This window comes from Pseudomonas lalucatii, assembly GCF_018398425.1.
Classification (GTDB): Bacteria; Pseudomonadota; Gammaproteobacteria; order Pseudomonadales; family Pseudomonadaceae; genus Aquipseudomonas; species Aquipseudomonas lalucatii.
This window is the reverse complement of the sequence record NZ_JADPMV010000002.1, coordinates 333,792-777,258: the sequence shown is the minus strand read 5'-3', so window position 1 is coordinate 777,258 and position 443,467 is coordinate 333,792. Positions and strand designations below refer to the sequence as shown.

General features: G+C 66.4%; 421 protein-coding genes, 5 tRNA genes and 7 pseudogenes (1 of these 433 running past the window's edge). 259 read left to right on the top strand and 174 right to left on the bottom strand.

From position 1 onward, the window contains the following. Nucleotides 1-124: 124 nt before the first annotated feature. The 13 genes from I0D00_RS17035 to gstA all read left to right on the top strand — a co-directional run bounded on the left by I0D00_RS17035 (nucleotide 125) and on the right by gstA (nucleotide 15,043). Nucleotides 125-1,150 (top strand): ornithine cyclodeaminase family protein, encoded by a 1,026-nt coding sequence (locus I0D00_RS17035; RefSeq protein ID WP_213641011.1) that lies wholly within the window; start codon nucleotides 125-127, stop codon nucleotides 1,148-1,150. Nucleotides 1,151-1,168: 18 nt separating this feature from the next. Further along, nucleotides 1,169-2,188 carry a dihydrodipicolinate synthase family protein gene (locus I0D00_RS17030; RefSeq protein WP_213641010.1) on the top strand — a complete coding sequence of 340 codons (1,020 nt, stop codon included), beginning with the start codon at nucleotides 1,169-1,171 and terminating at the stop codon, nucleotides 2,186-2,188. A 10-nt stretch (nucleotides 2,189-2,198) separates the two neighbouring features. Beyond that, nucleotides 2,199-3,671: an NAD-dependent succinate-semialdehyde dehydrogenase gene (locus tag I0D00_RS17025; RefSeq protein WP_213641009.1), complete on the top strand. Its 1,473-nt coding sequence runs from the start codon at nucleotides 2,199-2,201 to the stop codon at nucleotides 3,669-3,671. An 82-nt stretch (nucleotides 3,672-3,753) separates the two neighbouring features. Continuing rightward, entirely contained in the window at nucleotides 3,754-5,457 is a 1,704-nt protein-coding gene (locus I0D00_RS17020) for a DUF1302 domain-containing protein (protein ID WP_213641008.1), read from the top strand. A 34-nt stretch (nucleotides 5,458-5,491) separates the two neighbouring features. Further along, nucleotides 5,492-6,856 carry a DUF1329 domain-containing protein gene (locus tag I0D00_RS17015; protein WP_213641007.1) on the top strand — a complete coding sequence of 455 codons (1,365 nt, stop codon included), beginning with the start codon at nucleotides 5,492-5,494 and terminating at the stop codon, nucleotides 6,854-6,856. A gap of 203 nt (nucleotides 6,857-7,059) precedes the next feature. After that, the gene (locus tag I0D00_RS17010; protein WP_213641006.1) at nucleotides 7,060-8,145 is read left to right on the top strand and encodes a YCF48-related protein; all 1,086 of its coding nucleotides are present in this window, start codon (nucleotides 7,060-7,062) and stop codon (nucleotides 8,143-8,145) included. Further along, a complete protein-coding gene (locus tag I0D00_RS17005; RefSeq protein ID WP_213641005.1) occupies nucleotides 8,142-10,580 on the top strand; it encodes an efflux RND transporter permease subunit in 2,439 nt (812 codons plus the stop codon). Before I0D00_RS17010 ends, I0D00_RS17005 begins: the two co-directional genes overlap by 4 nt. Nucleotides 10,581-10,635: 55 nt before the next feature. Further along, nucleotides 10,636-12,039, top strand: a complete 1,404-nt coding sequence (locus tag I0D00_RS17000) for an aromatic ring-hydroxylating oxygenase subunit alpha (RefSeq protein ID WP_338050436.1) — start codon at nucleotides 10,636-10,638, stop codon at nucleotides 12,037-12,039. Beyond that, entirely contained in the window at nucleotides 12,039-12,542 is a 504-nt protein-coding gene (locus I0D00_RS16995) for an aromatic-ring-hydroxylating dioxygenase subunit beta (RefSeq protein WP_213641004.1), read from the top strand. Before I0D00_RS17000 ends, I0D00_RS16995 begins: the two co-directional genes overlap by 1 nt. A gap of 23 nt (nucleotides 12,543-12,565) precedes the next feature. Further along, a complete protein-coding gene (locus tag I0D00_RS16990) occupies nucleotides 12,566-12,781 on the top strand; it encodes a ferredoxin (protein ID WP_213641003.1) in 216 nt (71 codons plus the stop codon). 14 nt (nucleotides 12,782-12,795) lie between these two features. After that, on the top strand, nucleotides 12,796-13,335 hold the full coding sequence (locus I0D00_RS16985; RefSeq protein ID WP_213641002.1) for a VOC family protein: 540 nt from the start codon (nucleotides 12,796-12,798) through the stop codon (nucleotides 13,333-13,335). Between the two features lie 31 nt (nucleotides 13,336-13,366). Then, a complete protein-coding gene (locus I0D00_RS16980) occupies nucleotides 13,367-14,326 on the top strand; it encodes a VOC family protein (protein WP_213641001.1) in 960 nt (319 codons plus the stop codon). 111 nt (nucleotides 14,327-14,437) lie between these two features. Then, the gene (gene gstA, locus I0D00_RS16975) at nucleotides 14,438-15,043 is read left to right on the top strand and encodes a glutathione transferase GstA (RefSeq protein ID WP_213641000.1); all 606 of its coding nucleotides are present in this window, start codon (nucleotides 14,438-14,440) and stop codon (nucleotides 15,041-15,043) included. Here the strand turns inward: gstA and I0D00_RS16970 are convergent. Continuing rightward, the gene (locus tag I0D00_RS16970) at nucleotides 15,021-16,232 is read right to left on the bottom strand and encodes an MFS transporter (protein ID WP_213640999.1); all 1,212 of its coding nucleotides are present in this window, start codon (nucleotides 16,230-16,232) and stop codon (nucleotides 15,021-15,023) included. The two genes, gstA and I0D00_RS16970, sit on opposite strands and share 23 nt — an antisense overlap. 269 nt (nucleotides 16,233-16,501) lie before the next feature. On the opposite strand from I0D00_RS16970, the gene I0D00_RS16965 reads away from it, so the two are divergent. From I0D00_RS16965 to mhpE, 10 genes are all read left to right on the top strand, one after another. Continuing rightward, on the top strand, nucleotides 16,502-17,473 hold the full coding sequence (locus tag I0D00_RS16965) for a VOC family protein (protein ID WP_213640998.1): 972 nt from the start codon (nucleotides 16,502-16,504) through the stop codon (nucleotides 17,471-17,473). 79 nt (nucleotides 17,474-17,552) lie between these two features. Further along, nucleotides 17,553-18,458: an alpha/beta fold hydrolase gene (locus I0D00_RS16960; RefSeq protein ID WP_338050435.1), complete on the top strand. Its 906-nt coding sequence runs from the start codon at nucleotides 17,553-17,555 to the stop codon at nucleotides 18,456-18,458. After that, nucleotides 18,455-18,895: a lipocalin-like domain-containing protein gene (locus I0D00_RS16955; RefSeq protein ID WP_213640996.1), complete on the top strand. Its 441-nt coding sequence runs from the start codon at nucleotides 18,455-18,457 to the stop codon at nucleotides 18,893-18,895. The genes I0D00_RS16960 and I0D00_RS16955 overlap by 4 nt, the downstream gene beginning before the upstream one ends. A gap of 16 nt (nucleotides 18,896-18,911) precedes the next feature. After that, nucleotides 18,912-19,742: an alpha/beta fold hydrolase gene (locus I0D00_RS16950; protein WP_213640995.1), complete on the top strand. Its 831-nt coding sequence runs from the start codon at nucleotides 18,912-18,914 to the stop codon at nucleotides 19,740-19,742. 40 nt (nucleotides 19,743-19,782) lie between these two features. Further along, nucleotides 19,783-20,913, top strand: coding sequence for an FAD-dependent oxidoreductase (locus I0D00_RS16945; protein ID WP_213640994.1), 1,131 nt, complete (start codon nucleotides 19,783-19,785; stop codon nucleotides 20,911-20,913). Nucleotides 20,914-20,928: 15 nt separating this feature from the next. Continuing rightward, nucleotides 20,929-21,717, top strand: a complete 789-nt coding sequence (gene dmpE, locus I0D00_RS16940) for a 2-oxopent-4-enoate hydratase (RefSeq protein ID WP_215730963.1) — start codon at nucleotides 20,929-20,931, stop codon at nucleotides 21,715-21,717. Between the two features lie 44 nt (nucleotides 21,718-21,761). Then, nucleotides 21,762-22,499, top strand: a complete 738-nt coding sequence (locus I0D00_RS16935) for a hypothetical protein (RefSeq protein ID WP_213640993.1) — start codon at nucleotides 21,762-21,764, stop codon at nucleotides 22,497-22,499. 152 nt (nucleotides 22,500-22,651) lie between these two features. Beyond that, nucleotides 22,652-22,873 carry a hypothetical protein gene (locus I0D00_RS16930; RefSeq protein WP_213640992.1) on the top strand — a complete coding sequence of 74 codons (222 nt, stop codon included), beginning with the start codon at nucleotides 22,652-22,654 and terminating at the stop codon, nucleotides 22,871-22,873. 41 nt (nucleotides 22,874-22,914) lie between these two features. After that, entirely contained in the window at nucleotides 22,915-23,853 is a 939-nt protein-coding gene (locus I0D00_RS16925) for an acetaldehyde dehydrogenase (acetylating) (RefSeq protein WP_213640991.1), read from the top strand. A gap of 10 nt (nucleotides 23,854-23,863) precedes the next feature. After that, nucleotides 23,864-24,892, top strand: coding sequence for a 4-hydroxy-2-oxovalerate aldolase (gene mhpE / locus I0D00_RS16920; RefSeq protein ID WP_213640990.1), 1,029 nt, complete (start codon nucleotides 23,864-23,866; stop codon nucleotides 24,890-24,892). 435 nt (nucleotides 24,893-25,327) lie between these two features. Here mhpE and I0D00_RS21900 read toward each other — a convergent pair whose 3' ends face one another. The 4 genes and pseudogenes from I0D00_RS21900 to I0D00_RS16905 all read right to left on the bottom strand — a co-directional run bounded on the left by I0D00_RS21900 (nucleotide 25,328) and on the right by I0D00_RS16905 (nucleotide 29,436). Next, the gene (locus I0D00_RS21900; protein WP_420850833.1) at nucleotides 25,328-26,191 is read right to left on the bottom strand and encodes a methyl-accepting chemotaxis protein; all 864 of its coding nucleotides are present in this window, start codon (nucleotides 26,189-26,191) and stop codon (nucleotides 25,328-25,330) included. Next, a pseudogene (locus tag I0D00_RS21895) lies at nucleotides 26,183-26,434 on the bottom strand (HAMP domain-containing protein); the annotation flags it as partial. The pseudogene I0D00_RS21895 and the gene I0D00_RS21900, both read right to left, overlap by 9 nt. Before the next feature lie 934 nt (nucleotides 26,435-27,368). Next, nucleotides 27,369-28,595 carry an NAD(P)/FAD-dependent oxidoreductase gene (locus I0D00_RS16910; protein WP_213640988.1) on the bottom strand — a complete coding sequence of 409 codons (1,227 nt, stop codon included), beginning with the start codon at nucleotides 28,593-28,595 and terminating at the stop codon, nucleotides 27,369-27,371. Nucleotides 28,596-28,656: 61 nt separating this feature from the next. Beyond that, on the bottom strand, nucleotides 28,657-29,436 hold the full coding sequence (locus tag I0D00_RS16905) for an alpha/beta fold hydrolase (RefSeq protein WP_213640987.1): 780 nt from the start codon (nucleotides 29,434-29,436) through the stop codon (nucleotides 28,657-28,659). A gap of 246 nt (nucleotides 29,437-29,682) precedes the next feature. Here I0D00_RS16905 and I0D00_RS16900 point away from each other — a divergent pair, with 246 nt between their 5' ends. Both I0D00_RS16900 and I0D00_RS16895 read left to right on the top strand, forming a co-directional pair. Beyond that, nucleotides 29,683-30,813 (top strand): FAD-dependent oxidoreductase, encoded by a 1,131-nt coding sequence (locus I0D00_RS16900; RefSeq protein ID WP_213640986.1) that lies wholly within the window; start codon nucleotides 29,683-29,685, stop codon nucleotides 30,811-30,813. Nucleotides 30,814-30,825: 12 nt separating this feature from the next. After that, nucleotides 30,826-31,635, top strand: coding sequence for an SDR family oxidoreductase (locus tag I0D00_RS16895; RefSeq protein WP_213640985.1), 810 nt, complete (start codon nucleotides 30,826-30,828; stop codon nucleotides 31,633-31,635). A 12-nt stretch (nucleotides 31,636-31,647) separates the two neighbouring features. Here the strand turns inward: I0D00_RS16895 and I0D00_RS16890 are convergent, their stop codons facing one another. The 6 genes from I0D00_RS16890 to I0D00_RS16865 form a co-directional block, all read right to left on the bottom strand. After that, entirely contained in the window at nucleotides 31,648-32,556 is a 909-nt protein-coding gene (locus I0D00_RS16890) for a LysR family transcriptional regulator (protein ID WP_213640984.1), read from the bottom strand. Nucleotides 32,557-32,958: 402 nt separating this feature from the next. Further along, on the bottom strand, nucleotides 32,959-34,155 hold the full coding sequence (locus I0D00_RS16885) for an MFS transporter (RefSeq protein WP_213640983.1): 1,197 nt from the start codon (nucleotides 34,153-34,155) through the stop codon (nucleotides 32,959-32,961). A 75-nt stretch (nucleotides 34,156-34,230) separates the two neighbouring features. Next, nucleotides 34,231-35,283 carry a heme-dependent oxidative N-demethylase family protein gene (locus tag I0D00_RS16880; RefSeq protein ID WP_213640982.1) on the bottom strand — a complete coding sequence of 351 codons (1,053 nt, stop codon included), beginning with the start codon at nucleotides 35,281-35,283 and terminating at the stop codon, nucleotides 34,231-34,233. Between the two features lie 15 nt (nucleotides 35,284-35,298). Continuing rightward, nucleotides 35,299-36,267 carry a PDR/VanB family oxidoreductase gene (locus I0D00_RS16875; RefSeq protein WP_213640981.1) on the bottom strand — a complete coding sequence of 323 codons (969 nt, stop codon included), beginning with the start codon at nucleotides 36,265-36,267 and terminating at the stop codon, nucleotides 35,299-35,301. After that, nucleotides 36,264-36,869: a dimethylamine monooxygenase subunit DmmA family protein gene (locus I0D00_RS16870; RefSeq protein WP_213640980.1), complete on the bottom strand. Its 606-nt coding sequence runs from the start codon at nucleotides 36,867-36,869 to the stop codon at nucleotides 36,264-36,266. The genes I0D00_RS16875 and I0D00_RS16870 overlap by 4 nt, the downstream gene beginning before the upstream one ends. 170 nt (nucleotides 36,870-37,039) lie before the next feature. Next, nucleotides 37,040-38,464, bottom strand: a complete 1,425-nt coding sequence (locus I0D00_RS16865; protein ID WP_213640979.1) for a gamma-aminobutyraldehyde dehydrogenase — start codon at nucleotides 38,462-38,464, stop codon at nucleotides 37,040-37,042. Nucleotides 38,465-38,703: 239 nt separating this feature from the next. Between I0D00_RS16865 and I0D00_RS16860 the strand changes: the two genes are divergently transcribed. Continuing rightward, nucleotides 38,704-39,459, top strand: coding sequence for a FadR/GntR family transcriptional regulator (locus tag I0D00_RS16860; RefSeq protein ID WP_213640978.1), 756 nt, complete (start codon nucleotides 38,704-38,706; stop codon nucleotides 39,457-39,459). Between the two features lie 105 nt (nucleotides 39,460-39,564). Then, nucleotides 39,565-40,308, top strand: coding sequence for a cache domain-containing protein (locus tag I0D00_RS16855; RefSeq protein ID WP_213640977.1), 744 nt, complete (start codon nucleotides 39,565-39,567; stop codon nucleotides 40,306-40,308). A 471-nt stretch (nucleotides 40,309-40,779) separates the two neighbouring features. Here the strand turns inward: I0D00_RS16855 and I0D00_RS16850 are convergent, their stop codons facing one another. From I0D00_RS16850 to I0D00_RS16745, 22 genes are all read right to left on the bottom strand, one after another. Then, nucleotides 40,780-41,307, bottom strand: coding sequence for a S26 family signal peptidase (locus I0D00_RS16850; protein ID WP_213640976.1), 528 nt, complete (start codon nucleotides 41,305-41,307; stop codon nucleotides 40,780-40,782). Next, nucleotides 41,304-41,546 (bottom strand): hypothetical protein, encoded by a 243-nt coding sequence (locus tag I0D00_RS16845; protein ID WP_213640975.1) that lies wholly within the window; start codon nucleotides 41,544-41,546, stop codon nucleotides 41,304-41,306. The genes I0D00_RS16850 and I0D00_RS16845 overlap by 4 nt, the downstream gene beginning before the upstream one ends. After that, complete coding sequence (gene parA / locus I0D00_RS16840) at nucleotides 41,543-42,181, bottom strand: ParA family partition ATPase (RefSeq protein ID WP_213640974.1); 639 nt, start codon at nucleotides 42,179-42,181, stop codon at nucleotides 41,543-41,545. The genes I0D00_RS16845 and parA overlap by 4 nt, the downstream gene beginning before the upstream one ends. 244 nt (nucleotides 42,182-42,425) lie before the next feature. Next, nucleotides 42,426-43,253: a replication initiator protein A gene (locus I0D00_RS16835; protein ID WP_213640973.1), complete on the bottom strand. Its 828-nt coding sequence runs from the start codon at nucleotides 43,251-43,253 to the stop codon at nucleotides 42,426-42,428. Between the two features lie 11 nt (nucleotides 43,254-43,264). Continuing rightward, nucleotides 43,265-43,636: a helix-turn-helix domain-containing protein gene (locus tag I0D00_RS16830; RefSeq protein WP_213640972.1), complete on the bottom strand. Its 372-nt coding sequence runs from the start codon at nucleotides 43,634-43,636 to the stop codon at nucleotides 43,265-43,267. Between the two features lie 509 nt (nucleotides 43,637-44,145). Further along, nucleotides 44,146-44,658 (bottom strand): antirestriction protein ArdA, encoded by a 513-nt coding sequence (locus tag I0D00_RS16825; protein WP_213640971.1) that lies wholly within the window; start codon nucleotides 44,656-44,658, stop codon nucleotides 44,146-44,148. A 219-nt stretch (nucleotides 44,659-44,877) separates the two neighbouring features. After that, on the bottom strand, nucleotides 44,878-45,174 hold the full coding sequence (locus tag I0D00_RS16820) for a LasR-specific antiactivator QslA (RefSeq protein ID WP_213640970.1): 297 nt from the start codon (nucleotides 45,172-45,174) through the stop codon (nucleotides 44,878-44,880). Continuing rightward, entirely contained in the window at nucleotides 45,171-45,443 is a 273-nt protein-coding gene (locus tag I0D00_RS16815) for a hypothetical protein (RefSeq protein WP_213640969.1), read from the bottom strand. Before I0D00_RS16815 ends, I0D00_RS16820 begins: the two co-directional genes overlap by 4 nt. Nucleotides 45,444-45,946: 503 nt before the next feature. After that, nucleotides 45,947-47,125 carry an acetyl-CoA C-acetyltransferase gene (locus tag I0D00_RS16810; protein WP_213640968.1) on the bottom strand — a complete coding sequence of 393 codons (1,179 nt, stop codon included), beginning with the start codon at nucleotides 47,123-47,125 and terminating at the stop codon, nucleotides 45,947-45,949. 34 nt (nucleotides 47,126-47,159) lie between these two features. After that, nucleotides 47,160-47,789, bottom strand: a complete 630-nt coding sequence (locus tag I0D00_RS16805; protein ID WP_213640967.1) for a TetR/AcrR family transcriptional regulator — start codon at nucleotides 47,787-47,789, stop codon at nucleotides 47,160-47,162. Between the two features lie 5 nt (nucleotides 47,790-47,794). Next, a complete protein-coding gene (locus I0D00_RS16800; protein WP_213640966.1) occupies nucleotides 47,795-48,499 on the bottom strand; it encodes a nitroreductase in 705 nt (234 codons plus the stop codon). Between the two features lie 77 nt (nucleotides 48,500-48,576). Next, nucleotides 48,577-49,839: an OprD family porin gene (locus I0D00_RS16795; RefSeq protein ID WP_213640965.1), complete on the bottom strand. Its 1,263-nt coding sequence runs from the start codon at nucleotides 49,837-49,839 to the stop codon at nucleotides 48,577-48,579. Between the two features lie 354 nt (nucleotides 49,840-50,193). Continuing rightward, nucleotides 50,194-51,177 carry a branched-chain amino acid ABC transporter permease gene (locus I0D00_RS16790; protein WP_213640964.1) on the bottom strand — a complete coding sequence of 328 codons (984 nt, stop codon included), beginning with the start codon at nucleotides 51,175-51,177 and terminating at the stop codon, nucleotides 50,194-50,196. After that, the gene (locus I0D00_RS16785; RefSeq protein WP_213641811.1) at nucleotides 51,174-52,058 is read right to left on the bottom strand and encodes a branched-chain amino acid ABC transporter permease; all 885 of its coding nucleotides are present in this window, start codon (nucleotides 52,056-52,058) and stop codon (nucleotides 51,174-51,176) included. Before I0D00_RS16785 ends, I0D00_RS16790 begins: the two co-directional genes overlap by 4 nt. Before the next feature lie 69 nt (nucleotides 52,059-52,127). Next, nucleotides 52,128-53,342: an ABC transporter substrate-binding protein gene (locus I0D00_RS16780; RefSeq protein WP_213640963.1), complete on the bottom strand. Its 1,215-nt coding sequence runs from the start codon at nucleotides 53,340-53,342 to the stop codon at nucleotides 52,128-52,130. 98 nt (nucleotides 53,343-53,440) lie between these two features. Further along, nucleotides 53,441-54,163: an ABC transporter ATP-binding protein gene (locus tag I0D00_RS16775; protein WP_213640962.1), complete on the bottom strand. Its 723-nt coding sequence runs from the start codon at nucleotides 54,161-54,163 to the stop codon at nucleotides 53,441-53,443. Then, entirely contained in the window at nucleotides 54,156-54,914 is a 759-nt protein-coding gene (locus tag I0D00_RS16770) for an ABC transporter ATP-binding protein (RefSeq protein WP_213640961.1), read from the bottom strand. The genes I0D00_RS16775 and I0D00_RS16770 overlap by 8 nt, the downstream gene beginning before the upstream one ends. A gap of 120 nt (nucleotides 54,915-55,034) precedes the next feature. Next, nucleotides 55,035-55,514, bottom strand: coding sequence for a MarR family winged helix-turn-helix transcriptional regulator (locus I0D00_RS16765; RefSeq protein WP_213640960.1), 480 nt, complete (start codon nucleotides 55,512-55,514; stop codon nucleotides 55,035-55,037). 71 nt (nucleotides 55,515-55,585) lie between these two features. Next, nucleotides 55,586-56,725, bottom strand: coding sequence for a cyclohexanecarboxyl-CoA dehydrogenase (aliB, locus tag I0D00_RS16760; protein WP_213640959.1), 1,140 nt, complete (start codon nucleotides 56,723-56,725; stop codon nucleotides 55,586-55,588). A gap of 57 nt (nucleotides 56,726-56,782) precedes the next feature. Further along, entirely contained in the window at nucleotides 56,783-57,565 is a 783-nt protein-coding gene (locus tag I0D00_RS16755; protein ID WP_213640958.1) for an enoyl-CoA hydratase-related protein, read from the bottom strand. Between the two features lie 14 nt (nucleotides 57,566-57,579). After that, on the bottom strand, nucleotides 57,580-58,347 hold the full coding sequence (locus I0D00_RS16750) for an SDR family NAD(P)-dependent oxidoreductase (RefSeq protein WP_213640957.1): 768 nt from the start codon (nucleotides 58,345-58,347) through the stop codon (nucleotides 57,580-57,582). 48 nt (nucleotides 58,348-58,395) lie between these two features. Next, complete coding sequence (locus I0D00_RS16745) at nucleotides 58,396-59,991, bottom strand: AMP-binding protein (protein ID WP_246533301.1); 1,596 nt, start codon at nucleotides 59,989-59,991, stop codon at nucleotides 58,396-58,398. A gap of 314 nt (nucleotides 59,992-60,305) precedes the next feature. Between I0D00_RS16745 and I0D00_RS16740 the strand changes: the two genes are divergently transcribed. The 12 genes and pseudogenes from I0D00_RS16740 (at nucleotide 60,306) to tadA (ending at nucleotide 74,938) form a co-directional block, all read left to right on the top strand. Beyond that, nucleotides 60,306-61,082, top strand: a complete 777-nt coding sequence (locus I0D00_RS16740) for an enoyl-CoA hydratase (protein WP_213640955.1) — start codon at nucleotides 60,306-60,308, stop codon at nucleotides 61,080-61,082. A gap of 96 nt (nucleotides 61,083-61,178) precedes the next feature. After that, nucleotides 61,179-63,278 (top strand): 3-hydroxyacyl-CoA dehydrogenase NAD-binding domain-containing protein, encoded by a 2,100-nt coding sequence (locus I0D00_RS16735; protein ID WP_213640954.1) that lies wholly within the window; start codon nucleotides 61,179-61,181, stop codon nucleotides 63,276-63,278. A 45-nt stretch (nucleotides 63,279-63,323) separates the two neighbouring features. Further along, nucleotides 63,324-64,520 carry an acyl-CoA dehydrogenase family protein gene (locus I0D00_RS16730; RefSeq protein ID WP_213640953.1) on the top strand — a complete coding sequence of 399 codons (1,197 nt, stop codon included), beginning with the start codon at nucleotides 63,324-63,326 and terminating at the stop codon, nucleotides 64,518-64,520. 13 nt (nucleotides 64,521-64,533) lie between these two features. Further along, on the top strand, nucleotides 64,534-65,676 hold the full coding sequence (locus I0D00_RS16725; protein WP_213640952.1) for an acyl-CoA dehydrogenase family protein: 1,143 nt from the start codon (nucleotides 64,534-64,536) through the stop codon (nucleotides 65,674-65,676). Nucleotides 65,677-65,695: 19 nt separating this feature from the next. Further along, nucleotides 65,696-66,445 (top strand): electron transfer flavoprotein subunit beta/FixA family protein, encoded by a 750-nt coding sequence (locus I0D00_RS16720; RefSeq protein WP_213640951.1) that lies wholly within the window; start codon nucleotides 65,696-65,698, stop codon nucleotides 66,443-66,445. Next, complete coding sequence (locus tag I0D00_RS16715) at nucleotides 66,445-67,377, top strand: electron transfer flavoprotein subunit alpha/FixB family protein (protein WP_213640950.1); 933 nt, start codon at nucleotides 66,445-66,447, stop codon at nucleotides 67,375-67,377. The genes I0D00_RS16720 and I0D00_RS16715 overlap by 1 nt, the downstream gene beginning before the upstream one ends. Next, nucleotides 67,374-68,888 carry a 3-hydroxyacyl-CoA dehydrogenase gene (locus I0D00_RS16710; RefSeq protein WP_213640949.1) on the top strand — a complete coding sequence of 505 codons (1,515 nt, stop codon included), beginning with the start codon at nucleotides 67,374-67,376 and terminating at the stop codon, nucleotides 68,886-68,888. Before I0D00_RS16715 ends, I0D00_RS16710 begins: the two co-directional genes overlap by 4 nt. Before the next feature lie 2 nt (nucleotides 68,889-68,890). Then, nucleotides 68,891-70,105: a 3-oxoadipyl-CoA thiolase gene (locus I0D00_RS16705; RefSeq protein WP_213641810.1), complete on the top strand. Its 1,215-nt coding sequence runs from the start codon at nucleotides 68,891-68,893 to the stop codon at nucleotides 70,103-70,105. 33 nt (nucleotides 70,106-70,138) lie between these two features. Continuing rightward, on the top strand, nucleotides 70,139-71,317 hold the full coding sequence (locus I0D00_RS16700) for an acyl-CoA dehydrogenase (protein ID WP_213640948.1): 1,179 nt from the start codon (nucleotides 70,139-70,141) through the stop codon (nucleotides 71,315-71,317). Nucleotides 71,318-71,756: 439 nt separating this feature from the next. Next, nucleotides 71,757-72,717, top strand: a pseudogene (locus I0D00_RS16695) (IS1595 family transposase). Nucleotides 72,718-73,082: 365 nt separating this feature from the next. Further along, a complete protein-coding gene (locus I0D00_RS16690; protein ID WP_213641809.1) occupies nucleotides 73,083-74,453 on the top strand; it encodes a multicopper oxidase family protein in 1,371 nt (456 codons plus the stop codon). 2 nt (nucleotides 74,454-74,455) lie between these two features. After that, on the top strand, nucleotides 74,456-74,938 hold the full coding sequence (gene tadA, locus I0D00_RS16685) for a tRNA adenosine(34) deaminase TadA (RefSeq protein ID WP_213641808.1): 483 nt from the start codon (nucleotides 74,456-74,458) through the stop codon (nucleotides 74,936-74,938). Nucleotides 74,939-74,957: 19 nt separating this feature from the next. Here the strand turns inward: tadA and mltF are convergent, their stop codons facing one another. Further along, nucleotides 74,958-76,418 (bottom strand): membrane-bound lytic murein transglycosylase MltF, encoded by a 1,461-nt coding sequence (gene mltF, locus I0D00_RS16680; protein ID WP_213640947.1) that lies wholly within the window; start codon nucleotides 76,416-76,418, stop codon nucleotides 74,958-74,960. A gap of 167 nt (nucleotides 76,419-76,585) precedes the next feature. Between mltF and purL the strand changes: the two genes are divergently transcribed. The 3 genes from purL to I0D00_RS16665 all read left to right on the top strand — a co-directional run bounded on the left by purL (nucleotide 76,586) and on the right by I0D00_RS16665 (nucleotide 81,224). Next, the gene (gene purL, locus I0D00_RS16675; RefSeq protein ID WP_213640946.1) at nucleotides 76,586-80,482 is read left to right on the top strand and encodes a phosphoribosylformylglycinamidine synthase; all 3,897 of its coding nucleotides are present in this window, start codon (nucleotides 76,586-76,588) and stop codon (nucleotides 80,480-80,482) included. An 18-nt stretch (nucleotides 80,483-80,500) separates the two neighbouring features. Continuing rightward, entirely contained in the window at nucleotides 80,501-80,770 is a 270-nt protein-coding gene (locus I0D00_RS16670) for a CDGSH iron-sulfur domain-containing protein (protein WP_213640945.1), read from the top strand. A gap of 136 nt (nucleotides 80,771-80,906) precedes the next feature. Then, complete coding sequence (locus I0D00_RS16665; protein ID WP_213640944.1) at nucleotides 80,907-81,224, top strand: YqfO family protein; 318 nt, start codon at nucleotides 80,907-80,909, stop codon at nucleotides 81,222-81,224. A gap of 56 nt (nucleotides 81,225-81,280) precedes the next feature. Here I0D00_RS16665 and I0D00_RS16660 read toward each other — a convergent pair whose 3' ends face one another. Together I0D00_RS16660 and I0D00_RS16655 are read right to left on the bottom strand one after the other, a co-directional pair. Further along, nucleotides 81,281-81,784 (bottom strand): L,D-transpeptidase family protein, encoded by a 504-nt coding sequence (locus tag I0D00_RS16660; RefSeq protein ID WP_213640943.1) that lies wholly within the window; start codon nucleotides 81,782-81,784, stop codon nucleotides 81,281-81,283. Between the two features lie 15 nt (nucleotides 81,785-81,799). Beyond that, entirely contained in the window at nucleotides 81,800-82,357 is a 558-nt protein-coding gene (locus tag I0D00_RS16655; protein ID WP_213640942.1) for an NUDIX hydrolase, read from the bottom strand. A 166-nt stretch (nucleotides 82,358-82,523) separates the two neighbouring features. Here I0D00_RS16655 and I0D00_RS16650 point away from each other — a divergent pair, with 166 nt between their 5' ends. The 5 genes and pseudogenes from I0D00_RS16650 to I0D00_RS16630 all read left to right on the top strand — a co-directional run bounded on the left by I0D00_RS16650 (nucleotide 82,524) and on the right by I0D00_RS16630 (nucleotide 85,826). Further along, nucleotides 82,524-83,126, top strand: coding sequence for a CoA pyrophosphatase (locus I0D00_RS16650; RefSeq protein ID WP_213640941.1), 603 nt, complete (start codon nucleotides 82,524-82,526; stop codon nucleotides 83,124-83,126). A 22-nt stretch (nucleotides 83,127-83,148) separates the two neighbouring features. Beyond that, complete coding sequence (locus I0D00_RS16645; RefSeq protein ID WP_213640940.1) at nucleotides 83,149-83,673, top strand: gamma carbonic anhydrase family protein; 525 nt, start codon at nucleotides 83,149-83,151, stop codon at nucleotides 83,671-83,673. Further along, entirely contained in the window at nucleotides 83,670-83,861 is a 192-nt protein-coding gene (locus I0D00_RS16640) for a DUF1289 domain-containing protein (RefSeq protein ID WP_213640939.1), read from the top strand. The genes I0D00_RS16645 and I0D00_RS16640 overlap by 4 nt, the downstream gene beginning before the upstream one ends. Nucleotides 83,862-83,918: 57 nt before the next feature. Beyond that, the gene (purT, locus tag I0D00_RS16635) at nucleotides 83,919-85,100 is read left to right on the top strand and encodes a formate-dependent phosphoribosylglycinamide formyltransferase (RefSeq protein ID WP_213640938.1); all 1,182 of its coding nucleotides are present in this window, start codon (nucleotides 83,919-83,921) and stop codon (nucleotides 85,098-85,100) included. After that, nucleotides 85,033-85,826: pseudogene (locus I0D00_RS16630) on the top strand (SGNH/GDSL hydrolase family protein). Before purT ends, I0D00_RS16630 begins: the two are co-directional and overlap by 68 nt. Here the strand turns inward: I0D00_RS16630 and I0D00_RS16625 are convergent. Further along, entirely contained in the window at nucleotides 85,789-87,075 is a 1,287-nt protein-coding gene (locus I0D00_RS16625; protein ID WP_213640937.1) for an HlyC/CorC family transporter, read from the bottom strand. The pseudogene I0D00_RS16630 and the gene I0D00_RS16625 overlap by 38 nt on opposite strands. Before the next feature lie 9 nt (nucleotides 87,076-87,084). Next, entirely contained in the window at nucleotides 87,085-87,885 is an 801-nt protein-coding gene (locus tag I0D00_RS16620) for a cytochrome C assembly family protein (protein WP_213640936.1), read from the bottom strand. Nucleotides 87,886-88,042: 157 nt separating this feature from the next. Between I0D00_RS16620 and ffh the strand changes: the two genes are divergently transcribed. From ffh to rplS, 5 genes are all read left to right on the top strand, one after another. Further along, entirely contained in the window at nucleotides 88,043-89,419 is a 1,377-nt protein-coding gene (gene ffh / locus I0D00_RS16615; protein WP_213640935.1) for a signal recognition particle protein, read from the top strand. Nucleotides 89,420-89,593: 174 nt separating this feature from the next. Then, nucleotides 89,594-89,845 carry a 30S ribosomal protein S16 gene (gene rpsP / locus I0D00_RS16610; protein ID WP_208708687.1) on the top strand — a complete coding sequence of 84 codons (252 nt, stop codon included), beginning with the start codon at nucleotides 89,594-89,596 and terminating at the stop codon, nucleotides 89,843-89,845. Between the two features lie 8 nt (nucleotides 89,846-89,853). After that, complete coding sequence (gene rimM / locus I0D00_RS16605; protein ID WP_213640934.1) at nucleotides 89,854-90,390, top strand: ribosome maturation factor RimM; 537 nt, start codon at nucleotides 89,854-89,856, stop codon at nucleotides 90,388-90,390. A 5-nt stretch (nucleotides 90,391-90,395) separates the two neighbouring features. Then, entirely contained in the window at nucleotides 90,396-91,148 is a 753-nt protein-coding gene (trmD, locus tag I0D00_RS16600; RefSeq protein WP_213640933.1) for a tRNA (guanosine(37)-N1)-methyltransferase TrmD, read from the top strand. A gap of 42 nt (nucleotides 91,149-91,190) precedes the next feature. Next, complete coding sequence (gene rplS, locus I0D00_RS16595; RefSeq protein WP_213640932.1) at nucleotides 91,191-91,541, top strand: 50S ribosomal protein L19; 351 nt, start codon at nucleotides 91,191-91,193, stop codon at nucleotides 91,539-91,541. Nucleotides 91,542-91,826: 285 nt separating this feature from the next. On the opposite strand, the gene I0D00_RS16590 is transcribed toward rplS, so the two are convergent. Next, complete coding sequence (locus I0D00_RS16590) at nucleotides 91,827-93,668, bottom strand: cation:proton antiporter (RefSeq protein ID WP_213640931.1); 1,842 nt, start codon at nucleotides 93,666-93,668, stop codon at nucleotides 91,827-91,829. An 88-nt stretch (nucleotides 93,669-93,756) separates the two neighbouring features. Between I0D00_RS16590 and xerD the strand changes: the two genes are divergently transcribed. The 5 genes from xerD to I0D00_RS16565 all read left to right on the top strand — a co-directional run bounded on the left by xerD (nucleotide 93,757) and on the right by I0D00_RS16565 (nucleotide 98,702). Beyond that, a complete protein-coding gene (gene xerD, locus I0D00_RS16585) occupies nucleotides 93,757-94,653 on the top strand; it encodes a site-specific tyrosine recombinase XerD (protein WP_213640930.1) in 897 nt (298 codons plus the stop codon). 91 nt (nucleotides 94,654-94,744) lie between these two features. Next, entirely contained in the window at nucleotides 94,745-95,470 is a 726-nt protein-coding gene (locus tag I0D00_RS16580) for a DsbC family protein (RefSeq protein ID WP_213640929.1), read from the top strand. A 112-nt stretch (nucleotides 95,471-95,582) separates the two neighbouring features. Continuing rightward, nucleotides 95,583-96,887 carry a homoserine dehydrogenase gene (locus I0D00_RS16575; RefSeq protein WP_213640928.1) on the top strand — a complete coding sequence of 435 codons (1,305 nt, stop codon included), beginning with the start codon at nucleotides 95,583-95,585 and terminating at the stop codon, nucleotides 96,885-96,887. Between the two features lie 11 nt (nucleotides 96,888-96,898). Beyond that, nucleotides 96,899-98,308, top strand: a complete 1,410-nt coding sequence (thrC, locus tag I0D00_RS16570) for a threonine synthase (RefSeq protein ID WP_213640927.1) — start codon at nucleotides 96,899-96,901, stop codon at nucleotides 98,306-98,308. 130 nt (nucleotides 98,309-98,438) lie between these two features. Further along, nucleotides 98,439-98,702, top strand: coding sequence for a 50S ribosomal protein L7/L12 (locus I0D00_RS16565; protein WP_213640926.1), 264 nt, complete (start codon nucleotides 98,439-98,441; stop codon nucleotides 98,700-98,702). On the opposite strand, the gene I0D00_RS16560 is transcribed toward I0D00_RS16565, so the two are convergent. Next, nucleotides 98,703-98,963 carry a hypothetical protein gene (locus tag I0D00_RS16560; RefSeq protein ID WP_213640925.1) on the bottom strand — a complete coding sequence of 87 codons (261 nt, stop codon included), beginning with the start codon at nucleotides 98,961-98,963 and terminating at the stop codon, nucleotides 98,703-98,705. Between the two features lie 20 nt (nucleotides 98,964-98,983). Next, entirely contained in the window at nucleotides 98,984-100,180 is a 1,197-nt protein-coding gene (locus I0D00_RS16555; RefSeq protein WP_213640924.1) for a CaiB/BaiF CoA transferase family protein, read from the bottom strand. 274 nt (nucleotides 100,181-100,454) lie between these two features. On the opposite strand from I0D00_RS16555, the gene gtfA reads away from it, so the two are divergent. From gtfA to recJ, 3 genes are all read left to right on the top strand, one after another. Next, on the top strand, nucleotides 100,455-101,897 hold the full coding sequence (gene gtfA / locus I0D00_RS16550; RefSeq protein WP_213640923.1) for a sucrose phosphorylase: 1,443 nt from the start codon (nucleotides 100,455-100,457) through the stop codon (nucleotides 101,895-101,897). Between the two features lie 69 nt (nucleotides 101,898-101,966). Further along, nucleotides 101,967-102,506, top strand: a complete 540-nt coding sequence (locus tag I0D00_RS16545) for a YaeQ family protein (protein ID WP_213640922.1) — start codon at nucleotides 101,967-101,969, stop codon at nucleotides 102,504-102,506. A gap of 111 nt (nucleotides 102,507-102,617) precedes the next feature. Next, nucleotides 102,618-104,333, top strand: a complete 1,716-nt coding sequence (gene recJ / locus I0D00_RS16540; RefSeq protein ID WP_213640921.1) for a single-stranded-DNA-specific exonuclease RecJ — start codon at nucleotides 102,618-102,620, stop codon at nucleotides 104,331-104,333. A gap of 21 nt (nucleotides 104,334-104,354) precedes the next feature. Here the strand turns inward: recJ and I0D00_RS16535 are convergent, their stop codons facing one another. Beyond that, nucleotides 104,355-105,056 (bottom strand): transglutaminase-like cysteine peptidase, encoded by a 702-nt coding sequence (locus I0D00_RS16535; RefSeq protein WP_213640920.1) that lies wholly within the window; start codon nucleotides 105,054-105,056, stop codon nucleotides 104,355-104,357. Nucleotides 105,057-105,319: 263 nt separating this feature from the next. Here I0D00_RS16535 and prfB point away from each other — a divergent pair. From prfB to I0D00_RS16495, 8 genes are all read left to right on the top strand, one after another. Beyond that, nucleotides 105,320-106,415, top strand: a protein-coding gene (prfB, locus tag I0D00_RS16530; RefSeq protein ID WP_213640919.1) for a peptide chain release factor 2 whose coding sequence is annotated in 2 segments (ribosomal slippage) — nucleotides 105,320-105,391 and nucleotides 105,393-106,415 — 1,095 coding nt in all. Because the reading frame shifts where the segments join, the coding sequence is not laid out codon by codon here. Between the two features lie 138 nt (nucleotides 106,416-106,553). Continuing rightward, nucleotides 106,554-108,062, top strand: coding sequence for a lysine--tRNA ligase (gene lysS / locus I0D00_RS16525; RefSeq protein WP_213640918.1), 1,509 nt, complete (start codon nucleotides 106,554-106,556; stop codon nucleotides 108,060-108,062). 123 nt (nucleotides 108,063-108,185) lie between these two features. Then, complete coding sequence (locus I0D00_RS16520) at nucleotides 108,186-108,890, top strand: TetR/AcrR family transcriptional regulator (RefSeq protein WP_213640917.1); 705 nt, start codon at nucleotides 108,186-108,188, stop codon at nucleotides 108,888-108,890. Nucleotides 108,891-109,059: 169 nt separating this feature from the next. Further along, nucleotides 109,060-109,611 (top strand): hypothetical protein, encoded by a 552-nt coding sequence (locus I0D00_RS16515; protein WP_213640916.1) that lies wholly within the window; start codon nucleotides 109,060-109,062, stop codon nucleotides 109,609-109,611. Nucleotides 109,612-109,653: 42 nt separating this feature from the next. Then, nucleotides 109,654-110,949 carry a flavohemoglobin expression-modulating QEGLA motif protein gene (locus I0D00_RS16510; protein WP_213640915.1) on the top strand — a complete coding sequence of 432 codons (1,296 nt, stop codon included), beginning with the start codon at nucleotides 109,654-109,656 and terminating at the stop codon, nucleotides 110,947-110,949. Between the two features lie 96 nt (nucleotides 110,950-111,045). Then, complete coding sequence (locus I0D00_RS16505; RefSeq protein ID WP_213640914.1) at nucleotides 111,046-111,792, top strand: TIGR00266 family protein; 747 nt, start codon at nucleotides 111,046-111,048, stop codon at nucleotides 111,790-111,792. Next, on the top strand, nucleotides 111,789-112,673 hold the full coding sequence (locus I0D00_RS16500; RefSeq protein WP_213640913.1) for an alpha/beta hydrolase: 885 nt from the start codon (nucleotides 111,789-111,791) through the stop codon (nucleotides 112,671-112,673). Before I0D00_RS16505 ends, I0D00_RS16500 begins: the two co-directional genes overlap by 4 nt. Then, nucleotides 112,670-112,990 (top strand): PA3694 family proteiin, encoded by a 321-nt coding sequence (locus tag I0D00_RS16495; RefSeq protein WP_213640912.1) that lies wholly within the window; start codon nucleotides 112,670-112,672, stop codon nucleotides 112,988-112,990. The genes I0D00_RS16500 and I0D00_RS16495 overlap by 4 nt, the downstream gene beginning before the upstream one ends. 18 nt (nucleotides 112,991-113,008) lie before the next feature. Here I0D00_RS16495 and I0D00_RS16490 read toward each other — a convergent pair whose 3' ends face one another. Beyond that, entirely contained in the window at nucleotides 113,009-113,353 is a 345-nt protein-coding gene (locus I0D00_RS16490; RefSeq protein WP_213640911.1) for a pilin assembly protein, read from the bottom strand. 188 nt (nucleotides 113,354-113,541) lie between these two features. Between I0D00_RS16490 and ppc the strand changes: the two genes are divergently transcribed. The 6 genes from ppc (at nucleotide 113,542) to I0D00_RS16460 (ending at nucleotide 120,199) form a co-directional block, all read left to right on the top strand. Next, nucleotides 113,542-116,178 carry a phosphoenolpyruvate carboxylase gene (ppc, locus tag I0D00_RS16485; protein ID WP_213640910.1) on the top strand — a complete coding sequence of 879 codons (2,637 nt, stop codon included), beginning with the start codon at nucleotides 113,542-113,544 and terminating at the stop codon, nucleotides 116,176-116,178. A 249-nt stretch (nucleotides 116,179-116,427) separates the two neighbouring features. Further along, on the top strand, nucleotides 116,428-117,075 hold the full coding sequence (adk, locus tag I0D00_RS16480; protein ID WP_213640909.1) for an adenylate kinase: 648 nt from the start codon (nucleotides 116,428-116,430) through the stop codon (nucleotides 117,073-117,075). Nucleotides 117,076-117,270: 195 nt separating this feature from the next. Then, nucleotides 117,271-118,056 carry a 5'-nucleotidase, lipoprotein e(P4) family gene (locus I0D00_RS16475; protein WP_213640908.1) on the top strand — a complete coding sequence of 262 codons (786 nt, stop codon included), beginning with the start codon at nucleotides 117,271-117,273 and terminating at the stop codon, nucleotides 118,054-118,056. Between the two features lie 161 nt (nucleotides 118,057-118,217). Continuing rightward, the gene (gene tsaB / locus I0D00_RS16470) at nucleotides 118,218-118,898 is read left to right on the top strand and encodes a tRNA (adenosine(37)-N6)-threonylcarbamoyltransferase complex dimerization subunit type 1 TsaB (RefSeq protein ID WP_213640907.1); all 681 of its coding nucleotides are present in this window, start codon (nucleotides 118,218-118,220) and stop codon (nucleotides 118,896-118,898) included. 99 nt (nucleotides 118,899-118,997) lie between these two features. Beyond that, complete coding sequence (locus tag I0D00_RS16465) at nucleotides 118,998-119,339, top strand: hypothetical protein (protein WP_213640906.1); 342 nt, start codon at nucleotides 118,998-119,000, stop codon at nucleotides 119,337-119,339. Continuing rightward, nucleotides 119,339-120,199, top strand: a complete 861-nt coding sequence (locus I0D00_RS16460; protein ID WP_213640905.1) for a DUF72 domain-containing protein — start codon at nucleotides 119,339-119,341, stop codon at nucleotides 120,197-120,199. Before I0D00_RS16465 ends, I0D00_RS16460 begins: the two co-directional genes overlap by 1 nt. A gap of 9 nt (nucleotides 120,200-120,208) precedes the next feature. On the opposite strand, the gene I0D00_RS16455 is transcribed toward I0D00_RS16460, so the two are convergent. From I0D00_RS16455 to I0D00_RS16435, 5 genes are all read right to left on the bottom strand, one after another. Beyond that, on the bottom strand, nucleotides 120,209-121,312 hold the full coding sequence (locus I0D00_RS16455; protein WP_213640904.1) for an FAD-binding oxidoreductase: 1,104 nt from the start codon (nucleotides 121,310-121,312) through the stop codon (nucleotides 120,209-120,211). Between the two features lie 103 nt (nucleotides 121,313-121,415). After that, complete coding sequence (locus tag I0D00_RS16450; RefSeq protein ID WP_213640903.1) at nucleotides 121,416-122,918, bottom strand: aldehyde dehydrogenase; 1,503 nt, start codon at nucleotides 122,916-122,918, stop codon at nucleotides 121,416-121,418. A 28-nt stretch (nucleotides 122,919-122,946) separates the two neighbouring features. Continuing rightward, nucleotides 122,947-124,275, bottom strand: coding sequence for an NAD(P)/FAD-dependent oxidoreductase (locus I0D00_RS16445; protein WP_213640902.1), 1,329 nt, complete (start codon nucleotides 124,273-124,275; stop codon nucleotides 122,947-122,949). A gap of 25 nt (nucleotides 124,276-124,300) precedes the next feature. Next, nucleotides 124,301-125,191, bottom strand: coding sequence for a dihydrodipicolinate synthase family protein (locus tag I0D00_RS16440; RefSeq protein WP_213640901.1), 891 nt, complete (start codon nucleotides 125,189-125,191; stop codon nucleotides 124,301-124,303). A 264-nt stretch (nucleotides 125,192-125,455) separates the two neighbouring features. Then, complete coding sequence (locus I0D00_RS16435) at nucleotides 125,456-126,406, bottom strand: LysR family transcriptional regulator (RefSeq protein ID WP_213640900.1); 951 nt, start codon at nucleotides 126,404-126,406, stop codon at nucleotides 125,456-125,458. Nucleotides 126,407-126,571: 165 nt separating this feature from the next. Here I0D00_RS16435 and I0D00_RS16430 point away from each other — a divergent pair, with 165 nt between their 5' ends. The 4 genes from I0D00_RS16430 to I0D00_RS16415 all read left to right on the top strand — a co-directional run bounded on the left by I0D00_RS16430 (nucleotide 126,572) and on the right by I0D00_RS16415 (nucleotide 131,062). Beyond that, nucleotides 126,572-127,783 carry an aromatic ring-hydroxylating oxygenase subunit alpha gene (locus I0D00_RS16430; protein WP_213640899.1) on the top strand — a complete coding sequence of 404 codons (1,212 nt, stop codon included), beginning with the start codon at nucleotides 126,572-126,574 and terminating at the stop codon, nucleotides 127,781-127,783. Between the two features lie 93 nt (nucleotides 127,784-127,876). Further along, on the top strand, nucleotides 127,877-128,818 hold the full coding sequence (locus tag I0D00_RS16425; protein ID WP_213640898.1) for a DMT family transporter: 942 nt from the start codon (nucleotides 127,877-127,879) through the stop codon (nucleotides 128,816-128,818). Nucleotides 128,819-128,932: 114 nt separating this feature from the next. Then, a complete protein-coding gene (locus tag I0D00_RS21730; protein WP_213640897.1) occupies nucleotides 128,933-129,880 on the top strand; it encodes a GlxA family transcriptional regulator in 948 nt (315 codons plus the stop codon). A 189-nt stretch (nucleotides 129,881-130,069) separates the two neighbouring features. Further along, nucleotides 130,070-131,062 carry an isopenicillin N synthase family dioxygenase gene (locus tag I0D00_RS16415; RefSeq protein WP_213640896.1) on the top strand — a complete coding sequence of 331 codons (993 nt, stop codon included), beginning with the start codon at nucleotides 130,070-130,072 and terminating at the stop codon, nucleotides 131,060-131,062. Between the two features lie 235 nt (nucleotides 131,063-131,297). On the opposite strand, the gene I0D00_RS16410 is transcribed toward I0D00_RS16415, so the two are convergent. Beyond that, a complete protein-coding gene (locus I0D00_RS16410) occupies nucleotides 131,298-131,882 on the bottom strand; it encodes a class I SAM-dependent DNA methyltransferase (protein ID WP_213640895.1) in 585 nt (194 codons plus the stop codon). Between the two features lie 165 nt (nucleotides 131,883-132,047). On the opposite strand from I0D00_RS16410, the pseudogene I0D00_RS16405 reads away from it, so the two are divergent. Next, a pseudogene (locus tag I0D00_RS16405) lies at nucleotides 132,048-132,188 on the top strand (IS110 family transposase); the annotation flags it as partial. A gap of 179 nt (nucleotides 132,189-132,367) precedes the next feature. Here the strand turns inward: I0D00_RS16405 and I0D00_RS16400 are convergent. Then, complete coding sequence (locus tag I0D00_RS16400) at nucleotides 132,368-134,404, bottom strand: NADH:flavin oxidoreductase (protein ID WP_213640894.1); 2,037 nt, start codon at nucleotides 134,402-134,404, stop codon at nucleotides 132,368-132,370. 299 nt (nucleotides 134,405-134,703) lie between these two features. On the opposite strand from I0D00_RS16400, the gene I0D00_RS16395 reads away from it, so the two are divergent. From I0D00_RS16395 to I0D00_RS16345, 11 genes are all read left to right on the top strand, one after another. Then, the gene (locus I0D00_RS16395; RefSeq protein ID WP_213640893.1) at nucleotides 134,704-135,384 is read left to right on the top strand and encodes a TetR/AcrR family transcriptional regulator; all 681 of its coding nucleotides are present in this window, start codon (nucleotides 134,704-134,706) and stop codon (nucleotides 135,382-135,384) included. Nucleotides 135,385-135,528: 144 nt separating this feature from the next. Continuing rightward, nucleotides 135,529-136,347, top strand: coding sequence for a pyrroline-5-carboxylate reductase family protein (locus I0D00_RS16390; protein ID WP_213640892.1), 819 nt, complete (start codon nucleotides 135,529-135,531; stop codon nucleotides 136,345-136,347). A gap of 338 nt (nucleotides 136,348-136,685) precedes the next feature. Beyond that, on the top strand, nucleotides 136,686-137,858 hold the full coding sequence (gene proV, locus I0D00_RS16385) for a glycine betaine/L-proline ABC transporter ATP-binding protein ProV (protein ID WP_213640891.1): 1,173 nt from the start codon (nucleotides 136,686-136,688) through the stop codon (nucleotides 137,856-137,858). A gap of 54 nt (nucleotides 137,859-137,912) precedes the next feature. Continuing rightward, nucleotides 137,913-138,863, top strand: a complete 951-nt coding sequence (gene proW, locus I0D00_RS16380; protein ID WP_213640890.1) for a glycine betaine/L-proline ABC transporter permease ProW — start codon at nucleotides 137,913-137,915, stop codon at nucleotides 138,861-138,863. 62 nt (nucleotides 138,864-138,925) lie between these two features. Continuing rightward, nucleotides 138,926-139,951 carry a glycine betaine/L-proline ABC transporter substrate-binding protein ProX gene (gene proX, locus I0D00_RS16375; RefSeq protein ID WP_213640889.1) on the top strand — a complete coding sequence of 342 codons (1,026 nt, stop codon included), beginning with the start codon at nucleotides 138,926-138,928 and terminating at the stop codon, nucleotides 139,949-139,951. Nucleotides 139,952-140,041: 90 nt separating this feature from the next. Beyond that, nucleotides 140,042-141,427, top strand: coding sequence for an MmgE/PrpD family protein (locus tag I0D00_RS16370; RefSeq protein ID WP_213640888.1), 1,386 nt, complete (start codon nucleotides 140,042-140,044; stop codon nucleotides 141,425-141,427). After that, nucleotides 141,424-142,191, top strand: coding sequence for an SDR family NAD(P)-dependent oxidoreductase (locus I0D00_RS16365; protein WP_213640887.1), 768 nt, complete (start codon nucleotides 141,424-141,426; stop codon nucleotides 142,189-142,191). Before I0D00_RS16370 ends, I0D00_RS16365 begins: the two co-directional genes overlap by 4 nt. A gap of 10 nt (nucleotides 142,192-142,201) precedes the next feature. Next, a complete protein-coding gene (locus I0D00_RS16360; protein WP_215730961.1) occupies nucleotides 142,202-142,960 on the top strand; it encodes an SDR family NAD(P)-dependent oxidoreductase in 759 nt (252 codons plus the stop codon). Between the two features lie 135 nt (nucleotides 142,961-143,095). Further along, nucleotides 143,096-143,821: a response regulator gene (locus tag I0D00_RS16355; protein ID WP_246533300.1), complete on the top strand. Its 726-nt coding sequence runs from the start codon at nucleotides 143,096-143,098 to the stop codon at nucleotides 143,819-143,821. Beyond that, nucleotides 143,818-144,606 carry a substrate-binding periplasmic protein gene (locus I0D00_RS16350; RefSeq protein ID WP_213640886.1) on the top strand — a complete coding sequence of 263 codons (789 nt, stop codon included), beginning with the start codon at nucleotides 143,818-143,820 and terminating at the stop codon, nucleotides 144,604-144,606. Before I0D00_RS16355 ends, I0D00_RS16350 begins: the two co-directional genes overlap by 4 nt. Next, nucleotides 144,590-146,911, top strand: a complete 2,322-nt coding sequence (locus tag I0D00_RS16345) for an ATP-binding protein (RefSeq protein WP_213640885.1) — start codon at nucleotides 144,590-144,592, stop codon at nucleotides 146,909-146,911. The genes I0D00_RS16350 and I0D00_RS16345 overlap by 17 nt, the downstream gene beginning before the upstream one ends. A gap of 100 nt (nucleotides 146,912-147,011) precedes the next feature. Here I0D00_RS16345 and nhaC (I0D00_RS16340) read toward each other — a convergent pair whose 3' ends face one another. Next, the gene (gene nhaC / locus I0D00_RS16340; RefSeq protein WP_213640884.1) at nucleotides 147,012-148,514 is read right to left on the bottom strand and encodes a Na+/H+ antiporter NhaC; all 1,503 of its coding nucleotides are present in this window, start codon (nucleotides 148,512-148,514) and stop codon (nucleotides 147,012-147,014) included. A gap of 270 nt (nucleotides 148,515-148,784) precedes the next feature. On the opposite strand from nhaC (I0D00_RS16340), the gene I0D00_RS16335 reads away from it, so the two are divergent. Then, nucleotides 148,785-149,819 carry a GlxA family transcriptional regulator gene (locus I0D00_RS16335; RefSeq protein ID WP_213640883.1) on the top strand — a complete coding sequence of 345 codons (1,035 nt, stop codon included), beginning with the start codon at nucleotides 148,785-148,787 and terminating at the stop codon, nucleotides 149,817-149,819. A 6-nt stretch (nucleotides 149,820-149,825) separates the two neighbouring features. Here the strand turns inward: I0D00_RS16335 and I0D00_RS16330 are convergent, their stop codons facing one another. Next, nucleotides 149,826-150,125: a hypothetical protein gene (locus I0D00_RS16330; RefSeq protein WP_213640882.1), complete on the bottom strand. Its 300-nt coding sequence runs from the start codon at nucleotides 150,123-150,125 to the stop codon at nucleotides 149,826-149,828. A gap of 217 nt (nucleotides 150,126-150,342) precedes the next feature. Here I0D00_RS16330 and I0D00_RS16325 point away from each other — a divergent pair, with 217 nt between their 5' ends. Next, on the top strand, nucleotides 150,343-151,092 hold the full coding sequence (locus I0D00_RS16325) for a class I SAM-dependent methyltransferase (RefSeq protein ID WP_420850832.1): 750 nt from the start codon (nucleotides 150,343-150,345) through the stop codon (nucleotides 151,090-151,092). Here I0D00_RS16325 and I0D00_RS16320 read toward each other — a convergent pair whose 3' ends face one another. Next, nucleotides 151,093-151,731: a TetR/AcrR family transcriptional regulator gene (locus I0D00_RS16320; RefSeq protein WP_213640880.1), complete on the bottom strand. Its 639-nt coding sequence runs from the start codon at nucleotides 151,729-151,731 to the stop codon at nucleotides 151,093-151,095. Nucleotides 151,732-151,822: 91 nt separating this feature from the next. On the opposite strand from I0D00_RS16320, the gene I0D00_RS16315 reads away from it, so the two are divergent. Both I0D00_RS16315 and I0D00_RS16310 read left to right on the top strand, forming a co-directional pair. Then, a complete protein-coding gene (locus I0D00_RS16315; RefSeq protein ID WP_213640879.1) occupies nucleotides 151,823-152,926 on the top strand; it encodes an efflux RND transporter periplasmic adaptor subunit in 1,104 nt (367 codons plus the stop codon). A gap of 5 nt (nucleotides 152,927-152,931) precedes the next feature. Continuing rightward, on the top strand, nucleotides 152,932-156,012 hold the full coding sequence (locus I0D00_RS16310) for an efflux RND transporter permease subunit (RefSeq protein ID WP_213640878.1): 3,081 nt from the start codon (nucleotides 152,932-152,934) through the stop codon (nucleotides 156,010-156,012). Between the two features lie 87 nt (nucleotides 156,013-156,099). On the opposite strand, the gene dsdC is transcribed toward I0D00_RS16310, so the two are convergent. The 6 genes from dsdC to I0D00_RS16280 all read right to left on the bottom strand — a co-directional run bounded on the left by dsdC (nucleotide 156,100) and on the right by I0D00_RS16280 (nucleotide 165,457). Then, entirely contained in the window at nucleotides 156,100-157,062 is a 963-nt protein-coding gene (gene dsdC / locus I0D00_RS16305) for a DNA-binding transcriptional regulator DsdC (protein WP_213640877.1), read from the bottom strand. 32 nt (nucleotides 157,063-157,094) lie between these two features. Continuing rightward, nucleotides 157,095-158,453 carry a D-serine ammonia-lyase gene (gene dsdA / locus I0D00_RS16300; protein ID WP_213640876.1) on the bottom strand — a complete coding sequence of 453 codons (1,359 nt, stop codon included), beginning with the start codon at nucleotides 158,451-158,453 and terminating at the stop codon, nucleotides 157,095-157,097. A 197-nt stretch (nucleotides 158,454-158,650) separates the two neighbouring features. After that, on the bottom strand, nucleotides 158,651-159,328 hold the full coding sequence (locus I0D00_RS16295) for a DUF4197 domain-containing protein (RefSeq protein WP_213640875.1): 678 nt from the start codon (nucleotides 159,326-159,328) through the stop codon (nucleotides 158,651-158,653). A gap of 93 nt (nucleotides 159,329-159,421) precedes the next feature. Beyond that, the gene (gene plsB / locus I0D00_RS16290; protein WP_213640874.1) at nucleotides 159,422-161,902 is read right to left on the bottom strand and encodes a glycerol-3-phosphate 1-O-acyltransferase PlsB; all 2,481 of its coding nucleotides are present in this window, start codon (nucleotides 161,900-161,902) and stop codon (nucleotides 159,422-159,424) included. A 1,592-nt stretch (nucleotides 161,903-163,494) separates the two neighbouring features. Further along, nucleotides 163,495-165,009 carry an IS1182 family transposase gene (locus tag I0D00_RS16285; protein ID WP_213640873.1) on the bottom strand — a complete coding sequence of 505 codons (1,515 nt, stop codon included), beginning with the start codon at nucleotides 165,007-165,009 and terminating at the stop codon, nucleotides 163,495-163,497. A gap of 148 nt (nucleotides 165,010-165,157) precedes the next feature. After that, nucleotides 165,158-165,457 (bottom strand): GIY-YIG nuclease family protein, encoded by a 300-nt coding sequence (locus tag I0D00_RS16280; protein ID WP_213640872.1) that lies wholly within the window; start codon nucleotides 165,455-165,457, stop codon nucleotides 165,158-165,160. Between the two features lie 167 nt (nucleotides 165,458-165,624). On the opposite strand from I0D00_RS16280, the gene I0D00_RS16275 reads away from it, so the two are divergent. The 6 genes and pseudogenes from I0D00_RS16275 to I0D00_RS16250 all read left to right on the top strand — a co-directional run bounded on the left by I0D00_RS16275 (nucleotide 165,625) and on the right by I0D00_RS16250 (nucleotide 170,864). Further along, entirely contained in the window at nucleotides 165,625-166,266 is a 642-nt protein-coding gene (locus tag I0D00_RS16275; protein ID WP_246533299.1) for a phage integrase N-terminal SAM-like domain-containing protein, read from the top strand. An 87-nt stretch (nucleotides 166,267-166,353) separates the two neighbouring features. Then, a pseudogene (locus I0D00_RS16270) lies at nucleotides 166,354-166,731 on the top strand (tyrosine-type recombinase/integrase); the annotation flags it as partial. 156 nt (nucleotides 166,732-166,887) lie between these two features. Then, complete coding sequence (locus tag I0D00_RS16265) at nucleotides 166,888-167,811, top strand: ABC transporter ATP-binding protein (RefSeq protein ID WP_213640870.1); 924 nt, start codon at nucleotides 166,888-166,890, stop codon at nucleotides 167,809-167,811. After that, entirely contained in the window at nucleotides 167,808-168,542 is a 735-nt protein-coding gene (locus I0D00_RS16260) for an ABC transporter permease subunit (protein WP_213640869.1), read from the top strand. Before I0D00_RS16265 ends, I0D00_RS16260 begins: the two co-directional genes overlap by 4 nt. 12 nt (nucleotides 168,543-168,554) lie before the next feature. Beyond that, on the top strand, nucleotides 168,555-170,390 hold the full coding sequence (locus tag I0D00_RS16255) for a GldG family protein (RefSeq protein WP_213640868.1): 1,836 nt from the start codon (nucleotides 168,555-168,557) through the stop codon (nucleotides 170,388-170,390). Between the two features lie 264 nt (nucleotides 170,391-170,654). Then, nucleotides 170,655-170,864, top strand: coding sequence for a cold-shock protein (locus tag I0D00_RS16250; RefSeq protein WP_213640867.1), 210 nt, complete (start codon nucleotides 170,655-170,657; stop codon nucleotides 170,862-170,864). Between the two features lie 67 nt (nucleotides 170,865-170,931). Here the strand turns inward: I0D00_RS16250 and I0D00_RS16245 are convergent, their stop codons facing one another. From I0D00_RS16245 to dapE, 3 genes are read right to left on the bottom strand one after another with little or no spacing between them, the layout of a single operon-like run. Next, nucleotides 170,932-171,303: a hypothetical protein gene (locus tag I0D00_RS16245; protein WP_213640866.1), complete on the bottom strand. Its 372-nt coding sequence runs from the start codon at nucleotides 171,301-171,303 to the stop codon at nucleotides 170,932-170,934. An 11-nt stretch (nucleotides 171,304-171,314) separates the two neighbouring features. Further along, entirely contained in the window at nucleotides 171,315-172,121 is an 807-nt protein-coding gene (locus tag I0D00_RS16240; protein ID WP_213640865.1) for a putative RNA methyltransferase, read from the bottom strand. Beyond that, a complete protein-coding gene (gene dapE / locus I0D00_RS16235; protein ID WP_213640864.1) occupies nucleotides 172,118-173,272 on the bottom strand; it encodes a succinyl-diaminopimelate desuccinylase in 1,155 nt (384 codons plus the stop codon). The genes I0D00_RS16240 and dapE overlap by 4 nt, the downstream gene beginning before the upstream one ends. A gap of 192 nt (nucleotides 173,273-173,464) precedes the next feature. Between dapE and tcdA the strand changes: the two genes are divergently transcribed. Further along, nucleotides 173,465-174,277 carry a tRNA cyclic N6-threonylcarbamoyladenosine(37) synthase TcdA gene (tcdA, locus tag I0D00_RS16230; protein WP_213640863.1) on the top strand — a complete coding sequence of 271 codons (813 nt, stop codon included), beginning with the start codon at nucleotides 173,465-173,467 and terminating at the stop codon, nucleotides 174,275-174,277. Here the strand turns inward: tcdA and I0D00_RS16225 are convergent. The 8 genes from I0D00_RS16225 to map form a co-directional block, all read right to left on the bottom strand. Next, nucleotides 174,274-174,693, bottom strand: a complete 420-nt coding sequence (locus tag I0D00_RS16225; RefSeq protein ID WP_213640862.1) for a SufE family protein — start codon at nucleotides 174,691-174,693, stop codon at nucleotides 174,274-174,276. The two genes, tcdA and I0D00_RS16225, sit on opposite strands and share 4 nt — an antisense overlap. Then, on the bottom strand, nucleotides 174,690-175,895 hold the full coding sequence (locus tag I0D00_RS16220) for an aminotransferase class V-fold PLP-dependent enzyme (RefSeq protein ID WP_213640861.1): 1,206 nt from the start codon (nucleotides 175,893-175,895) through the stop codon (nucleotides 174,690-174,692). The genes I0D00_RS16225 and I0D00_RS16220 overlap by 4 nt, the downstream gene beginning before the upstream one ends. A 130-nt stretch (nucleotides 175,896-176,025) precedes the next feature. After that, nucleotides 176,026-177,060, bottom strand: coding sequence for a 2,3,4,5-tetrahydropyridine-2,6-dicarboxylate N-succinyltransferase (gene dapD / locus I0D00_RS16215; protein WP_213640860.1), 1,035 nt, complete (start codon nucleotides 177,058-177,060; stop codon nucleotides 176,026-176,028). A 28-nt stretch (nucleotides 177,061-177,088) separates the two neighbouring features. Continuing rightward, nucleotides 177,089-177,712 carry a LysE family translocator gene (locus tag I0D00_RS16210; RefSeq protein ID WP_213640859.1) on the bottom strand — a complete coding sequence of 208 codons (624 nt, stop codon included), beginning with the start codon at nucleotides 177,710-177,712 and terminating at the stop codon, nucleotides 177,089-177,091. Nucleotides 177,713-177,728: 16 nt separating this feature from the next. Beyond that, nucleotides 177,729-178,076, bottom strand: coding sequence for an ArsC family reductase (locus tag I0D00_RS16205; RefSeq protein WP_213640858.1), 348 nt, complete (start codon nucleotides 178,074-178,076; stop codon nucleotides 177,729-177,731). A gap of 2 nt (nucleotides 178,077-178,078) precedes the next feature. Further along, nucleotides 178,079-179,275, bottom strand: a complete 1,197-nt coding sequence (gene dapC / locus I0D00_RS16200) for a succinyldiaminopimelate transaminase (RefSeq protein ID WP_213640857.1) — start codon at nucleotides 179,273-179,275, stop codon at nucleotides 178,079-178,081. Between the two features lie 70 nt (nucleotides 179,276-179,345). Next, nucleotides 179,346-182,048, bottom strand: coding sequence for a [protein-PII] uridylyltransferase (locus I0D00_RS16195; RefSeq protein WP_213640856.1), 2,703 nt, complete (start codon nucleotides 182,046-182,048; stop codon nucleotides 179,346-179,348). 30 nt (nucleotides 182,049-182,078) lie between these two features. Beyond that, on the bottom strand, nucleotides 182,079-182,861 hold the full coding sequence (map, locus tag I0D00_RS16190) for a type I methionyl aminopeptidase (protein ID WP_213640855.1): 783 nt from the start codon (nucleotides 182,859-182,861) through the stop codon (nucleotides 182,079-182,081). Nucleotides 182,862-183,150: 289 nt separating this feature from the next. Between map and rpsB the strand changes: the two genes are divergently transcribed. The 23 genes from rpsB to ispD all read left to right on the top strand — a co-directional run bounded on the left by rpsB (nucleotide 183,151) and on the right by ispD (nucleotide 208,713). After that, nucleotides 183,151-183,894 carry a 30S ribosomal protein S2 gene (gene rpsB, locus I0D00_RS16185; protein ID WP_213640854.1) on the top strand — a complete coding sequence of 248 codons (744 nt, stop codon included), beginning with the start codon at nucleotides 183,151-183,153 and terminating at the stop codon, nucleotides 183,892-183,894. 124 nt (nucleotides 183,895-184,018) lie between these two features. Further along, nucleotides 184,019-184,882 carry a translation elongation factor Ts gene (gene tsf, locus I0D00_RS16180; RefSeq protein ID WP_213640853.1) on the top strand — a complete coding sequence of 288 codons (864 nt, stop codon included), beginning with the start codon at nucleotides 184,019-184,021 and terminating at the stop codon, nucleotides 184,880-184,882. Between the two features lie 205 nt (nucleotides 184,883-185,087). Next, nucleotides 185,088-185,831: a UMP kinase gene (pyrH, locus tag I0D00_RS16175; RefSeq protein WP_208708791.1), complete on the top strand. Its 744-nt coding sequence runs from the start codon at nucleotides 185,088-185,090 to the stop codon at nucleotides 185,829-185,831. After that, the gene (gene frr / locus I0D00_RS16170; protein WP_208708792.1) at nucleotides 185,828-186,385 is read left to right on the top strand and encodes a ribosome recycling factor; all 558 of its coding nucleotides are present in this window, start codon (nucleotides 185,828-185,830) and stop codon (nucleotides 186,383-186,385) included. Before pyrH ends, frr begins: the two co-directional genes overlap by 4 nt. 16 nt (nucleotides 186,386-186,401) lie before the next feature. Beyond that, on the top strand, nucleotides 186,402-187,157 hold the full coding sequence (gene uppS, locus I0D00_RS16165) for a polyprenyl diphosphate synthase (RefSeq protein ID WP_213640852.1): 756 nt from the start codon (nucleotides 186,402-186,404) through the stop codon (nucleotides 187,155-187,157). Further along, complete coding sequence (locus I0D00_RS16160) at nucleotides 187,157-187,972, top strand: phosphatidate cytidylyltransferase (protein ID WP_213640851.1); 816 nt, start codon at nucleotides 187,157-187,159, stop codon at nucleotides 187,970-187,972. Before uppS ends, I0D00_RS16160 begins: the two co-directional genes overlap by 1 nt. After that, nucleotides 187,969-189,156: a 1-deoxy-D-xylulose-5-phosphate reductoisomerase gene (ispC, locus tag I0D00_RS16155; protein ID WP_213640850.1), complete on the top strand. Its 1,188-nt coding sequence runs from the start codon at nucleotides 187,969-187,971 to the stop codon at nucleotides 189,154-189,156. Before I0D00_RS16160 ends, ispC begins: the two co-directional genes overlap by 4 nt. Before the next feature lie 18 nt (nucleotides 189,157-189,174). Further along, a complete protein-coding gene (gene rseP / locus I0D00_RS16150; RefSeq protein WP_213640849.1) occupies nucleotides 189,175-190,527 on the top strand; it encodes an RIP metalloprotease RseP in 1,353 nt (450 codons plus the stop codon). A gap of 73 nt (nucleotides 190,528-190,600) precedes the next feature. Then, a complete protein-coding gene (gene bamA / locus I0D00_RS16145) occupies nucleotides 190,601-192,952 on the top strand; it encodes an outer membrane protein assembly factor BamA (protein ID WP_213640848.1) in 2,352 nt (783 codons plus the stop codon). A gap of 42 nt (nucleotides 192,953-192,994) precedes the next feature. Next, nucleotides 192,995-193,498 carry an OmpH/Skp family outer membrane protein gene (locus tag I0D00_RS16140; protein WP_213640847.1) on the top strand — a complete coding sequence of 168 codons (504 nt, stop codon included), beginning with the start codon at nucleotides 192,995-192,997 and terminating at the stop codon, nucleotides 193,496-193,498. Between the two features lie 2 nt (nucleotides 193,499-193,500). Beyond that, on the top strand, nucleotides 193,501-194,559 hold the full coding sequence (lpxD, locus tag I0D00_RS16135) for a UDP-3-O-(3-hydroxymyristoyl)glucosamine N-acyltransferase (RefSeq protein WP_213640846.1): 1,059 nt from the start codon (nucleotides 193,501-193,503) through the stop codon (nucleotides 194,557-194,559). Between the two features lie 47 nt (nucleotides 194,560-194,606). Further along, nucleotides 194,607-195,047, top strand: coding sequence for a 3-hydroxyacyl-ACP dehydratase FabZ (fabZ, locus tag I0D00_RS16130; protein WP_213640845.1), 441 nt, complete (start codon nucleotides 194,607-194,609; stop codon nucleotides 195,045-195,047). Next, complete coding sequence (gene lpxA / locus I0D00_RS16125; RefSeq protein WP_213640844.1) at nucleotides 195,044-195,820, top strand: acyl-ACP--UDP-N-acetylglucosamine O-acyltransferase; 777 nt, start codon at nucleotides 195,044-195,046, stop codon at nucleotides 195,818-195,820. The genes fabZ and lpxA overlap by 4 nt, the downstream gene beginning before the upstream one ends. Nucleotides 195,821-195,824: 4 nt before the next feature. Further along, entirely contained in the window at nucleotides 195,825-196,958 is a 1,134-nt protein-coding gene (lpxB, locus tag I0D00_RS16120) for a lipid-A-disaccharide synthase (protein ID WP_213640843.1), read from the top strand. Beyond that, nucleotides 196,958-197,554, top strand: coding sequence for a ribonuclease HII (gene rnhB / locus I0D00_RS16115; RefSeq protein WP_213640842.1), 597 nt, complete (start codon nucleotides 196,958-196,960; stop codon nucleotides 197,552-197,554). Before lpxB ends, rnhB begins: the two co-directional genes overlap by 1 nt. An 89-nt stretch (nucleotides 197,555-197,643) precedes the next feature. Further along, a complete protein-coding gene (dnaE, locus tag I0D00_RS16110) occupies nucleotides 197,644-201,162 on the top strand; it encodes a DNA polymerase III subunit alpha (RefSeq protein WP_213640841.1) in 3,519 nt (1,172 codons plus the stop codon). Between the two features lie 135 nt (nucleotides 201,163-201,297). Further along, nucleotides 201,298-202,248, top strand: coding sequence for an acetyl-CoA carboxylase carboxyltransferase subunit alpha (locus I0D00_RS16105; RefSeq protein WP_213640840.1), 951 nt, complete (start codon nucleotides 201,298-201,300; stop codon nucleotides 202,246-202,248). Then, nucleotides 202,249-203,565, top strand: coding sequence for a tRNA lysidine(34) synthetase TilS (gene tilS / locus I0D00_RS16100; protein ID WP_213640839.1), 1,317 nt, complete (start codon nucleotides 202,249-202,251; stop codon nucleotides 203,563-203,565). Between the two features lie 182 nt (nucleotides 203,566-203,747). After that, nucleotides 203,748-205,379, top strand: a complete 1,632-nt coding sequence (locus I0D00_RS16095; protein ID WP_213640838.1) for a CTP synthase — start codon at nucleotides 203,748-203,750, stop codon at nucleotides 205,377-205,379. Between the two features lie 4 nt (nucleotides 205,380-205,383). Continuing rightward, complete coding sequence (kdsA, locus tag I0D00_RS16090; protein WP_213640837.1) at nucleotides 205,384-206,229, top strand: 3-deoxy-8-phosphooctulonate synthase; 846 nt, start codon at nucleotides 205,384-205,386, stop codon at nucleotides 206,227-206,229. Nucleotides 206,230-206,372: 143 nt separating this feature from the next. Beyond that, complete coding sequence (gene eno, locus I0D00_RS16085; RefSeq protein ID WP_213640836.1) at nucleotides 206,373-207,662, top strand: phosphopyruvate hydratase; 1,290 nt, start codon at nucleotides 206,373-206,375, stop codon at nucleotides 207,660-207,662. Between the two features lie 65 nt (nucleotides 207,663-207,727). After that, the gene (gene ftsB, locus I0D00_RS16080; protein WP_213640835.1) at nucleotides 207,728-208,006 is read left to right on the top strand and encodes a cell division protein FtsB; all 279 of its coding nucleotides are present in this window, start codon (nucleotides 207,728-207,730) and stop codon (nucleotides 208,004-208,006) included. Further along, a complete protein-coding gene (gene ispD, locus I0D00_RS16075; protein ID WP_213640834.1) occupies nucleotides 208,003-208,713 on the top strand; it encodes a 2-C-methyl-D-erythritol 4-phosphate cytidylyltransferase in 711 nt (236 codons plus the stop codon). The genes ftsB and ispD overlap by 4 nt, the downstream gene beginning before the upstream one ends. A gap of 44 nt (nucleotides 208,714-208,757) precedes the next feature. Here the strand turns inward: ispD and I0D00_RS16070 are convergent, their stop codons facing one another. After that, nucleotides 208,758-209,657: a LysR substrate-binding domain-containing protein gene (locus tag I0D00_RS16070; RefSeq protein ID WP_213640833.1), complete on the bottom strand. Its 900-nt coding sequence runs from the start codon at nucleotides 209,655-209,657 to the stop codon at nucleotides 208,758-208,760. 158 nt (nucleotides 209,658-209,815) lie between these two features. Here I0D00_RS16070 and I0D00_RS16065 point away from each other — a divergent pair, with 158 nt between their 5' ends. The 9 genes from I0D00_RS16065 to rpoS all read left to right on the top strand — a co-directional run bounded on the left by I0D00_RS16065 (nucleotide 209,816) and on the right by rpoS (nucleotide 217,850). Beyond that, entirely contained in the window at nucleotides 209,816-210,928 is a 1,113-nt protein-coding gene (locus I0D00_RS16065; RefSeq protein ID WP_213640832.1) for an S-(hydroxymethyl)glutathione dehydrogenase/class III alcohol dehydrogenase, read from the top strand. Nucleotides 210,929-211,011: 83 nt separating this feature from the next. After that, entirely contained in the window at nucleotides 211,012-211,857 is an 846-nt protein-coding gene (gene fghA / locus I0D00_RS16060; protein ID WP_213640831.1) for an S-formylglutathione hydrolase, read from the top strand. 63 nt (nucleotides 211,858-211,920) lie between these two features. Then, complete coding sequence (gene ispF / locus I0D00_RS16055) at nucleotides 211,921-212,394, top strand: 2-C-methyl-D-erythritol 2,4-cyclodiphosphate synthase (protein ID WP_213640830.1); 474 nt, start codon at nucleotides 211,921-211,923, stop codon at nucleotides 212,392-212,394. Then, nucleotides 212,391-213,449 (top strand): tRNA pseudouridine(13) synthase TruD, encoded by a 1,059-nt coding sequence (gene truD, locus I0D00_RS16050; RefSeq protein WP_213640829.1) that lies wholly within the window; start codon nucleotides 212,391-212,393, stop codon nucleotides 213,447-213,449. The genes ispF and truD overlap by 4 nt, the downstream gene beginning before the upstream one ends. Beyond that, nucleotides 213,437-214,186 (top strand): 5'/3'-nucleotidase SurE, encoded by a 750-nt coding sequence (gene surE / locus I0D00_RS16045; RefSeq protein WP_213640828.1) that lies wholly within the window; start codon nucleotides 213,437-213,439, stop codon nucleotides 214,184-214,186. Before truD ends, surE begins: the two co-directional genes overlap by 13 nt. Before the next feature lie 41 nt (nucleotides 214,187-214,227). Then, complete coding sequence (locus I0D00_RS16040) at nucleotides 214,228-214,863, top strand: protein-L-isoaspartate(D-aspartate) O-methyltransferase (RefSeq protein ID WP_213641805.1); 636 nt, start codon at nucleotides 214,228-214,230, stop codon at nucleotides 214,861-214,863. Between the two features lie 24 nt (nucleotides 214,864-214,887). Then, entirely contained in the window at nucleotides 214,888-215,826 is a 939-nt protein-coding gene (locus I0D00_RS16035; protein WP_213640827.1) for a polyprenyl-phosphate transporter, read from the top strand. Nucleotides 215,827-215,897: 71 nt separating this feature from the next. Then, the gene (locus I0D00_RS16030) at nucleotides 215,898-216,737 is read left to right on the top strand and encodes a peptidoglycan DD-metalloendopeptidase family protein (protein WP_213641804.1); all 840 of its coding nucleotides are present in this window, start codon (nucleotides 215,898-215,900) and stop codon (nucleotides 216,735-216,737) included. A 105-nt stretch (nucleotides 216,738-216,842) separates the two neighbouring features. Further along, entirely contained in the window at nucleotides 216,843-217,850 is a 1,008-nt protein-coding gene (gene rpoS, locus I0D00_RS16025; protein WP_213640826.1) for an RNA polymerase sigma factor RpoS, read from the top strand. A gap of 437 nt (nucleotides 217,851-218,287) precedes the next feature. On the opposite strand, the gene fdxA is transcribed toward rpoS, so the two are convergent. Both fdxA and mutS read right to left on the bottom strand, forming a co-directional pair. Then, nucleotides 218,288-218,611 carry a ferredoxin FdxA gene (gene fdxA, locus I0D00_RS16020; protein ID WP_021441853.1) on the bottom strand — a complete coding sequence of 108 codons (324 nt, stop codon included), beginning with the start codon at nucleotides 218,609-218,611 and terminating at the stop codon, nucleotides 218,288-218,290. A gap of 139 nt (nucleotides 218,612-218,750) precedes the next feature. Further along, nucleotides 218,751-221,324, bottom strand: a complete 2,574-nt coding sequence (gene mutS / locus I0D00_RS16015; RefSeq protein ID WP_213640825.1) for a DNA mismatch repair protein MutS — start codon at nucleotides 221,322-221,324, stop codon at nucleotides 218,751-218,753. A 78-nt stretch (nucleotides 221,325-221,402) separates the two neighbouring features. On the opposite strand from mutS, the gene I0D00_RS16010 reads away from it, so the two are divergent. The 3 genes from I0D00_RS16010 (at nucleotide 221,403) to recX (ending at nucleotide 223,541) form a co-directional block, all read left to right on the top strand. Further along, nucleotides 221,403-221,915, top strand: a complete 513-nt coding sequence (locus tag I0D00_RS16010) for a CinA family protein (RefSeq protein WP_213640824.1) — start codon at nucleotides 221,403-221,405, stop codon at nucleotides 221,913-221,915. 83 nt (nucleotides 221,916-221,998) lie between these two features. Then, complete coding sequence (gene recA / locus I0D00_RS16005; protein ID WP_213640823.1) at nucleotides 221,999-223,042, top strand: recombinase RecA; 1,044 nt, start codon at nucleotides 221,999-222,001, stop codon at nucleotides 223,040-223,042. A gap of 37 nt (nucleotides 223,043-223,079) precedes the next feature. Beyond that, nucleotides 223,080-223,541, top strand: coding sequence for a recombination regulator RecX (gene recX, locus I0D00_RS16000; RefSeq protein WP_213640822.1), 462 nt, complete (start codon nucleotides 223,080-223,082; stop codon nucleotides 223,539-223,541). Nucleotides 223,542-223,726: 185 nt separating this feature from the next. Here the strand turns inward: recX and I0D00_RS15995 are convergent, their stop codons facing one another. From I0D00_RS15995 to I0D00_RS15985, 3 genes are all read right to left on the bottom strand, one after another. Continuing rightward, complete coding sequence (locus I0D00_RS15995) at nucleotides 223,727-224,806, bottom strand: LOG family protein (RefSeq protein ID WP_213640821.1); 1,080 nt, start codon at nucleotides 224,804-224,806, stop codon at nucleotides 223,727-223,729. Nucleotides 224,807-224,958: 152 nt separating this feature from the next. Beyond that, complete coding sequence (locus I0D00_RS15990; RefSeq protein ID WP_213640820.1) at nucleotides 224,959-226,362, bottom strand: MBL fold metallo-hydrolase RNA specificity domain-containing protein; 1,404 nt, start codon at nucleotides 226,360-226,362, stop codon at nucleotides 224,959-224,961. Nucleotides 226,363-226,607: 245 nt separating this feature from the next. After that, nucleotides 226,608-227,009, bottom strand: a complete 402-nt coding sequence (locus I0D00_RS15985; RefSeq protein WP_213640819.1) for a quorum-sensing-regulated virulence factor family protein — start codon at nucleotides 227,007-227,009, stop codon at nucleotides 226,608-226,610. A 174-nt stretch (nucleotides 227,010-227,183) separates the two neighbouring features. Here I0D00_RS15985 and I0D00_RS15980 point away from each other — a divergent pair, with 174 nt between their 5' ends. Beyond that, nucleotides 227,184-227,894, top strand: coding sequence for a tRNA-uridine aminocarboxypropyltransferase (locus tag I0D00_RS15980; RefSeq protein ID WP_213640818.1), 711 nt, complete (start codon nucleotides 227,184-227,186; stop codon nucleotides 227,892-227,894). Here the strand turns inward: I0D00_RS15980 and I0D00_RS15975 are convergent. Next, complete coding sequence (locus I0D00_RS15975) at nucleotides 227,830-228,789, bottom strand: DMT family transporter (protein ID WP_246533298.1); 960 nt, start codon at nucleotides 228,787-228,789, stop codon at nucleotides 227,830-227,832. The genes I0D00_RS15980 and I0D00_RS15975 overlap by 65 nt on opposite strands. Nucleotides 228,790-229,003: 214 nt before the next feature. Between I0D00_RS15975 and erdR the strand changes: the two genes are divergently transcribed. Beyond that, nucleotides 229,004-229,663, top strand: coding sequence for a response regulator transcription factor ErdR (gene erdR, locus I0D00_RS15970; protein WP_213640816.1), 660 nt, complete (start codon nucleotides 229,004-229,006; stop codon nucleotides 229,661-229,663). Here the strand turns inward: erdR and I0D00_RS15965 are convergent. Next, nucleotides 229,660-230,586 (bottom strand): LysR family transcriptional regulator, encoded by a 927-nt coding sequence (locus tag I0D00_RS15965; RefSeq protein WP_213640815.1) that lies wholly within the window; start codon nucleotides 230,584-230,586, stop codon nucleotides 229,660-229,662. The genes erdR and I0D00_RS15965 overlap by 4 nt on opposite strands. A 114-nt stretch (nucleotides 230,587-230,700) precedes the next feature. Between I0D00_RS15965 and fpr the strand changes: the two genes are divergently transcribed. Beyond that, a complete protein-coding gene (fpr, locus tag I0D00_RS15960) occupies nucleotides 230,701-231,480 on the top strand; it encodes a ferredoxin--NADP reductase (RefSeq protein ID WP_213640814.1) in 780 nt (259 codons plus the stop codon). Nucleotides 231,481-231,571: 91 nt separating this feature from the next. Here the strand turns inward: fpr and I0D00_RS15955 are convergent, their stop codons facing one another. Together I0D00_RS15955 and I0D00_RS15950 are read right to left on the bottom strand one after the other, a co-directional pair. Next, nucleotides 231,572-232,915, bottom strand: coding sequence for a GGDEF domain-containing protein (locus I0D00_RS15955; RefSeq protein WP_213640813.1), 1,344 nt, complete (start codon nucleotides 232,913-232,915; stop codon nucleotides 231,572-231,574). Nucleotides 232,916-233,107: 192 nt separating this feature from the next. Beyond that, nucleotides 233,108-233,515, bottom strand: coding sequence for a VOC family protein (locus I0D00_RS15950; RefSeq protein WP_213640812.1), 408 nt, complete (start codon nucleotides 233,513-233,515; stop codon nucleotides 233,108-233,110). A gap of 59 nt (nucleotides 233,516-233,574) precedes the next feature. On the opposite strand from I0D00_RS15950, the gene I0D00_RS15945 reads away from it, so the two are divergent. Then, nucleotides 233,575-233,877 carry a putative quinol monooxygenase gene (locus I0D00_RS15945; RefSeq protein ID WP_213640811.1) on the top strand — a complete coding sequence of 101 codons (303 nt, stop codon included), beginning with the start codon at nucleotides 233,575-233,577 and terminating at the stop codon, nucleotides 233,875-233,877. Between the two features lie 9 nt (nucleotides 233,878-233,886). On the opposite strand, the gene tsaA is transcribed toward I0D00_RS15945, so the two are convergent. The 10 genes from tsaA to I0D00_RS15895 form a co-directional block, all read right to left on the bottom strand. Continuing rightward, nucleotides 233,887-234,591, bottom strand: a complete 705-nt coding sequence (tsaA, locus tag I0D00_RS15940; protein WP_213641803.1) for a tRNA (N6-threonylcarbamoyladenosine(37)-N6)-methyltransferase TrmO — start codon at nucleotides 234,589-234,591, stop codon at nucleotides 233,887-233,889. Between the two features lie 66 nt (nucleotides 234,592-234,657). Beyond that, entirely contained in the window at nucleotides 234,658-235,404 is a 747-nt protein-coding gene (locus tag I0D00_RS15935) for a DUF2182 domain-containing protein (RefSeq protein ID WP_246533297.1), read from the bottom strand. Between the two features lie 62 nt (nucleotides 235,405-235,466). Next, nucleotides 235,467-236,102, bottom strand: a complete 636-nt coding sequence (locus I0D00_RS15930; protein ID WP_213640810.1) for a DUF1326 domain-containing protein — start codon at nucleotides 236,100-236,102, stop codon at nucleotides 235,467-235,469. Nucleotides 236,103-236,227: 125 nt separating this feature from the next. Further along, nucleotides 236,228-236,689: a YehS family protein gene (locus I0D00_RS15925; RefSeq protein WP_213640809.1), complete on the bottom strand. Its 462-nt coding sequence runs from the start codon at nucleotides 236,687-236,689 to the stop codon at nucleotides 236,228-236,230. 62 nt (nucleotides 236,690-236,751) lie between these two features. Then, nucleotides 236,752-237,462 carry an rRNA pseudouridine synthase gene (locus I0D00_RS15920; RefSeq protein WP_213640808.1) on the bottom strand — a complete coding sequence of 237 codons (711 nt, stop codon included), beginning with the start codon at nucleotides 237,460-237,462 and terminating at the stop codon, nucleotides 236,752-236,754. Between the two features lie 104 nt (nucleotides 237,463-237,566). Next, nucleotides 237,567-238,268 (bottom strand): ABC transporter ATP-binding protein, encoded by a 702-nt coding sequence (locus I0D00_RS15915; protein ID WP_213640807.1) that lies wholly within the window; start codon nucleotides 238,266-238,268, stop codon nucleotides 237,567-237,569. A 3-nt stretch (nucleotides 238,269-238,271) separates the two neighbouring features. After that, nucleotides 238,272-239,039, bottom strand: a complete 768-nt coding sequence (livG, locus tag I0D00_RS15910) for a high-affinity branched-chain amino acid ABC transporter ATP-binding protein LivG (protein ID WP_213640806.1) — start codon at nucleotides 239,037-239,039, stop codon at nucleotides 238,272-238,274. Continuing rightward, nucleotides 239,036-240,304 carry a high-affinity branched-chain amino acid ABC transporter permease LivM gene (locus tag I0D00_RS15905; protein ID WP_215730957.1) on the bottom strand — a complete coding sequence of 423 codons (1,269 nt, stop codon included), beginning with the start codon at nucleotides 240,302-240,304 and terminating at the stop codon, nucleotides 239,036-239,038. The genes livG and I0D00_RS15905 overlap by 4 nt, the downstream gene beginning before the upstream one ends. Beyond that, complete coding sequence (gene livH / locus I0D00_RS15900) at nucleotides 240,301-241,224, bottom strand: high-affinity branched-chain amino acid ABC transporter permease LivH (protein WP_213640805.1); 924 nt, start codon at nucleotides 241,222-241,224, stop codon at nucleotides 240,301-240,303. The genes I0D00_RS15905 and livH overlap by 4 nt, the downstream gene beginning before the upstream one ends. A gap of 117 nt (nucleotides 241,225-241,341) precedes the next feature. Then, nucleotides 241,342-242,463, bottom strand: a complete 1,122-nt coding sequence (locus tag I0D00_RS15895; RefSeq protein WP_213640804.1) for a branched-chain amino acid ABC transporter substrate-binding protein — start codon at nucleotides 242,461-242,463, stop codon at nucleotides 241,342-241,344. 296 nt (nucleotides 242,464-242,759) lie between these two features. Between I0D00_RS15895 and I0D00_RS15890 the strand changes: the two genes are divergently transcribed. Further along, complete coding sequence (locus I0D00_RS15890) at nucleotides 242,760-243,071, top strand: DUF2288 domain-containing protein (RefSeq protein WP_213640803.1); 312 nt, start codon at nucleotides 242,760-242,762, stop codon at nucleotides 243,069-243,071. Nucleotides 243,072-243,153: 82 nt separating this feature from the next. Then, nucleotides 243,154-243,522: a DUF5064 family protein gene (locus I0D00_RS15885; RefSeq protein ID WP_213640802.1), complete on the top strand. Its 369-nt coding sequence runs from the start codon at nucleotides 243,154-243,156 to the stop codon at nucleotides 243,520-243,522. A 3-nt stretch (nucleotides 243,523-243,525) separates the two neighbouring features. On the opposite strand, the gene phnE is transcribed toward I0D00_RS15885, so the two are convergent. The 4 genes from phnE to I0D00_RS15865 are packed head-to-tail and all read right to left on the bottom strand — an operon-like array spanning nucleotide 243,526 to nucleotide 246,780. After that, nucleotides 243,526-244,308 carry a phosphonate ABC transporter, permease protein PhnE gene (phnE, locus tag I0D00_RS15880; RefSeq protein WP_213640801.1) on the bottom strand — a complete coding sequence of 261 codons (783 nt, stop codon included), beginning with the start codon at nucleotides 244,306-244,308 and terminating at the stop codon, nucleotides 243,526-243,528. Then, nucleotides 244,305-245,132 (bottom strand): PhnE/PtxC family ABC transporter permease, encoded by an 828-nt coding sequence (locus I0D00_RS15875; protein WP_213640800.1) that lies wholly within the window; start codon nucleotides 245,130-245,132, stop codon nucleotides 244,305-244,307. The genes phnE and I0D00_RS15875 overlap by 4 nt, the downstream gene beginning before the upstream one ends. After that, nucleotides 245,126-245,929: a phosphonate ABC transporter ATP-binding protein gene (locus I0D00_RS15870; RefSeq protein WP_213640799.1), complete on the bottom strand. Its 804-nt coding sequence runs from the start codon at nucleotides 245,927-245,929 to the stop codon at nucleotides 245,126-245,128. The genes I0D00_RS15875 and I0D00_RS15870 overlap by 7 nt, the downstream gene beginning before the upstream one ends. Further along, entirely contained in the window at nucleotides 245,926-246,780 is an 855-nt protein-coding gene (locus tag I0D00_RS15865; RefSeq protein WP_213640798.1) for a putative selenate ABC transporter substrate-binding protein, read from the bottom strand. The genes I0D00_RS15870 and I0D00_RS15865 overlap by 4 nt, the downstream gene beginning before the upstream one ends. A 126-nt stretch (nucleotides 246,781-246,906) precedes the next feature. On the opposite strand from I0D00_RS15865, the gene I0D00_RS15860 reads away from it, so the two are divergent. Next, complete coding sequence (locus I0D00_RS15860; RefSeq protein WP_213640797.1) at nucleotides 246,907-247,797, top strand: NAD(P)-dependent oxidoreductase; 891 nt, start codon at nucleotides 246,907-246,909, stop codon at nucleotides 247,795-247,797. Next, nucleotides 247,794-248,582: a hydroxypyruvate isomerase family protein gene (locus I0D00_RS15855; protein ID WP_213640796.1), complete on the top strand. Its 789-nt coding sequence runs from the start codon at nucleotides 247,794-247,796 to the stop codon at nucleotides 248,580-248,582. Before I0D00_RS15860 ends, I0D00_RS15855 begins: the two co-directional genes overlap by 4 nt. Here I0D00_RS15855 and I0D00_RS15850 read toward each other — a convergent pair. From I0D00_RS15850 to rapA, 3 genes are all read right to left on the bottom strand, one after another. Further along, complete coding sequence (locus I0D00_RS15850; RefSeq protein WP_213640795.1) at nucleotides 248,577-250,259, bottom strand: GGDEF domain-containing protein; 1,683 nt, start codon at nucleotides 250,257-250,259, stop codon at nucleotides 248,577-248,579. The genes I0D00_RS15855 and I0D00_RS15850 overlap by 6 nt on opposite strands. 80 nt (nucleotides 250,260-250,339) lie before the next feature. Next, entirely contained in the window at nucleotides 250,340-252,529 is a 2,190-nt protein-coding gene (locus tag I0D00_RS15845; protein WP_213640794.1) for a putative bifunctional diguanylate cyclase/phosphodiesterase, read from the bottom strand. 208 nt (nucleotides 252,530-252,737) lie between these two features. Continuing rightward, nucleotides 252,738-255,581: an RNA polymerase-associated protein RapA gene (gene rapA / locus I0D00_RS15840; protein ID WP_213640793.1), complete on the bottom strand. Its 2,844-nt coding sequence runs from the start codon at nucleotides 255,579-255,581 to the stop codon at nucleotides 252,738-252,740. A 174-nt stretch (nucleotides 255,582-255,755) separates the two neighbouring features. Here rapA and I0D00_RS15835 point away from each other — a divergent pair, with 174 nt between their 5' ends. The 4 genes from I0D00_RS15835 (at nucleotide 255,756) to ccoM (ending at nucleotide 257,134) form a co-directional block, all read left to right on the top strand. Next, a complete protein-coding gene (locus tag I0D00_RS15835) occupies nucleotides 255,756-256,052 on the top strand; it encodes an aspartate-semialdehyde dehydrogenase (protein WP_213640792.1) in 297 nt (98 codons plus the stop codon). 49 nt (nucleotides 256,053-256,101) lie between these two features. Further along, nucleotides 256,102-256,704: an alpha-ketoglutarate-dependent dioxygenase AlkB family protein gene (locus tag I0D00_RS15830; RefSeq protein WP_213640791.1), complete on the top strand. Its 603-nt coding sequence runs from the start codon at nucleotides 256,102-256,104 to the stop codon at nucleotides 256,702-256,704. Continuing rightward, nucleotides 256,701-256,862 (top strand): hypothetical protein, encoded by a 162-nt coding sequence (locus I0D00_RS15825; protein WP_213640790.1) that lies wholly within the window; start codon nucleotides 256,701-256,703, stop codon nucleotides 256,860-256,862. The genes I0D00_RS15830 and I0D00_RS15825 overlap by 4 nt, the downstream gene beginning before the upstream one ends. Before the next feature lie 155 nt (nucleotides 256,863-257,017). After that, complete coding sequence (gene ccoM / locus I0D00_RS21725; RefSeq protein ID WP_318642805.1) at nucleotides 257,018-257,134, top strand: cytochrome c oxidase subunit CcoM; 117 nt, start codon at nucleotides 257,018-257,020, stop codon at nucleotides 257,132-257,134. Between the two features lie 91 nt (nucleotides 257,135-257,225). Here ccoM and I0D00_RS15820 read toward each other — a convergent pair whose 3' ends face one another. The 8 genes from I0D00_RS15820 to I0D00_RS15790 all read right to left on the bottom strand — a co-directional run bounded on the left by I0D00_RS15820 (nucleotide 257,226) and on the right by I0D00_RS15790 (nucleotide 263,010). Further along, nucleotides 257,226-258,305 carry an ABC transporter permease gene (locus I0D00_RS15820; RefSeq protein ID WP_213640789.1) on the bottom strand — a complete coding sequence of 360 codons (1,080 nt, stop codon included), beginning with the start codon at nucleotides 258,303-258,305 and terminating at the stop codon, nucleotides 257,226-257,228. Next, the gene (locus I0D00_RS15815) at nucleotides 258,302-259,240 is read right to left on the bottom strand and encodes an ABC transporter ATP-binding protein (RefSeq protein ID WP_213640788.1); all 939 of its coding nucleotides are present in this window, start codon (nucleotides 259,238-259,240) and stop codon (nucleotides 258,302-258,304) included. Before I0D00_RS15815 ends, I0D00_RS15820 begins: the two co-directional genes overlap by 4 nt. Before the next feature lie 81 nt (nucleotides 259,241-259,321). Then, nucleotides 259,322-260,188 (bottom strand): HlyD family secretion protein, encoded by an 867-nt coding sequence (locus I0D00_RS21925; protein ID WP_476748432.1) that lies wholly within the window; start codon nucleotides 260,186-260,188, stop codon nucleotides 259,322-259,324. Between the two features lies 1 nt (nucleotide 260,189). Next, the gene (locus I0D00_RS21585; protein WP_246533296.1) at nucleotides 260,190-260,330 is read right to left on the bottom strand and encodes a hypothetical protein; all 141 of its coding nucleotides are present in this window, start codon (nucleotides 260,328-260,330) and stop codon (nucleotides 260,190-260,192) included. After that, nucleotides 260,318-260,821 (bottom strand): TetR/AcrR family transcriptional regulator, encoded by a 504-nt coding sequence (locus tag I0D00_RS15805; protein WP_246533295.1) that lies wholly within the window; start codon nucleotides 260,819-260,821, stop codon nucleotides 260,318-260,320. The genes I0D00_RS21585 and I0D00_RS15805 overlap by 13 nt, the downstream gene beginning before the upstream one ends. Before the next feature lie 154 nt (nucleotides 260,822-260,975). After that, complete coding sequence (locus I0D00_RS15800; RefSeq protein WP_213640787.1) at nucleotides 260,976-261,482, bottom strand: DUF1993 domain-containing protein; 507 nt, start codon at nucleotides 261,480-261,482, stop codon at nucleotides 260,976-260,978. Nucleotides 261,483-261,583: 101 nt separating this feature from the next. Continuing rightward, nucleotides 261,584-262,054, bottom strand: coding sequence for a MaoC family dehydratase (locus I0D00_RS15795; protein ID WP_213640786.1), 471 nt, complete (start codon nucleotides 262,052-262,054; stop codon nucleotides 261,584-261,586). Continuing rightward, nucleotides 262,051-263,010, bottom strand: coding sequence for an alpha/beta hydrolase (locus I0D00_RS15790; RefSeq protein ID WP_213640785.1), 960 nt, complete (start codon nucleotides 263,008-263,010; stop codon nucleotides 262,051-262,053). The genes I0D00_RS15795 and I0D00_RS15790 overlap by 4 nt, the downstream gene beginning before the upstream one ends. A 224-nt stretch (nucleotides 263,011-263,234) precedes the next feature. Between I0D00_RS15790 and fadD2 the strand changes: the two genes are divergently transcribed. Further along, nucleotides 263,235-264,923 (top strand): long-chain-fatty-acid--CoA ligase, encoded by a 1,689-nt coding sequence (fadD2, locus tag I0D00_RS15785; RefSeq protein WP_213640784.1) that lies wholly within the window; start codon nucleotides 263,235-263,237, stop codon nucleotides 264,921-264,923. 309 nt (nucleotides 264,924-265,232) lie between these two features. Then, nucleotides 265,233-266,924 carry a long-chain fatty acid--CoA ligase gene (fadD1, locus tag I0D00_RS15780; RefSeq protein WP_213640783.1) on the top strand — a complete coding sequence of 564 codons (1,692 nt, stop codon included), beginning with the start codon at nucleotides 265,233-265,235 and terminating at the stop codon, nucleotides 266,922-266,924. 46 nt (nucleotides 266,925-266,970) lie between these two features. On the opposite strand, the gene I0D00_RS15775 is transcribed toward fadD1, so the two are convergent. Beyond that, nucleotides 266,971-267,840, bottom strand: coding sequence for a LysR family transcriptional regulator (locus I0D00_RS15775; RefSeq protein WP_213640782.1), 870 nt, complete (start codon nucleotides 267,838-267,840; stop codon nucleotides 266,971-266,973). 135 nt (nucleotides 267,841-267,975) lie between these two features. On the opposite strand from I0D00_RS15775, the gene I0D00_RS15770 reads away from it, so the two are divergent. The 7 genes from I0D00_RS15770 (at nucleotide 267,976) to I0D00_RS15740 (ending at nucleotide 279,957) form a co-directional block, all read left to right on the top strand. After that, nucleotides 267,976-269,028 carry an agmatine deiminase family protein gene (locus I0D00_RS15770; protein ID WP_213640781.1) on the top strand — a complete coding sequence of 351 codons (1,053 nt, stop codon included), beginning with the start codon at nucleotides 267,976-267,978 and terminating at the stop codon, nucleotides 269,026-269,028. Between the two features lie 5 nt (nucleotides 269,029-269,033). Further along, nucleotides 269,034-269,951, top strand: coding sequence for an N-carbamoylputrescine amidase (gene aguB / locus I0D00_RS15765; RefSeq protein WP_213640780.1), 918 nt, complete (start codon nucleotides 269,034-269,036; stop codon nucleotides 269,949-269,951). Then, entirely contained in the window at nucleotides 269,944-271,044 is a 1,101-nt protein-coding gene (locus I0D00_RS15760; RefSeq protein ID WP_213640779.1) for an extracellular solute-binding protein, read from the top strand. Before aguB ends, I0D00_RS15760 begins: the two co-directional genes overlap by 8 nt. Before the next feature lie 48 nt (nucleotides 271,045-271,092). Continuing rightward, a complete protein-coding gene (locus I0D00_RS15755) occupies nucleotides 271,093-272,757 on the top strand; it encodes an amidohydrolase (protein ID WP_213640778.1) in 1,665 nt (554 codons plus the stop codon). Nucleotides 272,758-272,893: 136 nt separating this feature from the next. Beyond that, entirely contained in the window at nucleotides 272,894-276,901 is a 4,008-nt protein-coding gene (hrpA, locus tag I0D00_RS15750; protein WP_213640777.1) for an ATP-dependent RNA helicase HrpA, read from the top strand. An 18-nt stretch (nucleotides 276,902-276,919) separates the two neighbouring features. Beyond that, entirely contained in the window at nucleotides 276,920-277,444 is a 525-nt protein-coding gene (locus tag I0D00_RS15745; protein ID WP_213640776.1) for a DUF3087 domain-containing protein, read from the top strand. Between the two features lie 779 nt (nucleotides 277,445-278,223). Continuing rightward, nucleotides 278,224-279,957 carry a BCCT family transporter gene (locus I0D00_RS15740; RefSeq protein ID WP_213640775.1) on the top strand — a complete coding sequence of 578 codons (1,734 nt, stop codon included), beginning with the start codon at nucleotides 278,224-278,226 and terminating at the stop codon, nucleotides 279,955-279,957. 97 nt (nucleotides 279,958-280,054) lie between these two features. Here the strand turns inward: I0D00_RS15740 and I0D00_RS15735 are convergent, their stop codons facing one another. Continuing rightward, nucleotides 280,055-280,531, bottom strand: a complete 477-nt coding sequence (locus tag I0D00_RS15735) for an Lrp/AsnC family transcriptional regulator (protein WP_213640773.1) — start codon at nucleotides 280,529-280,531, stop codon at nucleotides 280,055-280,057. 132 nt (nucleotides 280,532-280,663) lie between these two features. Here I0D00_RS15735 and I0D00_RS15730 point away from each other — a divergent pair, with 132 nt between their 5' ends. Then, the gene (locus I0D00_RS15730; protein ID WP_213640772.1) at nucleotides 280,664-281,569 is read left to right on the top strand and encodes a DMT family transporter; all 906 of its coding nucleotides are present in this window, start codon (nucleotides 280,664-280,666) and stop codon (nucleotides 281,567-281,569) included. 98 nt (nucleotides 281,570-281,667) lie between these two features. Here I0D00_RS15730 and I0D00_RS15725 read toward each other — a convergent pair whose 3' ends face one another. Continuing rightward, entirely contained in the window at nucleotides 281,668-281,982 is a 315-nt protein-coding gene (locus tag I0D00_RS15725) for a hypothetical protein (protein ID WP_213640771.1), read from the bottom strand. Between the two features lie 104 nt (nucleotides 281,983-282,086). Next, nucleotides 282,087-282,659 (bottom strand): COG3904 family protein, encoded by a 573-nt coding sequence (locus tag I0D00_RS15720; protein WP_213640770.1) that lies wholly within the window; start codon nucleotides 282,657-282,659, stop codon nucleotides 282,087-282,089. Between the two features lie 161 nt (nucleotides 282,660-282,820). Between I0D00_RS15720 and I0D00_RS15715 the strand changes: the two genes are divergently transcribed. Further along, nucleotides 282,821-283,258 (top strand): HIT family protein, encoded by a 438-nt coding sequence (locus I0D00_RS15715; protein WP_213640769.1) that lies wholly within the window; start codon nucleotides 282,821-282,823, stop codon nucleotides 283,256-283,258. Between the two features lie 10 nt (nucleotides 283,259-283,268). On the opposite strand, the gene I0D00_RS15710 is transcribed toward I0D00_RS15715, so the two are convergent. After that, nucleotides 283,269-283,895 carry a cysteine hydrolase family protein gene (locus I0D00_RS15710; RefSeq protein WP_213640768.1) on the bottom strand — a complete coding sequence of 209 codons (627 nt, stop codon included), beginning with the start codon at nucleotides 283,893-283,895 and terminating at the stop codon, nucleotides 283,269-283,271. A gap of 119 nt (nucleotides 283,896-284,014) precedes the next feature. Here I0D00_RS15710 and I0D00_RS15705 point away from each other — a divergent pair, with 119 nt between their 5' ends. From I0D00_RS15705 to I0D00_RS15695, 3 genes are all read left to right on the top strand, one after another. Further along, complete coding sequence (locus I0D00_RS15705; protein WP_213640767.1) at nucleotides 284,015-284,965, top strand: GlxA family transcriptional regulator; 951 nt, start codon at nucleotides 284,015-284,017, stop codon at nucleotides 284,963-284,965. A 75-nt stretch (nucleotides 284,966-285,040) separates the two neighbouring features. Continuing rightward, a complete protein-coding gene (locus I0D00_RS15700; RefSeq protein WP_213640766.1) occupies nucleotides 285,041-285,466 on the top strand; it encodes a 3-isopropylmalate dehydratase in 426 nt (141 codons plus the stop codon). 117 nt (nucleotides 285,467-285,583) lie between these two features. Further along, nucleotides 285,584-286,507 (top strand): 1-phosphofructokinase family hexose kinase, encoded by a 924-nt coding sequence (locus I0D00_RS15695; RefSeq protein WP_338050434.1) that lies wholly within the window; start codon nucleotides 285,584-285,586, stop codon nucleotides 286,505-286,507. Nucleotides 286,508-286,537: 30 nt separating this feature from the next. On the opposite strand, the gene I0D00_RS15690 is transcribed toward I0D00_RS15695, so the two are convergent. Beyond that, the gene (locus I0D00_RS15690; RefSeq protein WP_213640764.1) at nucleotides 286,538-286,954 is read right to left on the bottom strand and encodes a CBS domain-containing protein; all 417 of its coding nucleotides are present in this window, start codon (nucleotides 286,952-286,954) and stop codon (nucleotides 286,538-286,540) included. Between the two features lie 498 nt (nucleotides 286,955-287,452). Here I0D00_RS15690 and I0D00_RS15685 point away from each other — a divergent pair, with 498 nt between their 5' ends. Together I0D00_RS15685 and I0D00_RS15680 are read left to right on the top strand one after the other, a co-directional pair. Next, on the top strand, nucleotides 287,453-287,695 hold the full coding sequence (locus I0D00_RS15685) for a hypothetical protein (protein ID WP_213641800.1): 243 nt from the start codon (nucleotides 287,453-287,455) through the stop codon (nucleotides 287,693-287,695). Beyond that, on the top strand, nucleotides 287,692-287,994 hold the full coding sequence (locus I0D00_RS15680) for a cell division protein ZapA (RefSeq protein WP_213640763.1): 303 nt from the start codon (nucleotides 287,692-287,694) through the stop codon (nucleotides 287,992-287,994). The genes I0D00_RS15685 and I0D00_RS15680 overlap by 4 nt, the downstream gene beginning before the upstream one ends. A 93-nt stretch (nucleotides 287,995-288,087) precedes the next feature. Here I0D00_RS15680 and I0D00_RS15675 read toward each other — a convergent pair whose 3' ends face one another. Beyond that, the gene (locus tag I0D00_RS15675; RefSeq protein WP_213640762.1) at nucleotides 288,088-288,402 is read right to left on the bottom strand and encodes a YciI family protein; all 315 of its coding nucleotides are present in this window, start codon (nucleotides 288,400-288,402) and stop codon (nucleotides 288,088-288,090) included. A gap of 278 nt (nucleotides 288,403-288,680) precedes the next feature. Further along, nucleotides 288,681-289,148 carry a hotdog fold domain-containing protein gene (locus I0D00_RS15670; RefSeq protein WP_213640761.1) on the bottom strand — a complete coding sequence of 156 codons (468 nt, stop codon included), beginning with the start codon at nucleotides 289,146-289,148 and terminating at the stop codon, nucleotides 288,681-288,683. 83 nt (nucleotides 289,149-289,231) lie between these two features. On the opposite strand from I0D00_RS15670, the gene I0D00_RS15665 reads away from it, so the two are divergent. After that, nucleotides 289,232-289,849, top strand: coding sequence for a TetR/AcrR family transcriptional regulator (locus I0D00_RS15665; protein WP_246533294.1), 618 nt, complete (start codon nucleotides 289,232-289,234; stop codon nucleotides 289,847-289,849). Between the two features lie 81 nt (nucleotides 289,850-289,930). Here I0D00_RS15665 and I0D00_RS15660 read toward each other — a convergent pair whose 3' ends face one another. The 3 genes from I0D00_RS15660 to I0D00_RS15650 all read right to left on the bottom strand — a co-directional run bounded on the left by I0D00_RS15660 (nucleotide 289,931) and on the right by I0D00_RS15650 (nucleotide 292,030). Further along, a complete protein-coding gene (locus I0D00_RS15660) occupies nucleotides 289,931-290,287 on the bottom strand; it encodes a DCC1-like thiol-disulfide oxidoreductase family protein (protein WP_213640759.1) in 357 nt (118 codons plus the stop codon). 96 nt (nucleotides 290,288-290,383) lie between these two features. After that, entirely contained in the window at nucleotides 290,384-291,706 is a 1,323-nt protein-coding gene (gene rimO / locus I0D00_RS15655; RefSeq protein ID WP_213640758.1) for a 30S ribosomal protein S12 methylthiotransferase RimO, read from the bottom strand. A gap of 247 nt (nucleotides 291,707-291,953) precedes the next feature. After that, nucleotides 291,954-292,030 (bottom strand) — tRNA-Met (locus I0D00_RS15650). A gap of 358 nt (nucleotides 292,031-292,388) precedes the next feature. Between I0D00_RS15650 and dinB the strand changes: the two genes are divergently transcribed. After that, entirely contained in the window at nucleotides 292,389-293,450 is a 1,062-nt protein-coding gene (gene dinB / locus I0D00_RS15645; protein ID WP_213640757.1) for a DNA polymerase IV, read from the top strand. A gap of 131 nt (nucleotides 293,451-293,581) precedes the next feature. Here dinB and I0D00_RS15640 read toward each other — a convergent pair whose 3' ends face one another. The 4 genes from I0D00_RS15640 to I0D00_RS15625 are packed head-to-tail and all read right to left on the bottom strand — an operon-like array spanning nucleotide 293,582 to nucleotide 298,245. Continuing rightward, complete coding sequence (locus tag I0D00_RS15640; protein ID WP_213640756.1) at nucleotides 293,582-293,986, bottom strand: META domain-containing protein; 405 nt, start codon at nucleotides 293,984-293,986, stop codon at nucleotides 293,582-293,584. Nucleotides 293,987-293,994: 8 nt separating this feature from the next. Then, entirely contained in the window at nucleotides 293,995-294,420 is a 426-nt protein-coding gene (locus I0D00_RS15635; protein ID WP_213640755.1) for a hypothetical protein, read from the bottom strand. A 28-nt stretch (nucleotides 294,421-294,448) separates the two neighbouring features. Then, on the bottom strand, nucleotides 294,449-295,444 hold the full coding sequence (locus I0D00_RS15630) for a 2-hydroxyacid dehydrogenase (RefSeq protein ID WP_213640754.1): 996 nt from the start codon (nucleotides 295,442-295,444) through the stop codon (nucleotides 294,449-294,451). Nucleotides 295,445-295,488: 44 nt separating this feature from the next. Next, nucleotides 295,489-298,245, bottom strand: coding sequence for a response regulator (locus tag I0D00_RS15625; protein WP_213640753.1), 2,757 nt, complete (start codon nucleotides 298,243-298,245; stop codon nucleotides 295,489-295,491). A gap of 170 nt (nucleotides 298,246-298,415) precedes the next feature. Here I0D00_RS15625 and cysM point away from each other — a divergent pair, with 170 nt between their 5' ends. The 6 genes from cysM (at nucleotide 298,416) to I0D00_RS15595 (ending at nucleotide 304,995) form a co-directional block, all read left to right on the top strand. Next, entirely contained in the window at nucleotides 298,416-299,321 is a 906-nt protein-coding gene (gene cysM, locus I0D00_RS15620) for a cysteine synthase CysM (protein WP_213640752.1), read from the top strand. Further along, entirely contained in the window at nucleotides 299,321-300,673 is a 1,353-nt protein-coding gene (gene rlmD, locus I0D00_RS15615) for a 23S rRNA (uracil(1939)-C(5))-methyltransferase RlmD (RefSeq protein WP_213640751.1), read from the top strand. The genes cysM and rlmD overlap by 1 nt, the downstream gene beginning before the upstream one ends. 199 nt (nucleotides 300,674-300,872) lie before the next feature. Further along, nucleotides 300,873-303,116: a GTP diphosphokinase gene (relA, locus tag I0D00_RS15610; RefSeq protein WP_213640750.1), complete on the top strand. Its 2,244-nt coding sequence runs from the start codon at nucleotides 300,873-300,875 to the stop codon at nucleotides 303,114-303,116. 50 nt (nucleotides 303,117-303,166) lie between these two features. Continuing rightward, complete coding sequence (gene mazG, locus I0D00_RS15605; RefSeq protein WP_213640749.1) at nucleotides 303,167-304,003, top strand: nucleoside triphosphate pyrophosphohydrolase; 837 nt, start codon at nucleotides 303,167-303,169, stop codon at nucleotides 304,001-304,003. A 73-nt stretch (nucleotides 304,004-304,076) separates the two neighbouring features. After that, the gene (locus tag I0D00_RS15600) at nucleotides 304,077-304,616 is read left to right on the top strand and encodes a DUF2058 domain-containing protein (RefSeq protein WP_213640748.1); all 540 of its coding nucleotides are present in this window, start codon (nucleotides 304,077-304,079) and stop codon (nucleotides 304,614-304,616) included. A 106-nt stretch (nucleotides 304,617-304,722) separates the two neighbouring features. After that, nucleotides 304,723-304,995: a Rho-binding antiterminator gene (locus I0D00_RS15595; protein ID WP_213640747.1), complete on the top strand. Its 273-nt coding sequence runs from the start codon at nucleotides 304,723-304,725 to the stop codon at nucleotides 304,993-304,995. Between the two features lie 49 nt (nucleotides 304,996-305,044). Here the strand turns inward: I0D00_RS15595 and I0D00_RS15590 are convergent, their stop codons facing one another. The 3 genes from I0D00_RS15590 to purM are packed head-to-tail and all read right to left on the bottom strand — an operon-like array spanning nucleotide 305,045 to nucleotide 307,475. Further along, nucleotides 305,045-305,761: a DUF3108 domain-containing protein gene (locus I0D00_RS15590; RefSeq protein WP_213640746.1), complete on the bottom strand. Its 717-nt coding sequence runs from the start codon at nucleotides 305,759-305,761 to the stop codon at nucleotides 305,045-305,047. A gap of 8 nt (nucleotides 305,762-305,769) precedes the next feature. After that, entirely contained in the window at nucleotides 305,770-306,417 is a 648-nt protein-coding gene (gene purN / locus I0D00_RS15585) for a phosphoribosylglycinamide formyltransferase (RefSeq protein ID WP_420850815.1), read from the bottom strand. Beyond that, nucleotides 306,417-307,475 (bottom strand): phosphoribosylformylglycinamidine cyclo-ligase, encoded by a 1,059-nt coding sequence (gene purM, locus I0D00_RS15580; RefSeq protein ID WP_213640745.1) that lies wholly within the window; start codon nucleotides 307,473-307,475, stop codon nucleotides 306,417-306,419. Before purM ends, purN begins: the two co-directional genes overlap by 1 nt. 211 nt (nucleotides 307,476-307,686) lie before the next feature. Here purM and I0D00_RS15575 point away from each other — a divergent pair, with 211 nt between their 5' ends. Together I0D00_RS15575 and I0D00_RS15570 are read left to right on the top strand one after the other, a co-directional pair. Further along, on the top strand, nucleotides 307,687-308,709 hold the full coding sequence (locus tag I0D00_RS15575; RefSeq protein ID WP_213640744.1) for a DUF2066 domain-containing protein: 1,023 nt from the start codon (nucleotides 307,687-307,689) through the stop codon (nucleotides 308,707-308,709). A gap of 143 nt (nucleotides 308,710-308,852) precedes the next feature. Further along, on the top strand, nucleotides 308,853-309,923 hold the full coding sequence (locus tag I0D00_RS15570; RefSeq protein WP_213640743.1) for an AI-2E family transporter: 1,071 nt from the start codon (nucleotides 308,853-308,855) through the stop codon (nucleotides 309,921-309,923). On the opposite strand, the gene I0D00_RS15565 is transcribed toward I0D00_RS15570, so the two are convergent. The 5 genes from I0D00_RS15565 to I0D00_RS15545 form a co-directional block, all read right to left on the bottom strand. Then, complete coding sequence (locus I0D00_RS15565) at nucleotides 309,896-310,954, bottom strand: phage integrase (protein WP_213640742.1); 1,059 nt, start codon at nucleotides 310,952-310,954, stop codon at nucleotides 309,896-309,898. The genes I0D00_RS15570 and I0D00_RS15565 overlap by 28 nt on opposite strands. Then, nucleotides 310,954-312,231, bottom strand: a complete 1,278-nt coding sequence (locus I0D00_RS15560) for a hypothetical protein (RefSeq protein WP_213640741.1) — start codon at nucleotides 312,229-312,231, stop codon at nucleotides 310,954-310,956. Before I0D00_RS15560 ends, I0D00_RS15565 begins: the two co-directional genes overlap by 1 nt. Nucleotides 312,232-312,686: 455 nt before the next feature. Next, complete coding sequence (locus I0D00_RS15555; protein ID WP_213640740.1) at nucleotides 312,687-313,076, bottom strand: hypothetical protein; 390 nt, start codon at nucleotides 313,074-313,076, stop codon at nucleotides 312,687-312,689. Next, nucleotides 313,069-313,284: a hypothetical protein gene (locus I0D00_RS15550; RefSeq protein WP_213640739.1), complete on the bottom strand. Its 216-nt coding sequence runs from the start codon at nucleotides 313,282-313,284 to the stop codon at nucleotides 313,069-313,071. Before I0D00_RS15550 ends, I0D00_RS15555 begins: the two co-directional genes overlap by 8 nt. Beyond that, nucleotides 313,281-313,505, bottom strand: coding sequence for a MerR family transcriptional regulator (locus I0D00_RS15545; protein WP_213640738.1), 225 nt, complete (start codon nucleotides 313,503-313,505; stop codon nucleotides 313,281-313,283). The genes I0D00_RS15550 and I0D00_RS15545 overlap by 4 nt, the downstream gene beginning before the upstream one ends. Nucleotides 313,506-313,632: 127 nt before the next feature. Here I0D00_RS15545 and I0D00_RS15540 point away from each other — a divergent pair, with 127 nt between their 5' ends. Continuing rightward, a complete protein-coding gene (locus tag I0D00_RS15540) occupies nucleotides 313,633-313,893 on the top strand; it encodes a DNA-binding protein (protein ID WP_246533293.1) in 261 nt (86 codons plus the stop codon). Between the two features lie 57 nt (nucleotides 313,894-313,950). Beyond that, entirely contained in the window at nucleotides 313,951-314,511 is a 561-nt protein-coding gene (locus I0D00_RS15535; RefSeq protein WP_213641853.1) for a hypothetical protein, read from the top strand. Between the two features lie 93 nt (nucleotides 314,512-314,604). Here the strand turns inward: I0D00_RS15535 and I0D00_RS15530 are convergent, their stop codons facing one another. The 3 genes from I0D00_RS15530 to I0D00_RS15520 form a co-directional block, all read right to left on the bottom strand. Next, the gene (locus I0D00_RS15530; protein ID WP_213640736.1) at nucleotides 314,605-315,228 is read right to left on the bottom strand and encodes a hypothetical protein; all 624 of its coding nucleotides are present in this window, start codon (nucleotides 315,226-315,228) and stop codon (nucleotides 314,605-314,607) included. A 138-nt stretch (nucleotides 315,229-315,366) separates the two neighbouring features. After that, entirely contained in the window at nucleotides 315,367-315,543 is a 177-nt protein-coding gene (locus I0D00_RS15525) for a hypothetical protein (RefSeq protein WP_213640735.1), read from the bottom strand. Nucleotides 315,544-315,622: 79 nt separating this feature from the next. Then, nucleotides 315,623-316,321, bottom strand: a complete 699-nt coding sequence (locus I0D00_RS15520) for a restriction endonuclease (protein ID WP_213640734.1) — start codon at nucleotides 316,319-316,321, stop codon at nucleotides 315,623-315,625. Between the two features lie 427 nt (nucleotides 316,322-316,748). On the opposite strand from I0D00_RS15520, the gene hda reads away from it, so the two are divergent. Then, a complete protein-coding gene (gene hda / locus I0D00_RS15515; protein ID WP_213640733.1) occupies nucleotides 316,749-317,453 on the top strand; it encodes a DnaA regulatory inactivator Hda in 705 nt (234 codons plus the stop codon). A gap of 68 nt (nucleotides 317,454-317,521) precedes the next feature. Here hda and I0D00_RS15510 read toward each other — a convergent pair whose 3' ends face one another. The 3 genes from I0D00_RS15510 to arsC are packed head-to-tail and all read right to left on the bottom strand — an operon-like array spanning nucleotide 317,522 to nucleotide 318,880. Continuing rightward, entirely contained in the window at nucleotides 317,522-317,932 is a 411-nt protein-coding gene (locus I0D00_RS15510; RefSeq protein ID WP_213640732.1) for a DUF2069 domain-containing protein, read from the bottom strand. Beyond that, on the bottom strand, nucleotides 317,925-318,530 hold the full coding sequence (wrbA, locus tag I0D00_RS15505) for an NAD(P)H:quinone oxidoreductase (protein WP_213640731.1): 606 nt from the start codon (nucleotides 318,528-318,530) through the stop codon (nucleotides 317,925-317,927). Before wrbA ends, I0D00_RS15510 begins: the two co-directional genes overlap by 8 nt. Continuing rightward, a complete protein-coding gene (gene arsC, locus I0D00_RS15500; protein ID WP_213640730.1) occupies nucleotides 318,527-318,880 on the bottom strand; it encodes an arsenate reductase (glutaredoxin) in 354 nt (117 codons plus the stop codon). Before arsC ends, wrbA begins: the two co-directional genes overlap by 4 nt. Nucleotides 318,881-318,987: 107 nt before the next feature. On the opposite strand from arsC, the gene I0D00_RS15495 reads away from it, so the two are divergent. Both I0D00_RS15495 and I0D00_RS15490 read left to right on the top strand, forming a co-directional pair. Further along, on the top strand, nucleotides 318,988-320,208 hold the full coding sequence (locus tag I0D00_RS15495) for a virulence factor BrkB family protein (protein ID WP_213640729.1): 1,221 nt from the start codon (nucleotides 318,988-318,990) through the stop codon (nucleotides 320,206-320,208). Nucleotides 320,209-320,365: 157 nt separating this feature from the next. Beyond that, nucleotides 320,366-320,560 (top strand): hypothetical protein, encoded by a 195-nt coding sequence (locus I0D00_RS15490; RefSeq protein WP_213640728.1) that lies wholly within the window; start codon nucleotides 320,366-320,368, stop codon nucleotides 320,558-320,560. Here I0D00_RS15490 and I0D00_RS15485 read toward each other — a convergent pair. After that, entirely contained in the window at nucleotides 320,557-320,961 is a 405-nt protein-coding gene (locus I0D00_RS15485; RefSeq protein WP_213640727.1) for a hypothetical protein, read from the bottom strand. The genes I0D00_RS15490 and I0D00_RS15485 overlap by 4 nt on opposite strands. Nucleotides 320,962-321,087: 126 nt before the next feature. Continuing rightward, complete coding sequence (locus tag I0D00_RS15480) at nucleotides 321,088-322,491, bottom strand: PilZ domain-containing protein (RefSeq protein WP_213640726.1); 1,404 nt, start codon at nucleotides 322,489-322,491, stop codon at nucleotides 321,088-321,090. Between the two features lie 30 nt (nucleotides 322,492-322,521). On the opposite strand from I0D00_RS15480, the gene I0D00_RS15475 reads away from it, so the two are divergent. Both I0D00_RS15475 and I0D00_RS15470 read left to right on the top strand, forming a co-directional pair. Further along, entirely contained in the window at nucleotides 322,522-323,001 is a 480-nt protein-coding gene (locus I0D00_RS15475; protein ID WP_213640725.1) for a TlpA disulfide reductase family protein, read from the top strand. Nucleotides 323,002-323,005: 4 nt separating this feature from the next. Continuing rightward, nucleotides 323,006-323,281 (top strand): acylphosphatase, encoded by a 276-nt coding sequence (locus tag I0D00_RS15470; protein WP_213640724.1) that lies wholly within the window; start codon nucleotides 323,006-323,008, stop codon nucleotides 323,279-323,281. A 37-nt stretch (nucleotides 323,282-323,318) separates the two neighbouring features. On the opposite strand, the gene I0D00_RS15465 is transcribed toward I0D00_RS15470, so the two are convergent. The 3 genes from I0D00_RS15465 to I0D00_RS15455 are packed head-to-tail and all read right to left on the bottom strand — an operon-like array spanning nucleotide 323,319 to nucleotide 326,592. Then, on the bottom strand, nucleotides 323,319-323,891 hold the full coding sequence (locus tag I0D00_RS15465) for a transglycosylase SLT domain-containing protein (protein WP_213640723.1): 573 nt from the start codon (nucleotides 323,889-323,891) through the stop codon (nucleotides 323,319-323,321). Nucleotides 323,892-323,898: 7 nt separating this feature from the next. Continuing rightward, nucleotides 323,899-324,852 (bottom strand): hypothetical protein, encoded by a 954-nt coding sequence (locus I0D00_RS15460; RefSeq protein WP_213640722.1) that lies wholly within the window; start codon nucleotides 324,850-324,852, stop codon nucleotides 323,899-323,901. Nucleotides 324,853-324,876: 24 nt separating this feature from the next. Continuing rightward, nucleotides 324,877-326,592 (bottom strand): proline--tRNA ligase, encoded by a 1,716-nt coding sequence (locus tag I0D00_RS15455; protein ID WP_213640721.1) that lies wholly within the window; start codon nucleotides 326,590-326,592, stop codon nucleotides 324,877-324,879. Between the two features lie 114 nt (nucleotides 326,593-326,706). On the opposite strand from I0D00_RS15455, the gene I0D00_RS15450 reads away from it, so the two are divergent. Continuing rightward, nucleotides 326,707-327,117: a PaaI family thioesterase gene (locus I0D00_RS15450; protein ID WP_246533292.1), complete on the top strand. Its 411-nt coding sequence runs from the start codon at nucleotides 326,707-326,709 to the stop codon at nucleotides 327,115-327,117. A gap of 81 nt (nucleotides 327,118-327,198) precedes the next feature. On the opposite strand, the gene I0D00_RS15445 is transcribed toward I0D00_RS15450, so the two are convergent. Then, nucleotides 327,199-328,476, bottom strand: a complete 1,278-nt coding sequence (locus I0D00_RS15445; protein ID WP_213640720.1) for an OprD family porin — start codon at nucleotides 328,474-328,476, stop codon at nucleotides 327,199-327,201. Between the two features lie 688 nt (nucleotides 328,477-329,164). On the opposite strand from I0D00_RS15445, the gene I0D00_RS15440 reads away from it, so the two are divergent. Then, nucleotides 329,165-329,587: an HIT family protein gene (locus tag I0D00_RS15440; protein WP_213640719.1), complete on the top strand. Its 423-nt coding sequence runs from the start codon at nucleotides 329,165-329,167 to the stop codon at nucleotides 329,585-329,587. 3 nt (nucleotides 329,588-329,590) lie between these two features. Continuing rightward, a complete protein-coding gene (locus I0D00_RS15435) occupies nucleotides 329,591-329,797 on the top strand; it encodes a SlyX family protein (RefSeq protein WP_213640718.1) in 207 nt (68 codons plus the stop codon). 52 nt (nucleotides 329,798-329,849) lie between these two features. Here the strand turns inward: I0D00_RS15435 and I0D00_RS21580 are convergent, their stop codons facing one another. The 5 genes and pseudogenes from I0D00_RS21580 to I0D00_RS15415 form a co-directional block, all read right to left on the bottom strand. Further along, the gene (locus I0D00_RS21580; protein WP_246533330.1) at nucleotides 329,850-330,107 is read right to left on the bottom strand and encodes a cold-shock protein; all 258 of its coding nucleotides are present in this window, start codon (nucleotides 330,105-330,107) and stop codon (nucleotides 329,850-329,852) included. A gap of 72 nt (nucleotides 330,108-330,179) precedes the next feature. Beyond that, nucleotides 330,180-330,452, bottom strand: a pseudogene (locus I0D00_RS21720) (cold shock domain-containing protein membrane protein); the annotation flags it as partial. Nucleotides 330,453-330,620: 168 nt separating this feature from the next. Further along, nucleotides 330,621-331,688, bottom strand: a complete 1,068-nt coding sequence (locus tag I0D00_RS15425; protein ID WP_213640716.1) for a GGDEF domain-containing protein — start codon at nucleotides 331,686-331,688, stop codon at nucleotides 330,621-330,623. 112 nt (nucleotides 331,689-331,800) lie between these two features. Then, nucleotides 331,801-332,271 (bottom strand): Dps family protein, encoded by a 471-nt coding sequence (locus I0D00_RS15420; protein WP_213640715.1) that lies wholly within the window; start codon nucleotides 332,269-332,271, stop codon nucleotides 331,801-331,803. A 129-nt stretch (nucleotides 332,272-332,400) separates the two neighbouring features. Then, nucleotides 332,401-333,519, bottom strand: a complete 1,119-nt coding sequence (locus tag I0D00_RS15415) for an HD domain-containing phosphohydrolase (RefSeq protein WP_213640714.1) — start codon at nucleotides 333,517-333,519, stop codon at nucleotides 332,401-332,403. A gap of 289 nt (nucleotides 333,520-333,808) precedes the next feature. On the opposite strand from I0D00_RS15415, the gene aspS reads away from it, so the two are divergent. From aspS to nadA, 16 genes and pseudogenes are all read left to right on the top strand, one after another. Next, entirely contained in the window at nucleotides 333,809-335,584 is a 1,776-nt protein-coding gene (gene aspS, locus I0D00_RS15410; protein WP_213640713.1) for an aspartate--tRNA ligase, read from the top strand. 83 nt (nucleotides 335,585-335,667) lie between these two features. Beyond that, nucleotides 335,668-336,414: a YebC/PmpR family DNA-binding transcriptional regulator gene (locus I0D00_RS15405; protein WP_213640712.1), complete on the top strand. Its 747-nt coding sequence runs from the start codon at nucleotides 335,668-335,670 to the stop codon at nucleotides 336,412-336,414. A 170-nt stretch (nucleotides 336,415-336,584) separates the two neighbouring features. Next, the gene (gene ruvC / locus I0D00_RS15400; RefSeq protein WP_213640711.1) at nucleotides 336,585-337,109 is read left to right on the top strand and encodes a crossover junction endodeoxyribonuclease RuvC; all 525 of its coding nucleotides are present in this window, start codon (nucleotides 336,585-336,587) and stop codon (nucleotides 337,107-337,109) included. A gap of 21 nt (nucleotides 337,110-337,130) precedes the next feature. After that, complete coding sequence (gene ruvA / locus I0D00_RS15395; protein ID WP_213640710.1) at nucleotides 337,131-337,736, top strand: Holliday junction branch migration protein RuvA; 606 nt, start codon at nucleotides 337,131-337,133, stop codon at nucleotides 337,734-337,736. Between the two features lie 166 nt (nucleotides 337,737-337,902). Further along, nucleotides 337,903-338,955, top strand: a complete 1,053-nt coding sequence (gene ruvB / locus I0D00_RS15390) for a Holliday junction branch migration DNA helicase RuvB (RefSeq protein WP_213640709.1) — start codon at nucleotides 337,903-337,905, stop codon at nucleotides 338,953-338,955. A 50-nt stretch (nucleotides 338,956-339,005) separates the two neighbouring features. Continuing rightward, nucleotides 339,006-339,480: pseudogene (ybgC, locus tag I0D00_RS15385) on the top strand (tol-pal system-associated acyl-CoA thioesterase). Further along, complete coding sequence (gene tolQ / locus I0D00_RS15380) at nucleotides 339,461-340,156, top strand: protein TolQ (protein ID WP_213640707.1); 696 nt, start codon at nucleotides 339,461-339,463, stop codon at nucleotides 340,154-340,156. Before ybgC ends, tolQ begins: the two are co-directional and overlap by 20 nt. A 30-nt stretch (nucleotides 340,157-340,186) precedes the next feature. Beyond that, nucleotides 340,187-340,639 (top strand): protein TolR, encoded by a 453-nt coding sequence (tolR, locus tag I0D00_RS15375; RefSeq protein WP_213640706.1) that lies wholly within the window; start codon nucleotides 340,187-340,189, stop codon nucleotides 340,637-340,639. Then, complete coding sequence (gene tolA / locus I0D00_RS15370; RefSeq protein ID WP_213641797.1) at nucleotides 340,636-341,631, top strand: cell envelope integrity protein TolA; 996 nt, start codon at nucleotides 340,636-340,638, stop codon at nucleotides 341,629-341,631. The genes tolR and tolA overlap by 4 nt, the downstream gene beginning before the upstream one ends. Further along, nucleotides 341,628-342,929, top strand: coding sequence for a Tol-Pal system beta propeller repeat protein TolB (tolB, locus tag I0D00_RS15365; protein ID WP_213640705.1), 1,302 nt, complete (start codon nucleotides 341,628-341,630; stop codon nucleotides 342,927-342,929). The genes tolA and tolB overlap by 4 nt, the downstream gene beginning before the upstream one ends. A 51-nt stretch (nucleotides 342,930-342,980) precedes the next feature. Then, complete coding sequence (gene pal / locus I0D00_RS15360) at nucleotides 342,981-343,478, top strand: peptidoglycan-associated lipoprotein Pal (protein WP_213640704.1); 498 nt, start codon at nucleotides 342,981-342,983, stop codon at nucleotides 343,476-343,478. A 6-nt stretch (nucleotides 343,479-343,484) separates the two neighbouring features. Then, nucleotides 343,485-344,297 (top strand): tol-pal system protein YbgF, encoded by an 813-nt coding sequence (gene ybgF / locus I0D00_RS15355; RefSeq protein ID WP_213640703.1) that lies wholly within the window; start codon nucleotides 343,485-343,487, stop codon nucleotides 344,295-344,297. Nucleotides 344,298-344,415: 118 nt separating this feature from the next. After that, nucleotides 344,416-345,063 carry a 7-carboxy-7-deazaguanine synthase QueE gene (gene queE / locus I0D00_RS15350; RefSeq protein ID WP_213640702.1) on the top strand — a complete coding sequence of 216 codons (648 nt, stop codon included), beginning with the start codon at nucleotides 344,416-344,418 and terminating at the stop codon, nucleotides 345,061-345,063. 43 nt (nucleotides 345,064-345,106) lie between these two features. Continuing rightward, complete coding sequence (queC, locus tag I0D00_RS15345) at nucleotides 345,107-345,781, top strand: 7-cyano-7-deazaguanine synthase QueC (protein ID WP_213640701.1); 675 nt, start codon at nucleotides 345,107-345,109, stop codon at nucleotides 345,779-345,781. A 58-nt stretch (nucleotides 345,782-345,839) separates the two neighbouring features. Then, a tRNA-Lys gene (locus I0D00_RS15340) sits at nucleotides 345,840-345,915 on the top strand. Between the two features lie 117 nt (nucleotides 345,916-346,032). Beyond that, entirely contained in the window at nucleotides 346,033-347,091 is a 1,059-nt protein-coding gene (gene nadA, locus I0D00_RS15335) for a quinolinate synthase NadA (protein ID WP_213640700.1), read from the top strand. Nucleotides 347,092-347,160: 69 nt separating this feature from the next. Here the strand turns inward: nadA and I0D00_RS15330 are convergent, their stop codons facing one another. Beyond that, nucleotides 347,161-348,594, bottom strand: coding sequence for a M48 family metalloprotease (locus tag I0D00_RS15330; RefSeq protein WP_213640699.1), 1,434 nt, complete (start codon nucleotides 348,592-348,594; stop codon nucleotides 347,161-347,163). A 106-nt stretch (nucleotides 348,595-348,700) separates the two neighbouring features. Between I0D00_RS15330 and I0D00_RS15325 the strand changes: the two genes are divergently transcribed. Both I0D00_RS15325 and I0D00_RS15320 read left to right on the top strand, forming a co-directional pair. Next, nucleotides 348,701-348,952 carry a sulfurtransferase TusA family protein gene (locus I0D00_RS15325; protein WP_213640698.1) on the top strand — a complete coding sequence of 84 codons (252 nt, stop codon included), beginning with the start codon at nucleotides 348,701-348,703 and terminating at the stop codon, nucleotides 348,950-348,952. Nucleotides 348,953-348,992: 40 nt separating this feature from the next. Continuing rightward, complete coding sequence (locus tag I0D00_RS15320; protein WP_213640697.1) at nucleotides 348,993-350,060, top strand: AI-2E family transporter; 1,068 nt, start codon at nucleotides 348,993-348,995, stop codon at nucleotides 350,058-350,060. 47 nt (nucleotides 350,061-350,107) lie between these two features. Here I0D00_RS15320 and I0D00_RS15315 read toward each other — a convergent pair whose 3' ends face one another. Together I0D00_RS15315 and I0D00_RS15310 are read right to left on the bottom strand one after the other, a co-directional pair. After that, complete coding sequence (locus tag I0D00_RS15315; protein ID WP_213640696.1) at nucleotides 350,108-350,581, bottom strand: peroxiredoxin; 474 nt, start codon at nucleotides 350,579-350,581, stop codon at nucleotides 350,108-350,110. Between the two features lie 11 nt (nucleotides 350,582-350,592). Continuing rightward, nucleotides 350,593-351,150 carry a glycine cleavage system transcriptional repressor gene (locus tag I0D00_RS15310; protein WP_213640695.1) on the bottom strand — a complete coding sequence of 186 codons (558 nt, stop codon included), beginning with the start codon at nucleotides 351,148-351,150 and terminating at the stop codon, nucleotides 350,593-350,595. Between the two features lie 225 nt (nucleotides 351,151-351,375). On the opposite strand from I0D00_RS15310, the gene dapA reads away from it, so the two are divergent. The 4 genes from dapA to I0D00_RS15290 all read left to right on the top strand — a co-directional run bounded on the left by dapA (nucleotide 351,376) and on the right by I0D00_RS15290 (nucleotide 354,571). Further along, on the top strand, nucleotides 351,376-352,254 hold the full coding sequence (dapA, locus tag I0D00_RS15305) for a 4-hydroxy-tetrahydrodipicolinate synthase (protein ID WP_213640694.1): 879 nt from the start codon (nucleotides 351,376-351,378) through the stop codon (nucleotides 352,252-352,254). Between the two features lie 17 nt (nucleotides 352,255-352,271). After that, nucleotides 352,272-353,387 carry an outer membrane protein assembly factor BamC gene (bamC, locus tag I0D00_RS15300; RefSeq protein WP_213640693.1) on the top strand — a complete coding sequence of 372 codons (1,116 nt, stop codon included), beginning with the start codon at nucleotides 352,272-352,274 and terminating at the stop codon, nucleotides 353,385-353,387. 105 nt (nucleotides 353,388-353,492) lie between these two features. Continuing rightward, entirely contained in the window at nucleotides 353,493-354,362 is an 870-nt protein-coding gene (locus tag I0D00_RS15295) for a phosphoribosylaminoimidazolesuccinocarboxamide synthase (protein WP_213640692.1), read from the top strand. Between the two features lie 119 nt (nucleotides 354,363-354,481). Then, nucleotides 354,482-354,571: transfer RNA gene (locus tag I0D00_RS15290), tRNA-Ser, on the top strand. A 37-nt stretch (nucleotides 354,572-354,608) separates the two neighbouring features. On the opposite strand, the gene I0D00_RS15285 is transcribed toward I0D00_RS15290, so the two are convergent. Further along, nucleotides 354,609-355,025 (bottom strand): tyrosine-type recombinase/integrase, encoded by a 417-nt coding sequence (locus I0D00_RS15285; protein ID WP_213640691.1) that lies wholly within the window; start codon nucleotides 355,023-355,025, stop codon nucleotides 354,609-354,611. A 79-nt stretch (nucleotides 355,026-355,104) separates the two neighbouring features. Between I0D00_RS15285 and I0D00_RS15280 the strand changes: the two genes are divergently transcribed. From I0D00_RS15280 to I0D00_RS15230, 11 genes are all read left to right on the top strand, one after another. After that, nucleotides 355,105-355,734 (top strand): TetR family transcriptional regulator C-terminal domain-containing protein, encoded by a 630-nt coding sequence (locus tag I0D00_RS15280; protein ID WP_213640690.1) that lies wholly within the window; start codon nucleotides 355,105-355,107, stop codon nucleotides 355,732-355,734. Between the two features lie 123 nt (nucleotides 355,735-355,857). Continuing rightward, nucleotides 355,858-356,583 (top strand): response regulator, encoded by a 726-nt coding sequence (locus I0D00_RS15275; RefSeq protein WP_213640689.1) that lies wholly within the window; start codon nucleotides 355,858-355,860, stop codon nucleotides 356,581-356,583. After that, nucleotides 356,580-357,371, top strand: a complete 792-nt coding sequence (locus I0D00_RS15270) for a substrate-binding periplasmic protein (protein WP_213640688.1) — start codon at nucleotides 356,580-356,582, stop codon at nucleotides 357,369-357,371. The genes I0D00_RS15275 and I0D00_RS15270 overlap by 4 nt, the downstream gene beginning before the upstream one ends. Continuing rightward, nucleotides 357,368-359,644, top strand: coding sequence for an ATP-binding protein (locus I0D00_RS15265; protein WP_338050432.1), 2,277 nt, complete (start codon nucleotides 357,368-357,370; stop codon nucleotides 359,642-359,644). The genes I0D00_RS15270 and I0D00_RS15265 overlap by 4 nt, the downstream gene beginning before the upstream one ends. 127 nt (nucleotides 359,645-359,771) lie before the next feature. Next, a complete protein-coding gene (gene nhaC, locus I0D00_RS15260) occupies nucleotides 359,772-361,268 on the top strand; it encodes a Na+/H+ antiporter NhaC (RefSeq protein WP_213640687.1) in 1,497 nt (498 codons plus the stop codon). 246 nt (nucleotides 361,269-361,514) lie between these two features. Continuing rightward, a complete protein-coding gene (locus I0D00_RS15255) occupies nucleotides 361,515-362,306 on the top strand; it encodes an enoyl-CoA hydratase/isomerase family protein (RefSeq protein WP_213640686.1) in 792 nt (263 codons plus the stop codon). Nucleotides 362,307-362,334: 28 nt separating this feature from the next. Further along, complete coding sequence (locus tag I0D00_RS15250; RefSeq protein WP_213640685.1) at nucleotides 362,335-363,495, top strand: acyl-CoA dehydrogenase family protein; 1,161 nt, start codon at nucleotides 362,335-362,337, stop codon at nucleotides 363,493-363,495. A 10-nt stretch (nucleotides 363,496-363,505) separates the two neighbouring features. Beyond that, nucleotides 363,506-365,599, top strand: coding sequence for an acetate--CoA ligase family protein (locus I0D00_RS15245; RefSeq protein WP_213640684.1), 2,094 nt, complete (start codon nucleotides 363,506-363,508; stop codon nucleotides 365,597-365,599). 10 nt (nucleotides 365,600-365,609) lie between these two features. Next, nucleotides 365,610-367,220: a 5-guanidino-2-oxopentanoate decarboxylase gene (locus I0D00_RS15240; RefSeq protein WP_213640683.1), complete on the top strand. Its 1,611-nt coding sequence runs from the start codon at nucleotides 365,610-365,612 to the stop codon at nucleotides 367,218-367,220. Between the two features lie 19 nt (nucleotides 367,221-367,239). Continuing rightward, a complete protein-coding gene (locus tag I0D00_RS15235; protein ID WP_213640682.1) occupies nucleotides 367,240-368,442 on the top strand; it encodes a pyridoxal phosphate-dependent aminotransferase in 1,203 nt (400 codons plus the stop codon). Beyond that, on the top strand, nucleotides 368,435-369,853 hold the full coding sequence (locus I0D00_RS15230) for an aldehyde dehydrogenase family protein (RefSeq protein ID WP_213640681.1): 1,419 nt from the start codon (nucleotides 368,435-368,437) through the stop codon (nucleotides 369,851-369,853). The genes I0D00_RS15235 and I0D00_RS15230 overlap by 8 nt, the downstream gene beginning before the upstream one ends. A gap of 160 nt (nucleotides 369,854-370,013) precedes the next feature. On the opposite strand, the gene I0D00_RS15225 is transcribed toward I0D00_RS15230, so the two are convergent. Further along, nucleotides 370,014-370,529, bottom strand: a complete 516-nt coding sequence (locus I0D00_RS15225; protein WP_246533291.1) for an RrF2 family transcriptional regulator — start codon at nucleotides 370,527-370,529, stop codon at nucleotides 370,014-370,016. 473 nt (nucleotides 370,530-371,002) lie between these two features. Between I0D00_RS15225 and I0D00_RS15220 the strand changes: the two genes are divergently transcribed. Next, the gene (locus tag I0D00_RS15220; RefSeq protein ID WP_213640680.1) at nucleotides 371,003-371,977 is read left to right on the top strand and encodes an NAD(P)H-dependent flavin oxidoreductase; all 975 of its coding nucleotides are present in this window, start codon (nucleotides 371,003-371,005) and stop codon (nucleotides 371,975-371,977) included. Between the two features lie 42 nt (nucleotides 371,978-372,019). Beyond that, on the top strand, nucleotides 372,020-373,201 hold the full coding sequence (bktB, locus tag I0D00_RS15215; protein WP_213640679.1) for a beta-ketothiolase BktB: 1,182 nt from the start codon (nucleotides 372,020-372,022) through the stop codon (nucleotides 373,199-373,201). Nucleotides 373,202-373,357: 156 nt separating this feature from the next. Here the strand turns inward: bktB and I0D00_RS15210 are convergent, their stop codons facing one another. Next, nucleotides 373,358-374,320 carry a GlxA family transcriptional regulator gene (locus I0D00_RS15210; RefSeq protein WP_213640678.1) on the bottom strand — a complete coding sequence of 321 codons (963 nt, stop codon included), beginning with the start codon at nucleotides 374,318-374,320 and terminating at the stop codon, nucleotides 373,358-373,360. Nucleotides 374,321-374,539: 219 nt separating this feature from the next. Here I0D00_RS15210 and I0D00_RS15205 point away from each other — a divergent pair, with 219 nt between their 5' ends. The 5 genes from I0D00_RS15205 to I0D00_RS15185 all read left to right on the top strand — a co-directional run bounded on the left by I0D00_RS15205 (nucleotide 374,540) and on the right by I0D00_RS15185 (nucleotide 381,165). Beyond that, nucleotides 374,540-376,591, top strand: a complete 2,052-nt coding sequence (locus tag I0D00_RS15205; protein WP_213640677.1) for an acetate--CoA ligase family protein — start codon at nucleotides 374,540-374,542, stop codon at nucleotides 376,589-376,591. Nucleotides 376,592-376,661: 70 nt separating this feature from the next. Beyond that, nucleotides 376,662-377,444 carry an enoyl-CoA hydratase-related protein gene (locus tag I0D00_RS15200; protein WP_213640676.1) on the top strand — a complete coding sequence of 261 codons (783 nt, stop codon included), beginning with the start codon at nucleotides 376,662-376,664 and terminating at the stop codon, nucleotides 377,442-377,444. 146 nt (nucleotides 377,445-377,590) lie between these two features. After that, on the top strand, nucleotides 377,591-379,222 hold the full coding sequence (locus tag I0D00_RS15195; protein ID WP_274611295.1) for a BCCT family transporter: 1,632 nt from the start codon (nucleotides 377,591-377,593) through the stop codon (nucleotides 379,220-379,222). A gap of 105 nt (nucleotides 379,223-379,327) precedes the next feature. Then, nucleotides 379,328-380,134 carry an enoyl-CoA hydratase/isomerase family protein gene (locus tag I0D00_RS15190; protein ID WP_213640674.1) on the top strand — a complete coding sequence of 269 codons (807 nt, stop codon included), beginning with the start codon at nucleotides 379,328-379,330 and terminating at the stop codon, nucleotides 380,132-380,134. Nucleotides 380,135-380,217: 83 nt separating this feature from the next. Further along, the gene (locus I0D00_RS15185; RefSeq protein WP_213640673.1) at nucleotides 380,218-381,165 is read left to right on the top strand and encodes an IS481 family transposase; all 948 of its coding nucleotides are present in this window, start codon (nucleotides 380,218-380,220) and stop codon (nucleotides 381,163-381,165) included. Nucleotides 381,166-381,363: 198 nt separating this feature from the next. On the opposite strand, the gene I0D00_RS15180 is transcribed toward I0D00_RS15185, so the two are convergent. Genes I0D00_RS15180 through I0D00_RS15170 form a run of 3 tightly spaced genes read right to left on the bottom strand, consistent with a single transcriptional unit; the run spans nucleotide 381,364 to nucleotide 384,521 of the window. Next, nucleotides 381,364-381,708 carry a YdbL family probable chaperone protein gene (locus I0D00_RS15180; protein ID WP_213640672.1) on the bottom strand — a complete coding sequence of 115 codons (345 nt, stop codon included), beginning with the start codon at nucleotides 381,706-381,708 and terminating at the stop codon, nucleotides 381,364-381,366. Between the two features lie 11 nt (nucleotides 381,709-381,719). Continuing rightward, nucleotides 381,720-381,911: a YnbE family lipoprotein gene (locus tag I0D00_RS15175; RefSeq protein ID WP_213640671.1), complete on the bottom strand. Its 192-nt coding sequence runs from the start codon at nucleotides 381,909-381,911 to the stop codon at nucleotides 381,720-381,722. A 12-nt stretch (nucleotides 381,912-381,923) separates the two neighbouring features. Beyond that, entirely contained in the window at nucleotides 381,924-384,521 is a 2,598-nt protein-coding gene (locus I0D00_RS15170; RefSeq protein WP_213640670.1) for an intermembrane phospholipid transport YdbH family protein, read from the bottom strand. A 139-nt stretch (nucleotides 384,522-384,660) separates the two neighbouring features. On the opposite strand from I0D00_RS15170, the gene I0D00_RS15165 reads away from it, so the two are divergent. From I0D00_RS15165 to I0D00_RS15150, 4 genes are all read left to right on the top strand, one after another. Next, nucleotides 384,661-385,029: an antitoxin Xre/MbcA/ParS toxin-binding domain-containing protein gene (locus tag I0D00_RS15165; RefSeq protein ID WP_213640669.1), complete on the top strand. Its 369-nt coding sequence runs from the start codon at nucleotides 384,661-384,663 to the stop codon at nucleotides 385,027-385,029. 92 nt (nucleotides 385,030-385,121) lie between these two features. Beyond that, nucleotides 385,122-385,874, top strand: coding sequence for an RES family NAD+ phosphorylase (locus I0D00_RS15160; protein WP_213640668.1), 753 nt, complete (start codon nucleotides 385,122-385,124; stop codon nucleotides 385,872-385,874). Nucleotides 385,875-386,396: 522 nt separating this feature from the next. Then, entirely contained in the window at nucleotides 386,397-386,804 is a 408-nt protein-coding gene (locus I0D00_RS15155) for a tetratricopeptide repeat protein (protein ID WP_213640667.1), read from the top strand. A gap of 190 nt (nucleotides 386,805-386,994) precedes the next feature. Beyond that, nucleotides 386,995-388,359 (top strand): DNA recombination protein RmuC, encoded by a 1,365-nt coding sequence (locus I0D00_RS15150; protein WP_213641794.1) that lies wholly within the window; start codon nucleotides 386,995-386,997, stop codon nucleotides 388,357-388,359. A gap of 5 nt (nucleotides 388,360-388,364) precedes the next feature. Here I0D00_RS15150 and I0D00_RS15145 read toward each other — a convergent pair whose 3' ends face one another. Continuing rightward, on the bottom strand, nucleotides 388,365-389,651 hold the full coding sequence (locus tag I0D00_RS15145; protein ID WP_215731003.1) for an MgtC/SapB family protein: 1,287 nt from the start codon (nucleotides 389,649-389,651) through the stop codon (nucleotides 388,365-388,367). 83 nt (nucleotides 389,652-389,734) lie between these two features. Next, nucleotides 389,735-393,217 carry a hybrid sensor histidine kinase/response regulator gene (locus I0D00_RS15140; protein WP_213640665.1) on the bottom strand — a complete coding sequence of 1,161 codons (3,483 nt, stop codon included), beginning with the start codon at nucleotides 393,215-393,217 and terminating at the stop codon, nucleotides 389,735-389,737. Nucleotides 393,218-393,593: 376 nt separating this feature from the next. Here I0D00_RS15140 and I0D00_RS15135 point away from each other — a divergent pair, with 376 nt between their 5' ends. The 4 genes from I0D00_RS15135 (at nucleotide 393,594) to I0D00_RS15120 (ending at nucleotide 397,536) form a co-directional block, all read left to right on the top strand. Then, nucleotides 393,594-394,424, top strand: a complete 831-nt coding sequence (locus I0D00_RS15135; protein WP_213640664.1) for a helix-turn-helix transcriptional regulator — start codon at nucleotides 393,594-393,596, stop codon at nucleotides 394,422-394,424. 79 nt (nucleotides 394,425-394,503) lie between these two features. Continuing rightward, a complete protein-coding gene (locus tag I0D00_RS15130; protein ID WP_213640663.1) occupies nucleotides 394,504-395,214 on the top strand; it encodes an AzlC family ABC transporter permease in 711 nt (236 codons plus the stop codon). Next, the gene (locus I0D00_RS15125) at nucleotides 395,214-395,543 is read left to right on the top strand and encodes an AzlD domain-containing protein (protein ID WP_213640662.1); all 330 of its coding nucleotides are present in this window, start codon (nucleotides 395,214-395,216) and stop codon (nucleotides 395,541-395,543) included. Before I0D00_RS15130 ends, I0D00_RS15125 begins: the two co-directional genes overlap by 1 nt. A gap of 115 nt (nucleotides 395,544-395,658) precedes the next feature. Beyond that, nucleotides 395,659-397,536 (top strand): MFS transporter, encoded by a 1,878-nt coding sequence (locus I0D00_RS15120; RefSeq protein ID WP_213640661.1) that lies wholly within the window; start codon nucleotides 395,659-395,661, stop codon nucleotides 397,534-397,536. 53 nt (nucleotides 397,537-397,589) lie between these two features. Here I0D00_RS15120 and sugE read toward each other — a convergent pair whose 3' ends face one another. After that, nucleotides 397,590-397,904 (bottom strand): quaternary ammonium compound efflux SMR transporter SugE, encoded by a 315-nt coding sequence (gene sugE / locus I0D00_RS15115; protein ID WP_213640660.1) that lies wholly within the window; start codon nucleotides 397,902-397,904, stop codon nucleotides 397,590-397,592. Between the two features lie 160 nt (nucleotides 397,905-398,064). Then, on the bottom strand, nucleotides 398,065-398,985 hold the full coding sequence (gene rdgC, locus I0D00_RS15110; protein WP_213640659.1) for a recombination-associated protein RdgC: 921 nt from the start codon (nucleotides 398,983-398,985) through the stop codon (nucleotides 398,065-398,067). Nucleotides 398,986-399,146: 161 nt separating this feature from the next. On the opposite strand from rdgC, the gene I0D00_RS15105 reads away from it, so the two are divergent. The 7 genes from I0D00_RS15105 (at nucleotide 399,147) to I0D00_RS15075 (ending at nucleotide 402,328) form a co-directional block, all read left to right on the top strand. After that, nucleotides 399,147-399,222: transfer RNA gene (locus I0D00_RS15105), tRNA-Val, on the top strand. 20 nt (nucleotides 399,223-399,242) lie between these two features. After that, nucleotides 399,243-399,319, top strand: a tRNA-Asp gene (locus tag I0D00_RS15100). A gap of 188 nt (nucleotides 399,320-399,507) precedes the next feature. Next, a complete protein-coding gene (locus I0D00_RS15095; RefSeq protein ID WP_213640658.1) occupies nucleotides 399,508-400,212 on the top strand; it encodes a BamJ family beta-barrel-assembly machinery protein in 705 nt (234 codons plus the stop codon). A 367-nt stretch (nucleotides 400,213-400,579) separates the two neighbouring features. After that, entirely contained in the window at nucleotides 400,580-401,020 is a 441-nt protein-coding gene (locus I0D00_RS15090; protein ID WP_213640657.1) for a YkvA family protein, read from the top strand. A 161-nt stretch (nucleotides 401,021-401,181) separates the two neighbouring features. Continuing rightward, nucleotides 401,182-401,499: a helix-turn-helix domain-containing protein gene (locus tag I0D00_RS15085; RefSeq protein WP_213640656.1), complete on the top strand. Its 318-nt coding sequence runs from the start codon at nucleotides 401,182-401,184 to the stop codon at nucleotides 401,497-401,499. Continuing rightward, a complete protein-coding gene (locus I0D00_RS15080; RefSeq protein ID WP_213640655.1) occupies nucleotides 401,496-401,861 on the top strand; it encodes a hypothetical protein in 366 nt (121 codons plus the stop codon). The genes I0D00_RS15085 and I0D00_RS15080 overlap by 4 nt, the downstream gene beginning before the upstream one ends. Beyond that, nucleotides 401,861-402,328, top strand: coding sequence for an SEL1-like repeat protein (locus tag I0D00_RS15075; protein WP_213640654.1), 468 nt, complete (start codon nucleotides 401,861-401,863; stop codon nucleotides 402,326-402,328). Before I0D00_RS15080 ends, I0D00_RS15075 begins: the two co-directional genes overlap by 1 nt. On the opposite strand, the gene I0D00_RS15070 is transcribed toward I0D00_RS15075, so the two are convergent. Together I0D00_RS15070 and I0D00_RS15065 are read right to left on the bottom strand one after the other, a co-directional pair. Beyond that, nucleotides 402,325-404,085: a bifunctional diguanylate cyclase/phosphodiesterase gene (locus tag I0D00_RS15070; protein ID WP_213640653.1), complete on the bottom strand. Its 1,761-nt coding sequence runs from the start codon at nucleotides 404,083-404,085 to the stop codon at nucleotides 402,325-402,327. The two genes, I0D00_RS15075 and I0D00_RS15070, sit on opposite strands and share 4 nt — an antisense overlap. A gap of 97 nt (nucleotides 404,086-404,182) precedes the next feature. Then, nucleotides 404,183-406,261, bottom strand: coding sequence for a carboxy terminal-processing peptidase (locus I0D00_RS15065; protein ID WP_213640652.1), 2,079 nt, complete (start codon nucleotides 406,259-406,261; stop codon nucleotides 404,183-404,185). Nucleotides 406,262-406,387: 126 nt separating this feature from the next. Between I0D00_RS15065 and I0D00_RS15060 the strand changes: the two genes are divergently transcribed. From I0D00_RS15060 to ahpF, 3 genes are all read left to right on the top strand, one after another. Continuing rightward, nucleotides 406,388-407,353 carry an NAD(P)H-quinone oxidoreductase gene (locus tag I0D00_RS15060; RefSeq protein WP_213640651.1) on the top strand — a complete coding sequence of 322 codons (966 nt, stop codon included), beginning with the start codon at nucleotides 406,388-406,390 and terminating at the stop codon, nucleotides 407,351-407,353. Between the two features lie 178 nt (nucleotides 407,354-407,531). Next, nucleotides 407,532-408,095 carry an alkyl hydroperoxide reductase subunit C gene (gene ahpC, locus I0D00_RS15055; protein ID WP_213640650.1) on the top strand — a complete coding sequence of 188 codons (564 nt, stop codon included), beginning with the start codon at nucleotides 407,532-407,534 and terminating at the stop codon, nucleotides 408,093-408,095. 154 nt (nucleotides 408,096-408,249) lie between these two features. Beyond that, complete coding sequence (ahpF, locus tag I0D00_RS15050) at nucleotides 408,250-409,806, top strand: alkyl hydroperoxide reductase subunit F (RefSeq protein ID WP_213640649.1); 1,557 nt, start codon at nucleotides 408,250-408,252, stop codon at nucleotides 409,804-409,806. Between the two features lie 104 nt (nucleotides 409,807-409,910). Here ahpF and I0D00_RS15045 read toward each other — a convergent pair whose 3' ends face one another. Continuing rightward, complete coding sequence (locus I0D00_RS15045; protein ID WP_213640648.1) at nucleotides 409,911-410,333, bottom strand: organic hydroperoxide resistance protein; 423 nt, start codon at nucleotides 410,331-410,333, stop codon at nucleotides 409,911-409,913. Nucleotides 410,334-410,491: 158 nt separating this feature from the next. Here I0D00_RS15045 and I0D00_RS15040 point away from each other — a divergent pair, with 158 nt between their 5' ends. The 3 genes from I0D00_RS15040 to I0D00_RS15030 are packed head-to-tail and all read left to right on the top strand — an operon-like array spanning nucleotide 410,492 to nucleotide 414,703. Beyond that, a complete protein-coding gene (locus tag I0D00_RS15040; RefSeq protein WP_213640647.1) occupies nucleotides 410,492-411,160 on the top strand; it encodes an ABC transporter ATP-binding protein in 669 nt (222 codons plus the stop codon). Nucleotides 411,161-411,162: 2 nt separating this feature from the next. Continuing rightward, nucleotides 411,163-413,640, top strand: a complete 2,478-nt coding sequence (locus I0D00_RS15035) for an FtsX-like permease family protein (protein ID WP_213640646.1) — start codon at nucleotides 411,163-411,165, stop codon at nucleotides 413,638-413,640. Next, nucleotides 413,630-414,703, top strand: a complete 1,074-nt coding sequence (locus I0D00_RS15030) for a lipocalin-like domain-containing protein (RefSeq protein WP_213640645.1) — start codon at nucleotides 413,630-413,632, stop codon at nucleotides 414,701-414,703. Before I0D00_RS15035 ends, I0D00_RS15030 begins: the two co-directional genes overlap by 11 nt. A 5-nt stretch (nucleotides 414,704-414,708) precedes the next feature. Here I0D00_RS15030 and I0D00_RS15025 read toward each other — a convergent pair whose 3' ends face one another. The 4 genes from I0D00_RS15025 to I0D00_RS15010 all read right to left on the bottom strand — a co-directional run bounded on the left by I0D00_RS15025 (nucleotide 414,709) and on the right by I0D00_RS15010 (nucleotide 419,020). Further along, nucleotides 414,709-415,449, bottom strand: coding sequence for a TSUP family transporter (locus tag I0D00_RS15025; RefSeq protein WP_213640644.1), 741 nt, complete (start codon nucleotides 415,447-415,449; stop codon nucleotides 414,709-414,711). A gap of 24 nt (nucleotides 415,450-415,473) precedes the next feature. Then, a complete protein-coding gene (locus I0D00_RS15020; RefSeq protein WP_213640643.1) occupies nucleotides 415,474-416,220 on the bottom strand; it encodes a DUF3726 domain-containing protein in 747 nt (248 codons plus the stop codon). Next, entirely contained in the window at nucleotides 416,220-417,941 is a 1,722-nt protein-coding gene (locus I0D00_RS15015; protein WP_213640642.1) for a hypothetical protein, read from the bottom strand. Before I0D00_RS15015 ends, I0D00_RS15020 begins: the two co-directional genes overlap by 1 nt. A 161-nt stretch (nucleotides 417,942-418,102) precedes the next feature. Next, the gene (locus tag I0D00_RS15010) at nucleotides 418,103-419,020 is read right to left on the bottom strand and encodes a LysR family transcriptional regulator (RefSeq protein WP_213640641.1); all 918 of its coding nucleotides are present in this window, start codon (nucleotides 419,018-419,020) and stop codon (nucleotides 418,103-418,105) included. Nucleotides 419,021-419,113: 93 nt separating this feature from the next. On the opposite strand from I0D00_RS15010, the gene I0D00_RS15005 reads away from it, so the two are divergent. From I0D00_RS15005 to I0D00_RS14980, 6 genes are all read left to right on the top strand, one after another. Further along, nucleotides 419,114-420,556 (top strand): aldehyde dehydrogenase family protein, encoded by a 1,443-nt coding sequence (locus tag I0D00_RS15005; protein ID WP_213640640.1) that lies wholly within the window; start codon nucleotides 419,114-419,116, stop codon nucleotides 420,554-420,556. A gap of 10 nt (nucleotides 420,557-420,566) precedes the next feature. Further along, entirely contained in the window at nucleotides 420,567-421,556 is a 990-nt protein-coding gene (locus I0D00_RS15000; RefSeq protein WP_213640639.1) for a membrane dipeptidase, read from the top strand. A gap of 48 nt (nucleotides 421,557-421,604) precedes the next feature. Further along, entirely contained in the window at nucleotides 421,605-423,164 is a 1,560-nt protein-coding gene (locus I0D00_RS14995) for a BCCT family transporter (protein WP_213640638.1), read from the top strand. Nucleotides 423,165-423,238: 74 nt separating this feature from the next. Next, complete coding sequence (locus I0D00_RS14990; RefSeq protein ID WP_213640637.1) at nucleotides 423,239-423,610, top strand: RidA family protein; 372 nt, start codon at nucleotides 423,239-423,241, stop codon at nucleotides 423,608-423,610. Nucleotides 423,611-424,019: 409 nt separating this feature from the next. Continuing rightward, a complete protein-coding gene (locus tag I0D00_RS14985; RefSeq protein WP_213640636.1) occupies nucleotides 424,020-427,016 on the top strand; it encodes a PAS domain-containing protein in 2,997 nt (998 codons plus the stop codon). Next, a complete protein-coding gene (locus tag I0D00_RS14980) occupies nucleotides 427,013-427,990 on the top strand; it encodes a diguanylate cyclase (RefSeq protein WP_213640635.1) in 978 nt (325 codons plus the stop codon). Before I0D00_RS14985 ends, I0D00_RS14980 begins: the two co-directional genes overlap by 4 nt. Before the next feature lie 71 nt (nucleotides 427,991-428,061). Here I0D00_RS14980 and I0D00_RS14975 read toward each other — a convergent pair whose 3' ends face one another. Together I0D00_RS14975 and I0D00_RS14970 are read right to left on the bottom strand one after the other, a co-directional pair. Then, nucleotides 428,062-428,646, bottom strand: coding sequence for an HD domain-containing protein (locus tag I0D00_RS14975; RefSeq protein WP_246533288.1), 585 nt, complete (start codon nucleotides 428,644-428,646; stop codon nucleotides 428,062-428,064). Next, nucleotides 428,646-429,773: a TauD/TfdA family dioxygenase gene (locus I0D00_RS14970; RefSeq protein ID WP_213640634.1), complete on the bottom strand. Its 1,128-nt coding sequence runs from the start codon at nucleotides 429,771-429,773 to the stop codon at nucleotides 428,646-428,648. The genes I0D00_RS14975 and I0D00_RS14970 overlap by 1 nt, the downstream gene beginning before the upstream one ends. Before the next feature lie 577 nt (nucleotides 429,774-430,350). Here I0D00_RS14970 and I0D00_RS14965 point away from each other — a divergent pair. Next, nucleotides 430,351-431,664: an OprO/OprP family phosphate-selective porin gene (locus tag I0D00_RS14965; RefSeq protein ID WP_213640633.1), complete on the top strand. Its 1,314-nt coding sequence runs from the start codon at nucleotides 430,351-430,353 to the stop codon at nucleotides 431,662-431,664. 97 nt (nucleotides 431,665-431,761) lie between these two features. Further along, nucleotides 431,762-432,886: a GNAT family N-acetyltransferase gene (locus tag I0D00_RS14960; protein WP_213640632.1), complete on the top strand. Its 1,125-nt coding sequence runs from the start codon at nucleotides 431,762-431,764 to the stop codon at nucleotides 432,884-432,886. 112 nt (nucleotides 432,887-432,998) lie between these two features. Here the strand turns inward: I0D00_RS14960 and I0D00_RS14955 are convergent, their stop codons facing one another. From I0D00_RS14955 to I0D00_RS14930, 6 genes are all read right to left on the bottom strand, one after another. Beyond that, nucleotides 432,999-433,475: an REP-associated tyrosine transposase gene (locus tag I0D00_RS14955; RefSeq protein WP_213640631.1), complete on the bottom strand. Its 477-nt coding sequence runs from the start codon at nucleotides 433,473-433,475 to the stop codon at nucleotides 432,999-433,001. A 72-nt stretch (nucleotides 433,476-433,547) separates the two neighbouring features. After that, nucleotides 433,548-435,380, bottom strand: coding sequence for an ABC transporter ATP-binding protein (locus I0D00_RS14950; protein ID WP_213640630.1), 1,833 nt, complete (start codon nucleotides 435,378-435,380; stop codon nucleotides 433,548-433,550). Nucleotides 435,381-435,534: 154 nt separating this feature from the next. Beyond that, the gene (locus I0D00_RS14945) at nucleotides 435,535-436,089 is read right to left on the bottom strand and encodes a hypothetical protein (RefSeq protein WP_213640629.1); all 555 of its coding nucleotides are present in this window, start codon (nucleotides 436,087-436,089) and stop codon (nucleotides 435,535-435,537) included. A 174-nt stretch (nucleotides 436,090-436,263) separates the two neighbouring features. Then, nucleotides 436,264-436,818 (bottom strand): peptidylprolyl isomerase, encoded by a 555-nt coding sequence (locus tag I0D00_RS14940; RefSeq protein ID WP_213640628.1) that lies wholly within the window; start codon nucleotides 436,816-436,818, stop codon nucleotides 436,264-436,266. A gap of 2 nt (nucleotides 436,819-436,820) precedes the next feature. Then, nucleotides 436,821-437,636 carry an alpha/beta fold hydrolase gene (locus I0D00_RS14935; protein ID WP_213640627.1) on the bottom strand — a complete coding sequence of 272 codons (816 nt, stop codon included), beginning with the start codon at nucleotides 437,634-437,636 and terminating at the stop codon, nucleotides 436,821-436,823. Nucleotides 437,637-437,639: 3 nt separating this feature from the next. Further along, complete coding sequence (locus I0D00_RS14930; RefSeq protein WP_213640626.1) at nucleotides 437,640-438,575, bottom strand: PA3225 family LysR-type transcriptional regulator; 936 nt, start codon at nucleotides 438,573-438,575, stop codon at nucleotides 437,640-437,642. A gap of 85 nt (nucleotides 438,576-438,660) precedes the next feature. Here I0D00_RS14930 and I0D00_RS14925 point away from each other — a divergent pair, with 85 nt between their 5' ends. The 5 genes from I0D00_RS14925 (at nucleotide 438,661) to I0D00_RS14905 (ending at nucleotide 442,412) form a co-directional block, all read left to right on the top strand. Next, complete coding sequence (locus I0D00_RS14925) at nucleotides 438,661-438,975, top strand: 3-phosphoglycerate kinase (RefSeq protein WP_213640625.1); 315 nt, start codon at nucleotides 438,661-438,663, stop codon at nucleotides 438,973-438,975. A 171-nt stretch (nucleotides 438,976-439,146) separates the two neighbouring features. After that, nucleotides 439,147-439,746: an FMN-dependent NADH-azoreductase gene (locus tag I0D00_RS14920; protein ID WP_213640624.1), complete on the top strand. Its 600-nt coding sequence runs from the start codon at nucleotides 439,147-439,149 to the stop codon at nucleotides 439,744-439,746. A 161-nt stretch (nucleotides 439,747-439,907) separates the two neighbouring features. Next, a complete protein-coding gene (locus I0D00_RS14915) occupies nucleotides 439,908-440,777 on the top strand; it encodes a carboxylate/amino acid/amine transporter (RefSeq protein ID WP_213640623.1) in 870 nt (289 codons plus the stop codon). Continuing rightward, on the top strand, nucleotides 440,774-441,664 hold the full coding sequence (gene rarD / locus I0D00_RS14910; RefSeq protein WP_213640622.1) for an EamA family transporter RarD: 891 nt from the start codon (nucleotides 440,774-440,776) through the stop codon (nucleotides 441,662-441,664). Before I0D00_RS14915 ends, rarD begins: the two co-directional genes overlap by 4 nt. Before the next feature lie 49 nt (nucleotides 441,665-441,713). Beyond that, complete coding sequence (locus tag I0D00_RS14905; RefSeq protein WP_213640621.1) at nucleotides 441,714-442,412, top strand: cupin domain-containing protein; 699 nt, start codon at nucleotides 441,714-441,716, stop codon at nucleotides 442,410-442,412. Here I0D00_RS14905 and I0D00_RS14900 read toward each other — a convergent pair. Then, complete coding sequence (locus I0D00_RS14900; RefSeq protein WP_213640620.1) at nucleotides 442,382-442,795, bottom strand: anti-virulence regulator CigR family protein; 414 nt, start codon at nucleotides 442,793-442,795, stop codon at nucleotides 442,382-442,384. The genes I0D00_RS14905 and I0D00_RS14900 overlap by 31 nt on opposite strands. 175 nt (nucleotides 442,796-442,970) lie before the next feature. Between I0D00_RS14900 and I0D00_RS14895 the strand changes: the two genes are divergently transcribed. Next, nucleotides 442,971-443,467, top strand: the start of a protein-coding gene (locus tag I0D00_RS14895; protein ID WP_213640619.1) for a DEAD/DEAH box helicase. Its footprint extends 856 nt past the window's final position; the window shows 497 of its 1,353 coding nt (coding positions 1-497); the start codon lies at nucleotides 442,971-442,973; the stop codon falls past the right edge of the window.

Genomic DNA, 443,467 nt, shown 5'->3' with positions numbered 1-443,467 from the left:
CAACTTGCTGTGGCGTAGAACCTGTGAGTCGCCTCTCATTTTCTAGATATCTGAATTAGGCCCACTCACGTAGCTCACACCCAGTAGCGTTCATAGACTCCGGCCCATGGTTCAGGAGGATTCTATGGACGTTGCAATATCACTCAATCTCGACAAGGTCGAGGTTTCCACCCCCTTCATCAGGGATGCGGACGTCGCTGCCCTGGCCGAGTGGCCTAAGGTCGTGGCGGCGTTGGCCGACGCTTACGCCAAGCCCATCAACCCCGCCATGGTGCCGCCGCGCACTATGGCCCGGGGGGACGGTTTCTGGCTGCGAAGCCTGTGCGCAGTATCGCCGTCGGGCGAGTACATGGGCTGCAAGCTGATCGCCGCCTCTCCAAAGATCAAGCGTGCCAGCTACCTGATTTCCCTGTTCAAACAGGAAACCATGGAACTGGCCGCGCTGGTCGACGGCAATCGCATCACCGACCTGCGTACCGCGGCGACCGCCGTGGTGGCGGTCAATGCGGTGAAGCCGGATGGGGTGTTGCGGGTCGGCATCATCGGTTCGGGGTCGGTAGCACGCAACATGCTCAGTGCCCTGCTAGCCGTGCGCGAAGTGTCGCTGGCGCGGGTCTTCAGTCCGACGCCGAGCAGCCGTGAGAAGTTTGCCGCGAACTTTCGCGACGAAAACGGCCTGGCCATCGAGGCGGCAGACAGCCCGCAGGCGGCGATCCGCGACGTCGATGTGGTGATGTGTGCTGCGCGCAGCCGCGACGAGTCTCCGGTGCTGCTGGGCGAGTGGCTGCGGCCGGGGATGATCGTGCTCTCCATTGGTTCGACCCTGCCCGAGCAGCGCGAAGTCGACTCGGCGGCCATGGCTCGCGCCGACCTGATCGTCGCCGACATGCCCGAGGAAGTGCTGCACGAGACTGGTGATGCGTTGGTCGCCACGCGCGACGGCGTGGACGTGGCGGGCAAGATGGTGGGCCTCGACCAGGTCGTCTCCGGTCAGGTTTCGGGTCGCCGCAACCCCTCCGACATCGTCATTTACAAGTCGGTTGGCACCGCCCTGCAGGACGTGGTGACCGCCGAGATGCTGCTGCGTGAGGCGCTGTCCGGCAATCGCTACCAACTCATTCCCGCGGGCGTCGTGACGATCGACCGCTGAACTAGGAGAACGACAAGAATGGCCAACTACAAACGCCAGGACGCCCGTGCCTGGGCCAAAGAAATGCTGGTGGGCTGCTCGGGGGTGACCATCCCCAGCTACAGCGCCGACCTCAAGCGTCTGAACGAGCGCGGCATCCGCCACGATATCGAGAAGATCGTCGGTCTCGGTTATAGCTACACCCTGCTGTGCACCGAGGTGGCCATCACCCCGGAGGAAAACGCGCAGTTCACCGCCTGGGCCAAAGACACTGCCGGCGACAAGCTCGGTCTGTTCTACCACGCGGGTTTCGGCACCCTCGCCGAGAATATCGACGCGGTGAAGCTGGCCGAGAAGGCCGGCGCCGATATTGCCCTGCTGTCTTATCCGTCGAATTTCTGGCCGACCAGCGAACAGGATATCTACGACTACACCCGCGCCTTCTGCGATGCCACCGAGCTGGCCGTGATGCTGTTCCCCATCCCGCTGTGGGGCTTCGAGCGCGTACACCCGCAGGGCATGTCGCCGGAGCTGATCCGCCGTCTGCTCGACGATTGCCCGAACATCGTGGCGATCAAGGCCGAGCAGGGTTTCCCGCATGTCGCCGGGCTGATCGAGACCTACCACCGCTTCGGTGCGGAAACCATCATCAGCTGCCCGATTGAGAGCGACATCATCCCGCTGATGAAATTCATGGATCTGCAGTTCTCTGGCACCAGTTATACCCAGTGGATGGGCGACCATTTCCCCAAGACCTTCGAGCTGGCGCGCAGCGGCAAGTGGGAAGAGGCCATGCAGCGCTACTGGCAGATCCAACCGGCGCGCGGCGCCGTGGGTGCGGCTACCGGTGCCTATATGCCGGGTTCCAACTACATCAATCGTACTCACTGGAAGTACATGGATTGGCTCGCCGGCTTCAACGGTGGCCCGCTGCGTGCGCCAGCGGCGCGGATTCCCGACCGCCTGATGAAGGTCCTGCGCCAGGGGCTGGTGGCGTCGAAGCTCGAGTGCACCTCGGACGACGACAGTCAGTTCCTGCTTGGCCGCTTCCCGTGCTGAGGGCCGAGCGATGAGCCTAGAACTGCTGAAAGACCAATCGCTGCTGCGCCAGGCCGCGTATATCAACGGCCAGTGGCTAACGCAGACCCCGCACGGCACCTACACCCTGCGCAACCCGGCCAATGGCGAGGTGCTGGCCGAGCTGCCGGTGTGCCGTGAGGCCGAGACCAAGCGCGCCATCGAGACGGCGCATGCTGCTTTCCTGCGCTGGAGCAAGGTCACCGCCAAGCAGCGCGCCGAGGTGGTCAACCGCTGGTATCAGCTGGTGATCGAGCACAAGGAGGACCTGGCCACCCTGATCACCCTGGAGGAGGGCAAGCCGTTGGCCGAGGCGCGTGGCGAGATCGACTACGCCGCCTCCTTCCTGCAATGGTTCGCCGAGGAGGCCAAGCGCGTGCGCGGCGACGTGATTCCCGCGCCTAAGGACAGCCAGCGCATCGTCGCGCTGAAGCAGCCAGTGGGCGTATGCGCGGCCATCACGCCGTGGAACTTCCCGGCGGCGATGATCACCCGCAAGGCCGGTCCGGCTCTGGCCGCCGGTTGCTCGATGGTGGTGAAACCGGCCAGCCAGACACCGTTGACCGCTCTGGCGCTGGCCGAGCTGGCGCATCGCGCCGGCGTGCCGGCCGGAGTGTTCAGCGTGTTGACCGGCAACGCCACACGTCCGCTGGGCAACGTGCTGACCGGCCACGAGCTGGTGCGCAAGATCACCTTCACCGGCTCCACCGAAGTCGGCCGGGTCCTGCTGGCGCAATCTGCCGAGACCATCAAGAAGTGCTCGATGGAGCTTGGCGGCAATGCGCCGTTGATTGTCTTCGACGATGCTGATCTGGATCTGGCGTTGGAGGGCATTCTTAACGCCAAGTTCCGCAACACCGGGCAGTCGTGTATCGCCGCCAATCGAGTGCTGATCCAGGACGGTATCTACGACCGTCTGGCCGCGCGCCTGGCCGAACGCACCGCTGCGCTGAAGGTCGGCAACGGTCTGGAGGATGGAGTGCAGATCGGCCCGATGATCGACGAAGCCGCCGTGGCCAAGGTCGAGGAGCATCTGCGCAATGCCATTGCCGGCGGTGCTCAGATCTTCGCCGGTGGTCGGCGGCATGCCCTGGGCGGTGCTTTCTTCGAGCCGACCGTGGTGGCAGGGGCGACGCTCGACATGACCATCGCCCGCGAGGAGACGTTCGGCCCGGTGCTGCCACTGCTGCGTTTCCGCGATGAGGCTGAGGCCATCGCCATGGCCAACGACACCCAGTTCGGCCTGGCGGCCTACCTGTTCAGCAAGGATGCGGCGCGTATCTGGCGCACGGCCGAGGCGCTGGAGGCGGGCATGGTCGGTATCAATACCGGCCTGATTTCCAGCGAGGTCGCGCCTTTCGGCGGAATCAAGCAGAGCGGTCTGGGTCGCGAGGGCTCGCATTACGGCATCGATGAGTTCCTCGAGATCAAGTACCTGTGCTGGGACGGGGTCGCCCCGATGTAACGCCCAGTACACCAGGCCCGCCGCGAGGCGGGTCGATTCACCACTACGTGGCCCCACAACAATCATAAAAGCAGGTACAGCCATGCAATCGCACGAGAAAAAGAGCATATGTCTGCCAGCGGCCCTGGGCACTGTCCTGGTATTCGGCGCGCTGTCACCCTCGCAGAGCTGGGCGGCCTTCAGTTGGCAGTCGGAAGACGGCCTCAAGGTCGACTGGACCAATTCCCTGCGCTACTCGGCCGTGTTCCGGGTCAAGGAGCGCGAAGGTGAACTGCTGTCCAGCCCGAACCTGGACGACGGCAACCGCAACTTCAGTACCGGCCTGGTTTCCAACCGGGGCGAGCTGTTCAGCGAGCTGGATGTCGTCCACCCGCTCGGCTTCGGTGCGCGGGTTAGCGCAGTGGGTTGGTACGACAGTGTCTACAACCGCGACAACGACAACCCCGGCTTTGCTGGCGGCGCTTTTCCTAGCCAGCTGTCCAGCGCACATGACGAGTTCACCGATTCGACCCGCGACCAGCACGGGCGTCAGATCGAATTGCGCGACGCCTTCGTCTTCGGCCGCATGCAGCTGGGCGACACCGAGCTTTCCGGGCGTCTCGGCCAGCATTCGCTGGTCTGGGGCGAAAGCCTGTTCTTCGCCAACAACGCGGTAGCCGGCGCGCAGAGCCCGTTCGACATCACCCGCCTGCTCGACGACCCGACCGCCGAGGCCAAGGAGTTCGTGCTGCCGGTACCGCAGCTTTCCGCCCAGTGGCAACTGAGCAACAGCCTGACTCTCGGCGCCTACTACCAATTCCGCTACGTGCACAACCGTCTGCCGGCATCGGGTAGCTACCTGTCGGTGTCCGACATCGTCGGCGCCGGCGCCGAGCGCCTGGTGCTGGACCCGGTCAGTGGGCTTTCCGCATTGCGCGAGTCGGACATGGACGCCAGCGACTCCAGGCAGTTCGGTCTGCAGCTGCGCTGGCAAGTCGGCGAATACGACTTGGGCTTCTACGCCTTGCGTTTCCACGACAAGGACCCGCAGATCGTCACGCGCCTAGGCACGCCGTTCGGCTTTCCCGGCCCGGTGCTGCCGACCAGCTACTACCTGGCTTACCACGAGGATACCAAGCTCTATGGCTTCAGCGTCAGTCGCAGCTTCGGCGAGCTGAACCTGGCTATGGAGGCGTCTATCCGCAAGGACCAGTCGCTGGCCACCACCCATGCCGCCGATGCATCGGGGCTGCCGTTCCCTGGCGTACCGGCACCCGCCGACAACCGCGACCGGCCGGCCTATGCGGTGGGCGATACCGCACACATCAACGTGTCGAGTATCTGGACGGTGCCGCGCACGCCGCTGTGGAACGAGGCCAGCCTGGTCGCCGAAGTGGCCTGGACCCGTTTGCTCAAGTGCAAGCAGAACTGCGATGCGCCGGCTCCCGGCCAGGATGCGGCACTCGATCCCAACATCACCCGCGACTCCTGGTCAATGCGTGCGGTGTTCGAGCCCGTGTATCGCCAGGCCCTGGTTGGCTGGGACATCAGTCTGCCAGTCGGCGTCGGTTTCACGCCCGACGGCTCGCGCAATCCGCTTGGTCCTGCGGCGGTTCCGCCGGAGAACGGTGGCGATTTCACCATCGGCATTAGCGGCCTGTACATGAACGCCTGGGACATGAACCTGGCCTACACGCGCTTCTTCGGGCCGTCTGGCAGTTTCCTGGACGACAGCAATTCGTACAGCTACCAGCAGGCACGCCATGACCGCGACTTCGTCGCCTTCACCGTGCGCCGCAGCTTCTGATCCGTCGACTGACAACAAGAAAGAGGAATTCATCATGAACAAGCTTCTTGCCATGGGCCAGAGACTGACGCTGCTGGTCTGCGCCATCGCGTTGCCAAGCCACGCCGCGGTACCGGAAAATCAGGCTCAGCGCCTGCAGAACGGTGAGCTGACCCCCTTCGGTGCCGAGAAGTCCGGCAACGCCGATGGCAGCATCCCCGCCTGGACCGGTGGACTGACCAGCGCGACCGCGGGCGATGTTCCCGGTGGTCGTCGCGGCGATCCGTTTAAGGACGAGAAACCGCTGTTTACCATCACCGCGCAGAACATGGGCGAGCACGCCGAGCACCTCACCGAGGGGGTACAAGCGATGCTGAAGAAGTACCCGGACTTCCGTCTCGACGTTTACCCCAGTCATCGTACGGCCGCTGCGCCGCAGTGGGTGTACGACAATACCCTGGCCAACGCGACCCGTGGCACCCTCGATGACGGAGTACCCAAGGGTGTCTACGGCGGCATTCCCTATCCGCTGCCGCAGAGTGCCGAGGAGGTGATCTGGAACCACGTACTGCGCTGGCGCGGCGCGCGATTCGAGCATTTCAACAACTGGTACCAGATCCTCGCCGACGGTCGTGCGGTTTTGGTCACCGATGCGGTGGTCAACGAACAGCTGCCGTACTACATCGAGAACAGCAACCTGGAGCAGTTCGAGGGCGAAGGCCGGCCGTTCTGGCAGGTGGCGATTCGCAACGAAGGACCGCCCCTGCGCGCGGGTGAGGCGCTGCTGGCCCATGAGTACCTGGATCAGAACAAGCTACAGACCTGGGTTTACCTCAAAGGCCAGCGCCGCGTGCGCAAACTGCCCAATGCCTGCTGCGACACGCCGACGCCGGCCGCGGCTGGGGTGATGACCTTCGATGAGATGTATACCTGGACCGGTCGCCTGGACCGCTTCGACTGGACGCTGATCGGCAAGCAGGAAATGTTCATCCCCTACAATGCCAACCGCCTGCTGCAGCCGAGCAAGGACACCGAGGTGATCAAGGGGCATATCCTCAATCCGGATTATGTGCGCTGGGAGAAGCACCGGGTCTGGGTAGTGGAAGCCAATGTGCGCGCAGATCAACGTCACCAGGCCTCGAAGAGCCGATACTACTGCGACGAGGATACCTGGGTGTGTGTACTGGCCGACCGCTGGGATGCCAAGGGTCAGCTCTGGCGTACCCTCTGGTCGCAGCTGATGGTGGTGCCGGAGCTGCCCGGTACGGCCATCTCCAGCTTCGGCTACAACGACCTGTTGGCCAACACCGCCTTCATGGCCCAGCTGAACAACAGCAAGCCCAAGCACTACGTGCTCAAGGAACCAGGCAACGAGAAGGTGTTTTCGCCTGACGGCCTGGCCGGAAGCAGCGTGCGCTGACTAGCTAGCGATGCAAAAGTGTAACGAGAAGGGGCCGTCAGGCCCCTTTTTTCATTATGGCGGCCAGGCTGGCCCTGCATTTTGTAGATATCTGAATTAGACCCTGGCGTCTAGCTGGGGCATTCGGGCTCTCCATACACTCACTGCCAAGGTGGCCGGCGAGACCGGCCTGAGAACAACAATAAAATCGTGAGGCTGGTTTCATGAGCTGGAATACGCAAAGACTGCGTCACGGCGTACTGGGCTCCCTGCTGGGGGTCATGTCGAGTGTGACGATGGCGGCGCTACCGGCCGCCGACGTGGGTGAGGCACTGGCCAGGCCGGCGCTGACGGCCACTCAAGCTGAACTGGCGCGGGCCGTACTGCTGGGGATCGCACGCAGCGGCGAGCAGCGTCTGGTCGCGGTAGGCGAGCGCGGTCTGGTGCTGTTGTCGGACGATGCCGGGGCGCACTGGCGACAGGCCCAGGTGCCCGTCAGCGTGACCCTGACTGCCGTACGCTTTGTCGGTGCGCGCGGGGCCGCGATTGGTCACGGCGGTGTGGTGCTAACCAGCGAGGATGGCGGCGAAAGCTGGACGCTACGCCTGGATGGTCGCCGCGCTGCCGAACTGGCCTTGGCCGATGCCGAGCAGACTGTCGACGCCAATCTGCTGGGCAACGCCCAGTTGCTGGTGGAGGAGGGCCCGGACAAGCCGCTGCTCGACCTGGATCTGGACGAGCAGGGCCGTCTGCTGGTGGTTGGTGCCTACGGCATGGCGTTCGCCTCCGAGGATTTTGGCCAGAGCTGGAGTTCCTGGATGAGCCGCCTGGAAAACCCCTCCGGGTATCATCTTTACGCCGTGCGGCGAAACGGCGAGCACCTGCTGGTCGCCGGTGAGCGCGGCATCCTGCTGCGTTCCGAGGATGCCGGCGGACGCTTCTCGCGTGTCGAACTGCCATATGCCGGCAGCCTGTTCACCGCCGAGTTGCTGGGCGAGCGGATGGTGGTTGCCGGTCTCAAGGGCAGCTTGCTGTACAGCCGTGATGGCGGCCAGAGCTGGCAGCGCCTGGATAGCGGCAACGGCGCCTCCTTTACCGCCTCGACTCAGGCCGCCGACGGCGCCCTCTATCTGGTCGATCAGGCCGGGCAGGTGTTCGGCTGGCAGCAGGGTAAGCCTGTGCGACGCAGCAGTCAGCCGTTGCCGCCGCTCAACGCCATTCTGTCCCTGGATGCGCAGCGCTTCGTGCTGCTCAGCGGCCTGGGCGGTGTGCTCACCCTAAACACCGCTGAGCAGGAGATCCGGCCATGAACCTGAATGTCCTGCCGAACGGCTGCAAGCCGCAGAACGATTTCGATCCGAGTGCCGGCTCTCTGGTGGAACGGGTGATCTTCAGTCGTCGCCTGCTGGTGCTGCTGCTGTGCGGCCTGCTAACTCTGTTTTTCGCCAGCCAGCTGCGCCATCTGCAGCTATCGGCCAGCTTCGAGAAGATGATCCCGCAAGGGCACGAATACATCCGCAACTTCACCGACCACCAGAACGATCTTGTAGGCCTCGGCAATGCTGTGCGCATTGCCCTGGCCAACCCGCAGGGCAGCATCTACGACCAGCGCTATATGGAGACCCTGCGCGAGTTGCACGACGAAATCTTCCTGCTGCCGGGCGTCAACCGCATGCAGCTGAAGTCGTTGTGGTCGCCTTCGACTCGCTGGGCCGGCGTTACCGTGGAGGGCCTGGAGGGCGGCCCGGTGATTCCGGAGGCCTACGACGGTTCGGCACAAAGCCTGCAGCAGCTCGCCGCCAACCTGGCGCGCTCCGGCGAGATCGGTCGCCTGGTGGCCACTGATTTTGGTTCCACGGTGCTATTCGTGCCGCTGCTGGCGACGGATGCCGAAGGGCGTGCGGTGGATTACGCGGCCCTGGCCGAAACCCTGGAGCAGATGCGCGAGAAATACGAGGCGCGCGGTTACAGCATGCACATCACCGGCTTCGCTAAGCTGGTGGGCGATCTGATCGACGGGGTGCGCAGCGTGCTGTTGTTCTTCGCCATCAGCATCTGTCTGGGCGCAGCGGTGCTCTACTGGTTCACCCGCTGCTGGCGTTCCACCGCGGTGGTGGTGACAGTGTCGCTGGTCGCCGTGGTTTGGCAGCTGGGCGTGCTGCCGACTATGGGCTATGCGCTGGACCCCTACTCGATTCTGGTGCCGTTCCTGGTGTTCGCCATCGGCATGAGCCACGGCTCGCAACTGATGAATGGCACCCTCCAGTCCATCGGGCGTGGTGTGGACAAGCAAATGGCCGCGCAGCAGACCTTCCGCCGCCTGTTCCGCCCCGGCCTGGCGGCGCTGGTGACCGATACAGTTGGTTTTGCCGTGCTGCTGGTGATCGACATCCAGGCGATCCGCGAACTGGCCCTGGCCGCCTCCATCGGCGTCGGCATTTTGATCTTCACCAATCTGATTCTGCTGCCGCTGGTGCTCAGCTACCTGGGCGTCTGCCCGCGTGCGGCGCAACGCAGCCTGCGTGCCGAACAGGCCGAGCAGCAGGGAACGCTGCGTCATCCGCTTTGGCGCCTGCTCGACCGCTTCACCTCTCGGGCCTGGGCGGCCGGCGCCATTGGCTGCGCTCTATTTCTGGCGGCTGGCGGCTTGCTGGTGTCCAAGCAGATCCAGATCGGCGACCTCGATCCGGGCGCCCCGGAGCTGCGTCAGGACAGCCGTTACAACCTTGACGTGGCTTTCCTCAATGCTAACTACGGCGCTTCCAGCGACGTGCTCGCGGTGATGGTGAAGACCCCGCAGGGCTATTGCTCGGCCGCCACTACCTTGAACAAGGTCGATGCCCTGGAGTGGCAGCTGCGCCAACTCGACGGGGTGGAAAGCACCGAGACCCTGGCCTTGCTCAGCCGGCGCATGAGCGCGGCCCTTAACGAGGGCAATCCTAAGTGGTACGACTTCGTGCCCAACCAGTCGATGCTCAACGCCATCACTGCCAGCGCGCCGCGTGGCCTGTACGACGACAGTTGTTCTCTGCTGACCCTGTATGTGTTCCTGACCGACCACAAGGCCGCGACCCTGGCGCGAGTGACCGAGCATGTCGAGCGCTTCGCCATGGCCAACGACGACGACCAGGTGCAGTTTCTCCTGGCTGCCGGAACGGCTGGTATCGAGGCGGCGACCAATAGTGTGGTAGGCGACGCCTGGCGGCAGATGACCTACCTGGTCTATGCGATAGTCGCGCTTCTGACATTGATCGCCTTCCGTTCCTGGCGAGTGGTGGTGGTGGCCCTGCTGCCGCTGATGCTTACCTCGATTCTCGCCGAGGCGCTGATGGTCGGCCTGGGCATGGGCGTGAAGGTGGCGACTCTGCCGGTGATCGCCCTGGGCGTAGGCATCGGCGTCGACTACGCGCTGTACATCCTGTCGGTGCTGCTGACACAGCTGAAGGCTGGGCAGCCCCTGTCACTGGCTTACTACCGCTCGCTGATCTTCACCGGCAAGGTGGTGATGCTGACCGGCATCACCCTGTCCGTCGGCGTGGCCACCTGGTTGGCCAGCCCGATCAAGTTCCAGGCCGACATGGGCGCGCTGCTGGCCTTCATGTTCCTGTGGAACATGCTTGGTGCCCTGGTACTGGTGCCGGCGCTCGCGGCCTTCCTGCTGCAGCCGCGTGGCGTAGCGGCGAAACAACAACCCTGCGCCCGTCTCGATGTGGACGTCACGCTGCTGGAGAAGGCCAGCCGCTAGCCGGCCGACTCCGTGGCTCGAAACGAACAAGAACAAGTAGTGAGGAGAGCAAGCCGTGATCAACTACGATCTGATCTATCCCGGTAACCCGGATCAGTACCTCGACGAGCTCTGTCAGCGCGTCGAGCAGGGCATGGACGAAGGCCTGCTGCCGGTGGAGGTGTTCCGCGACGACAAGGTGTTTCGTGCCGAAATGGAGCGCATCTTCGCGCGCAACTGGATCTTCGTCGTCCACACCTCGGAGATTCCCAACAAGGGCGACTATGTGCTGCGTCGCCTGGGTATCGACAAGGTCATCGTCACCCGCGACGACGACGACCAGATCAATGTCATGCTCAACCACTGCCGCCACCGCGGCACCGAGCTGTGTCATCAGGACAAAGGCAACGTCAAGCACTTCAAGTGCCCCTACCACGGTTGGGTCTATCGCAACAACGGCGACTGGGCCGGTGCCCCCCACCTGAAGGATGCCTACGGCGGCCCGCTGGACAAGAAGGAGTGGGGCCTGCTCAAGGCCGCCAAGGTCGAGGCCATCCACGGTTTCGTCTTCGCCTCGCTGAGCGAGGACGTGCCACCGCTGCGCGAATACCTGGGCGGGGCGGCCTGGATGATGGACGCCATCTTCGGCCTGCACCCGGACGGCATGAAGGTGATCAAGGAGCCGGAACGCTTCGTGGTCAAGGCCGACTGGAAGAGCGGCGCAGAGAACTTCAGCGGCGACGCCTACCACGTCAGCACCGCGCACCTGTCGGCGGCCTTGTCGGAGTTCATCCCCGGCGTCAACCAGGTCAGCAGCATGGCCAGCGGTTACGACTTCGGCAATGGCAACAGCTTCATCGGCCACGCACTGCCTGAGCTGATCGCGCCGATGTTCGACATGTGGGGCTATACCGAGGAGCAGCGCGCTCAGTTCGACCTGTCCAAGCTCGACGAGGTGCAGCTGGAGATGCTTCGCACCGTGCCGCCGACCATCGGCACGATCTTCCCCAACTTCAGCTTCCTGCGCTTCCCGCAGCCTGACGTACCGGGGCAGATGCCAATCCCTTTCACCAGCATCCGCATGTGGCAGCCGGTGGCGCCGGGGGTGATGGAGCTGTGGAACTACGAACTGGAGTACGCCTGCCTGCCCGAGGACTTCCAGGCGCGCGCCTATATGGCCGGGCAGTTCGGCTTCGGTTCCGGCGGTATCTTCGAGCAGGACGACACCGCAGTCTGGGAAGGCATCGCCAAGGTGGCCTCCAGCCCCTGGGCGCGCAGTAAAAGCGTGCGCCTGAATTACCAGCAAAAGCGCAGCGGGCCCGATCCGGACTGGAAAGGGCCGGGCGAATTCCACCGTTCGGTTTACGGCGAGTACAGCCAGGAGCGTTTCTGGCGCCGCTGGGCGAAGGAAATGACCGAAGGCAAGAGCGCCGCCCGTTCGAATGCCGACAAGTGCCTGGGTGAAGGGGAGTGTGAGTGATGAGCAACCTGCACGAGCTGCGTGAAATCGCCAGCGACTTTCTCGCCCGCGAGGCGCTGATTCTCGACGAACGACGCTTCCGCGACTGGTTCGCCCTGCTCGACGACGAGATCGACTACGACGTGCCGATCCGCATCGCCATGCGTACCTATGCCGACGAGTTCCCCGAAGGTGCGTTCCGCATCAAGGACTGCAAGGCGCATATCCAGACACGCATCGCCCGCCTGGAGAGCGACCACGCCTGGGCCGAGGTGCCTCCCTCGCGCACCCTGCGCGTGGTGGGTAGCGTTCTGGTGGAGGCGACCGAGCGCGCCGATGTGATCTCGGTGATCAGCGCCATGATCCTCTATCGCCAGCGCGGTCACGACGATCTCGGTGATGTGATTCCGGTGCGCCGGCACGACTTGCTGCGCGTCACCGACGCCGGCGTTAAGTTGCTCAAGCGCAAGGCGCTGATTACCGAGACGGTGCTGCACACGCCCAATCTCGGCGTTTTCCTGTAACACCAGAGCAAGAGAGACGAGTTATGGCTAGCGAAAAAGTGGAAGTGATCCTGGATACCCAGAAGTGCCAGGGCTACGGCCTGTGTCTGGGCTCCGACGACGTGTTCGAGCTGGATTCGGCGGCCAACATTGCCCATCTGAAGCTGCGCTTCGTCGATATCTCGCGCAAGGACGAGATCGAGCAAGTGGTGCGCGACTGCCCGGCCGGAGCCATCAGCCTGCGTGTCGTGCAGGAATAGAAAAGGAGCGAGCCATGAGTGAGATTGCCAAGAACCTGATCGGCCGCAAGTTCGACCAGATCTGCTTCGTCGTCCCGGATCTCGAGACAGCGATGGACATGTGGAAGAAGACCAACGGCGTCGAGGTGTGGAACGTCGCCTACGACCTGGCCAAGGCGCAGACCGAGAAGGAGTACCGCGGCCGGCCTGGTGATTTCCAGTTCAGCTGTGCCTACGGTTTCGCTGGCGACACCCTGATCGAGTTGGCGCGCCACGATGGCGGCCGTAGCCTGTACCAGGACTGGGTCGAGACCCGCGGCTATGGTCCGCATCACATTGGCTTTCGCCAGACCAGCGCCGAGGAGTACGAGCAGGCGGTGCATCACTACGAGGAGCAGGGCCTGGAGAAGGCCATGGCCGGTTTCTTTCAGGGGCCGTTCGGCAACTGCCGCTGGAGCTACTGGGACACCCGCGAGCAGATCGGCTTTTACACCGAACTGTACTACGTCGATGGCGAGCTGAACGAGCGCATGGCGGCGCTGCGTCGCGGCGAGAACGTCAGCATTACTTCCTAACCCGGCAGTCACTGAAACGGAGCAAAGATTCATGAATATTATCGGACCGGACGCCGTGGTCTTCGGCGTCGACGACGTCGAAGTGGCGGCCAAGTACATGACCGATTTCGGCCTCAAGGCGGTCGGCCAGGTGCGCGACGGCCTGTTGTTCGAGACCTGCGACGGCACCGGGGTGATTATCTGCGCCAGCGACGATCCTGCGCTGCCGCCGCCGCTCAGCCCGACCAACAAGGCACGCAAGATCGTCTACGGTGTGGCCGATGCACAGAGCCTGGAGGAGATCGCTGCCGAGTTGGGTAAGGATCGCGAAGTCAAACGCCTGGCCGACGGCGCCATCGAGTCGCTCGACGACATGGGCATTCCGCTGGTGTTCCAGTTGACTCGCCGTCGCGAGATCGAGATGCCGGTAGAGAAGATCAACGCCCCCGGGGCGCCGTTACAACGCGCGGTCAATGTACTCGGGGTCGACGGTCTCGATGCGTTGCCGGCACCGCGCAGCCTGGGGCACTTCGCCCTGTTCGTGCCGGATGTGGCTGCGGCCGAGAAATTCTACGTCGAGCGCTTACAGTTCCGTGTCAACGACCGTCTCGGCGGCGGGCCGTTCATGCGTTCGAAAGGCACCTACGAACACCACACCATGTTCCTCATCCAGACCCCGCCGCAGCTCAAAGGCGTCGAGCATATGGCCTTCCATCTGGGAGGGCCGAGCGAGGTGATGCAGGCCGGTCACCGTTTCCGCGAGCTGGGTTACTCCAGCTTCTGGGGGCCGGGCCGTCACGGTTTCGGTTCCAACTGGTTCTGGTACTTCGACAGCCCGCTGGGTTGCCGCTTCGAGTACGACGCCGACATGGACAAGTTCGACGACGACTGGGTGCCGCGCGAACTCCCGTTGCATGCCGACAACGCGCAGGCCTACCTGCTGGACATGCTCGAAGAGAATTGGGCGCCGTTCAACGGCCCACGTAAGCCGAGTGGCGGCGCCGCGGCCTGAGCCGCTGCAGCTGCAAGCCGAGGCCCAGGCCTCGGCTTTCTTTTGCCTGGCGTTTTCCGATCGATTCGTCAGCGGCACTTGAAGTGGCCGCGGCCTAGCTGGAGCACCTCGATGAAACTCTTCTACAAAGCCGGCGCCTGTTCGCTCAGCCCGCATATCGCCCTGTACGAAGCTGGTGTGAGCTTCGCGACCGAAGCCGTGGATCTGCAGAGCAAACGTACCGCCGGTGGCGCCGACTACCTGGCGATCAACCCCAAGGGCTATGTGCCGGCACTGCTGTTGGACTCCGGTGAACTGCTCAGCGAAGGGCCGGCCATCGTCCAGTACATCGCCGATCTGGTGCCGGAAAAACACCTGGCGCCGACCAACGGCAGCCTCGAACGCTATCGCCTGCAGGGTTGGCTGAACTTCGTCGGCAGCGAACTACAGAAGTCCTGCGGCGCCTTCTTCAACCCCATGGCCAAGGACGACTGGAAGCGCGCGGCGCGGGTCAATCTGGAGCGGCGCCTGACCCATCTGGACGATCACCTGCAGGATCGTGATTACCTGGTCGGTGAGCGCTTCAGCGTGGCCGACGGTTACCTGTTCACCGCATTGCGCTGGATAGCGCCCATCGGCCTCGATCTGGCCCGCTGGCCTCATTTGTTGGCGTTCTTCCAGCGGATCGGTCAGCGTCCGTCTGTGCGTGCGGCGCTCACTGCCGAGGGATTGGGCTGAATTGACGCCAGCGCGTGTAGGCGCAATAGATCGCCAGCAGCAGTGCCGCGCCGGCGAGCGTCGGCGCGGCGCCCAGGTGCTGGGCGCTAAAACCGACCAGCAGGCCGCCGAGGGCGTCGAAACCGAAGCGGGTGGCGCTGTAGAGTGCGACCACCCGGCCGCGCAGCGCTTCCGGGGCGCTGTTCTGCAGCACGATGTTGCTGCCCAGGTTGTTGCCGGCGATGGCGAAGCCGAGCAATAGCATGGCCGGCAAGGTCAGCCACAGCCGTTCGCTGGCGGCGAGCAGCAGGGCGGCGATGCAAAGCGCCGCGCACAGATGAATCAGTCGGGGCAGGTTGGCCAGAGCGCCCAGGCGCGCCAACAGCAGGCTGGCGAGCAGAGCGCCGAATCCGGCGGCGCTCCACAGCCAGCCTAGGGTGAGGGCATCGCCGGCGAAGGTATCGCGGGCCAATACCGGTAGCAGCACCGCGTAACCGCTCGCGCACAGGTTGACCATCAGCACGCTCTGCAGCAGAGAACGCGCCTCGGGCGCGCCCCGTACATAGTTCAAACCTTCGGCCAATAGGTGGCGCAGCGAGCCCGGGCTGCGCAGTGTCGGCGCCATGCGGATGCGTCGCAAGGCCAGCAGCAGCGGCACGAAACTCAGCGCATTGAAGGCGAAGCACGGCGCTTCGCCGACCAGGCCGAGCAGCAGCCCGGCCAGCAGCGGGCCGAGGAAGCGTGCCAGGGTGAACAGCGTGGCATTGAGCGCCAGGGCATTGGGCAGGTCGTCGTGGGAATCGACCAGGCCGCTGACCAGTGCCAGGCGCAGCGGCGTATCGAGCGCGGTCAGTACGCCGAACAAGGTCGCCAGCAGCACCAGCGCCAGGGGGGTGATCAGCGCGAATGCCGTCAGCGCCGCCAAGGCCACCGCCTGCAGGCACAGCAGAGCCTCCACGACGATCAGCAGATGGCGCTTGTCATGACGGTCGATCCAGGCGCCGACCAGGGGGCCGATCAGCAGCTGTGGCAGCAGCCCCAGGCAACTGACCAGGCCGAGCAGCGCGGCGGAATCGCTCAGCCGATAGACCAGCCAGGCCTGGGCAACCTGCTGGGCCCATAGCCCCAGGGTGGAAATGCCCTGGGCGGCGAAGTACAGGCGGAAGTTGCGATGACGCAGCGCGCGTAGGGCGTCGGGCCAGGCTCGCATGATGGCCCTCTCCAGGCTGAGCAAAGGTGCGCAGCATAGCCCGGCGCATTTGGTTGGAGCCTTGCACCGGATGGATATCTGCCTTGCCCGCAGCTCGCTGGCTCGCTGCGCGAGGCCTTCATAAGATGAACCGCAACAGGGGCGAGGCGCCCCATGAAACGCGTGCCGGTGTTGCCCGGAGGCGACCCCGGGCATGGGCGTGCGGGGTGGCTCTCGTTAACCGGGCGCGCGAGTGACCAAGAGCAATAAGAACGAATAGGTGGATCATCATGGCAGTGGACAAGGGTTTCCGCTTCACCGGCGTCGAGTGCGTCAAGTTTGCCGTCGAGGACCTGGCCGAAGCCTGCCGCTTCGCCGCCGATTGGGGGTTGTCCTACGTGCCGGCCGCCAACCCTGAGGTCAAGCTGTTCCGTACCGTGGACGGCTCGGAGGTCGAGGTGGTCGCGGCCGATCCGGCTGATCCGCGGCGTACGCCCATCGGCGGCGGCAGCGGCTTGTGCGAGCTGGTCTGGGGCGTCGAGGATCAGGCCACGCTGCAGGCGCTGGCCGACGAGCTGGGCAAGGATCGGCGCGCCGAATTCGATGCTGAGGGCGTTTTGCACAGCGTCGATGACCTGGGCATCAACCTGGCTTTTCGCATCGCCCAGCGCAAGGCCTTGCCTTACGACGTGACCCGCTATAACGCGCCGGGCAACGCCGACCGCATCAATCGCCGTGCCCCGGCTTACAAGGTGGCCAAGCCGCGTGAGATCAGCCATGTCGCCATCGGTGTGGACGATGCCGGCCAGGCCTCGCGGTTCTACATCGAGCGCCTGGGATTCCTCATCTCCGACCGCTATGCCGACCGCGGCATCTTCATGCGCTGTTCGCCGGCCGGCAACCACCACCATGTGTTCTTCATGAATGCGCGGGTGCCGGGCACCCGCTTCAATCACCTGGCCTTCAAGGTGCGCGATATCCACGAGGTGATCGGTGGTGGTCAGCACCTCGACGCCCTGGGCTGGAAAACCTTCGCCGGTCCTGGTCGCCATACCATTTCCTCGGCCTGCTTTTGGTATTTCCAGACGCCCTTCGGCGGCTCCTGGGAGTACGCCGCCGACGAGGACATCGTCACCGCCGAGTGGGAGGCACAGGACTTCGCCGCAGTCGCCCACATCTTCTCGGAATGGACCTTCGGCCTGGAGAAATCAGACGGCACCCTCAAGGGGCCGATCTCCGCCAGCAAGGAACAGAAACCCTAAACCCGCAGCTACGTAAGCCCGGTCGCACCCGCAGCGGATGCGGCACGGGCGGTCCTGGCCGCTATTCGAGGAAAACCGTGTGACCACAGCCGCTCAGACGCCCTACTGGATCGAACTGCTGCACAGCCAGGTACGACAGCTTCAAGGCAAGTACCGTACCCGCATCATCGAGGCCGGCTCCGGGCCGGCGCTGCTGTTGCTGCATGGCACCGGCGGCCATGTGGAGAACTACGCGCTGAACATCGCCGAGCTGGCCAAGTATTTCCATGTCGTCGCCCTGGATTTTCTCTGGCACGGCAAGTCGCAGACCGAGGGTTACGACCCGGAGATCATCCCCAACTTGGTCGATCAGGTGGTCGACGTGATGGATCAGCTGGGGCTGGAAAGTGCCTTCGTCGAGGGGCAGTCGCTCGGCGGCTGGGTGGCCATGCAGTTGGCCCTGCGTCACCCCGAGCGGGTGCGCGCGCTGGTGCTGACCACCACCATGGGCTATGCGCCCGATGACGGCGCCATGCCCGGCTATGTCGAGCCGGACTGGGCAAGCAACCTGCAAAGCTCCCTGGAGGTGCTGCGCGATCCCAGCTTCGACAACGTGCGCACGCGCATGGCGCGCATCCTGGCCCGCCCCGAGAGGCTTACCGATGAAGCAGTGATGGTGCGTCAGGCGCTATATCGCCAGCCGGCACTGGCCGCCGTACAGCAACAGTTCATCGCCGAATACCTGGCCGGCAACATCATTCGCAAGCACCTGGTGACCGACGCTCTGGCCCGGCAGATCCGCCAGCCGACCTTGGTTTACTGGGGCGAGCGCAACCGCACACCGCCGGCCCTGGGCGAGCATATCGCCCGCCAGGTGCAGCGAGGCACTTTCCACTGCGCGTCGGATACCGGGCACTGGGCCCAGTTCGAGAGCGCCGCCGAACACAATGACGTCGTGGCCGCCTTCCTCACGGAGCAGCTGCGCGAAGAGGAGACGCGAGCATGAGCGCAACCCCACTCAATCCGGTCGGCCGCTGGGAGGTGATCTCCTGGGAGCAGGCCTTCGACGACGGTCGCCGTGAACTGCCCATGGGCGAACGCCTGCAGGGCTTCATCCAGTACACCGAGAGCGGCCATATGGCCTGCATGATCGCCGCTGCCGAGCGGCCGAACTTCGCCAGCGGCGGGCAGTGGAACGCCAGCGACGCAGAGAAGGCCCAGGCCTACGGCAGCATGCTGGCCTATGGCGGCCGCTACGAGGTGAGCGGCGACACCATCACTCATCTGGTTGACATCAGCCTGTTTCCCAACTGGGTCGGCGGCAGCCAGAAACGCCGCTTCGAACTGGGGGCCGACGGCACCCTGACCCTCAGCGCCCGTCTTGAGGACGGAACCCCGCAAGCCCGCACCGCCCGCCTGGTCTGGCGCCGTGCAGACGCCTGATAGAGAGGAAGCCAGCATGAACAGCCAAGTGAATCCGGAAATCGGTCAGAGTGTTCAGACCGGGGCCATCGTCACCAACTACCACGACATCGGCAGCGGCGAGCCGGTGTTGTTGCTGCACGGCTCCGGGCCGGGCGTCAGCGCCTGGGCCAACTGGCGCCTGAGCATCCAGGCGCTGCAGGGCGAGTTCCGCCTGCTGGCGCCGGACCTGGCCGGCTTCGGCTACAGCCAGGTGCCCGCCGACATCCAGTATTCGCGCCAGCTGTGGCTGGAGCAGATGGTTGCCTTTCTCGACGCCCTGGGTATCGAGCGGGTCAACCTGATCGGAAACTCGTTCGGCGGCTCCATGGCCCTGGCGCTGGCCATCCACCATCCCGAGCGGGTCAACAAGCTGATCCTGATGGGCAGCGTCGGCGTGCCCTTCGAGCTGACGCCCGGCCTCGATGCGGTGTGGGGCTATACCCCCTCCGAGGACAACATGCGCGCCATCATGCGCATCTTCGCCTACGACCAGAAACTGGTCGGCGACGACCTGGTGCGTATGCGCTACGAAGCCAGCAAGCGTGCAGGCGTGCAGGAGGCCTATGCAGCAATGTTCCCGGCACCGCGTCAGCGCTGGGTGGAGGCCATGGCCCATGGCGAGGCCGAGATTCGCGGCATCGGTCACAAGACCCTGCTGGTGCACGGTCGTGACGACCAGGTGATCCCCTTGCAGACCTCGCTGACCCTGCAGCAGTGGATCGACGACAGCCAGTTGCACATCTTTGGTCGCTGCGGCCACTGGACGCAGATCGAACATGCCGCTGCCTTCTGTCAGCTGGTGGCCAACTTCCTCAGGGCCGCCTGATCGGTCCTGCGTACTCGAACAAGAACAAGGAATCCCGCTCATGGCCCTAGCAGTAAAAAAGGCGCTGATCGTCGGCGCCGGCACGGCCGGCATGTCCGCCGCCATCACCCTGCAACGTATCGGCGTCGAAGTCGAGATGATCGACGTCAATCCCAACTGGGGCGCCCTCGGCGCCGGCTTGACCATCACCGGGCCGACCCTGCGTGCGCTGTATCAGCTCGGTGTCTACCCGGACATGGTCGACGAGGCCTATGTCGGCGAAGGCATCCAGGTCTGCGACACCCAGGGCCAGCCGCTGCGCAAGCTGGCCACGCCGATGCCGGAAGGCAGCCCCACCGAGAGTAGCGGCGGCATCATGCGCCCGACCCTGCACGGCATTCTCGCCCGCCATGCGCGCGCCGGCGGCGCGCCGATCCGCCTGGGGCTGACCGTCGATGCGCTGGAGCAGGACGAGGCAGGTGTCGACGTGACCTTCAGCGACGGCAGCCGCGGCCGCTACGACATCGTGCTGGGCTCCGACGGCGTGTTCTCCAAGGTACGCGGGTTGATCTTTCCCGCCGCGCCCAAGCCCGAATACACCGGGCAGAGCTGCTGGCGCCTGTTCCTCGAACGGCCGGCCAGCGTCGAGCGGCGCACCTACTTCCTCGGCGGGCCGCACAAGGTTGGCTTCACCCCGGTATCGGCGACGCACATGTACATGTTCCTGCTCGAACGCACCCCACAGGTGTTCATCCAGCCGGAGCAGTTCCACGGCGAACTGGCCAAACGCCTGGAGGGCTACGGCGGCATTCTCGGCGAAATCCGCGAGGGGCTCGGCGAGAAGGACAACCCGGCGATCAACTTCCGTCCGCTGGAGGCTTTCGTGCTACCCGCGCCCTGGTACCAGGGGCGCGTGCTGCTGATCGGTGACTCCGCACACCCGACCACGCCGCAACTGGCTTCCGGTGCCGGCATGGGTATCGAGGATGCCCTGGTGCTGGCCGAGGAGCTGGCCCTGGCCGACAGCGTCGAGCAAGCCTACGCCCACTTTATGCAGCGCCGCGAGGCTCGCTGTCGCCTGGTAACCGAGTGTTCGATGGAACTAGGTCGTCTGGAACAGGCACGCGCCCCCGTTGAGGCGCAGACCGCTGTGGTCGAGCGTGCCTTGCTGACCTTGAGCGAACCCATCTGAGGCGGAGATCCGAACATGAGCATCGAGCACGCCCTGTTGCACGAAATCGGCGCCGAGCTGCATAACGCGCTGCGCCAGGCCGAGGCCATCGCGCCGCTAACCGAGCGCTACCCGCAACTGACCCTGGAGGACGCCTATGCCATTCAGCAGCAGCTGATCGCCCGGCGTCTGGACGATGGTGAGCGGGTGGTTGGCAAGAAGATCGGCGTGACCAGCCAGGCGGTGATGAACCTGCTGGGTGTCGCCCAGCCGGACTTCGGCATTCTCACCGATGCCATGACCGTCAACTCCGGCGAGGCGATCAGCACAGCCTCGCTGATCCAGCCGAAGGCAGAAGGTGAACTGGCTTTCGTTCTCAAGCACGACCTGATGGGGCCGGGCGTCACCGTGGCCGATGTGCTGCGCGCTACCGAAGGGGTGATGGTCTGTTTTGAGATCGTCGATTCGCGTATCCGCGACTGGAAGATCAAGATCCAGGACACCGTGGCGGACAATGCCTCCTGCGGCGTGTTCGTCCTCAGCGACCGCCTGGTGCCGGTGCAGGACGTGGATCTGAGTCTGTGCGGCATGGTGCTGGAGAAGAACGGCGAGATTGTCGCCACCGGCGCCGGGGCCGCCAGCATGGGCTCGCCAGCGGTGGCGGTGGCCTGGCTGGCAAACACCCTGGGACACCTCGGCATGCCGCTGAAGGCCGGCGAGGTGATCCTCTCCGGCTCCCTCGGGCCGATGATCCCAGTACGGGCTGGCGACAACCTGCGCGTGTCCATCGGCGGCGTCGGCAGCTGCTCGGTACGGTTCGCCTGATCCTTGGCGGGTTGCGCCCCGCTGTGACGCAGAAGGAAGGCGCGATGGCTACTAGAGGGAGGGCACTGCTCTTAGCGGCGCTACTGGCGCTAAGCGGCGGGCATGTAACCGCGAGCGAGGTGTCGGCGGACAGGCTGCAGGCGCTACGCAGCGAGAGCTGGCGCGTGCTGTCGGCGGTACTGTTGGACTACGACGCGCTGGCCGGGCAATTGGCTCTGGAGCAACGAGAACGCCAGCTGGCCAGCCTGGAGGTCATGACCTCGCTGATGAGGGCGCCGAGCCTGGCACCGCTTGCCGGCAAGTTCGCCGCTTTCGCCGATGCCTTGCAGGCCCTGGTCACAGGGGAGGGCAAGGCTTCGCCGCTGGCCATCAATCGTTTGCTCGCGGCCCAGGCTCAGCTGGAGGCCGCCGCCGAACAGTCCTATAGAGACCAGGCCGCCGGCAGTCCGGCGCTCAAGCAGCAGCTGCATCGACTCAGTCTCCGCCAGGGCCAGGTACTGGTGCTGCACCAGATGCGCCCCTACGGCGGTCTGGTCATGCACCCGCGCCTGCCGTTGAACGAGGAGGTGTTGGCCGCCCTGGATCGGCAAATCCTCGACGACATGCAGCGACTGCAGCACGACAGTGTGGCGGCAGAAGGTCAACTCGCTGCGGTGATGCGTAGCTACCGTTTCGTCCGCCCCAAATTGTTCGAGGCCGAACGAGGCCTCGCTGGCCACGGCGTCGACCATTACCTGGGCCGCAACATCCAGCGCCTGGACGAGTTTGCCGCAGGGCTCTAGTCCGCCTGCCGTGTATACCGTTTCAAGATAACTGCTATGCCATGCAGCGTCTGGCTGGCCGGTGAAGGCGGTTCGTATGCTCAACGCCACCCGGATGGTTTCGCGCGTTGCGGCGCTGGGTTTGAACGAACAACAACAATGGAGACCCTGGCATGAACCTCGTAATCAAAGAAGCGATCTTCGCCGGCATCGTTGGCGGTCTGATCGCCGCCATCCTGGCATTCGCCGTCAATCACTTCCTCGTGCCATTCCCGCAGAACGCGTTCGACAACTCGTTGGGCAACGGTATCAGCGGCTTTATCAGCGGCCTGCTGAGCGGCTTCATCGGCGTATTCCTCGCCCTCAGGAAAGTCGCCGCGCCCGCGCGTGGCTGACCGGCACGCTCCCACCTTAGAACATCGATTGGGCTCTAGTTATGAACGCTAAACGCAAAGTAGCCATCGTCGGCTCCGGCAATATCGGTACCGACCTGATGATCAAGATCCTGCGCAATGCGCAGCATTTGGAGATGGGCGCCATGGTCGGCATCGACCCGGCGTCCGACGGTCTGGCGCGCGCAGCACGAATGGGTGTCGCCACCACTCACGAAGGCGTGGAGGGCTTGACTCGCCTGCCGATCTTCGACGAGATCGACTTCGTCTTTGACGCCACCAGTGCGTCTGCTCATGTGCAAAATGACGCCTTGCTGCGGGGGTACAAACCCGGACTGCGCATGATCGACATGACGCCGGCCGCGATAGGCCCCTATTGCGTGCCGGTGGTCAACCTGGAGCAGCACCTGGCGGCGGGCAACGTCAATATGGTCACCTGTGGCGGCCAGGCCACCATTCCTATGGTCGCCGCGGTATCGCGGGTGGCCAAGGTGCACTACGCCGAGATCATCGCCTCGATTGCCAGCAAATCGGCCGGCCCGGGTACTCGCGCTAATATCGACGAGTTCACCGAGACCACCAGCAAGGCCATCGAGGTGATCGGCGGCGCGGCGAAGGGCAAGGCGATCATCGTCATGAACCCGGCCGAGCCGCCGCTGATCATGCGCGACACCGTCTATGTGCTGTCCGAGTTTGCCGATCAGGCGCAGGTCGAGGCCAGCGTCGAGGAAATGGCCGCCGCCGTACAGGCCTATGTGCCGGGTTATCGTCTCAAGCAGCGCGTGCAGTTCGACGTGATTCCCGAGCACGCGCCGCTGCACATCCCCGGGCACGGCGAATTCTCCGGGCTGAAGACCTCGATCTTCCTCGAAGTGGAAGGCGCCGCCCATTACCTGCCGGCCTATGCCGGCAATCTCGACATCATGACCTCCGCCGCGCTGGCTACTGCCGAGCGTATGGCGAAGGCGATGAACAACGCCTGAGGAGACGGACATGACTGCCAAGAAACTCTATATCTCCGACGTCACCCTGCGCGACGGCATGCATGCCATCGGCCACCAATACAGCCTGACCCAGGTGCAAGCCATCGCCCGCGCGCTGGATGCGGCCAAGGTCGACTCCATCGAAGTCGCCCACGGCGACGGCCTGCAGGGTTCCAGCTTCAACTACGGTTTCGGCGCCCATACCGACCTGCAGTGGATCGAGGCGGCCGCCGATGTGGTCACGCACGCCAGGATCGCCACCCTGCTGCTGCCCGGCATCGGCACCATCCATGACCTGAAGAACGCCTACAACGCGGGTGCCCGCGTGGTGCGCGTGGCCACCCATTGCACCGAGGCGGATGTGTCCAAGCAGCACATCGAGTACGCCCGCGAACTGGGCATGGATACCGTCGGCTTCCTGATGATGAGCCATATGCAGACCCCGGAGGGCCTGGCCCAACAGGCTAAGCTGATGGAAAGCTACGGTGCCACCTGCATCTATGTGGTGGACTCCGGCGGAGCGATGAACATGGACGATATTCGCGCACGTTTCCGGGCGGTGAAGGCGGTACTCAAGCCCGAAACCGAGACCGGCATGCATGCTCACCATAATCTGTCGCTCGGCGTGGCCAACTCCATCGCCGCGGTGGAGGAGGGTTGCGACCGTATCGACGCCTCGCTGGCCGGCATGGGCGCCGGCGCTGGCAACGCGCCGCTGGAAGTGTTCATCGCCGCCGCCGATAAGCTCGGCTGGAGCCATGGCACCGATCTCTACGCGTTGATGGACGCTGCCGACGATCTGGTGCGCCCGCTGCAGGACCGGCCGGTGCGGGTCGACCGCGAAACCCTGGCACTGGGTTATGCCGGTGTCTACTCCAGCTTCCTGCGCCACAGCGAAGTAGCCGCTGCCAAGTACGGTCTCAAGGCGGTGGACATCCTGGTCGAGCTGGGCAAGCGGCGCATGGTCGGTGGTCAGGAGGACATGATCGTCGACGTCGCCCTAGATCTACTCGCCGCCCGCGGTGTTCTGCCGACCTGACCGGCACCGGCTCCACTGATGGTGCGGGAGGCTCCTTCCCGTCACCGCGCCCGGCCCCGAGCCGGGCTTTTTTGTTGTTCTCATTGACGGCCAAGGCAATCCGCCACGAATGGAATCGTCATCGGGCATGCCATCCCTTGGTCAGGGTTGGCGAGGTCGAGTCGATCTTTGCGCCTATTTGATTGGTATGTGCTGCGACGATCCCGTCGGCGCCCGCTGCGGTCGCAAGCCGCCACTGCCGTTTGGTCTTGCGCGAGCCGCCTGCGCCGGCGCAGCCAACGTTCGGTTGAGGGGCTCCATTCTGGTGCTTCGGGCAGGATGGTGCTCGCGCCGCGTTGGTATTGACCTTCGCCATCATCCGCAGCCGGTGCATTCGAGCGCAGGGACGAGCGGCGTGCTGGTGGCCCGAGCCTAGGCTGCGAGGCCGCCGGTTACTCAGGTACGAAAACCCGCCACGGCCGCATTCAGGGTGGCGCCGACCTGTTCCAGTTCGCGTACCGAGCCCTCCAGTTGCAGGCTGGCGGCACCGCTTTGTTGGGCAATAGTACGCACTCGCTGCATGCTGTTGCCCACCTGTTCGGCGACTTGGCTCTGCTGCTCGGCGGCCGCGGCGATCTGTTGGCTCATCTGCTCGACGTGCGACACCGCCTGGCTTATCGCCTGCAGTGCGAGCGAGGTTTGTGCGGCCAACTCGACGCTGTCGCGGGTCAACGTCTGGCTACCCTGCAGACGGCTTGCTGCTTTTTCGCTGCCGCGGCGCAACTGCTGGACGATGGCGGCGATCTCCTCGGTGGACGCCTGGGTTCGCTGAGCCAGTTGGCGCACCTCGTCGGCGACTACGGCAAAGCCTCGCCCGTGTTCGCCGGCCCGCGCGGCTTCGATAGCGGCGTTGAGGGCCAGCAGATTGGTCTGCTCGGCGACTGCGTCGATCACCTCCAATACCTGGCCCACGGCGCCGCTATCTTGCAGCAACTGCTGCATGGCATCGCTGCAGCCGACCATCTCGGCGGCCAGTTGGTCGATCTTGGTACCGGCCTGGCGCACCAGTTCGTCGCCTCGCTGCGCCTGGTGCCGGGCCTGGAGCACCGCCTCGCACGCGGCGCCGGCATTGCGCGCTACATCCTGGGCACTGACGGTCATCTGCTGCATGGCGCTGGCCGTCTGCTCGGTTTCGTTGTTCTGCTGCTCGACGCCCTGGGTGGTGCGTTCGACTATCTGAACCACGCTGCTGGCCGTCTGGTTGAGCCGGGCGACATCCTCGCCGATACGCCCTACCAGCGCACGCAGGCTGTCGAGCATGCTGGCGACGCTGTTGCCGAGTTGGCCCAGCTCGTCGCGACGTTGCTGGCGCGCGAACGTTGCGCTGAGGTCGCCGGCGGCGACGCTGCGGGTCAGCTCCAGGGCCTGGTGCAGTGGCTGCACGATCAGTTGGCGGATCAGCCAGCCGGCGCCGATACCGCACGCCAGTGCCAGCAGCAGGATCAGCCCGAGCAGTTGCACGACCTGGCGACTGAGCTGCTGCCAGGCCTGTTCCTGCGCCATGGCCAAGGCCGCCAGGTGAGACTCGACCTGTTCCGCGGCAAGGCGCATGGCGCTTTGGCTGCGTCCTGCCTGCTCGCGGCTGGCGACGAAGTGGCCGAAGGCGACGCGGTACTGTTCCAGCGCCACGCTGGCCTGATCCAGCGACTCGCGCGCGCTTCCCTGCAGCTGCCGAGTCAGGCTGTCCATGTAGGTGAGCAGTTCGGTCATTCGCGTTTCCCAGTCGTCGCGGGCCGGCAGGCTGCCTTCGTGGGCGTAGTGCAGTTCGCTGTCGCGCAGCCTGGCCAGCCTGTCGAGCAGCTGTGCGGCCTGATCCAGCAACATGGCCAGTCTGGGGCTGACCGGTTTGGCTGTATCAGCCAGTTCGTTGAGCGCATCGAGCTGGTCTAGCTGCACGCCGGCGAAACGCTCGCCGAGCGACTGCGCCAGGTCTTGCATGCGGATACGGGCGTCGCGTTCGGCCTGTATGGCCTGGTCGTAGCGTTGAAACTGCGTCAGGTAGTCGCTGGCCATCGCGGAGGCGGCGACCGTCCCGGGCAATGCCTGGCGCTGGCCTTCGAGTAGCGCTGTCAGTTGCCCGAGATACTCCTCGACGTTAGCGGCGGCCTGCTGCGACAGGCTCAGCGAGAAGGTCTTTTCCGCCTCGCGCGCTTGCAACATCAGTGCGCGGGCGCCGCCGAGATCGCGGATGATCGTGCCGCGTGCTTCGAGTAGATGCAGCGCCTGGAAGGCGGTGGCCGCTACGCCGATGGTGGATAGCAGCACCAGGCCGAAGCCCAGGGACAGTTTGGCACCGACCGAGAGGTTGCCGAGCAGGCGAGTGAGCATGGTCATTTCCTTGGGCGCGATGGCATGCAGCCGCTCGCGCCTTGCCGGGGCGGGCGACCGAAGGGGGGGAGGCGGGGCCGGGCGCTCCGGCCGCGGCCCCGCAGATGCTTCAGGCCAGCAGGCTCTTCAGGTCGAAGCCAGTGTCGGCCACTTGCGTCTTGTCCGGCGAGATACCCGCCGCCAAGAGCTTGCGGCTGAGAACGTGGTCGAGCGGCTGATTGACCGAGTCGACCGCGATCAAGATCTCGTCGCGGTAGTGGAACACCGAGAAACGCCCCCGCCCCGGGTCGCCGCGAGTTACGTAGTCGGTGCAACCCAGAGACAGGCCGACCATCTGCAGCTTGATCTCACCCTGATCGCTCCAGAACCAGGGCAGGGCCTCGTAGCGAGCGTCCTGGCCAAGGATCTGTTGGGCGACGATGCGCGCCTGATCGTTGGCGTTCTGGATCGACTCCAGGCGCAGCCGGGCGTTGTCGGCGTAGCGGTTCTCGCAGGCCACGCAGTCGCCGATGGCATACACCCGCGGCGCCGAGGTGCGTAGATGGTTGTCGACCAGGATGCCGTTGGCGCAGGCGATGCCGGCGGCCTCGGCCAGCTCGCTGTTGGGCAGTGCGCCGGCACCGACTATCACCAGGTCGGCCGGCCATTCCCCGCTGGCACCGCGCACCGCGCTCACCCGGCCATGTTCGCCGAGGAAGGCCTGCACCGTGCTGCTCAGTTCGATGTCGATGCCCTTTTCGCGATGCTTGGCCGTGACGTAGGCGGAGACCTGCGGCGAAACCGAACGCTCCATGATGCGCCCGGCGGTTTCCAGTACGGTGACCTGCTTGCCGAGCTGGCGAGCGGTGGCAGCCAGCTCCAGGCCGATAAAGCCGCCGCCGACTACCACCACGGCGTTGCTTTGCGCCAGGCGCTGACGCAAGTCGCGAGCCTGGGCCAGGGTGCGCAGTCGCACCACTCCCTGTAGGTCGCAACCGGGCAGCGGCAGGGGGCGGGCGCGGGCGCCGGTGGCCAGCACCAGGTCGTCGTAGGCGAGCCGGCTGCCGTCATCCAGAATCAACTGCCGGGCGTCCGGGACGAGGGCGCTGACCCGCACGCCCAGGCGCAGGTCGATACGCTGTTGATCGTAGAAGTCGCGGCTCTGCAGTAGCAGCTTTTCCTCGACTTCGGGCGTGTCGCTGCAAATGAAGGCCTTGGACAGCGGTGGGCGGTGATAGGGCAGGTCGCCCTCGTCGCTGAGCAGGGTGATACTGCCATCGAAGTGCTGGCTGCGCAGCGCGGAGGCGAGGCTGACCCCACCGTGTCCAGCGCCAACGATAACGACATGTCTTGTCATCTTTGTTGTCTCTGTCGTTCGTAGGATCGGCCGACGGGCAGGCCGCCGGCCGGGCGTTGAATCAGTCCAGAAAGAACTGGCGCAGCAGGCGCTCCACCTCGGCCGGCGCTTCGTGGTTGCAGATATGGCCGACGCCCTCGAGCACCGCGAGGGTGGTGTATGGGTTCTGTCGGTTCATCGCCTGCATGTCCGCTACCGGGCCGCCACCGTGGTCGTGCTCGCCAGCCACCAGCAGGGTGGGCACCTGCAATTCGGCGAACTGCGCGCTGAAGTCCATCTCGATAAAGGCGCGCACATAGGCCAGGTAGCCGGCCAACGTGGTGCCCTTCATCATGCGCCGCAACAGTTGGTCTACCTGAGGGTGATCGGCGCGAAACGCCGCGCTTAGCCAGCGGTCGACGGTGATATCCGCCAGTTTGTCCATGCCCTGGACCTGCGCCGCCTCGCAACGCGCCTGCCAGAAGTCGCGACGGTCGTCTGGTTGGCGCGGACGGCAGCAGAAGGCAGCGATACGCTCGACCCGTGCGGGGTACGCCAGCCCCAGGGCCAGCGCCAGTGAACCACCAAAGCCGAGCCCGACCACGCCGGAGCGGGTGATGCCAAGCTGATCCCAGAGCTGCACCACGCCGTCGCGGATATCGTCGAATCGACAATCATGCGGCGGTTCCGGGCTGCGGCCGTGACCCCAGGGATCGAATCGCAGCACCCGGAAATGCTGGGACAGTGCCTTGGCCTGGTCTGCCCAGAAGTCGGCATCGTTACCGATGCCGGGAATAAAGGTCAGCCAAGGTGCTCCGGCTTTACCGGTGATTTCATGGTGAAAGGTCGGAAGTGTTTTCATCGTACGGACTCCTTGCGTGGCCCGAGGTTACGAAGTGGTCAGGCGGCGAGCTAGGCAAGCGGTTGGATGGCTGCTATTCGGTGTGTGCATGGCTGCCGGCAGATAACTGCGTTGCACCTTTTGCAGGTGGCTGCCGCCGGCTTTGTCCCTAAGATTGGAGCAGGCCGCCGTTCTTGCGCGGTGAACCCTAATAACAACAAGAGGCGGCAGCGGCATCTCCCTCCCGCTAGCCGTTGGAGAACAGTCATGGCAACAGTCATTCAGTCCGCGTTGGTAGTCGGCGGTGGTTTTTCCGGCATGTCGGCGGCCATTGAGATGCGCAAACGCGGTATCCACGTCGACCTGGTGGAAATCGACCCGGATTGGCGCAACTACGGCGCCGGCATCAGCATCGGCGGTCCTACGCTCAGGGCCTTTCGTACCCTGGGTATCCTCGAACGCTTCCTGCAGGAGGGTTACGCCTGCGATGGCCTAGATATCTATGCGCCAAACGGCACACTGCTGAGCCAGGTCGATACCCCGCGTATCGCCGGAGATGACGTACCGGGCAGCGGTGCGGTGATGCGTCCGGTACTGGCGCGTATCCTTGCCGACGCCACCCGTTCCAGCGGCACCGATGTGCGCCTGGGCTGTACCCTAAACGGCTTCGAGCAAGACGTAGACGGTGTCACGGTGGATTTCAGCGATGGCAACCGACGCCGCTATGACCTGCTTATAGGCGCCGATGGTCTGTATTCGCAGTTGCGCCGCAGCCTGCTGCCGGACGCGCCGAAACCGCGTTACAGCGGTCAGGGCGTATGGCGTGCGGTACTACCGCGGCCAGCGCAGATCACGCGTACCATGCTTTGGGTTGGCGATCATCTGAAGGTGGGGCTCAATCCGGTGTCGCGCAGCGAGATGTATCTGTTCGTCAACGAGGACCGCCCGCACAACGATCATGTGCCGCCCGAACAGTTTCTGACTCGCCTGAAGGCGCTACTGGAGAACTTTAGCGCCTCGGAAGTACGCGCTGCTCGCGATAGTCTCGACGAGCATTCGCTGGTGATTTTCCGTCCACTGGAGGGGCTATTGGTGGAGCAGCCCTGGTATCGCGGCCGCGTCGTACTGATCGGCGACACGGTGCATGCCACCACGCCACACCTGGCATCCGGCGCCTGTATCGGTATCGAGGACGCCATCGTCCTGGCCGAGGAACTGGAGCGCCGTGCCAGCCTGGCCGATGCCCTGCAAGCCTTCCAGCTGCGCCGCTGGGAACGCTGCCGCATGGTGGTGCATAACTCCGCGCGGCTGGGGGAAATAGAAATAAGCGGCGGCGACAAGGCCGAACACATGCGCATCATGCATGAGTCGTTCGCTGCCCTGATCCGTCCCATCTGATCTGGAGGTTCTATGTCATTGCTCAACGACCACGTGGTACTGGTGACTGGCGGCGGCTCCGGCCTGGGCCTGGGGGTGGCGCGCCATTGTCTGGCCGAGGGGGCCCAACTGGCGGTCATGGAGCTTTCGGCGGCCAAGGTTGCAGCGCTGCGCGAGGAATTCGGTGCCGACGTACTGGTGCTCCAGGGCGATGTGACCAGCCTGGCCGATCTGCGCGCCTGTCGCGAGGCCGTCCTCGAACGTCATGGCCGGCTCAATGCGCTGATAGGCACCCAGGGTATCTTCGATGGCAACGTACCCATCGCCGAGATGGCCGAGGATCGCCTCTACGCGCTGTTCGACGAAGTGCTCAGCGTCAACGTCAAGGGCTACCTGCTGTCGGCACGGGTGTTCGGCGAGGCTCTGCAGGCCAGCGGGGGCGCCATGGTATTCACCACTTCTACGGCTGCCTATGCCGCTGACGGCGGCGGGGCGGCGTACAGCGCGAGCAAGGGGGCTATACGCAGCCTGGTCAACCAGCTTGCCTTCGAGTTTGCGCCGCATGTGCGGGTCAACGCGGTGGCGCCGGCAGGCATCGCCAACAGCCAGTTGAGTGGCCCACATGCATTGGGGCTCAGCGCGCAAAAGCAGTCTGACATCCCAACCGACGCCTTCCTGTCGATGTTCCGCTCGCTGAGTTTGCTGCAGGAGCTGCCGACACCGGAGGATCACGGCCCGCTCTATGCTTTCCTGGCGTCGCGGCAGAACCGGATCATGACAGGCCAGACGGTGGTGGCCGATCAGGGCTTGCTCAACCGTGCAGTGCTCACCCGGGGGGATTAGCCCCTGGGCGTCTCACTCCCGGTTTTTCAGCAGCAGCGGTGCTTCCTGCTCGATCAATTTCTGCACTGTGCGCGTCGCCAGGGTACTGGGGCGACGCAGCGAGCTGGCCAGCACCACGCTACGCAGCAACTCGGGTTTGACGATCCGTGCCACCGAAAAACGCGGATCGTCGATGTGTTCGAACAGCCCCGAGGTAATCGCGTAGCCCCCGCCGGCGGCGACTATTTCCCATTGCAGACGGATCGAGTCGGCCTCCACGGCGCAATCGAAGTCGATGTCGTGGGTTTTCGACAGCTTTTCCAGGCGCATGCGCAACGGGTGTGGGCGCGAAGGCAGGACCAAGGGAAGGTTGCGCAGAGCTGCCAATTCCACCGTGGTCTGGGCCACCGCAGGGCTGCCCGTACGCCCCACCAGCATCAGTTTGGGCTGGGCCAGCACCGACTCGTCGGAGGATGATACGTCTGCTTCACGCAGCAGGATGCCCATGTCGATACGTCCCTCGTTGATCAGCTCCTCAAGGTGCGCACTGCTGCCATCGCACAGGTGTAGCTTGATCCTTGGGTAACGCTCCTGCACCAGCCGAAACAGTGGCCCGGCGATAGGGGCGACGGAGGACGGAAGCAGGCCGACCCGTACTTCGCCGATTGGCACGCCTCCGGAAGTCCGGATCACATCGGAGATCTCTTCCGACTCCTCCGCCAGCGACTCGATCCGCGGCAGGATCTGCTGACCGAAATCGGTGAGGGTAACGCCGCGTCCGGTGCGGTTGAACAGGCGCACGCCGCACTCCCGCTCGAGCTGGGATATATGCCGACTGATCATAGACTGCGGTACGTCCAGCGCCACTGCGGCCTGGGTCAGGCTGCCCAGCTTGGCCACCTTGATGAAGTTATGCCATTTGGGATCCAGGATCGGTTGCACAACGACTGACCTCCTGAGAAGAGATGTGGGAAATTGGAGTTGTTGGAATGCCACATTGACTCTGGATTATCCCATTTATGGATACTGCTCGACCATCCGACTAAAGCGGTCTTGGCGAGGAGAGGCTGTGTCAGAGAAGTTCGACGGTGGGGGCCGTTCAACCACTCTGCTCTGGGTCCAAAGATTGAGTGCTAAGGCCATGGCTGATAGCCATTCCTCCATATTTGCGGATGCCACGGTTGTTTGCTGCCGATTAGGTATGCACCTGGATATCGCCAGAGCCATTTCCTGCAGAGAGATTCCACCCGAGGCTTAGGGGCGAATCACCGTTTCGGTGATTCGCCCCTAAGCCGGCAACGCCAGGTTCCACAAGGGTGGGTGCTCTTGCAGATATTGTACGGATCAGGCTACCGCCAGGTTCATCTGGGTATGTTCACGACGAATGCTCGCCAGCGGGACTATGACCAGCAGCAGGGTCAGCACCACGGTCACCGCGATGCCCCATGCCGCCAGGCTGAACCCGCCCAGCGAGATCAAGCCACCGGAAATTGCCGGTCCCACGGCCAGGCCCAGGCTCAGGAAGCTGCTTGATGCGGCTACGATCCGGCCTTCGCGATCCATCGCTGCTGCCAGCCCGGTCAGGTAGCTCAGGGCATAGAAGTAGGTGATGCAGATAGTCATCACGCCCACGGTGTACATGGTCTTGGAATACTCGCCCAGCACGTAGCACAGACTGGTCGCGCCGGTCAGCAAGATCGCCAGGATCACGGGGGTGCTCAGGCCGAAGCGCTTGCCTATCATCGCCGCCAGCAGCGGCCCAACCAGGCCGACGAAGGACTGGAATGACAACAGCACACCCACCTCTTCACCGCTGTAGCCGACCATGATGCCGATTCGCTCGACGAAGGCCCAGCCCATGGTGTCGCGAGCCTGAAACACGAACATCGCCAGCATCATGCAGATCGCCGGCAGGCTCAGCAGTACATTGCCCGGGCCACTTTTCGCGACCACCGCGGCTTTGACCAGCGTTGCACGCTGCTCCATCGCCGGAATCGCCAGTAGCATCACCGCCATGGTTCCCGCCATCGCGTAGTACAGGCCGGCCAAGCCATACAGCGCCATGACCTTGGCGTAACCGAGCATCACCACGATCATCAGCAACACCGAGAGGATGTTCATATGCCCGGCAATGCGGTCTGGCTGTTTCGCACTGGCTACGCAGGCATTGCCGCAGGCCAGGGCCAGACCCGCGCCGATACCAGCCACGCAGCGCACGGCGCCCAGGGCATACAGGTCGTTCATGTGCGCACTGACCAGGTTGGCGGCAATCGCCAGCAGGGTGCCGCCCAACGCTAGGGTACGGCGCGGCGCGCGCCCCATGAACGGCGCCACCAGCAGCGAGGCGAGCATGGTGAAGCCGAACTCGGCCGACATCAGAAGCCCGGCCTGGGCTTCGTTGAGATCGAGGTCGTTGATGATGGCGCTGATCAAAAACGGCAGCGCCCACAGGCCGAGCAGGCCCACGCCATAGGCGGAACCCGCCGCGGAAAACACCAGACTCCAGCTTTCGGGCAAGGCATTGCGTATTGTTTTATTCATCGGGGTAATCCCTGATTGGCCAGTATGGCATTGCAGAAAAGGCGCGCCGGAACGACGCGCCCAGGGTATTGAGATTTAGTGCTGCAGGCTTTCGTCGACAGGCGTGCCGTCGTCGTACTGCGAGAGCCAGGTGACCATGGCGTCGCGGTAGCGAGTGAAGCCCTTGTAGTCCACCAGCTCCTGATCCAGGTCGCGGATCACGCGGTGCATGCGCTTGGCCCACTGTGGCGCGGCCTCCGCCAGCTGCTTGAGGCTGACCAGGTAAGTGCGCACCGGGAACAGCACGGCGTTGCTGCGCGGCAGGCGGTGCAGCGGTTGCAGCTCGATACGCAGGTTGACCAGCTCACCGGCGTTTTCCGGGGTGACGATGGTACGATCCGGCGCCCAGTCCGGCAGGGTCTCGGCGGAGGTTTCCAGGCGCGGGTTGACGGTGATCGACCAGTTGGTGCGGCGCACCGGGTGGCCCGGACGCAGGCGCAGCAGGAACTTTAGCGCGCGTTGCAGGATGCCCATTTCGTGCAGCTTCGGCACTGGGCCGTGGAATTCCATGAAGCTCATGCCCAGGTTGAAGCGAAGTGAGTAGTCGGCGCGCTGGGTGGCCATGCCGGCCCCCATCACCAGGGTGTCGTCACGCTCTTCGAGCAGGATGAACTCGCCCTGGGCCTGGCGGGTGATGTACTCCATAGGCTCCATCGGCAGGCTGCTGGCGTCGCCGAAGGTGAAGGTCTGGTCGATCTTCAGCGGGCGGTTGATCCAGTGCCACTGGCTGCCGTTCTTCTCCAGGGTGAAGTGCTCGGGGAAGTCCCGCGAGTAGGACTCCATCAGCAGCTCCAGCAGGTCCCACTGGGCCTCCATCATGTGCGGCAGCGCGGCATAGTGCACACCTGGCTGGCTGTCGAGGGTTTGCGCACGGTGGTGGCATTCGGAAATGTAATGCTCGTCGATATCGAACTGGGCGCGCAGCGCACCCTGGCCGAACGGCACATGGGGCTCGACGTTCATCGAGTACATGTACTGGTCTTCCGGGTACGGAAAGGGCAGGCGCAAGATGGCCTCGCGGCTGTTGCAATAGGTGAAGTCCTTGGCGTCGTCGTCGGCGTAGGTTTCGATTGGCTTGAATACGGTCATTTTTGTTTTCCTATCTCAGAGGTCTACTACCAGGCGGCTGCAGGTGGCGCGGGATACGCACGGCATGAATTTGCGTTTGCTCAGCTTGTCCTCCTCGCTGAGCCAGTCATCGCGGTGGTCCAGTTCACCGTCGAGTTCCAGCACTTCGGTTTCGCAGTAGCCGCAGGCGCCGCCGCGGCACAGGTAGGGCACCTTGTAGCCGGCCTGTTCGGCGGCTTCGAGCAGCGACTGGTCTGGGGGCACCTCGATGGTCACGCCTTGGAGGGCCAGGGTGACGCTGAACGACTGGCCACTGGAGCCCTGCTCGACGAAGCGTTCGTAGTGAATGTGGCTGTCGGTCCAGCCCAGGACGTGAGCGCTGTCGATGGTGTCGTCGATCATGCTGTCCGGGCCGCAGACGTAGACGTGGCTGCCCAGCGGGCGCCCGGCGAGAATCTGGCGGATGTCCATGCGCGCATCCTGGCCCTGTACGTACAGGTGTACGCGCGCTCCGTAGCGGGCCTGCAGCTCTAGGCCCAGGGCGGTGTGTTCCGCTCCGCGTACCGCCAGGTGTAGCTCGAAGTCGGCCTGCTTGATGTGCAGCTCTTCCATCTGCGAGTACACCGGGGTGATGCCCACGCCGCCCGCGATGAATACGTGCTGGCGGGCATGCTTGGCTAGTGGGAACAGGTTAGCCGGCTGCAGGATCTGTAACAGCGCGCCTTGTTCCACGCGGTCGTGCAGATAACGCGAGCCGCCACGTCCATCTTCGACCCGGCGTACGGCGATCTGGTAAGCGCTGGAGTCGTAGGGCGACCCCATCAGCGAGTAGGCGTTGCGGTGGGTCTTGTCGCCGTCTTCCATCACCACCACCACGTGGCTACCGCCGGAGAATGCCGGCAGGTGCTTGCCGTCCGGATCGACCAGGGTGAAACGTTTGATTTCCGGAGTAAGGGTCTCGATGCGCGCGACCCGCACGCTGAGGGTTCCGTTATGGGTGTTCATGTATCCAGCTCCTCGGCAGGTGGCAGTTCGCCCGGGACTTCGCCGTCGGCCTTGATGCCCTGGAAGGCGGCCAGACGGCGGGAGTAGTGGTCGCGCACGACCAGGTTCAGCTGGCAGCCGGGGCAGATGAACACGCGTTGGGTGACGTTCTCGGTATAGGTGTCGCAGTGCGCGCACCAGACGCGGCGTACCAGGGTGCCGCTGTGCTCGCGCAGCACTTCGTCACGATTAAGATCCACTGCGTTGGCGGCCTGCATGGCGGTGCCGATGAAGCTCTCCGAACCGCTCAGGTACAGACGGGTGCCCATGTGCGCGCTTTCCAGCAGGCGACGCAGGCCTTCGATCAGCGCATGATTGCTGTCGAACACCAGCAGGTCGTCGGCTTCCGTCTGGCGCAGCTCGGTCAGGTGGTTGTGCCCGGAGAAAGATTCGGTGGAGTAGAGCAGGGTGCTGGACTGGCGCTGGGCCGGGGACATCTCCCCGATCAGGCGCAGCATGGCCTCACCGCCGCTGCCCTGGCCCACGATCAGGTGGCGCAGGCCACCTACCATCGGTTGCAGGCGGTCATAGACCGGGCGGCTCTTGATGCCGGTGATAAGCATGGTGACTCCTCGCTGGTGAATGGCAGAGACCAAGTAGGATCTATGCCATTTTACCTATTGTTTTATATGTTTTATTTCGAGGGCAGTTAGCCCTTATTGAGATTGGGGGGGGCGCACCCCTTGTGCCAGGCCTTGTATGCCTCAATGGCGCACAAGGCTGCTGCTCAGGCTCAGTGCTTGAACATCACATGCCGCACGCAGGTGTAGTCTTCCAGGCCGTACATGGACATGTCCTTGCCGTAGCCGGATTGCTTCATGCCGCCGTGGGGCATTTCGCTGACCAGCATGAAGTGGGTGTTGACCCAAGTGCAGCCGTACTGCAAGCGCGAGGCCAGGCGATTGGCGCGGCCGACGTCGCGGGTCCAGACCGAGGAAGCCAGGCCGTAGTCGGAGTCGTTGGCGAAGCTCAGGGCCTGGGCTTCGTCGCTGAACGGAGTGACGCTGACCACCGGGCCGAATATCTCGCGCTGGACGATTTCGTCGTCCTGGCGGGCGTCGGCCAGCACGGTCGGTTCGAAGAAGTAGCCTGGGCCGGGCACGCGTTTGCCACCGGTGATCACGCGGATGTGCGGCAGTGCCTTGGCGCGTTCGACGAAGCCTTCCACGCGCTCCAGATGGTCGCGGGTAATCAGTGGGCCGAGCTCGGTTTGCGGGTCCTCCTGCAGGCCGTAACGGATGCTGCCCACGGCCGCCCCCAGCTTCTGCACGAACTCCTCGTAGACGCCTTGCTGCACGTACAAGCGGCAGGCTGCGGTGCAGTCCTGGCCGGCGTTGTAGAAGCCGAAGGCGCGGATGCCCTCGACTGCGGCGTCGATGTCGGCGTCCTCGAAGATCAGTACCGGGGCCTTGCCGCCCAGTTCCATATGGGTGCGCTTCACGCTGCTGGCGGTATTGGCAACGATGCGTGCACCGGTGGCCACGGAGCCGGTGAGCGAGACCAGGCGCACCTGCGGATGGGTCACCAGAGGTTCACCGACGCTGGGGCCCTTGCCGAAGAGAATGTTGACCACGCCGGTGGGGAACAGATCGTTGATGATGCCGGCCAGCTTCAGGGCGGTCAGCGGGGTCTGTTCGGACGGTTTGAGTACCACGCAGTTGCCAGCGGCCAGGGCCGGCGCGAGCTTCCAGGCCACCATCATCAGCGGGTAGTTCCACGGCGCGATGGAGGCGACCACGCCCAGTGGGTCGCGGCGGATCATCGAGGTGTGGCCGGGCAGATATTCGCCTCCGGCGGAGCCGTTCATGCAGCGGCTGGCGCCGGCGAAGAAACGAAACACGTCGGCAATCGCCGGAATCTCGTCGTTCAGTGCGGCCTGATAAGGTTTGCCGCAGTTCTGCGACTCAAGGCGGGCGAAGGTTTCGGCTTCGGCCTCGATGCGCTCGGCCAGCTTCAGCAGCAGCTCGGCACGGCATTTCGGCGTGGTCTGCGACCAGGCGTCGAAGGCTCGCTGGGCGGCCTGTACGGCGGCGTCCACCTGGGCGTTGCTAGCCTCGTTGATATTGACCAGCACTTCGCCGATGGAGGGGTTGTACACGGCGTGGCTGGCACCTTCACCGGCGACCAGCTGGCCGTCGATCAGGAGGTTCGTTTGCATGGCGGCTCCCTTGTGGGTTTTGTCGTTGGGGTTTAGGCCTTAAACATATGAAAACATATCTTAATGTTTGAAGGTTGCCAACCTTTTCATCGATAATTGCTCGCGAACGCGATTTCATGGGTTGGAGAGGGGGGGGAGCGACCGTATCAGTGCCCCCCTAACCTCTATAAGATGCGGAATTGAACGTTTAACCCTTTGCCCTTCGGGCTTGGTTGAACCTACTGAAGAGGGAGAGTCAATTGAGTGCCCTGAATACCGCCCGCAGCACCGCATTTATCCGCCTGCGCCAGGAAGGCCGTACCGACGAGGTGGTGCGCCGGCTGGTGGAGGCCATTGAGTTGGGGCTGTTCGCCGAGGGCCAGCAACTACCCAGTGAAAGCGAGCTGGCCCTGCAGTTGGGGGTGGCGACCGTGACGCTGCGCGAGGCGCTGGTCACCTTGCGTCAACGTGGGCTGATTGAGACGCGTCGAGGGCGCAACGGTGGCAGTTTCGTCTGTGCGCCGGTGGAGTTGCCCGAGCCGTTGTTGCTTCGGCGTTTGCAGGACATGAGCGGCCCGGACCTGCGCGATCTTGGCGACGAGCAGATAGCGATTTCCGGTACCGCGGCGCGTCTGGCGGCTCATCGCAGTTCCCGCGAGCAGCAGACGCGCATTGCCCAGCACATCGAGTCGCTGAAACAGGCCTCCACGCGCCTGGCTCGGCATCGTGCCGATGCGCGCTTTCATATCGAGGTGGCTGCTGCCGCTCAGTCGCTGCGCCTGACCCATGCCGAAATGCGCCTGCAGTCGGAAATCGGCGAGCTGCTCTGGATGGAAGCCGCCGGTGGCAGTGACGTGACCGTGATCGAACAGGAGCACCGGGCCATTCTCGAAGCCTTGGTCAATGGCGATGCGGTGCTGGCTGGAGCTCTGGCCGAAGCTCATGTGAGCCGGGGCATCAAGCGTCTGATGGCGTTGCGCCTGGAGCTGCTGGCCGACAATGAGCTGCCGAGCTGAGCTCGCTGCCTGGCCGTTGCGGTGCGAACTCGGCCCATATACGAAGCAGTGCCAGAGCATTTTGATAACAACAACGTACAAAAGAACCTGCGTGAGGAAAATGCCATGTCTGTCGTGAGCGATAACGACCCCCTTGCTGTTTGTGCCCGGCAGCTCAACAGCACGGTGGGGACCATCTTCAGCCAGGTTCGGCAACTGGTGGACGTAACGGTCGAGCTGTGGGCGCGTGTGCTAGCGGAGGGGCGTCAGCCGGCCTCGAAGGATTTGGCACTGCTGCGTCCTGCGATCGATGCGCAATTGCTGGCTACGGGCGCGTTCGGCTGTGGTGGCGGGGTGATCGTCGAGCCAGGTTGTCTGGCCGACCGCGAGATGCACCTCGAATGGTGGTACCTGGCCGATGGAGGCAAAACCCTGCCGTTACGCCCGAACTTCGACCGGCGCCGAGAGAACTTCTACGACTACACCAACATGCCGTGGTATGCCCGTCCGCGGGATTCTCGCAATAGCAGCGTCGAGGGGCCGTATGTAGATCTCTATGGCACCAACATGTACGTGCTGACCTTCACGATGCCGATCATCGTCGATGACCGTTTCATCGGGGTCGCCGGGCTGGACCTTTCACTGCACAACGTCGAGAAAATGCTGATCCGCAGTCTCATGTGCTTGGCAAACGAAGCAGTTTTGATATCTACCGAGGGCCGGATCATTGCGTCAAATACAGCTAACTGGATGGTAGGTGACCTGGCGCCCAAGTTGCTGGACCCAAGGCCCATGCAAGGCGTGCGGCTGGTGCTGGAGGAGCCGGAGGCAGGGTGGTCGCTGATTCAGTTGTCAGGCCTTCGCCATTAATTTGGTATGGGGCAGATGGGGCGTATCGCCGCCCTGATCGCTACCTTGTGGCAGGCATGAGTCCGGCTGGTCGGTTGGGCTTGGGGTCTGCTCTGTTGTTCTGATGGCGCTCCTTTGCCATGTCGGAAGCTCCTCCAAGTTAATCGTAGTGCCGCGTACTAGGCACGCGATTGGGCCAGTGGTGGCGCGGCTATTGGGTATATACGGCACGCCACGGCACCAGCTGGGTGCCGCCTCCATCCCCCGTGCAGACTGCTTCTCGGGCCAACGAAGTGCCGCCCCCTTTTATCTTGCCCTCCGCTCTTCCTCTGCCTTGGCCTGTCCCGGGTGGTTGATCAGGGTGATCAGGTTGCGTGCCGACGAGTGTCCGACCCGGTGGGCAAGGACAGTTCTGCTTGCTGGGTGGCGGCACGCGATTGCGCATGCCGAGTGCATGCAGTCGAAGGGCAGGCCGACGTGAAAGCGACCGGCTCATCGACGCGACTCCAAGCACAAGGGCTGCGCCCGACCGATTACCGCGTCGACAGGCACCGGGCCGAAGTAGCGGCTGTCGAACGACTCCGGGTTGATGGTGCTAAGCAGGAACAGTTCATCGCCAACCAGGTGCCGGCAACCTGTCCAGGCTGGCTGCGCGCGACCCTGTCGATCTCGTCGCAAGCGCCTGGCCACTAGCTCGCCATCGATGCGCACCTGGTTGCCTTGCACGCACACCTTCTGTGGCGCCACCGCCGCCACAGTCTTCAGCAGCGGCACGTTCGCCGGTAGATAGCCCCGCTGCGCTGCCAGCGTCATCGCCTCTGCTGGCAAGCGAACCAGCAGCAGATCGCCGGCTGCAACCGTGCCGGTTGGTGTGATGCGATACCAGCCGATGGGTACGCTGGCGGAAGCGTTGTAGACCAGCCATGGCGGCGAGGTTGCGAGCGCCGCCCAAGCCAGGGCAAGCAGGCTGACTGTGGCCAGCGCCAATGGCCAACGCGTGCGGCGAGTGCCCAGCCTCATGGCGCGACCTCCGGGTATTCCCGCTCCAGCACCTCGCGCAGCAGCTGCGCCACCGTCACGCCGCGGTTGAACGCCGCCAGCTTGATCCGCGTGCGCAGTGCCGGCGTCACGTCCAGCGTCAGCCGCGCGGTGTAGCGTGCGGCCTTGGCGCTGTCGACGGCGGCGCCCTGGCGTATCCAGGCCTCGGCCTGCGGATCGGCCAGCGGGCGTGCACCGATACCGATGCGCTTGCCGCTCATGTTGACCACCCCAGCAGCTCGTCGACCAGGCTGGTGACCTCGCGCGCGGCGGCGCTGTCCGGTGCCAGTTCACGGGCCAGGCGACCGGCCGCCACGCTCTCGGCGAAGACGATGCGCTGGCGTACCTCGGCCTGCAGTGCCGGTAGCGGCTGATCGGCCAAGGCGCCGCGCGCCTCGCGGCCGATCACCGTGGTGCTGACCCGGCGGTTGATGGCGAAGGCCGCGCGCAGCGTGGGCCTGAACAGCTGCGCCTCGCGGATCAGGTTGACCATCTCCGCACTGGCCCACAGGTCGTAGGGGCTGGGCTGCACCGGGACCAACACGCGGTCGGTGGCTAACAACGCCGAGCGGGCGAGGGCGGCAATGCGCGGTGGCCCGTCGATGATCAGGTGGTCGGCACGGTGGGCCAGCTCCGGCGCCTCCTGGTGCAAGGTCTCCCGCGCCAGGCCGACGGTGCCGAACAGCCGGGGCAAGCCCTGCTGGCTGCGTCGCTGCGTCCAGTCCAGGGCCGAGCCCTGGGGGTCGGCATCGAGCAGGACGACGGTGTGGCCGCGCAGGGCCAGTTCGCCGGCGATGTGGGTGGCCAGAGTGGTCTTGCCGACACCGCCTTTCTGGTTGAGCAGGGCGAGGATCATGGCCGTTTCTCCCCGGCCAAAGCGCCCCAATCAGCACCTGTCCACAATCGGGCGCTGCCCCAATAACAAGTTAGAGCTTTTAAGTTAGTTAAGTTAAGGGAGGCTGGAGGCCGCGCCAGCCGTGGCCTGCAGAGGAGTTTGTGCGCCTGATGGCACGATAGTGATGCGCCCGATAGCACGAGTCCGCTTGCGCCTGATAGCACGACTGAATTCACAGCTTTTCCCGAAGTTATCCCCGTGCCGTCTACGGCACGGCCCGGAAGCTCAGCAGTTCGGTCGAGGGACACAGGCGCACAACCTCCAGGCGATACCCCGGCAGCGACTGACGAACGGCCAGCACGCGCAGATCCTTGGCGAAGTCCGAATAGCGCGCCGAGCTCCCCGACTTGCGATACAGGTGGCGAAAGTCGAACTGCCAGCCGTCCTTCTGCTTGCCGCCGTGCTTGCGCACCAGGCGATACAGCCAGCGCTCGATGCCGCCGGTGAGGCGGAAGTAGGCCGGGTCGATGGTCAGCACCAGGGCCTGATCCAGCACCCCGCGGTAGAACCAGTCCGGCAGGATCAGCTCGATGCCCAGCGGCCGGCCATCCGCCGCGGCCAGCTCCTTCCACTCGTTGATCCAGGAGAAGCGGTGCAGGCGCCGGCCGCTGGGCGCGCGGAGCGAGGTGGCCACGCTGGTGGACTGCAGGCGATCCAGGGCGGCCTTCAGGCGCTGGTAGTCGCGCAGCGAGGTGCCGCGGCCGATGAAACGCAGGATCTGGTAGGGCGTCGCGCGCATCAACCGCGAGGTGGGGATGCCCGCATCGCACGCCTCGACCAGCTGGCTGGCCGCCCAGATCAGGATGTCGGCATCCCAGATCGTGGCGATGCCATGCTCCAACGTGCCCTCCACGCGCACCCTCACCTCGCCCGAGTGAAAGTCGATGGGCACCGTACGGCGCGACTTGGCCAGGGAGAAGAACGGGTGCGCCATCAGGTCCTGGGCGTCGCGCGGCGCCAGATCGCCCGGCAGGGCACGAAACAGCACCAGCTGCCCACTCTGCGCCGGTTGGGCGCGTACGTCGCGACTCATGGGCAAGGGCTTCACTGCTCATCATGCTGGGCTCCCGGGTGGCGGTCGAGGTACTCGGGGTCGAAGGTGGTCTCGAAGCTGCGCTCACCGGCCCAGGCCTCGAGATCGGTGAGCGCATACATCACCCGCCGGCCGAACTTGCGAAAGCGCGGTCCACCGCCGATCACCCGTTGCTTCTCCAGCGTGCGCGGCGACAGGCGCAGGAAGGCCGCGGCTTCGTTGTTGGTGAGGTAGCACGGGGCAGGGCAGGCCTGGGGCGTGAGCGCTTCACTGGCGCGCTCTACGGGTCTCAGGGCGTGGGCCGTGGGGCCGGCTTTGCGGTGCAGCGGGGCGTCGAGATCGATGGGCTGCGGGTGACGGGAAAGCTCGGGTGAGCGCGACATGGGGGTGTCCTCCGTTGACGTGGGAGGTGCACCGTGCGGCACTCGTCGTGGTTGATCATGCTGGGTTGGGTCTGGGCGAATGCGAAGGCAATAGGGGCGTGGATTGAGACCCGCAAGGTCTGGGCGCTGACCGAGTACGCCCACTTACGCGAGCGACCACCAGCCACAAGCACCTGCGTGACGAACCGAGCGCGTGGGGCTACGTAGTTACGGTTCTAAGGCTTTCTGTAAAACCTGAACTACGTATTCACGGATTTCCGTAAATCCGTAGAAGCGTAAATCCGCATCCCCACAGATCCGTAAATCCGTGGATACGGATCTACGGATTTGGGCAAAGACGTAAGACCGTAACGGTCTCAATCAACATGCGCTACAGCGCGGTTGCTCCAGGCTGATAGCCGGGGGCGCGCCTCTGTGCATCAGCCTCCTGGGTGGGGCGCGCGGGTGGCCGACAGGACAGGGGCGCAAAAAGCCAGGGCACCGGGTCGCCCCGGTGCCCATCACGCAGCCTAGCGATTCCAGAACACGTGCACCTGCTCGAAGCCGGTCTCCAGGGTAAACACGTCGCCGCCCATCTCCAGGTCGCGAGCCATGGCGCGGTAGTCAATGTACATAGCCAGGTGCGGCGGAATGCTGGTGGTCTCCTCGGTCAGTTCCTGGGCGTAGTCGGCCAGCGAGGCGTAGCAGCCGCAGTAGTCTTCCTCGGCCGCCTTGCGCGCCTGCTCCAGGTCGTTGAAATGGGCGAGCAGGGCGCCGCCGAACTCGGGGTACTCCTCGATAAAGCAAGCGATCTCGTGGGCGCTCTCCAGGCCTGCGTATTCACCGAGGCGATAGCCGTCGAAGCCCTCGAAGTCGTGGATGGCGTATTCCTCCGCCCCCTCGACCGGCGAGGCTGCCAGCATGGCGTCGACCTGCGCCCGGATGGCGTCCAGCTCCAGGGTGGCATCGATCCAGACGCCATGCAGGTGACCGGCGTTGTAGGCGGCCAGGTCGGCAACGTAGATCCTGATGTGTTCGCTCATGGCGTTCGCTCCTTGGTCTTCTGGGTTCTGCGCTTGCGCTGCGCATGAACCCCTGCCGACTAGGGCGACTAAGGCGGTGGTGAAAAAATCAGGAAAAATCGCGGAGGCTCCACCCCGCACAGCGGCAGGGTGGAAACCGTCTATTTTTCTTGATTTTGAGGGGGCAAGAACCCCTGCTTCTGTCAGCTGAGCCGGTATCAGGCCGGCTCAGCTGCTGGCCTAGAGACTCAGGGTCACATCCCTGAGCGGCTCCATCCCGCAGCGGGGGGAGCACAGGCGCTGGTGGATGCGGCTGAGAAAGCCCACTTCGAAGGCGCGGCGTTCGATGGCCCGGGGCAGGTGATCGCGCTCGGCGATCATCGCCGCCCAGAGCCAGCCGCTGCGCGGGTTGTCGAGCCAGGTCTGGGCAAAGCTGACGCCCCGGTTGAAGGCCGGACGACAGTCCGCAGCCCAGTTGATTTCCATGCCGGGATGGCCATCGTGCGGTGGCAGCAGGGTCACGACACTTTTGCTCATGACGCGACACCTCCTCGCGCTTCGGACAGCGCACGGCGGTAGAGCACGACCAACTCGTCCAGCAGGTCCAGGGCCGAGTAGGCCGCCACCCGTACACGCAGGTCATCTGGCTGAAAGCCTTCCGGCTCGGCCAGATGATCCAGCAGATTGCCGAGCATGGTCGCGCGCAATTCGGCGGCGGCCTCGACGGGCAGGGGCGAAGGTTCGGATTCGTGCAGCGGACTCGGTTGCCGCGGGAAGGGGACGATGCAGGTTTCGAACTCAGCCATGGCGCACCTCCTGGATGGAGGCGAACAACAAGACCAGAGGCCCAAGGCGGAGCTCTTGGGTAAAAAGGGGGTAGCGCATTTTCCTTATGCTCCTCGGTTTGATTAAGGAGCCGCCACCGACCGTTCTGACGCAGTATGGTGGCAGACCGTACGGGGGTCAGAAACCGGAAACCAAGGGAACCGGCCAGGCAAAAGCCTGCCCCGCACGGCCTGCCATAGAAAAGCGATAGCAGTACATCAGCGTGTCTGCTGCTCAGCTATGGCGCTACCGCGCCCTGGTTTCATCGGGTTCTGACGCCCGGCCGTGGGATTGACCACGACGGCCGAACTCTAGCCTGCAGGTTTCAGGATGGCAACATGCTGGGGCGTAGATGGTGTAGTTGGAATCTTCCTTAAGGTTGCTCGGTGGCCGGGTGGCAGGGATGGACTGCTAGATCCGTGTCCAAACATAATTTGCTAGAGGGTTCAGTTTCCATTCATAAGCCCCCGCTGTTCATGTATCCCTATCGTTCAATTGCCAACGCCACACCCTGACCGCCGCCGATGCACAGGGTGGCCAGGCCCTTCTTGGCGTCGCGCTTGATCATCTCGTGCTGCAGGGTCACCAGTACCCGGCAGCCCGAGCCGCCGATCGGGTGCCCCAGGGCGATGGCGCCGCCGTTGACGTTGACCTTGCCGGCATCCCAGCCCAGCTCCTTGCCGACCGCCAGGGCCTGGGCGGCGAAGGCCTCGTTGGCCTCGATCAGGTCCAGTTGCGCGAGGCTCCAGCCGGCCTTGTCCAGGCAGCGGCGGGTGGCCGAGACCGGGGCGATGCCCATGATCGCCGGATCGACCCCGGCGTTGGCATAGGCCGCGATGCGCGCCAGCACTGGCAGGCCCAGGGCCTCGGCCTTGGCGGCGCTCATCAGCAGCACCGCGGCGGCGCCGTCGTTGAGGCTGGAGGCGTTGCCGGAGGTGACGCTGCCGTCCTTCTTGAACGCCGGCTTGCTGCTGGCCAGGGACTCCAGGGTGGTGCCGGACCGGGGTTGCTCGTCGGTGGCGAAGGCGGTGGGCTCGCCCTTGCGCTGGGGAATCAGAATCGGGGTGATCTCATCCTTGAAGCGGCCCGACTCGATGGCCGCGGCGGCCTTGCGCTGCGAGGCGGCGGCGAAGGCGTCCTGCTCCTCGCGGCTGATGCCGTACTTGTCCACCAGGTTCTCGGCGGTGATGCCCATGTGGTAGTCGTTGAAGGCGTCCCACAGGCCGTCATGGATCATGGTGTCGAGCAGCTGGCCGTGGCCCATGCGCAGGCCGCTGCGCATGTTGGGTACAACGTGGGGCGCCAGGCTCATGTTCTCCATGCCGCCGGCGATGATGACCTCGGCATCGCCGCAGCGAATCGCTTGGGCGCCCAGGTGCAGGGCCTTGAGCCCCGAGCCGCAGACCTTATTCAGGGTCAGGGCCGGCACCGCGTGGGGTAGGCCGGCGCGGATCGCGGCCTGGCGCGCGGGGTTCTGGCCGGCACCGGCGGTGAGCACCTGGCCGAGGATCACCTCGTCGACCTCGGCGCCGTTCAGGCCGGTCTGCTCGAGCAGGCGTCGGATCACCGCGGCGCCCAGTTCGACGGCCGGAATGCCGGCCAGCGAGCCCTGGAAGCTGCCGATGGCGGTGCGGGTGGCGGCGACGATGACGACTTCTTGCATGAGTATTCCTCGCGTAGCAGGCGTTTCCTGAAACTCAGGAAGTACGTTTAGTAGGATATGGGGCTGGGCGGATGGAGTAGCCCACCATGAGTAAGGTGAGTTTCGAATACTGGGCAACGATCTCATCGATGCTCAGGGGGCCGTCTGACCGATACCAAGAACAGACGTGGGTCAGCGTATTGAACAGGATGTGGGCGAGTAGCTTTGGTTCGTCGCACTGGAACAGTCCCTCGCCGATCCCCTGTTCAAGGATGGTTCGTATCTCGTCGAGATAATTGCGGCGAGCGTGTCTGACGATGTCCAGATCTTCGCCGTAGAGGTTGCGGAGCTCCATGTTGCCAAGCACGCCTTCCTCTTTCCTGAGCAAGTGGTAGCGCACATGGAAGTCTACGAAGGCGCACAGCGTGGTGTCGGCTCCGGTATTCAGGGGCTTGGACATTCTCCATGCCCGTAGCAGTTCGTCGAGGTAGCCCAGCACCAGGCTGACCAGCAACTCCTTTTTGCCTTGATAGTAGAGATACAAGGTGCCCGGATTTACTCCGGCCTGGGTAGCCAGCTGGCGCAGGCTCATTGAATCGAAGCCGATCTTCGAGATCAGCTGAATCGCCGCTTCGCGGATGGCCTGTTCCGTCGGCCGGGCCTCTCTTAGGGCTCTGTTTGGCATGTTGATTATGCAGGTTCTTGCAGGGCAGTTTCCCGCTCGTGGAAACCCTGAAAGGACGCGAAGTTGGTGACAGGCTCGCGCGATGTTTCCATCATGTTTTCCGGTGCTTCGCGGTCTTCGTGACCCAGGGCTATGCCGCATACCAGGATATCGGTATCTGCGAGCGGTACATGCCGGCGTACGACCTGGTGGTACCAGGCGAATGCTGCCTGCGCGCAGGTGTGCAGGCCCTGACCGCGAGCGGCCAGCAGGATGTTCTGGATGAACATCCCCAGGTCCATGTAGCTACCGGTGTTGAGCCGACGGTCGAGGCTGATCAGCAGGCCGACCGGGGCGTCGAAAAAGTGGTAGTTGCGCAGCATCTGCTGGTTACGCGCCTGCAGGTCGTCGCGGGCGATGCCGAGTGTCTCATAGAGACCGAAACCCGAAGCGCGGCGGCGTCCAAGGTAGGGCTCGAACCAGTCGTCCGGGTAATAGCGGTACTCGGCGTGGTGTTGTTCCGATTGAGTGGTGGCGACCTCGAGGATATCCGTGCACAGGGCTTGTTTTGCGTCCCCGGTCAGCACATGCACATGCCAGGGTTGCACATTGTTGCCGCTCGGTGCGCGTGCGGCGACTGCCAGTATGTGCTCGACAGTGTGGCGAGGGATGCTCAAGGGCAGGAAGCGACGAACCGATTTGCGAGAGCGGATGGCGACATCTACATGCATGGATGGAGTCCTCTAATGCTGGCATGGCATGGGAGCAGATCGCTCGATCTGCTCCCGGTATCGTATCGATTGGTGGCTTACCAGAACTTGACCGTGTAGTTGACGATGAAGCGGTTCTCGTCGACGTCGGTGGTGTGGCTGCCGCGATAGGCGACGTTGCGCAGGCGCAGGCCGACGTTCTTCAACGGGCCGCTCTGGATGACGTAACCGAGGTCGATGTCGCGTTCCCATTCCTTGGCATCGGCGCCGCCGATCGTGAAGTCGTCGCCGCGGACATAGCGGGACATCAGGGTCAGGCCGGGTATGCCTACTGCTGCGAAGTTGTAGTCGTAGCGCACCTGCCAGGAGTCTTCCTTGGCGCGGAGAAAGTGATTGTAGGTCACGGTGTTCAGTGCCCAGGGGTCTGTACCGCCGCCGATGAAGGGCAGGCCGGTGTCGCCACTCTGATCCTGGTAGGCGAAGCCCAGGGCATGGCCTTGGTAGGCGAAGGTGAACATGGCGCCGAGGTTACGGTTGTCGACCGTGGTATTGCCTTCGTTGCCGCTGTCGAAGTAGCGAATATCCGACTTCAGGGTCAGCCCTTCGCTCAGCGCCAGGCTGTGCAGCAGGTTGCCGTAGTGCTGGTTGTAGTTGTCTTGCAGCTCGGCATAGAAGTAGCTGGCGGTCAGGTTCGGCTGCAGTGCATAGCTGGCGCCAGCGTAGTTGAAGCGGTCGCTGGGCTTGCCGCCGCCGACCAGTGCGCCGCCCTCGGCGAAGGCGACCATCTTCATGTCCTCGTAGTCGCTCGAGTCGCGCAGGCGGGTGCCGCGGAACTGGCCGGCGGTCAGGGTCAGCTTGTCGATATCCTTGGATACCAGCTGCGCGCCCTCGAAGGTCTGCGGCAGCAGGCGGGTGTCGTTGCGATAGGCCACCGGCAACAGCGGCTCGTGGGTGCCGACGGAGAGCACGCTCTGGGCGAGCCTGGCCTTGGCGGTCAGGCCGAGGAAACTCCACTCGTCGGCCGCCTCGCCATCCTGTTGCACCAGCAGGGCCCCGGTACGGCTGGTACCCCGGCCTGAGTCCAGCTTGATGCCGAGCAGGCCGAGGCCGTCGACGCCGAAGCCGACCGGACCCTCGGTGAAGCCCGAGTTGAAGCGCAGCATGAAGCCCTGGCCCCATTCCTCGGCCTTGTGGTTGCCGCTGGCGTTGTTGCGAAAATCGCGATTCATATAGAAGTTGCGCGTGTCGAGGCTCAGCTGGCTGTCTTCGACGAAGTCGGCGTGGGCGATCACTGGCAATAGGCAGCCGCTCAGGAGTAGCAGGCCTGGGATCGTGCGGTTGTGGTGGTGAGGAAGGTGCATGTTGTTTACCTGTAGTTGTTTTTGTTGAGAGGTTCACAAAGGGTTCAGGTGCCGCGATTGGCCGTGGCTTGCAGGGCGTGTGACGGCAGTTGCAGAGCACGTTGAAATCCTAATTTTGTCGATCATAAATAGCAACATCATTACACAAAAATGTTACTTGCATAGATGTTGCTCTTTGGGTATCCAGATCAAGATATTGAATTTAAAAAAGAAAATAACTTTAATTTTGTTTCGTGATTTTCAATTAGGTAAATTGCATTTCTTATTTTTTGGCGGGCACGAAAAAGCGGCTCCCCGTCGCCGGGGAACCGAAAGGGGCCGTTCAGTTGTCGGGAGTGGCCGAGGTGGATGTGCTCAACGCAGGTTGCGTTGCACGAATTTCTGCAGGTAGCCGACGATGCCGGCGCGGAACAGCAGCACGCAAAGCACGAAGATGCTACCGAGGATCACGCTCATCCAACTGCCCAGCACGCTGCCGCCGAGGGCGTGGTGCAACCAGACCACCAGACTGGAACCGAGTACCGGGCCGAGCAGGGTGCCGACACCGCCGAGCAGGGTCATCAGAATCACCTCGCCGGACATGTGCCAGTGTGTGTCGGTGAGGCTGGCGAACTGGAACACCACGGTCTTGGTCGAGCCAGCCAGGCCGGCCAGCCCGGCGGAGATGACGAAGGCCAGCAGTTTGTAAGCGTTGACGTTGTAGCCGAGCGACAGCGCGCGCGGTTCGTTCTCGCGGATGGCGCGCAGGATCTGGCCGAACGGCGAGTTGACCGTGCGCTGGATCAGCAGGTAACCGAATAGGAACACCGCCAGCACGAAGTAGTACATGGCCAGATCGCTTTTCAGGTCGAGCAGCCCAAGCAACTGGCCGCGAGGGACGCCGTGCAGGCCATTTTCGCCACCGGTGAAGGGCGCTTGCAGGTAGATGAAGAAGGTCATTTGCGCCAGCGCCAGGGTGATCATGGCGAAATAGATGCCCTGACGGCGGATCGCCAGCACGCCAAACAGCAAGCCGAGCAGGGTGGCGGCGAAGGTGCCGCCGAGAATGCCCAACTCTGGTGTCAGGCCGCTATAGCGGGTCAACAGCCAGCCGGTGATATAGCCACCGGTACCGAGAAACGCGGCATGCCCGAACGACAGCAGGCCGACGTAGCCCAGCAGCAGGTTGAAGGCGCAGGCGAACAGGGCGAAGCACAGCAGCTTCATCAGGAACACCGGGTAGGCGATGAAGGGCGCGACCAGGGCGAACGCCAGCAGCGCCAGGCCCAGGTGCAGCCGTTGGCGCTGGTGCGAGCGTTGCAGGGCATCTTGGAAGTGGGTCGTGGTCGTCATGCTCATGCCTCCTTGCCGAACAGGCCGTTGGGTTTGATCAGTAATACCAGCACCATCACCAGGAAGATCACCGTGGTCGCCGCTTGCGGGTAGAACACCTTGGTCAGTCCTTCGATCAGTCCCATGGCCAGCCCGGTGACTACCGCGCCGACGATCGAGCCCATGCCGCCGATCACCACCACGGCGAACACCACGATCAGTAGGTTGGCACCCATGCCCGGCGAGACGCTGTACAGCGGTGCCGCCAGCACGCCGGCGAAGGCTGCCAGGGCCACACCGAAGCCGTAGGTCACGGTGATCAGGAAAGGAATGTTGATGCCGAATGCCTGCATCAATTGCGGGTTCTCGGTGCCGGCGCGCAGGTAGGCACCGAGGCGGGTCTTCTCGATGATCAGCCAGGCGGCGAGGCATACGGCCAGGGCCGCGACTATGACCCAGGCACGATAGGTCGGCAGGTACATGAAGCCGAGGTTCAGCGCGCCGCGCAGCGCCTCCGGGGTTGGGTAGGCGTTACCCGAGCTGCCGTACAGGTTGGTGAAGGTGCCCTGGATGATTAGCGCCAGGCCGAAGGTCAGCAACAGGCTGTAGAGGTGGCTTTCGCCAGCGATTGGCCGCAGCAGGAAGCGTTCTAGGGCGCAGCCGAACAGCCCGATCAGGATCGGTACCAACAGCAGCGCGGTCCAGTAGTCGATGCCGAAGTGGCGCAACAGCAGCAGGGCGAGGAAGGCTCCGAGCATGTACTGCGCACCATGGGCGAAGTTGATCACCTTGAGTAGGCCGAAGATGATCGCTAGGCCCAGGCTGAGCAGGGCATAGAAGGCCCCGTTGATCAGTCCGAGCATCAGTTGGCCGAGCAGTGCGGCGGCCGGAATATCGAAGAGTGTCAGGTTCATGCTGTGCTCCATCCCGTGGCTTGCTCGGATGCTCAGTGGCATCCGAGCGCGCTCAGGCGGTTATCAGGATTTGTTGACCAGCTTGCACTTGCTTTCCGCCAGTGGACGGAAGGCCAGCTCGGCGGGGATGGTGCGAACGATCTTGTACAGGTCCCATTCGCCGGTGGATTCGGCGGGGGATTTCACCTGGGCCAGATGCATGTCGTAGACCATACGGCCGTCCTCGCGGATACGACCGTTCTTGGTGAACATGTCATTCACTGGGGTGGCCATCATCCGCTTGCGCACTGCTTGTGCCTCGTCGCTGCCGACATCCTTGATCGCTTGCAGGTAATGGCGGGTGCTGGAGTAGATGCCGGCCTGCACCATGGTCGGCATGCGCTTGGTGCGTTCATGGAAGCGCTGTGCCCAGGCGCGGCTTTCCTCGTCCTGGTCCCAGTACCAGCCGGTGGTCAGTTGCAGGCCCTGGGTGGCTTCCAGGCCGAGGGCATGCACGTCGTTGATGAACACCATCAGGCCGGCCAGGCTCTGGCCCGAGTCGACCAGGCCGAACTGCTTGGCGGTGGTGATGGCGTTGACCGTGTCGGACGCGGCGTTAGCTAGGCCGATGGTGTTGGCCCCGGAGCTTTGCGCCTGCAGGATGTACGACGAGAAGTCGCTGGAGGCCAGCGGATGGCGGGCCTTGCCGACCACTTTGCCGCCGGCCTCGGTGACGGTGCGCTCGACGTCGGCCTCCATGGCATGGCCGAAGGCGTAGTCGGCCGCGAGGATAAACCACTTGTCGCCGCCCTCTTTAACGATGGCCTTGGCGGTGCCGTTGGCCATGGCGTAGGTGTCGTATACCCAGTGAATGTGGTTGGGCGTGCAATATTCGTTGGTGATCGCCGAGGACGCGGAAATCGATACCAGGCCGAGTTTGTTGGACTCCTCGAGAATGCGGGTCACGGCAATGGTCACCGCGGAGGAGACCAGGCCGGCGACCATGTCGACGTTGCGTCGGTCGATCCACTCGCGGGTGGTGTTGGCGCCGACGTCCGGGCTATTACGGTCGTCAGCGCTGACCACCACGATCTTCGCGCCGTTGATCTGCCCGCCGAAGTCCTCAATGGCCATGTTCAGCGCTTCCAGGCCACCGGGGCCACCGAGGTCGCGGTAGGCGCCGGACATGTCGGCCAGGTAGCCGATGCGGATTTCCTTGTCGCTGATCTCGGCGCTGGCACTGCCTGCGGCTATCATGGCCAGGGCTGCGATCAATGGTTTTATTGTTGTTTTACGCATATCAGACTCGCTCTCTTGGGTTTTTCAGGCGCAAAGGGGCTCTCTGGCCTGGGGGTATACAAGCCGGTTACTGGTTTTTTCATGCTGCTGGTGTGGCGCTATACGCCCAGCTGTCGGTGCAGCAGATCCATCTGCCCGGGCAGTTCGGCGGCGCTGATTTCCTCGATGATCTGGCCGTGCTCGATCAGGTAGTGGCGGTCGGCCAGGGGTGCGGCGAAGCGAAAATTCTGCTCGACCAGAATGATCGTCAGGTTCTTCTCCTTGAGCTTGAGCAGTACCTCGGCGAGCTTCTGCACGATCACCGGGGCCAGCCCTTCGGTGATCTCGTCGAGCAGCAGCAGGTTGGCACCGCTGCGCAAGATGCGCGCCATGGCCAGCATCTGCTGTTCGCCACCGGAGAGGCGGGTACCCTGGCTACGGCGACGCTCGTAGAGGTTTGGGAACATTTCGTAGATCTCGTCGAGGCTCATGCCGTCGCTGCGTACGGTCGGCGGCAGCAGCAGGTTTTCCTCGACGTCGAGGCTGGCGAAGATGCCACGCTCTTCCGGGCAGTAGCCGGCACCCAGGCGCGGGATGCGGAAGGGTGGCAGGGTGGTGGTTTCCTTGCCGTTGATCATGATCGAGCCGGTACGCCGGCCGACCATGCCCATGATCGACTTGAGAATGGTGCTGCGCCCGGAGCCGTTGCGCCCGAGCAGGGTCACCAGCTCGCCGCGATGCACCTTCATGTCGATGCCGTGGAGAATGTGCGATTCGCCGTAGAAGGCGTGCAGGTTGGACAGGCGCAGCTGCTCCAGTTCCGCTATGTGCAATTCAGCCATGGGCGGCCTCCTTGCCCATATAGGCTTCGCGCACCAGCGGGTTGGCCGATACGGTGGCGTAGTCACCCTCGGCCAGCACGCTGCCGCGCGCCAGCACGGTGATGCGGTCACACAGACTGCTGACCACGTGCAGGTTGTGCTCGACCATCAGCACGGTACGGCCGACGGCGGCCTTGCGGATCAGTTCGACTACGCGCGCGACATCCTCATGACCCATGCCTTGGGTCGGCTCATCGAGCAGCATCACCTTGGGATCAAGGGCCAGGGTGGTGGCCAGTTCCAGTGCGCGCTTGCGTCCATAGGGCAGTTCGACGGTCTTGCGCGCTGCGAAGTCCTGCAGGTCGACCGCTTCCAGCAGTTGCATGGCGCGTTGGTTGAGGTGATAGAGCGAACTTGCCGGCTTCCAGAAATGGAAGGAGGTGCCGAGCTGGCGTTGCAGTGCCACGCGCACATTTTCCAGCACGCTCATCTGGCCGAATACCGCCGAGATCTGGAATGAACGCACCAGCCCCAGGCGGGCGATCCGGTTGGGCGGCAGCTTGCCGATGACCCGTCCCTGATACAGCACCTCACCACGGGTGGCCGGCAGGAAGTGGGTCAATAGGTTGAAGACCGTGGATTTACCGGCACCATTGGGGCCGATCAGGGCATGGATATGCCCTTCTTGTACCTGAAGATCGACCGAGTCGACGGCGGTGAAGCCATTGAACTCCTTGGTCAATCCCCGTGTTTCGAGGATGACATTGCTCATCGGTATGCTCTTCCTGCCAGGTGTTAGTTGTTTTTATCTAACCGGCGCCCATGCCACGTGGCATGGGGTGAACCTTTACCGCTGGGAGCGGAGGCAGGAAGGGAAGATGCGTCGAGCCCGCTATTCTTCCGGCCTGTCCGGCTGCCCGTTGCCAAGGGATACCTTGGCCAAATCGACATGCAGCTTGGTGAGAAAGTGCAGCAGGCTGACGCTGTCGTCGAAACTGAAGCCCTTCAACCCCTGCTGGTAGAACGCATAAATCCTGTCTTGCAACGATTCCCAGAATTCCCTGCCGCTATCCGTTAGTTGCACCAGGCGCGCGCGGCCATCTTCGGGATGGGGGATGCGCACCACATGGTTGTCGCGCTCCATACGCTTGAGTACGCCATCCAGGCTCTGGCGACTGACCACCAGGTACTCGGTCAGCTCATTGAACGAGATGCCCTGTTCGTATCCGCTACGGGACAGGGCACCGAGTACCGCCCATTGCACGGTGCTGATGCCCATCTCGTTCTGTACCTGCCGTTGCAGGGTGTTCCCCGTCTGGAACAGTCGGAAGAACAGTCTGTTCGGTACACCCTTTGGTTCGTGATCGGTCATTTCAATTCCTTGTTGATCCGGTAGGCACTTGTGGTTATGACAACACCCTGCCTGCCGGAGCAGACAAGGCGTCACTTGGGAACGAATTCCCGGGCGATAATATTTTTCATGATCTGTGCGGTGCCGTCACCGATCTGAAGGCCGAGCACGTCGCGCAGGCGTTGGGCGAACGGCAGGTCCTCGCCGTAACCGGTATGGCCGTGGGCCAGCAGGCACTGCTTGACGACATCGAACGCCAGCTTCGGTCCCCACCACTTGTTCATGGCCGCCTCGGCATTGTGTGGCAACTTGTTGTCCTTCAGCCACAGCGCGTAGTAGCACTGCAGGCGCGCGGCGTGCACGTAGGTCTGCAGTTCGGCCAGCGGATGGGTCAGACCCTGGAAGGCCGAGAGGCTCTGGCCGAAGGCCTGACGCTCGGTCAGCCATTGCCAGGTCTCGTCCAGCGACTGCTGGGCCAGCGCCAGGCATTGCAGGCCGATCAGCGCGCGGCTGTAGTCGAAGCCCTGCATCACCTGCTTGAAGCCCTTGCCCTCGTCGCCGAGGCGGTGGCTGGTCGGCACTTCGACGTTGTCGAAGAAGATCGAGCCGCGACCGATGGCGCGCTCGCCGGCGTCCTCGAAGCGGGTGGTGCTGATACCCGGCAGGTCCATGGGTACCAGGAAGGCGCTGATGCCGCTGGCGCGCGACTCCTGGGTGCCGGTGCGGGCAAAGACCACGGCCACGTCGGCCTGGTCGGCCATGGAAATCGAGGTCTTCTCGCCGTTCAGCACATAGACGTCGCCTTGGCGTTCGGCCTTCAGGCGCAGGCTGGCTGCGTCGGAACCGCCGCTGGGCTCGGTCAGGGCAATGCAGACGATCTTCTGCCCGGCGGTAATCGCGTTCAGCCACTCGGTGGCCAGCTCCGGCGAGGCGTGCTGGGCGATGATCTGGCCGTTGAGCGAAGCCAGCAGGGGGATATAGCCGACGTTGAAGTCACCCTTGGAGATTTCTTCGATGATGATGCCGGCGGTGACGCAGTCCAGGCCGCTGCCACCGAACTCTTCCGCGAGTTCGCCACCGAGCAGACCCATTTCGCCCATCTGCTGGATCACCGAGCGTTCGATGTTGCCGTCGCGATCGCGTTTGCGATAAGCGGGTGCCAGTACATCGGCGCTGAAGCGCGCAACGCTGTCACGAATGGCGTTCTGTTGTTCATTGAATGCGAAATTCATGTCTCTCTCCGAGCCTGGGCTGGGGCGCGCCGGCAGCGCGGGCTGCCGGCAACGGGATCACTTGTAGAACTTGCGGAAGTCTGGCTTGCGTTTTTCCTTGAACGCAGCGGTGCCTTCCTTGGCTTCGTCGGTGTCGTAGTACAGGCTCAGGGCCTGCATGCCGAGGCCGCCGATGCCGGCAATGTTCTCGCTGTCGGCATTGAACGAACGCTTGGCGATGGACAGGGCGGTCGGACTCTTCTCGAGGATCTCGTCGCACCACTTCTGCACTTCGGCATCCAGCTCTTCGTGGGGGACCACGGCGTTGACCAGGCCCCAGTCCAGTGCCTGCTGGGCGGTGTACTTGCGGCACAGGTACCAGATCTCGCGGGCGCGCTTCTCGCCGATCAGGCGCGACAGGTAGGCGGTGCCGAAGCCTGGGTCGACCGAGCCGACCTTCGGGCCGACCTGGCCGAAGATGGCCTTGTCGGAGGCGATGCTCAGGTCGCAGACGACGTGCAGCACATGGCCGCCGCCGATGGCGAAACCGTTGACGCGGGCGATCACCGGCTTGGGTACCGCACGGATCAGGCTCTGCAGTTCCTCGACCGGCAGGCCGATGATGCCGCGACCGTCGTACTGGCCGGCATGGGCACCCTGATCACCGCCGGTGCAGAACGCCTTGTCGCCGGCGCCGGTGAACACGATAACGCCGATCTGCTTGTTCCAGCCGGCGCGATTGAAGGCGTCCAGCAGCTCCATGCAGGTCTGCCCACGAAAGGCGTTGTAGCGATCCGGGCGGTTGATGGTGATGGTGGCGACACCATCGACTTCGGTGTACAGAATGTCTTCGTAATTCATCTAGATTCTCCTGGTTAGCCGGCCATGGTCAGTCCGCCGGACACGGAAATAACCTGTCCGGTGATAAAGTTGGCGTCGTCGCTGGCGAGCAGGGCGATAATCCCCGGGTAGTCTTCCGGCTGGCCGAGGCGGCGCATCGGTACCGCATTCTTGAAGGCTTCCAGGAGTTTTTCCGGGTTGCTCGAGGTGTCCGCCACGCTTTTCAGCAGGGCGGTGTCGGTCGGGCCGGGGCAGACCACGTTGACGCTGACGTTCTTGGTTGCCAGTTCGCGGGCCAGGGTTTTCGACAGGCCGACCAGGCCAGCCTTGCAGGCGGCGTACACGGCTTCGCCGGAGGAGCCGACGCGGGCGGCGTCGGAGGCGACGTTGATCACCTTGCCACCACCGGCGGCGAGGATCTTCGGCAGCACCACGTGATGCATGTTGAGTGCGCCGGTCAGGTTGATCGATATTAGCTGTTGCCACATGGCCGGTTCGGTCTTGAGGAACGGCATGAAGCGGTCGAAGCCAGCGTTGTTGACCAGTACGGTCGGTACGTCAAGGTCGTTCTCGATGGCCGCCACGGTCTCGACGATGGCGGCGTAATCGGTGATGTCGGCAGCATAAGCCTTGGCTTTGCCACCGGCTTCGCTGATCAGGTCGACGGTGGTCTGGGCGGCAGCGCCATCACGATCGAGCACCGCAACCAGGCTGCCTTCGGCGGCAAACCGCTGGCATACGGCACGGCCAATGCCGCCGCCGCCACCGGTGATGATTACGGTTTTTCCAGTAAGACCTTTCATGCAGCAGTCCTCATCTTATTGTGATTGAATTCTTGGTGTCGCCAGGCATCAGCGCTTGGCCGTGCCCAGGCGAATAGTCGCGGCCTGTTCGCGCAGCTTGAATTTCTGGATCTTCCCGGACGGGGTGCGCGGCAGGGCGGGCAGCACTTCCAGGTATTCGGGCAGGTAGTTCTTGGTCAGGCGCTGCTCCAGCAGGAAGGCCGTGATGTCTTCCAGGGTCAGACTCGAATGACCGTCGTGCAGGGTCACATAGGCGCACACGCGCTCGCCGAGGCGCTGGTCGGGGCAGCCGACCAGGGCCACCGCGGAAATGGCCGGGTGCTTGTAGAGCAGGTTCTCGATCTCCACCACCGGCACGTTCTCGCCGCCACGGATGACCACATCCTTGGTGCGCCCGGTGATGCGGATGTAGCCCTGTGCGTCGATGCGCGCCAGGTCGCCGGTGGTGAACCAGCCGTGGTCGTCCACACCGTAGAGTTCCGGGCGCTTGAGGTAGCCGACGAACAGGCTGGCGCCGCGCACCATCAGGTTGCCCTCGACGCCGCTCGGCATGAGCTGACCGTGATCGTCGATCACCTGCACCTCCATAAAGGGCAGCGCCAGGCCGTCGCTGTGGATGGCGCGCTCGGCGTCGTCCTCGGGGCGGGTCATGGTCACCGCGCCGTTCTCGGTCATGCCCCAGGCGGAGATGATCTGCGCGTTGACCGCGCTACCGGCCTTCTCCACCAGCGCCTCGGGAATCGGCGCACCGGCGGCAACGAAGATGCGCAGCGAGGCCAGCGCGTCGCGATGGCTCGGTGCGATATCAATCAGGTCGGCTAGGAAGGGCGTGGAAGCCATGGTAAAGGTCGGCTTTTCCGCCGCCGTGACCTTGACCGCATAGAGTGGGTCCCAGATGTCCTGCAATACGGCGGTGGTCTGCAGATAGATTGGCATCATCAGGCCATAGAGGAAGCCGGTCTGGTGCGCCATCGGCGAGGCCATGAAAATGATGTCGTCACTGCTCAGGTGCAGGCGCTCGGCATAGGGGCGCACGTTGCTCAGCAGGGTGTTGGAGGTGTGCAGCACGCCTTTCGGCTCGCCGGTGGTGCCGGAGGTGTAGAGCAACTGAATCACATCGTCGCCGCCCAGTCGGCGTTCGGCGAACAGCGCCCGGGTGTCGATGCGCTCTTCCCAGGGTTGCTCCAACAGCACCTGTTCGAAGCAGTTGGCGCTGTCATCGCCGCCGATCACCAGCACATGCTCAAGGTCAGGCAGCTCAGTGCGCATGCCGTGCACCATCGCCGCGTAATTAAAGCCACGGAAGCTGTGCGGGATCACCAGCACGCGGCTCTGGGCGTGGCCGAGCATGAAGGCCAGCTCACGCTCGCGGAAGATCGGCATCAGCGGGTTGAGAATCGCGCCGATGCGCACACACGCCAGGTGAAGGGCCGTCATCTGCCACCAGTTGGGCAGCTGGCAGGACACCACATCGGCTTTTTCCACGCCGAGACTGGCGAGTCCGGCGGCCATGCGAGTAACGATCCGGTCGAGCTCGCGGTAGCTCAGTGTGGTGCGTGCATCTTCGCTTACCCGGTAGGTGATCAGTGCGGCCGAGTCAGGGCTGATGGATACGGCCTGATCGAGATAATCTGTAATGATCATGTCATTCCAGGCGCCAAGCCCGACCATGGCTGAGCGGCGTTGCGGATGCATGTTTGTGCTTATATTCATTGCGTGCACCACCTTATACGGGGTAGTTCTTGTTTTGGTCGGCGATTGGCAGACCTGTCCGATGGGAGGAAGATACGCCTTAGATTTTTATTATGTCAACATGTTGTCTTTATTTTTTTCTGTGGATAGACTCGCTAGTAAGTGCCCGGAGCCCTGCAGTCGATCGACAGGCCGCACGGCCTGGTTCCGGCGGACAACGACCGATGCGGTCCACTACAGACAGATAAGCAGCAGTGGGGAATGTCATGGCCTACAACAACATCCTGATCGAACGGCATGAGAGTGTCGGTCTTGTCCGGCTAAACCGGCCGGCGGTGCACAACGCGTTGAATGGCGCGCTGATGAGCGAACTGGGCGATGCGCTGCGTGGCTTCGAGCGCGATGGCGGCATCCGCGCCATGGTGATCACCGGCAACGACAAGGCCTTCGCCGCCGGTGCCGATATCGCCGAGCTGCAGTTCAAGTCCTTCTCCGATGTCTACCTGGAAGACTTCGTGACCGCCAACTGGGAGGAGGTGACCCGCTGCCGCAAGCCGGTGATCGCCGCGGTGGCCGGGCTGGCTCTGGGTGGTGGCTGCGAGTTGGCAATGATGTGCGATCTGATCATTGCCGCCGACAACGCCTGTTTCGGCCAGCCGGAGGTCAAGGTCGGCACCCTGCCGGGAGCCGGCGGCACCCAGCGCCTGACCCGCGCGGTGGGCAAGGCCAAGGCCATGGATCTGTGCCTGACCGGGCGCTTGATGGACGCGGCCGAAGCCGAGCGCAGTGGACTGGTCAGTCGCGTGGTGCCGGCGGCCAGCCTGCTCGACGAGGCGCTGCAGGTGGCCAGGCAGATCGCGGGCTATTCGGCCATGGCGGTCAAGCTGAACAAGGAGGCGGTGGATCGCGCCTTCGAAACCACCCTGGCCGAGGGCGTGCATTTCGAGCGTCGCCTGCTGCATGCCAGCTTCGCCAGCGAAGACCAGAAGGAAGGCATGCAGGCCTTCGTGGAGAAACGCCAGCCGCTATGGAAACACCGCTGACCTCGGCCGGCGACCCCCGGCGCTTTTCATAGCGAACAGCGCCACGTAGCGCGACAACAATAAAACGCAGGCGCAAACGCTTGCAGGAGTTACCTGATGTCTTCTCCCGTACAACTGTCCCATGAAGGGGCCGTGGCGGTCATCCGCGTCAACAATCCCCCGGTCAACGCCCTGGGTCAGGCCGTGCGCGCCGGCCTGCTGGAGGCCTTCGCCGCTGCCGAGGCGGATGCCGAGGTCAAGGCCGTGGTGCTGCTCTGCGCCGGTACGACCTTTATCGCCGGGGCCGATATCCGCGAATTCGGCAAGCCGCCGCAAGCACCGTTGCTGGCGGACGTGACCCAGGCCATCGAGAATTTCAGCAAGCCTTCGCTGGCGGTGCTCCACGGCTCGGCGCTCGGCGGCGGACTGGAGGTCGCGCTGGCCTGTCACTATCGCATTGCCCGGCGCGATGCGCGCCTGGGCCTGCCCGAGGTAAAGCTCGGTTTGTTGCCGGGGGCCGGCGGCACGCAGCGTCTACCGCGAGTGGCCGGGGTGGCAGTGGCGCTGGAGATGATCGTCGGCGGTGAGCCGGTTACGGCCGCCGAGGCCGAGCGTACAGGCATTCTCGACCAGTTGTTCGATGGTGACTTGCTGGCCGCCGGCCTGGCATTCGCCGAGCAACTGCAGGCCCAGGGCGCAGGCCCACGACGCAGCGGCGAGGCTACTGTCTGTTTGACCGGCGGGGCGGATAACGCGGCCCTGCTGGAAGCCAAGCGCCGCGAAGTCCAGCGTTCGCTGCCTGGGCTGTTCTCGCCCCTGCGCTGCATCGCGGCGATTGAAGCGGCAACCGTATTGCCGTTGGTGGAAGGGCTCAAGCGCGAACGCAAGCTGTTTCAGGAGTGCTTGCAATCGCCACAGCGCCTGGCGCTGGTGCACAAGTTTTTCGCCGAGCGCCAGGCAGGCAAGATCAAAGGCCTGGATACCGCCGTCGAAACACGCCCGATCAGCTCGGTAGCGGTGATAGGGGGCGGCACCATGGGCGTCGGCATCGCCTTGAGTCTGGCTGCGGCCGGGCTGGCGGTGAAGCTGCTGGAGCTGGACGCCGACAGACTGGCCACGGCCCTGCAGCGGGTTGCCAGTACCCTGGACAAGAGTGTGCAGCGCGGCAGCCTCAGCGCGCAGGCCATGCAGCAGCGCCTGGCCCTGATCGAGGGGGTGACCGATTATGCCGCGCTGGCCAAGGTCGATCTGGCCATTGAGGCAGTGTTCGAGGATATCGCCGCCAAGCAGGCGGTCTTCGAGGCACTGGATCGGGTGTGCAAACCCGGCGCCATCCTCTCCAGCAACACCTCGTCCCTGGATCTGAACCGCATCGCCGCCTTCACACGGCGCCCACAGGATGTGCTCGGTCTGCACTTCTTCAGCCCGGCCAACGTCATGCGCCTGCTTGAGGTGGTGCGCGGCGCGCAGAGCAACGCTGCGGTGCTGGCCAGCGCCATGCAACTGGGCAAGCGCTTGAAGAAGGTCGCCGTGGTGGTCGGGGTGTGCGATGGCTTCGTCGGCAATCGCATGGCCCTGCAGTACATCCGCGAGGCCGAGTTGCTGGTGGAAGAAGGCGCCAGCGTGCAGCAGGTGGACGCCGCCCTGGGCGAATTCGGCATGGCCATGGGGCCGTTCGCCATGCTCGATATGTCCGGGCTGGATATCTGGCAGAGCATGCGTCAACGCCAGCGTGCCAGCCTGTCTGCCGGCCAGCTCTTGCCCACTCTGCTTGACCGCCTGTGTGCGGCCGGGCGCTTCGGGCAGAAGAGCGGGGCCGGCTTCTACCTGTACCCGGACGGCTCGCGCACCCCGCAACCCAATCTGCAACTCGCCGAACTGTTCGACGAGCTAGCCGACGGCGTGCATGAGGATATCGACCCGCACAGCCTGCTGCAGCGCCCGTTGTATGCGCTGATCAACGAAGGCGCGCGGATTCTCGAAGAGGGCATCGCCCAGCGTGCCAGCGATATCGACGTGATCTTCCTGACCGGCTACGGCTTCCCGGCCCATCTCGGCGGACCGATGTTTTATGCCGACCAGCTTGGCCTGGACAAGGTGCTGCAGGGTATCCGCGAGTACCAGCGGCGCTTCGGTGCCAACTGGCAACCGGCGCCCTTGCTCGAGCGCCTGGTTGCCGAGGGCAAGACCTTTACCGAGTGGGGTCAGCAAGGCTGAACCGGCCGCAGGCGGCTGGTTTTCACACCTATCGAGGAACCTGTAATGGACATCAATTACACCCCTGCCGAACTCGAATTCCGCGAGGAGGTGCGTGCCTTCGTCTGCACTGCACTGCCGGATGACATTGCCGCCAAGGTGCGCCTCGGCAAGCACCTGAGCAAGGACGACCACCTGCGCTGGCAGCGCATCCTGGCCAAGCGTTGCTGGTATGCCGCCAACTGGCCGGTGGAGCATGGCGGTACTGGCTGGAGCGTGGTGCAGAAGCACATCTTCGAAGAGGAGTGCGCCGCCTTCGGCGCGCCCCGGCTGATCTCCTTCGGCGTCAACATGGTGGCTCCGGTGATCATCAAGTTCGGCACCCAGGCGCAGAAGGATCATTACCTGCCGCGCATTCTGTCCGGCGAGGACTGGTGGTGCCAGGGCTATTCCGAGCCCGGTGCCGGCTCCGACCTGGCCAGCCTGAAGACCCGTGCAGTGCGCGACGGCGATCATTACATCGTCAACGGTCAGAAGACCTGGACCACCCTCGGCCAGCACGCCAACATGATTTTCTGCCTGGTGCGCACCGATCCCGAGGCCCAGCAGCAGCGCGGCATCTCCTTTCTGCTGATCGACATGGCGACGCCGGGCATCACGGTGCGGCCGATCATCACCCTGGATGGCGATCACGAAGTCAACGAGGTGTTCTTCGACAACGTACGCGTGCCGGTGGAAAACCGAGTATTCGAGGAGAACAAGGGCTGGACCTGCGCCAAGTACCTGCTCACCCACGAGCGCACCGGTCAGGCGGGCATCGCCCAGTCCAAGGCCGCCCTGGCCCACCTCAAGCGGGTCGCGGCAAGCGAGCTGCGTGGCGGCCGTCCGTTGCTCGACGATCCGCTGTTCCGCGCCCAGGTGGCCGAGGTGGAAATCCAGCTGCTGGCCATCGAGATGAGTACCTTGCGCATCCTCGCCGCCGCCCAGGCCGGCGGGGTGCCGGGAGCGGAAAGCTCGATCCTGAAGATCAAGGGCTCGGAAATCCGCCAGGCCATCAGCCACCTGCTGCGCAAGGCGCTCGGTGCCCATGCGCTGCCGTTTGTCGAGCAAGAGCTGGACTTCGACTATGCCGGCGAGCTGCTGCATGCCGACTACAGCGCGGCCCCTGCCGGCCAGTATTTCAACCTGCGCAAGCTGTCGATCTACGGCGGCTCCAACGAAATCCAGAAGAACATCATCGCCAAGATGATTCTCGAACTCTAAGGGAGGCCCGAGCATGGACTTCACACTCAGCGAAGAGCAGCAGATGCTGCAAGACACCGTGGTCCGTCTGGCCCGCGACAGCTACAGCTTCGAACAACGCGAGCAGTTCTACCGCAGCGAGCTGGGCTTCAGCCGGGCGTTCTGGCAGCAACTCGGTGATCTCGGCCTGTGCTCGGTACCGATTGCCGAGGCCGATGGCGGCTATGGTGGTAGTGGCGTGGACAATCTGCTGATCATGACCGAGCTGGGCCGCAACCTGTGCCTGGAACCCTTCCTGCACTCGCAGATTTATGCCGCCGGCCTGCTGCAGCAACTGGGTAACGACCAGCAGCGCGACGCCTTGCTGCCCCGGGTCGCCAGTGGCGAGCTGCAACTGGCGGTGGCCCTGGAGGAAGGCCAGAGCCATTACCAGCTACATGACGTACAGACCCGCGCCGAAGCCGTGGACGGTGGCTGGCAACTGTCCGGGCACAAGGTGGTGGTGATCGGCGGGTACAGCGCCGGACTGATACTGGTCTCCGCGCGTACGGCGGGCAGTCCGCTGGACGAGCAGGGCATCAGCCTGTTTCTGCTCGACCCGGCCAGTACCGGGGTGAGCCGCCGCGACTACCCCTGCATTGATGGCCCGCGGGCCTGCGATCTGCTGCTGGACAACGTATTCGTCGCCGCCGACGGCCTGCTCGGCGAGCCGGGCAACGCCCTGCCGGCTCTGCGCTATCAGCAGGGCCGGGCCATCGCCGGGCAGTGCGCCGAGGCCGTGGGGGGCATGGAAGAAGCCTTTCGCCTGACCCTCGACTACCTGAAAACGCGCAAGCAGTTCGGCGCGCCGATCGGCAAGTTTCAGGTCCTGCAGCACCGCATGGCCGATATGCGTGGCGAACTGGAACTGGCCAGCTCCATGGCCATTCTCGCTGCCTGCATCGCTGACGAGGCCGATAGCGAGGAGCGCAGCCGGCGCCTGGCCGCGGCCAAGTTCATCGTCGTGCGCGCCGCGCGTTTCATCGCCGAGCAAGCCATCCAGTTGCATGGCGGCATCGGCATGACCTGGGAATACAACCTGGCCCACCACGCCAAGCGCCTGGTCATGCTCAGCCACCAGTTGGGTGACGACGACCATCATCTGCAGGCCTACGCCGAACTACTGAAAAGCGCCTGATCAACAAGAGGACTGTTCCATGAAAGTACTGGTCGCGATCAAACGAGTGGTCGACTACAACGTCAAGGTTCGCGTCAAGGCGGACAGCAGCGGCGTTGATCTGGCCAACGTCAAGATGTCGATGAACCCCTTCTGCGAAATCGCCGTGGAAGAAGCCGTGCGCCTGAAAGAGCAGGGCGTGGCGAGCGAAATCGTCGTGGTGTCGATCGGCCCGACTGCTGCGCAAGAGCAGCTGCGCACCGCCCTGGCGCTGGGCGCCGACCGGGCCATCCTGGTCGAGTCCAGTGACGAGCTGAACTCCCTGGCCGTGGCCAAGCTGCTCAAGGCGGTGGTCGACAAGGAGCAGCCGCAACTGGTGATCATGGGCAAGCAGGCGATCGACAGCGACAACAACCAGACCGGCCAGATGTTGGCGGCACTGAGCGGTTACGCCCAGGGCACCTTCGCCTCCCAGGTGGAAGTGGCGGGCGACAAGGTCAGCGTGACCCGCGAGATCGACGGCGGCCTGCAGACGGTGGCACTGAACCTGCCGGCCATCGTCACCACCGACCTGCGTCTGAACGAGCCGCGCTACGCCTCCTTGCCGAACATCATGAAGGCCAAGAAGAAGCCGCTGGAAGTGGTCACCCCGGATGCCCTGGGCGTCGCCACCGCTTCCACCGTCAAGACCCTGAAAGTCGAAGCGCCGGCCACCCGCCAGGCCGGCATCAAGGTCAAGTCCGTGGCTGAACTGGTCGAGAAATTGAAGAACGAGGCGAAGGTAATCTAATGACTATCTTGGTTGTTGCAGAACACACTAACGCTGCCCTGGCTGCCGCCACGCTGAACACCGTTGCCGCCGCACAAAAAATCGGGGGCGACATCTATGTGCTGGTGGCCGGTGCCGATTGCGCCGCTGCCGCCGAAGCCGCGGCCAAGGTCGCAGGCGTGACCAAGGTGCTGGTGGCCGACAATGCCGCCTTCGCCCACCAGTTGCCGGAAAACGTCGCACCGCTGGTTGCCGAGCTGGGCAAGGGTTGCAGCCACATCCTGGCGGCCGCCACCAGCAACGGCAAGAACATCCTGCCGCGCGTGGCTGCCCAACTGGACGTCGACCAGATCTCCGAAATCATCGCGGTCGAGAGCGCCGACACCTTCAAGCGGCCGATCTACGCCGGCAACGCCATCGCCACCGTGCAGTCCAGCGCGGCCGTGAAGGTGATCACCGTGCGCGCCACCGGTTTCGACCCGGTCGCCGTCGAAGGCGGTTCCGCGGCTGTCGAAGCCGTGACCGCTGGCGGCGACGCGGGCATCTCGGCCTTCGTCGGCGAAGAGCTGGCCAAGTCCGATCGTCCGGAGCTGACCGCGGCCAAGATCGTCGTATCCGGCGGCCGCGGCATGCAGAACGGCGACAACTTCAAGCACCTGTACGCCCTGGCCGACAAGCTCGGCGCTGCAGTCGGTGCTTCGCGCGCCGCGGTCGACGCCGGTTTCGTGCCGAACGACATGCAGGTCGGCCAGACCGGCAAGATCGTCGCGCCGCAGCTGTACATCGCCGTCGGTATCTCCGGCGCGATCCAGCACCTGGCCGGTATGAAGGACTCCAAGGTCATCGTCGCGATCAACAAGGACGAGGAGGCGCCGATCTTCCAGGTCGCCGACTACGGTCTGGTCGCCGATCTGTTCGAAGCCGTGCCGGAACTTGAGCAGGCACTGTCATGAGCGCATTCAAGCAAATCGGTGTGATTGGCAGTGGTGCCATGGGCCGCGGTATCGCCCAGTTGTTCGCCAGTGCCGGCGTCGAGGTGCTGCTGCACGACAGCCGCAGCGAAGCCATCGAACAGGCCTTGAGCCAGAACCGCGAGTTGCTGGAGCGGGCGGCGGCCAAGGGCAAGCTCAGTGCCGAGACGCTGGCCGGCACGCTGGCGCGCATGCGGGCGGCGCCCCGGCTACAGGATCTGGCTGGCTGCGACCTGCTGATCGAGGCCATTGTCGAGAATCTCGAGGCCAAGCAGAGCCTGTTCCGCGAGCTGGAAAAGCTGGTCGGCCGCGAGGCGGTGCTGGCCAGCAACACCTCGTCGTTGTCGGTTACCCAGATCGCCAGCGCCTGCGAGCATCCCCAGCGGGTGGCCGGCTTTCACTTCTTCAACCCGGTCACCCTGATGAAGATCGTCGAGGTGGTGCGCGGTGAACGTACCGAGGCGCAGGTGATCGAGCGGCTGTCGGCGCTGGCCGAACAGGCCGGGCACTTCGTCGCGGTGACCCCGGATTCGCCCGGCTTTCTGGTCAACCACGCCGGCCGCGCCTATGGCCCGGAAGCCTTGCGCATCGTTGCCGAGGGTATCGCCACGCCGGCGCAGATCGACCGCATCCTCAAGGACAGCCTGGGCTTTCGCATGGGCCCGTTCGAACTGTTCGACCTGGTCGGCCTGGACATCTCCCATGCGGTGATGGAGTCGATCCACCAGCAGTTCTACCAGGATCCGCGCTATACCCCTTCGGCGCTGGTGCCCTCGCGACTGGCGGCTGGTCTGCTGGGGCGCAAGAGCGGGCAGGGCTTCTATCGCTATCAGGATGGTCGAGTGGTCGAGGAGTCACCGGCAGAGCAGCCAGCCGTGGCCATTGACCGGCCATTCTGGCTGGACTGCCAGGATCAGGCGCTGCGGGCAAAGATTGCCGCCGTGCTGGAGCAAGCCGGTGCCGTGCTGGAGCAGGACGCGCAGCCCAGTGCCAATGCCATCTGTCTGCTGACTCCGCTGGGTGAAGATGCCAGCAGTGTAATCGCCCGCCGGCAACTGCCGGTCGCCCGCAGCCTGGCCCTGGAAACCTTTGCCGGTTTCGACCGACGCCGAGTGCTGATGCGTCAGCCGGGGCTGGATGCCGCTGTACTGGCGCAGGCGCGGCAGGCCCTGTGTGGCGATGGTGTGCCGGTGGAAGTGATCAATGATTCCCCCGGTTTTATTGCCCAGCGGGTGCTGGCCAGCATCGTCAACCTGGGCTGCGAAATCGCCCAGCGGCGCATCGCCGACCCCGCCACCCTGGATCGTGCGGTGCAGCTGGCGCTGGGTTATCCCCATGGCCCGCTGGGCTTCGGTGACCACTACGGGGCGACGAAGATCGAGCAGATCCTGCATGAGTTGCACGACCTCTATCAGGAACCGCGCTACCGGATCAGTCCCTGGCTGCGTCGCCGCGTCCAGCTCGGCCTGCCCCTGACCACTCCCGAGGAATGAGCATGACCGCCTACATTTACGATGGCCTGCGTTCGCCCTTTGGCCGCCACGCCGGCGCCCTGGCCAGTGTGCGCCCAGACGATCTGCTGGCCAGCGTGGTGCGCGCCCTGGTGGCACGTAACCCGTTCGCTGCAGACGATTACGAAGACCTGATCGCCGGCTGCACCAACCAGGCCGGTGAGGATGCGCGCAACCTGGGTCGCCATGCAGCCCTGCTGGCGGGGCTGCCGCCTGCCGTCGGCGGCCTGACCGTCAACCGTCTGTGTGGTTCGGGGCTGGCCGCGGTGCTGGATGCTGCCCGTGCCGTGCGCTGCGGCGAAGGCGCGCTGTTTATCGCCGGCGGTGCCGAGAGCATGAGCCGTGCGCCCTTCGTGATCGCCAAGGCGGAAAGCGCCTACTCGCGCGATTTCCGCGCCTTCGACAGCACCATCGGTGCGCGCTTCCCCAATCCGCAGGTGGAAGCCGAATTCGGTGCCGATTCGATGCCGGAGACCGCCGATAACGTCGCGCGCGAGCTGGGCATCAGCCGTGAGCAGGCCGATAGCTACGCGGCGCGCAGTCAGGCGCTGTTCGAGGCGGCGCTGCAGGACGGTTTCCATGCTGGCGAAATCCTGCCGATCGAAGTGGCGCAAGGCCGAAAGCAGCCGCCAAAGATTGTCGAGCGCGACGAGCACCCTCGTCCGCAAAGTACCTTCGACGCTTTGTCACGACTGCGCCCGCTGTTCGAGGGTGGTGTGGTCACCGCCGGCAACGCCTCGGGGGTGAATGACGGTGCCGCCGCGCTGCTGATCGGTTCGCGCACCATTGGCGAGCAGTACGGCCTGAAGCCACGCGCGCGCATCCTCGCCGGAGCCATTGCCGGCGTCGAACCACGGCTGATGGGCCTGGGCCCGGTGCCGGCTATTGCCAAGGCACTGCAACGCGCCAAGCTGAGCCTGGCCGACATGGATCTGATCGAAATCAACGAGGCCTTTGCCGCGCAGGTGCTCGGTTGTGCCAAGCAGCTCGGCCTGGCCTTCGATGATCCGCGGCTGAACCCCAATGGCGGGGCCATTGCGATTGGCCACCCCCTGGGAGCATCGGGGGCGCGTCTGGCTTACAGCGCGGTGCGCCAACTTGAACGCACGGGCGGTCGTTATGCACTGGTCAGTCTGTGCATCGGTCTCGGCCAGGGCATCGCCTGCGTCATCGAACGCCTCGACAGAATAGATAGATAGAGCATTACCACCCATGAATTTGGAGCAACACCCATGACCAAAGCAAGCTTCAACTGGATCGACCCACTGCTGCTCGACCAGCAACTGACCGAAGAAGAGCGCATGGTGCGCGACAGCGCCCAGCAGTTCGCCGCCGACAAACTGAAGCCGCGGGTGCAGCTGGCCTTTCGCAACGAGCAGACCGACCCGGCGATCTTCCGCGAGATGGGCGACACCGGCCTACTCGGCGCGACCATCCCCGAAGCCTACGGCGGCAGTGGCCTGAACTACGTGTGCTACGGCCTGATTGCCCGCGAAGTCGAGCGTGTGGATTCCGGTTACCGCTCGATGATGAGCGTGCAGTCGTCGCTGGTGATGGTGCCGATCAACGAGTTCGGCAACGAGGCGACCAAGCAGAAGTACCTGCCGAAGCTGGCCAGCGGCGAATACATCGGCTGCTTCGGCCTGACCGAGCCGGACCATGGCTCCGACCCGGGTTCGATGATCACCCGGGCCAAGAAGGTCGACGGCGGCTACCGCCTGAGCGGTGCCAAGATGTGGATCACCAACAGCCCGATTGCCGATGTCTTCGTGGTCTGGGCCAAGGACGATGCCGGCGAGATTCGCGGCTTCGTCCTGGAAAAAGGCTGGCAAGGCCTGAGCGCCCCGGCGATTCACGGCAAGGTCGGTCTGCGCGCTTCGATCACCGGTGAAATCGTCATGGACAATGTGTTCTGCCCGGAGGAAAACGCCTTCCCCGATGTGCGTGGCCTCAAGGGGCCGTTCACCTGCCTCAACTCCGCCCGTTACGGCATCGCCTGGGGTGCGCTGGGCGCTGCCGAAGACTGCTGGCACACCGCCCGCCAATACACCCTGGACCGCAAGCAGTTCGGCCGCCCCCTGGCACAGACGCAACTGATCCAGAAGAAGCTGGCCGACATGCAGACCGAGATCACCCTGGCCCTGCAAGGTTGCTTACGTCTGGGGCGGATGAAGGATGAGGGCACCGCCGCGGTGGAGATCACCTCGATCATGAAGCGCAACAGCTGCGGCAAGTCCCTGGACATCGCCCGCATGGCCCGCGACATGCTGGGCGGCAATGGTATCTCCGATGAGTTCGGCGTGGCCCGTCACTTGGTCAACCTGGAGGTGGTCAATACCTACGAGGGGACCCATGACGTCCATGCACTGATCCTCGGTCGTGCGCAGACCGGGCTCCAGGCGTTTTTCTGATCATCACCTAGAACGGCTTACCAGTCGGCGTCTCCACTCAGGCTTGTACTCAAGCCTGAGTGGAGTGACTGGCGTCGTTGTGTCCAACAGCCTAGTCACAGAGGGCTTTTTGCTCGTTCTTCACCGGGGTCGGGTAGAGCGAGACCTTTTGACCAACTCATCTTCCAAGGGATGGATCGTTATGAATAACGCGCATGCATTCAGTGCCTATTGGTCGGCCCAAGTGCCTTTCGTCGCCTCCTTCGCGGTGCAGCAATTGCGTCTCTGGTTCAGCACTAATCCCTGGTTCTACGGGGATATGAGCACGGTGGTTGGTTAAAGGTCCCTGCCGAGGATTCGCCCTTGATATTAGGGTTGGTCTTTGGCAAGGCTATGTCCCAATGATGTGTTGCATTAACTAATCTGAAGGGTAGGCATCCGTTCGGGAGACCTACCCTTCATGGATACTCAAGCCTTTCACCACTGGCTGGCCCAACTGGGCCGGCTCAGCACCCAACAGAAATCCACGCTTCATCGAGCACTGCAGAGCCCGCCGGCCACAGAAGTACTCGATTGCCTGCCGGCGCTGCAGAGTTGTCCGCATTGCCAGGTCAGCGCGAAGCAGCTTGCGCCTTGGGGATGGTCGCGCGGCTTGCGCCGCTATCGCTGCCGTAGTTGTCGACGGACGTGCACCGCGCTCAGCAACAGGACTTGCCCGCCTGCACTACCCCGAGCGCTGGAAAGACTACGCCCAGGTCCTGATTGATGGGCTTAGCGTGCGCAAGGCGGCCAAGGCGTGCGGTATCAGCAAAAACACCGCCTTCCTCTGGAGGCACCGCTTCCTAGCGGCAGCGGCTGAGCATCACGCCACGCATGAGGCGGGAATTGTCGAAGTGGATGAGACGTTCTTTCTGGAGTCCTTCAAAGGCCAGAGGCAGTTGCCTCGGCCGCCCCGTAAACGAGGCGGGGTGAGCGTGACCCGCGGCACGGGTAAAGACCAGATCCCGGTGATGGTGGTGCGCGACCGGGAGGGGAATACCGCTGACTTCAAGTTGGCCAAACTCGATGCCAATCATGTGCGCGAGGCGCTGATGCCGCTGATCGACCAGGAGGCAGTGCTCTGCAGTGATGGGGCTTCGGTCTACGCCAGCTTTGCCCGAACCCAGGGCATCACCCATCGAGTCGTGCATGCCCGCCCTGGCCAGCGCGTACGCCAAGGCGCTTTCCATATTCAGAACGTCAATGCCTACCACAGTCGCTTAAAGCGCTGGATGGCTCGCTTCCATGGCGTAGCCACCCGCTACCTCCCGAATTACCTGGGCTGGCGTCGCATGCTTGAGCGTTACCAGGCGCATATTCAACCCGAATACTGCATCCAGGAGGCAGTCGGACGCACTTTGCAACAGGCTATTGGTACATAGCCTTTGGCAAACCCAAGGGGAAAGATTCAGGTAGCATACCGATTCAGCGTGATGCCCAAGTCGTCTCATGACCCTCTTAGTTAGAAACAGCCGCTGACGGTAATGATGACGGTGTTGGCTAGTAATGTTCACGCAAAATTCTTTTAGCCAAATGGGGTTAGATGGCTTGTTGATGATCGAGTGGGAGTGATCTGAACGACAAGGGCAGCCGAGGCTGCCCTTGTCGTACCTGCTTGCCGCTGCGGCGTCCCGTCCGGTCTTTCGGGTCGCCAGCGCCCATCTTTAAATGAGAAACTGTTGCAATTTATGCCCCGCGTGCCTGGGGCCGATTTCTGCCGGGTTGCCTCCGGGCTAGGGACATGAACATGGCGTTTAGCCGCAGACAGATTCTCGCCGGCCTGGCCGGGCTCGGTGTCGCCGGGCTCGGCGCCGGCGGGGTACGCTACTGGCTGGGGCGGCCGCTGGTCGCCGCCGAGTACGATTACCAATTGATCGCCGCGCCGCTGGACGTGGAGCTGGTGCCGGGGCATCTGACCCCGGCCTGGGCCTACGGCGGCCAGGCGCCAGGGGCGGAGATACGCGCCAAGCAGGGCGAATGGCTGCGGGTGCGTTTCATCAACCATCTCGAGGTGCCGACCACCATCCACTGGCACGGCATCCGCCTGCCGCTGGAGATGGACGGCGTACCCTATGTCTCGCAGCTGCCGGTGCTGCCGGGCGAATACTTCGACTACCGGTTCAGGACGCCGGACGCCGGCAGCTTCTGGTACCACCCCCATACCGCCAGCGGCGAGCAGCTGGGGCGCGGCCTGGTCGGTCCGTTGATCGTCGAGGAGCGCGAGCCGAGCGGCTTCGCTCACGAGCGCACGCTCAGTCTGAAGAGCTGGCATGTCGACGGCCAGGGCGCCTTCACCGCCTTCAGCGTGCCGCGCGAGGCGGCCCGTGGCGGCACGCCGGGCACCCTGAGCACGGTCAATGGGGTGCGCGCGCCGACCCTGGAGCTGCCGGCCGGGCAGGTGGTGCGCCTGCGCCTGATCAACCTGGACAATACCCTGACCTATCGCCTCAACCTGCCGGACGCCGAGGCGCGCATCTATGCCCTGGATGGCAATCCGGTGGCGCCGCGTCCGCTGGGCAAGGACTACTGGCTGGGGCCGGGGATGCGCATCGAGCTGGGGCTGAGGGTGCCGGCGGCGGGCGTCGAGTTGCCCCTGCGCAACGGCCCGCTGCGCCTGGCCACCCTGCGTGCGGTGGCCTCGGCCGAGGCGTCCGGCGCCTGGCCGCCGGCCTTGCCGGCCAATCCGGTCGCCGAGCCGGACCTGGCCGCCGCCGAGACCCTGCGCTTCAACTTCGAGTGGGTCGGCGCCGTGTCGGTGGGGGTGGAGCAGGGTGCCGCGCCCAGCTTCTGGCAGATCAACGGTCAGGCCTGGGACATCAACGACAAGACCTGCGCCGACCGCCCCATCGCCCGGCTGCGGCTGGGCCAGAGCTATATCTTCGAGCTGCGCAACATGACCCAGTACCAGCACCCGATCCACCTGCACGGCATGACCTTCAAGGTGCTCGCCTCCAGCCGCAAGCGCATCGAACCCTACTACACGGACACCTACCTGCTGGGCAAGAACGAGCGGGCGCGCATCGCCCTGGTCGCCGATAATCCCGGGGTGTGGATGTTCCATTGCCATGTCATCGACCATATGGAAACCGGTCTGATGGCTTCCATAGAGGTGGCTTGAACGTGCGTCAGCCCAGGATCATCGACCGCTCGCGCGACGAGCACTTCATGCGCGAGGCCTTGCTCCAGGCGAGCGCGGGCGCCGAGCTCGGCGAGGTGCCGGTGGGCGCCGTGCTGGTACAGGATGGCGTCATCATCGGGCGCGGCTTCAACTGCCCGATCTCCACCCATGACCCCAGCGCCCACGCCGAGATGGTGGCGATCCGCGCCGCGGCCCAGGCCGTCGGCAACTATCGCCTGCCCGGCAGCACCCTGTACGTGACCCTGGAGCCGTGCAGCATGTGTGCCGGGCTGATCGTCCACGGGCGGGTCGAACGGGTGGTGTACGGCGCCACCGAGCCCAAGGCCGGGGTGGCGCTCAGTCGCGGCGAGTTCTTCAGTCAGGGGTTTCTCAATCACCGGGTGCTGATCGAGGGCGGGGTGCTGGCGCAGGAGTGCAGCGAGATGCTCAGCGCCTTCTTCAGGGCGCGGCGCGGCGCGCGCTAGAACCGGGCGGCCCCGGGCGTCAGAGCGGCGGCAGTTGCTCGCTTGGCGGGTTCTTGTTGACCCCGGGCACGTGCAGGCCGGACTCGGCCACCTGGGTGCCCTCCAGCTGCGGCTGGGTGACCCAGGTGAGGATGTCGTAGTAGCGGCGGATGTTGCGCACGAAGTGCACCGGCTCGCCGCCGCGGGCATAGCCGTAGCGGGTCTTGCTGTACCACTGCTTCTGTGCCAGGCGCGGCAGGATCTTCTGCACGTCCAGCCACTTGTTCGGGTCCAGGCCCTCGGCCTCGGTGAGCTTGCGCGCGTCCTCCAGATGGCCGGCGCCGACGTTGTAGGCGGCCAGGGCGAACCAGGTGCGATCCGGCTCGACTATGCCGGCCGGCAGCTGCTCCTTCACCCGGACGATGTACTTGGCGCCGCCGTCGATGCTCTGCTTGGGGTCGAGACGATTGGACACGCCCATGGCCTGGGCGGTGCGCAGGGTCAGCATCATCAGGCCGCGCACCCCGGTCTTGGAGGTGGCGGTCGGTTGCCACAGGGACTCCTGGTAGCCCATGGCGGCCAGCAGGCGCCAGTCCACCCCCTGAATCCGGGCGGCCTCGCGAAAGTGCTTCTCGTAGAGGGGCAGGCGCTGCTGCAGGTGCTTGGCGAAGGTGTAGGCACCGACGTAGCCGAGAACATCGACATGGCCGTAGTAGCGTTCGGTCAGGCGCTTGAGGCTGCCATTCTGCTGGGCGCGGGCGAGGAAGGTGTCGATCGCCTCGAGCAGGCTGCGGTCCTCGCCGGGGGCGACGGCCCAGCCCAGACCCTGGGAGTCGCCGAAGTCGAAGGCCACCCGCACGTTGGGAAAGTACACCTGGTTCATCGCCAGTTCGTTGGAGTCGACCAGGGTCAGGTCGATCTGCCCTTCGTCGACCATGCGCAGCAGGTCGACCACCTCCACCTCGGCGGACTCGTCGTACTGCAGTTCGGGGAGCTCGGCCTTGAGCGCCGCCAGCTGCTCGGCGTGGCTGCTGCCCTTGAGCACCAGGATGCGCTTGCCGAGCAGGTCCTGGGGGCGGGTCGGGCGCAGCTGGCCGTTGCGGTAGACGACCTGCGGGGTGACCTGTAGGTAAGGCTGGGAGAAGCGCGCGATCTGCTGCCGGCCGTCGCTTGCCACCAGGCTGGCGGCGGCCAGTACCGGCCCCTTGGCTTCGCCGAGGCGGGCGAACAGCTGGTCGAGGTTGTCGGCGGTCTCGATCTGCAGCTCGACGCCCAGATCGGCGGCCAGGCGCTTGACCAGCTCGTATTCGAAGCCGGTTTCGCCGTTGCGATCCTGGAAGTAGGTGGCCGGGCTGTTGCGGGTGATCACGCGCAGCACACCCTCCGCCTGGACGCGCTCGAGGGTGCTGGGTTCTTCGACGCAGCCGCCGAGCAGCAGGAGGATTCCGATCGCTGACAGCCAGCGGGCGCAGCGGGCGCGGAACGCAGATTGGGCAAACATTAGCGCAGTATACGCAAAGCACCCGACGCGCCATATCTCGACAGCATCTGCCTTCTCTGCTAGCGCGCCGGGCGCCGTACGGCCTGCGCTACGGGTGCCGCCGTGCGCCGCTTTAGGCTAGAATGCACGGCCTCAAAGTACACCCCCTTCCCAGAGGCTGTCCCCCGATGCTGATCCTGCGCGGCGCTCCCGCCCTTTCTGCTTTCCGCCACGGTAAATTGCTCGAGCAACTGACCGGCAAAGTACCCGCTGTGACCGGACTGTATGCCGAGTTCGCGCATTTTGCCGACGTCACCGGCGTGCTCGATGCCGACGAAGAGCGGGTGCTGGCCCGTCTGCTGAAGTACGGCCCGAGCGTGCCGGTGCAGGAACCCAGCGGCCGGCTGTTCCTGACCATCCCGCGTTTCGGCACCATCTCGCCCTGGTCGAGCAAGGCCAGCGACATCGCCCGCAACTGCGGCCTGGCGAAGATTCAGCGCCTGGAACGGGGCATCGCCTACTACGTGACCGGCGAGCTGAGCGCGGCCGAGGCCGAGCAGGTCGCCGCCCTGCTGCACGACCGCATGACCCAGCTGGTGCTGGACAACCTGGAAGGCGCCGCGGCGCTGTTCAGCCACGCCGCGCCCAAGCCGCTGACCGCGGTGGACGTGCTCGGCGGTGGTCGTGCCGCTCTGGAACAGGCCAACCTCGAGCTGGGCCTGGCCCTGGCCGAGGACGAGATCGACTATCTGGTGCAGAGCTTCAAGGACCTGGGGCGCAACCCCCACGACATCGAGCTGATGATGTTCGCCCAGGCCAACTCCGAACACTGCCGGCACAAGATCTTCAACGCCAGCTGGGACATCGATGGCGAGAGCCAGGAAAAGTCCCTGTTCGGCATGATCAAGAACACCTACCAGATGCACGGCGAAGGGGTGTTGTCGGCCTACAAGGACAACGCCGCGGTGATAGTCGGGCACTCCGCCGGGCGCTTCTTCCCCGACGGCGAGACCCGCCAGTACGGCGCGGTGCAGGAGCCGGTGCACATCCTGATGAAGGTCGAGACGCACAACCACCCGACGGCCATCGCACCCTTCCCCGGGGCCTCCACCGGCTCCGGCGGCGAGATCCGCGACGAGGGTGCCACCGGCCGCGGCGCCAAGCCCAAGGCCGGCCTGACTGGTTTCACCGTGTCCAACCTGCAGATCCCCGGTTTCGAGCAGCCCTGGGAAGTGCCCTACGGCAAGCCCGAGCGCATCGTCACCGCGCTGGACATCATGATCGAGGGTCCGCTCGGCGGCGCCGCGTTCAACAACGAATTCGGCCGCCCGGCGCTGACCGGCTACTTCCGTACCTTCGAGCAGGCCATCACCACGCCGCGCGGCGAAGAGGTGCGCGGCTACCACAAGCCGATCATGCTCGCCGGCGGCATGGGCAACATCCGCGGCGAACACGTGCAGAAGGGCGAGATCACCGTCGGCGCCAAGCTGATCGTGCTCGGTGGCCCGGCCATGCTGATCGGCCTGGGTGGCGGCGCCGCCTCGTCGATGGCCACCGGTGCCAGCTCGGCCGACCTCGACTTCGCCTCGGTGCAGCGCGAGAACCCGGAAATGGAGCGCCGTTGCCAGGAGGTGATCGACCGCTGCTGGCAGCTCGGCGAGCACAACCCCATCGCCTTCATCCACGACGTCGGCGCCGGCGGCCTGTCCAACGCCTTCCCCGAGCTGGTCAACGACGGTGGCCGTGGCGGCCGTTTCGAGCTGCGCAACGTGCCCAACGACGAGCCGGGCATGGCGCCCCACGAGATCTGGAGCAACGAGTCCCAGGAGCGCTACGTGCTGGCGGTCGACGCCGCCGACTTCGAGCGTTTCAAGGCCATCTGCGAGCGCGAGCGCTGCCCGTTCGCGGTGGTCGGCGAGGCCACCGAGGAGCCGCACCTGACCGTCGCCGACAGTCATTTCGGCAACAACGCGGTGGACATGCCGCTCAACGTGCTGCTCGGCAAGGCGCCGCGCATGCACCGCTCGGCGGACCGCGAGGCCGAGCTGGGCGACGACTTCGATGCCGGCGGCCTGGACCTCGGGGAGGCCGTCAGCCGCGTGCTGCGCCACCCGGCCGTGGCCAGCAAGAGCTTCCTGATCACCATCGGCGACCGCACCATCACCGGCCTGGTCGCCCGCGACCAGATGGTCGGTCCCTGGCAGGTGCCGGTGGCCGATTGCGCGGTCACCGCCACCAGCTTCGACGTCTACACCGGCGAGGCCATGGCCATGGGCGAGCGCACGCCGCTGGCCCTGCTCGATGCCCCGGCCTCCGGGCGCATGGCGATCGGCGAGACCCTGACCAACCTGGCGGCCTCGCGCATCGAGAAGATTTCCGACATCAAGCTGTCGGCCAACTGGATGGCCGCCGCCGGCCACCCGGGTGAGGACGCCCGCCTGTACGACACCGTCAAAGCGGTCGGCATGCAGCTGTGCCCGGAGCTGGGCATCACCATTCCGGTGGGCAAGGACTCGATGTCGATGAAGACCCGCTGGCAGGATGACGGCGCCGACAAGAGCGTCACCGCGCCGCTGTCGCTGATCGTCACCGGCTTCGCCCCGGTCAGCGACATCCGCCAGACCCTGACCCCGCAGCTGCGCATGGACAAGGGCGAGACCGACCTGATCCTGATCGACCTCGGTCGCGGGCAGAACCGCATGGGCGCCTCGATCCTCGCCCAGGTGCACGGCCAGATCGGCCGTCAGGCCCCGGACGTCGACGATGCCGAGGACCTCAAGGCCTTCTTCGCGGTGATCCAGGGCTTGAATGCCGACGGTCATCTGCTGGCCTACCACGACCGTTCCGACGGCGGCCTGCTGGTCACCGCGCTGGAGATGGCCTTCGCCGGCCACTGCGGCCTCAACCTGCAGCTCGATGCCCTGGCCGATGGCCGCGAGGAGCTGGCCGCGGTGCTGTTCAACGAGGAGCTCGGCGCGCTGATCCAGGTGCGCCAGGACGCCACCCCGGACGTGCTGGCGCAGTTCAGCGCCGCCGGCCTGGGCGACTGCGTGGCGGTGATCGGCCAGCCGGTCAACAACGCCGAGGTGGTCATCGCCTTCAACGGCCAGCCGGTGTACAGCGGCGAGCGTCGCCTGCTGCAGCGCCAGTGGGCCGAAACCAGCTACCGCATCCAGCGCCTGCGCGACAATGCCCAGTGCGCCGATCAGGAGTTCGACGCCCTGCTCGAGGAGGACAACCCCGGCCTCGCCGCCAAGCTCGGTTACGACGTCAACGAGGACATCGCCGCGCCCTATATCAAGAAGGGCGTGCGCCCGCAGATCGCCGTGCTGCGTGAGCAGGGGGTCAACGGCCAGGTGGAGATGGCCGCGGCCTTCGATCGCGCCGGCTTCACTGCCGTCGACGTGCACATGAGTGACATCCTCGCCGGTCGCGTCGACCTGGACGCCTTCAAGGGCCTGGTCGCCTGCGGCGGCTTCTCCTATGGCGACGTGCTCGGCGCCGGCGAGGGTTGGGCCAAGTCGATCCTGTTCAACAGCCGCGCCCGCGACGCCTTCCAGGGCTTCTTCGAGCGCAGCGACAGCTTCGCCCTGGGCGTGTGCAACGGCTGCCAGATGCTCTCCAACCTGCACGAGCTGATCCCCGGCAGCGAGTTCTGGCCACACTTCGTGCGCAACCGCTCCGAGCAGTTCGAGGCCCGCGTGGCCATGGTCCAGGTGCAGGAGTCGGCGTCGATCTTCCTGCGCGGCATGGCCGGCTCGCGCATGCCGATCGCCATCGCCCACGGCGAGGGCCATGCCGAGTTCGCCAGCGAGGAGGCGTTGCTGGAGGCCGACCTGTCCGGCTGCGTGGCCATGCGCTTCGTCGACAACCACGGCAAGGTCACCGAGACCTATCCGGCCAACCCCAACGGTTCGCCGCGCGGCATCACCGGCCTGACCAGCCGCGATGGCCGGGTGACCATCATGATGCCGCATCCGGAGCGGGTGTTCCGCGCCGTGCAGAACTCCTGGTGCCCGGACGACTGGCAGGAAGATGCCGGTTGGCTGCGCATGTTCCGCAACGCCCGGGTCTGGGTGGACTGAGGCTGAAGGCGCGGACCCATGCCCGGTGAGTCCGCGCCGCTGTTACCCGAGGTGCGCCGGGTCGAGTCCGGCGAGACCGGGCTGCTGCGCCGTTGCGGGCGTTCGCCCGCGCTTCCCGACTGTCCCTCCGACTGTGCCGAAGGCTTGCGGCTCGAGCCTCTGCGCGAGCGGCTCCTGCTGCTGTGCCGCTGCGGCCTGTCGAGGTGCCTGCCTTATTGCGACGGCAGCCACAGTCCGCCGGCCAGTGGTTGGCACGCACGCTGGCGGCGCTTCTGGCATGGCGACTAGGCTGAACGTCTGGGCAGGTCGTCAGTCAAAGCATCGAGTTGTGATGCACGCCGTGGATTACGATTAAGGCAAAGTGCCATCATTCTGCGGTGTCCTGTTCGGCTATTCTCGATTTGCCCCAGTCGCGGAGATCTCGATGTACAAGCTGTGTTTCTATGTCCCGGAAAGCCATCTGCACGAGGTGAAAGAGGCGGTGTTCGCCGCGGGCGGCGGACGTATCGGTCAGTATGACAGCTGCTGCTGGCAGGTCCTGGGGCAGGGTCAGTTCCGTCCGCTGCAGGGCAGTCAGCCCTACCTCGGCCGGGTCGGCGAAGTGGCGCAGGTGGCGGAATGGAAGGTGGAGCTGGTGGTCGCCGACGAGTCGATTCACCAGGCGGTCAAGGCCCTGAAACAGAGTCACCCCTACGAGACGCCGGCGTTCGAGGTGTGGCGCCTGTCCGATCTGCAGTTCTAGCGGGAACCCAACGAGAAAGGCGCCGTGAGGCGCCTTTCTTCATGGCGCGCCGCGGGTCAGGGGCGAATCTCGATCAGCGTGCCGTCCTTGACCAGGGCCCACACCTCGCGCATGTCGCTGTTCTTCATGGCGATGCAGCCCTCGGTCCAGTCCAGGGTGTGGAAGAACCACTCCGGGTACTCCTCGTCCAGCGGCGTGCCGTGGATCATGATCATGCCCCCGGCCGGCACGCCCTGCTCCCGGGCCTTGGCCAGGTCGCGGGCGTTGGGGTAGGAGATGTGCAGGGACAGCTGGTACTTCTCGCTGGTCTTGCGCCAGTCGATCCAGTACAGCCCCTCGGGCGTGCGCAGGTCGCCCTCGCGCTGCTTGGCGCCGTTGGGCTGCTTGCCGAGGGAGATGCGGTAGGACTTGAGTGGTTGGCCGCGGCTGAGCAGCTGCAGCTTGCGCTCGGACTTGAGCACCAGCACCTTGTCCACGCCGGGCCCGTCCAGGGTGGTCGTGGTGCTGGCCAGGGCGGTCAGGTTCAGGGACAGGCAGAGCAGGGCGAGCAACCAGCGCATGGGGTGATTCCGGGGTCAGAGGGGTTTCCTGAAGTGCGCGCGCAAGGCCTCCAGGGGCTCGTTGCGGACCGGGTAGACGTGCTCCCGGCGGTCGGCGAAGAAACATTCTAAGGTACGGGCCACGGTCGGGAAAGCCAGCTCGGACCAAGGGATGTCGCGCTCATGGAACAGCTGGACCTCGAGACTCTCCTCGCCCACGGCGAAGTCCAGGTCGACCAGTTCGGCGCGGAAGAACAGGTACACCTGGTTGATGTGCGGCAGGTCGAACAGGGTGTAGAGGCTCAGTGCGCGGACCCGGGCGCAGGCTTCTTCCTGGGTTTCCCGGGCGGCTGCCTGCTCCAGCGTTTCGCCGTTCTCCATGAAGCCGGCGGGCAGGGTCCAGTAGCCACGCCGCGGCTCGATGGCGCGGCGGCACAGCAGCACCTGTTCGCCCCACACCGGCAGGCAGCCGGCGACGATGCGAGGATTCTGGTAGTGGATGGTGTGGCAGTGCTCGCAGACGTAGCGCGGCCGGTTATCGCCGGCCGGGACGCGCTGGGTGACGGGGCTGCCGCACTGGCTGCAGAACTTCATGCCGAATCCTCCGGGCTCATGGTCTATCTTGGCGCGCGGGCGGGGCCGGCGGCAAGCGGCCGGGCGCGGGCAGCGCCCCGCCGAACCTGTGGTGCTGGCGACGGGCTTGGGTGCCGCGCGGCTTTCATGCGATTATCCGGGGCAGAAAAACAAGCCGAGAATGCCCATGCTGGACGAGTTGCTCCACCGCGTGCGCGGTCACAGTCCGCGCCTTCTGGAGACCGACCGCAGCTTCCCCGAGGCGGCGGTGCTGGTGCCCATCACCCGTAGCGACGAACCCGAGGTGGTGCTGACCCTACGCGCCAGTGGCCTGTCCACCCATGGTGGCGAGGTGGCCTTCCCCGGCGGGCGGCGCGATCCGGAGGACCGGGACCTGATCCACACCGCGCTGCGCGAAGCCGAGGAGGAGATCGGCCTGCCGCCGGGCCTGGTGGAGGTGATAGGGCCGCTCAGCTCGGTGGTGTCGCGCCATGGCATCCAGGTCACCCCCTATGTCGGCCTGGTGCCCGATTACGTCGAATACCAGGCCAATGACGACGAGATCGCTTCGGTGTTCTCGGTGCCGTTGGACTTCTTTCGCGACGATCCGCGGGAAGTGACCCACCGCATCGACTACCTCGGGCAGAGCTGGTACGTGCCGAGCTACCGCTACGGCGAATACAAGATCTGGGGACTGACGGCGATCATGCTGGTGGAGCTGGTCAACCTGCTGTACGACGCCGGGATCGCCCTGCACCAGCCCCCCGCGCACTACATCGCACTCAACTGAATCGCACGACGAGGAGCCATCCATGAAATACCGCCTGGGGCACGCGCAAGTCGAGACCCACCCGGACAGCTGGGCGGCACCGAATGCCACGCTGGTCGGCAAGGTCAGGCTGGAGGCCGGAGCCAGCGTCTGGTTCAACGCGGTGCTGCGCGGCGACAACGAACTGATCCATATCGGCGAGCAGAGCAACGTGCAGGACGGTACGGTGATGCACACCGACATGGGCTATCCGCTGTCCATCGGCAAGGGCGTGACCATCGGCCACAAGGCCATGCTGCACGGCTGCTCGGTGGGCGACTACAGCCTGATCGGCATCAACGCCGTGGTGCTCAACGGCGCCAAGATCGGCAAGTACTGCATCATCGGCGCCAATACCCTGATCGGCGAGGGCAAGGAGATCCCCGATGGCTCGCTGGTGGTCGGCTCGCCGGGCAAGGTGATTCGTGCCCTGAGCGAGGAGCAGAAGAGGATGCTCGAGGCCAGCGCCGCCCACTATGTGCACAACGCCCAACGCTACGCCCGCGAGCTGGCCGAGCAGGAGGCATGAGTCGCGCGCCGCGTCCGGTCGCCTCGCCCTGCGTGAACATCTGCGCGCTTGACGACGAGGATATCTGCATCGGTTGCCAGCGCAGCGCCGGCGAGATCAGCCGCTGGAGCCGGATGGACGACGGCGAGCGGCGCCAGGTGCTGGCGCGCTGTCATGAGCGTGCCCGGGCCAGGGGCGTGCTGCTCTAGGTGCCATCCATTCATCGCCGCAGCCCCTTCTTATTCGCACTGCCCTAAGGAAGTCCTATGTCCCGTATCGGAACCCCGCTGTCGCCGAGTGCGACCCGCGTCCTGCTCTGTGGCGCTGGTGAGCTGGGCAAGGAAGTGGTGATCGAGCTGCAGCGCTTCGGCGTCGAGGTGATCGCCGTCGATCGCTATGCCAATGCTCCGGCCATGCAGGTGGCGCACCGCAGCCATGTTCTGGACATGCTCGACGGCGCGGCGCTGCGGGCGGTGATCGAGCTGGAGCGGCCGCACTACATCGTCCCGGAGATCGAGGCCATCGCCACCGCCACCCTGGTCGAGCTGGAGGCCGAGGGCTACTGCGTGATCCCCAGCGCCCGTGCCGCCCAACTGACCATGAACCGCGAGGGCATCCGCCGCCTGGCGGCCGAGGAGCTGGGCCTGCCGACCTCGCCCTATCGCTTCGCCGACTCCTTCGAGCAGTGCCGTGCGGCCGTGCAGGTACTGGGCTTTCCCTGCCTGATCAAGCCGATCATGAGCTCCTCGGGCAAGGGCCAGTCGTTGCTCAAGTCCATCGATGACCTGCAGGCGGCCTGGGACTACGCCCAGGCCGGCGGCCGTGCCGGCAAGGGGCGGGTGATAGTCGAGGGCTTCGTCGACTTCGACTACGAGATCGCCTTGCTCACCGTGCGCCACGCCGGCGGCACCACCTTCTGCGCGCCGGTCGGCCATCGCCAGGTCAGGGGCGACTATCAGGAGTCCTGGCAGCCGCAGCCGATGAGTGCCAAGGCCCGGGCCGAAGCCGAGCGCATCGCCCTGGCGGTGACCGAAGCCCTGGGCGGTCGTGGGTTGTTCGGCGTCGAGCTGTTCGTCAAGGGCGACCGGGTGTGGTTCTGTGAGATATCGCCGCGCCCCCACGACACCGGCCTGGTCACCCTGATCTCCCAGGACCTGTCCGAGTTCGCCCTGCATGCTCGGGCCATCCTCGGCCTGCCGATCCCGGCGGTCCGCCAGCTGGGGCCCTCGGCTTCGGCGGTGCTGCTGGCCGAAGGCGAGTCGCGCCAGGTGGCTTTCGCCAACCTCGACGCCGCCCTGGCCGAACCGGACACCGCCTTGCGCCTGTTCGGCAAGCCGCAGGTCAACGGCCAGCGGCGCATGGGGGTGGCCCTGGCCCGCGATGAATCGCTGCAGGCGGCACGTGACAAGGCCGCGCGTGCGGCCCGGGCGGTCAGCGTCGAGCTGTGAGCGCCTGGCGCGCGCTGCGCCGGTGCTGCCGCTGGTCGTGCCGCTGGCGCTGCACAGCCGTCGTAGGGCGCTGCGGCTGGCGCCGGCGGCGGAGCGCTGCGTGGCGTGGCCGGCGGGCAATTGCCGGGTGCGCCCCTGCGTCTGCTGGTGCTCGGCGAATCGACGGTCGTGGGTGTCGGGGTCAGCTGCCTGCGGCACGCCCTGGTCGGCTGCCTGGCCCAGGCCCTGGCCGAGCGCCTGGGGCAGCCGGTGGCCTGGCGGGCCTGTGGCGAGAACGGCATCACCGCCGCCGAGGCCCGCCGGCGCCTGCTGCCGCAGGTGCTGGATGACGCGCCGGAACTGGCGCTGCTGGTCTTCGGCGTCAACGACTGCACGGCCGTGACCTCGCTGCGCCGTTGGCAGCAGGCGCTCGGCGACATGACCGAGGCGCTGCAGGGGCGTGGTGCGCGGGTGGCGTTCAGTGGGGTGCCGCCTCTGCAGCATTTCCGCGCCTTGCCCTGGCTGTTGCGGGCATTGCTCGGGATGCGGGCGGCGTTGCTGGATGCACGGCTGCGCGAGGTGGCGTGTCGGGCGAGGGCCGACTACTGTGCGCTGGACCTGGCGTTTTCCGCCGAGTACATGGCCCTGGACGGCTATCACCCGTCCGGCCTGGGCTATCGCCTGTGGGCCGAAGGGGTGGCCGGGGCCCTCACTCCTGCGTGGGTTCCGGCTGGGTCTGCGGGCTGACCTGCCAGACCCGCACGTTTTTCACCCGGTTCTCCGAGGACTGCAGGATTTCCAGGCGGTAGGGGCCGATCTTCAGGCACACGGCGCTGTCGGGAATGCTCTCCAGGGCCTCGGTGATCAGGCCGTTGAGGGTCTTGGGGCCGTCGCAGGGCAGGTGCCAGTCGAGTGCCTTGTTCACTTCGCGGATATAGGCGGCGCCGTCGATCACCTGGGTGCCGTCTTCCTGGGGGTGGATGTCCGGGCTGCGCAGGCTGTCCTGGTTGTTGAAGTCGCCGACTATCTCCTCGAGGATGTCCTCCAGGGTGACGATGCCGATCACGTCGCCGTATTCGTCGACCACTATGCCGATGCGCCGCTTGTGCTTCTGGAAGTTGATCAGCTGGGTCGACAGCGGCGTGCTTTCCGGGACGAAGTAGGGCTCGTTGCAGGCGCCGAGCAGGGCCTCCTTGGTCAGCTGGTTGTGGCTCAGCAGGCGGGCGATCTGGCGCATGTGCACCACCCCCTCGATCTGGTTGATGTCCTCGCGGAACACCGGCAGGCGGGTGTGCGGGGTGGTGCGCAGCTGGGCGATGATGGTCTCGATGTCGTCGTCCAGGTCGATGCCGACCGCTTCGTTGCGCGGGATCATGATGTCGTTGACCGTGACCTTCTCCAGGTCGAGGATGCCCAGCAGCATGCTCTGGCGGTTCTTCGGCAGCTCGTGGCCGGACTCGCGCACCACGCTGCGCAGCTCCTCGGTGGTCAGGCTGTCGCTGCTCTTGCTGGCCGGGTCGACGCCGAGCAGTCTGAGCAGGCCGTTGCTGATCCAGCCGAGCAGCACCACCAGGGGGTAGAACAGCTTGAGCAGCAGCAACAGCGGCAGGCTGAAGGGGTAGGCGACCCGCTCCGGATGCAGGGCGGCCAGGGTCTTGGGGGTGATCTCGCCGAAGATCAGCAGCGCCACGGTCAGGCCGATGGTGGCGATGGCGATGCCGGCCTCGCCCCATAGCTGGATGGCCAGCACGGTGGCGATGGCCGAGGCGAGGATGTTGACGAAGTTGTTGCCGATCAGGATGGTACCGAGCAGGCGGTCCGGGCGGCTGAGCAGGTCGCTGACCCGCTTGGCGCCGCGATGGCCCTCCTTGGCCATGTGGCGCAGGCGGTAGCGGTTGAGGCTGAGCAGGCCGGTCTCCGAGCTGGAGAAGAAGGCCGAGCAGGCCAGCAGGAAGACCAGTAGGCCGATCAAGAAGCCGGGGTGTAGGTTGTCCACGGGGCGGGCCTAGATATGCAGGATGAATTCGCGAACCAGCTTGCTGCCGAAGTACGCCAGCATCAGCAGGCAGAAGCCCGCCAGGGTCCAGCGGATGGCCTTGTGTCCGCGCCAGCCGAGCTGATGGCGGCCCCACAGCAGCACGGCGAACACCACCCAGGCGAAGCTGGAGAGGATGGTCTTGTGCGCCAGGTGCTGGGCGAACAGGTCGTCGAGAAACAGCGCGCCGGACAGCAGCGACAGCGAGAGCAGCACCCAGCCGGCCCAGAGGAAGCCGAACAGCAGGCTCTCCATGGTCTGCAGTGGCGGGAAGCTCTTGATCAGGCCGGACGGGTGCTTGTGCTTGAGCTGGTAGTCCTGCAGCAACAGCAGCAGGGACTGGAACACGGCGATGGTGAGGATGCCATAGGCGATCACCGACAGCAGGATATGGGCGAGGATGCCGGGTTCCTCGTTGATCGGCCGCAGGGTGCCGTTGGGCATGAACTGCGCCAGCAGCACCGTCAGGCAGCCCAGGGGGTAGAGCAGCAGCAGCAGGTTCTCCACCGGCATGCGCGAGCAGGCCAGCAGGCTCAGCAGGATCACCGCGAAGGCGATCAGGCTGGCGGCATTGAAGAAGTCCAGGGCCAGGCCGCTGGCATGGTTCATCTGGGCGAACAGGCTGGCGCCATGGAAGAGCAGGGCGAGCACGCCGAGCAGGGCCAGCAGGCGTTTGTCCGGCACGGCGCGCCGGGTGAGTCGAAGGCTCTGGTAGGCAGTGGCGCCGGCGTACAGGCAGGCGGCTGCGAGGCTGGGCAGCAGAGGGTGCATAAATCCTTGTTAGGCAGGCCCGAAAGGCGCTGAGTGTGGCATACAACCGGCGCCCCACGAAAGACCGCTGGCGGTGTCGGCGCCCGGTACTCTCCGCTATAATCCGCCGCCTGCCGCAAGCTCAGCCTCGGTTCAGAAGAACCCGAAAGGAACGCGCATGTTCGAAAATCTTACCGACCGCCTCTCGCAGACCCTGCGAAACGTCACTGGCAAAGCCAAGCTGACCGAGGACAACATCAAAGACACCCTGCGCGAAGTGCGCATGGCCCTGCTCGAGGCCGACGTCGCGCTGCCGGTGGTCAAGGACTTCGTGGGCAAGGTCAAGGAGCGGGCCGTCGGCACCGAGGTATCGAAGAGCCTGACCCCGGGCCAGGCCTTCGTGAAGATCGTCCGCGCCGAACTGGAAGAGCTGATGGGCGCGGCCAACGAGGATCTCGCCCTGAATGCCGCGCCGCCGGCGGTAGTGTTGATGGCTGGCCTGCAGGGGGCCGGTAAGACCACCACGGTGGGCAAGCTGGCGCGCTTTCTCAAGGAACGCAAGAAGAAGAGCGTGCTGGTGGTCTCGGCGGATGTCTATCGCCCGGCGGCGATCAAGCAGCTGGAGACCCTGGCCGCCGATGTCGGGGTGACCTTCTTCCCCTCGGACATCAGTCAGAAGCCGGTGGCGATCGCCGAGGCGGCGATCAAGGAAGCCAAGCTCAAGTTCATCGATGTGGTGATAGTCGATACCGCCGGGCGCCTGGCCATCGACTCCGAGATGATGGCCGAGATCCAGGTGCTGCACGGCGCGATCAAGCCGGTCGAGACGCTGTTCGTGGTCGATGCCATGACCGGCCAGGACGCCGCCAACACCGCCAAGGCCTTCGCCGACGCGCTGCCGCTGACCGGCGTGGTGCTGACCAAGGTCGACGGCGATGCCCGCGGCGGTGCCGCCCTGTCGGTTCGCCATATCACCGGCAAGCCGATCAAGTTCATCGGCATGGGCGAGAAGAGTGAGGCGCTCGAGCCCTTCCATCCGGAGCGGATCGCCTCGCGCATCCTCGGCATGGGCGACGTGCTCAGCTTGATCGAGCAGGCCGAGCAGACCCTCGACCGCGAGAAGGCCGAGAAGCTGACCAAGAAGCTGAAGAAGGGCAAGGGCTTCGACCTCGAAGACTTCCGCGATCAGCTGCAGCAGATGAAGAACATGGGCGGCCTCGGCGGCCTGATGGACAAGCTGCCGCAGATGGGCGGCGTCAACCTGGCGCAGATGGGCAATGCCCAGGGCGCGGCGGAAAAGCAGTTCAAGCAGATGGAGGCGATCATCAACTCCATGACCCCCGCCGAGCGCCGCGATCCGGAGATCATCAGCGGTTCGCGCAAGCGCCGTATCGCCCTGGGTTCCGGCACCCAGGTGCAGGACATCGGGCGGCTGATCAAGCAGCACAAGCAGATGCAGAAGATGATGAAGAAGTTCACCGCCAAGGGCGGCATGGCCAAGATGATGCGCGGGATGGGCGGCATGTTCCCCGGCGGCGGTCTGCCGAAGATGTGACCCCGGCGCGCGCTCGCGGGGCGCGCGGCTGTGGGCTTGGCGTCGGCGGCGACCGGCGGCCGGAAAAAGAGATTTGCAAAAAGCCGGATAATCCTTAGAATATGCGGCCTTTCGGGCCTAGTGCCCTATGCGTGCATTTCAGTTTTGCAGCACCGACTACAGGAACGAAGTTCAATGGTAACCATCCGTCTTGCCCGTGGCGGCTCCAAAAAGCGCCCCTTCTACCACCTGACCGTGACCAACAGCCGCAATGCGCGCGATGGTCGCTTCGTTGAGCGCGTCGGTTTCTTCAATCCGGTTGCCTCGGGTGCCGAAGTGAAGCTGTCCGTGAATCAAGAGCGCGTCAGCTACTGGCTGAGCCAGGGCGCGCAGCCGTCTGAGCGTGTTGCTCAGCTGCTCAAGGAAGCTGCTAAGGCCGCTGCCTAAGCACTCCTATGAGCACGACGCCGGCACCCGCCGAGGACCTGGTTGTACTCGGCAAGATCGTTTCGGTGCATGGCGTGCGAGGAGAGGTGAAGGTGTACTCCTTTACCGATCCCGTGGATAACGTGCTCGATTACCGCCGTTGGACGCTCAAGCGCGACGGCGAGGTAAAGCAGGTCGAATTGGCCAGTGGTCGCTTGCAGGGCAAGGTCCTGGTGGCGAAGCTCGAGGGGCTCGATGATCGGGAAGTGGCGCGTACATTCGCCGGCTTCGAGATCTGCGTCCCCCGCAGCGAACTGCCGTCGCTCGGCGACGGCGAGTACTACTGGTATCAGTTGGAAGGTCTCAGGGTCATCGATCAGGCAGGGCAGTTGCTCGGCAGGATCGACCATCTGTTCGAGACCGGCGCCAACGATGTGATGGTGGTCAAGGCCTGCGCGGGCAGCCTGGATGATCGCGAGCGTCTGTTGCCCTATACGGAGCAGTGCGTGTTGGCGATCGACCTGGCGGCCGGTGAAATGCGGGTCGACTGGGACGCGGACTTCTGAACACCATGCCAGGCTTGCGTGTCGAAGTCATTACGCTGTTTCCGGAGATGTTTGCCGCCATCGGCGACTACGGCATCACCAGTCGTGCGGTGAAACAGGGGCTGTTGCAGCTGACCTGTTGGAATCCGCGGAGCTACACCACAGACCGTCACCACACCGTGGATGACCGGCCTTTCGGTGGTGGCCCGGGCATGGTGATGAAGATCAAGCCGCTCGAGGACGCCTTGCTCGAGGCAAAGCAGGCCGCGGGTGGTGAGGCGAAGGTGATCTACCTGTCGCCGCAGGGTCGTCAGCTGACCCAGTCAGCGGTACGCGCACTGGCGGAGCAGGAGGCGTTGATCCTCATCGCCGGGCGCTACGAAGGCATCGACGAGCGCTTTATCGAGGCGCACGTGGATGAAGAATGGTCGATCGGGGACTACGTCCTGTCCGGCGGTGAGCTGCCGGCCATGGTGCTGATCGACGCGGTAACGCGCCTTTTGCCTGGTGCATTAGGTCATGCGGACTCGGCCGAGGAAGACTCCTTTACGGATGGCTTGCTCGACTGCCCGCACTACACCCGCCCGGAGGTGTATGCGGATAAGCGTGTTCCCGAGGTGTTGCTTAGTGGCAACCACGAACACATCCGGCGCTGGCGCTTGCAGCAGTCCCTTGGTCGGACCTGGGAGCGCCGCGCCGATCTTCTGGATAGCCGCTCGCTTTCTGGAGAAGAGAAGAAGCTGCTGGAGGAATACATCCGCCAGCGGGACGATAGTTAACGTATCGATGACCGGCCAGGTGGCCCGTCTTAGGAGCGCAGCATGACCAACAAGATTATTCAGCAGATCGAAGCTGAGCAGATGAGCAAAGAGATCCCGACCTTTGCCCCGGGCGACACCGTCGTCGTTCAGGTCAAGGTGAAGGAAGGCGATCGTCAGCGTCTGCAGGCCTTCGAAGGCGTCGTCATCGCCAAGCGCAACCGCGGTCTGAACAGCGCCTTCACCGTGCGCAAGATCTCCAACGGCGTGGGCGTCGAGCGTACCTTCCAGACCTACAGCCCGCTGGTCGACAGCCTGGCGGTCAAGCGTCGCGGCGACGTGCGCAAGGCCAAGCTGTACTACCTGCGTGACCTGTCCGGCAAGGCCGCACGCATCAAGGAGAAGCTCGCCTAAGGCGCGTTTCCCTGCAGAAAAAAGCAGCCCTCGGGCTGCTTTTTTCGTTTCTGGGGCGGGTTTTCTGCGGCTGGCGTGGCGCGGACGGCGGGCGTTCGGGGCGCGGTGTGGCATGTATTCGTCCGGTGCGGGCCGGTATTCGCCACTGGGCCCTGCGGCGGCGGGGTGTCCGGTTTCGACCTGATCGACCAGTCAGGGCGCCCGCCGGTCCCTGCTCTTGGCCGGTGTGGCCGGGCCGGGCGCGCCAGCTGGGGTGTTGGCGGCGCGCGGCGAGGGCATGGCGGGTTATGAGGCCTGCAGGCTCTCCTGCTTGGCGTTCGCGGTATCGCTCGCCTGGGCCTCGATCAGGGCCACCAGGGTCCAGCCGGTCTGCGGGCGCAGGCTGCTTTGCGGCGTCACCACGTGCACCCAGCCCTCGCGGTCACGGGCGAACAGCAGCGTGGCGCGCGAGCCGTGCAGCGCCTGGTACTCGCTCCAAGTGAAGCTGTCGGTCAGGGTCGTGCTGTACAGCTCGGCACCCTGGGCCAGGCGGCTGGCGGCATGGGGGTAGGTCAGCGGCTGGCTGCCCAGTGGGCGGCCGCGATGCTCGTCGCTGGCGCGGTGCTTGTCGCTGCGGCGGCTCTCCTGGCCACTGGCCAGGCTGAACAGGCGGGTGTGGCCGAACTCGTGGCGAAAACGCATGCTCGCCAGGGTGTTCAGTTCGCCGGCCGGCGACAGCGCCAGCAGGTGACCGATGCCGACCAGGTCGAGGTGTGCCTCGGCGTGCTGGGAGGCGGGGTTGCCGAAGTAGGTCGGCAGGTTGTCCATGCGCGCGGCGCGGATGTTCTCCCAGCTCGAGTCGGTCAGCAGCACGCGGCAGCCGAGTTGCTGCAGGGCCTTGCCGATGGTGCGTGCCACCGGGTTGGCGCCGACGATGAGAAAGCCACTGGGAGCCGGCTCGGCGACCTTGAGCAGGCTGGCCAGGGGGCGGGCGGTGGCGCTCTGCAGCACCACGGTGCCGATGATCACGGCGAAGGTCAGCGGCACCAGCAGCTCGGCGCCGGCGTGGCCGGTTTCGCTCAGGCGGATGGCGAAGATCGCCGAGACGGCGGCCGCGACGATGCCGCGCGGGGAGATCCAGGCCAGCAGGGCGCGCTCGCGCCAGTTGAGGCTGGAGCCGAAGGTGGACAAGGCCACGTTCAGCGGGCGGGCGACGAACTGGATGATCGCCAGCAGCAGCAGGACCGCCGGGCCCAAGGCGAGCAGGGCCGCCAGGTCGAGGCGCGCGGCCAGCAGGATGAACAGGCCGGAGATCAACAGCACGCTGAGGTTCTCCTTGAAGTGCAGGATGTGCCGCACGTCCACGCCCTTCATGTTGGCCAGCCACATGCCCATCAGGGTCACGGCCAGCAGTCCGGACTCGTGCATCACCTCGTTGGAGGCGATGAATACGCCGAGTACCGTGGCCAGTACGGCGAGGTTGTGCAGGTAGTCCGGCAGCCACTGGCGTCGCAGCACCTGGCCGAGGGCCCAGCCACCGACGACGCCGAACAGGCTGCCGCAGAGGATCACCCCGGCGAAGGTGGTCAGGCTCTGGCTCCAGCCCTCGCCCTCGCCGCTGGCGATGATGAAGCTGAACACCACCACCGCCAGCAGGGCGCCGATCGGGTCGATGACGATGCCTTCCCAGCGCAGGATATTGGCCACCGAGGCCTTGGGTCGCACCACCCGCAGCATGGGCACTATCACCGTGGGCCCGGTGACCAGGGTCAGGGTGCCGAACAGCAGCGCCATCTCCCAGGTGAAGCCGAGCAGGTAGTGGGTGGCGACGGCGATCACCGCCCAGGTGGCCAGGGCCCCCACTGTGACCATGCGTCGGACCACCGTGCCGATCTCGCGCCATTCGGACAGGTGCAGGGTCAGGCTGCCTTCGAACAGGATCAGCGCCACGGCCATCGACACCATGGGGAACAGCAGGGAGCCGAACAGGGCCTGGGGATCGAGCCAGCCGAGCACCGGTCCGGCGAGAATGCCGCAGACCAGCAGAAACAGGATCGCCGGCAGGCGCAGGCGCCAGGCCAGCCACTGGCAGGCGAGGGCGGAGGCGCCGATGGTGGCGAAGGCGAAGAGGATTTGCTGTTCGTTCATCGAGAGTCCTTGAGTGCGAGGCGCTGGTCGTACTTGCCCAGGCTGTGAAAGACTAGCGCGCTTTCAGGCACCGCCATAGCTCTCTTCCATGCCCGCCATAGACCACCCGCTGATCGACCGCTTTCTCGATGCCCTGTGGCTGGAAAAGGGCCTGTCCGAGCATACCCGTGCGGCCTATCGCAGCGACCTGGCGCATTTCAACGCCTGGCTGGACGAGCGCGGACTGCTGCTGGAGCGGGTCGGGCGCGAAGCCGTGCTCGATCACCTGGCCTGGCGCCTGAACCAGGGCTACAAGGCGCGCTCCACCGCACGCTTTCTTTCCGCGGCGCGGGGCCTGTATCGCTACCTGGTGCGCGAGGGGCTGATTGCCGTCGATCCGACCCTGCAGGTGGACCTGCCCCAGCTCGGTCGGCCGCTGCCCAAGTCGCTCTCCGAGGCCGACGTCGAGGCGCTGCTGGCGGCGCCCGAACTGGACGACCCCCTCGGCCTGCGCGACCGAGCCATGCTCGAGGTGCTCTATGCCTGTGGCCTGCGGGTCAGCGAGCTGGTCGGCCTGACCCTGGAGCAGGTCAACCTGCGCCAGGGGGTACTGCGGGTCTTCGGCAAGGGCAGCAAGGAGCGCCTGGTGCCCCTGGGCGAGGAGGCCATCGCCTGGATCGAGCGCTACAGCAGGGAGGCGCGGCCGCTGCTGCTCGGTGGCAAGCCCAGCGATGTGTTGTTCCCCAGCCTGCGGGGCGAGCAGATGACCCGGCAGACCTTCTGGCACCGCATCAAGCTCCAGGCCCGGGTGGCCGGTATCGCCCAGGCGTTGTCGCCCCACACCCTGCGCCATGCCTTCGCCACCCACCTGCTCAACCACGGCGCCGACCTGCGCGTGGTGCAGATGCTGCTGGGGCATAGCGACCTGTCGACTACGCAGATCTACACCCATGTCGCCCGCGCACGGCTGCAGGCGCTGCATGCCGAACACCATCCGCGCGGCTGACTCGGCCGTCCGGCTGCCGCCGTCTGCCTTCGCGGGCTTCTATGGTAGGCTGTGCCGATCTTCGTTTGTCCGTCGCTCGACAGGAGTTTCCATGCGTCTGACCCGCCTCTCTGCGGCCGTAGCCCTCGCTCTGGCCAGCACCCTCAGCCTGGCCGCAGATCCCGACCAGGCGATTCGCCAGAACCTGCTGTCGATCCAGCCCGACATGCCGATCGAGGCCATCGCCGAGAGCCCGATGCCGGGGCTGTATCAGGTCCAGCTCAAGGGTGGGCGCCAGCTCTATGCCAGTGCCGACGGCCAGTTCGTCCTGCAGGGCTACCTCTATCAGTTCAAGGACGGTCAGGCGATCAACCTGACCGAAGAGCAGGAAAGCCGCGCCATAGCCCAGCAGATCAACGGCGTTCCCGCCAAGGAAATGGTGGTGTTCCCGGCCCAGCAGGCCAAGACCCATATCACCGTGTTCACCGACACCGACTGCGGCTACTGCCAGAAGCTGCACAGCGAGGTGCCCGAGCTCAACAAGCTCGGCGTCGAGGTGCGTTATCTGGCCTTCCCGCGCCAGGGCTTGCAGGGGGCGGCCTACAAGGAACTGGTCAGCGTCTGGTGCGCCCAGGATCGTCAGGCGGCGATGGACCTGGCCAAGGCCCGCAAGGACGTGCCCGAGGCCCAGTGCGACAACCCGGTGGCCCGGCAGTACGCCCTGGGGCAGATGATCGGGGTCAGCGGCACGCCGGCCATCGTCCTGGCCAATGGCAAGCTGATCCCGGGTTATCAGCCGGCGCCGCAGCTGGCCCAGCAGGCGCTGGAGGCCAAGTAACTACAGGCCTGTGGTCGATTGACTAATAAACGGCCGCTTCGTAATGTGCGGCTCTTTTCCACGGCCGGGGCTCGCTCCGGCCGTTTTATGCAGTGCAGATGGGGAGTTCAGTGTGAAACCGGTCAAAGTAGGCATCTGTGGGTTGGGCACCGTCGGTGGCGGTACCTTCAACGTGCTCCAGCGCAACGCCGAGGAAATCGCGCGTCGTGCCGGGCGTGGCATCGAGGTGGCGCAGATTGCGCTGCGTTCGCAGAACCCGCAGTGCGACATTACCGGTATCGCGATTACCAAGGATGTCTTCGAGCTGGTCGACAACCCCGAGATCGAGGTCGTCATCGAGCTGATCGGCGGCTATACCCTGGCCCGTGAGCTGGTGCTCAAGGCCATCGACAACGGCAAGCACGTGGTCACCGCGAACAAGGCGCTGATCGCCGTGCACGGCAACGAGATCTTCGCCAAGGCCCGCGAGAAGGGCGTGATCGTCGCCTTCGAGGCGGCCGTGGCCGGCGGCATCCCGGTGATCAAGGCGATCCGCGAGGGGCTGGCCGGCAACCGCATCAACTGGCTGGCCGGCATCATCAACGGCACCGGCAACTTCATCCTCAGCGAGATGCGCGAGAAAGGCCGCGCCTTCGAGGACGTGCTCAAGGAGGCCCAGGCCCTGGGCTACGCCGAGGCCGATCCGACCTTCGACGTCGAAGGCATCGATGCCGCGCACAAGCTGACCATCCTCGCCTCCATCGCCTTCGGCATCCCGCTGCAGTTCGACAAGGCCTACACCGAGGGCATCACCAGGCTGACCACGGCCGACGTGGGCTACGCCGAGGCCCTGGGCTATCGCATCAAGCACCTGGGCGTGGCGCGCAGCACCGCGGCCGGTATCGAACTGCGCGTGCATCCGACCCTGATCCCGGCCGATCGCCTGATCGCCAACGTCAATGGCGTGATGAACGCGGTGATGGTCAACGGCGATGCGGCGGGCTCGACCCTGTTCTACGGTGCCGGCGCCGGCATGGAGCCGACCGCCTCGTCGGTGGTGGCCGACCTGGTCGACGTGGTCCGCGCGCTGACCACCGACCCGACCAACCGCGTGCCGCACCTGGCGTTCCAGCCGGACTCGCTGTCCGACCACCCGATCCTGGCGATCGACGCCTGCGAGAGTGCCTACTACCTGCGCATCCAGGCCAAGGATCACCCGGGCGTGCTGGCCCAGGTGGCGAGCATCCTCTCCGAGCGCGGCATCAACATCGAGTCGATCATGCAGAAGGAGGTCGAGGAGCACGACGGCCTGGTGCCGATGATCCTGGTCACCCACCGGGTGGTCGAGGCGCGCATCAACGAGGCCATCGCCGCCCTGGAGGCGCTGGACGACGTGGTCGGCAGCGTCGTGCGCATCCGTGTCGAGCAACTGGTCTGAGGAGCAGAGCCATGCGTTATATCAGTACCCGCGGCCAGGCCCCGGCCCTGAACTTCGAAGAGGTGCTGCTGGCCGGTCTGGCCAGCGATGGCGGCCTCTACGTACCGGAGAACCTGCCGCGCTTCACCCAGGAGGAGATCGCCTCCTGGACCGGCCTGCCCTACCACGAGCTGGCCTTCCGGGTGATGCGCCCGTTTGTCGCCGACAGCATCAATGATGCCGAATTCAAGAAGATCCTCGAGGAAACCTACGGCGTGTTCGCCCACAACGCCGTGGCGCCGCTGCGCCAGCTGAACGGCAACGAGTGGGTGCTGGAGCTGTTCCACGGTCCGACCCTGGCGTTCAAGGACTTCGCCCTGCAGCTGCTCGGTCGCCTGCTCGACCACGTGCTCTCCAAGCGCGGCGAGCGCGTGGTGATCATGGGCGCCACCAGCGGTGACACCGGCTCGGCGGCGATCGAGGGCTGCAAGGCCTGCGCGCATGTCGACATCTTCATCATGCACCCGCACAACCGGGTGTCGGAGGTGCAGCGCCGGCAGATGACCACCATCCTCGGCGACAACATCCACAACATCGCCGTTGAGGGCAACTTCGACGACTGCCAGGAGATGGTCAAGGCCAGCTTCGCCGACCAGGGCTTCCTCAAGGGCACGCGCCTGGTGGCGGTCAACTCGATCAACTGGGCGCGGATCATGGCCCAGATCGTCTACTACTTCCACGCCGCGCTGCAGCTCGGCGGTCCGGCCCGTTCGGTGGCCTTCTCGGTGCCGACCGGCAACTTCGGCGACATCTTCGCCGGCTACCTGGCGCGCAACATGGGCCTGCCGATCAGCCAGCTGATCGTCGCCACCAACCGCAACGACATCCTGCACCGTTTCATGAGCGGCAACCAGTACGTCAAGGACACCCTGCACCCGACCCTGTCGCCGTCCATGGACATCATGGTGTCGTCGAACTTCGAACGCCTGCTGTTCGATCTGCATGGCCGCAGTGGCGCGGCCATCGCCGAGCTGATGGCCACCTTCAAGCAGGGCGGCGGCTTCAGCGTCGAGGAGGATCGCTGGACCGAGGCGCGCAAGCTGTTCGACTCCCTGGCGGTGGACGATGCGCAGACCTGCGAGACCATCGCCGAGGTCCATGCCGAGTGCGGCGAGTTGCTCGACCCGCACACCGCCATCGGCGTGCGCGCCGCCCGCGAGTGTCGGCGCAGCCTGGCAACCCCCATGGTGATCCTCGGTACCGCGCACCCGGTCAAGTTCCCCGAGGCGGTGGAGAAGGCCGGGGTCGGCCAGGCTCCGGCGTTGCCGGCGCACCTGGTCGACCTGTTCGAACGCGAGGAACGCTGCACCGTGCTGGCCAACGACCTGAAGACCATTCAGGGCTTCGTCGCCCAGCACGGCAATCGCGGCAAGCCGCTCTAAGCCTCAGGCATTGCTCTGCACAAGCCCGGTGTCGCCTCTGGCGGCCCCGGGCTTGTGCGTTTCTGCGCCCACGGCCGGCAGGGCGCGGCCCGGGCGGCTAGGCTCAGAATGTGCTGATGCGAGGTGGACCATGATTCGGCAGCGGGATGACCTGCCGCCCCAGGTGCAGGCGGCATTGCGACAGGGGCGCAAGATCGAGGCGATCAAGCGCCTGCGGGAAGAGCGCGGGCTGGGTCTGCAGCAGGCCAAGCAGGACGTGGACGCCTACCTGCGCGCCCACCCCGAACTGCACGGGGCGGGGCGCCCGGCCCGGCACCGGCATGGCCTGACGTTCTGGCTGCTGCTGAGCCTGCTGCTGGGCGTGGTTCTGCTGCTGTTCAGTCGTCGGCTCTAGCTAGCCGGACAGCAGCCAGTAGGCCAGGCCCATCAGCAGGATCAGGGTCAGCCAGACCAGCGCGTTCAACCTGCTGGAGGCCACCACGCCGGGGCCGCGCAGGGGGATCGGCGGGTTGTCCTCCAGGTAGCGCTCGATCTGGGCCTCGGCCTCTTCCGTAGCGATGCTCCGGTGCGCGCGCAGCAGCGCGATGGCCTTCTGCCGCTGACCGGCGCGCAGGGCGCGGGTCACGTCCTCCGGCAGCGCGTGTTCGGCCTGCATCCAGCCACTCCCGGCCGCCGTCAGATCGCGCCGTTGCGACGCAATTCGGCGACCTGTTCATAGTCATAGCCTAGCTCGGCGAGCAGGGTCTCGGTGTGTTCGCCGAGCTGCGGCCCGATCCACTCCGTCGATCCCGGTGTCTCCGACAGCTTGGGCACTATGCCCGGCATCTTGAACGGCGTGCCGTCCGGCAGCTTGGCGCTGAGGAACATCTCGCGGGCGAGAAACTGCGGGTCGTTGAACATGTCTGCGGCGCTGAAGATGCGGCTGGCCGGTACCTCGGCCTGGCTCAGGGTCGCCAGCACCTGCTCCAGCGGCAGGGCGCCGACCCAGCGGTCGATCACCCCGTACAGCTCGTCGCGGCGCGCATCGCGGCCGTCGTTGCTGGCCAGTTGCGGGTCGTCGGCCAGGTCGTCGCGGCCGATGGCGCGCATGAAGCGCTGGAAGATGGCGTCGCCGTTGGCGCCGATCTGCACATGGCGGCCATCGGCGCTGGTGTGGATGGAGGAGGGGGTGATGCCGGGCATGATGTTGCCGCTGCGTTCGCGGATGAAGCCGAACACGTCGAACTCCGGCACCATCGACTCCATCATGGCGAACACCGCCTCGTACAGGGCCACATCCACCACCTGGCCCTGGCCGCCGCCCACCTCGCGGTGGCGCAGGGCCATCAGCGCGCCTATCACCCCCCACAGGGCGGCGATCGAGTCGCCGATGGAGATGCCGGTGCGCACCGGCGGGCGGTCCTCGAAGCCGGTGATGTAGCGCAGTCCGCCCATGGACTCGCCCACCGCGCCGAAGCCCGGCTGGTCCTTCAGCGGCCCGCTCTGGCCGAAGCCGGACAGGCGCACCATCACCAGCCCGGGGTTCAGTGCGTGGAGCACGTCCCAGCCCAGACCGAGCTTCTCCAGCACCCCGGGGCGAAAGTTCTCGATCAGGATGTCGGCCTCGGCGAGCAGTTTCAGCAGCACCTCGCGACCCTGCTCGTGCTTCAGGTTGAGGGTGATCGAGCGTTTGTTGCGCGCCTGCACGAACCACCACAGCGAGGTGCCCTCGTACAGCTTGCGCCACTTGCGCAGGGGGTCGCCGCCGTCGGGCGACTCGACCTTGATCACCTCGGCGCCGAATTCGGCGCAGATGCGCGCGGCGAAGGGGCCGGCGATCAGGCTGCCGAGTTCGATCACTTTCAGGCCGGCGAGGGGTTTGGCGGCGTGCATGTTGGCTCCGTGGACAGTTGGCTGCGCCTAGCCTATTCGATTGTGCGCGGCCGGGGGCGCGCCGGGCGGAAAATTTACCGCGGCGGCGGTGGTCGATGCGTTTGCGGCGGGAGGCGTTGCCCGGCCTGGGCTGGAGGTCGATCGGTCGCGCCCGGCTCGCCGCCTCCGGCACGGCTGCGCCAGGGTGCCCGGCTTGACGAACCGGCGGGGTTTCACCTACACGAGGGGGCAGGGGCCATGGGCTCGCAATGCACTCAAGCCGTCGGGAGTACGCATGCCACTGCGCAACGCCGTCCAGTTGATCACCTATCCCGACCGCCTCGGCCGCAACCTCGGCGAGCTCTACCAGCTGCTCGACGGGCGGCTGGGCGATGCCCTGGGCGGCGTGCACATCCTGCCGCTGTACCCGTCCAATGCCGACGGCGGCTTCTCGCCCTTGACCCATATGGCGGTGGACCCGCGCTACGGCGACTGGGCGGACGTGGAGCGCATCTCGGCGCGCTTCGACCTGTGCGTCGACCTGATCATCAGCCATATCGCCGACGAGTCGCCGCAGTTCCTCGACTTCCTCGCCCGGGGCCAGGCATCGCCCCATGCCGAGTTGTTCGTGCAGGTCGACAAGCTGGGCGAGATCGCCCTGGAGGACCTGGCGAAGATCCATATCCGCAAGGAGAAGGAGCCCTTTCGCCGGGTGCAGCTGGCCGATGGCAGCCAGTGTCGGGTCTGGTGCACCTTCACCGAGCGGCAGATCGACCTGAACTACGAGTCGCCGCAGACCTACCGGTTGATGGAGGAGTACATGGCCTTCCTCGCCGCGCGCGGGGTCAAGCTGTTCCGCCTGGACGCCTTCGGCTACACCACCAAGCGCATCGGCAGCAGCTGCTTCCTGGTCGAGCCGGACGTCTACCGCATCCTCGAATGGTTTCGCGAGACCGGCGCCAAGTACGGCGCCGAGATGCTCCCGGAGGTGCACGACCACATCAGCTACCAGTACGCCATCTCGCGGCGCGGCATGCGCCCCTATGCCTTCGCCCTGCCGCCCCTGGTGCTGCATGCCTTCCTCGCCGGCAACGGCCGCTACCTCAAGCAGTGGCTGCGCATGTGCCCGCGCAACCAGATCACCGTGCTGGATACCCATGACGGCATCTGCATTCCCGATGTCGAGGGCGTGCTGCCGGAGGCGGAGATCCGCTACCTGGTCGACGAGGTCTCGACCCGCAGCGCCGATCCGATCATGCGCCGCTCGGCGGTCAACGTGCACAGCGTCGGGGCCATCTACCAGTTGACCTGCACCTTCTACGAGGCGCTGATGCGCAACGACGAGGCCTATATCGCCGCGCGGGCCATCCAGTTTTTTGCCCCGGGCCTTCCCCAGGTCTACTACGTCGGCCTGCTGGCGGGTTGCAACGATTTCGAGCTGGCCGAACGCAGTGGCGAGGCGCGCGACGTCAATCGCCACTACTACGGCCTGGCCGAGGCGCAGGAGGCGCTGCAGCGGCCGGTGGTGCAGCGCCTGCTGGCGCTGATGCGCTTTCGCTGCCGGCACCCGGCCTTCGACGGGCGCTTCGAGCTGATCCAGTCCGGCGACAGCAGCCTGGCGATGGCCTGGCGCCACGGCCAGCACCATTGCCGGCTGCAGGTCGAGCTGAGCACCAGCCAGGCGATCATCCATTACCTGGACCCCGAGGACGGTAGCGAACGGCAGATGCGTTGCTGACGCGCCGGCCCGGCGGTGGCCGTTTCGGGTTAGACTTGCGGCCTTTTCGCCCAGCCAAGAAGCCCGCCAATGGCCCTGCCGTCCACCACCTACAAGATCGACCTGAACCTCACCGATATCGACCGCAGCGTCTACCAGAGCCTGCGTTTCACCGTCGCTCGCCATCCCTCGGAAACCGAGGAGCGCCTGGCCGCGCGGCTGATCGCCTATGCGCTGTTCTATCACGAGCAGCTGGCCTTCGGTCGTGGCCTGTCCGATGTCGATGAGCCGGCGTTGTGGGAGAAGAGCCTGGACGACCGGGTGCTGCACTGGATCGAGGTCGGCCAGCCGGACAGCGAACGCATCACCTGGTGCTCGCGGCGCACCGAGAAGTTCAGCCTGGTGGCCTACGGCAACCTGCGGGTGTGGCAGACCAAGGCGCTCGACCCGGTACGCAGCCTGAAGAACATCAACGTCGTCGCGGTGGGCCAGGAGGCCCTCGCCAGCCTGGCCCTGGACATGCCGCGGGCGCTGAGCTGGAGCGTGATGATCAGCGACGGCGAGCTGTTCGTCACCGACGAGCGCGGCCAGCACGAGATCCCCCTGGAGTGGCTGGTCGGCGACCGCTGATCGCTTTCGTGGGGTGGCTGCCGCTGTTTGCCTCCACCGGCTTCCGGTGGAAATCGCAGCGCGGTTTACCGCCCCACGGTTTGTTTGCATAGAACAGATACTGGAACCCCGATGCGTATCGAACCCCGCCCGCTGCCTGAAACCCTGCCCGACCTGGGCGATCTGCCGCCGCTGCTGACCCGTCTCTACGCCGCCCGCGGCGTGCAGTCGGCGGCCGAGCTGGACAAGGGCCTGGCGCGGTTGATTCCCTACCGGCAGCTCAAGGGTATCGAGGCGGCGGTTGCCCTGCTGGTCGAGGCCCTGGAGCGGCGCCAGCGCCTGCTGCTCGTCGGCGACTTCGACGCCGACGGCGCCACCGCCAGTACGGTCGGGGTGCTGGGCCTGCGCCTGCTCGGTGCCGCCCAGGTCGATTACCTGGTGCCCAATCGCTTCGAATACGGCTACGGCCTGACCCCGGAAATCGTCGCCGTCGCCCTCGAGCGCCAGCCGCAATTGCTGATCACCGTGGACAACGGCATCTCCAGCGTCGAGGGCGTGGCGGCGGCCAAGGCTGCCGGGCTCAAGGTGCTGGTCACCGATCACCACCTGCCCGGCCCCGAGCTGCCGGCGGCCGACGCCATCGTCAACCCCAATCAGCCGGGTTGCGAATTTCCGAGCAAGGCCATGGCCGGGGTCGGCGTGATGTTCTACGTGCTGCTGGCCCTGCGTGCGCGGCTGCGCGAGCTGGACTGGTTCGCCCGGGCCAGCGTGGCCGAGCCGAACCTGGCCGAACTGCTCGATCTGGTGGCTCTGGGCAGCGTGGCCGACGTGGTGCCGCTGGATGCCAACAACCGCATCCTGGTGCATCAGGGCCTGGCGCGCATCCGCGCCGGCCGGGCCCGGCCCGGGCTGCGGGCGATCCTCGAGGTGGCCGGGCGCGACCCTGGGCGCATCAGCTCCACCGACCTGGGCTTCATCCTCGGGCCGCGCCTGAACGCCGCCGGACGCCTGGACGACATGAGCCTGGGCATCGAATGCCTGCTGTGCGAGGACGAGGCGCTGGCGCGCGACATGGCGGTACAGCTGGACCAGCTCAACCAGGACCGCAAGGCCATCGAGCAGGGCATGCAGCGCGAGGCCCTGGCCCAGCTCAAGGAGCTGCCGGTGGAAAGCCTGCCGTTCGGCCTGTGCCTGTTCGAGGCGGACTGGCATCAGGGGGTGATCGGCATCCTCGCCTCGCGCCTGAAGGAGCGCTACCACCGCCCGGCCATCGCCTTCGCCGATGCCGGCGCGGGCGTGCTCAAGGGCTCGGCGCGCTCGGTGCCGGGTTTGCACATCCGCGACGCCCTGGATGCGGTGGCGGCTCGCCACCCTGGGCTGATCAGCAAGTTCGGCGGGCATGCCATGGCCGCCGGGCTGTCGCTGCCGCAGGAGCACTTCGGCGCTTTCGCCGTGGCCTTCGATGCCGAGGTGCGCCGCCAGCTCTGCGAGGAGGACCTGACCGGGCGCCTGCTGTCCGATGGCTGCCTGTCGGTGGAGGAGTTCCACCTGCCCCTGGCCAAGGAACTGCGTCATGCCGGGCCCTGGGGCCAGCATTTCCCCGAGCCGCTGTTCCACGGCCTGTTCCAGATCGTCCAGCAGCGCGTGGTGGGCGACAAACACCTGAAGCTGGTGCTCAAGACCGAGTGTGGCGGCCGCACCCTGGACGGCATCGCCTTCAACGTCGACCGCGAGGTCTGGCCCAACCCGATGGTGCGCTGGGTCGAGCTGGCCTACAAGCTCGACGTCAACGAGTACCGCGGCCAGGAGAGCGTGCAGCTGCTGGTGGCGCACCTGGCGCCGCGCTGAGCGGCGCTGCCGGTATGAGCCTCAGCCCTGCCCGCCGTCCAGGCGGGGTGCCGGGGTGCCGGGCAGGCCGGCGCCGTCGGCCACGATGCGTTCGTTGAGCTCGCTCCAGCGCGAGAGCATCCGTGGCGACTGACGGGATTTCTGTTGCGGCGACTTGGCCAGGAAGATGCCGTGATGGTTGAAGGCGTACACCGGCAGCAGGTCGCCGCGCTCGGCGGCAGGCCTGATGTCGCGCTCGAGGTTGTCGAGGACCAGTGGCTGGGCGTTGGGGGTCGGGTAGTAGGTCAAGACCATGTGCGCCTGATTGCGGCTCAGGGCCTTGACGAAGGTCAGGCGCAGCTTGTCGCTGGGCACGCCCATGCGCACCAGGGTGAAGTACTTGCCGATGGCGAAGTCTTCGCAGTCGCCGCGGCCGCGGGTCAGGGTCTGCAGCGGCGTCGCCCAGTACTCTTCCTCGCCCCAGATGTCGAGATCGTCGCCGAACGCCACGGCATTGTTGATGAAATCGTTGACCGCCTCCAGCTTGCTGCGCTCGTCCGCGTCACGCCCCCGGGCGATCAGGATATGCCAGCTGGTCAGGCGGGCCTCGGCGATGGCCGAGCCGAGGGCGGATGTCGGCTCGGCGCGACCGGGGCCGGCAATGGCGCACAGCAATGTCGCCAGCAGGATGCGCAGATAGCGGAGGGCAGGGGCGTGGAGCTTGGGCGGCCGGTTTTGTGTCATGGTCGGGACTACTGCTGGGCTGTCGCTGATCCATAGCCTGCAACCGGGTTATTCTTCTGGTGCGCCATCTAAACGGCGTCAATTACTGATCGGATTATGCTGTGATGCTAGCCAATATCGGCGCGTGTGCCTCGGCGAATCCGACGAACTGTCGCCGGGTATCGCCCTGCTCGGCGCAAAGGGGCGGGGTGGGCTGTCGGCGCCGCCCGACTGGGGTATACTCGTCGGCTTTTCGAAAGTTTGACCTGCGAGTGCCGCCTGCCATGGAAATCAACCCGATCCTTAACAGCATCAAGGACCTGTCCGAGCGCACCCAGACTATTCGGGGGTATCTTTGACTACGATCACAAGCATGATCGTCTGGTCGAAGTAAACCGCGAGCTGGAAGACCCGAACGTCTGGAACGACCCGGAATACGCCCAGAACCTGGGGCGTGAGCGCGCCTCCCTGGCGCTGATCGTCGAGACCCTCGATGACCTGGGCGGCAGCCTGGCCGACTCCCGCGACCTGCTGGAGATGGCCGCCGAGGAAGGCGACCAGGGCGCCGTCGACGACGTCGCCGTCGAGGTCGCGCGCCTGCGCGGGATCCTCGAGAAGCTGGAATTCCGCCGCATGTTCAGCGGCGAGATGGACCCGAACAACGCCTACCTGGACATCCAGGCCGGCTCCGGCGGCACCGAGGCCCAGGACTGGGCCAACATGCTGCTGCGCATGTACCTGCGCTGGGCCGACAAGCGTGGCTTCGACGCCACCATCATGGAGCTGTCCGCCGGCGAAGTGGCGGGCATCAAGGGCGCCACAGTGCATATCAAGGGCGAATACGCCTTCGGCTGGCTGCGCACCGAGATCGGCGTGCATCGCCTGGTGCGCAAGAGCCCGTTCGACTCCGGCAACCGCCGCCACACCTCGTTCACCGCGGTGTTCGTCTCCCCGGAAATCGACGACAACATCGAGATCGAGATCAACCCGGCCGATCTGCGCATCGACACCTACCGCTCCTCCGGGGCCGGCGGTCAGCACGTCAACACCACCGACTCGGCGGTGCGTATCACCCACGTGCCGACCAATACCGTGGTCAGCTGCCAGAACGAGCGCTCCCAGCACGCCAACAAGGACACCGCCATGAAGATGCTGCGGGCCAAGTTGTACGAGCAGGAGATGCAGAAGCGCAACGCCGCCTCCCAGGCCCTGGAAGACTCCAAGTCGGACATCGGCTGGGGCCACCAGATCCGCTCCTATGTGCTCGACCAGTCGCGGATCAAGGATCTGCGCACCAATATCGAGCGAAGCGATTGCGTCAACGTGCTCGACGGCGATATCGACGAGTACCTCGAGGCCAGCCTGAAACAGGGGCTGTAACACTCACGCCATGCAGGTCGGGCCGCGTCAGGCCCGACGAGCGGCGCTGCATGCGCGTAGCAGGCCGGCCCAGAGGCCGGATGTTGGGCATCGCTGCGCTCAGCGCCAACCTAGGGTTACAGGAATAGACGACAGACCATGAGCGACCAACCTCTCGACCACGACCAGCACGAACTGCAACAGGAAGAAAACAAGCTGATTGCCCAGCGCAAGGAAAAGCTCGCCGCCTTGCGCGAGCAGGGCAATCCCTTCCCCAATGACTTCCGCCGTACCTGCTACTGCGCGGACCTGCAGAAACAGTACGTCGACGCCTCCAAGGAGGCCCTGGCCGAGGCCGCCATTCCGGTCAAGGTCGCCGGGCGCATCATGCTCAACCGCGGCGCCTTCATGGTGATCCAGGACATGAGCGGGCGCATCCAGCTCTACGTCAACCGCAAGACCCTGCCGGCCGAGACCCTGGAAGCGGTCAAGCACTGGGACCTGGGCGACATCATCGCCGCCGAGGGCACCCTGGCCCGTTCCGGCAAGGGCGACCTGTTCGTGGAAATGACCGAGGTGCGCCTGCTGACCAAGTCGCTGCGCCCGCTGCCGGACAAGTTCCACGGCCTGACCGACACCGAGCAGCGCTATCGCCAGCGCTACGTCGACCTGATGGTCAACGAGGAGGTGCGCCACAGCTTCCGCGTGCGCTCCCAGGTGATCGCCCATATCCGCAACTTCCTCATGCAGCGCGACTTCCTCGAAGTGGAGACGCCGATGCTGCAGAGCATCCCCGGCGGCGCCGCGGCCAAGCCGTTCGAGACCCACCACAACGCCCTGGACATGCAGATGTTCCTGCGCATCGCCCCGGAGCTGTACCTCAAGCGCCTGGTGGTCGGCGGCTTCGAGAAGGTCTTCGAGATCAACCGCAACTTCCGCAACGAGGGCGTGTCGACCCGGCACAACCCCGAGTTCACCATGCTCGAGTTCTACCAGGCCTACGCCGACTACGAAGACAACATGGACCTGACCGAGGAACTGTTCCGCGAGCTGGCCCTGCTGGTGCTGGGCAGCACCGACGTGCCCTACCAGGGCAAGGTGTTCCACTTCGGCGAGCCCTTCGCCCGGTTGTCGGTGTTCGACTCCATCCTCAAGTTCAACCCCGAGATCAGCGCGCAGGACCTGCGCGACATCGACAAGGCCCGTGCCATCGCCAAGGCGGCCGGCGCCAAGGTGCTGGGCTTCGAGGGCCTGGGCAAGCTGCAGGTGATGATTTTCGAGGAGCTGGTCGAGCACAAGCTGGAGCAGCCGACCTTCATCACCCAGTACCCCTTCGAGGTGTCGCCGCTGGCCCGGCGCAACGACCAGGACCCGAGCGTCACCGACCGCTTCGAGCTGTTCATCGGCGGCCGCGAGATCGCCAACGCCTACTCCGAGCTGAACGATGCCGAGGACCAGGCCGAGCGCTTCATGGCCCAGGTGGCGGACAAGGACGCCGGCGACGACGAGGCCATGCACTACGACGCCGACTTCGTCCGCGCCCTGGAGTACGGCATGCCGCCGACCGCCGGCGAGGGCATCGGCATCGACCGTCTGGTCATGCTGCTCACCGATGCGCCGTCGATTCGCGACGTGATCCTCTTCCCGCACATGCGCCCGCAGGCCTGATGCACGAAAACAAGCCGCCTCCGGGCGGCTTTTTTGTCACCGGCGCGTGGCATTATCCTAGAGACTGAACAGCGCAGCCGAAGTCAGTACGATCGCGCAGGAGGTTTGCCCGTCGTGTCCCATGTGCCCGTTCCAGAAAATGCCGCCCGCGTGGCCAGCGCCGTCGCCGAAAGCGTCCAGTACCTGGGGCGCAAGGCCAGTCGGCAAGGCAGCGAACAGCGCCGCCAGGCGATCCTCGACGCGGCCATGCGCATCATCGTGCGCGAGGGCGTGCGTGCCGTGCGCCACCGCGCGGTGGCGGCCGAGGCGGGCGTGCCCCTGTCGGCCACCACCTACTACTTCAAAGACATCGACGACCTGATCACCGATACCTTCGCCCAGTTCGTCGAGCGCAGCGCCGCCTATATGGCGAAGTTCTGGAGCAGTACCGAGGGCGTGCTGCAGGAGCTGGTCGGCAATCTGGACGGCACCCCCGAGGCGCGCCGCCACCTGGCCGACGAGATCGCCCGCCTGGCGGTGGAGTACGTGCGCTACCAGTTGGTCAATCGCCGCGAGCACCTGCTCGCCGAGCAGGCGTTCCACCAGGAGGCATTGCTCAATCCGGGCCTGCACGAGCTGGTGCGCGCCCACGGGCAGATCCTCTCCCAGGGCGTCATCCGTTTCTTCCAGGTGCTCGGTTCGCACCAGCCGGAGCAGGATGCCCAGCTGTTGACCGCGATCATCCGGCGCATGGAGTACCAGGGCCTGCTCGACGGCGTCGAGCATCTGGACAACCAGGGCATGTTGGCCATTCTTAAACGCTATATGCACTTGGTGCTGGGGCTCTGAGCTCGTTCGCCGAACCGGCACGGACTCCGGGCGAGCGACTGTGTTATACGCTTAAGTTATAAATGGGGCATGGCCTCGCACCGAACCCCGCCGCGGCGGGGTTTGTCTTAAAGGAAGGGCCGCTGGGGCCGACCGGCGCGATGCCGAAGCGTTTCACAAGGAGAGCGTAATGAGAGCCTGGCGTATGGTGGTCGCCTTGTCCTTCCTGCTACTGAGTGGCTGCCTGGTCACGTTCAAGGACCCGATCCCGGCCAACGAGGCGGCGCCCATACCGCTGCTCGGCGAGTGGGCGCGCACCAACGAGTGGGGCGAGCGGCTGTTCCTGCGCATCAGCCGGGCCGGCTCCAACGTCTACAAGGCCGAGACCTACGTGGACGACCCGGAGAACCTCGACAGCCTCAAGCAATACGGTTTCACCGTGGCCCACCATGGCCGCCGCTGGTACCTCTCGGTCGGCCTGCCGAAGCGCATGGGGGCGAACTTCGCCATCGCCGGGTTCGAGCTGACCACCGGCAACGAGCTGCTGCTCTACAGCCTGGATGTCGACCGCATCCTCCAGGAGCTGGAGCAGGGCGTGCTGGAGGGCGAGGCGGTGGAGACCCCGCAGGGCGAGGGCGCCCTGATCACCAGCCCGCTGGAGCAGGTGTTCGCCTACCTCGACGACCCGGCCAATTCGGACGTCTTCGTCGAAGTCGCGCGCTACCAGCGCGTCGGCCAGTAATTCGCCCCGCTCCCGGCGAGCGGGCGCCACAACGAGGAATCAATGAACAGTCTCAACGAGCTGGGTGACTACCAACTGACGGTGCGCGGGCTGTCCGACCGCATCGTCGAGGCGCAGACGCCGATCCGCGTGCTGGATGCGGTGAAGTGGGACGACACCATCCGCGCCGACTTTCTCAAGCACAAGGGCAAGCAGCTGCCGGCGGTGGATCGCGACTACTATGCCGGGCGCCCGCTGGCGTTCGACACCGCGGCGAAGAAGCTGGAATTCCAGAACATCGAGCGCGACATCACCCGTCAGCTCGGCCAGTTCAACCCGGTCGGCCAGATCATGCGGCGCATGTGCCGCGAGTACCGCATGGTCATCCGCATGCTCGAGGCGCGCGGCACCGAGGATTTCGGCCTGATCTCCCAGGACCTCTACGGCGCGGCGTCCGACGCCTTCCACGCCGGCGACCCGACCCTCTCCGACCTGGGGTTGATGTTCTCCGAGTTCCTGAACAACATCGACCGTCGCGGCGACCTCGAGGACGAGCCGAAGAACCTCTGCGCCAAGCAGGCGGTCGATCTGCTGCAGCATCGCCTGAACAAGGTGTTCGGCGAGGCGGAGGAGACCATCCGGGTGTTCGAGTCCGACGGCATCCTCGCCGACGCGGCGGCCGGCGCCGACTACATCAAGATCCGCACCGACGCCAAGTTCAACGAGCGCGACGTCAAGGCCCTGGAGGTGCACGAGGGCCTGGTGCATGTGGCGACCACGCTGAACGGACAGAACCAGCCCATCTGTACCTTCCTGGCCAAGGGGCCGCCCTCGTCCACCGTGACCCAGGAGGGCCTGGCGATCCTCATGGAGGTGATCGCCTTCGCCTCCTACCCGACCCGCCTGCGCAAGCTGACCAACCGCACCCGCGCCATCCACATGGCCGAGGAGGGCGCCGACTTCCTCCAAGTGTGTGGCTTCTACCGCGAGCAGGGTTTCAGCCTGGAGGACAGCTACAGCAATGCCAGCCGCGCCTTTCGCGGATCGTCCCCGACCGGACTACCCTTCACCAAGGACCTGTCCTATTTGAAGGGTTTCATCATGGTCTACAACTACATCCAGCTGGCCGTGCGCAAGGGCAAGCTGGAGCAGATTCCGCTGCTGTTCTGTGGCAAGACCACTCTTGAGGACATGCGCACCCTGCGCCAGCTGGTCGACGAGGGCCTGGTGGTGGCGCCGAAGTACCTGCCGCCGCAATTCAGCGACCTCAACTCGCTGTCGGCGTGGATGTGTTTCTCCAACTTCCTCAACCATCTGAGCCTGGACCGGATCGAGGCCGACTACGCCAATATCCTCTAGGCGCCCGGTTCAGGCGGGGTGCGCCCGGCCTGAGTTTCGCGCTCGACGCGCCTGACCCTGCGGGCAGGCGCTCGCTCTCATCGGCAGGAGTCTCGAATGCCCAGCCACCCGCTCGATTACGAAATCCTCGGCACCGCGGCGCAGAGCGTGGAAATCATCCTCGACCCGGGCGAGACGGTGATCGCCGAGGCCGGGGTAATGAATTACATGACCGAGGGCGTGCGCTTCGAGACGCGGATGGGTGACGGTTCGGCGAGCGGGGTGCTGGGCAAGCTGTGGGGTGCCGGCAAGCGCCTGCTCACCGGCGAGTCGCTGTTCATGACGCATTTTTCCAACGCCGGCGCGCGGCCGGCGCGGGTGGCTTTCGCCGCGCCCTATCCGGGGACCGTGGTGCCGATCCAGCTGGCCGAAGTGGGTGGCCGGCTGATCTGCCAGAAGGACGCCTTCCTCTGCGCGGCCCACGGCACGGCGCTCGGCATCAGCTTCAACAAGCGCCTGGGCGCCGGTTTCTTCGGCGGCGAGGGCTTTATCCTGCAGAAGCTCGAGGGCGACGGCCTGGCCTTCGTGCATGCCGGCGGCACGGTGATCCGCAAGGAGCTGCACGACGAGACCCTGCGCCTGGACACCGGCTGCCTGGTGGCGTTCAGCGCGGGGATCGACTACGACATCGCCCTGGCCGGCGGCCTGAAGAGCATGCTGTTCGGTGGCGAGGGCATCCTCCTGGCGACGCTCAAGGGCAGCGGAACCGTGTGGATTCAGAGCCTGCCGTTCTCGCGCCTGGCCGAGCGCGTGTACGAGGCGACCTTCAAGGCGCGTGAAGAAGTACGCGCCGGAGGCAAGTGAGGCGGCGCTGCTGGTTGCTGGCCGTGCTGCTCTGCCTGCACGGCTGCAGCGAACTGCTGTTCTATCCCGAGCGCGGCCTGCCGTTCACCCCGGCCAAGGCGCGTCTGGACTACCAGGACGAATACCTGAGGGCCGCCGACGGCACCCGTCTGCATGCCTGGTGGCTACCGGCCAAGGCCGGGGTCGAGGTCAGGGGCACGGTGCTGCACCTGCACGGCAATGGCGGCAACCTGGCCAGCCACCTCGGCGGCATCTGGTGGTTGCCGGAGCAGGGCTACCAGGTCCTGATGCTGGACTACCGCGGCTACGGCCTGTCCGAGGGGGCGCCGAGCCTGCCGGCGGTGTACCAGGACCTGGAGGCGGCCTTCGCCTGGCTGGAGCGCGCCCCGCCGGTCCGCGACAGGCCGCTGTACGTCCTCGGCCAGAGCCTGGGCGGCGCCCTGGCCGCCCATTACCTGGCCGAGCGGCCGCGGCGGCGCGCCCAGCTGAGCGCCCTGGTCCTCGACGGCGTGCCGGCCAGCTACCGCGAGGTCGCCCGCCATGCCCTCGGCACCAGCTGGCTGACCCGGCCGTTGCGCACGCCGCTGAGCTGGCTGGTGCCCGATGGCGACAGCGCCATTCACGTGATGCCGAAGCTGGTCGGGCTGCCGCTGCTGATCTTCCACAGCATCGACGATCCGCTGGTGCCCCTTTCCAACGGCGAGCGCTTGTATCAAGCTGCGCCCCCGCCGCGGGTGTTCCAGCCGACCCGTGGCGGCCATGTGCAAACCTTTGCCGACCCGGACTGGCGCCAGGTGATGCTGCGTTTCATGCGCGACCCGCGGGGCTTCGCCGGCCTGCGCCACCTGGCGGACATCCCCGATTCTGAGAGCCCACAATGAGTGAACGCGAGCCTATTCCCCTGATTCTCACCGCCATCGGCAGCATCTGCGCCACGGTCGCCGTGCTCTGGTACTACGGTTACCTGCATATCGCCAAGCCGCAGGACGCCCTGCTGCTGGCCGACTTCACCATGCTCAAGACCGTTCCCGGCGAGGACTACAAGGTCTCGCTCAAGCCGGCCAACCAGGTGGCGCAATGCGTCGATGGCGTGCTGGTGCTGTTCGACCTGGAGCAGAAGGGCCTCACCGGCGTGCTGGTGGACAACCGCAAGCAGGCGGTGCGCTGCCTCGGCGAGCAGACGCCGGCGGCGCAGTAGGCGCGCCGCGTCGCCGGCTCAGTGCTCGGCGCTGCCCTGCTGCTGCTGCAGCTCGCGCAGGTACTTGCGCGATAAGGCGAGAAAGCGCGGCGTCGGACCGATGTCCTCGTAAAGGGGATCGCCCTGCTCGTCGGTGGCCACCACCTGGCTGCCCTTGACGTATGGCAGGCTGGCCTCCAGCTCCTCCAGCGCCGCGCCGATCAGCTCGCCCAGCAGTTCTTCGGTATGGTGCTTGGGGTACATCTCGGTCAGCGCCGCCAGGCGCGCAGCCGCCTCCAGGTCGAGATGGATCTGATAGGTGTTGCGGGTCAGGCGGCCCTTCGAGTTCTGTTCCCAGTGATGGACAAGTTCGCGGATTTTCATAACTACCTCGTCCCTTGCCTAGTGTGGCTAGGCGGTTGTGCAATCCAGTGACGGGAGCAAGTCGTTTCGGGCTCGCCCTACCTCTAGACTAGACCGCTCGCGGCCGACAGGGGGGCGCCGCTGTCGCGCGCTTGTAAGAAGTTGCCGCGCTGGGCACTCTTGGTGCAATTCCCGGAGGAGGAAGGATCATGACGGAAATCGACGCGCGCCTGCGCGAGGACGTGCACCAGCTCGGCGAGCTGCTGGGCAACACCATCAGCGCACAGCTGGGCGCTGCCTTCCTGGGCAAGATCGAGCGCATCCGCAAGGGCGCCAAGGCGGCGCGGCGTGGCTCGGCCGCCGGCGCCGAGCAGCTCAGCGAGAGCCTCGACGGGCTCGACGACGACGAGCTGCTGCCGGTGGCGCGGGCCTTCAACCAGTTCCTCAACCTGGCCAATATCGCCGAGCAGTACCACCGGGTGCGGCGGCGGGGCAGCGACGAGCCCGAGCCCTTCGAGTCGCGGGTGCTGCCCGAGCTGTTGCAGCGCCTGCAGGCCGGTGGCCACGAACCCGCGGCGCTGGCGCGCCAGCTCGGCGGCCTGGAGATCGAGCTGGTGCTGACCGCCCACCCGACCGAGGTGGCACGGCGCACCCTGATCCAGAAGTACGATGCCATCGCCGCGCAGCTGGCGGCCCAGGACCACAGCGACCTGTCCGCCGCCGAGCGCGAGCAGGTGGCCCAGCGCCTGCAGCGGCTGATCGCCGAGGCCTGGCATACCGAGGAGATTCGCCGCAGCCGGCCGAGCCCGGTGGACGAGGCCAAGTGGGGCTTCGCGGTGATCGAGCATTCGCTGTGGCAGGCGCTGCCGAACTTCCTGCGCCAGGCCGACCATGCGCTGCACGCGGCCACCGGCGCGCGCCTGCCGCTGGACGCCGCGCCGATACGCTTCGCCTCCTGGATGGGCGGCGATCGCGACGGCAATCCCAATGTCACCGCGCCGGTGACCCGCGAGGTGCTGCTGCTGGCGCGCTGGATGGCCGCCGACCTGTACCTGCGGGATATCGATCAGCTGGCGGCCGAGCTGTCCATGCAGCAGGCCAGCGAGGAGTTGCGCGCACGGGTCGGCGACAGCGCCGAACCCTATCGCAGCCTGCTCAAGCAGCTGCGCGAACGCCTGCGGGCGACCCGGGCCTGGGCCCACGATGCCCTGCAGGGGCCGCTGGCGCCCTCTGCCGCGGTGCTGCAGCACAACGACGAGCTGCTCGAGCCCTTGACGCTGTGCTACCGCTCCCTGCACGCCTGTGGCATGGCCGTGATCGCCGACGGTCCCTTGCTCGACTGCCTGCGCCGCGCGGTGACCTTCGGCCTGTTCCTGGTGCGCCTGGACGTGCGCCAGGACGCCAGCCGGCATGTCGCGGCGCTGGACGAGATCACCGACTACCTGGGCCTGGGGCGCTACGCCGAGTGGGACGAAGAGGCGCGCCAGGCGTTCCTGCTGGGCGAGCTGGACAACCGCCGGCCGCTGCTGCCGGCGCACTTCGAGCCCAGTGCCGAGACCGCCGAGGTGCTCGCCACCTGCCGCGAGGTGGCGGCGGCGCCGGCGGCCTCCCTGGGCTCCTACGTGATCTCCATGGCCGGCGCGCCTTCCGACGTGCTGGCGGTGCAGTTGCTGCTCAAGGAGGGCGGGCTGTTGCGGCCGATGCGCGTGGTGCCCTTGTTCGAGACCCTCGCCGACCTCGACAACGCCGGGCCGGTGATCGACCGCCTGCTCGGCCTGGAGGACTACCGCGCGCGCCTGCAGGGTCCCCAGGAGGTGATGATCGGCTACTCCGACTCGGCCAAGGATGCCGGCACCACCGCGGCGGCCTGGGCGCAGTACCGCGCCCAGGAAGCCCTGGTGCAGGTCTGCGCCGCCCACGGCGTCGAGCTGCTGTTGTTCCACGGCCGCGGCGGCACGGTCGGCCGCGGCGGCGGCCCGGCCCACGCGGCGATCCTGTCGCAGCCGCCGGGCTCGGTGGCGGGGCGCTTCCGCACCACCGAGCAGGGCGAGATGATCCGCTTCAAGTTCGGCCTGCCGGACATCGCCGAGCAGAACCTCAACCTCTACCTGGCCGCCGTGCTGGAGGCCACCCGGCTGCCGCCGCCGACCCCGCAGCCGGCCTGGCGCGAACTGATGGACCGGCTGGCCGCCGACGGCGTCAGCGCCTACCGCGGCGTGGTGCGCGAGCACCCGCAGTTCGTCGACTACTTCCGCCAGGCCACCCCGGAGCAGGAGCTCGGCCGCCTGCCGCTGGGCAGCCGGCCGGCCAAGCGCCGCGAGGGCGGGGTGGAGAGCCTGCGGGCGATTCCCTGGATCTTCGCCTGGACCCAGACCCGCCTGATGCTGCCGGCCTGGCTCGGCTGGGAATACGCCCTGGCCAATGCCCTGAAACGCGGGGAGGGCGAGCTGCTCGGGCAGATGCGCGAGCACTGGCCGTTCTTCCGCACCCGCATCGACATGCTGGAGATGGTCCTGGCCAAGGCCGATGCGGCGATCGCCCGACTCTACGACGAGCGGCTCGTGCAATCGGATTTGCGACCCCTGGGTGAGCATTTGCGCGACCTATTGTCGCAGGCGGTGGCCGCGGTGCTGGGCTTGACCGGGCAGTCGCACCTGCTGGCGCACAGCCCCGAGACCCTGGAATTCCTCAGCGTGCGCAACACCTATCTGGACCCCTTGCACCTGCTGCAGGCCGAGCTGCTGGCCCGCGCCAGGCAGCGTCAGAATGAGGCCGACAGCCCTCTGGAGCAGGCCTTGCTGGTCAGCGTCGCGGGGATCGCCGCGGGCTTGCGCAACACCGGCTGAGACGCCCGCCGAAGCCCTCTGTGCGGGCCCCGGCAGGGGCTTGCAGGGGGCGTCTCAGGCGCTCTTCGGCGCCCCTCGGCCAGGCCGCCGCCTGCGACTTTCGGCGGCTTGTGCGCCGGGGGTGCGCTGTGTATCTTGATCGGCCTTCTGGCAGTCAGGCACCCGTGCGCAGTGCTGCCGAAACCATTCTGAGATTGGCCCCACGAGGCGAGTCCGACGATTTCTATTTAAATCTTGAGGAGCACATCGATGCGCGTGATTCTGCTGGGGGCGCCCGGTGCCGGTAAAGGTACCCAGGCTGGCTTCATCACCAAGAAGTTCGGCATTCCGCAAATCTCCACCGGCGACATGCTGCGCGCCGCGGTCAAGGCCGGCACCGAGCTGGGCCTGAAGGCCAAGAGCGTCATGGATGCCGGCGGCCTGGTCTCCGACGATCTGATCATCAACCTGGTCAAGGAGCGCATCGCCCAGGCGGACTGTGCCAACGGCTTCCTCTTCGACGGTTTCCCGCGCACCATTCCCCAGGCCGAAGCCCTGAAGGACGCCGGCGTGAGCATCGACCACGTGGTCGAGATCGCCGTCGACGACGAGGAAATCGTCAGCCGCATCGCCGGCCGCCGCGTGCACCCGGCCTCCGGCCGCGTCTACCACACCGAGCACAACCCGCCGAAGGTCGCCGGCATCGACGACGAATCCGGCGAGGAACTGATCCAGCGCGACGACGACAAGGAAGAGACCGTGCGCCACCGCCTGTCGGTCTATCATTCGCAGACCAAGCCGCTGGTGAGCTTCTACCAGCAGCTCGCGGCGGCCGAAGGCACGCCGAAGTACAGCGCGGTGGCCGGCGTCGGTTCGGTGGACGAGATCACCGCCAAGGTCCTGGCCGCGCTCAGCTGAGTCGCCAGTCGCCTTGCAACAACGGCCCGCTTGCGGGCCGTTGTCGTTTCTGCAAGTGGCGCGCCGGAGTCACTGAGCGTCGTTCACAGAACAGCAACCTTGCTCGCCTAAGCTAGCCTCCGTCTTGGTCTAGACCACGGAGGGATGGTCATAGACCTTAAGTCTTTACCCATGCTAAGGAAGAGAGCGCATTTAATGACCGAGAAAACAGCAAAGAGTGCTATCTGGTTGGGCCTTGCGCTAGCGCTGGCGGGGAGCCCTGCGGCGTTCGCCGATGCCAAGGCGCAACCCAAGGCAGACTGCGCAGTCGCCGAGTTCGCCATGGGGCTGCGCTTTCAGCAGCAGTCGGCGGAAGTTCAGGCCCTGCAGCTGCAGGCCTACAACATCGCTACGCTGAAGCTGGATGCTGCAGTAGCCGCCGCGAAAGATCCGTCGAAGTTGGCCATCGTTACCGACCTGGATGAGACCGTCATTGATAACAGCGCACTGTTGGCGCGGGACCTTGCCAACTGCCACACCTATGACGCCTGGGACACCTGGCTGCCCTGGGAACGAGACGGGACTCCGCGGCTGATCCCCGGCGCCAAGCAGTTCCTGCAGCACGCCGACAGCCTGGGCGTGACCATTCGCTACATATCGGACCGTGCCGACGAGCAGAAGCCACACACCCTGGCCACCCTGAGCAAGCTCGGTCTACCCCAGGTGTCGGCGCAAAGCGTGCTGCTGCTGGGGCCGCCCAAGGTCGAGCGGCGCGCCATCGTCAGTGCCGATCATCAGGTCGTGTTGTTGCTGGGCGATACGCTGCATGACTTCGATGGGCGTTTCCGCAAGACGCCGCTGGCCGAGCAGCGCGCGACCGTGGCCGCCGAGGCCGACAAGTGGGGCGCCGAGTGGATCGTCTTCCCCAATGCGAGCTACGGCACCTGGTCCGAGGCGCCTTTGCAAGCCTGGGAAGCAAAGACCGTCATCGAGCCCTGGTAAATCGCTGTTTGCAGTGCTTGCGCCGGGCCGTTGTGGCCCGGCGCGTGCCTGTTGCCCGGCTGGCCCGTTCGCGTGACAGACGCGAACTCACGTGATTGCGCTGGAAAAAAAAGCCTCAAGCCGTTTTAATGCCGCTCCTTCTCGTCACCTGCCCGAACGTAATGACTACTCTCCTGGCTCTGGACACCGCCACCGAAGCCTGCTCCGTCGCCCTGCTGCACGACGGCGAGGTATTCAGCCACTACGAAGTGATTCCGCGCCTGCACGCCCAGCGCCTGCTGCCGATGATCAAGGCCCTGCTGGAGGAGGCGGACGTCGCCCTGTCGGCGCTGGACGCGATCGCCTTCGGCCGCGGCCCCGGCGCCTTCACCGGGGTGCGCATCGCCATCGGCGTGGTCCAGGGTCTGGCCTTCGCCCTGGACCGCCCGGTGCTGCCGGTGTCCGACCTGGCCGTGCTGGCCCAGCGGGCGCTGCGTGAGCACGGCGCGCAGCAGGTGGCCGCTGCCATCGACGCGCGGATGGACGAGGTCTACTGGGGCTGCTACCGGGCGCAGCAGGGCGAGATGCGCCTGCTCGGCGCCGAGGCGGTGTTGCCGCCGGAACTGGCCGGCCTGCCGCGCGACGCCGCCGGCGACTGGTTCGGCGCCGGCACCGGCTGGGGCACCCATGCCGTGCGGCTGCCGGCGATGCTGGGCGGCCAGGACGGCGCCATGCTGCCCCACGCCGAGGACCTGCTCGGCCTGGCGGGCTTCGCCTGGGCCCGCGGCGAGGCGCTGCCGGCCGACCAGGCGCAGCCGGTGTACCTGCGCGACCAGGTCGCCACGCCCAAGGCGCCGCAGTAGTCGACCTCCCGGCTGGCGGCGGCTCGATTGCCAAGCCGGGGCTGCGGCGGTAGATTGGTCGAATCCCACACAGTTGGCCAAGCGGCCGAGCAGTAACTGATGCGCATCGACGGCTCCATCGCTCCCTACTCGCCAGATCGCGGGCCCCGTTCGGGGACTGCGGTCACGCCCTATCGCGAGGCGCAGCGGGAAGTCGAGGCGCGTCGCGAGCAGGCGGCCGCCCCGGCCAGCAGCCAGGGCTTCGAGCAACTGCCGCAGTTGCGCCGGGTACAGGCCAGCAGCGGCGGCAGCGACAACCTGCAGTCGCGCGCCGAGGACTCCGGCTACCGGCCGGCCCTGAGCAGCCGCGCCGCCCAGGCCATCGCCAGCTACAGCAGCACCGCCAGCTTCGCCAGCGAGCCCGACGCGCAGCAAGTGCTGGGGCTCGACCTCTACGCCTAGTGCTGCCCTATTTCCTCGGCTGCCCGTCCTGGAGCGAGCCGGCCTGGCGCGGCTCGCTGTACCCGCAGGACGCCCGCCCGCGAGACTTCCTGCCGCGCTACAGCCAGCTGTTCAATGCCGTGGAGGGCAACACCACCTTCTACGCCAGCCCCGCGGCCGATACCGTGGCGCGCTGGGCCGCGACCATGCCGGCGCAGTTTCGTTTCTGCGCCAAGCTGCCGCGGGACATCAGCCATGGCGGCGACCTGCGCGCGCAGCTGGGCGCCAGCGACGCCTTCCGCCGGCTGCTGGCGCCCCTGGGGGCGCGGGTCGCGCCGTTCTGGCTGCAACTGCCGGCGAGCTTCGGTCCGCCGCGCCTGGGGGAGCTGGCCGCCTTCGTCGAGCACTGGGCGGATGCCGACCTGGCGGTGGAGTTGCGCCACCCGGCGTTCTTCGCCAGGGGCGAGGAGGAGCGAGCGCTCAACCGCCTGCTGCAGGGACGCGGCATCGAGCGCATCTGCCTGGACTCGCGGGCGCTGTTCAGCTGCAACTCGGACGACCCCGCCGTGCGCCACGCCCAGGCGAAGAAGCCGCGCCTGCCGGTGCGCCCGACCGCCTTCAGCCAGGCGCCGCAGCTGCGTTTCATCGGCCACCCGGAGCTGGCGGCCAACGATGCCTTCATGGCGCCCTGGCTGGACAAGGTCGCCGCCTGGATCGAGGCGGGGCGCACCCCCTATGCCTTCCTGCACACCCCGGACAACCGCCTGGCGGCGCAGCTGGCGCGGCGTTTTCACGCCCAGTTGAGGCAGCGTCTGCCCGGCCTGGCGGCGCTGCCCGAGCCGAGTTCGTCAGATACTCGAGCGCAGCTTGCGCTGCTCTGAGGCCGGTCTCTAGTACTCCACCTCGACGGCGCCGGTGACCCGGGTGCAGCAGCTCAGCACGAAGCCCTCGGCGATTTCTTCCTCGCTGATGCCGCCGTTGTGCTCCATGGCGGTCTCGCCGCTCACCACGCGCACCTTGCAGGTGCCGCAGATGCCCATGCCGCAGGCCTTGGGAATGGTCAGGCCGGCACTGGCGGCGGCCTCGTAGAGGGTGCTGCCGAGTTCGGCCTGCACCGACTTGCCGGAGTCGCTGAAGGTCACCCAGTGGCTGGCCTGGGGCTCCTCGCTCAGGGCCACCGCGGCCTGTTCCTCGGCGGCGGCGATGTCCTCGTCCGGCGTCGCGCCGAAGGACTCCTCGTGGTAGCGGGTCATGTCGTAGCCGGCTTCGCCGAGCAGGCGCCGCACCGCGCGCATGTAGGGCGCCGGGCCGCAGCAGAACACCTCGCGCTCGAGGAAGTTCGGGGCGATCAGCTGCAGCATCTCGCGGCTGAGGAAGCCGCGGTAGCCGCCCCAGATCTGCCCGGTCTCGTTGCGTTCGCAGATCAGGTGCAGCTTGAAGTTGTCGATGCGCGTGGACATGTAGTCCAGTTCTGCGCGGTAGATGATGTCGGCGGGGGTGCGCGCGCTGTGGGCGAACACCATGTCGACCTCGCTGTTGGTGTTGAAGAACCAGCGGGCCATGGACATCACCGGGGTGATGCCGACGCCGCCCGAGAGCAGCAGCACCTTGTCGGCCGGGTAGTCGATGCAGTTGAACTGGCCGACCGGGCCGTGCACGGCGATCAGCTCGCCTTCCTTGAGGTGTTCGTGCAGCCAGTTGGATACTCGGCCGCCGGGCACGCGCTTGACCGTGATGGAGAAGCTGTAGGGAATCGACGGCGCGCTGGAGATGGTGTAGGAGCGCAGCACCTGCTCGCCGTCGATCTCCAGCTCCAGGGTGACGAACTGCCCGGGCTTGAAGAAGAACAGCACCGGCTCCTGCATGCTGAAGCAGTAGGTGATGACGTCCGCGGTCTCGCGGATGACCTTGAGGCAGCGCACCAGATGGCGGCCGTTGGCCCAGGTCTGGGTGCTGACCGGGTTGAGGTATTCACTGCTGGTGAGGCTGTGCATGGGCGTTTCTCGGCGATAGGCGAAGCCCCCTCGCCGGCGGTTGCCGGGAGGGGACTGTCGATCTAGGGGGAGCGGCCGCGGGTGCGGCCGGGAGAGGCTGGCGTCAGGACAACTGGATCCAGGTGGTCTTCAGCTCGCAGTACTGATCGTGGGCGTAGATCGACTTGTCGCGGCCGCCGAAGCCGGACTGCTTGTAGCCGCCGAACGGGGTGCAGATGTCGCCCTCGGAGAAGCAGTTGACCGACACGGTGCCGGCGCGGATGGCCGCCGACATGCGGTGGGCGGTGTTGATGTTGGCGGTCCACAGCGAGGCGGCCAGGCCGTAGCAGGTGTCGTTGGCGATGGCGATGGCCTCTTCTTCGGTGTCGAAGGCGATCACCGCCAGCACCGGGCCGAAGATCTCCTCCTGGGCCACCGAGGCGGCGTTGGAGTCGGCTTCGAAGATGGTCGGGGCGACGAAATAGCCGCCGCTCTCCGCATGCAGGCGCACACCACCGGTGACCAGCTTGCAGCCCTCGGCCTTGGCCTGCTCGATATGCCCGAGGACCTTGGCCATGTGCGCTTCTTCGATCAGCGCGCCGAGGCGTACGCTCGGGTCCAGCGGGTCGCCGGTGGCCCAGTCTTGCAGCTGGCTGAGCATTTCCTCGAGCAGCGCGTCCTTGAGCGAGCGATGGACAATCAGCCGGGAGCCGGCCGAGCAGTTCTCGCCCATGTTCCAGAAGGCCGCGGCGAGCACGTTGCCGGCCACCGCCGAGAGGTCGCCGGCATCGCCCATGACCACCTGGGGGTTCTTGCCGCCGCACTCGAGCACCACGCGCTTGAGGTTGCTCTTGGCCGAGTACTCGAGGAACAGCCGGCCGACCTCGGTGGAGCCGGTGAAGGCCGCCAGGTCGATGTCCGGGTGCAGGCCGATGGCCTTGCCGGCGCTGTGGCCCAGGCCCGGCACCACGTTGAGCACGCCGGCCGGGATGCCGGCCTGATGGGCCAGCTCGGCCAGGCGCAGGGTGGCCAGGGAGGTCAGCTCGGCGGGCTTGAGGACCACGCTGTTGCCGGTGATCAGCGCCGGGCCGAGCTTCCAGCCGGCCATCATGCAGGGGAAGTTCCACGGCAGCACGGCGCCGACCACGCCGATCGGTTCGCGGCGGATCATGCCGACGTTGCTCGGGCTGGACGGCGAGATGGCGTCGTACAGCTTGTCGCCGGCCTCGGCGTGCCAGCGGATGGTGTTGGCGGTGTCGGGGATGTCGATGCCGTAGCACTCGCCGACCGGCTTGCCGGCCTCCAGGGATTCCAGCACCGCCAGCTCCAGGCGGTGGGCGTCGATCAGGTCGGCGAACGCCAGCATGATCGTCTTGCGCTCGGCCGGCGCCAGTTTCGACCAGACCCCGGCGTCGAAGGCGGCGCGGGCGGCCTGCACGGCGGCGTCGACGTCTTCGGCGTCGCAGGCGGCCACCTCGGTGATGACCTGGCCGGTCGCCGGGTTGAGGGTGGCGAAGGTGGCGCCCGAACGGGCGGCGACGAAGCGGCCGTCGATGAAGGCCTGGTTGCGGTATTCCAGGCGCTCGAGCTGCTGGTCGATGGCGCTGCGGGTGAGGGCGTCGGTCATTGTTGTTCTCCTGAAGGTTGGGGCAGTTTCAGAGTTCCACGCCGGCGGTCCACTCTTTCCAGGCGAGGGTGGAGCGCACGCCGATCCCGAGCAGGGGTTCGGGTGGATTGCGGCTGGGTTTGGGCTGTTCCAACATGATGCTCAGCAGGTCGCTGTCCATCCCCAAGGCGTACTCGGCGATCAACTTGCCGGAGATGGTGCCGCGGGTCAGGCCCAGGCCGTTGCAGCACACCGCGCTGAATACGCCGGGGGCGATCTCGCCGAACACCGAGCCGGCGTTGCGCGAGATGCACAGGGCGCCGCCCCAGGTGTATTCGAAATCGACCTCCGGGAGCATCGGGAAGCGCCGCGCGAAGGAGGTGCGGTGGGCCTTGAGTACCCGCTGCAGGGTGCCGGCCGAGGCGTTCACCTCGGGGTTGTAGGTGAAGGAGTTGCGCACGCAGATGCGCCCATTGGCCAGGCGCCGCACCGTGGAGCCCAGCGGGTCGGCCGGGATCAGCCCCCAGCTCTGCTCGCCGCCCAGGCGCGCCTGCTCCTCGGCGGTCAGCGGGCGGGTCATGCTGCCGTAGGTGTACACCGGCAGCAGGCGGCCCTTGAGGCCCAGTTCGCCGAAACTCGCGGCATAGGCGTTGTTGGCCAGCACCAGGCGCGGCGCCTGCACGCAGCCCTGGGCGGTGGTCAGGCGGTGCGGCTTGCCCACCTCGATGTCCAGCACCGGGCTGTCCTCGAACAGCCGCACGTTGGCCGGCAGGCTCTGGCCCAGGCCGCGCGACAGCGCCGCCGGCTGTACCAGCACGGCACCCGGGGCATGCAGGCCGGCCTGGTAGAAGTCGCTGCCGGTGACGGCCTTCATCTGCTTGGCATCGAGCAGCCGATAGGGCTCGCCGAGGGCGCTCAGGCCCTTGGCGAAGGCTTCCAGGGCCTGGCCGCCGCGCTCGTTGGCCGCGCCATGCAGCTTGCCCTGCTCGCGCCAGTCGCAGTCGATGCCGTGGCGCTGGACGATCTCGCGGGTGTAGTCGATGGCGCCGCGGCTCAGGCGGATGATCTTGTGGTCGGCCTCGTGACTGCTGGTATAGCTGTGCGAGGTCAGGTCGTGGGGCAGGTCGACCATGAAGCCGGAGTTGCGCCCGGCGGCGCCGAAGCCGACGCGCTTGGCGTCGATCAGCACCACCGAGGCCTCGGGCTGCAGTTCGGCCAGGCGGCGGGCGGCGGCCAGGCCGGCGTAGCCGGCGCCGAGCACCACCCAGTCGGCCTGTACGGTGCCGCGCAGCGGCGTGCTCGGCGGCGGTGGCGGCAGGGTCTCGTACCAACCGCAGCGCCCATCGTCCTGGGGCAGGAAGTTGCAGTGCAGTTGCATAGGGAGTGCCTCCACGGTCAAAGGGTTAGCCGCGATGGGCGATCAGTTGCTCATAGGTCTGCTTGAAGGCGGCCTTCTCGGCGTCGTTCAGCGGCAGCAGGGGGCGGCGGGTGACGCCCACCGGCAGGCCGGCCAGCTCGCAGCCGTGCTTGATGTACTGGCAGAACTTGCCGCCGCCCTCGAGCAGGTTGAGCATCGGCAGCAGGCGCTGGGCCAGCTGGCGACCCTTGAGCATGTCCTGCTCGACCACGCAGGCCTGGTACAGCGCCACGTGCTCGCGGGCGAGGAAGTTGGAGGCGCCGCAGACCCAGCTGCGCGCGCCCCAGGTGAAGAACTCCAGCACCTGGTCGTCCATGCCGCAGCTGGTCTGCAGCTGGTCGGCGTATTCCTGGGTCAGGTGGTGCATGCGCTCGATCGAGCCGGTGCTCTCCTTGATCGCCTGGAAGTTCGGCCGGCCCTTGAGGGCGTCGATGAACTCGAAGCTCATCGGCGTGCCGGTGCGGGCGGGGAAGTTGTAGAGCATGATCGGCATGTCCAGGGCGTCGTCCACGCACAGGGCATGGGCCAGCAGTTCTTCCTGGGTCGGCTGGCAGTAGTAGGGCGCGGCCAGGAGAATGCAGTCGAAGCCGGCGGCCTTGGCGTAGCGGCCCAGGTCCAGGCTTTCCTCGGTGCTGGTGGCGTTGATGCCGGCCATCAGGGTGATGCGGCCCTTGGCCTGCTCGGCGACCGCGTCGAACAGCTGCTTGCGCTCGGCGTTGCTCAGGGCGTAGTACTCGCCGGTGGTGCCGCCGATGATCAGGCCGTGCACGCCGTCGCCGATCAGGCTGTCGATGACCTCGCGCAGGGCGGCGAAATTGATCGCCCCGTCCTGGTTGAAGGGCGTTACCACGGGAGTCCAAATGCCATCGAAGTTCATGCGATCACCTGATTGTAAGAGGTTGAATGTGTGGTCGATTTCGGGAAAAGGTTACGGCCGTTCGGCGCCGGGCAATAAGCAACATTTAGGGCCGTTAATTAATAATCAAAGGTTATGGATTGGCCGCGAGGGGGAATCGCGCCCATAAAAAAACCTGCACTCGGCAGGTTCTTGTACGGGGTGAAGGCGCAGGCCTGAAAGTTCAGCTGGTCTTTCGCGGCTTATGGATAACCGGGTGTAGTGGCTGACAATAACCTGTCGTTATCAAAGTTGTTCCATCAGCCAGTCGCGCAGTCGGCAGCAGGCCTCGTCGTCTTCCTTGTCCTCGCTGAAGGTCAGGTAGTGCAGGCTTTCCTTGTGCACCACTTGCTCCTCCACCGGGCGTACCAGCTGGCCCTGCTCGACCAGGTGGCCGACCAGGTGGTGCCAGCCGAGCGCCACGCCCTGGTGGTTGAGCACCATCTGCACCAGCATGTTGTAGTCGTTGGCGTTGAAGAAGTGCGGGCTGTCGCTGCCGCGCGCCTCGATGTCGACGTCGTGGAAGGCCAGCCAGACGCCCCAGTCGACGTGCTCGGCCACCTGCGAGCGGCCGTAGGGGCTGAGGTTGAGCAGCACGCTGTCGCGCAGCCCCGGCAGGCTGCGCAGCTCGGGATGCTGCTCCAGGTAGCGCGGCGTGCACACCGGGTAGATGACGTCGTGGAACATCGGCAGGCTGCGGTAGCCGGCGCGGATCTTGGCCATCTTGGTGATGAAGATGTCCGGGCGCACGCCGGGTTCCATGGACAGGAAATTCTGCGTGGTGATCAGGTTGAGGTCGATGTCCGGGTTGGCGCTGAAGAAGCTCGGCAGCCGCCGCGACAGCCACAGCGCGGAGAAGGCCGGCGAGCAGCACAGGGTCAGCACCCGCTTGCCGACGTTCTGGCTGCGGATGCGCTCGGCCGCCTGGGCGATGTTGACGAACGACAGCTGGGCGGCATCGAAGAAGATGGCGCCGGCGGCGGTCAGCTCCACGGCGCGGCCGGCGCGCTTGAACAGCTCGGCGCCCAGGTAGGTCTCCAGTTCGCGAATCTGCCGGCTGATCGCCGCCTGGGTCACGCACAGGGCCTCGGCGGCGCGGGTGAAATTCTGGTACTTGGCCGCCGCGACGAAGGACTTCACGGCGCGCAGGGAGGGCATCTTGATCAGCGTCTGATCGGGTTCGGTGTGTTTAACCATAACGGCAGGTATTCAATTTCCTGAATAAAAAGTCGGTTCTGCCGACTATAGCCCCGCTCTAGACTTTCAACAGTGCCAAAACGGCGTTGCTGGCTGCATTCGGGCGCGTAAGTTATCCGAAAGCGCCTGCTGGATCATCCGGTTAAGTGTTGGAGTGCCGATAAAGTGAATAACAAAGCCAAGGTTGCAGAACTCATCCAGCAGCGCAAGCCGCGTCATGCGCTGCCGACCGCGCTGTACAGTGACCTCGAGGTGTACCGCCAGGACCTGGAGCAGATCTGGCACAAGGAATGGATCTTCGCCGGGCACACCTTCGAACTGGAGAAACCGGGCCAGTACCTGACCCTGCAGATCGGCGACTACCCGGTGGTGGTGGTGCGCGGCGGCGACGGCCAGATCCGCGCGCTGCACAACGCCTGCCGCCACCGCGGCTCCAAGGTCTGCAGCGAGGCCAGCGGCAAGGTCGCCAAGCTGGTCTGCCCCTATCACAAGTGGACCTTCGACCTGGACGGCAAGCTGCTGTTCGCCGGCAACATGGGCGTGGACTTCAACAACGCCGACTACGGCCTCAAGGTCGCCCACTGCGAGGTGGTCAACAGCTACATCTACGTCTGCGTGGCCGAGCAGGCGCCGGACTTCGAGAAGTTCCGCGCCGCCTTGTCGCCCTTCATCGCCCCGCACAACCTCGACGACTGCAAGGTGGCCTTCGAGTCCAACCTGGTGGAGAAGGGCAACTGGAAGCTGGTGTTCGAGAACAATCGCGAATGCTTCCACTGCGACGGCACCCACCCCGAGCTGATGAACTCCTTCGTCGAGAACCTCTCGGTGGCCGGGGTCGGCGGCGACGAGGACCCCGAGCTGGTCGCCCACTGGGACAGCTGCGAGGCCGGCGGCCTGCCCAGCCGCCTGGTGATGGACGAGCACGGCCAGTTCCGCATGACCCGCATACCGCTGTCGTCCGGCGCTGTCAGCTACACCATGAACGGCAAGCCGGCGGTGAACCGGCGCCTGGACCGTAGCGGCGTGGAGAACATCGGCGCGCTGCTGTACTTCAACTACCCCTCGACCTGGAACCACTTCCTCGGCGACCACGCCCTGAGCTTCCGCGTGCTGCCCCAGGGGCCCAACGAGACCCTGGTGACCACCAAGTGGCTGGTGCCCAAGGATGCCCAGGAAGGCCTCGACTACGACCTGGAGACCCTGACCCGGGTGTGGCTGGCCACCAACGACCAGGATCGCCGTCTGGTCGAGGGCACCCAGGCCGGGGTCAACTCGCCGGCCTACGAGCCGGGGCCCTATTCCTCCATCGCCGAGAACGGCGTGTGCCAGTTCGACGACTGGTACTGCGCCACCATGGCGCGCAAGCTGGCCGACTGACGCGGCTCAGCACGTACCTGGCGGCCCCGCATAACCCTCGAGGATAGGCGGGGCCTATGCTTGTCCGATTCTCGATCAGCAGGTATCCCCATCATGCACAGCGCGCCTCCCCTGGTACTGAATGACGGCTATGCCAGGGGCTTCGTGCTCGTGCTGCTGTCGGCCTTCTGCTACGGCCTGCAGCCGCTGTTCGCCCAGTACGCCTATGCCGGCGGCGCCGACCCGGTGGGCCTGCTGCTGGTGCGCTTCGCCATCGCCGCGGCGATCCTGCTGCTGTTCCTGCGCCTGCGCGGGATGCGCCTGCCGCGCGGGCGCCTGGCCGGGCAGAACCTCTTGGTGGGCATCGGCTACGGCCTGGCGGCGCTGGGCTACTACAGCGCCAGCCGCAGCACCTCGGTGAGCCTGGCGGTGATCCTGATGTTCTCCTTCCCGGCCTTCGTCACCGCCCTGTCCATCGCCTACCTGGGCGAGCGCACCAATGCGCTCAAATTGCTCAGCCTGGTGCTGGCCCTGGGCGGCGTGCTGCTGGCCACCGGCCTGAGCCTGCGCGGCAACCTGACCGGGGTGCTCTGGGCGCTGTTCTCGGCCCTGAGCTACGGCGCGGCGATCGTCTACGGCACCCACAGCATCCGCCACGAGCAGCCCTTGGCCTCGGCGGCCATGGTGCTGCTGGGCTGCGCCCTGACCTTCGCCGTGGCCGCGCTGTGCTGGGGGGCGTCCACGCCGTCCGGGGCACCGGCCTGGTGGTCGATGCTGGGCCTGGCGTTGTTCGCCACCATCCTGCCGGTGGCCTTCTTCCTCGCCGGCTCGCCGCTGATCGGCCCCTCCGCGGCCTCCACCCTGTCGACCCTGGAGCCGGTGGTGGCGGTGACCATCGCCGTGCTGCTGATCGGCGAACAGATCAGCACCGGCATGCTCGGCGGCGGTTTGATGGTGGTGATCGCGGCGATCATCCTGTCGCGCCAGGGCGGCACCTTGCCGGAGCCCGCGTTGGTGCCGGTGCCGGTACCCGAGGAGCCGGACGAGATTCTCTAGGGCTCGCATCGCCGCGCCGGAGCCTTGCCTACGCAAGCAGGCGTCTTATCGTTTTCTTGCACGGGGAAGATGACCGCGATGCAAATACAGCCCGATCGATGTGAAACGAGGCGTGTGGCCTTCGTGCTGGTGCCCGGGTTCGCCTTGACCTCCTTCTCCCTGGCCATCGAAGCCCTGAGTGTCTCCAATTTCCTCTGGGGCTCGGCGGCATACGACTACCGCCTGTACAGCGGCGACCTCGATCCGGCGGTGACCGAGGTCTGTACGTCAAACGGCGTGCCGATCAAGGTCTCCGGGCACTGTAGCGAAATCGAAGACTGCAACCTGCTGTTCATTTGTGCCTACGAGAAGGCCGCTGGCTATGAGAGCGCTGTGCTCTTCGCCAAGCTGAAGGCGCTGAAAAAGAAGGGCTGCATATTCGCCTCCCTGTCGAGCGGCAGCTTTATCCTGGCCAGGGCGGGGGCTCTCGGCGACCAGCGCTGTACGCTGTTCGGTGAACAGATGGCGACCTTCAAGGAGCTCTATCCCACTGTGCCGGTGGATGAATGCATCTACACCGTGGGCGATGGGGTCTTCACCTGTCAGGGCGGAACCACGGCGCTCGACATGCTGCTCTACATCATCGGTCAGGACCATGGCGCCGAGTTCGCCATCAAGGTTTCCCATCAGTTCTGCCAGGACAGAATCAGGACGCGGGATGAAATACAGAATATTCGCCGCTATCTGGAGTTGAGAATGAAGTCGCCCTGTCTGGGGGCGGCCATCGAGTTGATGGAAAACAACATCGAAGCGCCACTGTCCATCGAAGTCCTGTCCGGCAAGATTGGTGCGACGGTGCGCACGCTGGAGCAGGTGTTCCGCATTCACGAAAACACCACACCGGTCAATTACTACCTGCAACTTCGATTGAAACATGCCAGGAGCATGATCGAGGACACCCGGCTACCCATAGCCACTGTCGCCCAGGCGACGGGGTTCGCCTCGCAGAGCTATTTCACCAAGCGCTTCAGGGAAGCCTACGGCTTTTCTCCGACGCGCTTGCGCGGCGACAAAAAATTATAAAATTCTTCGGCTTTGTTATATCTCCGCGCTGTCGGTAAGCGGAAGCTAGTGACTAAGGAGATGCTGAAATATTCCCTGCTTCCCGAAGTTATTTCGCCTGTAGCTGCAAGGTTGCTGGTCTGTATTCTTCGCAGGTCGGGCTTTTCAGATTATCCCTGAATTCATTTCGACGACCTTCAGGTGCAGCACATGACGCAAGTAATCGAAGAATGCCTTTCCAGCAAGTCGACTTCCTTCAGCGAGATCCCCGTTGTGGATATCGGGCCCTTGTTGGACGGCAGTGATGCACAGTCGGTGGCCGCTGAAATTGGCAATATCTGTGAGAACATCGGTTTCCTGTATATCAAGAATCACGGCGTCTCTTCTTCCCTGATAGAAGATGTGTATCGACTCTCGCGAAAGTTCTTCGACTTGCCCTTCGAGGTCAAGAATCAGCTGAACATCGTCAATTCCGGGCAGACGTTGCGCGGCTATATTCCGATGTATGGCGAGAACGTCGACCCCCAGAACACCAAGGACTTCAAGGAGTGCTTCGACTATGGTCGGCACGAAGAGCAGGTCTCGCCGTTCTTCGGCCCCAACCTGATGCCGGAGGAAGTCCAGGAATTCAAGCAGGTCATGGAGACTTATCATGAGGTAATGCTCGGGCTGGCGCGCAAGCTGATCAGCGCCATTGCCCTGAGTCTGGACCTGCCGGCGGATTACTTCGAGAAGCTGCAGAAGAAGCCGATCACCATTCAACGCCTGCTGCATTACCCGCCGCAGTTCGGCAATATCACCAAGAAGGAAATCGGTATCGGCGCCCACACCGATTACGGTTTTCTGACCATCCTCTCGCAGGATTCGAACGGCGGCTTGCAGGTGCAGAACAGAAACGGCGAGTGGGTCAGCGCGCCGCCCGTGGCGGATACCTTTATCGTCAACATTGGCGACCTGGTACAAACCTTCACCAATGACCGCTATATCTCCACCATGCACCGGGTGATCAATACCAGTGGGGTGGATCGTTATTCGGTGCCGTTCTTTATCGACCTGGATTTCGATGCGGTGGTGGATGTGGTGCCGAGCTGCATCAGCGCGGACCAGCCGAGCAAGTACCAGCCGTACACCAGCGGCCAGCACAAGTATAAGCGCTTCGTCGACAGCTACACCCACTTGCAGGATGTGGCTATCGGCGGCTAAGGCAGCGTCTTGGATATTCTGGTGCGTCGGTAAAGGGACTGGAGTGATTGACAGTGGATCACGCCAGCCCCTTTAGATTTCAGCGAGCGAACTGTCTCAACTGCCGTATACTTCTAGCCGAACAGTCCAGTTTCATTTGCAACAACATCTATAACTTGATGCATGGCGCCGGCACGCGCGCTCCTACAATGGAGCCAAAGGCACAATGTAAAGGGCGTCGCCTTGCCTGCAATGGTTAGGAATTTCTGGCTACTCCCATGACTACACCCATCGCGCTACCGTCACTTTGCATGGAAAAGGGAAGCGATGTGCAACACTCGGCAAATCCAGCCTCTGTCAGTGCCGATTTAATCTGTTGCTCTGAAAATCCATACCCTTTTTCGCCCTCGTCTTTGAACCAATCCCACTGCACCAGGCAACCATCCTTGTTAAGCAATTGTTTCAATAGCTTAAGCGTTTCTACGTAATCCGGTACGAAGGCCAGTGCCGAGGACGCCACGACAAGTCCAAATTTTGGTGACAACAGACTATTGTCGTTGATCAGCTTTTGGTCTAGTTCTGATGCGATTGTTGCAACATTGTTCAGGCGCTTGTTTTCGAGTACTGAAATCATCTTTTGCGAAGGATCGAGAGCCACCACTGAACTTGCTGTCTTTGACAACTTTTCGGTAAGCAAGCCTGTGCCGCAACCAAAATCAAAAATGCGACATCCCTTTAGTTTTGCAGTATTTTCCAAGGCAAGGTAGGCGTTATTCGCATAAGCAATGACGGCTTCATTGCTATCCCACCCTACTGCGTATTCATCCCAACCTTCACTCATTCTCAAAAACTCTCTTGTCTATCTGATTTTTACTAAAGCTTGGTAGCGGGGCGGGGTTTAATTCGTCCTAGTGAGCGAAGCGAACGATTTGAGTGCTGTAAAGGACGCTCCCCGCACCACCTTCTATACCCGCAATGGTGGTATCTGATAGCTGGGAGTGAGGCGATGAAGCGCATAGTGGTTGATCTGGCCAAGTCCGTTTACCCAGTTGCCGAGCGTGTCCGTGCCGGCGCGGTAAGTCAGTGCAGGCAGCTGAGTCGTGAGGCGTTTCGGCGATATATACAGGAGCAGGCCGGACTGGTCGAGTGACTGACGGACCTCGTGACACTGCCCGTAGGGTGGGTTAACCACGCAGCGGCGTAACCAACCATGGCGTCGGCCGGGCGGCCCCGTGCTCGAACGGCAGGCAGCCAGAAAGAAGAGGGACGCATGACGGTTTGACCGTCATGCGTCCCCAGTGCCCATCGGCGGTTTAGGCCAGGCGTTTAGAGGTCCTTGACCAGCCGCAGGGCGTCGTAGATGGCCGCATGGGTGTTGCGCGCGGCCACCGCGTCGCCGATGCGGAACAGCTGGAACTCGCCGGCCGGGTTGTCGTCGCGGGTCTGCGGCTGGCCGACGATCAGGTCGGCGTATTCGACCGCGCCGAGGTTGCGCGAGTAGGGCTTGAGTTCCAGGTACAGCTCGTCCATCGGCAGGGTGCCGTGGTTGACCACCACCTGGTCGACGTGGCGCTGTTTGCGCACGCCGCCGTAGTCGCTGTCGATCTGCGCCACCAGGGTCTGGCCTTCGCGGGCCACCGAGGCCAGGCGGTAGGTGACGGTGAAGGTGGTGTCGAGCTTCTGCAGCGAGCGCATGTAGGGCACCAGGTTCATCGCCATGACTTCCGGGGCGAAGCTGCGGTCCGGGGTCATGATCTCCAGCCTGGCGCCGCTCTGGGCGATCAGCTCGGCGGCCTGCAGGGCGGTGTGGTCGCCGGCGTCGTCGAACAGCAGCACGTTCGTGCCCGGCTTGACGTCGCCGGAGAGGATGTCCCAGGCCGAGACCACCAGTTCGTTGCCGGCGCTGAGCACTTCGCTGTGGGGGTAGCCGCCGGTGGCGATGATCACCACGTCGGGCTGCTCGGCGCGAATGCTCTCGGCCTCGGCCCAGCTGTTGAAGCGGAATTCCACACCCAGCGCCGTACATTGCTCCATGCGCCAGTCGATGATGCCGAGCATCTCGCGGCGGCGCGGGCTGCGGGCGGTCAGGCGGACCTGGCCGCCGGGCTGGTCGGCCGCCTCGATCACCAGCACCTGGTGGCCGCGTTCGCCGGCCACCCGGGCCGCCTCCAGGCCGGCCGGGCCGGCGCCGACGATCACCACCTTGCGCCGCGCGGCGGCCTGGGCAATCTCGTGGGGCATGGTCGTTTCGCGGCCGGTGGCGGCGTTGTGGATGCAGTAGGCCGCGCCGCCCTGGTAGATGCGGTCCAGGCAGTAGTTGGCGCCGACGCAGGGGCGGATGGCTTCTTCGCGGCCCTCGATCAGCTTGCGCACGATGTGCGGGTCGGTCATGTGGGCGCGGGTCATGCCGACCATGTCGACCTTGCCGGTGGCGATGGCGTGGCGCGCGGTGGCCACGTCCTGGATCTTCGCCGCGTGGAAGGTGGGGAAGTCGGTGGCGGCGCGGATCTGCCCGGCGAAGTCCAGGTGCGGCGCGCTGGCCATGCCCTGGATCGGGATGACGTCGGTGAGGCCGGCGTCGGTGTCGATGTGGCCGCGGATGATGTTGAGAAAATCCACCATGCCGCTGTCCTTGAGGCGGCGCGAGATGTCCAGGCCGTCCTCGGCGCTGAGGCCGCCGCTCAGGGCCTCGTCGGCGGTGTAGCGCACGCCGACGATGAACTGGTTGCCGACCCGCTGGCGCACGGCCTTGAGCACGTCGAAGGTGAAACGCAGGCGGTTGTCCAGGGAGCCGCCGTAGGGCGCGTCCAGCTCGTTGGTCAAAGGCGACCAGAACTGGTCCATCAGGTGGCCGTAGGCCTGCAGCTCGATGCCGTCGAGGCCGGCGGCCTGCATCCGCTCGGCGGCGTCGGCGTAGTCCTTGATGATGCGTTCGATGTCCCAGTCTTCGATCTGCTTGGGGAAGGCGCGGTGCGCCGCCTCGCGGTTGTGCGAGGGCGACACCACCGGCAGCCAGTCGCCCTTGTCCCAGCGGGTGCGCCGGCCCAGGTGGGTCAGCTGGATCATCACCGCGGCGCCGTGCTCGTGGCACTCGTCGGTCAGGTCCTTCATCCAGCCGACCACCTCGTCCTTGTAGGCGAGGATGTTGTTGAACACCGGCGGGCTGTCGCGCGACACCGCCGCCGAGCCGGCGGTCATGGTCAGGGCCACCCCGGCCTTGGCCCGTTCCACGTGGTAGGCGCGGTACAGCGCCTTGGGCATGCCGTCCTCGGGGTAGGCCGGCTCGTGGGAGGTGGTGATGATGCGGTTGCGCAGGGTCAGGTGCTTGAGCTGGTAGGGCTGGAGTAGCGGGTCGTTGGACATGGTCTGGGCTCCACGCAGGGAAGGGCTCGGGTGGCTGTTCGGACTTAATGTACATGAGTGTCTATTTCGTGGGCCAGGATGTACATTTACCCGGGGCGCGGATGTCGCTCTCGACTACTTCCTGTCGCAGGCAGTGGCTTATACAGAGCGAATTCGACTGTTCTAGAGGCTTTAACTGTTCATTGTGGAATATCCACTGGCGATGCTGCTCGAGGCTGAATGTACATCCATGTCATTTTTACCAACGTGCCTGGACATTCCGCTTGTGCCGGGGGGCGGGCGGCCGCTAGGATCGGGCCATGACTACACAGAGCAAATCCACCGAGAGCGGCTGGCGCGGCTCGGCCGAGGGCTGGTTGCAGGCCGCCTACGACAGCCTGGTCGAGTCCGGCGTCGAGGCCGTGCGCATCCAGCCACTGGCGAAGAAGCTGAACCTGTCACGCACCAGCTTCTACTGGTTCTTCAAGGACCGCGAGGAATTGCTGGCGGCGCTGCTCGAGCGCTGGCGGGCGAAGAACACCGGCAACCTGGTCAGCCAGGCCGACGCCTACGCGGAAAGCATCGCCGAGGCCACGCTCAACGTGTTCGACTGCTGGCTGAATCCCGCGCTGTTCGACTCCCAGTTCGAGTTCGCGGTGCGCAGCTGGGCGTTGCAGGAGGCCAGGGTGGCGGACGCGGTCGAGGTCGCGGACCGGGCGCGGCTCAAGGCGCTGAGCGGCATGTTCGAGCGCTTCGGCTACGAGCCCATCAGTGCCGATGTGCGCGCCCGATCCACCTACCTGACGCAGATCGGCTACATCAGCATGAACACCCGCGAGGATGCGCTGACGCGCATGCAGCGCATCCCCGAGTACGTGAAGATCTTCACCGGGCAGCTGCCGCAGCCCCGCGAGCTGGAGCGCTTCTATGCCCGCCACGGCTATGGGGTGCAGGCGCCGACCCTGGTGGCGCTGGGGGCGAAGAGTCCGCTGCTGGGGTAGCGCCGCGTACTTGAGCGAGCAAAGGAAAACACCCTGTGGAGAGCAAGAATCTAGGGTGGATGGCCGCTGCCATCCAGCATGGCGGGCAAGCCTTCGGCGTTGCCCTTGCTTGAATGAACGGCCTTGCGCCGTAGGGGAGGAAAAATGGCACAGGCAATGACGTTCGGCATCATCGGTGGCGGTGGCTGGCTGGGGCGCGCCATCGGCGGCGCCATGCTCGAGAAGGGCGTGCTGGCGCCCGCCGGGCTGATCCTCTCCAGCCGCAGCGGGCGCATCGAGGGCTTCGCGGCCTGGCCGGGGGTGCGGATGACCCGGGACAACCGCGAGCTGGCGGCCAGTGCCGACATCATCGTGCTGTCGGTGCGTCCCGAGCAATTCGCCGACGTGCATATCGACGCCGCCGACAAGCTGGTGATCTCCTTCATGGCCGGGGTCTCGGTCGATACCCTGAGCGCCCGCACCGGCAGCCGCCGGGTGATTCGCGCCATGCCCAACGCCGCGGCCGAGATCGGCCAGTGCTACACGCCCTGGTTCGCCACGGAGGCGGTGAGCGCCGCCGACAAGGCCTTCACCCAGGCGATGTTCGAGGCCTGCGGCGGCGCCGACGAGGTGGCCAGCGAAGCCGACCTCGACTACCTGACCGGCCTGGTCGGCTCCGGCGCGGCCTATCCGGCGCTGCTGGCCGAGGCCATGCTCGGCCATGCCCTGGCCCGGGGCATTCCCCGCCAGGTGGCCGAGAACGCGGTGCGCGGCGTGGTGGTCGGCGCCAGCCAGCTGCTCGGCCGTGACGGCATGCCGCCGGCCGCGATGGTCCAGGCCATGCTCGACTACCGCGGCACCACGGCCGCCGGCCTGCAGGCCATGCTCGACGCGGGCTTCGGGCGGGCCGTCGAGGCCGGGCTGGACGCGGCCGAGACGGCGGCGCGGCGCATGCAAGCCGAGTATTCCGCGCCCGCGGAATGACCCCGCCCACAGCCCTTGGACCCGCCTGCCGGTTGCCGCGGCGGGCGGTGCGCGCCTGGGCGCTTGACCGCGTCGCGTCGGCCAATCGATAACATCAGGTTATTGTCTTGGCCGAACAAATGTCGTTGGACGCTCGGCCGCCCAAACTCTAACTTGAACTCACCCCGCGACACTCTTTGCAGGCCGTCGTCAGGGGGCATATTCACGGTGATCCAGGCACTTAGCGGCCGGCGGCAACTTCTCCGAAGTTCAGCGCTGGCGGGACGACTTCGCCCTGGATAAAGCGCCGGCAGGCGCCGCCCAGTTGATTATTCACAGACTTATAAGAAGAGGGCGCAATGACCCAAGTTGACGAGATACTTTCGGTCAAGAACATATTCAAGGTATTCGGCGCGCAGCCGGAAGTGGCCATGGATATGTTGCGCAAGGGCGCCGACAAGAACGAGATATTCCAGAAGACCGGCCAGGTCGTCGGCGTGTTCGACGCCAGTTTCTCGGTCAAGCGCGGCGAGATCTTCGTCATCATGGGCCTGTCCGGCTCGGGCAAGTCGACCATGGTGCGCCTGTTCAACCGGCTGATCGAGCCGACCTCCGGCAGCATCCACCTCAACGGCCGGGAGATCACCGGGCTGTCCGACAAGGAGTTGCTCGAGGTGCGGCGCAAGGAGATGGGCATGGTGTTCCAGTCCTTCGCCCTGATGCCGCACATGAGCGTGCTGGACAACGCCGCCTTCGGCCTGGAGATCTCCGGGGTCAGCGAGCAGGAACGCAAGGCGCGGGCGGTCGAGGCGCTGCGCCAGGTCGGCCTGGCCGGGCACGAGAACAGCTACCCGCACCAGCTGTCCGGCGGCATGCAGCAGCGCGTCGGCCTGGCCCGGGCGCTGACCAACGACCCGACCATCCTGCTGATGGACGAGGCCTTCTCCGCCCTCGACCCGCTGATCCGCAGCGAGATGCAGGGCGAGCTGATCCGCCTGCAGGCCGAGCAGCAGCGCACCATCATCTTCATCTCCCACGACATCGAGGAGGCCATCCGCATCGGTCACCGCATCGCCATCATGGAAGGCGGGCGGGTGGTGCAGATCGGCACGCCCCAGGAACTGCTGTGCAACCCGGCCAACGACTATGTCGAGGCCTTCTTCAAGGGTTTCGACAGCTCCCGGGTGCTCAAGGCCGGCGACGTCGCCGAGCTGGACCCGGCGTCGGTGTGCCGGGTCAACGGCCAGGTGCCGCCCTTCGCCGCGGGCGTGCCCTTCGGCTACCTGGTCAACGAGCAGGACAAGCTGCTCGCCGTGGTCGACGCCGAACGCCTGCGCGACGGCGCCGAGGCCGGGCGCATCGACCAGCTCAAGCTGGACTGCCACCAGCCCATCTACACCGACACACCGCTGCACGACGTGCTGGATATCGTCGCCGAGGTGCCGTACCCGGTGCCGGTCATCGACCAGGCCGGCGCCTTCAAGGGCACCATCTCCAAGAGCTTGCTGCTGCACACCATGAGTCGCCACTGAGCGGCGGACCGTCGACCCGGCATGCGCCGCAACTTCACAGAATAGGTAACCACGATGTCAGAGTTCAGCCTCCTCGACCCCTTCCAGACCTTGACCATCCCCCTCGGCGAATGGGTGGAGAGCACCCTCAATTACCTGGTGCACAACTTCCGCGACTTCTTCCGCGCCATTCGCTGGCCGATCGACCAGGTGCTCAACGGCTTCGAATTCATCCTGCAGAGCATTCCGCCGACCATCGGCATCCTCCTCGCGAGCCTGTTCGGCTGGCAGATGGCCGGGCCGCGCATGGGCCTGCTGTGCGCCGTGACCCTGACCCTGCTGGGGCTGATCGGGGTCTGGTCGGAGTCCATGACCACCCTGGCGCTGGTGCTGACCTCGGTGTTCTTCTGCGCCCTGTTCGGCGTGCCCCTGGGCATCCTCTCGGCCCGCAGCGACCGCCTGGAGAAGGTGGTGCGGCCGGTGCTCGACGCCATGCAGACGCTGCCGGCCTTCGTCTACCTGGTGCCGGTGGTGATGCTGTTCGGCATCGGCAACGTGCCCGGCGTGCTGGTGACCATAGTGTTCGCCGTGCCGCCGCTGGTGCGCCTGACCAACCTGGGTATCCGCCAGGTGCCGGACGACAAGATCGAGGCGGCCCGCGCCTTCGGCTGCACCCCGCGGCAGATGCTGATGCGCGTGCAGCTGCCGCTGGCCGCGCCGACCATCATGGCCGGCGTCAACCAGACCCTGATGCTGTCGCTGTCGATGGTGGTGATCGCCTCGATGATCTCGGTCGGCGGCCTGGGGCAGATGGTCCTGCGCGGCATCGGCCGCCTGGACATGGGCCTGGCCACGGTCGGCGGCGTCGGCCTGGTGCTGCTGGCGATCTTCCTCGACCGCCTGACCCAGGCCATGGGCGAGCGCAGCAACGCCGACCCCAGCCTGCGCTGGTACCACAGCGGCCCCGTCGGCCTGCTGCTGGGCCTGCTGGGCAGCCGCCCGGTCAACACCAAAGCCCGGGCCTGAGGCCTGGTTGCTGAACCGAATCGAAATACCCGACGAACAACAAAACCCAGAGGTAGATGACGATGAGTTTCGAAAAGCGTGGCTTCACCCAGAAGGTCCTGCACTGCGCCGCCGTGGCGTCCCTGAGCCTGTTGCCACTCTATGGCCAGGCCGCGAGCGCCGAGAAGCCCGGGGAGGGCGTGGAAGTGACGCCGATCTTCCCGAGCATCGCCGAGGAGCGCTTTCGCGGCGAGGTGGCCATGGCCGGCCTGCGTGAACTGGGTTACGAGGTACAGGAGCCCAAGGAAACCGAATACGCGGCGATGATGCTGGCGTTGTCCTACGGCGATGCGGACTTCTCCGTGCACCTGTGGGACAAGCTGCACGACAACTTCTACCAGAAGGTCGGTGGCGACGACACCCTGGTCAAGGCCGGCGACGTGATCCCCGGCGTGCTGCAGGGCTACCTGATCGACAAGAAGACCGCCGAGGCGCACAACATCAAGTACCTCACCGACCTGAAGAAGCCGGAGATCGCCAAGCTGTTCGACACCAATGGCGACGGCAAGGCCGACCTCACCGGCTGCAACCCGGGCTGGGGCTGCGAGCTGGTCATCGACCACCACATGAAGGCCTATGACCTGGAGAAGTCCGTCAGCCACAACCGCGGCTCCTACTTCGCCCTGATGGCCGATACCATCGCCCGCTACAAGGACGGTCAGCCGATCCTCTACTTCACCTGGGTGCCGCAGTGGATCGCCGGCGTGCTGGTCGAGGGCCAGGACGTGGTCTGGCTGGAGGTGCCGCACACCGACCTGCCGGACGGTAACAACAGCGTCAACACCAGCTTCCAGGGCAAGAACCTCGGCTTCGCCGTGGATGAGGTCAAGGCCGTGCTGAACAAGGACTTCGCCGAGGAGAATCCGGCGGCCCTGAAGTTCCTCTCCCTGGTGCAGATCACCACCGACGACGAGAGCGCGCAGAACCTGAAGATGCAGAACGGCGAGAACAGCGCCAAGGATATCGAGCGCCACGCCGCCGAGTGGGTCGCCGCCCACCGCGAGACCTTCGACGGCTGGCTGGCCGCCTCCCGCGCCGCGGCCAACTGAGTCCCGGACTCAGCCCAGAGAGCTTTTTTGGCGCCCGAATGGGCGCCTTTTTTTCCCCTTTGATTCGAGCCTCGTCTGTGGAGTAACCGCATGTCGCTCTATTCGTTCGTCCGTGATTTCAGTTTCAACCAGGCCCCGGCCCATACCCGTGGGCTGCTGCAGACCTGCCTGCTGGACATTCTCGGGGTCGCCGCCGGCGCCCGCGACAACCAGACCAGCCAGATCCTGCGCCAGTACGCGGTCAACCACCATCCGGCCGGCGCCCTGGCCAGCCGCCTGCTGTTCGACGGCCGCGCGGTGCACCCCCTGGGCGCGGCCTGGGCCGGCGGCTTCAGCGTCGACAGCCTGGATGCCCACGAGGGCCACTTCACCTCCAAGGGCCATGCCGGCGCCACCGTGGTGCCGGCGCTGCTGGCGCTGGTCGATGCCTGCCGCGAACAGGGCCGGGCGATCAGCGGCGAGGAGCTGCTCAGCGCCCTGTGCATCGGCTACGAGACGGCGCTGCGCGCCGGCGCCGCGCTGATGGCCATCGCCCCCGAGTACCACGCCTCCGGCGCCTTCTCCGGGCTCGGCGTGGTCTGTGGCGGCGCGCGCCTGCTCGGCCTGGACGAGCAGTGCTTCCGCCATGCCCTGGGCATTGCCGAATACTTCGGCCCGCGCTGCCCGATGATGCGCCTGGTCGATCACCCCTCGATGCTCCGTGACGCCCACGGCGCCGGCGCCCATGCCGGGCTCAACGCCCTATTGCTGGCCCAGGCCGGGGTCACCGGGGCGCCGGCCGAGACCGTGGAGACCAGCGCCGTGGCCGCCCAGTGGCACGACCTCGGCCAGCGCTGGGAGATCGACGCCCAGTACTTCAAGCCCTGGCCGGTGTGCCGCTGGGCGCAGCCGGCGCTGACCGCGATGACTGCGCTGCTGGCCGCGCACCCGCAGATCACCGGCGAGGCCATCGAGCGCATTGAGGTGGAGACCTTCCACGAATCCATGCGCCTGCAGGGTCATACCCCGGCCAACGCCGACGAGGCCCAGTACGCCCTGGCCTTCCCCCTGGCGGCCCTGGTGGCCCGCGGCCAGGTCGGCCCGCTGGAGGTGACCGGCGAGGCCATCCACGCCGCCGACATCCTCGCGGTCAGCCGGCGCATCGAGATCGTCGAGGCCGACGACCTGTCGGCGCGCTTCCCCAATGAAATCCTCTCGCGGGTGAAGGTGGCGCTCAAGGATGGTCAAGGCTTCACCAGCCCGGTCACCGCGGCCAAGGGCGACCCGGCCACCGCCATGAGCGCGGCGGAGTTCAGCGCCAAGTTCCACCTGCTGGCCTCGGTCAGCCTCAGTGACAGCCAGTGCCAGGCCATCGAGCAGGCCGTCGCCGCGCTGCCGGCCAGCGCCGACTGCTCTGTTCTATTTGATCTGCTGTTCCAGACCGACGTCGCGCAAGCGCCGGCGGGTCAACCTCACCCCATGGAGGTCGCCCTATGAAGTTCGTCGGGAAGGTCACCCTGATCACCGGCGCCGCCGGCGGCGTCGGCCAGGCCCTGGCCCTGCTGTTCGCCCGCGAGGGGGGGCGGCTGATGCTGTCCGACCGCGACGAGGCCGGCTGCGCGGCCATCGCCGACAAGGCCCGCGGCCTGGGCGCCGAGGTCGCCTACCTGGCCGGCGACCTGCGGCAGAAGAGCTACTGCGAGGCCCTGGTCAGTGCGGCGGTGGAGGCCTTCGGCGGCCTCGACATCGTGCTCAACAACGCCGGCATCATCCCCCGCGGCACCATCGAGGAAACCAGCGACGAGATGTGGTTCGACGCCATGGGCGTCAACCTCAACGCGGTGTTCTACATCTGCCGCGCCGCGATCCCGCACATGAAGGGGCGCAAGGGCGCCGCTATCGTCAATACTTCTTCGGTATGGGGTGTGTATCCGGGGCCGGGGCATGTCGCCTACTGCACCAGCAAGGGCGCGGTGGCGGCGCTGAGCAAGAACCTCGGCCGCGACTGCGCGCCCCTGGGCATCCGCGTCAACGCCGTGTGCCCCCACGAGATCAATACGCCGATGATCCGCACCGGCTTCGCCCGTCGTGGCCTGGACCCGGACCAGGCGGTCGAGGAGCTGAACAGGAGCGTGCCCCTGGGGCGCATCGCCGAGCCGGAGGACATCGCCGACGTGATCGCCTTCCTGGCTTCCGACGAGGCCCGCTACATCGCCGGGGAGACCCTCGAGGTCACCGGCGCCAAGCCGGTATCCGGCTAAGGAGACGAACATGATCCTCACAGGCAAGAACGTGGTGGTAACCGGCGGCGGTCGCGGCATCGGCCGCGGCATCACCGAGAAACTCCTGGCCGCCGGCGCGCGGGTGCTGGTGGCCCAGCGCCAGGCCCTGGATGCCGGGCTGGCGGGCAATCCCGAGGTGTTCTTCGTCGCGGCCGACCTGGCCGAGCGCGGCGCGCCGCGGCTGATTGCCGAAGCGGCGCAGGAATGCCTGGGCGGCGCCGATGTGCTGGTCAATAACGCCGGCTTCATGGTCGAGCAGCCGATCGACGTGATGAGCGAGGAGGACTGGGACCACATGCTGGCGGTCAACCTGCGCGCGCCGGTGTTCCTCGCCCGCGAGCTGCTGTGGCAGATGCGCCAGCGCGGCCACGGCAGCATCGTCAACATCGGCTCGATCGAGGGCATGGGGGCCAATCCCATGCACGCCGCCTACTGCGCCTCCAAGGCCGGCCTGCACGGCCTGACCCGGGCCCTGGCGGTGGACCTGGGCAGCGATGGCATTCGCTGCAACGCCATCGCCCCGGGCTGGATCGACTCGGACCTGAGCGATGCCTACCTCAACGCCCAGGACGACCCGGTCGGGGCGCGCAAGGGCCTGCTGGCCCTGCACCCGGTGGGGCGCACCGGCACGCCGCGGGACGTCGGCGGCGCGGTGGTGTTCCTCGCCTCGGACGAGGCGGCCTTCATCACCGGGCAGGTGCTGGTGGTCGACGGCGGGCGCACCGCCAAGCTGCCGCTGCCGTTCTAGGGCCCAGGCCGCGGCGCCATTGCACCCCGGGTGTCGGAAATAGACACCCGGGGCGCGCGCGCCTGTAATAGAGTGCGCGTCTCAGGCCGGCTGAGCGGGGCCGGCCCAACAGATTTCAGTTCTGGAAGGCCTGGCATGTCCGACGACCTGACGGTGCTGGTGGTGGATGACGAACTCATCACCCGCGAGTGCCTGTGCAACTATTTCGCCGAGGAGCGCTACCGGGTGCTGGCCGCCGCCACGGCGGAGGAGGCCGAGCAGATCCTGGCGCGCGAGGCGGTGGACCTGATCCTGCTGGACATCCGCATGCCGGGCAAGGATGGCCTGACCCTGACCCGTGAGCTGCGGGTGCATTCGGAGGTCGGCATCATCCTGATCAGCGCCCGCCAGGACGCCGTCGACCAGCTGATCGGCCTGGAGTGCGGCGCCGACGATTACGTGACCAAGCCCTTCAACCCGCGCGAAATTCTTGCCCGGGCCAAGAACCTCTGCCGTCGCGTGCGGCTGACTCGCGCCCAGGCGCCGAGCCAGGTCGAGGCGGAGCTGCTGCGGTTCGACGAATGCACGGTGGACCTGGGCCTGCGCCAGGTCAGCGACCGCGACAACCAGGTCAGCCCGCTCACCGCGGGCGAGTTCCAGTTGCTCAGCGTGCTGTTGAGCAACATCGGCAAGACCATGAGCCGCGACCAGCTGCTCGACCAGATGCGCAACCGCGAGTGGGCACCGAACGACCGCACCGTCGACGTGCTGGTTGGTCGTCTGCGCCGCAAGCTCAGGGATGACCCGGCCCACCCGCGGATCATCCTGACGATCCACGGGGTCGGCTACCTGCTCGCGACCAAGGCGTTGCAGTCCCGGTGAAACGCGCGGCGCTCGGGCTGCTGCTGTGCCTGCTGGCCCCGGCGGCGATGGCGCGCGAGCTGCTGGCCTGCGGTCATCCGTCCTATCCACCGGTGTCCTGGCATTCCCAGGGTCAGCTGGTGGGCCTGGCGCCCCAGGTGGCGCGCGAGCTGTTCGCCGAGCTGGGCCACGAGGTGCGCCTGCTGGTGCTGGGCAACTGGAAGCGCTGCCTGCTGGAGGTCAAGCAGGGCCGCGTGGATATAGTGGTGGCGGCCTACCGCACGCGCGAGCGCGAGGCCTGGATGGGCTTCAGCCAGGCGCCGCTGGTGGCCGACCCCATCCTGTTGTTCACCCGTCGCGACCGACCGGTGCGCTTCGACGACTGGGACGACCTGCGCGGGCTGACCGTCGGCCTGTTGCTCGGTGACAGTTTCGGCGAGCGCTTCGACCAGTTTGCCGCTCGGCACCTGAATATCGAGTGGGTCTCCAGCGGCGAGCAGAATTTCATCAAGCTGGCCCAGGGGCGCATCGACTTCATGCCGGTCGGCCTATACAGCTGGACGCTGCAGAACCGTCGCTTCGGCTACGACCAGCTGATCGTCCAGCAGCCGGGCGAGCTGGTCACCGAACACTATTACCTCGGCGTGCGCCGTGAACCCTCGCTGCTGGCCCTGTTGCCGCACCTCGACCAGCGTCTGCGCGAGCTGGCCGAGGATGGCACCCTGCGCCGCCTGGACGAGCACTACAGCGCCCGCTACCTCGCCGAACCCCACCGCATGCCCAGCCTCTATGACCCAGCCCCCTGAAAGCCGATGGCGCAAACTGCTCACCTATCGCCAGGAGCACCCGCTCGGCTACCGCATGATGGGCTACGTGCTGGTCAGCAGCCTGCTGTTCGTGGTCCTGTCCACCGCCATCCAGGCGGTCATCGAGTACCGCCGCGAGATGCGGGTGATCGAGCAGCGCATCGAGCTGATTCGTAACGTCTATCTGGGCAGTCTGGCCAAGAGCATCTGGGACGTCGACCAGGAGCAGTTGCGCCTGCAGATGCGCGGCATCCTCGACTTCCCCGACATCAGCGCGCTGACCCTGGAGGACGCCGACAGCGGTGAGAGCCTGCTCCTGCACGCGGGGCCGAAGCCCGCTGGGCGCACCGCCGAACACCGCTTCGCGTTGCGCCACGAGACGTCCCTGGGTCCGCGCAACCTGGGCCAGCTGGTGGTGCATACCGATCTGGGCGCCGTCTATGCTCGCCTCGGCCGCAGCGCCCTGACCCTGTTTCTCGGCCAGACCCTGACCATCTTCCTGGTGGTGCTGGTGGTCATGCTGATCTTCCAGCGCCTGGTCACCCGTCACCTGGAGAGCATGGCCCGCTATGCCCGCAGCCTGGGCAGCGGTCCGCGCGATGCGCCGCTGCAGCTGGAGCGTCAGCCAGCGGCGCGCAGCGACGAACTCGATGCGGTGGCCGAAGCGCTCAACGACATGCGCCTGGCGATCAACCAGGACATCGACCGCCGCGAGCGTGCCCACGAGCAACTGCTGTTCAGTCGCGAGCAGTTGCGCCGCAGGGTCGAGAAACGCACCCGCAGCTTGCGCCAGGCCAAGGAGGCGGCGGAAGCCGCCAGCCAGGCGCGCTCGCAGTTTCTCGCCGGCATCAGCCACGAGATTCGCACCCCCATCAGCGGCATCCTCGGCATGACCCAGCTGCTGGCCCACACCCGCCAGACCGAACAGGCTCGCGGCTACCTGCAGGCCCTGCGCCAGTCCGGCGAGAACCTGCTGGCGATCCTCGACGGGGTGCTCGACTACGCCAAGCTGGAGGAGGGCGGTTATGTGCCGGAGGAGCAGCCGTTCGATCTGCGGCAGTTGCTCGAGGAGCAGATCCTGCTGGCCGAGGCCCAGGCTCAGAACAAGGGATTGCGGGTCAGCTGCCGGATCGAGTCGACGCTGCATCCCTATTACCACGGCGCCGCCGGCTGTCTGCGTCAGGTGCTGTCCAACCTGCTGAGCAATGCGCTGAAGTTCACCGAAAAAGGCAGCATCGAGCTGCGGGTTGGCGCGAGCGAGCGCGGTGGCCAGCACCTGCGTTTCGAGGTGTGCGACACGGGCATGGGCATCGGCACCGAGCAACAGCGGCGGATCTTCGAGCGTTTCACCCAGGCCGACGAGAGCATCACCCGGCGCTTCGGCGGCACCGGCCTGGGTCTGGCCATCTGCCAGAAGATGGTCCTGGCCATGGGCGGAGAAATCGGTGTGCACAGCGTTGAGGGCACGGGCAGTACCTTCTGGTTCGAGGTGGCGCTGAGCCCCGCCGAGGCGCCGTCGCAGCAGTCAGTAGCCGACGCTACTCCCGTGCAGCTGGCCAGTCTGAGTCTGTTGCTGGTGGAGGACACACCGATCAATCAGCAGGTCATCCGCGGCCTGCTCGAGCACGCCGGGCATCTGGTGCAGCTGGCCGCGGACGGCGAGCAGGCCCTGGCGGTGTGCCGGCAGCAGGCCTTCGACGCGATCCTGATGGACATGCACCTGCCGGGGATGAGCGGTATCGAGGTGACCCACGCCATTCGCACCGCCGGCGACAGCCTCAACGCCGCCACCCCGGTTATCGCCCTGACGGCCAGCGTCGGCGTGGCGGACATCAGGGCCTATCAGGCCGCGGGCATCGATGCGGTGCAGGCCAAGCCGCTGCAGCTCGAGGCCTTGCAGCAACTGCTGGCGCGCCTGTGCGAGCAGACGTCGGGCGCGGCCTGCCCTGCACCATCGGTGGAGCAGTCGGGGGTCGATCTGCAGCTGCTGGGCATGCACCGACAGGTGTTCGGCCGGGCTCGCCTGGCCACCCTGTTCGAGCAGTTCGAGGAGCAGGCCGCGGCTGTGCTGGCGCAGCTGGAGCAGGCCCTGCAGCTGGACGATCTGTACGAGGTCGGCGAGCTGGCGCACAAGTTGGCCGGCAGCTGCCAGACCCTCGGCCTGGTCGCGGCGGCCGAGCTGGCGCAGGCACTGGAAGACGGCAGTCGGCAGGACGAGGGTGCGGGCTGTCCGGCGCTGCTGGCCGAGTTCAAGCGCGTGCTGCGCCGTTCCCTGGCCAGCGCCCGCGAGGCCTGCGAGGGCTGAACCCGCCCGGGTGCGGCGCCGGCCACGCAACAGGGCCGGGCGTCGATGACGGCCGGCCCTGCGGGTGGCGGTTGCGGCGGGGCTTGGCCCGCCGATTGGCTCAGTCGGCCGCGGCCACTGCGCGGTAACCCGGTTCGGCCGGCTCGAACACCTGCACCGCTTCACCCAACTCCTGCCAACTGGCGCGCTCCTGCGCGCTGGCCTTGGGCGAGAACCAGCCCAGGTAGGCGTAGGCGATGCCGATCAACGGCGACAACCAGCAGGCGAAGGCCAGCGGAATGTACAGCAGGTTCTCGAAGTTGCCTTCGCCGACGGTCAGCCCCAGGGAGGCGATGACGATGGCGCCACCGGCGTTCCAGGGCACCAGCGGCGAGATCAGGGTGCCGCCTTCCTCGACCGCGCGGGACAGGTTGAGGGTCGAATAGCCCTTGCCGCGATAGGCCGGGGCATACATGCGTCCGGGCAGGGCGATGGACAGGTAGGGGTCGCCGGCGACCAGGTTGGTGGCGACCGAGGTGCCGATGGCCGAAGCCTGCATGCTGCCGAAGCTGCGGGTGCGCTTGAGCACGGCCTCGACAATCACCTCCAGGCAGCGGGTGCGCTCCAGTGCGCCGCCCAGGGCCAGGGCGATCATCACCAGGGTGATGACCCAGGCCATGGACTGGATGCCGCCCCGGTTGAGCAGGCTGTCGATCGCCTTGATGCCGGTGTCGATGCTGTAGCCGCTCTGCATGAAGCTGAACACCTCGTGCAGGCTGGCGCCCTGGTAGACCATGGCGAGGATGCCGCCGGTGACTGCGCCGGCGAACAGCGAGGGCAGTGCCGGCATCTTCTTCAATGCCAGGCCGATGACCAGCACGGCGGGCAACAGCAGCACCCAGCTCAGCTCGAAGTTCTGCGCGATGCCGTTGGTGATCTGGTCGATCTTGCTGGCGTCGACGTCCTGGCCGCCAATCAGGTGGAAGCCCGCCAGCAGGTAGATGACCAGGGCGATGAGCATGGCCGGAACGGTGGTGGGCAGCATGTTGCGGATGTGGTCGAACAGGTTGACCCCCGTAACGGCCGGGGCCAGGTTGGTGGTGTCCGACAGTGGCGAGATCTTGTCGCCGAAGAAGGCGCCGGAGACCACGGCGCCGGCGGTCCAGTACATCGGCACGTCGAAACCTGCGCCAATACCCATCAAGGCCAGACCGACGGTGCCCACCGTGCCCCATGAGGTGCCGAGCGACACGGACACCACCGCGCACATCAGCATGGCGACGGCAAGGAACAGCTCGGGCGAGAGCAGTTTGAGGCCGCCATAGATCATCAGCGGTACGGTGCCGCTGGCGATCCAGGTGCCGATGATCATGCCGACCACGATGAGGATGCCGATGGACTGCAGGCCGATGGACACCACGTGCAGCGAGCCTTCTTCGATGTCCTTCCAGCGGTAGCCCTGGAACCAGCCGATCAGCGCGGTGATGGCCAGGCCGATGGCCAGGGGAACGTGGGGGGTGAAGTCGCCGTAGTAGAAGAGCTGGATGCCGAGTACCCCGAGCGTCAGGACGATGGGGATCAGGGCGAGGATGAGAGACGGTCGATTGTTGTCGTTGCGGTTCACGTGCTTCCTCCAGGGGCGATCGCCTTGCGAAGCCGGCGATCTTTTTTGTAGTTCTTGGAGGATTCAACCTAGCAAGCCGATGTGAACCGCCTTGCCGCGTGCTGTATCAGCTTGTAATGCGCCCGTTACATGTCATTTACATCGACATTTTTTTCGCGGAATGGCCGAGGGAGCAGGGTATGCTGACGGCCTCCGCGCCCCGGCAGCACTGGGACGCGGGCCCGCATAACTAGAATAACCACATGGCTTAGCGTCTGACCGGGTTGTGAGATGAGATCGTCCTTCGAGAGCGTATTGAAGAACAAGAATTTGGCCCACCTCGACAAGATGGTCAGCGCGGAGCCTTCGCTGCCGCCCCGTCGGGTGGCCTTCGTGCTGCAGGAACACTTCTCGATGATGGCCTTCACCGGCGCGGTGGACGCCCTGGTCACCGCCAACCTGATGTGCTCGACGCCGCTGTTCGAGGTGCTGGTGGTCGGCGCCAGCGAGCTGGTGGTCAGCGACCTGGGCATCGCCATCTCCGCAGGCTGCCAGCTCGCCGAGCTGGAGGAGAAGCGCCTGGATATCCTGGTGGTCTGCGGCGGTTTTCGCGTGCGCCTGCAGGGCGAGCCGCTGCTGCGCGCCAAGCTGCGCTCGGCCGAGGCCGCCGGCGCCGTGCTCGGCGGGCTGTGGAACGGCGCCTACTTCATCGCCGAGGCCGGCCTGCTCAACGGCTACGAGTGCGCCTTCCACCCGGACGGGCGGGCGATGATGGCCGAGCTGTTCCCCCAGGTTAAGCTCTCCAGCCATGCCCATGTGGTCGACCGCGAGCGGATCAGCTGCGCCGGCGCCAACAGCTCCCTGGGCATGATGCTCGAGGTGGTGCAGCGCAGCGGCGGCGCGCAGCTGGTCAGCGCGGTGGAGGAGGTGCTCAGCTGCGACAAGATGCGCGAGGTGATGGACGTGTCGGTGGTGGCGGTGGACTACGACCCGACCCTGCCCCAGGCCCTGAAGCTGGCCCTGGAACTGATGCACGCCAACATCGACGAACCCCTGGTGGTGGATGAGATCGCCGAGTGCGTGGGCATCTCCCGGCGCCACCTGGAGCGCCTGTTCTGCCGCCACGTCAACGCCACCCCGTCGCGCTACTACCTGGAACTGCGCCTGACCCGCGCGCGCCAACTGCTGCAGCAGACCAACAAGTCCATGGCCGAGATCGCCGTGGCCAGCGGCTTCGTCAGCATCTCCCACTTCCGCCGCTGTTTTCGCGAGTTCTTCGATATCGCTCCGGGCAAGTTCCGCGCGGCCAAGCAGCCCGGTCGCTGAAGCGACTCAGCGGCCGCCTGCTGGCGGCAGCTCCGGCAGTGACGGGGGCGCCGCGACCCGGCCGCAGGCCTCGCAGGCGTCGGCCAGTAGGGCCAGGTGCAGGGGATCGACGCGCCGCGGGTCGGCCTGGAGGCGTTCGCCCAGCTCCAGCTGCAGGCGGGCGAGGAAGCGCCCATGTTCCGGGTCCGGCTCGACGCCCTCGGCGCCCTGCGGCTGCGCGTCGTCGGCGCCGGCCCGCGCCGCCAGCGCCAGCGGTCCGGGCAGCAGGCGGCTGAGCAGCAGCTGGAAGTCCACATAGCCGCGCACCTGCGCCGCACTGCTGGGGCTGGACGGGGCTGCCGCCGGCGGGCAGCGAAGGATGCAGGGGCGCAAGGCCGGTGAGCATGGCGAACTCGCTGCGGCTGGACGGGGGCGGGTCTGGCAGAATGCCGGGCCCAATTGGTTATCGGCCGCCGCGCGGCCGAGTTGAACGGTATCGAGCGTGATTGCCATGAGTGACGAACAGCCCACCGCCCGCATTCGCATGGAGGCCCTGGCCACCCACCTGGACGAGGCCGCCGCGGCCTGGGCCGCGCGCCTCGGCCTGCCGCTGGCCGGCGAGGCCGAGTTCGCCCTGCAGCTGGGCGAGGCGGGGCTGCAGCTGGTCGAGCTGGGGCCCCAGGCCCCGGGGCCGGTGCGGGTGGATTTCGTCGAGGGCGCGCAGGCCCATCGCCGCCAGTTCGGCGGCGGCAGCGGGCAGATGATCGCCAAGGCCGTGGGCATGCAGCCGGGCGTGCGCCCGCGGGTGCTGGATGCCACCGCCGGCCTGGGCCGCGACGCCTTCGTCCTGGCCAGCCTGGGCTGCGCGGTGACCCTGATCGAGCGCCAGCCGCTGATCGCCGCCCTGCTGGAAGACGGCCTGGCGCGGGCCGCCGCCGATGCCGAGGTGGCGCCGATCGTCGCGCGCATGCGCCTGCTGGCCGGCAACGCCATCGAGCTGCTGGCGGCCTGGCCGGAAGAACCGCCCCAGGTGATCTACCTCGACCCGATGTTTCCCCACCGGGACAAGAGCGCCCTGGTGAAGAAGGAGATGCGCCTGTTCCGGCCCTTCGTCGGCGACGACCTGGATGCCCCGGCCCTGCTCGCCGCAGCCCTGGAGCTGGCCAGCCACCGGGTGGTGGTCAAGCGCCCGCGCAAGGCACCGGCCGTCGCCGGCGCCAAGCCCGGCTATGTCCTGGAGGGCAAGTCCAGCCGCTACGACATCTACCCGAAGAAGTCCCTGGGCAAGGCCTGATCAGTCGGGCCGGTAGGCCCGCATGAACATCGCCACCACCTTGGCGATGTGCGCTTCGGCGTCCGCCCCCTGCTGCGGTTCGCCGCAGCCGATCAGCAGGCGGAAGTTGGCGCCGCCCTTGACCAGGCAGAAGAACTGGTCGGCCGCCTCCAGCGGCTCGTCGATGCGCAGCTTGCCGGCGCGGTCGGCCTGACGCAGCAGGTGCTCCATCTCCTGCAGCACGCGCTGCGGCCCGGCCTCGTAGAAGATCCGCGACAGCTTGGGGTCCTGGGCGCCCAGGCTGACCATCACCCGGTGCAGCTCGATCGATTCGCGGCTGTTGATCAGGCGATGGAAGCCGCGGGCGATGTTCAGCAGCACGCTGTCGAGCGGCGCGTCGTCCCCGAGCTCGAACAGCAGTTCGGGCAGCTGTTCCTGGCACTTGGCCTTGATCGCCGCGGAAAACAGCGTCTCCTTGTCGGTGAAGTGGCTGTACACCGTCAGCTTCGACACCCCGGCTTCGGCGGCGATGGCGTCCATGCTGCTGCCGTCGTAGCCCTTGCTGAGGAACAGGTTCTTCGCCGCATCGAGGATGGCCTGGCGCTTGGTGAGGTCTTTCGGGCGGCCGGGGCCGCTGGGCGGCAACATTTGCTTAGGCATTGGTGGCTTTTAATACTGGACTGGCGAGTTTGCTATTTTTACTATACCCGGCAGTACAAATATTCCAAACCTTGGCGAAAGGTCTTCGATCATGTTGCGTCATGTCCTGTCCGTTACAGTGCCCGCCAGTTTAATCGCCCTGCTCGCCGCCTGTGGCAATGGCGAGCCGGTGGCGTCGACCATTCGTCCGGCCCTGGTGGTCCAGCCCCAGCCGGCCGCCGAGCTGACGGACAGTTACCCCGGCGAGGTGCGCGCGCGCCTGGAGCCGGAGCTGGCGTTCCGCATCGGCGGCAAGGTGAGCAAGCGCCTGGTCGAGGTCGGCGACCAGGTCAAGAAGGACCAGCCGCTGGCCGAGCTGGACCCCCAGGACGTGCGCCTGCAGCTGGAAGCCATGCGTGCCCAGGTCGCCGCGGCCGAGGCCAACCTGCGCTTGGTGCGCGCCGAGCGCGACCGCTACCAGAAGCTGCTGGCCCGCCAGCTGGTCAGCCGCTCGCAGTACGACAATGCCGAGAACCTGTTCCGCTCGGGCGAGGCCCGCCTCAAGCAGGTCAAGGCCGAGTTCGACGTGGCTCGCAACCAGGCCGGCTACGCGGTGCTGCGCGCCTCCCAGGACGGCGTGATCGCCCGGCGCATGGCCGAGGTCGGCCAGGTGGTGGCGGCCGGGCAGGGCGTCTTCACCCTGGCCGCCGACGGCGAGCGCGAGGTGCTGATCAGCCTGCCGGAGCAGGCCTTCGAGCGCTTCAGGGTCGGCCAGGCGGTGCAGGTCGAGCTGTGGTCGCAGCCGGGCCAGCGCTTCCCCGGACGCATCCGCGAGATGGCCCCGGCGGCCGACCCGCAGTCGCGCACCTTCGCCGCCCGGGTGGCCTTCACCCAGGGCCAGGTGCCGGCCGAGCTGGGGCAGAGCGCCCGGGTGTTCATCGCCCATGACGGCGAGGTGGCGCTGGCGGTGCCGCTGTCGGCGCTGAGCGCCGAGCAGGGACGGCCCTACGTCTGGGTGGTCGACCCGAACGACGCGACTCTCAAGCGCACGCCGGTGCGCATCGGTGCCTATGGCGAGGGCAGCGTGCCGGTGCTCGAGGGCCTGCAGGCCGGCGACTGGGTGGTGGCCGCCGGCGTCCAGGTGCTGCGCGAGGGCCAGCAGGTGCGCCCGGTCGACCGCGACAACCGTGCGGTCAAGCTGGCGGCCAAGGAGTAGTCCCCATGGGTTTCAACCTCTCCGCCTGGGCGCTGCACAACCGCCAGATCGTCCTCTACATCATGCTGCTGCTGGCCGTGGTCGGCGCCCTGTCCTACACCAAGCTGGGGCAGAGCGAGGACCCGCCGTTCACCTTCAAGGCCATGGTGGTCAGCACCAACTGGCCGGGGGCGACGGCCGAGGAGGTGTCGCGTCAGGTCACCGAGCGCATCGAGAAGAAGCTGATGGAGACCGGCGAGTACGACAAGATCGTCTCCTTCTCGCGGCCCGGCGTGTCCCAGGTCACCTTCGTCGCCCGCGATTCCATGCATTCGGCGGACATCCCCGAGCTCTGGTACCAGGTGCGCAAGAAGGTCGGCGACATCCGCCACACCCTGCCCCAGGGCGTCCAGGGGCCCTTCTTCAACGACGAGTTCGGCACCACCTTCGGCAACATCTACGCGCTGACCGGCGAGGGCTTCGACTACGCCGTGCTCAAGGACTACGCCGACCGCATCCAGCTGCAGCTGCAGCGGGTCAAGGACGTCGGCAAGGTGGAGCTGCTCGGCCTGCAGGACGAGAAGATCTGGATCGAGCTGTCCAACACCAAGCTGGCCACCCTCGGCCTGCCCCTGGGGGTGGTGCAGCAGGCGCTGGACGAGCAGAACGCGGTGAGCACCGCGGGCTTCTTCGAGACCGCCAGCGACCGCGTGCAGCTGCGGGTGAGTGGGCGCTTCGAGTCGGTCGAGCAGATCCGCGACTTCCCCATTCGGGTGGCCGAGCGCACCTTCCGCATCGGCGACGTGGCCGAGGTCAAGCGCGGCTTCAACGATCCGCCGGCGCCGCGCATGCGCTTCATGGCCGAGGACGCCATCGGCCTGGCGGTGTCGATGAAGAGCGGCGGCGACATCCTGGTGCTGGGCGAGGCCCTGGAGGGCGAGTTCGCCCGCCTGCAGGAGACCCTGCCGGCGGGCATGCAGCTGCGCAAGGTGTCCGACCAGCCGGCCGCGGTGAAGACCGGCGTGGGCGAGTTCGTCCAGGTGCTCACCGAGGCGCTGATCATCGTGCTGCTGGTGAGCTTCTTCTCCCTGGGCCTGCGCACCGGCCTGGTGGTGGCGCTGTCGATCCCCCTGGTGCTGGCGATGACCTTCGCCGCCATGTACTACCTGGACATCGGCCTGCACAAGATCTCCCTCGGCGCCCTGGTGCTGGCCCTGGGCCTGCTGGTGGACGACGCGATCATCGCGGTGGAGATGATGGCGATCAAGATGGAGCAGGGCTACGACCGCCTCAAGGCGGCAAGCTACGCCTGGAGCAGCACCGCCTTTCCCATGCTCACCGGCACCCTGATCACCGCCGCCGGCTTCCTGCCGATCGCCACCGCCCAGTCCGGCACCGGCGAGTACACCCGCTCGATCTTCCAGGTGGTGACCATCGCCCTGGTGGTGTCGTGGATCGCCGCGGTGGTCTTCGTGCCCTACCTGGGCGCCAAGCTGCTGCCGGACCTGGCCAAGCTGCATGCGGCCAGGCACGGCGGCAGCGAGCAGGGCCACGATCCCTACGCCACGCCCTTCTACCAGCGCGTGCGGCGGCTGGTGGGCTGGTGCGTGCGCCGGCGCAAGACGGTGATCCTGCTGACCCTGGCCCTGTTCGTCGCCGCCATCGCGCTGTTCCGCTTCGTGCCGCAGCAGTTCTTCCCGGCTTCCGGGCGCCTGGAACTGATGGTCGACTTCAAGCTGGGCGAGGGCGCCTCGCTGAGCGCCACCGAGGCCCAGGTCAAGCGTTTCGAGCAGCTGCTCGCCGAGCGCGAGGGCATCGACAACTACGTGGCCTACGTCGGCACCGGCTCGCCGCGCTTCTACCTGCCCCTGGACCAGCAGCTGCCGGCTGCCAGCTTCGCCCAGTTCGTGGTCCTGGCGAAAAGCATCGAGGACCGCGAGCAGATCCGCAGCTGGCTGATCGACACCCTGAACCAGGAGTTCCCGACCCTGCGCACGCGCATCTCGCGCCTGGAGAACGGTCCGCCGGTGGGCTACCCGGTGCAGTTCCGCGTGTCCGGCGAGCACATCGACGAGGTCCGCGCCCTGGCCCGCCAGGTGGCGGACAAGGTGCGCGACAACCCCCACGTGGTCAACGTGCACCTGGACTGGGAGGAGCCGAGCAAGGTGGTGCGCCTGAACATCGACCAGGAGCGCGCCCGCGCCCTGGGGGTGAGCACCGCCGACCTGTCGCGCTTCCTGCAGAGCTCGCTGACCGGTGCGCCGGTGAGCCACTACCGCGAGGGCAACGAGCTGATCGAGATCCTCCTGCGCGGCACTCCGGGCGAGCGTCAGCAGCTGGGCCTGCTGCCGAGCCTGGCGGTGCCCACCGACAGCGGCCGGCGGGTGCCGCTGGCGCAGGTCGCCCTGCTCGAGTACGGCTTCGAGGAGGGGGTGATCTGGCACCGCAACCGCCTGCCGACCGTCACCGTGCGCGCCGACATCTACGGCAAGGAGCAGCCGGTCAGCCTGGTCAAGCAGATCCTGCCGACCCTGGAGCCGATCCGCGCCACCTTGCCGGACGGCTACCTGCTGGACGTCGGCGGCACGGTGGAGGACTCGGCCCGCGGGCAGAAGTCGGTGAACGCCGGGGTGCCGCTGTTCGTCGTGGTGGTGCTGACCCTGCTGATGCTGCAGCTCAAGAGCTTCTCGCGCTCGGCCATGGTGTTCCTCACCGCGCCGCTGGGGTTGATCGGCGTGACCTTGTTCCTGCTGATCTTCCGCCAGCCGTTCGGCTTCGTCGCCATGCTCGGCACCATCGCCCTGTCCGGGATGATCATGCGCAACTCGGTGATCCTGGTCGATCAGATCGAGCAGGACATCGCCGCCGGCCTGGATCGCTGGCAGGCGATCATCGAGGCCACGGTGCGGCGCTTCCGGCCCATCGTGCTGACCGCCCTGGCGGCGGTGCTGGCGATGATCCCCTTGTCGCGCAGCATCTTCTTCGGCCCCATGGCGGTGGCCATCATGGGCGGCCTGATCGTCGCCACGGCCCTGACCCTGCTGTTCCTGCCGGCGCTGTACGCGGCCTGGTTCCGGGTCCGGGAGGACGAGCCGCAGCCGGGCTGAATGGGCGGCGCGGTTGTCGCCACGCCAGACGCCAGCGTCTGGCTTGTTCATGGCGCTGGCTTTCCTATTGGGCGCTCGGCTGCCGGGTCACGTCGGCATGCACTCCGGCCCGGGGCCTGGCGCCGCGCACTGCTGCAGCCAGTCGATGAACAGCTGCAGGCGCATGGGCAGCGGCTCGCGCGCCGGGTGTACCAGGTAGTAGGCGCAGCGCCCGGGCGGGCTGAAGCCGCCGAGCGGCAGCAGCAGTTCGCCGCGGGCGATGCGCTCGCGCACCAGCTGGTAGCGGCCCATGGCAATGCCGGCGTGGTGGCTGGCGGCCAGGGCGCAGAGGTCGGAGCGGTCGAAGCTGAGGCTGCGCCGCGGCAGCTCGAGCGCCGGCGTCTGCTGCGCCGCCCACAGTCGCCACTCGGCGTCGAAGGCGGCGTCGTCCCAGGCCTGGGCGTCGTGCAGCAGGGTGCAGTGGCGCAGGTTGCCGGGGTCGTCCAGCAGGCCGTGCTGGCGGGCGTAGGCGGGGCTGCACACCGGGGCGAGGCGCTCGTCCATCAGCCGCCGGGCGACCAGGCCGGGGTACTCGCCCTGGCTGTAGCACAGGGCCAGGTCGATGTGCTGGCTGCGGAAATCGATGCGGGCATTGCCCACCCGGATATCCAGGGCGATCTGCGGGTGGCGGCTGGTGAACTCGGCCAGGCGCGGCACCAGCCAGCACTCGGCGAGGGAGGGCCGCACGTACACCGTCAGCGGCCCGGCGACCTGCGCGCCCGGGGCCTGCTGCAAGGCCTCGCGCAGTTCGCCGAGGGCCGCCTGGAGGATGGCGAAGATGCGTTCGCCATCCTCGCTCAGGCGGATCTGCCGCGGCAGGCGCTGGAACAGGCGCAAGCCCAGGCCCCGTTCCAGGCGGGCGATGCGGTGGCTGACGGCGCTCGGGGTCAGGCACAGCTCCGCGGCGGCGCGGGCGAAGCTCAGGTGCCGCGCGGCGGCCTGGAAGGTGTAGAGGTTGGCGAACTGGCTGCTGTTGAGCCCGGCGCCGAGGCGCGGTGGCAGGTTCGGCATGGCGGCATCCTCGTGACGGCGGGCAGGCGGGCTCAGGCGCGCTCGGCCTGCAGCAGCCCCCGGCCCTGGTTCAGGTAGGCGGCCATCTCCGCCTCGGGCACCATGCTGCCGCCGGTGGCCCACACCAGGTGGCAGGCCCGGGCCAGCCGCGCGGCTGTCAGGCCCAGGCGCGCGCGATAGCCCTGGCGCTCGTCCAGCACCCGGAGCATGCCCGGCATCCCGGCCAGGGCCGAGGGCTCCAGGCGCAGGCCCTCGCGCTCTTCCAGCAGCGCCAGGAGGCGGAACAGCTCGTCGTCGTCGACCGTGTAGTAGCCGTCGATCAGCCGCTGCAGGGCGCGGCCGACGAAACCGGACGGGCGGCCGACCGCCAGGCCGTCGGCGGCGGTGCGGTTGTCGATGCCGAAGTCCTGCACCGCCAGCCGCTCGTGCTGGCCGGTATGCACCCCGAGCAGCATGCAGGGCGAGTGGGTCGGCTCGGCGAACAGGCAGTGCACCGTGTCGCCGAACGCCAGCTTGAGGCCGAAGGCCACCCCGCCGGGACCGCCGCCGACGCCGCAGGGCAGGTAGACGAACAGCGGGTGTTCGGCGTCGACGCGGATGCCGGCGGCGTGCAGCTGCTCTTTGAGGCGCTCGGCGGCCACCGCATAGCCGAGGAACAGGTCGGGGGAGTTCTCGTCGTCGACGAAGTGGCAGAGCGGGTCGGCGTCGGCCTGGCGGCGTCCCTCGGCCACCGCGACGCCATAGTCGCTGGCGTATTCGACCACCGTGACGCCATGGGCGCGCAGCTTGTCCTTCTTCCACTGGCGGGCATCGGCCGACATGTGCACCGTGGTCTGGAAGCCCAGGCGCGCGCCGATGATGCCGATCGACAGGCCGAGGTTGCCGGTGGAACCGACGGCGATCCTGTGGCGGCCGAAGAAGGCCCGCGCCGCCTCGCCGTCGAGCGTCGCGTAGTCGTCCTCGAGGCCCAGCAGGCCGGCGCCCAGGGCCAGCGTCTCGGCGTGCTTGAGCACCTCGTAGATGCCGCCGCGGGCCTTGATCGAGCCGGAGATCGGCAGGTGGCTGTCCTGCTTGAGCCACAGCGCCCCGGCGAGCTCCAGGCCGTGGCGCTCGGCCAGCGCCGCCTGCATCTGCGCCAGGGGGCGGAGCGGCGACTCGATGATGCCGCCACTGGCCGCGGTCTCGGGGAAGGCCCGGGCGATATAGGGGGCGAAGCGGGCCAGGCGTGCGCTGGCATCATGCACGTCGGCCCGGCTCAGGCCGACATCGCCCAGGGCCTCGGCGGCCGGCGCAATCGCCGGGTTGAACCAGCTGAGGGGTTGCAGCGCGATCAGCTGGGCGATCAGCGGATAGTCCTGGCACCAGGTGGCGAGCGATTTGCCGAGCGGCATGGCGGAATTCCTCGAGGATGGCCCGTGCGGGGCCGGGAGTTCGGGGCGGCGGAGCGGCCCTCTGTGGACCCTATTAAACGCAGCGAGGCGGTCCCTGGCAAAGGATGCCTGTTCAGCTCATGGGTGATATGAGGTCAGCCATGGGCGCAGTGAAAAGCCCGGCGAAGGCCGGGCTTTTCACTGCGCGTCGGTCGCCGCTACAGCGCGCCGAAGACCTTCTTCGCCAGGCTGGTGGCCGCCCCCGCCGGGTTCTGGCGGATGCTGGCTTCCTGCCGGGCGATCATGGCGAACAGGCCGTCCAGCGCCTGTTCGGCGACATAGCCTTCGATGCTGGCGTTCTTCGCCTCGAGCATGCCGAAGTTCGCCGCCTGGCCGGCGAAGGCGTTGTACTGCTGGGCGAGGCCGACCCGGTCGGTGGCCTGCTTGACGATCGGCAGGAAGCGCGCGCGAATCTGCTCGCGGCTGCTGCGGTCCAGGTACTGGGTGGCGGAGTCCTGGGGGCCGCCGAGGATGCCCTTGGCGTCCTCCACGGTCATCTTCTGCACCGCGTCCACCAGCAGCGCCTGGGCCTCGGGCACGGCGGCCTCGGCGGCGCGGTTCATGCTCAGCTCCAGGGCCTCGACCTGGCTGCCCATGCCCATCAGCTTCATGGTCTTGGCCGCCTTGCCGAGGTTGCCCGGCAGCTCGATGCGTACCGCCGGGTCGTCGCTGAAGCCGCCGGGGGCACCCAGTTGCTTGACCGCCAGCTGGGCACCCTGGATCAGCGCATCCTTGAGGCCGCCGCTGGCATCCTGCTGGGTCAGGTCGGCGAGCGACAGGGCGAAGGCGCTGGCGGACAGGGCCAGGCCGGCGACCAGTGTGGAGAGGCGCAACATGGGGCGTTCCTTATGCGGAGGTCATGGGTCGAGCTTAGCGGAGCGGCGTGCCGGCGCAAACCGGCACGCCGGCCCGCCGCGCCGTGCGGCGAGTCAAGGGCGTTCCGGCTGCTCGCCGCGTTCCTGCGCCACCTGGCGGATCGACAGGCGCAGCTCGGCCGGCAGCACGCGCTTGGCGGCGCCTTCGACCAGCTCGCCGAGCTTCGGATGGTGGCCGAGCTTGCCGGCCGCGTCCTGCAGCAGCACGCCCTGGTCCTGCAGGGTCTGGATGAAGTGGCGGAACAGGCTCTTGTCGAAGAACTCCGGGGCATTGAGGCCATGCAGGATCGACAGGCGCTGGGCCATCACCGTGCACAGGTCTTCCAGTTCCTCGGCGCCGATCAGGTTCTGCCCGGCGTTGAGCAGCAGGGCGATGGCCATGTAGAAGCGCTGCAGGGTCTGGGCGATGGCCCGCGACAGCAGGGTCAGCAGGACGAACTGGCGTGAACTCGGCGCCGGCCGCACATAGACGTCGCCTTCTAGCCTGAGCAGGCCCTGCTCGACGAAGGCGGCCAGCCACTGATCGACCACGGTCTCCAGTTCTTCCGCTTCCCAGCGGATGAACAGCTCGGCCTGCAGGTAGGGGTAGAGCGCCCGGGTGAAGCTCAGGATCTGCTCGCGGCTGATCCGCGCGCTGCTCTGGAAGAAGCTCGCCAGCAGCGCCGGCAGGGCGAAGATGTGCAGCACGTTGTTGCGGTAGTAGGTCATCAGCACCGCGTTGTGCTCGTCCAGGTAGAGGATCTTGCCCAGGGCGTCGCGCTGTTCGGCGACCAGCGCCATGCCCTGCACATAGTCGATCAGCGCCTGGCCGTCGCCCTCCGGCAGGGTGCAGTGTGGCGAGTAGGGCACGGCGCGCAGCAGTGCCAGGTAGAGGTCGAGCACCCGCGCCAGGGCGGGTTCGTCCAGGGCCAGCTTGCTGGTGGAGAGCAGCGCCAGGGCCACCAGATTGACCGGGTTGACCGCCGCCGCCTCGTTGAGGCGCTGCGCCACCCGCGCGCCGAGGCGCTGGGTGGCCTGGTTCAGCCAGGCCGGGCGGAACTGCCCGGCATAGTCCTGGGTACGCCAGTCCGGCTGCTGCTGGTCGAGGAACTCGGCCAGCTTGAGCGGCTCGCCGAAGTTCACCCAGACCTGGCCGAAGCGCTGCTTGAGCGCACCGATGACCTTGAAGATGTCGAAGATCGACTCCTTCTTCTTGCTCGCCCCGCGCAGCTCGCCCAGGTAGGTGCGGCCCTCCAGCACCCGCTCGTAGCCGATGTATACCGGCACGAAGACCACCGGCAGGCGGTGGCTGCGCAGGAAGCTGCGCAGGGTGATGGCCAGCATGCCGGTCTTCGGCTGGAGCATGCGCCCGGTGCGCGAGCGCCCGCCCTCGACGAAGTACTCGACCGGGAAGCCCTTGCTGAACAGGGTGTAGAGGTATTCGTTGAACACCGCGGTATAGAGCGGGTTGCCCTTGAAGCTGCGGCGCATGAAGAAGGCCCCGCCGCGGCGCAGCAGGCCGCCGATCATCGGCATGTTGAGGTTGATGCCGGCGGCGATGTGCGGCGGCGTCAGGCCGTGGCGAAACAGCAGGTAGGACAGCAGCAGGTAGTCGATGTGGCTGCGGTGGCAGGGCACGTAGATCACCTCGTGGCCCTGGGCGACGTCCTGCACCCCTTCGATGTGGTTGACCCGGATGCCGTCGTAGATCTTGTTCCAGAACCAGCTGAGCACCAGCTCGAGGAAGCGGATGGCGGTGTAGGCGTAGTCCGAGGCGATCTCGTTGCCGTAGCGCAGGGCCTGGGCCTCGGCCTTGTCCGGCGCGATGTGCTCGCGCTCGGCCTGTTCGGCGATGGCCTGGCGTACCAGCGGGCCGTGCACCAGGCCCTTGACCAGGTTGCGCCGGTGCGAAAGGTCCGGGCCGATCACCGCGGCCTTCTGCTGGCGGAAGTGCACCCGCAGCATGCGCTGGACCATGCGCAGGGTGCGCTCGTGGCCCTTGTCCTGCTCCACCAGCGCGCGCAGCTGGATGGGGGCGGAGAACTGCACCCGGGTCTTGCGCCCGAGCATGAGGATGCTGACCAGCCGGCGCAGGCGCCCGGTGACCGCCCAGCTGTCGGCGAACAGCAGCTTCCAGGCACTGGTCTCGCGGTCCGGCGACTGCCCCCAGAACACGCTGACCGGGACGATCTGGGCATCGTCGACGGCCTGCTGGCTCAGCGCCGCGACCAGGCGGGCCAGGGTCGGCGAGCTGCCGCGCTTGTCCTGGCGGCCGAGCCAGTCCGGCTCCGGAGTCAGGTAGAAGAAGGCCGCCGGCTCCTGCAGATCACCGACCCGGACCGGCAGCACCGGGCGCGGCAGCCCGGCCTTGCGGCACTCCGTATCGACCACCGCCAGGTCGCTCAGCGACGGCTGCTGCAGGACGAAGAACACCGGCTTGCTGCGGTCGAGCCTGAGGCCGAAGGCGGACTGGTTGATGGTTTCCGAGCGTACCCAGAGGTACAGCAGGCGGCGCAGGGTGCCGAACACGAAGCGGTGGAACGGGGAGCGGGTCATACGGGGTCTGCTGGCTGGGTTAAAACGAGCACTTGCTCGGGAAGGGCGCTAGTGTGCCGCAAGGGCGGGCGGCGGGCAAAACGTCTTGGCCCAGGCCAGGCCCGCCTGACGGCGGGGGGACAAGGCGGGAATCAAGGTTTACCTGTGGTTGTGCTGAGAGCAAAGCACTGTCGGAACAGGCGAGTCCTGCAGCGGAGCAAGGCCGATAACAATGCTGATCTTCGCGATCGTTTGAACGCTTGGTCCCCGCTGCGCGAACTACAGAGTGGCCGGGGCATGACTGCCCACAACAGGCCGGATATACGAATGCAACCGCACTGACGACAGGCTTGAAAAGCGATTGCTCACTGCTTGTGGGGAGTGTCCATATACCACTAGTTAGGAGATTGTCGAAGTAGGTGCCATATGCTACCTCCCAAAACAATAGTGGCAGTTGGAATCGCCGCGATTCCTGCAGATAATAGGTGTCGCTTTGAACTGCTTAGTTCTGGCTTTCCCGTCTTTTTAACAAGGCATGATTTGCATAGCAGATAAAAAATGAAAGCTCCTGCAGTCTGCTGTGTTATAGGGTAGAGTTTAAGAATTGTATCTCCCGAATAGTGCGTAAATTTATAATTTAGGATGGATGCCAGAAGGAGTAAGCCAACGCTGGTTAGCCATGCAAGGCTTGTATATCCGACTAGAGGAAAAGAAGTAACGTTGAGTCGGATGGAGTTGGCTGATCTGTTTATAATAAATACTGATATCGATAATATTAAAGCTAGTAGTAAATAGAATAGAAAAAGCGGAACTGCCATCATGGATAGCCAGCCAACGATACCTAGTGTAAACACTTGTATCTCCTGATGTTTGGTTAAGGGGGCTTTAGCCCGTCCCAGTGAGCGAGGCGAACGATTTGAATCACATGTTAGAGGCTGTGCGCACATAGTGATTTTCTTTGATGGTGAGCTGCTAATAAGTTAGTGGATAGTAGGAGAAGTGGGGCTCCACCAAATAGAAGAAATAAAGGAGAAAAATGAGATGTCGCCTCGGGCAGTTCAATTAATTTTAAGCTGATTGGTCGTGAGTAAGTTAAGAGAAATGCGAGATGAATTAAGACGATGCTGGCTCCAGCAATATTGCCCAATGTAACCCATTTGGGATATCTGCGGGCTAAAGGTGGGTAAAAAAGATACGCCCACCATAGAGAGTGCCAGCCCCACCAACCAAGAGCGATAACGATTGAGGCTAACAAAGTGGTTGCTAGACCTTTAAGGAGTTTAAAGACGGACTCGGAGGCCGCTAAGGTTTCGATAGTTTCGGGTAGATGTGTTACGGCAGCTAGGGTGATAATTATCCAGCCCAGCAAGCAAGGAATCGAGAGTATGGCAAAGAGTGTCTGTAGCCAGCGTACTGCTCGCATGTTTCCCTCTAACGGAACTGTAGAAAAACCCCAAAAACACCTCGCTCCTCGGTCCTCACCGCACTTTTCTGAAGAAGTCGGGTAGGTATCGAGGTGCGGTGTTTTTTGGGCTGTTGAGGTTGTTTGGGCCGTCCTGTGACCTGCGTCGGGGCACTGGAGGGTCTCAAGGCTGCTCTGCGGGGTGAGCCATTCATGCCCAGGCTCCGCGATTCGCCAGTTTTTCGATGTTGTGGGTGATGCAGTAGAGCTTCCACTGGCCATCCACCTGTTCCCGGCCGCGCAGGCTGAAGCGGTCCAGGCGCTTGTTGTGGCGCAGGTTGCCGAACACCGGCTCCACGGTGGCGAAGCGCCGGGTGATCATCCTGCGGCCGGCGTCGCTGTCGATGCGCCGACGCATGCGGATCAGGGCATTGTCCGGCTCGGCCTTCGGCAGGAAGAAAGCTACTTGCCGCGCAGCAGTTTTCTCCGGCGTGCGCAGGCACTGCTGGCGTTGCAGGCAGCTCAGGCAGTCGCGCAGCGCGCCCTTGAACTTGATCGCCGGCTGGCCCTTGATCAGGCAGTGATTGCCGTTGCCGTACAGCGTTTTGCCGGCCGGGCAGATGCAGGTCTTATGCTGCGGATCGAAGTGGAAGTCGGTCGGGGTGTAGCAGCGGCTGCTGACAGGCTTGGCGCTTTTGTCCCACAGCGGGTCAGGCTTCTCGGTGTGGCGTTCCTGCCCGGCATAACGCTCGTCTCGCTTGCGGTAGCCGTTGTCGGGAATGAAGGCGGCGATGCCATCGGCCTCCAGTTTCTCCAGCGCCTTGCGGCTGTGGTAACCGGCGTCGGCGGTATAGCAGGTGCCGGCGTTGCGCAGTGGGGCTGTCGCTTCGATGACAGGTTCGAGCAGCGCCTGCTCCGAGCCGGTGCCATGGGCCTGGGCATCGACGATGATCTGCGCCTTCTCATCCACGGTGGCGACCCCGGTATAACCCTGGATCACGCCCTTGCCGGTGGCCATCTTGGCCGACTCGTTATCGGTGCGGTTGGACAGGTTGACCCGGCCCTTGGCGCCCTTACGATCCTCGGGGTTGTCCTGGAGCCAGGCGCGCAACTGGCGTGCATCGGCCTGCAGCCGTTCTAGCTTACGGGCCGCTCGCGCCTCTTCGGCCTCGGGCTGCTTATCGCACTGGCGCTGCCGTTCGATCATGGCCGCAGCGGCCCTTTCCATCTTCTCGGCCTGGCGCAGGAAGTCTGCGCGGGTGCCGCTCCTGGCCTTGCTGGCGTTGCTCGGCAGTTTGACCCCGTCGATGGCGAACATCTCGCGGCCGATCAGACCCTGGCGGTCGCAGACCGCGAGCACCTGGGCGAACAGCTTGGCGGCCAGCTCGCCCATGCGGGAAACGAACTGGGCGAGGGTGGTGAAGTGCGGCTGGCTGTCGCCGGACACCGCCATGAATAGCACATGCTCGCGGCACGCCGCTTCCATCTGGCGACTGCTGATGATGCCGCGGCTGTAGGCCAGCAGGACGATCTTCAGCAGCACCGCTGGATCATAGGCCGGGGCGCCTTCGACGCTGTTGCGGTAACGGCCGTGGAAGTCGGACAGATCCAGTTCGTGATCGACCAGGTAGCACAGGGCGTGCTCGAAGGTGCCAGGCAGCAGCTGCTTGTCGAAGTCGATTGGGAGCAGTTTCAGTCCCTTGTGAACGGCCTTGAACCGCGGCATCGCCCCGCACCTCCCTGCGATTGAATGAGCTGGAGATCATCAGCCAGCGGATTGGGGGGCAGTAGGCTTTTCTACAGCCTCAACGTTTGGTTAAGGGGCCGGCTTTAGCCGGTCCCGAGTGAGCGAAGCGAACGGCTTGAACCACATGTTATACGCCTGCCTGCACGGTGGCCTTGAATTTTGGCCATTGGTTATAACCGATGCTTGGGTTGTTTGCCTCTAGCTCTTTAATAAGCTCCACCTCTTTCAGATTTACTTCCTTTTCGGTTGCCGTTTCTGATTCCCAGAGGATTTGCTTGCGAACTGTAAAGTCACGCATTTGTTCAGCGGTAAAGTCACGTTCAATTAGTTTGCTGTTGGCGCTGCCAAAATAATTTAGCGTTCCGGTCAGGTCTTTGTCGACGTAAATTTTGCCATTTGGGTACGTGATTTTATAAATGACTTTCATGGGCAGCGCCGGTGCTGGATGGCAAAGGTGTATAACTATAAATAGACACCTACTGGTGCATAACTTTCCGAACGGGACTGGTGGATAACCTTCCTTGTCATATCTCTGTTCCCTGTCTAGGCTGGTGTTTTCCCGGTCAGGATGACCGATTGGGGAGGTTATACACCATGGACGGCAAGCCTCGTCTGCTCGAGCAGATGCGTGAGCGAATTCGGCTCAAACACTACTCCATCCGTACCGAGTGCGTCTATTGCGAGTGGGTAAAGCGGTTTATTCGCTTTCACCAGTATCGTCATCCCCGGGATATGGGCGCTGCCGAGGTGGAGGCCTTTCTTAGCGAGCTGGCGGTTAAGCGTAATGTTTCGGCATCCACGCAGAATCAAGCCTTGGCCGCTTTGCTGTTTCTTTATAAGGAGGTGCTGGCGCTCGACTTGCCCTGGCTGGCCGATGTCGTAAGGGCGAAGAAGCCGCAGCGGTTGCCCGTGGTCTTGTCGATCGAGGAGGTGCGTCGAATCCTGGCGGCGCTCGACGGCGAACTCTGGCTGGTTTGCAGCCTGCTATACGGCACAGGCATGCGTCTGATGGAAGTGCTGCGCTTGCGGGTCAAGAACGTGGACTTCTCGCGCCGCGAAATCCTCATACGCGATGGCAAGGGCATGAAGGATCGCGTCACCATGCTGCCGCAGCGTTTGCTGGAGCCCCTGCTTCGGCACCTGGCCGTGGTGCGAGCTATCAGACCGTTGAAAAACTACCTGCGTTGGCAATACTGCGTTAAAAGCGGCCTAAAAATGCTCATTTACAGCACGTAAACTCCGCTTTTTCGGCCGTTTTTGCCTTGTCTTGCCTGCCTCGCCTACGTTTTTCAACGGCCTGCTACCTATAGGGCCGAGCTGGAACAGGGGCGTGGTGATGTCTGGCTACCTTTGGCGCTGACGCGCAAGTATCCACGAGCGCCGGTGGAGTGGGGGTGGCAGTATGTGTTCCCGGCATCCGGGTTGTCGGTCGATCCTCGCAGCGGGGCGGTGCGGCGCCATCATCTGGATGAGAAGCGCGTTCAGCGGCGTTTCAAGCGCGCGGCCGGGGAAGCCGGCATCGTCAAGCAGGTCTCGCCGCATACCCTGCGCCATTGCTTTGCCACGCACCTGCTGGAAAGCGGCCAGGACATCCGCACCGTGCAGGAGTTGCTGGGGCACTCGGATGTGAAGACCACCATGAGCTACACCCATGTGCTCAATCGCGGTGGGTTGGCGGTGTCGAGCCCGTTGGATCGTTAAACGCCACTGTTGGCGGCGGTAACCTCCGGTAAATTTCCGAGGCCGCTGTCCGGTTGCAATCCCGGCATCTGTCTTCTTATAGTGCGGCGGCATTTTTGCAGGCCTGGCTCGTGCCCACGAGCGGCGCGCCAGGCTTTACCGCAATGGTGAGAGGCCATGATCGAGATAAACAACCTGACCAAGCGTTTTGCACAGCACTGCGCGGTGGACGACCTGTCCTTCCGCGTCGAGCCGGGCGAGGTGTTGGGCTTCCTCGGCCCCAACGGCGCCGGCAAGTCCACCACCATGAAGATGCTCACCGGCTTCCTCGCGCCGACCTCCGGCAGCGCCAGCATCCTCGGGTTCGACATCCAGAAGGACACCCGCCAGGCCCAGCGGCAGATCGGCTACCTGCCGGAGGGCGCGCCCTGCTACGGCGACATGACGGTGCGCGGCTTCCTCGAATTCATCGCCGAGATCCGCGGCTTTCGCGGCACGCAGAAGCGTGAGCGCGTGGCCCGGGCGGTGGCCCAGGTGGAGCTGGACAAGGTCCTGGGGCAGTCCATCGAGACCCTGTCCAAGGGCTTCAAGCGCCGCGTCGGCCTGGCCCAGGCGATCCTCCACGATCCGCGGGTGCTGATCCTCGACGAGCCCACCGACGGCCTCGACCCGAACCAGAAGCACCAGGTGCGCAAGCTGATCCAGGGCCTGGCCCGGGACAAGATCGTCATCATCTCCACCCACATCCTCGAGGAGGTCACGGCGGTGTGCACCCGCGCGCTGGTGATCGCCCAGGGCCGGCTGCTGGCCGACGGCACGCCGCTGGAGCTGGAGAGCCGCTCGCGCTACCACCAGGCGGTGACCCTGGTCGCCGAGGAGCCGCTGGACCAGGCCGCCCTGGCCGCCTTGCCGGGCGTCGCCGGGGTGGAGGAGAACGCCCGCGAGCATGGCCTGAGCGTGCTGGCCAGGCCGGGCGAGGTGATCTTCCCCCAGGTCAACGGGCTGATCGCCGAGCGTGGCTGGAAGGTCAAGGAGTTGAACGTCGAGCGCGGGCGCCTGGACGAGGTGTTCCGCAGCCTGACCCGTGGGGAGGTGGTATGACGCAGTTACCGGTGATCTGCAAGCGCGAGCTGGCGAGCTATTTCGCCACGCCGCTGGCCTATGTCTTCATCGTGATCTTCCTGGTGCTGTCCGGGGTGTTCACCTTCTACCTGGGCGGCTTCTTCGAGAGCGGCCAGGCCAGCCTCGCGCCGTTCTTCAACTTCCACCCCTGGCTGTACCTGTTCCTGGTGCCGGCCATCGCCATGCGCCTGTGGGCCGAGGAGCGCAAGTCCGGCTCCATCGAGCTGCTGATGACCCTGCCGATCAGCCGCTTCGAGGCGGTCGGCGGCAAGTTCCTCGCCGCCTGGGCGTTCACCGGCCTGGCGCTGCTGCTGACCTTCCCGATGATCGTCACGGTCAACTACCTGGGCCAGCCGGACAACGGCGCCATCCTCACCGGCTACCTCGGCAGCTGGCTGCTGGCCGGGGCCTACCTGGCGATCGGCTCGTGCATGTCGGCGCTGGCGAAGAACCAGGTGATCGCCTTCATCCTCGCCGTGGGCCTGTGCTTCCTGTTCATCGTCAGCGGCTTTCCCATGGTGCTCGATGCCTTCAGCGGCTGGGCGCCGCAGTGGCTGGTGGATGCGGTGGCCTCGCTGAGCTTCCTGACCCGTTTCGAGGCCATCAGCAAGGGTGTGATCGACCTGCGCGACCTGCTGTACTTCCTCACCCTGATCGCCGCCTGGCTGGCCGCGACCGCGGTGGTCATCGACCTGAAGAAAGCCGACTGAGGGCCCGTGCCGATGAAAAAGCTGATGTATTCCAGCGCCGGGCTGGTGCTCATCGCCCTGGCGTTTCTCGCCTTCAACCTGGTCGCCGGCCTGAGCCTGAGCGGCGCCCGCCTGGACCTGACCGAGCAGCGGCTCTACACCCTGTCCGCCGGCACCGAGCAGATACTCGGGGGCCTGGAGGAGCCGATCGAACTGAGCTTCTTCTATTCCGACGGCCTGGCCAAGGACCTGCCGGCGCTGCGCACCTACGCCAGGCGCGTGGAGGAGATGCTCAAGGCCTACCAGCGCGTGGCCGGCGACAAGCTCAGGCTGCGCCTGATCGACCCCGAGCCCTTCTCCGAGGACGAGGACAAGGCCGCCGAGTTCGGCCTGCAAGGCATTCCCCTGCAGCAGGGCGGCGACTCGATCTACTTCGGCCTGGCCGGCAAGAACGCCCGCGGCGACACCCAGGTCATCCCGTTCTTCGCCCTGGACCAGGAGGAGTTCCTCGAGTACGAGCTCAGCCGCCTGGTGCAGAGCCTGGCCGAGCCGGAACGGCCGGTGGTCGGCGTGCTCTCGGGGCTGCAGATCAACGGCGGCTTCGACATGCTGGCGCGGCAGCCGACGCCGCCATGGATGGTCATGGAGGAGATCCGCCAGCTGTTCTGGATCGAGAGCCTGAAGGGCGATATCGACCAGATCCCCGAGCAGGTCTCGGTGCTGCTGCTGGTCCACCCCAAGCAGCTGCCCGAGCAGACCCTCTACGCCATCGACCAGTTCGTCCTGCGCGGCGGCAAGCTGCTGGCCTTCGTCGACCCGTTCAGCGAGGCCGACACCCAGGCCGAGATGCCCGGCGAGATGGTGATCGACAAGTCTTCGGACCTGGCGCCGCTGTTGCAGGCCTGGGGGCTGCGCCTGCGGCCGGGCCAGGTGCTCGGCGACGGCGCCTACGCCATGTCGGTGAGCATGGGCCAGGGCCAGCGGCCGGTGCGCCATGCCGGCTGGCTGAGCCTGCCGAAGAACGCCCTGGATGGCGAGGACATCGCCACCGCGGCGCTGGAGAACCTGACCGTGGCCACCGCCGGCCTGCTCGAGCCGCTGGAGGACGCCAGGACCACCTTCGTGCCGTTGATCCAGAGCTCGCCCTATGCCATGCCCTTCGACGTCAAGCGCTTCGCCCTGCTGCAGGACCCGGAGGAGCTGATCCGCGAACTGCAGCCGACCGGCGAGCGCTACGCCCTCGCCGCGCGCATCAGCGGTCCGGTGCAGTCGGCCTATCCCGACGGCATCGAGGGGCGCAAGGACGGTCTCAAGCAGGCGGACAACATCAACGTCATAGTGGTGGCCGACACCGACCTGCTGACCGACCGCATGTGGGTGCAGGTGCAGGATTTCTTCGGCCAGCGCATTCCCCAGCCCTGGGCCGACAACGCCGGCTTCGCGATCAACGCCCTGGACAACCTGGCCGGTTCCGAGGCGCTGATCAGCGTGCGTTCGCGCGGTCGCTTCAGTCGCCCGTTCGAGGTGGTCGAGAGCCTGCAGCGCGAGGCCGAGGTGCGCTTCCGCGAGAAGGAACAGGCCCTGCAGGCGCGCCTGGCCGACACCGAGCAGAAGCTCGCCGCGCTGCAGCGCAGCGACGACCCGAGCCAGGCCCTGGAGCTGACCCCGGAGCAGCAGGCCACGGTGCAGCAGTTCCTGGCGGAGAAGCTGAAGATCCGTAAGGAGCTGCGCGAGGTGCGCTATCAGCTCAACGCCGATATCGAGGCGCTGGGGCGGGCCCTGAAGTTCGTCAACATCGCCCTGGTGCCGTTGCTGCTGACCCTCGGCGTGCTGGCGCTGTGGCTCTGGCGGCGCCGCCGGCAGGCGTGACGGCGGCTCCGAACGGGCCCCGCGCCTTGCCCCGGAATAACGCTGCAAGCCTTGTCCCGTATGGCCTGCAGCCCTGCCAAAAAAGTGCTTTTCAGCTCCCGGGCTTGCTTTATACTCCGGGAGCGGTCGTCGTCAGGACGTCCCGTGCCATTGCCGCCGCAGGCCTGGATCGGCTCGCTGCGGCTCGGCCTGGGGCATCGTTCGCGGCGCGCCCTCGAAGCGCCTTTACGGGACAATAAAAACTGCGAGTTGGAGACAGTGGTAATGGCTGATCGTGAGACAGGAACCGTCAAGTGGTTCAATGATTCCAAGGGTTATGGCTTCATCCAGCGCGAGAGCGGCGCCGACGTGTTCGTGCACTACCGCGCCATCCGCGGCGAAGGCCACCGCTCCCTGGTCGAAGGCCAGAGGGTCGAGTTCGCGGTGACCCAGGGCCAGAAGGGCCTGCAGGCGGAAGACGTTTCCGCGCTCTGAACCGTACCCGCTATGAAAAAGCCCGTCATCGACGGGCTTTTTCGTTTCTGCGGCCTGGCCCCGCGGCTCAGCCGGTGCGCCAGGTGATCTCCTCGACGCCCTCGGCGCTGATGCGCAGCCAGCGGTCGGCCTGTTCGTCGCTTTCCTCCTCCTGCCAGCCACCGGGGGCGCAGCGTACCTCGACCTGCAGCGCGGCGAAGGCCGCCTGGGCGCAGGCCAGGTCGTCCGCCCAGGGCGTGGCGTCGCTCTCCAGGTAGAGGCTGTGCCACTTGCCGACCGCCTTCGGCAGCCAGGTCACCGGGATGTCGCCGGCGCGGCATTTGAAGGTCTGGCCCTTCTGCTGCCAGGGCGTGCAGGGGCCCAGCGCCTGGCCCAGCCAGTCGGCGACGGCCTGATGCTCGGCATCCTTCAGGTAAATCTCGATATCCGGTTGGCGCATGGGGCAGGTCCCTAGAGTTTCTCGATCCAATCGTAGCGTATGGCGACGGTCACCTCGAACGGCGCGGCGATCACCGCGTTACGCCGCTCGGCACTGGCGCGCCAGCCGTGGGGGGTCATCGCCAGCAGGTCGGCACGGGCCTCGGCACTGGCCAGCGGCAGGGCGAAGCGCAGGGTCTCGCTGTGGGCCAGGCGCAGGCCGTCCGGGATCAGGTCCAGGTGCTTCTGATCGTCGTAGTCGCGCACCTGGTCATACAGCTTCTGGCGCAGCTCCAGCAGGTGCTCGCGGCTCGGCCCCATGCGCAGCAGGCCGCCGCCGGGGGCGAGCAGGCGCCGGGCTTCCTGCCAGTCGAGGGGGCTGAACACGCTGGCCAGCAGCTGGCAGCTGGCGTCAGCCAGGGGAACCCGGGCCATGCTCGCCACCAGCCATTCGAGCTGCGGGGCGCGCTTGCAGGCGCGCTTGATCGCTTCGCGGGAGATATCCAGGGCATAGCCCTCGGCCTGGGGCAGGGCCTCGGCGAGCTGCGCGGTGTAATAGCCTTCGCCGCAGCCGATATCCAGCCAGCGCTCGGGCGCCTGGGCTGCGGCCAGTTCGGCCAGGCGCCGGGCCAGCGGGGCATAGTGGCCGCCCTCGAGAAAGCGCCGCCGCGCCTCGACCATGGCGGCGTTGTCGCCGGGGTCGCGGCTGTTCTTGTGCTGCACCGGCAGCAGGTTCAGGTAGCCCTGGCGCGCCCTGTCGAAGCGGTGGCCGGCCGGGCAGGCCACGCCGTTGTCGACCGCGCCCAGGGCGCCCTGGCAGAGGGGGCAGCTGAGGCTCATGCGAGCAGCTTCACCAGGGTCTGGTAGTAGATCTCGGTCAGCACGTCCAGGTCGCTGGCCAGCACCCGTTCGTTGATCTGGTGGATGGTCGCGTTGACCGGGCCGAGCTCGACCACCTGGGTACCCAGGGTGGCGATGAAGCGGCCGTCGGAGGTGCCGCCGCTGGTGCTCGGCGTGGTCTCGCGGCCGGTCACCGCCTTGATGCTGGCGGCCACGGCATCCAGCAGGGCGCCGGGTTCGGTGAGGAACGGCAGGCCGGACAGCGCCCATTCCACGTGGTAGTCCAGGCCATGCTTGTCGAGGATGGCCTCGACGCGCTTCTGCAGGCCCTCGACCGTCGACTCGGTGGAGAAGCGGAAGTTGAAGATCGCCCGCAGCTCGCCGGGGATGACGTTGGTGGCGCCGGTGCCGGAGTTGAGGTTGGAGACCTGGAAGCTGGTCGGCGGGAAGAAGGCGTTGCCGTCGTCCCAGTGCTCGGCGGCCAGCTCGGCCAGGGCCGGGGCGGCCAGGTGGATGGGGTTCTTGGCCAGGTGCGGGTAGGCCACGTGGCCCTGCACGCCGCGCACCGTGAGGGTGGCGCCGAGGGAGCCGCGGCGGCCGTTCTTCACCACGTCACCGACCAGCGAGGTGCTCGAGGGCTCGCCGACGATGCACCAGTCCAGGCGCTCCTGGCGCGCCGCCAGGCGCTCGATCACCGCCTTGGTGCCGTGCTGGGCCGGGCCTTCCTCGTCGCTGGTGATGAGGAAGGCGATGCGCCCCTTGTGCCTGGGATGGTCGGCGACGAAACGCTCCACCGCGATGATCATCGACGCCAGGCTGCCCTTCATGTCGGCGGCGCCGCGGCCGCAGAGCATGCCCTGTTCGTCGATCAGCGCCTCGAACGGCTGGTGCTGCCAGGCCTGCAGCGGGCCGGTCGGCACCACGTCGGTATGCCCGGCGAAGCACAGCACCGGACCGTCCTGTTCGCCGTGGCTGGCCCAGAAGTTGTCCACCTCCTCGATGCGCATCGGCTCGACCGCGAAGCCGACGGCTTGCAGGCGGCGCATCATCAGTTCCTGGCAACCCTCGTCGAGCGGGGTGACGGAGGGGCGGCGGATCAGGTCGCAGGCGAGCTCCAGGGTGGCGGAGAGGGCGGGGGAGGGGGCAGTCATTGCGGCTCCAGGGCGGCGTCTAGCGGAAAGGCCGCCATCTTAAAGCAAAATGGCCGCCATGGGCCGCCGCCCGACACCGCAGGTCGGGCCGGCGGCGCCGGTGGCAGGAGGGTGTCGGCTGCGCTGGCGGCAGCCCCGGCCCGGGCCGTTATAATGCGCGCCTGCTCGAGTTCAGGCTGTTGCGGTGGGTAAATGCCGTTCGACGATCAACGTTTTGCCGGAATCGCCCGGCTGTATGGGCGCGAGGGCGCCGAGCGCCTGCAGGCCGCCCATGTCGCGGTGGTGGGCATCGGCGGCGTCGGCTCCTGGGCGGCGGAGGCGCTGGCCCGCTCGGGGGTGGGCGAGATCTCGCTGTTCGACCTGGACGACGTCTGCATCAGCAACACCAACCGCCAGGTGCATGCCCTGGACGGCGCGGTCGGCCAGGCCAAGGTCGAGGCCATGGCGGCGCGCATCCGCGCCATCAATCCGGCCTGCGTGGTGCACGCGGTGGCCGACTTCGTCACCCGCGAGACCATGGCCGAATACATCACCGAGCAGCTCGACGCGGTGATCGACTGCATCGACAGCGTGGCCGCCAAGGCGGCGCTGATCGCCTGGTGCAAGCGGCGCAAGATCCAGATCGTCACCACCGGCGGCGCCGGCGGCCAGGTCGATCCGACCCAGATCCAGATCGCCGACCTCAACAAGACCTTCAACGATCCCCTGGCGGCCAAGGTGCGCTCGGTGCTGCGCCGCGAGTACAACTTCTCGCGCACACCCGGGCGCACCTACAGCGTGCCCTGTGTGTTCTCCACCGAGCAGCTGCGCTACCCCAAGCCGGACGGCACGGTGTGCCAGGCCAAGGGCTTCGTCGGCGAGGGGGTCAAGCTCGACTGCGCCGGCGGCTTCGGCGCGGTGATGATGGTCACCGCCAGCTTCGGCATGGCCGCGGTGGCCAAGACGGTGGACAAGCTGGTGGCCGGTGCGCGGCGGCCGGCCGAGCGGGTGGCGAAAGCGCCCTAGTCCTGGGCGCGCTGTTCGGCCAGCTGGCGCATGCGCTGCAGCACGGCGTTGAGGCCGTTGCTGCGCGAAGGCGAGAGCTGGCGCGCCAGGCCGAGCCGGTTGAACCAGTCCGCCAGATCCACCTCGCCGAGCTGGCTGCTGGTCAGGCCCTCGACCCGCGCCAGCAGCACGGCCAGCAGGCCGCGCAGCAGCCGGGCCTCGCTGGCCGCGCGAAAATGCCAATGGCCATCCTGCACCTCGCCCACCAGCCAGACCTGGCTCTCGCAGCCGTGCACCCGGTGGCTGTCGTCGCGTTCGTCGGCCCGCAGCGGCGCCAGGCGTTCGCCCCAGTGCATCAGCAGGCGCGCGCGCTGTTCCCAGCCGGGACACCGGGCGAAGGCCTCCAGTGCCTCCTGGGCGCCGCTGGGAAGGCTCATCGCAGCAGCTCCAGGGCGCGGTCGAGGGCGGCGAAGAAGCGCTCCAGGTCCGCGCCGTCGTTGTACAGGCCCAGGGACACCCGCACGGCGCCGGCCAGGCCGAGCCGCTGCATCAGCGGCATGGCGCAGTGATGACCGGCGCGCACGGCGATGCCCTGCTCGGTCAGCAGCTGGGCCAGGTCGGCGTTGTGCACGCCGTCGACGACGAAACTGGCCAGCGCCACCCGCGGCGCGCCGAGCAGCTGAATGCCGTCGCGGGCCGCCAGGCCGGCGAGCAGCTTGGCGTGCAGCGCCGCCTCGTGGCCGGCCACGGCGGCGCCGTCCAGGCCGGCCAGGTAGTCGAGGGCGGCGCCCAGGGCGATGACCCCGGCGATCGGCGGCGTGCCGGCCTCGAAGCCCAGGGGCGCGGCGCGGAATTCGGCGTGCTGGTAGTCGGCCAGCTGCACCATCTCGCCGCCGAACTGCCAGTGCGCCAGGCGCTGCAGCGCCGCCGGGCGCCCATAGAGCATGCCGACGCCGTCCGGGCCGTAGAGCTTGTGGCTGGAGCAGACGTAGAAGTCGCAATCCAGCGCCTGCAGGTCGTGGTGGCCGTGCACCACGCCCTGGGCGCCGTCGACCACCGACAGCGCGCCCCGGGCCTGGCCCAGGGCGATCAGTTCGCGTAGCGGCTGCCAGACACCCAGTACGTTGGACAGCTGGCCGAGGGCCAGCAGGCGGGTACGCGGGCCGATCAGCGCCGCGGCCTGTTCGAGGTCGATCCGGCCCCGCTCGTCCAGCGGCAGCACCACCAGCCTGAGGCCGCGGCGCTTGGCCAGCTGCTGCCAGGGCAGGAGGTTGGCATGGTGCTCCGCGGCGCCGAGCGCTATCTCGTCACCGGCCTGGAACTCGGACTCCAGGCCGTAGGCCAGCAGGTTGAAGGCCTCGGTGGCGCCGCGGGTGAAGACGATCTGGCTCGGCTCGGCGGCGTTCAGCCAGCGTGCGACCTGGCCGCGGCTCGCCTCGAAGGCGCGGGTGGCGCGCTCGCCCGGCAGGTGCTGGGCACGGTGCACATTGGCCGCACCGCCGGCGTAGTAGCCCTGCAGGGCGTCCAGCACGGCTTGTGGCTTCTGGGCGGTGGCGGCGCTGTCCAGGTAGGTCTGGCCTTCGGATTCGAGGGCCAGGATGCCGGGAAAATCGGCGCGCCAGGGGGAGTTCAGGGACATGGGCTTGGGCACTGCTGGGAAATGTGCTGAGTATAAATGCACAGGCCGGGCATAAGCCCGGCCTGTGCATGATCGCACGCGCTCGGTTCGCAGGGCGGATGACGGCGCGGCCGCATTCGCCAGGCTGAACTCAGTTGTGCGCGTGCAGCGCCTCGTTCAGTTCGATCGCCGACTTGTGGCTCTTGCACTCCACCGCGCCGCTCTGCGAGTTGCGGCGGAACAGCAGGTCCGGCTGGCCGGCCAGCTCGCGGGCCTTGAGCACCTTGACCAGCTGGCCCTGGTCGTCGAGCAGCGCGACCTTGGTGCCGGCGGTGATGTACAGGCCGGACTCCACGGTGTTGCGGTCGCCCAGGGGGATGCCGATGCCGGCGTTGGCGCCGATCAGGCAGCCCTCGCCCACGGAGATGACGATGTTGCCGCCGCCGGACAGGGTGCCCATGGTCGAGCAGCCGCCGCCAAGGTCCGAGCCCTTGCCGACAAAGACCCCGGCCGAGACCCGGCCCTCGATCATGCCGGGACCCGCGGTGCCGGCGTTGAAGTTGACGAAGCCCTCGTGCATCACCGTGGTGCCCTCGCCGATGTAGGCGCCCAGGCGCACCCGCGCGGTGTCGGCGATGCGCACGCCGGCCGGGACCACGTAGTCGGTCATCTTCGGGAACTTGTCCACCGAGAAGACTTCCAGCAGCTCGCCCTTCAGGCGCGCTTCCAGTTGGCGCTCGGCCAGTTCGGCGAGGTCCACGGCGCCCTGGCTGGTCCAGGCGACGTTGGGCAGCAGCGGGAAGATGCCGGCGAGGTTGACGCCGTGGGGCTTGACCAGGCGGTGGGACAGCAGGTGCAGCTTGAGATAGGCCTCGGGGGTGCTGGCCGGCGCCGCGTCTTCGGCGAGGAAGGTGGCGACCAGCGGCTGGTGGCTCTCGGCCAGACGGGTCAGCAGCTTGGCCTGGACGGCGTCGACGCCCTTCAGGGCCTCGGCCAGTTCGCCGGCCTGGCTGGTGGTGAAGGCGATGGCCTGGTTGCCGCCGTTGTAGCCGAGCTTGTCGGCGGCCTTGGCGACCAGTTCGGCGGCCGGGTTGAGCAGGGGCTGCGCGTAGAACACTTCCAGCCAGGCGCCCTGGCGATTCTGGGTGCCGACACCGAAGGCGACGCTGAAGAGTTGGGTGGACATGGGTTTTCCTCTTGCTGAATAGGGTGAGTCAGGCGGGTCGGCGGCTGAGCAGCAGACCCAGGCCGGCGCTGCCCAGCAGGGCGGCGCAGCCACGGTTGAACAGGTGCCGCGCCCGGGGCGCGGCGAGCAGGCGGCCGAGCTGCAGCCCGGCCAGCGCGTAGAGCAGCACGGCCAGCCATTCCAGCAGCAGGAAGGCCAGGCCGAGGGCTGCGAACTGCGGCGTCACCGGCTGCTGCGGGTTGATGAACTGCGGCAGGAACGCGGTGAAGATCAGGATGGCCTTGGGGTTGCCGGCGGCGACCCAGAACTCCTGGCGACACAGCGCCCAGGTCGGCCGACGTGGCGCGCTGCCCTGGCCGTCGAGCGCCACCGAGGAGGCCCGCCACAGCTGCAGCGCCAGCCAGAACAGGTAGGCCGCGCCGAGCAGCTTGATGGCGAGGAACAGGCTTGCCGAGGCCTGCAGCACCAGGGCCAGGCCGGAGGCCGCCAGGGCGATCATGCCGGCGAACGCCAGCAGCCGCCCGCCGGCGGCCAGGCAGGCGACGCGCAGGCCCTGGCGGGCCGCGTTGTGCAGCGACAGCAGGTTGTTCGGCCCCGGCGCCAGGTTCAGGGCGAAGCAGGCGGGCACGAACAGCAACCAGGCGATCTCCATGGCGGTGCTCCGAGACTCAGGACAGCGCCGCAGCGTAGCGCTCGGGCTTGAAGCCGACCAGGGTCTTGTCACCCAGGTCCAGCACCGGACGCTTGATCATCGAGGGCTGGGCCAGCATCAGTTCGATGGCCCTGGCCTGGTCGAGATCGGCCTTCTGCGCCTCGTCCAGTTTGCGGAAGGTGGTGCCGGCGCGGTTGAGCACCGTCTCCCAGCCGTGCTCCGCGCACCACTTCTCCAGGTTGCCGCGGTCGATGCCGACCGCCTTGTAGTCGTGAAAGGCATAGTCCACGCCGTGCTCGTCGAGCCAGGTGCGGGCCTTCTTCATGGTGTCGCAGGCTTTGATGCCGTACAGGGTCTTGCTCATGGTCACAGGCTCTTCACGAAGTCACGGATGCGTTCGGCGGCCTCGATGCACTCGGCCAGCGGCGCGACCAGGGCCATGCGCACGCGGCCGGCGCCCGGGTTGACGCCATCGACGCTGCGCGACAGGTAGGAGCCCGGCACCACGGTGACGTGCGCGCGGGCGAACAGCTCGCGGGTGAAGCTCTCGTCGTCGCCCGGGGTCTTGGCCCACAGGTAGAAGCCGCCGTCCGGGCGCTGCACCTCCAGCACGCCGTCGAGGATGGCCAGCACCGCGTCGAACTTCTCGCGGTACAGGGCGCGGTTGGCCCGCACGTGCACCTCGTCGTTCCAGGCGGCGACGCTGGCCAGCTGGGTCTGCACCGGCATGGCGCAGCCGTGGTAGGTGCGGTACAGCAGGAAGGCCTTGAGGATCTCGGCATCGCCGGCGACGAAGCCCGAGCGCAGGCCCGGCAGGTTGGAGCGCTTGGACAGGCTGTGGAACACCACGCAGCGTTCGAAGTCGCTGCGGCCCAGCTCGGCGCAGGCGCTCAGCAGGCCGGCCGGCGGGTGCTGCTCGTCGAAGTACAGTTCGCTGTAGCACTCGTCGGCGGCGATGACGAAGTCGAACTCGTCGGCCAGGGCGATCAGTTTCTTCAGGGTCTCCAGCGGGATCAGCGCGCCGGTGGGGTTGCCCGGCGAGCACAGGAAGAGGATCTGGCAGCGCTGCCAGATGTCCGCCGGCACCGCCTCGAAATCCGGGTTGAAGCCGTGTTCTTCCAGGCACGGCAGGTAGTGGGGCTGGGCGCCGGCGAGCAGGGCCGCGCCTTCGTAGATCTGGTAGAAGGGGTTGGGGCTGACCACCAGGGCCTGCTCGTCGCGCCGGACCACGGCCTGGGTGAAGGCGAACAGCGCCTCGCGGGTGCCGTTGACCGGCAGCACGTGGCGCGCCGGGTCGAGCCAGCCGTCCGGCAGGCCGAAACGCCGGCCGCACCAGGCGGCGATGGCCTCGCGCAGCGCCGGCAGGCCCAGGGTGGTCGGATAGACCGCCAGCTGGTCGAGGTTGGCGCTCAGGGCCTCGGCGACGAAGCTCGGCGAGCGGTGCTTGGGCTCGCCGATGGACAGGGCGATGGCCGTCTTCGCGCTGCTCGGCTGGGCGCCGGCCAGCAGGGCGCGGAGCTTCTCGAAGGGGTAGGGCTGCAACTGGTTCAACGCATGGTTCATGGCAATTTCCTGGTACTGCTAAGGCTGCCGACGGGCCGGGCTGGGCGCCGTGGCGGTGCAAGGCTGTCGGTCAGATACTGATTCGGTTCGGCTCGCTCAGCTGCAGGTTGGCCTCGGTGAGCTGGGCGACGATGGTCTCCTGCAGGCGCAGGCACAGCGCCGGATCGGACAGTGGCTGGTTGTGCGCATCGGTGACGAAGAACACGTCCTCCACCCGCTCGCCCAGGGTGGCGATCTTGGCATTCTGCAGCGACAGGTCGAAGTCGAGGAAGATCCGCCCGAGCCGCGCCAGCAGGCCGGGGCGGTCGGGGGCGGTCAGCTCGAGCACGGTCACCGGGCGCTGGGCGTCGTTGTAGATGGTCACCCGCGGGGCGAAGGCGAAGTGCTTGAGCTGGCGCGGCACGCGGCGCTGGATGATGCTGGGGTACTCGTCCGGGTTCTTCAGCGCGTCGATCAGGCCCTGGCGGATCTGCTTGATCCGCGCCGGATTGTCGCCGATCGAGCCGCCTTCGCCCTCCAGCACTATGTAGGTGTCGAGGGTGAACTGGCTGGTCGAGGTGAGGATCCGCGCGTCGTGGATGTTCAGGTTGAGCTGGGCCATGGCCGCCACGGTCACGGCGAAGAAGTCGTGCTGGTCCTGGGCGTAGATGAAGATCTGGGTGCCGCCCTCGAACTCGCGCTGGGTGGTCTCCTTGATCAGCACCAGGGGGTTGCCGTCGTTGGGGTGCTGGAGGATCGCCTCGGTGTGCCAGGCCACGTCGCCCGCCGTATGGCGCAGGAAGTAGTCGTCGCCGAGCTGCGACCACAGCTGTTCGGCGTCGTCCTGGTCGGTGCCGCCGCGCACCAGGATGTCCAGCGCCGCGCCCTGGGTCAGGCGGATCTGCTCCTCGCGCTCCAGGCGGTTTTCCAGGCCGCGGCGCAGGGCGCGCTTGGTCTCGGTGTAGAGCTGGCGCAGCAGGCTGGCGCGCCAGGAGTTCCACAGGCTCGGGTTGGTGGCATTGATGTCGGCCACGGTGAGCACGTAGAGGTAGTCCAGGCGGGTCTGGTCGCCGACGAACTGGGCGAAATCGTGGATCACCTGGGGGTCGGAGAGGTCCTTGCGCTGGGCGGTGGTGGACATCGCCAGGTGCTGCTGGACCAGCCAGACCACCAGCTTGGCGTCCCAGTCGGGCAGGTGGTGACGGACGCAGAAGGCCTCGGCATCCACCGCGCCGAGCTCGGAGTGGTCGCCGCCGCGGCCCTTGCCGATGTCGTGGTAGAGCCCGGCCAGGTAGATCAGCTCGGGCTTGGGCAGCTTGGCGATCAGCTTGCTGGCCAGGGGGAACTTCTCCGCCAGCTCCGGCCACTTGAACTTGCGCAGGTGCTTGATCAGGTTGAGGGTGTGGGCGTCGACCGTATAGATGTGGAACAGGTCGTGCTGCATCTGCCCGACTATGTGGCCGAACTCCGGCAGGTAGCGGCCGAGGATGCCGTAGCGGTTCATCCGCCGCAGGTTGCGGTGGATGCCCTGGCCGCTCTTGAACAGCTCGATGAACAGGCTGGTATTGCGGATGTCGCTGCGGAACTCGTCGTCGATCAGGTGGCGGTGGTCGCGCAGCAGGCGGATGCTGTCGGCGCGCACGCCCTTGATCTCCGAGTGCTGGGCCATCAGCACGAAGATCTCCATGATGGCGAACGGGGTGCGCTTGAACACGTTCGGGTGGGTCACCTCGATGTAGCCGTCGCGCAGCTGGAAGCGGCTGTTCAGCGGGGTGGCCGGCGCGCTCTCGCCGGCGCGCAGGATGACTTCCTCGAAGTGCTGGTTGATCAGCTCGCTGAGCTCGGCGATGGCCATGACCACCCGGTAGTACTTCTGCATGAAGCGCTCGATGGCGCCCTTGCTGTCGCCGCCCTCGAAACCGAGCAGGGCGGCGATCTGGCGCTGGTGGTCGAACAGCAGGCGGTCCTCGGCGCGGCCGGCGAGCATGTGCAGGGCATAGCGTACCCGCCAGAGGAACTCCTGGCTGGAGGCCAGCAGGGCGTATTCGCTTTCCAGCAGGAAGCCCTGGCCGACCATGGCGTGCAGGTTCAGCGTGCCGAAGTGGCGGCGGGCGACCCAGAGGATGGTCTGGATGTCGCGCAGGCCGCCCGGCGAGCCCTTGACGTTGGGCTCCAGGTTGTATTCGGTGTCGTTGTACTTGCGGTGGCGGCCGCGCTGCTCCTCGCGCTTGGCCAGGAAGAACTGCTTGCTCGGCCACATCCGCTCGCTGCTGGTGACCTCCAGCATGCGCTGGCGCAGGGCTTCGGGCCCGGCGATGGTGCGGCTTTCCATCAGGTTGGTGATCACCGTCAGGTCGGCGCGGGCCTCCTCGGCGCACTCGTCGATCGAGCGCACGCTCTGGCCGACCTCCAGGCCGATGTCCCACAACAGGGTGAGGAACTGCTCGATCGGCTCGCGGAAGGCCTCATGGTCGTCGCCACCCAGCAGGATCAGCAGGTCGATGTCGGAAAAGGGATGCAGTTCGCCGCGGCCGTAGCCGCCGACCGCCAGCAGGGCGATCTCGGCATCCTCGGGCCAGGCCAGGCGCCGCCAGGCCTCGCAGAGGATCTGGTCGACGAACCAGGCGCGGTCCTCGACCAGCCGGCGCACTTCGCGCCCGGCGCGAAAGCGCGCGTCGAGCACGTCGTGGGCACGGCGAATCGCCTTCTTGAAGGCGGCGATGGGACTGGCCTTCAAGGCCAGTTCGGCCTGGAACTGGCCGCGGTCGAACAGTTCCGGATCTACCTGCGGCATGCAGCTGTTTACCTGTGTGGGGGCGTCGGCTCAGGCCGAGGTGCGCGCGATGGTGTCGTCGCCGCGCAGGGTGAAGATCTCGTAGCCGTCGGCGGTGACCAGGATGGTGTGCTCCCACTGCGCGGAGAGCTTGCGATCCTTGGTGATGGCGGTCCAGCCGTCACCGAGCAGGCGGGTCTCGGGGCGGCCCTGGTTGATCATCGGCTCGATGGTGAAGGTCATGCCTTCCTTGAGTTCCATGCCGGTGCCGGCGCGACCGTAGTGCAGCACCTGGGGCTCCTCGTGGAACACCTTGCCGATGCCGTGGCCGCAGTACTCGCGCACCACGGAGAAGCCGTTCTTCTCGGCGTGCTTCTGGATCACCTCGCCGATATCGCCGAGGCGGGCGCCGGGGCGGACCAGCTCGATGCCCTTGTACATGCACTCCTGGGTGATCTTGGCCAGGCGCTCGGCCCACTCCGGCACCTTGCCGACCATGAACATCTTGCTGGTGTCGCCGTGGTAGCCGTCCTTGATCACGGTGACGTCGATGTTCAGCACGTCGCCGTCCTTCAGCGGCTTGTCGTTGGGGATGCCGTGGCAGACCACATGGTTGATCGAGGTGCAGATCGACTTGGGGAAACCCTTGTAGTTCAGCGGCGCGGGAATGGCCTGCTGCACGTTGACGATATAGTCGTGGCAGATGCGATCCAGTTCGTCGGTGGTCACGCCGGGCTTGACGTACTCGCCGATCATTTCCAGCACCTCGGCGGCCAGGCGGCCGGCCACGCGCATTTTTTCGATCTCTTCGGGCGTCTTGATGGTGACGGTCATGCGGTCTCTCTCGGCGCGCGTCGGCGCAAGGCAAAAAAGGAAAGAGCGGATTCTAACAGAGAAGGCGACGTGGGGCGGCACGCGGTAGGCGGCGGACTGGCGCTATTGTCGGGCGCGTGCCGTCTCCTTGTAGCTTATGGGGCGTTGTTGTGGTATAAAACGCGCCGCTTTCAGGGCCGTGGGCCCGAAGGCACAAACCCACACACGTATCGACACGGTTTCCTGGGTGCCCGCAAGGGTTGGAAATTGGGATGCGTGGAGGCCTAACCCGACTTATTAAGGAACTGTCATGTCCCAAGTCAATATGCGCGATATGCTGAAGGCCGGTGTGCACTTCGGCCACCAGACCCGTTACTGGAACCCGAAAATGGGTAAGTACATTTTCGGCGCGCGCAACAAGATTCACATCATCAACCTGGAAAAGACCCTGCCGATGTTCAACGACGCGCTGTCGTTCGTTGAGAAACTGGCTGCAGGCAAGAACAAGATCCTGTTCGTCGGCACCAAGCGTTCCGCTGGCAAGATCGTGCGCGAAGAAGCCGCTCGCTGTGGCTCGCCGTTCGTCGATCACCGCTGGTTGGGCGGCATGCTGACCAACTACAAGACCATCCGTGCTTCGATCAAGCGCCTGCGCGACCTGGAAACCCAGTCCCAGGATGGCACCTTCACCAAGCTGACCAAGAAAGAAGCCCTGATGCGCACCCGTGATCTGGAGAAGCTGGATCGCAGCCTGGGTGGTATTAAGGACATGGGCGGCCTGCCGGACGCGCTGTTCGTGATCGACGTCGACCACGAGCGCATCGCCATCACCGAAGCCAACAAGCTGGGCATCCCGGTCATCGGCGTAGTCGATACCAACAGCAGCCCGGAAGGTGTGGACTACATCATCCCGGGTAACGACGACGCCATTCGCGCCATCCAGCTGTACATGGGCGCCATGGCCGACGCCGTGGTCCGTGGTCGCAGCAATGCCGGCGGCGGCACCGACGAGTTCGTCGAGCAGGCCCCGGCTTCCGAAGCGGCTGAAGGCTAAGCGGTAAGCTCTAGCGTTACTCGCTGCGCAAAAAGGGGGCTAGGCCCCCTTTTTGCCACTCACAGAATTAATCGCCCGGCCTGACGGGTGAAGTGGTTGAAGACCTATCCAAGAGGATTCGAACATGGCAGAGATTACTGCAGCCCTGGTTAAAGAACTGCGCGAGCGTACCGGCCAAGGCATGATGGAGTGCAAGAAGGCCCTGGTTGCCGCCGGTGGCGACATCGAGAAGGCCATCGACGACATGCGCGCCTCCGGCGCCATCAAGGCCGCCAAGAAGGCCGGCAACATCGCCGCCGAAGGTTCGATCGCCGTGCGCGTCGAAGGCGGCCGTGGCCTGATCATCGAAGTCAACTCGCAGACCGACTTCCTGGCTCTGCAGGACGACTTCAAGGCCTTCGTCAAGGACAGCCTGGACGAAGCCTTCGAGCAGAACCTGAGCGATGCCGCTCCGCTGATCGCTTCCCGCGAATCCGCCCGCGAGGCGCTGGTCGCCAAGTGCGGCGAGAACGTCAACATCCGTCGCCTGACCGCCGTTTCCGGCGACACCGTCGGCGCCTACCTGCACGGCCACCGCATCGGTGTCCTGGTGGTCCTGAAGGGCGGCAACGACGAGCTGGCCAAGCATGTTGCCATGCACGTGGCCGCGTCCAACCCGGCTGTCGTCAGCCCGGACCAGGTTTCCGAAGAGCTGGTTGCCAAGGAGAAGGAAATCTTCCTGCAGCTCAACGCCGAGAAGATCGCCGGCAAGCCGGAAAACATCGTCGAGAACATGGTCAAGGGCCGTATCAACAAGTTCCTCGCCGAAGCCAGCCTGGTCGAGCAGGCGTTCATCATGGATCCGGAAGTCAAGGTCGGTGAGCTGGTGAAGAAGGCCGGCGCCGAGATCGTTTCCTTCGTGCGTTACGAAGTAGGCGAAGGCATCGAGAAGGCCGAGACCGACTTCGCTGCCGAAGTCGCTGCTCAGGTTGCTGCCAGCAAGCAGTAAGCCGGTCTAGCAGTCTACTCAGGCTGTTGCCCCGAAGAGGCTGCCCGCTCGCGCGTGCGGCCTCTTTTTCGAAGTGGGGCGGCGATCGGTCTGGGGACGGAGTCGCGGTGTTCGGCACCAAAGGCTCGGGGCGTGGTCCAACCGCCCAGTTACTGCGGGCAATATGTGCCCGCGCAGAATTCAAACGCCGCAGGAGAGACTGGTAATGGCTCAGCAGGTGAGTGGTCGTCAACCGCGCTATAAGCGCATTCTGCTCAAACTTAGCGGCGAAGCGCTGATGGGCTCGGAGGACTTCGGCATCGATCCCAAGGTGCTCGATCGCATGGCCCTGGAAGTCGGCCAGCTGGTCGGTATCGGTGTGCAGGTCGGCCTGGTCATCGGCGGCGGCAACCTGTTCCGCGGCGCGGCCCTGAGTGCGGCGGGCATGGATCGGGTGACCGGCGACCACATGGGCATGCTGGCGACCGTGATGAATGCCCTGGCCATGCGCGACGCCCTGGAGCGTTCGAACATTCCGGCCATCGTCATGTCGGCCATCTCCATGGTCGGGGTGACCGACCACTACGATCGGCGCAAGGCCATGCGTCACCTGAAGACCGGCGAGGTGGTGATCTTCGCCGCCGGTACCGGCAACCCCTTCTTCACCACCGACTCGGCGGCCTGCCTGCGGGCCATCGAGGTCGATGCCGACGTGGTATTGAAGGCGACCAAGGTCGATGGCGTATACACTGCCGACCCGTTCAAGGACCCGCATGCCGAGAAGTTCGAGCGCCTGACCTACGATGAGGTGCTGGACCGCAAGCTGGGGGTCATGGACCTGACGGCCATCTGTCTGTGTCGCGATCACCAGATGCCGCTGCGTGTATTCAATATGAACAAGCCTGGCGCCCTGCTCAACGTGGTAGTCGGTGGCACCGAAGGCACTCTGATTGAGGAAGACAAGCAATGATCAACGAGATCAAGAAAGACGCCCAGGTGCGCATGCAGAAGAGCCTGGAATCCCTGGCCCATGCCTTCAGCCGTATCCGCACCGGGCAGGCCCACCCCAGCATCCTCGCCGGCGTCATGGTGCCCTACTACGGTACCGACACGCCGATCAATCAGGTCGCCAACGTGACCGTGAAGGATTCCCGTACCCTGCAGGTGGTGGCCTTCGAGCGCAACATGCTGGCGGCGGTGGACAAGGCGATCCAGAGTTCCGGCCTGGGTTTCAATCCGACCAACCTGGGTGAGCTGCTGCTGGTGAGCATGCCGGCCCTCACCGAGGAAACCCGCAAGGGCTTCACCAAGCAGGCGCGCGATGCCGCCGAAGATGCCCGGGTGGCCGTGCGCAATATCCGTCGCGACGCGCTGAGCCAGTTGAAGGACCTGGTCAAGGAAAAGGAGATCAGCGAGGACGAAGAGCGTCGCGCCGCCGACGAGGTGCAGAAGCTCACGGACAAGTTCGTGGCCGAGATCGATGCAGCGATGAAGCAGAAAGAAGCGGATCTGATGGCCGTCTGACGGCCAGGATATCGTGATGGACAAGACCAGCCGCGGCGGCCAGTTAGCCGTGCCACGACACGTGGCGATCATCATGGATGGCAACAATCGCTGGGCGAAGAAGCGCCTGCTGCCCGGCGTGGCCGGGCACAAGGCGGGCGTCGATGCGGTGCGTGCGGTGATCGAGGTGTGCGCCGAGGCGGGGGTCGAGGTGCTGACCCTGTTCGCCTTCTCCAGCGAGAACTGGCAGCGTCCCGCCGATGAGGTGGGGGCGCTGATGGAGCTGTTCCTCGGTGCCTTGCGTCGCGAGGCGAAGAAGCTCGACGACAACGGCATCAGCCTGCGCATCATCGGCGACCGCTCGCGCTTCCATCCGGAGTTGCAGGCGGCCATGCGCGATGCCGAGGCGCAGACCGCCGGCGACAAGCGCTTCATCCTGCAGATCGCCGCCAACTATGGCGGCCAGTGGGACATCGCCCAGGCCGCGCAGCGCCTGGCGCGCGAAGTGCAAGGCGGCCATCTGCGCCCGGAGGACATCACCCCGCAACTGCTGCAGGGCTGCCTGGCCACCGGCGATCTGCCCTTGCCCGACCTGTGCATCCGTACCGGTGGCGAGCATCGCATCAGCAATTTCCTGCTGTGGCAGCTGGCCTACAGCGAGCTGTATTTCTCCGACCTATTCTGGCCGGACTTCAAGCACGAGGCCATGCGCAAGGCGTTGGCCGATTTCGCCAGGCGCCAGCGGCGCTTCGGCAAAACCAGTGATCAGGTCGAAGCCGAGGCGCGTGCTTAATGCTTAAACAACGAGTGATGACCGCGCTGGTGCTGTTGCCCATCGCGCTCGGCGGCTTTTTCCTGCTCGATGGCGCGGCCTTCGCCCTGTTCATCGCCGCGGTGATCGGCCTGGGGGCCTGGGAGTGGGCGCGCCTGGCCGGTTGCGCCGGGCAGCTCCAGCGTGTCGCCTATGCTGCGGTGGTCGGCCTGCTGCTGCTGGGTCTCTACCGGCTGCCCCAGCTGGCGCCTTGGGTGCTGGCGGTCGGCGTCCTCTGGTGGCTGCTGGCGACCCTGCTGGTGCTCGGCTACCCGGCGAGCAGTCGCTATTGGCAGGGCATGCCGGCGAGGTTGGCGATCGGGCTGCTGATTCTCCTGCCGGCCTGGCAGGGGCTGGTGCTGTTCAAGCAATGGCCACTGGCCAACGGCCTGATCCTGGCGGTCATGGTGCTGGTCTGGGCGGCGGACATCGGCGCCTATTTCGCCGGCAAGGCCTTCGGCAGGCGCAAGCTGGCGCCGCGGGTCAGTCCGGGCAAGAGCTGGGAAGGCCTGCTCGGTGGACTGGCGGCCAGCCTGCTGTTGACCCTGCTGGTCGGACTCTATCGCGGCTGGGGCGGCGGCGAGCTGCTGCTGGGCCTGGGTGGCGCGGCCCTGGTGGTGCTGATCTCGGTGGTCGGCGACCTGACCGAGAGCATGTTCAAGCGTCAGGCCGGCATCAAGGACAGCAGCAACCTGCTGCCCGGCCATGGCGGCGTGCTCGACCGCATCGACAGCCTGACCGCGGCCGTGCCGGTGTTCGCCGTCCTGTTGTGGCTGGCGGGCTGGGGCGTGCTGTGACGCGGCCGCAGCAGATCACCGTGCTGGGGGCGACGGGCTCCATCGGCCTCAGTACCCTCGATGTCATTGCCCGGCATCCCGAGCGCTATCAGGTCTTCGCGCTGTCCGGCCATAGCCGTCTCGCCGAGCTGGAGGCGCTGTGCCTGATCTACCGGCCGCGTTTCGCCGTGGTGGCCGATGCCCGCTCGGCCAGTCACCTGCAGCACGGGCTGCATGCCGCCGGCCTGGCCACCCGGGTGCTCAGCGGGGAGCAGGGCTTGTGCGAGGTGGCCGGGCATCCGGAGGTGGATGCGGTGATGGCCGCCATCGTCGGCGCCGCGGGCCTCAAGCCGACCCTGGCCGCCGTCGAGGCCGGCAAGAAGGTGCTGCTGGCCAACAAGGAGGCGCTGGTGATGTCCGGCGCGCTGTTCATCCAGGCGGTGCGCCACAGCGGGGCGGTCCTGCTGCCGATCGACAGCGAGCACAACGCGATCTTCCAGTGCCTGCCGGGCGACTACGGGCGTGGCCTGCAGCAGGTCGGGGTACGGCGGATCATGCTGACCGCCTCCGGCGGTCCGTTCCGCGAGACGCCGCTCGAGCAGCTGGCGGAGGTCTCTCCGGAGCAGGCCTGTGCCCATCCCAACTGGTCGATGGGGCGCAAGATCTCGGTGGACTCGGCGAGCATGATGAACAAGGGCCTGGAGTTGATCGAGGCCTGCTGGCTGTTCGACGCCCGGCCCGAGCAGGTCGAGGTGGTAATTCATCCGCAGAGCGTGATCCATTCGCTGGTCGACTATGTCGACGGCTCGGTGCTGGCGCAACTGGGTAACCCGGATATGCGCACGCCCATCAGCCATGCCCTGGCCTGGCCGCAGCGGATCGACTCGGGGGTGGCGCCGCTGGACCTGTTCGCCGTGGCCCGCCTGGATTTTCAGGCGCCGGACGAGCAGCGCTTTCCCTGCCTGCGCCTGGCCCGCCAGGCGGCCGAGGCGGGCGGCACGGCACCGGCCATGCTCAATGCGGCCAATGAGGTGGCGGTGGCGGCGTTTCTCGAGCGGCGGGTACGCTTTCCCGAGATCGCGGGTATCATCGACCAGGTGCTGAACACGGAGCCGGTGGTTGCGGTCGAAAGCCTGGAAACGGTGTTGGCGGCCGATCAGCAGGCACGTCAACTGGCCAGCCAATGGCTGAGTCGCCGCGGTTAAGCGGCGCGGAGAAGCCCTATGAGTACGCTGTATATGATTGTCGGCACCCTGGTTGCGCTCGGGGTGCTGGTGACTTTCCACGAGTTCGGTCACTTCTGGGTGGCGCGGCGTTGCGGGGTCAGGGTCCTGCGTTTCTCCGTCGGCTTCGGCACGCCGCTGCTGCGCTGGCACGATCGCCAGGGCACGGAGTTCGTGATTGCCGCCATTCCTTTGGGCGGCTACGTCAAGATGCTCGATGAGCGCGAGGGCGAGGTTCCGCCCGCGCAGCTCGAGCAGTCGTTCAATCGCAAGAGCGTGCGCCAGCGCATCGCCATCGTCGCCGCCGGCCCGCTCGCCAACTTCCTCCTCGCGCTGCTGTTCTTCTGGCTGGTGGCCATGCTCGGCAGCGTGCAGGTGCGGCCGGTCATAGGTGCCGTGGAGGATGGCAGCCTGGCGGCCGGCGCCGGCTTGCGGGTGGGGCAGGAGATCGTCGCGGTGAACGACGAGCCGACCACGGGCTGGGCGGCGGTTAACCTGCAGCTGGTGCGTCGCCTGGGCGAGAGCGGGTCGCTGCCGATCACCGTGCGCGAGCCGGGTTCCACGGTCGGCACTCCGCGGCAGGTCGAGCTGGTCGACTGGCTGCAGGGCGTCGACGAGCCGGACCCCATCGCCGCCCTGGGCATCCGGCCCTGGCGTCCGGCGCTGGAGCCGGTGCTGGCGCAGCTGGACCCCGAGGGGCCGGCCAGGGCCGCCGGCCTGCAGGTCGGCGACCGCATACTGGCCTTGAACGAGGAGGCGCTCGAGGACTGGCAGCAACTGGTCGACCGCGTGCGGGCCTTGCCGGCCCAGCCGGTCAGGCTGTTGATCGAGCGTCAGGGGCGGCGGCAGGAGCTGTCTCTGACGCTGGCCGCACGCGGTGAGGGCGAGGCGCGCAGCGGCTATCTCGGCGCTGGAGTGGAGGGGGGCGAGTGGCCGCCGGAAATGCTCCGCGAGATCAGCTTCGGCCCCCTGGAAGCGGTCGGTCAAGCGCTGTCGCGAACCTGGAGCATGAGCCTGCTGACCCTTGATTCGCTGAAGAAAATGCTGTTCGGCGAGCTCTCGGTAAAAAACTTGAGCGGGCCGATAACCATTGCTAAAGTGGCGGGCGCTTCGGCTGAGTCGGGCCTGGGGGACTTCCTGAACTTCCTCGCCTACCTGAGCATAAGTCTGGGGGTTCTCAATCTGTTGCCAATCCCAGTGCTGGATGGGGGGCATCTGCTTTTTTATCTGGTCGAGTGGGCGCGCGGTCGTCCGCTGTCGGAACGGGTGCAGGGTTGGGGGATGCAGATCGGCATCAGTTTGGTGATAGGGGTGATGTTGCTGGCCCTGGTCAACGACCTTAGTCGTCTGTAATCGCTACTGAATTACAAATCTGTCGCCTCGAGCGACAGATTTTTTATTGTCAGTTGGAATAAGAAAGGACTTCATGAAACGTCTGCTGCTACCTGCGGTGCTTGCCGCATTGATGATCGCCGAAGTTCACGCCGAGTCCTTCACCATCTCCGATATTCGCGTCAACGGCCTCCAGCGGGTTTCCGCCGGCAGCGTGTTCGGCGCCCTGCCGCTCAACGTCGGCCAGCAGGTCGATGACCGCGGCCTGGTGGAAGCCACCCGCGAACTGTTCAAGACCGGTTTCTTCCAGGACATCCAGCTCGGTCGCGATGGCGACGTACTGGTCATTACCCTGGTCGAGCGGCCGTCGATCTCCGGCATCGAGATCGAGGGCAACAAGGCGATCACCAGCGAAGACCTGCTCAAGGGGCTCAATCAGTCCGGCCTGGCCGAAGGCGAGATCTTCCAGCGCGCGACCCTCGAGGGCGTGCGCAACGAGTTGCAGCGCCAGTACGTGGCCCAGGGCCGCTACTCCGCCGAGATCGAGACCGAGGTGATCCCGCAGCCGCGCAACCGCGTGGCGCTGAAGATCAACATCAACGAGGGCTCGGTCGCCGCCATCCAGCACATCAACGTGGTGGGCAACAGCGTCTTCCCCGACGAAGACCTGATCGACCTGTTCGAACTGAAGACCAGCAACTGGCTGTCGTTCTTCAAGAACGACGACAAGTACGCCCGCGAGAAGCTCTCCGGCGACTTGGAGCGCCTGCGTTCCTACTATCTGGACCGCGGCTATATCAACATGGACATCTCCTCCACCCAGGTGTCCATCACCCCGGACAAGAAGCACGTCTACATCACGGTCAACGTCGATGAAGGGCAGAAGTACAGCGTCCGCGAGGTGAAGCTGTCCGGCGACCTGAAGGTGCCGGAAGAGGACATCCGCGCGCTGCTGCTGGTCAAGGAGGGCCAGGTGTTCTCGCGCAAGGTGATGACCACCACCTCCGAGCTGATCACCCGCCGCCTGGGCAACGAGGGCTACACCTTCGCCAACGTCAACGCCGTGCCCGAAGCCCATGACGAAGACGACAGCGTGTCGATCACCTTCGTCGTCGACCCGGGCAAGCGTGCCTATGTCAACCGCATCAATTTCCGCGGCAACACCAAGTCGGAAGACGAGGTGCTGCGCCGCGAGATGCGCCAGATGGAAGGCGGCTGGGCCTCGACCTACCTGATCGACCAGTCCAAGACCCGTCTGGAGCGTCTCGGCTACTTCAAGGAAGTCAACGTCGAAACCCCTCCGGTGCCGGGCACCGACGACCAGATCGACGTCAACTACAGCGTCGAAGAGCAGGCCTCCGGCTCCATCACCGCCAGCGTCGGCTTCGCCCAGAACGCCGGCCTGATTCTCGGCGGCTCCATCAGCCAGAGCAACTTCCTCGGCACCGGCAACAAGGTCAGCGTCGGCCTCAACCGCAGCGAGTACCAGACCAGCTACAACTTCGGCTTCGTCGACCCCTACTGGACCCCGGACGGCGTCAGCCTGGGCTACAACGCCTTCTACCGCACCACCGACTACGACGAACTGGACACTCAGGTCTCCAGCTTCGCGGTGGACAGCCTGGGCGCCGGCCTGAGCATCGGCTACCCGATCAGCGAGACCTCGCGTCTGACCTACGGCCTGACCGCCCAGCAGGACACCATCAACACCGGGGTCTTCACCGTCGACGAGATCTTCAAGTTCATCGATCAGGAGGGCGAACGCTACCTGAACTTCAAGGCCTCCATCGGCTGGTCGGAGTCGACCCTCAACCGCGGTGTGCTGGCCAACCGCGGTCATTCCCAGAGCCTGGTGTTCGAGACCACCATCCCGGGCAGCGACCTGTCGTTCTACAAGCTCGACTACCGCGGCCAGGTCTTCAAGCCGCTGAGCGATACCTACACCCTGCGCCTGCACACCCAGCTGGGCTATGGCGAAAGCTACGGCTCGACCTCCGAGCTGCCGTTCTACGAGCACTACTACGCCGGCGGTTTCAACTCGGTGCGCGGTTTCGAGGACAGCAGCCTGGGGCCGCGCAGCACCCCGAGCAAGGGCACCAACCCAGGGACCCAGCTCGATCCGGATCAGGACCCGCTGCCGTTCGGCGGCAACGTGCTGGTCCAGGGCGGGGTGGAGCTGCTGTTCCCCATGCCTTTCGTCAAGGATCAGCGCTCGCTGCGCACCGCGCTGTTCTGGGACGTGGGCAACGTCTTCGATACCAACTGCGGCAGCACCCAGACCAGTTGCCATGGCATCGATGCCGGCGAGCTGGCCAGCTCCGTGGGCGTCGGCCTGACCTGGATCACCGCCCTCGGCCCCCTGAGCTTCAGTCTGGCGATGCCGGTGGTGAAGCCGGACGACGCCGACACCCAGGTATTCCAGTTCTCCCTCGGCCAGACCTTCTAAGCGGCTGGCCTTCGAACACCAACAGTTTTGCAGGAGTGCATCGTGCGTAAGTTGACCCAACTGGTTCTGTTAAGTGCCGCCCTGCTGGCTACCCCGGCCTTCGCCGAGATGAAGGTGGCTGTTCTCAACTATCAGATGGCCCTGCTCGAGTCCGACGCGGCCAAGCGCTACGCCGTGGACGCGGAGAAGAAGTTCGGCCCGCAGCTGAACAAGCTCAAGACCCTGGAGGGCGATGCCAAGCGCATCCAGGATCGCCTGGTCAAGGACGGCGAGAAGATGCAGACCGCCGAACGCGAGCGTCTGGAGCTGGAGTTCAAGCAGAAGGCCCGCGACTTCCAGTTCCAGTCCAAGGAGCTGAACGAGGCCAAGGCCGTCGCCGACCGCGACATGCTGAAGAAGCTCAAGCCGAACCTGGACAAGGCGGTCGAGGAAGTGATCAAGAAGGGCAACTACGACCTGGTGCTCGAACGTGGCGCGGTGATCGATGTCAAACCCCAGTTCGACATCACGCTGCAGGTCATCGAGCGCATGAACCAGCTGCGTTGATCATGAAGCCCGCCCTGTACACCCTCGGCCAGCTGGCCGAGCGCCTCGACGCCAGCCTGCGGGGCGACGCCGACAAGCCCGTGCGCGGCCTGGCGACCCTGCAGGAGGCCGGGGCGGATCAGTTGAGCTTTCTCGCCAACCCGCAGTACCGCAAGTACCTGGGCGACTGTAAGGCCGCCGCGGTGCTGCTGACCGCCGCCGATGCCGAGGCCTACGAGGGTGACGCGCTGATCGTCGCCAACCCCTATCTGGCCTACGCGGCGCTGTCCCACCTGTTCGACCGCAAGCCGCAGGCGGCTGCGGGCGTGCACCCGACGGCCTCGGTTGCCGCCGACGCCCAGGTCGATCCCACTGCCAGCATCGGCGCCTATGCCGTGGTCGAAAGCGCTGCGCAGATCGCCGCCGGGGTGACCCTGGGCGCGCACTGCGTGGTCGGCGCGCGCTCGGTCATCGGCGAGGGCGGCTGGCTCGCGCCGCGGGTGACCCTGTATCACGACGTGCGCATCGGCAAGCGGGTGGTGATCCAGTCCGGGGCGGTGATCGGCGGCGAGGGCTTCGGTTTCGCCAACGAGAAGGGCGTCTGGCAGAAGATCGCGCAGATCGGCGGGGTGGTCATCGGCGACGACGTCGAGATCGGCGCCAACACCACCATCGACCGCGGCGCCCTGGCCGACACCCTGATCGGCAATGGCGTCAAGCTGGACAACCAGATCATGATCGCGCACAACGTGCAGATCGGCGACAACACCGCCATGGCCGGCTGCGTCGGCATCTCCGGCAGTACCAAGATCGGCAGGAACTGCATGATCGCCGGCGGCGTCGGCATGGTCGGGCATATCGAGGTGTGCGACGGCGTGTTCGTCACCGGCATGACCATGGTCACCCGCTCGATCACCGAGCCCGGCGCCTATTCCTCCGGCACGGCCATGCAGCCGGCCGGCGAGTGGAAGAAGAGCGCGGCGCGCATTCGTCAGCTCGACGACATGGCGAGGCGTCTGAAAGAACTGGAAAAACAGCTGGCCGCCGTGACCTCGGGCGGCAATGCCTCATCTGATGCCTGAGCCGGCGCTGCCGCGTTCCCCTCTTTTTACTACAGGCTTCTCTGGACATGATGGACATCAACGAAATTCGCGAATACTTGCCGCACCGCTATCCGTTCCTGCTGGTGGACCGGGTCGCCGAGCTGGATGTTGAAGGCAAGCGCATTCGTGCCTATAAGAATGTCAGCATCAATGAGCCGTTCTTCAACGGGCACTTCCCCCAGCATCCGATCATGCCCGGTGTGTTGATCATCGAAGCCATGGCCCAGGCGGCGGGCATCCTCGGGTTCAAGATGATGGACGCCCGGCCTGCCGATGGCACGCTGTACTACTTCGTCGGCTCGGACAAGCTGCGTTTCCGCCAGCCGGTGGTGCCGGGCGACCAGTTGCTGCTCGAGGCCAAGTTCCTCAGCGCCAAGCGCAGCATCTGGAAGTTCGAGTGCAAGGCCAGCGTCGACGGCAAGGAAGTTTGTTCGGCCGAGATCATCTGTGCGGAACGCAAACTATGAGTTTGATTGACCCTCGCGCCATCATCGACCCCAGCGCCAAGCTGGCCGACGACGTGGTCGTCGGCCCTTGGTCGATTGTCGGGGCCGATGTGGAAATCGGCGAGGGTACGGTGGTCGGGCCCCATGTGATACTCAAGGGGCCGACCCGGATCGGTAAGCACAACCGCATCTATCAGTTTTCCTCGGTCGGCGAGGACACTCCCGACCTCAAGTACAAGGGCGAGGCGACGCGCCTGGTGATCGGCGACCACAACGTGATTCGCGAGGGCGTGACCATTCACCGCGGCACCGTGCAGGACCGCAGCGAAACCACCATCGGCAATCACAACCTGATCATGGCCTACGCCCACATCGGTCACGACAGCGTGATCGCCAACCATTGCATTCTGGTGAACAACACCGCGCTGGCCGGCCACGTCCATGTCGACGACTGGGCGATCCTCTCCGGCTATACCCTGGTGCATCAGTTCTGCCGCATCGGCGCCCACAGCTTCTCCGGCATGGGCACGGCCATCGGCAAGGACGTGCCGGCCTATGTCACGGTCTTCGGCAACCCCGCCGAGGCGCGCAGCATGAACTTCGAGGGCATGCGTCGGCGCGGCTTCAGCAGCGAGGCCATCGCCGCCCTGCGCCGGGCGTACAAGACGGTGTACCGCCAGGGGCTGACGGTCGAGCAGGCCCTGGCCGAGCTGGCCGAGCCATCGGCGCAGTTTCCTGAGGTCGCGGTGTTCCGCGACTCCATCCAGGCGTCCAGCCGCGGCATCACCCGCTAATCCCATGGGCCAGTCATTGCGCGTCGCCCTGGTGGCCGGCGAAGCCTCGGGCGACATCCTCGGCTCCGGCCTGATGCGGGCGCTGAAGGCACGCCATCCGCAGATCGAGTTCATCGGCGTCGGCGGGCCGCTGATGCAGGGCGAAGGCCTGAAATCCTACTTTCCCATGGAGCGCCTGGCGGTCATGGGCCTGGTCGAGGTGCTCGGCCGCCTGCCGGAACTGCTGGCCCGCCGTCGGCGCCTGCTGCGCGACCTGGTCGACGCCAGGCCGGACGTGTTCATCGGCATCGACGCGCCGGACTTCAATCTCGATCTGGAGCTCAAGCTGCGCCGGGCCGGGATCAAGACCGTGCACTACGTCAGCCCCTCGGTCTGGGCCTGGCGGCAGAAGCGCGTGCTGAAGATTCGCCAGGCCTGCGACCTGATGCTCTGCCTGTTTCCCTTCGAGGCCCAGTTCTACGACGCCCAGCAGGTGCCGGTGCGTTTCGTCGGGCATTCGCTGGCCGATACCATCCCCCTGGAGGCCGACCGCGAGGCCGCCCGCGAGGCCCTGGATCTGCCGCTGGACTGCCCCGTGGTGGCCCTGCTGCCCGGCAGCCGGGGCGGCGAGGTGGCGCGTCTGGGCGGGCTGTTCCTCGATGCGGCGTCGCGCCTGCGGGCCCTGCGCCCCGGCATCCGCTTCGTGCTGCCGAGCGCCAGCCCCGAGCGCCGAGCCCAGCTCGAGCAGTTGCTGGTGGATCGCGACCTGCCGCTGACCCTGGTGGACGGCCGCTCCCACGAGGTGCTGGCCGCCTGCGATGCGGTGCTGATCGCCTCCGGCACCGCGACCCTCGAGGCGCTGCTGTACAAGCGGCCGATGGTGGTGGCGTACCGCGTGGCGCCGCTGACCTACCGGATACTCAAGCGCCTGGTGAAGAGCCCCTACATCTCCCTGCCCAACCTGCTGGCCGAGCGCCTGTTGGTGCCCGAGCTGATCCAGGATGCGGCCACGCCGGAGTCCCTGGCCCAGCATCTGGCGCCGTTGCTGGAGGACGGCGAGGTGCAGACCGAGGGCTTCGACCTGATCCACCGCGCCTTGCGCCGCGACGCCTCGGCCCAGGCCGCCGAGGCCGTGCTGGAACTGGCCGGGCGCGCCTGATGCAGCTCGGGCTGGACTTCACCCAGGTGCAGGAGCTGGTGGCCGGCGTCGATGAGGTCGGGCGCGGCCCGTTGTGCGGCGCGGTGGTCACCGCGGCGGTGATTCTCGATCCGGCGCGGCCGATTCTCGGCCTGAACGACTCGAAGAAACTCAGCGAGGCGCGTCGCGACAAGCTCTTCGAGGAGATTCGCGAAAAGGCCCTGGCCTGGTGCATCGCCCGCGCCGAGGTCGAGGAAATCGATCGACTCAACATCCTTCAGGCCACCATGCTGGCCATGCAACGCGCGGTGGAAGGCCTGAGCGTCACCCCCAGGCTGGCGCTGATCGACGGCAATCGCTGCCCGCGATTGCAGGTGCCCAGCGCCGCGGTGGTCAAGGGTGACAGCCAGGTGCCGGCGATCGCCGCGGCCTCTATCCTGGCCAAGGTCAGCCGCGACCGTGAGATGCAGCGGCTCGACCTGCAGTATCCCGGCTACGGCATCGCCGGGCACAAGGGCTACCCCACTGCGGCCCACCTGGAAGCCCTGCGGCGCCTGGGGCCGACCCCCATCCATCGGCGCTCCTTCGCCCCGGTGCGTGCCCTGCTGGAGCCCTAGGGGCGCCCCGCGACGCGCGTCTCTGGCCTTTATCCCCGGGCCCGGTACAATCCGGGCCTTGTCGTTTTCGTGTTCTGCATAGGCTTGCCATGACCGTTTCCTTCGTCCACCTGCGTCTGCACTCCGAGTACTCCCTGGTCGACGGCCTGGTGCGGGTCAAACCGCTGATCAAGGCGACCGCGGGTGCCGGCATGCCGGCGGTGGCGATCACCGACATGAGCAACATGTGCGCCCTGGTGAAGTTCTACAAGGCGGCCATGGGCGCCGGGATCAAGCCGATCTGCGGCGCCGATATCTGGCTGGCCAGCCCGGACGAGGACGGCCCGCTGAGCCGCATGACCCTGCTGGCGATGAATGCCAAGGGTTATCGCAACCTCACCGAGCTGATCTCCCGCGGCTGGATGGAGGGGCAGAGCAACGACCTGGTGATCATCCAGCGGGACTGGGTCAAGGCCGCCGCTGAGGGCCTGATCGCCCTGTCCGGGGCCAAGGAGGGCGAAGTCGGCCAGGCCCTGCTCGAGGACGATCTGGCCGAGGCCGAAGCCCGGCTGCGCGAGTGGCAGGCGGTGTTCCCCGGGCGCTTCTACCTGGAGGTGCAGCGGACCAACCGGGTCGGCGACGAGGAGCACCTGCACGGCGCCGTGGCCCTGGCCGAGCGCATCGGCGTGCCGCTGGTGGCGACCAACGACGTGCGCTTCATCAAGCAGGAGGACTTCGCCGCCCACGAGACCCGCGTGTGCATCGGCGAGGGACGCTCCCTGGATGACCCGCGGCGCCTGCGCACCTACTCGGACCAGCAGTACCTGAAGACCCCGGAAGAGATGCGGGAACTGTTCAGCGACCTGCCCGAGGCGCTGGAGAACTCCGTGGAGATCGCCAGGCGCTGCAACATCGAGGTCCAGCTCGGCACCTACTTCCTGCCGAACTTCCCGATTCCCGACGGCATGACCATGGACGAGTACTTCCGCAAGGTCTCCTTCGACGGCCTGGAAGAGCGCCTGGCCGTGCTCTTGCCGCCGGACACCCCGGACTACGCCGCGAAGAAACAGGTCTATGTCGACCGCCTGAACTTCGAGCTGGACATCATCATCCAGATGGGCTTTCCCGGCTACTTCCTGATCGTCATGGACTTCATCCAGTGGGCCAAGAGCAACGGCGTGCCGGTCGGCCCCGGCCGGGGCTCGGGTGCCGGCTCCCTGGTGGCCTACGTGCAGAAGATCACCGACCTCGACCCGCTGGCCTACGACCTGCTGTTCGAGCGCTTCCTCAACCCCGAGCGGGTGTCGATGCCCGACTTCGACGTCGACTTCTGCATGGACGGCCGCGACCGGGTCATCGACTACGTGGCCGAGAAGTACGGGCGCAATGCGGTGAGCCAGATCATCACCTTCGGCTCCATGGCGGCCAAGGCGGTGGTGCGCGACGTGGCCCGGGCCCAGGGCAAGTCCTACGGCCTGGCCGACCGCCTGTCGAAGATGATCCCCTTCGAGGTCGGCATGACCCTGGAGAAGGCCTACGAGCAGGAGGAGGCGCTGCGCGACTTCCTCAAGGTCGACGAGGAGGCCGCGGAGATCTGGGAGATGTCGCTCAAGCTCGAGGGCATCACCCGCGGCACCGGCAAGCACGCCGGCGGCGTGGTGATCGCGCCGACCAAGCTCACCGACTTCTCGCCGATCGCCTGCGACGAGGAGGGCGGCGGCCTGGTGACCCAGTTCGACAAGGACGACGTCGAGGCCGCCGGCCTGGTCAAGTTCGACTTCCTCGGCCTGCGCACCCTGACCATCATCAAGTGGGCGATGGAGACCATCAACCGCGAGCAGGCCAAGAAGGGCCTGGAGCCGCTGAACATCGACTTCATCCCGCTGGACGACAAGCCGACCTACGCGATGCTGCAGAAGGCCGAGACCACCGCGGTGTTCCAGCTCGAATCGCGGGGCATGAAGGAGCTGATCAAGAAGCTCAAGCCCGATTGCCTGGAAGACCTCATCGCCCTGGTGGCGCTGTTCCGTCCCGGTCCGCTGCAGTCGGGCATGGTGGACGACTTCATCAACCGCAAGCACGGCCGCGCCGAGCTGGCCTACCCGCATCCGGACTACCAGTACGAGGGGCTCAAGCCGGTGCTGGCGCCGACCTACGGCATCATCCTGTACCAGGAGCAGGTGATGCAGATCGCCCAGGTCATGGCCGGCTATACCCTCGGCGGCGCCGACATGCTGCGCCGCGCCATGGGCAAGAAGAAGCCGGAGGAGATGGCCAAGCAGCGCGGCGGCTTCATCGAGGGCTGCGCCAACAACGGCATCGACGCGGACCTGGCGGGCAACATCTTCGACCTGGTGGAAAAGTTCGCCGGCTACGGCTTCAACAAGTCCCACTCCGCCGCCTACGGCCTGGTCTCCTACCAGACCGCCTGGCTCAAGGCCCACCACCCGGCGCCGTTCATGGCCGCGGTGCTGTCGGCGGACATGCACAACACCGACAAGGTGGTGACCCTGATCGAGGAATGCCGCAGCATGAAGCTGCGCCTCGATGCGCCGGACGTGAACACCTCCGACTTCAAGTTCACCGTCAACGACGACGGTCGCATCGTCTATGGCCTGGGCGCGATCAAGGGCGTCGGCGAGGGACCGGTGGAGGCCATCGTCGAGTCGCGCCAGGACGGGCCGTTCAAGGACCTGTTCGACTTCTGCTCGCGGGTCGACCTCAAGCGCATCAACAAGCGCACCCTCGAGGCACTGATCCGCAGCGGCGCCCTGGACCGCCTGGGGCCGCACTTCCACGACGAGCTCAAGGCCTACCAGGCCAACATCGACCGCAATCGCGCGGTGCTGCTGGCGGCCATGGAGGAGGCGGTGCAGGCGGCGGAGCAGACCGCCCGCAGCCATGACAGTGGCCACATGGACCTGTTCGGCGGGGTGTTCGCCGACACCGAGACCGACGTCTACGCCAACCACCTGAAGGCCCGCGAGCTGACGCTCAAGGAGCGCCTGAAGGGCGAGAAGGACACCCTCGGCCTGTACCTCACCGGCCACCCGATCGACGAGTACGAAGGCGAGGTGCGGCGTTTCGCCCGCCAGCGCATCGTCGACCTCAAGCCGGCGCGCGACAGCCAGACGGTGGCCGGGCTGATCGTTGCCCTGCGGGTGATGAAGAACAAGAAGGGCGACAAGATGGGCTTTATCACCCTCGATGACCGCTCCGGGCGGATCGAGGCCTCGCTGTTCGCCGACGCCTTCGCCGGCGCCCAGGCGCTGCTGCAGACCGATGCCCTGGTGGTGGTCGAGGGCGAGGTGAGCAACGACGATTTCTCCGGCGGCCTGCGCCTGCGCGCCAAGCGGGTGATGAGCTTGGAGGAGGCGCGCACCGGCCTGGCCGAAAGCCTGCGCTTGAAAGTCGCCGGGGCGGCCTTGAAGGGCGACCGCCTGCGCTGGTTGGCCGAACTGTGCAGTCGCCATCGCGGCGCCTGCCCGATCACCCTGGACTACACCGGCGATGCCGCCAAGGCCCTGCTGCAGTTCGGCGAAAGCTGGCGCATCGACCCGGCCGACAGCTTGATTCAGGCATTGCGTGACCAGTTCGGGCGAGACAACGTCTTTTTGCACTACCGCTGATAGACGAGGCCCAGCCTCGCCAGTTGGCCCGACACGCTATTGGGTGTCGACCTCGATGCGCCCGATCCCTTAAGGTAGGGCGCGAAACGGATACAGCTCCCCGGCCGCTTGGCCGTCGACGCAAGACGGATGACTATGAACCCGAATTTTCTCGATTTCGAACAGCCGATCGCCGACCTGCAAGCCAAGATCGAAGAGCTTCGCTTGGTGGGTAACGACAACGCGTTGAACATCAACGAAGAGATCGCCCGCCTGCAGGACAAGAGCAGCGCCCTGACCGAAAGCATTTTCGGCAACCTGACCAGCTGGCAGATCGCTCAGCTCGCCCGTCATCCGCGCCGCCCCTATACCCTGGACTACCTGCAGCACATCTTCACCGAGTTCGACGAGCTGCACGGCGACCGGCATTTCTCCGACGACGCCGCGATCGTCGGCGGTGTGGCGCGTCTGGACGGCGAGCCGGTGATGGTCATCGGCCACCAGAAGGGCCGCGACGTGCGCGAGAAGGTGCGCCGCAACTTCGGCATGCCGCGCCCGGAAGGCTATCGCAAGGCCTGCCGCCTGATGGAAATGGCCGAGCGCTTCAAGATGCCGATCCTCACCTTCATCGACACCCCCGGCGCCTACCCGGGCATCGATGCCGAGGAGCGCGGGCAGAGCGAGGCGATCGCCTGGAACCTGCGGGTGATGGCGCGGCTGAAGACCCCGATCATCGCCACGGTGATCGGGGAAGGCGGTTCCGGCGGCGCCCTGGCGATCGGCGTCTGCGATCGCCTGAACATGCTGCAGTACTCCACCTATTCGGTGATCTCGCCGGAAGGCTGCGCCTCTATCCTGTGGAAAACCGCGGAGAAGGCGCCGGACGCGGCCGAGGCCATGGGCATTACCGCCGAGCGCCTGAAGGGCCTGGGCATCGTCGACAAGGTGATCGCCGAGCCCCTGGGCGGCGCCCACAGCGACCCGGCCGCTGCCGCCGAGTCCGTGCGCCAGGAGTTGGCCTCCCAGCTGTCCAGCCTGAAGAAGCTCGATGCCACGGAGCTGCTGGCCCGCCGCTACGAGCGCCTGATGAGCTACGGCATCGCCTAAATGAGCCTGCACGCCAGGGTGCTGGAGCGTCTGGCGCCTTGGCGCGATGCGCCGGCCTGGCGCGTCGCCTTCTCTGGTGGCCTGGACTCCACCGTGCTGTTGCATCTGTTGGCCCGCCTCGCGCAACGCGAGGCCCTGCCGCCGATTTCCGCCATCCATGTGCATCACGGCCTGCAGGCCGCGGCCGACGCCTGGCCGGACCATTGTCGGCGGCAGTGCGAGGCACTGGGTATTCCCTTGCATGTGCAGTCGGTCGCGGTGGTGCCGGGGGCGAGTCTCGAGCGTGCCGCGCGGGACGCCCGCTACGGGGCGTTCACTGCGCTGCTCGGTGCCGGTGAGGTATTGCTCACGGCCCAGCACCGCGAGGATCAGGCCGAGACCCTGTTGTTTCGCCTGTTGCGCGGTGCCGGCGTGCGCGGCCTGGCCGGCATGCCGGCGAGCCGCGCCTTGGGGCGGGGGCATCTGCTGCGGCCGCTGCTCGACTGCGCGCGCAGCGAACTGGAGGCCTATGCCGCCGAGCACCGCCTGTCCTGGGTCGATGATCCGTCCAATGCCGATGGCCGCTTCGCCCGCAACTATCTGCGCCACCAGGTCATGCCGCTGCTGCGGGCGCGCTGGCCGCAAGCCGAGCGCACCCTGGCGCGCAGTGCGCGGCATCTGGGTGAGGCGGCCCAGTTGCTCGATGAGTTGGCGCAGCTGGATCTGCAGGCGGCGCAAGCGCCCAGCCCGCTGGCCTGGCTTTCGCTGCCGAGCCTGGCTCTGGCGCCATTGCGCAGGCTGAGCACGGCGCGCCTGCGCAATGCCCTGCGTTACTGGCTGCGTGAGCTAACGCCGATGCCGGATGCCGAGCATTGGGCTGGCTGGCAAGCTTTGCTCGAGGCGGCCGACGATGCCGCGCCGATCTGGCGCCTGGCGGGCGGCGAGCTGCACCGGGCCGACGAGCGGTTGTGGTGGTTGGCCGGTGACTGGTTGCTTACACCCCCATGCCCGATCCTGACGCTCGAGAGCGAGAAGTCGCTGACCTTGCCGGGCAATGGCTATGTACGCATCGAGGGGCATTTGCCGGGGCAGGGCGACTGGCGCCTGGCCTACCGCCAGGGCGGCGAGCGCATGGCGGTGGCGGGGCGCGGCCACCGCGACCTCAAGCGCCTGCTCAACGAGCGCCGGCTGCCGGCCTTCGTGCGCGGCCGCCTGCCGTTGCTGCTGTGTGACGGCGAGGTGCGGGCGGTGGCCAATCTGCCGGGCCTGGACGGTGCCGCCGACGGCAGCTGGCGGCTCGCCTGGCGGCCGCCGGTGTGCGATCCAGGTTTGAGCTGATAGGGCCTTTCCGGTAGACTACGCTCCCGTCTTATCCGAGCTTTTGCTGACTCCCTTTCCTCGCGAAAACCGGAGTCGGTGACGGCTTGCCAATTGCGGCGTAGCCGTAATTGGGGGCTTCGGCCTTCCTTCGCTTTCCCCGGCGGCGCTGACCGCTTAAACGCAGACTTCTAGGGTTTTTCATGACGCGCTACATCTTCGTCACGGGTGGTGTTGTTTCTTCTTTGGGGAAAGGCATCGCCTCGGCTTCATTGGCGGCCATCCTGGAGGCGCGGGGCCTGAAGGTCACGATGCTCAAGCTGGACCCCTACATCAACGTCGATCCGGGCACCATGAGCCCGTTCCAGCACGGCGAGGTGTTCGTCACCCACGACGGCGCCGAGACCGACCTGGACCTGGGTCACTACGAGCGGTTCATCCGCACGACCATGACCCAGAACAACAACTTCACCACCGGCCGCGTCTACGAAGACGTGCTGCGCAAGGAACGCCGTGGCGATTACCTGGGCGCCACCATCCAGGTGATTCCGCACATCACCGACGAGATCAAGCGGCGCATCATCAAGGGCGCCGGCGATGCCGACGTGGCCATGGTCGAGATCGGCGGCACGGTCGGCGATATCGAGTCGCAGCCGTTCCTCGAGGCGATCCGCCAGCTGCGCGTGGAAGTGGGCGCCAAGCGCGCCATGCTCATGCACCTGACCCTGGTGCCGTACATCGCCACCGCCGGCGAGACCAAGACCAAGCCGACCCAGCACTCGGTGAAGGAACTGCGCTCCATCGGCCTGCAACCGGACGTGCTGATCTGCCGCTCCGACCACCCGGTGGACGTCTCCTCGCGGCGCAAGATCGCCCTGTTCACCAACGTCGAAGAGCGCGCGGTGATCAGCCTGCAGGACGTCGATACCATCTACAAGATTCCCTCGGTGCTGCACGCCCAGGGCCTGGACGATTTCGTCGTCGAGCGCTTTGGCCTGGACTGCGGCGGCGCCGACCTGTCCGAGTGGGACCGCGTGGTCGATGCCAAGCTGAACCCCGAGCATGAAGTCAACATCGCCATGGTCGGCAAGTACATGGAGCTGCTGGATGCCTACAAGTCGCTGATCGAGGCGATGAGCCACGCCGGCATCCAGAACCGCACCAAGGTCAACCTGCGCTACATCGATTCCGAAGACATCGAGAACCAGGGCACCGGCCTGCTCGAGGGCGTCGATGCCATCCTGGTGCCCGGCGGCTTCGGCCTGCGCGGCGTGGAAGGCAAGATCAAGACCGTGCAGTACGCCCGCGAGAACAAGATCCCCTACCTGGGCATCTGTCTCGGCATGCAGGTCGCGGTGATCGAATTCGCCCGCAACGTGCTGGGCTGGGCAGACGCCAACTCCACCGAGTTCGACAGCAGCGGCAGCCACCCGGTGGTCGGCCTGATCACCGAGTGGCAGGACGCCACCGGCGAGGTCGAGCAGCGCAGCGCAAGCTCCGATCTCGGCGGCACCATGCGCCTGGGCGCCCAGGACTGCCAGCTGGAAAGCGGCTCCCAGGTGCGCCAGTGCTACGGCCAGGACGTCATCGTCGAGCGCCATCGCCATCGCTACGAGGTCAACAACAACCTGCTGCCGCAGCTGATCGAGGCCGGCCTCAAGGTCACCGGACGCTCCGGCGACGGCGCCCTGGTGGAAGTGGTGGAGGCCCCCGACCATCCCTGGTTCGTCGCCTGCCAGTTCCATCCCGAGTTCACCTCGACGCCGCGCGACGGCCATCCGCTGTTCAGCGGCTTCGTCAACGCCGCGCTGGCCCAGCGTGCGAAGAAGGCCTGAGGACATGACCCAGAAGACCATCCGCGTCGGCGCGATCGAGATCGCCAACGACAAGCCCATGGTGCTGTTCGGCGGCATCAACGTCCTCGAGTCCCGCGAGCTGGCGCTGCGGGCCTGCGAGGAATACGTGCGGGTCACCGACAAGCTCGGCATTCCCTACGTGTTCAAGGCCAGTTTCGACAAGGCCAACCGTTCCTCGGTGGCCTCCTTCCGCGGCCCGGGCCTGGATGAGGGGCTGAAGATCTTCGAGGAGGTGAAGAGGACCTTCGGCGTGCCGGTGATCACCGACGTCCACGAGCCCCATCAGGCGCAGCCGGTGGCCGAGGTGTGCGACATCATCCAGCTGCCGGCCTTTCTGTCGCGGCAGACCGACCTGGTGGTGGCCATGGCCAAGACCGGCGCGGTGGTCAACATCAAGAAGGCCCAGTTCCTCGCCCCCCAGGAGATGAAGCACATCCTCGCCAAGTGCGTGGAGGCCGGTAACGACCAGCTGATCCTCTGCGAGCGCGGTACCTCGTTCGGCTACAACAACCTGGTGGTCGACATGCTCGGCTTCGGCATCATGAAGCAGTTCGACTACCCGGTGTTCTTCGACGTGACCCATGCCCTGCAGATGCCGGGCGGGCGCAGCGACTCTGCCGCCGGACGACGGGCCCAGGTCACCGACCTGGCCAAGGCGGGCATGAGCCAGGGCCTGGCCGGCCTGTTCCTCGAGGCCCATCCGGACCCGGATCAGGCCAAGTGCGACGGCCCCTGCGCCCTGCGCCTGGACAAGCTGGAGCCCTTCCTCACCCAGCTCAAGCAACTGGATGAACTGATCAAGAGCTTTGCGCCGATCGAGACCGCCTGACCTGGCGGTGTTCCATTGGTGAGATTTTTGTATACAATTTTGCTTTCCTGTCGGTACATTTGTGCGCTCGTGCCTCGGCCCGTGCGCATGCGCTGCCCAGTCCGGCGCTAACCTGTTCGTCAACTATTGGAGTGCTCAACGCAATGGCAAAGATCGTCGACATCAAAGGCCGTGAGGTTCTCGACTCCCGTGGCAACCCGACCGTGGAGGCCGATGTGATCCTCGAGGGCGGCATCATCGGCAGCGCCTGTGCGCCGTCCGGTGCCTCCACCGGTTCGCGCGAGGCGCTGGAACTGCGCGATGGCGACAAGAGCCGTTACCTGGGCAAGGGCGTGCTCAAGGCCGTGGCCAACATCAATGGGCCGATTCGCGACCTGCTGCTGGGTAAGGATGCCATCGACCAGTCCGCCCTGGACCGCGCGATGATCGACCTGGACGGCACCGAGAACAAGGCCAGCCTGGGCGCCAACGCCATCCTCGCCGTGTCCCTGGCCGCCGCCAAGGCCGCCGCCCAGGCCAAGGGCGTGCCGCTGTACGCGCACATCGCCGACCTCAACGGCACCCCGGGCCAGTACTCCATGCCGGTGCCGATGATGAACATCATCAACGGCGGCGAGCACGCCGACAACAACGTCGACATCCAGGAGTTCATGGTCCAGCCGGTCGGCGCCAAGACCTTCTCCGACGCCCTGCGCATGGGTACCGAGATCTTCCATCACCTCAAAGCCGTGCTCAAGGCCCGTGGCCTGAGCACCTCGGTGGGCGACGAGGGCGGCTTCGCGCCGAACCTGGCGTCCAACGAGGACGCCCTGGCGGCCATCGCCGAGGCCGTGGCCAACGCCGGCTACAAGCTGGGCGAGGACGTCACCCTGGCCCTGGACTGCGCCTCCAGCGAGTTCTACAAGAACGGCCAGTACGACCTGGCCGGCGAAGGCAAGCAGTTCGACGCCGCTGGTTTCGCCGACTACCTGGCCGGCCTGACCCAGCGCTACCCGATCATCTCCATCGAAGACGGCATGGACGAGTCCGACTGGGCCGGCTGGAAAGTGCTGACCGACAAGATCGGCGAGAAGGTGCAGCTGGTCGGCGACGACCTGTTCGTCACCAACACCAAGATCCTCAAGCGCGGCATCGACGAGTCCATCGGCAACTCGATCCTGATCAAGTTCAACCAGATCGGCTCGCTGACCGAGACCCTGGAAGCCATCCAGATGGCCAAGGCCGCCGGCTACACCGCGGTGATCTCGCACCGCAGCGGCGAAACCGAGGACAGCACCATCGCGGATCTCGCCGTGGGCACCGCCGCCGGCCAGATCAAGACCGGCTCGCTGTGCCGTTCCGACCGCGTATCCAAGTACAACCAGCTGCTGCGCATCGAGGAGCAACTGGCCGGTCAGGCGGCCTACCGTGGCCGCGCCGAGTTCCGTGGTTGAACTCAGTCGTGGTAAAAGAGGGGCGGCGCGAGTCGCCCCTCTTTCGTTCGGATACCCTTCGCCCTATGCGTAGCCCCTATTGGTTGTGGTTGGTCCTGGTCGTACTGCTGGCGGGCCTGCAGTACCGCCTCTGGGTGGGCGAGGGCAGCCTGGCCCAGGCGACCGAGCTGAAGCGGCAGATCGCCGAGCAGCAGGGGGAGAACCGGCGCCTGCTGGAGCGCAACCGCATCCTCGAGGCGGAGGTCCTGGAGCTGAAGAAGGGCATGGAAACCGTCGAGGAGCGCGCCCGACACGAGCTCGGCATGGTCAGGGAGGGCGAGACCCTCTATCAGCTGGTCGAATGAGTGCCGCCATGCTTCCTCCTTTCTGGGTCCTGATCCCGGCCGCCGGCGTCGGCAGCCGCATGCGCGCCGACCGACCCAAGCAGTACCTCGAGCTGGCCGGCAAGACCATCCTCGAACACAGCCTGGCCTGCTTTGTCGACCATCCGCAGTTGCGCGGTCTGGTCGTCAGCCTGGCCGGCGACGATCCCTACTGGCCGACCCTGGCGTGCGCCTCGGATGCGCGAATTCGGTGCGCCGCGGGCGGCCGCGAGCGCGCCGACTCGGTGCTGGGCGGTCTGCAGCGGCTGACCGAGCTGGGCGCCGCGGAGCAGGACTGGGTGCTGGTGCACGATGCGGCGCGCCCCAACCTGGCGCGTGACGACCTGGACAGGCTGCTCACCGAGCTGGCCGCCGATCCGGTCGGCGGGCTGCTCGCCGTGCCGGCGCGCGACACCCTCAAGCGTGCCGGTGCCGACGGTCGGGTGCGGGAAACCGTCGACCGGGCGGCGATCTGGCAGGCCTACACGCCGCAGATGTTCCGCCTCGGCCAGCTCTTTCGCGCCCTGTCCGACGCGCAGGTGGCCGGCGTGGCGGTCACCGACGAGGCCTCGGCCATCGAGTGGGCCGGGCTGGCACCGCGCCTGATCGAGGGACGTGCCGACAACCTCAAGGTCACCCGGCCGGAGGACCTCGACTGGCTGCGCCGGCACTGGGCGGACAAGGGCTGAACGGCTCTCGTAGGCCAGGTTGGCCGTCAGCGGCCTAACCCGTCTTAGAACGGGCTCGCTCGATACTCCGCGCGCTGCGCCATGCCTGCCTTGAGGAAGTCCACCAGCTGCCGCACCTTGGGCGACAGGTGGCGCTGCTGCGGGTAGAGCGCCCAGACCGCGGTGTTCGGCGGCTGCTGGTTGGCCAGCAGCGACACCAGGGCGCCGCTGCGCAGGTGCTCCAGCACGTAGTAGTCCGGCAGCTGGCACAGGCCGAGGCCGCGCAACGCCGCGTCGAGCACCGCCTGGCCGCTGTTGCAGCGCCAGTTGCCCTGGACCCGCTGGCTCGACTCGCGGCCATCGAGCTGGAAGCTCCAGATCTCCGAGCTGCCGATCAGGCAGTTGTGCCGGCCCAGTTCCGACAGGCTGTGGGGGCGGCCATAACGCTGCAGGTAGGCCGGCGCCGCGCACAGGTACATCTGCCGCGGCGCCAGGCGTGTGGCCACCAGGCGCGAGTCCTGCAGGCGACCCAGGCGGATGGCCAGGTCGAGGCCCTCCTGGACCATGTCCAGGGTGCGGTTGCTCAGCTCGATCTCGACCCGCAGTTGCGGGTGGCGGCTCATGAAGTCGGTCACCAGCGGCACGATGAAGCGCTCGCCGTAGGCCACCGCGCAGGTCATGCGCAGCAGCCCCTTGGGTTCGCTGCCCAGGTCGCCGACCGCGCGCAGCGCCTCCTCGCGGGCATCCTGCAGGCGCTGGCAATGCTGCAGGAAGGTCTGCCCGGCCTCGGTCAGCGCCACCCGTCGGGTGCTGCGGTAGAACAGGCGGGTCTGCAGGCGCTCCTCCAGGCGGGCGATCTGCCGGCTGACCTGGGAGGACGACAGGCCCAGGCGTTCGGCGGCGGCGGTGAACTGGCCGCACTCGGCGACCGCGACGAACTCGTCCAGGCCTTCCCAGCGGTTCATCTAAAGGCTCCTCACGGGATTAGCATTCCCGCGATTCTAGGCGAGGGCAGGGCCTATTGTCCCTGGCTGGCAATAATCTTTTGCTGGTTGGCCGATTATTCACTGGAAGTCGCTGATCTATACTTTCCGCCTTCGTTGTAATCCGCTGGAGAGCGATCATGATCAAGTCCCGTGCTGCCGTGGCCTTTGCCGCCAACCAACCGCTGCAAGTCGTCGAAGTGGATGTCGCGCCGCCCCAGGCCGGCGAAGTGCTGGTGCGCATCGTCGCCACCGGTGTCTGCCACACCGACGCCTACACCCTGTCCGGTCAGGATTCCGAGGGCGTGTTCCCCTGCATCCTCGGTCACGAGGGCGGTGGCGTGGTCGAGGCGGTCGGCGAGGGGGTGACCTCGGTCAAGGTGGGCGATCACGTGATCCCGCTGTACACCGCCGAGTGCGGCCAGTGCAAATTCTGCAAGTCCAACAAGACCAACCTGTGCAGCTCGGTCCGCGCCACCCAGGGCAAGGGCCTGATGCCGGACGGCACCACGCGCTTCTCCTACCAGGGTCAGCCGGTCTACCACTACATGGGCTGCTCGACCTTCTCCGAGTACACCGTGCTGCCGGAAGTCTCCGTTGCCGTGATCCCGAAGGAAGCACCGCTGGACAAGGTCTGCCTGCTGGGCTGCGGCGTCACCACCGGCATCGGTGCGGTACTCAACACCGCCAAGGTCGAAGAGGGCGCCACCGTGGCGATCTTCGGCCTGGGCGGTATCGGCCTGGCGGCGATCATCGGGGCGAAGATGGCCAAGGCCTCGCGCATCATCGGCATCGACATCAACCCGGCCAAGGAGGCCGTGGCCCGTGAGCTGGGTATGACCGAATTCGTCAATCCCAAGGACCATGCCAAGCCGATCCAGGACGTCATAGTCGAGATGACCGATGGTGGTGTGGACTACAGCTTCGAGTGCATCGGCAATGTGCAGCTGATGCGTGCGGCGCTGGAGTGCTGCCACAAGGGCTGGGGCGAGTCGACCATCATCGGCGTGGCGCCGGCCGGTACCGAGATCAGCACCCGTCCGTTCCAGCTGGTCACCGGGCGCGTCTGGCGTGGCAGCGCCTTCGGTGGCGTCAAGGGCCGCACCGAGCTGCCGAACTACGTGGAGAAGGCGCAGAAGGGCGAGATCCCGCTGGACACCTTCATCACCCACAACCTGCCGCTGGACGAGATCAACCAGGCCTTCGACCTGATGCACGAAGGCAAGAGCATCCGTACCGTCATCCACTTCTGATTGCTTGGGGTGGGTGCCGCTTTCGGCATCCACCCTCCAGTGGTGGGGCGCGCGTGGCGCTTCTCCACCCTACGGAGACTGTCATGACCTTGGAAAATATCTCCTGCCAGAAGAGCTTCGGCGGCTGGCACAAGCGCTATCGGCACCACTCCAGCACCCTGAGCTGCGACATGGTATTCGCCGTTTACCTGCCTCCGCAGGCCGAACAGGGCGCCAAGCTGCCGGTGCTCTACTGGCTGTCGGGGCTGACCTGCACCGACGAGAACTTCATGCAGAAGGCCGGCGCCCAGCGCCTGGCGGCCGAGCTGGGGCTGATCATAGTCGCGCCGGACACCAGTCCGCGCGGCGACGATGTGCCCGGCGACCCGGATGGTGCCTGGGACTTCGGTAAGGGCGCCGGTTTTTATCTCAACGCCACCCAGGAGCCCTGGGCTCGGCACTACCGCATGCACGACTACGTGGTGCAGGAGTTGCCGGCCTTGATCGAGGCCAACTTCCCGGTCTCGGACAAGCGTGGCATCAGTGGCCATTCCATGGGCGGCCATGGCGCGCTGGTCTGTGCCCTGCGCAACCCGGGCCGCTACCAGTCGCTGTCGGCCTTCTCGCCGATCAGCAACCCGATGAACTGCCCCTGGGGCGAGAAGGCCTTCTCCCGCTTCCTCGGCGAAGAACGCTCGCGCTGGCGCGAATGGGATGCCTGTGCGCTCATCGCCGAGGCCGCCGAGCGTTTGCCGATCCTGGTGGACCAGGGCGACCGCGACGACTTCCTCGAGGGCCAGCTCAAGCCCGAGGCGCTGCAAGGCGCCGCTCAGGCCGCCGGGCATCCGCTGACCCTGCGTCTGCAGCCGGGCTACGACCACAGCTACTACTTCATCGCCAGTTTCATCGACGACCACCTGCGTCATCATGCCGAGGCCCTGCGCGGCTGAGGCCAGCCTGGCGGCCGATAGTCCTGTAGAATCACGCCCTGAATTTTCAGGGCGTTGTTCTTTATGCGTATTGGTCACGGCTACGATGTGCACCGCTTCGCCGCGGGTGATTACGTCACCCTCGGCGGCGTGCGGATTCCCCACAGGTTCGGGTTGCTCGCCCACTCCGATGGCGACGTGTTGCTGCACGCGCTGTGCGATGCACTGCTCGGCGCGGCGGCGCTGGGGGATATCGGCCGGCACTTCCCCGACACCGATCCGCGCTTCAAGGGCGCCGACAGCCGCGCGCTGTTGCGTCACGTGCTCGGCCTGATCCGGGCCAAGGGCTGGGCAGTCGGCAACGTCGACGCCACCATCGTCGCCCAGGCGCCGAAGATGGCCCCGCACATTCCCGCCATGTGCGAGCGGATCGCCGAAGACCTGCAGGTCGGCCTGGAGCAGGTCAACGTCAAGGCCACCACCACCGAGAAGCTCGGCTTCACCGGTCGCGAGGAAGGCATCGCGGTGCATGCCGTGGCGCTGTTGGTCGCGCTATGACCGAGCTCGAACTGCTGGGGCCGCGGGCCCACGGGCCGGCCTGCGGGAGCGCCGTACTCAAGGCCAGTGCCGAAGACTTCCAGGTCGACGAGGTGCTGGATATCCCCCTGGCGGGCGAGGGCGAGCACCTCTGGCTGTGGGTGGAGAAGCGCGGCCTGAATACCGAGGAGGCCGCCAAGCGTATCGCCCGCGCCGCCGGCGTGCCGTTGCGGCTGATCAGCTATGCCGGCCTCAAGGATCGCCAGGCCCTGACTCGGCAGTGGTTCAGCCTGCACCTGCCGGGCAAGGCCGACCCGGACCTCGGCGGCGCCGAGGGCGCGGAACTGGCGATCCTCAAGCGCGTGCGCCATTCGCGCAAGCTGCAGCGCGGCGCCCACGCGGCCAACGGTTTCATCCTGCGCCTGACCCGGCTCAGCGCCGACACCGCGGCGTTGGAGCGGCGCATGCAGCGGATCGCCGCCGCGGGCATCCCCAACTATTACGGCGCGCAGCGCTTCGGTCACGAGGGTGGAAACCTGGCCCATGCCCGGCATTTCGCGGCGGGCAACAGCCTGCCGGAAAAGCGTAACGTGCGTTCGCGGGTGCTCTCGGCGGCGCGCAGTTACCTGTTCAATCGCACCCTCGCCGCGCGTGTGGCTGCCGGCAGCTGGAACCAGGCGCAGCCCGGCGACCTGCTGGCCTTCACCGACAGCCGCAGCTTCTTCATGGCCGGCGCTGCGGAGTGCGGCGACCCGCGGCTGGCGGCGCTCGACTTGCATCCGACCGGTCCGTTGTGGGGCGTCGGCCCCTCGCCGTCCGGCGGCGCCATCCAGCAACTGGAGCAGGAGTTGGTCGGCGACGACGGCGTCCTGGTCGATTGGCTGGCAGAAGCGGGCCTGCAGCACGAACGGCGCATCCTGCGCCTCCCCATCGGCGGTTTGACGTGGCATTATCCCGAGCCTGACATTCTGCAACTGGAATTCGTCCTGCCGGCTGGATGCTTCGCCACCGCACTGGTGCGCGAGCTCGTCGATCTACTGCCGGCGGGGCAGACGGATAACCCATGCGTATTCTGATTTCTAACGACGACGGCGTGGCGGCGCCCGGCCTCGCCGCGCTGCACGCCGCGCTGCTCGACTATGCCGACTGCACGGTGATCGCCCCCGATCAGGACCGCAGTGGCGCCAGCAGCTCGCTGACCCTGGACCGCCCGCTGCACCCGCAAACCCTGGCCAACGGCTTTATCAGTCTCAACGGCACGCCCACCGACTGCGTGCACCTGGGGCTGAACGGCCTGTTGCCGGAGCTGGCGGACCTGGTGGTGTCGGGCATCAACCTCGGCGCCAACCTGGGCGACGACGTGCTCTATTCGGGCACCGTGGCCGCGGCCCTGGAGGGGCGCTTCCTGCTGCGCCCGGCGTTCGCCTTCTCGCTGTTGTCGCGGACGCCGGACAACCTGCCCACCGCCGCCTATTTCGCGCGCAAGCTGGTGGCCGCCCACGAACGTCTCGACCTGCCGCCGCGCACCGTGCTCAATGTCAACGTGCCCAACCTGCCCCTGGAGCAGATTCGCGGCATCCAGCTGACGCGCCTGGGTCACCGCGCCCGGGCGGCAGCCCCGGTCAAGGTGATCAACCCGCGCGGCAAGGAGGGCTACTGGATCTCCGCCGCCGGCGCGGCCGAGGACGGCGGGCCGGGGACGGATTTCCATGCGGTGCAGCAGGGCTACGTATCGGTGACTCCGCTGCAGCTCGACCGTACCTTCAAGGAGGGCTTGAACGGCCTGCAACCCTGGCTGGAGACCTTGCTCTGATGAACCGCGAACAGGACGACCTGCACCGCCGCGGCATCGGCATGACCTCGCAGCGCACCCGCGAACGACTGATCCAGCGCCTCTACGAGGAGGGCCTGTCCAACGCCCGCGTGCTCGAGGCGATCCGGCGCACGCCGCGCCACCTGTTTGTCGACGAGGCCCTGGCACACCGGGCCTATGAAGACACCGCCTTGCCGATCGGCAGCAATCAGACCATCTCCCAGCCCTATATGGTGGCGCGCATGAGCGAGCTGCTGCTGGCGGCGGGGCCGCTGGACAAGGTGCTGGAGATCGGTACCGGCTCCGGCTATCAGACCGCCATCCTCGCCCAGCTGGTCGAGCGGGTGTTCACCGTCGAGCGTATCCAGGGGCTGCAGGACAGGGCCAAGGAGCGTCTGAGCGAGCTGAACCTGCGCAACGTGGTGTTCCGCTGGGGCGACGGCTGGGAGGGCTGGCCGGCGCTGGCCCCCTACAACGGCATCATCGTCACCGCGGCGGCCTCCGAGGTGCCGCAGGCGCTGCTCGAGCAACTGACCCCGGGCGGGCGCCTGGTCATCCCGGTCGGCGCCGGCGATGTGCAGCAGCTGCTGCTGATCGTCCGCGAGGAGCACGGCTTTTCCCAGCATGTGCTGGATGCCGTGCGTTTCGTGCCCCTGCTCAACGGGCCGCTGGCCTGACCTTTCGCGTAACTGGATGGACCCATGAACAAGCATTTCCTGCTCTATGCCAAGGGCATCGCCATGGGCGCCGCCGATGTGGTGCCGGGCGTCTCCGGTGGCACCGTGGCCTTTATCAGCGGCATCTACGATGAGCTGTTGCGCTCGATCGCCAGCGTTCCGGCAGCCGCGGCCCTGCTGCTGCGGGGGCGCATCGGCGGCGCCTGGCAGGCGGCCAATGCGACCTTCCTGCTGGTGCTGCTGGCCGGCATCCTCACCAGCGTCGTCAGCCTGGCGCGGCTGATCAGCTATCTGCTGGTCGAGCAGCCGATCCCGGTCTGGTCGTTCTTCTTCGGCTTGATCCTGGTCTCCTCGCACATAGTGGCGCGGGAGATTCGGCGCTGGAACTGGAGTCGCGGACTCAGCTTCGTCCTCGGAGCGGCCTTCGCCTACTGGATCACCGTGGCTTCGCCGATGCAGTGGGATAGCGATCCCTTGAGCCTGTTCCTGGCCGGCGCCATCGCCATCTGCGCGATGATCTTGCCGGGGGTGTCCGGCAGCTTCATCCTGGTGCTGCTGGGGCTCTATCCCTTCGTGCTCGGGGCGGTCAAGAGTCTGGATGTCGGGGTGTTGGCACTCTTCGCCAGCGGCTGCCTGGTCGGCCTGGTGAGCTTCGCCAGCCTGCTACGCTGGTTGCTGGTGCGCTGGCGCGACCTTGCGTTGGCGTTCCTCACCGGGCTGATGCTCGGTTCGCTGAACAAGATCTGGCCGTGGAAGGAGACCCTCAGCTGGCAGACCAACCGTCACGGCGAGCAGGTGCCGCTGTTGCAGGCCAATCTGTCGCCCGGGCGTTTCGCCGAAGTCAGCGGCCAGGACCCGCAACTGCTGCTGGCCATCCTCCTGGCGCTGGCCGGCGTGCTGCTGGTGCTCGGCCTGGAGTGGTTGGCCGGGCGCCCCCAGCAAAACCCTGGCTGCGCCGATTAATTACGGCACAATACGCGCCAACAGCCCCAGCCAGTAGCCAGATGAGGAAGACCCGGGTGAGCTCCACTGCCATGCCATCGCGAATTGCCCGCAGCAGCGTTCGCTGCCTCCTGAGTGGCCTGGTGCTGGGGGCACTGCTCAGCGGTTGCGCCAGCCCGCCGCCGGGAGGGGTGCAGGTGGTCGACCGTAACCAGCGCGGTGCCGGCGCGCTGCAGCAGCGAGCGACCGTGACCAGCGGGCAATACGTCGTGCGCCGTGGCGATACCCTCTATTCGATCGCGTTTCGCTTCGGCTGGGACTGGAAAGCCCTGGCCGCCCGCAACGGCATCACGGCGCCCTACTTGATCCGGGTGGGCCAGGTGATTCGCTTCGACGGCCAGCGTTCCACGCCGCCGAGCCCCGTGGTGCGGGCCGTGCCTGCGCCGGTTGTGGTGACGCCGATCAAGCCGGCGGCGCCCGTTCCGTCGGCGCCGCCGCCGGTGCGCAGTGCGCCGGCGACAGCGGTGCAGGCCACGCCGGTACAGCCGGTGCAGCGTTCGGCAACGGGCTGGGCCTGGCCGTCGCAAGGGGCGGTAATCGGACGTTTTTCTTCAAACGGCAGTTTGAATAAAGGCATTGATATCGCCGGGGAATTGGGCCAGCCTGTTTTAGCTGCGTCTGATGGCTCAGTGGTGTACGCCGGGAGTGGTTTGCGGGGCTACGGCGAGTTGCTGATCATCAAGCACAGCGATACCTACGTCAGTGCCTACGGACACAACCGCAGGCTGTTGGTACGGGAGGGGCAACGGGTCAAGGCGGGACAGACGATTGCCGAGATGGGCTCTACGGGAACCGATCGGGTGAAGCTTCATTTTGAAATTCGCCGCCAGGGTAAGCCTGTAGATCCATTGCAATACCTGCCGCGTCGCTGATCGGTCGCCAGCCTGTTCCCTTTCGTGGGTGCCACGGGCTCAAGTGTAGCCAAGGATCCAGGCGACGCTCGGGCTTGCTGTCGAACTCAGCAAGGAGCAACCACCATGGCTCTCAAAAAAAAAGAAACGCCGGAGTTTGACGTCGACGATGAGGTTCTCCTGATGGAGCCCGGCATTGTTCTGGACGGCGGGTCAAATGAGGAGAAGCCAGCGCCGGCTTCTCGCTCCAAGGCCAAGAATTCCACCAGCAGCAAGCAGCACAAGTACATCGACTACACCCGGGCGCTCGACGCCACTCAGCTGTACCTCAACGAAATCGGCTTCTCCCCCCTGCTGACTCCCGAGGAGGAGGTGTTCTTCGCGCGCCTGGCGCAGAAGGGCGACCCCGCCGGGCGCAAGCGCATGATCGAGAGCAACCTGCGGCTGGTGGTGAAGATCGCCCGGCGCTACGTCAACCGGGGGCTGTCGCTGCTGGACCTGATCGAGGAGGGCAACCTCGGCCTGATTCGTGCCGTGGAGAAGTTCGACCCCGAGCGCGGCTTCCGCTTCTCGACCTACGCCACCTGGTGGATTCGTCAGACCATCGAGCGGGCGATCATGAACCAGACCCGCACCATTCGCCTGCCGATTCACGTGGTCAAGGAGCTCAACGTCTACCTGCGGGCCGCTCGCGAGCTGACCCAGAAGCTCGATCATGAGCCGTCGGCGGAGGAGATCGCCAACCTGTTGGAGAAGCCGGTGGGTGAGGTCAAGCGCATGCTCGGCCTGAACGAGCGAGTGTCCTCGGTGGATGTGTCCCTGGGCCCGGATTCCGACAAGACCCTGCTCGATACCCTGACCGACGACCGCCCGACCGACCCCTGCGAACTGCTGCAGGACGACGACCTGTCGCAAAGCATCGACCAGTGGTTGTCGGAGCTGACCGACAAGCAGCGCGAAGTGGTGGTGCGCCGATTCGGTCTGCGCGGTCATGAGAGTTGCACCCTCGAGGAGGTGGGTCAGGAGATCGGCCTGACCCGCGAGCGCGTACGGCAGATCCAGGTCGAGGCGCTCAAGCGCCTGCGGGAGATCCTGGAGAACAATGGCCTGTCCAGTGATGCGTTGTTCCAGTGAATTGAACGCTCCTCAAAACCCGGCCTCGGCCGGGTTTTTTGTGTGCGTTCGTGTAAGTCAGCGCTTACAGGCGCTGTAAGTCATTGCGGGAATGTGCCGCGGGCTGGTGGCTCTCCGGGGTAGGGTTGTTTTTATAAGTTTTTGATTTGATTGATATTTAAATTATTCTTTTTGCGATCTGCTGTGGGCCTGTAGGGGCCCTATGGACTTGTCGGCAGCCCGGAAAACGCTAATATCACACCTGTGTCGAGGGATAGACACGGGTCGCTAAGGACGGTGGCCAGGACAATCGCCGGATGCGATTTCATCAGGACGATGAGTGGGAAATAAAGGGAATAGGGACAAAAGAGTGGGCGGGTTATCCCGCCCCTTTTTTTGCCTGCAGGAAAGCAAAAGACCCGCACGAGGCGGGTCTTTTTATGGGCGCTGGAAAGGTTTCAGCGTTCCAGGTGCTGCAGTTTGTCCTTCACGCCATCCCACTCTTCGGCGTCGGCCAGGGCGTCCTTCTTCTCGGTGATGTTCGGCCAGACCTCGGCCAGGTCGGCGTTCAGCTCGATGAATTCCTGCATGTCCTCCGGCACCTCGTCCTCGGAGAAGATCGCCTGGGCCGGGCACTCCGGCTCGCAGAGGGCGCAGTCGATGCATTCGTCCGGGTGGATCACCAGGAAGTTCGGGCCTTCGTAGAAGCAGTCGACGGGGCAGACTTCCACGCAGTCGGTGTATTTGCACTTGATGCAGTTGTCGGTAACGACGAAGGTCATGGCTTGATTCTCTCCTCGGGCGGCAGCCTGGCCCCGTCTATAGCTGGGCTTGCAGGCGTTCGTTATTGGCCGCGGCTCAGGCTTTAAACCGGGCAGTCATAAAAATGGCCGCGATTCTAACAGCTTGTACGGACCTGCGTTAGATGCGTGTCTTCCATGTATATAACAGTTCCAGTGCCTTGCGCGGCGTTAGATCATCGGGATTGATCCTCGACAATTCCTCCAGCAGGGGATGCGGCAGGCTGGCAAACAGGTCGCTCTGCAGGGGGGCGCTGGCCTGTCCGGGTATTGGCGCTGGCGGCTCGTGGGGCAGGCTGGTGGTTTCCAGGCGCGCCAGGTGCTCGCGGGCGCGGCCGATCACCTCGCTGGGCACGCCGGCCAATTGCGCCACCGCCAGGCCATAGCTCTGGCTGGCCGGGCCGGGCAGCACGTGATGGAGGAATACGATGCGCTCGTTGTGCTCGGTGGCATTGAGGTGCACGTTGGCCACGATCGGCTGGCTCTCCGGCAGCACGGTCAGTTCGAAGTAGTGGGTGGCGAACAGGGTGTAGGCGCGCAGCTTGGCCAGTTGTTCGGCAGCCGCCCAGGCCAGCGACAGGCCGTCGAAGGTGCTGGTGCCGCGGCCCACCTCGTCCATCAGTACCAGGCTGTGTTCGCTGGCGTTGTGCAGGATGTTGGCCGTTTCGCTCATCTCCACCATGAAGGTCGAGCGGCCGCCGGCCAGGTCGTCGCTGGAACCGATGCGGGTGAAGATGCGGTCGACCGGTGACAGCTCGCAGCTGGCCGCCGGGACGAAACTGCCGATGTGGGCGAGCAACACTATCAGCGCCGTCTGGCGCATATAGGTGGACTTACCGCCCATGTTCGGCCCGGTGATGATCAGCATGCGCGTGGCATCGTCGAGGCGCAGGTCGTTGGCCACGAACGGCGTGGTCAGCACCTGCTCGACCACCGGATGGCGGCCCTGCTCAATGCGCATGCAGGGCTCGTCGACGAAGCGCGGGCGGTTGAGGTCGAGCGTCAGCGCGCGCTCGGCCAGGTTGCTCAGCACGTCCAGCTCGGCCAGGGCGGCGGCGCTGTCCTGCAGCGGCGCCAGGTGTGCGATCAGCAGCTCCAGCAGGGCCTCGTAGAGCATCTTCTCGCGGGCCAGGGCGCGGCTCTTGGCCGACAGCGCCTTGTCCTCGAACTCCTTGAGCTCGGGGGTGATGAAGCGCTCGGCGCCCTTGAGGGTCTGCCGGCGGATGTAGTCGGCGGGGGCCTGTTCGGCCTGCTTGCTCGGTAGCTCGATGAAATAGCCGTGCACGCGGTTGTAGCCGACCTTGAGGTTGGCCAGGCCGGTGCGGGCCTTCTCCCGGGTTTCCAGGTCCATCAGGTACTGGCCGGCGTTCTCGCTCATCGCCTGCAGCTCGTCTAGCTCGGCGTCGTAGCCGGTCTTGAGTACGCCGCCCTCGCGGATCACCGCCGGCGGATTGTCGATGATCGCCCGCGCCAGCAGGTCCGCCAGCTCCGGGTAGGTGCTGACGCTGGCGGCCAGTGCGTTCAGGTGCGGCGCCTCCAGCTGGCTCATCGCCTGCTGCAACTGCGGCAGCGCCGCCAGGGCGTCGCGCAGGCGGGCCAGGTCGCGCGGGCGCGCGTTGCGCAGGCCGATGCGGGCGAGGATGCGCTCCAGATCGCCGATTTCCTTGAGCTGCGGCTGCAGGGTTTCGAAGCGATAGTTTTCCAGGAAACAGGCGATCGACTCCTGGCGCGCCTCCAGCACCGCACGGTCGCGCAGCGGGCGATTCAGCCAGCGGCTGAGCAGGCGGCTGCCCATGGCCGTCTGGCAGCGGTCGACCACCGACTGCAGGGTGTTGTCGCGGCCGCCGGCCAGGTTGATGTCCAGCTCCAGGTTGCGCCGGCTGGCGCCGTCGAGGATCACCGTGTCGTCGAGGCGCTCGTGGCGCAGGCTGCGCAGGTGCGGCAGGGCGGTGCGCTGGGTCTCCTTGGCGTAGCCGAGCAGGCAGCCGGCGGCGCCGATGGCCAGGGTCAGGTTCTCGCAGCCGAAGCCCTTGAGGTCCTGGGTGCCGAACTGCTGGCACAGGCTCTTGTGCGCCGAATCGCGCTCGAAGTCCCAGGGCGCACGGCGACGGGCACCGCGCCGCTTCTCGGCCGGCAGGCCCTGGGGCCAGTCGTCCGGGATCAGCAGCTCGACCGGATTGAGCCGTTCCAGTTCGGCCAGCAGGTTTTCCCAGCCCTTGATCTCCAGCACGCTGAAGCGGCCGCTGGTGATGTCCAGCACCGCCAGGCCGAACAGGCGCTCGTCGCCCAGCACGGCGGCCAGCAGGTTGTCGCGGCGCTCGTCGAGCAGGGCCTCGTCGCTCACCGTGCCGGGGGTGATGATGCGCACCACCTGGCGCTCCACCGGGCCCTTGCTGGTGGCGGGGTCGCCGACCTGCTCGCAGATCACCACCGACTCGCCGAGCTTGACCAGTTTGGCCAGGTAGCCCTCGACCGAGTGGAAGGGGATGCCGCACATCGGGATCGCCTGGCCAGCCGACTGGCCGCGGGCGGTGAGAGTGATGTCGAGCAGCTTGGCGGCCTTCTTCGCGTCCTCGTAGAAGATCTCGTAGAAGTCGCCCATGCGGTAGAACATCAGCTGGTCCGGGTGCTGGTTCTTCAGCTTCCAGTATTGCTGCATCATGGGGGTGTGGGCGCTGAGATCGCTTTGGCTCATCGTTCTGGACTGTCCGGCTGAATCGCAAAAGCGCCTAGTGTAGGGTATCCCCCTTGCCCGTTTCACCCCGGAGTGTCGATGACTGTGGATGATCGCGAACTGACCCGCCTGGCCGCCGAGCTGGGGGCGCGGCTGCTGGCCACCAGGGAGCAGGCGAGCGCGGCCGAGTCCTGTACCGGCGGCGGCATTGCCGAGGCCATAACCCGGATTCCCGGTAGCTCCGCCTGGTTCGAGGCCGGCTACGTGACCTATTCCAATTCGCAGAAGAGCAAGCAGCTGGGCGTGCCCGAGGAGCTGTTCGCCAGCGTGGGCGCGGTCAGCCGCGAGGTGGTCGAGGCCATGGTGCGTGGCGCCCAGGCCGCCAGTGGCGCCCGCTATGCGGTGGCGGTCAGCGGTGTGGCCGGCCCTGATGGTGGCTCGCGGGAGAAGCCGGTAGGTACCGTCTGGCTGGCCTGGGGCGACGGTGGGCAGTTGTTCAGCCAGCGCCGGCAGTTCGCCGGCGATCGCGCGGAAGTACGCCGACAAACGGTCAAGGCCGCCCTAGAGGGGCTGCTGGACCTGTTGGCAAAAGAAAATCCGGGGGCGGGGTAGGCGGGCGACTTGCCCTATGGAATAATACTGTCTACTTATACAGTTGTTGGCCGTCAGGCCCTCTTGATCACGTGAGGACTTCAATGGACGAGAATAAGAAGCGCGCCTTGGCGGCTGCCCTGGGGCAGATCGAAAAGCAGTTCGGCAAGGGCGCGGTGATGCGCATGGGCGACCACGAGCGCCAGGCGATTCCGGCCATCTCCACCGGCTCGCTGGGCCTGGACATCGCCCTGGGTATCGGCGGTCTGCCGAAGGGGCGCATCGTCGAGATTTACGGTCCGGAGTCCTCGGGCAAGACCACCCTGACCCTGTCGGTGATCGCCGAGGCACAGAAGCTCGGCGCCACCTGCGCCTTCGTCGACGCCGAGCACGCGCTGGACCCGGACTACGCCGGCAAGCTCGGCGTGAATGTCGACGACCTGCTGGTGTCGCAGCCGGACACCGGCGAGCAGGCCCTGGAGATCACCGACATGCTGGTGCGCTCCAACGCCATCGACGTGATCATCGTCGACTCCGTGGCGGCCCTGGTGCCCAAGGCGGAAATCGAAGGCGAGATGGGCGACATGCACGTGGGCCTCCAGGCGCGCCTGATGTCCCAGGCGCTGCGCAAGATCACCGGCAACATCAAGAACGCCAACTGCCTGGTGATCTTCATCAACCAGATCCGCATGAAGATCGGCGTGATGTTCGGCAGCCCGGAGACCACCACCGGCGGCAATGCCCTGAAGTTCTACTCCTCGGTGCGCCTGGATATCCGCCGCACCGGCGCGGTCAAGGAAGGCGACGAGGTGGTCGGCAGCGAGACCCGGGTCAAGGTGGTGAAGAACAAGGTGGCGCCGCCCTTCCGTCAGGCGGAGTTCCAGATTCTCTACGGCAAGGGTATCTACCGTAACGGCGAGATCATCGACCTCGGCGTGCAGCTCGGTCTGTTGGAGAAGTCCGGCGCCTGGTACAGCTACCAGGGCAACAAGATCGGCCAGGGCAAGGCCAACTCGGCCAAGTACCTGGAGGACAATCCGGATGTGGCGCGCACCATCGAGGGCCTGATCCGCGAGAAGCTGCTGGTGTCCAGCACTCCGGCCAAGGCTGCGGTCGAAGACCGGGCCTCCGCCGAAGTCGACGCCTGAGTTAATCGTTGGACGATTGCGCAGCAGGCCCTAGAGCATGTCGGTGATCCTGGATAACCCGCTGGCCGTGCGCCGTGCCGCCATGGACCTGCTGGCGCGCCGCGAGCACGGGCGGGTCGAGCTGGCGCGCAAGCTGCGCCAGCGTGGCGCCGCCGCCGAGCTGATCGAGGCCGCCCTCGACCGCCTGGCGGAGGAGGGCCTGCTGTCCGAGGCGCGTTACCTGGAGAGCTTCATCGATCATCGCGCGCGGGCCGGTTACGGGCCGCAGCGGATTCGCGAGGAGTTGACGCAGCGGGGGCTCGCCCGACCGCAGGTCGAGCAGGCGCTGCGCGACAGCGGCATCGATTGGGCCGAGCGGCTGCAGGACACCTGGCGGCGCAAGTTCGCCGGCAAGCAGCCTGGCGACGCCCGCGAACGTGCCCAGCAAGGGCGCTTCCTCGCCTACCGTGGATTCTCCCAGGAGGCGATAGGACGCCTGCTGCGCGGCATCGAAGACTGAGCGCTGCAAGCGCCTGCCCTCCTCGACGGTCACTGGCCCCGGGTTCTGGTCGAAGAGCGCCGCGGCGCGCGCGATATTGATGTTCCAGCCTGGGGCGCCAGATGGCTTCGAGCCGGTTGCCTGCCAGCGGCCGCCCGGGCTGCGGCGTCCCTCCGGCCCGGGGCAGTGATGGCCGCTGGCAGCGCTCAGGCGTTCGGTGCCCAGCTCTGCGGCAGGTTGATGTAGTTCAGTAGCTCCCTCAGGCGGCCGTGGTCGCGGCCGTTGAAGGCGAAGGCCAGGCGCGTGAGGTGGCAGAGCTCCGGTTCGTCACGCTCCAGATCGGACGGCGGCTGTTGCTGGAAGCCGCCGCTCTTGCACAGGTCGGTGTAGTCCTGGTTCAGCCGGTGCATGGCCTCATCGTTGAGCGGGTGAGTGAGGCGGATGACGAAGAGTCCCTTCAGCCAGCGACTGGAGTGGAAGTTGCGATAGAACCGGGCAATCTCCTCGGCGGCCTCGTCGGCGCTGTGCACCAGGCGCATCAGATTCAGGTCGCTGGGCAGGATATAGCCGTGGCCGAGCAGCTGTTTCTCGACAAACTCCAGGTGGTCGCGCCAGTAGCTGCCCCCCGGCTGATCGAGCAGCACCACCGGCACCAGGGGGCTCTTGCCGGTCTGGATCAGGGTCAGTACTTCCAATGCCTCGTCCAGGGTGCCGAAGCCCCCGGGGCAGAGCACCAGGGCGTCGGCCTCCTTGACGAAGAACAGCTTGCGCAGGAAGAAGAAGTGGAACGACAGCAGGTTGCCGCTGCCCTCCACCGTGGCGTTGGCGCCCTGCTCGAAGGGCAGGGTGATGTTGAAGCCCAGGCTGTTCTCCAGGCCGGCGCCTTCGTGGGCGGCGGCCATGATGCCGCCGCCGGCCCCGGTCACCACCATCAGGTCGTAGCGCGCCAGGGTGGCGCCCAGTTCGCGGGCCAGTCGATAGACCGGGTGGTCGACCGGGGTGCGCGCCGAACCGAATACCGTGACCTTGCGCCGGCGCTTGAACTGCTCCAGCGTGCTGAAGGCATGCTCCATTTCGCGCAGGGTCTGCAGCATGATCTTGGCGTCCCAGCGGTTGCGGTCGGCCTGGGCCATGCGGATGACCGTGATGAGCATTTCCCGGTACAGCGGCAGGTTGGGGCTGTCCGGCGGCACCGCCAGGGTGGTGAGCTCCTCCACCTTGCTGGCCAGGTCGATGCCGCTGGTCTGGAAGTGTCGCGACAGGTAGTCGTCCGATTCGTAAGGCATGGTACTTCCCCTTTTTCGAATACGGGCCGAGTCGTTTCGGTTCCCTGATGCGCCCGGCCCTGCTCAAGAGTATGGCCGGGTCGGGACGCTTTTGGGCGGGCCGCGCTGCTTAGGGGGGGGCATAGCGCAGGAGGGGAACGGCGCGCGTGGTGCTACAGGGCGATCTGCTCGCCGGGTTCGGGGATGTTGGCGAGCCAGTTCAGGCGTTCGCGCAGCACCTGCTGCAGGACCTGCGACTTCTCCAGCTCGCCGTGTACCAGATACAGCTCCGGGTGGTGCTTGAAGTGGCTGACCCAGTCGAGCAACTGCGCCTGCCCGGCATGGGCGGAGAAGCCGCCGAGGGTATGCACCCGGGCCTTCACCGCAATCCGTTGGTGCAGCACCTTCACCGTGGCGGCGCCATCGACTATGGCCCGGCCGGTAGTGCCGCCGGCCTGGAAGCCGGGGAACACCAGATGGCAGTCACTGCGCCAGAGGTTGTGCTTGAAGTGGTGAACGATGCGTCCGCCGTTGCACATGCCGCTGCCGGCGATGATGATCGCGCCGCTCTTGACCCGGTTGATCGCCATGGACTCCTCCGGTGTCGGCGTGCAGCGCAGAATCGGCAGCCAGTCCTCGATGCGCTTGATGTGTCTGGCCTCGATCTCCGCCTGGTTGCGCTGGGCGAACTGCTGGTGATAGCGGGCGTAGATGGCGTTGGCGCGGATGGCCATGGGGCTGTCGAGGAAGACCGCCCGTTGCGGCAGGCGACCTTCCTGGTAGAAACGCCCCAGGTAGTAGATCAGGTCCTGGGTGCGGCCGACGGCGAAGGCGGGAATCAGCACGTTGCCGCCGTCGCGGTGGGCCTGCTGCAGGATGTCGGCCAGCTCCTCGAGGGTCTCGCTGCTGTTGCGGTGGTCGCGGTCGCCGTAGGTGGATTCGAGCAGCACCAGGTCGGCGCGCTCCAGCGTGGTCGGCGCGCGCATCAGCGGGGAGCAGGTATTGCCCAGGTCACCGGAAAACACCAGGCGACGGGTCAGGTGGTGGTCCTGCACATCCAGTTCGACTATCGCCGAGCCGAGGATGTGTCCGGCATCGTGGAAGGTCAGCTGTACGCCCTTGGCCACCTCATGGGCGTTGCCGTAGGGCAGGGGGTGGCGAAGGCCGAGGGTCCGCTCGGTATCTTTGGTCGTGTACAGCGGCTTGACCGGCGGTTTGCCTTGGCGCACCCGCCATTTGCTTTCCCATTCGGCATCCTTTTCCTGGATGTGCGCCGAGTCCAGCAGCATCAGTTCCATCAGTTCGCTACAGGCCTCGGTAGCGAAGATCGGGCCGCGGTAGCCCGAGGCCACCAGGCGTGGCAGCAGGCCGGTGTGGTCGAGATGGGCATGGGAGACGACCACGGCGTCCAGGCTGGCGGGATCGAAGGGGAAGGGGGCGCGGTTGCGATCCTCCTCCTGCCGGCGGCCCTGGTGCATGCCGCATTCGAGCAGCACGCGCGCGCCATCGCGGCTCTCGATCAGGTAGCAGGAACCGGTGACCTGGCGAACGGCCCCGAAGAAATTGAGTAGCGCCATGGGAGTACTCCTTGGGCGTGCCGGAGGGGCACGGTCACAGGTTGCGCCGGGGCGGGGCCGCGGGATTTGATCCAGATCAGCGCGAGCCCGGATCGGCCGGCGCAAAGGCGCCATGGCGCAAGGGGTGTGCCGCCTTCCGCTGCGCTACTCGAGGTGTGCCTGTGGGGTCTAAAGACTAGTCGGGCTGGCGCTCGGGCACCTGCCGCTCATTCGCGCGATGGCCGGCGGCGAGTGCCAGGCTGCGCTCACGGCAGGTTGCAATCGGCCTTGGCGAAGCGCTCGCTGGTCACCGGGCGGTTGCTCCGGTACTCGCTGAACTGGTAGCGCAGCACCGCACCCTGGGCCAGCAGGCGGCGGTAGCCGGCATTGCCGCACACGCTATCGGCCAGTTGCGCCCTTACCGTGTCGGGATTGCCGCGCATCTGTGCGGCGTGGCCGGCCCGTACGCTGAGGTGGTTGATCAGCTCGTTGCCCTCGACGGTGTAGCCGCGGTCGAGGATGTCGGCGTTGATGGCCCGCGGCGAGCCCTGGCTGCTCTGCCGGGCGACCTGCTCCAGCATCCGGGTCAGCTCGTGGTCCTTGAGCGAGGCGGCCTGGGCGTAGAAGGGCAGGCACAGGGCGAGGGTCAGGGCGGTGGTGCGCAACATGAAGAACTCCGGAAGCGATTGGTGCGTTGGACCGGCAGGGTTCGGCAGAGGTTCAGCCTACTACGCCTGCGGTCATGCGAGGGCGCCGATGAGCCGCGTGCTTTGTTAGACTGCCGCGCCTGTCGATCCGGGGTCCCGTATGCCGTCCTTCTCTTGCCGCAAGGCGCCCTGTTCATGAGTCACGCCGTTGCCCGATTGCGTGCCGCCCGCCTTGCGCGCAGCGTGAAGCCCTTTGTCGCGCGCGGTTCCCGCGCCATCCGCTGCCCGCGTTGCCGGCTGGTGCCCAGTCATTGCCTGTGCAGCTGGCGCCCGCGGGTCGAGGTGCAGTCGGCCATGTGCCTGCTGATGCACGATGTCGAGGCGCTCAAACCGAGCAACACCGGCTGGCTGATCGCCGACGTGGTGGCCGATACCACGGCCTTCGGCTGGCTGCGCACCGAGGTCGACCCGGGCTTGCCGGCGTTGCTGGCCGAGCCGCACTGGCAGCCCTACCTGGTGTTTCCCGGCGAGTATGCCGCGCCCGAGCGGGTGGTCAGCGAGGTCGACGTGGCGCCGGGCAAGCGGCCGCTGTTCGTGCTGCTCGATGCGACCTGGACCGAGGCGCGCAAGATGTTTCGCAAGAGCCCTTACCTAGACAGCCTGCCGGTGCTCAGTTTCAAGCCGGAGCAGTTGTCGCGCTATCGCCTGCGCCGCTCTACCCGCGGCGAGCACCTGTGCACCGCCGAGGTCGCCGCACTCTGCCTCGAGCTGGCCGGCGACCGGCGCGCCGGCGAGGCGCTGGGCGCCTACCTGGATGTGTTCAGCCAGCACTACCTGGCGGCTAAAGGGCAGCGCGCGATCGATCCGCAGGATCCGCTGCATCAGCGCCTGCTGCCGTTTCTGTGAGCGCCGGCAGCGGCGGCAGCTGGCGCGGCCAGAGCTGGGCCAGCAGCATGCCGCCGAACATCAGGGCGCAGCCGAAATAACCACGCAGCTCCAGGGATTCACCGAGCAGCAGGGCGCCGGCGATGGCGGCGAACACCGCCTCCAGGGAGAGGATGATCGCCGCGTGGGAGGCGATCGCATGCTTCTGCGCCACCACCTGCAGGGTGAAACCGATCGCCACGCCGAACAGGCCGCCGTAGAGAATAGCCGGGCCGGCGGCGATGATCGCGTCCAGGCGAATCTCCTCGAACAGCACGGCCAGCAGCAGGCTGATCAGCGCGCAGGTGACGAACTGCACGGCGGCCAGGCGCAACGGGTCGTGACGGCCGGCGAAGAAACCCACCAGCAGCACATGCACACCCCAGACGCAGGCGCCGGCCAGTTGCAGCCAGTCGCCGGAGGCGACCTGGAAGCCTTCGCCGACGCTCAGCAGGAACATGCCGACCACCGCCAGGCAGGCGCCCAGCCAGATGCCTAGGCCGGTCTTGTGGCCGATCAGCAGGCCCAGCAATGGCACTATGATCACGTACAGGCCGGTGATGAAGCCGGAGTTGGTGACGCTGGTGAACAGCAGGCCGACCTGCTGCAGGTTGATGCCCAGGGCCAACGCCAGGCCCATCAGGCCGCCGCCGAGCAGCAGTTGGCGATTCACCGGGGGGACCGGGGCGTCGGCAGAGCGACGTTGCAGGATGGGCAACAGCGGCAGGAGAATCAGGGCGGCCAGGGCAAAGCGCAGGCCGCTGTAGAGGAACGGGCCGATCGAGTCCATGCCCAGACGCTGGGCGACGAAGGCCGAGCCCCAGATCATGGCGGTCAGGAGCATTAACAGGTCGGCGCGCAGGGCTTCCTTTCGCATGGAGCGATCCTTATGGGGGCAAAGGCGCAGACTGTGCCGCAAAGCTGCGCGCTTGACCACCCCGGCGTCGCTCGGCATGCTGGGCGCCGCCTCGGGCGCCCGCGCGGCCGAATCGCCGTCCCGGGGCAAGGCCCGGACTGCCGCCGGGTGCCGCCCGCCACGCCTGTTGTAGGCGCCGCCCTGGCTACTCATATAACAAGAACAGGATCTGCCGATGGCTACCTATGAAATCCTGATTGCCGACGATCATCCGTTGTTTCGCAGCGCCCTGCAGCAGGCGCTGACCCTGGGCCTGGGCCCCGATGTACGGCTGGTGGAAGCCGCCAGCATCGCCGAACTGGAGGGCTGCCTGACGAGCAAGGCGGACTGGGACCTGGTGCTGCTCGACCTGAACATGCCGGGGGCCTACGGTTTCTCCGGTCTGGTGTTGCTGCGCGGGCAGTACCCTCAGGTCCCGGTGGTGATGATCTCGGCTCAGGAGGACGCCGCCGTGGTGGCGCGCTCGCGGGAGTTCGGCGCCAGCGGCTTCATCCCCAAGTCCAGCTCCCTGGAGACCATCCAGCAGGCCGTGCGCCAGGTGCTCGACGGCGATGTCTGGTGGCCCGCGCAAAGCGAGGAGGCGGCGGCCGTTTCGGCCGAGGCCAAGGCCGCCAGCGAGGGCCTGGCCAGCCTGACGCCGCAGCAGTTCCGGGTGTTGACCATGGTCTGCGAAGGGCTGCTGAACAAGCAGATCGCCTACGAGCTGAGTGTCTCCGAGGCGACCGTCAAGGCCCATGTCACGGCGATCTTCCGCAAGCTCGGGGTACGCACCCGCACTCAGGCGGCCTTGCTGCTGCAGCAGCTGGAGTCCATTCCGAGCGGTAACCCCGGCTAAGCCAGGTTCGGCAGGACGATCTCGTCGCTGCGCCTGGCCCCGGCGGTCATGGCGCGGCACAGCTCGAGGAATTCGCGCATGGCGGCGGTCTGGTACTTCTGCTTGTGCCAGATGAAGTAGAACTGCCGGCGCAGGTCCAGGCTCGGCGTTTCCACGGGCACCAGGCTGCCGCGGCGAAAGGCCTCGCGCAGGGCCAGGCGCGAGATGCAGCCGATGCCCAGGCCCGACTCCACGGCACGCTTGATCGCCTCGGTGTGTTCCAGCTCCAGGCGGATATTCAGCGAGCTCGGGTGGTGGCGCATGGCCTGGTCGAAGGTCAGGCGGGTGCCGGAGCCCTGCTCGCGGAGAATCCAGGCCTCGTGCGCCAGCTCCTCCAGGCTCGCCTCGCCGCGCTGCGCCAGGGAGTGCTGCGGCGCGCAGAACACCACCAGCTCGTCCTCGACCCAGGGCTGCACCTCGATGTCCGGGTGCTGGCAATCGCCCTCGATCAGGCCGAGGTCCAGCTCGTAATGGGCGATCTGCTGCACCACATGGGCGGTGTTGTGCACCTGCAGGCGCACCCGGCACTCGGGGTGACGCTGCATGAAGCTGCCGATCAGCAGGGTGGCCAGGTAGTTGCCGACGGTCAGGGTGGCGCCCACGTCCAGCGAGCCGAAACCGCTCTTGCCGGCGAGCAGGCGTTCGATCTCCTTGGCCTGGTCGAGCAGCGCCACCGCCTCGGGCAGCAGCTGGCGGCCGAGGGCGTTGAGGCGCAGGCGCTTGCCCGAGCGGTCGAACAGCTGGCAGCCCGACTGCCGCTCCAGCTCGCTCAGCGAGGTGCTGGTGGCCGACTGCGACAGGGCCAGCGCCTCGGCGGCACGGGAGACGCTTTCCTGCTGGGCGGCGATGACGAAGACCTGGAGTTGCCTAAGAGTAAATCGCATATCTATATAACCGATAACCTATATCATAATAATCCACTTAACAGATATTCTGCGCCCGCCTAGAATGCCGCGCAATCACCCGCTTCGGGTCACCGCGTCTCTGAGGAAGCCAGCATGAGTAACCTGAACGTCGAGCGTGTGCTCAGCGTCCACCACTGGAACGACACCCTGTTCAGTTTCAAGACCACCCGCAATGCGGGGCTGCGGTTCGAGAACGGCCAATTCGTGATGATCGGCCTGCAACAGGACAACGGTCGCCCGCTGATGCGTGCCTACTCCATCGCCAGCCCGAACTATGAGGATCACTTGGAGTTCTTCAGCATCAAGGTGGCCGACGGCCCGCTGACCTCCAAGCTGCAGCACCTCAAACCCGGTGACGAGCTGATGGTCAGCCGCAAGCCCACCGGCACCCTGCTGCTGGACGACCTGCTGCCGGGCAAGCACCTCTACCTGCTCAGCACCGGCACCGGCCTGGCCCCCTTCATGAGCGTGATCCAGGACCCGGAGACCTACGAGCGCTACGAGAAGGTGGTGCTGGTGCACGGCGTGCGCTACGTCAACGAGGTGGCCTACCGCGAGTTCATCACCGAGCACCTGCCGCAGAACGAGTACTTCGGCGATGCCCTGAAGAGCAAGCTGATCTACTACCCGACCGTGACCCGCGAGGAGTTCGAGAACCAGGGCCGCCTGACCGACCTGATGCGCAGCGGCAAACTGTTCCGCGATATCGGCCTGCCGCCGATCAATCCGCAGGACGACCGCGCGATGATCTGCGGCAGCCCGAGCATGCTCGACGAGACCAGCGCCGTGTTGGACGGTTTCGGCCTGAAGATCTCGCCGCGGCTGGGCGAGCCGGGCGACTACCTGATCGAGCGCGCCTTCGTCGAGAAGTAGAGCGCACGCGCCACAGCAACAAAAAAGCTCGCCGACGGCGAGCTTTTTTGTTGGGCGCTGATTCGCTGTGAGGGTGCCTGGCCGGGCGACGCTAGGGCCCGGCGAGGGCCGCAGCGGGCGTCGAGGCGATGTGGAAGGCGTTGCCGCCGCGCTTTTTCGCCTGGTACATGGCGCTGTCGGCCTGCTGCAGCAGTTGCTGCATATCGCCGCCGTGCTGCGGATAGAGCGCCACGCCGATGCTGGGCGGGACGCACAGGGCATGCGGGCCCAGGTCGAAGGGGCGGCCGAGGGCCTGGCGGATCTTCTCTGCGACCGTCGCGACCTGCTCCGGCGAATGGATATCTTCGAGCAGCACCACGAACTCGTCGCCGCCCAGGCGCGCGATCGTGTCCGTCTCCCGGACGCAGTGCTGCAGGCGTTCGGCGACCCTCTGCAGCAGTCGATCGCCGATGGCGTGACCGCAGCTGTCGTTGACCTGCTTGAACCCGTCCAGGTCGAGGAACAGCAGCGCCAGTTGCGCCCGGTCGCGGTGGGCGCGGGCCAGGGCGAGCTGTACACGGTCGTGCAGCAGGGTGCGGTTGGGCAGTCGCGTGAGTTGGTCGTACTGCGCCATGAACTGCAGGCGGCCGAGCATCTGCTGATGCTCGACGGCGGCGGCGACCTGGGTCGATACGTACTGCAGCAGTTCCTTGTCGCGCTCGCCGTAGTGCAGGGCTTGGTCATGACTCTGCACGATCAGGGCGCCGATGGTGCCCTTGCGCGAGTTCAGGGGCACGCCCAGCCACCGCGGCGTAGCGCCGTCGCCGGCCGGCTTCGGCGAATGCAGCAGGGGCTGCCCGCTACGGATGAGCGGCGTGCTGAGCGCGAGAGGATCCGCTTGCGGCGATGCCGCCTCCTGCGGGCTCTGGTAGGCGACGCTCAACTCGGCACTCTGCTCATCGCGCAGCACGACGGTGAAATGGCTGGCCGGCAGCAGATCGCCGACGATCCGGTGCACCTGCTGAAACAGACCGCGCAGGTCCTCGGCGGAGTGCGCCGCCTCGGAGAGGGCATAAGCGGCCGCCAGCATCGACTCGCTGCGCTTGCGTTCGGTGATGTCGCGGGCCACGGCGATGCGCACCTGCTCCTCCTCAGACCAGCGCGCCGACCACATGATGTGGATGATCCGGCCGTCCTTGCGCACATAGCGGTTCTCGAAGTGCGGCTTGCTGATGCCGGCCATGACTTCCGCGGCCGTTTGCAGGGTCATGGCGCGGTCTTCGGGCAAGACCAGGTCGATCATGGGGCGGCCGACCAGTTCCTCGGGGGTATAGCCGAAGATGTGCTCGCCGGCCGCGCTGACGAATACGAAGTGCCCTTCTCGATCGACGACGCAGATGGCATCGAGCAGGAGGTCGATGACATTGCTGCTCGGTAGGTAGGGCGGTTTTTTCATCGCTCGATCATCGCGTTCTGGCTGCTGGGTATCGGCTGGGGAGGCGATACGCACAGGCGCGTGGACATAGAGCAACCTTAGACGCCGGCCCATGGCAGTGGAAGCAATACTTCCGGGAAAGCCTGCAGGCGCGCTGAAAAGGGGCCTGGGCGGCGCGGTGGAACCCACGCCGCCGCGCCCTCGAGGGCCTGCCTATGAGCCGAAGCGCTGGCCGGACACGGCCGGGTGGTAGATCGGCTGCACCTTGTTGCCGGCCGGGTCGAGCAGGTGGAAGCTGCGCGCGCCGTCGCCATGGTCGAAGGGGCGGTCCAGCAGGGGCACGCCCAGGGCCTTGAGGTACTGGTACCAGGCCTCCAGCTCCTCCACGCTGTCGACGATGAAGCCGAAGTGGTCCATCGCCTGCTGGCCCTGGCTGTCGCCACGGGCGCGGCCGAGGGAGAGGTTGTCGTTACCGCAGGTCAGGTAGACCAGGTCCTGGCTGGCGCGGTGCAGCACCTGCATGCCGAGGACATCGACGTAGAAGCGTTCGCAGGCCTCCAGGTCGCGAACCTGCAAGGCCAGATGGCGCAGGCCGTTGAGACGGCCGGGACGTTCGAGCATTGATGTGTACTCCGTTTTGTATACAATTAGCGACAAATATAAGACAAAAGGATCGCTCCGTGTACTGCTTGCTGCTCAAGACCCGACTCAAACCCGGCTGCTTCGACGCCTTCATGGCGGCCATGGGCGTCAACGCGGCGGCCTCGGTACGCGACGAACCGGGCTGCCTGACGTTCGACGTGCTGCGCGATCGCGGCGATCCCCAGCTGGTGTGGCTGTACGAGGTCTATGTCGACGAGGCGGCGTTCGCGGCGCATCTGCGCAGTGCGCACTTCCTCGCCAGTCGGCCGCTGGTCGAGCCGCTGATCCTCAGCCAGGAGGCCATCGAGGCGGACGCACTGGCGCTCAATCCGGCTCGCTGAGCGGCCGGGCTAGGCGTGCCGAGCGGCTTCGACCACTTCCAGCACGCAGATCCGTCCGGGCTGGGGGTAGTGCCAGCGCACGTCGACATCCCAGAAGGCGGCGCCGTAGCGCCGCTGCGGTGACGGCAGCTGGTAGGCGGGGCGGGGGTCCTGGGCCAGGCATTGCTCGATCAGCGCGACCAGCGGCTCCCCCAGGCGCCGCTCGTGGGCCTGGGCCTGGGCCAGCGCCGGTGCCAGCCAGTCGACGGCAATCGGCCGCGGCGCGTCGGCGGCGATGGCGTTGACGGCCTCGCCGACGCAGTCGGCATAGGGCACGTAGGGCTTGATATCCAGCACCGGCGTGCCGTCCAGCAGGTCGATGCCGGACAGCCAGAGCCGGCCCGGCTCGACCCGATCCAGCTTGACCACCGACTGGCCGATGCCGTTGGGCCTGTGGGTGGCGCGGCTGGCGAACACGCCCAGCGACTGGTTGCCGCCCAGGCGCGGCGGGCGTACCTTCAGCCGCGGCTTGTCCTCCAGCGCCTGGTGGAACAGGAACAGCAGCCAGACATGGCTGACCTGCTCCAGGCCTTGCACCGCGTCGCCCTGGTCGAAGGGCGGCAGCAGTTCCAGGACCCCGCGGGCGGCCGGCGCCAGGTGCGGCTGACGCGGGATGGCGAACTTCTCCTTGAAGCAGGAGCGGACGAAACCTATGGGCGATACGCTGTAGGACATGGGGCTGGGGTCGACGGCGGCGGGGCCGTCCATCTTACCTGCTGCACGCCGCGGCCTTAAGCGCGGTTAGGCGAGCAGCAGCGCGGTGCCCCCGGCGATCAGCAGCAGCCCGGTGCAGCGCCCGAGCCAGAGGCCCAGGGGCAGGGTCTTCTCCAGCAGCACATAGGCGCCGATAGCCGCCACCCACAACAGGTTCATCACCCCTGCGACGAACAACAGGCCCATCAGCGCCCAGCAACAGCCCAGGCAGTAGGCGGCATGGGCCAGGCCCATGCGCCAGCCGCCGCCGATGCCGGGCCGCCAATGGCTCAGGAGGAACGCCACCGGCCCCCGGCAGTGGGCCAGGCAGGCGGCCTTGGTCGGCGACCACTGGTAGGCGCCGGCGGTCAGCAGCAGCGCGGCCGCGAGCCAACGATTGTTGCTGCGCAGTTGCGGGTCGAGCAGGGCGAGTTGCTCCAGGCCCCATTGCAGCGCGGTGGCGAGCAGGCCGAACGCGGCCCATAGCAGCAGATAGGCCAGGCAGAACAGCAGCAGGGCCAGCCGGCGCTCGGGCGGGTCCAGGTACCTGCGCAGCATCTGCTGGTACAGCAGGAACATCGGCAGGGCGCCGGGCAGCATCATGCCGACCATCATCACCGCCCACATCGCCAGCATCAGCAGGGCATCCCGGGCGGCCCAGGGCATCGGCATGGCGGCCATGGCCAGCATGCTACCCGTCGCGGCCATGTCCTCGGCCATGCGCAGCAACAGCCACCAGGCCATCCCCGTCAGTAGCAGCAGGCACAGCAGGCACAGCCACTGCTCGCGCCGCAACGGCCAGCGGGGCAGTCGCCGGCGCGGCGACTCGGCGGGGCCCTCGGGAAGCTCGAGCGACTTCAGCGCACCACCCCCTGCCCGGTGAAGTGCAGGCGGGCGAAGTGGCCGTGGCCCTGCTGCGACTGGATCTTGATCGCGCCCTTGGTCTGGTAGCTGCCGCTGGCCATCTGCGCCTCGGTGAACTCGAAGCCGTTGGGCAGCACCAGGCGGGCTTCCTGGGCCTGGCCGCTGACCGGGTTGCGAATCGGCTCACCCGTCACCTCCAGTACGCCGGGAATGCGGGTGTGGGCTTCGCGCTTATCGACATCGACGCTGAACTCGATCGGCACGTATTGCGGCGCGTAAACCTCGCTGAGGGTGCTGGCGAACACCGAGAAGACGGTGGCGCCGGGTTCGGTGTCCTCGCCCGTGAGAATCCGCAGCAACGCCTCGCGCTGCGCGGCGCTGGCCCTGTCGTCGATGAACAGCTGGCAGCGGCCGTTGCCCTCGTGGATGGCCCTGGGCCAGGCGAAGGTGCCGACCCAGCACAGGCCGTCCAGGCGGACGTCCTGGTGGTGACCTTGGTCGATGCGCATCGACACCACGGCCTCGCAGTTGCCGTGGCTGGGCAGCGCGCTGAATTGACAGGGGCAGCCCCAGTTGCAGTTGCAGGTAGCAAACTCGACGCCCTGCATGCGCCAGTCAGCCATGCTCATGGCTATCCTCCCTGCCGCGCTAGCGGCACTAGGTGAGATAACCCCCCAATTTAAAGGTTAGCAATGGCATGGCGGGCGGCGGGGAAGGCGGACTAACGGGCGTCCGCCCGCCAGGGGCGCGGCGCTCAGCCGCGCAGGCGCAGGGTCAGGCCCCTGAGGAAGTTGCGCAGGAACTGGTCGCCGCAGGGGCGGTAGTTGCTGTGGCCGAACTTGCGAAACAGCGCGCTCATCTCCGGTTTGGACACCGGGCAATCGACACTCTGCATGATCGCGTGCATGTCATCTTCCTTCAGCTCGAAGGCCACGCGCAGCTTCTTCATCACCATGTTGTTGGTCACCGGCAGCTCGAAGGGCTGCGGCGGACGGTTGTCGTCCTTGCCGCGCTTGAAGTACACCAGGCCGTCGAGGAAATGCGCCATCAGCTCGTCGTCGCAGGCCTGGAAGCCCTCCTCGTCGTCCTTCTTCAGCACGGCGCCGACCCGGTCTGCCCCGACCTGCAGGCCGCTGAGCTGGATGATATCGGCCATCTGCGCGTCGCTGAGGTCGAGGCTGTAGCGCAGGCTGCGCAGTACGTCGTTGTTGAGCATGGGGACATCCTGGGAAATAAGAGGGGGCCGCGGCGGTCTGCGCCGCGGCGACAGCGGTGTGACTAGAAGCGTTCCTTGGCGGCCAGGTAGCGCCACTGGCCGGCGGGCACCTTGGCCATCGGCACGCCGCCGATGCGGATGCGCTTGAGCCCCAGCACCTTGAGGCCGACGCTGTTGCACATGAACACGAGCTGCCCGGGCTGGGGGTTCTTCAGGGCGAAGCGCAGGCGGGTCTCGTTCTGCCAGCTGACCTTGCAGGGCGGCAGCGGCGCGCCATTGAACGTCAGGCCGTGATTGAGGCGCTTGAGCTGGGCCGGGCTGAGCTGGCCGTCGACCTCGACCACGTATTCCTGCTCCAGCTTGCTCAGGTCTTCCCTGAGCTTGCGCTCGACGCGCCAGTCCTGGGTCAGCACATGCAGGCCGTCGGCGCCGGCCTGCAGCGGGATGCAGGGGGTCAGGCGGGCGAAATGGCCGTTCAGCGGGCGCAGGCCGGAGGCGTCGTCCGCCCAGTGGTTCGCCACGCCCAGGGTTGCGGCGGCGCTGCTCGGGGCGTGCCCGCTGGGCACATGCAGCAGCAGGGTGGCCGGCTCGAGTGGTGCGGCGACGGCATCCGGGAGCAGTTCGACCCGCTGATCCAGCACCTTGAACTGCGGCTCGTCCACCACTTCGCCGTCGACCAGCACCCAGCCGCCCTGGATATACAGCTCGGCCTCGCGGCGCGAGCAGCCGACCAGTTCGATCAGGCGCTTGGACAGGCGAATGGGGTCGGTCATGGCGGGCTCGGCGGCAAGGGGAGGGTGGCCATTGTAACCGCCCGGGGCGGCGGCACGCGGATAAAAAAACCGCTCCGAGGAGCGGTTTTCGGACTGCCGGTGGCTCAGCCGCCGAGATAGGCGTCGCGCACCTTGGGGTTGGTCAGCAGCTCGTGGCCGCTGCCCTGCATGACGATCCGCCCGTTCTCCAGCACATAGCCGCGATCGGCCAGCTTGAGGGCCTGGTTGGCGTTCTGCTCGACCAGGAAGATGGTCACGCCATCCTTGCGCAGCTGCTCGATGATGTCGAAGATCTGCTGGATGATGATCGGCGCCAGGCCCAGGGAGGGCTCGTCGAGCAACAACAGCTTGGGCATGCTCATCAGCGCGCGGCCGATGGCGAGCATCTGCTGTTCGCCGCCGGACATGGTGCCGGCGCGCTGGCTGAGGCGCTCCTTCAGGCGCGGAAACAGGTGCAGCACCTTGTCCAGTTGCGCCTGGAAGTCACCCTTGTTGGTGAAGAAGCCGCCCATCACCAGGTTTTCCTCGACGGTCAGGCGGGCGAACACCCGACGCCCCTCGGGGACGATGGCGATGCTCTTGCGCATGATCTCCGGGGTGTCCTGGCCGACCAGTTCCTCGCCCTGGTAGCGGATGCTGCCGCTGCTCGCCTGCGGGTTGCCGCACAGGGTCATCAGCAGGGTCGACTTGCCGGCGCCGTTGGCGCCGATCAGGGTGACGATCTCGCCCTGGCGGACCTCGACGCTGACGTCGTGCAGCGCCTGGATCTTGCCGTAGAAGGTGGAAACCTTGTCGAAAGTCAGCATGGCTCAGGCCTCCCCCAGATAGGCTTTGATCACGTCGGGGTTGTCGCGGATCTGCTCCGGCGTGCCGTCGGCCAGGGGGGTGCCCTGGTTGATCACGTAGATATGGTCGGAAATGCTCATCACCAGCTTCATGTCGTGCTCGATCAGCAGCACGGTGACGTTGTGCTGGTCGCGCAGCATGCGGATCAGCGCCTTGAGGTCGTCGGTCTCCTTGGGGTTGAGGCCGGCAGCCGGCTCGTCGAGCATGAGGATGCGCGGCCGGGTCATCATGCAGCGGGCGATCTCCAGGCGGCGTTGCTGGCCGTAGGCCAGGGTGCCGGCCGGGCGATTGGCGAACTCGGTCAGGTTGACCTGTTCCAGCCAGTGGGCGGCGTATTCCATCGCCTCGCGCTCGCTCTTGCGGAACGCCGGGGTCTTCAGCAGGCCGGCAATGAAGTTGGTGTTGAGGTGACGATGCTGGGCCACCAGCAGGTTCTCCACCGCGGTCATTTCCTTGAACAGGCGGACGTTCTGGAAGGTGCGCACCACGCCCTTGTGGGCGATCTTGTGGCCCGGCAGGCCCTCGATCTGCTCGCCGTTGAGGCGGATGCTGCCGCTGGTGGGCTGGTAGAAACCGGTCAGGCAGTTGAACACCGTGGTCTTGCCGGCGCCGTTCGGCCCGATCATCGACACCACCTGTTTCTCGTTGACCGACAGCCCCACCCCGTTGACGGCCAGCAGGCCGCCGAAGCGCATGGACAGGCCGCTTACTTCTAGGATCGGGCGGCTCATGGTTTCAGCTCCAGGTGCGGGCGCTGCATGGGCAGCAGGCCCTGCGGACGCCAAATCATCATGAATACCATCAGGGCACCGAACATCAACATGCGGTACTCGCTGAATTCACGCATCAGCTCGGGCAGCAGGATCATCACCACCGCGGCGAGGATGATGCCCAGCTGCGAGCCCATGCCACCGAGCACGACGATGGCGAGGATGATCGCCGACTCGATGAAGGTGAAGGACTCCGGCGTCACCAGACCCTGGCGCGCGGCGAAGAAGCTGCCGGCGAAACCGGCGAAGCAGGCGCCGAGGGTGAAGGCCGACAGCTTGATCACGGTGGGGTTCATGCCCAGCGCGCGGCAGGCGATCTCGTCCTCGCGCAGGGCCTCCCAGGCACGGCCGATCGGCATGCGCAGCAGGCGGTTGATCACGAACAGGGTCAGCAGCACCAGCAGCAGGGCGATCAGGTAGAGGAAGATCACCTTGTTGATCGACTGATATGCCGTGCCGAAGAACTCGTGGAAGGTCTGCAGGCCCTCGTCGGCGCGGCGCTCGAAACTCAGGCCGAACAGGGTCGGCTTGTCGATGTTGCTGATGCCGTTGGGACCGCCGGTCAGCTCGGTCATGTTGCGCAGCAGGATGCGGATGATCTCGCCGAAGCCCAGGGTGACGATGGCCAGGTAGTCGCCGCGCAGGCGCAGCACCGGGAAGCCGAGGATGAAGCCGAAGAACGCCGCCATCAGGCCGGCGATCGGCAGGCACACCCAGAAGCCCAGGCCGTAGTAGTGCGACAGCAGCGCGTAGCTGTAGGCACCCACCGCATAGAAACCGACGTAGCCCAGGTCCAGCAGGCCGGCCAGGCCGACCACGATGTTCAGGCCGAGGCCGAGCATCACGTAGATCAGGATCAGCGTGGCGATGTCCACCGCGCCGCGGCTGCCGAAGAACGGCCAGGCCAGGGCGATGAGGATCAGCGCCAATACTGCCCAGCGCTGGGTGGTCGGTTGGGTGAGGAAGTCGCTGGCCTGGCTGGGCACCTTCGGCAGCCTGGGCGCACTGGACCAGGCGGCGCCGATCCGGTCGCGCAGCAGTTGCCAGAAGAACATGGCGATGGCGCAGGCGGCGATGGTCCAGAGCACGGCCGGGCTGGCGCCCTGCACCTGCAGGCTGATGCCGACGGTGGTCAGCTTCAGGCCGATCACCGGGTAGGCCACGGCGATCACCAGCAGGGCGCTGAAGAAGGCGGTCTTGAGGTTACTGCGAATAGACGGGTTCATACCTTTTCAACCTCCGGACGGCCGAGGATACCGGTCGGGCGGAACAGCAGGACCAGCACCAGCAGGCTGAAGGCCACCACGTCCTTGTACTGGTCGCCGAAGATATCGGCGCCGAAGGCCTCGGCCACGCCCAGGACCAGGCCGCCGAGCATGGCGCCGGGGATGCTGCCGATGCCGCCCAGGACCGCGGCGGTGAAGGCCTTGATGCCGGCGAGGAAGCCCAGGTGCGGGTTGATCACGCCGTACTGCATGCCCAGCAGCACCGCGGCCACGGCGGCCAGGGCGGCGCCGATGACGAAGGTCAGGGCGATGATGTTGTTGGTGTTGATGCCCAGCAGGTTGGCCATCTTCAGGTCTTCGGCGCTGGCGCGGCAGGCGCGGCCGAGGCGCGAGCGGGCGATGAACAGGGTCAGGCCGACCATCGCCAGGAAGGTGACGACGAAGATCAGCACCTGGGTATAGGAGATCACCACCCCGTTCATGGTGCTTTCGCCGAACACGAAGTTGCCCGGCAGCGGGTTGGGAATGGCCTTGTCCTTGGAGTCCTGGGCCAGCAATACCTCGTTCTGCAGGAAGATCGACATGCCGATCGCGGAGATCAGCGGGATCAGGCGGTTGCCGCCGCGCAGCGGGCGGTAGGCGACCCGTTCGATGCTGTAGCCGTAGGCGCTGCAGACGATGATGCTGGCGGCGAAGCCGGCGATCATGACCAGCGGCAGGCTGTCCAGGCCGAACATGGCGAGGGCGGTGATGGCGATGAAGGCTACGTACGAGCCGATCATGTAAACCTCGCCGTGGGCGAAGTTGATCATGCCGATGATGCCGTAGACCATGGTGTAGCCGATGGCGATCAGGGCATAGGTGCTGCCAACGGTCAGGCCGTTAACCAGCTGTTGCAGGTAGTGATAAAGATCAGGCATTGCCTAACTCCTGGGTCAGCACGCACGGCGGCGCTTGTGGCGCAGCATGAGACCGGAATTCTTCCAATAAACAAAACCCACTGCGGCTGCAGTGGGCTTTGGGTTCAGGCGGGACGCTTACTTGGCTTCGGACTTGGTACCGTCCTGGTGCCACTCGTAGACCACGAAGCTGAAGTCCTTCAGGTCACCCTTCTCGTCGAAGGCCAGGGTGCCGGTCGGGGTGTCGAAGCTGTTGGCGCGCAGGGCCGCGGCGACCTTGGCGGTGTCGGTGTCGCCAGCCTTGGCGATGCCTTCGGCGATGACCTGCACGGCGGCGTAGGCCGGGAACACGAACGGGCCGGTTGGGTCTTCGTTCTTGGCCTTGAAGGCCTCGACCAGCGCCTGGTTCTTCGGATCCTGGTCGAAGGACTTCGGCAGGGTCACCAGCAGGCCTTCGGAGGCCGGGCCGGCGATGGCGGAGATTTCCTTGTTACCCACGCCTTCCGGACCCATGAAGCGGACCTTCAGGCCCTTCTCCGACGACTGGCGCAGCAGCAGGCCCAGTTCCGGGTGGTAGCCGCCGTAGTAGACGAAGTCGACGTTGGCCTGCTTGAGCTTGGAGATCATCGCCGAGAAGTCCTTGTCGCCGGCGTTGATGCCTTCGAACAGGGCGACGTTCACACCCTTGCCTTCCAGGGTCTGCTTGACCGCGGTGGCGATGCCTTCGCCGTACTGCTGCTTGTCGTGGATGACCGCGACGTTCTTCGGCTTGACGTGGTCGGCGATGAAGTTGCCGGCGGTCGGGCCCTGCAGGCTGTCCAGGCCGATGGTGCGGAACACCAGCTCGTAGCCGCGGGCGGTGATGTCCGGGCTGGTGGAGGCCGGGGTGACCATCAGGATGCCTTCGTCTTCGTAGATGTCGGACGCCGGCTGAGTGGAGCTGGAGCACAGGTGGCCGATGACGAAGCTGACTTCGTCGTTGACGATCTTGTTGGCTACGGCCACGGCCTGCTTCGGATCGCAGGCATCGTCGTAGACCACGCCTTCGAGCATCGCGCCGTTCACCCCGCCGGCCTTGTTGATCTGCTCGATGGCCATCTTGGCACCGATGAATTGCATCTCGCCGTACTGGGCGACCGCGCCGGTGACCGGACCGGCCATGCCGATCTTGATGGTATCGGCCGCGACCGAGTAGCTGGCGACGCCGGCCATGGCCATGGCGGCAAACAGTTTGGAAATCTGCTTAGTAGCCTTGTTCATAGTGCTCCACTCTTATGGTTCTTCATTGTTGTAGTTCTGGCGGCCAAAGCTGCAGAACCGGGTCGTATCCCCGGCTGTACCCCCGGCAACTGTACCGGCGCAGTGTAGAGCGCCGGTTCGCGCCTTGAAAAGCTGGCTGCCAGGGGCAAAACAGCTGGGTGTCGCTTAAGTGCAATGAATGTATAGAAAAGCGGCGTGCCTCGACAGCCCCGGACAACGTCGGGCGCGCTTGCCTGAGCGGCGACCGGCGCTATCATGGCCGCCGACTGAAATCCGGCTTCCCTGACAGGCACACCATGACTGAACAACCTAGCACCCTCTATGCCAAGCTGCTTGGAGAAACTGCACCTATTCGTTGGCAGGAGCTGCAGCCGTTCTTCGCCCGGGGCGCGCTGCTGTGGGTCGAAGGGGCCGAGGATCTGGTCGCCGTGGCCGAGGCCGTGGCCGAAAATGACCAGTCCCGAGTCGCCGGCTGGCTGCAGGGCGGCCTGCTGCGCAAGGTGGACGATGGCCTCGCCGAAGAGCTGCTGAGCCGCGACCCCCAGCTATGGGCCGTGGTGGTGGCGCCCTGGGTGCTGGTGCAGGAGCGCGCCGCGCGCCCGGCCTGAGGGCGGGCCGCGGACGGGCGATGGCGGCAGAGCGGGCGGCGAGCGACTATGCTCGGAGCTGATCCGCAGGAGGAGCGCCGCCATGTTCGAACCCGGCCATCTGCATCGCGTCAATCCGGTCGCCACGGCCGACCAGCCCAAGTACAGCATCGACCTGCACTACGAGGTGCGCCAGGACCCGGTGGAGGGGCCGATGCTGCATATGCGCATGCACGGCGAGGTGGCGGGCCAGGCGTTCGAGGAGGAGTTCGAGCTGCACCGCGACACCGCCTTCAATTTCGCCAGCGTGGCCAGCCGCATCGCCCGCAAGCACGGCCTGCCGGCCGGCACCAGCCTGCTGCTGCGCGATCATCAGGAGTACGACCACATGTTCGCCGACATCCGCGCCAAGCTCGGTAGCCATACCGGCGACCCGGTGAACCTCGACCACCTGGAGAAGGACGGGCTCTAGCGGCTAGCCGCTGACCCAGCGTTGCCGCGCCCAGGTGCTGAGGGCGTCGACGCCCAGTACCAGAACCAGCATGGCCAGGATCACGCTCGCCGCCCGGGCCTCCTGGAACAGGCTGAGGTGGACGTAGAGCATCTGGCCCAGGCCGCCGGCGCCGACGAAGCCCAGCACGCTGGCCATGCGGATATTGTTCTCCCAGCGATACAGCGAGTAGGCCAGCAGTTGCGGCCAGACCGCCGGCAGGGTGCCGTAGCAGAAGGCCACGAGCGCGCCGCCACCGCCCAGGCGGATGGCCTCGGCCGCCGTCTTCGGGGTGTTTTCCAGGGCCTCGGCGAACAGCCGGCCGAGCACGCCTGTGGTATGCAGGGCCAGGGCCAGGGTGCCGGCATTCGGCCCGAGGCCGGCGGCCAGCACCACCAGGGCCGCCCAGACCAGCTCCGGGACCGCGCGCAGGGCATTGAGCAGCAGGCGTGCGCCGCCGTGCGCCAGCCAGCCCAGGCGCCCTGCGGCCGGCAAGGCCAGCAGCAGGCCGAGCAGCACCGCCAGCAGGGTGCCCAGGGCCGACATGGCCAGGGTCTCGATGGCGCCGCTGCCGATGGCCCGCAGGTGCGCGGCGGTGAAGTCGGGGCGCAGGAATGCACCGGCGTAGCTGGCCATCTGGCTCGGGCTGTCGCCGGCGAACAGGCCGGCGAGATCGATGCCCAGGTAGGCGAACGATGCCAGCACTGCCGCCGCCACGCTCAGCAGCAGCCCGAGATTGACCAGTCGCCGGGACAGGGGCGGGTTCATAGCAGCCTCGCGCGCAGCAGGCGGCTGAGCTGGTCGGCCAGCAGCACCAGGGCGAGGAAGCACAGCAGCATGCTCGCCACCTCGGCGCCGGCGAACATGCGCATCGACAGGTCGATCTGCTGGCCCAGGCCACCGGCGCCGACGAAGCCCATCACCACCGAGGCGCGGATCGCACATTCCCAGCGATAGACCGTGTAGGAGAGCATCTCCGCCGCGGCGTTGGGCAGCACGCCATAGGCGAAGGCGGCCAGGCGCGGGCTGCCGGCGACCAGCAGGGCGCGGCCGGGGCGCGGGTCGACCGACTCGAAGATCTCCGCGTAGACCTTGCCGAGCATGCCGCTGTAGGTGATGGCGATGGCCAGCACGCCGGCGGTCGGGCCCAGACCCACGGCGCGCACGAACAGCAGGGCCCAGACGATCTCCGGCACGCTACGCATCAGGATCAGCACGGCCCGCACCGGCCAGCGCAGGGCCTGTGCCCAGGCGCTCGGCCGGCCGCCGCGGTGCAGCGCCGACAGCGACAGCGCGCGGCTGGCCAGCAGCGCGCCGGGAACCGCCAGCAGCAGGGCCAGGGCCATGCCGGCCGTTGCGATGGCCAGGGTTTCCAGGGTGGCCCGGCCGAGGAGCTGGAGGAATGCACCGTCGTGGGCCGGTGGCCAGAAGTCGCCGAGGAAGCGCCCCATGTTCGCGGCGTTGTGGTCGTCGAACAGCACGCTAAGGTCCAGCTCGCTCATCTGCAGCCCGGGCCACAGCAGCAACAGGGCGAGCAGGGTCAGGGCCAGGCGCGGCAGGGCGGCCGGGTCGCGCGGGGCCGACTTCAGCATCGCGGAATCTGCACGCGCGACGGCAGCGGCGTTGGCGAGGCGGGTGCGGCCTGCAGTTGTTCGTTGGCGTACAGGGCGTCCAGCTGGGCCTGCTGGATCGCCGCCGGCGGCAGGTCGAAGACGATCCTGCCGTCGCGCAGGCCGATGATCCGCGGGAAGTGCGCCAGGGCCAGGTCCACCGCGTGCAGGCTGGCCAGCAGGGTCATGCCGCGGCTGGCCGCCTCGTGGTTGAGCACGCTCAGGGTATGCACGGCGAGCAGCGGGTCCATGGCCGACACCGGCTCGTCGGCGAGGATCAGCTCGGGCGCCTGGTACAGCGCCCGGGCGATGCCGACGCGCTGCAGCTGGCCGCCGGACAGCTGGTCGCAGCGTTCGAAGAGCTTGTCGCCCAGGTCGAGGCGCGCCAGGGCGGCCTGGGCGCCCGCCATGTCGACCGGGTGCAGCAGGCTGAGCAGGCTCCTGGCCAGCGACCACTGGCCGAGGCGGCCGGCCAGCACCGCGGTGACCACCCGTTGGCGCGGCGGCAGTGGCGGCGCCTGGTGAATCAGGCCGATGCGCGCGCGCAGGCGCTGGCGCTGGCGGGCGCCGAGTTGCCAGGGGTCGTGCCCGAGCAGGCTGAGCTCCCCGCCGCTGGGGCGCAGGCCGGTGGCGAGCAGGCGCAGCAGGCTGGTCTTGCCCGCGCCGGAGGGGCCGATGATGGCCAGCCGTTCACCGGCCTGGACCTGCAGGTCGATGTGGGCGAGGGCGACCCGGCCGTTGGCGTGGGCCAGGCCCACGCCTTCGAGCCTCAGGCTCACTGCAACAGGCCGGCCGCGCGGGCTGCTTCCTCGATGCCTTGGTAGTTCTGCGCCTGGGTCTCGATGAAGCGGCTGGCGGCCTGCAGGTCGAGGATCGCCTTGTGCTCGGGATTGGCCGGATCGAGGGCGAGGAAGGCGGCCTTGAGCTTGTCGCGCAGGGCCGGGTCGAGGCCGCCGCGCACCGTCCAGTTGTAGTCGTAGTAGGGCGGGGTGGTGGCGATCACCCGGACCTTGTCGCTGTCGACCTTGCCGGCGGCGACCAGCTTGTCCCACACCGAGGCGTTGAGCACGCCGCCGTCGGCCTTGCCGGCCTGGACCCAGGCGGCGGTGGCGTCGTGGGCACCGGAATAGGCGATGCGGCTGAAGAAGTCCTCCGGCTGGATGCCGTCCTGCAGCATGAAGTACCGCGGCATCAGGCTGCCTGAGGTGGAGGACACCGAGCCGAAGGCGAAGGTCTTGCCCTTGAGATCCTGCAGCGAGTGCACGGCCGGGTCGGCGCTGATGATCTTGCTGGTGAACTTCTCGTCCTCGGCGCGCTGCACCAGGGGAATGGCGTCGCCGCTCTTCAGGCGGACCTGGACGAAGGTGAAGCCGCCCAGCCAGGCCATGTCGATGCGCTCGGCGGCGAGGGCTTCGACCACTGCGGCATAGTCGGTCACCGGGACGAACTCGACCGGCATGCCCAGCTGTTGCTCGAGGTAGGCGCCGAGGGGCTGGAACTTGCGCAGCAGTTCGGTGGGGGCTTCGTCGGGGATGGCCGAGACCTTGAGGACGTCGGCGGCTTGGGCGAACAGGGACGATACGGACAGGGCGAGGCCGGCGACGAGCGCCAGGGTGTTGTTGAGCTTCATGGGTTCTCCGGTTCAATAGCGGGGAAAGCGCGGCGGATTATAGGGACAAGTGCGATTCTTCGCAGCTTCCAATAACTGACTTCGCGGTTAACATGGGGCTTTCCTCTGGACTTCAAGGAGCCATGCATGACCGCCTCGCTGCCAGCCATCGCCTTCGCCGGTATCGGCCTGATGGGCCTGCCCATGACTCGCCGTCTGCTCGCCGCCGGCTACCCGCTGCGGGTGTGGAACCGTTCGCCGAACAAGTGCGCGCCGCTGCTGGAGCAGGGCGCGCGCCTGGCGCAGACGCCTAAGCAGCTGTGTGAGGGTGCCGAGGTGGTGCTGCTGTGCCTGGCCAATACCGCGGTGGTGCGCGAGGTGGTGTTCGGTCCCGGCGGCATTGCCGAAGGCGCGAGGCCGGGGCAGCTGCTGGTGGACATGTCCAGCCTGGAGCCGGCGGCGACCCGCGAGATGGCGGCCGAGCTGGAGCGGCGCTGCGGCATGCGCTGGGTGGATGCGCCGGTCTCCGGCGGCACCGCCGGCGCCGAGACCGGCAGCCTGGCGATCATGGCCGGCGGCCGGGTGGCGGATGTCGAGCGGGTGCGGCCGATCCTCGCCCACCTGGGCCAGCGCCTGACGCGCATGGGCGAGGTGGGGGCCGGCCAGGTGACCAAGGCGTGCAACCAGATGATAGTGGCCTGCAATGCCCTGGTGATCGCCGAGGTGGTGGCCCTGGCCGAGCGCGCCGGGGTCGATGCCGGCCTGATCGCGCAGGCCCTGGCCGGCGGCTTCGCCGACTCCAAACCGCTGCAGATACTCGCACCGCAGATGGCCGCCAGCCAGTTCGAGCCGGTCAGGTGGCATGTGCGCACCCTGCTCAAGGACCTCGATACCGCGGTCAGGCTGTCCCACGAGAGCGGCTCGGCGACGCCGCTCAGCGGCCTGGCCGCGCAGCTGATGCGTCTGCACGGCAGCCGGGGCAACCTGGAGCACGACCCGGCGACCCTGGTCGAGCTGTATCGGGCGGGCCCGGCATGAGGATCGCCGCCAACCTGTCGCTGCTGTTCGCCGAGCTGCCGCTGCGCGAGCGCATCGTCGCCGCCGGCGCGGCCGGCTTCGACGGCGTGGAGATCCAGTTTCCCTACGAGCTGCCGGCCATCGTCCTGAAGGAGGCGCTGGAGCGCGCCGGCCTGCCCCTGGTGCTGATCAACCTGCCGGCCGGCGACCTGATGCGCGGCGGCGCCGGCCTGGCCGCGGTACCGGCGCGCCAGGACGAGTTCGACGCGGCGCTGGAGCAGGCGCTGAGCTACGCGGCGATGACGCGCCCGGCCTGCGTCAACGTGCTGCCGGGGCGCCTGGCCGAAGGGGTGGACCGCGCGCAGGCGCTGGCGACCCTCGCCGGCAATCTGCGGCGGACCGCCGAGGCCTTCCGCCTGCTGGGCATCGGGGTGCTGGTGGAGGCGATCAATCCGCTGGACATGCCGGGCTTCCTGATCAATACGCCGCAGCAGCTGGACGAGCTGCTGCGAGCGGTCGCGCACCCGAACTGCCTGGCGCAATACGACCTCTATCACATGGCCCGCCAGGGCATCGACCCGGTGGCGGGCATCGAGCGGTTGGCCGGGCGCATCGGCCATGTGCAGTTCGCCGACTGCCCGGGTCGCGGCACGCCGGGCAGCGGCGGCCTGGACTTCGCCGCGGCGCTGGCGGCGCTGCGCGCCTCGGGCTATCGCGGTTGGCTGGGGGCGGAGTACCGGCCGGGGGCGGCGGGCACGGCGGCGGAACTGGGCTGGTTGGCCGAGTGGCGCGCCAGCCGTTTATGACGAGGCTTGCGGCGCGGGCGGGGCGTAGCATTCGATGCGGTTGCGGCCGCGCTGCTTGGCCAGGTAGAGCACCTGGTCGGCGCACTGCATCAGTTCGCGCAGGCTCTGTCCTGGTCGCCACTGGGCCACGCCGAAGCTCGCGGTGACGCCGATCTGCTCGGTCACCGGGGTGGCGGCCACCAGGATGCGCAGCTTCTCCGCCATCACCGCCGCGTGTTCGAGGTCGGCATGGGGCATGAGGATGATGAACTCTTCGCCGCCCCAGCGGCACAGGCAGTCCGACTCCCTCAGCTGCGCCTTGATGCGCTGGGCGACGGCGCTGAGCACGCGGTCGCCGGTCTCGTGGCCATGCTGGTCGTTGACCGTCTTGAAGCGGTCGATATCGAAGAAGATCAGGCACAGGGGCAGGTCGTAGCGCGTGGCACGCTTGATCTCCTGATGGGCGACCTCTTCCAGCCGCAGGCGGGTCCAGAGCCCGGTCAGGCGGTCGGTGCTGGCCAGTTTCTCCAGTTGCAGGTTGCTGTCGCGCAGCTCCTGCTCGGCCTGGCGCCTGGCGCCGATTTCCAGGCGCAGGCGCTTGGTCAGGTGGGCGAAGCGCAGGGCGACGCTGCCCAGCAGCAACAGCGCCAGCGCGGCGCCGCCGAGCACCTGGTAGAGCAGGCGATGATCGGTCTGCGCCGGGCCAAGGTAGAGGAAGCCGTCCAGGTCGCCGGAGCCCCTGGCCATGCCCAGTTCGACGTAGCTGTTGGCGATGGTCTGCCAGCGTCCGGGGTTCATGTGCCCGAGCTGGACCAGCTCGGGCATGATCAGCTTCTTCAGCTCCTGGGCCTCGAAGCGCAGGTGCTCCAGGCTCTTTTCCGGGGCGTAGCGCCGGTGGATCAGCTGCACGCTTTCCTCGATGTTGTCCAGGGCGTACTGCCAGCCCCTGAGGCTGGCCTGGGTGAAGGCCTCGACCTGTTGCGGGCGGTCCCGCAGCACGGCCTCGCGGGTGGCCAGCACATCGTTGTAGAAGTTCACGCCGTATTCGCGCGGGTTGATCAGGCGATAGGGGATCTGCTGCTGTTGCAGCCAGAACGGCTCGTTGGAGGTGTAGCCGTTGTAGGCGTCGGTGTGGCCGTCGACCAGGTCCAGGGGATCGAAACTGGGGGGGCTGACTTGCAGGCGGTCGAGGTCGAGGCCTTCGCGCAGCAGGGTGAGGCGCAACTCGGCGCTTTCCGGTGGGTCGAGCAGCATCACCCGCTTGCCGGCCAGGTCCTGGGGGGCGTAGATGCCCGAGTCGGCGCGGACTATCCAGACCACCGGCGAGGACTGCATGATCGCCGCCAGCGCCACCACCGGCTTGCCCTGCATGCGGGCGATGACCAGGCCGCTGTTGGCGATGGCGAAATCGACCTCGCCGTCGAGCAGGGCCGCTATGGGCTTGGCGGCCTGGGGGCCGCCCGGGAGAATCTCCACCTCCAGCCCGGCTTGCCGATAGAAGCCCTTCTCCAAGGCCATGTAGTAGCCGGCGAACTGGAACTGGTGCAGCCAGCGCAGTTGCAGGCGCAACTTGTCCGCCGCCAGGGGCTCGGCCGGCCACAGCAGCTGTGCGAGGAGCAGGCCGAAGCCCAGCCACAGCGAGCAGCGGGTCAGATGGGGTAGGGGGCGAGCTGGCTGGCTGACAAAGGGTACTGACATGAAGGCCCGTCGCCGATATGGCTTTTTGATATCTGTTATGAACATGGACAGCGAACGCCGCCGCGTCAAATGGCAAATGTTCAGCGACAGTTCGACAGCAGGGGCAGGGCTTCGGCACCGCCCGTGTGCTGGCGGAGGAATTCCAGCAGCTGCGCCAGCGGCAGGGGCTGGCTGAGCAGGTAGCCTTGCAGGTAGTCGCAGCCGTGCTCGTGGAGGAAGGCCAGCTGCTGAGCGGTCTCGACGCCCTCGGCGACCACCTTGAGGTGCAGGGTGTGGGCCATGCCGATGACCGCCTGGATGATCTCCATGTCCTGGCGTGAGGTGGGCACGTCCTGGATGAAGGAGCGGTCGATCTTCAGGGTGTCGAGGGGCAGGCGCTTGAGGTAGGCCAGGGACGAGTAGCCGGTGCCGAAATCGTCGATGGACAGGCTGACGCCCAGTTCGCGAATCTGTTGCAGCAGGCCGGCGGCCCGGTTGATGTTGCCCATCAGGGCGTTCTCGGTCACCTCCAGTTCCAGGCGTTGGGCCTCCACCCCGCCGTCGGCGAGGGCTTCGCCCACCTCCTGCAGCAGCTCCGTGCGACCCAGGTTGAGCGCCGAGCAGTTCACCGCCACCCGCAGCTGCGGATAGCCGGTCTCGTCCAGCAGGCGCAGGTCGCGGCAGGCGCGGCGCAGCACCCAGGCGTCGAGCTCGGCGATGAAACCGTTGGCCTCGGCGATACCGATGAAGCGTTCCGGGGTGAGCAGGCCGTGCTGCGGGTGCTGCCAGCGCACCAGGGCCTCGAGCTTGCTCACCTGGCCGTTGCCCAGATCGAGAATCGGCTGGTAGTAGAGCAGCAGGCCCTGGTCCCGTTGCAGCGCGCCGCGCAGCTCCTCCTCCAGTTGCAGTTCGAAGCTGGCCTTGGTCTTGAGTGGCGTGCTGAAGAACTGGGCATTGTTGCGCCCGCTGCCCTTGGACTGGTACAGCGCCAGGTCGGCATGCTTGAGCAGTTCCTCGCAGCTCTCCCCGTCCTTGGGGAACAGGCTGATGCCGATGCTGGAGGTCATCACTATGCTGCGTCCGGCCAGGACCACGGGCTCCTTGATGCGTTGCAGCAGGCGTTGCGCCAGGTGCCGGGCCTCCTCGTTGTCGTTCAGGCTGGCGACCACGCAGAATTCGTCGCCACCGAAGCGGGCCAGCACGTCGTTGTCGCGCAACACGCCGTGGACCCGTTCGGCGAGCACCCGGAGCAGCTCGTCGCCGGCGGCGTGGCCGAGGCTGTCGTTGATGCGCTTGAAGTGATCGATGTCGAGGAACATCACCGCCAACGGCGTGCCCCGCTGCCGGTGCGCCTGCATCATCTCGGACAGGGCCTCGTCCAGGCCCTGGCGATTGAACAGCTCGGTCAGCGAATCGAACTGGGCGACCTGCTGCAGCGAGGCGCGGGCCAGGTCGAGCTGGTCGATCAGGCTGCTGACCTGCAGTTGCTCGCGGGCCTTGTGCTCCTGGGGCCTGTCGCCCCAGGCCGCCCAGAGGCCGGCGCCGATGCTGAGCAGGGTGACGCATCCGACGATCAGCGCCAGTTGCGCGGCGTTGGCGGCCCCCTGCATCTGCAGGGCGCTGCCCATGGGCAGCGCCAGGGTCAGTGCCGCCGTCCCGACGAGATGCATCGCGACAATGGCCAGGCCCAGCAGCAGGGCCGCGGCGCCCTTGCGTGGCCAATGGCGCTCGGTGCCGCCCTGGAGCGCGCGCTGCTCGAGCAGAAAGGCGGCGAAACAGCAGGCGACGGACAGGACGATGGACAGCGCCAGCAACCAGGGCTGCAGGTAACTGGCGGCGCCGGAGTGCATCGCGCTCAGGCCGCCGTAGTGCATGGCCGTGACGCCGAGACCGAAGCACAGCGCCGCCAGCGCGCAGCGCCGGCCGTCCAGTGGCTTGCCCGCGAGCAGGTGCAGCGCCAGCAGGGCGGGAAAGAAGGCATACAGCAGCGAGGCCAGGGTGGCCGGCAGGTCGTAGCGAACGGCGACCTGGGTCTGATAGGCCAGCATGGTGATGAAATGCGCCGACCAGATGCCGCCCGCCAGACTCAGGGCGCCCATCCAGCACCAGAGGTTGCGGGTGCCCGGGCGCTGGCAGCGCCGGGCCCGTTCGACCATCTCCAGCGCGGCATAGGCTGCGGCGCAGGCGACTGCACAGGCCAGCAGAACCAGCCAGGGGGAGTGGGCGGCCTGGAGGATCAGCTGGCCACCCGGCGGCAGCTCGGAGGTAAAGCGAAGATGTAGCCAATCCATAGCCGGCGTGCTCCCTGCTCCAATCGGCGAAGTGGTCGCGCTCTGCGGTCAGTATAGTGAGGGAGGCTGTCCGACAAGCGGCAATGGCGGTGCGGCGGCGAGTATTTGGTAATGACCATTATTGCCATTTGTTTCGAACGCTGTCCGCGCCAGCCTGGGCCACAAAAAAGGCCCGTGATTGCGGGCCTTCGTTGCGCCGGCGCCGGCCTCAGCCGGCCACCAGCACGCGGATCGCCTCCAGGCGCAGGGCGGCCTTGTCGAGCATGGCCAGGCCCTGCTCGCGCTGCTGGCGCAGGGCCTGCAGCTCGCTGTCGCGCACGCTCGGGTTGACCGCCTGCAGGGCGCTCAGGCGGGCCAGCTCCTCGTCGACTTCGGCGGTCAGGCGGCGCTTGGCTTCGGCGACCCGCTCGGCGTGGCGCGGCGTGATCTTCTCCTCGCCGTTGTTGATCAGCGGGCTCAGGGCATCGCGCTGGGCCTGGACGAACTTGTTGGCGCTGGCCCGCGGCACGCTTTCCAGCTGGTCGTTGAGGGTCTCGAAGGCGACCTTGCTGGCCAGGTCGTTGCCGTTGGCGTCGAGCAGGCAGCGCAGCGCCGCCGGCGGCAGGTAGCGGCCCAGCTGCAGGACGCGCGGCGCCACCACCTCGCTGACGTACAGCAGCTCCAGCAGCACGGTGCCGGGCTTGAGCGCCTTGTTCTTGATCAGCGCCACCCCGGTGTTGCCCATCGAACCGGAACGCACCAGGTCCATGCCGCCCTGCACCATGGGGTGTTCCCAGGTGAGGAACTGCATGTCCTCGCGGGCCAGGGCCTGGTCGCGGTCGTAGGTGATGGTCACGCCTTCGTCACTGCCGAGGGGGAAGCTGGCGTCCAGCATCTTCTCGCTGGGGCGCAGGATCAGGGCGTTCTCCGAGTGGTCCTCGCTGTCGATGCCGAAGGCGTCGAACAGCGCCTCCATGTAGATCGGCAGGGCGAACTGGTCGTCCTGCTCGAGGATTGCCTCGACCAGGGCCTCGCCCTCGCCGGCGCCGCCGGAATTGAGCTCCAGCAGGCGGTCGCGGCCGGCGTGCAGCTCGCCTTCCAGGCGCTCGCGCTCGGCGCGGGCCTCGTCCACCAGCTGTTGCCACTGGTCGTCGTCGCCGCCTTCGAGCAGCGGCAGCAGGCGGGCGCCGAACTGGTGCTGCAGGGCGTTGCCGGTCGGGCAGGTGGCGAGGAAGGCATTCAGCGCCTGGTGGTACCACTGGAACAGGCGCTCCTGCGGGCTGTTCTCCAGGTAGGGTACGTGCAGCTGGATGCGGTGCTTCTGGCCGATGCGGTCGAGACGGCCGATGCGCTGCTCGAGCAGATCGGGGTGGGCCGGCAGGTCGAACAGCACCAGGTGGTGGGCGAACTGGAAGTTGCGGCCCTCGCTGCCGATTTCCGAGCAGACCAGCACCTGGGCGCCGAACTCCTCGTCGGCGAAGTAGGCGGCGGCGCGGTCGCGCTCGAGGATGCTCATGCCTTCGTGGAACACTGTGGCGGGGATGCCCTTGCGCACGCGCAGGGCGTCTTCCAGGTCCATGGCGGTCTCGGCATGGGCGCAGATCACCAGCACCTTGAACTTCTTGAGCATTTTCAGGGTGTCGATCAGCCACTCGACCCGTGGGTCGAAGCGCCACCAGCGCTGTTCGTCGTCGATCTCGCTCTGGGCCTGGTAGCTGACTTCCGGGTAGAGGTCCGGGTGCTCGCCGATCGGCAGCTCCAGGTACTCGTCCGGGCTCGCCAGCGGGTAGGGGTGCAGCTCGCGCTCGGGGAAGCCCTGCACCGCGGCGCGGGTGTTGCGGAACAGCAGGCGGCCGGTGCCGTGGCGGTCGAGCAGCTCGCGCACCAGGCGCGCGGCGGCGTCCTGGTCGCCGTCGTTGACCGCGGCCAGCAGGCCTTCGCCTTCCAGGCCGAGGAAGTCGTGGATGGTGCGGTGTGCGCGGGTCGACAGCTGGCCCTTGTCCAGCAGCTCCTGCACCGCCTCGGCCACCGGGCGGTAGTGGGCGCTCTCGGCGCGGAAGGCCTCGAGGTCATGGAAACGGTGCGGGTCGAGCAGGCGCAGGCGGGCGAAGTGGCTGTCTTGGCCGAGCTGCTCCGGGGTGGCGGTGAGCAGCAGCACGCCGGGAATCACGCCGGCCAGCTGCTCGACCAGGCGGTATTCCGGGCTGGCCTGCTCCGGATGCCAGACCAGGTGGTGGGCCTCGTCGACCACCAGCAGGTCCCAGCCGGCTTTGAGCAGCGCGTCCTGGGCCTTCTCGTCCTCGCGCAGCCATTCCAGGGCCACCAGGGCCAGCTGGGCGTCCTCGAAGGGGTTGCTGGCGTCGCTCTCGATGAAGCGCTCGGCGTCGAACAGGGCGACCTCGAGGTTGAAGCGCCGGCGCATCTCGACCAGCCACTGGTGCTGCAGGTTCTCCGGTACCAGGATCAGCACCCGACTGGCGCGGCCGTTGAGCAGCTGGCGATGGATCACCAGGCCGGCCTCGATGGTCTTGCCCAGGCCCACCTCGTCGGCCAGCAGCACCCGCGGGGCGATGCGGTCGGCGACTTCGCGGGCGATGTGCAGCTGGTGGGCGATGGGTTGCGCGCGCACGCCGCCCAGGCCCCAGAGCGGCGACTGCAGCTGGCGGCTGGTGAACTCCAGGGTGCGGTAGCGCAGGGCGAACCAGGGCAGCGGGTCGATCTGCCCGGCGAACAGGCGGTCGCTGGCCAGGCGGAACTGGATGAAGTTCGACAGCTGGGTTTCCGGCAGGCTGATGCTTTCGTGCTGGCCGTTGAGGCCGTGGTAGACCAGCAGGCCGTCGATGTCCTCGACCTCCTGCACGGTCAGCTTCCAGCCCTCGAAATGGGTGATCTCGTCACCCGGGGCGAAGCGCACGCGGGTCAGCGGGGCATTGCGCGCAGCATACTGGCGGGTCTCGCCGGTGGCCGGGTAGAGCACGGTGAGCATGCGGCCTTCCTGCATGAGGATGGTTCCCAAGCCCAGCTCCGCTTCGCTGTCACTGATCCAGCGTTGCCCCGGTTCGTATTGCGCCATGCCTGTCTCCCGCGTGAAAAAGCCGGCTATGGTAACGGAACGTCGGGCCCAGGCCAAAGGCGCAATGGCGTGCCCCGGCACTTAACGCCGCCACCCGAGTCGAAAGTGTAGTTAGGCTGTCCTCAAGCCGGCGTTGCGGTGGCCGATAGCCTGACCAAAGGAGGGCGTAATAACGTGCTACCCCCCATCCCCCACAGCCTGGCGCCGGTCACCGTGCAGCAGGACGCGATCAAGCCCAGGCCCGAGGTGCCCCCGGTGACCCCGGCGCAGGAGAGTGCCAAGGAGAGCGCCCTGAGCCTGGACAAGCGCCACCCGCAGGAGACCGAGGAACTGCTGCGCGAGGAGCAGCGCCGGCGCCAGCGTCGCGGCTATACCCCCGAACAGCTGGCCAAGGGCGAGGTGGACGAGGCCGCCGACGAGCTGGACGAGGAGCCGCCGCGCCAGGGCCTGTGGGTGGATGTGCAGGTCTGAGCCGCGCACAATGCCCGGCAGCGCCCGTATCCGCGTCGATGAGCCGCCCGTGAACCTCTTCCCCGACTCCCCCCTGCAGTTGCCCGATGCCTGCCTGGACTTGCGCCCCGACTGGCTCGAGCCGGCCACGGCCGAGCGCTGGCTGCGCCAGCTGCTGGCCGAAACGCCCTGGCAGCAACCCCGGCTGCGTCTGTATGGCCGGGAGCTGACGGTGCCGCGGCTGGTCGCCTGGTACGGCGATGCCGGGGCCTGCTACCGCTACTCCGGCCTGACCCACCAGCCGCTGCCCTGGACGCCGCTGCTGGCGCAGATCCGCCAGCGCCTGCAGGCCGCCGTGGGGCAGCCGCTCAACGGCGTGCTGCTCAACTATTACCGCGACGGCAACGACTCCATGGGTTGGCACAGCGACGACGAGGCCGAGCTGGGCGCCGATCCGCTGATCGCCTCGCTCAACCTGGGCGGCAGCCGGCGCTTTGACCTGCGCCGCAAGGGCCAGGCGCGGATCGAGCACTCGCTGCTGCTGACCCACGGATCGCTGCTGGTCATGGCCGGCCCGACGCAGCATTATTGGCAGCATCAAGTGGCGAAGACGCGCCGCCCCTGTGCGCCGCGCCTGAACCTGACCTTTCGCTTAATCCGGTCGACTCCATGAGCAATGACGAAAAACTGATCGATTTCGGCGCCGAGCGCGACAAGCGCATCCACGACCTCAACGACAAGCGGCTCAACGAGATGCGCGAGAAGTTCGAGCAGGTGTTGCCCTTGACCCAGGGCAAGAAGAAGTCCCGGGGCAAGTCTAAGAAGCGCTGAACCATCGTGCTGGACGCCCGCTCCCTTGACCCGGGTCAATCTTGTGTGTCCCCCTGCTTTCTCCCCCCTCGCATCCGTTGACCTGGGTCAAGGACCGCGCCGCCGCCCCTGTTACCTTGGCGCCATACCCGCCAAGGTCAACGCAGGAGGCCAGCATGTTCATCGATGTGGTAGTTCTCGCCGGAGTCGGCACCGTCGGTCTGATGCTGGCGTTCTTCGCGGGCGTCGGTTACTTCATCTGGAAGGATTCGCACAAGCGCAAGCAAGGCTAGCGTTTGCGGCGTTACAGGCACGCAAGGCAATTCGGGCGACCATGGGTCGCCCTTTTTTTGTGCCTGAGAAAGTCGCTGCCTGGGCCTGGCGCTAGTCCAGGCGCTTGTTCACCCGCAGCACCGCCACGCTCAGCATCAGCAGGGTGAACAGCAGCAGCGCCAGCATCTCCGTCCACAGTTCCAGGAGCCCGGCGCTGCGCAGCATGATGCCGCGCGCCAGGCGCAGGAAGTGGGTCAGCGGCAGCAGCTCGGCGAACCACTGCGCCGCCTTGGGCATGCCGGCGAAGGGGAACATGAAACCCGACAGCAGGATCTGCGGCAGGAAGGTGAAGAAGGCCATCTGCATGGCCTGGAACTGGGTCCGCGCCAGGGTCGAGAGGAACACCCCCAGGGCCAGGCTGGCGACGATGAACAGCAGCGCCGCGCCGTACAGCTCGAGCAGCGCGCCACGCACCGGCACGGCGAACAGCAGGCGGCCGACCAGCAGGATCACCGTCACCTGGATCAGGCCGATGCCGACGAAGGGCAGCACCTTGCCCAGGGTCAGCTCCCAGGGCGACAGCGGCGTGGCGATGAGCATCTCCAGGTTGCCGCGCTCGCGCTCGCGCACCAGGGCGATGGCGGTGAACATCACCAGGGTCATGGTCAGGATCACGCCGATCAGCCCCGGCACCGTGTTCAGTGCGGCGCGCCGCTCGGGGTTGTACAGGTTGACCAGCTCCAGCGCCGGGCGGCTGTCCCAGCCCGGCGGCGCGTACAGCGCCAGTTGCCGGGCCGAGGCTTGCACGCTCTGGTCCGAGCCGTCCACCACCAGCTGCAGCGGCGGCCGGTCCTGGCGCTGCAGGCGCGCCTCGAAGTCCGCCGGCAGCACCAGGGCGGCGCTGATCCGGCCCTGGCGCAACAGCTCGTCCAGCTGTTGCGGGCTGCTCAGCCGATGACGCAGGTCGAGCACCTGGCTGGCGCCGATCTCGGCGATCACCTCGCGCGAGCGGGCGCTGTCGGCCTGGTCCAGCACGGCGGCGCCGATGCCGCGCACGTCCATGTTGATGGCATAGCCGAACAGCACCAGTTGCAGCAGCGGGATGCCGACGATCATGGCGAAGGTCAGGCGGTCGCGGCGCAGCTGGCGCAACTCCTTGCTGACGATCGCGGCCAGGCGGCGCAGGTTCATGGCCGGGCCTGCAGGGGTTGGCGGGTGACGGTGACGAAGACGTCCTCGAGGTTGCCGGGGGCGTCCTGCAGGCGCGCCTCGATGGCTTCGGCGTGCAGACGTTGGGCGATGGCCGCGCGGCCATCGGCGCTGGCCACCAGCACCCGCAGGGCGGCGCCGATCTGCGCCATGGCCAGCACCTGCGGGCAGTCCTGCAGGGCGCGTTGGGCCTGGCGCGGCTGGGCGCACTGGATCAGCAGCGGGTGGCCGGGCAGGGCGTCGAGCAGCTGGCGCGGGCTGGCGTCGGCCACCAGGCGACCGGCGTCGAGGATGCCCAGGCGGGTGCAGCGCTCGGCCTCGTCCATGTAGTGGGTGGACACCAGCAAGGTGGTGCCGGCCTCGGCCAGCTCGAACAGCGAGTCCCAGAATTCGCGGCGCGACTGCGGGTCGACCGCGCTGGTCGGCTCGTCCAGCAACAGCAGGTCGGGCTTGTGCAGTACCGCGCCGGCCAGGGCCAGGCGCTGCTTCTGCCCGCCGCTGAGGGTGCCGGCCAGCTGCCGGCGGCGGTCGGCCAGCCAGTAGCGCTCGAGCAGTTCCTCGATGCGCGTCCGGGCGGCGGCCTTGCCCAGGCCATGCACCGCGGCGAGGAACTGCAGGTTCTCCAGCACGCTGAGGTCCTCGTAGAGGGAGAACCTCTGGGTCATGTAGCCGATGCGCCGTTTCAGGGCCTCGGCATCGCGGGGGATGCGGCAGCCGAGCACCTCGATCTCCCCGGCGCTGGGCAGCAGCAGGCCGCAGAGCATGCGGATGGTGGTGGACTTGCCGGAGCCGTTGGGGCCGAGGAAGCCGAACACCTCGGCGCGGCGTACCTCGAGGTCGAGCCCGTCGACCGCCAGCAGGTTGCCGAAACGCTTGCTCAGGCCGCGGCAGCGGATCACCGGTTCGGCGCTAGTCATGGCGGCGCTCGGCTTGCAGGGGCAGGCCCGCCGGCAGGCGCCGGGCGGCGTCGCCCTGCAGGCGCAGTTCGCCGCGGTACATCAGGCGGCTGGCGTCGTCGCCGCTGAGGGCGAAGTAGGGGGTGAAACTGGCCTCGCTGCGCAGGCTGCTGACGGTGGCGGCGAAGGCCGGCTCGACGCCTTCGACCCTGACCTGCATGGCATCGCCCAGGGCGATGCCGGCGCGCCGGCTGGCGGGCACGTAGACCCGCGCGTAGGGCTGCTCGCCCACCAGCAGGCTGACCAGCTCGGCGCCGCGCGGCGGCTGGTCGCCGGGTTTGAAGGGCAGGGCGTCGACCCGGCCGGCCCGCGGGGCGCGCGCAGGCTCAGGCGTTCGCGGTCGACCTGCAGCAGGGCGAGGCGGGCGCGGGCGGCCTGCAGGGCGGCGGCCGCCTGCTCCAGCTGTTCGGGGCGGGTGCCGTTGCTCAGCTCGCGCAGCCGGGCCTCGGCGTTGCGGCTGGCGGCGCGGGCCTGGTCGCGGTCGGCGCGGGCGCCGTCCAGTTCGGCGAGGGCGACCAGGCCGCGCCGGTGCAGGGTGGCGATACGCTGGAAGCCGCGTTCGGCCTCGAGCTGCGCGGCGCGCTCGCGCGCCAGGGTCGCCTGGGCCGCCTCGAGGGTTTCCAGGCGCGCGCCGTTGCTCAGCTCGCGCAGCCGCGCCTCGGCCAGCGCCACTTCGGCTCGCGCCTGGGCGATGCGCGCATCCTGGCGCCGCGGGTCGAGTTCGAGCAGCAGCTGGCCGGCCTCGACCCGGTCGCCCTCGGCGACGTGCCAGCGCAGGATGGGTTCCGAGGCCTCGGCGGGCAGGCCGATGCGGTCCCATTCCAGGGTGCCGAGCAGGGCCGCGTCCCGTGGGGGCTCGCAGCCGGCGAGGCCGATCAGCAGCGACAGGCAGACGAAGGCTTTGCGCATCTCAGGCCTCCATGCCCCGTTCGAGCAGGGCCAGGGTGTGGGTGACCAGCGTCTCGTCGCCGATCTGCGGGTTGGCGAAGATGCCGCGCCACAGCGGTGCGGCGGCGTAGGGCAGCATGGTCAGGCCGATCAGCGAGACCACCAGCAGGCGCGGGTCCAGGTCCGGGTTGAGGGCGCCGCGGGCTGGGCGGCGGCGAAGCGCCGGGCCAGCGGCAGGGGGATCAGCGGGGCGATGCGGCCGAGCAGCTGGGCGCGCAGCGTGCCACCCTCGCAGAGGATCTCGCGGACCCACAGCGGCGGAATCCAGGGGTGCTGGACCACCACCGCGCTCAGGCCGCGGACGAAGCACTCGACCTGGGCGCGGGGGGCGTCGCCGGCCTGCTCCAGGTCCTCGGCGACGCCGCGCAGCAGCGGCAGGAAGCGCTCCTCGACCATGGCCTCGACCAGGCGCTGCTTGTTGCCGAAGTAGTAGTTGATCAGCGCCGGGGTGACCCCGGCCTGCGCGGCGATGGCGCGCAGGCTGGCGGCCTCGATGCCGGCGTGGGCGAAGGCCTGGACCGCGGCGTCGAGCAGGCGTTCGCGCTGCAGGGTCGAGTCGCCGCTGGGGCGGCCGGGGGTGCGGGGGCGGGCCATGGGGGCTCCGGGCGTTTAATTAATTATCAGATTAATTAATTAAACGAGCGACTGGGAGTTTTCCGCCGAGCGGTGGTCGCGAGGTGTCTCGGCCGGGGCGAGGGAGGGCGGCGGTGGCGCGACGACCGGCCGGGGCCGGTCGCCCGCTCGGGGCTCAGCGGGTGCCGAGGAAGTCGCGCTTGCCGATGGCGACGCCGTTGTGGCGCAGGATGGCGTAGGCGGTGGTGTAGTGGAAATAGAAGTTCGGCAGCACGTGGTCGAGGAGGAAGGCCTGGCCCAGGAACTGGGTCTCCTTGTCGCGGCGCTTGAGGGTCACGGTGCGCGCCTCGCTGCCGTCCAGTTGGGCGGAGCTGACCGCCTGGAGGAACTCCAGGGTCTTGCCGATGCGCGCCTGCAGCTCGGCGAAGCTGGTTTCGTCGTCGGCATGGCTGGGGGCTTCGACGCCGGCCAGCAGGGCGACGCCGGCCTTGGCGCTGTCGCAGGCGATCTGCACCTGGCGCACCAGGGGGAACATGTCGGGGGCCAGGCGGGCGTTGAGCAGCACGCTCGGCTCGATCTTGCGCGCCTCGGCGTCGCTGGCGGCGAGGCCGAGGATGGTCGACAGGTTGTTCAGCTGGCGGACGAAGACCGGAATGGAGGCGTGGTACATGGACAGGGACATGGGATTCTCCAGGGAGGGGGACGGCTCGGGAAAGGTAAACCGCCAGTGTGACGCCCCGGCGGGTGAGCCCGGCGCGCTCGGCGAGCGCCCGGGCCGCGGTGTCAGCCGATGCTGATCGGCGGCAGTTCGGTCAGTTGCACGGTCTGCTGCTTGCGCGGGGCGAGGATCTCGGCCTCGCCGTCGACCACCAGCTCGTCGCACTGGTTGAACACCCGGGTGGCGATGCGCACGCGGAACTTCGGCAGCTTCTCGAGGATTTCCAGGCGCACGGTGAGGCGGTCGCCGAGCTTCACCGGGGCGGTGAAGCGCATCTGCTGGCCCAGGTAGATGGTGCCGGGGCCGGGCAGCTCGCAGGCCACCGCGGCGCTGATCAGGGCGCCGCTGAACATGCCGTGGGCGATGCGCTCCTTGAACATGGTGGCGGCGGCGTATTCGGCATCCAGGTGCACCGGGTTGCGGTCGCCGGACAGCGCCGCGAACAGCTGGATGTCGCGCTCCTCGACGGTCTTGCTGTAGCTGGCGGTCTGGCCGACTTCCAGGGCTTCGTAGGGGGTGTTGCTGGTCTGGCTCATGGGGTCTCCTTGGCGGGGCGGGTGCGTGGTCGGCTGCGGGCCAGGGCCCCGTCCAGCCAGCCGATCAGATAGGCGGTCACCTCGTCGCGGTTGCGCTCGTTGAGCAGCTCGTGGCGGGCGTCCGGGTAGATTTTCAGTTGCACCTGCTCGAGGCCGGCCTGGCGCAGGGCGTCGGCCAGGTGCTGCAGGCGCTTGCCGGCGCTGACCGGGTCCTGGGCGCCGCCGATCACCAGCAGCGGCAACTGGCTGTCGATCTGGGTCAGCTGCTGCGGCGGGGTGATCTGCTGCAGGCCGCCGAGCAGGTCGAGCCACAGCTGGTTGGTGCAGCGGAAGCCGCACAGCGGGTCGTCGATGTAGCGGTCGACTTCCTGCGGATCGCGGCTGAGCCAGTCGAAGGCGGTACGGTTGGGCTTGAAGGCCTGGTTGAACGAGCCGAAGGACAGCAGGTCGATCAGCTTGCTGTGGCCGTGCGGGCCCTGGCGCCAGCGCTCGAAGCGGGCGACCGCGCGGGCCAGGCGGTAGAGCCAGACCGGCTGGTAGTTGGAGCCGGAGAGGATCGCCCCGTGCAGGCTGCTGCTGTGGCGCATCAGGTAGGCCTGGCCGATGTAGCTGCCCATGCTGTGGCCGAGCAGGAAGATCGGCGCGTGCGGGTGGCGCTGGCGGATGTGGTGGTTGAGGCAGGCCAGGTCGCCGACCGCCAGGCTCCAGCCGTTGTCGTCGGCATAGTGGCCGAGCCGCCCGTGGCGGGCGGTCTGGCCGTGGCCGCGCTGGTCGTGGGCGAACAGCTCGTAGCCGGCGGCGGCCAGCGCCGCGCCCAGGCGGGCGTAGCGGCCGCTGTGCTCGGCCATGCCGTGGGCCAGCATGACCACCGCCTTGGCCGGTTGTGCGCAGAACCAGCGGTTCACGTACAGGGGCGTCGCATCGCTGCTGTTCAGCCAAAACGCTTCGTGGTGCATGGCGAGTCCTTGAGCCTGCGGGAGTCGGGCATTGTAGAGGCAGGGGACAGGCTTTCCCAGTCGATCCGCAGAAGGAAGATTCACGCGGTCAATGACGCCGGTGCAAGTGTTTGCGCCCCGGACCATAGCTGCTAACGTCGCCTGAGCGCCTTGCATGCCTTGGCCGGCCTCCAGCCATGGTCCGCTCGGCAGGGAATCCATCTCGGGGAAGAGGAATAACAACAATGCAGCCTGATTTCTGGAACGACAAGCGCCCGGCCGGCGTACCCACCGAGGTCGACCTGAACGCCTACAAGTCGGTGGTCGAGGTGTTCGAGCGCTCGTGCAAGAAGTTCGCCGACCGCCCGGCCTTCAGCAATCTGGGCGTGACCCTGAGCTACGCCGAGCTGGACCGGCTGTCGGCCGCCTTCGCCGGTTACCTGCAGAAGCACACCGACCTCAAGCCGGGCGAGCGCATCGCCGTGCAGATGCCCAACGTCCTGCAGTACCCCATCGCCGTGTTCGGCGCCATGCGCGCCGGGCTGATCGTGGTCAATACCAACCCGCTGTACACCGCCCGCGAGATGCGCCACCAGTTCCAGGACGCCGGCGTGCGCGCGCTGGTCTACCTGAACATGTTCGGCAAGCTGGTGCAGGAGGTGCTGGGCGATACCCAGATCGACTACCTGATCGAGGCGAAGATGGGCGACCTGCTGCCGGGGCCCAAGGGCTGGCTGGTCAATACCCTGGTGAAGAAGGTCAAGAAGCTGGTGCCGGACTACCGCCTGCCGCAGGCGGTGCCGTTCAAGCAGGCGCTCAAGCAGGGCCATGGCCATGACCTCAAGCCGGTCAAGGTCGGCCACGAGGACATCGCCGTGCTGCAGTACACCGGCGGCACCACCGGGGTGGCCAAGGGGGCGATGCTGACCCACGGCAACCTGGTGGCCAACATGCTGCAGATCGATGCCTGCCTGTCGCAGCTCGGCGAAGACGGCGCGCCGCTGATGAAGCCGGCCCAGGAGATCATGATCGCGCCGCTGCCGCTGTACCACATCTATGCCTTCACCGCGAACTGCATGTGCATGATGGTCAACGGCAATCACAACGTGCTGATCACCAATCCGCGCGACATTCCCGGCTTCGTCAAGGAACTGGGCAAGTGGCAGTTCTCCGCGCTGCTCGGCCTCAATACCCTGTTCGTCGCGCTGATGGATCATCCCGGGTTCAAGAACCTCGACTTCTCCCATCTCAAGGTGACCAACTCCGGTGGCACCGCCCTGGTCAAGGCCACCGCCGAGCGCTGGCAGGCCATCACCGGTTGTCCGGTGGTGGAGGGCTACGGCCTCACCGAGACCTCGCCGGTGGCCAGCACCAATGCCTACGGCAAGCTGGCGCGCCTGGGCTCGGTGGGCGTGCCGGTGCCGGGCACCGCGTTCAAGGTGATCGACGACGAAGGCAACGAGCAGGCCCTGGGCGAGCGCGGCGAGCTGTGCATCCAGGGCCCGCAGGTGATGAAGGGCTACTGGCAGCGCCCGGACGCCACCGCCGAGGTGCTGGATGCAGACGGCTGGTTCAAGACCGGCGACATCGCGGTGATCGACCCGGATGGCCATGTGCGCATCGTCGACCGCAAGAAGGACATGATCATCGTCTCGGGCTTCAACGTGTACCCCAACGAGATCGAGGACGTGGTCATGGCCCATCCCAAGGTGGCCAGCTGCGCGGCCATCGGCGTGCCCGACGAGAAGTCCGGCGAGGTGGTCAAGCTGTTCGTCGTGCCGCGCGGCAGCGACCTCAGCGTCGAGGAACTCAGGGCCTACTGCAAGGAAAACTTCACCGGCTACAAGGTGCCCAGGCAGATCGTCTTCAAGGACGCCCTGCCGATGACCCCGGTCGGCAAGATCCTCCGTCGCGAGCTGCGCGATATCGCCTGACCCAGGCCGGCCGGGCCGCCCCCCTCCCTCCTGCGAGACCGATGGCCCGCCCGGCGCTCAGCGCCTGGGCGCCTGTCCCTGTTGCGCCCTGTCGGACAATCCGGCAGTCGGGCCAGAAAATGACCGTTTATCAAGCTCTGGTATCATCAGTGACCACTATGCCGGTGTCGGGTGCTAGGCGGCCTCCGGCAAAGCTGCTACTCTCGGGCCGCTTTTGGCCGCATGTACGGCACTCAAGCAGGCAAACACACACAACAAACCACCGTCTTCGCGCGGTGAAGATCAGCTGTTGCTTAGGAGTGGGCTTCCATGACCGATAACTTCTGGAAGGACAAGTATCCCGTTGGGATAGCTGCCGAGATCGATCCGGATCAGTACCCGAACATTCAGGCGGTACTGAAACAGTCCTGCCAACGCTTCGCCGACAAGCCCGCCTTCAGCAACCTCGGCAAGACCCTGACCTACGGCGAGCTGTACCAGCTGTCGGGTGCCTTCGCCGCCTACCTGCAGCAGCACACCGACCTCAAGCCCGGCGACCGCATCGCCGTGCAGCTGCCCAACCTGCTGCAGTATCCGGTGGTGGTGTTCGGCGCCATGCGCGCCGGCCTGGTGGTGGTCAACACCAACCCGCTGTACACCGCCCGGGAGATGGAGCACCAGTTCAACGACTCCGGCGCCAAGGCCCTGGTGTGCCTGGCCAACATGGCCCACCTGGCCGAGCAGGTGGTGCCCAAGACCGGGGTGAAGACGGTGATCGTCACCGAGGTCGGCGACATGCTGGCGCCGCTCAAGCGCCTGCTGGTCAACAGCGTGGTCAAGTACGTGAAGAAGATGGTGCCGGCCTACAAGCTGCCGCACGCCGTCAGGCTCACCGAGGCCCTGGCCCAGGGCCGCGGCCGGCCGGTCGCGGAGGCCAATCCGGCCAGCGGCGAGCTCGCCGTGCTGCAGTACACCGGCGGCACCACCGGGGTGGCCAAGGGCGCGATGCTGACCCACCGCAACCTGGTGGCCAACATGCTGCAGGCCCGGGCGATGATGGCCGCGAACCTGGAGGAGGGCCGCGAGATCATCGTCGCGCCGCTGCCGCTCTATCACATCTACGCCTTTACCTTCCATTGCATGGCGATGATGCTGATCGGCAACCACAACGTGCTGATCACCAACCCGCGGGACCTGCCGGCCATGGTCAAGGACCTGGCCAAGTACCGCTTCAGCGGCTTCGTCGGCCTCAACACCCTGTTCGTCGCCCTGTGCAACAACGAGGAGTTCCAGAAGCTGGACTTCTCCTCGCTGAAGATCACCCTGTCCGGCGGCATGGCCCTGCAGCTGGCCACCGCCGAGCGCTGGACCCAGGTGACCGGCAGCCCGGTGTGCGAAGGCTTCGGCATGACCGAAACCAGCCCGGTGGCCTCGGTCAACCCGATTGCCAACATCCAGATGGGCACCATCGGCATTCCGGTGCCCTCGACCCTGTGCAAGGTGATCGACGAGGCCGGCAACGAACTGCCGCTGGGCTCGGTGGGCGAGCTGTGCGTCAAGGGCCCGCAGGTGATGAAGGGCTACTGGCAGCGTCAGGAGGCCACCGACGAGATCCTCGACGCCGAGGGCTGGCTGAAGACCGGCGACATCGCGTTGATCCAGGAAGACGGCTACATGCGCATCGTCGACCGCAAGAAGGACATGATTCTGGTGTCCGGCTTCAACGTCTACCCGAACGAGCTGGAGGACGTGCTGGCGACCCTGCCGGGCGTGCTGCAGTGCGCGGCCATCGGCGTGCCGGACGAGAAGTCCGGCGAGGCGATCAAGCTGTTCGTGGTGGCCAAGCCCGGGGTGACCCTGACCAAGGAGCAGGTCATGGAGCATATGCGCGCCAACGTCACCGGCTACAAGGTGCCCAAGGCCGTGGAGTTCCGCGACGTGCTGCCGACCACCAACGTCGGCAAGATCCTGCGTCGCGAGCTGCGCGACGAGGAGCTGCAGAAGCTGAAGAAGGCCAGCTGACTCGCCACGTCGCCGGCTGCAGAACGCCACCCTCGGGTGGCGTTTTTTATGCGCCGGTGTTTTCCTCCAGGGCGCCGCGCAGCCAGGCGCAGAAACCGCGGGTCAGCGGGCTGCGCTCGCTGTCGCGGTGGATCAGCCAGGCCCAGCTGGGGCCGCGCACGCGCTGCTCGGCCAGGGGCTGCAACAGGCCGCAGGCTTGGGCCTGCTCGGCCAGCAGCTGGCTGACCAGGGCGATGCCCAGGCCCTGGCAGGCGGCGTCCAGCAGCAGGCCGGGGTCGGAGAAGTTCAAACCGTGGCCCTGCTGGCCGACGTCGACCCCGGCTTCCACTTCCCAGTGACTCCAGTCCATCTCCCGCTCGCCGTGCAGGGTGCTGCGCGCGGCGGCGGGCATCTCCAGCAGCCTGGGGTGGCAGGCCGGGTAGAGGCGATCGCGCAGCAGCACCCGGAAGCTGCACTCGGCCTGGGCGGCGATGTCGTCGCGCACGGCGATGTCGATGGTCTGGCTGGCCATGTCCGGTGCCTCGTCGGTGGTGAACAGCCACAGATCGATCTCGGGGTGGCGACGCTGGAAATCGCCCAGGCGCGGCAGCAGCCAATGGCGGGCGAAGGCCGGCGTGGTGTTGACCACCAGCTGGTTGGGCTTGCGGTACTGCTCCAGCCGGCGAATGCCCACGGCCAGTTGTTGCAGCAGCGACTGGGTGGTGCTGAGCAGGTCGTAGCCGGCGTCGGTCAGGCTGACGCTGCGGCCGCTGCGATGGAACAGCGGTTGTTCCAGATAGCCTTCCAGGCTGCGGATCTGCTGGCTGATGGCCGATTGGGTGAGGTGCAGTTCTTCGGCGGCCTTGTGGAAGCTGCCCAGGCGGGCGGCGGCTTCGAAGCCGCGCAGGGCGTTCAGCGGCGGCCAGTGCTTGAGCATGTTTGATAAGTCCTTCTAATCATTTGTGGGCAAAATCCATCGTTTGTTCTGTGATTTTTAGAGGCCTAGCATGGGTGTCATGGCCGCTTTGGCGGTTTTCAGTGATAACAACTACTTAACTGAAAGGCACTCGTCATGCAACAGAACGACACGCAGCAGAACGCCTGGTACATGCCGGCCGAATGGGTTTGGCACGCCGCTACCTGGATGGTCTGGCCGCATAACCAGGCGCTCTGGGAGAACACCTGGGGGGTGACCCTGGCCCAGGTGCAGGCCGACTTCGCCCGGGTGGCCAACGCCATCGCCCGCTTCGAGCCGGTCAGGCTGGTGGTCGATCCCAGCGCCCTGGCGTCCGCCCGGACGCTGTGCGGGTCGGGTGTCGAACTGGTCGAGCTGGCGGTCAACGACAGCTGGTGCCGCGACAGCGGGCCGAGCTTCGTCTGCCATCCGCAGCTGGGCCTGGCCGGGGTCAGCTGGCGTTTCAATGCCTGGGGCGGCAAGTCGGCCCATGACCTGGACGAGAGCCTGGCCCGACGTGTGCTCAACGGCCTGGGCCTGGAGTGTTTCGGTACGCCGCTGGCCAACGAGGGCGGCGCCATCCATGTGGATGGCGACGGCACCCTGATCACCACCGAGTCGGTGCTGCTCAATCCCAATCGCAATCCTGGCCTGAGCAAGGCCGAGATGGAGGCCATCTTCGCCCGCCTATTGGGCGTGCAGAAGACCATCTGGCTGCCAGGCGATCCCGACCATGTCACCGGCGACATGACCGACGGCCACGTCGACGGCGTCTGCGCCTTCGCCCGACCCGGCGCGCTGCTGGTGGACGCCACCCATGAGCAGTCCTCGACCTATGCCGAGGTGGTGCGCGAGAATCGCCGCGCCCTGGAGCTGGCCACCGATGCCCGTGGGCGCCGGTTCGAGCTGCTCGAGCTGTTTGATGCCAGCGATGCGCTGGACAGCACGGCCGAGGTGTTCTGCGCCTCCTACACCAACTTCTACATCGCCAACGGCGCCGTGATCATGCCGGCCTACGGCATCGCCGCCGATCGGGTGGCCGCCGAGACCCTGGCCATGGCCTTCCCGGGGCGTGAAGTGGTGCCGGTGCGGATCGACCACCTGGCCCATGGCGGCGGCGGGGTGCACTGCATCACCCAGCAACAGCCGGCCTGGCCGCTGAAGGGGTGAGGGGCATGAGCAAACTGTGCATCGCCACCACCCAGTTCGCCTGCAGCTGGGAGCTCGGACGCAACCTCGACCAGGCCGAGCGGCTGGTGCGCCAGGCGGCCGCCCGGGGCGCCCAGGTGATCCTGCTGCAGGAGCTGTTCGCCACGCCCTATTTCTGCATCGAGCAGGACCACAAGCACCTGGCGCTGGCCGAGGAGTACGGCAACAGCCGGGTGCTCAAACGCTTCGCCGTCCTGGCCCGGGAGCTGGGCGTGGTCTTGCCGCTGTCCTGGTTCGAGAAGGCCGGCAATGCCTATTTCAATTCCCTGAGCGTGGCCGACGCCGACGGTCGCTTGCTCGGTGTCTACCGCAAGACCCATATTCCCAACGCCATCGGCTATCAGGAGAAGGAGTATTTCAGCCCCGGCGACACCGGTTTCCGGGTCTGGGACACCGCCTTCGGTTGCCTCGGGGTGGGCATCTGCTGGGACCAGTGGTTCCCCGAGACCGCCCGTTGCCTGGCCCTGCAGGGCGCCGAGGTGCTGCTGTTCCCCACCGCCATCGGCTCCGAGCCGGGGGCCGCGGCGCTGGATTCGCGCGATCACTGGCAGATGTGCATGCGGGGCCATGCCGCCGCCAACATCCTGCCGGTGGTCGCCGCCAACCGCGTCGGCCGCGAGGTGGCGAGCAACGACCCCGAGCTGGCGATGAGTTTCTACGGCTCCTCGTTCATCACCGATCACAAGGGCAAGACGCTGGTCGAGGCCGACCGCGATTCGACCGGCATGCTGGTGCAGACCCTGGATCTGCCGGCCATGCGCGAAGAGCGCCTGACCTGGGGCATCTACCGCGATCGTCGCCCGGAGATGTACGGCCCCCTGCTGGGCCTGGACGGTCGTCAAACCCATGTGCGCTGGACGGCGCGAGGAGTTCACGATGAATAAGCACAGCAAACCGCTGGCCGCGTTGGCCCTGGGCCTGGGGCTGCTGAGCCAGCCGCTGCTGGCCGAGGAGAAGGTGCTGCACCTGTACAACTGGGCGGACTACTTCGCCGAGGACACCCTGACCAAGTTCACCGCCGAGACCGGCATCCGCGTGGTCTACGACCTGATGGACAGCAGCGAAACGCTGGAGGCCAGGATGATGTCCGGCGGCAGCGGCTACGACCTGATCTTCCCCGGCGACACCGTGGCCGAACGGCTGATGCGCGCCGGCGCCCTGCAACCGCTGGACAAGGCCAAGCTGACCGAACTGGAGGACATCGAGCCGGGCCTGCGGGCGCTGCACGCGCAGTACCCCAAGTCCCGCGATGCCACGGTGCCTTACACCTGGGGCACCATCGGCCTGACCTACAACGCCGAGATGATCCGCCAGCGCGCGCCGGGCGCGCCGGTGAACAGTCTGGACATGTTGTTCAAGCCGGAGCTGGCGGCCAGGTTCGCCGACTGCGGGATCTCCCTGATCGACTCCCCCGACGAAGTGCTGGCGGTGGCGCTGCACTACCTGGGGCGCGACCCGCGCAGCGCCAAGCCTGAGGACCTGGAGGCGGCGCAAGCCCTGCTGATGCAGCTGCGCCCCTATGTGACCAAGCTGCAGTCGCAGCCGGTCACCGATCTGGTCAACGGCGACCTGTGCCTGTCGCTCGGCTACAGCGGCGACATGACCCAGGCCCAACGCACGGCAGACGCCGCCGGCAAGCAGGTGGACTTCCAGTACCGCATCCCCAGCGAGGGCTCCGCGGTGTGGATGGACACCATGGCGATCCCCGTGGACGCCAAGCATCCGGAGTGCGCCTACGCCTTCATCAACTTCGTCATGCGCCCGGAGCACATGGCGGCCATCTCCAACTTCACCGGCTACCCCACCTCCAACGCCAAGGCGCGTGCCGCCGTCGACCCGCAGATGCGCGACAACCCGGACATCTACCCGAGCGAGGCCAGTTACGCCCGGCTGTTCCCCGGCAAGGACATCCCGCAACGCGACATGCGTGCGCGCATGCGCACCTGGACCAACTTCAAGACCGCCACCGCGCAGTAGTTCGCGCCAGTGCGGCGGTGGCACCGATATCGAAGGATGAGGCTTTTTATGCGAGTTGTTCCGAGTCTGACCGGCCTGCTGATGCTGGCCAGTTCCGCCCTGCAGGCCGCCGAGCCGGCCGCCAGGCTGTTGCACAACGGCAAGGTCTACACGGTGAACGAGCAGCAGCCATGGGCCAGCGCCCTGGCCATCGCCGAGGACGGGCGCATTCTCGCCGTGGGCGATGGCCAGGCGCTGCAGGCCTATGTCGACGCGCAGACCGAGCGGGTCGACCTGCAGGGGCGCCTGGTGCTGCCGGGTTTCCAGGATACCCACGCCCATGTGCTGGATGCCTCCTCGCAGGCCCAGGGCGATTGCACCCTCAGCCCCGGGGATGGGGTGGAGCGGTGGCTGGAGCAGCTGGAGGAGTGCAACGCCGAGGACGAGGGCGACTGGCTGGTGGGTTGGGGCTTCGCCCTGCATAGCCTGCTGGAGGAGGACGAAGCCCCGCGCGACCTGCTCGACGCCGTGGTGGCGGACCGCCCGGTGACCCTGATGGAGGAGACCTCGCACGCCTACTGGCTCAACTCCAAGGGCCTGGAACTGGCCGGCATCGATGCCGACAGCCCCGACCCGGTCGGCGGTGTGATCATGCGCGACGAGGGCGGTCGGCCCACCGGCCTGGTGCTGGACAATGCCGGCGACCTGGCGCTGGACCAGGCCCTGCCGCCGTCCAGGGCGCTCGCAGAGGTCTATTATCAGGCGGTGCTGACGGGCCAGGACCAACTGGCCAGCAACGGCATCACCTCGGTGGCCGATGCCAGGGTGTTCTGGCGCCGGGGCCATCTCGAGGCCTGGCAGAAGGCCGCCCAGCGCGACGAACTTAAGGCGCGCACCGCCCTGGGCTTGTGGGCCTATCCGTCGCTGGACGACGAGCAGCAGCTGGCCGAACTCAAGTCCCTGTATCGACCCGGCGATGCGCACAGCCTGCTGCGGGTCAACCAGGTCAAGTTCTACGTCGACGGCATCATCCACAACACCACCGCGCGGCTGCAGCAGCCCTATCAAGAAAGCCTGCCGGGGGTCGAGCCCAAAGGGCTGTACTACTTTGGTCCCGAGCGGTTGCGACGCTATGTCGGCGAGCTGTCCGAGGCTGGCTTCGACATGCATATCCATGCCATCGGCGACCAGGCGGTGGGCGATGCCCTGGACGCCATCGAGGCCGGCGGCGGCCAGGGGCGGCACCGCCTGACCCACGTCGAGCTGGTGGACCAGGCCGACCTGCCGCGCTTCAAGCAGCTGGATGTTACCGCCGACTTCCAGCCAAGCCGTTACTTCGCGCCGCCTTTCCTCAAGGACAACGAGCCGCTGATCGGTCAGCGCGCCTATCGACTGCTGCCGCTGGGCCAGCTGCATGACAGCGGCGCGCGGGTCACCCTGAGTTCCGACTGGGACGTAAACCCCTTGTCGCCCCTGGGCATCATGCACAACGCCCTGAGCCTGGGCGAGCGCAGCCTGCCCAGCCTGGAGGCGGCGGTGCGCGCCTACACCCTGGACGCCGCCTACAGCCTGCGTCAGGAGCAGCACACCGGCTCGCTGGAAGTGGGCAAGCAGGCCGATCTGGTGGTGCTGGACCGCGACATCTTCCAGCTGCCGCTCGCGCAGCTCGGCAAGACCCGGGTGCTCTGGACCCTGCTCGGCGGCGAGGAGGTGTTCCGCGCCACGGGCTTCTGACGGTATCGGGTCGAGGCCGGGGTCGTGTCGGCTTGGGCGCATGGGGCCGGGAAATCTGCGACAATCGCCGGCTAATTTTCCCGCTGGGAGCGGGCGCCGTTGGCGTCCCCTTCAGCCCGACTGCATCACGGCCCCGATGACCGACCAGACTCCCGCCTTCGACCTCCTGCTGAAGAACCTCGATCAGGCGCTGATCGCCGACCGTCACCGCCTGCGTCGCCAGCTGCATGAGCTGCGCAAGCCGGCGACCCAGGATCAGGCCAAGCTGGCGCAGTGGCTGGAGCGCTTCCAGGCCTCCGTCGCCAAGGTCGAGGCGCGTCGCCTCAGCGTGCCGGCCATGCGCTACGACGACGCCCTGCCGATCGCCGCCAAGCGCGACGAGATCAAGGCCGCTATCAGCAAGCATCAGGTGGTGGTGATCGCCGGCGAGACCGGCTCGGGCAAGACCACCCAGCTGCCGAAGATCTGCCTGGAGCTGGGCCGCGGCACCCACGGCCTGATCGGCCACACCCAGCCGCGCCGCCTGGCCGCGCGCAGCGTGGCCACCCGGGTGGCCGAGGAGATCGGCACGCCGCTGGGCGAACTGGTGGGCTACCAGGTGCGCTTCGAGGACCAGAGCAACGAGCGCAGCCTGATCAAGCTGATGACCGACGGCATCCTGCTGGCCGAGACCCAGCACGACCGCTTCCTCGACAAGTACGACACCCTGATCGTCGACGAGGCCCACGAGCGCAGCCTGAACATCGATTTCCTGCTCGGCTACCTGAAGACCCTGCTGGCGCGCCGGCCCGACCTCAAGCTGATCATCACCTCGGCGACCATCGACCTGGAACGCTTCTCCCAGCACTTCGGCGGCGCGCCGGTGGTGGAGGTGTCGGGGCGCACCTACCCGGTGGAGACCTGGTACCGGCCGCTGACCGCCGAGCAGGACGAGGAGGGCAACCGGGTCGAGGAGGACCTCTCGGTGGACCAGGCGATACTCGCCGGCCTCGACGAGCTGGCCGCCTTCGAGCGCAGCGAGGGCAAGCGCCCCGGCGACGTGCTGGTGTTCCTGCCCGGCGAGCGGGAGATCCGCGACTGCGCCGAGGTGCTGCGCAAGGCCAACCTCAGGCACACCGAGGTGCTGCCGCTGTATGCGCGGCTGACCCCGGCCGAGCAACAGAAGATCTTCCAGCCCATGGCCGGGCGCAAGATCGTCCTGGCCACCAACGTCGCCGAGACCTCGCTGACCGTGCCGGGCATCCGCTACGTGATCGACAGCGGCACCGCGCGCATCAGCCGCTACAGCTACCGCGCCAAGGTCCAGCGCCTGCCCATCGAGGCCGTGTCCCAGGCCAGCGCCAACCAGCGCAAGGGCCGCTGCGGGCGGGTCGAGCCGGGCATCTGCATCCGCCTGTACAGCGAGGAGGACTTCCTCGCTCGCCCCGAATTCACCGACCCGGAGATCCTGCGTACCAACCTGGCCGCGGTGATCCTGCAGATGCTCCACCTGCGCCTGGGCGAGGTCGACGCCTTTCCCTTCATCGAGCCGCCGGACGGCAAGGCCATCAGCGATGGCTACACCCTGCTGCAGGAGCTCTCGGCGGTCAGCCGCGACGGCCAGCTGACCCCCCTGGGCCGCCAGCTGGCGCGCCTGCCGGTGGACCCGCGCATGGGCCGCATGGTGCTCGAGGGCGCCAAGCAGGGCAGCCTGGAGGAAGTGCTGATCATCGCCAGCGCCCTGTCGGTGCAGGATGTGCGCGAGCGCCCGTCCGACCGCCAGCAGGCCGCCGACCAGGCCCACGCCCAGTGGAAGGACGTCGATTCGGACTTTGCCGCCCTGATCAACCTGTGGCGCGGCTTCGAGGAGCAGCGCCAGGCCCTGGGTTCCAACGCCCTGCGCAGCTGGTGCCGGAAGAACTTCCTCAACTACCTGCGCCTGCGCGAGTGGCGCGACGCGCACCGCCAGCTGACCCTGATCAGCCGCGAGCTGCAGCTCAAGGCCAAGGCGCCGGAGGGCAAGCCGGCCAAGCCGGAGCCCGGCAAGGGCCCGGACGCTGCCCGCGAGTCCGCCAAGGCCGTCAAGGACGAGGCCCAGCAGCGCAGCATCGACTACGCCAAGGTACACAAGGCCATCCTCAGCGGCCTGCTCAGCCAGATCGGCCAGAAAACCGAAGACGGCGACTACCTCGGCGCGCGTCAGCGGCGCTTCTGGATTCATCCCTCCTCCGGCCTGGGTAGAAAGAAACCCAGCTGGCTGATGACCGCCGAGCTGGTGGAGACCAGCAAGCTGTTTGCGCGCATGGTGGCGAAGATCGAGCCGGACTGGATCGAGCCCCTGGCCGGCCACCTGATCAAGAAGAATCACCTGGAGCCGCACTGGGAGAAGAAGCGCGGACAGGTGGTGGCCTACGAGCAGATCAGCCTCTACGGCATGATCGTGGTCGGCCGTCGCCCGGTGCACTACGGCCCGATCGACCCGGTGGTGTCGCGCGAGCTGTTCATCCGCGAGGGCCTGGTCGGCGGCGAGATCCACTCCCGCGCCCGCTGCCTGTCGGCCAACCGCCAGCTGCTGGAAAAGCTCGACGAGCTGGAGGCCAAGGCCCGGCGGCGTGACATCCTGGCCGACGAGGAAACCCTGTTCGCCTTCTACGAGGCGCGCCTGCCGGCCGACATCTACCAGACCGCCAGTTTCGACAGCTGGTACAAGCGCGAGAGCGCCGGCAATGCGCAGCTGCTGATCATGCGCGAGGAAGACGTGCTGGCCCGCGACGCCCGCGAGGTCACCGCCGCGCAATACCCCGACAGCCTGCACCTGGGCGAGCTGCAACTGCCGTTGTCCTATCACTTCGAACCCAATCATCCGCGCGACGGCGTCACCCTGCGGGTGCCGGCGCCGCTGCTGCCGCAGCTGCCCGGCGAGCGCCTGGAGTGGCTGGTGCCGGGCCTGCTGGAGGCCAAGTGCGTGGCCCTGGTGCGCAACCTGCCCAAGGCGGTGCGCAAGAACTTCGTGCCGGTGCCGGACTTCGTCGGCGCGGCCCTGGCCAAGATCGCTTTCGCCGAGGGCAGCCTGCCCGCCGCCCTGGGCCGCGAGCTGCTGCGCATGACCGGGGTGCGCGTGGCCGAGGAGGCCTGGACCGATGCCGCCGCGCAGATCGAGGGCCACCTGCGCATGAACATCGAGGTGGTCGACAGCCATGGCAAGCCGCTCGGCGAGGGGCGCGACCTGGCCGAGCTGTGTGCCCGCTTCAGCGAGGCCAGCCAGGCCGCGCTGGCCCTGCCGAAGACCGAGAAAGCCCAGCAGCCGGTGCAGGCCAAGGCCTTCGCCGAAGTGGCCGAGAAGGCCCAGCAGAAGGTCGCCGGGCTGTCGATGACCGTCTACCCGGCGCTGGTGGAGGAGGGCGGAGAGGTCAAGGAAGGGCGCTTCCCGACCCAGGCCGAGGCCGAGTTCCAGCACCGCCGCGCCCTGCAGCGCCTGCTGTTGCAGCAACTGGCCGAGCCGGCCAAGTACCTGCGCGGCAAGCTGCCGGGGCTGACCGAGCTGGGCCTGCTGCACCGCGAGATCGGCCGCATCGAGGCGCTGGTCGAGGACATCCTCCTGGCCAGCCTGGACAGCTGCATCCTCGAGGGTGAAGCGAGCCTGCCCCGCGACGGCGCCGCCCTGGCGGCCCTGGCCGAGCGCAAGCGCGGCGACTGGACGGCCCACGTCGAACGCCTGGCCCGCCTGTGCCTGGAAATCCTCAAGCTGTGGCACGGCCTGCAGAAACGCTTCAAGGGCAAGATCGACCTGGCCCAGGCCATGGCGCTCAACGACATCAAGCAGCAGCTCGCCAACCTGGTCTACCCGGGCTTCGTGCGCGAGACGCCGGGCGAGTGGCTCAAGGAACTGCCGCGCTACCTCAAGGCCATCGAGCAGCGCCTGGACAAGATCGGCGCCCAGGTGCAGCGCGACCGGGTGTGGAGCGGCGAGCTGGCCGGCTACTGGGAGCAGTACCAGGCGCGCCTGGGCAAGCACCGCCAGGAGGGCAAGCGCGATCCGCAGCTTATCCAGTACCGCTGGATGCTCGAGGAGTATCGGGTGTCGCTGTTCGCCCAGCAGCTGGGCACCAAAATGGCGGTATCGGACAAGCGCCTTAGCAAGCAGTGGAGCGCGGTCGAAGCCTGACCGCGCCAGGAGTACTAGATGTTCGAAATCCAGCCCATGAACCCCGAGCACTACCGCCAGCAGACCCGCCGCAGCACCCTGCTGATCGTGGCCCTGTTCCTGCTGCTGGCGATGCTCTGCGCCACGGCCAGCAGCCAGCTGTTCGGCACCCCCGGCGGCGACAACTTCAAGTGGAACCTGATCGGCGTGCTCGCCGGCCTGGCCCTGACCGTCGCCTTCGTGCGCCTGCAGCTATGGTCGCGCCCGTTCATGGCGGCGGCGGTGTACGGCTGGCGGCTCAAGCGCAGCCTGATGCGCGTGACCAACCAGATGCACCGGGTCAAGGCCGGGGTGGCGGCCGGCGACGAGAGCGCCATGAAGCTGCTGCGTTTCTATCACCTGGGCCTGACCCAGATGCACCAGCTGGACGGCAACAGCAGCGAACTCGGGCAACTGGTGCGCGAGATCGACGCGCACCGCGAGGCCATGGCGCAGCGCGGCCTGGACCCGCAGCAACAGCGCCTCGACCCGGCCTGGCTGGAGGCGGTCAAAGGCTGCCAGTGAGCCGCTGGCGCTCGCTGATGCGCGGCCATCGCGCGGCTCAGCAGGCCTGTCGAGGGGGCTCTTGGTGGGGCTCACCCTGATCTAGTTAGTCTGGATCGTCGGCAGCCGGCCGAAAGAACAAAATCGACTCCGCACGGCCGAGCGCAGAAGTAGGTGAGCAAGGCAATGTTGTCCACTCGACGTGGTCCTCAAGTTCGCGCCGGGTGGATGGTTGTCCTCTGGAAAGCCACGTAATGCTTTCCCGCAGTATCAGCGAAACTGCCCGTCGAGGAGCTTAAACTGCGCAAAAGTAAAACAGAAACTTACTAACTGGGTTCTCTTTTAGCCTTGCGTTGGCCGTGATAACGATCAGCCCAACACACTGCATTTCACTCGACGACATTCTCGTCATCAGTCGTGGCATAAGTTTTACTAATGCCAGTCATTAGCCTGTAAGCGGTTTACAGCCCTATCGGCGCTGGGCATCATCAAGTGCTTAGCCATTCGTAGACATAAATAAAAATAAGAGCGTCTGCCGCCAGCGCTAGCCGGCACGGACGCGATTGCACTATCAAAAAACCTGCCCAAAGCCAAAGCATCGCCGCAACTCAGCAAGCGTCCGCTATTCAATGCGCAATATCGGACGTCAGGTCAGATGGAGGGATATGTCCGTTGCCAGACTGAGGAACATGAACCTACAGCCCCACGGAGGATAACTGGGACTTTCTTTCCAGCCACTATTAGGTCATGAAAAACACAATAACAAGGACTCATCCAACACACTCTTGCGAGGAAAGCCCATGCTCTCCAATGAACGTCTAGATGCTCTTATCGAGCAGAGAGGCATATTAAAAGGGTTGAATCCGACCCTTGGTATAACCGCCATCACCATGATTGTGTTTTTCATGCTGTATGCGATCTTGCTCGGCAAGACGGCCAGCGAACAGTTTCTTGGACTGAAGACCTGGATCGAAAGCACCTTGGGCTGGTACTACGTGCTGATGATGTTTCTGGCCTTCGTGGTTTGCATGTACATCACCTGCTCGCGCGTCGGCAAAATACGCCTCGGGCGCGATGACGACAGGCCAGAATTCAGCAATTTCGCCTGGTTCTCGATGCTTTTCGGCTGCGGCACCGGCGCCGCCTTGCTGTTCTTTGGCGTGTCCGAGCCGATGATCCACTTCGCCAGCGACTGGAGCGGCGGCAACCCCTTCCTCAGCCATGAGGTGAAGTCAGCGGTTGCGGCCTTCTTCGACGCCAAAAGGATCGCACTGGAGCAGGGACTGTTGCCCGGCGACGAAGGGTTTCCGGTTCCCAGCGACCTGGTCGCCGAAGCCGCGGCCGGCGGCATCAAGCTGACCATTTTCCACTGGGGCACCATCGCTTGGGCCATGTACGGCATCGTCGGCGTATCGCTGGCGTACTTCGCCTTCCGCAAGGGCCTGCCGCTGTCGATGCGCTCGGCGCTCTATCCGCTGATCGGCGACAGGATCTATGGTCCGATCGGACATACCGTCGACATCCTGACCGTATTCGGCACCATCTTCGGCATCTCCACGACGCTCGGACTCGGCGTCGAGCAGATCGGCGCCGGCCTGATCTCGCTCGGCCTGCTGGAGGAAAGGTCCCAGACCGTCACCGTACTGTCGATCGTCCTGATCACCGTCGTCGCGACGCTCTCGGCGACCAGCGGCGTCGCCAAGGGCATCAAGCAGCTGTCGACGCTGAATTCCTGGATCTGTATCGCGATACTGTCCTACTTCATGCTGGCCAGCGACACCAACTACCTGATCGCCAGCTCGGTCACCGCCATGGGGGATTACCTCTCCGACGCCGTCTCGATGACGCTCTGGACCGCACGCAGCCCCGAAGAGCGTACCTGGCAGGGCGGCTGGACCATCTTCTACTGGGGCTGGTGGATCGCCTGGGCTGGCTTCGTCGGCATGTTCATCGCGCGCATCTCCCGCGGCCGCACCATCCGCGAGTTCATGCTCGGCGTGATGTTCATCCCGTCGGTAGTGGCCCTGGTCTGGTTCGGCGTGCTCGGTTCCGCGGGCATCAACGAAGCCATCTACGGCACCGACATGAGCATCTACGATGCCGCCGTCAACAACTGGGACTATGCCGGCGCCTTCTACAACATCTTCGATGTGCTGACGCCGGGTATCACCGCAACAATCGCCAAGGCCGCGGCACTGGGCGTGGTGGTTATTTTCTTCGTCACCTCTGCCGATTCCGGCACCCTGGTGCTGGGCCGACTGCTGGCGTTCGGCCGTCGCCCGCCGGTGCAGCAGCGCATCATATGGGGTTCGGTACTGGGTGGAGTGACGCTGATCCTGCTGCTCGTCGGCGGAGACCAGGCCATGAAGTCGCTGCAGGCGGCGTCGATCGCCGGCGCTCTGCCCTTCACCTTTGTGCTGCTGGCCATGATAGCGGGGCTGGTCAAGTCGCTGCGCGAGGACAGTGAAACCATGGTCGACAGCGAGGAGCACATCAAGCGCATGATCGAGCGGGAGGTCGCCGACCTGTCATAGCGTGGTGAGGAGCCCTTTCGGGGGCTTCGGGATTCTTCCGCCTCGGCCGACACTGGGCAAGGAAGTCGAGCCGGTCATTGGCCCTTGAGTGCTTCGCCTAGTTCGCCCCCTCGGCCGCCTTGCCGCCTACCCCGCGCCGGCCAATGCCCGGCGGGCGGCGCTTGATCGGCTGCGATTTGACGATCGACGTGCTGGTCTGCGCCTTGTCGGCGATGCGGTCGAGAATATGGTCGAGCTGGTCGATGGAGCGCAGGTAGAGGCGCGCGATGAAGCAGTCATCGCCGGTGACCTTGTCGCACTCGCAGAACTCGGCGGTGTCTTCGATCAGCTTCTGCACCGGGTGGAGCATGCCCGGCAGCGGCTTGATGCGCACGATCGCCTGCAGCTGGTAGCCCAGGGCCCGCGGGTCGATCTCGATGGTGAAGCCGCGGATCACCCCGCGCTCCTCGAGGCGCCGCACGCGCTCCGAGGTGGCGGGGGACGACAGGCCGACCTGGCCGGCCAGCGCCTTGAGGGAGATGCGCGAGTCCTGCAGCAAGGCGTCGAGAATTTTCTGGTCGAGAGAGTCCAGCATTATCCGTTTCTCCGTTATGTTGAGGATTTGCCTTTTATAATTAGGTTTTTGTTGTATATGGCCTAATTTACGTCATGTGAAATGGATGCTGTGCATAATATCTTAGCCTCTGACAACTGACGGAGGTGCTCCATGAACAGCAAGGCGCGTGGCTCGGTCGAAATGACCGCGGCGATGATGATTTCCGGAACCATAGGCTGGTTCGTCCTCTATTCCGGGCAGCCGGCGATGGATGTGGTGTTCTGGCGCTGCGCCATCGGCGCGCCGGTGCTGCTGGCGGTGTGCGCCGCCCTGGGGCTGCTGCGGGGCCACCTGACGCCGCGCCTGCTGGCCTTCGCCGCGCTGGGCGGGGTGGCCATCGTGCTCAACTGGCTGCTGCTGTTCGCCGCCTACCCGCGGGCCTCCATCTCCATCGCCACGGCGGTGTACAACACCCAGCCGTTCATCCTGGTGGGGCTCGGCGCGCTGTTCCTCGGCGAGCGCCTGACCGCGACCAAGCTGATGTGGCTGGGCCTGGCCTTCGCCGGCATGCTGCTGATCGTGCAGGCCAAGCCGAACGCCGGCTATATCGGCAGCGACTACCTGGGCGGTATCCTCCTGGCCCTGGGCGCGGCCTTCTTCTACGCCCTGGCCGCCCTGGTGGCGAAGAAACTCAAGGGCACGCCGCCGCACCTGATCGCGCTGATCCAGGTCTGCGTCGGCACCCTGATGCTGGTGCCCTTCGCCAACCTGGCGCAACTGCCGACCAGCGCGTCCAGCTGGGGCGCGCTGGTGACCCTCGGTGTGGTGCACACCGGGCTGATGTACATCCTGCTGTACGGCGCGATCCAGAAACTGCCGACCCACCTGACCGGAGCGCTGTCGTTCATCTACCCGGTGGTGGCGATACTGGTGGACTTCCTGGCCTTCGGTCATCAGCTGCAGCCGCTGCAGCTGCTGGGCACCGGCGCCATCCTGCTGGCCGCGGCCGGCATGACCCTGGGCTGGTCGCTGCGCAGGGTGCGAGTGCCGGTGGCGGGCGAACGGGTCAGCGCGTGACCTGGGGGCAGGGGCGCGGGGCCGGGATCGGGTCGGCGCCGCTTGGCAGGTAGGCGGCGCGGCTGGCATGAGGCGGCCGTCGCCGACTCCGGCCGGGCTCAATCGTCGTCATAGTCGCACTCGACCTCTTTCTTGAACTCGTCGTGCTTGGCTTCGACCTTGACCCGGCAACCGCGCTCCCAGTATTCGTCCTTCCACTTGCCGGGGCGCCAGAAGGCGCCGTGGCCGTGGGGGCACTTGATCTCTTCCTTGAAGTCGCCGTCGTCGAACTCGCGCTTGACCCGGCAGGGACCATCCCAGAACTCCTCCTGCCACTCCTCCTCCGCGTGCCGATGATCGGCCTGCGCCGGGCTCATCGCGCCGCCGAGCGCTGCGCACAGCAGCCAGAGCCCCAGCCGTTCTTTCAAGTCCATCCCAACACCTCCACCTCAGAAGACACCACCAGCCTGCCTGGGATACGACAGCGCCGGGCGCGACTCTATCCATGTCGAGCGCGGCGCGCGCTGCGGGCAATGCTTCAGTTCAGCCGATAGCGGGCCAGCTGCTCCGGGTCGAGCAGGCGCATGTTGTGCGGTGCGATGCGCTGCATCTCCTCGGCCAGGCGGCCGGGGATGTTCATCTCGCGGAAGTAGGCGCTCGGACTGTAATGCTCGCCCCGGTGGACGGCCTGGGCCTGGGCCGAGTCGCCGCCGGCAAAGGGCGGGCGGTGCAGGCCGACATGGCCGCGCACGGTCTTCTTGTGGCCGGCGGCCAGCAGGTAGATGCAGCTGCCCTGGCAGACGCCGCGGCGGGGCACCAGCACGTCGAAGCGGGTCTCGCGCAGCAGGCGGCCCATGCGCATGGCTTCCGGGGCGCTGCCGCCGATGCTGTCCAGCAATACTATCCGGCGCTCGTAGCGCCCGGGGTTGGCCCGCAGGCCCTTGAGCAGGGCTTCGTAGTCGCCGGGGGCGATGTCCTCGGAAATCCGCGCGGCCAGCACCGTGCCGAGGCGCTTGTCGTAGGCGGCTTCGACCTCGACCCTGGCCTGAAGGGCGGACGAGCACAGCACCGTGAGGCAAAGGAGTGCGGCCTGGATAAGCGGGGTGCGCATGGCGTGCTCTGGTCCTGGATGAAGGCGGAGCGCAGAAGATACTCGCAGGCGCCGGTCGGTGCATCCGCCGGCCCCGAGCCATGCTCGAGTACAGGGGGCTTTTCCGCGGCGGGGGCAGCGGCTATGGTGCGCGTTTCGACCCCTCGGTAAAGGAACACCCGATGAGCCTGCATGGCGACTACGACCCGCAGAACATCTTCGCCCAGATTATTCGCGGCGAGGCCCCCTGTTTCAAGCTGTACGAGGACGACGAGGTGCTCGCCTTCCTCGACCTGTTCCCGCAGTCCCTGGGCCATACCCTGGTGATCCCCAAGCGGGTGGCGGCGCGCAACCTGCTGGAGATCGACGCGGACAGCCTGGGCACGCTGATGGCCGCGACCCAGCGCCTGGCCCGGGCGCTGGTCGACGAGCTTCAGCCGGCCGGGGTGCAGGTGGCGCAGTTCAACGGCGCGCCGGCGGGGCAGACGGTGTTCCACCTGCACATGCACATCATCCCGCGGTATGCCGGCCAGGGCCTGGGCATCCATGCGGCGAACAAGGCCGATCCGGCCGAGCTGGAGGCGCTGCAGGCGCGGTTGGTCAAGCGCATCGGCGCCTGAGCGGCGCTGCTCAGCGGGCGCGCAGGGCCCGCTGGTTGGACAGGTAGATGTTGTCGGCCTGCGGTATTTCGCCGGTTTCCAGGGCCGTCAGCCAGTCGCCGGTGCTCAGTACCGCGGCGAAGCCGGTGTGCATGACCACGCAGAACACCCGGTGGATCTCCTCGGCCGTGGCGCTGCCCATGGCGTTGCTGTAGGCGGGCGAGCCTGCGGCGTCGTGCAGCAGCTCGACCTTCCAGCCCTCCTGGTGGGCCTGGCGCACGGTGGAGTCGGCGCAGTTGTGGGTCATGTAGCCGACCACGCTGAGGGTGTCGATCTGGTGCTGGCGCAGGTAGGCGGCCAGGTCGGTGCCGGCGAAGGCGCTGGCCATCCGCTTCTGGATGAAGTGGTCGCGCGGACGGTTCGCCACCAGTGGATGCAGCTCGGCGTTGTGGCTGCCGCTGGCGAAGATCGGCGCGCCTTCGGGCAACAGGTGCTGAATGACGATCACCGGGATGCCGGCGGCGGTGGCGGCGTCCATGGCGGTGGCGATATTGGCCATGGAGTGCTCGATGGGCGGATATTCGATAGGCAGGTTGCCGCTGACGTATTCGTTCTGCACGTCGATGACGATCAGGGCGCGTTGCGGTTGCTGGTGCATGGCGGGTTCCTCTAAGGAGTGGGGGGCTGATTGTTCGCCTGCCCCGTGGTTATCCGTGAGTGGCCCGAATGCCAGCTTGCGTTAAGATCGGGCCAAGTCGCCTGCTCCGGAGCAACGCCATGCCTGCCCATCGTATTGCCGTGGTCGCCTTCGACCGCATAACGCCTTTTCACCTCTCCGTGCCCTGCCTGGTGTTCGGCGATTTAGGCCCGGGCAAGAATCCATATGAGTTGCGGGTGTGCGCGGCGCAGGCGGGCATGCTGAGCACCACGGCCGGTTTCGACCTGCAGGTGGCCCATGGCCTGGAAGCGCTGGAGTGGGCGCAGACGGTGATAGTGCCGAGCTGGCACGACCCGGCCGAGCGGCCGCCGCAGCAGTTGCTGGATGCACTGGTGCGGGCCCATGAGCGCGGCGCGCATCTGGTCGGCCTGTGCCTGGGAGCCTATGTGCTGGCCGAGGCCGGCCTGCTCGACGGGCGCGCCGCCACGACCCACTGGGCCTGGGCCGAGGATTTCGCCGCGCGCTTCCCGCGGGTGCGCCTGAACGCCGAGGTGCTGTACCTGGAGGACGGTCAACTGTTGACCTCGGCCGGCACCGCCGCGGCCATCGACTGTTGCCTGCATTTGTTGCGTCGCCAGCACGGCGCCGAGGTGGCCAGCGGGGTGGCGCGGCGCCTGGTGGTGCCGCCGCATCGCCAGGGCGGCCAGGCCCAGTTCATCGAGCAACCGCTGCCGGCCAGCCAGCGAGACGATCGCCTGGTGGGGCTGCTCGACTGGCTGCGCGCCCATCTGCACCAGCCGCATAGCCTGGACAGCCTGGCGCAGCGGACATGGTCGAGTCGGCGCAGCTTCACCCGGCATTTTCGCCAGCTCACCGGCTGTACCCTGGGCGACTGGCTGTTGGCCGAGCGCCTGGCCCTGAGTCAGCGCCTGCTGGAGGGCAGCGAGCAGTCGATCGAGGCCATCGCCGGCCTGGCGGGTTTCGGCTCGCCCGTGTCGCTGCGCCAGCACTTCGGTCGGGCGTTCGGCGTGTCGCCGAGCGGCTACCGGCAGAGTTTTCGCGGGCGCTAGCCTGCATCCCGGCTTGTGCGTTGGCGCCACCCTGCCAATACTCAGGCGGTACTACTCGTGCCCATGGAGGGCTCCATGCGATTGATCTACGCAGTACTGCCGTTGCTGGCCTTGGCCGGTTGCTCATCCGTCCCGGTCGACCCGGAGAATGTCCGTCAGGTTCCCGGCGAGCGTCTGCTGGCCTATCAGCAGGCCGTCGCCGGCAGTGGTGAGCTGGTGGTCGAGCGCGACCTGGGCATGCTCGGCGGCGGCTGCTACGTGGCGGTGCTGGTCGACCGCAAGGTGGCGGCACGCATCGGCATCGGCGAGCAGGCGCGCTTCCAGGTGCCGGCGGGCACCCGGGTGCTGGGCATCGGCATCGACGAGCAGGACGACACGCTGTGCGGCATGGGTCGCCTGCGCCGGGAGCTGGCGGTGCCGGTGACGCCGGGGCAGCGCCAGCACTTCCGCATCGTCAGCGAGGCCAAGAGCGGCTTCGATATCCGCGCCCTCGCGCCCTGACCGGCGCGCCGCGTCGTGGCGGGTGCTCGGCACCCGCCGGGGATGGTCACCTAAACTTGGGTTATGGCCACTCCTCTTCCTCGGACCACGCGCCAGGCCGGCGACCGGGCCTCGATCGTGACCCTGACCCTGAGCCCCGCGCTGGACATCGCCACCCAGGTGCCGCGCCTCTGCGCGGACGCCAAGTTGCGCTGCACGCCGCCGATCTACACGCCGGGCGGCGGCGGTATCAACGTCGCCCGGGCCATCCACGCGCTCGGCGGTCGCGCCCTGGCGCTGTTTCCCGCCGGCGGCGCCAGCGGCCAGCAACTGGTGGAGCTGCTCGACGCCGAGGGGGTGGCCAACCGGCCCCTGGCCATCGCCGAACGGACCCGCGAATGCCTCAACGTGCTGGAGCAGGCCGGGGCCCAGCAGTACCGCTTCGTGCTGCCCGGCGCGCGCCTCAGCGCGGCCGAGCAGACGCAGTTGCTCGAGGCCGTGGCGGCCTTGCCCGGGCCGGAGTACCTGGTGATCAGCGGCAGCCAGCCGGCGGGGCTGGCGGCCGACTTCCTGCCGCGCCTGCTGCGGGGCGCCGCCGGGCGCGGGGTGCGCTGCATCCTCGACAGCTCCGGCGAGGCGTTGCGCCTGGCCCTGGCGGCAGGCGGGCTGTTCATGATCAAGCCCAACCTCAACGAGCTGAGCAGCCTGGCCGGCGAGGCGCTCCTCGGTCCGGAGCGGCTCGCCGGCTTCGCCCATGAACTGGTGGACGGCGGGGGTTGCGACTATGTGCTGGTGTCGCTCGGCGCCCAGGGCGCGCTGTTGGTCGGCCGGGAGCTGAACGAGCGCCTGGCCGCCCCCAGCGTCCGGCGCCGCAGCACGCTGGGCGCCGGCGACAGCCTGGTGGCCGGGGTAACCCTGAAGCTGGCGGCCGGTGCGCACTGGCGCGAGGCGCTGCGCTACGGCGTGGCGGCCGGCAGTGCGGCGATCAGCGGCGAGGGCGGCGCGCTGTGCCGACGCGCCGATACCGAGCGGCTGTTCGCCCGGTTGCAGGCCCTTGGCTGAGCTCGCGGTCGGCGCTGGTCGCCGCGCCGTTCAGCGGCTCTTGCCGAAACTGGCCAGCTGATCGATCAGCAGGTTGAGGACATGGCGACGGGTGACGACGCCGAGCACCTTGCGCCTGTCGTCGATCACCGGGTAGCTCTTGGGTTTCTCCCCCAGCATCTGCTGGGCCAGTTCCAGCGGATCGTCATCGAGCCGCACGCACAGCACATCGGTGCGCATGATGTCGCGCACGGTGGCCACGCGCTGGTTGTGGTAGACCACCTGGAGGCTGACCTGCAGGCATTCCTGTTCGGAGATCCAGCCCAGCAGCAGGCCTTCGCCGTCGACCACCGGGCCGCCGAGCATGGCGTTCCTCATCAGTCGGGCGGACGCGGCCACCACCGGCATGTCCGGATGGATCACGGCGAAGTCTTTGCTCATGCAGCGGGCGATAGAGGCAGAAATCACAGGGCTACTCCAGTTTGCGGCGGGTGCTCTGGGCAGGCGCCGTCAGGGCAAGGGTGTGGGGCCCGGGGCGGTCCTTCACGCGGCCGTCGCTGGCGCCGGGGAGGGCGATGCGCCTGGGCACCGGGCCAAAGCAAGTTCCAGGCCGCGCTGGCCGAGAGGCGCTGAGCCGGCTGCCGGCGCGGTTTGCGGGCGCCGCGCCGGGCGCAGGCATGCTGCACCATGGTGCGGGAACGCCATTTTGGTGCGCCCTGGCCTCAAGGCGCGCGCCGGGCCGGCGGTTCGGGATTCGCCCTCGCTCGGCGTACATCGAGGGAACTCGCCCTGGACAGGGCAGTCGGAGGTCCGGCGCGCCGCGACCGTCCGCGCCAGATGCCGCGTGCGCTGGACCGGTTGCGGCATGCCGACGCGCGGCGGGTGGGCGCCAGAGGGCGGCTGCTCTGGCTTCTCCCGGCGCATTTCATTATTGTGGCGCCCCGCCAAAAAGCCCGAGTAATCAATATGTTGGAAAATAACCTGAGTCAGTTGGAACAGCTCGTCGGCGACCTCGTTCAAGAGAACAAGGCGCTGCAGGAGGCCAATGCACAGTTGCGCAGCGAGCTGAGCCAGTTGCAGGAAGAGAATGACGGCCTGCAGCTCAGCGCACTGGAGCAAGAGGAGCTGCACAGCGCCACGGCGGCGCGCATTCAGGCCCTGGTCGCGCTGGCCACCGGCAACGCCAGTCCGAGCCCCGCCCAGGCATGAGTCCGGAGGGGGAGGCGGTCAGCGTCATTTCCGTTCTCGGCAATGACTACAGTATCAAGGCGCCGGTCGGCAAACAGCAGGCCCTGAAGGACTCGGCGCAGCTGCTCAAGAGCCTCCTGGCCGAGACCAAGGCCGCTTCGCCATCGCTGATGGGCGACAGGCTGCTGGTGCTGACGGCCCTGAAGCTCTGTGCCCAGCAGCTCGAGCTGGAGCAGCGCCATCGCCAGGACATCGAGCATCTCGAGGAGCGGGTGAGCACCAGGGTCGCGGGGATCGCCGGGTTGATCCGCCGCCCCTGAGCCTTCGGACCCAGGCATCGGCCGCGGGTCCGCTCGCCCCGGCGCAGCGCTCGGATACTGCCAGGCGCACGCTCGGGGGCCGCTTCGCGGGGCTCACATTTCGATGATTTCCGCCAGCTCTATGCTGCCGCCGGCCGCCAGGATCGGGCATTTTCGCGCATGCCCGATAGCCGCTTCGAGGGATGTCGCCTCGATAAGGCTATAGCCACTGGCCGGGTTGCTCCCGCCGTTGCTGGTCACCGAGCCATCGCTGTTGACGGTGCTCGACAGACCGACCGGGTTGCCGGGATCGACCGCCGCGCTGCCCATGGCGCCGAACCAGTCTTCCCAGGCCCGCATGACCCGAACCACCTCATCCGGGGCCTGGGGTTTGCTGCCACCGTGATAGACGAACAGATACTTGGCCATCTCGATTCTCCTCCTGACCTGCACAGGCGCCGACGCCGGCTGCGGACGCTGCGTACATGCCCTGGTCGAATGGCCGCGGGTCGAATCGACAGGCGACGACCACGGGTCGACCAGGCGCTGGCCCTGGCCGGCACGCGGCGAGGCATCGGCTGGGCGGTGGAGGGTGATCGACGGCGCTTCGGCGGCGACCGGCAGCGTACAGGGCCCGCCTGGCGGCGGGGGCAGAACCGTACCCTGCGGATCAGCCTCTGCGCGGCATCGAGGCGCGGTCCGCATGGCTATGCCGATTTGGCGGTCACCCACATCGTGATCGTTGCGCGAAAGACAACCTCACCCCCCTGGTCCTTGACCTCGACCCCCACCCTGTAGTCGCCGGGTGCCGACCAGTCCGGTCGGGATTCGGGTGTGGCGACCGCGGTCAGGTCGGATGTGGCCTTCTTCAGGTATTCGACCGTCATGCCCTTGGGTATCCAGCGGTGCGTGCGGGGGACCGTCACCTCGGTCATGGTTCCACCGGCCAGCTCGGCCATGTTGCACATGGCGATGGCATGCACGGTACCCAGGTGGTTCAGCACGGCACGGCGCTTGCGGATCGATACTTCACAGTACTCGGGCCTCAGCGCCACGAACCTAGGGCGTATGCTCCCAAAGTACGGAGCCTTGAAGCACAGGAGCCTGGAGAAGGCCCATTTCCCCCCCGGCTTGCCGGAGAACTGTTGCCAAATTGCCAATGTGCCTGTACTCATCGACCCGTGCCCCATGCAAGATTAAGAATATTATTCTAGAGTTATTTTCTATTACTATGTCAAGTCAGGATTACTCGGCCGCGTTGGCGGCCCTGGAGCGCGTCGAGCCCGGCGATCGCAGGTCGAACAAGCGGCACATCATGGCGTGTGCGCTGGCGTGTTTCGACGAAATGGGCCTCGAGTCCACCAAGATTGAGGACATTCGGCAGCGCGCCGCAAGCAGCATCGGCTCGATCTATCATCATTTCGGCAATAAGGAGGGCCTTGTCGCGGCCCTCTACTTCGCCGCGCTGGACGATCAGCTGGCCCTGGTGCAGCCCCGCATACAGCTGGCCTCCACGCCGCGTGAGGCGGTCGAGGCGTTGATCCGGACATACCTGGCCTGGGTGGAGCAGCAGCCGGAATTGGCCCGCTTCATCTTTCACGCACGCCATGCGGTGGCGTCGGGGCCGCGCAAGGACGACCTGCTCGAGCGCAACCAGCGCCGTTACGGCGCCTTGCTCGAGTGGTTGGGCAAGGGGGTCGAGGCCGGGGTGATCCGCAAGCTGCCCCGGGAGGTCTATGCCTCGCTGCTGATCGGCCAGGCGGAAAACTACTGCCGCGCCTGGCTGTCGGGGCGGGTCAAGGGGGCTCCCACTGTGCATGTGGATATCTTCGCCGATGCCGCATGGCGGTCGATTGCCGAGGGCGTGACCGGCTAGCCCGCAGGGCTCGCGTGCGGGGGAGGCGGCGGAAAATGCGGTGCCGGGGGAGGGCGCCCGCAGGAGCGCCGAGCCGGTCGTCTATAGCCGCCCCTCGCGGCGCAGGCGGCGCAGCACCCAATGGCGGTAGCACCAGGAGAGGAGCGGCCTGAGGCCGGGCAGGCCGAGCAGCCAGGCCAGCGGGCGCAGGACCGCGGTGCGCCGCATCAGCAGGATGTAGGCGTCCAGTTCGCGATGGATGTGGCCTCGCTCGTCCTGCACATGCAGCTCGGTGAGGGCCCGGTAGGGGTCGATGCCGAGGGCGCGCAGCAGCTCTTCCCGACCGGTGATATCCAGCCATTCCACGCCGGCGTCGTTCCGGTTGAGTTTCTCGTAGCGGCGGCGGTCGGCCACGCAGCGCGGGCAGGCGCCGTCGTAGTAGATCTTGAGTCTGGCCATGGCCTTGGCCTGTCGCAGGGGCTTGATGTCAGTCTAGCGGGGAAGGCGGGGCGGGGAGAGGGCCCCTTCCTGCGACGGGGAAGGGGCTGGGGCGATCTAGATCAGTTCGGCCCACATGTCGTATTCGTCGGCGTCGACGATGCGCACCCGCACCTTGTCGCCGGGGCTGACCTCGGTGCTGGCGATGAACACGCTGCCGTCGATTTCCGGGGCATCGGCGTAGCAGCGCGCCACGGCGCCCTGGTCGTCGACCTCATCGATCAGCACCTCCATTTCCTTGCCGACCTTGAGCTGCAGGCGCGCGGCGCTGATGGCCTGCTGGTGGGCCATGAAGCGCTCCCAGCGCTCCTGCTTGATGGCGTCCGGTACCGGGTTGTCCAGCAGGTTGGCCGGGGCGCCGTCCACCGGCGAGTACTGGAAGCAGCCGACGCGGTCGAGCTGGGCCTCGGTCAGCCAGTCGAGCAGGTACTGGAAGTCCTCTTCGGTCTCGCCGGGGAAGCCGACGATGAAGGTGGAGCGGATGGTCAGCTCCGGGCAGATCTCGCGCCAGGCCTTGATGCGGGCCAGGGTCTTGTCCTCGAAGGCCGGGCGCTTCATGGCCTTGAGCACCTTGGGGCTGGCGTGCTGGAAGGGGATGTCCAGGTAGGGCAGCAGCTTGCCGGCGGCCATCAGCGGGATCAGCTCGTCGACGTGGGGGTAGGGGTAGACGTAGTGCAGGCGCACCCACACGCCCATGGAGGACAGCGCCTCGCACAGTTCGGTCATGCGCGTCTTCACCGGCCGGCCGTTCCAGAAGTCGGTCTTGTACTTCATGTCGACGCCGTAGGCGCTGGTGTCCTGGCTGATCACCAGCAGTTCCTTGACCCCGGCCTTGACCAGGCGCTCGGCCTCGCTGAGCACTTCGCCGACCGGGCGACTGACCAGCTTGCCGCGCATCGAGGGGATGATGCAGAAGCTGCAGCTGTGGTTGCAGCCTTCGGAAATCTTCAGATAGGCGTAGTGGCGCGGGGTCAGCTTGACGCCCTGGGGCGGTACCAGGTCGATCAGCGGGTTGTGCTCCTTGCTCGGCGGCACCACCTCGTGCACGGCGTTGAGCACCTGCTCGTACTGCTGCGGGCCGGTTACCGACAGCACGGACGGGTGGACGTCGCGGATCGCGCCTTCTTCCACGCCCATGCAGCCGGTGACGATGACCTTGCCGTTCTCCGCGATGGCCTCGCCGATCACGTCCAGGGACTCGGCCTTGGCGCTGTCGATGAAGCCGCAGGTGTTGACCACCACCACGTCGGCGTCCTGATAGGTCGGCACGACCTCGTAACCTTCCATGCGCAGCTGGGTCAGGATGCGTTCGGAGTCCACCAGGGCCTTGGGGCAACCCAGTGAAACGAATCCGACTTTTGGCGTGGCAGGGGTGGACATGCGGCTGACCTCGGGCTTTGGAGGATGGGCGCGTAAGGCGCCATTGATCAAAAAGTGCGCAATTCTAGCGGCGGATCGCCGGCTTGACCAGCGTCGCGAGCGATTGTGCGTGGTGGCTGGCCATGGAGGTCGGTTTGGGCGGGCATGGGCAGTTGGCCCGGTAGCATGGGCGCCTGCCGCGGTGAGCGTCGGACTGGTCGCGCTGAAACGAAAAAGGCCACTCGTTCGAGTGGCCTTTTCGGGTATTTGGTTGCGGGAGCAGGATTTGAACCTACGACCTTCGGGTTATGAGCCCGACGAGCTACCAGACTGCTCCATCCCGCGGCGGCCATTCTATAGTTTAGAGACAGGCTGTCAACCTTTAGTTCGGTAAAAATCGTTTTCTGTTCAGACGCTTAGCGCTTTGTGACAGTGGGATTACGGATGCTGGCCGCGCCAGGCGGGCGTTTGCGAGGGGATTCGGCTGGCGGAGCCCGGCATTTATCGGTTTCGCTGTCGGCCGGCGTAGCCGATGGGGTTGCCCCTGGGCTAGAGTCCGTGGCCATTACGCGGGAGAATCTACTTGGCACCCGTAGGCTAGCTAGGCCGGCGGCACACCGGCGCCCGCTTGCGCATTCGGTCGCTCGATCGCCGCACGGGGCGGCCCGGCGCGGCCATACGTCACACTGTTCCAGGCCCGCACATGACCACCCGCAAGATCATCCACGTCGACTGCGACTGCTTTTATGCCGCCATCGAGATGCGCGACGACCCGAGCCTGGCGCGCAAGCCGCTGGCGGTGGGCGGGGCGGCGGACCGTCGGGGGGTGATCGCCACCTGCAACTACGAGGCACGCGCCTACGGCGTGCGCTCGGCCATGGCTTCCGGGCATGCGCTGAAGCTGTGTCCGGACCTGCTGATTGTCAAGCCGCGGATGGAGGTGTACAAGGCGGTCTCCCGGCAGATCCACGCCATCTTCCGCGACTACACCGAGGTCATCGAGCCGTTGTCGCTGGACGAGGCCTATCTGGATGTCTCCGCCAGCCCGCATTTCGCCGGCAGCGCCACGCGCATCGCCCAGGATATTCGTCGGCGGGTCTCCCGGGAATTGCATATCACCGTGTCGGCCGGGGTGGCGCCGAACAAGTTCCTGGCCAAGATCGCCAGCGACTGGAAGAAGCCCGACGGCCTGTTCGTGATCACCCCGGAACAGGTCGAGGGGTTCGTCGCCGAGTTGCCGGTAAGCAAGCTGCACGGGGTCGGCAAGGTGACCGCGGACAAGCTCGCGCGCCTGGGCATCCACCGCTGTGCGGACCTGCGCGAGTGGCCCAAGCTGCGGCTGGTCAAGGAGTTCGGTCACTTTGGCGAGCGTCTCTGGGGGCTGGCCCGGGGCATCGACGAGCGCCCGGTGCAGACCGACAGTCGGCGGCAGACGGTGAGCGTGGAGACCACCTACGACCAGGACCTGCCGGACCTGTCGGCCTGCCTGGAGCAACTGCCGACGCTGCTGGATGAGCTGGCCAGGCGCATGGTGCGGCTGGACGCGAGTTACCGGCCGGACAAACCCTTCGTCAAGGTCAAGTTCCACGACTTCACCCAGACCACCCTGGAGCAGGCCGGCGCGGGCCGCGACCTGGACAGCTACCGGCTGTTGCTGAGTGCGGCCTTCGCCCGCGGCAACAGGCCGGTACGGCTGCTCGGCGTTGGGGTGCGGCTGCACGATCTGCGTGGCCGCCATGAGCAACTGGAGTTGTTCGCGCCCTAGGCTGGATGGCGCTCTTCACATCCACGATCACGGTTCGCTGGTGGAAAATATTTCGCAGTTTTCCACCCTACGGCCTGTTCGCGCGACGCTTTGCCCATCCACCCTTGGGGGAGGCGGGCAGGCTGCGCTAGCTAGCCCTCGGCCGGCGACAGGCGCAGCGGCTTGCCGCTCTCGGGCCACAGACGCAGCTGCTCGAGGGGCGAGACGTCCCAGCGCTGCACCTTGCCCAGGCTGTCGAGAAAGCGTGCTTCCTGCTCCATCAGCGGCGCCGCGCACTGTCTGCGGGTGCTGCCGGCATCGGCGAAGCTGAGCCGCTGGCCTTGCAGGCGATAGCGGGCGAACCAGTGGTTGCAACCGGCGGTGCCATAGGCGCGGCCGTCCTCGCCGAGGGTCAGGGTCGGCTGGCTGTCGTCGAGCGCGGGGCGCTCGCCGAGCCATTCGATCCGGTAGGCGCGCTCGGTTTCCAGCTGCAGTGGGGCGCTGGCGCAGCCCAGCAGGCTGGCGCCGAGCAGCCCGGTCACCAGGGTGCGGGCCATGCGCCGGCCTACGGACACTGCGGGCACAGGTGACGGCCGTCCTGGCTGCGCCAGCCCAGTTCGCGGATGCGCGCTTCGGCGGCCGGGGCCTGGGCCTTCTTGCCGAGGGCGGCGTCCACGGCGAACTCGAAGTCGAGCTGGCGGGCACAGCCGTCGCACTTGACCTGCCAGTTGAAGATCGCCAGCTCGCCGAAGGCCGGGCCATGGGCGACCGCGACCCACTGACCGCGCGGGTTGATTAGGTGGCGCACCTTGTCCACCTGCAGGCGCATGCTCAGGTCGCGGCTGCCCTTGAGGGTGACCAGCAGGCCGTCACCGCCGTGGATCGAGCCGCCGTTGCCGGTGACCTGGTAGCGGCCCGGCGCCAGGGCGCGGCACTCGATCAGGGTGTGCTCGGGGTTGAGCAGGTTGTAGCGAAAATCGTGTTCGGCCATGGCTCCTCCAAAATAGGCGCGAATGCTATCACGGGCCGGGGTGGAGCCGATTGACCGGCGAGCCGTCGGCCCAGGCGGCGATGTTGTCCAGGGTGGTGCCGGCGATGGCCGTCAGCGCTTCCTGGGTGAGGAAGGCCTGGTGGGCGGTGACGATGACATTGGGGAAGGTCATCAGGCGCGCCAGCACATCGTCCTGCAACGGCCGGTCGGAGCAGTCCTCGAAGAACAGCTCGGCCTCTTCCTCGTAGACGTCCAGGCCGAGGTAGCCGAGCTGGCCGCTCTTCAGTGCGGCGATCAGTGCCGGGGTGTCGATCAGCGCGCCGCGCCCGGTGTTGATCAGCATCGCCCCGGGCTTCATCTGCGCCAGGCGGGTGGCGTCGATCAGGTGGTGGCTGCCCTCGTTCAGCGGGCAGTGCAGGCTGATGATATCGCTCTCGGCGATCAGTTGATCGAGTTCCACCTGCTGGCCGCCCAGTTGCGTCAGATCCGCCACCGGGAAGGGGTCGTAGACCTGCACGCGGCAGCCAAAGCCGGCCATGATGCGGGCGAAGACCCGGCCGATAGTGCCGCAGCCGACGACGCCGACCCGCTTGCCGTGCAGGTCGAAGCCGGTCAGCCCGTGCAGGGAAAAGTCGCCCTCGCGGGTGCGGTTGAAGGCACGGTGGATGCGCCGGTTCAGCGCCAGGATCAGCGCCACCGCGTGTTCGGCCACCGCGTGGGGGGAATAGGCCGGCACCCGTACGGCCTCGAGGCCGAGTTGCTGCGCGGCGTTCAGGTCGACGTGGTTGTAGCCGGCCGAACGCAGGGCGATCAGGCGCGTGCCAGCGGCGGCCAGGCGCTGCAGTACCGGCGCCGAGAGGTCGTCGTTGATGAAGGCGCAGACCACCTCGCAGTGCTGTGCCAGGGCGGCGGACGCCAGGCCCAGCCGGGCCTCCTGGAACTGCAGCTGCCAGCCCGGCCGCAGGTTGGCGGCGCGAAAGCTGTCGCGGTCGTAGGGCTTGCTGCTGAACAGGATGATGCGCATGGTGGCTCCTCGCTGCCGGGCTCGCCTGCGGCGTTCGAGTGCAGCTAGGCGCTGACCCGGGCTTCGCTGGCCAGCCGTTCGATCGCCGCGTCCAGTTCGTCCAGGGCATCCTGGGCGGCGGGGTCGTTCTGCTTCAACAGGGTCTCGCTGCGCTGGCAGGCGGCGCGCAGTTGCGGCACGCCGCAATAGCGGGTGGCGCCATGCAGGCGATGGACCCTCTCGATCAGCGCGTTGCGCTCGCCATTCTCGCGGGCCTGGCGAATCGCCTGGCGGTCGCCCGGCAGGCCGGCCAGCAGCATGCCCAGCATGTCGGCGGCCAGGTCGGCCTTGCCGGCGGCCAGGCGCAGGCCCTCGGCGTCGTCCAGCACGCTGGGCAACGCCGTGTCGGCATCCGCCTCGGCGGTGCGTTCCGGGCCCTGGCGGCGCAAGGCCAGGCCGGTCCACTTGAGCACCACCTGGGCCAGTTGCCGCTCGCTGATGGGTTTGCTGCGATAGTCGTCGAGTCCGCTCTGTAGCAGGGCGCGGCGCTCGTTGGCCAGGGCGTGGGCGGTCAGGGCGATGATCGGCACCGGCGTGCGCAGGTGCTCGGCCTCCCACTGGCGAATCGCCTCGGTGGTCTGGCGGCCGTCCATGCTGGGCATCTGCACGTCCATGAAGATCAGGTCGAAGCTGTCCTGCCGGGCCAGCTCCAGGGCCTTCTGGCCGCCGTCGGCGCTGCTCACCACGGCGCCCATGTCTTCCAGCAGGGTGCGCACCAGTAGCAGGTTGGCCGGGTTGTCGTCGACGCAGAGAATCCGCGGCGCCCGGCCGGGGGCCGGCGGATCGGTTTCCCGGCGCAGTGGCAGCCTGGGGCTGATCAGCTCGGCCAGGGTGCGTTGCAGTTTGCGGGTGCAGGCGGGCTTGGCCTGCAGCTGGCTGTAGGCGTCGGGCAGGGCCTCGTGATAGAGCGCCTGCTCTGTGGTGGGGCAGAGCACCACGGTCTTGCAGGCCAGGTGCTGCAGATCCCAGATGCGCTGGCCGAGGCGTTCCGGCGGCAAAGCCTGGGCGGTGACGCCGAGCACCGCCAGCTGGATCGGCTGCTCGCCGTGGCGGGCGCTGTCGACCGCGGCGAGCAGGCTGTCGAAGTCGGCGAAGGCGCTGACTTTCAGGCCGCAGTCCTCCAGCTGGTGCTGCAGGGCCTGGCGTGCCAGCTCGTGGCTTTCCAGGATGGCCGCGCGGCGACCCAGCAGGGGCGGGCGTGGCAGGTCCTCGGCATCGTCGCGGGCTTTCGGCAGGCTCAGGCTGACCCAGAACTCGGAGCCTTCGCCGGGGGTGCTGTCGACGCCGATCTCGCCGCCCATCTGTTCGATCAGGCGCTTGGAGATCACCAGGCCCAGGCCGCTGCCGCCGGCCTGGCGCGACAGCGAGTTGTCGGCCTGGCTGAAGGACTGGAACAGGGCCCGCAGGTCTTCGCTGGACAGGCCGATGCCGGTGTCCTGCACGCTGATGCGCAGCTGGGCGCGGTCGGCGCTCTCGTCCTCGAGCATGGCGCGCAGGACGATGCTGCCCTCGCGGGTGAACTTGATCGCGTTGCTCACCAGGTTGGTCAGCACCTGCTTGAGCCGCAACGGGTCGCCGACCAGCGACAGCGGCGTGTCGCGGTAGACCAGGCTGAGCAGCTCCAGCTGCTTCTCATGGGCCGCCGGGGCGAGGATGGTCAGGGTGTCCTGCAGCAGGTCGCGCAGGTTGAACGGGATGTTTTCCAGGACCAGCTTGCCGGCGTCGATCTTGGAGAAGTCGAGGATCTCGTTGATGATCCCCAGCAGGCTGTCGGCGGACTTCTCGATGGTGTCCAGGTAGTCCTGCTGGCGCGGGGTCAGCTCGCTTTTCTGCAGCAGGTTGGTGAAGCCGAGGATGCCGTTGAGCGGGGTGCGGATCTCGTGGCTCATGTTGGCGAGGAACTCGGACTTGATGCGGCTGGCCTCCAAGGCCTCCTTGCGCGCGAAGTCCAGCTCGATGTTCTGGATCTCGATGGTCTCGAGGTTCTGCCGCACGTCCTCGGTGGCCTGGTCGATGCTGTGCTGCAGCTCCTCCTGGGCACCGTGCAGGGTCTCGGCCATGCGGTTGATGCCGGCGGCCAGCTCGTCCAGCTCATGGCTGCCCAGCGGCGGCAGGCGGGTCTCCAGATGGCCGTCCTTGAGCAGGGCGACGCCGTGTTTGATGCGCCGCAGCGGCTCGTTGATGCTGCGGCTCATGCGCAGGGCGAGCAGGGCGGTGACGCTCAGTCCGGCGGCGATCAGCAGCAGGCTGGCGAACAGGCTGCGGTAGCCGCTGAGCAAGGTGCTGTGGTGCGACAGCTCCAGTTCCACCCAGCCGAGCAGGCGGCTGGCGGTGGCGCCGGGGGGCGCGCCGGTCAGGCTCAGGTGCTGCCCAAACACCGGCAGCAGGAAGCGCGTGGCGTCCTGGTTGCTGCGCCGAGCCGCCTGCAGCTCGCCGCCGACCGGGGGGGCGTTGAGCATGCTGGGGCCGGCATGGGCCAGGTGTCGGCCCTCGGCGGCGAGGAAGCTGACCGCGCGGACATCCGGCTGTTCCAGGGCCTGGTTGGCGATGCGCAGCAGCAGGGCGGCGTCGCCGCGCTGCAGGGCGGGGGCGGCCAGGGGCGCCAGCTGTTCGACGACCAGCTCCCCGCGTTGCAGCAACTGGGCTTGCAGTCCCGACAACTGCACCCAGGTGAAATAGCCGCCGAGCACCAGCGCCAGCAGGCTGGTCGGCAGCAGGGTGAGCAGCAGCACGCGGCCCTTGATGCCTAGATCCTTGAACACTCGCTTCCTCCCCTCTGGCTGATCGCCGTCCGCAAGTCGCCAGTGTAGCGGCTGGTCTCGGGCGAATGACAGTGCCGCACGGGCCCGCACGGATCATCGCCGGGTTAGGGCTGCCGCCGGTTTGCCGTTATCATGGGGACCCCTTCTGCCGTCTGGATTCGATCGACGCCATGACCCTGCAATTTCCCACCATTGCCGATTGCGTCGGCAACACCCCGCTGGTGCGTTTGCAGCGCCTGCCGGGTAGCACCTCCAACACCCTGCTGGTCAAGCTGGAGGGCAACAACCCGGCCGGCTCGGTGAAGGACCGCCCGGCGCTGTCGATGATCACCAGGGCTGAGTTGCGCGGCGATATCCGTCCCGGCGATACCCTGATCGAGGCCACCAGCGGCAACACCGGCATCGCCCTGGCGATGGCGGCGGCGATCAAGGGCTACGAGCTGATCCTGATCATGCCGGACAACATGAGCGCCGAGCGCAAGGCGGCGATGACCGCCTACGGCGCCGAGCTGGTGCTGGTGTCGCGCGAGGACGGCATGGAAGGCGCCCGCGACCTGGCCGAGAGCCTGCAGCGCGGCGGGCGCGGCAAGGTGCTCGACCAGTTCGCCAACGGCGACAATCCCGAGGCCCATTACAGCGGTACCGGCCCGGAGATCTGGCGCCAGACCCAGGGGCAGATCAGCCATTTCATCAGCTCCATGGGCACCACCGGCACCATCATGGGCGTGTCGCGCTACCTCAAGGAGCAGAACCCGCAGGTGCAGATCGTCGGCCTGCAGCCGATGGAAGGCGCGTCGATTCCCGGCATCCGCCGCTGGCCCCAGGAATACCTGCCGAAGATCTACCAGGCCGAGCGGGTCGACCGCATCGTCGACATGCCTCAGCGCGAGGCCGAGGACTGCATGCGCCGTCTGGCCCGCGAGGAAGGCATCTTCTGCGGGGTGTCTTCCGGCGGCGCGGTGGCGGCCATGCTGCGCCTGTCCCGGGAAGTGGAGAACGCGGTGATGGTGGCCATCATCTGCGATCGTGGCGACCGTTACCTGTCCACCGGCGTGTACGACACGCCCCACGACTGATGGCCAGGAAAAGCGGCGGGCTGCGCTTCCAGCCCAGCGGCGGCGCCCGTGCGCCGCAGGTGCCGGTGGGCAAGAAGCAGCGCCTGAGGATCGAACGCCTGGCCAACGATGGCCGCGGCATCGGCTTCGTCGACGGGCGTACCTGGTTCGTCAGCGGCGCCTTGCCCGGCGAGGAGGTCGAGGCCCGGGTGCTGGGCGCCCGCAGCCAGGTGGTCGAGGCCCGCGGCGAGCGCATTCTCGACGCCAGCGCGCAGCGCCGTGCGGAGCCCTGTGCCCACGCACGCACCTGCGGCGGCTGCAGCGTGCAGCATATGCCCCATGGCGAGCAGCTTGCCCTGAAACAGCGCATGCTCGCCGAGCAGCTCGGTCGTCTGGCCGGGCTCGAGCCGGAACAGTGGGCGCCGCCGCTGGTCGGTCCCGAGTTCGCCTACCGCCGCCGCGCGCGCATCGCCGTGCGCTGGGACGCCAGGGCCGCGCGCCTGGACGTCGGCTTTCGCGCCGCGGCCAGCCAGGACATCGTCGCCATCGCCGACTGTCCGGTGTTGGTACAGCCCTTGCAGCCGATCCTGCGCGCCTTGCCGGCCGTGCTGGGCAGCCTCGACAAACCCCAGGCCATCGGCCATGTGGAGCTGTTCCGGGGCAGTGCCAGCGCCATCCTGGTGCGCCACACCGCGCCGCTGGACGAGGCCGACCTGGGCCGCCTGCAGGCCTTCTGCGTGGCCCACAAGGCGCAGCTGTGGCTGCAGGGCGGCGGTGCGCCGCACCCCTTCGCGGAGGGCGTCAGCCTGGGCTACCGCCTGGAGGCCTGGGACCTGCACCTGGGCTACCGGCCGGGTGACTTCGTCCAGGTCAATGCGCCGGTCAACGAGGCCATGGTCGCCCAGGCCCTGGACTGGCTGGCGCCCCGGGCGGACGAGCGGGTGCTGGACCTGTTCTGTGGACTGGGCAACTTCGCCCTGCCGCTGGCCCGCCGGGTGCGCGAGGTGGTCGCGGTGGAAGGTGTGGCGGCGATGGTCGAGCGGGCCGCGGAGAACGCCGCGAGCAATGGCCTGGACAATGTCCGGGTGGTGCGCGCCGACCTGGCCGAGCCCTGGACCGCGGCCGACTGGGCGCGGGGCGGCTTCGCCGCGGTGCTGCTCGACCCGCCGCGCGACGGCGCGCTGCAGGTGGTTCGGCAGATCGGCGCCCTGGGCGCGCAGCGGCTGGTCTACGTGTCGTGCAATCCGGCGACCCTGGCGCGTGACAGCGTCGAGTTGGTGCGGCAAGGTTACCGGCTGCGGCGTGCCGGCATCCTCGACATGTTTCCGCAGACCGCCCATGTCGAGGCGATGGCCTTGTTCGAGCGGCCGTAGTCGGCGAGGCAACGGATCAACAGGCCCTGGGCAGGGATGGGTGGCGGACGAAGCCCCTTGGCTTTGCCGCCTTTTGTCCTTATCTAGGGTGTGCAGCGGAGGTGCAGGGACTGCATCTTCAGTGGTTAAACCGACCGGCTCGGAGAAGGCGGCGACTGTTCGGCACGCCTGGCGCGGGCCGTGAGGGAAGGTAAGCAATATGGTTCAGGTAAGGGCGCACCAGCCGATCAACGATGACGGCAGCATCAACCTCGAGGCCTGGCTGGATCACGTGCTCAGCGTCGACCCGGCGCTGGAGCGCGAGGCCCTGCGCGAGGCCTGCGAGTTCGCCCGCGAGGCCGAGCAGCAGGCCAATGCCGCACAGAATCTGTGGGCCGAGGGCGCCTCCAGCTTTCGCGCCGGCCTGGAGATCGCCGAGATCCTCGCCGACCTCAAGCTCGACCAGGACTCCCTGGTCGCCGCGGTGATCTACCGCGGCGTGCGCGAGGGCAAGGTGACCCTGGCCGCCGTGCACCAGCGCTTCGGCCCGGTGGTGGCCAAGCTGATCGACGGCGTGCTGCGCATGGCGGCGATCAGCGCCAGCCTGAACCCGCGCGACTCCCTGGTGCTCGGTTCCCAGGCCCAGGTGGAGAACCTGCGCAAGATGCTGGTGGCCATGGTCGACGACGTGCGCGTGGCGCTGATCAAGCTGGCCGAGCGCACCTGCGCCATTCGTGCGGTCAAGCACGCCGACGACGAGAAGCGCCAGCGGGTGGCCCGCGAGGTGTTCGACATCTATGCGCCGCTGGCCCATCGCCTGGGTATCGGCCATATCAAGTGGGAGCTGGAGGACCTGTCCTTCCGCTACCTGGAGCCCGAGCAGTACAAGCAGATCGCCAAGCTGCTGCACGAGCGCCGCCTGGACCGCGAGCAGTACATCAACGACGTGATGAGTCACCTGCGCCAGGAGCTGGACGCCACCGGCATCGAGGCGGACATCAGCGGCCGGGCCAAACACATCTATTCGATCTGGCGCAAGATGCAGCGCAAGGGCCTGCAGTTCAGCCAGATCTACGACGTGCGCGCGGTGCGCGTGCTGGTGCCGCAGATGCGCGACTGCTACACCGCGCTGGGCATCGTCCACACCCTGTGGCGGCACATCCCCAAGGAGTTCGACGACTACATCGCCAACCCCAAGGAGAACGGCTACCGCTCGCTGCACACCGCGGTGCTCGGCCCGGAGGGCAAGGTGCTGGAGGTGCAGATCCGCACCCACGCCATGCACGAGGAAGCCGAGCTGGGCGTGTGCGCGCACTGGCGCTACAAGGGTACCGACGTCAAGTCCGGTTCCAACCACTACGAAGAGAAGATCTCCTGGCTGCGCCAGGTGCTCGAATGGCACGAGGAGCTGGGCGACATCGGCGGCCTGGCCGAGCAGCTGCGCGTGGACATCGAGCCGGACCGGGTCTACGTATTCACCCCGGACGGCCACGCCATCGACCTGCCCAAGGGCGCCACGCCGCTGGACTTCGCCTACCGGGTGCACACCGAGATCGGCCACAACTGCCGCGGCGCCAAGATCAACGGGCGCATCGTGCCGCTCAACTACAGCCTGCAGACCGGCGAGCAGGTGGAGATCATCACCAGCAAGCACGGCACGCCGAGCCGCGACTGGCTGAACAGCAATCTGGGCTACGTCACCACCTCGCGGGCGCGGGCGAAGATCGTCCACTGGTTCAAGCTGCAGGACCGCGACCAGAACGTCGCCGCCGGCAAGGCCATGCTCGAGCGCGAACTGGGTCGCCTGGCGCTGCCGCACGTGGACTTCGACGCCCTGGCCGAGAGGGCCAACCTGAAGACCGCCGAGGACCTGTTCGCCTCCCTCGGTGCCGGCGACGTGCGCCTGGCCCACCTGGTCAATCTGGCCCAGCAGCTGGTCGAGCCGGAGCGCGGCAGCGAGCAGCTCGAACTGATCCCGCGCAAGGCCCTGGGCTTTCGGCCGGGCAAGCGCGGCGACATCCAGATCCAGGGGGTCGGCAACCTGCTGACGCAGATGGCCGGCTGCTGCCAGCCGCTGCCGGGCGATCCCATCGTCGGCTACATCACCCTCGGTCGCGGCGTCAGCATCCACCGCCAGGACTGCGCCTCGGTGCTGCAGCTGGCCGGCCGCGAGCCGGAGCGGATCATCCAGGTCAGCTGGGGGCCGGTGCCGGTGCAGACCTACCCGGTGGACATCATCATCCGCGCCTACGACCGCTCCGGCCTGCTGCGCGACGTGACCCAGCTGTTGCTCAACGAGAAGCTCAACGTGCTCGCGGTCAATACCCAGTCGAACAAGGAGGACAACACCGCCTCGATGTCGATCACGGTAGAGATTCCCGGCCTGGACGCCCTGGGACGCCTGCTCGGACGCATCTCGCAGCTGCCCAACATCATCGAGGCACGCCGCCTCCGCGCCTCCTGAGCCGCGCCGGCCTGCCCCGCAGGCCGGCGCCCACCGTACCGGAAACCGCCATGTACCAACTCGACGACCTGCTGCACCTGATGGCCCGCCTGCGCGACCCGCAGTACGGCTGTCCCTGGGATCTGAAGCAGTCCTACGCCAGCATCGTGCCGCACACCATCGAGGAGGCCTACGAGGTGGCCGACGCGATCGAGCGCGGCGACTTCGCGCACCTGCCCGGCGAGCTGGGCGACCTGCTGTTCCAGGTGGTGTACTACAGCCAGCTGGCCCGCGAGGAGGGACGCTTCGCCTTCGCCGAGGTGGTCGACGGCATCACCCGCAAGCTGCTGCGCCGGCATCCCCACGTGTTCCCCGATGGCGACCTCTATGGCGCGCCGGACGCCGCCAGGCTGGAGGAGGCCGCGGTCAAGCAGCGCTGGGAGGAACTCAAGGTCGAGGAGCGCGCCGAGAAGGCCGCCGCGCCGGAGCAGTTGTCCCTGCTCGATGACGTGCCCCAGGCCCTGCCGGCCCTGAGTAGGGCGGCCAAGCTGCAGAAGCGTGCGGCCCAGGTCGGTTTCGACTGGCCCGAGGCGCTGCCGGTGGTGGACAAGGTGCGCGAGGAACTGGACGAGGTGCTCGAGGCCATGAGCGAGAACGATCCCGAGGCGATCACCGAGGAGCTCGGCGACCTGCTGTTCGTGGTTACCAACCTGGCCCGTCACCTCAAGGTCGATCCGGAGGCGGCCCTGCGCGCGGCCAACGGCAAGTTCGAGCAGCGCTTTCGTTTTATCGAGCAGGCCTTGCGCACAGCGGGCCGGGCCATCGAAGATTGCGCCCTGGAAGACCTGGATGCGCTCTGGGGGGAAGCCAAGAAAATGGAAAAGCGCGACAGGCCGTCGGCCTGTTAGGCGGACCTGCGCTCCGCTCATCGGCGGGCATCGGCCCGCTCCCTGTTCAATGTTCGTCGGTTAAAGGTAGGTTATGGCTCTTTCACTACGCGACCAGTTGCTCAAAGCCGGGCTGGTCAACGAGAAGCAGGCCAAGCAGGTCAGCAAAGAGAAGCAGAAGCAGAAGCGCCTGGAGCACAAGGGCCAGGCCGAGAAGGATGAGACGCAGAAGCTCGCCGCCCAGCAGGCCATGGCCGAGAAGGCCGCCCGCGACCAGGCGCTCAATCGCCAGCAGCAGGAGAAGGCTGAGCAGAAGGCCCGCGCCGCGCAGATCAAGCAGCTGATCGAGGTCTCGCGCCTGCCCAAGCTGAACACCGAGGACTATTACAACTTCGTCGACGACAAGAAGGTCAAGCGCCTGTCGGTGAACAAGCTGATGCGCGACAAGCTCAGCTGCGGCTCGCTGGCCATCGTCCGCCATGGCGGCGGCTACGAGGTGATTCCGCGCGAGGCGGCGTTGAAGATCCAGGCCCGCGATGCCCAGCGCGTGGTCCTGCTCAATACGCCGACCGAGGCGCCGGATGCCGACGACCCCTACGCGGCCTACCAGGTGCCGGACGACCTGATGTGGTGACGGACGCCTGGACCTGAGCCGGGCGAGCCCCGGCTTTTTTCTGGGCGCGGACTCTGCGCCTAAGCTGTCGGGGGAGTGTCGCGCGCCTGGGATGAAGGAGCCGGAAATGGACGAGTATCTGCCGCTGAACTGCGATCTCTACGGCTATCTGGAGATCGCCTGTCTGCATCGTTACCGGTTGCGCATCGAGCTGGTCGATGGCGAGTGCCTGGAGGCCGAGGCGCTGACCACGCAAACCACGGTGGACAAGGAGGAGTTCCTGCTGGTGCGCGCCGTGGCGGGTGAGCGGCGCCTGCGTCTGGATCGTCTGCTGGCGATCACCCCGCTGACCCCGGGGGCCAGCTTCGCCCGGGTGCTGCTGAACGCCAGTCGTTGCTGAGGGCATAAAAAAGCCGGGCAGTGCCCGGCTTCTCGGTGTGGCAAGCCGCTCAGTCGCGGCGGCCCTGTACCGGCTTGCCGTCGACCGTGCCCTCGTCGAGCATGATCTGGTACTCCTTGCCGTCCTTCTCCACCTGGTGCAGGCGCACCAGCAGGTAGCTCCAGTCCTTGGCGAACCAGAGGATGGTCTTGCGCTTGCTCTGGGTCGGGTCGCGCACCCGCTCGACCTTGATCGCATCGATCAGTCCGGCGCGGGTGCGCACGGTTTCCTCGCCCAGCACGCGGAAGTCGTAGGTCTCGATCTCGTCGCCGTCGACCACCTGGTAGCTCATGCTCTGCTTGCCGGCGGCGACGTCGTGCTGCAGCACCAGTTGGTAGGTCGACTTGTCCTGCAGGCCGCGGTTGAGCGGGAAGCGCACCGGCGTGCCGCGGTCGCTGCCGATCACTTGCTTGGCGCTCCAGTCGAAGTCCTGTTCGACCACCTTGCCCTTGCCCAGCCCGCTGCGTTCGAAGCGATAGGTCTGTGGCAGGAAGGCGCCGTTGTCGACGCGGAAGGTGCTGGTCTCGCTGAGGCTGGCGACCAGCATGGAGGCCTCGAAGTTGAGCTGCCAGCGGCCGTCGTCCAGCGCCTGCAGGCCGCGTTCGGCCGAGCCGCTGACCGGCACCTGCTTCCAGTCGGCGGTATAGCTGGCGGAGAACGGCTGCAGCTCGACGGCGAAGGCCGGCAGGCAGAGTAGGGCGAGGGCGAACGTTAAGGCGCGACGCATGGTGTCTCCTAGGTTCGGAAGAGGTGGCCAGTGCTCGGAAGCGGCTGCCCGTCGAGCATTGCCCCTTGTTCGCCAAGGTGCAAGCGGCCCTCGGCGAACCAGCGCACGGCCAGCGGATAGATCAGGTGTTCCTGCTCGTGGACCCGTTGCGCCAGGCTGTCCGGCACGTCGCCCGGCCGCACCGGGATCACTGCCTGTACGACCAGAGGCCCGCCATCGAGTTCCTCGGTGACGAAGTGCACGCTGCAGCCGTGCTCGGCATCGCCGGCCTCCAGCGCCCGCTGATGGGTGTGCAGGCCCTTGTACTTGGGCAGCAGCGAGGGATGGATATTCAGCAGGCGCCCGGCGTAGTGGCGGACGAAGCCCGGGCTGAGGATGCGCATGAAGCCGGCCAGCACCACCAGTTGCGGCGCGAAGGCGTCGATGGCCTCGATCAGCGCCTGGTCGAAGGCTTCGCGGCCGTCGAAGGCCTTGTGGTCGAGGAGTCGGGTGGCGATGCCGGCGGCCCTGGCCCGCTCCAGGCCGTAGGCGTCGGCGCGGTTGGCGATCACCGCGCAGATGCGCGCCGGCTGATCGCCGGCCCGGGTGCTGTCGATCAGCGCCTGCAGGTTGCTGCCGGAGCCGGAGATCAGCACCACGACATTGCAGTGGGCCATCAGTGGGTTTTCAGATTGTTCAGTTGAACCTGGGCGGCGCCTTCGCCGGCGGCGGCGATCTGGCCGATGACCCAGGGTTGCTCGCCCGAGGCGCGCAGGTTGGCCAGGGCGCTTTCGACCTGATCCTGGGCCACGCAGATGACCATGCCGACGCCGCAGTTCAGTACGCGGTGCATCTCGTGCTCGTCGACGTTGCCCTGCTCCTGCAGCCAGTCGAAGACCGCCGGGCGCTTCCAGCTGGCCACGTCGATCACCGCCTGGGCACCCTGCGGCAGCACCCGTGGGATGTTGTCGAGCAAACCGCCGCCGGTGATGTGGGCCATGGCCTTGACCGCGCCGGTGTCCTTGATCAGCTTCAGCAGCGGCTTGACGTAGATGCGCGTCGGCGCCATCAGCAACTCGGTCAGCGGCTGGCCGCCCAACTGGATGGTGGTGATGTCGGCGCCGGAGACCTCGATGATCTTGCGGATCAGCGAGTAGCCGTTGGAGTGCGGGCCGGAGGAGGGCAGGGCGATCAGGGCGTCGCCAGTGGTGACTTTCGAGCCGTCGATGATCTCGGCCTTCTCCACCACGCCGACGCAGAAACCGGCCAGGTCGTAGTCCTCGCCCTCGTACATGCCGGGCATCTCGGCGGTCTCGCCGCCGACCAGGGAGCAGCCGGCCAGCTCGCAGCCGGCGCCGATGCCGGTGACCACGGTGGCGGCCACGTCGACGTTGAGCTTGCCGGTGGCGTAGTAGTCGAGGAAGAACAGCGGCTCGGCGCCGCACACCACCAGGTCGTTGACGCACATGGCGACCAGGTCCTGGCCGATGCTGTCGTGCTTGTTCAGGTTCAGCGCCAGGCGCAGCTTGGTGCCGACGCCGTCGGTGCCGGACACCAGCACCGGCTGCTTGTAGCCGGCCGGGATCTCGCAGAGGGCGCCGAAGCCGCCCAGGCCACCCATGACTTCCGGACGGGCGGTGCGCTTGGCCACGCCTTTGATGCGTTCGACCAGGGCTTCGCCCGCGTCGATGTCTACGCCTGCGTCCTTGTAGCTGATGGAGGGTTGCTTGCTCATAGATCCAGGCCTTTGAAGGGGAATTCGGATGGGCACCGGCGCTGCAGCGGCCGGCCTGCGAAGGCGCGCGATTTTATCAGGCTTGCCGGGCAGCGGCCAGCCGAGCGGCGCCGCGGTTGCCGGGGCGCGGGCGGCTGTTTAAGGTATAGGGCACCGTGTGCCGCCTGCCAGGCCGTTGCGCGCCGCCTTCCGTCCGTCGAGAGCCCGTCCCATGCGCCTGATCGCCCGCCTGTTAGTCCTGTGCCTGCCGCTGCTGAGCCTACCCGGCCTCGCCGCGACCCTGGGCGACCTCTATCAGGTGCGCGAACCGGTGGCCAGCCAGCAGCCGGAGGAGCGCGATGCGGCCCTGGCGCGCGCCCTGGAGACCCTGGTGCTGCGCCTGACCGGCAGTCGCGATGCGGCGCAGAGTCCGGCACTGGCCGAGTTGCGCAAGGACCCGCAACAGATCGTCAGCCAGTACGGCTACGAGGGCGACAGCCTGCTGGTGGATTTCGACCCGCTCAGTACCGATCGCCACCTGCGTCAGGCCGGACTGGCCCTGTGGGGCGCCAACCGGCCGGCGATTGTCGCCTGGTGGCTGAACGAGGGCATCGGTGGCGCCAGCCTGGTCGGCGATGGCCAGGACAGCGCCGCGGCGCTGCGCCGGGCCGCACAGCACCGCGGCCTGCCACTGCGCCTGCCGCTGGCCGACCTCGGCGAGCAGCTGCTGGCGACGCCCGACAGTCTCGGCGCCAAGGACCCCGAGGCGCTGCGTGCAGCCTCCGAGCGCTATGCCGCCGATGCCCTGCTGGCGGTGCAGGCCCGTGAGGTCGATGGCCAGTGGCAGGCGCAGTGGCGCCTGTGGCTGGGCGATGGCCGCGAGCAGGGCAAGGCCCTGGGGGCCGACCCGAATGCCCTGGCCGATGCCGTGTTCCTGGCGGTGAGCGAGCGCCTGGCACCGCGCTTCGTGGTGGCCCCCGGCGCGGCCTCCAGCCTGACCCTGGAAGTCCAGGGCGTCGATCTGGCGCGCTATGCCGAGCTGCAGCGCACCCTCGAGCCGCTCGGCGCGCAGCTGAGCCGGGTGCAGGGCGATCGCGTCGTCTACCGGATCAACGCCAGCGCCGAACAACTGCGTGCGCAACTGGGCCTGCTGCGCCTGCAGGAGGTAGCGGCCGATAGCGTGCCGGTCGATGCCGGCCAGCCGCCGGCGCCCCAGGTGATTCCGCGCACCGAAACCCTGCGCTTTCGCTGGTAGACTCTCGCCCCGCCGAGTGTCGGCCCGAACCGCCCGCCGCGTCTGTGTATGTCGGTTGGTGGGCGCGACAGGCTGGCGCAGCGGGCACTCTGGCGGCCGTGGCCGAGTTCCCGGCAACCCGTTTCGCCAAATGAGGGCAGAGGATGATCGATTCACGTCGCTGGCTATGGATGGCTGGGCTGTTGCTGCTCGGCTGGTTGCTCTATCTGTTGCACCCGATTCTCACGCCCTTCCTGATCGGGGTGCTGTTGGCCTACCTGGGCGATCCCATGGTCGACCGCCTGGAGCGCTGGAAGCTGTCGCGCACCTGGGGGGTGATCCTGGTGTTCGTGCTGTTCGGCCTGATCTTCGCGCTGATGCTGCTGGTGCTGGTGCCGATGCTCGGCAAACAGTTGCTGCGCCTCTATGAGCTGACCCCGCAGATGCTCGACTGGGCGCAGCACCAGGCCCTGCCCTGGGTCCAGGCGCAGCTGGGCCTGGGCGACGGCTTCTGGCGCTTCGACCAGCTCAAGGCTGCGTTGTCCGGGCATCTGGGCAAGACCACCGACATCCTCGGCCTGGTGTTGTCGCAGGCCACTGCCTCGGGCCTGGCGCTGGTGGCCTGGCTGGCCAACCTGCTGCTGATCCCCGTGGTCACCTTCTACCTGTTGCGCGATTGGGACCTGATGCTCGCCAGGCTGCGCGGACTGCTGCCGCGCAGTCGCGAGGGGCTGGTGGTGAAGCTGTTCGGCGAGTGTCATGAGGTGCTCGGCGCCTTCCTGCGCGGCCAACTGCTGGTGATGCTGGCGCTGGGCCTGCTCTATGCCGCCGGCTTGATGCTGGTGGGCCTGGAGCTGGGTCTGCTGATCGGCCTGCTGGCGGGGCTGGCCAGCATCGTGCCCTACCTGGGGGTAGTGGTCGGGATCGCTGCGGCGCTGGCGGCGGGCCTGTTCCAGTTCGGCGTCGAACCTTACCCGCTGCTGGCCATCGCCGCGGTATTCACCGTCGGCCAGTTGCTCGAAGGCATGCTGCTGACACCCTGGCTGGTGGGCGACCGCATCGGCCTGCACCCGGTGGCGGTGATCTTCGCGATCATGGCCGGCGGCCAGCTGTTCGGCTTCAGCGGCGTGCTGCTGGCCCTGCCGGTGGCCGCGGTGATAATGGTTTTGCTGCGTCATGCCCATGATTTCTATAAACAATCAGACACCTACGGTTTCGTGGCACCACCTGATTGATTTTTAAGGTTTTTCTTTTTCGGCTTGGTCGCAGGTGTCGAAGAAGTGTCGAAACCGTCCAGCGGGTTGAGCTTCAGCGCATCGCGCAGATGGGAAGGCGACAGGTGCGCATAGCGCATCGTCATGGTCAGCGAGGCGTGGCCGAGAATCTCCTTTAGCGTGAGGATATTCCCGCCACTCATCATGAAGTGAGACGCGAAGGTGTGGCGCAGCACATGCGAACACTGGCCTCGCGGCAGGGCGATGCCCGAGTGTGCGACGGCAATACGAAAGGCCCGGCTGCAATCGGTGAAGCGTCCGTGATCGTCCAGATAGGCCGTAAGTCGCTGCTCCAATGCCTGGCTAATCGGAATGACCCGCAGGCGCTTCGATTTGGTGTTGGTGAAGGTCACGGTCTGATGGCGGATCAGATCGCGGGTCAGCCCCTGAGCCTCCGACCACCTGGCCCCCGTCGCCAAACACACCTCAGCAACCAGGCGCACACAGCTGGAGCGGCTGCTATCCAGGGCGTCGAGCAGCTGGGGAATCTGCTTTGCCGTCAGGTACGACAGCTGCCGTTCCTGGAACTTGAGTGGCTTTACCTTGGCGAGTGGGTTCGGGTAGTCGATGTCACCCAGGCGGTGCAGCTCGTTGAACACGGCTTTGAGATAGGTGAAACGGTTGTTGATCGACTTGGGGACGGCCCCGGCCTCTAGCTCCCGCCGGCGCAGCTCGACGAGGTGGGCCCCAGTCAGCTTGGTCCCGAGCGGATCGCCCAGGCGCTGACACATAAGCAGAAGGGTGTTCGTGCGACGCCTGCCACTGGTGATCGAATGCCCATGCAGATCGTACCAGCGCTGGACCAGTTCGGAGAGCTTGCGGCGATCCTTTGGCTTGGGGTTCCAGTTGGTCGGCTGGATCATCGCGGCGCGCTTGGTGGCTTCGAAGCGTTGGGCCTCGGCCTTGGTCTTCACGGTCTTGCGGAAGCGCTTGCCCTTGATGGGCTCTACATCGACCCGCCAGCGGCCGTCTGGTAGCTGCTCAATCGCCATCAGACCGCACGCCCCCACCTCACCTGTCGTTCCTCGAGCAGGTCTTTGATGTGCCGGTAAATGTCCCGTTCAGTCTTTTCCTTGGCCGCGTAGTGATCCCGTATAACGGGCCAACAGTCCCATTGTTTTAGGGTGGAGAACGCCTTTTTTGCGCCCACCCGCTCCCTTGCCAGTAGGCTTACGAAGTTTCCCAGGAACAGCTCCACGTTCTTGCCCGAGAAGCCCCGCGACGTCTTGTAGTAGCGCTTGTACTCGGTCTGATCGAGCAGGGAGTCCACCGGCAGATCGACCCGCACGTCATCGCGAATCAGGGTCCAGATCGCCTCGAAATGACCAGGGCGAGCCAGCAACTTGAACTGCCCCAGGCCATAGCGCCACAAACCGTCCAAGTGGCCCGAGAAGGCGGCAAACGAGCGAGTGTCGATGGCCTCACCCGTCCGCACATCAATGGAGCCGCTGGCGAACTGCTGGATGATCGAGTGGTGATAGCGCAGCTCCACCCGCCACACGTCTTGCTCCGGGTCGTAGTTGTTGGGGTCGTCTGCGTCGAAGCTGTCGCGCCGCTTCCAGACGCTTTCCCAGTAGTCGAGCTTGTCGGTGGCGCGGGCCTGTTCGGTCTTGTTGTAGATGGCCAGCTGCACGCCACCGGCCGAACCGAACATGGACGTTTCCCCGCGGCCGTAGACGCTCGACTTGGTGGCCCAGCTGACCTCACTGATGCCCGAAATATCGCGGTGCGTGCGGGCCTTGCAATGCATGCGGGCGACCAGATCGGCGGGCGGCGTCCAGCCTTGCAGGTCCAACGCCAGATGAACCGCGCACTGGTTGATTTCCAGGTGGCTCAACACGGCGTCGGCGTAGTGGTCCAGGTGCTCTTGCAGACGCTCCGGCGACAGGGCGTCGATGGCGTGGGGCGACACCTCGATTTTCAGGTGCGGGCCGATGTTGTCGAGCTTGGCGTTGAAGTTCTTCACCAAGAGGATGATGCCCAGGTCGGCGTTCTGCAGTTTGTACTGGTAGCCCGAGTCACGGCCGACACGACCGGAGTGCCAGCGCTGGTCGGCAAAGTCGACCATGACTCCTGGCGTTTCGAACAGCGCCATGACTTCCGGGCGGATCATGCCCCGGTACAGCTGACGCACCGTGTCGACGCCGCAACGCAGCAGGCGGACTTTCGACAGGTCGGTGATCTTGGCGTTGCCCCGCTCAACGAACAGGCGGCCGGTTGGGCTTTCGAAGCCATCGACGTTTAACCGAATCTGATCCTTTGCTTTCATTTTTCAGTTCTCCAACATTGACCAGTACTGGCCTGTTCATTTGGTATTTATCTGACGTGTTACAGGGACGTCAGCTGGCGGGCGGCGCACCTGCGCGCTCGTGCCTCGCGCACACCTGTGCCGCCGCGCCCGCAGCTGACGCTTTCATCTATCCCGATGGCTGACTGCTGATTGCCCGGCGGCACGGCGACTACCCCGCTACTCCAGGGCGCGGCGAGAATCAGCAGCAAAAGAAGTCCGAGCAGGACTGGGCGAGCATCCGGCAGGGCCGGAAGGTGCAGCAGGCGGGGGCGATCAGCGAGGGAGACAGGGGCTTGGCGCGGGTGCTGGGCAGAGGCGAAGCACACCAAGGGCTCTGCCCTTGTCATCCCGCTCTTGCCGCCGAGGGCTCGGGAGCGCGGGGCGGAAAAGCTGCCCCTTGCTCCCACGGATAGGCTGTTCATGGCCGTGGTGCGTCAAGGGTGCGCTGCGCCCGTGCTTCCGTTCGCCGGAACGATGGAGCTGTTCCGACGAGCCGGGAGCGCGGCCCTTGACCCAGCCTGGTTAGGACGGGCGATACGGCCCAGTACGTTGCCGGAACCGTGCCGGTCGCGGTACCGCATCGCCCGAATGGTTCGGATGGTGTTGAAGAAAATTTCGGTCGGAAAATCGGTGCTGTCGTTGAAGGGAACAGTCAGGAAATAGCCATCCTCGTAAACACCTTCGACGGGCAACACCACGCCAACGATGTGCTTGAAACGCCAGATGGCTTCCGGGTCATCGTCCCACACCAACTCCACAAGGACGGCTTGACCGATGTAGCCAAGAGCGGTGGCTGCATCCAGGGCAACACATTGGCTAGACATGGCTGTAGTCCCCCTCTTTGAAGGCGGTCTTGCCCTTGAGCAGGTCTTCACGCAGGCGAGCCAGGTTGACCATGCGGAAGTCAGCCAGCTTCAGGCTGGGGATCGTTCCGTTGTCCACCCAGCCAATCGCCTCCTCGACCGATATGCCGCTCATTTCGGCGAAGGTGATGACGCTACAGAGGTCCAGGCTCTCATCGGCTTTGCTCATGCCAACCACTCCTTTTCCAAAAGTTGCTGGGTCAGCAGTGCCACGTTGACCATGACGTGCTTACCTACCTTGTGTGAGGGGATGTAGCCGTTACGAATCCAGCCCCATACGGTGTTGTGGTCGTCGGCCATGCGAATCCAATCCGCGAACTCGCGCCAGGGCAGAACCGGCGGGGTCGGGAGCAGGCCTTTCGGAGTGAGGTTGCTTTCTTCCAAGTCCATGGGCTTTCCTGCACTATGTTGGTCTTTGTTGGGCTAGTAATATGGAATATGTCCATATGGAAATCATCCATAAACTCTGCAGATATGGCAATAGTCCATACGATTGTCTTTGACAATGAGCACCCGAATGCTTGATAGAGCCCTTGAATTGCTTGAGACGACGAGCCTCAAAGACCTTGCTGAGGTAAACAGCAAGGAATACGTGAGGTGGCAAAGTATTAAGCGAGGCAAGGCGAGGATTAGTGCGGAAGAAATTGAGCAGCTCGGGACGCTGTACCCGGGCTATCGCTGGTGGCTGATGACTGGTGAGGTTATGCCGGATAAAGGCCAGACCAGCCCCGAATACGACGAAGCCAACCGAAACTTGACCAGTCAACACGCGGGATAGCAATCACAACGGAAGTGACTAGGCGCTGGTACGCCCGAGGGACAAGGGAGAGGGAAAGTGAAGGCTGATTGGAACGACGCCCCCGACTACATACGAACAAATCCCCGCAGACGTAATGCCGTGGCATGGTTCATCCCAGGAATCATCGGCACATGCGTCACGCTGGCCATGCTCCACGCAGCAGGCTCGGCTTTCCTGAAAGGCACAGTGCAGAACCTGGCCAACAAGAACACCCATTCCAGGCCAGCCCCGGTCGCCGAGATTACTCGGCCAGAACCAGTAGCAAGCAAGGACTGGGACAGAATTGTCGAAGAACAGGCAAGGCGCGACCAGCAAGCTCAAGCCAGCCCAGCTCCCGGCCAAGCCGAAGTGGCGAACGCCCCACCCAAGCAAACCGTATTCAACGATAACAACTACATCCCGCGCGGCGCTAACAACGTAGTTAGCTTCACCGAGCCACCTAGCCCAGTTGAACAGCCAAAGCCAGCTGCAAAAATGAAGGTCACCGTCATCAAGCAAACGCCGAGCATGAAGGACCGTGCCTGCTGGCCGCACAAAGAAGGCAGCATCGAGCGCAGAAACTGTAGAGCAAGTATTGGCTTGAATTATAGAGACTAGGTGGTAGCTATTCTAACGGTTTGGTAAAGGAGCGGGCTTTAGCGCGTTCCAGTGAGCGTGACGAGCGATTTGAGTGCCAGCTGCTACGGTTGCTCACACACTTTCGTTTGTGATGGTTCTTGCTATGTGTCCTAAAAGCAGTAGTGCAAATACTTTGTCTTTTAACTGGTTGATGACAATTGCTCGTGCGTTTTCGGTCGTAAGGTCAGCTTCTATTTCGCTCCATGCAGCGGCTTTTTCTTCTTCAGTATGGTACTGAGTGCCGTTCAGCCATATACGAAGTAAAGAACTATCAAATAGTGGCTGTTCTCCGATGGATACCTGCATGAAGGCTGCTAATTGTCCATGGTCGAATATATGTTGCAGTTCTTTCAGGTGGTTTGAGAAGCGTTTATTTTTAAAGCATCTACCCAGGGTGGCGCGAACGGCTCCGAAAGAAGCGGGCTCGTTATGGAGGATCAATGGTCGTAGCACATGTAATAGTTCGTACAGTTCGGCGTTGGAATAGCTTTCGGCGTTAAATTTCATTTCACCTGCTTCCCATTTTATGCCGGATATTTTAGGGATTCCTCGGCGAATAAGGCTGCATTCCGTAGCGCGGTCAAGGTGAGATAAGAATTTGGTAAGTATTTTCCAGTCGGAGTCGGAGACCTCGCCGCTTAAGGTATCCAGAATCGTGCCATCATCGCTTCGCTCTTCAAGTCGGATAGTGGGCATATAGATACCTTAGGTCGAACTAGGCAACGTTTGATTAAGGGGGCGGGCTTTGGCCCGTCCCAGTGAGCAAAGCGAACGATTTACCAGTTTGTTAGGTACTCTAATCAAGTTGAACTATTGCGCTCTTTTAGAGTGCTGTTATCGCTTTTGGATTCGCTTTACAGACCAAGAGTATTGCGTAAAGAAAATATCCGAACGCAGCTTTGCCATTGCGGATTTTTCAGCATTGGATTCACTTTCGGCGTCAACGGTATAGCTTTTGCTCATTGTGCCAGACTGCCTGCTACCAATAAGTTCAACCAGATATTTTGACATGTTCACTCCATTATTTAAGTTGGTCACGCTTTTGTTCTTGCCAATAACTGATAAGGCTCACCATCTCTATTCACGAGAGTTAGGCATGCTTTCTTGTGGATTCGTAGGTGTCTAGCTTAGCTTCCAGTTCTGAAATTTTTTGATGAACTAGATCTACGACTTCAGCTGGTGATTCAAAGTATTTGTCTTTTCCAAATTTCAGAAATACTTCTATGTCATTACTTTGAAATGGATAAATTCCTCTGAATGCTTTTGTTAGCAGATCGATGCACATATCAATTGCTCTCGCTCCGGAGTAATCTATTTCACCCACATCGGCCCTGAGGCCATATTCAATGCGCTCCCTTTTGGGTATATCCCAATATCGTTCCTTGCAGATGCCGGTTCGGTCGAATAGGTCTCTAAGGCGCATTGCGTAAATGCTAGGAGCTGCACTTTGGTTGATTTCAGAAAGTGAGGTTACTTGAATGTTCGTTAGATTTGCAGCTTCAATTGCGCCACTTTGAAAGCCTGACTCTGATAGTAGGATTCCCCTGTCAGCACCTACATCAGAAACTATTTCTCTTAGTGCGAGCACGTGCAGCTTGTTTACCGGTGTTTTCCAGTACTTACACTCTACAACCCAAGTGACGTCGAACCCTACATAATGTGATGTTACTAGTACGTCCACGTCATGACTGGTTCTCACACCTTTTACCGGTACGTCTGTGGATGCATTTAGACCTAAAGTGCGGAAGTATTCCGCTGCGTCCTCTTGGTATTTCTTCCAGGCTTTCATTGCGAACCTTTGTGAACTTGCCTAGCTATTAATTAGGTGATACTGCTGTCGTATAACAACCTTCCAGGTGTCCGATAGCGTTCCCTGCCATGCACTAAGCTATTGAAGTGCATACCTGTCCAAACGGTAAACAGGACACAGGCAGGACAGAAAACGGCTTGAGACAAGATCGGGTGTGAAACGGATACGACACCGTGATGGCTAGACGCTACTGATAGGGGCTACGGCTGTCTAGCACGCGTGTCGAAAAAGTGTCGAAAACACAGGCCGGCAATGGCCCTCAAAGCCCAAGGGCGGGCAGGCAAGGGCTAGGAAGGCCCAGCAAAGACATGCGTTATCCATCAATGACTTAGGGCGCAGAAGGCTATAAACTTTCCGCTCTTTACGGAGAGTCCGCCAGCGGCTCCGACGAACCGCCGAGTCCTGCATGACGCCCATTCAATTGCCATTAGGCGTTCGTCTTCGCGATGACGCCACCTTCGCCAACTACTATCCGGGGGCCAACGCCGCCGCGCTGGGCTATGTCGAGCGCCTGTGCGAGGCCGAGGCAGGCTGGACGGAGAGCCTGATCTACCTGTGGGGCGGTGCCGGCGTGGGCTGCAGTCACTTGTTGCAGGCGGCCTGCCTGCGTTTCGAGCAGCGCGGTGAGCCGGCGGTCTACCTGCCGCTGGCGGAAGTCGTGGCCTACGGCCCGGATCTGCTGGACAACCTCGAACAGTGCGAGCTGGTGTGCCTCGACCAGCTGGATGCCGTGGCCGGCCGCAGCGACTGGGAGGAGGCCCTGTTCCACCTGTTCAACCGCCTGCGCGACAGCGGCCGGCGCCTGCTGCTGGCCGCCGCCCGGTCGCCGCGGGAGCTGCCGGTCGCGCTCCCCGACCTGCAGTCGCGGTTGACCCTGGCCCTGGTCTTCCAGCTGCATGAACTGTCCGACGAGGACAAGCTGCGCGCCCTGCAGCTGCGTGCCTCGCGTCGCGGTCTGAACCTGAGCGACGAGGTCGGCCGCTTCATCCTCACCCGTGGCGAGCGCAGCATGAGTGCGCTGTTCGAGCTGCTCGAGCGCCTCGATCAGGCCTCGCTGCAGGCCCAGCGCAAGCTGACTATTCCCTTCCTGAAGGAAACCCTGGGCTGGTGATGGCCGCGCGGGCGCCGAGGCGCCGGCGGTGTTGCAGGCCCGGTCGGGGTGGCGGGCGATCGCACTGGTCAGCTTTCCCCGGCCAGCTTGCGGTTGTACTGGAAGCACCAGCGGGTATACATCAAGGCCGCGCAGAACAGGCTGAGGCTCAGCAGGGTTTCCAGCCAGCCGAACAGCGCCTTGGATGGGTCGAAGGCGGCCAGCACGCCCTGGATGAAGTACAGGTTGACCACGAAGCAGGTCCAGGCGTGGGTGCGGGCATGGCCGAGGATCAGGCCCGGGGCCAGCAGTAGCAGCGGCGTCAGCTGAAAGGCCAGGATCACCCACAGCAGCTTGTCCGGCAGCTCGGCGAACGCCAGGTTCCACACCAGCAACAGCAGGGTCAGGGCGAGGAAACTGAGCAGGCTGATGGCGCGGCTGATCGCCAGGCGCGGCTTCAGCCAGGCCAGGGCGGGCAGGGGTTTTGCGGTTCTAGCCACGGGTGCCCTCCAGTTTCTGCGCGATCCGTCCGAGGCGTTGGCCGAGGGCGCGGCACAAGGCGATCTCATGTTCGTCGAGGGCCCGCTTGCCGTCGGCGCCGGCATGGTGGCTCGGGCCATAGGGCGTGCCGCCGCCGCGGGTCTCCAGCAGGGCGGACTCGCTGTAGGGCAGGCCGGTGATCAGCATGCCGTGGTGCATGAGCGGCAGCAGCATCGACAGCAGGGTGGTTTCCTGGCCGCCGTGCAGGCTGGCGGTGGAGGTGAAGACGCCGGCCGGTCTGCCGACCAGGCCGCCACTGAGCCACAGGCTGCTGGTGCCGTCGAGGAAGTATTTCAGTGGTGCGGCCATGTTGCCGAAGCGCGTCGGGCTGCCCAGGGCCAGGCCGGCGCAGTGCTTCAGGTCGTCGAGGCTGACATAGAGCGCGCCTTCGTCGGGGATATCCGGCGCGACGGCTTCGCATTCGGTGGACACCGGGGCGACGGTGCGCAGGCGTGCCTCCAGGCCGCTCATCTCGACGCCGCGGGCAATCTGCCGGGCCATTTCCGCCGTGGCGCCATGGCGGCTGTAGTAGAGCACCAGAATGTAGGGCGGGTTCAAGGGAGCAGCTCCAGCACCTTCTCCGGCGGGCGGCCGATCACCGCCCTGTCGCCGGCGATCAGAATCGGCCGTTCGATCAGCTTGGGGTGCTTGACCATGGCCTCGATCAGCTGCGCCTCGCTCAGGTCGGGCGAGCCCAGATTGAGGCTGCGGTATTCCTCTTCGCCGCTGCGCAGCAGCTGGCGGGCGCCGATGCCCAGCTTGTCCAGCAGCGCCTGCAGCTGCGCGGCGCTGGGCGGGGTTTCCAGGTAGCGCACGATGCTCGGATTCAGGCCGCGCTCCTCAAGCAGTTGCAGGGCGCCGCGGGATTTCGAGCAGCGTGGGTTGTGGTACAGGGTCAGGTCGGTCATAGGAGTTCGCATCTCGAGTCGAGTGGCGGCTATTCTAACCGCGTAGGGGCGCGAGTCAGAACAGTACGACACTGGGCTGGGCGGGTCAGCTTAGCTAAGGAGAGGGCATGGGGCAGCGTTTCACCGATTGGCTGGAGTTCTGGCGCTTCCTCCTGCAGCGTTTTTTCGCCGATCGCGGCGCCAACAACGCCGCGGCCCTGACCTACACCACGCTGTTCGCCGTGGTGCCGATGATGACCGTCACCTTCTCCATGCTCTCCGCCATACCGGCCTTCCAGGGGACGGGCGAGCAGATCCAGAGCTTCATCTTCCGCAATTTCGTACCTTCGGCCGGCGAGACCGTGCAGGGCTACCTGCGCGACTTCACTGCCCAGGCGCGGCAGTTGACCTGGGTCGGTGTCGTGGTGCTGGCGGTCACCGCGTTCTGGATGCTGGTGACCATAGAGAAGGCCTTCAACACCATCTGGCGGGTGCGCCAGGCGCGTCGCGGGGTATCGAGCTTCCTGCTGTATTGGGCGATCCTCAGTCTGGGACCCATCCTCCTAGGGGCCGGCTTTGCCATCAGCACCTATATCGCCTCGTTGTCGTTGATCTCCGGGCCCGATGCGCTGCTCGGCGCGCAGACCCTGCTAAGCCTGATGCCCCTGGTCTTCAGCGTGGCGGCCTTCACCCTGCTCTATGCCTCGGTGCCCAATGCCCGGGTGCCGCTGCGCCATGCCCTGATGGGAGGGCTGTTCACCGCGGTGCTGTTCGAGCTGGCCAAGGCCCTGTTCGGCCTGTATGTGCGGCTGTTTCCCGGCTATCAGCTGATCTATGGCGCCTTCGCCACGGTGCCGCTGTTCCTCCTGTGGATCTACCTGTCCTGGTTACTCGTGCTGCTGGGCGCCGAGTTGGTGTGCAACCTGGGCAATACCCAGCAATGGCGACGGCGAGCCGTGCCGCGCTTGCTGGTGGTGCTGGCGATTCTGCGGGTATTCCACGAGTGCCAGCAGTCCGGGGCGAAGGTCTACCACCGCGATCTGCAGCGCCAGGGCTGGCCCCTGCCTGAACACGAGTGGGAGGAGGTGCTAGCGTTTCTCGAGAGCCAGCAGCTGGTCGCACCGACCGGCGCAGGGGGCTGGGTGTTGAGTCGTGACCTGGCGCACTACAGTCTGCAGCACTTGCTGAGTCACAGCCCCTGGCCATTGCCGCGACTCGGCCAACTGCCGGCGCAACTGGATGAGCCCTGGTATCCGGCGTTGCGCAGTGCGCTGGAGCGGCTGCATGAGGAGCAGGCCACGCTATTCGGCGAAAGCCTGGCGGATTGGCTGCATACGCCACGGGAGTGACGCAAAACGTCAGTTTGCGGCGTGGCGATGGTGTGATTCGCGCTCGAGAGCGCCCGAATCCATAGGGTCGTGGGGTGGCATGCTTCTGGCATTGTTACCGCCATGCTGCGATCGTGCTGCCAGGCGGTCGGGGATTGTCTGAGAGGAAAGACGAGCAATGACGACCAAAGGCAAGGTGATCCATCTCTCCCGGCGCGCGCCTGAGGAGGCGCTGGAGCGCCTGAATCGGATTACCGGGTTGCGCTTCGCACGCTGGCCGGAGTCGCTGCGACAATCGCAGGAGCGCGCCGCGCCGGCCGAACCGCTGCAGGCGCTCGAGGGCGCCGGAGGGCGCGGGCTGGAGTCCGCTTAGGCCTGGCTGCTCGCCAGCGCCTGGCCGTGGTCGTTGCGCGCGAGCTCGACCGCCTGGACGAACAGTTCCTCGACCACCAGGCTTTGTGCCGGCACTGCCGAGCGCAGCCGCACCTGCATGTCGTCTATCCTGTGCCTGACCGCCAGGCGGGCGATGCCGGAGAGCAGGATCTTGCCGTGTGCATTGACCTTGCCGTGGTCCACAGCGACTTCGCGGCGTTTGTCGCCATCGCGGTAACCGATCAGCAGGGAGACGGGCAGGTTGGCCAGTCCTGGCAGTTGCAGCCAGGTGGCGACATTGTACTCGGCGACACGCCCTTCGTAGGGGGTGACCTGTAAGCGGGCAACTTCGACGATGCGTGCCGGCACCTGGCCGATCAACTTGTCGTGGGCTTGGGTCATGGTCGCTGTCTTCCAGGCTGATGGCGGGTGAATCAAGCTGAGGCCCGGAAGTATAGGCAGGGTGGCGCGGCGATTCTGTGCGCTTGGCCGCCGCAGGGCGTGATCGCTCTCGCAGTTTCTCGCGCCTCACACCACCTGCAGCGGGTGGCGCGTGACGGCCAGGGTGCTGAGGTTGGCGGCCGGCAGCAGCAGGCCCCTTTGGTTGTTCGCGCCGGGCAGCTGCAGCCAGAGGTTCTCCCCTTCGTCGAACTGATCGCTGGGCAGCCACAGGCCGTGGTGCCAGCCATTGCCTGGCGCCGGGGTGCTCTGCAGTACGCCCGGGTGGGTTTGTGCGCTTGGCGCACGGCGTAGCCAGGCCGGGCGCGGCAGGCCCTTGAGGTAGCGCAAGCCCAGGTGCAGGCCCTCCTCGTTGATGTGGCGCCAGCGCACCAGTCCCAGGGTCGGAGTGCTGCCGGTCAGCAGCAGCGCCAGTTGGCCGACGGACAGCTGCACGGCGAGGTCCGGGTTGCACAGCAGGCGTGCGCCACCGGGGCTGGCATCGAGCATCTGGACCGGGGCGAGTGCTGGACGATGTTCCAGGAGCTGGGCGTGGATGGCCGTCAGGCCGACGACCAGGTTGCACGGGACGATCTGTTCGGCGCGGGGATGACGGCGTTGCTGGCGGCCGAGCCAGTGGTGCTGAACCTGTTCCAGCAGCCGTCTTTCCTCGGCGCTCTGCAGGGGGGCCGGTTCATGCAGGGCGACCAGCAGGGCGCCCAGTTCGAAGTGGCGCCGATAGGCGATGTCACCATCGGGCGCCTGGTCGTAGCCGAGGCAAGCCTGTGACTCGGTGAGGTCGACTGTCGGGCCGGCGGCATCCTCTTCGTCCCAGGGCAGCAGGCGCGGCAAGCCAGCCAGGCGGGCCAGGGCGCCGAAGAGCCGGAAACACTCGCCTTCGGCAAGATGGAAGGGATTGCTCAGGGCCAGTAACAGCATCTGCTGATAGAGGCCGCGCAGGGTGTTGGCCGGCTGTGGGGTGAAGGTCACCGCGACCGGTTCGTCCAGGCACTCCTGGTGTTCGCCTATCCAGTACAGCAGGTGGCTATCGCGCCACAGATGGGGGGGCGGCTCATGGTAGCGCTGGTAGTGGCGCAACAGGCTCTGGGCATGGAAGTGCTGGGCCATGTACAGGCACCAGGCCAGGTGCGGGCGGGAAGGCTGGTGGCCTTGCAGTATCTGGAGCAGCAGGCGCTTGAAGCCGCCGGCCAGCTCGCTGCACAGGTGCGCGAAGAGTGCTGGCGGCTGGGTGTCGGCACCGTAGATACCGGCAAAGTGGCGGAACTGGTCGCTGAAGCTTTGCAGCGCGCGTTGCCTTTCGAGTAAGGTCATGGCACTGCGGTTGAGCCTGAACAGCAGGCCGAGTACCAGTTGCAGCCCCGTCTCGTGGGGTTGCAGGCGGGCCTGCGCCAGCTGCTCGTTGAGGTCGGCTAACGAGGCGGTGGCGTTGTCGAGGATGTCCGGCACCTCCAGGCGCAAGGCATCGAGCGTCATATCAACCCTGAGCGGACGAGGATCGAAGGCATGGGAATGCGACTCCAGGCTGTCATGCGAACTGTTGTGGGGCTCTGTGCTTGCCTGATCCTGGCAAGCTGCGCTGAAGACATCGGTGTCGACCAGCATGGACGAAAGGTAGCGGCTGAGCAGCTGGAAGGCCAGTGGTTGGTGATTAATTACTGGGCGGAATGGTGTGCGCCGTGCCGCAGCGAGATTCCCGAGCTGAACGCCCTGGCCAGACAGTTGCACGATCGGTCGGTGAGGGTGGTGGGGGTGAACTTCGATGGCCTGCAGGGCGCGGAACTCAGTTCGGCTGCGCAGGCGCTAAGTATCGAGTTCACGGTGTTGCAGCAGGATCCGGCCGCACGCTACCAGTTGCCCCGCAGCGAGGTCTTGCCAGTCACCTACCTCGTCGATGACCGTGGCCGGCTGCGCGAGCGCTTGCTGGGGGAGCAGACCGCCGCCGGGCTGGCGGCTCACCTGGATAGGTTGCGTGGAGGAGAGTAGGGCTATGGCGCAGATATGTGTGCACGGCTACGTCAGCGGCCGGGTGCAGGGCGTGTGGTTCCGCCAGAGTACCGTCGAGCAGGCCGAACGCCTGGGCCTGCAGGGCTGGGTGCGTAATCTAGAGGATGGTCGGGTCGAAGTGCTGGCCGAGGGCGATGAGCCTGCGGTGCGGGCCCTGACCGCCTGGCTGGAGCATGGGCCGAGCGGTGCCCAGGTGACTGCCGTCGACTTGCAGGAACAGCCCCTGCAGGGCATCGCCGGGTTTGTCTTGCGACGTTGAGCGCCGGGTTTCGCGCCTGCCGAGGCGTCGATGATGCTCAGGGTTTGACGTACCAGAAGTCGTGCCAGAATCCGATCACCTTGGCGGGATAGCGCTGCTGGCCGAGGCTGCCGTTGTAGCGTGCCAGGGCGCGACTGAGATTGCCGTTTTCCTTGCGCAGATAGAAGCTGAGGATGGTGCAGCCATACCTCAGGTTGGTGGCGTTGTCGGTGAGGTTGTCCTGCGGCCGGCCGAGTTCGCCTTTCCAGAACGGCATGACCTGCATCATGCCCTGGGCGCCGGCGGCGGAGAGGGCGAAGCGGTCGAAGTGGCTTTCCGCGTGGATCAGGGCCAGCACCAGGTCGGGGCGCAGTCCGGCCCTGCTGGCCTCGCGGTGGACCAGACGGAGCAGGGCGAGGCGTTCGCTGGCCGCGGGGATGTAGCGCCGCAGGCGGGTGGACATGTCCATCAGCCAGACTTCGGCGTCGAAGCGATCCTGAAAGCTGTCGGCTTCGGCGACGGTGCGCTGCAGCAGTTCGCGCAGCTCGGGTTCCGGGGCCTGGCGCAGGGCGGCATGGCTGGACGAGCACAGCCATGCCAGCAACAGCAGCAGGCTCAGGCGCAGGGCCATGTCCGCTTCAGTCGGCGCCGGGGTCGGCGACCAGGCGTCCGGCATCTCGCGTCAGGGCTTGCAGGAAGCTCTCCTGCAACTCCGGGTCGTTGCGGCTCAGTTCGATCAGACTCTGCTCCAGTTCGCTGGCTTCTTCTTCCAGGCCCAGCTCCGACAGGCGCTTGACCCGGTGCACCCATTGCGACACGTCGTCGTCTTCCAGGTCGTCGTAGATCAAACCATGCGCTTCCTGCAGCTTGCCGCGCAGGGTGCGGCTGACCAGCAGGGTCGCGTCCGCCCGGGCGGCATCCTGTGGGTCTTCGACTTGCAGCTGCAGGGTGCCGATCCGGCTGGCGTCCTGCTCGGCGAACGGGCTGTCGAGCAGATTGAGGCGCAGGACGCCGTTGCGGTCGGTCAGCAGCTCATGGCTCTGCTCCGCGGCCCTGACCAATACCGGGCGCTCGGCCCAGGGCAGGCTCGAGTATTCCAGGCGCGCGTCCTGGCGCTGTTCCTCGAGGCTGGCGAGGTTCTGCTGTGAGCGGCCGTTGGACTCGACGTTCATCGCCGGGTTGAGGCCGGCGAAGCCGTAGCTGATCCAGTCCTTGGTGGCGCTGTCGGGCAGGCGGCCGAGCATCACGACGTTGAGCACATTGGCGCCGATACCGGCGACCAGGGCCATCGCACCGAGCGGCACTTCATAGAGCTCGCGCCACGGCTGGTAGGGCGTGTAGCGGTCGTAGCGGCGGGTGACCTCGAAGGCGGTGACCTCGAAGGTCTTCTGTTCCTGTATCCGCACGCGACGTTGCGGCAGTTCGAGCACGCCAGGCTCGCCGACATCGATCTGCAGGCTGTGGGCCAGCAGTTTGCGCTCGATGCGCTCTTCATGTTCGCTGCGCTGCGGCAACTGGTTGGCGCAGCCACTGATAAAGACAGCGCCGCAGAGTGCGGCGCCGACGAGGCGGAGGGAGCTTCGCTTGAACATGATGGCTCTTGGTAAGGGCTGAAATCAGCGGCTGATGCGTGCCTGGATAAAGGACAGGATGTCGCCGACGGGCACGGCCTGCGCCTCGGTTTCCTGGCGGCTCTTGTATTCCAGATTGCCGTCGGCCAGGCCGCGATCGCTGACCACGATGCGGTGCGGGATGCCGATCAGCTCCATGTCGGCGAACTTGATGCCCGGGCTGGTCTTCTTGTCCCGGTCATCGAGCAGCACCTCGTAGCCGGCGGCGCTGAGTTCGGCATACAGCTTGTCGGTGGCCTCGCGTACCGCCTCGGTTTCGTAGCGCAGCGGTACCAGGGCGATGTGGAAGGGCGCCAGGGCGTCGTTCCAGAGGATGCCGCGCTCGTCGTTGTTCTGCTCGATGGCGGCCGCCACCACCCGCGACACGCCGATGCCGTAGCAACCCATGGTCAGGGTGACCGGCTTGCCGCTCTCGCCCAGTACCTGGCAGTTCAGCGCTTCGCTGTACTTGGTGCCGAGCTGGAAGATGTGTCCGACCTCGATGCCGCGCTTGATCACCAGGGTGCCCCTGCCGTCGGGGCTGGGGTCGCCGGCCACCACGTTGCGCAGGTCGGCCACCGCCGGCAGTGGCAGGTCGCGCTCCCAGTTGACGCCGAAGTAGTGCTTGTCGTCGATATTGGCGCCGATGGCGAAGTCGCTCATCAGGGCGACCGAGCGATCGACTATGCAGGGCAGCGGCAGGTTCAGCGGCCCCAGCGAGCCGGCGCCGGCACCGATGGCGGCGCGCAGCTCGGCTTCGGAGGCCATGGTCAGGGGGCTGGCGACCTGCTCGAGATTGGCGGCCTTGATCTCGTTCAGCTCGTGATCGCCGCGGATGATCAGGGCGATCAGGGTGCCGGGCTCGGCACCCTGCACCACCAGGGTCTTGATGGTCTTCTCGATGGGCAGGTCGTAGCCTTCCACCAGGTCATTGATGGTCTTGGTGTTGGGGGTGTCGACCAGGCGCAATTCTTCGGTCGCGGCCCCGCGTTCGGTTTCCCGCGGTACGGCTTCCGCCTTCTCGATGTTGGCGGCGTAGTCGGAGCTGTCGCTGAAGGCGATGTCGTCCTCGCCGGACTCGGCCAGGACGTGAAACTCGTGGGAGCCGGTGCCGCCGATCGAGCCGGTGTCGGCCTGCACGGGGCGGAAGTTCAGACCCAGGCGGCTGAACACGTTGCAGTACGCCTGGTGCATGCGGTCGTAGGTTTCCTGCAGCGAGGCCTGGTCCGCATGGAAGGAGTAGGCGTCCTTCATGATGAACTCGCGTCCGCGCATCAGGCCGAAGCGCGGACGGATCTCGTCGCGGAACTTGGTCTGGATCTGGTACAGGTTGATCGGCAGCTGCTTGTAGCTGTTCAGCTCGTTGCGCGCCAGGTCGGTGATCACTTCCTCATGGGTCGGGCCGGCGCAGAAGTCGCGGCCGTGACGGTCCTGCATGCGCAGCAGTTCGGGGCCGTACTGTTCCCAGCGGCCGGACTCCTGCCACAGTTCGGCTGGCTGAATGCCCGGCATCAGCACTTCGAGCGCGCCGGCGGCGTTCATTTCCTCGCGCACCACCTTCTCCACCTTGCGCAGCACACGCAGGCCCATCGGCAGCCAGGTGTAGAGACCCGAAGCGAGTTTGCGGATCATCCCGGCGCGCAGCATCAGCTGGTGGCTGATCACCACGGCGTCGGAAGGGGTTTCTTTGAGGGTCGAGAGCAGGAACTGACTGGTACGCATGATTGGCCGTTATGTCGGTTGCAAGGGCGTTTGATAGGTCGGCATTGTACGGTGCCTGTACTGTGGCGTACAGGATGCCGGCATGAGCGGGGAACTGGGGAGGTGATTATGGCGATGACGGCGCAAGAGGTTCAGGCGCTGATCCGGGCGGGGTTGCCGATGGCCGAGGATATGGGGTTGTGCATCGACCGGCTGGACGACTCGGGGGTGCTGGCGCGGGTACCGTTTCACGGCCGGCTGGTGCGCCCGGGCGGCACGATTTCCGGCCCGACCATCATGGCCCTGGGCGACGCGGCCATGTACGCGGTGGTGCTGGGGCGCCTGGGGCGGGTGGAGATGGCGGTGACCGCGAACCTGAACATCAACTTCCTGGTCAAGCCCAGGCCGGTGGACCTGCTGGCCGAGGCGCGCATTCTGCGCTTGAGCCGGCGTCAGGCGGTGTGCGAGGTGTCGCTCTACTCGGCCGGCAGTGAGGATGAGTTGGTGGCTCATGTCACCGGGACCTATGCGCTGCCGCTAGCCTAGGTTGCTCGGGGGAGGCAGAAAAGAAAAAGCCCGGCAGAAGCCGGGCTTTTCTTAATGCCTTGCTAGCGAACTAGCTCGGTCTTACAGCACGCTCAGCGGGTACTCGACGATCAGACGGAAGTCGTTCACGTCGGAGCTGTAGTGTGCATTCTGGGCACCGTTGGCGCGCCAGACGGCGTTACGCACGCGGAAGGAAAGGTCCTTGGCGGCGCCTTCCTGGATCACGTACTTGGCTTCGATGTCCCACTCGTGCTCTTTGCCTTCGCCGGCACCGGCGATGCCGGTTTCGATGTTGTCACCGGTGATGTAGCGGGTCATGAAGCTCAGGCCCGGTACGCCGTAGGAGGCCATGTTCAGGTCGTAGCGAGCCTGCCAGGAACGCTCGTCCTGACGGTCGAAGTCGGAGAACTGAACCGAGTTGGACAGCCAGATGGTGCCGTTGCCGTCGATGCCGTAGGCATAGGCGCTGTCGCCGGAGGAGCGCTGGTGGGCCAGGGTGAACTTGTGCGCGCCCATGGAGTAGGCAGCAGCCAAGCTCCAGATCTTGTTGTCGATGTCGCCGGACAGCTTACGACCTTGGTCGTTGGTCTTGTAGGCGTTGAAGTCGAAGTTCAGGGCCTGCTCGGCTGCCAGAGGCAGGTTGTAGTTCAGGTTGATGTACTTCTTCTTGAAGTGGTCTTCCACGTCGGACGCGTGGATGGCACCGCTGAAGTTGTCGGTGAAGCTGTAGCTGGCACCCACGATGTTGGCTTCGTTGAGGCCAAAGGTGTCGCGGTCGGTGCTGGTCTGGCTGCTCAGGGCGGTGAAGCGGCCGGCGGTCAGCTCCAGGCCTTCGATTTCGTTGCTGGTCAGCAGGGTGCCGGTGGCGACTTCCGGCAGGATGCGGCTGTCGTCGGTGGAGAATACCGGGCTGCCAACGAACTGGTTGCCGTGCTTCAGAACGGTGTCGGAAATGCGGAACTTGATGGCGCCGCCTACTTCGCTCTGGGTGTCATCGGCGCTGCCGTCGCCAGTCTTGTCGAACTGACCGGTGCCGAAGCGGCCCTTGCCGCTGTCCAGCTTGATGCTGCTCAGGCTGTGGGCGTCGAAGCCTACGCCGACGGTGCCTTGGGTGAAGCCGGATTCGAACAGCAGGCGGATGCCCAGGCCGGTCTCTTCGCGGTAGCCGTTGTCGCCAGTGCCGGCGGTGTTGGCGGCGCCGTTACGGAAGTCGCGGTTCTGGTAAAGAATACGGTTGAAGATGTTGAAGCTGCTGTCTTCAACGAAACCCTTGGATTCGGACTGGCTAGAGGCGAAAGCCATTTGGGTGGTGCCCGCGGCGACTGCCAGGGCGATTACGCTCCACTTCATCACTTGCATCGTGACTGCTCCTTTGGTTTAGAAGAGTTGCGCTGCCCATGTAAGTTGTTGTATGGGCGGCTCTTTCTTTTTGTGTCGGCGCTAACTTATAGCACGCGGTCAAAGTTGGCGATAGTTGCAATCTATTCGTTGCGCTTTCATCACGGGGGTGTCGCAAATGCCCATGATGCATGTCGCAATTCTGTAGATTTTCGCTTGCGCTCCTTAGCGTCGACGTATTCTTCGGTGTCCGGTTGTGAAAACCGGGGTCTTGCAGGTCTGCCGTGGGGCATTCCGGGCAATGGCGTAGCGTATAGCAAGAGTCGTGCTCAAAGTGCATGTCGTGCCTGGGGCTCTGATGATTTTGTCTTGCTGCAGTTGTCGATATGTTGTGAATTGGCGCCATTGTCGCCCTGTAACTGAGGTTTTGGGGCTATTTCGTCTGTGTGGGTAGTGTTTTGCGGTCATCCGCGGGTGTGGAGGGAGTGCTGTTATGTCAGGCCCGGGTGGCATGGGGCGGTAACGTGGGCGCAACTTTCATTACGGGAAGAAACAGCGGGTGTGCCCTGTGGCTGGGGTGTGGTGTCCTCGAGGGCGGGATGAGTCCGCTGCGTTTCCAGCGTATCCTGGCGGGCTTTCTCCGGCCGTGCCTGGCCGCCGGCGGTAGCGCTAAGCTGTTGTTATTGATAGGTCAAATGGGAGAGGTGGTATGTTCGTCTTGGATTCGCGGTTGCAGCAGGATGCGTTGCCTCTGGGGGATTTCCCCCTGTGCCGCCTGTTGTTGATGAACGATGCGCATTACCCGTGGTTCATTCTGGTGCCGCGTCGCGAGGAGGTGAGCGAGCTGTTTCAGCTGGATGCCGAGGATCAGCGGATGCTCTGGCAAGAAACCACGCTGCTGGCCGAGACCCTCAAGGATACTTTTGCCGCCGACAAGATGAATGTCGCGACCCTGGGTAACTTGGTCAGTCAGCTGCACATGCACGTTATCGTGCGCCGCCGCAGCGATGCGGCCTGGCCCGCGCCTGTATGGGGCAGGCACGCGGCGCAGCCGTATAGCGGGGACGAGGTGGCGGCGATCAAGGCTAAGTTACGCTTGGTGTTGACCGACGACTTCCGTTTCGAGGAATGAGCGATGAGTCTAGAGGAGCGCGTTACCGAGCTGGAAAGCCGGCTGGCATTCCAGGATGACACTATTCAGGCACTCAATGATGAGGTGGTTGCACAGCAGCGCTTGCTCGAGCGCGTGCAGTTGCAGCTCGAGGCCTTGGCCAGGCGTCAGGAGGAGATCAATGGGCAGTTCGACATTGCCGAAGATGGCGGGGCGCCCCCCCATTACTGATGGCTGATGAATAAAAAGCCCGCTTTCTGCGGGCTTTTTATTGCTTGTCGAATCAGCGGCGGGTGGGTGGGGCGGCTATCACGTCCTCTGCCTGCAGGCCTTTGTCGCGTTGCATGACGGAGAACTCGACGCGCTGGCCTTCGACCAGTACCCGATGGCCTTCGCCGCGGATGGCGCGAAAGTGCACGAAGATATCGTCGCCCGAATCGCGGGAGATGAAGCCGAAGCCCTTGGAGGTGTTGAACCACTTGACCGTGCCGGTTTCCCGGTCGCCCGAACTTTCTGGCGAACTGGTGTCGCGATGCTGCAGGCGCAGGTTGGTGCCCAGGTGCAAGCCTACTGCGAGCAGTGCGCCGAGCAGGCTGAACAGGGTGGCTGGCTGGTTGGCGATCAGTGCCAGGGGGGCAAGCAGGATCAGCGCCTGCAGCAGGGTGGCGAGGATCAGTATGGCGGAGACCAGATTCTGCAGCTGGTGACGCAGGCCTGCGTGCCAGATGGGTAGCTGTGGCGCCAGGAGCAGATTGAGCAGGCCATACAGGGCGAGGCAGAGCGCGTCTGGGTGTTGCAGGAACGGCAGCGAAGCGCTGTCTAGGGTGGGGGTCAGGGACAGCAGCAGGGCGGCGACGCCCGTCAGGAGGTGGACGATTTTCAACATGCTCGATGAACTCACTATAAAGGATGCGCGAGGAAGAGCCGGCGCTGCACGCTTGGCCGTGGTAGGAGGGGCGTTGAAGATGCGTGCAGGGTCGGCCTATGCGTCGCTCCGAGGCTTCGGGTCGGCGCACAGGGCGTATTTAACCGCAAAGGGGGGGAGGCACTCAAATCAGGCGCTGAGCTCGGCCTTCGTGGGGCTGGGGCGAGCCTGGTTGCGGCCATTGCGCTTGGCCTGGTAGAGCGCGTCATCAGCCCGGGTGAGCAGGCTCTCCACGGTGTCTCCAGCCTCGGCGAGAGCGAAGCCGAAGGAGGCGGTGATGCTGTCGAGGATCTGGTCGGTGCGTCTGGCCTTGATGCGCAACGATTGGATCTTGATGCGCAGCTGTTCGGCGAAGGCGTGCGCGCTGGCGAGGTCGTGGCACTCGCGCAGGATGATGCAGAACTCTTCGCCGCCATAGCGTGCCGCCATGGCGCGTGGCGGTAACAGGTCGCGCAGGAGTTGGCCGACGTGCTGCAGGACCCGGTCGCCCAGCGGGTGGCCGTACTGGTCGTTGAACTGCTTGAAGTGGTCGATGTCGAGCATGACCAGCGCCAGGCCCGGATGGCCCTTGTTCAGGGCCTGTTCCAACAGGCGGGTAAAGGCATGCCGGTTGAATACCTGGGTCAGGCTGTCCAGGGTGGCGGCCAGGTGGGCGCGCTCGAGCTGGCTGCGCAGGTGCTGAATCTCGTCCTGGGCGGCGCGCAGGCGGTAGAGGAATTTTTCCTGTTGATCGTGCATCTGCTGGGTGCTCTGTTGCAGGTCGTTGAGCACGTTGGGCAGGTCGTCGACAAAGGGTTCCTGGAGCGCCGCGAGGCCCTGCTCCAGGCTGATCTGGTAATTGCGGCCGCCCTGGACGCTGAGCGAGACATCGCTTTCGATGTCGTCGACCAGTTCGATGATCTGCTGCTGGCCGGCGCGGGCCTCTTCGAGCTCGCCGCGGATGATGTAGTCGCGAAAGAGCTTGGCGGCGGTCTCAGTTGGGAAGCTGTCGAAGTCCTTGGTGATCTTGTCCAGTCGGCGAGTGAGCTCGGGTTCCGTGCCCTTGCTGTAGGTGTACCAGAGTGCGTAGTGCATGGGGTTGGGCGGGATGTCGTGGCGCATCATCAACGGCACGGCCTGTTTCAGCAGGGCGGCAGATTCGCGCGTATCCTCCGGAAACATCTCGATAATGCTGGGGGCTCTGGTTGGCTGGTTCATGCACGTCACTGTGGCCAGTTGCGAATCGCCAAAGCATAGAACAAGCGCCTGCCGTGCGCCTAGCAAAAGGCGCCCGCTTAGAGCGGGCGGTTGCTTGTGGTCGGGGATGATTCTAGGCGTCGAGCAGGCTGCGCAGCATCCAGGCGGTCTTCTCGTGCACCTGCATGCGCTGGGTCAGCAGGTCGGCGGTGGGTTCGTCGCTGACCTTGTCGAGTAGCGGGAAGATGCCGCGGGCGGTGCGTACGACCGCCTCCTGACCTTGCACCAGTTGCTTGATCATGTCCGGTGCGCTCGGCACGCCCTGTTCTTCCTTGATCGAGGACAGGCGCGCGTAGGCGGCGTAGGTGCCGGGTGCCGGGAAGCCCAGGGCGCGGATGCGTTCGGCGATCTGGTCGACGGCCAGTGCCAGTTCGGTGTATTGCCCTTCGAACATCAGGTGCAGGGTGTTGAACATCGGGCCGGTGACGTTCCAGTGGAAATTGTGGGTTTTCAGGTACAGGGTGTAGGTATCGGCGAGCAGGCGCGACAAGCCTTCGGCAATCGCGGCGCGGTCTTGCTCGGCTATTCCGATGTTGATTTCCATGCCATTGCTCCTCTCGATTGGCGTCGGGCGGGCTCGCCCAGAAAAGAGCCACAGCCTAGCACGGGGGGCGCGCTGCACGATCGGGGGTGTATCAATGGCCGTGATAGAGCGACAGCATTGGGCGGCGGGTTAGCGGTGGCCCAGTTCGGGTTCTTGCTGCAGGGTGCGGTTGAAGATGTCGACCCAGTGGGCGCTGAACTGGCTGCCGGCCAGTCCGTTGATTTCCAGGATGGCGCGTAGCAGCGGGCGTTTGCTCAGGGTCTGATGGGCGCGCTCATGGGTGCGCGCATCGAAGGTGTCGACGATGTTGAGGATAAGCGCCCCTGGACGGATTTCACCTTCCTTGAGGCCCTTGGGGTAGCCGCTGCCATCCGCGTGTTCGTGGTGTTGCAGGGTGATTTGCGCCGCGCTCATCCAGTCGGGCATGGGCTTGAGCATCTCGTGGGCGACGCTCGTGTGCGATTGCATTTGTCGGCGCTCTTCGTCCGTGAGGCGTGACTTCTTGTGCAGGATGGCTAGGGGCAGAAAGGCCATGCCCAGATCGTGCAGGCATACGGCGGCCGCCAGCTGGGTCGGTGTTTCGGGGTTGCCGCCGAGGCGGTTGATGGTCAAGGCCAGGTCCAGCAGGCGCATGCCGCGCCCCTGCCAGTAATGGGAGCGGCGTTCGCTGGCCTGCATCAGTTCCAGAAAGAACAGCAGGTCGGCATCGAGTGCCAGGCCGTGGCGCTTCGCCAGCTCGGCGGCCGGCAGGTCGTCGGTCGTGGCGGGGGCGGGCAGGCTGGTGCTGGGGTCGAGTTGTTCGAGCAGGGCGCGGCGCACGCTTGTCTGGCGCTCCCGTGGCGCGGCGGCCAGGGCGCTCAACGCCTGGCCGAGGGCGTCGACCTGTTCGTGGCTCAGGCGTGCGGCGGGGCCGCCATGGGCCTGCTCGAGCAGCTCCTTCAGGTGGTCCAGGCTGAGCAGCAGGATGTCGCCGAGCAGGCTGTCGAAGTCCAGTTGTTTCTGGCGCAGGCGGTCGAGCACATCCTCGAGTGCCTGGGGTAGCGGTATCAGCGCGCCGAGGCCGACGATGCCGAGGTTGCCCTTGAGGGTATGCACCTGACGGAACAGGTTGCGCAGGCGCTCGTCATCGTCCGGCGCATGTTCCAGTTCGATCAGCAGTTGTTCGCTGCGCTGGAACTGCTCGGTGGCTTCCTGGCGGAAATCCTCCAGCTGGTCGGGGCTCAGTTCGGCGGTGCGGGGGGTGGCCATATGCGATCTCCGGCGGGACTGGCACTGAGTATAGAAAGGCTTGGTGCGGTCGCGCGGGGAGGCGGCTGCACGTGGCGGCCTAACCATATATAATCTCGCGCTTTGCCGCGGTATTCCGGCTGATGGCCCCCGGGCAGGGGCGCCGATGGTCGATTGCTGGCCCGCCGGGTGGTGGATACGCAGAGCATGCTGCGTTTTTCCGCCGGCGCGGCCTGCCGCGAAGCCGGTTAAGCATGCCGCAAGCGTTGCGGTCCGACGAATTCAAGACTCAAGAGAAGCGACTACCACCATGATGCGCAGCCATTATTGCGGCCAACTGAACGAGAGCCTGGACGGCCAGGAAATCACCCTTTGCGGTTGGGTGCACCGCCGTCGTGACCATGGCGGGGTGATCTTCCTCGATATTCGCGACCGTGAAGGTCTGGCCCAGGTGGTGTTCGACCCGGACCGTGCCGAGACTTTCGCCACGGCCGACAAGGTGCGCAGCGAATACGTGGTCAAGCTCACCGGCAGGGTGCGTCTGCGCCCCGCCGGCGCGGTCAACCCGAACATGGCGTCCGGCGCCATCGAGGTGCTGGGTTACCAGCTGGAAGTGCTGAACGAGGCGGAGACCCCGCCGTTCCCGCTCAACGAATACTCCGATGTCGGCGAGGAGACCCGCCTGCGCTACCGCTTCATCGACCTGCGTCGCCCGGAGATGGCCGAGAAGCTCAAGCTGCGCTCGCGCATCACCACCAGCATCCGCCGCTACCTGGACGAGAACGGCTTCCTCGACGTGGAAACGCCGATTCTGACCCGCGCCACCCCGGAAGGTGCGCGCGACTACCTGGTGCCCAGTCGCACCCATGCCGGCAGCTTCTTCGCCCTGCCGCAGTCGCCGCAGCTGTTCAAGCAGCTGTTGATGGTGGCCGGCTTCGACCGCTACTACCAGATCGCCAAGTGCTTCCGCGACGAAGACCTGCGCGCCGACCGCCAGCCGGAGTTCACCCAGATCGACATCGAGACCAGCTTCCTCGATGAAGCTGACATCATGGGCATCACCGAGAAGATGATCCGCCAGCTGTTCAAGGAAGTGCTGGATGTGGAGTTCGGCGAGTTCCCGCACATGAGCTTCGCCGAGGCCATGCGCCGCTACGGCTCGGACAAGCCGGACCTGCGCATCCCGCTGGAACTGGTGGATGTGGCCGACCAGCTGCAGCAGGTCGAGTTCAAGGTCTTCAGTGGCCCGGCCAACGACCCGGCCTGTCGCGTCGCCGCGCTGCGGGTGCCGGGCGGGGCGAGCATGCCGCGCAAGCAGATCGACGACTACACCAAGTTCGTCGGCATCTACGGTGCCAAGGGCCTGGCCTATATCAAGGTCAACGAGCGCGCCAAGGGCGTCGAGGGCCTGCAGTCGCCGATCGTCAAGAACATCCCGGCGGAGAATCTCGAGGTGATCCTCGATCGCGTCGGCGCGGTCGATGGCGACATCGTGTTCTTCGGCGCCGACAAAGCCAAGATCGTCAGCGAGGCCCTGGGCGCGCTGCGCATCAAGCTGGGCCACGACCTCAACCTGCTGACCTGCGAGTGGGCGCCGCTGTGGGTAGTCGACTTCCCGATGTTCGAGGAAAACGACGACGGCAGCCTGACTTCGCTGCACCATCCCTTCACCTCGCCGAGCTGCAGCGCGGCCGAGCTGGAGGCCGGTCCGGCGACCGCGCTGTCGCGCGCCTACGACATGGTGCTCAACGGCACCGAGCTGGGCGGCGGCTCCATCCGTATCCATGACAAGGCCATGCAGCAGGCGGTGTTCCGTGTGCTCGGCATCGGCGAAGACGAGCAGCAGGAGAAGTTCGGCTTCCTCCTCGACGCCCTGAAGTTCGGTGCGCCGCCCCATGGTGGCCTGGCCTTCGGTCTCGATCGCCTGGTGATGCTGATGACCGGCGCCCAGTCGATCCGCGAGGTTATCGCCTTCCCGAAGACCCAGAGCGCCGCCTGCGTCATGACCCAGGCACCGGGCGAGGTCGACACCAAGGCCCTGCGCGAGCTGCATATCCGCCTGCGCGAGCAGCCCAAGGCCGAGTAAGCCCTGCCGACAGGAGCCTGGTGATGCCAGGCTCCTTGGTTTTGGGCGTTACCATTCTGAATCGAAGCAAGATGGAGTGAGTTATGGCTGGTCATTCCAAATGGGCCAACATCAAGCACCGCAAGGGGCGTCAGGACGCCAAGCGCGGCAAGATCTTCACCAAGATCATTCGTGAGCTGACCGTGGCGGCCAAGAGCGGTGGGGTGCCGGCGGACAATCCGCGTCTGCGCCTGGCGGTGGACAAGGCACTGACCGCGAACATGACCCGCGACGTCATCGACCGGGCCATCGCCCGCGGTGCCGGCACCAACGAAGCCGACAACATGATCGAGCTGAGCTACGAGGGCTATGCGCCGAGCGGCGTGGCCATCATCGTCGAGGCCATGACCGACAACCGCAACCGCACCGCCGCCGAAGTGCGACATGCCTTCAGCAAGTGCGGCGGCAACCTCGGCACCGACGGCTCGGTGGCCTATATGTTCGAGCGCAAGGGGCATATCAGCTACGCCCCGGGCGTGGACGAAGAGGCTCTGATGGAGGCCGCCCTGGAGGCGGGTGCCGACGACGTGGTCAGTGGCGAGGACGGTTCGGTCGAGGTCTACACCCCCTTCAGCGATTTCCATGCGGTCAACGAGGCCCTGGCCGAGGCCGGATTCAAGGGCGACGAGTCCGAGATCGCCATGATCCCCTCGATCGCCGCGCCTATCGAGGATCTGGAGACCGCACAGAAGGTGATCAAGCTGATCGACATGCTGGAAGACCTCGACGACGTGCAGAACGTCTATCACAACGCCGAGATTTCCGACGAGATCATGGAGCAGCTTGGCTGAGCGCACCGGATCGGGCGGCCGGAAGTTGTCGGGTGAGGGTTGCCCAGGCGCTTCCGGCTTTTTTATGGGGGGGTGCCGGGTGACTGTGCGCGGTGCTGCCCCTATACTCGCGGGCTGGATAAATAGACAGTATTGCGGCCGGCTCTGATAGGCGGCGTGGAAGGCAGGGCATGACACTGATACTCGGCATAGACCCCGGCTCGCGCATCACCGGTTATGGCGTGGTGCGCGACACGGGGCGCAACTGCGAATATGTCGCCTCCGGTTGCATCCGTACTGGCGACGGCGCCTTGCCCGAGCGCCTGCAGGCGGTGTTTCGCGGCGTGCGCGAGGTGATCGAGCGCTATGGCCCGGTCACCATGGGCATCGAGCAGGTGTTCATGGCGCGCAACGCCGACTCTGCGCTGAAGCTCGGCCAGGCGCGGGGTGCGGCGATCCTCGCCGGGGTCGAGGCGGGGCTGGAGGTGGCCGAATACACCGCCACCCAGGTCAAGCAGGCGATCGCCGGAACCGGTGGGGCGGACAAGGAACAGGTGCAGATGATGGTCATGCACCTGCTCAAGTTGGTGCAGAAACCGCAGATAGACGCCTCGGATGCCCTGGCCATCGCCCTCTGCCATGCCCATCACCGGCAGAGCCTGATTCCCCATGGCCTGTCCGGCGCCAAGCGGCGCAGCGGCCGCCTTCGCTTGTAACCTGACTCAAGGAAAATTGTGGTGATCGGACGAGTGCGCGGCACCCTGGCGGAGAAGCAGCCGCCCCATGTGATTGTGGACGTGAACGGCCTGGGCTACGAGCTGGAGGTGCCCATGACCACGCTGTACCGCCTGCCCTCGGTGGGCGAGCCGCTGACCCTGCATAGCCATCTGGTGGTGCGCGAGGACGCCCATCTGCTCTACGGCTTCTTCGAGAAGCGCGAGCGCGAGCTGTTTCGCGAGCTGATTCGTCTCAGCGGCGTCGGGCCCAAGCTGGCGTTGGCGCTGATGTCCGCTCTGGAGGTCGACGAGCTGGTGCGTTGCGTGCAGGCCCAGGACACTTCCGCCCTGGTGAGGGTCCCGGGCGTCGGCAAGAAGACCGCCGAGCGCCTGCTGCTGGAGCTCAAGGGGCGCTTCAAGGCCTGGGAGGCGGTGCCGGGCATGGCCACGCTGGTGGTTGAACCTCAGGGCATCGGCGCAGTCTCAAGCGCGGAGCATGACGCGGTCAGCGCGCTGATCTCCCTCGGCTACAAGCCGCAGGAGGCCAGTCGCGCGGTTTCAGCCATCAAGGAAGAAGGGCTGAGCAGTGAAGATATGATCCGTCGTGCGCTCAAGGGCATGATCTAGCCGGCGTGCCAGTGGGTGCCGGGCGGCCCGGAGGTTCGTCGGCATCTCACTGGCGCAACTTGATTTGCCGCCGCCCTGCGTCCAGTGTGGCCAGTCCAGCGCCTGGCACGGCGGCCGCTGTGAATCCCCACTCTATTTCCGAGCCAATTCCGAGACAGAACCGCAGATGATAGAAGCCGACCGCCTGATTACCGCCAGCCCGCGCGATCGCGACGAGCAGGTGGATCGCGCCATCCGCCCGCTAAAGCTGGCCGAGTACATCGGCCAGCCGAGCGTGCGCGAGCAGATGGAGCTGTTCATTCAGGCGGCCAAGGGCCGTGCGGAAGCGCTCGATCACACCCTGATCTTCGGCCCGCCGGGCCTGGGCAAGACCACCCTGGCCAATATCATCGCCCAGGAGATGGGCGTGTCCATCAAGAGCACCTCCGGCCCGGTGCTGGAGCGTCCCGGTGATCTGGCGGCGCTGCTGACCAATCTCGAACCGAATGACGTGCTGTTCGTCGATGAAATCCATCGTCTGTCGCCCATCGTCGAGGAAGTGCTGTACCCGGCGATGGAGGACTTCCAGCTCGACATCATGATCGGCGAGGGGCCGGCGGCGCGCTCGATCAAGCTCGACCTGCCGCCCTTCACCCTGGTCGGCGCCACCACCCGGGCCGGGATGCTGACCAATCCGCTGCGCGACCGCTTCGGCATCGTCCAGCGCCTGGAGTTCTACAGCGTCGAGGACCTGGCGACCATCGTCGCTCGCTCCGCCGGTATTCTCGGCCTGCCGATCGAGGCCCAGGGCGCCTTCGAGATCGCCCGGCGCGCTCGGGGTACGCCGCGCATCGCCAACCGCCTGTTGCGCCGCGTGCGCGATTTCGCCGAGGTGCGAGGCAAGGGCGAGATCACCCGGCAGATCGCCGACCTGGCGCTCAATCTGCTGGATGTCGACGAGCGCGGTTTCGATCACCAGGATCGCCGCTTGCTGCTGACCATGATCGAGAAGTTCGACGGCGGGCCGGTCGGCGTCGACAGTCTGGCGGCGGCGATCAGCGAAGAGCGTCACACCATCGAGGACGTGCTGGAGCCCTACCTGATCCAGCAGGGTTACATGATGCGCACCCCGCGGGGGCGGGTGGTGACCCGTCACGCCTATCTGCACTTCGGCCTGAATACCCCGAAGCGCATGGGCGAGGCGCCGGTGGCGGACTTATTCGAAGACGGTGGCGCGTGAAAAAATACTTGCTGCCCCCGATTGGCAAGAACAGGAGCTGGGACTAGAGTATGCGCGCGCAAAACGGAGTTCAGCCGTTCGCCCATCGTTGTCGTGTCTACTACGAGGACACCGATGCCGGCGGCATCGTCTACTACGTCAATTACCTCAAGTTTATGGAACGGGCCCGCACCGAGCGGCTGCGCGACCTGGGCTTTGCCCAGTCGACGCTGGCCGGTGAGGGCCTGTTGTTCGTCGTGCATTCCAGCGAGGCGCGCTATCACGCGCCGGCACGCCTGGACGACGAACTGCTGGTGAGCGCCGACGTGATCGAGTTGAACCGTGCCAGCCTGCGTTTTCGTCAGCAGGTCAGGCGGGCGGCGGATGATGTGCTGCTCTGCGAAGGGCAGTTTTTGGTGGCCTGTGTGCGTGCCGACAATTTGAAACCCCGGGCCATTCCCGAGACGCTGCGAGCGGCCTTCGCCGAGCCGGGCGGTACGGGTCCCTCTAGAGCAGGAGAGTAAGCGTGGAAGCCAACGCCGTTGACCACATGTCGATGTGGAGTCTGATCAGCAACGCCAGCCTGGTGGTGCAACTGGTGATGCTCACCCTGGTGGGCGCCTCGGTCACTTCATGGGTCATGATTTTCCAGCGCAGCACCCTGTTGCGCGCGGCCAAGAACGCCCTGGACATGTTCGAGGAGCGCTTCTGGTCCGGTATCGACCTGTCCAAGCTGTATCGCCAGGCTGGCAGCAACCCGGACCCGGACTCGGGCCTGGAGCAGATCTTCCGCGCCGGCTTCAAGGAGTTCTCCCGCCTGCGCCAGCAGCAGGGCGTCGACCCGGATGCGGTGATGGACGGCGTGTCGCGGGCCATGCGCGTGGCCATCTCGCGGGAAGAAGAAAAGCTCGAGCAGAGCCTGCCGTTCCTCGCCACCGTCGGCTCCACCAGTCCCTACATCGGCCTGTTCGGTACCGTGTGGGGCATCATGAACTCCTTCCGCGGCCTGGCCCAGGTGCAGCAGGCCACCCTGGCCACCGTGGCCCCGGGCATCGCCGAGGCGCTGATCGCCACGGCCATCGGCCTGTTCGCGGCGATTCCGGCGGTCATCGCCTACAACCGATTCTCCGCCCGCGGCGAGATGCTGATCGGTCGCTACTACACCTTCGCCGACGAGTTCCAGGCGATCCTGCACCGCAAAGTGCATACCACCGACGACTAAGCCTCAGGCGTTCAGGATAGGTTTCAGGCCATGGCCAGAATTCGCAATAGACGCAAGCCGGTCGCCGAGATGAACGTGGTGCCCTACATCGACGTGATGTTGGTGCTGCTGGTGATCTTCATGGTGACCGCGCCGATGCTCAACCAGGGGGTCAAGGTCGACCTGCCCAAGGTCAGCAGCGAGGTGCTGCCGCAGGACAACAACGCCCAGGTGCTGACCATCTCGATCAAGGCCGACAAGTCCTACTACTGGAACATGGGCAGCGAGGTGGACGTCGACACCGTGCAGGATCAGGCGCTGAGCCTGGACGAGATGGTCAGGGCGGTGACCGCGATCCTCAATCAAGGCCGCAGTCAGGGCAAGCAGGTGCAGGTGTTCGTGCGTGGCGACAAGGCGGTCGACTATGGCTCCGTGATGGCGGCGATGAGCGGTTTGCAGCAGGCCGACGTGGGCAACGTCGGGCTGATCACCGAGGCGCCCTGATGCAGCAGCGTGAGCGCTCTCCTTCGGAAAGCCTGTTCTGGCCGGTGGTGTGGGCCGTGGCGCTGCATGCGCTGATGTTCGCCATGCTGTTCGTCAGTTTCGCCTTCGCCCCGGACTTGCCGCCGGCGCGGCCTATCGTCCAGGCGACCCTGTACCAGTTGCAGTCGCAGAGCCAGGCGACCACCCAGACCAACCAGAAGATCGCCGGCGAGGCGAAGAAGACCGCTGCGCCGCAGTACGAAACCGAGCAGCTGGAGCAGAAGAAGGCCGAACAACAGAAGCTGGCGCAGGCCGAGCAGCAGAAGCAGGCGGCGGCCAAGGCTGCGGAACAAAAGAAGGCCGAGGACGCTCGAAAGGCGGAAGCGGCGAAGAAGGCCGAGGCGGCCAAGGCGGCCGAGCAGAAGAAACTGGCCGACATCGCCAAGAAGAAGGCCACCGAAGAGGCCGCCAAGAAGAAGGCGGCCGAGGACGCCAAGAAGAAAGCGGCGGAAGAGGCCAGGAAGAGGGCTGCCGACGAGGCGAAGAAGAAAGCGGCGGCCGAGGCGGCGAAGAAGAAAGCCGCCGAGGACGCCAAGACGAAGGCCGCGGAGCAGGCGCGCAAGGCGGTCGAGGACAAGAAGGCGGCGGCGTTGGCCGAGCTGCTCTCCGATGACGTGCAGCACCAGCAGGCGATGGCCGATACCCATGGCGACCAGGTCGCTGGTAGTCTCGACGACCTGATCATCAAACTGATCAGCGAAAATTGGCGCAAGCCCATGTCCGCGCGCCCCGGCATGAGTGTGGAGTTGTCGATCGAGATGTTGCCGGACGGCACGGTCACTAACGCCAGCGTTACCCGTGGTAGCGGCGATGCTCCCTTCGACTCTTCAGCAGTGGCGGCGGTGCGCAGTGTTGGGCGCATCCCGGAGATGCAACAACTCGATCGCGCCACTTTCGACCGGCTCTACCGGCAGCGGCGTGTGATCTTCAAACCGGAGGATTTAGGTCTGTGAACACCCTGATGCGTATCGTCCTGTTGGGCCTGGCCATGTTGGCCGGCGGCGTACAGGCGGCTGACCCGTTGGTGATCACCAGCGGAACCGATCGGGCGACGCCGATCGCCGTGGTGCCCTTCGGCTGGCAGGGCGGCAGCGTGCTGCCCGAGGACATCGCCGAGATCGTCGGCAACGACCTGCGCAACTCCGGGGTGTTCGAGCCGATACCGCGGCAGAACATGATCAGCCTGCCGAGCCAGGCCAGCGAGGTCATCTACCGTGACTGGAAGGCCCTGGGGGCACAATACGTGCTGGTCGGCAGCATGGTCCCCGCCGGCGGTCGCCTGCAGGTGCAGTTCGCCCTGTTCAACGTGGCCACCGAGCAGCAGGTGCTGACCGGCAGCGTCGGCGGCGGCACCGATCAGCTGCGCGACATGGCGCACCATATCGCCGACCTGGCGTTCGAAAAGCTGACCGGGGTCAAGGGCGCGTTTTCCACGCGCATGCTCTATGTCACCGCCGAGCGTTTCGGGGTGAACAACACCCGCTACACCCTACAGCGCTCCGACTACGACGGCGCGCGCGCGGTGACCCTGCTGCAATCGCGCGAGCCGATCCTGTCGCCGTCGTTCGCGCCGGACGGGCGCCGCATCGCCTATGTCTCCTTCGAGCAGAAGCGCCCGCGCATCTTCGTCCAGCATATCGATACCGGTCGGCGCGAGCAGATCACCAACTTCGAGGGGCTCAACGGCGCACCGGCCTGGTCGCCGGATGGCAGCCGCCTGGCCTTCGTGCTGTCGCGCGACGGCAACCCGGAGATCTATGTCATGGACATGGGCTCGCGCCAGCTGCGCCGGGTGACCAATCACTATGCGATCGATACCGAACCGTTCTGGGGCAAGGATGGGCAGACCGTCTACTTCACCTCCGACCGTGCCGGCAAACCACAGATTTATAAAACCAACATCGCCAGCGGGGCGGTGGATCGGGTGACCTTCGTCGGCAACTACAACGCCAATCCGAAGCTCTCCGCCGATGAAAAGACCCTGGTGATGATCCATCGCCAGGATGGTTTTACCGTGTTCAAAGTAGCGGCCATGGATCTGGTTCGCGGTGGGGCTCCACGCATCCTTTCTGACACCAGTTTGGATGAGTCCCCCACTGTTGCGCCTAATGGCACCATGCTAATCTACGCCACCCGCCAGCAGGGTCGGGGAGTCTTGATGTTAGCGTCCATCAACGGACGCGTGAGGCTCCCTCTTCCTACCGCTCAAGGCGAAGTTCGAGAGCCTTCCTGGTCCCCCTACCTGAACTGATGCGGCGTTGTTGTACCTTTAAACTTTTGCTTAACACATTGGGGTTACATGATGGAAATGCTGAAATTCGGCAAGTTTGCTGCTCTGAGCCTGGCTCTCGCCGTGGCCGTTGGTTGTTCCTCCAAGGGCGGCGACGCTGCTGGCGAAGGTGCGGTAGACCCGAACGCGGGCTACGGTGCTAACACCGGTGCCGTAGATGGCAGCCTGAGCGAAGAAGCCGCTCTGCGCGCTATCACCACCTTCTACTTCGAGTACGACAGCTCCGACCTGAAGCCGGAAGCCATGCGCGCTCTGGACGTTCACGCCAAGGACCTGAAAGGCAACGGCGCTCGCGTCGTGCTGGAAGGCCATGCCGACGAGCGCGGCACCCGCGAGTACAACATGGCTCTGGGCGAGCGTCGTGCCAAGGCCGTTCAGCGCTACATGGTGCTGCAGGGCGTTTCCCCGGCTCAGCTGGAACTGGTTTCCTACGGCGAAGAGCGTGCTGTTGCCACCGGCAACGACGAGCAGTCCTGGGCTCAGAACCGCCGCGTCGAACTGCGCAAGTAATTCGCCATGCGTAGCTGCCGCCGTGCTGTAACCGTTTTGGCGCTCGCCCTGCCGCTCGCGGCCTGGGCCGAGGTTCCTGTGGTGGATAACGATGCTGCCTACGGCAGCAGTTATCCGCCGGCCGGTTACGGCGCGTCCGGCGCCTACGTCGGGGGAGGGGCGCAAGCCCCTGCCTCGGCGCAGGGCATGATGTTCACCCAGCTGCAGCAGATGCAGCAGGAAATCGCGCAACTGCGCGGGCTGCTCGAGGAGCAGCAGTACGAAATTCAGCGCTTGAAGCAGGAGAGCCTGGAGCGTTACCAGGACCTCGATCGGCGCTTGAGCAGTGGTGCGGCCGGTGCTGCGACCACCCAGAATTCCCCGTCCGACGGCGCATCAGGTGCCGGCGGCGTTCCCCAGTCCCCCATTGGCCAGGCGCCTGCCGCCAGCGGCCCGGCCGATCCGGAGAAGGAAAAGCTGTTCTATGACGCTGCCTTCGACCTGATCAAGACCAAGGACTTCGACAAGGCCAGCCAGGCCTTCGGCGCCTTCCTGCGTAAGTATCCGAACAGCCAGTATGCCGGCAATGCCCAGTACTGGCTGGGCGAGGTCAACCTGGCCAAGGGTGACTTGCAGGGGGCCGGCCAGGCCTTCGCCCGGGTCAGTCAGGCCTATCCGCAGCATGCCAAGGTGCCGGACTCCCTGTTCAAGCTCGCCGATGTCGAGCAGCGCCTGGGCAATACCGACAAGGCCAAGGCCATTCTCCAGCAGATCATCGTCCAGTATCCGGGCAGCTCGGCCGCCCAACTGGCCCAGCGGGATCTGCAGCGCTTGCCTTAGAAGTTGAATCGCCGATCAAGAAAACCCGCGCCTGGCGCGGGTTTTTTCGTTAGAATCGGCGCCCCCTTTCCCGCAACGGAGGCGGATGGCCTGTCTAGCCGTCACGCCCGTGGCTGATATGCAAGAAACCCTGCGAATTACCGAGATTTTCTACTCGCTGCAGGGGGAGACGCGCACCGCCGGCTTGCCGACCGTGTTCGTACGCCTCACCGGCTGTCCCCTGCGCTGCCAGTACTGCGACACCGCCTATGCGTTCAGTGGCGGCGAGATCATGAGCCTCGACGCCATCCTCGAACAGGTCGCCGGCTATAGGCCGCGCTATATCTGCGTGACCGGCGGCGAGCCGCTGGCGCAACCCAACTGCATCCCTCTGCTCGAGCGCTTGTGCGACGCCGGCTACCAGGTGTCCCTGGAGACCAGTGGGGCGCTGGATGTGTCCGCGGTCGACCCGCGGGTGAGCAAGGTGCTCGACCTCAAGACACCGGGCTCGGCGGAGGTGGCGCGCAATCGCTACGAGAACATCGAGTGGCTGACGCCCAACGACCAGGTCAAGTTCGTCATCTGTTCGCGCGAAGACTATGACTGGGCGGTGTCCAAGCTGATCCAGTACCGGCTGGACGAGCGTGCCGGCGAGGTGTTGTTCTCGCCCAGCCATCACGAACTGGATGCGCGCGCGCTGGCCGACTGGATAGTGGCCGACAACCTGCCGGTGCGCCTGCAGATGCAGTTGCACAAGATTCTCTGGAACGACGAGCCCGGCCATTGAGTGCACAGTGCGGTCGCGCCTGGCTGACAACGAGGAGTAATCCATGAGCGAGAAGAAAGCCGTCATCCTGCTGTCCGGCGGTCTGGACTCGGCCACCGTGGTGGCGCTGGCCAAGGCCCAGGGCTATGCCTGCTACAGCATGAGTTTCGATTATGGCCAGCGGCATCGGGCCGAGTTGCAGGCGGCCGAGCGGGTCGCCCGGCAGCTGGGGGTGGTCGAGCACAAGGTGATCGGCCTCAACCTCAACGGCATCGGCGGCTCGGCCCTGACCGACAGCAGCATCGAGGTGCCGGAGTCGCCTAGCGAAGGCATCCCGGTCACCTACGTGCCGGCGCGCAATACCGTGTTCCTGTCCCTGGCCCTGGGCTGGGCCGAGGTACTCGGCGCGCGGGATATCTTCATCGGCGTCAATGCGGTGGATTATTCCGGCTATCCGGATTGCCGTCCCGAGTTCGTCGAGGCCTTCGAGCGCATGGCCAACCTGGCGACCAAGGCCGGTGTCGAGGGGCAGGGCTTCCGCATCCAGGCGCCGTTGCAGAACATGGGCAAGGCCGAGATCGTCCGGGCGGGGCTGCGCCACGGCGTGGATTACGCGCTGACCGTGTCCTGCTACCAGGCCGACGAGGATGGCCGCGCCTGCGGCAAATGCGACAGCTGTCGTCTGCGTGCGGCGGGGTTCGTCGGGGCCGGCGTCGCCGATCCCACCCGGTACTTCTAAAATAGTTTCTCGCGGGTGTTGAATTCCTGAATTAAATCAGTATTATACGCCTCGCGTTGGGTCGTTAGCTCAGTTGGTAGAGCAGTTGGCTTTTAACCAATTGGTCGTAGGTTCGAATCCTACACGACCCACCAACCTCCTTCCTCGTAACACCTCCCCGTATTCCCGTCCTGTCCTGTCTGCACTCGCATCTTGCTCCGGCGGGTATACTAGAACTCCGCTCTGAATAGACGTGCACAGGGCCCGATGATATGACGCAGATTTCCGAACGCCTCCTGGTTCAAGCGCATCTCGACGCCAAGCAGCCGAAGCCGCTGACGCCCGAGGAAGAAGCCTTCTACCGCAGCGAGATCGCCGCCGAACTGAAGAAGCAGAACGCCGTGCTGGTCGCGCATTACTACTGCGACCCGGTGTTGCAGGCGCTGGCCGAGGAAACCGGCGGTTGCGTCTCCGACTCCCTGGAAATGGCCCGTTTCGGCAATCAGCATGCGGCGCAGACCGTGCTGGTGGCCGGGGTCAAGTTCATGGGCGAGACGGCGAAGATCCTCAACCCGGAAAAGCGCGTGTTGATGCCCACCCTGGAAGCGACCTGCTCCCTGGACCTGGGCTGCCCGGTGGACGAATTCGCCGCGTTCTGCGACCAGCATCCGCAGCGCACCGTGGTGGTCTACGCCAACACCTCGGCGGCGGTGAAGGCGCGCGCCGACTGGGTGGTGACCTCGAGCTGCGCGGTGGAGATCGTCGAGCACCTGATGGACAACGGCGAGAGCATCATCTGGGCGCCGGACCAGCATCTGGGGCGTTACATCCAGAACAAGACCGGGGCCGACATGCTGCTGTGGGACGGCGCCTGCATCGTCCACGAGGAGTTCAAGGCCAAGCAGCTCGAAGACATGAAGGCGTTGTATCCGGAAGCCGCGGTGCTGGTGCACCCCGAGTCGCCGACCGCGGTGATCGAGCTGGCCGATGCGGTGGGCTCCACCAGCCAGCTGATCAAGGCGGCGCAGACCCTGCCGAACAAGACCTTCATCGTCGCCACCGACCGCGGCATCTTCTACAAGATGCAGCAGCTGTGTCCGGACAAGGCGTTCGTCGAGGCGCCGACCGCCGGCAACGGCGCGACCTGTCGCAGCTGTGCGCACTGCCCGTGGATGGCGATGAACACCCTGGAGCGCACCTTGGCCTGCCTGCGCGAGGGCAGCAACGAGATCCATGTCGATCAGGCGCTGATTCCGCGAGCGATCAAGCCGCTCAAGCGCATGCTCGACTTCACCCAGGCGGCGCGCCTGAAGCTGGCCGGCAACGCCTGAGGGCAGCCGCCAGACAGCAAAAAAGCCCGGAGTGTCCGGGCTTTTTGCTGTCTGGCGTATGGCTAACGGCTAGCGCAGCATCTGTTCGATCATGCGCTGGTCGTCGATCAGTTCGCGCTGGCGCGCGTCGATTCGCGAGGCCAGCTGGAAGTTGTTGCTGGCGCGACGCTTGGCGAAGTCGAGCTGTTCGATGGCCTGATCGAAATCGCCGACCAGGGCGAAGAACTCGGCGCGGGCCTGGTGCAGGCCGATGGTGTTGCCGCTGAGGCCACGCACTTCGGCGACCAGGTACCAGATGTCGGGGTCCTTCGGTCGATCCTTGAGCAGCTCGTCGAGGGCCTGCTCGGCATCCTGGATGCGCCCCTGTTTCATCAGCAGGTCGACCCGTGCCTGCTGCAGGGGATAGTTGCTCGGATACAGGGCGCGCAGGCGTTCGACGCGGCTCTGGGCTTCGGCGAGTTGCCCGGAGGCCATGTCCAGCTCGATCTGGGCGAGGTTGTAGGTGGTGTCGTTCGGGGCTTTCTGCAGCAGCGGCTGCAGGCTTTCGCGGGCCTGCTTGTGCTGGCCGCCCTTGATCTGGGCGAGGGCCAGGCCGTAGCGTGCGGCATCGAGCTCGGGGTTCTCCTGGAGCATGCTGCGAAAACGCTTGGCGGCCAGGCCCGGGGTGTCCTCGTAGATCAGGCTGACCCGGGCGCGCATCAACTGGTAGCGCAGGCTGTCCAGGTTGCCGCCGGCCGCGTATTGCTCGGCGCGGTTGCGGGTGTCGGCGATCCGCGATTCGGAGACCGGGTGGGTGAGGAGGAACTCCGGCGGCTTGCGATCGTAGCGGTACTGGCGCATCAGGCGCTCGAACATGCTGGGCATGGCGCGGGGATCGAAGCCGGCCTTCTCCAGGTTGACCAGGCCGATACGGTCGGCTTCCTGCTCGTTCTGCCGGGAGAAGCGCCGCTGTTCCTGAATCGCCGCCGCCTGGGTCGAGGCGATGGCGGCGATGCCCACGTCGCCGGCCCCGGCCGCGGCCGCCACGATGCCGGCGAGCATGGCCGCCATCACCGGCACCTGCATGCGCTGCTGGGCCTCCAGGCCGCGGGCGAAGTGGCGTTGCGACAGGTGCGCCAGTTCGTGGGCCATGACCGAGGCGTACTCGGCCTCGGTCTGGGCATAGAGGAACAGGCCGCCGTTGACCCCGATGATGCCGCCGGGGGCGGCGAAGGCGTTGATCTGCGGGCTGTCGAGCAGGACGAACTCCAGGCGGCGGTCCTGCAACTGGCTGGTCTCGCTCAGGCGGTACACGCTGCTCTCGACGAAGTCCTTGAGCTGCGGGTCGGCCAGCTGACTGACCTGGCCGCGGAGCAGGCCCAGCCAGGCCCGGCCGAGCTGGTGTTCCTGCTGGGGGGAGACCAGGGCCGAGCTGGCGTCGCCGAGCGACGGCAGGTCGCTGGCCGTGGCGGGCAGGGCGAGCAGGCAGGCGAGCGTCAACAGGGTGGGGCGCAGAAGATTCATGCACGGGGCTCTTGGCGGACAAAGCCGATACTGTAGCCGCGCGGGCGTTCGCCTGGCCAGGGCTGTGCGGGCTTGGGTATCCTAGGGGATCATTTCGGAGGTTTGCATGAACGATACGCCAGAATGGCGCGGGGCCTACGACACGGAACTGGACGCCAGCGGCCTGAACTGCCCGTTGCCGCTGCTCAAGGCCAAGCTGGAACTGAATAAACTGGCCAGTGGCGCGGTGCTCAAGGTCATTGCCACGGATGCCGGCTCGCAGCGCGACTTCCGTGCCTTCGCGTCGCTCGCCGGGCACAGTCTGCTGCACGAAGAGGTGGACGACGGGGTCTATCGCTACTGGTTGCGTAAAGCCTGATGCAGTGTCTGCACGGGCGTTCTCGATTTAAGGAATCCTGATGGTCAAGGTGTTGCGCGACTGGCTGCATCGCTACTTCTCCGATGAGCAGGCCGTGGTGCTGGCGGTGCTGTTGATCCTCGGCTTCGCCGTGGTTCTGACCCTGGGCGGCATGCTGGCGCCGGTGCTCACCGGGCTGGTGCTGGCGTTTCTGATGCAGGGGCTGGTCACGGCTCTGGAGCGCCTGCGTCTGCCGCCCTTGGCGGCGGTGTGGCTGGTGTTCACCCTGTTCATGAGCCTGCTCGGGCTGTTCCTGCTGGTGTTGCTGCCGCTGCTGTGGCGGCAGCTGAGCAACCTGTTCAACGAGCTGCCGCGCATGCTCGGCGAGTGGCAGGCGCTGTTTCTGCTGTTGCCCGAGCGTTACCCCAACCTGATCAGCGACGCCCAGGTGCTGCAGCTGATCGAGACGGTGCGCGGCGAGCTGGGTCAGTTCGGTCAATGGGCGCTGTCCTTCTCCCTGGCCAGCCTGCCGTTGCTGGTCGGCATCATGATCTACGTGGTGCTGGTGCCGATCCTGGTGTTCTTCTTCCTCAAGGATCGCCAGGTGATCGGAGCCTGGCTGCGCGGCTACCTGCCGCGCGAGCGCGCGCTGATCACCCAGGTGGCGCAGGAGATGAACCAGCAGATCGCCAACTACATCCGTGGCAAGTTCATCGAGATCCTCATCTGCGGCGGGGTCACCTATGTCGCCTTCGCCGCGCTGGGGCTCAACTACGCGGCCTTGCTGGCCCTGGCGGTGGGCCTGTCGGTGGTGGTGCCCTATATCGGCGCGGTGGTGGTGACGGTGCCGGTGGCGTTGATCGCCCTGTTCCAGTGGGGGTTGAGCGATCAGTTCCTCTACCTGATGGTGGTCTACGGGGTGATCCAGGCGCTGGACGGCAACGTGCTGGTGCCGTTGCTGTTCTCCGAGGCGGTCAACCTGCACCCGGTGGCGATCATCTGCGCGGTGCTGCTGTTCGGCGGCTTGTGGGGATTCTGGGGGGTGTTCTTCGCCATCCCCCTGGCTACTTTGTTCAAGGCGGTGCTCAGCGCCTGGCCGCGGCGCGAGCCGCAGCTCGTCGGGGAGTAAAGAAAAAGGCCGCATCGAGCGGCCTTTTTTCTGGCTGGCGTGGGCGCTCAGCCCTGGTTCAGCGCCTGGGCCGCGGCGAGCACGGCATCGACATGCCCGGACACCTTCACTGCGCGCCACTCCTGGCGCAGCACGCCGTCCCGGTCGATCAGGAAGGTGCTGCGGTCGACGCCCAGGTATTCCTTGCCGTAGAGCTTCTTCAGTTTGATCACCTCGAACAGCTGGCAGAGGGCCTCGTCTTTGTCCGAGATCAGCTCGAAGGGAAAGGCCTGCTTGGCCTTGAAGTTCTCATGGGATTTCAGGCCGTCGCGGGACACGCCGAAGACCAGGGTGTTGGCCGCCTGGAAGGCCGGGTACTGGTCGCGAAAGCCCTGGCCCTCGGTGGTGCAGCCGGGAGTGCTGTCCTTCGGGTAGAAATAGAGCACCACCTGCTGGCCCTTGAGGGCGGACAGCCGGACCTGCTGGTCGCTGGTGGCCTGGGCCTGGAAATCGGGAACGGCTTGGTCGAGGGACACGGCCATGGTCGGGCTCCTTATGGATTCTGCGGGCGCCAGGGTTCGATCAGGGCGTCGAGGTTCAGGGCGTCGGCGAAGTCGAGGAACTGGTCGCGCAGCCAGCTGATCTGGGTGCCGGCCGGCAGGGTCACGGTGAGGGTGGCATTGAGCATGGTGCCGCCGGTCTGGGGCGCCTGGTAGGTGTCGCAGGTGAGGTTTTCCAGCTCGACGTGATGGTCGATGAAGAACTGGCACAGCTCGTTGAGGATGTCCGGGCGGTACACCGAGCTGACGTAGGCCACGTAGGGCAGGGCCTGGGGCCGGTTGTTCGCGGCGCCGCTGCGGATCACGTTGACCGAGAAGGCGTGTTTCTTGGCCAGCGCGGGCAGGCTCGACTCCAGGCGCGCCAAGGCGTCCCAGTTGCCGGAGACCTGCAGGACCAGAGCGCTGAACTCACCGTGGCGGCTCAGGCGGGTGCTGACCACGGCGCAGCGGTTCTCATGGCTGGCGCGGCACAGCACGTTGGTCAGCTCCATGGCGTTGGGGCCGAGTGCACTGATGACGAGGAATTGTTCGCGAACTGGGGGGGTGGACATGCAGCCTTCCTAAAACGATGAGCGTTCGGCCCGCGGGCGCGGTACCGAGCAAAGCCGGAAGGGTAGCGAAAAGCGCCGCCCAGGGGAATGCTCGGGGCGCAGGGCGGGGTCGAAAAGCCGCGGCCGACGCCGAACGGCCGCTCGCCGGCGGCCTTGTCCTTCGCTTGTGCAAGGCAGGTGGCGCCAGTACCATTACGGCTCTCTTTTTCCAGCAGGAGCGGTTGCATGATTGCGGGCAGTATGGTGGCACTGGTCACGCCCATGGATGCGCAGGGCAGTCTCGATTGGGACAGCCTGAGCAAACTTGTGGATTTCCACCTGCAAGAAGGCACCAACGCCATCGTCGCGGTCGGCACCACGGGTGAGTCCGCCACGCTGGAAGTGACCGAGCACATCGAGGCGATCCGCCGCGTGGTGGATCAGGTCGCCGGGCGCATCCCGGTGATCGCCGGTACCGGCGGCAACTCCACCCGCGAGTCGGTCGAGCTGACCCGCGCGGCCAAGGACGTGGGCGCCGATGCCTGCCTGCTGGTCACCCCCTATTACAACAAGCCGACCCAGGAAGGCCTGTACCAGCACTTCCGCCACATCGCCGAGGCGGTGGCGATTCCCCAGATCCTCTACAACGTGCCGGGCCGCACCGCCTGCGACATGCTGCCGGAGACCGTGGAGCGCCTGGCGAAGATCGACAACATCATCGGCATCAAGGAAGCCACTGGCGACCTGCAGCGTGGCCAGGACGTGCTGGACCGGGTGAGCAAGGACTTCCTGGTCTATTCCGGCGACGACGCCACCGCCGTCGAGCTGATGTTGATGGGCGGCAAGGGCAACATCTCGGTGACCGCCAACGTCGCCCCGCGCGCCATGAGCGACCTGTGCGCCGCGGCCATGCGCGGCGACGCGGCCCTGGCCCGTGCCATCAACGACCGCCTGATGCCACTGCACAAGGCGTTGTTCATCGAGTCCAACCCGATCCCGGTGAAGTGGGCCCTGCACGAGATGGGCATGATGCCGGAGGGCATCCGCCTGCCACTGACCTGGCTCAGTCCGCGCTGTCATGAAACGCTGCGTCAGGCCCTGCGCCAGTCCGGCGTACTGGTTTAATCGAGGAAATACTACGCATGAAGCGACTGGCCGGACTCTCTGCACTTGCCCTGATCGTCTCCAGCACCAGCGGTTGTGGCTGGCTCTGGGGCGAAGATGGTTACTTCCGTGATCGTGGCAGCGACTACCTCACGGCGCGGCAAACCGCCCCCATGCAGCTGCCGGCGAATGTCGAGGCCAAGCGCCTCGATCCCTTGCTGCCGGTGCCGCAGCAGGTGGCGAGCAGCACGGCCGAGGGCGAGTTCGAGGTGCCGCGTCCGCAGTCCCTGGCCGTGCGCGGCGAGATCAGCGAGTTCAGCCTGCAGAAGAGCGGCGAGTCGCGCTGGCTGGTGGCGCAGCGCGTGCCGGCGGAAGTCTGGCCGGTGGCCCGGCAGTTCTTCGCCGACAACGGTTTTCGCATCGCCGAAGAGCGTCCGCAGACCGGCGAGTTCAGTACCGAATGGCAGCGTTTCGACGAGCTGACCAGCGCCATGGCGCGCCGTCTGAGCGGCGGTGCCGGCTCGGCGGCAGGTGTCGAGACCCGTGTGCGGGTGCGCATCGAGCCTGGCGTGCAGCGCAATACCAGCGAGATCTTCGTGGTCAGCGCCGAGCGCCCGGCCGGCAGCAGTGCCGAGGTGGCCTTCAGCAACCGCAGTGCCAATCCGGCCCTGGATGCCACCCTGCTCGACGAGCTGCTGGCGAGCATGGCGCGCAGCGCCGAACAGGGTGGTTCGGTATCCCTGCTGGCCGCGCGCGACTTCGACGCGCCGAGCCGGGTCAGTCTGAGCGAAGACGGCAACGGCAACCCGGTGCTGAACCTCGGTGCCGACTTCGACCGTGCCTGGTCCGGCGTCGGTCGCTCCCTGGAACTGGCCGACGTGCGCATCGACGACCTCAACCGCAGCCTCGGCGTGTACTACATCAACCTGGCCGAAGGGACCAAGGTCAAGGGCGAAAAGCCCGGCTTCTTCGGTTCGCTGCTCGGCGGTGAGCCGGACAAGGAAGAGATCGAGGCCCGTGCCGAGCGCTATCAGGTGCGCCTGACGCCGGTCGGCGACAGCGTCCAGGTCACCGTGGAGAAGGATCTCAACACCGTGGCGCCGGCCGATGTCGCGCGCAAGGTGCTGGGCCTGATCCAGGAAAATCTCGGCTAGAAACCGAACCACCGTGCCGGTCCGCAGATGCGGGCTGGGCGAAGACCGATAGGCGAAACCCCTCAGGTTTCGCCTGTTTCGTTTGCTAAAGGCGGAAATCCCGATATGACCACTCCTGCGACCCTGAGCCTGAAGAAGATCTACTCGGGCAAAGTCCGCGATCTCTACGAAATCGATGACCAGCGCATGCTGATGGTCGCCACCGACCGCCTCTCGGCCTTCGACGTGATCCTCGCCGAGCCGATTCCGGACAAGGGCAAGATCCTCACGGCGATCTCCAACTTCTGGTTCGACAAGCTGGCCGATGTGGTGCCCAACCACTTCACCGGCGACCGCGTCGAGGACGTGGTGCCGGCGGCCGAGCTGCCGCTGGTCGAAGGCCGTGCCGTGGTGGCCAAGCGCCTCAAGCCGGTGGCGGTGGAGGCCATCGTGCGCGGCTACATCGTCGGCTCTGGCTGGAAGGAGTACCAGAAGAGCGGCACCGTCTGCGGCATCCCCTTGCCGGCAGGCCTGCAGGAGGCCGCCAAGCTGCCGCAGCCGATCTTCACCCCCTCGACCAAGGCCGCGGTCGGCGATCACGACGAGAACATCTCCTTCGCCCAGTGCGAGGCGATCATCGGTGCCGAACTGGCCGCCCGGGTGCGCGACACCGCCATCGTCCTGTACAGCAAGGCGGTGGAGTACGCGGCCACTCGCGGCATCATCATCGCCGACACCAAGTTCGAGTTCGGCCTGGACGAGGACGGCACCCTGACCCTCATGGACGAGGTGCTGACCCCCGACTCCAGCCGCTTCTGGCCGGCGGACAGCTACGTCGAGGGGCGGAACCCGCCGAGCTTCGACAAGCAGTTCGTGCGCGACTGGCTGGAGTCCACCGGCTGGAACAAGCAGCCGCCCGCGCCGGCGGTGCCGGCCGATGTGGCGCAGAAGACCGCCGACAAGTACCGCGAGGCCTTGACCCGGCTGACCGCTTGAGCGGCCGTGTCATGCCCCTGTCAGGCCGAGTGGATTTCGCAAGCATCTGAAACTGTGCGAAAAAATCGCCAAGTGGGCTTCGCCAAAGGCGCATGTGCTGTTATCATGCGCGCCGCCACGGGAAGATGCCGGAGTGGCCGAACGGGACGGATTCGAAATCCGTTGTATCAGCGATGGTACCTAGGGTTCAAATCCCTATCTTCCCGCCATATCGAAACACCTAAGCCCCTGTATTTCTTAGAGAAATCAGGGGCTTTTGCATTTCTGGGCCAGGGCACTGCCGAAAAAGTGTCGAAGACTTTTCCCCGGCCCAGGCCTCATCGCGTCCCGCAGGTGATCCGGCGATAGGTGCGCATAGCGCATGGTCATCGTCAGCGAGGTCTGGCCGAGGCTCTTCTGCAGCGTCAGGAAGTTCCCGCCGTTCATGATGAAGCGTAACGCGAAGGTGTGGCGCAGCACGCGGGCCGACTGCCCGGCCGGCAACGCCAGGCCCGATGCCTTCACCGTCTTATCGAGGCCGTTCAGGCAATTGGCAAGCAGACCCTGCTGGCTGAAGTGGGCCTTTAGCTGCTGCTCCAGTTCCGCGCTGATCGGGACAGACCAGTTGGGGGCACGGGCGAGGCTAGTGGCTGAGTCACTAGCCACCGAGTTGCGCGCGGTCATTCCCTACTCGGGTAGGTACGCCTCGTATATTGCTGTACATTCGTTCAAGTGACCCGCAATCCCCATAGGAATTATTGGCATGAGCCAGGAAACGCGAGCTTCTCGCCTCGAGCCGGAACTGCGCAAGGCGCACTTGGTCAAGGCTACGCTGGTGTGCCTCAAGCGCCATGGTTTTCAAGGCGCCTCGATCCGCAAAATCTGCGCCGAGGCAGGCGTATCGGTAGGCCTGATCAATCACCACTACGCGGGCAAGGATGAACTAGTGGCGGAGGCTTATCTGACCGTCACCGGACGGGTGATGAGTCTATTGCGCGAGGCCATAGACGCGGCGGCCCCCAGCCCGCGCGCGCGACTTTCGGCGTTTTTTCGCGCATCGTTTTCTGGCGAGGTGCTCGACCCGCAGTTGCTGGATGCCTGGCTGGCCTTCTGGGGAGCGGTGAAGACGGCCGAGGCGATCAACCAGGCTCACGATCACTCCTATGGCGAGTATCGGGCGATTCTGGCCCAGGCACTGACTCAGCTCGCCGAAACGCAGCGCTGGGCCGATTTCGACGCGGACCTGGCGGCCATCGGTCTCAGCGCGCTGCTCGATGGGCTGTGGCTGGAGTATGGCCTCAATCCCGCTACCTTCAGCCCGGAGCAGGGCATACAGATCTGCGAGGCCTGGGTCGATGGCCTGCAGGCGGGCGGCTTTCGACGCCGCCTCTAGTGGATTTCCAATGCTGTTGATCATGTGTTCAGTCGTGGCTACATTGACCGAGGCGTTTGATCGCCGGCTTCATTCAGAATAACTCCAAGAATTGGCTGCGCTCAGGCGTGGCGGGGACAACTAATGGCGGCGACACCCTGTGTGCTGATCGTCGATGACGATCCGGTGATCTGCGAACTGCTGGCATCCTACCTGCAGCGTGCTGGCTACCATGTGTACTGCGCCGAAACGGCGGAACAGGCCGAGACCTGCCTGGCGGACAATCCGGTGGACCTGGTGATGCTGGACATTCGCCTGCCGGGCAAGGATGGCCTGACCCTCACCCGCGAACTGCGCGTGCGTTCGGAAGTCGGGGTCATCCTCATTACAGGGCGCGATGACGAAATCGACCGCATCGTTGGCCTGGAATGCGGCGCCGACGATTACGTGGTCAAACCGTTCAACCCGCGCGAACTGGTGTCGAAGGCGAAGAATCTGGTGCGCCGCGTGCGCCATGCCCAGACCTTGCAGCCGCAGACGGAGGTGCGCCAGCTGAAGCATTTCGGCGGCTGGACCCTGGACGTGGACAGACGCCGGCTGGTGGCCGTCGATGGCAGCGAGACCCTGTTGACCCAGGGCGAGTTCCAGCTGCTCAGCGTGCTGCTGCGCAATGCCGGCCACACCCTGAGCCGCGACCAATTGATGGACCAGATCCGCAACCGCGAATGGTTGCCCAACGACCGTTCCATCGACGTGCTGGTCGGCCGACTGCGGCGCAAGCTGCACGACGATCCGGGCGACCCGCAGCTGATCATCACCATCCACGGTGCCGGCTACCTGTTCAGTGCCGCGGTCAGCAGCCAGCCATGAGCCCGCTTCGGGGTCTGGCGCCCCTGCTGGCCGGCCTGGCGCTTGCTGGTGCGAGCGTGGCGGCGCCCGCGCCGGTGCGCTACTGCGACCATCCGGTCTATCCCCCGATATCCTGGACGGACGCCCATGGCACGGTACAAGGACTGGCGCCGAGAGCGGTGCGCGAGGTGCTCGGCGCTCTGGGCCTGCCCGTCGAGGTGGTGGTGCTGGGTAACTGGAAGCGTTGCCTGAGCGATGCCGCAGAGGGCCGGGTCGACCTGGTGATTGCTTACCGCTCGGCCGAGCGCGAGCGTAGCCTGCTGTTCAGCCGGGAGCCCCTGCTGCGCGAAGAGGTGTCGGTGTTCTACAACAGGCGCAAGCCGCTGGCAGTCACCCGCCTCGAAGACCTGGCGCAGTATCGCGGCGGTCTGTTGCTCGGCGAGAGCTATGGTCAGGCCTTCGATGCGTTCGTCCAGGCCCATGGCAATGTCGAGTGGGTGGCCAGCAATCAGCAGAACTTCGGCAAGCTGATTCGCGGGCGGATCGACTTCATCGCCCATGAACGACGCACCGGCAAGCTGTACCTGGAGCACCTGCCGGGCGCCGACGAGATCGAGGTGCTGCCGCTGACCCTGGCGGTGGACCATCTGTATTTCGCCGTGTCGAAGCGCTCGCCGTTGGCCGCGCGGATGGCGGATATCGATCGCCAGTTGCAACTCCTGGTCAGCGATGAGCGCGTCGCGCGCTGGCTGCGGGAAAGTGAGCTGGGCTACCGGGCACTGCAGTCCCGCTCGGCGGAGCAACCGTGAAGTCCTGGGCGGTGTCGCCCGCGGGCGAGCTGTCGCGGCGCCTGCTGCGCTTCATCCTGCTGTTCAGCCTGTGCTTCACCCTGCTGGCCAGTGCCGTGCAGCTGCACTTCGAGTATCGCCGCGAGATGCAAGGCATCGCCTCGCGCCTGGAGCTGATTCGCAGTGGTTATCTGGCGAGCATCGAGCGTAGCCTGTGGGACCTCAACCAGGCGCAGTTGGATGTGCAGCTGCGAGGCCTGGTGGACTTTCCCGATATCGCCTGGGTGCACTTGCGCAGCGCCGACTTCGACCTGCTGCAAGGCCAGCCGCTGCCTGCTGAGGCGGCACGCATCGAACGCTTTGCGCTGAGCTATCGCCTGGACCAGGCTCAGCCACGCGCGCTCGGTGAGCTGGAGGTGGGCGTCGATGTGGCGGCGGTGCACCGGCGCCTGTACGCCAGCGGGTTGACCAGCCTGCTTTGGATGGCGTTGTTCATCTGCGGCCTGGCCATCACCCTGTCCTGGGTCTTCCACCGTCTGGTCACCCGTCATCTGTTGGCCATGGCGGCTTTCTCCCGGCGGCTCGCCGGCGGCGAATGGCAGACCTCCCTGCGCCTGGAGAAAGGCCATGGGGCGGCGGAAGACGAGATCGACGCGGTGGCCCATGCCCTGGACGAGATGCGCCAGGCGATAGTCGAGGACATGCAGCGACGCGAGGCCGATCACCTCGCCCTGCAGGACAAGAAGGACGAGCTGCAGAAGATGGTCGAGCAGCGCACCGCCAGCCTGTACCGCGCTAAGGAGGAGGCCGAGGCGGCCAACCTGGCCAAGTCGCGCTTTCTCGCCACCATGAGCCATGAGCTGCGCACCCCGCTCAACGGCATTCTCGGCATGGCCGAGCTGCTAGGCGAGGCGCCTTTGGGCGAGCTCGAGCGGCGTCGCCTGCAGGCCTTGCACAAGGCGGGCGATGGCTTGCTGGCGCTGATCGATGACCTGCTGGACTTCGCCAAGCTGGAGGAAGGCGAGGCCAGGGCGGAGTCGGTGGTGTTCTCCCTGCGGCAACTGCTCGAGGACGTGCTCACCCTGCTCGAGCCCCGTGCCCAGGCCAATGCGACGCAGCTGGTGGAGTGCCTCGATGGCGGCCTCGGCGACTACTTCGAGGGTCCCGAGCAGTTTCTTCGTCAGGTGCTGACCAACTTGCTGGCCAACGCGATCAAGTTCACCCGGGCGGGGCGGGTGCAATTGCGCGTGCAGCTGCTGGGGCAGGAGTCCGCGCGCCAGTGTCTGCGTATTGAGGTGCAAGACAACGGTATCGGCATTCCCGAGGCGATGCAGGCGCGGATTTTCGAGCGCTTTGTGCAGGCCGACGAGCAGGTGGCGCGGCGTTACGGTGGCGCCGGGCTCGGTCTGGCGATCTGCAAGCGCCTGGTGCAGAGCATGGGCAGCGAGATCCGGCTGCACAGTCGCGAAGGGCAGGGCAGCCGCTTCTGGTTCGATGTCTGGTTGCGGCAGGCGCCGCCGATGGAGCGAGCTTGCCCGGTGTCCGAGGCAGCCGTCGCCGCCAGCGGCCATGTGCTGGTGGTGGAGGACGTCGAGCTGAACCGCGAGGTGGCGCAGGGCCTGCTGGAGCGCGAGGGGCATCGGGTGAGCTTGGCCGAGGATGGCGAGCAGGCCCTGGGCCAGACCCGGGCCACGGCCTTCGACCTGGTCCTGCTCGACGTGCAGTTGCCGGGACTGGATGGCGTCGAGTTGTGCCGGCGGATTCGTCAGGATTCCCAGGGGCTCAACCGGCACACGCCGATCTTCGCCTTTACCGCCAGCCTGCAGCCGGCCATGGTGCAGCGCTATCTGGATGCCGGCATGCTCGGGGTAATCGCCAAGCCCATTCAGCTGTCTGCCTTGCGCCAGGCCCTGGCCGGCGTGGCGCCGCGCGAGATGCCGGTAGCGGGCGAGGCGCTGCTCGATCCGCGTGTGCTGCGCGCCCACCGCGAGGCGCTGGGTGCGGGCAAGCTCGCCCAGCTGCTGCGCCTGCTGCAAGGCAGCCTGGAGCAACAGGGCGCGCTCTTGCTGGCGGCCCTGCAGGCGCTGGATTACCCGGAAATCGCCGGCACTGCCCATCGCCTGGCCAGTGCCAGTGAATCGCTCGGCGGGCGGCCACTGGCGGCCTTGTTGCGTCAGCTCGAGGTGGCCGCCGGGGCGCAGGTCCAGGCGCAGTGCCTGGATCAGCTGGCTCCCCTACGCCAGCTGCTCGGCGCTACTCAGCAGGCGTTGAGTCAGGCGCTGACGGAGTTGTAACAAGCTCGTTACCACTTCTTACATCTTCTTTCTCCCTGTTCAACGGGGCCTTACATCGCTTGCCAATAATCGGGTTGGGACCGGGAACTGGGCCCGGTCAAACCTTGATCCTTGGGAGACAACAACAATGAAACTCCGAAAGCTATCCGCCCTCGACGCGTTGCTGGTCGGCGCCGTCCTGCTGGCGCTGATCGCCGGCTCGCTGAGCCTGTTCGACGATCCGATGTCCGGCCCTCTGCAGTTGGCGTTGATCATGGTCGGCTGCTTCGCCGCGCTGATCGGCATGAAGAACGGCGTCACCTGGAGCGAGCTGGAAAGCGAGATCACCGCCACCAATGCCAAGACCGTGGCGCCGATCTTCATCTTCCTGTCGATCGGCGTGCTGATCGGTGCCTTCATCATCGCCGGCACCGTGCCGACCCTGCTGTATGCCGGCCTCAGCCTGCTGTCGCCGGCGTTCTTCTATCCATTGGCGTGCCTGATCTGCGCGATTGTGTCGATCTGCATCGGCTCCTCCTGGACCACCGCCGCGACCATCGGCGTGGGCCTGATGGGCACCGCCCACGGCTTCGGCCTGTCCGCGGAGATCACCGCCGGTGCGGTGGTGGCCGGCGCCTACTTCGGCGACAAGATGTCGCCGCTGTCGGAAACCACCAACCTGGCCCCGGCCGTGGCGGGCTCCGACCTGTTCGCCCATATCCGCCACATGGCCTGGGTCTCGCTGCCCAGCTTTCTGATCGCCCTGACGCTGTTTTCCATCCTGGCCCTGAACGCCGACCTGCAGGGCGAGGCGGTATCCAATGTCGACGAACTCAAGGCGCAGCTGGCCGGCACGTTCAACATCGCCTGGTACAACCTGATCCCCCTACTGGCCCTGCTCGGCCTGTCGGTGCGCAAGGTCCCGGCCTTCCCGGCCATCATGCTGTGCAGCGCCCTGGCCTGCGTGTTCGCCGTGCTGTTCCAGGCGCCGGTGATCGAGCGCTTCATGGCCGAGAGTGGGCAGAGCGGTGCGCTGATGGTGGTCAAGGCGCTGTGGACGGTGATGGCGACCGGCTTCGTCTCCAGCAGCGGCAACGAGGTGCTGGACAGCCTGCTCAGCCGCGGTGGCATGGCCGGCATGGTGTTCATGGCCTTCCTGGTGTTCTGCTCGATGATGATGACCGCGGTGCTCGAGCGCATCGGCTTCATCCGCTTCCTGCTCGGCCTGATCGTGCGCGGCGTGCACTCGGTCGGCGCGCTGATCGGCGCGACCCTGGCCACCAGTATCGGCGTCAACGTGCTGACCGGCGACCAGTACCTGTCCCTGGTGCTGCCGGGGCAGATGTGGAAGGAGGAGTACCGCCTGCGCGGCCTGGCGGCGGTGAATCTTTCGCGCACCATCGAGGACGGCGGCACCGTGACCTCCGCGCTGATCCCCTGGAATGCCTGTGCCGTGTACATGGCCGCGACCCTGGGGGTGGCCACCCTGTCCTATGCGCCGTTCGCCTTCTTCAACTGGATCAACCCGCTGATTGCCCTGATCTACGGCATCTGCTGCATCAAGATTCTGCCGCTGGTCAACCCGGACGCGGATCAGCAAGCGCAGCCTGCGGCGGCCAAACCGCTGGTAGGCGCCACCAGCTAAGCCCTGGATTCGCTGACTCGACACAAGGGCCCGGACGGCAGCGGTCGGGCCTTTGTGTTGTCGCGGTAAACAGTTGTGAAAAGTTGTAACGGTCGCCGATAGCTGAGTAAAAAATCTAATTAATACAAATAGATAGCTTGTTTTTTCGGGCGCTCTGGTGGATTGCCATGTTACTGAACAAGTGTTTAGTATTGCCTGCAGGCGCGGCCGGCTGCTGGACCGCCACTGATAACAATGAGGATCGTCATGAGCACTAGATCGAGTCTGTTGACGCGGGTGGAAGGCGGCATCGCCTGGATCAGCCTGAACCGCCCCGAGCAGCGCAACGCGCTGGATATCCCCAGCCTCCAGGCTTTGCACGCGCTGCTCGATGAGCTGAATGCCGACCCCGCGGTGCGGGTGCTGGTGCTGACCGGCAATGGCAAGAGCTTCTGCGCCGGCGCCGATCTGGCCGAATGGGCCGCGGCCGAGGCGCGCGGTGCCCTGGAAAGCTACGGCTGGACCGAGGCCGCCCATGCGCTGATGAGCCGCCTGCATGGCTTTGCCAAGCCGACCATAGCCGCCATCAACGGCACCGCGGTGGGCGCCGGGATGGACCTGAGCCTGTGCTGCGACTTCCGTATCGCCGCCCAGTCGGCGCGCTTCAAGGCCGGCTACACCAGCATGGCCTATGCCCCGGATGCCGGCGCCAGCTGGCATCTGCCGCGGCTGATCGGCAGCGAGCAGGCCAAGCGCCTGCTGTTCCTCGACGAGCTGTGGGGCGCCGAGCGGGCCCTGGCCGCCGGCCTGGTTGGCGAAGTCTGCGCCGACGAGCAGTTGCTGCCGCTGGCCGGCGAACTGGCGACGCGTCTGGCCAGCGGCCCGACCTTCGCCTTCGCCCAGACCAAGACGCTGATCGAGGACGGCGCCCGGCGCAGCCTGGCCGAGCAGCTCGAAGCCGAGCGCAACGCCGGCCTGCTCTGCGGGCGCAGCGAGGATGGCGCCGAGGCCCTGCGCGCGGCCATGGAAAAACGTGCTCCCCAATTTATCGGCCGCTGATGCGTGCCACTGACCACAGGACATAGCGATGAACTTCCAACTGAGCCAAGAACAAGAAATGCTGGTCGATGCCGTTCGCAGCTTCGTCGAGCAGGAGCTGCTGCCCCATGAAGAGGCGGTCGATCGCGCCGATGCGGTGTCCCCCGAGCTGGCCGCGCAGATTCGCGGCAAGGCCATCGCCGCCGGTTTCTATGCCTTCAACATGCCGGAAGAGGTGGGCGGCGGCGGCCTCGACTACCTGTCCCAGGCGCTCATCGAGCGTGAGCTGTCCAAGGTCTCCTGGGCCTTGCAGGTGTTCGTCGCGCGGCCGTCGAAGATCCTCATGGCCTGCAAGGGCCAGCAGATTCAGGACTATCTGCTGCCCTGCATCCAGGGCGAGAAGATCGACTGCTTCGCCCTCACCGAACCGGGCGCCGGCTCCGACGCCAACTCGATCAAGACCCGCGCGGTGCGTGACGGCGATGATTTCCTGCTGAATGGCAGCAAGCACTTCATCAGCCACGCCGGGCATGCCGACTTCGCCATAGTCTTCGCGGTCACCGACAGCTATGAAAAGAACGGCAAGAAGCGCAACGCCGTGACTTCTTTCCTGGTCGATCGCGATACCCCGGGAATGACCATTCGCCGTGGCCCCAAGTGCGTGAGCAACCGCGGTTATCACACCTACGAGCTGTTTTTCGATGACTGCCGGGTGCCCGCCAGCAAGGTGCTCGGCGAAGTGGACAAGGGCTGGGAAGTTGCCAATGCCTGGCTCACCGCCGGCCGGGTGATGGTCGCCGCCAACTGTGTCGGCCAGGCGCAACGGGCGCTGGACCTGGCCCTGCAATGGTCCGCCGACCGCAAGCAGTTCGGTCAGCCGATCGGCAGCTACCAGGGCGTGTCGTTCAAGCTGGCCGACATGGCCACGCAGATCCGTGCCGCCGAGCTGCTGACGCTGCACACCGCCTGGAAGATGGACCAGGGCAGCATGACCGACGGCGACGCCGGCATGGCCAAGCTGCTGGCCAGCGAAGTGCTCGGCAAGGTGGCCGACGAGACGGTGCAGATCTTCGGCGGCATGGGCCTGATGGACGAAGGCCCGGTGGAGCGCATCTGGCGCAACGCGCGGATCGAGCGGATCTGGGAGGGCACTTCGGAGATCCAGCGTCACATCATTTCCCGCGAACTGCTGCGCCCGCTGCTGCGCTGAGGGGATCGTCATGAGCCAAAGAGACAACCTCAAGCGCTTGCTGGCGCCGCGCCATCTGGTCTTTATCGGTGGCCGCAGCATGGCCCGCGCGCTCAAGCGCTGCGTCGAGGGCGGTTACCAAGGCCAGCTGTGGCTGGTCAATCCGCAGCACGCCGAGCTGGAAGGCGTGCCCTGCGTCGCCAGCATCGCCGAGCTGCCTTGCGGGCCGGATGCGGTGTTTATCGCCACCAACAAGGAGTCGACCGTGCAGGCAGTGGCCGAACTGGCCGCCAAGGGCGCGGGCGGTGCCATCTGCTACGCCTCCGGCTTCGCCGAAACCGGTGCAGAGGGCCAGGCGCTGCAGGCCCGCTTGCTCGCCGCAGCCGGCGACATGGCGCTGCTCGGGCCGAACTGTTACGGCCTGCTCGACTACCTGCACGGCGCCGCGCTATGGCCGGTGGCTCATGGCGGCAAGGTAGTCGAGCAGGGCGTGGCGGTGCTGACCCAGAGCGGCAACTTCGCCTACAACCTGTCGATGAGCGACCGCTCGCTGCCGGTGGCCTATATGGCCTCGGTGGGTAATCAGGCGCAAATTGGCGTCGCCGAATTGATGGACGTGCTGCTCGATGAGCCGCGCGTCACCGCCATCGGCCTGCATCTGGAGGGGCTGAACAACGTCCCAGGTTTTGCTCGCGCTGCGCACAAGGCGCTGCAGCAGGGCATCCCGATCATCGCCCTGAAGACCGGCGTCTCGCAGATCGGCGCCGAGCTGGCGCTCAGCCACACCAGTTCCCTGGCCGGCTCCGATGCGCTGTATGACGCGTTGTTCGAGCGCCTCGGAGTGATCCGCGTCAGCGGCCCGGTGAGCTTCGTCGAAACCCTCAAGGCGGCGGCCTGCGGCCAGCTGCCGGCGGGGCCGAGCCTGGCCGCGCTGGCCTGTTCCGGCGGCGATGCCGGGCTGATCGCCGACTACGCCGAACGCAACGGCCTGAGCCTGCCGCTACTGGACGGCAGTCAGCGCGGCGCGCTGGCCGCGGTGCTGCCGGGCTACGCCAATATCGTCAACCCGCTGGACTTCACCACCGCCATCTGGGGCGATCGTGAGGCGCTCGACAACATGCTCGACAGCGTCCTGCGCAGCCCGGCCGATGCCGCCCTGCTGGTGCTCGACTATCCCGATGAAGCCTCGGGCGAGCGCCCGCAGTGCGACCTGCTGCTGGAACTGTACTGCGCCGCGCTGGCGCGCCACGGCAAGCCGGGTTTCGTTGCCTCGGCCTTTCCCGAGCTGCTGCCGGCCAGTGCCCGCGAGCGTCTGCACGCCCAGGGCGTGGCGGCCCTGCAAGGGGTGGAGGATGGCCTGGCGGCCTGGGGCCGTATCGCCCATTACCAGCAGCGGCGCACGGCACTGTTGGCGCGCGGTGAGTCGGCCCTCACGCCGCTCTGCCCTGAGCCCTTGACGGACGGTGGCCGGTTGCTCGACGAGTGGCAGGCCAAGCAGGCCCTGGGTGCCTTCGGCCTGCCGGTGCCGCAGGGCCTGTTGAGCACGCCGGGGCAGGTGCTGCAGGCGGCGCAGGCAGTCGGGTATCCGCTGGTGCTCAAGGTGGTCAGCGCCGACTTGCCGCACAAGACCGAGGCCGGCGGCGTGGCGCTCAACCTGGGCAACGCCCAGGTCCTGCAGGCCGCGCTCGAGGATATGCGCGACAGCCTGGCTCGACATGCCCCGGGGCTGGCCTTCGAGCGGGTGCTGCTGGAGGCCATGGCGCCGCCGCCGCTGGCCGAGCTGATTGTCGGCATCAAGCGCGAGAACGGCTTCGGCCTGGCGCTGGTGCTCGGCGCCGGCGGGATTCTCGTCGAACTGCTCAAGGACAGCCGCAGCCTGCTGCTGCCGACCAACGATGCGGCGATCCGCGAGGCGCTGCTGAGCCTGCGTAGCGCACCGCTGCTGCAAGGTTTCCGTGGCCGCCCGGCGGTCGCTCTGGATGCCCTGATACAGGCGATTCGCGCGGTGGCCGACTACGCCTGCGAGCACGCCGAGCAACTGCTGGAACTGGACGTCAACCCACTGCTGGTCAATGCCCAAGGCGCCGTCGCGGTGGATGCCCTGATTCGCCTGGCCCAGGACTGAGGAAGTCAACATGCAAGAGAACAAGACGCTCACCGGCGGCCAGGCCCTGGTGCGCCTGCTGGCCAACTACGGTGTCGATACCGTGTTCGGCATCCCCGGGGTGCACACCCTGGAACTCTATCGCGGCCTGCCCGGCAGCGGCATCCGTCACGTGCTGACCCGCCACGAGCAGGGCGCCGGCTTCATGGCCGACGGCTATGCGCGGGTCACCGGCAAGCCAGGGGTGTGCTTCGTCATCAGCGGGCCCGGGGTGACCAACGCGGCCACGGCGATCGGCCAGGCCTACGCCGATTCCATCCCCCTGCTGGTGATCTCCAGCGTCAACCACAGCGCCAGCCTCGGCAAGGGCTGGGGCTGTCTGCACGAGACCCAGGACCAGCGTGGGATGACCGCGCCTATCACCGCGTTCTCCGCCGTGGCCTCCAGCGCAGAGGACCTGCCTGAGCTGATCGCCCGCGCCTACGCGGTGTTCGACAGCGAGCGGCCGCGCCCGGTGCATATCTCGGTGCCTCTGGACGTGCTGGATGCGCCAATCAAGAGGGACTGGAGTGGCGATGTGGTGCGCCGGCCTGGACGTGGCTTGCCGAGCGCCGAGGCGCTGCAACAGGCGGCGGACAAGCTGGCCGGCGCCAAGCGGCCGATGCTGATCGCCGGTGGCGGTGCCCTGGAGGCTGCAGATGTCCTGCACGCGCTTAGCGAACGCCTGGCCGCGCCGCTGTTCACCACGGTGGCCGGCAAGGGGTTGTTGCCACCGCAGGCGCCGCTGCATGCCGGCGCGACCCTGTGCGTCGAGCCCGGTTGGCAGCTGATCGAGCAGGCCGATGTGGTCCTCGCGGTCGGCAGCGAGCTGGCCGACACGGACTTCTGGCGCGAGCGCCTGCCGCTGACCGGCGAGCTGCTGCGCATCGATATCGACCCGCGCAAGTTCAACGACTTCTACCCCAGCGCGGTGGCACTCAAGGGCGATGCCCGGCAGACCCTCGAGGCGCTGCTGGCGCGCCTGCCGCAGCAGGTGCGCGACCCGGCGGCGGCGATCCAGGCGGTGGCCGCCTTGCGCGCCGCGGTGGAGGACGGCCAGGGGCCGTTGCAGCGCATTCACCAGGCGATCCTGGCGCGCATCGCCGCGGTGCTGCCGGACAACGCCTTTATCAGCACCGACATGACCCAGTTGGCCTACAGCGGCAACTACCTGTTCCCCAGCCGCGCCCCGCGTAGCTGGTTGCACCCCACCGGCTACGGCACCCTCGGCTACGGCCTGCCGGCCGGCATCGGCGCCAAGCTGGGCGCGCCCGAACGGCCCGGCCTGGTGCTGGTCGGCGATGGCGGCTTCCTCTACACCGCCCAGGAGCTGGCGACCGCCGTGGAGGAGCTGGACAGCCCGCTGCTGGTGCTGTTGTGGAACAACGATGCCCTGGGGCAGATCCGCGACGACATGCTCGAGCTGGACATCGAGCCCATAGGCGTGCTGCCGCGCAACCCGGATTTCGCCGCCCTGGCCGCCGCCTTCGGTTGTCGGGTACAGCAGCCGCAGAGCCTGGAGCAGCTGCAAGAGCAGCTGGCCGCGGGCTTCAGCCATCCCGGCGTGACCCTGATCGAACTCAAGCACGCCTGCGCTCAATAGGGCGGGCAAGGAGATGTCTATGCGTTTTTCCAGCCTGACTCAACGTATCGCCGGTGACGGCGCCGCCGCCTGGGATATTCACTACCGGGCCCTGGCCCGCCAGGAACGCGGCGAGGACGTGTTGCTGCTGTCGGTCGGCGATCCGGATTTCGACACCCCGCAGCCGATCGTACAGGCCGCCATCGACAGCCTGCTCAGCGGTCACACCCACTACACCGAGGTCACCGGTAAGCGTGCGCTGCGCGAGAGCATCGCCAGGCGCCACCGGCTGCGCAGCGGCCAGGCGGTGGCTGCCGAACAGGTGGTGGTGTTGGCCGGCGGCCAGTGCGCACTGTTCTGCGTGGCCCAGTGCGTGCTTGAGCCCGGCGATGAAGTGATAGTCGCCGAGCCCATGTACGTGACCTACGAGGCGGTGTTCGGCGCCTGCGGGGCCAAGGTGATTCCGTTGCCGGTGCGCCCCGAGCACGGCTTCCGGGTGCAGGCCGAGGATGTCGCCGCGGCCATCACCCCGCGCACCCGCGCCCTGGTGCTCAACAGCCCGCACAACCCCTCCGGCGCCAGCCTGCCGCGTTCGACCTGGGAGGCCCTGGCCGAACTGTGCATCGGCCATGACCTGTGGCTGATCTCCGACGAGGTGTACAGCGAACTGCTGTACGAGGGCGAGCACGTCAGCCCGGCCAGCCTGCCGGGCATGGCCGAGCGCACCGCGACCCTCAACAGCCTGTCCAAGTCCCACGCCATGACCGGCTGGCGGGTCGGCTGGGTGGTGGCGCCGCCGGCGCTGGCCGAGCACCTCGGTAACCTGGCGCTGTGCATGCTGTACGGCTCGCCGGACTTCATCCAGGACGCCGCCTGTGTCGCCCTGGAGGCGCAATTGCCGGAGCTGGAGGCGATGCGCGAAGCCTATCGGCAGCGTCGCGACCTGGTCTGCGCCTGCCTGGCCGATTGCCCCGGGTTGCGCGCGCTGAAGCCCGACGGCGGCATGTTCGTGATGGTGGATATCCGCGCCACCGGGTTGTCCGCCCAGGCGTTCGCCGATCGCCTGCTCGACCGTCATGGCGTCTCGGTGCTGGCCGGCGAAGCCTTCGGCCCCAGCGCCGCCGGGCATATCCGCCTGGGCCTGGTGCTCGGCAGTGCGCCGCTGCAGGACGCCTGTCGGCGCATCGCCCGCTGCGCCGCCGAACTAATAGATGAGCAGATCGAGGAGCCTTGCCATGCCTAAGCACACCCAGTTGTTTATCGATGGGGCCTGGGTGGCGCCCGAAGGCGGCGGTCTGGCCGAGGTGCTCAATCCGGCGTCCGAGCAGGTCGCAGGGCTGGTGCCGCTGGGCGACGAACGTGATGTCGAGCGAGCGGTACAGGCCGCGCGTCGGGCCTTTCCGGGATGGGCCGCTACCCCGGCCAGGGTGCGTGCCGGTTTTATCCAGGCCTTGGCCGATCAGCTCGAGGCCCGCGCCGATGAGATGGCGGCATTGATTACCACCGAGTTGGGCATGCCCGTGCAATGGTGCCGGTCGATCCAGGTCGACGGGCCACTCAAAGGCTTGCGCCACTACGTGGAGCTCGCCTCCTTGATGGATGAGGTGCGCGAGGTCGGCAACTCTCTGGTGCTGCGCGAGCCGGTGGGGGTGTGCGCCTTCATTAATCCCTGGAACTACCCGCTGCATCAGTTGCTCGGCAAGCTCGCTCCGGCGCTGGCCGCCGGCTGCACCGTGGTGGTCAAGCCGAGTCAGGAAACTCCGCTGCACGCCTTCCTGCTGGCGCAGATGATCCAGGCCATCGGCCTGCCGGCGGGGGTGTTCAACCTGGTCAGTGGCCCGGGGGCCAAGGTCGGCGAGGCGCTGGCCAAGCACCCGCAGGTGGACATGGTCTCCTTCACCGGCTCCACCGGCGCCGGGGTGCGGGTGGCCCAGGCCGCCGCGCCGTCGGTCAAACGGGTGTGCCTGGAGCTGGGCGGCAAGTCGCCGTTGCTGATCGCCGAGGATGCCGATCTGGCTGCCGCGGTGCGCCACGGCGTGCAGGACGTGATGCTCAATTCCGGGCAGACCTGCACCGCGCTGACCCGCATGCTGCTGCCGGCCAGCCGCTACGCCGAGGCACTGGAACTGGCGGTGGCCGAGACCGAAGCCCTGCGCCTGGGCGACCCGCTGGACCCCGAGAGTTTTCTCGGCCCCATGTGCTCGGCCGGCCAGCGGCACACGGTGCGCGACTATATCCGTATCGGTCAGCAGGAGGGCGCGCGCCTACTTTACGGTGGCAGCGACGCGCCCGCCGAGTTCGACCGTGGCTATTACCAGCGGCCGACCCTGTTCGCCGACGTCGACAACCGCATGCGCATCGCCCAGGAGGAAATCTTCGGCCCGGTGCTCTGCCTGATCCCCTATGCGGATGAAGTGCAGGCCGTGCAGCTGGCCAATGACTCGCCGTTCGGCCTGTCCAGCGGCGTCTGGGCCGGCACCCGGCAGCGCGCCCTGGGCCTGGCGCGGCAGCTGCGGGCGGGCCAGTGCTTCGTCAACGGGGCGGCCTTCAACTACCACGCGCCCTTCGGTGGCTACAAGCAGTCGGGCAATGGTCGCGAGTGGGGGGAAGAGGGGCTGGCCGAGTTCGTCGAAATCAAAGCCATGCAGTGCTGAGAGGCCTGCCGGCGGACAACACCCAGGCGTCGCCTGGGCTGACGATGAACGAGACTGGGGGGCGGGGCGATCCGGCGGTTGTCGGCTGTCTTGGGCGTGCGAGCGCGGTAGCGGCCAGGTCGGAACTGGAGTCGATGACCGAGGCCTGAGACAGCAGCGGCTACTTGGACAGCCTCGCACTTTCACGCTGTTCTTCGGCCGCGTAATCGCGATCGAAAGGCACAAACATCCGATCCAGGGTGACCTGCTCCAATTCAACGCGAATCTTGTCTTCCAGGTCGGCAAAGAGTTCGTTGAAGACGCCGTGGACTTTGCAGTGGTCTTGCCAGCCGGAGAACGGGTTGTCGATCCCTTCGGCAATCAGTGGGCTGTCTTGGACCGCGTCATAGACTTGCTTGAGCGTTATTTCGCTCGGCTTGCGGGCGAGGGCCAGACCGCCCGATGCACCGCGGTAGGACTTCAGGATGCCGGCTTTGACCAACTGGGACACCAGATGGCGGACGCGCGTGGGGTGGGTCTTGACCCACCTGGCGATGGTATCGGTGCACAGTCTCTTGGGCGCGTTGGCTGCAACGAATGACAGGATGTAAGAGGCTGTTATCAGCCGAGTCGAGCGAGCCATGGGATTAAGGTCCGGTAGATAGAAACGGCATCGCGCGTGCGTCGTTTCGCGCATCGATAGATGCTTGTTTGCGTATCGCTATGCCAGTTTTCGACGGCAGTTTTCATGCTAGCCCTGCGATTGTTTAATTGTCAAAGTGATTGTCACAATTTTAGGCCCGCGAAATCGAGCGTTCAGGGCAGGTCTTGCGCAAGCGCTTGAGGATGACCGTGCCCTGGGAGAACGCCAGCTATGGGCAGGCCGGTTGAGACGTGCGACAGGCGGCCAGCCGATGCTGCCAAGGGATGTCGGGCACGGACCGAAGCTTCTAAGGTCAGGACCTTCGCTCGAGCCGAGCGAGGCGACCGAGCGCCAGGCCGGGCGGATTCGGCAGTGTCCTGAGCGCTGATTTGCCGTCGTGCTCAGGACCACGGCTGGGGGGCCGAGCGGTTCAATTGACAGCCAGAAATTCAATAGTTAATGTGATTATAACAATAACTCCAGTGAGCGCTGTCTGCTGCGCGCTGGCAACCGAAGAGGCTGGCTCCATGATTACAACGCGCTTTACCGAGCTTTTTGGTATCGAACACCCGGTGGTGCAGGGCGGCATGCAGCGTGTGTCCAAGGCCGAGCTGGTGGCGGCCGTGGCCAACGCCGGGGCGCTCGGCTTTCTCAGTGCATTGACCCAGCCGACGCCGCAAGCCCTGACCGCGGAGATCGAGCGCACGCGCACGATGACCGCCAAGCCCTTCGGCGTGAACCTGACCATTCTGCCCAGCCTGAACCCGCCGCCCTACGAAGAGTACGTGCAGGCCATCATCGATGCGGGCATCAAAGTCGTGGAAACGGCGGGGCGCAGCCCCGCGCCCTTCATGCCGGCGTTCAATGCGGCAGGAGTGAAGGTGATCCACAAATGCACCTCCGTGAAACATGCCAAGAAGGCCCAGGAAGTGGGCTGTGCGGCGGTGATCATCGATGGCTTCGAGGCGGCCGGTCACCCGGGCGAGGACGATATTCCCTCTTTGGTGCTGCTGCCGCGGGCGGTGGATGAACTGGCGATTCCGGTGATTGCCTGCGGCGGCTTCAGCGACGGCCGCAGCCTGGTCGCCGCGCTGGCCCTGGGAGCCGATGCGGTGAGCATGGGGACGCGCTTCCTCGGCACCGAGGAGGCGCCGGTGCATGCCAACCTGAAGCAGAAGCTGCTGGAGGCGAGCGAGCTGGATACCCAGCTGATCTTCCGCAAGTTCAGGAATACCGCCCGGGTGTTCAAGAACGCCATCGCGGTCGAGGTTGCCGAGATCGAGAAGCAGGCGGAGTCCGAGTTCGGCGACGTGGCCGAGTTGGTGGCCGGCAAGCGTGGTGCCGTCGTGCTGGAGAGTGGCGACATGGAGCACGGCATCTGGTGGGCCGGCGTCTCGGCCGGTCTGATCCATGACATTCCTTCCGTGGCGGATCTGGTCGCGCGGATTGTCGGCGACGCCGAGCACATCATCAGGCAGCGGCTCGCCGCGCTGACCATCTGACGGTTGCCCGCCGACTGCAATCGAGGCTGCTGGAGAATACCTATGCTCAATCCGGTTTTTATCCTGTCTGGCGTGCGCACCGCGATCGGTGATTATGGCGGCGCGCTGAAAGACCTTGCGCCCTGCGACCTGGCCAGCCAGGTGGTGCAGGAGGCGATCAGGCGATCCGGCCTGCCGGCCGAACTGTTCGAGCAGTGCGTACTGGGCAACGTGCTGCATTCCGAGGCCCGGGACATGTACATCTCCCGGGTCGCCGCGCTCAACGCCGGCATGGCCCAGGGCTCAAGGGCGTTGACCCTCAATCGTCTGTGCGGCAGTGGTCTGCAGGCGGTCATCAGTGCCGCGCAGATGATCCAGCTGGGCGATGTGGTCTCCGCGGTGGCCGGTGGTGCCGAAAGCATGAGCCGGGCGGGGTATCTGCTGCCGAGCAACCGCTGGGGCAAGCGTATGGGCGACAGCCTGCTCATCGACATGCTCACCGGCGTGCTGACCGATCCCTTCGGCAACGGTCACATGGGGGTTACTGCCGAGAATGTCGGCAGAAGTTTCGGCATCGCCCGGGCAGAGCAGGACGCCCTGGCCCTGGAGAGTCACCGCCGGGCGGCCCGTGCCAGTGCCGAGGGACGCTTCGACGAACAGATTCTGCCGCTACAGACCCATCCGAAGAAGCCCGAGCAACTGTTCCGACGCGATGAGCATGTGCGCGAGCACCTGCAACTCGGCGATCTGGCGAAGGCGCGTCCGGTGTTCGAGTCCGATGGCACGGTTACCGCCGGCAATGCCTCGAGTCTCAACGACGGCGCCGCCGCCCTGACCCTGGTCAGCGGCGCCCTGCTCGAGCAGCGGGGGCTGACGCCGATGGCCCGAATCGTTGCCTACGGTCATGCCGGGGTGGCCCCTGAAATCATGGGCATGGGGCCTGTCGGCGCGGTCCAGCAGGCCCTTCAACGGGCGCAGCTCAGCCTGGCCGATATCGATGTCGTGGAGTCGAACGAGGCCTTTGCCGCCCAGGCCTGTGCCGTGTCCCAGGCGTTGAAGATCCCGGCGGAGAAGGTCAACCCCAACGGCGGCGCCATCGCCCTGGGGCACCCGATTGGCGCCACCGGGGCGATTATCCTGATCAAGGCGATCTATGAGCTGCAGCGCACCGGTGGGCGCTATGCACTGGTGACCATGTGCATTGGCGGTGGTCAGGGCATTGCGCTAATCGTTGAGCGTGAATGAGCGCCTCCCTGATCGATAGGTAAGTCGCAGCGCCCCCGCTTCCGTTTGCAGAGGAGGCGGCCAGGTGCGGAGCGACCGCCGGGACTGTTCTTGCGGTTGCGGGTTTACCTATGTTGTCGCTTTGCTCAGCCTGCAATGAGGCTGGCCCGCCGGGTGTTATGACACCGGGCGGGCACATTTTTTTCGATCTTCCGATGGCGTGCAGGCATAGCTCTGCTTGTACACCCGAATCAACGAGGCCAGGGAACTGAAGCCGCTGCGCAGAGCGACTTCGGTGACGCTGAGCCGGGTTTCGCGGATCAGTCGCCGGGCAGCCTCCACACGAAGGGTCAGGTAGTGCTTGGCCACCGTGGTCTTCATGAGTTCCTTGAAGTCGCGCTCCAGTTGGCGCTGGGAGATGCCGATCAGCTGGGCGATGAGCTCGACCGACAGCGGTTTCTCGATGTGTTTCTGCATGATGGTGATCGCCCGGGATATACGCGGCGATTTCTCCTCCATCCGGCTTGGTAGGTGTTCGCGCTGGCGGGTGCTCCCGGGGCGCTCGGTGTCGAAGATCAACAGCTCGGAGACGGCGATCGCCACCGACTCGCCGCAGTCGCGGCGGATCAGGTGCAGCATCAGGTCCAGGGCACTGGTGGAGCCGCCCGAGGTGATGCGGTTGCGGTCTATGACGTAGCGGTCGTGCGAGACCCTGATGTCGGCAAAGCACTCCGCAAAAACCTCCGCCTCCGCCCAGTGAATGGTGGCGTTGTAGCCGCTCAGCAAGCCGGCCTTGGCCAGCACATAGCTGCCGGCGTCGAGCCCACCACATTCCTTTACCACCGGCTTCAGCCTGCGCAGGGCGCGAATCACTTCGTCAGTGCAGTGGGCCTGATAGTTGTAACTGGCGAGGACGAACAGCAGGTCAGGCGCATCGTTGCCGATCAGCTGATCCAGGCTGGCGCAGATCGGCGCGCGGAAGCCGCTGTAGCTGTTCACGGCGTTGCCATCGATCGACACCAGCGACACCCGGTAGGCGGGTTCGCGGGTAAATCCATTCGCCGCATTGAGCGGCTCCACCGAGCTTGCCAGGCAGAGATTGCTGAATTCGGGCAGCACCAAAAAAGCGTAATGCTTCATGGCCTGAGTCCTTATTTAAAGGTGACGGAAAGTGTAACAAATATGCCGAATTCTATGAAACGTCAGGGCTGACGAAGCTCCACCATCGGCTGCAGATGCTTCAGGCGGTCACGTCAGGGGGGCGGCAACCACTGAGTTGCCGATTCTCCATCCAAGGGCACTGCGGCCGCGTCCAAGAAGCGCACAACAACGATTCCAATCGCGTCAGGAGTAGTGTGGATGTCATTTTCGCGTGTTCTACAACCTCGCTCGATCGCCGTTTTCGGCGGCCGGGAAGCTGAAGAGGTAATCCGCCAATGCGACCGCATGCAGTACCTGGGCGAGATCTGGCCGGTGCACCCGAGCAAGACCGAGATCCTCGGACACAAGGTCTACCGTAGCGTCGAGGAATTGCCGGGTAGCCCCGATGCCGCCTATGTGGCGGTCAACCGTCACCTGAGCATCGACATCGTCAGGGCGCTGGCCGAGCGTGGCGCCGGCGGTGCCGTCTGTTTCGCCACGGGTTATGGCGAAGCCGGGGGCGAGGGGGTCGAGTTGCAGCGTCGGCTGCTCGAGGCCAGCGGGGATATGCCGCTGCTGGGGCCCAACTGCTACGGCATGCTCAACTATGTCGATGGCGCCATGCTGTGGCCGGATCAGCAAGGCGGCAGCCGGGTCGAGCGGGGCGTGGCGATCGTCACCATGTCGTCCAACGTCGCCTTCAACCTGACCATGCAGCGCCGCGGACTGCCGGTTTCCTACGTGCTGTCGCTGGGCAACAAGCTCAAGTTCGACCTGCACGATGCGATCAGTACCTTTGCCCAGCAGGAGCGGGTGTCGGCCATCGGCCTGTATATCGAAGGCATTTCCGATCCCTGCGCCTTCGAGGCGGCGATCGCGGTCGCTCGCAAGCTGGGCAAGCCGGTGGTGGCCCTCAAGTCCGGGCGCTCGGCAGCCGCGCAGAAGATGGCCCTGTCGCACACCGCGTCCCTGAGCGGCTCGGATGAGCTGATGAACCTGCTGTTCGAGCGCACCGGCGTGGCCCGCGTGCATTCCCTGGAGGCGCTGGTGGAGGCGCTCAAGGTGCTGCACCTGTGTGGCCCGCTGAGCGGCAACCGGCTCGGCGTGATGAGCACCTCCGGCGGCGACCTGTCGTTGATCGGCGATGCCCTGGAGCACACCGACTTGCTCATGCCGGCGCTTTCGCCTGAAGGTACCGAGCGCCTCGCGGCGACCCTGCATGAGCGCGTGGTAGTGGGCAACCCGCTGGACTACCAGATGTTCGACTGGAACGATCAGCCGCGCATGGCCGAGACCATCGACGCCTTCATGGCCGATGGCTTCGACATGACCATCAGCCTGCTCGACTTCCCCCGCGCAGACCTGTGCGACACCGCCTCCTGGGAGATCGCCGAGCGCGCCCTGGTGCAGGCGGCGCAACGGTGCCCGGGCAAGGCGGCGGTGATGGCCACCCTCACGGACAACATGGGCGAGGCGGTGGCGCAGCGCCTGAGTGCCCAGGGCATAGTGCCCCTGAGTGGCATCGACGACGGCCTGGCCGGACTGCAGGCGGCCCTGACTGTGGGGCGGGCCTGGACGCGTCTGGACTACCAGTCCCTGCTGAAGAACCAGCCGTTGCGCCGCGACGCCTCCCTGACCCTGCTCGATGAGGCCGAGTCCAAGCAGCTCCTGGCCTACCACGGTGTGCCTGTCCCGCAATCGGCCATCGCCCACAGCTCTGCCGAGGCGGCAGCCGTCGCCGAGCGCCTGGGCTTCCCGGTGGTGGTCAAGGCCCTGGGCGTGGCGCACAAGACCGACGTGGGCGGGGTCCAGCTGAACCTGCACAGCGGCCAGGCGGTGGCGGCCGCGGTGGAGCAGATGAGCGCTCTGAGCAGCTCCTTCCTGATCGAGAAGATGATCGGCGGTTGCGTCGCCGAGCTGATCGTCGGGGTGGCCCGGGACGAGCAATTCGGGGCCTATCTGGTGCTTGGCGCCGGCGGCATCCTGGTCGAGCTGCTCAAGGACAGCCGCTCGCTGCTGCTGCCAGTGACCAAGCCGCAGGTGCTCGAAGCCCTGCAGTCGCTCAAGTGCGCGCCGCTGTTCGCCGGCTTCCGCGGCCGCCCGCGGGCGGACCTGGAGGCGGCTGCCGAGGCGATCCTGGGCATCGCCGAGTTCGTCCAGGAGCACGCCGATGCAATCGCCGAACTGGATATCAATCCGCTGATGCTGCTGGCCGAAGGCCGGGGCGTGGTCGCGGCCGACGCCCTGATCCGCATGGTCCGCCCGGACTGAGCGTTCAGCGACTTTTGCACCCCGATCGGCGCCCCTGCCTTGGGGCGTGGAGACCACCTGGAGAAGAACAATGCATGAATTTCTGAAGGTCACCCGCAACGGCCAGATTCTGGAAATCGTCATCGACCGGCCCAAGGCCAACACCCTGGACGCGCCCCTGAGCCGGGTCATGAGCCAGCTGTTTGCCGACTTCCGCGACGACCCCACCCTGCGGGTGGCGATTCTCACCGGCGCCGGCGCCAAGTTCTACTGCGCCGGCTGGGACCTCAACGCCGTGGCCGAAGGCGAGGAGTACCTGGAAGATTTCGGTGAAGGCGGCTTTGCCGGCTTCCCCGAGATGAAGGACCTGTACAAGCCGGTGATCTGTGCGGTCAATGGGCTGGCTGTTGGTGCCGGCTTTGAAATGCTGCTGCGCGCCGATTTCGTGATCGCCGCCGAGCACGCCGAGTTCTATTTGCCGGAAGTGCGCATCGGCGTTGCTCCAGACGTGGCCACCTTCATGCTGCCGAAACTGCTGCCCCGGCAGAAAGCCATGGAAATGCTCATGCTCGGGCGCCGCCAGAGTGCCGCCGAGCTGGCCCGCTACGGCCTGATCAACGAGGTGGTGCCGGCCGAGCAACTGATGGAGCGCGCCCGCGCCGTGGCAGCGGAGCTGCTCAAGGCCGCGCCCCTGTCCCTGGCCGCGATCAAGGAAGCGGTGCACCTCACCGAGACGCTGTCGTTCGCCGAGAGCTACGCGGCGCTGCGTTCGCGGGCCTGGCCGGCGTTCATGAGGATGCTTGACAGCAGCGACGCGCAGGAAGGCGCCAAGGCTTTCGTGGCCAAGCGAGAGCCGGACTGGACCGGCAAGTAGTTATCCCGGGCCCGTGTCGCCGACGACATGGGCCCGATGGACACAAGTCTGCGGCGACGATAGGCAGTTTGAGCGGAGACACCTGTATGGCGGAGACCTGATTACGGCTGGGCACACGCAAGTCAATCATCGTGAGGACAACAATAATGACGATTCACACCGGACAACCTGTAACCAGCCCAGTGGCTGAGGTGGACAAAGGCATCTTTTGGCCATCGCTGATCACCATTTCCATACTGCTGATCTCCATGATCCTCTTCGAGGACAGCGCCAAGGTCGTCATCAAGTCGATGTTCGACTTCATCACCAACCAGCTCGGCTTCGTCTACATCTGGGCCGGTGCGCTGTGCCTGAGCGTGGTGGCCTGGCTGTCGCTTGGCAAATACGGCGACATTCGCCTGGGGGGCGCCGACGCGCGCCCCGAGTTCGGTCGCATGAGCTGGATTGCCATGTTCTTCTGCTCGGGCATCGGTACTGCGCTGATCTACTGGGCCGCCATCGAGTGGACTTATTACTACGAATCTCCGCCCTTCGGTCTGGAGGCGAAAAGCCAGGCGGCGGCGGACTATTCGGCCATGTACGGCATGTTCCATTGGGGGCCGATCGGCTGGGCCTTCTACTGCCTGACCGCCTTTCCGATCGGTTACGCCTACTACAACCGCGGCACCAAGGGGCTGCGCCTGAGCAGTGCCTGCGCCGGCATCATCGGTGAGAAGAACGCCAACGGGGTGATCGGCAAGGTCATCGATATCACGGTGCTCTTCGGTCTGCTGGGCGCCACCGCTACGACTTTGGCGTCGGGTACGCCGATGCTGGCCGAAGCGGTAAGCCGCATGTTCGGCGTCGCCCACACCTTCGGCGTCGATGTCGCGGTGGTCTGCGTGTGGACGGCGATCTTCATCTCCTCGGTGGTGCTGGGTCTGAAAAAGGGCATCAAGGTGCTCAGCGACATCAACCTGGTCGCCGTGCTGCTGTTGTGCTTTATCGTCTTCGTCGGTGGACCGACTTTCTACCTGCTGAACCAGTTCACCGACAGCTTCGGCCTGATGCTCGCCGAATTCGCTCGCATGACCTTCTACACCGACCCGGTCGGCAAGAGCATGTTCCCGCAGTGGTGGACCATCTTCTACTGGGCCTGGTGGGTGGCTTACGGTCCGTACATGGGGATCTTCATCGCCCGTGTGTCCAAGGGGCGTACCTTCCGCGAGATCGGCCTGACCGTCACCCTGGCTGGCAGCGCGGGCTGCATGCTGTTCTTCATGCTGTTCGGCAACAACATGATGCATGCGGAGATGAACGGCCTGTTCCCGGTCCTGGAAACCATGAAGAACGAAAGCCCGGCCGCCGCCATTCTCGGCGTGCTGATGCAGATGCCCATGGAGTGGCTGCTGCTGCCGCTGTTCGTCTTCGTCGGCTTCGTCTACACCGGCACCACGGTGGACTCTTCGGCCTACGTGATGTCGACCATCGCCTCCAAGCAGTTGCAGGATGGCCAGGAGCCGGTGGTCTACAACCGCCTGTTCTGGGCCCTGATGCTGGGCACAACCGCGCTGGTGGTGATGAATATCGGTGGCTTGGAGACCGTGAAGACCGCCAGCATCGTGGTCGGCCTGCCGCTGGTATTCCTCATGGGCATTGCCGTGATGTCGCTGCTGCGCTGGCTCAAGGAAGATCAGCCCCATCTGCAGCGGGCAAGCCAGCGCCAAGCCAGCTCCGGCCCCGAGGCTGCGGCTGAGCCTGCGGTGGGCATCGAGGCTAGGCCCCTGCCGCAGGCCTGATCCCTGGCGGTGCTTCGCCAGACGACCGGCATTCCTGCCGGTCGTCGTTTTTCGACTCGAAGATTTTTAACCGTGCAGGGACTAAGCCCGTGGAGGAAAACAAAGATGGATGACCCGGTAGGCCAGGAGGTTATTTTCGAGCAGCGGCAGGGTATTGCCTGGATCACCCTCAACCGGCCCGCAGCGCGAAACGCCCTTTCGGATCGTGCCCTGCAGCAGTTGTTGGAGGCATTTTCGCGCTGTGTGGCGTCGCCAGAGCTGCGCGCGGTGATTCTGAGGGGGACGGGGCCGGTGTTCTGCGCCGGTGGCGACGTCGCCTTCTTTCGCCAGCTGCTCGAGCTGCTGCCTGAGGCGCGGCGTGACCCGCTGGCGCATTACATCGGGCTGGCCCACCAGGCGATGCTGGCGCTGGCGCGGATTCCGGTACCGGTCATCGCCGCCGTTCAGGGCGCTGTCGCCGGGGTCGGTATGAGTCTGGCCTGCAGGGCCGATTTCATCGTCGCCGAGGCGGGGTGCAGGTTCGTCCCGGCGTACACGGCCTTGGGCACCACCCCCGATGGCGGGCTGAGCCAAGTCTTGCCGGCGATCATCGGCGAGCAGCGCGCCTTGGAGATGCTGATGTTCAACCGCAGCATTGATGCAGCGCAGGCCCAGCAGTGGGGGCTGGTCAGTCATGTGGCCGAGCCAGGGTGGCTTGAGCGCAGCGTCATGGAGCTGGCGGAAGGCCTGGGGGCAGGACCCGCTGTCGCCACACGGCAGCTGAAACGGCTGGTCAAGGGGGAGAACCTGGCTCGGCTCGCCGATCATCTCGACCGCGAGCTGCAAGCCTTCACTGCCTGCGCGCTAACCGCAGAGTTTGAAGAGGGGGTCAGCGCCTTTCTCGAAAAGCGTACGCCGGTGTTCGGCCGCTAGCTGTGATCTCTCAGTAGGTTGTTCATCCGGGGCATTCCCGGAATTCTGGAAGTGCGACCAACCTAGCCTTCCAGGAGCCCCGGATGAACCTGCATAAACATGCCCGTCTTACCCCTCGCGGTCGAGCCCTTTTGGTTCGGCGCATCCAGCACGGCTTGCGGGTCGAAGAAGCCGCCCAGGCGGCCGGTGTGAGCGTGCGAACCGCCTACAAATGGTTGCGGCGCTTTCGCGAGGAAGGCGAGGCCGGGTTGATGGATCGTTCATCACGTCCGCAACACTGCCCGCATGCGACACCCGATACCGTGGTCGAGCGTCTGATCGAACATCGGCGATGCCGCAAGACCTATCGGCAGATCGCCAGAGAGCTAGGCTTGGCCGTCAGCACTGTTGCGCGCCGCCTGCGGCGGGCCGGCTTTCATCGACTGGCTGAGCTGGAGCCGGCGCCACCGGTGGTGCGCTACGAGTACCCGACACCCGGAGATCTGCTGCATCTGGATATCAAAAAGCTGGGCCGTTTCTGGCGACCTGGCCATCGGGTCACCGGCGACCGCCAGCAGAACTCCGACGGCGCGGGCTGGGAATTCGTCCACGTGGCCATCGACGATGCCAGCCGCATCGCCTTCAGCAGCCTGCATCCTGACGAGCGTGGTCGCAGTGCTTGCCAAGCCTTGCTCCAGGCGCTGCGCTACTACCGCAGCCTGGGCATTCGTTTCACCCGCATCATGACCGACAACGGCAGCTGCTATCGCTCTCGCACGTTTCGGCGTTTGCTCAGACGATTGGGGCTGCGCCATCTGCGCACCAAACCTTACACGCCACGCACCAACGGCAAGGCCGAGCGCTTCATCCAGACCAGTCTGCGCGAGTGGGCCTATGCCCATAGCTATGAAAGTTCGGCACAGCGAGCACAGCACCTGACGCCCTGGCTACATCACTACAATTGGCACCGGCCACACGCCAGCCTCGGCTACCAGCCACCAATCAGTCGCGTTCCGCTTTCACTGAATAACGTACTGGGTTTACACAGCTAGCGCTCGACGAGACGTACAAGGTGTTTCTGGGGCTGAGGCTGCGCCACAAGGGGCGAGGCGTATGCCCGGCCCGGGCTCTAGGCATCCTGCGGGAGACTGGGTTGCGCGCGGCATTGCTCGTCTAAGCGACCGTCAGCCAGTTTCTGCTTGCGCCATACGCCTCCCGCAGTGGGCGCTTCAGGGGAAGTTCGACGGGGATCACTTGCGCCGCCACTGGCCCTGCTGCTGGATGTACTGGCCGGGCGGGGTCTTTTCTATGGCTTTCTGGCCGGCAATGGCCTCCACGTCTTTGAGTTGGATGCCGTTCTCGTTGGCCAGTTTCTGGTACTCGGCGCGTCGCGCCTGGTTGATCAGGCGGGCGATTTCCGCGGCCTGGCCGCCGGGTTTCACCACGCCGAGATAGCCGTTGGGCATCTCGCCGAGCTGGCCGCTGGCCTTGGCCGGGCCGAGGGCGGACATGGCTTCGTTGAGGTTCAGCGCCAGGGCCGGCAGGCTCAGGCTGAGCAGCAGTAGCAGGCTGGCGATGCGTTTGGACAGGGTCATGGCAGTGCTCCTCAAAACAGTCCGCTGGATTCGCTGAAGATGTCGTCCAGCGCCTTGTCCACCTTGATGTAGATCTCGTGCTCGATCTTCACGTTGAGGTTGATGTTGATCGGCTCGGTGGGCATCGCCAGCTGCACCGTCGGGGTACAGGCTGCGCTCAGCAGGCCCATGAGCAGGACGGCGAAACAGCTCTGCAAGCGCATGGCGTGTTCTCCTTAGGGCTCCTTCGGCGCGGTCGCGGCGCGGCGTTCCAGTATGCGCTGCTGCACTCGTCGCCTGATGATTTCGTTCACCTTATCGGTCAATTGCAGGCTGGCCAAGAGGGTGGGGATGTCTTCTTCCAGGTTGATGTTGAAGTGGATCGGCCGGCCCTGTTCGATCGCCGGGTTCTGGCCTTCCAGGCGCATGGCCAGGAGCAGTTTGCCCTGGGGATCATAGTCGACGCGGCTGCGCAGGGTGGTGAAGCGAAAGTCCTCCAGGGATTGGGTGACCAATTGCATGGCCGGGTTGCTGCGCCCCAGCGCCTGCATGCGCTCGGAGCGGAACTGCAGGCGTCCGCCTGGAGCGCGTGCCGCCAGCTGGCCCTGGGCGATTCGCAGGCCGTCCGGGCCGAGGGTTAGCGGCAGCTGGCCGTCGAGCACGCCGCTGCCGGCCAGGCCCTCGGCCGGATAGAGGGTGAACAGGCGTTCGAGGCGCAGGCCGCGCAGTTGCAGTGGCAGCAGCAGGCTGTCCTGCTTCAGGCTCCACTGGCCTGGGGGTATATGAAGGCTGCCCCCCAGTAGCTCGCTGTCGGCCTGGAACAGCTGCAGTTGGCCCTGGTCCGTCTGGGCAAGGGGGGCACGGTAGCGGCCGCGCAGGTGCAGGGGGCCGAGGGGGATGCCCGGGTCGGCCTCGGCCAGGCGGAGTTCGGTCAGTTCCACCTGCAGTTCGCCGTGCGCCACCCGCACCTGCGCCTGGGCATCCAGGCCGCCGAGGGCGGTCCGGTCGTAGAGTCCGGCCAGGCCCTTGCCGCTGAGATCGAGCCGGATATCGGGCGCAGCGCCCGGCGCCAGATCGAGGCTGGCCCTGGCGCTCAGGCGGCCCTTGCTCAGTTCGAGGAGCGCCGGCCAGGCCGCCAGGGTCTTGGCCAGCGGGTTGCCGGCACGCAGGAACAGCTCCGGTAGCTGGGCGTGGGCGTGCAGGCCACGGTCGCCGTCGTAGTGCAACTGGAGGGGCAGGTTGAGGTCGGACTCCGCGGTAATCAGTCCCTCCGACTCGAGTCGCGCCGCGGATGCCTGCACGCGGCCTCGCCACTGCCAGCCTTGGGGCTTCAGCGCAGGCTGGCTGAGGCGTCGGCTGCTCAGGGTGCCGGGGCCCTCTAGCTGCCAGCCCTGCACGGCGCCGCCGAGCAATTGTGTGCGCAATTGCAGTCCGGCCAGCCCGGCGTCCAGGCCCTCCAGGCTCAGGTCATGGCCACTCAGCGTGCCGATCTGCAGCCGGGAACCAGGCTGCAGCTGCACATTCAGCCGCCGCTCGTCCAGGTAGGCGTCGAAGTTCAGCCTGGCATCCAGTTGGCGGGCTGCCCAGCCGGCCATGGCCAGCTGCGGCGTGCTGGCGGCGAGCCGGGCATCGGTGAGTTGCAGTGCCCAGGGCGGGGCGTTGGCCAGGGCCAGCGTGGCGCGCAGCTCGAAGGGGCTCGGGCCGCGACCGCGCAGCTCAAGCGCCAGGGGCAGGGCGCGTCCGGCCAGGCCGTTCGGCAGCTCGTCCAGGGGCGTGCCGGCCGCGATGCGCAGCCGTAGCGAGTCGCTGCGCAAGGCCTGGGGCAGGCGGCGCTGCCAGTCGCCCAGTGGCTCCTGCAGGTCGAGGTCGGCGGCCAGCTGTTCGATGGACCAGCGGCCCTGGAGGCTGCGGGCGGCCAGGCTGACGTCGCCCTGCAGCCGACCGATCCCGGGGAGGCGCCAGGGCTCGGGGAGCGAGCCGCTGCCTTCCACTCGGCCGCTGGCCTGGCGCAGGCGATCCGCGGTCAGCTCGCCGGGCGGCAGCTGTACCCGCCAGCGGGCCGACAGCCGCGCGTTGTCCGGCGGGCTGGGCAGCTGCGTGCCGGGGGGCAGCCCCCAGGCGGCGAGCCAGTCGCGCAGGGTGGCGGCTTCGCTCAGCGCGGGAGCCGACAATTCGCCGCGCCACAGCAGGCCTTCGGCATTGGCCTGCAGGCTGCTGTTCAGCTCCAGTTGAGGGTGGTCGTCGACTGCCAGCGCCAGTTGCAACGCCAGTTCATCGGCCGGGTTGCGCAGGCGGGCGCTCCAGGCCAGGCGCTTGCCGGCCTCGCGGATATTGAAGTGCAGCGCCAGTGCGGACCGCTCCCGGGCGAGGCGGAGGGCATCGCCGTGCAGGGTGCAGCGGCCGCGGGCACAGGGCAGCTCGGCGCTGAAGCGGTCGATCCGCAGGCTGTGCGGTACGACCGACAGGGCAGCGGTGAGCCGGCGCAGTTCCGGCACGGCAGGGTCGGGGCTGGAGGGTTCGGCTGCGGGATGCCAGCTCACGCTGAGTCGCTCGGCCTCGATCTGCTGCCAGAAGGGCGGGGCGATGCCGAGCTGATCCCAGCCCAGGTGCAGGCGCTCGACCTGCAGGTGCAGTTCGCCCGCCGGGCCCTGCTGGAGCAGCTCGAGATGGCCCAGGTGCAGGCCGTCCCGGCCCAGGCCGGGGCTTTGCCAGTCGAGCCGGTGGATATGCTGGCGTTCGAGCAACCGAAGCCAGGCGGCATAGCCGTAGCCGGCGAGCAGCGTGAGCACGAGCAGCAGACAGGTGATGGGCAGCCAGAGGCGCCGGCTGAGCATGGGCTTGATCCATGGCGGCAAAGCGTTCCCGGACGTTACCCCATGGGGCTCACGGCTGCCAATCGGCCTCTGGATGGATTTGTGATTTTGCGTCATCAGGTAGTAGACTTGATGTAAACAGACGCAGAGGTCGAAGGTTATGAGCGCACTTGTCCGACCGGCTGCCGACGCCGATGCGGTGTTGGCCAAGGCCCTGCTCAATACCCGTGAGCAACTGGGGCTGACGCAGCAGGAGCTGGCCGCTATCGTCGGCGTGCACCGCACGGCGATCAGCCGCTGGGCGGACACCGGGCTGCGCCCGCAGAGCAAGACCGGCGAGTTGGCGCTGCTGTTGATTCGGGTCTATCGCGCCCTGTTCGCCCTGTTCGGCGGCAATCTGCAGGACATGCGGCACTTCCTGCGGACCGACAACCGCCACCTGGGCGGCGTGCCGCTGGAGCTGATGGGGCGGGTACAGGGGCTGGTGCACGTGGTGGAGTACCTGGACGCGATCCGCGGCAAGGTCTGAGCTGCGCTTCCATGTCCCTAATGGCGCCAGGCCGCCGGGCGGGTGGCGGAGGGCGACTGGCCGCAGGCCAACAACAATAAGGAAGAACCGCCATGGACATCTGGCAAGAGTGCCACGGAGTCGAGCAGATCGCGCCCCTGCGCGGGCGACTGGTACGCCTGGTCGAGAGCCAGGAGCAGGTCGCCACGCTGCAGTTGGTGGACAACCTGGCCGAGCAGGCGCTGCTCGAGGCGCTGCTGGAGAGCAGCAAGCCGCCGCTGCCGCAGGAGGCCGAGGCGCTGCACTATCTGCTGAAAACCCCTTTCCGCTACCCGCCGTTGCGCTGGGGGTCGCGCTTCGGTACGCGTCAGGAGCCCAGCCTGTTCTATGCGGCGCTGCGCCTGGAGACGGCGATGGCGGAGGCGGCCTATTACCGCTTCGTGCTGTGGGACGGCATGGCCAGTGCACCGCCCAGTGGGCGGGTGTTGTCCGAGCATTCCTCGTTCGAGGCGCGCTACCAGGCCGAGCGCGGCATCCGCCTGCAGCGGGCGCCCTTCAGCCAGTTCCAGCGCGAGCTGTGCCACCCGAGCGACTATCGCCATTGCCAGGTTCTGGGGGCGAGCATGCGCGCGGCCGGGGTCGTGGCGTTCGAGTACCGTTCGGCACGCTGCCCCCTCGGTGGCAGCAACGTCGCGCTGTACGGACCCCAGGCGCTGGCGGAGCGGCGCCCGCGCAACCTGTTGCCCTGGCTGTGCGAAACCACTGCGGCCTACGTGGCCTTCAAGAGCGCCCAGGCCCCCGACACGCCGCGGCTGTTCCAGCTGGCGGACTACCTGATAGATGGGCGCCTGCCCTTGCCCGCGTGAGCGGCGGGTGGCCCGTGCATCGGTTTGAGGCAGGTGCGAGCGCCCTGCGGCTATTTATCGCAGGGCAGGGCGACGGGGCCTGATTCCGGGGTGGCGAGGGCTTCGGGGCGGGTCGAGAGGAGGCCGGCAGGCGCCTGAACGCGCCCCGACCTGGCCCCGAAAGCGCTCTGAAACGGGGCGTTCACGGCTCTTGGCGAAAGACTTGTGCACAATGACGAGGCGCCTTGTCAAGGCAGAATTAATGTTCGGTGTAAACCCTTGATTTTGCGTGATGATTTTATAAGTCAATGAAAAATATGATCTTTTTAGGCTGGCGAAAAAATCGTCAGTTTGACTCGAGGCCTTATGCCATCAGCCATCGGGGCGTTTTCGCCCACGTTGTCCACTGAGTTATCCACAGCTTCTGTGGATTGTCGCCAGTACCCTCTGCAGAGGCGCGAGACGGATGCGCGGCAAGGCTTTACCTCGCCGGAAAAAAGAGTAGAGTGCGCGCCTTTCTCGTTGCCCCTGTCGCTGTTTCCTATGCCCCGTGCTCTGCCCCGCCTCGTCCCTGAAACCGAATCCACCTGTGCGCGCCTGCCGCTGCGCGTCGCCCTGTGGCTGCTGGACAGCCCGCGCCTGGGCCATGCCCGGAGCGTCAAACGCTTCGCCGGACACCTGCTCAAGCAACCGGCTCGTCGGGGGGTGGTGCAGGCACAGAGCCGCCTGGGGCAGATGCTCTGCCGTGACTGCGGCAACACCCGCGACCGGCGCATCGGCCTGGAACTGCTGCGTCAGGCGGCGCGCGCCGGCGATCGCCGGGCGCAACTGGAGCTGGGCCGGTTCTTCAGCCAGCCGCGCAGCCACGCGCCACAGCAGGCTCGGCACTGGCTGGAGCAGGCCGCGGCGCAGGGCTCCCATGAGGCCAAGCGCCTGTTGGGCGGCCTCTGATCCGCGCCTGACCGTCCCGCAGGGGGCTGGTTATACTGCCCGGCAGTCTTGCGCGGAGCCGCTTATGCCCATCGATCTCGTTTCTTTGTTGCCGGCCCTGTTGTTCGGCGCCGTCGTGGCGGCCGTGCCGTCACTGGCCCTGGCCTGGGCCCTGCAACGCCGCGCCGCCGAGGCGCGCCTGGAGTGCAGGTTGTTGCAGGAGCGCCTGAATGGCGCCCAGCTGAGCCAGGCCGGCCTGAGTGCCCAGCTGGAGGCCTGCCGCGAGGAAGTCTCCGAAATCAGCGAGATCAAGGCCGACCAGCAGGCCGAGCTGGCGGCCCTGCGCCGCGAGGCCGAGTTGCTCCAGCACGAACGCCAGATCGCCCGCGAGGCTGCCCAGGCCTGGCAGGTGCAGCGCGAGCAGCAGGAAGCCGAGCTGCGCCGCCTGGGAGCCGAGAAGGCGGCGCTGAGCGCCGAGCTGCGCGAGCAGCAGGACAACCACCAGCAGCGCCTCGAGGACTTGCAAGGCTCCCGTGAAGAGCTGCGCGCGCAGTTCGCCGAGCTGGCCGGGAAGATCTTCGACGAGCGTGAGCAGCGCTTCGCCGAGACCAGCCAGCAGCGCCTCGGCCAGTTGCTCGACCCGCTGAAGGAGCGCATCCAGGCCTTCGAGAAGCGCGTCGAGGAGAGCTACCAGCAGGAGGCCCGCGAGCGCTTCTCCCTGGGCAAGGAGCTGGAGCGCCTGCAGCAGCTCAACCAGCGCCTGGGCGACGAGGCGCTGAGCCTGAGCCGTGCCCTGAAGGGGCAGAAGACCCAGGGCAACTGGGGCGAGCTGGTACTCGAAAGGGTGCTGGAGCATGCCGGGCTGGAGAAGGGCCGCGAATACCAGACCCAGGTCAGCCTGAGAAGCGCCGAGGGCGAGCGTTTCCAGCCTGACGTGCTGATCCAGCTGCCCGGCGACAAGCAGGTGGTGGTGGACGCCAAGGTCAGCCTGACCGCCTATCAGCAGTTCGTCGCCGCCGAGGACGAGGCGGCCCGCCAGCAGGCCCTCAAGCAGCATGTGCAGTCGCTGCGCGGGCATCTCAAGGGCCTGTCGCTGAAGGACTACCAGCGCCTGGAGGGCCTGCACAGCCTGGACTTCGTCCTGCTCTTTGTGCCGATCGAGGCGGCGTTCGCCGCCGCCCTGCAGGCCGACCCCGGACTGTTCCAGGAAGCCTTCGAGCAGAACATCGTGATCGTCAGCCCGACCACCCTGCTGGCCACCCTGCGGGTGATCGACAGCCTCTGGCGGCAGGAGCGGCAGAGCCAGAACGCCCGCGAGATCGCCGAGCGTGCCGGGGCGTTGTACGACAAGTTCGTCGCCTTCATCCAGGACCTCGACGAGATGGGCGCTCGCCTGCAACAGCTGGACAAGGCCTACGGGGCGGCGCGCAACAAGCTGTGCGCCGGCCGCGGCAATATCATCAGCCGGGTGGAGAACCTCAAGCTGCTCGGCGCCCGGGCCAGCAAGAGCCTGCCGGCCGAGCTGCTGGAGCGTGCCGCCGGCGTGCCGCTGCTGGACGAGGTCGGCGAGGACTGACGCCGCTAGAACAGGAGCAGGATCAGCAGGCCGGCGAGCAGGCCGGCGGCCATCACCGGCAGGGTGTACAGGGCCAGCTGGCGCCCGCCGATCAGGGCGATCAGCAGGCCCTTGACCAGGCTGTTGCTCAGGGTCGCGAGGAAGATGCCGCGCACCGCCACTTCGGCAGCGAGCTCGCTGCGCGCACTGCGTGCCAGGGACAGGGTGATGGCGTCGACGTCGGCGAGCCCGGACAGCAGCGCCACCAGGTACACGCCGACGTCGCCGAGCCAGCGCCGGGCGCCTTCGACGACGAACAGGATCGCCACCAGCAGGGCGGCGAAACGCAGCGCCGGGCCGAGTTCGAACGGGTTCCTCAGCGGTGGCTCGGTGTTCTCCGGCGTGCTCCTGTCGCCCCCCAGGGCATAGGCCAGGGCGCCGCCGGCATAGACCAGTCCGGCGACGCCCAGCGGCCAGATCAGCTGCGGCAGCAAGCTGGCGTTGACCAGGCCGACCTCCAGCAGCACCCGGGGGAACATCAGCGCCGAGGCGCTCAGCAGCCCGCAGGCGAGGATGGTGCGCAACTCCTGTGCGCGGTCGAGTCGGGCCAGGGTGATGGTCATCGCCGTGGAGGAGACGATGCCGCCGAGCAAGGCGGTGATCAACAGGCCCTGGCGTGTGCCGGCCAGGCGGATCGCCATGTAGGCGACGAAGCCCAGGCCGGCGATCAGCACCACCATCCACCAGGTGACATAGGGATTGAACACCTGCCAGGGCCCGTAGTTGCGATTGGGCAGCGCCGGCAGCAGCACCAGGGAGATGAACAGCAGCTTGAGCGCGCCGGACAGTTCGAGTTCGTTGAGCCGCTGCAGTGAACCGTGCAGCACGGGTTTGAGGCTCAACAGCAGGGCCACCGCCACGGCCCCGGCGGCGGCCAGTTGCGGATAGCCGGCGACCGCCAGGCTGCCGAGCACGAAGGTGATCAGCAGGGCCACCTCGCTGGTCATGCCCATGTCGCCGTGACGCTTGAGTTCGCCGAAGTAGGCGGCGATCACCAGGGCGGCGAAGCCGGCGCAGACGACGGCCCAGGCGATGACGCCCAGGTACTCCCCCAGCAGCTGGGCGAAGCCGCCGAGCAGGGCGCTGAGCGCAAAGGTCCGGATGCCGGCGGCGAAGCGGCCATCCTCGGTATCGCGCTGCTGCCAGCCGCGCTCGGCACCGATCAGCAGGCCGGCGGCCAGGGCGCTGGCGAAATTCAACAGGGTGTCGAGGTCTTCGGGCACGGGGCGTCCTTGGCTGCGACTCGCTTCCAGCAGTCTAGCCAACGGGCACCGGCGGGTTCTTGCGCGAGATCAGGCGCGCGGCGCCTGCTCGGCGGTGCAGGACCGCAGAGATCCTAGCGCAGGCTCAGGTGGCGGCTGAGCAGGGCGCGCAGGGCCGCCGGCTTGACCGGTTTGGCCAGGTAGTCGAGGCCGGCGGCGTGCACCTCGTCGACCAGTTCGGGGCGGCCGTCGGCGCTGATCACCACGCCGGGCACCGGCTCGCCCAGGCGGGTGCGCAGCCAGGCCATCAGCTCGGTGCCGGTCTCGCCCTCGTCGAGGTGATAGTCGACCAGCGCCACATGGGGGCGCACGTCTTCGCTGAGCAGGTGCTCGCACTCCAGGCGGTTGCGCGCGGTCCAGACCTGGCAGCCCCAGCGCGACAGCAGGCTGTGCATGCCGGTGAGAATGCTGTCCTCGTTGTCGATGCACAGCACCTGGCTGCCGCTCAGCGGCTGGCCGTTGAGCTCGCTGCTGGCGGCCTGGGGTTTCGCCGCCGGGCTCCGGGCCAGGGGCACGCTGACGCTGAACACGCTGCCCTTGCCGGGCCAGGACCGCACTTCCAGTTTGTGCTCGAGTACCCGGCACAGGCCGTCGGCGATCGCCAGGCCCAGGCCCAGGCCCTTCTCGGCGCGGGTCTGGTGGCTGTCCAGGCGCTTGAATTCCTCGAAGATCACCCTGCGCTTGTCGTCCGGGATGCCCGGGCCGCGGTCCCAGACCTCCAGGCGCAGCTGCCCGCCCCGGCGGCGCACGCCGAGCAGGACCCGGCCCTTGGCGTAGCGGAAGGCATTGGTCAGGAAGTTCTGCAGCACCCGGCGTAGCAGCTTGCTGTCGCTGTCGATCCGCAGGCGGCTGCCGCGCAGGCGGAAGTCGATGCCCTGCTCGGCGGCCAGCACCCTGAACTCGGCGCCCAGGGTATCGAACAGGCTATTGAGGACGAAGGCATTGCGATCGGGGTTGATGCGCCCGTTTTCCAGGCGCGAGATGTCCAGCAGGTCGCCGATCAGGTCTTCCGCCGAGCGCAGCGAGCTGTCCAGGTGGCGCACCAGCTCCCGGGTCTCGCGTGGCAGCGCCTCGTCCTGGTGGGAGAGGGCGGCAGAGAACAGCCGGGCGGCATTCAGCGGCTGCATCAGGTCGTGGCTGACGGCGGCGAGGAAGCGGGTCTTCGACTGGTTGGCCGTCTCCGCCCGGGCCTTGGCCTCGCCCAGCGCCTGGTTCAGCTGCGACAGCTCGAAGGTGCGCGTGGCCACCCGTTGCTCCAGGCCTTCGTTGGCGTCCTTGAGCGCGCGCTCGGCCTCGCGGAACTCGGTGATGTCGGTGAAGCTCATGACGAAGCCGCCACCGGGCATCGGGTTGCCGATCAGCTCGATCACCCGGCCGTTGGGGAACAGTCGCTCGTATTTGTGCGCGGTGCCCTGGCGCATCCAGTGCAGGCGTTTGGCGACATTCTCTTCGATGTCGATATCGCCCACCCCGAGCATGCCGCGCTCGGCATTGAAGCGGATGATCTCGGCAATCGGCCGGCCGACGTAGATCATGCCGTCCGGGTAGTCGAACAGCTCCAGGTAGCGTCGGTTCCAGGCCACCAGGCGCAGGGACTGGTCGACCACGCTGATGCCCTGGGTGATGTTCTCGATCGCGCCCTGCAGCAGGGCGCGGTTGAACTGCAGCACCTCGCTGGCCTCGTCGACGATGCGCACCACGTCCTCGACCCGCATCTCCCGCCCCTCGATGGCCGCGCGCACCACCGCACGGGTCGAGGAGGCGCCCAGCACGCCGGCGAGCAGGCGCTCGGTATGGGCGATCCACCCGCTGTCGGCCGGCTGGTCGGCGGCGAATGCCTGGCCCTGGCGCGAGGCGTAGCGCTGGAAGCTCTGGCGGGCGCGCTGCTCGCCGACGAAGCGGCCGGCCAGCAGCAGCAGGTCCTCCACCTGCACCGCCAGCAGGCTGCGGCTGCTGGGCTTGGCGCCGAAGTCGTGGCCGATGAAGCGTCCGGCCTGCCAGTGTTCCGAGACCCGGGTGCGGGAGAAATAGGAGACCCCGACGAACAGCAGGAAATTGCCGGCCAGCGACAGCACCACGCCGCGGGTCAGGGCATCGACCGTGAAGCCGATCGGCGCGTACAGCAGCGCCTGCAGGCCGGGCAGGCTCTCCAGTGGCCAGCCCAGGCTGCGCGCCACCAGCGGCATGATCAGGGTGTAGAACCACAGCAGCGAGCCGACCCCGAGGCCGGCGAAGACTCCGCGACGGTTGGCCTGTTTCCACACCAGGGCGCCGAACATCGCCGGGCCCAGCTGGCCGATCGCGGCGAACGACACCTGGCCGATGGTCGCCAGGCTGGCGCCTTCGCCGAGCAGGCGGTAGCAGACGTAGGCCAGCAGCAGGATCAGCAGGATGCTTACCCGCCGCGCCGTGAGCATCCAGTGGCGGAACGCCTCGAAGGGGCGTTCGGCGTTCTTCCTGCGCAGCAGCCAAGGCAGCAGCATGTCGTTGGAGATCATGGTCGACAAGGCGACGGACGCGACTATGACCATGCCGGTGGCCGCCGAGGCGCCGCCGATGAAGGCCAGCAGGGCCAGGGCCGGGTGGGCCTGGGCCAACGGCAGGCTGATGACGAAGGAGTCCGGCGTCACCCCCGCCGGCAGCAGCATCTGCCCGGCCAGGGCGATGGGCACGACGAACAGCGCGGCCAGCACCAGGTAGGCGGGAAACACCCAGCGCGCCAGGCGCAGGTCCTTGGGCTCGATGTTTTCCACCACCGTGACATGGAACTGCCGCGGCAGGCAGACGATGGCGATCATCGACATGCCGGTCAGCGCCAGCATGGCCGGCCAGTTCATCGTCTCGGCCCAGAAGTCGCTCAGCTCGGGGGCGCTGCGGGCCTGCTGGAACAGGTCGCCCGCGCCGTTGTACAGGCCGTAGGTGACGAAGGCGCCCACGGCGAGGAAGGCCAGCAGCTTGACCAGCGACTCGAAGGCGATCGCCAGCACCATGCCGCGGTGGTGTTCGGTGACGTCCAGATTGCGGGTGCCGAACAGGATGGTGAACAGCGCCAGGATCAGGGATACCACCAGCGCGGTGTCCTGGGCGCGAATGCCATTGGCGTCGGCCCCGGCGTCGACCAGCAGGTTGACCCCGAGGACGATGCCCTTGAGCTGCAGGGCGATGTAGGGCAGTACGCCGACCAGGCAGATCAGCGCCACGACTATCGCCAGGGCCTGGGATTTGCCGTAGCGCGCGGCGATGAAGTCGGCGATCGAGGTGATGTTCTCCTCCTTGCTGATCATCACCATCTTCTGCAGCACCCAGGGCGCCAGCAGCAGCAGCAGGATCGGCCCCAGGTAGATCGGCAGGAACGACCAGAGCTGCTCGGCGGCCTGGCCGACCGCGCCGAAGAAGGTCCAGCTGGTGCAGTACACCGCCAGCGACAGGCTGTACACCCAGGCGCGCATGCGCGGCGGCAGCGGCGTGGGGCGGCGGTCGCCATAGAAGGCGATGGCGAACAGGATGGCCATGTAGATCAGGGCGACCGTGGCGATCAGCCCGTTGGACAGCGACATGCACACTCCGGCGGCGAGGGTTGTCGGGCCGGCGCCGCCCGCGGCGAGCGGGGCGGGGCCCAGAGACAGAAGATACTCCTTCGGCTCGTCACAGTGTCGCAGCAAAGCCCGGCCGAGTCAGGCGCGACCAAGGTCGCAGGTACCGGGCTTGGAGGGCTGTGGCGGCCGCGCGGCAATTGTGCCTGGGGCACCGCCCTGATAGCGTGGTGCGGTTGCGGCAATGGCCAGGGAGGGGCGTCATGTTCGAGTTGCCATCTTTCATCCTGCCGGGATCGGACGTGTCCTGTCGGCATCACGGCCCAGTCGCTGGGCGTCTGGGTCGCAGGCACTGCGTGGCGTCGACGGCGCGCAACGGCCTCGCTCGGGGGCGTGGGCGATGGACTTGAGTGCGAGCGAGCAGACGCATTTCTGGCGCGCCCCCCAGTTGGGCGGGGTCGAGTTGCTGCATGCGCGCTACATCGAACACACCTTTTCCCCCCATGTGCACGAGGGTTTCGTGCTCGGTGTGGTCGAGCAGGGCGCCCACCGGTTTCAGCACCGCGGCTGCGGTCACCTGGCCTCGGTGGGCAGCATGATCGTGATCAACCCCGATGAGTTGCACTCCTGTTCCAAGGCTGGCGATCAGGGCTGGCGCTACCGGGCCTGCTACCCGGATGCGCAGCAGATCCGCCGTGTGCTGCAAGAACTGGAGCTGGATGTCGGCGGTCTGCCCGGATTCGCCGGCAGCGTGATCCAGGATCGACAGGTGAGCCGGGCGTTCGCCGAACTGCATCGCCTGCTGGACGGCCCAGCCACCGCCCTGCAGTGCCAGGCCGCCTGGCGTGAGGCGATCCTGCTGCTGTTCCAGCGCCACGGGCGGGTGCGTGAGGCGCGCGAACCCGGGCGTGAGCCTTGGGCGGTGGCGCAGGCCAAGGCGCTATTGGACAGCCGCCTCGCCGACCCGCCCTCGCTGGAACAGTTGGCGGCCGCGGTCCATCTGTCGCCGTTCCACTTCGCCCGGGTGTTTCGCCGCGCCACCGGCCTGCCGCCCCACGCCTGGCTGCGGCAGCGCCGCCTGCAGCAGGCCCGGGCGCAATTGCAGCGGGGCGCCACGCCGCTCGCCGTGGCCCTGCAGCTGGGCTTCGCCGACCAGAGCCATCTCAGCCGCCAGTTCAAGCGGGCCTATGGCATCGCGCCCGGGGAATATCGCCGGGCCTGTCTGGCGTGACGGCGCTACCCCGGCTGCGCAAGATCGTTCAAGACCGCGCGGCGGGAGGGCGCTAGGCTGGCGACCCAGGAGGACCTATATGACCCGCTCGCACGAATTCACCCAGGGCGCCCGCGACATGCTGCCGATGCTGCTCGGCGCCATACCCTTCGGCATCATCTTCGGCAGCCTGGCCGGCGCCGCCGGCCTCAACCCCTGGCAGACCCTCGGCATGTCGCTGCTGGTATTCGCCGGCTCGGCCCAGTTCATCGCCATCAGCCTGCTCGGCGTCGGTACCGGCCTGGCCGTGTTGCTGCTCACCACCCTGGTGGTCAACCTGCGCCACGCCCTGTACAGCGCCAGCCTGCAGCCCTTCGTGCGCCACCTGCCCAAGCGCTGGCGCATGCCGCTGGCCTTCTGGCTGACCGACGAGGCCTATGCCGTGGTGCAGCACCGCTATCTCGATGAGGATGCCTCGCCGAACAAGCACTGGTACTTCCTCGGAGCGGCGCTGGCGATGTACCTGAACTGGCAGCTGTGCACCCTGATCGGCGTGCTGTTCGGCCAGAGCGTGCCGAACCTCGCCGCCTGGGGCCTGGACTTCGCCATGCTGGCGACCTTTATCGGCATCGTCGTGCCCATGCTGCGCAACCGCCCGCAGGTGGCCGCGGCCCTGGTGGCCGGCGCCGTCGCGCTCGCCTGCCACGCCTTGCCGTACAAGCTCGGCCTGCTGGCGGCCGCCTTCAGCGGCATCCTGGTCGGCGTGTTGCTCGAGCGGCGTTGCGCGCCTGTACTCGGGGAGGTGGCCTGATGGACAACTGGGTGCTGATCCTCGGCATGCTGGCGATCACCTTCGCCATCCGCTACAGCCTGTTCGCCTTCCCCAACCTGAGCTTCCCGCCGTTGGTGCGCCAGGGCCTGCACTATGTGCCGACCGCGGTGCTCACCGCCATAGTCGTGCCGGGGATGGTCATGCCCGATGGTCAGCACTGGGCGCTGCGCCTGGACAACGCCTACCTGCTGGCCGGCCTCGCGGCGATCGCCATCGCCGCGCTGACCCGGCACCTGCTGGCGACCATCGGCGGCGGCCTGCTGGTGTTCTTCCTGCTGCGCTGGGCGCTGGGGCAACTGCCGATCTGAGCGTCGATCCTGTCGCGCCCTCGGCAAGAATCGGCGATTGCTGTGGCTTTCCGGGCGGTTGTTGCAGTCCAATGCTGGACGGCCCGTTTGGTCACAGATGACAGGTACACGGACGATGACCCCAGATTCGCAATTCACCCTGCTCGGTAAGCGGCGTTTCCTGCCGTTCTTCCTTACCCAGTTGCTCGGCGCCTTCAACGACAACATCTTCAAGCAGTCGCTGATCCTCGCCATCCTCTACAAGCTCAGCTCCGGCGCCGACAAGAGCCTGCTGGTCAACCTCTGCGCGCTGCTGTTCATCCTGCCGTTCTTCCTGTTCTCGGCGCTCGGCGGGCAGTTCGGCGAGAAATTCGCCAAGGACAGCCTGATCCGCGCGATCAAGTTCGCCGAGATCCTGATCATGCTGGCCGGCGCCGCCGGGGTGCTGCTCGACAGCCTGCCGCTGATGCTCGCCGTGCTGTTCTGCATGGGCACCCAGTCGGCGCTGTTCGGCCCGGTGAAGTATTCGATCCTGCCCCAGCACCTGCGCGAGGAGGAGCTGGTCGGCGGCAACGCCCTGGTGGAGATGGGCACCTTCCTGGCCATCCTCGCCGGCACCATCGGCGCCGGCATCATCATGGCCAGCAGCGCCTACGCGGAAATAGTCGCCGGCTCGGTGGTCGTGGTCGCCGTGCTCGGCTACCTGGCCAGTCGCGCCATTCCCCGCGCCCATGCGGCCCTGCCGGAGTTGCAGCTGGACTGGAACATCCTGCGTCAGTCCTGGCGGATCATGCGCCTGGGTCTGGCCGAGCAGCCGGTCTCGGTGTCGCGCTCGCTGCTGGGCAACTCCTGGTTCTGGTTCCTCGGTGCGATCTATCTGACCCAGATCCCGGCCTATGCCAAGGACTGGCTGCACGGCGACGAGAGCGTGGTGACCCTGATCCTCACGGTGTTTTCCCTCGGCATCGGCCTGGGCTCGATGCTGTGCGAGCGCATGAGCGGGCACAAGGTGGAGATCGGCCTGGTGCCGTTCGGCTCCATCGGCCTGACCCTGTTCGGCGTGCTGCTGTGGTGGCATTCCGACGGTTTCGTCCAGGGTGCCGAGCCCCATGACTGGCTGGCGCTGCTGGGGCATGGCCAGGCCTGGTGGGTGCTCGCCGCCATCCTCGGCATCGGCCTGTTCGGCGGCTTCTACATAGTGCCGCTGTATGCCCTGATCCAGGCGCGCACGGTGGAGCATGAGCGGGCGCGGGTGATCGCCGCCAACAACATCCTCAACGCGCTGTTCATGGTGGTCTCGGCGATCGCCTCGATCCTCTTTCTCAGCGTCGCCGAGCTGTCGATCCCCCAGCTGTTCCTGGTCGTCTCGCTGATGAACGTCGCGGTCAACAGCTACATCTTCAAGATCGTCCCCGAGTTCAGCATGCGCTTTTTGATCTGGCTGCTCGGCCACTCCATGTACCGGGTCGAGCACCGCGGGCTGGAGGCCATCCCCGAGGAGGGCGCGGCGGTGCTGGTGTGCAACCACGTGTCCTTCGTCGACGCCCTGTTGATCGGCGGCGCGGTGCGCCGGCCGGTGCGCTTCGTCATGTATTACAAGATCTACAGGCTGCCGCTGCTCAACTTCATCTTCCGTACCGCCGGCACCGTGCCGATCGCCGGGCGCAACGAGGACCTGCTGGTCTACGACGCGGCCTTCAAGAAGATCGCCGAGTACCTGCGCAACGGCGAGCTGGTGTGCATCTTCCCGGAGGGCAAGCTGACCGGCGATGGCGAGATCAACGAGTTCAGGGGCGGCATCGAGCGCATCCTCGCGGAGAATCCGGTGCCGGTGATCCCCATGGCGCTCAAGGGGCTGTGGGGCAGCTTCTTCAGCCGCGACCCGCGCAAGGGGCTGTTTCGCCGCCTGTGGTCGCGCATCCAGCTGGAGGCCGGTGCGCCGCTCAGTCCGGAGGCGGCGAACCGTCAGCTGTTGCAGGCGCAGGTCGCCCAGCTGCGCGGCGAACGGCGCTGAACCCGTCCGAATGAAAAAGCCCGCCGAATGGCGGGCTTCTGGTTATGGGCGCCTCAATGGCTGAGTTTGAGGCCGAGCAGGCCGCAGAGGATCAGCGCCACGCTGAGCAGGCGCAGCAGCGCCAGGGACTCGCCGAACAGGATGATCCCGGCGATTACCGTGCCGACCGCGCCGACCCCGGTCCAGATGGCGTAGGCGGTGCCCAGGGGCAGCTCCTTCATGGCCAGGCCGAGCAGGCCGAGGCTGACGACCATGGCGGCGATGGTCAGCAGGCTGGGCAGGGGGCGGGTGAAACCGTCGGTATATTTCAGGCCGACGGCCCAGCCGACCTCGAACAGGCCGGCAAAGAACAGGATGATCCAGGACATGTTGACCTCCGCACGGGAAAGGGCTGGGGCCGTCCCCGGGTGGTCACTCATGGAGTGGTGAGGTCGTCCTCACGCTGTCGGTCATTGTGCACAGACCGGCTGCCGGGGCAAGCCGGTGGGGACCAGCGGGCCTGCCGCGGCCGGCCCCGGCCCGGGGCATTCAGATGCCCTGGGGTATCTCCTCGCCGCCGAGGGCCTCGAACAGCGCGGGCAGGTACTGGACCAGGGTCAGCATCATCAGGGTGAAGCTGGCATCCAGCTGGCCGAGGTTGTCGTCGCCGCCATCCTGCTCGGCCTGCTCCTGCAGCAGGTCCTCGAAGCGCAGGCGCTTGATCACCAGCTTGTCGTCGAGCATGAAGGACAGCTTGTCCTGCCAGCCCAGGGCCAGCTGGGTGACCTGCTTGCCGGCGCTCAGGTGCAACTGGATCTCGTCGCTGGTCAGGTCCTGGCGCTTGCAGCGCACCACGCCGCCATCCTCATGGGTGTCGCGCAGCTCGCACTCGTCCAGCACGAAGAAGTCGGCGGCGGCTTTCTGTGCCTTGACCCAGTCGGTGAGGGTGGCGCTCGGCGCGATCTTCACCGTCAGCGGCCGCACCGGCAGCGAGCCGATGGCCTCGCGCAGGGTCGACAGCAGGTCTTCGGCGCGCTTGGGGCTGGCGGCGTCGACCAGGATCAGGCCCTGGGCCGGGGCGATGGCGGCGAAGGTCGCCGACTTGCGGATGAAGGCGCGGGGCAGGAAGGCCTGGACGATCTCGTCCTTGAGCTGGTCGCGCTCCTTCTTGTAGACCTTGCGCATCTGCTCGGCCTCGATCTCGTCGACCTTCTCCTTCAGCGCATCACGCACCACGCTGCCCGGCAGGATGCGCTCCTCCTTGCGCGCGGCGATCAGCAGGAAGCCCTGGCTCTCGTGCACCAGGGGGGCGTCGGCGCCCTTGCCGAAGGGGGCGATGAAGCCGTAGGTGGTCAGTTCCTGGCTGGCGCAGGGGCGTGCCGGCTTGGCGGCCAATGCGGCTTCGAGTGCCTCGGCGTCGAAGGGAATGTTCTGGGTGAGGCGGTAGACCAGCAGGTTGCGAAACCACATGAGGGGGTGACTCTCCATTAACGCAAAGCGCGCATTATTCTCCCCCTCGGGGTCCCAGGCCAACCCTGCGCTAAGCCTTTGCTGCGCCGATAATTTTTTTTCGATCAGGGCTTGCCAAGGTGCCGATGGCTCTCTAGAATGCGCCCCACTTCGAGAGTGAAGGGTGATTAGCTCAGCTGGGAGAGCATCTGCCTTACAAGCAGAGGGTCGGCGGTTCGATCCCGTCATCACCCACCAACTCGCTTTTGGGGTTACGCGCAGCGGTAGTTCAGTCGGTTAGAATACCGGCCTGTCACGCCGGGGGTCGCGGGTTCGAGTCCCGTCCGCTGCGCCATTTCCTTCCTCGCTTCGCCTCTGCTTTCCCTCCTTCGCAACATTCGCCGTACTCCTCCGAAAATCCTGCTAAATACCTGAACTTATACGCCTTTTCTGGTTCCTATGTCGGTAGCCAGTGATCGCGGCGGCCTGCTAAGCTCGCGCCTTCACTCGATTGCCCTAGGGCGCACCGAACAAGGATCAAGCATGAAACAGCATCGTTTAGCAGCGGCGGTTGCGCTGGTTGGCCTGGTACTCGCGGGCTGCGATTCGCAGACCAGCGTCGAGCTGGAGACCCCGGCGCAGAAGGCCTCCTACGGCATCGGCCTGAACATGGGCAAGAGCCTGGCCCAGGAAGGCATGGATGACCTGGATTCCAAGGCCGTCGCCCAGGGCATCGAAGACGCCATCGGCAAGAAGGAGCAGCGCCTGAAGGACGAGGAGCTGATCGAGGCCTTCGCCTTCCTGCAGAAGCGTGCCGAGGAGCGCATGGCCGCCATGAACGAGGAGTCGGCCAAGGCCGGCAAGAAGTTCCTCGAGGACAATGCCAAGCGCGAAGGCGTGGTGACCACCGAGTCCGGCCTGCAGTACGAGGTGCTGACCAAGGCCGAGGGTGCCCAGCCCAAGGCCACCGACGTGGTGACCGTGCACTATGAAGGCAAGCTGACCGACGGCAGCGTGTTCGACAGCTCGATCGAGCGCGGCAGCCCGATCGATCTGCCGGTCAGCGGTGTGATCCCGGGCTGGGTGGAAGGTCTGCAGCTGATGCATGTCGGCGAGAAGTACAAGCTGTATATCCCCAGTGAGCTGGCCTATGGCGAGCAGAGCCCGACTCCGGCGATTCCGGCCAACTCGGTGCTGGTGTTCGAGTTGGAGTTGCTGTCCATCAAGGACGCCAGCGCCGAACAGTAAGCTCGCGCTTCATCGCAGCGCCCCGTCTCGACGGGGCGTTGTCGTTTCTGCCGGGGGCCGGGGGCTCCGGTGGTCGACCGGGCGGTCTGAACGGGCCCGCTCCCGGCCTTTCGGTGTTACGGTTATGCACATTCTCGAGGGATCTTCCAGAGTCGTTTGCGGGCTTCTCGGTGGAATACCTTTTGATTTTTTAAGTATTTGATTTATATGAATTTTGTTGGCTGGATAAAAAATGTCCGATCTGTCCTGAGGCCCGATGGGGTGGGCCTTTGGCGGACTCATTCAGCTTGTGTTCACAGGGTTATCCACAGCTTGCGTGGATAACCTAGAAGAGCCCAGCAAGTACGCGGGCTGGCGAGGTGAGACGATGAAGGCGCCCTGGACTTTCGCCCGATTCCTGCCGTTGGCGCAGCAGTTGCTGAGTCGTGCCCGATTGCCGGGGTTGCTGTTGGCCGTCGCACGTAAGAGTGGTCGTCAGGGCTGGCGCCTTGCCGCTCTGCAGGAGGACCTGCGCTTGCTGCAGAACCTCTGCCTGGCCTGGTGGCGCGGTGAGTACACGGCGATTGGCGGCGAGGCGCTGCTGGCGGTGGTAGCGGCCCTGCTGTATTTCGTAACGCCCCTGGATGCCTTGCCGGACTGGTTGGTCGGGGTGGGTTTCATCGACGATCTGGCCGTGCTGGCCTGGGTGCTGCGCACCTGGAGTAGCGAGCTGGACGCCTTCCGCGCCTGGCGCGAGGCCCAGGCGCCCCAGGTGCTGGAGCGGATAGAGCGGTTGCCGGCGGATGACGAGGTGGTCGCGCCGCGCTAGCCGTCCGCTGGGGGTGTTGCTGGGCGAGTGTTCTGCCCGCCTAGCGCCGGCGTGCCCAGTTGCGCGCTCGAGCGCGCCTCTTGGCGCATCGGGCTGGTAACATGGGGCCCTGCAAGGAATGTACTGGAGCTCTCGGTACCGTTTCCCATGGAGAGTCGAAGATGAATGTACAAGTGATCAAGAATGACGGCGAGCCGCAGTACGCGGTCTTGCCGTGGGCGGAGTATCAGGCGTTGCTGCAGGCCGCCGGCCGCGTGGCGCCGGTGGCGGCGCCCCAGGCAGCGGAGGCCCCGGCATTGAGTCAACTGGCCCGCCTGCGCGAGGCCAAGGGGCTGTCGGCGGAGCAATTGGCTCGCGCCGTGGGCATCAGCCCGCACTACCTGGGGATGATCGAAAGCGGCGAGCGCCAGCCGGATGCCGCCATCCAGCGTGCACTGGCCTGGACGCTCGGGGTTGCGGGCTGGGAGTCGGCGTCTTGACCGTCAGTATCAGTCGCCAGCATTGGCAAGCCTTGCTCGGCGAGTTGGAGGAGGCTCGGCGTCAGCGTCACCTGCTGACCTATCGCGCGTTGATCGAGCGCCTGGCCTTGCCGAGCCCGGCCATGCAGACCCTGACCGCCGCGCTGGAACACCTCGCGGCCCTGGATGCACGGGCCGAGCGGCCGCTGCGCAGCGCCCTGGTGATCAGCCAGGGCGCCAGCCGCCTGCCGCGTACCGGTTTCTTCGACTGCGTGACCCGCTTGGGCCGCTTCAATGGCGCCTCCGACGGGGTGGCCGCAGCGTCCTGGCATGCCGGCGAAGTGGCGCGGGTATTCGAGTTCAGTTATCCGGAAGAGGCCTGATGCTCCATCGGCTGCGCGCGCGGCTCGGCTATGCATTGGCCAGGCGCCTGTTCCGCTGGTCCTGGTGGGTCAGGCAGCCGCGTGGCTGGCGCTGGCTGGAGGGCCGCTTCGCGCGCATGGCGAGCCTGGGCGACGTGGGTGCGCAGAGCTTCTACGGGCATATCCTGTTGTTTCGCGGCCAGGGCCTGGGCGCGCGGGAGGAGGGTGTTCGGCTGTTGCGCCTGGCGGCCGAAGGCGGCGATGGCAAGGCCGCCTACCAGCTTGGGCTGTTGAGTCTGGCCGGCGATGCGCGGCAGGCGTCCGATGCCTCTGAGGCAGCGCGCTGGTGGGCGCTGGCAAGCGCGGCGGGACACCCCCTGGCCACGCGGCGCCTGGCCGAACTCTATCGAGATGGCGCCGCGGGGCTGCCGGCCGATGCCGAGCGGGCGGCGCGCCTGGCCGCGCGGGCGCAGGCACTCGGGCTCTAGGCCGACAACTTCCCGGTATCGATGATGTGCAGGCTGTAGCCGGGCACTGCCTTGGCCTGGCGCTTGGCCTCCGAAGCCAGGCCGGCCAGTTGTGCGGCATCGAGCTGTGCACATTGCCCGGGACGCAGGTGCACGACGCCGAGCGACAGCGAGAGCAGGGCGAACTCCTGGCGCTGTCCGTGGCGGTTGTGCGACACGAAGCAGCCCGCATCGAGGTGCTCTTCGCTGTAGAAGCGCCGGCATTGGCTCTGGAAGTCCTCCAGCAGGCGATTGAGGCGAGTGCGCCAGTCCGCCGAGCCGAGCACCAGCAGGAAGTCGTCGCCACCGATATGGCCGACGAAGTCCCGCGACGGATCGACCCGCTCGCTCAGGCACTGCGCCAGACACAGCAATACCTCGTCGCCCTTGGCATAGCCGTAGAGGTCGTTGAAGGGCTTGAAGCTGTCGATATCCACGTAGCACACCACCGCCTCCCGGGCCTGTTGCAGCAGCCGGGTCAGGCACTGCTGGATCGGCACGTTGCCCGGCAACATGGTCAGGGGGTTGGCATGGCGGGCCTGCTGGATCTTCAGCTCGGTGATCAGCTTGAGCACGTCGATGACCCGGCCCATGCCCCGGTAACGGCCGCCCTGGGTGATGATGAAATCCTCCTCGATGCGTTGGCGGGCGCGGCTGGTGAGCAGGCGGCTGACCTGCTGCAGGGACTGGCCCAGTTCGACGGCGAGAAAGTCGTCGCTCATCAGGCGGCTGATCGGCTTGCGGGCGAACAGCTCGGTGGCGAAGGGCTTGAGCAGGGCGTCCGCCAGCGAGTGGCGATGGACGATGCCCACCGGCTGCTGGGCCTGGTCGAGCACGGCGAGGGAGTTGAGGTTGGCCTGGACGCGGAAGGCTTCCAACACTTCGGCCGTCGAGGTGTGCAGGGACACCGCCGGCTGTTCATTGAGCAGGGCGGACAGGTCGCTGCCTTCCTCGCCCAGGGCGACGGGGGGGCTGTCGAGTCGCGGCAGCAGGCCGAGGAGCTCGCGCGGCGGCTGTTCCTGGGGGCGGCTGATCAGATAACCCTGTACCAGGTTGATGCCCATCTCGGAGAGCACCGCGAGCTCTTCCTCCAGCTCGATGCCCTCGGCGATCACCTCGGCGCGGGAGGCCTTGGCCATCTGCAGGATGGAGCCGACGAACTCGCGCTTGACCGCGTCCTGATGGATGCCATCGATGAAGTGGCGGTCGATCTTCACGTAGTCCGGGCGCAGCTCCGACCACAGGCGCAGGCTGGAGTAGCCGGCACCGAGGTCGTCCAGGGCGATGGAGAAGCCCATGGCGCGATAATGGTGCAGGGCATTGTCGAGCAGGGAGAAGTCCTCGGTGGGGGACTGTTCGGTCAGCTCGATCACCACCCGGCTCGGCGGGATGCCCAGGGCCTGCAGCAGCTGCAGGGTGCGTCCGGGCTGGTGCTTCGACTCCAGCAGCGAGTCGGGGGAGACGTTGAGAAACAGCTTGCCGTCCAGCTTCATCTCGCTGAAGCGCTTGCAGGCGCTGGTGCGGCACGCCAGTTCCAGCTCGCTCAGGCGGCCGGCGTGGCGCGCCACGGCGAACAGGTTGATCGGCGAATGCAGCGGGCTGTTGGACGGGCCGCGGGTCAGGGCCTCGTAGCCGAGAATGCGCCGCTCGGACAGCGAGATTATGGGCTGGAACAGGCTGTGCAGGTCGCCGTGAGCGAGGATGTGGCCCAGTGCGCTCAACTGCTCGGTGACGGTCATCTTGGGGCTCGCTATCCAGAAAGTGCGAAGGGGCCGATATCGCTATCGACCCCTGCATTTCACGACAGATTAATGACCGTTTGATGACGTCCCGGCGTTACTGCTTGGCCAGGGAGGCGTTGAGGCCGAGATAGTCCAGGAGGATGTGGCCGCTTTCGGCGAGGAAGGCATCGTCCTGCGCCGCGGTCTTGTCTTCGCCCGGCAAGGCGTCTTCGTCTTCCACCTTCAGTTCGGTCAGCGGCGCCTGGCCCTTGGCCTTGCGCCGGTTGTTCTCGATGACCAGCTGCTGGGCCTCGATATCGCTCTGCTGGGCGCGGCGCTTGTTCTCGTTGAGGCTGACCGTGGTTTCGCCCATCAGCTTCTTGGCCAGGGCCAGGCGCTCGCGGGTGAAGGTGAAGTCGGGGTTCTTCGCCGTGCGGTCGTCGTAGCGTGCCTGCAGCTCGGCGAGGAAGGGCATGATCGGATCCAGTTCCGGCTTGATCGCCGGGCGGATGCTGTCCCAGGGCAGGGCCTCGGGCAGCGCGCTCTCGCCGATCTCCTTGGTGTCCATCACGTCCGGGTACTGGATGTCCGGGATCACCCCCTGGTGCTGGGTGCTCTGCCCGGAGACGCGGTAGAACTTGGCCAGGGTCAGCTTCAGCTCGCCATGGTTGAGCGGCTGGATGGTCTGCACCGTGCCCTTGCCGAAGGTCTGCCCGCCGAGGATCAGCGCGCGGTGGTAGTCCTGCATGGCGCCGGCGAAGATTTCCGAGGCCGAGGCGGACAGGCGGTTGACCAGCACCGCCATGGGGCCGGTGTAGTAGGTGCCGCTGTTCTCGTCGGCCAGCACGTCGACCCGGCCGTCGCTGTTGCGCACCAATACGGTGGGGCCCTGGTCGATGAACAGCCCGGTCAGCTCGGTGGCTTCCTGCAGCGAGCCGCCGCCGTTGTTGCGCAGGTCGATGACCACGCCGTCGACTTTCGCCTGTTCCAGCTCGCTGAGCAGGCGTTTGACGTCGCGGGTGGTGCTCTTGTAGTTCGGGTCGCCGGCGCGGAAGGCCTTGAAGTCCAGGTAGAAGGCGGGAATCTCGATGATGCCCAGCTTGTAGTCGCGGCCCTCGTGGTTCAGCTGCAGCACCGACTTCTTCGCGGCCTGCTCCTCCAGCTTGACCGCCTCGCGGGTGATGCTGACCACCTTGCTGCTCTGGTCGTTCGGCGCGTTGTTTGCCGGGATCACCTCCAGGCGCACCAGCGAGCCCTTCGGGCCGCGGATCAGCTTGACCACCTCGTCCAGGCGCCAGCCGATCACGTCGACCATGTCGCCGTCGCCCTGGGCCACGCCGATGATCTTGTCCGCCGGGGCGATCTGCTTGCTCTTCTCGGCCGGTCCGGCCGGGACCAGGCGCACCACCTTGACGTACTCGTTGTCGGTCTGCAGCACCGCGCCTATGCCTTCCAGGGACAGGCTCATATTGATGTCGAAGTTTTCCGCGTTGTCCGGCGACAGGTAGGTGGTGTGCGGGTCGTAGGAGGTGGCGAAGGCGTTGATGTAGGTCTGGAACACGTCCTCGCCGCGGGTCTGCTGCAGGCGCGCCAGCTGGCTCTGGTAGCGCTTGGTCAGCAGCTCCTGGATGGCCTTGGGTTCCTTGCCGGCGAGCTTCAGGCGCAGCACCTCGTCCTTCACCCGCTTGCGCCACAGGTCGTCCAGTTCGGCGAGGTCCTTGGCCCAGGGGGCGTTCTCGCGGTCGATCAGCAGGCTCTCGTCGAGGCTGAAGTCGAGCTTGTCGATGCCCTTGTCGAGCAGCGCGAGGGCGAACTGCAGGCGCCCCTGCAGGCGCTCCAGCTGGCGTTTGTAGATGACGAAGCCGGGTTCCAGGTTGCCGCTCTTGAGCAGGTCGTCGAACTGCTTGCGCCACTGGTCGAACTCGGCGATATCGCCGGCGGTGAAATAGCTGCGCGCCGGGTCGAGCATCTTCAGGTAGCCCTGGTAGATCTTCTCCGAACGCGCGTCATCCAGCGGCGGCTTGTTGTAGTGGTGGCGTTTCAACAGCTCCACGACGTTGAGGCTGGCGATGACCTGTTCGCGATCCGGCTGCAGGTAGTCCCAGGCGGTGTCCGGGGCGGTTTTCGCCGCCAGCGGCAGCGTGCCCAGAGCGAAGGCAAAGGCGAGGGTGGCGCAGAGCAGAGAGCGCTTCATGCTGATTCGACGCGGGGGTAATTGATAACGCATATTAGGCCGTCTTGAGGGGCGCCGAGTTCCATGGGCGCAAAGCAGAGGCCCAGCGAAACCGTCGGACCCGTTCAAATCCACTATGGAGGCAGCGTGAAGGCATTGCAAGGCGTTGAAGGCCGGACGGAATGGGCGCAGCAGCCCAGTCCGGCCTGTGATGTGGGGGAAATTCGCATCCGCGTGGCGGCGGCCGGATTGAATCGGGCCGACCTGTTGCAGCGCGCCGGTCTGTATCCGCCGCCGCCGGGGGCGAGTGCGGCGCTCGGCCTGGAATGCGCGGGCATCGTCAGCGAGGTCGGCGCCGGCTGCGACTGGCAGGTCGGAGACCGGGTCTGCGCCCTGCTCGCCGGTGGCGGCATGGCCGAGGAGGTGGTGGTCGACGGGCGGCATGCATTGCCGCTGCCGGAGGGGCTTTCCCTGGCCGAAGCCGCGGTCGTGCCTGAGGTCTATGCCACCGCCTGGCTCAATCTGTTCCAGCTGGCCGGCCTGAAGCCGGGGGAGAAGGTCCTGCTGCATGCCGGCGCCAGCGGCGTGGGCTCGGCGGCCATCCAGTTGTGCAAGGCCTTCGGTAACCCCTGTTGGGTCAGCGTCGGTTCGGCCGAGCGCCTGGCCTATTGCGAGTCCCTGGGGGCCCAGGGCGGCGTGCTGCGCGAAGGCGACGGCCTACAGGCGCTGCGCGACTTCGGCCCGTTCGACGTGATCCTCGACCCGGTAGGCGGCAACTATGCCGCGCTCAACCTGGAGCTGCTGGCCCAGGACGGCCGCTGGATCAATATCGGCCTGATGGGCGGACGCCAGGCCGAGCTGGATCTGGCGCTGCTGCTGGGCAAGCGCATCCAGCTGATCGGTTCCACCCTGCGCAGCCGCGACGAGCAGTTCAAGGCGGATCTGCTGCGCGAGCTGCAGCAGCAGGTCTGGCCGCTGTTCGCCGAGGGCCGGCTCAAACCGCAGCTGATGCGCAGCTTTCCGCCCGAGGAGGCCGAGCTGGCCTTCGCCGAGCTGGCCGGCAACCAGGTCAGCGGCAAGCTGGCACTGCTGATCGACGGCAGTCTGGCCTGAGCGGGGCCGGGGCACAGTCGCAGCCTGCGGCGATGCCCCGGATAGATTTCTCGATGGGTTCCATGGGACACGATTGAGATAGCCCATCGGTCCGATGGGCTCATTCAATAGGATTTTTAGAACATCTATCTATAAGATTCGCCGGGTCAAAATTCTCAACCCTCAAAAGGAAGCAGAGATGAACCTCATCAACACCCAAGTTCAACCCTTCAAGGCCAACGCTTTCCACAACGGCAAGTTCATCGAAGTCACCGAGCAGTCCCTGAAGGGCAAGTGGTCGGTGCTGATCTTCATGCCGGCAGCCTTCACCTTCAACTGCCCGACCGAGATCGAAGACGCCGCCAACAACTACGCCGCGTTCCGTGATGCCAACACCGAGGTGTACATCGTCACCACCGATACCCACTTCTCGCACAAGGTCTGGCACGAGACTTCCCCGGCCGTCAGCAAGGCTCAGTTCCCGCTGATCGGCGATCCGACCCACGCCCTGACCAACGCTTTCGGCGTGCACATCGCCGAAGAAGGCCTGGCCCTGCGCGGCACCTTCCTGGTCAACCCGGAAGGCGTGATCAAGACCGTGGAAATCCACTCCAACGAGATCGCCCGCGACATCTCCGAGACCCTGCGCAAGCTGAAGGCCGCCCAGTACACCGCCGCTCACCCGGGCGAAGTGTGCCCGGCCAAGTGGAAGGAAGGCGAAGCCACCCTGGCCCCGTCGCTGGACCTGGTCGGCAAGATCTAAATCTGCCGCCTTCCCGCTCCGGGCAGCTGCTCCGGAGCCGGGAACCCCTCTGCGCTGTTAGGGCTGCAACCCAGCCCTTCTAGTGCCCGAATGCCCGGGCGCGATCCGCCCGGGCATTTTATTGCCCGAATTTCGTCATTGAGGACATTTCGCCATGTTGGACGCCAATCTGAAAGCCCAGTTGAAGGCCTACCTCGAGAAGGTCACCCTGCCGTTCGAGATAGTCGCGTCCCTCGATGACAGCGACAAATCCCGGGAACTGCTCGCGCTGCTGCAGGACATCGTCAGCCTGAGCGACAAGATCGCCCTGAAGACCGATGGCCGCGACAGCCGCGTGCCGTCGTTCTCGCTCGAGCGCCCCGGTGCGGACATCGGCCTGCGGTTCGCCGGCATCCCCATGGGCCACGAGTTCACCTCGCTGGTGCTGGCGCTCCTGCAGGTCGGCGGCCACCCGTCCAAGCTGGCGGCCGAGGTGATCGAGCAGATCCAGGGCCTGGAAGGCGATTTCCGCTTCGAGAGCTACTTCTCGCTGTCCTGCCAGAACTGCCCGGACGTGGTCCAGGCGCTGAACCTGATGGCGGTACTCAACCCCAGCATCCGCCACGTCGCCATCGACGGCGCGCTGTTCCAGGACGAAGTCGAGGCGCGGCAGATCATGTCGGTGCCGAGCATCTACCTGAACGGCGAACTGTTCGGCCAGGGGCGCATGGACGCCGAGCAGATCCTCGCCAAGCTCGACACCGGCGCCAGCGCCCGGGATGCCGAGAAGCTCAACGCCAAGGCGGCGTTCGACGTGCTGGTGGTCGGCGGCGGCCCGGCCGGCGCCGCGGCCGCCATCTATGCCGCGCGCAAGGGCATTCGCACCGGCGTCGCCGCCGAGCGCTTCGGTGGTCAGGTGCTGGACACCATGGCCATCGAGAACTTCATCTCGGTGCAGGAGACCGAGGGGCCGAAGCTGGCCCGCGCCCTGGAAGAGCACGTCAAACAGTACGACGTCGACATCATGAACCTGCAGCGCGCCAGCGCGCTGATCCCGGCCAGCAGTGCCGGCGGCCTGCACGAGGTGCGCTTCGACAGTGGCGCCAGCCTCAAGGCCAAGACCCTGATCCTCGCCACCGGCGCCCGCTGGCGCGAGATGAACGTGCCCGGCGAGCAGCAGTACCGCGGCCGTGGCGTGGCCTACTGCCCGCACTGCGACGGTCCGCTGTTCAAAGGCAAGCGGGTGGCGGTGATCGGCGGCGGCAACTCCGGGGTCGAGGCGGCCATCGACCTGGCCGGCCTGGTCGCCCACGTCACCCTGATCGAGTTCGACAGCCAGCTGCGCGCCGATGCGGTGCTGCAGAAGAAGCTGGGCAGCCTGGCCAACGTCACCGTGATCAAGAGCGCCCTGACGACCGAAGTCAAAGGCGACGGCCAGAAGGTCAACGCGCTGGTCTACAAGGATCGCACCAGCGACGAGCTGCACACGCTCGAGCTGGAAGGCATCTTCGTGCAGATCGGCCTGCTGCCCAACAGCGACTGGCTCAAGGGCGCCATCGAGCTGTCGCCGCGCGGCGAGATCATCGTCGACTCGCGCGGCGAGACCTCGGTGCCGGGTATCTTCGCCGCCGGCGACGTGACCACCGTGCCGTACAAGCAGATCGTCATCGCCGTGGGCGAGGGCGCCAAGGCTTCGCTCTCCGCCTTCGATCACCTGATCCGCTCGGTCTGATGGGCTGATCGACCGGCGAAACAGAGAAACGGCTAACCCCAGGGTTAGCCGTTTTCTTTGGGTTTATCGCGCCTTGCCAGTCCGGCGCAGTGGTCGGGCATCGGCTACAGCACGATAGTGCGCACGACCAGGCCGTTGCGGGTGGCGTGGGAGTAGGGGCAGACCACATGGGCCTGGCCGACGATCGCCTCGGCCTCGGCGTGATTGATGCCCGGCAGGCGGACCTCCAGGGCCACGTCCAGGCCGAAGCCCTCGCCGTCGTCGCGGGCGCCGATGCCAACGGTGGCGGTGACCGAGCTGTCGTCGCTGATCGCGACCTTCTGCTTGCCGGCGACGAACTTGATCGCACCGAGGAAGCAGGCCGAATAGCCGGCGGCAAAGAGTTGTTCAGGATTGTTGCCCTCGCCGCCCGGGCCACCCAGTTCCATGGGCGTGGTCAGGGTCACGGCCAGGGCGCCATCGGCAGTGCTGGCCTTGCCGGTGCGGCCGCCTGTGGCGGTCGCCTGGGTCGAGTACAGAACTTTCATCGGGGCTCTCCTGTTCGGTTGCGTGAGCGCGACGCTGCACTCCTTCAGTAAATCAGTTTCTGCGCGATTCGCCTGGTCGATTGCCGTGCGGCGCTAGACTCTCCTTGGCCGGTGCCCGGCATTCGTCGCCGGGCAGTGCTCGCCGGGGTGGTTTGCAGATGCTCAGCATTCAGGGCTTGTACAAGAACTACTCGACGCCGCAGGGCCCCTTGCCGGTGCTGCGCGGGGTCGACCTGCAACTGGAGCGCGGCGCCAGCCTGGCGCTGATGGGCGAGTCCGGCAGCGGCAAGAGCACCCTACTGCACCTGGTGGCCGGCCTCGACCGCGCCGACGCCGGCAGCATCCGGATCGACGGGCGCGCCCTGGAGCGGCTCGACGAATCCCAGCGGGCGGCCTGGCGGCGCCATGGCATCGGCCTGGTGTTCCAGCAGTTCAATCTGATCGCCAGCCTGTCGGTTGCCGACAACCTGGCGTTCCAGGCGCGCCTGGCCGGGCGTCATGACGCGCAGTGGCAGGCCGAGCTGAGCGAGCGCCTGGGCCTGGCGACCGTGTTGCGTCGTTACCCCGAACAGCTTTCCGTGGGTCAGCAGCAGCGAGTGGCCCTGGGCCGGGCGTTGGCCGCGCGACCGCCGCTGCTGCTGGCCGACGAGCCCACCGGCAGCCTGGACGAGCGCAGCGCCGACGAGGTCCTGGCGTTGTTGCTGGATCTGCTCGGCGACAGTGCCACCAGCCTGTTGATGGTGACCCATAGTCCGCAGGTGGCGGCGCGCCTGCAGCGTCGCCTGATCCTGCACGGCGGCCGCCTGCTGGAAGCGACGGAGCGCTGAAGGTGGGCGTGCTCCGGTGGACCCTGCACAGCCTGGCCAGTCACTGGTGGCGTCACCCGGTGCAGCTGTTCGCCGTGCTCACCGGCCTGTGGCTGGCGAGCGCCCTGTGGAGCGGGGTACAGGCGTTGAACGGCCAGGCCCGCGACAGCTACGCACGGGCCGACCGGCTGCTCGGTGGCGAGCGCCAGCCGGCCCTCATGGCACGCCACGGCGGCCTGTTCAGCCAGCAACTGTTCGTCGCGCTGCGCCGCGCCGGCTGGCCGGTGTCGCCGCTGCTGCAGGGCCGCCTGCGGCTGCGTGGGCAGAGCGAGCCGCGTCTGCAGCTGATCGGCATCGAACCCCTGACGCTGCCGGCCGGCAGCGGACTGGCGGGCCAGGCGGCCGGGCGCCAGCAGTTGGCGACCTTCCTCGGCCCGCCAGGGCGTACCTGGATCGCCGCCGAGACCCTCGCCCAGCTGGGGCTGGCGCCCGGCGCGCAGCCGCTCGGCGAGACCGGCCAGGCGTTGCCGCCGCTGCAGGTCTGGCCGGGCCTGGCGCCCGGTGTGCTGCTGGTGGACATCGGTGTGGCCCAGCGGGTGCTCGATGCGCCCGGACAGCTGTCGCGACTGCTGCTCGACAGCGAGTTCGAAGGCGCCGGGACCCGACTGCCGGCAGGGCTGGCCGAGCAGCTGGTGCTGCGCCGCGGCGATCAGGCGGCGGACCTGGCGCAGCTGACCGACAGTTTCCACCTCAACCTCAGCGCCCTGGGCCTGCTGGCCTTCGTCGTCGGCCTGTTTATCGTCCACGCCGCCATAGGCCTGGCCCTGGAACAGCGCCGGGCGCTGCTGCGCAGCCTGCGGGCCTGCGGGGTCAGTCTGCGGGGGCTACTCTTGGCCCTCGGCCTGGAGCTGGCGCTGCTGGGGCTGATCGGTGGGCTGGCCGGGTTGGCCAGCGGCTATGCCCTGGCCGCCTGGCTGCTGCCGGATGTCGTCGCCAGCCTGCGCGGCCTGTATGGCGCCGAGGTGGCCGGGCAGCTCAGCCTGGCGCCGAGTTGGTGGCTGGGCGCGCTGGCGATCTGTCTGCTCGGCGCCCTGCTGGCCGGTGCCGGCAGCCTGCTGCGCGCCGCGCGGATGCCGGTGCTGGCCCTGGCCCAGGCGCAGGCCTGGCGGCAGGCCCAGACACAGGGCCTGCGGCGCCAGGGGCTGCTGGCCACGGTGCTGGCGGGGCAGGCCCTGGCGACCCTGTGGCTGAGCGACAGCCTGCTGGCCGGCTTCGTCGGCCTCGCCGCCTTGCTGCTGGGCGCGGCGCTGGCCCTGCCGGTGCTGCTCGACCTGCTGCTGGCGGGGTTGTTGCCCCGTTGCCGGCGGCCGCTGCTCCAGTGGTTCGTCGCCGACAGTCGGCAGCAGTTGCCAGGCCTGGCCTTGGCATTGATGGCCCTGCTGCTGGCGCTGGCGGCGAGCGTCGGGGTCGGCAGCATGACCGAGGGCTTTCGCCGCACCTTCACCTCCTGGCTCGACCAGCGCCTGGCCGCCGAGCTGTACCTGACCCCGGCCGACGTCGAGCAGGCCGGGGCCATCGCGGCCTGGCTGCAGCGGCGCCCCGAGGTGCGCGCCGTGCTGCCCAGCTGGCGGGTCGAGTTGCCGGTGCAAGGCTGGCCGGTCGAGCTGACCGGCATCCGCGATCACCCGCATTACCGCGCGCACTGGCCGTTGCTGCAGGCCTCGGCCGATCCCTGGACGCGCCTGGCCGCAGGCGAAGGGCTGATGCTCAGCGAACAGTTGGCGCGGCGCCTAGACCTGCAGCTGGGCGAGCACCTGACCCTGGCCTCCCCGCAAGGCGACTGGCGCCTGGAGGTGCTGGCCATCTACGCCGACTATGGCAACCCCAAGGGCCATGTGCTGGTCGCCGCCACGGGCCTGCGGCGCCACTGGCCGGGGTTGGCGCCGCGCAGCTTCGGCCTGCGCCTGGCCCCCGAGGCGGTGCCCGGACTGATCCAGGCGCTGCAGGCGCGCTTCGCCCTGGACGACAGCCGATTGATCGACCAGGCCTCGCTCAAGGCCTGGTCCGCGAGGGTGTTCGAGCGCACCTTCGCCGCTACCGCCGCGCTCAACAGCCTGACCCTGGGCGTCGCCGGGGTGGCGCTGTTCATCAGTCTGCTGACCCTCGGCCAGAGCCGCCTGAACCAGCTGGCGCCGCTCTGGGCGGTAGGGGTGACGCGCCGGCGCCTGGCCTGGCTGAGCCTCGCCCAGACCCTGCTGCTGGCCGCCCTGACGCTGCTGTTGGCGTTGCCCCTGGGGCTGCTGCTGGCCTGGTGGCTGGTGGCGGTGGTCAACGTGCAGGCCTTTGGCTGGCGCCTGCCGCTGCAGGTCTTCCCCGGGCAACTGCTGCAACTGTTCGGCCTGGCGTTGCTGGCCAGCCTGCTGGCCGTCGCCTGGCCGCTGTGGCGCCTGGCGCGCAGCAGCCCGGCGGCCTTGCTGCGGAGTTTCGCCGATGAACGCTAGAGGCATCGGGCTGGCACTGGCCGGCCTGCTGCTGGCCTGCGACGGCCAGTCGCCGTCGCCCCAGGGTTTCGCCGGGCTCGGCAGTGGCGCCGAGGCCTTCGCCCAAGTCGAGCCGGGCAGGCCCCTGGTGTTTCCGGCCGACCACGGCGCCCACCCGGACTACCGCATCGAGTGGTGGTACCTCACCGCCAACCTCAGGGATCGCCAGGGGCGGTCCTGGGGCTTGCAGTGGACGCTGTTTCGCAACGCCCTGCGCCCCGGCGACAGCGCGACGGGTTGGGACAACCGCACCCTGTGGATGGGCCATGCGGCGCTGACCGGCCCCGACGGCCATCGTTTCGCCGAGACCTTCGCCCGCGGTGGCATCGGCCAGGCCGGAGTCGAGGCGACCCCGTTGCACGCCTGGATCGACGACTGGCAGCTGCGCAGCCTGGCGCCGCAGCAGGACGGCCTGGGCGAATTGCAGCTGCGGGCCAGGGGCCGCGACTTCGCCTATCGCCTGCGCCTGAGCAGCGACCAGGGACCGGTGCTGCACGGCCGCCAGGGCTACAGCCAGAAGTCCGGCCAGGGCCAGGCGTCCTACTACTACAGCCAGCCGTTCCTGCGGGCCGTGGGCGAGGTCGAGCTGGACGGCCAGGCCAGCGAGGTCGAGGGCCTGGCCTGGCTCGACCGCGAATGGAGCAGCCAGCCCCTGGCCGCGGACCAGCTGGGCTGGGACTGGTTTTCCCTGCATCTGGACTCGGGCGACAAGCTGATGCTGTTCCAGCTGCGCCACGCCGACGGCCGGCATTACCGCGCGGGCACCTGGATAGGCGCCGATGGCAGCAGCCAGGCTCTGGAGGAACGCGACATCCGCCTGACCCCGACCGGCTTTGCGCGCGTGGCGGGGCGGCGGATGCCGATCCGCTGGACCCTGCAGGTGGCCGCCAAGGGCCTGGCGGTCGACACCGCTCCGCTGCAGGATGATTCCTGGATGGCCACGCGCTTCCCCTACTGGGAGGGCCCGATCCGCTTCGCCGGCAGCCACTCGGGCGTGGGCTATCTGGAGATGACCGGCTATTGAGGGGGTCAGGCTCCAGCCCACAGCCGCCACAGGCTGAGCAGCAGCAGGCCGCCGGCGGCCAGCCCGGCGAGCAGCAGTAGCAGCCGCCGCGGGTTGTGCCGATCGAAGCGCCCGCGCAGGCAGAGCGCCAGGCCGTAGCCGGCCAGCACGCCGGGGGCCAGCTTGAGGCTGCCGCTGAGCAGGTCGTCGAGGGGCAGGCGCCCCTGGTAGAGCAGCGCCAGCAGCGAGGCCGGGGTGGTCAGGAGGAAGAAGGCGGCCAGCTCGGCCCGGGTATCGGCGGCCTCGCGGCCCTGGTAGACCAGCGCCATGGGCGGGCCGCCGACCGCGGTGGCGGTGCCCATCAGCCCCGAACAGAAGCCGGCCAGGGCCAGGTTGCGCGGGCTGCAGGGCAGCGCCAGCCAGCGGTAGCTGGACAGCACCGCCAGCAGCACGCAGGCACTCAGCAGCAGGCCGAGCCAGGCGCCGGGCAGCAGGCCCAGCAGCAGGCCGCCGCACCAGGCCCCGGGCAGGCGCCCGAGGATGGCCGGCAGCGGCCGGCGCCAGGCCGGGGCCTGGCGTTCGCCGAGCAGCATGCAGCAGGCCAGGAGGAAGCCCAGCAGCAATACCGGCCCCGGCACATAGCCGGGGTCGAGCAGGTACAGCAGGGGGGCGGCCAGCAGGGCGAAGCCGATGCCCAGCAGGGCCTGCACCAGGCAGCCGCCCAGCACGATCAGCAGCGCCAGGCAGTCGAGGGCGCTGTAGCTCATGCGGGCGCGCTTCGTCGTTCGGGGTCAGCGGCCGCCGGCGCCGCTGCGCGACTGCTCGGAGTTCTCCACCAGCACCGCCTCGGCCAGCTGATTGAGCTGCTGCCACAGCTCGATGGCGATATCCATGCCGCCTTCCAGGGCGCCCTGTCCGGCGCGGGCGAACTGCTCGGGGCTGACCTGGCGGTAGCCGCTGCGCTGGCCGGAGCTGCCGTGCAGCTGGCCGAGCAGGTCGATGCGGGTGCTCAGCAGCAGGGTCAGGGTCTGGGTGTCGGCGCTGGCCGGGTCGACCAGCAGCGCCTCGCTGTAGCTCGGGTAGGCGGCACCGGCGGCGATGCTGGCGACGTGCTCGCTGATCGGCCGCTTGCCGTTCTGCCAGTAGGCCAGGCCGCTGATGCCCTGGCGGGCGCAGTCGACCAGCAGCTTGAGGACGAACTTGCGGTTGTGGCAGTTGCGCACCTTGACGTTGACGCAGCCCTGTTCCAGGGCCTTGGTCTCGGCCAGCTCGACGATGCTCGGCAGGCAGTTCAGGGCGCTGCGGCCATGGCAGTCGAACAGCAGCGCCTGGCTCTCCTCGGCGAGCAACTGCAAGGCCGGGCGCTCGCGGTCGGCGACGAAGGGCAGGGCCCGCTGCAGCTCGCCGAAGCCCTGCTCGCCGTGCACTTGCAGCCATTTGACCAGGGCGGCGGCGTCCTCGTAGTAGCCGACCGGGTAGCCCATGCCCTCGAACACGCGCTTGAGCAGGGCGGTCAGTTCATTCGACGAAATCAGCATCAGCGTGTCTCCGGGGTCGGGGCCAGGGGCAGGAACCAGTCGTCCTCGAACGGCTGGCCGATGTCCTCGAGCAGCGGCGCGCCCTGGAACATGGTGTTGCGCACCCACAGCTTGGAGCGCGGGTCGAACTTGCTGACGCCGAAGAAGGCCAGCTTGCAGCGCAGTAGGTGCATCGGCAGCACCTCGCGGTCCAGCAGGTTGGCCTGGATCTCGCCGTAGTGGGTCCTGGCCATGCTCTGCATGCGCCGCACGATGCCGCGCTGCTCGGGGTGGCGCAGGAGGAAGCTGGCGGTGCACTGCTCGGGGTGCTCGGCCAGGTAGGCGCACAGCTGACGGTGGCATTGCTGCGCCAGGTAGCCGATGCCCAGGGGCATCTGCTTGTCGCGGCCGCTCTCCAGGTTGCAGTTGCCCAGGCGCGGCTCCTGCTTCTCCTCGGAGCGGTACCAGAAGGTCTCGGTGGCGCCGTCGGCGTCGAAGTCGATGGCCAGGGCCCAGGCGTAGTGCTGCTCGATCAGCCTGCGCAGCTCGCCGGCCGGCATCTGCGGCTGCAGCTCGAGGGACTCGACCAGGGCGAAGCTGTCCTCCAGGCTGTCGACCAGCTCGGGGTAGAGCTCCAGCAGGATGCAGTTGAGCAGCTCCTGGGCCTGCAGGCTGAGCTGGCGTTCGGCCCAGCCCAGCAGCTGCGCCCAGCTCTCCAGGGGCTGGCTGGCGAGCCAGTCCTGCAGGGCGGCGAAGTCCTCCAGCACCACCCGGTTGTTCTCGGTCTGCCAGGCGTCCTCGGTGACGGTCTGCTCGATATGCCGGATGCCGCGCTCGACCAGGCCGTGCAGGCGCGCCAGGCGCTCGGCGGTGACCTGGCCGAGGCCGCGCACCCGGGCCAGGGCCAGCTCGCGCATCTCGATCCAGCGACCGATCAGCTGCGGGTGGTTGATCAGGTAGGGCGCCATGCCCAGGCCGGTGGAGTTGCCGATGCCGAAATAGCGCTTGAGCTGCGGCTGCAGGGGCACAGCGGTGTCCGGCGCACGCCGGCGGGCGATGTGCTCGGCCTGTTGCAGGCTGAAGTTGCGCAGCATGAAGCAGTTGAACATCTCCGCGGCGAAGGGCCGGGCGAAGTCCGGGTGCTTGCTGCTGACCTTCTCCCAGTCGGCCATGCCCAGCTTGCCGCTGCCGTAGACCGCGGTGGTGCGGTAGAGGTAGCCGACCCGGGCGATCTGCTCGACCTCGGGCTGGCGGCCGGCGCTCAGGGCGTCCACCACGCTGTCGAAGTTGCGCACGCTGCGGTTGGCCCGCGACAGCACCATGACCCGCGCATCCAGGCGTCCGGCCTCCTGCAGCGGCACGTTGCGGCGCAGGAACTCGACGTAGTCGTCGTCCACCTCGCCTTCGCACAGGGCCATGGTCAGGTCCCATTCGCTGGCGATCACCCGGTCGTTGCGCTTGTCCGGGTCGAGGTACTGGGAGAACAGCACGAAGCTGAATAGATCGCCGCTGGTCTGGATGCGGTAGATCACCGTGCCGTAGCCCTGCTCATCCAGCTCGAAGCGCCGCGCCTCGATCCGCCAGCCCTCGCGCATGATCTTGCGCACCAGGCAGCGCATGAAGCTCAGGCGGCTCTGGTGCAGGCTGCCGAGGCGTTCCAGGTCCATCACCACGTGGGGCGGACGCAGGCGCAGGGCGCTGGCCCCGCCGATGCCCGGTTCGATGCTGGATGGAGTGCTCATAGGCTTGCCCTCGAGTGATGCGGTGCACACCCGGCGGTTCGACCCGCAGGGTGCGGCGGATTGTTGTTATCTGCCGCCGATGGTGGTGCAACGCCTGGCCCGGAGCAATTCAGATCGGCCTATCAGCTGATAAGTGAAACTTATCTGGATGGCAGTTTCGATCAGTGTGATCCCTTGTCCGCCCGAGCCGGATTCAATTCGGCATCGCGCAGGATGAATTCGTACAAGGCCTGGGCCGCCACCGGCAACGAGCGGTTGGCCAGGCAGACGATGCCGATGTCGCGACCCACCAGTGGATCGTTCAGGGGGATGAAGCGCAACTGGCCGTGTTCGGCCGGGAAGGCGAAGCGCGGCAAGGTGGTGATGCCCATGCCCGCCTCGAGCATGGCCAGCAGCGAGATCATGTTGGACATATAGAACTGCGCGTCGGCCACCAGCTCCTCGGCCTCGGTGCCCGACAGCAGGCGCGAGGTGCCGTTGGCGATCAGTCGCTCGCCGCGCAGCTGCTGCCAGCCCAGCGTGGCTTCATCGGCCAGGCGGTGGTCGCTACGACAGACCACGCCGATGCTGTCCTCCCAGATGGGGGTGAAGCGGATGTCGCTGTCCGCCTCCCACAGGCTGGCGATGCCGAAGTCCACCTGCTGGTTCTCGACCATCGCCAGCACCGCCTCGGAGCTGTCGTCGAACAGGCTGACATGCAGGTCGGTGGCGTCGCCGATGAAGCGCGCGAGTATGTCCGGCAGCAGGCGGCTGGCGATCGACGGCACGGAAGCGATGCGCAGATGCCCGGACTTGTGCTGGGCGATCAGGTTCATGTCGTTGACCACCCGGTCGTGGTGGGCGATCAGCTCCTTGGCATAGACCATGAACTGCACGCCGAAGGGGGTCAGCTCCGGCCGCGCCGCGCGGGCATTGCGCTTCTCGAACAGGGCCTGGCCGAGCTTGCCCTCCAGGTCGCGGATCGACAGGGAGATGGCCGGTTGGGTGCGGTGCGCCTTCTCCGCCGCGGCGTGGAAACCCTGGAGCTCGGCGACCCAGACGAAATGCCGCAATTGGGCGATCTTCAGCTCGGGCAGCATGGTAAGTTTTCCTTATCAAACAATATTTACTATTAATTTTAGTTTATTTCGGACGGCGCCTACCATTCGGCTACAGCTTGAGAGGAGGCGCACATGTCCACTGATATCTTCCGCAACTACATCAACGGTGAATGGGTCACCGGCACCCGCAGCGTGGCCAACGTCAGCCCGGCCAACGTCCAGGACGTGCTGGGCCAGTACGCCCAGGCCGATGCCGAGCAGGTCGAGCAGGCCCTGGCCGCCGCCCAGGCCGGGCAGGAGCAGTGGCAGCAGAGCGGCCTGGAGCAGCGCTACCAGGTGCTGATGGCCATCGGCGACGAACTGATCGCGCGCAAGGCCGAGCTGGGCGAGCAACTGGCCCGCGAGGAGGGCAAGACCCTGGCCGAAGGCATGGGTGAAGTCTACCGCTCCGGCCAGTTCTTCCATTATTACGCCGCCGAAGTGCTGCGGCAGATGGGCGAGACCGCCGACTCGGTGCGCCCCGGCGTGGAAATCGAGACCCGCCGCGAGCCGGTGGGCGTGGTCGCCATCATCACCCCGTGGAACTTTCCCATGGCCACCGCGGCCTGGAAGATCGCCCCGGCCCTGGCCTTCGGCAATGCCGTGGTGTTCAAGCCGGCCAACGCGGTACCGGCCAGCGCCTGGTCGCTGACCGAGATCATCGCCCGCCAGGGGCTGCCGGCCGGCACCTTCAACCTGCTGATGGGCAGCGGCGCCACGGTCGGCGACGCGCTGATCCACTCGCAGAAGATCCAGGCCCTGAGCTTCACCGGCTCGGTGGAGACCGGGCGCAAGGTGGCCAGCGCCACCGCCGCCAACTTCGTCCGCTGCCAGCTGGAGATGGGCAGCAAGAACGCCCTGATCGTGCTCGACGACGCCGACCTGGAGCAGGCGGTGGAGTGCGCGCTGAACGGCGCCTTCTTCGGCACCGGGCAGAAGTGCACCGCGTCCTCGCGGCTGATCGTCACCGCCGGCGTGCACGACCGTTTCGTCGCCAGGCTGGTCGAGCGCATGGGCCAGCTCAAGGTCGGTTACCCGCTGCGCGAGGGCGTGCAGATCGGTGCGGTGATCGACGGCAAGCAGCTGGAGCAGAACCTGCGCTACATCGAGCAGGCCCAGGCCGAGGGCGCCCGCCTGGTCTGTGGCGGCGAGCGCATCGAGGAGGAGTACGAGGGCTTCTACATGCGCCCGGCGCTGTTCGTCGACACCCGCAACGACATGCGGATCAACCGCGACGAGGTGTTCGGTCCGATCGCCTGCGTGATCAAGGTCGCCGACTACGAGCAGGCCCTGGCCACCCTCAACGACACCGACTTCGGCCTCACCGCCGGGATCATGACCCAGTCGCTGAAGTACGCCAGCGACTTCAAGCGCCGCGCCAAGACCGGCTGCGTGATGGTCAACTTGCCGACCGCCGGTACCGACTACCACGTGCCGTTCGGCGGCCGCAAGAACTCCAGCTTCGGCCCGCGCGAACAGGGCACTTACGCCCGCGAGTTCTACACCGTGGTCAAGACCACCTACATCCGTGCCTGAGGTGTGCGCCATGCATGACGACCTGATCGTGATCGACGGCCTGCAGTACTCCAACTGGGACCGCGAGCTGTTCACCCAGCTGCGCCAGGGCGGGGTCACTGCGGTGCACGTGACCCTGGTGTACCACGAGAACGCCCGCGAGACCCTGAGCCGCCTGGGTGAGTGGAACCGCCGCTTCGAGCAGCACGGCGACCTGATCATGCCGGTGGCTGACGCCGCCGACATTCGCCGAGCCAAGGAGCTGGGCAAGGTGGGGATCTTCTTCGGCGCGCAGAATTGCTCGCCGATCGAGGACGATATCGCCCTGATCGAGGTGTTCCGCCAGCTCAACCTGCTGATCATGCAGCTGACCTACAACAACCAGAGCCTGCTGGCCACCGGTTGCTACGAGGGCAGCGACAGCGGCATCACGCGCTTCGGCAAGCAGGCCATCGCCGAGATGAACCGGGTCGGCATGCTCATCGACATGTCGCACAGCGCCGAGCGCAGCACCCTGGAGGCGATCGAGCTGTCGAGCCGGCCGATCATCATCTCCCACGCCAATCCGGGGTTCTTCCATCCGGCCAAGCGCAACAAGTCGGAGACCGTGCTGCGTGAACTGGGCCAGTCCGGTGGCCTGCTCGGCTTCAGCCTGTACCCCTTCCACCTGCACAACGGCTCGGACTGCACCCTGGCGCAGTTCTGCGACATGGTCGCGCGCACCGCCGACCTGATCGGCATCGACCACATCGGCATCGGCACCGACCTGTGCCAGAACCAGCCGCAGTCGGTGCTGGAGTGGATGCGCAGCGGCCGCTGGTCGAAGCAGGTCGACTACGGCGAGGGCTCGGCGAGCAACGCCGACTGGCCCAAGCCGCTCGGCTGGTTCGGCGACAGCCGCGACTTCCCGAACATCACCCAGGGCCTGCTGCAGCGCGGTTTCACTGCAGAGGACACCGCCAAGGTGATGGGGCTCAACTGGCTGCACACCCTGGAGCAGGGCCTCAAGCCTGCCCCGTAACTGTCCTGAACAACTCAACAAGTACAAGATTCTTGTCAGGAGAACACTATGAACAGCAAATCGCAGGCGGCCCAACTGGGGGCCGTCGACAGTGGCAAAAGCTCCCTGCTGCGTGATGTGGATATACCGGTGCTGCTGATGAGCGGCGGCTTCGTCCTGCTCTTCGCCATCCTCGCGCTGCTGGACATCGAACTGATGACCCAGTGGGTGAATGCCGCCTTCGCCTGGTCGACCAAGCTGTTTGGCGCCTACTGGCAGGTGCTGCTGCTGCTGACCTTCGTCATCGGCCTGCTGCTGGCCATCGGCCGCACCGGCCGCGTGCGCCTGGGCGCCCTGGCCAAGCCCGAGATGCCCACCTACACCTGGGTGTCGATCATCATGTGCACCCTGCTGGCCGGCGGCGGCGTGTTCTGGGCGGCGGCCGAGCCGATGGCCCACTTCCTCTCGCCACCGCCGCTGCACGGCGGTGAGACGGGCACCCCGCAGGCGGCCTACAACGCGCTGGCGCAGAGTTTCATGCACTGGGGCTTCCTCGCCTGGGCGATTCTCGGCAGCCTCAGCGGCATAGTGCTGATGCACCTGCACTACGAGAAGGGCCTGCCGCTCAAGCCGCGCACGCTGCTCTACCCGGTATTCGGCGAGCGCGTGATGACCGGCTGGTTCGGCGCCCTGGTCGATGCCTGCTGCGTGCTGGCGGTGGTCGCCGGCACCATCGGCCCGATCGGCTTCCTCGGCCTGCAGGTGAGCTTCGGCCTGGAGAAGCTGTTCGGCATCGGCAACGACTACGGCACCCAGCTGACCATCATCTGCATCCTGGTCGGCATCTACACCCTCTCCGCGGTGTCCGGGGTGACCCGTGGGATCAAGCTGCTCAGCCAGCTGAACGTGGTGCTGGCGGTAGTGTTGATGCTGTTCATCCTGCTGTTCGGCCCGACCGCGTTCATCTTCGATGCCTACCTGCAGTCCATGGGCATCTACCTGGACAAGTTCATCCCCATGGCCACCTTCCGCGCCGACCCGGCCTGGCTGGACTGGTGGACGGTGTTCTTCTGGGGCTGGTTCCTCGGTTATGGCCCGCTGATGGCGATGTTCGTCGCGCGCATCTCCCGTGGCCGTACCATCCGCGAGCTGGTGACCATGATCTCGATAGTCGCGCCGGTGATCACCTGCTTCTGGTTCACCATAGTCGGCGGCAGCGGCCTGGCCTTCGAGCTGAGCAACCCCGGTTCGGTGTCCGAAGCCTTCGCCGGCTTCAACCTGCCCGGCGCGCTGCTGGCGATCACCGCGCAGCTGCCTTTGGGCTACCTGATCTCGGTGCTGTTCCTGATCCTCACCATCATCTTCGTCACCACCACCGGCGACTCGATGACCTACACCATCTCCATGGTGATGACCGGCACCGACCACCCGCGCTCGGAAATCCGCGTGTTCTGGGGCGTGATGATGGGCGTGGTGGCGGCCCTGCTGATCTCCATCGGTTCGGGCGGCATCAGCGCGCTGCAATCGTTCATCGTCATCACCGCCGTGCCGGTGTCGCTGGTGCTGCTGCCGGCGCTGTGGAACGCCCCGCAGATCGCTCGGCGCATGGCCGACGAGCAAGGGCTCTAATCCCCGCAAGTTTTGGGGGAGTGCGGCAGCCGTCGCCTCCCCCTTTTTTATTCCGCAGAAAATAGGAGCACGCCATGCAACAGGCCGTGAAGACCCAGCTGTTTCCGTCCAAGGCCCCGCTGGAGTGGGCGGTGATCGGCAACGGCACCCTGTACACCGCGCAGATTCCCATCGACGCCCAGGGCCAGGTGGTGCCCGGCGGCATCGAGGCGCAGACCCGGCAGACCCTGGACAACCTCAAGCACACCCTGGAATGCGCGAACCTGGGCATGGACGCGGTGACCCAGGTGCTGATCTACGTCACCGACCGCAGCTACCTGGCCACGGTCAACGCGGTCTACGCCGAATACTTCAGGGCGCCGTACCCCAATCGCGCGGCCATGGTCATCGCCGGCCTGGCGCGCGAGGAAATGCTGGTGGAGCTGGTGGTCTACGCCGCCGCCTGATTCGCCTTGCTGCCGCGCCGGCCGTGATCCGCGGCGGCGCAGCGAGCGCCCCAGGGGCGCTCATTCCGCCGAGTCGGCCACCGCACCGTCCCGGCGGTATCCCTCCCTTCTCCCGCACGAGCAGCCAGGCTCCACAAGAGCCGCGGCGCTTGCTGCGGCGCCTCGGCGCTCCGCCCCCACGTCGGCTACCTTCAAGGCATGGCTGGCGGACTCGGCGCCACGCCCTGGGCGGTGGTGCATGCGTCGGCCATCCTTTGCCGCGTGGCGCACAGGAGGCTTGAGATTCCCACGCTGCACAGGCAGCATGCAGCCCGCTCCGGGTTGGCCGACACCGCTGTGCCGGCTGGAAGGGGCAAAGCCATTGCGCCCTTGCGCGCCACTGCATCACCTGAGCCGAAGGAGCGAGTGAGTGCGCCCACTTAGAGCCAACTTCCAGCGCGCCCTCGACTGGCGGCTGATGCTCGCTGCGTTGCTGTTGTGGGGCGGGCTGGCCGCCATCGTCACCGAACTTGCCGGGGGCGCCGCCCGCGAGCATGCGCTGAGCCAGGTGGACAACGAGCTGCACACGCAGAGCCAGCTGCGCCTGGAGTCCCTGGCGCGGCAGGTCGACCGCCGCCGCCAGCAGGTGCGCCTGCTCGCCAAGACCCCTCCGGTCTTCGGCATCGCCCGGGCCACGGGCAACCAGGGCTACGATGCGCTGGAGCAGAGTTCGCTGGAGAGCTGGCAGCGCCGTCTGGAAGGCATTTTCAGCGCCTTCGCCACGACCACCCCCGATGTCCTGCAGGTCAGCCTGATCGGCGTCGCCGATGGCGGGCGCGAACTGGCGCGGGTGGTCCAGCGCGGCAGTCGGGTCCAGGTGCTGAGCGCCGAGCAGCTGCAGCGCCGGGGGGATGCCCATTACTTCAGGGAAACCCTCAGGCTCCGCAACAACGAGGTGTTCGTCTCGGCCATCGAGCGCGAGGAGGGCGCCGATGAACGGCAGTCGCCGGTGCTGACGATGCGCCTGGCGGCGCCGGTGATAGGCGCCGACGGAGCCGTGTTCGCCGTAGTGCTGGTGGAGCTGGATGCCAGCCGGCTGCTGGCCGTCATGCGGGCCAGCCCGGGCGAGCAGCCGCTACGGGTCTATGTGAGCAACCGGGACGGCTATTTCCTGCTGCATCCGGATTCGGGCCGGGGCCTGGCGTCGGAGTCCGGCCGCAACTGGCGCTGGCAGGATGAGTTCGGCGCCGGCCCGATGCCGCCGGAACGGCGCGTGCAGCAGGTCCTGCTGGCGCCGGCCACCACCGCCTACGCGGTTAGCCGTCAGTTGGCGCTCAACCCGGGGACTGGCGAGGACTCCGGCCTGACCCTGACCATGGTCATGGACGACGCCCAGGTCGCGAGCGCCGCAACAACCGCGCGCAAGACCGTGGCGCTGGCGCTGCTCGGCGGCGGCGTGCTTGCCGCGCTGCTGGTGCTCGCCCTGCATCGCCAGCGCCGTGCCCTGTACCGGCGCCAGGCCGCCCTGGCGGCGATAGTCGGGGGCGCCCAGGACGCGATCATCGGCAGCACCCTCGACGGCCTGGTCAGCAGCTGGAATCCGGCGGCGCAGCGGCTGTTCGGCTATCGCGCCGAGGAGGCGATCGGTCAGCCCCTGGCCGAGCTGGTCGTGCCCCAGGCGCTGGCCGAGGAGGATCGCAGCCTGCGCCAGCGCGCCCTGGCGGGGGAAATGCTGCCGCCGCTCGAGTGCCAGCGGCGACGCCGGGACGGTAGCCTGCTGCCGGTCGTCCTGACGGTCGCTCCGGTTGCGACCGCCAGCGGCATCATCGGCTTGGCCGACACCGTCCGCGCGCCGGCCGCCCAGCCCTTGCCGGATACGCCGGCCGAGGACTCTCGGGCCGCGCTCGAACGCCTGGTGCAGGCGCGCACGGAGCAGGTCCGGCGCGCTGCCGGCCTGTCGCGTGCGGCGCTCGCCGGCGCCGGCCACGGCGTGCTCGCCACCGATCTGGAGGGGCTGATCACCCTGTGCAATCCTGCCGCCGAACGCCTGCTCGGCTATGCCGCCGAGGAACTTGTCGGCCAGCACACGCCGCTGCTCTGGCTCGACCCCCGGCAACTCGCGCAGCGCGCCGAGCGCTTCGCGCGGGAACTGCAGCAGACGCTGGCGCCGGGCTTCGAGACCCTGATCGCCAAGACCCGACGCAACCTGCCGAACCAGCACCGCTGGACCCTGATCCGCAAGGACGGCTCGGCGCAGGTGGCGCTGCTGACAGTGACCGCCTTGCACGAGGAGCAGGGCGCCAGCCAGGGGTTGGTCGTCGTCGCCGTGGAAGTCCCGCCGACTCAGCCGGAGCCGCGCGCGGCGGCCCTGGCGGTCGGCCCCGGTGCGCCACGCCCCGCCGGCGTCCACGCGCGGTCGCGGGAGCTGTCCGGCCTCCGCCTGCTGCTGGTCGAGGACAACCCGACCAATCGGCAGGTGGCGCACGCCCTGCTGGCCAGCGCCGGTGCCGAGGTGGAGGTCGCCTGCGATGGCGAGGCCGGGGTCGCCGCGCTGGCCTCGGCCCAGACGCCGTTCGATGCGGTGCTGATGGACATCCAGCTGCCCGGCATGGACGGCTACGCCGCCTGCCATGAGATGCGCCGCCGCTACGCCAGCGAGCAGCTGCCGATCATCGCCATGACCGCCAACGCGATGCCCGCCGATCGCGCCGCCGCCCTGGAGGCGGGGATGAACGAGCATATCGGCAAGCCGTTCGAGCTGGCCACCCTGGTCGCGGTGATCCGCGGGTTGACCGGGCGGGGCCCGCGGCAGGCGCCTGCGCCCGTGACGGGCGTGGCGGAGCCGCGGCCCGTGCTCGACAGCGTTACGGCGTTGCGGCGCTTCGAAGGCAACCAGGCGATCTACCGGCAGGCCCTGGCGCAGTTCATAGCGCAACTGGCCGAGCTGCCGGAGGCGTTGGAGGAGGAGCGCGCACGGCTCCGCGCGCGGCTGCACAACCTCAAGGGGCTGGCCGCGACCCTGGGGGCCGACGCGTTCGCGGCGGTGGCGGGCGAGGCCGTTCAGCTGCTGGCGGGCGACTGCACGCCGGAGCGCTGGGCGGAGCAGGGCGCGGCCCTGCAGAGCGCCGGGCGCGACGCGGCGGGCGCGGCCGGCCTGCTGCTCGCCGAGGTGCCGGACGAGGTCGAGGCCCGGACGCCCGGCCCCGGCATGAGCGAGGACAGCCTGCACGATGAGCTGTTGGCGTTGTGGCAATTGCTGGCGACCCATAATATGGGCGCACTGTTCGCGTACGACCGGTTGAGCAAGCATTATCAGGGTGCCGCCTCGCGCCCGCTGGCACAGCTGGGGGAGGCGATCGAACGACTCGATTTTGCCGCGGCGATGGTGCAGTGCCAGGCTTTGCTGGCTAACAGGGAGGAAGAATGAGCACAAGCTGCGGCACCGGGCCAGGCCCTTACGACCTCGGAGGACGACGCGCGCGCCTGCTGGTGGTCGATGACGAACCGGTCTTCGTCAGGCTGATCCACCAGCTGTTCTCTGCCGAGCATGAGGTGTTCATGGCCACCAGCAGCGAGCAGGCCCTGGATATCTGCGCCCATTCGGCGCCGGACCTGATCCTGCTGGACGTGGTGATGCCGGGGATGGACGGGCTGGAGTTGTGCCGGCGCCTGAAGCAGTTGCCGCAGGCCCAGGCAATCCCGGTGATCTTCGTCACCGCGCGGGAGTCCCTGGACGAGGAAACCGCCTGCTGGGCCGCCGGCGGGGTCGATTTCGTCAACAAGCCGTTCAACCCGCTGACCCTGCGCAACCGGGTCAATGTCCACCTGGCGCTGAAGTTCCAGGCCGATCGCCTGCGCGAGATGGCCTTCGTCGACGGCCTGACCGGCATCGCCAATCGTCGCCAGTTCGAGGAGCGGCTGGAGCTGGAGTTCCGTCGCTCACGGCGCAATGGCAGCGCGCTGGCGCTGCTGATGATCGATGTCGACTTCTTCAAGCCTTACAACGACCGCTACGGCCACCAGGCCGGCGACGAATGCCTGCGCCGGGTCGCGTCGCTGCTGAAGGCGAGCATGAGCCGCCCCGGCGACCTGGCGGCGCGCTATGGCGGTGAGGAGTTCGTCTTCCTGCTGCCGGAAACCAACGAGGCCGGCGCGCGGGTCATCGCCCAGCGACTGGTGGATGCGGTCCGCCAGCTCAACCTGGAGCACCTCGATTCCGCTGTCGCCGCCGTGGTGACGATCAGCATCGGCGCGGCCGTGCTGGGCCCGGATTCGAGTGAGTCGTGCAGGGCGCTCGTCACCCTGGCCGATGCCCAGCTCTACCGCGCCAAGAAGCAGGGCCGCGGGCGCGTCTGCTGCGCCCTGACCCCCGCCGATCACGACGCCGCGGCCCAGACCTGAGCCACGCTGGGTTCGGCCAGGGGCCGCGCGGCGACCCCTGCGCACCCAGTCTGTGGCGGCCCCGGGGTTGATCAGCTCAACGAGTATTCTTCGCCGAGCACCGCCGGATCGAAGGGCCTGCGGCCGAACACGCGGCGGACCATGGGCCGGAAATACTCCAGGTCCGGGGTCGGGTAGGCCGGATCGAACGAGGCCTGGTCCCATTTCTCGCAGAAGTCCACGCACAGCTGATAGGCCGGATGGTCCTGGTACCTGTCGCGCTCGTGGCGATCGCCGCCGAAGTGGTGGGCGTAGTAGAAGTTCTGGAACAGCCCGTGATGGTGCAGCACCCAGGTCACCTCCGAGCGCACGTAGGGCCTGATCACCGCGGCCGCCAGCTGCGAGTGGTTGTAGGGCGCCAGCTCGTCGCCGATGTCGTGGATCAGGGCGGCGACTATCATGTCCTCGTCGGCGCCGTCGGCCTCGGCCCGGGCCGCGGTTTGCAGCGAGTGCTGCAGGCGGCTCACCCGGTAGCCGCTGAGGCTGTGTTGCAGTTCGGCCAGGGCCGCGAGAATGCGCTCCGGCAGCTTCTGGTTGAACTCGCTTTCCAGGCGGTCGAGGAACTCGTATTCCTCGCGAGTGCCGTCTTTCATCTGAGTGAATTGCACGCTGTTCATCAGGCGACTTCCTTAAGGGTGCTGAGCTGGATGCGAACGCTGGCATAGCGTTCGCGCGGGCCGTCGAGGTCGATGTAGCAGCCTTGCAGGTGCCGCGGACCTTCGGACGGATCGAAACGGGTGCGGCCGTGCAGGACCCGGCTGTTGTCGAAGAGCATCAGCTCGCCGGCCAGCAGGGGGAAGCGGATCTGGTAGGCCGGGTCGCAGAACAGTTCGCCCAGACGCTGGCGGGCGCGGTGGAAGGCTTTCAGCTGCTCGAGCGGCAGCAGCGGCAGGCCATCGAGGCGGGGGCTGTAATGCACGCCCAGGGTGCGGCCCTGGGCGTCGGTCTTGATGATCGGCTTGTGGCTGACCAGCTCGGTACCGCGGTCGATGAAGCGGTACTTGACCGAGGTGTCCTTGAGCAGCCGGTAGCCCTCGGGGTCCGTCGCGGCCAGTTCACGGACCACGCTGACGCTGTCCACCAGGGTCGACAGGCCACCGCTGGTCTGGTTGACCAGACAGTGCAGCAGCTGGATGCCCGGCACGGGATCGCGATAGGGGTTGTCGGTATGCGGGCCGAGATGCACCCCGGTATAGGCCAGGTCGTTGGCATCGGGCTTGGAGAAGACCTCGAAGTAACGGCCGAAGTTGGTTTCCTTGAGGTAGCCGAACTTGGCGGCTACATCGAGGATGCTCAGCGGCGCGGTGGGTACCTGGGTCAGGACCACGAAGCCGTAGCGCAGGTAGCTGTCGAGCGCCGTCAGGAAGCGCTCGGGGATCTGCATGTCCGGCCAGGAAAAGCGCATCGCGGCCTGATCCAGGGCGCTGTCCCAGCCCTGGGCGGCGGGAAAGGCGTCGTCCGCGTCCAGCTCGGCGTGCAGGAACGAGAAGTCGTACAGGGAGCTATGACCGTCGCTGAAGGCGAGCCGGGCCTGCAGCGCACCGACCGGTTCCAGCGCGAGCAGGGCGATCTCCGGGTCGATGGCGTGGGAGTCGAACAGCCGCTGCTGGGTCTGCCGATCCAGTTGCGCGGGGTCCTGGCTGCGTTCGCGCAGCCAGAGCGCGGGGAGCTCGGTTGTTTCGCCGTTGGCGCGGACTTTTACTGCAGGCGGGGCCTGCTCGAAGATGACCTCGATTTCTTTCATTGCCTATATCCCGTGATGCCGGTGCTGTTTGGGGGGCAGTTTTTCGAACGCTCGTACCGGCCGCGGCCAGTCGCGCTGCATGATCGGGCCGCTCTGCGGCGGCTGCCTCGAGGCTTTGTCGGGCGAGCCCCGGCGGCGCTGCGGCGGGCGCAGGCCGTGGCCGAATCGTCGCACCTGGCGCCACTGCGGCCCAGCCGCCTTAGTTGATGCGCAGACATGCAAAAAGTTTATGACTCGTCAGGGGTGCCTGGGGCCGTCACCGCGGGGGCTTGAGCCGGCGGGGGGCTGGCCGTGAGCGGGCCACTACAGGCGTCAGTGCGCTGCGGGGCTATCTCCCGGCTGTGCGCTCTGTGCATGCCTGGCGGCTGGAGCGGCACTGACTGCCGACCGGGGCGCCAGCGGCGGAATCCACGATCCTTCGCTGCTTATGCGTAATCGAAGTAAAAAGTTCCTTTGTCATCAAAGATTTATATATCAGCAACGGCGCTGAAATGATCCGCCGCGAGTATTCCCCCCAGCACAAGCGAGCCTCAGCGCTCGGTGTTTTCAACACTTAAGACCATTAGGGGAATCTTCGATGATCCGTAAGCACTTCGCCGGTTTCGCAGCCAGCGCCCTGACTCTGGCCGTTTCCGCCCAGGCTTTCGCCGGCACCGTCACCACCGACGGCGCCGATATCGTGATCAAGACCAAGGGCGGCCTCGAAGTCGCCACCACCGACAAGGCCTTCAGCTTCAAGCTGGGCGGTCGTCTGCAGGCCGACTACGGTCGCTTCGACGGTTTCCACACCAAGAACGGCAACACCGGTGACGGCGCCTACTTCCGTCGCGCCTTCCTCGAACTGAGCGGCGTGGCGTACCAGGACTGGAAGTACGTGATCAGCTACGACTTCGCCCACAACGCCGGCAGCGCCGAAGACGGCTACTTCGACGAGGCCTCCATCGCCTACACCGGTTTCGCCCCGGTGACCCTGAAGTTCGGCCGCTTCGACCCGGATTTCGGTCTGGAGAAGGCCACCAGCTCCAAGTGGATCACCGCCATCGAGCGTAACGCCGCGTACGAAGTCGCCGACTGGGTCAACGGCCACGAGAACGGCCTGGGCGCTCAGGCCAGCGCCGTAGTGGGCGGCATGGCCTGGGTTTCCGCCGGTCTGACGGCCAAAGACAGCAACGACAGCGACGGCGACAGCACCAAGCAGTTCAACGCCCGCGGCGTCTTCGCGCCGATGAGCGAGGCCGGCAACGTCCTGCACCTGGGCCTGAACTACGCCCAGCGCGACCTGGACGACGTTGCCGCCGACGGCCGCGTGCGTCCGCGTCTGACCGTGCGTGGCGTGTCCACCGCCGGCGGCAACGACGCCGGCGACAATGGCAACCGTGCCGTCTTCGGCGGCTTCCGCGGTGTGGCCGGCGACTTCGAGGACGACACCGCCTGGGGCGCCGAACTGGCCTGGGCCGCCGGTCCGCTGTCGGTGCAGGGCGAGTACCTGAGCCGCGAGCTGAAGGCCGACCGCGCCACCATCCAGGACATCGAGACCAGCGGCTACTACGGCCAGGTCGCCTACACCCTGACCGGCGAGTCGCGCGGCTACAAGCTGGACGGCGCCAAGTTCGACAGCATCAAGCCGAGCAACAAGCAGATCGGTGCCTGGGAACTGTTCTACCGCTATGACCACATCAGCGTGGAAGACGACAACATCGTCACCGCGACCGCCACCCGCGAAGTCGGCGACGCCGAAGCCAAGCTGCACACGGTCGGCGTCAACTGGTACGCCAACGAGTCGGTCAAGGTCGCGGCCAACTACGTGATGAGCGAAACCGACAAGATCACCAACGCCGCCGGCGACGACGACGGCGATGCCGTGGTGATGCGCCTGCAGTACGTGTTCTAAGCGACGCCATAGCGACTAGAAAAGAACAGCGCTCCACTGTAAGCCCCGCCACCGTGCGGGGCTTTTTTTCGCCCGCGCAACAGGCCAGACTGCGTCCATGCCGATTGCCACCCTGCACCGCCTCAGCGAACTCGATGCCGCGACCTGGGATGCCCTGTTGCCGGACGGGCAACCCTTTCTGCGCCATGCCTTCCTGTCGGCGCTGGAAGACAGCGCCAGCGTCGGTGGCCAGAGCGGCTGGCAGGCCGCCCACCAGCTGTGGCTGGACGAGCGGGAACGGCCCCTGGCGGCCATGCCGGCGTACGTCAAGCGTCACTCCTACGGCGAGTACGTGTTCGACCACGGCTGGGCCGATGCCTGCCGCCGCGCCGGCATCGCCTACTACCCCAAGTTGCTGGGGGCCATTCCCTTTTCTCCGGTCGGCGGTCCGCGCCTGCTGGGCGATCCGCTGGCCGCGTCCCGGCTGCTCGACCGGCTCAGCGAAAGCCTGGAGCGCCAGGGCCTGTCCAGCCTGCACATCAACTTCACCGATGCTGCCGCCGACGAGTTGCTGCGCGGCCGCGACGGCTGGCTGGAGCGCCTCGGCTGCCAGTACCACTGGCGCAACCGCGGCTACCGCGACTTCCAGGACTTCCTCGACGGCCTCAGTTCACGCAAGCGCAAGCAGATCCGCAAGGAGCGCGAGCAGGTGGCGGGCCAGGGCATCGACTTCGACTGGCGCGAAGGCGCCCGGCTCAGCGAGGCGGAGTGGGACTTCGTCTACCTCTGCTACGCCAATACCTACCAGGTGCGCGGCCAGGCCCCCTACCTGACCCGGGACTTCTTCAGCCTGCTGGCCGAGCGCCTGCCGGACGCGATCCGCGTGGTGCTGGCGCGCCAGGGCGGCCGGCCGGTGGCCATGGCCTTCAGCCTGGTCGGTGGCGACAGCCTCTATGGCCGCTACTGGGGCTGCCTGGCGGAATTCGACCGCCTGCATTTCGAGACCTGCTTCTACCAGGGCATGGACCAGGCCATCGCCCAGGGCCTGCAGCGCTTCGACGCCGGCGCCCAGGGCGAGCACAAGCTGATCCGCGGTTTCGAGCCGGTGCTGACCCGCTCCTGGCACTACCTCTGCCACCCGGGCCTGCGCGCGGCGGTGGCGGATTTCCTCGAGCAGGAGCGGGTCGGCGTTGCGGGCTATGCCGAGGAGGCGCGCGGCCTGTTGCCCTATCGCCAGGGCTGAGGTTTTTCGCGGGCATGGCCCGCTCCTACTGAAGCAGCGTGTGCCTCCATACTGTAGGAGCGGGCCATGCCCGCGAAGCGATGTTGGATACACCAACCATCGCTGAGCCTTGTCAAAGCCAGACGGCATTCCAGAACGGGTAATCGCCGATCCGCGCAACCAAACCCGCCCGCAGCGGATTGGCCACGATGTAACGGGCGACGGCTCGTAGGTCTTCTTCTTCGCGCAGGGCATGGTCGTGAAAGGCTTTCGACCAGAGTGGGCCCGTTCGGCCCAGCACCCGGTTGGCGTTGCGGGAACTGGCGGATTTGAGTCGGCCAATCACTTCGCCGAGTGTGTCCTGGTCGCCAAGCTGCACCAGCCAGTGGACGTGGTCGGGCATCAGCACCCAGGCCAGCATGCGGCTCTCCCTGAGCAATCTGCTGTCCTCGAAACAGCGCGCGGCCGAGCAGGCTGCTTGAAAATGGGTGAATAGCGGTGCGCGATTTTCGCCGGTTGCGGTAATCAGATAAGCCGTATTGCTCAGGGAAAACCGGCCTTTGCGCAAGGCCGCGTGCCCCGGTTTTTTGTGGCTGTGATGCTCGTCCATAAGCATTCTCCTAGGGAATTTCGCGGCATGCCCCGCTCCTACGGGATAGGGGCATGGCCGCGAAGGGTATGATCACTCCACCCCGACGAAACCGCCGGTCTGGTGCTGCCAGAGCCGGGCATAGAGGCCGCCGTGCTCGAGCAGCTGGGCGTGGCTGCCGCTCTCGACGAGCCGCCCCCGGTCGATCACCACCAGGCGGTCCATGCGCGCGATGGTCGACAGGCGGTGGGCGATGGCGATCACCGTCTTGCCCTGCATCAGGGTGTCGAGGCTCTCCTGGATCGCCGCCTCGATCTCCGAATCCAGCGCCGAGGTGGCCTCGTCCAGCACCAGGATCGGCGCGTCCTTGAGCAGCACCCGGGCGATGGCGATGCGCTGGCGCTGGCCGCCGGACAGCTTGACCCCGCGCTCGCCGACCTGGGCGTCGAGGCCGCGGCCGCCCTGGCCGTCGTCGAGCAGACCGATGAAACCGTCGGCGCGGGCCTTGCGCACCGCCTCCAGCAGCTCGGCATCGCTGGCCCCGGGGCGGCCGTAGCGCAGGTTGTCGCGGATCGAGCGGTGCAGCAGCGAGCAGTCCTGGGTGACCACGCCGATCTGCGCGCGCAGGCTTTCCTGGGTCACCGTGGCGATGTCCTGGCCATCGATAAGGATGCGTCCGCCCTGCAGGTCGTAGAGGCGCAACAGCAGGCTGACCAGGGTCGACTTGCCGGCGCCGGAGGGGCCGACCAGGCCGATCTTCTCGCCGGCACGCACCTCGAGATCGAGGTCGCCGATCACCCCGCCGGCCTTGCCGTAGTGGAAGTCGATGTGCTCGAAGCGCACCGCGCCGCGGCTGACCCGCAGGGGCTGGGCGGCCGGGCGGTCGAGCACCTGGCGCGGCTGGACGATGCTGCGCATGCCGTCCTGCACGGTGCCGACGTTCTCGAAGATGCCGTTGACCACCCACATGATCCATTCGGCCATGTTGTTGATGCGGATCACCAGGCCCAGGGCCAGGGCGATGGCCCCGGTGCTGATCAGCGCCTGGCTCCACAGCCACAGCGCCAGGGCGCCGGTGCCGGCGATCAGCAGGCCGTTGAGGCAGGTGACGCTGAAGTCCAGGGCGGTGACGGTGCGGGTCTGCCGGCGCACCCGGTCGAGCAGGCGCTGCATGGCCTCGCGGGCGTAGCCTTCCTCCTCCCGGCTGTGGGCGAACAGCTTGAGGGTGGTGACGTTGCTGTAGCCGTCGACCACCCGCCCCATCAGCTGCGAGCGCGCCGCCGAGGCGGTGGCCGAGCGCGACTTGATGCGCGGCACGAAGTAGCCCAGCAGCAGGCAGTAGCCGAGCAGCCACAGGGCCAGCGGCAGCACCAGGCGCAGGTCCGCCTCGGCGAACAGGTACAGCGCGCTGCCGGCATACACCAGCACGTGCCACAGCGCGTCGACCACCTGCATGGCCGAGTCGCGCAGGGCCGGGCCGGTCTGCATGATGCGCTGGGCGATGCGCCCGGCGAAGTCGTTCTGGAAGAAGCTCAGGCTCTGTCCGAGCACGTAGCGGTGGCTCTGCCAGCGCACCAGGTTGGTCAGGTTCGGGGTGATGGCCTGATTGGCCAGCAGGTCGTGCAGGCCGAACACCAGGGGGCGGATCAGCACCACCACCAGCAGCATCCACAGCAACTCGCCCTGGTAGCGGCTGAAGAATTCGCTGTTCGGGGTGGTCTGGGCCATGTCGATCAGCTGGCCGAGGAAGCTGAACAGCGCCACCTCGATCAGTGCGGCGAAGAAACCGACCACCAGCACGGCGAGCAGCAGCGGCCAGGCCTGGATCAGGTAGTGGCTGTAGAAGGCCAGGATGCCTCTTGGCGGCACCGTATCCGGGCTGGGCCTGAACACGTCGAGCAGGGCTTCGAAGCGGCGAAACAGCATTCCGGGCGTCCTGCCTAGGCGATGGGGGAGAGGACGATTCTATCGCTTAACGGCGCGGGGCTCGACGGCCGCAGGAGGGGGATTGCCCGGCGCTCCGGGCAACAAGCGCCCGACGCCAGGGCAGCGTCGGGCGGGGCGGCATGGTGCCGAGGGGCTAGCGTTTGTACTGGGCCTGGAACTTGGCGATCAGCGTCAGGGGCTTGCTCTCTTCCTTGGTCAGGCCGTAGACCACCCGCTCGCCTCGGGGGCCGGAGGCGATCTCGGTGTGGCGGAAGATCGGCTCGCCGAGGCTGAAGGTGTCCATCATGTCGCCGTAGCGCTGGAATACGTAGATCACGCCGTGCTGGCGGATCTCGCCGTAGAAGGGGTTGGCCGGCGGCAGGCTGACGTTGAGGAACTGGTAGGCGGCGATCTGCTGCAGCTCCTTGCCCTGATCCTCGGCGCGCAGGGCGAGGATGATCGACTGGCCATGCTTGTCCTGCTGTTGCAGGTCTTTCAGGTAGGGCGCCTTGCCGGTTTCCAGGAAGTCGCGGAACACCTGGTAGTCGTCGAACACGAACAGCTCGTTGTCGGTGCGTACCTGGTACCAGTCCTCGTTGTTCGGCGTGGCGGCTGACTTCGCTGGTGCGGGGGCATGCAGGCTGCAGGCGGCGAGCGAGGCGGTCAGCAGTGCCAGGGCAAGGGGTTTGATCAGCAAGCGTGGTGACATGGTGAAACTCCTCCTAAGGGTGGCGGAGAATCTGCGCCCAGGTCATGACGCAATGATGACGAAACGGTGTGCGTGCGATGACATTTTTCGGTCAGTCGGGCGGAGCGTTCACGGCCGCTGCGAGGCCGTGGCCGGGGGCCGGTGCGGGCCCTCGCGGACCCGCACCGGCAGGGCTTACAGGCGCTTGGCCTCGAGGATCAGCACCGGCTCGCGCGGCACGTTCTGGTGACCGCCACGGTTGCCGGTGGGTACCATGGCGATCTTGTCGACCACCTCCATGCCGCGCACCACCTTGCCGAATACCGCGTAGCCGAAGTCGCGGCTGCCGTGGTCGAGGAAGGCGTTGTCCTTGTGGTTGATGAAGAACTGGCTGGTGGCCGAGTCGCGCACCTGGGTGCGGGCCATGGCCAGGGTGCCGCGCACGTTGTGCAGGCCGTTGTCGGCCTCGTTCTTGATCGGCGCCCGGGTCTTCTTCTGCTGCAGGTCGGCATCGAAACCGCCGCCCTGGATCATGAAGCCGGGGATCACCCGGTGGAACTGGGTGCCGGCGTAGTGGCCGCTGTCCACGTAGGCGAGGAAGTTTTCCACGCTGATGGGCGCCTTCTCGGCTTCCAGCTCGATTTCGATTTCGCCGGCGCTGGTGCTCAGCAGCACCCTGGGGTTCTCCGCGGCCAGCAGGCTGGCGGACAAGAGCAGGGAACAGGCGGCGAGGGCGAGTTGTTTGAGCATTGTCATGGGTCCTTGTGGTGGTTGGGCGCGGCCCCTTCGACTTCGCCGAGGAAGGCCAGCAGGCTGCTATTGAAGCGTTGCGGTTGATCCAGGGGTGTGGCGTGGCGCGAGTTTTCGATCACCAGCAGGCGCGCATCGGGCATTTCCGCGACATAGGCGGCCTTCTGCGCCACCGGGCTGTAGTCGCGGTCGGCGCTGATCACCAGGGTAGGACAGGTGATGCGTGCCAGGCGTTCCCGCACGCCCCAGCCGATGATGGCGTCGAGGCTGGCGAGGTAGGCGCGCCTGTCGTTCTGCGGCCAGCGTTCTTCGATCTTGCGCCGCAGTTCGGCCTGCTCGGGGTGGGGGAACAGCAGCCGGCCCAGGCCCTTGGCGATGGTGTCGAGGCTGAGCAGGCGCGACAGGCTCCAGCGCTTGGCGATCTCCAGGCGCTCGCGCAGGCTCCTGGCCTTGACCTCCGGGGCGCTGTTGACGATGCACAGGCTCCTGAGCAGTTCCGGGCGCTCGACGCCGAGCTGGAAGCCGACCATGCCGCCCATGGAGATGCCGACCAGATGTACCGCCTCCAGCTGCAGGTGCTCGATCAGCGCCGCCACGTCCTCGGCGAAGCCGGCGATGCTGTAGCGCTCGCGCGGCTTGTCGGAGCGGCCGTGGCCGCGCAGGTCGAGGGCGATGACCCGGTAGTGCGCCGCCAGTTCGGTGATCTGGTACTCCCAGTCGCGGATGCTCGAGCCCAGGCCGTGCACCAGCAGCAGCGGCGCGCCGTGGCCGTATTCCTGGTAGTGCAGCTGGCAGCCGTCGCTGTCGAAATAGGCCATGGGCTAGGACTCCCCGTTGGGCGCCGGGGGCGCGGCGAAGGGCGCATCCAGGGGGGCGGCGTCGAAGCGGCGGATCAGTTCGGCGAGGATCTGCGTGGCCGGTCCCAGCGACTTGTCCTTGTTCGAGTACAGCAGGTAGCGGGTATTGCGACTGCCGCCCTGGTCCAGGGGCAGGGGCTTGAGCAGGCCGTCCTTGAGCTCGCGCTCGATCAGGTGACGCGGCAGCCAGGCGAAGCCCAGACCGCTGCTGACGAAGCTGGCGGCGGTGGCCAGGCTGCCGACCGTCCAGCGCTGTTCGGCGCCGAGCCAGCCGACGTCGCGCGGCTGCTGCCGGCCCGAGTCGCGGATCACCACCTGCATCTGGCCCTCCAGGTCCTGGAAGCTCAGCTCCCGTTGCAGGCGGTGCAGCGGATGGTCGGGGTGGGCGACGGCGACGAACTCCACGGTGCTCATCTCCGTGCAGAGATAGCCGGGGATGTTCAGGCCGCTGATGGCCAGGTCGGCGGTGCCCTCCTTGAGCACGTCCTCCACGCCCGACAGCACTTCCTCGCGCAGGCGCACCCGGCAGCCGCGGCTCTGCGGCATGAAGGCGGTGAGGGCCCGCACCAGGCGCGCGTTGGGGTAGGCGGCATCGACCACCAGGCGCACCTCGGCCTCCCAGCCCTGTTCCATGTTGTGGGCCAGGTCTTCCAGCTGACTGGCCTGCTTGACCAGCTGCCGCGAGCGGCGCAGCAGCACCTCGCCGGCCTCGGTGAGTACCGCCTTGCGCCCGTCGATGCGCAGCAGCGGCACGCCGAGCTGCTCCTGCATGCGGGCCACCGTGTAGCTGACCGAGGATTGCGAGCGGTGCAGCACCTCGGCGGCCTGGGCGAAGCCGCCCTGGTCGACCACCGCCTGCAGGGTCCGCCACTGGTCGAGGGTCACGCGTGGCGCTTTCATTATCCTCTCCTATTCATGCGCCGCGCCGGGTGCACGGCACGGCGATCTCGCCCTAAACTGGCAGCCCCCTGCCGGAGACTGCCCGATGAGAAACCTCTGTTGCGCCCTGATCGCCCTGCTGCCGTTGGCGGCGTTCGCCTACCCGATCGAGCTGGACAAGACGCTCAACGGCGCCGAGGTCTCCGCCACCACCCAGGAGATCGACCACAACATGGGCGCCGTGCTGCTCTACAACTATGGCCAGACCGAGGCGCAGTGCAGCGGGGTGTTCCGCAACGGCCCCGAACGACCGCGCACGCGCAAGGTGGTGCTGGCGGCGGGGGAGCGCGGCAACATGACGGTGAAGTTCGCCCGCAGCATCATCAAGCTGCGCGTGAAGCTGACCTGCACCCTGAACTGACCCTGCACGGACCGATCCTGGAGGGCTCTGGACAGGATTGAGCCTAGTGCGCCGCCTTCGATAAATCAACTTTATCGATCTATATTGCCTGTTTTTTGCGCTTTTTAATCGGATGCTGTGACCATAGTCTGTGCCCATCGACACAGCACAACCCACGATGGAGCCCAAATCATGTCCCATGTCCTGGTAATCGAAAGCAGCGCTCGGCAACAAGGCTCGGTTTCCCGCCAGCTCACCGAACAGTTCGTTGCACGCTGGCAGAGCAGCCATCCTGACGACAGCATCCAGCTGCGCGACCTGGCGCTGGAGCCGATACCGCACCTGGATGCCAACCTGCTGGGTGGCTGGATGACCCCGGCCGAGCAGCAGAGCGAGGCGGAGCAGGCCGCGCTGGCGCTGTCCAACCGGCTCACCGACGAGCTGCTCGCCGCCGATGTGCTGGTGCTGGCCGCGCCCATGTACAACTTCGCGATTCCCAGCACCCTGAAGGCCTGGCTGGACCATGTGCTGCGGGCCGGGGTGACCTTCCAGTACACCGAGAACGGTCCCCAGGGCCTGCTCGGCGGCAAGCGCGCCTTCGTCCTCACCGCCCGCGGCGGCATCTATGCCGGCGGCAGCCTGGATCATCAGGAACCCTACCTGCGCCAGGCCCTGGGCTTCATCGGCATCCACGATGTCAGCTTCATCCATGCCGAAGGCCTCAACATGGGCGACGAGTTTTCCGAGAAGGGTCTGGCCGAAGCGCAGGCGAGATTGGCACAAGTGGCCTAGTCTTTAGTTAACAGCTAATACCTTCGCGTCCCACGCTCCTGGGCGCGGATCTGCCCGATCAGCTCTCTCCACGGGTTGATTGGGCCTTTTTTTGTCGCCCAGGCAGGCATTGTCGCGAGGGGCCGGAGCGGATAAGGTCGCCGGTTTGCCGCGAGGTGGCCATGCCTTATCTGCTGTTCGTGACCCTGTTGTGGGCCTTTTCCTTCAGCCTGATCGGCGAGTACCTGGCCGGCCAGGTGGACAGCTACTTCGCCGTGCTGACGCGCATCGTCATCGCCGGCCTGGTGTTCCTGCCGCTGACCCGCTGGCGCGGCGTGCCCCGGAGTTTCATCCGCGGCATGCTGCTGATCGGCGCCCTGCAGTTCGGCGTCACCTACGTCTGCCTGTACCTGAGCTTCGGCGTGCTGAGCGTGCCGGAGGTGCTGCTGTTCACCGTGCTTACGCCCCTGTATGTGACCCTGATCGAGGATGCCCTGCGGCGGCGCTTCAATGCCTCGGCCCTGCTCGCCGCGCTGATGGCGGTGGCCGGCGCGGTGCTGATCCGCTACGACCGGGTCGGCGCGGACTTCTACTCCGGCTTCTGCCTGCTGCAGGTCGCCAACGCCACCTTTGCCGCCGGCCAGGTGTTGTACAAGCATCTGCTGGCGCGCCATCCCTCGGACCTGCCGCAGTACCGCCGCTTCGGCTACTTCTACCTGGGCGCGCTGGCGGTGGCGCTGCCGGCCTTCCTGGTGTTCGGAAACGCCGCCCGCTTACCCAGCAGCGCCCTGCAGTGGAGCGTGCTGGCCTGGCTCGGTATGGTGGCCTCCGGATTGGGCCTTTACTGGTGGAACAAGGGCGCCAGCCTGGTCGATGGCGGCACCCTGGCGGTGATGAACAACGCCCTGGTACCGGCCGGCCTGCTGGTCAACCTGCTGCTGTGGAACCGCGATGCCGACCTGCTGCGCCTGGGCCTGGGCGGGGCGGTGATCGCCGCATCCCTGCTGTTTATTCGGACGAGCCCTGCACAAGGAGCCGAGGCGAGGCAATGAATCTGTCTGGACGTGGCGTGGCGCTGTCGGTGTGTTCCTCGGTGCTGTTCGCCCTGATTCCCGGTTACGTGCAGCAGCTGGCGCCGCTCGATGGCGTGCAGGTGTTCGCCCAGCGCGTGCTCTGGTCGATCCCGGCGATCCTGCTGCTGGTGGCGCTGAGCCGGCAGTGGGCGACCCTGGCCGCGGTACTCGGGCGCATGCGCCGCGAGCCGCTGCTGCTGCTGGCCACGCCGCTGGCCGCCGTGCTGATCGGGGTGCAGTGGGGGCTGTTCGTCTGGGCGCCGCTGGCCGGGCACATGCTCGATGTGTCCCTGGGCTACTTCCTCCTGCCGCTGGTGATGGTGCTGGCCGGCCGCCTGTTCTACGGCGAGCGCCTGCGGCCCTTGCTCCGGGTGGCGGTGTTCTTTGCGGCGCTCGGGGTGCTGTATGAGCTGTGGCGCACCCAGGCGTTCTCCTGGGTGACCCTGGTCACCGTCCTGGGCTACCCGCCGTATTTCATGCTGCGCCGCTGGATGCGCATGGACGCGTTGTCCGGCTTCATCCTGGAGATGCTGGTGCTGGCGCCCATCGCCATCTGGCTGATCGTCGCCTGGGGGCCGGCCGATGCCTTCGCGCTGGCGCCGCAGCTGTGGTGGTGGCTGCCGGGCCTGGGCCTGCTCGGCACCCTGGCCTTCGCCGGGATGATGGCCTCCAGCCGGCTGCTGCCCCTGGGCCTGTTCGGCATTCTCAGCTATGTCGAGCCGGTGCTGCTGTTCGCCGTATCGCTGCTGTATCTGGGCGAGCACTTCGACCCGGCGCAGTTGCCGACCTACCTGCCGATCTGGCTGGCGGTGCTGCTGGTCGCCTGGGACAGCGTGCGCCTGTTGATCAAGCAGCGGCGCATCTGACCGCCAGGATCGGGTAGGCTGGGGCATGACTGGTTTGCGGGTGGACCCTATGCGCATCAATGCGGACCTCGAGCGGCGGGTGCTGCTCGATACCCGGTCGCTGGCCTGGCAGGCCTCGCCGCTGCCCGGTGTCGAGCGCCGCCCCCTGGAGCGTTTCGCCGCGGAAAGCGGCCGCGCCACCTCGATCGTGCGCTATGCGCCGGGTTCGGCGTTCAGCCGCCACCTGCACCCCGGCGGCGAGGAGATCCTGGTGCTCGAGGGGGTGTTCGTCGATGAGCACGGCGAGTACCCGGCCGGCTATTGGCTGAAGAACCCGCCGGGCAGCGGCCACACGCCCTCCAGCCCGGGCGGCTGCCTGCTGTTCGTCAAGCTCTGTTACCAGGCGGCGGAGGACCAGCGCACGGCGCGCATCGACAGCCGCACGGCCGAGTGGCGGCCGGGCCTGGTGCCGGGGCTGCAGGTGCTGCCGCTGGACAGTCACGGCGCGGTGCACACGGCGCTGGTGCGCTGGGCGCCGGGGACCCGCTTCCAGGCCCATCAGCACCCCGGGGGCGCGGAAATCCTGGTGCTGGAGGGGGTGTTCGAGGACGAGTTCGGCGCCTACCCGGCCGGCACCTGGCTGCGCAACCCCCGGGGTTCGCGGCACACGCCGTTCTCCCGCGAGGGTTGTCTGATCTACGTCAAGGTCGGCCACCTGGGTGCAGATGCCGCGGCCGATCAGTCCAGCACATTCCTCAGCACCTCGTAGACGATCCCCGTGGCGATCGCCACCAGCACCACGTCGCGGCCGATCTGCTGCCACTCGTAGCCCTCGTAGTGCGGCAGCTGGCGGCTCAGGTGCGGGTCGAAGCGTTTGGCGATGCCCGGTGGCAGCGGCTTGCCGCGTGCCAGGTTCTTGGCGATGCCCGGCGGCAGTGCGCCGGCCGGCGCCAGCAGATGGCGGTTGTCGCCGAGGATGATGCGCACCCGGCCGATGTCGATGGTGGGGCCGTCGAGCTGGGCGCGGATGTCGCCGTCATGGCCGCCGCCATGCTTGTCGGCCTTGTCGTGTTTCGGTGCGGCCACGGCGAGCTGAGCGCTCAGGGCCAGGCTGAGGGCGCCGCACAAGAGCAGGGGGAAGGAACGGGGCATGGCAGTCTCCGGACGGGTTGTCGATGATTCTCCTGATTGAATTGAGCGCCTCAAGCGCTTTTGGTTCAAGGGCCAGGACGGGCCGATGTGCGGGCTGGCACAAAGAAATTCGGCCGCGGCGCGGGAAACCGTTAGGCTATGCAGCTGATTTCCGTATTTTGCCGAGGTTGACCCCGTGTTTTCCCAATTCGCCCTGCACGAACGCCTGCTGAAAGCCGTGGCCGAGCTGAACTTTGTCGAGCCCACCCCGGTGCAGGTGGCGGCCATTCCGCCGGCGCTGCAGGGGCGTGACCTGCGGGTGATCGCCCAGACCGGCAGCGGCAAGACCGCGGCCTTCGTCCTGCCCATGCTCAACCGCCTGCTCGGTGACGGCGCACCCAAGCCGCGGGTGAGCCTGCGCGCGGTGATCCTGCTGCCGACCCGCGAGCTGGCCCAGCAGACCCTCAAGGAAGTCGAGCGCTTCGCCCAGTTCACCTTTATCAAGGCCGGGCTGATCACCGGTGGCGAGGACTTCAAGTCGCAGGCGGCCATGCTGCGCCGGGTGGACATCCTGATCGGCACCCCGGGACGGCTGATCGAGCACGCCAACGCCGGCAACCTGCCGCTGGAGGAGGTCGAGGTGCTGGTGCTGGACGAGGCCGACCGCATGCTCGACATGGGCTTCGCCGAAGA

Bases quoted from the DNA above. Each gene is read 5' to 3' on its own strand.
- I0D00_RS17035 (WP_213641011.1), top strand. From the start codon at position 125: ATGGACGTTGCAATATCACTCAATCTCGACAAGGTCGAGGTTTCCACC.
- I0D00_RS17030 (WP_213641010.1), top strand. From the start codon at position 1,169: ATGGCCAACTACAAACGCCAGGACGCCCGTGCCTGGGCCAAAGAAATG.
- I0D00_RS17025 (WP_213641009.1), top strand. From the start codon at position 2,199: ATGAGCCTAGAACTGCTGAAAGACCAATCGCTGCTGCGCCAGGCCGCG.
- I0D00_RS17020 (WP_213641008.1), top strand. From the start codon at position 3,754: ATGCAATCGCACGAGAAAAAGAGCATATGTCTGCCAGCGGCCCTGGGC.
- I0D00_RS17015 (WP_213641007.1), top strand. From the start codon at position 5,492: ATGAACAAGCTTCTTGCCATGGGCCAGAGACTGACGCTGCTGGTCTGC.
- I0D00_RS17010 (WP_213641006.1), top strand. From the start codon at position 7,060: ATGAGCTGGAATACGCAAAGACTGCGTCACGGCGTACTGGGCTCCCTG.
- I0D00_RS17005 (WP_213641005.1), top strand. From the start codon at position 8,142: ATGAACCTGAATGTCCTGCCGAACGGCTGCAAGCCGCAGAACGATTTC.
- I0D00_RS16995 (WP_213641004.1), top strand. From the start codon at position 12,039: ATGAGCAACCTGCACGAGCTGCGTGAAATCGCCAGCGACTTTCTCGCC.
- I0D00_RS16990 (WP_213641003.1), top strand. From the start codon at position 12,566: ATGGCTAGCGAAAAAGTGGAAGTGATCCTGGATACCCAGAAGTGCCAG.
- I0D00_RS16985 (WP_213641002.1), top strand. From the start codon at position 12,796: ATGAGTGAGATTGCCAAGAACCTGATCGGCCGCAAGTTCGACCAGATC.
- I0D00_RS16980 (WP_213641001.1), top strand. From the start codon at position 13,367: ATGAATATTATCGGACCGGACGCCGTGGTCTTCGGCGTCGACGACGTC.
- gstA (WP_213641000.1), top strand. From the start codon at position 14,438: ATGAAACTCTTCTACAAAGCCGGCGCCTGTTCGCTCAGCCCGCATATC.
- I0D00_RS16970 (WP_213640999.1), bottom strand. From the start codon at position 16,232: ATGCGAGCCTGGCCCGACGCCCTACGCGCGCTGCGTCATCGCAACTTC.
- I0D00_RS16965 (WP_213640998.1), top strand. From the start codon at position 16,502: ATGGCAGTGGACAAGGGTTTCCGCTTCACCGGCGTCGAGTGCGTCAAG.
- I0D00_RS16955 (WP_213640996.1), top strand. From the start codon at position 18,455: ATGAGCGCAACCCCACTCAATCCGGTCGGCCGCTGGGAGGTGATCTCC.
- I0D00_RS16950 (WP_213640995.1), top strand. From the start codon at position 18,912: ATGAACAGCCAAGTGAATCCGGAAATCGGTCAGAGTGTTCAGACCGGG.
- I0D00_RS16945 (WP_213640994.1), top strand. From the start codon at position 19,783: ATGGCCCTAGCAGTAAAAAAGGCGCTGATCGTCGGCGCCGGCACGGCC.
- dmpE (WP_215730963.1), top strand. From the start codon at position 20,929: ATGAGCATCGAGCACGCCCTGTTGCACGAAATCGGCGCCGAGCTGCAT.
- I0D00_RS16935 (WP_213640993.1), top strand. From the start codon at position 21,762: ATGGCTACTAGAGGGAGGGCACTGCTCTTAGCGGCGCTACTGGCGCTA.
- I0D00_RS16930 (WP_213640992.1), top strand. From the start codon at position 22,652: ATGAACCTCGTAATCAAAGAAGCGATCTTCGCCGGCATCGTTGGCGGT.
- I0D00_RS16925 (WP_213640991.1), top strand. From the start codon at position 22,915: ATGAACGCTAAACGCAAAGTAGCCATCGTCGGCTCCGGCAATATCGGT.
- mhpE (WP_213640990.1), top strand. From the start codon at position 23,864: ATGACTGCCAAGAAACTCTATATCTCCGACGTCACCCTGCGCGACGGC.
- I0D00_RS21900 (WP_420850833.1), bottom strand. From the start codon at position 26,191: ATGCTCGACAGCCTGCGTGCGCTGGTAGGGCGTATCGGCGAGGATGTC.
- I0D00_RS16910 (WP_213640988.1), bottom strand. From the start codon at position 28,595: ATGACAAGACATGTCGTTATCGTTGGCGCTGGACACGGTGGGGTCAGC.
- I0D00_RS16905 (WP_213640987.1), bottom strand. From the start codon at position 29,436: ATGAAAACACTTCCGACCTTTCACCATGAAATCACCGGTAAAGCCGGA.
- I0D00_RS16900 (WP_213640986.1), top strand. From the start codon at position 29,683: ATGGCAACAGTCATTCAGTCCGCGTTGGTAGTCGGCGGTGGTTTTTCC.
- I0D00_RS16895 (WP_213640985.1), top strand. From the start codon at position 30,826: ATGTCATTGCTCAACGACCACGTGGTACTGGTGACTGGCGGCGGCTCC.
- I0D00_RS16885 (WP_213640983.1), bottom strand. From the start codon at position 34,155: ATGAATAAAACAATACGCAATGCCTTGCCCGAAAGCTGGAGTCTGGTG.
- I0D00_RS16880 (WP_213640982.1), bottom strand. From the start codon at position 35,283: ATGACCGTATTCAAGCCAATCGAAACCTACGCCGACGACGACGCCAAG.
- I0D00_RS16875 (WP_213640981.1), bottom strand. From the start codon at position 36,267: ATGAACACCCATAACGGAACCCTCAGCGTGCGGGTCGCGCGCATCGAG.
- I0D00_RS16870 (WP_213640980.1), bottom strand. From the start codon at position 36,869: ATGCTTATCACCGGCATCAAGAGCCGCCCGGTCTATGACCGCCTGCAA.
- I0D00_RS16865 (WP_213640979.1), bottom strand. From the start codon at position 38,464: ATGCAAACGAACCTCCTGATCGACGGCCAGCTGGTCGCCGGTGAAGGT.
- I0D00_RS16855 (WP_213640977.1), top strand. From the start codon at position 39,565: ATGTCTGTCGTGAGCGATAACGACCCCCTTGCTGTTTGTGCCCGGCAG.
- I0D00_RS16850 (WP_213640976.1), bottom strand. From the start codon at position 41,307: ATGAGGCTGGGCACTCGCCGCACGCGTTGGCCATTGGCGCTGGCCACA.
- I0D00_RS16845 (WP_213640975.1), bottom strand. From the start codon at position 41,546: ATGAGCGGCAAGCGCATCGGTATCGGTGCACGCCCGCTGGCCGATCCG.
- parA (WP_213640974.1), bottom strand. From the start codon at position 42,181: ATGATCCTCGCCCTGCTCAACCAGAAAGGCGGTGTCGGCAAGACCACT.
- I0D00_RS16835 (WP_213640973.1), bottom strand. From the start codon at position 43,253: ATGAGTCGCGACGTACGCGCCCAACCGGCGCAGAGTGGGCAGCTGGTG.
- I0D00_RS16830 (WP_213640972.1), bottom strand. From the start codon at position 43,636: ATGTCGCGCTCACCCGAGCTTTCCCGTCACCCGCAGCCCATCGATCTC.
- I0D00_RS16825 (WP_213640971.1), bottom strand. From the start codon at position 44,658: ATGAGCGAACACATCAGGATCTACGTTGCCGACCTGGCCGCCTACAAC.
- I0D00_RS16820 (WP_213640970.1), bottom strand. From the start codon at position 45,174: ATGAGCAAAAGTGTCGTGACCCTGCTGCCACCGCACGATGGCCATCCC.
- I0D00_RS16815 (WP_213640969.1), bottom strand. From the start codon at position 45,443: ATGGCTGAGTTCGAAACCTGCATCGTCCCCTTCCCGCGGCAACCGAGT.
- I0D00_RS16810 (WP_213640968.1), bottom strand. From the start codon at position 47,125: ATGCAAGAAGTCGTCATCGTCGCCGCCACCCGCACCGCCATCGGCAGC.
- I0D00_RS16805 (WP_213640967.1), bottom strand. From the start codon at position 47,789: ATGCCAAACAGAGCCCTAAGAGAGGCCCGGCCGACGGAACAGGCCATC.
- I0D00_RS16800 (WP_213640966.1), bottom strand. From the start codon at position 48,499: ATGCATGTAGATGTCGCCATCCGCTCTCGCAAATCGGTTCGTCGCTTC.
- I0D00_RS16795 (WP_213640965.1), bottom strand. From the start codon at position 49,839: ATGCACCTTCCTCACCACCACAACCGCACGATCCCAGGCCTGCTACTC.
- I0D00_RS16790 (WP_213640964.1), bottom strand. From the start codon at position 51,177: ATGAGCATGACGACCACGACCCACTTCCAAGATGCCCTGCAACGCTCG.
- I0D00_RS16780 (WP_213640963.1), bottom strand. From the start codon at position 53,342: ATGCGTAAAACAACAATAAAACCATTGATCGCAGCCCTGGCCATGATA.
- I0D00_RS16775 (WP_213640962.1), bottom strand. From the start codon at position 54,163: ATGGCTGAATTGCACATAGCGGAACTGGAGCAGCTGCGCCTGTCCAAC.
- I0D00_RS16770 (WP_213640961.1), bottom strand. From the start codon at position 54,914: ATGAGCAATGTCATCCTCGAAACACGGGGATTGACCAAGGAGTTCAAT.
- I0D00_RS16765 (WP_213640960.1), bottom strand. From the start codon at position 55,514: ATGACCGATCACGAACCAAAGGGTGTACCGAACAGACTGTTCTTCCGA.
- aliB (WP_213640959.1), bottom strand. From the start codon at position 56,725: ATGAATTTCGCATTCAATGAACAACAGAACGCCATTCGTGACAGCGTT.
- I0D00_RS16755 (WP_213640958.1), bottom strand. From the start codon at position 57,565: ATGAATTACGAAGACATTCTGTACACCGAAGTCGATGGTGTCGCCACC.
- I0D00_RS16750 (WP_213640957.1), bottom strand. From the start codon at position 58,347: ATGAAAGGTCTTACTGGAAAAACCGTAATCATCACCGGTGGCGGCGGC.
- I0D00_RS16745 (WP_246533301.1), bottom strand. From the start codon at position 59,991: ATGATCATTACAGATTATCTCGATCAGGCCGTATCCATCAGCCCTGAC.
- I0D00_RS16740 (WP_213640955.1), top strand. From the start codon at position 60,306: ATGGCCTACAACAACATCCTGATCGAACGGCATGAGAGTGTCGGTCTT.
- I0D00_RS16735 (WP_213640954.1), top strand. From the start codon at position 61,179: ATGTCTTCTCCCGTACAACTGTCCCATGAAGGGGCCGTGGCGGTCATC.
- I0D00_RS16730 (WP_213640953.1), top strand. From the start codon at position 63,324: ATGGACATCAATTACACCCCTGCCGAACTCGAATTCCGCGAGGAGGTG.
- I0D00_RS16725 (WP_213640952.1), top strand. From the start codon at position 64,534: ATGGACTTCACACTCAGCGAAGAGCAGCAGATGCTGCAAGACACCGTG.
- I0D00_RS16720 (WP_213640951.1), top strand. From the start codon at position 65,696: ATGAAAGTACTGGTCGCGATCAAACGAGTGGTCGACTACAACGTCAAG.
- I0D00_RS16715 (WP_213640950.1), top strand. From the start codon at position 66,445: ATGACTATCTTGGTTGTTGCAGAACACACTAACGCTGCCCTGGCTGCC.
- I0D00_RS16710 (WP_213640949.1), top strand. From the start codon at position 67,374: ATGAGCGCATTCAAGCAAATCGGTGTGATTGGCAGTGGTGCCATGGGC.
- I0D00_RS16705 (WP_213641810.1), top strand. From the start codon at position 68,891: ATGACCGCCTACATTTACGATGGCCTGCGTTCGCCCTTTGGCCGCCAC.
- I0D00_RS16700 (WP_213640948.1), top strand. From the start codon at position 70,139: ATGACCAAAGCAAGCTTCAACTGGATCGACCCACTGCTGCTCGACCAG.
- I0D00_RS16690 (WP_213641809.1), top strand. From the start codon at position 73,083: ATGGCGTTTAGCCGCAGACAGATTCTCGCCGGCCTGGCCGGGCTCGGT.
- mltF (WP_213640947.1), bottom strand. From the start codon at position 76,418: ATGTTTGCCCAATCTGCGTTCCGCGCCCGCTGCGCCCGCTGGCTGTCA.
- purL (WP_213640946.1), top strand. From the start codon at position 76,586: ATGCTGATCCTGCGCGGCGCTCCCGCCCTTTCTGCTTTCCGCCACGGT.
- I0D00_RS16670 (WP_213640945.1), top strand. From the start codon at position 80,501: ATGCCCGGTGAGTCCGCGCCGCTGTTACCCGAGGTGCGCCGGGTCGAG.
- I0D00_RS16665 (WP_213640944.1), top strand. From the start codon at position 80,907: ATGTACAAGCTGTGTTTCTATGTCCCGGAAAGCCATCTGCACGAGGTG.
- I0D00_RS16660 (WP_213640943.1), bottom strand. From the start codon at position 81,784: ATGCGCTGGTTGCTCGCCCTGCTCTGCCTGTCCCTGAACCTGACCGCC.
- I0D00_RS16655 (WP_213640942.1), bottom strand. From the start codon at position 82,357: ATGAAGTTCTGCAGCCAGTGCGGCAGCCCCGTCACCCAGCGCGTCCCG.
- I0D00_RS16650 (WP_213640941.1), top strand. From the start codon at position 82,524: ATGCTGGACGAGTTGCTCCACCGCGTGCGCGGTCACAGTCCGCGCCTT.
- I0D00_RS16645 (WP_213640940.1), top strand. From the start codon at position 83,149: ATGAAATACCGCCTGGGGCACGCGCAAGTCGAGACCCACCCGGACAGC.
- I0D00_RS16640 (WP_213640939.1), top strand. From the start codon at position 83,670: ATGAGTCGCGCGCCGCGTCCGGTCGCCTCGCCCTGCGTGAACATCTGC.
- purT (WP_213640938.1), top strand. From the start codon at position 83,919: ATGTCCCGTATCGGAACCCCGCTGTCGCCGAGTGCGACCCGCGTCCTG.
- I0D00_RS16620 (WP_213640936.1), bottom strand. From the start codon at position 87,885: ATGCACCCTCTGCTGCCCAGCCTCGCAGCCGCCTGCCTGTACGCCGGC.
- ffh (WP_213640935.1), top strand. From the start codon at position 88,043: ATGTTCGAAAATCTTACCGACCGCCTCTCGCAGACCCTGCGAAACGTC.
- rpsP (WP_208708687.1), top strand. From the start codon at position 89,594: ATGGTAACCATCCGTCTTGCCCGTGGCGGCTCCAAAAAGCGCCCCTTC.
- rimM (WP_213640934.1), top strand. From the start codon at position 89,854: ATGAGCACGACGCCGGCACCCGCCGAGGACCTGGTTGTACTCGGCAAG.
- trmD (WP_213640933.1), top strand. From the start codon at position 90,396: ATGCCAGGCTTGCGTGTCGAAGTCATTACGCTGTTTCCGGAGATGTTT.
- rplS (WP_213640932.1), top strand. From the start codon at position 91,191: ATGACCAACAAGATTATTCAGCAGATCGAAGCTGAGCAGATGAGCAAA.
- I0D00_RS16590 (WP_213640931.1), bottom strand. From the start codon at position 93,668: ATGAACGAACAGCAAATCCTCTTCGCCTTCGCCACCATCGGCGCCTCC.
- xerD (WP_213640930.1), top strand. From the start codon at position 93,757: ATGCCCGCCATAGACCACCCGCTGATCGACCGCTTTCTCGATGCCCTG.
- I0D00_RS16580 (WP_213640929.1), top strand. From the start codon at position 94,745: ATGCGTCTGACCCGCCTCTCTGCGGCCGTAGCCCTCGCTCTGGCCAGC.
- thrC (WP_213640927.1), top strand. From the start codon at position 96,899: ATGCGTTATATCAGTACCCGCGGCCAGGCCCCGGCCCTGAACTTCGAA.
- I0D00_RS16565 (WP_213640926.1), top strand. From the start codon at position 98,439: ATGATTCGGCAGCGGGATGACCTGCCGCCCCAGGTGCAGGCGGCATTG.
- I0D00_RS16560 (WP_213640925.1), bottom strand. From the start codon at position 98,963: ATGCAGGCCGAACACGCGCTGCCGGAGGACGTGACCCGCGCCCTGCGC.
- I0D00_RS16555 (WP_213640924.1), bottom strand. From the start codon at position 100,180: ATGCACGCCGCCAAACCCCTCGCCGGCCTGAAAGTGATCGAACTCGGC.
- gtfA (WP_213640923.1), top strand. From the start codon at position 100,455: ATGCCACTGCGCAACGCCGTCCAGTTGATCACCTATCCCGACCGCCTC.
- I0D00_RS16545 (WP_213640922.1), top strand. From the start codon at position 101,967: ATGGCCCTGCCGTCCACCACCTACAAGATCGACCTGAACCTCACCGAT.
- recJ (WP_213640921.1), top strand. From the start codon at position 102,618: ATGCGTATCGAACCCCGCCCGCTGCCTGAAACCCTGCCCGACCTGGGC.
- I0D00_RS16535 (WP_213640920.1), bottom strand. From the start codon at position 105,056: ATGACACAAAACCGGCCGCCCAAGCTCCACGCCCCTGCCCTCCGCTAT.
- lysS (WP_213640918.1), top strand. From the start codon at position 106,554: ATGAGCGACCAACCTCTCGACCACGACCAGCACGAACTGCAACAGGAA.
- I0D00_RS16515 (WP_213640916.1), top strand. From the start codon at position 109,060: ATGAGAGCCTGGCGTATGGTGGTCGCCTTGTCCTTCCTGCTACTGAGT.
- I0D00_RS16510 (WP_213640915.1), top strand. From the start codon at position 109,654: ATGAACAGTCTCAACGAGCTGGGTGACTACCAACTGACGGTGCGCGGG.
- I0D00_RS16505 (WP_213640914.1), top strand. From the start codon at position 111,046: ATGCCCAGCCACCCGCTCGATTACGAAATCCTCGGCACCGCGGCGCAG.
- I0D00_RS16495 (WP_213640912.1), top strand. From the start codon at position 112,670: ATGAGTGAACGCGAGCCTATTCCCCTGATTCTCACCGCCATCGGCAGC.
- I0D00_RS16490 (WP_213640911.1), bottom strand. From the start codon at position 113,353: ATGAAAATCCGCGAACTTGTCCATCACTGGGAACAGAACTCGAAGGGC.
- ppc (WP_213640910.1), top strand. From the start codon at position 113,542: ATGACGGAAATCGACGCGCGCCTGCGCGAGGACGTGCACCAGCTCGGC.
- adk (WP_213640909.1), top strand. From the start codon at position 116,428: ATGCGCGTGATTCTGCTGGGGGCGCCCGGTGCCGGTAAAGGTACCCAG.
- I0D00_RS16475 (WP_213640908.1), top strand. From the start codon at position 117,271: ATGACCGAGAAAACAGCAAAGAGTGCTATCTGGTTGGGCCTTGCGCTA.
- tsaB (WP_213640907.1), top strand. From the start codon at position 118,218: ATGACTACTCTCCTGGCTCTGGACACCGCCACCGAAGCCTGCTCCGTC.
- I0D00_RS16465 (WP_213640906.1), top strand. From the start codon at position 118,998: ATGCGCATCGACGGCTCCATCGCTCCCTACTCGCCAGATCGCGGGCCC.
- I0D00_RS16455 (WP_213640904.1), bottom strand. From the start codon at position 121,312: ATGCACAGCCTCACCAGCAGTGAATACCTCAACCCGGTCAGCACCCAG.
- I0D00_RS16450 (WP_213640903.1), bottom strand. From the start codon at position 122,918: ATGACCGACGCCCTCACCCGCAGCGCCATCGACCAGCAGCTCGAGCGC.
- I0D00_RS16445 (WP_213640902.1), bottom strand. From the start codon at position 124,275: ATGCAACTGCACTGCAACTTCCTGCCCCAGGACGATGGGCGCTGCGGT.
- I0D00_RS16440 (WP_213640901.1), bottom strand. From the start codon at position 125,191: ATGAACTTCGATGGCATTTGGACTCCCGTGGTAACGCCCTTCAACCAG.
- I0D00_RS16435 (WP_213640900.1), bottom strand. From the start codon at position 126,406: ATGGTTAAACACACCGAACCCGATCAGACGCTGATCAAGATGCCCTCC.
- I0D00_RS16425 (WP_213640898.1), top strand. From the start codon at position 127,877: ATGCACAGCGCGCCTCCCCTGGTACTGAATGACGGCTATGCCAGGGGC.
- I0D00_RS16415 (WP_213640896.1), top strand. From the start codon at position 130,070: ATGACGCAAGTAATCGAAGAATGCCTTTCCAGCAAGTCGACTTCCTTC.
- I0D00_RS16410 (WP_213640895.1), bottom strand. From the start codon at position 131,882: ATGAGTGAAGGTTGGGATGAATACGCAGTAGGGTGGGATAGCAATGAA.
- I0D00_RS16400 (WP_213640894.1), bottom strand. From the start codon at position 134,404: ATGTCCAACGACCCGCTACTCCAGCCCTACCAGCTCAAGCACCTGACC.
- I0D00_RS16395 (WP_213640893.1), top strand. From the start codon at position 134,704: ATGACTACACAGAGCAAATCCACCGAGAGCGGCTGGCGCGGCTCGGCC.
- I0D00_RS16390 (WP_213640892.1), top strand. From the start codon at position 135,529: ATGGCACAGGCAATGACGTTCGGCATCATCGGTGGCGGTGGCTGGCTG.
- proV (WP_213640891.1), top strand. From the start codon at position 136,686: ATGACCCAAGTTGACGAGATACTTTCGGTCAAGAACATATTCAAGGTA.
- proW (WP_213640890.1), top strand. From the start codon at position 137,913: ATGTCAGAGTTCAGCCTCCTCGACCCCTTCCAGACCTTGACCATCCCC.
- proX (WP_213640889.1), top strand. From the start codon at position 138,926: ATGAGTTTCGAAAAGCGTGGCTTCACCCAGAAGGTCCTGCACTGCGCC.
- I0D00_RS16370 (WP_213640888.1), top strand. From the start codon at position 140,042: ATGTCGCTCTATTCGTTCGTCCGTGATTTCAGTTTCAACCAGGCCCCG.
- I0D00_RS16365 (WP_213640887.1), top strand. From the start codon at position 141,424: ATGAAGTTCGTCGGGAAGGTCACCCTGATCACCGGCGCCGCCGGCGGC.
- I0D00_RS16360 (WP_215730961.1), top strand. From the start codon at position 142,202: ATGATCCTCACAGGCAAGAACGTGGTGGTAACCGGCGGCGGTCGCGGC.
- I0D00_RS16355 (WP_246533300.1), top strand. From the start codon at position 143,096: ATGTCCGACGACCTGACGGTGCTGGTGGTGGATGACGAACTCATCACC.
- I0D00_RS16345 (WP_213640885.1), top strand. From the start codon at position 144,590: ATGACCCAGCCCCCTGAAAGCCGATGGCGCAAACTGCTCACCTATCGC.
- I0D00_RS16335 (WP_213640883.1), top strand. From the start codon at position 148,785: ATGAGATCGTCCTTCGAGAGCGTATTGAAGAACAAGAATTTGGCCCAC.
- I0D00_RS16325 (WP_420850832.1), top strand. From the start codon at position 150,343: ATGGAGGCCCTGGCCACCCACCTGGACGAGGCCGCCGCGGCCTGGGCC.
- I0D00_RS16320 (WP_213640880.1), bottom strand. From the start codon at position 151,731: ATGCCTAAGCAAATGTTGCCGCCCAGCGGCCCCGGCCGCCCGAAAGAC.
- I0D00_RS16315 (WP_213640879.1), top strand. From the start codon at position 151,823: ATGTTGCGTCATGTCCTGTCCGTTACAGTGCCCGCCAGTTTAATCGCC.
- I0D00_RS16310 (WP_213640878.1), top strand. From the start codon at position 152,932: ATGGGTTTCAACCTCTCCGCCTGGGCGCTGCACAACCGCCAGATCGTC.
- dsdC (WP_213640877.1), bottom strand. From the start codon at position 157,062: ATGCCGAACCTGCCACCGCGCCTCGGCGCCGGGCTCAACAGCAGCCAG.
- dsdA (WP_213640876.1), bottom strand. From the start codon at position 158,453: ATGCCGCTCGGCAAATCGCTCGCCACCTGGTGCCAGGACTATCCGCTG.
- I0D00_RS16295 (WP_213640875.1), bottom strand. From the start codon at position 159,328: ATGTTGCGCCTCTCCACACTGGTCGCCGGCCTGGCCCTGTCCGCCAGC.
- plsB (WP_213640874.1), bottom strand. From the start codon at position 161,902: ATGACCCGCTCCCCGTTCCACCGCTTCGTGTTCGGCACCCTGCGCCGC.
- I0D00_RS16285 (WP_213640873.1), bottom strand. From the start codon at position 165,009: ATGCCGCGGTTCAAGGCCGTTCACAAGGGACTGAAACTGCTCCCAATC.
- I0D00_RS16280 (WP_213640872.1), bottom strand. From the start codon at position 165,457: ATGAAAGTCATTTATAAAATCACGTACCCAAATGGCAAAATTTACGTC.
- I0D00_RS16275 (WP_246533299.1), top strand. From the start codon at position 165,625: ATGGACGGCAAGCCTCGTCTGCTCGAGCAGATGCGTGAGCGAATTCGG.
- I0D00_RS16265 (WP_213640870.1), top strand. From the start codon at position 166,888: ATGATCGAGATAAACAACCTGACCAAGCGTTTTGCACAGCACTGCGCG.
- I0D00_RS16260 (WP_213640869.1), top strand. From the start codon at position 167,808: ATGACGCAGTTACCGGTGATCTGCAAGCGCGAGCTGGCGAGCTATTTC.
- I0D00_RS16255 (WP_213640868.1), top strand. From the start codon at position 168,555: ATGAAAAAGCTGATGTATTCCAGCGCCGGGCTGGTGCTCATCGCCCTG.
- I0D00_RS16250 (WP_213640867.1), top strand. From the start codon at position 170,655: ATGGCTGATCGTGAGACAGGAACCGTCAAGTGGTTCAATGATTCCAAG.
- I0D00_RS16245 (WP_213640866.1), bottom strand. From the start codon at position 171,303: ATGCGCCAACCGGATATCGAGATTTACCTGAAGGATGCCGAGCATCAG.
- I0D00_RS16240 (WP_213640865.1), bottom strand. From the start codon at position 172,121: ATGAGCCTCAGCTGCCCCCTCTGCCAGGGCGCCCTGGGCGCGGTCGAC.
- dapE (WP_213640864.1), bottom strand. From the start codon at position 173,272: ATGACTGCCCCCTCCCCCGCCCTCTCCGCCACCCTGGAGCTCGCCTGC.
- tcdA (WP_213640863.1), top strand. From the start codon at position 173,465: ATGCCGTTCGACGATCAACGTTTTGCCGGAATCGCCCGGCTGTATGGG.
- I0D00_RS16225 (WP_213640862.1), bottom strand. From the start codon at position 174,693: ATGAGCCTTCCCAGCGGCGCCCAGGAGGCACTGGAGGCCTTCGCCCGG.
- I0D00_RS16220 (WP_213640861.1), bottom strand. From the start codon at position 175,895: ATGTCCCTGAACTCCCCCTGGCGCGCCGATTTTCCCGGCATCCTGGCC.
- dapD (WP_213640860.1), bottom strand. From the start codon at position 177,060: ATGTCCACCCAACTCTTCAGCGTCGCCTTCGGTGTCGGCACCCAGAAT.
- I0D00_RS16210 (WP_213640859.1), bottom strand. From the start codon at position 177,712: ATGGAGATCGCCTGGTTGCTGTTCGTGCCCGCCTGCTTCGCCCTGAAC.
- I0D00_RS16205 (WP_213640858.1), bottom strand. From the start codon at position 178,076: ATGAGCAAGACCCTGTACGGCATCAAAGCCTGCGACACCATGAAGAAG.
- dapC (WP_213640857.1), bottom strand. From the start codon at position 179,275: ATGAACCATGCGTTGAACCAGTTGCAGCCCTACCCCTTCGAGAAGCTC.
- I0D00_RS16195 (WP_213640856.1), bottom strand. From the start codon at position 182,048: ATGCCGCAGGTAGATCCGGAACTGTTCGACCGCGGCCAGTTCCAGGCC.
- map (WP_213640855.1), bottom strand. From the start codon at position 182,861: ATGACCGTCACCATCAAGACGCCCGAAGAGATCGAAAAAATGCGCGTG.
- rpsB (WP_213640854.1), top strand. From the start codon at position 183,151: ATGTCCCAAGTCAATATGCGCGATATGCTGAAGGCCGGTGTGCACTTC.
- tsf (WP_213640853.1), top strand. From the start codon at position 184,019: ATGGCAGAGATTACTGCAGCCCTGGTTAAAGAACTGCGCGAGCGTACC.
- pyrH (WP_208708791.1), top strand. From the start codon at position 185,088: ATGGCTCAGCAGGTGAGTGGTCGTCAACCGCGCTATAAGCGCATTCTG.
- frr (WP_208708792.1), top strand. From the start codon at position 185,828: ATGATCAACGAGATCAAGAAAGACGCCCAGGTGCGCATGCAGAAGAGC.
- uppS (WP_213640852.1), top strand. From the start codon at position 186,402: ATGGACAAGACCAGCCGCGGCGGCCAGTTAGCCGTGCCACGACACGTG.
- I0D00_RS16160 (WP_213640851.1), top strand. From the start codon at position 187,157: ATGCTTAAACAACGAGTGATGACCGCGCTGGTGCTGTTGCCCATCGCG.
- rseP (WP_213640849.1), top strand. From the start codon at position 189,175: ATGAGTACGCTGTATATGATTGTCGGCACCCTGGTTGCGCTCGGGGTG.
- bamA (WP_213640848.1), top strand. From the start codon at position 190,601: ATGAAACGTCTGCTGCTACCTGCGGTGCTTGCCGCATTGATGATCGCC.
- lpxD (WP_213640846.1), top strand. From the start codon at position 193,501: ATGAAGCCCGCCCTGTACACCCTCGGCCAGCTGGCCGAGCGCCTCGAC.
- fabZ (WP_213640845.1), top strand. From the start codon at position 194,607: ATGATGGACATCAACGAAATTCGCGAATACTTGCCGCACCGCTATCCG.
- lpxA (WP_213640844.1), top strand. From the start codon at position 195,044: ATGAGTTTGATTGACCCTCGCGCCATCATCGACCCCAGCGCCAAGCTG.
- lpxB (WP_213640843.1), top strand. From the start codon at position 195,825: ATGGGCCAGTCATTGCGCGTCGCCCTGGTGGCCGGCGAAGCCTCGGGC.
- rnhB (WP_213640842.1), top strand. From the start codon at position 196,958: ATGCAGCTCGGGCTGGACTTCACCCAGGTGCAGGAGCTGGTGGCCGGC.
- dnaE (WP_213640841.1), top strand. From the start codon at position 197,644: ATGACCGTTTCCTTCGTCCACCTGCGTCTGCACTCCGAGTACTCCCTG.
- I0D00_RS16105 (WP_213640840.1), top strand. From the start codon at position 201,298: ATGAACCCGAATTTTCTCGATTTCGAACAGCCGATCGCCGACCTGCAA.
- tilS (WP_213640839.1), top strand. From the start codon at position 202,249: ATGAGCCTGCACGCCAGGGTGCTGGAGCGTCTGGCGCCTTGGCGCGAT.
- I0D00_RS16095 (WP_213640838.1), top strand. From the start codon at position 203,748: ATGACGCGCTACATCTTCGTCACGGGTGGTGTTGTTTCTTCTTTGGGG.
- kdsA (WP_213640837.1), top strand. From the start codon at position 205,384: ATGACCCAGAAGACCATCCGCGTCGGCGCGATCGAGATCGCCAACGAC.
- eno (WP_213640836.1), top strand. From the start codon at position 206,373: ATGGCAAAGATCGTCGACATCAAAGGCCGTGAGGTTCTCGACTCCCGT.
- ftsB (WP_213640835.1), top strand. From the start codon at position 207,728: ATGCGTAGCCCCTATTGGTTGTGGTTGGTCCTGGTCGTACTGCTGGCG.
- ispD (WP_213640834.1), top strand. From the start codon at position 208,003: ATGAGTGCCGCCATGCTTCCTCCTTTCTGGGTCCTGATCCCGGCCGCC.
- I0D00_RS16070 (WP_213640833.1), bottom strand. From the start codon at position 209,657: ATGAACCGCTGGGAAGGCCTGGACGAGTTCGTCGCGGTCGCCGAGTGC.
- I0D00_RS16065 (WP_213640832.1), top strand. From the start codon at position 209,816: ATGATCAAGTCCCGTGCTGCCGTGGCCTTTGCCGCCAACCAACCGCTG.
- fghA (WP_213640831.1), top strand. From the start codon at position 211,012: ATGACCTTGGAAAATATCTCCTGCCAGAAGAGCTTCGGCGGCTGGCAC.
- ispF (WP_213640830.1), top strand. From the start codon at position 211,921: ATGCGTATTGGTCACGGCTACGATGTGCACCGCTTCGCCGCGGGTGAT.
- truD (WP_213640829.1), top strand. From the start codon at position 212,391: ATGACCGAGCTCGAACTGCTGGGGCCGCGGGCCCACGGGCCGGCCTGC.
- surE (WP_213640828.1), top strand. From the start codon at position 213,437: ATGCGTATTCTGATTTCTAACGACGACGGCGTGGCGGCGCCCGGCCTC.
- I0D00_RS16040 (WP_213641805.1), top strand. From the start codon at position 214,228: ATGACCTCGCAGCGCACCCGCGAACGACTGATCCAGCGCCTCTACGAG.
- I0D00_RS16035 (WP_213640827.1), top strand. From the start codon at position 214,888: ATGAACAAGCATTTCCTGCTCTATGCCAAGGGCATCGCCATGGGCGCC.
- I0D00_RS16030 (WP_213641804.1), top strand. From the start codon at position 215,898: ATGCCATCGCGAATTGCCCGCAGCAGCGTTCGCTGCCTCCTGAGTGGC.
- rpoS (WP_213640826.1), top strand. From the start codon at position 216,843: ATGGCTCTCAAAAAAAAAGAAACGCCGGAGTTTGACGTCGACGATGAG.
- fdxA (WP_021441853.1), bottom strand. From the start codon at position 218,611: ATGACCTTCGTCGTTACCGACAACTGCATCAAGTGCAAATACACCGAC.
- mutS (WP_213640825.1), bottom strand. From the start codon at position 221,324: ATGAGCCAAAGCGATCTCAGCGCCCACACCCCCATGATGCAGCAATAC.
- I0D00_RS16010 (WP_213640824.1), top strand. From the start codon at position 221,403: ATGACTGTGGATGATCGCGAACTGACCCGCCTGGCCGCCGAGCTGGGG.
- recA (WP_213640823.1), top strand. From the start codon at position 221,999: ATGGACGAGAATAAGAAGCGCGCCTTGGCGGCTGCCCTGGGGCAGATC.
- recX (WP_213640822.1), top strand. From the start codon at position 223,080: ATGTCGGTGATCCTGGATAACCCGCTGGCCGTGCGCCGTGCCGCCATG.
- I0D00_RS15995 (WP_213640821.1), bottom strand. From the start codon at position 224,806: ATGCCTTACGAATCGGACGACTACCTGTCGCGACACTTCCAGACCAGC.
- I0D00_RS15990 (WP_213640820.1), bottom strand. From the start codon at position 226,362: ATGGCGCTACTCAATTTCTTCGGGGCCGTTCGCCAGGTCACCGGTTCC.
- I0D00_RS15985 (WP_213640819.1), bottom strand. From the start codon at position 227,009: ATGTTGCGCACCACCGCCCTGACCCTCGCCCTGTGCCTGCCCTTCTAC.
- I0D00_RS15980 (WP_213640818.1), top strand. From the start codon at position 227,184: ATGAGTCACGCCGTTGCCCGATTGCGTGCCGCCCGCCTTGCGCGCAGC.
- I0D00_RS15975 (WP_246533298.1), bottom strand. From the start codon at position 228,789: ATGCGAAAGGAAGCCCTGCGCGCCGACCTGTTAATGCTCCTGACCGCC.
- erdR (WP_213640816.1), top strand. From the start codon at position 229,004: ATGGCTACCTATGAAATCCTGATTGCCGACGATCATCCGTTGTTTCGC.
- I0D00_RS15965 (WP_213640815.1), bottom strand. From the start codon at position 230,586: ATGCGATTTACTCTTAGGCAACTCCAGGTCTTCGTCATCGCCGCCCAG.
- fpr (WP_213640814.1), top strand. From the start codon at position 230,701: ATGAGTAACCTGAACGTCGAGCGTGTGCTCAGCGTCCACCACTGGAAC.
- I0D00_RS15955 (WP_213640813.1), bottom strand. From the start codon at position 232,915: ATGAAAAAACCGCCCTACCTACCGAGCAGCAATGTCATCGACCTCCTG.
- I0D00_RS15950 (WP_213640812.1), bottom strand. From the start codon at position 233,515: ATGCTCGAACGTCCCGGCCGTCTCAACGGCCTGCGCCATCTGGCCTTG.
- tsaA (WP_213641803.1), bottom strand. From the start codon at position 234,591: ATGTCCTACAGCGTATCGCCCATAGGTTTCGTCCGCTCCTGCTTCAAG.
- I0D00_RS15930 (WP_213640810.1), bottom strand. From the start codon at position 236,102: ATGAGCATGGCTGACTGGCGCATGCAGGGCGTCGAGTTTGCTACCTGC.
- I0D00_RS15925 (WP_213640809.1), bottom strand. From the start codon at position 236,689: ATGCTCAACAACGACGTACTGCGCAGCCTGCGCTACAGCCTCGACCTC.
- I0D00_RS15920 (WP_213640808.1), bottom strand. From the start codon at position 237,462: ATGACCGACCCCATTCGCCTGTCCAAGCGCCTGATCGAACTGGTCGGC.
- I0D00_RS15915 (WP_213640807.1), bottom strand. From the start codon at position 238,268: ATGCTGACTTTCGACAAGGTTTCCACCTTCTACGGCAAGATCCAGGCG.
- livG (WP_213640806.1), bottom strand. From the start codon at position 239,039: ATGAGCCGCCCGATCCTAGAAGTAAGCGGCCTGTCCATGCGCTTCGGC.
- I0D00_RS15905 (WP_215730957.1), bottom strand. From the start codon at position 240,304: ATGAACCCGTCTATTCGCAGTAACCTCAAGACCGCCTTCTTCAGCGCC.
- livH (WP_213640805.1), bottom strand. From the start codon at position 241,224: ATGCCTGATCTTTATCACTACCTGCAACAGCTGGTTAACGGCCTGACC.
- I0D00_RS15895 (WP_213640804.1), bottom strand. From the start codon at position 242,463: ATGAACAAGGCTACTAAGCAGATTTCCAAACTGTTTGCCGCCATGGCC.
- I0D00_RS15890 (WP_213640803.1), top strand. From the start codon at position 242,760: ATGACTGAACAACCTAGCACCCTCTATGCCAAGCTGCTTGGAGAAACT.
- I0D00_RS15885 (WP_213640802.1), top strand. From the start codon at position 243,154: ATGTTCGAACCCGGCCATCTGCATCGCGTCAATCCGGTCGCCACGGCC.
- phnE (WP_213640801.1), bottom strand. From the start codon at position 244,308: ATGAACCCGCCCCTGTCCCGGCGACTGGTCAATCTCGGGCTGCTGCTG.
- I0D00_RS15875 (WP_213640800.1), bottom strand. From the start codon at position 245,132: ATGCTGAAGTCGGCCCCGCGCGACCCGGCCGCCCTGCCGCGCCTGGCC.
- I0D00_RS15865 (WP_213640798.1), bottom strand. From the start codon at position 246,780: ATGAAGCTCAACAACACCCTGGCGCTCGTCGCCGGCCTCGCCCTGTCC.
- I0D00_RS15860 (WP_213640797.1), top strand. From the start codon at position 246,907: ATGACCGCCTCGCTGCCAGCCATCGCCTTCGCCGGTATCGGCCTGATG.
- I0D00_RS15855 (WP_213640796.1), top strand. From the start codon at position 247,794: ATGAGGATCGCCGCCAACCTGTCGCTGCTGTTCGCCGAGCTGCCGCTG.
- I0D00_RS15850 (WP_213640795.1), bottom strand. From the start codon at position 250,259: ATGTCAGTACCCTTTGTCAGCCAGCCAGCTCGCCCCCTACCCCATCTG.
- I0D00_RS15845 (WP_213640794.1), bottom strand. From the start codon at position 252,529: ATGGATTGGCTACATCTTCGCTTTACCTCCGAGCTGCCGCCGGGTGGC.
- rapA (WP_213640793.1), bottom strand. From the start codon at position 255,581: ATGGCGCAATACGAACCGGGGCAACGCTGGATCAGTGACAGCGAAGCG.
- I0D00_RS15825 (WP_213640790.1), top strand. From the start codon at position 256,701: ATGAGCAATGACGAAAAACTGATCGATTTCGGCGCCGAGCGCGACAAG.
- ccoM (WP_318642805.1), top strand. From the start codon at position 257,018: ATGTTCATCGATGTGGTAGTTCTCGCCGGAGTCGGCACCGTCGGTCTG.
- I0D00_RS15820 (WP_213640789.1), bottom strand. From the start codon at position 258,305: ATGAACCTGCGCCGCCTGGCCGCGATCGTCAGCAAGGAGTTGCGCCAG.
- I0D00_RS15815 (WP_213640788.1), bottom strand. From the start codon at position 259,240: ATGACTAGCGCCGAACCGGTGATCCGCTGCCGCGGCCTGAGCAAGCGT.
- I0D00_RS21925 (WP_476748432.1), bottom strand. From the start codon at position 260,188: ATGCGCAAAGCCTTCGTCTGCCTGTCGCTGCTGATCGGCCTCGCCGGC.
- I0D00_RS15805 (WP_246533295.1), bottom strand. From the start codon at position 260,821: ATGGCCCGCCCCCGCACCCCCGGCCGCCCCAGCGGCGACTCGACCCTG.
- I0D00_RS15800 (WP_213640787.1), bottom strand. From the start codon at position 261,482: ATGTCCCTGTCCATGTACCACGCCTCCATTCCGGTCTTCGTCCGCCAG.
- I0D00_RS15795 (WP_213640786.1), bottom strand. From the start codon at position 262,054: ATGAGCCAGACCAGCAACACCCCCTACGAAGCCCTGGAAGTCGGCCAG.
- I0D00_RS15790 (WP_213640785.1), bottom strand. From the start codon at position 263,010: ATGCACCACGAAGCGTTTTGGCTGAACAGCAGCGATGCGACGCCCCTG.
- fadD2 (WP_213640784.1), top strand. From the start codon at position 263,235: ATGCAGCCTGATTTCTGGAACGACAAGCGCCCGGCCGGCGTACCCACC.
- fadD1 (WP_213640783.1), top strand. From the start codon at position 265,233: ATGACCGATAACTTCTGGAAGGACAAGTATCCCGTTGGGATAGCTGCC.
- I0D00_RS15775 (WP_213640782.1), bottom strand. From the start codon at position 267,840: ATGCTCAAGCACTGGCCGCCGCTGAACGCCCTGCGCGGCTTCGAAGCC.
- I0D00_RS15770 (WP_213640781.1), top strand. From the start codon at position 267,976: ATGCAACAGAACGACACGCAGCAGAACGCCTGGTACATGCCGGCCGAA.
- aguB (WP_213640780.1), top strand. From the start codon at position 269,034: ATGAGCAAACTGTGCATCGCCACCACCCAGTTCGCCTGCAGCTGGGAG.
- I0D00_RS15760 (WP_213640779.1), top strand. From the start codon at position 269,944: ATGAATAAGCACAGCAAACCGCTGGCCGCGTTGGCCCTGGGCCTGGGG.
- I0D00_RS15755 (WP_213640778.1), top strand. From the start codon at position 271,093: ATGCGAGTTGTTCCGAGTCTGACCGGCCTGCTGATGCTGGCCAGTTCC.
- hrpA (WP_213640777.1), top strand. From the start codon at position 272,894: ATGACCGACCAGACTCCCGCCTTCGACCTCCTGCTGAAGAACCTCGAT.
- I0D00_RS15745 (WP_213640776.1), top strand. From the start codon at position 276,920: ATGTTCGAAATCCAGCCCATGAACCCCGAGCACTACCGCCAGCAGACC.
- I0D00_RS15740 (WP_213640775.1), top strand. From the start codon at position 278,224: ATGCTCTCCAATGAACGTCTAGATGCTCTTATCGAGCAGAGAGGCATA.
- I0D00_RS15735 (WP_213640773.1), bottom strand. From the start codon at position 280,531: ATGCTGGACTCTCTCGACCAGAAAATTCTCGACGCCTTGCTGCAGGAC.
- I0D00_RS15730 (WP_213640772.1), top strand. From the start codon at position 280,664: ATGAACAGCAAGGCGCGTGGCTCGGTCGAAATGACCGCGGCGATGATG.
- I0D00_RS15725 (WP_213640771.1), bottom strand. From the start codon at position 281,982: ATGGACTTGAAAGAACGGCTGGGGCTCTGGCTGCTGTGCGCAGCGCTC.
- I0D00_RS15720 (WP_213640770.1), bottom strand. From the start codon at position 282,659: ATGCGCACCCCGCTTATCCAGGCCGCACTCCTTTGCCTCACGGTGCTG.
- I0D00_RS15715 (WP_213640769.1), top strand. From the start codon at position 282,821: ATGAGCCTGCATGGCGACTACGACCCGCAGAACATCTTCGCCCAGATT.
- I0D00_RS15710 (WP_213640768.1), bottom strand. From the start codon at position 283,895: ATGCACCAGCAACCGCAACGCGCCCTGATCGTCATCGACGTGCAGAAC.
- I0D00_RS15705 (WP_213640767.1), top strand. From the start codon at position 284,015: ATGCCTGCCCATCGTATTGCCGTGGTCGCCTTCGACCGCATAACGCCT.
- I0D00_RS15700 (WP_213640766.1), top strand. From the start codon at position 285,041: ATGCGATTGATCTACGCAGTACTGCCGTTGCTGGCCTTGGCCGGTTGC.
- I0D00_RS15685 (WP_213641800.1), top strand. From the start codon at position 287,453: ATGTTGGAAAATAACCTGAGTCAGTTGGAACAGCTCGTCGGCGACCTC.
- I0D00_RS15680 (WP_213640763.1), top strand. From the start codon at position 287,692: ATGAGTCCGGAGGGGGAGGCGGTCAGCGTCATTTCCGTTCTCGGCAAT.
- I0D00_RS15675 (WP_213640762.1), bottom strand. From the start codon at position 288,402: ATGGCCAAGTATCTGTTCGTCTATCACGGTGGCAGCAAACCCCAGGCC.
- I0D00_RS15670 (WP_213640761.1), bottom strand. From the start codon at position 289,148: ATGAGTACAGGCACATTGGCAATTTGGCAACAGTTCTCCGGCAAGCCG.
- I0D00_RS15660 (WP_213640759.1), bottom strand. From the start codon at position 290,287: ATGGCCAGACTCAAGATCTACTACGACGGCGCCTGCCCGCGCTGCGTG.
- rimO (WP_213640758.1), bottom strand. From the start codon at position 291,706: ATGTCCACCCCTGCCACGCCAAAAGTCGGATTCGTTTCACTGGGTTGC.
- dinB (WP_213640757.1), top strand. From the start codon at position 292,389: ATGACCACCCGCAAGATCATCCACGTCGACTGCGACTGCTTTTATGCC.
- I0D00_RS15640 (WP_213640756.1), bottom strand. From the start codon at position 293,986: ATGGCCCGCACCCTGGTGACCGGGCTGCTCGGCGCCAGCCTGCTGGGC.
- I0D00_RS15635 (WP_213640755.1), bottom strand. From the start codon at position 294,420: ATGGCCGAACACGATTTTCGCTACAACCTGCTCAACCCCGAGCACACC.
- I0D00_RS15630 (WP_213640754.1), bottom strand. From the start codon at position 295,444: ATGCGCATCATCCTGTTCAGCAGCAAGCCCTACGACCGCGACAGCTTT.
- cysM (WP_213640752.1), top strand. From the start codon at position 298,416: ATGACCCTGCAATTTCCCACCATTGCCGATTGCGTCGGCAACACCCCG.
- rlmD (WP_213640751.1), top strand. From the start codon at position 299,321: ATGGCCAGGAAAAGCGGCGGGCTGCGCTTCCAGCCCAGCGGCGGCGCC.
- relA (WP_213640750.1), top strand. From the start codon at position 300,873: ATGGTTCAGGTAAGGGCGCACCAGCCGATCAACGATGACGGCAGCATC.
- mazG (WP_213640749.1), top strand. From the start codon at position 303,167: ATGTACCAACTCGACGACCTGCTGCACCTGATGGCCCGCCTGCGCGAC.
- I0D00_RS15600 (WP_213640748.1), top strand. From the start codon at position 304,077: ATGGCTCTTTCACTACGCGACCAGTTGCTCAAAGCCGGGCTGGTCAAC.
- I0D00_RS15595 (WP_213640747.1), top strand. From the start codon at position 304,723: ATGGACGAGTATCTGCCGCTGAACTGCGATCTCTACGGCTATCTGGAG.
- I0D00_RS15590 (WP_213640746.1), bottom strand. From the start codon at position 305,761: ATGCGTCGCGCCTTAACGTTCGCCCTCGCCCTACTCTGCCTGCCGGCC.
- purN (WP_420850815.1), bottom strand. From the start codon at position 306,417: ATGGCCCACTGCAATGTCGTGGTGCTGATCTCCGGCTCCGGCAGCAAC.
- purM (WP_213640745.1), bottom strand. From the start codon at position 307,475: ATGAGCAAGCAACCCTCCATCAGCTACAAGGACGCAGGCGTAGACATC.
- I0D00_RS15575 (WP_213640744.1), top strand. From the start codon at position 307,687: ATGCGCCTGATCGCCCGCCTGTTAGTCCTGTGCCTGCCGCTGCTGAGC.
- I0D00_RS15570 (WP_213640743.1), top strand. From the start codon at position 308,853: ATGATCGATTCACGTCGCTGGCTATGGATGGCTGGGCTGTTGCTGCTC.
- I0D00_RS15565 (WP_213640742.1), bottom strand. From the start codon at position 310,954: ATGGCGATTGAGCAGCTACCAGACGGCCGCTGGCGGGTCGATGTAGAG.
- I0D00_RS15560 (WP_213640741.1), bottom strand. From the start codon at position 312,231: ATGAAAGCAAAGGATCAGATTCGGTTAAACGTCGATGGCTTCGAAAGC.
- I0D00_RS15555 (WP_213640740.1), bottom strand. From the start codon at position 313,076: ATGTCTAGCCAATGTGTTGCCCTGGATGCAGCCACCGCTCTTGGCTAC.
- I0D00_RS15550 (WP_213640739.1), bottom strand. From the start codon at position 313,284: ATGAGCAAAGCCGATGAGAGCCTGGACCTCTGTAGCGTCATCACCTTC.
- I0D00_RS15545 (WP_213640738.1), bottom strand. From the start codon at position 313,505: ATGGACTTGGAAGAAAGCAACCTCACTCCGAAAGGCCTGCTCCCGACC.
- I0D00_RS15540 (WP_246533293.1), top strand. From the start codon at position 313,633: ATGCTTGATAGAGCCCTTGAATTGCTTGAGACGACGAGCCTCAAAGAC.
- I0D00_RS15530 (WP_213640736.1), bottom strand. From the start codon at position 315,228: ATGCCCACTATCCGACTTGAAGAGCGAAGCGATGATGGCACGATTCTG.
- I0D00_RS15525 (WP_213640735.1), bottom strand. From the start codon at position 315,543: ATGTCAAAATATCTGGTTGAACTTATTGGTAGCAGGCAGTCTGGCACA.
- I0D00_RS15520 (WP_213640734.1), bottom strand. From the start codon at position 316,321: ATGAAAGCCTGGAAGAAATACCAAGAGGACGCAGCGGAATACTTCCGC.
- hda (WP_213640733.1), top strand. From the start codon at position 316,749: ATGACGCCCATTCAATTGCCATTAGGCGTTCGTCTTCGCGATGACGCC.
- arsC (WP_213640730.1), bottom strand. From the start codon at position 318,880: ATGACCGACCTGACCCTGTACCACAACCCACGCTGCTCGAAATCCCGC.
- I0D00_RS15495 (WP_213640729.1), top strand. From the start codon at position 318,988: ATGGGGCAGCGTTTCACCGATTGGCTGGAGTTCTGGCGCTTCCTCCTG.
- I0D00_RS15490 (WP_213640728.1), top strand. From the start codon at position 320,366: ATGACGACCAAAGGCAAGGTGATCCATCTCTCCCGGCGCGCGCCTGAG.
- I0D00_RS15485 (WP_213640727.1), bottom strand. From the start codon at position 320,961: ATGACCCAAGCCCACGACAAGTTGATCGGCCAGGTGCCGGCACGCATC.
- I0D00_RS15480 (WP_213640726.1), bottom strand. From the start codon at position 322,491: ATGACGCTCGATGCCTTGCGCCTGGAGGTGCCGGACATCCTCGACAAC.
- I0D00_RS15475 (WP_213640725.1), top strand. From the start codon at position 322,522: ATGGGAATGCGACTCCAGGCTGTCATGCGAACTGTTGTGGGGCTCTGT.
- I0D00_RS15470 (WP_213640724.1), top strand. From the start codon at position 323,006: ATGGCGCAGATATGTGTGCACGGCTACGTCAGCGGCCGGGTGCAGGGC.
- I0D00_RS15465 (WP_213640723.1), bottom strand. From the start codon at position 323,891: ATGGCCCTGCGCCTGAGCCTGCTGCTGTTGCTGGCATGGCTGTGCTCG.
- I0D00_RS15460 (WP_213640722.1), bottom strand. From the start codon at position 324,852: ATGTTCAAGCGAAGCTCCCTCCGCCTCGTCGGCGCCGCACTCTGCGGC.
- I0D00_RS15455 (WP_213640721.1), bottom strand. From the start codon at position 326,592: ATGCGTACCAGTCAGTTCCTGCTCTCGACCCTCAAAGAAACCCCTTCC.
- I0D00_RS15450 (WP_246533292.1), top strand. From the start codon at position 326,707: ATGACGGCGCAAGAGGTTCAGGCGCTGATCCGGGCGGGGTTGCCGATG.
- I0D00_RS15445 (WP_213640720.1), bottom strand. From the start codon at position 328,476: ATGCAAGTGATGAAGTGGAGCGTAATCGCCCTGGCAGTCGCCGCGGGC.
- I0D00_RS15440 (WP_213640719.1), top strand. From the start codon at position 329,165: ATGTTCGTCTTGGATTCGCGGTTGCAGCAGGATGCGTTGCCTCTGGGG.
- I0D00_RS15435 (WP_213640718.1), top strand. From the start codon at position 329,591: ATGAGTCTAGAGGAGCGCGTTACCGAGCTGGAAAGCCGGCTGGCATTC.
- I0D00_RS15425 (WP_213640716.1), bottom strand. From the start codon at position 331,688: ATGAACCAGCCAACCAGAGCCCCCAGCATTATCGAGATGTTTCCGGAG.
- I0D00_RS15420 (WP_213640715.1), bottom strand. From the start codon at position 332,271: ATGGAAATCAACATCGGAATAGCCGAGCAAGACCGCGCCGCGATTGCC.
- I0D00_RS15415 (WP_213640714.1), bottom strand. From the start codon at position 333,519: ATGGCCACCCCCCGCACCGCCGAACTGAGCCCCGACCAGCTGGAGGAT.
- aspS (WP_213640713.1), top strand. From the start codon at position 333,809: ATGATGCGCAGCCATTATTGCGGCCAACTGAACGAGAGCCTGGACGGC.
- I0D00_RS15405 (WP_213640712.1), top strand. From the start codon at position 335,668: ATGGCTGGTCATTCCAAATGGGCCAACATCAAGCACCGCAAGGGGCGT.
- ruvC (WP_213640711.1), top strand. From the start codon at position 336,585: ATGACACTGATACTCGGCATAGACCCCGGCTCGCGCATCACCGGTTAT.
- ruvB (WP_213640709.1), top strand. From the start codon at position 337,903: ATGATAGAAGCCGACCGCCTGATTACCGCCAGCCCGCGCGATCGCGAC.
- tolR (WP_213640706.1), top strand. From the start codon at position 340,187: ATGGCCAGAATTCGCAATAGACGCAAGCCGGTCGCCGAGATGAACGTG.
- pal (WP_213640704.1), top strand. From the start codon at position 342,981: ATGGAAATGCTGAAATTCGGCAAGTTTGCTGCTCTGAGCCTGGCTCTC.
- ybgF (WP_213640703.1), top strand. From the start codon at position 343,485: ATGCGTAGCTGCCGCCGTGCTGTAACCGTTTTGGCGCTCGCCCTGCCG.
- queE (WP_213640702.1), top strand. From the start codon at position 344,416: ATGCAAGAAACCCTGCGAATTACCGAGATTTTCTACTCGCTGCAGGGG.
- queC (WP_213640701.1), top strand. From the start codon at position 345,107: ATGAGCGAGAAGAAAGCCGTCATCCTGCTGTCCGGCGGTCTGGACTCG.
- nadA (WP_213640700.1), top strand. From the start codon at position 346,033: ATGACGCAGATTTCCGAACGCCTCCTGGTTCAAGCGCATCTCGACGCC.
- I0D00_RS15330 (WP_213640699.1), bottom strand. From the start codon at position 348,594: ATGAATCTTCTGCGCCCCACCCTGTTGACGCTCGCCTGCCTGCTCGCC.
- I0D00_RS15325 (WP_213640698.1), top strand. From the start codon at position 348,701: ATGAACGATACGCCAGAATGGCGCGGGGCCTACGACACGGAACTGGAC.
- I0D00_RS15320 (WP_213640697.1), top strand. From the start codon at position 348,993: ATGGTCAAGGTGTTGCGCGACTGGCTGCATCGCTACTTCTCCGATGAG.
- I0D00_RS15315 (WP_213640696.1), bottom strand. From the start codon at position 350,581: ATGGCCGTGTCCCTCGACCAAGCCGTTCCCGATTTCCAGGCCCAGGCC.
- I0D00_RS15310 (WP_213640695.1), bottom strand. From the start codon at position 351,150: ATGTCCACCCCCCCAGTTCGCGAACAATTCCTCGTCATCAGTGCACTC.
- dapA (WP_213640694.1), top strand. From the start codon at position 351,376: ATGATTGCGGGCAGTATGGTGGCACTGGTCACGCCCATGGATGCGCAG.
- bamC (WP_213640693.1), top strand. From the start codon at position 352,272: ATGAAGCGACTGGCCGGACTCTCTGCACTTGCCCTGATCGTCTCCAGC.
- I0D00_RS15295 (WP_213640692.1), top strand. From the start codon at position 353,493: ATGACCACTCCTGCGACCCTGAGCCTGAAGAAGATCTACTCGGGCAAA.
- I0D00_RS15285 (WP_213640691.1), bottom strand. From the start codon at position 355,025: ATGACCGCGCGCAACTCGGTGGCTAGTGACTCAGCCACTAGCCTCGCC.
- I0D00_RS15280 (WP_213640690.1), top strand. From the start codon at position 355,105: ATGAGCCAGGAAACGCGAGCTTCTCGCCTCGAGCCGGAACTGCGCAAG.
- I0D00_RS15275 (WP_213640689.1), top strand. From the start codon at position 355,858: ATGGCGGCGACACCCTGTGTGCTGATCGTCGATGACGATCCGGTGATC.
- I0D00_RS15270 (WP_213640688.1), top strand. From the start codon at position 356,580: ATGAGCCCGCTTCGGGGTCTGGCGCCCCTGCTGGCCGGCCTGGCGCTT.
- nhaC (WP_213640687.1), top strand. From the start codon at position 359,772: ATGAAACTCCGAAAGCTATCCGCCCTCGACGCGTTGCTGGTCGGCGCC.
- I0D00_RS15255 (WP_213640686.1), top strand. From the start codon at position 361,515: ATGAGCACTAGATCGAGTCTGTTGACGCGGGTGGAAGGCGGCATCGCC.
- I0D00_RS15250 (WP_213640685.1), top strand. From the start codon at position 362,335: ATGAACTTCCAACTGAGCCAAGAACAAGAAATGCTGGTCGATGCCGTT.
- I0D00_RS15245 (WP_213640684.1), top strand. From the start codon at position 363,506: ATGAGCCAAAGAGACAACCTCAAGCGCTTGCTGGCGCCGCGCCATCTG.
- I0D00_RS15240 (WP_213640683.1), top strand. From the start codon at position 365,610: ATGCAAGAGAACAAGACGCTCACCGGCGGCCAGGCCCTGGTGCGCCTG.
- I0D00_RS15235 (WP_213640682.1), top strand. From the start codon at position 367,240: ATGCGTTTTTCCAGCCTGACTCAACGTATCGCCGGTGACGGCGCCGCC.
- I0D00_RS15230 (WP_213640681.1), top strand. From the start codon at position 368,435: ATGCCTAAGCACACCCAGTTGTTTATCGATGGGGCCTGGGTGGCGCCC.
- I0D00_RS15225 (WP_246533291.1), bottom strand. From the start codon at position 370,529: ATGCGCGAAACGACGCACGCGCGATGCCGTTTCTATCTACCGGACCTT.
- I0D00_RS15220 (WP_213640680.1), top strand. From the start codon at position 371,003: ATGATTACAACGCGCTTTACCGAGCTTTTTGGTATCGAACACCCGGTG.
- bktB (WP_213640679.1), top strand. From the start codon at position 372,020: ATGCTCAATCCGGTTTTTATCCTGTCTGGCGTGCGCACCGCGATCGGT.
- I0D00_RS15210 (WP_213640678.1), bottom strand. From the start codon at position 374,320: ATGAAGCATTACGCTTTTTTGGTGCTGCCCGAATTCAGCAATCTCTGC.
- I0D00_RS15205 (WP_213640677.1), top strand. From the start codon at position 374,540: ATGTCATTTTCGCGTGTTCTACAACCTCGCTCGATCGCCGTTTTCGGC.
- I0D00_RS15200 (WP_213640676.1), top strand. From the start codon at position 376,662: ATGCATGAATTTCTGAAGGTCACCCGCAACGGCCAGATTCTGGAAATC.
- I0D00_RS15195 (WP_274611295.1), top strand. From the start codon at position 377,591: ATGACGATTCACACCGGACAACCTGTAACCAGCCCAGTGGCTGAGGTG.
- I0D00_RS15190 (WP_213640674.1), top strand. From the start codon at position 379,328: ATGGATGACCCGGTAGGCCAGGAGGTTATTTTCGAGCAGCGGCAGGGT.
- I0D00_RS15185 (WP_213640673.1), top strand. From the start codon at position 380,218: ATGAACCTGCATAAACATGCCCGTCTTACCCCTCGCGGTCGAGCCCTT.
- I0D00_RS15180 (WP_213640672.1), bottom strand. From the start codon at position 381,708: ATGACCCTGTCCAAACGCATCGCCAGCCTGCTACTGCTGCTCAGCCTG.
- I0D00_RS15175 (WP_213640671.1), bottom strand. From the start codon at position 381,911: ATGCGCTTGCAGAGCTGTTTCGCCGTCCTGCTCATGGGCCTGCTGAGC.
- I0D00_RS15170 (WP_213640670.1), bottom strand. From the start codon at position 384,521: ATGCTCAGCCGGCGCCTCTGGCTGCCCATCACCTGTCTGCTGCTCGTG.
- I0D00_RS15165 (WP_213640669.1), top strand. From the start codon at position 384,661: ATGAGCGCACTTGTCCGACCGGCTGCCGACGCCGATGCGGTGTTGGCC.
- I0D00_RS15160 (WP_213640668.1), top strand. From the start codon at position 385,122: ATGGACATCTGGCAAGAGTGCCACGGAGTCGAGCAGATCGCGCCCCTG.
- I0D00_RS15155 (WP_213640667.1), top strand. From the start codon at position 386,397: ATGCCCCGTGCTCTGCCCCGCCTCGTCCCTGAAACCGAATCCACCTGT.
- I0D00_RS15140 (WP_213640665.1), bottom strand. From the start codon at position 393,217: ATGTCGCTGTCCAACGGGCTGATCGCCACGGTCGCCCTGATCTACATG.
- I0D00_RS15135 (WP_213640664.1), top strand. From the start codon at position 393,594: ATGGACTTGAGTGCGAGCGAGCAGACGCATTTCTGGCGCGCCCCCCAG.
- I0D00_RS15130 (WP_213640663.1), top strand. From the start codon at position 394,504: ATGACCCGCTCGCACGAATTCACCCAGGGCGCCCGCGACATGCTGCCG.
- I0D00_RS15125 (WP_213640662.1), top strand. From the start codon at position 395,214: ATGGACAACTGGGTGCTGATCCTCGGCATGCTGGCGATCACCTTCGCC.
- I0D00_RS15120 (WP_213640661.1), top strand. From the start codon at position 395,659: ATGACCCCAGATTCGCAATTCACCCTGCTCGGTAAGCGGCGTTTCCTG.
- sugE (WP_213640660.1), bottom strand. From the start codon at position 397,904: ATGTCCTGGATCATCCTGTTCTTTGCCGGCCTGTTCGAGGTCGGCTGG.
- rdgC (WP_213640659.1), bottom strand. From the start codon at position 398,985: ATGTGGTTTCGCAACCTGCTGGTCTACCGCCTCACCCAGAACATTCCC.
- I0D00_RS15095 (WP_213640658.1), top strand. From the start codon at position 399,508: ATGAAACAGCATCGTTTAGCAGCGGCGGTTGCGCTGGTTGGCCTGGTA.
- I0D00_RS15090 (WP_213640657.1), top strand. From the start codon at position 400,580: ATGAAGGCGCCCTGGACTTTCGCCCGATTCCTGCCGTTGGCGCAGCAG.
- I0D00_RS15085 (WP_213640656.1), top strand. From the start codon at position 401,182: ATGAATGTACAAGTGATCAAGAATGACGGCGAGCCGCAGTACGCGGTC.
- I0D00_RS15075 (WP_213640654.1), top strand. From the start codon at position 401,861: ATGCTCCATCGGCTGCGCGCGCGGCTCGGCTATGCATTGGCCAGGCGC.
- I0D00_RS15070 (WP_213640653.1), bottom strand. From the start codon at position 404,085: ATGACCGTCACCGAGCAGTTGAGCGCACTGGGCCACATCCTCGCTCAC.
- I0D00_RS15065 (WP_213640652.1), bottom strand. From the start codon at position 406,261: ATGAAGCGCTCTCTGCTCTGCGCCACCCTCGCCTTTGCCTTCGCTCTG.
- ahpC (WP_213640650.1), top strand. From the start codon at position 407,532: ATGAACCTCATCAACACCCAAGTTCAACCCTTCAAGGCCAACGCTTTC.
- ahpF (WP_213640649.1), top strand. From the start codon at position 408,250: ATGTTGGACGCCAATCTGAAAGCCCAGTTGAAGGCCTACCTCGAGAAG.
- I0D00_RS15045 (WP_213640648.1), bottom strand. From the start codon at position 410,333: ATGAAAGTTCTGTACTCGACCCAGGCGACCGCCACAGGCGGCCGCACC.
- I0D00_RS15040 (WP_213640647.1), top strand. From the start codon at position 410,492: ATGCTCAGCATTCAGGGCTTGTACAAGAACTACTCGACGCCGCAGGGC.
- I0D00_RS15030 (WP_213640645.1), top strand. From the start codon at position 413,630: ATGAACGCTAGAGGCATCGGGCTGGCACTGGCCGGCCTGCTGCTGGCC.
- I0D00_RS15025 (WP_213640644.1), bottom strand. From the start codon at position 415,449: ATGAGCTACAGCGCCCTCGACTGCCTGGCGCTGCTGATCGTGCTGGGC.
- I0D00_RS15020 (WP_213640643.1), bottom strand. From the start codon at position 416,220: ATGCTGATTTCGTCGAATGAACTGACCGCCCTGCTCAAGCGCGTGTTC.
- I0D00_RS15015 (WP_213640642.1), bottom strand. From the start codon at position 417,941: ATGAGCACTCCATCCAGCATCGAACCGGGCATCGGCGGGGCCAGCGCC.
- I0D00_RS15010 (WP_213640641.1), bottom strand. From the start codon at position 419,020: ATGCTGCCCGAGCTGAAGATCGCCCAATTGCGGCATTTCGTCTGGGTC.
- I0D00_RS15005 (WP_213640640.1), top strand. From the start codon at position 419,114: ATGTCCACTGATATCTTCCGCAACTACATCAACGGTGAATGGGTCACC.
- I0D00_RS15000 (WP_213640639.1), top strand. From the start codon at position 420,567: ATGCATGACGACCTGATCGTGATCGACGGCCTGCAGTACTCCAACTGG.
- I0D00_RS14995 (WP_213640638.1), top strand. From the start codon at position 421,605: ATGAACAGCAAATCGCAGGCGGCCCAACTGGGGGCCGTCGACAGTGGC.
- I0D00_RS14990 (WP_213640637.1), top strand. From the start codon at position 423,239: ATGCAACAGGCCGTGAAGACCCAGCTGTTTCCGTCCAAGGCCCCGCTG.
- I0D00_RS14980 (WP_213640635.1), top strand. From the start codon at position 427,013: ATGAGCACAAGCTGCGGCACCGGGCCAGGCCCTTACGACCTCGGAGGA.
- I0D00_RS14975 (WP_246533288.1), bottom strand. From the start codon at position 428,646: ATGAACAGCGTGCAATTCACTCAGATGAAAGACGGCACTCGCGAGGAA.
- I0D00_RS14970 (WP_213640634.1), bottom strand. From the start codon at position 429,773: ATGAAAGAAATCGAGGTCATCTTCGAGCAGGCCCCGCCTGCAGTAAAA.
- I0D00_RS14965 (WP_213640633.1), top strand. From the start codon at position 430,351: ATGATCCGTAAGCACTTCGCCGGTTTCGCAGCCAGCGCCCTGACTCTG.
- I0D00_RS14960 (WP_213640632.1), top strand. From the start codon at position 431,762: ATGCCGATTGCCACCCTGCACCGCCTCAGCGAACTCGATGCCGCGACC.
- I0D00_RS14955 (WP_213640631.1), bottom strand. From the start codon at position 433,475: ATGGACGAGCATCACAGCCACAAAAAACCGGGGCACGCGGCCTTGCGC.
- I0D00_RS14950 (WP_213640630.1), bottom strand. From the start codon at position 435,380: ATGCTGTTTCGCCGCTTCGAAGCCCTGCTCGACGTGTTCAGGCCCAGC.
- I0D00_RS14945 (WP_213640629.1), bottom strand. From the start codon at position 436,089: ATGTCACCACGCTTGCTGATCAAACCCCTTGCCCTGGCACTGCTGACC.
- I0D00_RS14940 (WP_213640628.1), bottom strand. From the start codon at position 436,818: ATGCTCAAACAACTCGCCCTCGCCGCCTGTTCCCTGCTCTTGTCCGCC.
- I0D00_RS14935 (WP_213640627.1), bottom strand. From the start codon at position 437,636: ATGGCCTATTTCGACAGCGACGGCTGCCAGCTGCACTACCAGGAATAC.
- I0D00_RS14930 (WP_213640626.1), bottom strand. From the start codon at position 438,575: ATGAAAGCGCCACGCGTGACCCTCGACCAGTGGCGGACCCTGCAGGCG.
- I0D00_RS14925 (WP_213640625.1), top strand. From the start codon at position 438,661: ATGAGAAACCTCTGTTGCGCCCTGATCGCCCTGCTGCCGTTGGCGGCG.
- I0D00_RS14920 (WP_213640624.1), top strand. From the start codon at position 439,147: ATGTCCCATGTCCTGGTAATCGAAAGCAGCGCTCGGCAACAAGGCTCG.
- I0D00_RS14915 (WP_213640623.1), top strand. From the start codon at position 439,908: ATGCCTTATCTGCTGTTCGTGACCCTGTTGTGGGCCTTTTCCTTCAGC.
- rarD (WP_213640622.1), top strand. From the start codon at position 440,774: ATGAATCTGTCTGGACGTGGCGTGGCGCTGTCGGTGTGTTCCTCGGTG.
- I0D00_RS14905 (WP_213640621.1), top strand. From the start codon at position 441,714: ATGCGCATCAATGCGGACCTCGAGCGGCGGGTGCTGCTCGATACCCGG.
- I0D00_RS14900 (WP_213640620.1), bottom strand. From the start codon at position 442,795: ATGCCCCGTTCCTTCCCCCTGCTCTTGTGCGGCGCCCTCAGCCTGGCC.